Annotated in this window: 391 protein-coding genes, 8 tRNA genes, 2 other RNA genes, 7 pseudogenes, 1 riboswitch and 1 other annotated feature (1 of these 410 only partly in view); of the genes and pseudogenes, 209 read left to right on the top strand and 199 right to left on the bottom strand. The window is 63.1% G+C overall.

Annotated features, from left to right (window positions below; genetic code table 11):
• Positions 1 to 433 precede the first annotated feature (433 nt).
• The 3 genes from XaFJ1_RS07000 to XaFJ1_RS06990 all read left to right on the top strand — a co-directional run bounded on the left by XaFJ1_RS07000 (position 434) and on the right by XaFJ1_RS06990 (position 2,801).
• Entirely contained in the window at positions 434 to 946 is a 513-nt protein-coding gene (locus XaFJ1_RS07000) for a cytochrome b (protein WP_045756825.1), read from the top strand.
• Positions 947 to 1,011: 65 nt separating this feature from the next.
• Positions 1,012 to 2,373, top strand: a complete 1,362-nt coding sequence (locus XaFJ1_RS06995; protein ID WP_012915978.1) for a hypothetical protein — start codon at positions 1,012 to 1,014, stop codon at positions 2,371 to 2,373.
• A gap of 29 nt (positions 2,374 to 2,402) precedes the next feature.
• The gene (locus XaFJ1_RS06990) at positions 2,403 to 2,801 is read left to right on the top strand and encodes a c-type cytochrome (protein WP_012915977.1); all 399 of its coding nucleotides are present in this window, start codon (positions 2,403 to 2,405) and stop codon (positions 2,799 to 2,801) included.
• Positions 2,802 to 2,950: 149 nt separating this feature from the next.
• Here XaFJ1_RS06990 and XaFJ1_RS15795 read toward each other — a convergent pair whose 3' ends face one another.
• Entirely contained in the window at positions 2,951 to 3,106 is a 156-nt protein-coding gene (locus XaFJ1_RS15795) for a hypothetical protein (RefSeq protein ID WP_162596415.1), read from the bottom strand.
• Between XaFJ1_RS15795 and XaFJ1_RS06985 the strand changes: the two genes are divergently transcribed.
• The 11 genes from XaFJ1_RS06985 (at position 3,099) to XaFJ1_RS06935 (ending at position 11,570) form a co-directional block, all read left to right on the top strand.
• Entirely contained in the window at positions 3,099 to 3,743 is a 645-nt protein-coding gene (locus XaFJ1_RS06985; RefSeq protein ID WP_230596725.1) for a TorF family putative porin, read from the top strand. The genes XaFJ1_RS15795 and XaFJ1_RS06985 overlap by 8 nt on opposite strands.
• Positions 3,744 to 3,806: 63 nt before the next feature.
• The gene (locus XaFJ1_RS06980) at positions 3,807 to 4,391 is read left to right on the top strand and encodes an RNA polymerase sigma factor (RefSeq protein WP_012915975.1); all 585 of its coding nucleotides are present in this window, start codon (positions 3,807 to 3,809) and stop codon (positions 4,389 to 4,391) included.
• Positions 4,388 to 5,029 carry a hypothetical protein gene (locus tag XaFJ1_RS06975; RefSeq protein ID WP_012915974.1) on the top strand — a complete coding sequence of 214 codons (642 nt, stop codon included), beginning with the start codon at positions 4,388 to 4,390 and terminating at the stop codon, positions 5,027 to 5,029. Before XaFJ1_RS06980 ends, XaFJ1_RS06975 begins: the two co-directional genes overlap by 4 nt.
• Positions 5,029 to 6,393 (top strand): S8 family serine peptidase, encoded by a 1,365-nt coding sequence (locus XaFJ1_RS06970; protein WP_045757252.1) that lies wholly within the window; start codon positions 5,029 to 5,031, stop codon positions 6,391 to 6,393. Before XaFJ1_RS06975 ends, XaFJ1_RS06970 begins: the two co-directional genes overlap by 1 nt.
• 10 nt (positions 6,394 to 6,403) lie before the next feature.
• On the top strand, positions 6,404 to 7,219 hold the full coding sequence (ccmC, locus tag XaFJ1_RS06965) for a heme ABC transporter permease CcmC (protein WP_012915972.1): 816 nt from the start codon (positions 6,404 to 6,406) through the stop codon (positions 7,217 to 7,219).
• A complete protein-coding gene (gene ccmD, locus XaFJ1_RS06960; protein WP_012915971.1) occupies positions 7,216 to 7,431 on the top strand; it encodes a heme exporter protein CcmD in 216 nt (71 codons plus the stop codon). The genes ccmC (XaFJ1_RS06965) and ccmD overlap by 4 nt, the downstream gene beginning before the upstream one ends.
• Positions 7,415 to 7,882, top strand: a complete 468-nt coding sequence (gene ccmE / locus XaFJ1_RS06955) for a cytochrome c maturation protein CcmE (RefSeq protein WP_012915970.1) — start codon at positions 7,415 to 7,417, stop codon at positions 7,880 to 7,882. The genes ccmD and ccmE overlap by 17 nt, the downstream gene beginning before the upstream one ends.
• A 49-nt stretch (positions 7,883 to 7,931) precedes the next feature.
• On the top strand, positions 7,932 to 9,914 hold the full coding sequence (locus XaFJ1_RS06950; protein ID WP_012915969.1) for a heme lyase CcmF/NrfE family subunit: 1,983 nt from the start codon (positions 7,932 to 7,934) through the stop codon (positions 9,912 to 9,914).
• Entirely contained in the window at positions 9,911 to 10,453 is a 543-nt protein-coding gene (locus XaFJ1_RS06945; protein ID WP_012915968.1) for a DsbE family thiol:disulfide interchange protein, read from the top strand. Before XaFJ1_RS06950 ends, XaFJ1_RS06945 begins: the two co-directional genes overlap by 4 nt.
• Positions 10,450 to 10,920: a cytochrome c-type biogenesis protein gene (locus XaFJ1_RS06940; protein ID WP_012915967.1), complete on the top strand. Its 471-nt coding sequence runs from the start codon at positions 10,450 to 10,452 to the stop codon at positions 10,918 to 10,920. The genes XaFJ1_RS06945 and XaFJ1_RS06940 overlap by 4 nt, the downstream gene beginning before the upstream one ends.
• Positions 10,914 to 11,570 (top strand): tetratricopeptide repeat protein, encoded by a 657-nt coding sequence (locus XaFJ1_RS06935; protein ID WP_045756823.1) that lies wholly within the window; start codon positions 10,914 to 10,916, stop codon positions 11,568 to 11,570. Before XaFJ1_RS06940 ends, XaFJ1_RS06935 begins: the two co-directional genes overlap by 7 nt.
• Positions 11,571 to 11,713: 143 nt before the next feature.
• Here the strand turns inward: XaFJ1_RS06935 and XaFJ1_RS06930 are convergent, their stop codons facing one another.
• Entirely contained in the window at positions 11,714 to 13,057 is a 1,344-nt protein-coding gene (locus XaFJ1_RS06930) for a voltage-gated chloride channel family protein (protein WP_012915965.1), read from the bottom strand.
• An 80-nt stretch (positions 13,058 to 13,137) separates the two neighbouring features.
• A riboswitch (Fluoride riboswitch) is annotated at positions 13,138 to 13,208 on the bottom strand.
• A gap of 90 nt (positions 13,209 to 13,298) precedes the next feature.
• The gene (locus XaFJ1_RS06925; protein ID WP_012915964.1) at positions 13,299 to 14,672 is read right to left on the bottom strand and encodes a replication-associated recombination protein A; all 1,374 of its coding nucleotides are present in this window, start codon (positions 14,670 to 14,672) and stop codon (positions 13,299 to 13,301) included.
• An 82-nt stretch (positions 14,673 to 14,754) separates the two neighbouring features.
• On the opposite strand from XaFJ1_RS06925, the gene dmeF reads away from it, so the two are divergent.
• The gene (gene dmeF / locus XaFJ1_RS06920; RefSeq protein WP_012915963.1) at positions 14,755 to 15,777 is read left to right on the top strand and encodes a CDF family Co(II)/Ni(II) efflux transporter DmeF; all 1,023 of its coding nucleotides are present in this window, start codon (positions 14,755 to 14,757) and stop codon (positions 15,775 to 15,777) included.
• Between the two features lie 178 nt (positions 15,778 to 15,955).
• Here dmeF and lolA read toward each other — a convergent pair whose 3' ends face one another.
• The 3 genes and pseudogenes from lolA to XaFJ1_RS06905 form a co-directional block, all read right to left on the bottom strand.
• The gene (lolA, locus tag XaFJ1_RS06915; RefSeq protein ID WP_012915962.1) at positions 15,956 to 16,582 is read right to left on the bottom strand and encodes an outer membrane lipoprotein periplasmic chaperone LolA; all 627 of its coding nucleotides are present in this window, start codon (positions 16,580 to 16,582) and stop codon (positions 15,956 to 15,958) included.
• A gap of 100 nt (positions 16,583 to 16,682) precedes the next feature.
• Positions 16,683 to 16,976 (bottom strand): annotated as a pseudogene (locus XaFJ1_RS06910) (transglutaminase); the annotation flags it as partial.
• 62 nt (positions 16,977 to 17,038) lie between these two features.
• Positions 17,039 to 19,396 carry a DNA translocase FtsK gene (locus tag XaFJ1_RS06905; protein WP_012915960.1) on the bottom strand — a complete coding sequence of 786 codons (2,358 nt, stop codon included), beginning with the start codon at positions 19,394 to 19,396 and terminating at the stop codon, positions 17,039 to 17,041.
• Positions 19,397 to 19,685: 289 nt separating this feature from the next.
• Here XaFJ1_RS06905 and trxB point away from each other — a divergent pair, with 289 nt between their 5' ends.
• The 4 genes from trxB to infA all read left to right on the top strand — a co-directional run bounded on the left by trxB (position 19,686) and on the right by infA (position 22,958).
• Positions 19,686 to 20,654 (top strand): thioredoxin-disulfide reductase, encoded by a 969-nt coding sequence (gene trxB / locus XaFJ1_RS06900; protein ID WP_045756822.1) that lies wholly within the window; start codon positions 19,686 to 19,688, stop codon positions 20,652 to 20,654.
• Between the two features lie 105 nt (positions 20,655 to 20,759).
• Entirely contained in the window at positions 20,760 to 21,890 is a 1,131-nt protein-coding gene (locus XaFJ1_RS06895; protein WP_012915958.1) for a GNAT family N-acetyltransferase, read from the top strand.
• Positions 21,891 to 21,908: 18 nt separating this feature from the next.
• Positions 21,909 to 22,646, top strand: coding sequence for a leucyl/phenylalanyl-tRNA--protein transferase (aat, locus tag XaFJ1_RS06890; RefSeq protein WP_012915957.1), 738 nt, complete (start codon positions 21,909 to 21,911; stop codon positions 22,644 to 22,646).
• 93 nt (positions 22,647 to 22,739) lie between these two features.
• On the top strand, positions 22,740 to 22,958 hold the full coding sequence (infA, locus tag XaFJ1_RS06885) for a translation initiation factor IF-1 (protein ID WP_004425677.1): 219 nt from the start codon (positions 22,740 to 22,742) through the stop codon (positions 22,956 to 22,958).
• A 140-nt stretch (positions 22,959 to 23,098) separates the two neighbouring features.
• Here infA and clpA read toward each other — a convergent pair whose 3' ends face one another.
• Entirely contained in the window at positions 23,099 to 25,384 is a 2,286-nt protein-coding gene (gene clpA, locus XaFJ1_RS06880; protein WP_012915956.1) for an ATP-dependent Clp protease ATP-binding subunit ClpA, read from the bottom strand.
• 127 nt (positions 25,385 to 25,511) lie between these two features.
• Positions 25,512 to 25,832 carry an ATP-dependent Clp protease adapter ClpS gene (gene clpS, locus XaFJ1_RS06875; RefSeq protein WP_045756821.1) on the bottom strand — a complete coding sequence of 107 codons (321 nt, stop codon included), beginning with the start codon at positions 25,830 to 25,832 and terminating at the stop codon, positions 25,512 to 25,514.
• Between the two features lie 144 nt (positions 25,833 to 25,976).
• Here clpS and XaFJ1_RS06870 point away from each other — a divergent pair, with 144 nt between their 5' ends.
• From XaFJ1_RS06870 to XaFJ1_RS06850, 5 genes are all read left to right on the top strand, one after another.
• Positions 25,977 to 26,435 (top strand): NUDIX hydrolase, encoded by a 459-nt coding sequence (locus XaFJ1_RS06870; RefSeq protein ID WP_012915954.1) that lies wholly within the window; start codon positions 25,977 to 25,979, stop codon positions 26,433 to 26,435.
• A complete protein-coding gene (mnmA, locus tag XaFJ1_RS06865) occupies positions 26,432 to 27,625 on the top strand; it encodes a tRNA 2-thiouridine(34) synthase MnmA (protein ID WP_012915953.1) in 1,194 nt (397 codons plus the stop codon). The genes XaFJ1_RS06870 and mnmA overlap by 4 nt, the downstream gene beginning before the upstream one ends.
• Positions 27,622 to 28,236 carry a high frequency lysogenization protein HflD gene (gene hflD, locus XaFJ1_RS06860; RefSeq protein ID WP_012915952.1) on the top strand — a complete coding sequence of 205 codons (615 nt, stop codon included), beginning with the start codon at positions 27,622 to 27,624 and terminating at the stop codon, positions 28,234 to 28,236. Before mnmA ends, hflD begins: the two co-directional genes overlap by 4 nt.
• A gap of 138 nt (positions 28,237 to 28,374) precedes the next feature.
• A complete protein-coding gene (locus tag XaFJ1_RS06855) occupies positions 28,375 to 29,565 on the top strand; it encodes a methyl-accepting chemotaxis protein (RefSeq protein ID WP_012915951.1) in 1,191 nt (396 codons plus the stop codon).
• Between the two features lie 123 nt (positions 29,566 to 29,688).
• Complete coding sequence (locus tag XaFJ1_RS06850) at positions 29,689 to 29,991, top strand: hypothetical protein (protein ID WP_012915950.1); 303 nt, start codon at positions 29,689 to 29,691, stop codon at positions 29,989 to 29,991.
• 46 nt (positions 29,992 to 30,037) lie between these two features.
• On the opposite strand, the gene XaFJ1_RS06845 is transcribed toward XaFJ1_RS06850, so the two are convergent.
• The 3 genes from XaFJ1_RS06845 to XaFJ1_RS06835 form a co-directional block, all read right to left on the bottom strand.
• On the bottom strand, positions 30,038 to 31,357 hold the full coding sequence (locus XaFJ1_RS06845) for an ABC transporter ATP-binding protein (RefSeq protein WP_012915949.1): 1,320 nt from the start codon (positions 31,355 to 31,357) through the stop codon (positions 30,038 to 30,040).
• 16 nt (positions 31,358 to 31,373) lie between these two features.
• Positions 31,374 to 33,128, bottom strand: a complete 1,755-nt coding sequence (locus XaFJ1_RS06840; protein WP_012915948.1) for an ABC transporter permease — start codon at positions 33,126 to 33,128, stop codon at positions 31,374 to 31,376.
• 579 nt (positions 33,129 to 33,707) lie between these two features.
• Entirely contained in the window at positions 33,708 to 36,497 is a 2,790-nt protein-coding gene (locus XaFJ1_RS06835; protein ID WP_045757251.1) for a bifunctional diguanylate cyclase/phosphodiesterase, read from the bottom strand.
• A 160-nt stretch (positions 36,498 to 36,657) separates the two neighbouring features.
• Here XaFJ1_RS06835 and XaFJ1_RS06830 point away from each other — a divergent pair, with 160 nt between their 5' ends.
• A complete protein-coding gene (locus tag XaFJ1_RS06830; protein WP_012915946.1) occupies positions 36,658 to 38,757 on the top strand; it encodes a PAS domain-containing sensor histidine kinase in 2,100 nt (699 codons plus the stop codon).
• A gap of 4 nt (positions 38,758 to 38,761) precedes the next feature.
• A complete protein-coding gene (locus tag XaFJ1_RS06825; RefSeq protein WP_012915945.1) occupies positions 38,762 to 40,486 on the top strand; it encodes an EAL domain-containing protein in 1,725 nt (574 codons plus the stop codon).
• Between the two features lie 101 nt (positions 40,487 to 40,587).
• Here the strand turns inward: XaFJ1_RS06825 and XaFJ1_RS06820 are convergent, their stop codons facing one another.
• The 4 genes from XaFJ1_RS06820 to flgA form a co-directional block, all read right to left on the bottom strand.
• The gene (locus XaFJ1_RS06820) at positions 40,588 to 41,775 is read right to left on the bottom strand and encodes an ATP-binding protein (protein WP_301272240.1); all 1,188 of its coding nucleotides are present in this window, start codon (positions 41,773 to 41,775) and stop codon (positions 40,588 to 40,590) included.
• Between the two features lie 127 nt (positions 41,776 to 41,902).
• A complete protein-coding gene (locus tag XaFJ1_RS06815) occupies positions 41,903 to 42,247 on the bottom strand; it encodes a flagellar protein FlgN (RefSeq protein ID WP_012915943.1) in 345 nt (114 codons plus the stop codon).
• Positions 42,244 to 42,561: a flagellar biosynthesis anti-sigma factor FlgM gene (gene flgM / locus XaFJ1_RS06810; RefSeq protein WP_012915942.1), complete on the bottom strand. Its 318-nt coding sequence runs from the start codon at positions 42,559 to 42,561 to the stop codon at positions 42,244 to 42,246. The genes XaFJ1_RS06815 and flgM overlap by 4 nt, the downstream gene beginning before the upstream one ends.
• Positions 42,562 to 42,627: 66 nt before the next feature.
• A complete protein-coding gene (gene flgA, locus XaFJ1_RS06805) occupies positions 42,628 to 43,272 on the bottom strand; it encodes a flagellar basal body P-ring formation chaperone FlgA (RefSeq protein ID WP_045756820.1) in 645 nt (214 codons plus the stop codon).
• A gap of 121 nt (positions 43,273 to 43,393) precedes the next feature.
• On the opposite strand from flgA, the gene XaFJ1_RS06800 reads away from it, so the two are divergent.
• The 13 genes from XaFJ1_RS06800 (at position 43,394) to XaFJ1_RS06740 (ending at position 57,139) form a co-directional block, all read left to right on the top strand.
• On the top strand, positions 43,394 to 44,338 hold the full coding sequence (locus XaFJ1_RS06800; protein WP_045757250.1) for a chemotaxis protein: 945 nt from the start codon (positions 43,394 to 43,396) through the stop codon (positions 44,336 to 44,338).
• 145 nt (positions 44,339 to 44,483) lie between these two features.
• Positions 44,484 to 44,882, top strand: a complete 399-nt coding sequence (gene flgB, locus XaFJ1_RS06795; RefSeq protein WP_012915939.1) for a flagellar basal body rod protein FlgB — start codon at positions 44,484 to 44,486, stop codon at positions 44,880 to 44,882.
• Positions 44,883 to 44,885: 3 nt separating this feature from the next.
• Positions 44,886 to 45,293, top strand: coding sequence for a flagellar basal body rod protein FlgC (gene flgC / locus XaFJ1_RS06790; RefSeq protein ID WP_012915938.1), 408 nt, complete (start codon positions 44,886 to 44,888; stop codon positions 45,291 to 45,293).
• Between the two features lie 41 nt (positions 45,294 to 45,334).
• On the top strand, positions 45,335 to 46,015 hold the full coding sequence (locus XaFJ1_RS06785) for a flagellar hook capping FlgD N-terminal domain-containing protein (RefSeq protein ID WP_012915937.1): 681 nt from the start codon (positions 45,335 to 45,337) through the stop codon (positions 46,013 to 46,015).
• Between the two features lie 25 nt (positions 46,016 to 46,040).
• Positions 46,041 to 47,264, top strand: a complete 1,224-nt coding sequence (gene flgE, locus XaFJ1_RS06780) for a flagellar hook protein FlgE (protein ID WP_012915936.1) — start codon at positions 46,041 to 46,043, stop codon at positions 47,262 to 47,264.
• Positions 47,265 to 47,439: 175 nt separating this feature from the next.
• A complete protein-coding gene (locus XaFJ1_RS06775) occupies positions 47,440 to 48,195 on the top strand; it encodes a flagellar basal body rod protein FlgF (protein WP_012915935.1) in 756 nt (251 codons plus the stop codon).
• A 94-nt stretch (positions 48,196 to 48,289) separates the two neighbouring features.
• Positions 48,290 to 49,075, top strand: coding sequence for a flagellar basal-body rod protein FlgG (flgG, locus tag XaFJ1_RS06770; protein ID WP_012915934.1), 786 nt, complete (start codon positions 48,290 to 48,292; stop codon positions 49,073 to 49,075).
• A 23-nt stretch (positions 49,076 to 49,098) separates the two neighbouring features.
• A complete protein-coding gene (flgH, locus tag XaFJ1_RS06765; protein WP_012915933.1) occupies positions 49,099 to 49,797 on the top strand; it encodes a flagellar basal body L-ring protein FlgH in 699 nt (232 codons plus the stop codon).
• Positions 49,798 to 49,805: 8 nt separating this feature from the next.
• A complete protein-coding gene (locus XaFJ1_RS06760) occupies positions 49,806 to 50,924 on the top strand; it encodes a flagellar basal body P-ring protein FlgI (RefSeq protein ID WP_012915932.1) in 1,119 nt (372 codons plus the stop codon).
• Between the two features lies 1 nt (position 50,925).
• Positions 50,926 to 52,128, top strand: coding sequence for a flagellar assembly peptidoglycan hydrolase FlgJ (locus tag XaFJ1_RS06755; RefSeq protein ID WP_012915931.1), 1,203 nt, complete (start codon positions 50,926 to 50,928; stop codon positions 52,126 to 52,128).
• Positions 52,129 to 52,139: 11 nt separating this feature from the next.
• Positions 52,140 to 54,014, top strand: a complete 1,875-nt coding sequence (gene flgK / locus XaFJ1_RS06750; RefSeq protein WP_012915930.1) for a flagellar hook-associated protein FlgK — start codon at positions 52,140 to 52,142, stop codon at positions 54,012 to 54,014.
• Positions 54,011 to 55,216 carry a flagellar hook-associated protein FlgL gene (gene flgL, locus XaFJ1_RS06745; protein WP_012915929.1) on the top strand — a complete coding sequence of 402 codons (1,206 nt, stop codon included), beginning with the start codon at positions 54,011 to 54,013 and terminating at the stop codon, positions 55,214 to 55,216. The genes flgK and flgL overlap by 4 nt, the downstream gene beginning before the upstream one ends.
• 735 nt (positions 55,217 to 55,951) lie before the next feature.
• On the top strand, positions 55,952 to 57,139 hold the full coding sequence (locus tag XaFJ1_RS06740; RefSeq protein WP_012915928.1) for a flagellin: 1,188 nt from the start codon (positions 55,952 to 55,954) through the stop codon (positions 57,137 to 57,139).
• A gap of 99 nt (positions 57,140 to 57,238) precedes the next feature.
• Here the strand turns inward: XaFJ1_RS06740 and XaFJ1_RS16355 are convergent, their stop codons facing one another.
• Positions 57,239 to 57,370, bottom strand: coding sequence for a hypothetical protein (locus XaFJ1_RS16355; RefSeq protein WP_268747616.1), 132 nt, complete (start codon positions 57,368 to 57,370; stop codon positions 57,239 to 57,241).
• Here XaFJ1_RS16355 and fliD point away from each other — a divergent pair.
• The 16 genes from fliD (at position 57,339) to XaFJ1_RS06660 (ending at position 71,132) form a co-directional block, all read left to right on the top strand.
• Positions 57,339 to 58,703 (top strand): flagellar filament capping protein FliD, encoded by a 1,365-nt coding sequence (gene fliD / locus XaFJ1_RS06735; RefSeq protein WP_012915927.1) that lies wholly within the window; start codon positions 57,339 to 57,341, stop codon positions 58,701 to 58,703. The genes XaFJ1_RS16355 and fliD overlap by 32 nt on opposite strands.
• 157 nt (positions 58,704 to 58,860) lie before the next feature.
• A complete protein-coding gene (fliS, locus tag XaFJ1_RS06730) occupies positions 58,861 to 59,280 on the top strand; it encodes a flagellar export chaperone FliS (protein WP_012915926.1) in 420 nt (139 codons plus the stop codon).
• Positions 59,277 to 59,585, top strand: coding sequence for a hypothetical protein (locus tag XaFJ1_RS06725; RefSeq protein WP_012915925.1), 309 nt, complete (start codon positions 59,277 to 59,279; stop codon positions 59,583 to 59,585). The genes fliS and XaFJ1_RS06725 overlap by 4 nt, the downstream gene beginning before the upstream one ends.
• A complete protein-coding gene (locus tag XaFJ1_RS06720) occupies positions 59,582 to 60,160 on the top strand; it encodes a PilZ domain-containing protein (protein WP_012915924.1) in 579 nt (192 codons plus the stop codon). Before XaFJ1_RS06725 ends, XaFJ1_RS06720 begins: the two co-directional genes overlap by 4 nt.
• 91 nt (positions 60,161 to 60,251) lie before the next feature.
• The gene (locus tag XaFJ1_RS06715; RefSeq protein WP_012915923.1) at positions 60,252 to 60,884 is read left to right on the top strand and encodes a response regulator; all 633 of its coding nucleotides are present in this window, start codon (positions 60,252 to 60,254) and stop codon (positions 60,882 to 60,884) included.
• A gap of 270 nt (positions 60,885 to 61,154) precedes the next feature.
• On the top strand, positions 61,155 to 62,555 hold the full coding sequence (gene rpoN, locus XaFJ1_RS06710; RefSeq protein ID WP_012915922.1) for an RNA polymerase factor sigma-54: 1,401 nt from the start codon (positions 61,155 to 61,157) through the stop codon (positions 62,553 to 62,555).
• A gap of 14 nt (positions 62,556 to 62,569) precedes the next feature.
• On the top strand, positions 62,570 to 62,953 hold the full coding sequence (locus XaFJ1_RS06705; RefSeq protein ID WP_012915921.1) for a response regulator: 384 nt from the start codon (positions 62,570 to 62,572) through the stop codon (positions 62,951 to 62,953).
• Positions 62,950 to 64,437, top strand: coding sequence for a sigma-54 dependent transcriptional regulator (locus tag XaFJ1_RS06700; RefSeq protein WP_012915920.1), 1,488 nt, complete (start codon positions 62,950 to 62,952; stop codon positions 64,435 to 64,437). Before XaFJ1_RS06705 ends, XaFJ1_RS06700 begins: the two co-directional genes overlap by 4 nt.
• Positions 64,438 to 64,726: 289 nt before the next feature.
• Positions 64,727 to 65,896, top strand: a complete 1,170-nt coding sequence (locus XaFJ1_RS06695; protein ID WP_012915919.1) for a DegT/DnrJ/EryC1/StrS family aminotransferase — start codon at positions 64,727 to 64,729, stop codon at positions 65,894 to 65,896.
• Entirely contained in the window at positions 65,893 to 66,117 is a 225-nt protein-coding gene (locus XaFJ1_RS06690) for an acyl carrier protein (RefSeq protein WP_012915918.1), read from the top strand. The genes XaFJ1_RS06695 and XaFJ1_RS06690 overlap by 4 nt, the downstream gene beginning before the upstream one ends.
• Positions 66,118 to 66,120: 3 nt before the next feature.
• Entirely contained in the window at positions 66,121 to 67,161 is a 1,041-nt protein-coding gene (locus XaFJ1_RS06685; RefSeq protein ID WP_012915917.1) for a ketoacyl-ACP synthase III, read from the top strand.
• A gap of 2 nt (positions 67,162 to 67,163) precedes the next feature.
• Positions 67,164 to 67,925, top strand: a complete 762-nt coding sequence (locus tag XaFJ1_RS06680; protein WP_012915916.1) for an SDR family NAD(P)-dependent oxidoreductase — start codon at positions 67,164 to 67,166, stop codon at positions 67,923 to 67,925.
• Between the two features lie 14 nt (positions 67,926 to 67,939).
• Positions 67,940 to 68,701: an SDR family NAD(P)-dependent oxidoreductase gene (locus XaFJ1_RS06675; protein ID WP_012915915.1), complete on the top strand. Its 762-nt coding sequence runs from the start codon at positions 67,940 to 67,942 to the stop codon at positions 68,699 to 68,701.
• On the top strand, positions 68,698 to 69,354 hold the full coding sequence (locus XaFJ1_RS06670) for a NeuD/PglB/VioB family sugar acetyltransferase (protein WP_012915914.1): 657 nt from the start codon (positions 68,698 to 68,700) through the stop codon (positions 69,352 to 69,354). The genes XaFJ1_RS06675 and XaFJ1_RS06670 overlap by 4 nt, the downstream gene beginning before the upstream one ends.
• A gap of 24 nt (positions 69,355 to 69,378) precedes the next feature.
• A complete protein-coding gene (locus tag XaFJ1_RS06665; protein ID WP_012915913.1) occupies positions 69,379 to 70,518 on the top strand; it encodes an aromatic ring-hydroxylating oxygenase subunit alpha in 1,140 nt (379 codons plus the stop codon).
• Positions 70,515 to 71,132 (top strand): LbetaH domain-containing protein, encoded by a 618-nt coding sequence (locus XaFJ1_RS06660; RefSeq protein WP_012915912.1) that lies wholly within the window; start codon positions 70,515 to 70,517, stop codon positions 71,130 to 71,132. The genes XaFJ1_RS06665 and XaFJ1_RS06660 overlap by 4 nt, the downstream gene beginning before the upstream one ends.
• Positions 71,133 to 71,284: 152 nt before the next feature.
• On the opposite strand, the gene XaFJ1_RS06655 is transcribed toward XaFJ1_RS06660, so the two are convergent.
• Positions 71,285 to 71,728, bottom strand: a complete 444-nt coding sequence (locus tag XaFJ1_RS06655) for a hypothetical protein (protein ID WP_012915911.1) — start codon at positions 71,726 to 71,728, stop codon at positions 71,285 to 71,287.
• 480 nt (positions 71,729 to 72,208) lie between these two features.
• Between XaFJ1_RS06655 and XaFJ1_RS06650 the strand changes: the two genes are divergently transcribed.
• The 43 genes from XaFJ1_RS06650 to XaFJ1_RS06435 all read left to right on the top strand — a co-directional run bounded on the left by XaFJ1_RS06650 (position 72,209) and on the right by XaFJ1_RS06435 (position 126,849).
• Positions 72,209 to 75,733 carry a glycosyltransferase gene (locus XaFJ1_RS06650; protein ID WP_012915909.1) on the top strand — a complete coding sequence of 1,175 codons (3,525 nt, stop codon included), beginning with the start codon at positions 72,209 to 72,211 and terminating at the stop codon, positions 75,731 to 75,733.
• A 241-nt stretch (positions 75,734 to 75,974) separates the two neighbouring features.
• Positions 75,975 to 76,337: a flagellar hook-basal body complex protein FliE gene (gene fliE / locus XaFJ1_RS06645; RefSeq protein ID WP_012915908.1), complete on the top strand. Its 363-nt coding sequence runs from the start codon at positions 75,975 to 75,977 to the stop codon at positions 76,335 to 76,337.
• An 11-nt stretch (positions 76,338 to 76,348) separates the two neighbouring features.
• A complete protein-coding gene (fliF, locus tag XaFJ1_RS06640) occupies positions 76,349 to 78,058 on the top strand; it encodes a flagellar basal-body MS-ring/collar protein FliF (RefSeq protein WP_012915907.1) in 1,710 nt (569 codons plus the stop codon).
• Positions 78,059 to 78,068: 10 nt separating this feature from the next.
• Positions 78,069 to 79,058, top strand: a complete 990-nt coding sequence (gene fliG, locus XaFJ1_RS06635) for a flagellar motor switch protein FliG (RefSeq protein WP_012915906.1) — start codon at positions 78,069 to 78,071, stop codon at positions 79,056 to 79,058.
• Positions 79,055 to 79,672: a FliH/SctL family protein gene (locus XaFJ1_RS06630; RefSeq protein WP_012915905.1), complete on the top strand. Its 618-nt coding sequence runs from the start codon at positions 79,055 to 79,057 to the stop codon at positions 79,670 to 79,672. Before fliG ends, XaFJ1_RS06630 begins: the two co-directional genes overlap by 4 nt.
• The gene (locus XaFJ1_RS06625; RefSeq protein ID WP_012915904.1) at positions 79,669 to 81,045 is read left to right on the top strand and encodes a FliI/YscN family ATPase; all 1,377 of its coding nucleotides are present in this window, start codon (positions 79,669 to 79,671) and stop codon (positions 81,043 to 81,045) included. Before XaFJ1_RS06630 ends, XaFJ1_RS06625 begins: the two co-directional genes overlap by 4 nt.
• Positions 81,046 to 81,048: 3 nt before the next feature.
• On the top strand, positions 81,049 to 81,516 hold the full coding sequence (gene fliJ, locus XaFJ1_RS06620; protein WP_012915903.1) for a flagellar export protein FliJ: 468 nt from the start codon (positions 81,049 to 81,051) through the stop codon (positions 81,514 to 81,516).
• Complete coding sequence (locus tag XaFJ1_RS06615) at positions 81,513 to 82,910, top strand: flagellar hook-length control protein FliK (RefSeq protein ID WP_012915902.1); 1,398 nt, start codon at positions 81,513 to 81,515, stop codon at positions 82,908 to 82,910. Before fliJ ends, XaFJ1_RS06615 begins: the two co-directional genes overlap by 4 nt.
• Positions 82,911 to 83,099: 189 nt before the next feature.
• Positions 83,100 to 83,627: a flagellar basal body-associated FliL family protein gene (locus XaFJ1_RS06610; protein ID WP_012915901.1), complete on the top strand. Its 528-nt coding sequence runs from the start codon at positions 83,100 to 83,102 to the stop codon at positions 83,625 to 83,627.
• A 9-nt stretch (positions 83,628 to 83,636) separates the two neighbouring features.
• Entirely contained in the window at positions 83,637 to 84,650 is a 1,014-nt protein-coding gene (fliM, locus tag XaFJ1_RS06605) for a flagellar motor switch protein FliM (RefSeq protein ID WP_104629878.1), read from the top strand.
• Positions 84,647 to 84,985 (top strand): flagellar motor switch protein FliN, encoded by a 339-nt coding sequence (gene fliN, locus XaFJ1_RS06600; RefSeq protein ID WP_012915899.1) that lies wholly within the window; start codon positions 84,647 to 84,649, stop codon positions 84,983 to 84,985. The genes fliM and fliN overlap by 4 nt, the downstream gene beginning before the upstream one ends.
• A complete protein-coding gene (fliO, locus tag XaFJ1_RS06595) occupies positions 84,982 to 85,398 on the top strand; it encodes a flagellar biosynthetic protein FliO (RefSeq protein ID WP_012915898.1) in 417 nt (138 codons plus the stop codon). The genes fliN and fliO overlap by 4 nt, the downstream gene beginning before the upstream one ends.
• Before the next feature lie 2 nt (positions 85,399 to 85,400).
• The gene (gene fliP / locus XaFJ1_RS06590) at positions 85,401 to 86,216 is read left to right on the top strand and encodes a flagellar type III secretion system pore protein FliP (protein ID WP_012915897.1); all 816 of its coding nucleotides are present in this window, start codon (positions 85,401 to 85,403) and stop codon (positions 86,214 to 86,216) included.
• A gap of 4 nt (positions 86,217 to 86,220) precedes the next feature.
• On the top strand, positions 86,221 to 86,490 hold the full coding sequence (locus XaFJ1_RS06585) for a flagellar biosynthetic protein FliQ (RefSeq protein ID WP_012915896.1): 270 nt from the start codon (positions 86,221 to 86,223) through the stop codon (positions 86,488 to 86,490).
• A gap of 13 nt (positions 86,491 to 86,503) precedes the next feature.
• On the top strand, positions 86,504 to 87,295 hold the full coding sequence (fliR, locus tag XaFJ1_RS06580; RefSeq protein WP_012915895.1) for a flagellar biosynthetic protein FliR: 792 nt from the start codon (positions 86,504 to 86,506) through the stop codon (positions 87,293 to 87,295).
• A 139-nt stretch (positions 87,296 to 87,434) separates the two neighbouring features.
• Positions 87,435 to 88,565, top strand: a complete 1,131-nt coding sequence (gene flhB / locus XaFJ1_RS06575) for a flagellar biosynthesis protein FlhB (protein WP_012915894.1) — start codon at positions 87,435 to 87,437, stop codon at positions 88,563 to 88,565.
• On the top strand, positions 88,562 to 90,646 hold the full coding sequence (gene flhA, locus XaFJ1_RS06570) for a flagellar biosynthesis protein FlhA (RefSeq protein ID WP_012915893.1): 2,085 nt from the start codon (positions 88,562 to 88,564) through the stop codon (positions 90,644 to 90,646). The genes flhB and flhA overlap by 4 nt, the downstream gene beginning before the upstream one ends.
• A gap of 168 nt (positions 90,647 to 90,814) precedes the next feature.
• Positions 90,815 to 92,398 carry a flagellar biosynthesis GTPase FlhF gene (gene flhF, locus XaFJ1_RS06565; RefSeq protein ID WP_012915892.1) on the top strand — a complete coding sequence of 528 codons (1,584 nt, stop codon included), beginning with the start codon at positions 90,815 to 90,817 and terminating at the stop codon, positions 92,396 to 92,398.
• Positions 92,385 to 93,269 (top strand): P-loop NTPase, encoded by an 885-nt coding sequence (locus tag XaFJ1_RS06560; protein ID WP_012915891.1) that lies wholly within the window; start codon positions 92,385 to 92,387, stop codon positions 93,267 to 93,269. The genes flhF and XaFJ1_RS06560 overlap by 14 nt, the downstream gene beginning before the upstream one ends.
• Positions 93,266 to 94,015: an RNA polymerase sigma factor FliA gene (locus tag XaFJ1_RS06555; RefSeq protein WP_012915890.1), complete on the top strand. Its 750-nt coding sequence runs from the start codon at positions 93,266 to 93,268 to the stop codon at positions 94,013 to 94,015. Before XaFJ1_RS06560 ends, XaFJ1_RS06555 begins: the two co-directional genes overlap by 4 nt.
• An 18-nt stretch (positions 94,016 to 94,033) precedes the next feature.
• On the top strand, positions 94,034 to 94,426 hold the full coding sequence (gene cheY, locus XaFJ1_RS06550; RefSeq protein ID WP_012915889.1) for a chemotaxis response regulator CheY: 393 nt from the start codon (positions 94,034 to 94,036) through the stop codon (positions 94,424 to 94,426).
• The gene (locus XaFJ1_RS06545; protein WP_012915888.1) at positions 94,426 to 95,034 is read left to right on the top strand and encodes a protein phosphatase CheZ; all 609 of its coding nucleotides are present in this window, start codon (positions 94,426 to 94,428) and stop codon (positions 95,032 to 95,034) included. The genes cheY and XaFJ1_RS06545 overlap by 1 nt, the downstream gene beginning before the upstream one ends.
• A 4-nt stretch (positions 95,035 to 95,038) precedes the next feature.
• Positions 95,039 to 96,787: a chemotaxis protein CheA gene (locus XaFJ1_RS06540; RefSeq protein WP_012915887.1), complete on the top strand. Its 1,749-nt coding sequence runs from the start codon at positions 95,039 to 95,041 to the stop codon at positions 96,785 to 96,787.
• Positions 96,788 to 97,009: 222 nt separating this feature from the next.
• A complete protein-coding gene (locus XaFJ1_RS06535) occupies positions 97,010 to 97,750 on the top strand; it encodes a flagellar motor protein (protein ID WP_012915886.1) in 741 nt (246 codons plus the stop codon).
• A 7-nt stretch (positions 97,751 to 97,757) separates the two neighbouring features.
• Positions 97,758 to 98,711, top strand: coding sequence for a flagellar motor protein MotD (gene motD / locus XaFJ1_RS06530; RefSeq protein ID WP_012915885.1), 954 nt, complete (start codon positions 97,758 to 97,760; stop codon positions 98,709 to 98,711).
• On the top strand, positions 98,711 to 99,493 hold the full coding sequence (locus XaFJ1_RS06525; RefSeq protein WP_012915884.1) for a ParA family protein: 783 nt from the start codon (positions 98,711 to 98,713) through the stop codon (positions 99,491 to 99,493). The genes motD and XaFJ1_RS06525 overlap by 1 nt, the downstream gene beginning before the upstream one ends.
• On the top strand, positions 99,490 to 100,596 hold the full coding sequence (locus tag XaFJ1_RS06520; RefSeq protein WP_012915883.1) for a chemotaxis protein CheW: 1,107 nt from the start codon (positions 99,490 to 99,492) through the stop codon (positions 100,594 to 100,596). Before XaFJ1_RS06525 ends, XaFJ1_RS06520 begins: the two co-directional genes overlap by 4 nt.
• 109 nt (positions 100,597 to 100,705) lie before the next feature.
• The gene (locus XaFJ1_RS06515; RefSeq protein WP_012915882.1) at positions 100,706 to 101,014 is read left to right on the top strand and encodes an STAS domain-containing protein; all 309 of its coding nucleotides are present in this window, start codon (positions 100,706 to 100,708) and stop codon (positions 101,012 to 101,014) included.
• Positions 101,011 to 101,376: a response regulator gene (locus XaFJ1_RS06510; protein ID WP_012915881.1), complete on the top strand. Its 366-nt coding sequence runs from the start codon at positions 101,011 to 101,013 to the stop codon at positions 101,374 to 101,376. The genes XaFJ1_RS06515 and XaFJ1_RS06510 overlap by 4 nt, the downstream gene beginning before the upstream one ends.
• A gap of 30 nt (positions 101,377 to 101,406) precedes the next feature.
• Positions 101,407 to 103,407 (top strand): chemotaxis protein CheA, encoded by a 2,001-nt coding sequence (locus XaFJ1_RS06505; protein ID WP_012915880.1) that lies wholly within the window; start codon positions 101,407 to 101,409, stop codon positions 103,405 to 103,407.
• 1,266 nt (positions 103,408 to 104,673) lie between these two features.
• Complete coding sequence (locus tag XaFJ1_RS06495) at positions 104,674 to 106,905, top strand: methyl-accepting chemotaxis protein (RefSeq protein WP_012915876.1); 2,232 nt, start codon at positions 104,674 to 104,676, stop codon at positions 106,903 to 106,905.
• Between the two features lie 461 nt (positions 106,906 to 107,366).
• Positions 107,367 to 109,607 (top strand): methyl-accepting chemotaxis protein, encoded by a 2,241-nt coding sequence (locus XaFJ1_RS06490; RefSeq protein WP_012915875.1) that lies wholly within the window; start codon positions 107,367 to 107,369, stop codon positions 109,605 to 109,607.
• Positions 109,608 to 109,916: 309 nt separating this feature from the next.
• Positions 109,917 to 110,681, top strand: a complete 765-nt coding sequence (locus XaFJ1_RS06485; RefSeq protein ID WP_012915874.1) for a transporter — start codon at positions 109,917 to 109,919, stop codon at positions 110,679 to 110,681.
• A gap of 377 nt (positions 110,682 to 111,058) precedes the next feature.
• Positions 111,059 to 113,311, top strand: coding sequence for a methyl-accepting chemotaxis protein (locus XaFJ1_RS06480; RefSeq protein WP_012915873.1), 2,253 nt, complete (start codon positions 111,059 to 111,061; stop codon positions 113,309 to 113,311).
• A 574-nt stretch (positions 113,312 to 113,885) separates the two neighbouring features.
• The gene (locus tag XaFJ1_RS06475; protein ID WP_012915872.1) at positions 113,886 to 116,429 is read left to right on the top strand and encodes a methyl-accepting chemotaxis protein; all 2,544 of its coding nucleotides are present in this window, start codon (positions 113,886 to 113,888) and stop codon (positions 116,427 to 116,429) included.
• A gap of 476 nt (positions 116,430 to 116,905) precedes the next feature.
• Entirely contained in the window at positions 116,906 to 117,700 is a 795-nt protein-coding gene (locus tag XaFJ1_RS06470) for a flagellar brake protein (RefSeq protein ID WP_012915871.1), read from the top strand.
• Positions 117,701 to 117,808: 108 nt separating this feature from the next.
• A complete protein-coding gene (locus tag XaFJ1_RS06465; RefSeq protein WP_012915870.1) occupies positions 117,809 to 118,300 on the top strand; it encodes a chemotaxis protein CheW in 492 nt (163 codons plus the stop codon).
• 185 nt (positions 118,301 to 118,485) lie between these two features.
• Positions 118,486 to 118,866: a hypothetical protein gene (locus XaFJ1_RS06460; protein WP_012915869.1), complete on the top strand. Its 381-nt coding sequence runs from the start codon at positions 118,486 to 118,488 to the stop codon at positions 118,864 to 118,866.
• A gap of 98 nt (positions 118,867 to 118,964) precedes the next feature.
• Positions 118,965 to 121,343 carry a methyl-accepting chemotaxis protein gene (locus XaFJ1_RS06455; RefSeq protein WP_012915868.1) on the top strand — a complete coding sequence of 793 codons (2,379 nt, stop codon included), beginning with the start codon at positions 118,965 to 118,967 and terminating at the stop codon, positions 121,341 to 121,343.
• Positions 121,344 to 121,711: 368 nt separating this feature from the next.
• Positions 121,712 to 122,578, top strand: coding sequence for a CheR family methyltransferase (locus XaFJ1_RS06450; protein ID WP_012915867.1), 867 nt, complete (start codon positions 121,712 to 121,714; stop codon positions 122,576 to 122,578).
• Positions 122,575 to 123,177, top strand: a complete 603-nt coding sequence (cheD, locus tag XaFJ1_RS06445; RefSeq protein WP_012915866.1) for a chemoreceptor glutamine deamidase CheD — start codon at positions 122,575 to 122,577, stop codon at positions 123,175 to 123,177. Before XaFJ1_RS06450 ends, cheD begins: the two co-directional genes overlap by 4 nt.
• Positions 123,174 to 124,250: a protein-glutamate methylesterase/protein-glutamine glutaminase gene (locus tag XaFJ1_RS06440; protein ID WP_012915865.1), complete on the top strand. Its 1,077-nt coding sequence runs from the start codon at positions 123,174 to 123,176 to the stop codon at positions 124,248 to 124,250. Before cheD ends, XaFJ1_RS06440 begins: the two co-directional genes overlap by 4 nt.
• Positions 124,251 to 124,254: 4 nt before the next feature.
• The gene (locus XaFJ1_RS06435; RefSeq protein WP_012915864.1) at positions 124,255 to 126,849 is read left to right on the top strand and encodes an EAL domain-containing protein; all 2,595 of its coding nucleotides are present in this window, start codon (positions 124,255 to 124,257) and stop codon (positions 126,847 to 126,849) included.
• A 160-nt stretch (positions 126,850 to 127,009) separates the two neighbouring features.
• Here XaFJ1_RS06435 and acnB read toward each other — a convergent pair whose 3' ends face one another.
• From acnB to XaFJ1_RS06420, 3 genes are read right to left on the bottom strand one after another with little or no spacing between them, the layout of a single operon-like run.
• Complete coding sequence (gene acnB, locus XaFJ1_RS06430; RefSeq protein ID WP_012915863.1) at positions 127,010 to 129,601, bottom strand: bifunctional aconitate hydratase 2/2-methylisocitrate dehydratase; 2,592 nt, start codon at positions 129,599 to 129,601, stop codon at positions 127,010 to 127,012.
• 50 nt (positions 129,602 to 129,651) lie between these two features.
• A complete protein-coding gene (locus tag XaFJ1_RS06425; protein WP_012915862.1) occupies positions 129,652 to 130,059 on the bottom strand; it encodes a type II toxin-antitoxin system VapC family toxin in 408 nt (135 codons plus the stop codon).
• On the bottom strand, positions 130,056 to 130,313 hold the full coding sequence (locus XaFJ1_RS06420; protein WP_012915861.1) for an AbrB/MazE/SpoVT family DNA-binding domain-containing protein: 258 nt from the start codon (positions 130,311 to 130,313) through the stop codon (positions 130,056 to 130,058). Before XaFJ1_RS06420 ends, XaFJ1_RS06425 begins: the two co-directional genes overlap by 4 nt.
• 151 nt (positions 130,314 to 130,464) lie before the next feature.
• Here XaFJ1_RS06420 and acnA point away from each other — a divergent pair, with 151 nt between their 5' ends.
• The 3 genes from acnA to XaFJ1_RS06405 all read left to right on the top strand — a co-directional run bounded on the left by acnA (position 130,465) and on the right by XaFJ1_RS06405 (position 136,197).
• On the top strand, positions 130,465 to 133,224 hold the full coding sequence (gene acnA / locus XaFJ1_RS06415) for an aconitate hydratase AcnA (protein WP_012915860.1): 2,760 nt from the start codon (positions 130,465 to 130,467) through the stop codon (positions 133,222 to 133,224).
• A gap of 291 nt (positions 133,225 to 133,515) precedes the next feature.
• Complete coding sequence (locus XaFJ1_RS06410; protein WP_012915859.1) at positions 133,516 to 135,198, top strand: long-chain fatty acid--CoA ligase; 1,683 nt, start codon at positions 133,516 to 133,518, stop codon at positions 135,196 to 135,198.
• Between the two features lie 129 nt (positions 135,199 to 135,327).
• Positions 135,328 to 136,197 (top strand): crotonase/enoyl-CoA hydratase family protein, encoded by an 870-nt coding sequence (locus tag XaFJ1_RS06405; protein WP_045756818.1) that lies wholly within the window; start codon positions 135,328 to 135,330, stop codon positions 136,195 to 136,197.
• Between the two features lie 60 nt (positions 136,198 to 136,257).
• On the opposite strand, the gene XaFJ1_RS06400 is transcribed toward XaFJ1_RS06405, so the two are convergent.
• From XaFJ1_RS06400 to XaFJ1_RS06340, 13 genes and pseudogenes are all read right to left on the bottom strand, one after another.
• Positions 136,258 to 138,435 carry a response regulator gene (locus tag XaFJ1_RS06400; RefSeq protein WP_012915857.1) on the bottom strand — a complete coding sequence of 726 codons (2,178 nt, stop codon included), beginning with the start codon at positions 138,433 to 138,435 and terminating at the stop codon, positions 136,258 to 136,260.
• 4 nt (positions 138,436 to 138,439) lie between these two features.
• A pseudogene (gene rpfG, locus XaFJ1_RS06395) lies at positions 138,440 to 139,520 on the bottom strand (cyclic di-GMP phosphodiesterase response regulator RpfG).
• 207 nt (positions 139,521 to 139,727) lie between these two features.
• Positions 139,728 to 141,245 (bottom strand): lysine--tRNA ligase, encoded by a 1,518-nt coding sequence (gene lysS / locus XaFJ1_RS06390; protein ID WP_012915855.1) that lies wholly within the window; start codon positions 141,243 to 141,245, stop codon positions 139,728 to 139,730.
• A 96-nt stretch (positions 141,246 to 141,341) separates the two neighbouring features.
• A protein-coding gene (prfB, locus tag XaFJ1_RS06385) for a peptide chain release factor 2 (protein ID WP_104629872.1) occupies positions 141,342 to 142,467 on the bottom strand; the annotation gives its coding sequence in 2 pieces (ribosomal slippage) (positions 141,342 to 142,391 and positions 142,393 to 142,467; 1,125 coding nt in all).
• 160 nt (positions 142,468 to 142,627) lie between these two features.
• Entirely contained in the window at positions 142,628 to 144,364 is a 1,737-nt protein-coding gene (gene recJ, locus XaFJ1_RS06380; protein WP_012915853.1) for a single-stranded-DNA-specific exonuclease RecJ, read from the bottom strand.
• The gene (locus XaFJ1_RS06375; protein ID WP_045756816.1) at positions 144,361 to 145,287 is read right to left on the bottom strand and encodes a phosphoglycerate mutase; all 927 of its coding nucleotides are present in this window, start codon (positions 145,285 to 145,287) and stop codon (positions 144,361 to 144,363) included. The genes recJ and XaFJ1_RS06375 overlap by 4 nt, the downstream gene beginning before the upstream one ends.
• Before the next feature lie 4 nt (positions 145,288 to 145,291).
• Positions 145,292 to 145,756: a transcription elongation factor GreA gene (gene greA, locus XaFJ1_RS06370; protein ID WP_187388443.1), complete on the bottom strand. Its 465-nt coding sequence runs from the start codon at positions 145,754 to 145,756 to the stop codon at positions 145,292 to 145,294.
• A gap of 8 nt (positions 145,757 to 145,764) precedes the next feature.
• On the bottom strand, positions 145,765 to 149,007 hold the full coding sequence (gene carB, locus XaFJ1_RS06365) for a carbamoyl-phosphate synthase large subunit (RefSeq protein WP_012915850.1): 3,243 nt from the start codon (positions 149,005 to 149,007) through the stop codon (positions 145,765 to 145,767).
• A gap of 103 nt (positions 149,008 to 149,110) precedes the next feature.
• A complete protein-coding gene (gene carA, locus XaFJ1_RS06360) occupies positions 149,111 to 150,235 on the bottom strand; it encodes a glutamine-hydrolyzing carbamoyl-phosphate synthase small subunit (RefSeq protein ID WP_012915849.1) in 1,125 nt (374 codons plus the stop codon).
• Positions 150,236 to 150,400: 165 nt separating this feature from the next.
• Complete coding sequence (dapB, locus tag XaFJ1_RS06355; RefSeq protein ID WP_012915848.1) at positions 150,401 to 151,117, bottom strand: 4-hydroxy-tetrahydrodipicolinate reductase; 717 nt, start codon at positions 151,115 to 151,117, stop codon at positions 150,401 to 150,403.
• Positions 151,118 to 151,280: 163 nt separating this feature from the next.
• Entirely contained in the window at positions 151,281 to 151,535 is a 255-nt protein-coding gene (locus XaFJ1_RS06350; RefSeq protein ID WP_012915847.1) for a DUF6587 family protein, read from the bottom strand.
• Position 151,536: 1 nt separating this feature from the next.
• On the bottom strand, positions 151,537 to 153,396 hold the full coding sequence (feoB, locus tag XaFJ1_RS06345) for a ferrous iron transport protein B (RefSeq protein ID WP_012915846.1): 1,860 nt from the start codon (positions 153,394 to 153,396) through the stop codon (positions 151,537 to 151,539).
• Between the two features lie 2 nt (positions 153,397 to 153,398).
• Entirely contained in the window at positions 153,399 to 153,644 is a 246-nt protein-coding gene (locus tag XaFJ1_RS06340; RefSeq protein ID WP_012915845.1) for a FeoA family protein, read from the bottom strand.
• A gap of 124 nt (positions 153,645 to 153,768) precedes the next feature.
• On the opposite strand from XaFJ1_RS06340, the gene XaFJ1_RS06335 reads away from it, so the two are divergent.
• From XaFJ1_RS06335 to yeiP, 4 genes are all read left to right on the top strand, one after another.
• Entirely contained in the window at positions 153,769 to 154,557 is a 789-nt protein-coding gene (locus tag XaFJ1_RS06335) for an enoyl-CoA hydratase-related protein (RefSeq protein WP_012915844.1), read from the top strand.
• 165 nt (positions 154,558 to 154,722) lie between these two features.
• Positions 154,723 to 155,640 (top strand): hydroxymethylglutaryl-CoA lyase, encoded by a 918-nt coding sequence (locus XaFJ1_RS06330; protein ID WP_012915843.1) that lies wholly within the window; start codon positions 154,723 to 154,725, stop codon positions 155,638 to 155,640.
• Positions 155,641 to 155,721: 81 nt separating this feature from the next.
• The gene (locus XaFJ1_RS06325; RefSeq protein ID WP_012915842.1) at positions 155,722 to 156,492 is read left to right on the top strand and encodes an SDR family oxidoreductase; all 771 of its coding nucleotides are present in this window, start codon (positions 155,722 to 155,724) and stop codon (positions 156,490 to 156,492) included.
• Between the two features lie 70 nt (positions 156,493 to 156,562).
• Entirely contained in the window at positions 156,563 to 157,129 is a 567-nt protein-coding gene (gene yeiP, locus XaFJ1_RS06320) for an elongation factor P-like protein YeiP (RefSeq protein WP_012915841.1), read from the top strand.
• A gap of 78 nt (positions 157,130 to 157,207) precedes the next feature.
• Here the strand turns inward: yeiP and XaFJ1_RS06315 are convergent, their stop codons facing one another.
• The 3 genes from XaFJ1_RS06315 to XaFJ1_RS06305 form a co-directional block, all read right to left on the bottom strand.
• Positions 157,208 to 159,115, bottom strand: coding sequence for an Lnb N-terminal periplasmic domain-containing protein (locus XaFJ1_RS06315; protein WP_045757246.1), 1,908 nt, complete (start codon positions 159,113 to 159,115; stop codon positions 157,208 to 157,210).
• A complete protein-coding gene (locus tag XaFJ1_RS06310; RefSeq protein WP_045756814.1) occupies positions 159,115 to 159,426 on the bottom strand; it encodes a DUF2388 domain-containing protein in 312 nt (103 codons plus the stop codon). The genes XaFJ1_RS06315 and XaFJ1_RS06310 overlap by 1 nt, the downstream gene beginning before the upstream one ends.
• Positions 159,427 to 159,550: 124 nt before the next feature.
• Positions 159,551 to 160,939, bottom strand: coding sequence for an FAD-binding oxidoreductase (locus XaFJ1_RS06305; protein ID WP_012915838.1), 1,389 nt, complete (start codon positions 160,937 to 160,939; stop codon positions 159,551 to 159,553).
• A gap of 228 nt (positions 160,940 to 161,167) precedes the next feature.
• Here XaFJ1_RS06305 and serA point away from each other — a divergent pair, with 228 nt between their 5' ends.
• Positions 161,168 to 162,409 carry a phosphoglycerate dehydrogenase gene (gene serA / locus XaFJ1_RS06300; protein WP_045756813.1) on the top strand — a complete coding sequence of 414 codons (1,242 nt, stop codon included), beginning with the start codon at positions 161,168 to 161,170 and terminating at the stop codon, positions 162,407 to 162,409.
• A gap of 40 nt (positions 162,410 to 162,449) precedes the next feature.
• On the opposite strand, the gene XaFJ1_RS06295 is transcribed toward serA, so the two are convergent.
• Positions 162,450 to 162,998 (bottom strand): NUDIX hydrolase, encoded by a 549-nt coding sequence (locus XaFJ1_RS06295; RefSeq protein ID WP_012915836.1) that lies wholly within the window; start codon positions 162,996 to 162,998, stop codon positions 162,450 to 162,452.
• 174 nt (positions 162,999 to 163,172) lie between these two features.
• On the opposite strand from XaFJ1_RS06295, the gene XaFJ1_RS06290 reads away from it, so the two are divergent.
• The 6 genes from XaFJ1_RS06290 (at position 163,173) to XaFJ1_RS06265 (ending at position 169,362) form a co-directional block, all read left to right on the top strand.
• Complete coding sequence (locus XaFJ1_RS06290; RefSeq protein ID WP_012915835.1) at positions 163,173 to 164,645, top strand: amino acid permease; 1,473 nt, start codon at positions 163,173 to 163,175, stop codon at positions 164,643 to 164,645.
• 84 nt (positions 164,646 to 164,729) lie between these two features.
• Positions 164,730 to 166,166 carry an amino acid permease gene (locus tag XaFJ1_RS06285; protein ID WP_012915834.1) on the top strand — a complete coding sequence of 479 codons (1,437 nt, stop codon included), beginning with the start codon at positions 164,730 to 164,732 and terminating at the stop codon, positions 166,164 to 166,166.
• Positions 166,167 to 166,283: 117 nt separating this feature from the next.
• Positions 166,284 to 166,925: a methylthioribulose 1-phosphate dehydratase gene (locus tag XaFJ1_RS06280; protein WP_012915833.1), complete on the top strand. Its 642-nt coding sequence runs from the start codon at positions 166,284 to 166,286 to the stop codon at positions 166,923 to 166,925.
• 95 nt (positions 166,926 to 167,020) lie between these two features.
• Positions 167,021 to 167,587, top strand: coding sequence for a 1,2-dihydroxy-3-keto-5-methylthiopentene dioxygenase (locus XaFJ1_RS06275; protein ID WP_012915832.1), 567 nt, complete (start codon positions 167,021 to 167,023; stop codon positions 167,585 to 167,587).
• Positions 167,588 to 167,590: 3 nt separating this feature from the next.
• On the top strand, positions 167,591 to 168,289 hold the full coding sequence (gene mtnC, locus XaFJ1_RS06270) for an acireductone synthase (RefSeq protein WP_012915831.1): 699 nt from the start codon (positions 167,591 to 167,593) through the stop codon (positions 168,287 to 168,289).
• Between the two features lie 8 nt (positions 168,290 to 168,297).
• Positions 168,298 to 169,362 carry a C13 family peptidase gene (locus tag XaFJ1_RS06265; protein ID WP_045756812.1) on the top strand — a complete coding sequence of 355 codons (1,065 nt, stop codon included), beginning with the start codon at positions 168,298 to 168,300 and terminating at the stop codon, positions 169,360 to 169,362.
• Positions 169,363 to 169,528: 166 nt separating this feature from the next.
• On the opposite strand, the gene XaFJ1_RS06260 is transcribed toward XaFJ1_RS06265, so the two are convergent.
• The 7 genes from XaFJ1_RS06260 to XaFJ1_RS06230 all read right to left on the bottom strand — a co-directional run bounded on the left by XaFJ1_RS06260 (position 169,529) and on the right by XaFJ1_RS06230 (position 178,414).
• On the bottom strand, positions 169,529 to 172,693 hold the full coding sequence (locus tag XaFJ1_RS06260; RefSeq protein WP_425509569.1) for a discoidin domain-containing protein: 3,165 nt from the start codon (positions 172,691 to 172,693) through the stop codon (positions 169,529 to 169,531).
• A 168-nt stretch (positions 172,694 to 172,861) separates the two neighbouring features.
• Complete coding sequence (locus XaFJ1_RS06255; RefSeq protein WP_045757245.1) at positions 172,862 to 173,698, bottom strand: carbohydrate ABC transporter permease; 837 nt, start codon at positions 173,696 to 173,698, stop codon at positions 172,862 to 172,864.
• Positions 173,699 to 173,703: 5 nt separating this feature from the next.
• Complete coding sequence (locus XaFJ1_RS06250; protein WP_012915827.1) at positions 173,704 to 174,585, bottom strand: carbohydrate ABC transporter permease; 882 nt, start codon at positions 174,583 to 174,585, stop codon at positions 173,704 to 173,706.
• Positions 174,582 to 175,895 carry a sugar ABC transporter substrate-binding protein gene (locus XaFJ1_RS06245; protein WP_012915826.1) on the bottom strand — a complete coding sequence of 438 codons (1,314 nt, stop codon included), beginning with the start codon at positions 175,893 to 175,895 and terminating at the stop codon, positions 174,582 to 174,584. Before XaFJ1_RS06245 ends, XaFJ1_RS06250 begins: the two co-directional genes overlap by 4 nt.
• Positions 175,892 to 177,472: a glucoamylase family protein gene (locus XaFJ1_RS06240; protein WP_230596924.1), complete on the bottom strand. Its 1,581-nt coding sequence runs from the start codon at positions 177,470 to 177,472 to the stop codon at positions 175,892 to 175,894. The genes XaFJ1_RS06245 and XaFJ1_RS06240 overlap by 4 nt, the downstream gene beginning before the upstream one ends.
• 361 nt (positions 177,473 to 177,833) lie before the next feature.
• Positions 177,834 to 178,118 carry a BolA family protein gene (locus tag XaFJ1_RS06235; protein ID WP_012915824.1) on the bottom strand — a complete coding sequence of 95 codons (285 nt, stop codon included), beginning with the start codon at positions 178,116 to 178,118 and terminating at the stop codon, positions 177,834 to 177,836.
• On the bottom strand, positions 178,115 to 178,414 hold the full coding sequence (locus tag XaFJ1_RS06230) for a YciI family protein (RefSeq protein WP_012915823.1): 300 nt from the start codon (positions 178,412 to 178,414) through the stop codon (positions 178,115 to 178,117). Before XaFJ1_RS06230 ends, XaFJ1_RS06235 begins: the two co-directional genes overlap by 4 nt.
• Before the next feature lie 360 nt (positions 178,415 to 178,774).
• Here XaFJ1_RS06230 and XaFJ1_RS06225 point away from each other — a divergent pair, with 360 nt between their 5' ends.
• Genes XaFJ1_RS06225 through XaFJ1_RS06215 form a run of 3 tightly spaced genes read left to right on the top strand, consistent with a single transcriptional unit; the run spans position 178,775 to position 182,173 of the window.
• Positions 178,775 to 179,716: a segregation and condensation protein A gene (locus XaFJ1_RS06225; protein WP_012915822.1), complete on the top strand. Its 942-nt coding sequence runs from the start codon at positions 178,775 to 178,777 to the stop codon at positions 179,714 to 179,716.
• A 23-nt stretch (positions 179,717 to 179,739) separates the two neighbouring features.
• The gene (gene scpB, locus XaFJ1_RS06220; RefSeq protein ID WP_012915821.1) at positions 179,740 to 180,645 is read left to right on the top strand and encodes an SMC-Scp complex subunit ScpB; all 906 of its coding nucleotides are present in this window, start codon (positions 179,740 to 179,742) and stop codon (positions 180,643 to 180,645) included.
• On the top strand, positions 180,638 to 182,173 hold the full coding sequence (locus XaFJ1_RS06215; RefSeq protein ID WP_012915820.1) for a pseudouridine synthase: 1,536 nt from the start codon (positions 180,638 to 180,640) through the stop codon (positions 182,171 to 182,173). The genes scpB and XaFJ1_RS06215 overlap by 8 nt, the downstream gene beginning before the upstream one ends.
• A 766-nt stretch (positions 182,174 to 182,939) precedes the next feature.
• Here XaFJ1_RS06215 and XaFJ1_RS16110 read toward each other — a convergent pair.
• The 4 genes and pseudogenes from XaFJ1_RS16110 to XaFJ1_RS16490 form a co-directional block, all read right to left on the bottom strand.
• Entirely contained in the window at positions 182,940 to 183,266 is a 327-nt protein-coding gene (locus XaFJ1_RS16110) for a hypothetical protein (RefSeq protein WP_012915818.1), read from the bottom strand.
• 216 nt (positions 183,267 to 183,482) lie between these two features.
• Positions 183,483 to 184,304 (bottom strand): CDP-diacylglycerol diphosphatase, encoded by an 822-nt coding sequence (locus XaFJ1_RS06205; protein WP_012915817.1) that lies wholly within the window; start codon positions 184,302 to 184,304, stop codon positions 183,483 to 183,485.
• Between the two features lie 144 nt (positions 184,305 to 184,448).
• Positions 184,449 to 187,379 carry a YadA-like family protein gene (locus XaFJ1_RS06200; RefSeq protein ID WP_230598056.1) on the bottom strand — a complete coding sequence of 977 codons (2,931 nt, stop codon included), beginning with the start codon at positions 187,377 to 187,379 and terminating at the stop codon, positions 184,449 to 184,451.
• Between the two features lie 159 nt (positions 187,380 to 187,538).
• Positions 187,539 to 187,592: pseudogene (locus tag XaFJ1_RS16490) on the bottom strand (hypothetical protein); the annotation flags it as partial.
• Between the two features lie 308 nt (positions 187,593 to 187,900).
• Here XaFJ1_RS16490 and XaFJ1_RS06195 point away from each other — a divergent pair.
• Complete coding sequence (locus XaFJ1_RS06195; protein ID WP_012915815.1) at positions 187,901 to 188,554, top strand: response regulator; 654 nt, start codon at positions 187,901 to 187,903, stop codon at positions 188,552 to 188,554.
• Positions 188,555 to 188,597: 43 nt separating this feature from the next.
• Here the strand turns inward: XaFJ1_RS06195 and XaFJ1_RS06190 are convergent, their stop codons facing one another.
• Positions 188,598 to 191,816, bottom strand: coding sequence for an ATP-binding protein (locus XaFJ1_RS06190; protein ID WP_230598055.1), 3,219 nt, complete (start codon positions 191,814 to 191,816; stop codon positions 188,598 to 188,600).
• Between the two features lie 368 nt (positions 191,817 to 192,184).
• Here XaFJ1_RS06190 and XaFJ1_RS06185 point away from each other — a divergent pair, with 368 nt between their 5' ends.
• Positions 192,185 to 193,438: an EAL domain-containing protein gene (locus tag XaFJ1_RS06185; protein WP_012915813.1), complete on the top strand. Its 1,254-nt coding sequence runs from the start codon at positions 192,185 to 192,187 to the stop codon at positions 193,436 to 193,438.
• Positions 193,439 to 193,442: 4 nt separating this feature from the next.
• On the opposite strand, the gene XaFJ1_RS06180 is transcribed toward XaFJ1_RS06185, so the two are convergent.
• The 4 genes from XaFJ1_RS06180 to XaFJ1_RS06165 form a co-directional block, all read right to left on the bottom strand.
• Positions 193,443 to 193,527: non-coding RNA, sX9 sRNA (locus tag XaFJ1_RS06180), on the bottom strand.
• Between the two features lie 369 nt (positions 193,528 to 193,896).
• Complete coding sequence (locus tag XaFJ1_RS06175) at positions 193,897 to 194,331, bottom strand: hypothetical protein (RefSeq protein WP_012915812.1); 435 nt, start codon at positions 194,329 to 194,331, stop codon at positions 193,897 to 193,899.
• Positions 194,332 to 194,421: 90 nt separating this feature from the next.
• The gene (locus XaFJ1_RS06170) at positions 194,422 to 195,261 is read right to left on the bottom strand and encodes an amidohydrolase (protein WP_012915811.1); all 840 of its coding nucleotides are present in this window, start codon (positions 195,259 to 195,261) and stop codon (positions 194,422 to 194,424) included.
• 101 nt (positions 195,262 to 195,362) lie between these two features.
• Complete coding sequence (locus tag XaFJ1_RS06165; protein ID WP_012915810.1) at positions 195,363 to 196,511, bottom strand: pyridoxal phosphate-dependent aminotransferase; 1,149 nt, start codon at positions 196,509 to 196,511, stop codon at positions 195,363 to 195,365.
• 187 nt (positions 196,512 to 196,698) lie between these two features.
• Between XaFJ1_RS06165 and ccmA the strand changes: the two genes are divergently transcribed.
• The 11 genes from ccmA to XaFJ1_RS06110 all read left to right on the top strand — a co-directional run bounded on the left by ccmA (position 196,699) and on the right by XaFJ1_RS06110 (position 205,223).
• Entirely contained in the window at positions 196,699 to 197,346 is a 648-nt protein-coding gene (ccmA, locus tag XaFJ1_RS06160; RefSeq protein WP_012915809.1) for a heme ABC exporter ATP-binding protein CcmA, read from the top strand.
• Entirely contained in the window at positions 197,343 to 198,038 is a 696-nt protein-coding gene (gene ccmB / locus XaFJ1_RS06155; RefSeq protein ID WP_012915808.1) for a heme exporter protein CcmB, read from the top strand. The genes ccmA and ccmB overlap by 4 nt, the downstream gene beginning before the upstream one ends.
• Before the next feature lie 115 nt (positions 198,039 to 198,153).
• Complete coding sequence (gene ccmC / locus XaFJ1_RS06150) at positions 198,154 to 198,903, top strand: heme ABC transporter permease CcmC (RefSeq protein ID WP_012915807.1); 750 nt, start codon at positions 198,154 to 198,156, stop codon at positions 198,901 to 198,903.
• Positions 198,900 to 199,076 carry a heme exporter protein CcmD gene (locus XaFJ1_RS06145; protein ID WP_012915806.1) on the top strand — a complete coding sequence of 59 codons (177 nt, stop codon included), beginning with the start codon at positions 198,900 to 198,902 and terminating at the stop codon, positions 199,074 to 199,076. Before ccmC (XaFJ1_RS06150) ends, XaFJ1_RS06145 begins: the two co-directional genes overlap by 4 nt.
• Positions 199,073 to 199,222, top strand: coding sequence for a hypothetical protein (locus XaFJ1_RS06140; protein ID WP_012915805.1), 150 nt, complete (start codon positions 199,073 to 199,075; stop codon positions 199,220 to 199,222). Before XaFJ1_RS06145 ends, XaFJ1_RS06140 begins: the two co-directional genes overlap by 4 nt.
• A gap of 189 nt (positions 199,223 to 199,411) precedes the next feature.
• On the top strand, positions 199,412 to 201,346 hold the full coding sequence (locus tag XaFJ1_RS06135; protein ID WP_012915804.1) for a heme lyase CcmF/NrfE family subunit: 1,935 nt from the start codon (positions 199,412 to 199,414) through the stop codon (positions 201,344 to 201,346).
• The gene (locus tag XaFJ1_RS06130; protein WP_045756809.1) at positions 201,346 to 201,948 is read left to right on the top strand and encodes a DsbE family thiol:disulfide interchange protein; all 603 of its coding nucleotides are present in this window, start codon (positions 201,346 to 201,348) and stop codon (positions 201,946 to 201,948) included. The genes XaFJ1_RS06135 and XaFJ1_RS06130 overlap by 1 nt, the downstream gene beginning before the upstream one ends.
• Positions 201,945 to 202,409, top strand: coding sequence for a cytochrome c-type biogenesis protein (locus XaFJ1_RS06125; protein WP_012915802.1), 465 nt, complete (start codon positions 201,945 to 201,947; stop codon positions 202,407 to 202,409). The genes XaFJ1_RS06130 and XaFJ1_RS06125 overlap by 4 nt, the downstream gene beginning before the upstream one ends.
• A 4-nt stretch (positions 202,410 to 202,413) precedes the next feature.
• A complete protein-coding gene (locus XaFJ1_RS06120; protein ID WP_012915801.1) occupies positions 202,414 to 203,457 on the top strand; it encodes a tetratricopeptide repeat protein in 1,044 nt (347 codons plus the stop codon).
• Positions 203,458 to 203,688: 231 nt separating this feature from the next.
• The gene (gene metX / locus XaFJ1_RS06115) at positions 203,689 to 204,801 is read left to right on the top strand and encodes a homoserine O-acetyltransferase MetX (protein WP_012915800.1); all 1,113 of its coding nucleotides are present in this window, start codon (positions 203,689 to 203,691) and stop codon (positions 204,799 to 204,801) included.
• 345 nt (positions 204,802 to 205,146) lie between these two features.
• Positions 205,147 to 205,223: transfer RNA gene (locus tag XaFJ1_RS06110), tRNA-Pro, on the top strand.
• Positions 205,224 to 205,573: 350 nt separating this feature from the next.
• Here the strand turns inward: XaFJ1_RS06110 and XaFJ1_RS06105 are convergent.
• The 7 genes from XaFJ1_RS06105 to XaFJ1_RS06075 all read right to left on the bottom strand — a co-directional run bounded on the left by XaFJ1_RS06105 (position 205,574) and on the right by XaFJ1_RS06075 (position 212,583).
• Positions 205,574 to 205,650, bottom strand: a tRNA-Asn gene (locus tag XaFJ1_RS06105).
• 73 nt (positions 205,651 to 205,723) lie between these two features.
• On the bottom strand, positions 205,724 to 206,143 hold the full coding sequence (locus XaFJ1_RS06100; protein ID WP_012915799.1) for a type IV pilin protein: 420 nt from the start codon (positions 206,141 to 206,143) through the stop codon (positions 205,724 to 205,726).
• Positions 206,143 to 209,940, bottom strand: a complete 3,798-nt coding sequence (locus XaFJ1_RS06095) for a pilus assembly protein (protein ID WP_045756808.1) — start codon at positions 209,938 to 209,940, stop codon at positions 206,143 to 206,145. Before XaFJ1_RS06095 ends, XaFJ1_RS06100 begins: the two co-directional genes overlap by 1 nt.
• Before the next feature lie 10 nt (positions 209,941 to 209,950).
• Positions 209,951 to 210,529: a pilus assembly PilX family protein gene (locus XaFJ1_RS06090; protein WP_012915797.1), complete on the bottom strand. Its 579-nt coding sequence runs from the start codon at positions 210,527 to 210,529 to the stop codon at positions 209,951 to 209,953.
• Positions 210,526 to 211,503, bottom strand: coding sequence for a PilW family protein (locus XaFJ1_RS06085; protein ID WP_012915796.1), 978 nt, complete (start codon positions 211,501 to 211,503; stop codon positions 210,526 to 210,528). The genes XaFJ1_RS06090 and XaFJ1_RS06085 overlap by 4 nt, the downstream gene beginning before the upstream one ends.
• Positions 211,500 to 211,994, bottom strand: a complete 495-nt coding sequence (gene pilV / locus XaFJ1_RS06080) for a type IV pilus modification protein PilV (protein ID WP_012915795.1) — start codon at positions 211,992 to 211,994, stop codon at positions 211,500 to 211,502. The genes XaFJ1_RS06085 and pilV overlap by 4 nt, the downstream gene beginning before the upstream one ends.
• A 25-nt stretch (positions 211,995 to 212,019) precedes the next feature.
• Complete coding sequence (locus XaFJ1_RS06075) at positions 212,020 to 212,583, bottom strand: GspH/FimT family pseudopilin (RefSeq protein WP_012915794.1); 564 nt, start codon at positions 212,581 to 212,583, stop codon at positions 212,020 to 212,022.
• Positions 212,584 to 212,740: 157 nt separating this feature from the next.
• Between XaFJ1_RS06075 and XaFJ1_RS06070 the strand changes: the two genes are divergently transcribed.
• Positions 212,741 to 213,778, top strand: coding sequence for a sensor histidine kinase (locus tag XaFJ1_RS06070; protein ID WP_012915793.1), 1,038 nt, complete (start codon positions 212,741 to 212,743; stop codon positions 213,776 to 213,778).
• Here the strand turns inward: XaFJ1_RS06070 and ppnN are convergent.
• The 5 genes from ppnN to grxD form a co-directional block, all read right to left on the bottom strand.
• Entirely contained in the window at positions 213,768 to 215,156 is a 1,389-nt protein-coding gene (ppnN, locus tag XaFJ1_RS06065) for a nucleotide 5'-monophosphate nucleosidase PpnN (protein ID WP_045756807.1), read from the bottom strand. The genes XaFJ1_RS06070 and ppnN overlap by 11 nt on opposite strands.
• A gap of 109 nt (positions 215,157 to 215,265) precedes the next feature.
• Positions 215,266 to 218,487: a TonB-dependent receptor gene (locus XaFJ1_RS06060; RefSeq protein ID WP_045757242.1), complete on the bottom strand. Its 3,222-nt coding sequence runs from the start codon at positions 218,485 to 218,487 to the stop codon at positions 215,266 to 215,268.
• Positions 218,488 to 218,907: 420 nt separating this feature from the next.
• The gene (locus XaFJ1_RS06055; RefSeq protein ID WP_012915790.1) at positions 218,908 to 219,507 is read right to left on the bottom strand and encodes a YhgN family NAAT transporter; all 600 of its coding nucleotides are present in this window, start codon (positions 219,505 to 219,507) and stop codon (positions 218,908 to 218,910) included.
• Complete coding sequence (locus XaFJ1_RS06050; RefSeq protein WP_012915789.1) at positions 219,504 to 220,241, bottom strand: SDR family NAD(P)-dependent oxidoreductase; 738 nt, start codon at positions 220,239 to 220,241, stop codon at positions 219,504 to 219,506. Before XaFJ1_RS06050 ends, XaFJ1_RS06055 begins: the two co-directional genes overlap by 4 nt.
• Complete coding sequence (gene grxD / locus XaFJ1_RS06045) at positions 220,241 to 220,561, bottom strand: Grx4 family monothiol glutaredoxin (protein WP_012915788.1); 321 nt, start codon at positions 220,559 to 220,561, stop codon at positions 220,241 to 220,243. The genes XaFJ1_RS06050 and grxD overlap by 1 nt, the downstream gene beginning before the upstream one ends.
• Positions 220,562 to 220,690: 129 nt before the next feature.
• Here grxD and XaFJ1_RS06040 point away from each other — a divergent pair, with 129 nt between their 5' ends.
• On the top strand, positions 220,691 to 221,269 hold the full coding sequence (locus XaFJ1_RS06040) for a superoxide dismutase (RefSeq protein WP_012915787.1): 579 nt from the start codon (positions 220,691 to 220,693) through the stop codon (positions 221,267 to 221,269).
• 102 nt (positions 221,270 to 221,371) lie between these two features.
• On the opposite strand, the gene XaFJ1_RS06035 is transcribed toward XaFJ1_RS06040, so the two are convergent.
• On the bottom strand, positions 221,372 to 222,520 hold the full coding sequence (locus XaFJ1_RS06035; protein ID WP_012915786.1) for a 5-(carboxyamino)imidazole ribonucleotide synthase: 1,149 nt from the start codon (positions 222,518 to 222,520) through the stop codon (positions 221,372 to 221,374).
• Positions 222,517 to 223,020: a 5-(carboxyamino)imidazole ribonucleotide mutase gene (purE, locus tag XaFJ1_RS06030; protein ID WP_012915785.1), complete on the bottom strand. Its 504-nt coding sequence runs from the start codon at positions 223,018 to 223,020 to the stop codon at positions 222,517 to 222,519. Before purE ends, XaFJ1_RS06035 begins: the two co-directional genes overlap by 4 nt.
• Positions 223,021 to 223,078: 58 nt before the next feature.
• Between purE and XaFJ1_RS06025 the strand changes: the two genes are divergently transcribed.
• The 3 genes from XaFJ1_RS06025 (at position 223,079) to XaFJ1_RS06015 (ending at position 224,697) form a co-directional block, all read left to right on the top strand.
• On the top strand, positions 223,079 to 223,348 hold the full coding sequence (locus tag XaFJ1_RS06025) for a Trm112 family protein (RefSeq protein ID WP_012915784.1): 270 nt from the start codon (positions 223,079 to 223,081) through the stop codon (positions 223,346 to 223,348).
• Positions 223,345 to 224,223, top strand: coding sequence for a carboxylating nicotinate-nucleotide diphosphorylase (gene nadC / locus XaFJ1_RS06020; protein ID WP_012915783.1), 879 nt, complete (start codon positions 223,345 to 223,347; stop codon positions 224,221 to 224,223). The genes XaFJ1_RS06025 and nadC overlap by 4 nt, the downstream gene beginning before the upstream one ends.
• A 129-nt stretch (positions 224,224 to 224,352) precedes the next feature.
• Positions 224,353 to 224,697, top strand: a complete 345-nt coding sequence (locus XaFJ1_RS06015; protein WP_012915782.1) for a DUF3301 domain-containing protein — start codon at positions 224,353 to 224,355, stop codon at positions 224,695 to 224,697.
• Between the two features lie 231 nt (positions 224,698 to 224,928).
• Here XaFJ1_RS06015 and XaFJ1_RS06010 read toward each other — a convergent pair whose 3' ends face one another.
• The 6 genes from XaFJ1_RS06010 to XaFJ1_RS05985 form a co-directional block, all read right to left on the bottom strand.
• Positions 224,929 to 225,363, bottom strand: coding sequence for a ClpXP protease specificity-enhancing factor (locus XaFJ1_RS06010; RefSeq protein ID WP_012915781.1), 435 nt, complete (start codon positions 225,361 to 225,363; stop codon positions 224,929 to 224,931).
• A gap of 73 nt (positions 225,364 to 225,436) precedes the next feature.
• Positions 225,437 to 226,072, bottom strand: a complete 636-nt coding sequence (locus tag XaFJ1_RS06005; protein WP_012915780.1) for a glutathione S-transferase N-terminal domain-containing protein — start codon at positions 226,070 to 226,072, stop codon at positions 225,437 to 225,439.
• A 170-nt stretch (positions 226,073 to 226,242) separates the two neighbouring features.
• The gene (locus tag XaFJ1_RS06000; RefSeq protein ID WP_012915779.1) at positions 226,243 to 226,989 is read right to left on the bottom strand and encodes a cytochrome c1; all 747 of its coding nucleotides are present in this window, start codon (positions 226,987 to 226,989) and stop codon (positions 226,243 to 226,245) included.
• Positions 226,982 to 228,244 (bottom strand): cytochrome b, encoded by a 1,263-nt coding sequence (locus tag XaFJ1_RS05995; protein WP_012915778.1) that lies wholly within the window; start codon positions 228,242 to 228,244, stop codon positions 226,982 to 226,984. The genes XaFJ1_RS06000 and XaFJ1_RS05995 overlap by 8 nt, the downstream gene beginning before the upstream one ends.
• Positions 228,245 to 228,247: 3 nt before the next feature.
• A complete protein-coding gene (gene petA, locus XaFJ1_RS05990; RefSeq protein WP_012915777.1) occupies positions 228,248 to 228,877 on the bottom strand; it encodes a ubiquinol-cytochrome c reductase iron-sulfur subunit in 630 nt (209 codons plus the stop codon).
• A gap of 147 nt (positions 228,878 to 229,024) precedes the next feature.
• Positions 229,025 to 229,972 carry a lytic transglycosylase domain-containing protein gene (locus tag XaFJ1_RS05985; RefSeq protein ID WP_012915776.1) on the bottom strand — a complete coding sequence of 316 codons (948 nt, stop codon included), beginning with the start codon at positions 229,970 to 229,972 and terminating at the stop codon, positions 229,025 to 229,027.
• Between the two features lie 283 nt (positions 229,973 to 230,255).
• Here XaFJ1_RS05985 and miaB point away from each other — a divergent pair, with 283 nt between their 5' ends.
• Positions 230,256 to 231,668: a tRNA (N6-isopentenyl adenosine(37)-C2)-methylthiotransferase MiaB gene (miaB, locus tag XaFJ1_RS05980; RefSeq protein WP_012915775.1), complete on the top strand. Its 1,413-nt coding sequence runs from the start codon at positions 230,256 to 230,258 to the stop codon at positions 231,666 to 231,668.
• A gap of 111 nt (positions 231,669 to 231,779) precedes the next feature.
• Positions 231,780 to 232,772 carry a PhoH family protein gene (locus tag XaFJ1_RS05975; protein WP_045757241.1) on the top strand — a complete coding sequence of 331 codons (993 nt, stop codon included), beginning with the start codon at positions 231,780 to 231,782 and terminating at the stop codon, positions 232,770 to 232,772.
• Between the two features lie 172 nt (positions 232,773 to 232,944).
• Here the strand turns inward: XaFJ1_RS05975 and hisIE are convergent, their stop codons facing one another.
• The 9 genes from hisIE to XaFJ1_RS05930 are packed head-to-tail and all read right to left on the bottom strand — an operon-like array spanning position 232,945 to position 240,432.
• Positions 232,945 to 233,571 carry a bifunctional phosphoribosyl-AMP cyclohydrolase/phosphoribosyl-ATP diphosphatase HisIE gene (hisIE, locus tag XaFJ1_RS05970; RefSeq protein ID WP_012915773.1) on the bottom strand — a complete coding sequence of 209 codons (627 nt, stop codon included), beginning with the start codon at positions 233,569 to 233,571 and terminating at the stop codon, positions 232,945 to 232,947.
• Positions 233,561 to 234,337 carry an imidazole glycerol phosphate synthase subunit HisF gene (gene hisF / locus XaFJ1_RS05965; protein ID WP_012915772.1) on the bottom strand — a complete coding sequence of 259 codons (777 nt, stop codon included), beginning with the start codon at positions 234,335 to 234,337 and terminating at the stop codon, positions 233,561 to 233,563. The genes hisIE and hisF overlap by 11 nt, the downstream gene beginning before the upstream one ends.
• Positions 234,331 to 235,065: a 1-(5-phosphoribosyl)-5-[(5-phosphoribosylamino)methylideneamino]imidazole-4-carboxamide isomerase gene (hisA, locus tag XaFJ1_RS05960; RefSeq protein WP_012915771.1), complete on the bottom strand. Its 735-nt coding sequence runs from the start codon at positions 235,063 to 235,065 to the stop codon at positions 234,331 to 234,333. Before hisA ends, hisF begins: the two co-directional genes overlap by 7 nt.
• Positions 235,062 to 235,664: an imidazole glycerol phosphate synthase subunit HisH gene (gene hisH, locus XaFJ1_RS05955; RefSeq protein WP_045757240.1), complete on the bottom strand. Its 603-nt coding sequence runs from the start codon at positions 235,662 to 235,664 to the stop codon at positions 235,062 to 235,064. The genes hisA and hisH overlap by 4 nt, the downstream gene beginning before the upstream one ends.
• Before the next feature lie 58 nt (positions 235,665 to 235,722).
• Positions 235,723 to 236,796: a bifunctional histidinol-phosphatase/imidazoleglycerol-phosphate dehydratase HisB gene (gene hisB, locus XaFJ1_RS05950; RefSeq protein WP_012915769.1), complete on the bottom strand. Its 1,074-nt coding sequence runs from the start codon at positions 236,794 to 236,796 to the stop codon at positions 235,723 to 235,725.
• Positions 236,793 to 237,893, bottom strand: a complete 1,101-nt coding sequence (gene hisC, locus XaFJ1_RS05945) for a histidinol-phosphate transaminase (protein WP_012915768.1) — start codon at positions 237,891 to 237,893, stop codon at positions 236,793 to 236,795. Before hisC ends, hisB begins: the two co-directional genes overlap by 4 nt.
• On the bottom strand, positions 237,890 to 239,185 hold the full coding sequence (hisD, locus tag XaFJ1_RS05940) for a histidinol dehydrogenase (protein WP_012915767.1): 1,296 nt from the start codon (positions 239,183 to 239,185) through the stop codon (positions 237,890 to 237,892). Before hisD ends, hisC begins: the two co-directional genes overlap by 4 nt.
• On the bottom strand, positions 239,182 to 240,096 hold the full coding sequence (gene hisG / locus XaFJ1_RS05935; protein ID WP_012915766.1) for an ATP phosphoribosyltransferase: 915 nt from the start codon (positions 240,094 to 240,096) through the stop codon (positions 239,182 to 239,184). Before hisG ends, hisD begins: the two co-directional genes overlap by 4 nt.
• A 36-nt stretch (positions 240,097 to 240,132) precedes the next feature.
• Positions 240,133 to 240,432 (bottom strand): YerC/YecD family TrpR-related protein, encoded by a 300-nt coding sequence (locus XaFJ1_RS05930; protein WP_012915765.1) that lies wholly within the window; start codon positions 240,430 to 240,432, stop codon positions 240,133 to 240,135.
• A gap of 238 nt (positions 240,433 to 240,670) precedes the next feature.
• Here XaFJ1_RS05930 and XaFJ1_RS05925 point away from each other — a divergent pair, with 238 nt between their 5' ends.
• The gene (locus tag XaFJ1_RS05925; protein WP_045756806.1) at positions 240,671 to 241,813 is read left to right on the top strand and encodes a hypothetical protein; all 1,143 of its coding nucleotides are present in this window, start codon (positions 240,671 to 240,673) and stop codon (positions 241,811 to 241,813) included.
• A gap of 62 nt (positions 241,814 to 241,875) precedes the next feature.
• Here XaFJ1_RS05925 and hisS read toward each other — a convergent pair whose 3' ends face one another.
• On the bottom strand, positions 241,876 to 243,276 hold the full coding sequence (gene hisS / locus XaFJ1_RS05920) for a histidine--tRNA ligase (RefSeq protein WP_012915763.1): 1,401 nt from the start codon (positions 243,274 to 243,276) through the stop codon (positions 241,876 to 241,878).
• Between the two features lie 843 nt (positions 243,277 to 244,119).
• Here hisS and XaFJ1_RS05915 point away from each other — a divergent pair.
• On the top strand, positions 244,120 to 244,548 hold the full coding sequence (locus XaFJ1_RS05915) for a hypothetical protein (protein ID WP_155393650.1): 429 nt from the start codon (positions 244,120 to 244,122) through the stop codon (positions 244,546 to 244,548).
• 358 nt (positions 244,549 to 244,906) lie between these two features.
• On the opposite strand, the gene thrC is transcribed toward XaFJ1_RS05915, so the two are convergent.
• Positions 244,907 to 246,208, bottom strand: a complete 1,302-nt coding sequence (gene thrC / locus XaFJ1_RS05910; protein ID WP_012915759.1) for a threonine synthase — start codon at positions 246,206 to 246,208, stop codon at positions 244,907 to 244,909.
• Between the two features lie 591 nt (positions 246,209 to 246,799).
• Positions 246,800 to 248,422 carry a tannase/feruloyl esterase family alpha/beta hydrolase gene (locus tag XaFJ1_RS05905; protein WP_045756805.1) on the bottom strand — a complete coding sequence of 541 codons (1,623 nt, stop codon included), beginning with the start codon at positions 248,420 to 248,422 and terminating at the stop codon, positions 246,800 to 246,802.
• A 42-nt stretch (positions 248,423 to 248,464) separates the two neighbouring features.
• Here XaFJ1_RS05905 and XaFJ1_RS05900 point away from each other — a divergent pair.
• Positions 248,465 to 249,270, top strand: a protein-coding gene (locus XaFJ1_RS05900) for an IS5 family transposase (RefSeq protein ID WP_155393649.1) whose coding sequence is annotated in 2 segments (ribosomal slippage) — positions 248,465 to 248,795 and positions 248,795 to 249,270 — 807 coding nt in all. Because the reading frame shifts where the segments join, the coding sequence is not laid out codon by codon here.
• Between the two features lie 578 nt (positions 249,271 to 249,848).
• Here XaFJ1_RS05900 and XaFJ1_RS05895 read toward each other — a convergent pair.
• From XaFJ1_RS05895 to XaFJ1_RS05880, 4 genes are all read right to left on the bottom strand, one after another.
• Positions 249,849 to 250,778 carry a homoserine kinase gene (locus tag XaFJ1_RS05895; protein WP_080931584.1) on the bottom strand — a complete coding sequence of 310 codons (930 nt, stop codon included), beginning with the start codon at positions 250,776 to 250,778 and terminating at the stop codon, positions 249,849 to 249,851.
• A 35-nt stretch (positions 250,779 to 250,813) separates the two neighbouring features.
• Positions 250,814 to 253,315, bottom strand: a complete 2,502-nt coding sequence (gene thrA, locus XaFJ1_RS05890) for a bifunctional aspartate kinase/homoserine dehydrogenase I (RefSeq protein WP_045756804.1) — start codon at positions 253,313 to 253,315, stop codon at positions 250,814 to 250,816.
• 487 nt (positions 253,316 to 253,802) lie between these two features.
• Positions 253,803 to 254,084, bottom strand: a complete 282-nt coding sequence (locus XaFJ1_RS05885) for a hypothetical protein (RefSeq protein ID WP_045756803.1) — start codon at positions 254,082 to 254,084, stop codon at positions 253,803 to 253,805.
• A gap of 449 nt (positions 254,085 to 254,533) precedes the next feature.
• Positions 254,534 to 254,610, bottom strand: a tRNA-Arg gene (locus tag XaFJ1_RS05880).
• Positions 254,611 to 254,999: 389 nt separating this feature from the next.
• On the opposite strand from XaFJ1_RS05880, the gene XaFJ1_RS05875 reads away from it, so the two are divergent.
• The 3 genes and pseudogenes from XaFJ1_RS05875 to XaFJ1_RS05865 all read left to right on the top strand — a co-directional run.
• Positions 255,000 to 255,326 carry a DUF4258 domain-containing protein gene (locus XaFJ1_RS05875; RefSeq protein WP_045756802.1) on the top strand — a complete coding sequence of 109 codons (327 nt, stop codon included), beginning with the start codon at positions 255,000 to 255,002 and terminating at the stop codon, positions 255,324 to 255,326.
• A complete protein-coding gene (locus XaFJ1_RS05870; protein ID WP_012915749.1) occupies positions 255,323 to 255,781 on the top strand; it encodes a helix-turn-helix domain-containing protein in 459 nt (152 codons plus the stop codon). Before XaFJ1_RS05875 ends, XaFJ1_RS05870 begins: the two co-directional genes overlap by 4 nt.
• A 520-nt stretch (positions 255,782 to 256,301) precedes the next feature.
• Positions 256,302 to 256,664: pseudogene (locus XaFJ1_RS05865) on the top strand (transposase); the annotation flags it as partial.
• On the opposite strand, the gene XaFJ1_RS05860 reads toward XaFJ1_RS05865, so the two are convergent.
• The 10 genes from XaFJ1_RS05860 to XaFJ1_RS16485 all read right to left on the bottom strand — a co-directional run bounded on the left by XaFJ1_RS05860 (position 256,624) and on the right by XaFJ1_RS16485 (position 265,179).
• Positions 256,624 to 256,941 (bottom strand): hypothetical protein, encoded by a 318-nt coding sequence (locus tag XaFJ1_RS05860; protein ID WP_146083997.1) that lies wholly within the window; start codon positions 256,939 to 256,941, stop codon positions 256,624 to 256,626. The pseudogene XaFJ1_RS05865 and the gene XaFJ1_RS05860 sit on opposite strands and share 41 nt — an antisense overlap.
• A gap of 247 nt (positions 256,942 to 257,188) precedes the next feature.
• On the bottom strand, positions 257,189 to 258,436 hold the full coding sequence (locus XaFJ1_RS05855; RefSeq protein WP_012915746.1) for an ABC transporter permease: 1,248 nt from the start codon (positions 258,434 to 258,436) through the stop codon (positions 257,189 to 257,191).
• Complete coding sequence (locus XaFJ1_RS05850) at positions 258,433 to 259,740, bottom strand: ABC transporter permease (RefSeq protein WP_045757236.1); 1,308 nt, start codon at positions 259,738 to 259,740, stop codon at positions 258,433 to 258,435. The genes XaFJ1_RS05855 and XaFJ1_RS05850 overlap by 4 nt, the downstream gene beginning before the upstream one ends.
• Before the next feature lie 12 nt (positions 259,741 to 259,752).
• On the bottom strand, positions 259,753 to 260,547 hold the full coding sequence (locus XaFJ1_RS05845) for a class I SAM-dependent methyltransferase (RefSeq protein ID WP_012915744.1): 795 nt from the start codon (positions 260,545 to 260,547) through the stop codon (positions 259,753 to 259,755).
• Positions 260,522 to 261,352: a hypothetical protein gene (locus tag XaFJ1_RS05840; RefSeq protein WP_155393648.1), complete on the bottom strand. Its 831-nt coding sequence runs from the start codon at positions 261,350 to 261,352 to the stop codon at positions 260,522 to 260,524. The genes XaFJ1_RS05845 and XaFJ1_RS05840 overlap by 26 nt, the downstream gene beginning before the upstream one ends.
• A gap of 47 nt (positions 261,353 to 261,399) precedes the next feature.
• Positions 261,400 to 262,641, bottom strand: coding sequence for a hypothetical protein (locus XaFJ1_RS05835; RefSeq protein ID WP_012915742.1), 1,242 nt, complete (start codon positions 262,639 to 262,641; stop codon positions 261,400 to 261,402).
• A gap of 72 nt (positions 262,642 to 262,713) precedes the next feature.
• Complete coding sequence (locus XaFJ1_RS05830; protein ID WP_146083994.1) at positions 262,714 to 263,025, bottom strand: hypothetical protein; 312 nt, start codon at positions 263,023 to 263,025, stop codon at positions 262,714 to 262,716.
• A gap of 41 nt (positions 263,026 to 263,066) precedes the next feature.
• Entirely contained in the window at positions 263,067 to 263,363 is a 297-nt protein-coding gene (locus XaFJ1_RS05825) for a hypothetical protein (protein WP_045756799.1), read from the bottom strand.
• 351 nt (positions 263,364 to 263,714) lie between these two features.
• Positions 263,715 to 264,946 (bottom strand): IS3 family transposase gene (locus tag XaFJ1_RS05820; protein WP_425477003.1). Its coding sequence is split into 2 segments (ribosomal slippage): positions 263,715 to 264,655 and positions 264,655 to 264,946, totalling 1,233 coding nucleotides; the frame shifts between segments, so codons are not numbered across the junction.
• Positions 264,552 to 264,668: a sequence feature (AL1L pseudoknot), on the bottom strand. Its footprint overlaps the gene before it by 117 nt.
• Positions 264,947 to 264,993: 47 nt before the next feature.
• The gene (locus XaFJ1_RS16485) at positions 264,994 to 265,179 is read right to left on the bottom strand and encodes a helix-turn-helix transcriptional regulator (protein WP_045756798.1); all 186 of its coding nucleotides are present in this window, start codon (positions 265,177 to 265,179) and stop codon (positions 264,994 to 264,996) included.
• A 1,146-nt stretch (positions 265,180 to 266,325) separates the two neighbouring features.
• On the opposite strand from XaFJ1_RS16485, the gene amaB reads away from it, so the two are divergent.
• The 7 genes from amaB (at position 266,326) to XaFJ1_RS05780 (ending at position 273,991) form a co-directional block, all read left to right on the top strand.
• Complete coding sequence (gene amaB, locus XaFJ1_RS05810) at positions 266,326 to 267,858, top strand: L-piperidine-6-carboxylate dehydrogenase (protein ID WP_012915735.1); 1,533 nt, start codon at positions 266,326 to 266,328, stop codon at positions 267,856 to 267,858.
• 71 nt (positions 267,859 to 267,929) lie between these two features.
• Entirely contained in the window at positions 267,930 to 268,220 is a 291-nt protein-coding gene (locus XaFJ1_RS05805; protein ID WP_012915734.1) for a DUF4190 domain-containing protein, read from the top strand.
• Positions 268,217 to 268,990 (top strand): class I SAM-dependent methyltransferase, encoded by a 774-nt coding sequence (locus XaFJ1_RS05800; protein ID WP_012915733.1) that lies wholly within the window; start codon positions 268,217 to 268,219, stop codon positions 268,988 to 268,990. Before XaFJ1_RS05805 ends, XaFJ1_RS05800 begins: the two co-directional genes overlap by 4 nt.
• 11 nt (positions 268,991 to 269,001) lie before the next feature.
• Positions 269,002 to 270,057: a quinone-dependent dihydroorotate dehydrogenase gene (locus XaFJ1_RS05795; RefSeq protein WP_012915732.1), complete on the top strand. Its 1,056-nt coding sequence runs from the start codon at positions 269,002 to 269,004 to the stop codon at positions 270,055 to 270,057.
• On the top strand, positions 270,054 to 271,094 hold the full coding sequence (gene murB, locus XaFJ1_RS05790) for a UDP-N-acetylmuramate dehydrogenase (RefSeq protein ID WP_012915731.1): 1,041 nt from the start codon (positions 270,054 to 270,056) through the stop codon (positions 271,092 to 271,094). Before XaFJ1_RS05795 ends, murB begins: the two co-directional genes overlap by 4 nt.
• A 32-nt stretch (positions 271,095 to 271,126) precedes the next feature.
• Complete coding sequence (locus tag XaFJ1_RS05785) at positions 271,127 to 271,996, top strand: DMT family transporter (protein WP_045756797.1); 870 nt, start codon at positions 271,127 to 271,129, stop codon at positions 271,994 to 271,996.
• Between the two features lie 111 nt (positions 271,997 to 272,107).
• Positions 272,108 to 273,991, top strand: coding sequence for a DEAD/DEAH box helicase (locus XaFJ1_RS05780; RefSeq protein WP_012915729.1), 1,884 nt, complete (start codon positions 272,108 to 272,110; stop codon positions 273,989 to 273,991).
• Between the two features lie 172 nt (positions 273,992 to 274,163).
• On the opposite strand, the gene ispG is transcribed toward XaFJ1_RS05780, so the two are convergent.
• Entirely contained in the window at positions 274,164 to 275,429 is a 1,266-nt protein-coding gene (gene ispG / locus XaFJ1_RS05775; protein ID WP_012915728.1) for a flavodoxin-dependent (E)-4-hydroxy-3-methylbut-2-enyl-diphosphate synthase, read from the bottom strand.
• Positions 275,430 to 275,554: 125 nt separating this feature from the next.
• Between ispG and XaFJ1_RS05770 the strand changes: the two genes are divergently transcribed.
• From XaFJ1_RS05770 to XaFJ1_RS05760, 3 genes are all read left to right on the top strand, one after another.
• Positions 275,555 to 276,778 (top strand): ATP-binding protein, encoded by a 1,224-nt coding sequence (locus tag XaFJ1_RS05770; protein WP_045756795.1) that lies wholly within the window; start codon positions 275,555 to 275,557, stop codon positions 276,776 to 276,778.
• A complete protein-coding gene (locus tag XaFJ1_RS05765) occupies positions 276,775 to 277,335 on the top strand; it encodes a response regulator transcription factor (RefSeq protein WP_012915726.1) in 561 nt (186 codons plus the stop codon). The genes XaFJ1_RS05770 and XaFJ1_RS05765 overlap by 4 nt, the downstream gene beginning before the upstream one ends.
• A 102-nt stretch (positions 277,336 to 277,437) precedes the next feature.
• Positions 277,438 to 279,225 (top strand): putative bifunctional diguanylate cyclase/phosphodiesterase, encoded by a 1,788-nt coding sequence (locus XaFJ1_RS05760; RefSeq protein WP_012915725.1) that lies wholly within the window; start codon positions 277,438 to 277,440, stop codon positions 279,223 to 279,225.
• Between the two features lie 34 nt (positions 279,226 to 279,259).
• Here XaFJ1_RS05760 and XaFJ1_RS05755 read toward each other — a convergent pair whose 3' ends face one another.
• The 8 genes from XaFJ1_RS05755 to pcnB form a co-directional block, all read right to left on the bottom strand.
• Positions 279,260 to 280,822 (bottom strand): sodium/sugar symporter, encoded by a 1,563-nt coding sequence (locus XaFJ1_RS05755; protein WP_012915724.1) that lies wholly within the window; start codon positions 280,820 to 280,822, stop codon positions 279,260 to 279,262.
• 190 nt (positions 280,823 to 281,012) lie between these two features.
• On the bottom strand, positions 281,013 to 283,610 hold the full coding sequence (locus tag XaFJ1_RS05750) for a glycoside hydrolase family 3 protein (protein ID WP_425509568.1): 2,598 nt from the start codon (positions 283,608 to 283,610) through the stop codon (positions 281,013 to 281,015).
• A 433-nt stretch (positions 283,611 to 284,043) separates the two neighbouring features.
• Positions 284,044 to 285,558, bottom strand: a complete 1,515-nt coding sequence (pgi, locus tag XaFJ1_RS05745; RefSeq protein ID WP_012915722.1) for a glucose-6-phosphate isomerase — start codon at positions 285,556 to 285,558, stop codon at positions 284,044 to 284,046.
• Positions 285,555 to 285,935 (bottom strand): aspartate 1-decarboxylase, encoded by a 381-nt coding sequence (gene panD, locus XaFJ1_RS05740; RefSeq protein ID WP_012915721.1) that lies wholly within the window; start codon positions 285,933 to 285,935, stop codon positions 285,555 to 285,557. The genes pgi and panD overlap by 4 nt, the downstream gene beginning before the upstream one ends.
• A gap of 95 nt (positions 285,936 to 286,030) precedes the next feature.
• Positions 286,031 to 286,870 carry a pantoate--beta-alanine ligase gene (gene panC, locus XaFJ1_RS05735; protein ID WP_012915720.1) on the bottom strand — a complete coding sequence of 280 codons (840 nt, stop codon included), beginning with the start codon at positions 286,868 to 286,870 and terminating at the stop codon, positions 286,031 to 286,033.
• A complete protein-coding gene (panB, locus tag XaFJ1_RS05730) occupies positions 286,867 to 287,685 on the bottom strand; it encodes a 3-methyl-2-oxobutanoate hydroxymethyltransferase (RefSeq protein ID WP_012915719.1) in 819 nt (272 codons plus the stop codon). The genes panC and panB overlap by 4 nt, the downstream gene beginning before the upstream one ends.
• A 31-nt stretch (positions 287,686 to 287,716) precedes the next feature.
• On the bottom strand, positions 287,717 to 288,226 hold the full coding sequence (gene folK / locus XaFJ1_RS05725; RefSeq protein ID WP_045756793.1) for a 2-amino-4-hydroxy-6-hydroxymethyldihydropteridine diphosphokinase: 510 nt from the start codon (positions 288,224 to 288,226) through the stop codon (positions 287,717 to 287,719).
• Complete coding sequence (gene pcnB / locus XaFJ1_RS05720) at positions 288,223 to 289,641, bottom strand: polynucleotide adenylyltransferase PcnB (protein WP_080928195.1); 1,419 nt, start codon at positions 289,639 to 289,641, stop codon at positions 288,223 to 288,225. Before pcnB ends, folK begins: the two co-directional genes overlap by 4 nt.
• A gap of 29 nt (positions 289,642 to 289,670) precedes the next feature.
• Between pcnB and XaFJ1_RS05715 the strand changes: the two genes are divergently transcribed.
• Positions 289,671 to 289,745 (top strand) — tRNA-Glu (locus tag XaFJ1_RS05715).
• Between the two features lie 101 nt (positions 289,746 to 289,846).
• Here XaFJ1_RS05715 and folE2 read toward each other — a convergent pair.
• Together folE2 and XaFJ1_RS05705 are read right to left on the bottom strand one after the other, a co-directional pair.
• The gene (folE2, locus tag XaFJ1_RS05710) at positions 289,847 to 290,770 is read right to left on the bottom strand and encodes a GTP cyclohydrolase FolE2 (RefSeq protein WP_187388441.1); all 924 of its coding nucleotides are present in this window, start codon (positions 290,768 to 290,770) and stop codon (positions 289,847 to 289,849) included.
• Positions 290,771 to 290,833: 63 nt separating this feature from the next.
• Entirely contained in the window at positions 290,834 to 292,027 is a 1,194-nt protein-coding gene (locus tag XaFJ1_RS05705) for an N-acetylmuramoyl-L-alanine amidase (protein WP_012915715.1), read from the bottom strand.
• Between the two features lie 257 nt (positions 292,028 to 292,284).
• On the opposite strand from XaFJ1_RS05705, the gene XaFJ1_RS05700 reads away from it, so the two are divergent.
• Positions 292,285 to 294,063 (top strand): S53 family peptidase, encoded by a 1,779-nt coding sequence (locus XaFJ1_RS05700; RefSeq protein WP_012915714.1) that lies wholly within the window; start codon positions 292,285 to 292,287, stop codon positions 294,061 to 294,063.
• Between the two features lie 74 nt (positions 294,064 to 294,137).
• Here XaFJ1_RS05700 and XaFJ1_RS05695 read toward each other — a convergent pair whose 3' ends face one another.
• The 7 genes from XaFJ1_RS05695 to XaFJ1_RS05665 form a co-directional block, all read right to left on the bottom strand.
• Complete coding sequence (locus XaFJ1_RS05695; RefSeq protein ID WP_012915713.1) at positions 294,138 to 295,565, bottom strand: sugar porter family MFS transporter; 1,428 nt, start codon at positions 295,563 to 295,565, stop codon at positions 294,138 to 294,140.
• A 93-nt stretch (positions 295,566 to 295,658) separates the two neighbouring features.
• Entirely contained in the window at positions 295,659 to 296,999 is a 1,341-nt protein-coding gene (gene xylA / locus XaFJ1_RS05690; protein WP_012914629.1) for a xylose isomerase, read from the bottom strand.
• A gap of 36 nt (positions 297,000 to 297,035) precedes the next feature.
• Complete coding sequence (gene xylB, locus XaFJ1_RS05685; RefSeq protein ID WP_012915712.1) at positions 297,036 to 298,529, bottom strand: xylulokinase; 1,494 nt, start codon at positions 298,527 to 298,529, stop codon at positions 297,036 to 297,038.
• A gap of 270 nt (positions 298,530 to 298,799) precedes the next feature.
• Positions 298,800 to 301,691: a TIM-barrel domain-containing protein gene (locus XaFJ1_RS05680; RefSeq protein WP_080929779.1), complete on the bottom strand. Its 2,892-nt coding sequence runs from the start codon at positions 301,689 to 301,691 to the stop codon at positions 298,800 to 298,802.
• 101 nt (positions 301,692 to 301,792) lie between these two features.
• A complete protein-coding gene (locus tag XaFJ1_RS05675; protein WP_012915710.1) occupies positions 301,793 to 303,718 on the bottom strand; it encodes a sialate O-acetylesterase in 1,926 nt (641 codons plus the stop codon).
• 191 nt (positions 303,719 to 303,909) lie between these two features.
• Positions 303,910 to 306,750 carry a TonB-dependent receptor gene (locus XaFJ1_RS05670; protein ID WP_230596919.1) on the bottom strand — a complete coding sequence of 947 codons (2,841 nt, stop codon included), beginning with the start codon at positions 306,748 to 306,750 and terminating at the stop codon, positions 303,910 to 303,912.
• Between the two features lie 421 nt (positions 306,751 to 307,171).
• A complete protein-coding gene (locus tag XaFJ1_RS05665; protein ID WP_012915708.1) occupies positions 307,172 to 308,134 on the bottom strand; it encodes a LysR substrate-binding domain-containing protein in 963 nt (320 codons plus the stop codon).
• Between the two features lie 279 nt (positions 308,135 to 308,413).
• On the opposite strand from XaFJ1_RS05665, the gene XaFJ1_RS05660 reads away from it, so the two are divergent.
• The 5 genes from XaFJ1_RS05660 to fdxA all read left to right on the top strand — a co-directional run bounded on the left by XaFJ1_RS05660 (position 308,414) and on the right by fdxA (position 312,422).
• On the top strand, positions 308,414 to 309,034 hold the full coding sequence (locus tag XaFJ1_RS05660; protein ID WP_012915707.1) for a 2-dehydro-3-deoxy-6-phosphogalactonate aldolase: 621 nt from the start codon (positions 308,414 to 308,416) through the stop codon (positions 309,032 to 309,034).
• A complete protein-coding gene (dgoD, locus tag XaFJ1_RS05655) occupies positions 309,031 to 310,182 on the top strand; it encodes a galactonate dehydratase (protein WP_012915706.1) in 1,152 nt (383 codons plus the stop codon). Before XaFJ1_RS05660 ends, dgoD begins: the two co-directional genes overlap by 4 nt.
• 4 nt (positions 310,183 to 310,186) lie before the next feature.
• Complete coding sequence (locus XaFJ1_RS05650; RefSeq protein ID WP_012915705.1) at positions 310,187 to 311,110, top strand: SMP-30/gluconolactonase/LRE family protein; 924 nt, start codon at positions 310,187 to 310,189, stop codon at positions 311,108 to 311,110.
• Complete coding sequence (locus tag XaFJ1_RS05645; RefSeq protein ID WP_012915704.1) at positions 311,107 to 312,006, top strand: 2-dehydro-3-deoxygalactonokinase; 900 nt, start codon at positions 311,107 to 311,109, stop codon at positions 312,004 to 312,006. Before XaFJ1_RS05650 ends, XaFJ1_RS05645 begins: the two co-directional genes overlap by 4 nt.
• Before the next feature lie 92 nt (positions 312,007 to 312,098).
• Positions 312,099 to 312,422, top strand: a complete 324-nt coding sequence (fdxA, locus tag XaFJ1_RS05640) for a ferredoxin FdxA (protein WP_012915703.1) — start codon at positions 312,099 to 312,101, stop codon at positions 312,420 to 312,422.
• A gap of 186 nt (positions 312,423 to 312,608) precedes the next feature.
• Here the strand turns inward: fdxA and XaFJ1_RS05635 are convergent, their stop codons facing one another.
• The gene (locus XaFJ1_RS05635; RefSeq protein ID WP_012915702.1) at positions 312,609 to 313,127 is read right to left on the bottom strand and encodes a hypothetical protein; all 519 of its coding nucleotides are present in this window, start codon (positions 313,125 to 313,127) and stop codon (positions 312,609 to 312,611) included.
• A gap of 17 nt (positions 313,128 to 313,144) precedes the next feature.
• Positions 313,145 to 314,053: a 4-hydroxy-tetrahydrodipicolinate synthase gene (gene dapA, locus XaFJ1_RS05630; protein WP_012915701.1), complete on the bottom strand. Its 909-nt coding sequence runs from the start codon at positions 314,051 to 314,053 to the stop codon at positions 313,145 to 313,147.
• Between the two features lie 144 nt (positions 314,054 to 314,197).
• On the opposite strand from dapA, the gene XaFJ1_RS05625 reads away from it, so the two are divergent.
• From XaFJ1_RS05625 to XaFJ1_RS05595, 7 genes are all read left to right on the top strand, one after another.
• Positions 314,198 to 314,773: a glycine cleavage system transcriptional repressor gene (locus XaFJ1_RS05625; protein ID WP_104629953.1), complete on the top strand. Its 576-nt coding sequence runs from the start codon at positions 314,198 to 314,200 to the stop codon at positions 314,771 to 314,773.
• Between the two features lie 61 nt (positions 314,774 to 314,834).
• Positions 314,835 to 315,314, top strand: coding sequence for a peroxiredoxin (locus XaFJ1_RS05620; protein ID WP_012915699.1), 480 nt, complete (start codon positions 314,835 to 314,837; stop codon positions 315,312 to 315,314).
• 82 nt (positions 315,315 to 315,396) lie between these two features.
• The gene (locus XaFJ1_RS05615; protein ID WP_012915698.1) at positions 315,397 to 316,797 is read left to right on the top strand and encodes a PhoH family protein; all 1,401 of its coding nucleotides are present in this window, start codon (positions 315,397 to 315,399) and stop codon (positions 316,795 to 316,797) included.
• 38 nt (positions 316,798 to 316,835) lie between these two features.
• Positions 316,836 to 317,285, top strand: a complete 450-nt coding sequence (locus XaFJ1_RS05610; protein WP_045757233.1) for an ABC transporter C-terminal domain-containing protein — start codon at positions 316,836 to 316,838, stop codon at positions 317,283 to 317,285.
• A 51-nt stretch (positions 317,286 to 317,336) separates the two neighbouring features.
• Positions 317,337 to 318,011 (top strand): YoaK family protein, encoded by a 675-nt coding sequence (locus XaFJ1_RS05605; RefSeq protein ID WP_012915696.1) that lies wholly within the window; start codon positions 317,337 to 317,339, stop codon positions 318,009 to 318,011.
• 146 nt (positions 318,012 to 318,157) lie between these two features.
• Positions 318,158 to 318,985: a bifunctional hydroxymethylpyrimidine kinase/phosphomethylpyrimidine kinase gene (gene thiD / locus XaFJ1_RS05600; RefSeq protein WP_012915695.1), complete on the top strand. Its 828-nt coding sequence runs from the start codon at positions 318,158 to 318,160 to the stop codon at positions 318,983 to 318,985.
• A 201-nt stretch (positions 318,986 to 319,186) separates the two neighbouring features.
• Positions 319,187 to 319,263: transfer RNA gene (locus XaFJ1_RS05595), tRNA-Arg, on the top strand.
• A gap of 159 nt (positions 319,264 to 319,422) precedes the next feature.
• On the opposite strand, the gene XaFJ1_RS05590 is transcribed toward XaFJ1_RS05595, so the two are convergent.
• From XaFJ1_RS05590 to rlmE, 14 genes are all read right to left on the bottom strand, one after another.
• Positions 319,423 to 320,412: a DedA family protein/thiosulfate sulfurtransferase GlpE gene (locus XaFJ1_RS05590; RefSeq protein WP_012915694.1), complete on the bottom strand. Its 990-nt coding sequence runs from the start codon at positions 320,410 to 320,412 to the stop codon at positions 319,423 to 319,425.
• A 783-nt stretch (positions 320,413 to 321,195) separates the two neighbouring features.
• Positions 321,196 to 321,288: transfer RNA gene (locus XaFJ1_RS05585), tRNA-Ser, on the bottom strand.
• 81 nt (positions 321,289 to 321,369) lie between these two features.
• Positions 321,370 to 321,585 (bottom strand): carbon storage regulator CsrA, encoded by a 216-nt coding sequence (csrA, locus tag XaFJ1_RS05580; protein WP_012915693.1) that lies wholly within the window; start codon positions 321,583 to 321,585, stop codon positions 321,370 to 321,372.
• A gap of 129 nt (positions 321,586 to 321,714) precedes the next feature.
• A complete protein-coding gene (gene alaS / locus XaFJ1_RS05575; RefSeq protein WP_012915692.1) occupies positions 321,715 to 324,366 on the bottom strand; it encodes an alanine--tRNA ligase in 2,652 nt (883 codons plus the stop codon).
• 105 nt (positions 324,367 to 324,471) lie between these two features.
• The gene (gene recX / locus XaFJ1_RS05570) at positions 324,472 to 324,963 is read right to left on the bottom strand and encodes a recombination regulator RecX (RefSeq protein WP_012915691.1); all 492 of its coding nucleotides are present in this window, start codon (positions 324,961 to 324,963) and stop codon (positions 324,472 to 324,474) included.
• A gap of 113 nt (positions 324,964 to 325,076) precedes the next feature.
• Entirely contained in the window at positions 325,077 to 326,114 is a 1,038-nt protein-coding gene (gene recA, locus XaFJ1_RS05565) for a recombinase RecA (protein ID WP_012915690.1), read from the bottom strand.
• A 192-nt stretch (positions 326,115 to 326,306) separates the two neighbouring features.
• On the bottom strand, positions 326,307 to 326,942 hold the full coding sequence (gene lexA / locus XaFJ1_RS05560) for a transcriptional repressor LexA (RefSeq protein WP_012915689.1): 636 nt from the start codon (positions 326,940 to 326,942) through the stop codon (positions 326,307 to 326,309).
• Between the two features lie 435 nt (positions 326,943 to 327,377).
• Positions 327,378 to 327,872, bottom strand: coding sequence for a CinA family protein (locus XaFJ1_RS05555; RefSeq protein WP_012915688.1), 495 nt, complete (start codon positions 327,870 to 327,872; stop codon positions 327,378 to 327,380).
• A gap of 180 nt (positions 327,873 to 328,052) precedes the next feature.
• Entirely contained in the window at positions 328,053 to 329,378 is a 1,326-nt protein-coding gene (gene hflX, locus XaFJ1_RS05550) for a ribosome rescue GTPase HflX (protein ID WP_012915687.1), read from the bottom strand.
• Positions 329,379 to 329,404: 26 nt separating this feature from the next.
• Complete coding sequence (gene hfq, locus XaFJ1_RS05545) at positions 329,405 to 329,680, bottom strand: RNA chaperone Hfq (RefSeq protein WP_012915686.1); 276 nt, start codon at positions 329,678 to 329,680, stop codon at positions 329,405 to 329,407.
• A gap of 120 nt (positions 329,681 to 329,800) precedes the next feature.
• On the bottom strand, positions 329,801 to 330,751 hold the full coding sequence (miaA, locus tag XaFJ1_RS05540; RefSeq protein ID WP_012915685.1) for a tRNA (adenosine(37)-N6)-dimethylallyltransferase MiaA: 951 nt from the start codon (positions 330,749 to 330,751) through the stop codon (positions 329,801 to 329,803).
• A complete protein-coding gene (gene folP / locus XaFJ1_RS05535; RefSeq protein ID WP_012915684.1) occupies positions 330,751 to 331,653 on the bottom strand; it encodes a dihydropteroate synthase in 903 nt (300 codons plus the stop codon). Before folP ends, miaA begins: the two co-directional genes overlap by 1 nt.
• Positions 331,654 to 331,927: 274 nt before the next feature.
• Entirely contained in the window at positions 331,928 to 333,862 is a 1,935-nt protein-coding gene (gene ftsH, locus XaFJ1_RS05530; RefSeq protein ID WP_012915683.1) for an ATP-dependent zinc metalloprotease FtsH, read from the bottom strand.
• Between the two features lie 59 nt (positions 333,863 to 333,921).
• Positions 333,922 to 334,554 carry a 23S rRNA (uridine(2552)-2'-O)-methyltransferase RlmE gene (rlmE, locus tag XaFJ1_RS05525; RefSeq protein ID WP_045756790.1) on the bottom strand — a complete coding sequence of 211 codons (633 nt, stop codon included), beginning with the start codon at positions 334,552 to 334,554 and terminating at the stop codon, positions 333,922 to 333,924.
• Positions 334,555 to 334,620: 66 nt separating this feature from the next.
• Between rlmE and yhbY the strand changes: the two genes are divergently transcribed.
• On the top strand, positions 334,621 to 334,926 hold the full coding sequence (gene yhbY / locus XaFJ1_RS05520) for a ribosome assembly RNA-binding protein YhbY (RefSeq protein WP_012915681.1): 306 nt from the start codon (positions 334,621 to 334,623) through the stop codon (positions 334,924 to 334,926).
• Positions 334,927 to 334,944: 18 nt separating this feature from the next.
• Positions 334,945 to 335,319, top strand: a complete 375-nt coding sequence (locus XaFJ1_RS05515; RefSeq protein ID WP_012915680.1) for an Mth938-like domain-containing protein — start codon at positions 334,945 to 334,947, stop codon at positions 335,317 to 335,319.
• Positions 335,320 to 335,552: 233 nt separating this feature from the next.
• Here the strand turns inward: XaFJ1_RS05515 and XaFJ1_RS05510 are convergent, their stop codons facing one another.
• From XaFJ1_RS05510 to surE, 4 genes are read right to left on the bottom strand one after another with little or no spacing between them, the layout of a single operon-like run.
• Positions 335,553 to 336,374, bottom strand: coding sequence for a peptidoglycan DD-metalloendopeptidase family protein (locus XaFJ1_RS05510; RefSeq protein ID WP_045756789.1), 822 nt, complete (start codon positions 336,372 to 336,374; stop codon positions 335,553 to 335,555).
• On the bottom strand, positions 336,353 to 336,967 hold the full coding sequence (locus XaFJ1_RS05505; RefSeq protein ID WP_012915678.1) for a YqaA family protein: 615 nt from the start codon (positions 336,965 to 336,967) through the stop codon (positions 336,353 to 336,355). The genes XaFJ1_RS05510 and XaFJ1_RS05505 overlap by 22 nt, the downstream gene beginning before the upstream one ends.
• A 19-nt stretch (positions 336,968 to 336,986) precedes the next feature.
• Complete coding sequence (locus tag XaFJ1_RS05500) at positions 336,987 to 337,664, bottom strand: protein-L-isoaspartate(D-aspartate) O-methyltransferase (RefSeq protein WP_012915677.1); 678 nt, start codon at positions 337,662 to 337,664, stop codon at positions 336,987 to 336,989.
• Positions 337,661 to 338,440, bottom strand: coding sequence for a 5'/3'-nucleotidase SurE (surE, locus tag XaFJ1_RS05495; protein WP_012915676.1), 780 nt, complete (start codon positions 338,438 to 338,440; stop codon positions 337,661 to 337,663). The genes XaFJ1_RS05500 and surE overlap by 4 nt, the downstream gene beginning before the upstream one ends.
• Before the next feature lie 226 nt (positions 338,441 to 338,666).
• Between surE and XaFJ1_RS05490 the strand changes: the two genes are divergently transcribed.
• On the top strand, positions 338,667 to 339,200 hold the full coding sequence (locus XaFJ1_RS05490) for a Smr/MutS family protein (protein ID WP_045757232.1): 534 nt from the start codon (positions 338,667 to 338,669) through the stop codon (positions 339,198 to 339,200).
• Positions 339,201 to 339,210: 10 nt separating this feature from the next.
• Here XaFJ1_RS05490 and truD read toward each other — a convergent pair whose 3' ends face one another.
• The 8 genes from truD to XaFJ1_RS05450 all read right to left on the bottom strand — a co-directional run bounded on the left by truD (position 339,211) and on the right by XaFJ1_RS05450 (position 346,465).
• Complete coding sequence (truD, locus tag XaFJ1_RS05485; protein WP_012915674.1) at positions 339,211 to 340,278, bottom strand: tRNA pseudouridine(13) synthase TruD; 1,068 nt, start codon at positions 340,276 to 340,278, stop codon at positions 339,211 to 339,213.
• A complete protein-coding gene (gene ispF, locus XaFJ1_RS05480) occupies positions 340,275 to 340,766 on the bottom strand; it encodes a 2-C-methyl-D-erythritol 2,4-cyclodiphosphate synthase (RefSeq protein WP_425476759.1) in 492 nt (163 codons plus the stop codon). Before ispF ends, truD begins: the two co-directional genes overlap by 4 nt.
• A gap of 87 nt (positions 340,767 to 340,853) precedes the next feature.
• A complete protein-coding gene (ispD, locus tag XaFJ1_RS05475) occupies positions 340,854 to 341,558 on the bottom strand; it encodes a 2-C-methyl-D-erythritol 4-phosphate cytidylyltransferase (protein WP_187388440.1) in 705 nt (234 codons plus the stop codon).
• The gene (gene ftsB, locus XaFJ1_RS05470; RefSeq protein ID WP_012915671.1) at positions 341,555 to 341,908 is read right to left on the bottom strand and encodes a cell division protein FtsB; all 354 of its coding nucleotides are present in this window, start codon (positions 341,906 to 341,908) and stop codon (positions 341,555 to 341,557) included. The genes ispD and ftsB overlap by 4 nt, the downstream gene beginning before the upstream one ends.
• Positions 341,909 to 341,910: 2 nt before the next feature.
• A complete protein-coding gene (gene eno / locus XaFJ1_RS05465) occupies positions 341,911 to 343,203 on the bottom strand; it encodes a phosphopyruvate hydratase (RefSeq protein ID WP_012915670.1) in 1,293 nt (430 codons plus the stop codon).
• A gap of 158 nt (positions 343,204 to 343,361) precedes the next feature.
• The gene (gene kdsA / locus XaFJ1_RS05460; RefSeq protein ID WP_012915669.1) at positions 343,362 to 344,198 is read right to left on the bottom strand and encodes a 3-deoxy-8-phosphooctulonate synthase; all 837 of its coding nucleotides are present in this window, start codon (positions 344,196 to 344,198) and stop codon (positions 343,362 to 343,364) included.
• Between the two features lie 211 nt (positions 344,199 to 344,409).
• Positions 344,410 to 346,074 carry a CTP synthase gene (gene pyrG, locus XaFJ1_RS05455; protein ID WP_012915668.1) on the bottom strand — a complete coding sequence of 555 codons (1,665 nt, stop codon included), beginning with the start codon at positions 346,072 to 346,074 and terminating at the stop codon, positions 344,410 to 344,412.
• 136 nt (positions 346,075 to 346,210) lie between these two features.
• Positions 346,211 to 346,465, bottom strand: a complete 255-nt coding sequence (locus tag XaFJ1_RS05450; RefSeq protein ID WP_012915667.1) for a hypothetical protein — start codon at positions 346,463 to 346,465, stop codon at positions 346,211 to 346,213.
• Positions 346,466 to 346,633: 168 nt separating this feature from the next.
• On the opposite strand from XaFJ1_RS05450, the gene parE reads away from it, so the two are divergent.
• The 5 genes from parE to XaFJ1_RS05425 all read left to right on the top strand — a co-directional run bounded on the left by parE (position 346,634) and on the right by XaFJ1_RS05425 (position 358,350).
• Positions 346,634 to 348,523, top strand: coding sequence for a DNA topoisomerase IV subunit B (parE, locus tag XaFJ1_RS05445; RefSeq protein ID WP_012915666.1), 1,890 nt, complete (start codon positions 346,634 to 346,636; stop codon positions 348,521 to 348,523).
• A gap of 1,235 nt (positions 348,524 to 349,758) precedes the next feature.
• Positions 349,759 to 353,772, top strand: a complete 4,014-nt coding sequence (locus XaFJ1_RS05440) for a non-ribosomal peptide synthetase (protein WP_012915664.1) — start codon at positions 349,759 to 349,761, stop codon at positions 353,770 to 353,772.
• Positions 353,765 to 355,102, top strand: a complete 1,338-nt coding sequence (locus XaFJ1_RS05435) for a glycosyltransferase (RefSeq protein WP_012915663.1) — start codon at positions 353,765 to 353,767, stop codon at positions 355,100 to 355,102. The genes XaFJ1_RS05440 and XaFJ1_RS05435 overlap by 8 nt, the downstream gene beginning before the upstream one ends.
• 263 nt (positions 355,103 to 355,365) lie before the next feature.
• Positions 355,366 to 356,829: a S10 family peptidase gene (locus XaFJ1_RS05430; protein ID WP_045756787.1), complete on the top strand. Its 1,464-nt coding sequence runs from the start codon at positions 355,366 to 355,368 to the stop codon at positions 356,827 to 356,829.
• 531 nt (positions 356,830 to 357,360) lie between these two features.
• Positions 357,361 to 358,350, top strand: a complete 990-nt coding sequence (locus tag XaFJ1_RS05425) for a GGDEF domain-containing protein (protein WP_012915661.1) — start codon at positions 357,361 to 357,363, stop codon at positions 358,348 to 358,350.
• 82 nt (positions 358,351 to 358,432) lie between these two features.
• Here the strand turns inward: XaFJ1_RS05425 and XaFJ1_RS05420 are convergent, their stop codons facing one another.
• From XaFJ1_RS05420 to XaFJ1_RS05400, 5 genes are all read right to left on the bottom strand, one after another.
• The gene (locus XaFJ1_RS05420) at positions 358,433 to 359,128 is read right to left on the bottom strand and encodes a YiaD family glycine zipper/OmpA-like lipoprotein (RefSeq protein ID WP_012915660.1); all 696 of its coding nucleotides are present in this window, start codon (positions 359,126 to 359,128) and stop codon (positions 358,433 to 358,435) included.
• A gap of 95 nt (positions 359,129 to 359,223) precedes the next feature.
• The gene (locus XaFJ1_RS05415) at positions 359,224 to 360,681 is read right to left on the bottom strand and encodes a WS/DGAT/MGAT family O-acyltransferase (RefSeq protein WP_012915659.1); all 1,458 of its coding nucleotides are present in this window, start codon (positions 360,679 to 360,681) and stop codon (positions 359,224 to 359,226) included.
• A gap of 86 nt (positions 360,682 to 360,767) precedes the next feature.
• Positions 360,768 to 362,189, bottom strand: coding sequence for a cryptochrome/photolyase family protein (locus tag XaFJ1_RS05410; RefSeq protein ID WP_045756786.1), 1,422 nt, complete (start codon positions 362,187 to 362,189; stop codon positions 360,768 to 360,770).
• A gap of 158 nt (positions 362,190 to 362,347) precedes the next feature.
• On the bottom strand, positions 362,348 to 363,766 hold the full coding sequence (locus XaFJ1_RS05405) for a replicative DNA helicase (protein WP_012915657.1): 1,419 nt from the start codon (positions 363,764 to 363,766) through the stop codon (positions 362,348 to 362,350).
• Between the two features lie 373 nt (positions 363,767 to 364,139).
• Entirely contained in the window at positions 364,140 to 364,958 is an 819-nt protein-coding gene (locus XaFJ1_RS05400; protein WP_012915655.1) for a glycine zipper 2TM domain-containing protein, read from the bottom strand.
• Between the two features lie 344 nt (positions 364,959 to 365,302).
• Here XaFJ1_RS05400 and XaFJ1_RS05395 point away from each other — a divergent pair, with 344 nt between their 5' ends.
• Positions 365,303 to 366,088, top strand: a complete 786-nt coding sequence (locus tag XaFJ1_RS05395; RefSeq protein WP_012915654.1) for a TatD family hydrolase — start codon at positions 365,303 to 365,305, stop codon at positions 366,086 to 366,088.
• A 177-nt stretch (positions 366,089 to 366,265) separates the two neighbouring features.
• On the opposite strand, the gene XaFJ1_RS05390 is transcribed toward XaFJ1_RS05395, so the two are convergent.
• Positions 366,266 to 367,123 carry a tRNA threonylcarbamoyladenosine dehydratase gene (locus XaFJ1_RS05390; protein ID WP_012915653.1) on the bottom strand — a complete coding sequence of 286 codons (858 nt, stop codon included), beginning with the start codon at positions 367,121 to 367,123 and terminating at the stop codon, positions 366,266 to 366,268.
• Positions 367,124 to 367,222: 99 nt separating this feature from the next.
• Between XaFJ1_RS05390 and XaFJ1_RS05385 the strand changes: the two genes are divergently transcribed.
• Together XaFJ1_RS05385 and XaFJ1_RS05380 are read left to right on the top strand one after the other, a co-directional pair.
• Positions 367,223 to 367,651, top strand: a complete 429-nt coding sequence (locus tag XaFJ1_RS05385) for a cytochrome c (protein ID WP_045756784.1) — start codon at positions 367,223 to 367,225, stop codon at positions 367,649 to 367,651.
• Between the two features lie 145 nt (positions 367,652 to 367,796).
• Positions 367,797 to 368,276, top strand: coding sequence for a glycine zipper 2TM domain-containing protein (locus XaFJ1_RS05380; RefSeq protein WP_012915651.1), 480 nt, complete (start codon positions 367,797 to 367,799; stop codon positions 368,274 to 368,276).
• Positions 368,277 to 368,357: 81 nt separating this feature from the next.
• Here the strand turns inward: XaFJ1_RS05380 and XaFJ1_RS05375 are convergent, their stop codons facing one another.
• A complete protein-coding gene (locus tag XaFJ1_RS05375; RefSeq protein ID WP_012915650.1) occupies positions 368,358 to 368,579 on the bottom strand; it encodes a cold-shock protein in 222 nt (73 codons plus the stop codon).
• Between the two features lie 238 nt (positions 368,580 to 368,817).
• Here XaFJ1_RS05375 and XaFJ1_RS05370 point away from each other — a divergent pair, with 238 nt between their 5' ends.
• From XaFJ1_RS05370 to XaFJ1_RS05365, 3 genes and pseudogenes are all read left to right on the top strand, one after another.
• Positions 368,818 to 369,303, top strand: coding sequence for a DUF456 domain-containing protein (locus XaFJ1_RS05370; RefSeq protein ID WP_012915649.1), 486 nt, complete (start codon positions 368,818 to 368,820; stop codon positions 369,301 to 369,303).
• A gap of 115 nt (positions 369,304 to 369,418) precedes the next feature.
• A pseudogene (locus XaFJ1_RS16480) lies at positions 369,419 to 369,575 on the top strand (phospholipase A); the annotation flags it as partial.
• Between the two features lie 164 nt (positions 369,576 to 369,739).
• Positions 369,740 to 370,570, top strand: a pseudogene (locus XaFJ1_RS05365) (phospholipase A); the annotation flags it as partial.
• A gap of 39 nt (positions 370,571 to 370,609) precedes the next feature.
• On the opposite strand, the gene XaFJ1_RS05360 reads toward XaFJ1_RS05365, so the two are convergent.
• Complete coding sequence (locus tag XaFJ1_RS05360) at positions 370,610 to 372,133, bottom strand: fumarate hydratase (RefSeq protein ID WP_012915647.1); 1,524 nt, start codon at positions 372,131 to 372,133, stop codon at positions 370,610 to 370,612.
• Between the two features lie 154 nt (positions 372,134 to 372,287).
• Between XaFJ1_RS05360 and XaFJ1_RS05355 the strand changes: the two genes are divergently transcribed.
• The 3 genes from XaFJ1_RS05355 to XaFJ1_RS05345 all read left to right on the top strand — a co-directional run bounded on the left by XaFJ1_RS05355 (position 372,288) and on the right by XaFJ1_RS05345 (position 375,482).
• Entirely contained in the window at positions 372,288 to 374,171 is a 1,884-nt protein-coding gene (locus XaFJ1_RS05355; RefSeq protein WP_012915646.1) for an ABC transporter ATP-binding protein, read from the top strand.
• The gene (locus XaFJ1_RS15875; RefSeq protein WP_012915645.1) at positions 374,168 to 374,590 is read left to right on the top strand and encodes a hypothetical protein; all 423 of its coding nucleotides are present in this window, start codon (positions 374,168 to 374,170) and stop codon (positions 374,588 to 374,590) included. Before XaFJ1_RS05355 ends, XaFJ1_RS15875 begins: the two co-directional genes overlap by 4 nt.
• A 112-nt stretch (positions 374,591 to 374,702) precedes the next feature.
• A complete protein-coding gene (locus XaFJ1_RS05345; RefSeq protein ID WP_045756782.1) occupies positions 374,703 to 375,482 on the top strand; it encodes a ferredoxin--NADP reductase in 780 nt (259 codons plus the stop codon).
• 55 nt (positions 375,483 to 375,537) lie between these two features.
• Here XaFJ1_RS05345 and XaFJ1_RS05340 read toward each other — a convergent pair whose 3' ends face one another.
• Both XaFJ1_RS05340 and XaFJ1_RS05335 read right to left on the bottom strand, forming a co-directional pair.
• Positions 375,538 to 376,029, bottom strand: a complete 492-nt coding sequence (locus tag XaFJ1_RS05340) for a glutathione peroxidase (protein WP_012915643.1) — start codon at positions 376,027 to 376,029, stop codon at positions 375,538 to 375,540.
• Positions 376,030 to 376,270: 241 nt separating this feature from the next.
• On the bottom strand, positions 376,271 to 376,849 hold the full coding sequence (locus XaFJ1_RS05335; RefSeq protein ID WP_012915642.1) for a hypothetical protein: 579 nt from the start codon (positions 376,847 to 376,849) through the stop codon (positions 376,271 to 376,273).
• Between the two features lie 176 nt (positions 376,850 to 377,025).
• Between XaFJ1_RS05335 and XaFJ1_RS05330 the strand changes: the two genes are divergently transcribed.
• On the top strand, positions 377,026 to 377,235 hold the full coding sequence (locus XaFJ1_RS05330; protein WP_045757907.1) for a hypothetical protein: 210 nt from the start codon (positions 377,026 to 377,028) through the stop codon (positions 377,233 to 377,235).
• Positions 377,236 to 377,302: 67 nt separating this feature from the next.
• Here XaFJ1_RS05330 and XaFJ1_RS05325 read toward each other — a convergent pair whose 3' ends face one another.
• The 3 genes from XaFJ1_RS05325 to XaFJ1_RS05315 form a co-directional block, all read right to left on the bottom strand.
• A complete protein-coding gene (locus tag XaFJ1_RS05325) occupies positions 377,303 to 377,809 on the bottom strand; it encodes a MarR family winged helix-turn-helix transcriptional regulator (protein WP_012915641.1) in 507 nt (168 codons plus the stop codon).
• 187 nt (positions 377,810 to 377,996) lie between these two features.
• Positions 377,997 to 378,839: a DUF3298 and DUF4163 domain-containing protein gene (locus tag XaFJ1_RS05320; protein WP_045756780.1), complete on the bottom strand. Its 843-nt coding sequence runs from the start codon at positions 378,837 to 378,839 to the stop codon at positions 377,997 to 377,999.
• A gap of 82 nt (positions 378,840 to 378,921) precedes the next feature.
• The gene (locus tag XaFJ1_RS05315; RefSeq protein ID WP_104629956.1) at positions 378,922 to 379,197 is read right to left on the bottom strand and encodes a GNAT family N-acetyltransferase; all 276 of its coding nucleotides are present in this window, start codon (positions 379,195 to 379,197) and stop codon (positions 378,922 to 378,924) included.
• A gap of 192 nt (positions 379,198 to 379,389) precedes the next feature.
• Between XaFJ1_RS05315 and XaFJ1_RS05310 the strand changes: the two genes are divergently transcribed.
• Positions 379,390 to 379,590, top strand: coding sequence for a hypothetical protein (locus XaFJ1_RS05310; protein ID WP_012915638.1), 201 nt, complete (start codon positions 379,390 to 379,392; stop codon positions 379,588 to 379,590).
• 109 nt (positions 379,591 to 379,699) lie between these two features.
• On the opposite strand, the gene XaFJ1_RS05305 is transcribed toward XaFJ1_RS05310, so the two are convergent.
• Entirely contained in the window at positions 379,700 to 380,335 is a 636-nt protein-coding gene (locus XaFJ1_RS05305) for a rhomboid family intramembrane serine protease (protein WP_012915637.1), read from the bottom strand.
• An 8-nt stretch (positions 380,336 to 380,343) separates the two neighbouring features.
• Positions 380,344 to 380,502 carry a hypothetical protein gene (locus XaFJ1_RS15790; RefSeq protein WP_155393527.1) on the bottom strand — a complete coding sequence of 53 codons (159 nt, stop codon included), beginning with the start codon at positions 380,500 to 380,502 and terminating at the stop codon, positions 380,344 to 380,346.
• A 477-nt stretch (positions 380,503 to 380,979) separates the two neighbouring features.
• Between XaFJ1_RS15790 and XaFJ1_RS16430 the strand changes: the two are divergent.
• From XaFJ1_RS16430 to XaFJ1_RS05295, 3 genes and pseudogenes are all read left to right on the top strand, one after another.
• A pseudogene (locus XaFJ1_RS16430) lies at positions 380,980 to 381,477 on the top strand (endonuclease/exonuclease/phosphatase family protein); the annotation flags it as partial.
• A gap of 309 nt (positions 381,478 to 381,786) precedes the next feature.
• Positions 381,787 to 383,955, top strand: a complete 2,169-nt coding sequence (locus XaFJ1_RS05300) for a beta-glucosidase family protein (RefSeq protein WP_045757229.1) — start codon at positions 381,787 to 381,789, stop codon at positions 383,953 to 383,955.
• Positions 383,956 to 384,085: 130 nt separating this feature from the next.
• Positions 384,086 to 384,958 (top strand): endonuclease/exonuclease/phosphatase family protein, encoded by an 873-nt coding sequence (locus XaFJ1_RS05295; RefSeq protein WP_012915635.1) that lies wholly within the window; start codon positions 384,086 to 384,088, stop codon positions 384,956 to 384,958.
• A 103-nt stretch (positions 384,959 to 385,061) separates the two neighbouring features.
• On the opposite strand, the gene XaFJ1_RS05290 is transcribed toward XaFJ1_RS05295, so the two are convergent.
• Positions 385,062 to 385,673 (bottom strand): superoxide dismutase, encoded by a 612-nt coding sequence (locus XaFJ1_RS05290; protein ID WP_012915634.1) that lies wholly within the window; start codon positions 385,671 to 385,673, stop codon positions 385,062 to 385,064.
• Between the two features lie 368 nt (positions 385,674 to 386,041).
• On the opposite strand from XaFJ1_RS05290, the gene XaFJ1_RS05285 reads away from it, so the two are divergent.
• Together XaFJ1_RS05285 and XaFJ1_RS05280 are read left to right on the top strand one after the other, a co-directional pair.
• Positions 386,042 to 386,512, top strand: coding sequence for a guanyl-specific ribonuclease (locus tag XaFJ1_RS05285; RefSeq protein WP_012915633.1), 471 nt, complete (start codon positions 386,042 to 386,044; stop codon positions 386,510 to 386,512).
• Entirely contained in the window at positions 386,509 to 386,958 is a 450-nt protein-coding gene (locus XaFJ1_RS05280) for a barstar family protein (RefSeq protein WP_012915632.1), read from the top strand. The genes XaFJ1_RS05285 and XaFJ1_RS05280 overlap by 4 nt, the downstream gene beginning before the upstream one ends.
• A gap of 133 nt (positions 386,959 to 387,091) precedes the next feature.
• On the opposite strand, the gene XaFJ1_RS05275 is transcribed toward XaFJ1_RS05280, so the two are convergent.
• Complete coding sequence (locus XaFJ1_RS05275) at positions 387,092 to 388,981, bottom strand: ATP-binding cassette domain-containing protein (protein ID WP_045757228.1); 1,890 nt, start codon at positions 388,979 to 388,981, stop codon at positions 387,092 to 387,094.
• Positions 388,982 to 389,258: 277 nt separating this feature from the next.
• On the opposite strand from XaFJ1_RS05275, the gene dbpA reads away from it, so the two are divergent.
• Positions 389,259 to 390,635, top strand: a complete 1,377-nt coding sequence (gene dbpA, locus XaFJ1_RS05270) for an ATP-dependent RNA helicase DbpA (protein WP_012915630.1) — start codon at positions 389,259 to 389,261, stop codon at positions 390,633 to 390,635.
• Between the two features lie 95 nt (positions 390,636 to 390,730).
• Here the strand turns inward: dbpA and XaFJ1_RS05265 are convergent, their stop codons facing one another.
• A complete protein-coding gene (locus XaFJ1_RS05265) occupies positions 390,731 to 393,859 on the bottom strand; it encodes an efflux RND transporter permease subunit (protein WP_012915629.1) in 3,129 nt (1,042 codons plus the stop codon).
• A gap of 6 nt (positions 393,860 to 393,865) precedes the next feature.
• On the bottom strand, positions 393,866 to 395,029 hold the full coding sequence (locus XaFJ1_RS05260; protein ID WP_012915628.1) for an efflux RND transporter periplasmic adaptor subunit: 1,164 nt from the start codon (positions 395,027 to 395,029) through the stop codon (positions 393,866 to 393,868).
• Between the two features lie 123 nt (positions 395,030 to 395,152).
• On the opposite strand from XaFJ1_RS05260, the gene XaFJ1_RS05255 reads away from it, so the two are divergent.
• On the top strand, positions 395,153 to 395,602 hold the full coding sequence (locus tag XaFJ1_RS05255) for a hypothetical protein (protein ID WP_012915627.1): 450 nt from the start codon (positions 395,153 to 395,155) through the stop codon (positions 395,600 to 395,602).
• Between the two features lie 30 nt (positions 395,603 to 395,632).
• Here XaFJ1_RS05255 and XaFJ1_RS05250 read toward each other — a convergent pair whose 3' ends face one another.
• Entirely contained in the window at positions 395,633 to 397,204 is a 1,572-nt protein-coding gene (locus XaFJ1_RS05250) for a protein adenylyltransferase SelO (protein WP_012915626.1), read from the bottom strand.
• Positions 397,205 to 397,499: 295 nt separating this feature from the next.
• On the opposite strand from XaFJ1_RS05250, the gene XaFJ1_RS05245 reads away from it, so the two are divergent.
• Positions 397,500 to 398,393 (top strand): alpha/beta hydrolase, encoded by an 894-nt coding sequence (locus tag XaFJ1_RS05245; protein ID WP_012915625.1) that lies wholly within the window; start codon positions 397,500 to 397,502, stop codon positions 398,391 to 398,393.
• A 42-nt stretch (positions 398,394 to 398,435) separates the two neighbouring features.
• On the opposite strand, the gene XaFJ1_RS05240 is transcribed toward XaFJ1_RS05245, so the two are convergent.
• A complete protein-coding gene (locus XaFJ1_RS05240; RefSeq protein WP_012915624.1) occupies positions 398,436 to 399,131 on the bottom strand; it encodes a glutathione S-transferase family protein in 696 nt (231 codons plus the stop codon).
• Between the two features lie 192 nt (positions 399,132 to 399,323).
• Positions 399,324 to 399,569 (bottom strand): cold-shock protein, encoded by a 246-nt coding sequence (locus XaFJ1_RS05235; protein ID WP_012915623.1) that lies wholly within the window; start codon positions 399,567 to 399,569, stop codon positions 399,324 to 399,326.
• Positions 399,570 to 399,984: 415 nt separating this feature from the next.
• Here XaFJ1_RS05235 and XaFJ1_RS05230 point away from each other — a divergent pair, with 415 nt between their 5' ends.
• Both XaFJ1_RS05230 and XaFJ1_RS05225 read left to right on the top strand, forming a co-directional pair.
• Entirely contained in the window at positions 399,985 to 400,530 is a 546-nt protein-coding gene (locus XaFJ1_RS05230) for a YaeQ family protein (RefSeq protein ID WP_012915622.1), read from the top strand.
• On the top strand, positions 400,527 to 401,723 hold the full coding sequence (locus tag XaFJ1_RS05225; RefSeq protein ID WP_012915621.1) for a BaiN/RdsA family NAD(P)/FAD-dependent oxidoreductase: 1,197 nt from the start codon (positions 400,527 to 400,529) through the stop codon (positions 401,721 to 401,723). Before XaFJ1_RS05230 ends, XaFJ1_RS05225 begins: the two co-directional genes overlap by 4 nt.
• Positions 401,724 to 401,945: 222 nt before the next feature.
• Here XaFJ1_RS05225 and XaFJ1_RS05220 read toward each other — a convergent pair.
• A non-coding RNA gene (locus XaFJ1_RS05220) (sX9 sRNA) lies at positions 401,946 to 402,020 on the bottom strand.
• Between the two features lie 255 nt (positions 402,021 to 402,275).
• On the opposite strand from XaFJ1_RS05220, the gene XaFJ1_RS05215 reads away from it, so the two are divergent.
• Positions 402,276 to 404,348 carry an EAL domain-containing response regulator gene (locus tag XaFJ1_RS05215; protein ID WP_012915620.1) on the top strand — a complete coding sequence of 691 codons (2,073 nt, stop codon included), beginning with the start codon at positions 402,276 to 402,278 and terminating at the stop codon, positions 404,346 to 404,348.
• A gap of 86 nt (positions 404,349 to 404,434) precedes the next feature.
• Here the strand turns inward: XaFJ1_RS05215 and htpX are convergent, their stop codons facing one another.
• Positions 404,435 to 405,319: a protease HtpX gene (gene htpX / locus XaFJ1_RS05210; protein ID WP_012915619.1), complete on the bottom strand. Its 885-nt coding sequence runs from the start codon at positions 405,317 to 405,319 to the stop codon at positions 404,435 to 404,437.
• 102 nt (positions 405,320 to 405,421) lie between these two features.
• Here htpX and gluQRS point away from each other — a divergent pair, with 102 nt between their 5' ends.
• The 3 genes from gluQRS (at position 405,422) to phaR (ending at position 407,854) form a co-directional block, all read left to right on the top strand.
• Positions 405,422 to 406,336 (top strand): tRNA glutamyl-Q(34) synthetase GluQRS, encoded by a 915-nt coding sequence (gene gluQRS, locus XaFJ1_RS05205; RefSeq protein ID WP_012915618.1) that lies wholly within the window; start codon positions 405,422 to 405,424, stop codon positions 406,334 to 406,336.
• Between the two features lie 63 nt (positions 406,337 to 406,399).
• On the top strand, positions 406,400 to 407,140 hold the full coding sequence (phbB, locus tag XaFJ1_RS05200) for an acetoacetyl-CoA reductase (RefSeq protein WP_012915617.1): 741 nt from the start codon (positions 406,400 to 406,402) through the stop codon (positions 407,138 to 407,140).
• Between the two features lie 198 nt (positions 407,141 to 407,338).
• The gene (gene phaR, locus XaFJ1_RS05195) at positions 407,339 to 407,854 is read left to right on the top strand and encodes a polyhydroxyalkanoate synthesis repressor PhaR (RefSeq protein WP_012915616.1); all 516 of its coding nucleotides are present in this window, start codon (positions 407,339 to 407,341) and stop codon (positions 407,852 to 407,854) included.
• Positions 407,855 to 407,986: 132 nt separating this feature from the next.
• Here the strand turns inward: phaR and XaFJ1_RS05190 are convergent, their stop codons facing one another.
• The 6 genes from XaFJ1_RS05190 to XaFJ1_RS05165 form a co-directional block, all read right to left on the bottom strand.
• Positions 407,987 to 408,949, bottom strand: coding sequence for a TraB/GumN family protein (locus XaFJ1_RS05190; RefSeq protein WP_045756778.1), 963 nt, complete (start codon positions 408,947 to 408,949; stop codon positions 407,987 to 407,989).
• A gap of 13 nt (positions 408,950 to 408,962) precedes the next feature.
• A complete protein-coding gene (locus tag XaFJ1_RS05185; RefSeq protein ID WP_012915614.1) occupies positions 408,963 to 409,892 on the bottom strand; it encodes a DUF1684 domain-containing protein in 930 nt (309 codons plus the stop codon).
• Complete coding sequence (mutL, locus tag XaFJ1_RS05180; RefSeq protein ID WP_012915613.1) at positions 409,892 to 411,763, bottom strand: DNA mismatch repair endonuclease MutL; 1,872 nt, start codon at positions 411,761 to 411,763, stop codon at positions 409,892 to 409,894. The genes XaFJ1_RS05185 and mutL overlap by 1 nt, the downstream gene beginning before the upstream one ends.
• A 139-nt stretch (positions 411,764 to 411,902) precedes the next feature.
• Positions 411,903 to 413,483 (bottom strand): N-acetylmuramoyl-L-alanine amidase, encoded by a 1,581-nt coding sequence (locus XaFJ1_RS05175; protein ID WP_045756777.1) that lies wholly within the window; start codon positions 413,481 to 413,483, stop codon positions 411,903 to 411,905.
• An 81-nt stretch (positions 413,484 to 413,564) separates the two neighbouring features.
• Positions 413,565 to 414,047, bottom strand: coding sequence for a tRNA (adenosine(37)-N6)-threonylcarbamoyltransferase complex ATPase subunit type 1 TsaE (gene tsaE, locus XaFJ1_RS05170; protein WP_012915611.1), 483 nt, complete (start codon positions 414,045 to 414,047; stop codon positions 413,565 to 413,567).
• Entirely contained in the window at positions 414,044 to 415,531 is a 1,488-nt protein-coding gene (locus XaFJ1_RS05165; protein WP_012915610.1) for a bifunctional ADP-dependent NAD(P)H-hydrate dehydratase/NAD(P)H-hydrate epimerase, read from the bottom strand. Before XaFJ1_RS05165 ends, tsaE begins: the two co-directional genes overlap by 4 nt.
• Positions 415,532 to 415,636: 105 nt before the next feature.
• Between XaFJ1_RS05165 and xseA the strand changes: the two genes are divergently transcribed.
• Entirely contained in the window at positions 415,637 to 417,013 is a 1,377-nt protein-coding gene (xseA, locus tag XaFJ1_RS05160; RefSeq protein ID WP_012915609.1) for an exodeoxyribonuclease VII large subunit, read from the top strand.
• On the top strand, positions 417,006 to 417,392 hold the full coding sequence (locus tag XaFJ1_RS05155) for a hypothetical protein (protein ID WP_012915608.1): 387 nt from the start codon (positions 417,006 to 417,008) through the stop codon (positions 417,390 to 417,392). The genes xseA and XaFJ1_RS05155 overlap by 8 nt, the downstream gene beginning before the upstream one ends.
• 500 nt (positions 417,393 to 417,892) lie before the next feature.
• On the opposite strand, the gene XaFJ1_RS15785 is transcribed toward XaFJ1_RS05155, so the two are convergent.
• Entirely contained in the window at positions 417,893 to 418,171 is a 279-nt protein-coding gene (locus XaFJ1_RS15785) for a hypothetical protein (protein ID WP_146084074.1), read from the bottom strand.
• A gap of 386 nt (positions 418,172 to 418,557) precedes the next feature.
• Positions 418,558 to 418,633: transfer RNA gene (locus XaFJ1_RS05150), tRNA-Phe, on the bottom strand.
• A 378-nt stretch (positions 418,634 to 419,011) separates the two neighbouring features.
• Between XaFJ1_RS05150 and XaFJ1_RS05145 the strand changes: the two genes are divergently transcribed.
• From XaFJ1_RS05145 to dxs, 4 genes are all read left to right on the top strand, one after another.
• Complete coding sequence (locus XaFJ1_RS05145) at positions 419,012 to 419,488, top strand: LEA/WHy family protein (RefSeq protein ID WP_012915606.1); 477 nt, start codon at positions 419,012 to 419,014, stop codon at positions 419,486 to 419,488.
• A gap of 248 nt (positions 419,489 to 419,736) precedes the next feature.
• On the top strand, positions 419,737 to 421,521 hold the full coding sequence (locus XaFJ1_RS05140) for an acyl-CoA dehydrogenase C-terminal domain-containing protein (RefSeq protein WP_012915605.1): 1,785 nt from the start codon (positions 419,737 to 419,739) through the stop codon (positions 421,519 to 421,521).
• Between the two features lie 127 nt (positions 421,522 to 421,648).
• Positions 421,649 to 422,311 carry an HNH endonuclease gene (locus tag XaFJ1_RS05135; RefSeq protein ID WP_012915604.1) on the top strand — a complete coding sequence of 221 codons (663 nt, stop codon included), beginning with the start codon at positions 421,649 to 421,651 and terminating at the stop codon, positions 422,309 to 422,311.
• Between the two features lie 151 nt (positions 422,312 to 422,462).
• Positions 422,463 to 424,373, top strand: coding sequence for a 1-deoxy-D-xylulose-5-phosphate synthase (gene dxs / locus XaFJ1_RS05130; protein WP_012915603.1), 1,911 nt, complete (start codon positions 422,463 to 422,465; stop codon positions 424,371 to 424,373).
• Positions 424,374 to 424,482: 109 nt separating this feature from the next.
• On the opposite strand, the gene XaFJ1_RS05125 is transcribed toward dxs, so the two are convergent.
• The 13 genes from XaFJ1_RS05125 to XaFJ1_RS15870 form a co-directional block, all read right to left on the bottom strand.
• Positions 424,483 to 424,950 carry a cupin domain-containing protein gene (locus XaFJ1_RS05125; RefSeq protein WP_012915602.1) on the bottom strand — a complete coding sequence of 156 codons (468 nt, stop codon included), beginning with the start codon at positions 424,948 to 424,950 and terminating at the stop codon, positions 424,483 to 424,485.
• Between the two features lie 568 nt (positions 424,951 to 425,518).
• Positions 425,519 to 426,334, bottom strand: coding sequence for a C1 family peptidase (locus XaFJ1_RS05120; protein WP_012915601.1), 816 nt, complete (start codon positions 426,332 to 426,334; stop codon positions 425,519 to 425,521).
• Between the two features lie 1,052 nt (positions 426,335 to 427,386).
• Positions 427,387 to 427,463: transfer RNA gene (locus tag XaFJ1_RS05115), tRNA-Pro, on the bottom strand.
• 75 nt (positions 427,464 to 427,538) lie between these two features.
• A complete protein-coding gene (locus tag XaFJ1_RS05110) occupies positions 427,539 to 427,895 on the bottom strand; it encodes a MerR family transcriptional regulator (protein WP_009597860.1) in 357 nt (118 codons plus the stop codon).
• The gene (locus tag XaFJ1_RS05105) at positions 427,876 to 428,175 is read right to left on the bottom strand and encodes an integration host factor subunit alpha (RefSeq protein ID WP_012915599.1); all 300 of its coding nucleotides are present in this window, start codon (positions 428,173 to 428,175) and stop codon (positions 427,876 to 427,878) included. Before XaFJ1_RS05105 ends, XaFJ1_RS05110 begins: the two co-directional genes overlap by 20 nt.
• 23 nt (positions 428,176 to 428,198) lie before the next feature.
• Positions 428,199 to 430,577 carry a phenylalanine--tRNA ligase subunit beta gene (pheT, locus tag XaFJ1_RS05100; protein WP_012915598.1) on the bottom strand — a complete coding sequence of 793 codons (2,379 nt, stop codon included), beginning with the start codon at positions 430,575 to 430,577 and terminating at the stop codon, positions 428,199 to 428,201.
• Positions 430,578 to 430,685: 108 nt separating this feature from the next.
• Positions 430,686 to 431,681, bottom strand: coding sequence for a phenylalanine--tRNA ligase subunit alpha (gene pheS / locus XaFJ1_RS05095; protein ID WP_012915597.1), 996 nt, complete (start codon positions 431,679 to 431,681; stop codon positions 430,686 to 430,688).
• Positions 431,682 to 431,887: 206 nt separating this feature from the next.
• The gene (gene rplT / locus XaFJ1_RS05090; RefSeq protein ID WP_010342859.1) at positions 431,888 to 432,247 is read right to left on the bottom strand and encodes a 50S ribosomal protein L20; all 360 of its coding nucleotides are present in this window, start codon (positions 432,245 to 432,247) and stop codon (positions 431,888 to 431,890) included.
• A 10-nt stretch (positions 432,248 to 432,257) separates the two neighbouring features.
• Entirely contained in the window at positions 432,258 to 432,455 is a 198-nt protein-coding gene (rpmI, locus tag XaFJ1_RS05085) for a 50S ribosomal protein L35 (protein ID WP_010342861.1), read from the bottom strand.
• 331 nt (positions 432,456 to 432,786) lie between these two features.
• Positions 432,787 to 433,311: a translation initiation factor IF-3 gene (gene infC, locus XaFJ1_RS05080; protein ID WP_230596011.1), complete on the bottom strand. Its 525-nt coding sequence runs from the start codon at positions 433,309 to 433,311 to the stop codon at positions 432,787 to 432,789.
• 63 nt (positions 433,312 to 433,374) lie between these two features.
• On the bottom strand, positions 433,375 to 435,279 hold the full coding sequence (gene thrS, locus XaFJ1_RS05075) for a threonine--tRNA ligase (RefSeq protein WP_012915595.1): 1,905 nt from the start codon (positions 435,277 to 435,279) through the stop codon (positions 433,375 to 433,377).
• Positions 435,280 to 435,864: 585 nt separating this feature from the next.
• Positions 435,865 to 438,684 (bottom strand): XVIPCD domain-containing protein, encoded by a 2,820-nt coding sequence (locus XaFJ1_RS05070; protein ID WP_012915594.1) that lies wholly within the window; start codon positions 438,682 to 438,684, stop codon positions 435,865 to 435,867.
• Entirely contained in the window at positions 438,681 to 439,547 is an 867-nt protein-coding gene (locus XaFJ1_RS15870; RefSeq protein ID WP_012915593.1) for a hypothetical protein, read from the bottom strand. The genes XaFJ1_RS05070 and XaFJ1_RS15870 overlap by 4 nt, the downstream gene beginning before the upstream one ends.
• 177 nt (positions 439,548 to 439,724) lie before the next feature.
• Here XaFJ1_RS15870 and XaFJ1_RS05060 point away from each other — a divergent pair, with 177 nt between their 5' ends.
• Positions 439,725 to 439,904, top strand: coding sequence for a hypothetical protein (locus XaFJ1_RS05060; protein WP_155393076.1), 180 nt, complete (start codon positions 439,725 to 439,727; stop codon positions 439,902 to 439,904).
• Between the two features lie 270 nt (positions 439,905 to 440,174).
• Here the strand turns inward: XaFJ1_RS05060 and XaFJ1_RS05055 are convergent, their stop codons facing one another.
• Together XaFJ1_RS05055 and XaFJ1_RS05050 are read right to left on the bottom strand one after the other, a co-directional pair.
• A complete protein-coding gene (locus XaFJ1_RS05055; protein ID WP_012915592.1) occupies positions 440,175 to 442,253 on the bottom strand; it encodes a dipeptidyl-peptidase 5 in 2,079 nt (692 codons plus the stop codon).
• 260 nt (positions 442,254 to 442,513) lie between these two features.
• Positions 442,514 to 444,472, bottom strand: coding sequence for an OPT family oligopeptide transporter (locus tag XaFJ1_RS05050; RefSeq protein WP_012915591.1), 1,959 nt, complete (start codon positions 444,470 to 444,472; stop codon positions 442,514 to 442,516).
• Between the two features lie 251 nt (positions 444,473 to 444,723).
• Here XaFJ1_RS05050 and XaFJ1_RS05045 point away from each other — a divergent pair, with 251 nt between their 5' ends.
• From XaFJ1_RS05045 to XaFJ1_RS05035, 3 genes are all read left to right on the top strand, one after another.
• Positions 444,724 to 446,490, top strand: a complete 1,767-nt coding sequence (locus XaFJ1_RS05045; protein WP_012915590.1) for a peptide MFS transporter — start codon at positions 444,724 to 444,726, stop codon at positions 446,488 to 446,490.
• A 136-nt stretch (positions 446,491 to 446,626) separates the two neighbouring features.
• Positions 446,627 to 448,213, top strand: a complete 1,587-nt coding sequence (locus tag XaFJ1_RS05040; protein ID WP_012915589.1) for an MBL fold metallo-hydrolase — start codon at positions 446,627 to 446,629, stop codon at positions 448,211 to 448,213.
• Positions 448,214 to 448,455: 242 nt separating this feature from the next.
• A complete protein-coding gene (locus XaFJ1_RS05035) occupies positions 448,456 to 448,617 on the top strand; it encodes a hypothetical protein (protein WP_155393645.1) in 162 nt (53 codons plus the stop codon).
• 82 nt (positions 448,618 to 448,699) lie between these two features.
• On the opposite strand, the gene XaFJ1_RS05030 is transcribed toward XaFJ1_RS05035, so the two are convergent.
• From XaFJ1_RS05030 to dpgA, 7 genes are all read right to left on the bottom strand, one after another.
• Complete coding sequence (locus tag XaFJ1_RS05030) at positions 448,700 to 448,918, bottom strand: MbtH family protein (RefSeq protein WP_012915588.1); 219 nt, start codon at positions 448,916 to 448,918, stop codon at positions 448,700 to 448,702.
• A 101-nt stretch (positions 448,919 to 449,019) separates the two neighbouring features.
• The gene (locus XaFJ1_RS05025) at positions 449,020 to 450,753 is read right to left on the bottom strand and encodes a cyclic peptide export ABC transporter (RefSeq protein WP_012915587.1); all 1,734 of its coding nucleotides are present in this window, start codon (positions 450,751 to 450,753) and stop codon (positions 449,020 to 449,022) included.
• A gap of 76 nt (positions 450,754 to 450,829) precedes the next feature.
• Positions 450,830 to 451,627 (bottom strand): enoyl-CoA-hydratase DpgD, encoded by a 798-nt coding sequence (gene dpgD / locus XaFJ1_RS05020; protein ID WP_012915586.1) that lies wholly within the window; start codon positions 451,625 to 451,627, stop codon positions 450,830 to 450,832.
• Entirely contained in the window at positions 451,624 to 452,970 is a 1,347-nt protein-coding gene (locus XaFJ1_RS05015) for an aminotransferase-like domain-containing protein (protein ID WP_012915585.1), read from the bottom strand. Before XaFJ1_RS05015 ends, dpgD begins: the two co-directional genes overlap by 4 nt.
• Entirely contained in the window at positions 452,967 to 454,265 is a 1,299-nt protein-coding gene (locus tag XaFJ1_RS05010; protein ID WP_230596700.1) for an enoyl-CoA hydratase/isomerase family protein, read from the bottom strand. Before XaFJ1_RS05010 ends, XaFJ1_RS05015 begins: the two co-directional genes overlap by 4 nt.
• Complete coding sequence (gene dpgB, locus XaFJ1_RS05005) at positions 454,241 to 454,984, bottom strand: enoyl-CoA-hydratase DpgB (protein ID WP_012915583.1); 744 nt, start codon at positions 454,982 to 454,984, stop codon at positions 454,241 to 454,243. The genes XaFJ1_RS05010 and dpgB overlap by 25 nt, the downstream gene beginning before the upstream one ends.
• A 39-nt stretch (positions 454,985 to 455,023) precedes the next feature.
• Positions 455,024 to 456,127 (bottom strand): 3,5-dihydroxyphenylacetyl-CoA synthase DpgA, encoded by a 1,104-nt coding sequence (gene dpgA, locus XaFJ1_RS05000; protein ID WP_012915582.1) that lies wholly within the window; start codon positions 456,125 to 456,127, stop codon positions 455,024 to 455,026.
• 442 nt (positions 456,128 to 456,569) lie between these two features.
• Here dpgA and XaFJ1_RS04995 point away from each other — a divergent pair, with 442 nt between their 5' ends.
• A protein-coding gene (locus XaFJ1_RS04995; RefSeq protein ID WP_012915581.1) for a non-ribosomal peptide synthetase crosses the window boundary here: on the top strand, positions 456,570 to 461,373 show its start. Its footprint extends 8,885 nt past the window's final position; the window shows 4,804 of its 13,689 coding nt (coding positions 1–4,804); it begins with the start codon at positions 456,570 to 456,572; the stop codon falls past the right edge of the window.

Below are 461,373 nucleotides of genomic sequence, written 5' to 3'. Positions count from 1 at the left end.
GGGGGGGGGGGGGGGGGGGGGGCACGTTCCATTTGTGCCAGAAACACCTCGCGCCGCGCCTGCTTGCGCTTGCCCGCATACTCGACATCAGAGAAGGTCAGCTGCGTCACCGCGGGGACTGCTTGGTGGCGGATCGACAGTGTCCTACATTTGAGCAGACTTGTTCAGACCTTCATTAAGTGCCACAGGCCTACGGAAAGGTTGCCGACAAGACAATTGCGGAAATCTCATCGCGACCAGACAACCTTTTGCCGCCCCCCCGACACTCATACAGGACAACCGCTGCAGCGGCGCCCCGCTTCATGCCACTGCCCCACGCATCGCCTCACTAGGACCAAAGCGAAAGGCCATGACTTCCCCCCCGCAGGCCGATGCCGAAACGGCTTCCCACGCTCGCCCAACGCTTGCGCCCTCCGCCGCCTTGCCGAGCCCGATGGTATGGCTGCACTGGCTCACCGTGCTGTGCCTGGTGTTGGCGGCCGGCCTGATCCTGCTGCGCGAAGAGGTCGATGGGCGAACACTGCGCCAATGGCTATTGGAAGGTCACCGCCACTTCGGCCTGTTCGTCCTCGGACTGTTCTGCCTGCGCGTGGCAGTGCGCCTGCGGCTCGGCCGCAGGCACGATTTCGCGGTCGGCTCGGCGCTGATACGCGCCTTGGCGACACTGACGCATATCGCCCTGTACGCGCTGTTGATGGCTCTGCCGGTGCTGGGTATTGGTCTGAGCCAAGCGCTGGACAAGCCGGTACACATATTCGGTGCGACGCTGCCCACATTTGTCGCAGCGGATCCTGATTTGGCCGATACCTTGGGCGCATGGCACTTATATGCTGCCTGGGGGTTGCTGGGGCTGATCGTGCTGCATATCGGCGCGGCGCTGTGGCACCACTTCGTCCGCCGCGACGAGGTACTAAGACGCATGTTGCCGTTCCTGCGCCGACATTGAATTCCGTATTTTCCTGCTCTCTTCCCTAGCCCGTCACCGAACCGACCAGCCCAAGGACCTATCGCATGCCTTACGTCCCGTCCGTCTTTTCCTTCTCCCGTCACGACAGGACACGCGGCGCCGAGCAGATATTGCTGTGGTCGGCGCTCGGCTCGCTGTTACTGATGCTAAGCCCGCGTGCGGCAGCGGTCCCCGCCTTCGCGCGGCAGACAGGCTCGTCGTGCGCGGACTGCCACATCGGCTCCTATGGTCCGGCACTGACGCCATACGGCATTCGCTTCAAGATGAGCGGCTACACCGACACCGACGGCAACGGCACCAAGATCCCGGTCTCGGCGGAACTCACCGCCACCCAAAGCGTGCCCAAGCACGGCCCAAGCCCTGCGCGCTTCAGCACAGCCAACCTGTATCTGGCCGGCCGCATCACCGACAACATCGGCGGCTACGCCAAGGTCAGCACCACCAACAACGGCAATAACAAGTACACCACCAGGCTGGACAACCTGGATTTGCGCGCCATCGCCAAGCGTTTCCAGGTCGGCGGCAAGGAGGCGGTGCTGGGCGTGACCGTCAACAACAATCCCGGCGCCCAGGATCCGATCGGCATGCTTCCCAATGCCTCCGGTCTCGGCCCGGCATCCGCATACGCCAGTTCGACCAGCCTGCTCAACCAGTCTTCCTTGTCGCACCGCGTGATCGGCACCAGTGTCTACGGCCTCTACGATAACAATTGGTACGGCGAGGTCGGCACCTACACCGCCCTGCCCGTGTCTACCCAGGACGACCTGGGCTACAGCATCGGAGGGGATCCAGGCAAGCTCAGCGATACCGGCTACCTGCGTCTGAGCTACATGAAGGATTTGAAGAAACAGTTTTTCTCCGCTGGCGTCGTCGCCCTCACCACTCAGCGCCAATTGCCGCGCAGCACCGGCCCGCGCGACGACTTCACCGACCTGGGCTACGACCTGAACTACCAGTTCCTGGGTACCCGCGAACACGTCCTCAAACTCGGCTATCTCGACATCTACGAGCGCCGCCGCTACGGCAGTACGCTGATCGACCCGAACACACCCGGCCTGACCAGCGCACGCCGCGCCAGTATCCATGACCAATCGATCAGCCTCAGTTACGCCTACCGGCAAACCTACGGCGTGCTGCTGGCGCACTTCATCAACACCGGCTCGAACGATCCGTTCCGCTATCGCCCGTATGGTGCGCCGGACACCACCAGCAACCTGATCGTTGCGTATTGGGCGCCGTTCGGTAAGGACGATTCGTTCTCTTCGATCTCCAACCTGCGCCTGTCGGCAAGCTGGTTCCGTTTCAGCAAGTTCAACGGCACCACCGGTAATATTTTCGGGGCGCTGCCACCCACCCGCCCGGGTGACCTCAACCAGTTCTCCGTGTCGCTGAGCCTTGCCTTCTGATTTCCCCCATGCCCAGAACCTCATCCATCATGAAACCCGTCAACACCTTCCCGCTGTGGCGCACCCTGATCGTCAGTCTGTTGCCGCTGAGCCTTGCCCTTGTACCCGCCGCACATGCCGCCGGCGACCTGCCCGGTAAAGGCGTGTTCGCCAGCGAGTGCGCCGAATGCCACAGCGCCACGGCAGGCAAGAACAAGAAAGGCCCCAGCCTGTTCGGAGTCGCCGGACGCCGTGCCGGCAGCGTGCCGGACTTCAACTACTCAGACGCCATGAAGCAGAGCCAGTGGACCTGGAGCGACGAGAAGCTGCACAGCTACTTGTCACAGCCGGCGTCCAAGGCAATGCCCGGGACCAAGATGAAGTACGACGGACTCGACGACGACAAACAATTGCAAGAGTTGATCACCTATCTCCACAGCCTGCATTGAAGTCGCTGCGCGATCAGGTCATATTCGGGAGCCGGCTTGGCCGGCCATCGTGCCGTGCCAGGCGGGAGCCCTGACCTGCGAGCATCGAGCCCCCCACCCCGTGCACCCCTGTCCTGTTTCCGTTAACGTTTTTACCTCGACCGTCGTCCTCATCCCACATCGCCGTAGGCCTGCTCACGCATGCTGAACAGGCTCTTGCGGGTGGTCACCCCGCTCATGGGACGCTGGCCGGCAAGGCCCCTTAGGACCGCTGGACCTCTACTGGCGCTGAGCGTCGCGGCCACATCGATATCGGACGTGGCCACTGCAAGCGATTTCGGCGGTGCCGCTGGGCTCAGTTCGCAACTGGTCGATCGCGGCATTGCGCTGACCCGCGACACCCCGGTGCTCCAAGGCACGCTGTTCTGGCTGCCCTCTCCAGGCTGGTCGGTGAACGTATCGGCCAGTTCCGCGTTGAACGCACCGGGTAAAGTCCTGATGGTCGCCGCTAGCCTGTCACGCAGCTGGACCCTGTCCGATGATTGGCAGATGCAGGCGGAGGTTCTGCGCTACAGCTATCCCACCGATCGCATCAACCGGCTGTTCAACCGCAACGAGGCCAGCCTCGGCTGGAACTACCGCGACCGCCTCAGTATTTCCCTGGCCGCATTCCAGATGCCCGACAGTGGCCTGCGCCCGCGCTGGTACGGCGCAACCGACCTCACCGCACATCAGCCATTGATCGGGGCGCTATCGTTGTCGGCAGGGATCGGTATCAGCCAGGCTCCACCGGCCATGTATGGACTGAAATACGCATCACACTACCACTACGGACACGCCGGGCTGATCTACACCACCGGCCACTGGAACGTGGAACTGGAGCGCGTGTTCAGCAACTCCCGTACCGGCTACCCTGGCCGGGGCATATGGCCCTGGGTGGCCAGCGTGTCCCGCTGTTTCTGATTCCGGTGCAACCTTTCCCTCCCACTCCGGCACATACGCGTGCCCGTTGCCAAGTCCTCCCCCATGAACGACAACGATCTACTCGGCGATGTCACTGACCGTATGCTGCTCCAGCGCATGGTGGCCAGCGACCGCGATGCGCTGGCTCGTCTATATCGCGCCTACCATGGGCGCCTGTGTCGGTTCCTATCGCGGTTGACCCGGCGCCCGGACATCATCGAAGAAGCCATCAACGATTGCTTCTGGATCGTGTGGCAAAAAGCCCGCGATTTTCGCGGCGACTCGCAGGTCTCGACCTGGATCATGGGCATCGCCTACCGCTGCGGACTCAAGGCGATCCGCCACCACAGCGATGACGCCATTGACGACGACGCCAACGCCGAGGACCACGTCACCGCGGCGGATCCGGACGAAGACCGCGAACTACGCGACTGGCTAGGCAAAGGGCTGGAACGTCTATCGACCGATCAGCGCCTGGTGGTGGAACTGGTGTACGGCCTGGGCCACAAGCTGGAAGAAGTGGCGGCGATCATGCAGTGCCCGGTGGGCACCATCAAGGCCCGGCTCTTCCATGCCCGGGTCAAGCTTCGCAATGTGTTGCCAGGATTGGCCGGCGACACCTCAGCGCTAACGGGGAGCGCATCATGAAAACAGGCTTCAACGAGCCAGGTAACGAATGCGCACATGCCTGGGATCTCATGCCGTGGGTGCTGCAGGGCAGTGCCACGGAAGAACAGAACGAATGGTTGGTGGCACACTTGGCGAAGTGCCGTTTTTGCAGCACCGAGTTCGCGCAGCAGAGCCGCTTGCGCATGGCGATGTCGCTGCCCAGCGATGTACCAGTGGATGCCGAAGCCGGACTACAGCGACTGCTCCAACAGTTGGATGCACCCTTCCCCCAACAGGGTCCACTGCGCCCGCGCTCTAGCTGGACCACACGGGCACTGGTCGCGGCGGCGCTACTGCAGGCTGTCGGTCTGGGCGTGCTTGGCTTCAGATTGTCGGCCGATCACGACCACGGCACCGTCTACCGTACCCTCAGCGATACCGCGCCGCCACCGGCCACGGGTGCGATCCGGGTGGTGCCGGACGCACGCATGACCATGGCCGACTGGGACGCCCTGCTGCACAAGCTACAGTTGTATGTGGTCGCCGGCCCCAATGGCGCCGGCGGCTATACGGTGGTACCCGTGCAGGCAGGCCCTGCGGCACAGACGCAGCGTAATGTGCAGCAATTGCGGGCCAGCAACCGCATCCGTTTAGCGGAGCCGATTTCCGCGCCATGATCATCCGCATACGTCTCGTCAGCCTGCTTACCGCCTGCCTGATTCTCGGCGCTTGCGCCCACAGATCACCCGACGCGCTCGCCACCACGGGCGACGCCAGCAGTGCCAGACTGCCGTATCAGGACCCCTCACCGACATTGGACAGCCAGCGCCAGATCGTCCTTGCCGTGGCCAACCCGATGGCCGCGCCGAGCCGCCATGCTGGCTCGGATCTGCTCGGCTACGCTTCCGCGCGCTACTACGGCGCCGGCACCCAGGCGGTCGCCACGTTGGAGGCATTGAATCGCCGTTACGGCCTGCGTCAGGTCGCCGGCTGGCCGATCAAGTCGCTGGGGCTTTACTGCGTGGTGCTGGAGCCTGCACCCGGCAGCGACCGTGCGTCACTGCTCGCACAACTGGCCAAGGACGAGCGCGTCGCGCTGTCGCAGCCACTGCAGGAATTCGGTACCTATGCAGATCCCAGCGCAGAGGCACCTGCGACTACGTCTACGCCTGCACCGAGGCCCGCCTCCTCGGTGCAGGCGCTGCACTACAACGATCCCTACGTGGACATGCAACGTGGCTTCGTCGCCACCAACGCCGCCGCCGCGCAGGTATGGAGTCAAGGCCAGGACGTGGAGGTGGCGATCGTCGACACCGGCGCGGACACCGCCCATCCAGACCTGCGTGGACGCTTGCGCATCGTGCGCGATCTGGTGGCCGCCGACCCCACTGCGTTCGACCGCGACCCCCATGGCACCGAGGTGGCCGGCATCATCGGCGCCGGAAGCAACAACCATCTGGGCATCGTCGGCATCGCGCCCAAGGCAATGCTGGACGTGTACAAGGCCTGCTGGTATCCGCAACAACCCGGCGCTGGTGCTGGCTGCAACTCCTTCACTCTGGCCAAGGCGCTGGTAGCGATCGGCGACACCCCCGCACGCATCGTCAACCTGAGCCTCGGCGGACCCGCCGACCCACTGCTGCGCAAACTGCTGGAACAACTGCTCCGACAGGGCCGCATCGTGGTCGCGGCGATGCCGCCGGACGGACGCATGAACGGCTTTCCCGACAACACGCCCGGAGTCATCGTGGTCCGCAGCAGTGCGACAACGCCGGCACCCGCTGGGGTGCTGAGCGCACCCGGGCAAGACATCCTCACCACCCAACCCGACGGCGGCTACGACTTCACCTCTGGATCGTCGATGGCCACCGCGCATGTCAGTGGCGTGGTCGCGTTGCTGCTGGCGCTATCGCCGCATCTGAATGCACACAACGTGCATGACTTACTCCTGCGTACCAGCCAGCAACGCGATGGCATGCTGCAAATAAACGCGGCGGCAGCGGTGCAGGCCCTGCCCGGCATCCGTCACACGACTCAGTGAGTGCTGTTCCATGACCTCGTGGATTCCAACATGGTTGCACCGGTTGGCTTCACCGCCTACCTTTTTCCGTGTGGCCGGTCGCGTGCGACCTTGGAGCCTCGGCGCGGCCGTCGCGCTTGGCGCGGTCGCGTTCTACGGCGGGCTGGTGCTGGCGCCGCCGGATTACCAACAACACGACGCCTATCGCATCATCTTCGTACACGTGCCTTGTGCCTGGATGAGCCTGTTCGTCTACGCCGCAATGGGCGTGAGCGGATTCATCGCGCTGGTGTGGCGGATCAAGCTGGCGGAAGTGGCGTGTATGGCCTCGGCCCCGATCGGCGCGGCATTCACCCTCATCACCCTGTGCACCGGCTCGCTGTGGGGCAAACCCATGTGGGGTACATGGTGGACCTGGGATGCGCGGCTGACCTCTGAACTGGTGCTGCTGTTCTTGTATCTGGGCGTGATCGGCCTGCACCGCGCCATCGACGACCCACGTCAAGGCGCGCGCGCCGCGGCGCTGCTGGCGCTGGTCGGGCTACTCAATCTGCCGATCGTGCATTTCTCCGTGGTGTGGTGGAACACCTTGCACCAAGGCTCCACGGTGCGCGTCCTCGGCCCCTCAACGATGCCCTTGTCCATGCTCTGGCCACTGTTGACCGCAGTACTGGCCAGCAAGTGCTACTACCTGGCGAGCCTGCTCGAACGCATGCGTACCGATCTATTGGCGCTGGAGTGCGGGAAAGCCTGGGTCCGCACGATCGCCATGGCCGCACAACCGTCGTCACGGCTCCCGGCCAATGCGCAGGTAGCCATTTCGATGCCGGCGGGGCATGCGCGATGAACAGCGGCTTTTGGGCCATGGGCGGCTACGCCGTTTATGTGTGGACCGCCTACGCACTGGCACTGCTCGTGCTACTGGTGGACTATGTGCTGCCGCGCTGGCGGCAACGGCGCTTGCTCGCCACCGCACGCGCGTACGTCATACGCGAACACGCACGCCGCGCACGCGGCGTCTCCACTGGCAACTGGCAACACGATGAATCCAACCCGTAAACGCCGCTTGCTGCTGATCCTGTTATTGCTGGGCGCGACAACCCTGGCAACCGGACTGTTCGTGCTGGCCCTGCAGCACAATATCAGCTACCTGTTCACCCCCAGCCAGGTACAGAACGGTGCAGCGAAGGGCTATCGTGTGTTCCGTCTCGGCGGCATGGTCAAGGCCGGCTCGATCCGACGCAGCGCCGATTCCCTGCGCGTAGATTTCACTGTCATCGACAAAGCCGGCGCCACCGCCGTTGCCTATACCGGCATCCTGCCAGACCTGTTCCGCGATAACCAAGCCGTGATCGCCACCGGTTCGATGCAAGGCGCGCGTTTCGTTGCGACCGAAGTGCTGGCCAAGCACGACGAGACCTACATGCCTCAAGAACTGAAAGACGCCATGGCCCAAGCGCACGCCACCCGCTCGCACACGGGCGCCAGCGTGACGCCCCCGCACCCATGAGCCTGACCATGGCCGTGCACGGCGTCTACAGCAAGGCAGAGGTGCCGCGATGAGTGCCGAACTGGGCCAGTGCGCGTTGATCCTGGCATTGCTGTTGGCGCTTGCGCAAAGCGTGCTGCCACTGCTCGGCGCCTGGCGCGGCGAGCGAGCCTGGATGGCAGTGGCACGGCCAGCGGCCTATGCCCAGGCCGGGTTCGCTTGGCTGGCCTTCGCGCTGCTCGCGTATGCGCTGCTAAGCCTGGATTTCTCGGTGCGCTACGTCGCCGCCAACGCCAATCTAGCGCAGCCCTGGTACTACCGTCTGGCGGCGGTATGGGGGGCGCACGAGGGCTCGCTGTTACTGTGGATCGCCATCCTCAACCTGTGGACGGTGACGCTGGCATGGAGCGGGCGACACCTGCCGGAAGCCTTCGCCGCGCGTGTGCTCGGCGTGTTGGGCCTGGTCTCCAGCGGCTTCCTGGCCTTCGTCCTGTTCACCTCCAACCCCTTCGCGCGACTCTCGCCGATGCCACGCGATGGCAGCGAGCTCAATCCGGTGCTTCAAGACCCCGGCATGGTGTTTCACCCACCAGTGCTCTACACCGGCTATGTCGGTTTCTCGGTCGCCTTTGCCTTCGCCATCGCCGCGCTACTGGGCGGAGAACAGCAGCAAGCCTGGGTGCGCTGGGCGCGGCCTTGGACCAACGTCGCCTGGGGCTTCCTCACTGCCGGCATCGTCGCCGGCAGTTGGTGGGCCTATGCCGAACTCGGTTGGGGCGGCTGGTGGTTCTGGGACCCGGTGGAAAACGCCAGTTTCATGCCATGGCTGGTCGGCGCGGCGCTGATCCATACCCAGGCGGTGACCGAAAAGCGCGGTGCACTCGGTGCCTGGACCTTACTTCTGTCGATCCTGGCATTCTCGTTGTCGCTGCTGGGCACCTTTCTGGTCCGCTCCGGCGTGCTGACCTCGGTCCACGCCTTCGCCGCAGATCCACGTCGCGGCCTGTACATTCTCGGTTTCCTGGTGCTGGCGGTCGGCGGATCGCTGTTGCTGTACGCACTGCGCGCGCCGCGACTGGCGGCAGGCAAACCGTTTACCGCGCTGTCGCGGGAAACCGCGATTCTAGTCGGCAATCTGATGTTGAGCGTGGCCGCGGCGATGGTCTTGCTCGGCACCTTGTTCCCGCTGCTCGGCGAGGTGCTGCGGCTGGGCAAGATCTCGGTAGGTCCGCCCTACTTCGGCCTGCTATTCCCGCTGCTGATGCTACCAGTGATCCTGCTATTGCCATTCGGTCCTTATCTGCGCTGGGGCCGCACCGAACCCGGCGCGCTGCGCGCGGTCGCCGCACGCGCCGGCCTGGCCGCCCTGAGCTGCGCACTGCTGGCCTGGCTGCTGACGGCCGGCACCTTGCGTGCGGTCGCAGGCGTCGCAGCGGCAGCATGGGTCGGCGTGGGGACCGCACTGTATGCCTACACCCGCTGGCGCGATGCACCGCGCGGCCGCCGCTTTCCGGCAGAGATGGCAGGCATGCTGCTGGCCCATGTCGGTGTGGCGGTATTCGTCGCTGGCGTGTTGCTGTCGGAAAGTCTATCGGTAGAGCGCGACGTGCGCCTGGATCCAGGACAAAGCACCCGCATCGGCGCCTACGATTTCCGCTTCGATGGCGTGCATCTGCTCGACGGCCCCAACTGGAAAGCCGAACAAGGCACGCTGACCGTGCTGCACGATGGCACCACGGTGGCGGTGCTGCATCCGCAAAAGCGCTTGTACAGCAGCGAACGAATCCAGACCGAGGCGGCCATCGACGCCGGCATCCTGCGCGATCTCTATGTCGCCCTGGGCGAACCGCTGGACGACCAACACATCGAATACGGCTGGACCGTGCGCCTGTACGACAAGCCCTGCATCCGCTGGATCTGGGCCGGCGGCTTGCTGATGATGCTCGGTGGCTTCGTCAGCGCCAGCGCGCGCCGGCTGCGTGCACGGCCTGATGAAGCCGCCGCGCCACCCAGCGCGACCGACACAGCACATGCGATGGGAGCGACACCATGAGCCGTGTGTTGCCGTTGCTCGGCTTCCTACTGTTGGCGGTGCTGTTCGGGGTCGGGTTGTGGTGGAGCCGCACCCACGATCCACGCGAACTACCATCGCCATTGCTCGGCAAGCCAGTGCCGGCGTTTTCGCTGCCGCGCCTGGACCATCCAACTGAAAAAAGCGGCAGCGCTGCGTTACGCGGTCGTCCATATCTGCTCAACGTCTTCGGCAGTTGGTGCATAGCCTGCAGCGAGGAGCATCCGCTGCTGATGGCGCAGGCACCCACCCTGAGCGTGCCCCTGATCGGATACGCCTACAAGGACAATCCACGCGACACAGCGGCCTGGCTTGCGCAACGCGGTAACCCGTATGCGCTGGTGCTGGTGGACGAGGACGGTCAGCGCGCGATCGACCTCGGCGTCTACGGCGCACCAGAGACCTTCCTGATCGACGCCCATGGCGTAGTCCGCTACAAGCATGTCGGCATACTGACGCAGACGGTGCTCGCCGAAGAACTGCGCCCGGCGATCGCGGCGCTGACCGACGGGCGGCGATGAGCATCTTTCCTATCCGCAAGTTTCATCGCATCCGCTGGCACCTGATGCTGCTGCTGTGGCTCGTCTGCAGTCTGCCGGCCATCGCTCAGGCGGTGGATCCGTTGCCATTCAAGGATCACGCGCAGGAACAACGCTTTCAGCGGCTGACCACGCAACTGCGCTGTCTGGTCTGCCAGAACGAAAACCTGGCCGACTCCGACGCGCCCCTGGCACGCGACCTGCGCCATCAAGTATTCGCACAGTTGCAAGCCGGGCGTAGCGATGCGCAGATCAAACAATACATGGTGGCGCGTTATTCCGCCTTCGTGTTGTACGACCCGCCGCTGGCACCAACGACTTGGCTGCTGTGGTTCGGGCCGGCACTTTTGTTGATTGGAGGCGGCGGCCTGGTCGTGGCGACACTGCGACAGCGTGGCCGTGGCCCTGATGCCATCGCGGCGGAGCCGGAAGCGGAGGATGGCTGGTGATCGCGAGTTTCGTGCTGACGGTGGCGGTAATGCTCGGAATTGCCCTGCTCACCGTATTGCGTCCGTTGCTGGCCCGTCGCGAGGGCATGCGTCCGCACTATGCGATCGCCGCCTTGCTGATCATCGCCTTGCCCATGCTTGGCGCCATTGTGTACTGGCATGTCGGCGATCCCACCGCACTGGCTGGCGTACCGCTGCAACCGGCAGCGCCTGCCCTGACCGAGCCTATTGGGAAGGCGCTGCCAATCCTGCTGCAACAAGGTTGGGACGCACAACAGGCGCAACGCCACGCCGACGCAGAACAGGCCTATGCGCAGGCCTTGCAGCTCGCCCCGGACAACATCGAGGCCTTGCTCGGCTGGGTCGAAGCGGACATGGCACAACGCCCTGATTTCGCTATCGTCACGGCGGCACGCGACAGGCTCGAACGGGTCCTGGCACTGCAACCGGACAACCAGCGCGCACTATGGATGCTGGGCATCGCCGAATTTCAGCAACAACACTACGCGCAAGCCGCAGCTTACTGGCGCCAACTACAACGTCTGCTGCCGGACGCTACGCCATTGCGTGCGGCAGTGGCGCAGAAGATCACCATCGCCGAGGCGCGGGCCAGCACGACAGCACTCCCGCCCCGCACGCTCAATCAGTGAGCGTGCCAGGCGACTCACTACCGCGCGTGAGTCGGCACTGAGAACTGCCTTGAACAGATCGCCATCCACAACTTATGGATAGGCGCATGCCGGTCATCTCCCGATGAAGATGCGGCAGACGCTGTGCCGTCGCACTGCAACGCTCATTGCATGCGCTCATCGTTGCTCTCCTGCGTCTGCGACGATGGCGGCGTTTCCTGCCACTGCACAATGCGACGCAGTCGGGAAGTCAGGCCGGCGATCTTCACAACCTGCTCACCGCGTCGATATTTGCCATGTCCCACGCGTTGGGAATGGTAGATGCCGGTGTGGCCGGAAAACAGATAGGCGGTGACGCAGCCAATGGCCGCCAATGGACCGATGTCGGCGCCGAACAACTCCATCGCCATGAGCGTGGTGGCGATCGGCGTATTAGCGGCGCCGGAAAAGACCGCAACGAAGCCGATGCCGGCCAACAGCGAAAATGGCAGATGCAACAGCGGCGCCAGCGCGTTGCCGAGCGTCGCACCGATATAGAACAACGGCGTGACCTCCCCGCCCTTGAAGCCGGTGCCCAACGACATCACCGTGAATACGAATTTGCCGAAGAAATCCCACGACGGTAACGGCTGCTGAAAAGAGCGCACGATGTCAGGAATGCCAAGGCCGACATAGTGGTAGGCGTCCAATATCCAGACCGCCGTGGCGATCACGATGCCGCCGATGGCCGGCCGCAACGGCGCGTATCCGATCGCGCGTTTGACCACAGCGCCAAACCGATGCGTGGCAGTGGCAAACAGCATGCCAATCAGGCCGAACACGATGCCTGCGGCGACCACGGATATGACGCTGCCGACACTCACCGGCACGCTCTGACCTATCGCGTATGGCGTGTGATGCACGCCCCAGGCCAAGCATGTCTGATCGGCGATGAGTGCGGCGAGGATGCAGGGGAACAGCGCGTCGTAGCGCATGCGCCCGATCGCCAGCACTTCCAGGCCGAACACCGCGCCCGCCAACGGCGTCCCGAATACCGATGCGAAACCAGCGCTGATACCCGCCATCAACAGGATACGCCGGTCCTGACGCCGCATGCGCAATACGTGGGTGAGTTGGTCGGCCAATGCTGCGCCCATCTGCACCGCCGTCCCCTCGCGCCCCACCGAGGCGCCGAACAGGTGCGAAACCACGGTGCCGCCCAGCACCAGCGGTGCCATGCGCAACGGCACGACCTGTTTCGGGTCATGGATTTCCTCGATGATCAGGTTGTTGCCGCCATCGACCACCTTGCCCAACAGGTGATAGACCAAGCCGACGCCGAATCCGGCCACTGGCAACAGCCAGATCGCCCAATGGTGCGCTTCGCGCCAGGCTGTGGCGTGGTCGAGGGAAAACAGGAAGAAGGCCGAGGCGCTGCCTGCCATCACCCCCACGACACTGGAGATGAACAACCATTTGCCCAGATGAGGCACGACATCGAACTGTTCGGGACGTTGGAATAGAGGCATCGGTGGTCTCCGCACGAATGGATCGGACCGACCGAAGCGAGGGATGTGGACGCGCACGCCTACAGCCCCGACCTGATCGGGCGGCTGTAGGCGTCATCAACCATGCGGATCGCACGGTGGTTAAAGGAGGAACGCCATCTCCTGCGGCGCAGTATGGAAGACGGCCGGTCGCGTGTCCAGCCGCAGCCACGCAAGATCTACCGATGCGAGCGGCACCAGAGCAACCGGCGCACAGCTTGGGTCAACTGCGTGGCGGCTTAGCCTTCTCCGCACGCGCTTGTTCGCGCGCGGCGCGCAGCCGGTCGAGCTTGTCCTTGAGCTTGATCTCCAGCCCGCGCGGCACCGGCCGGTAGTACACGCGCTCGCCCATCGCGTCGGGAAACCCGGTCTGGTCCAGGGCGATGCCGCCTTCGGCGTCGTGGTCGTATTGATATTCCGCACCGTAGCCCAAGTGTTTCATCAACTTGGTCGGCGCGTTGCGCAGGTGCAACGGCACCTCCTGCGTCCCGCTCTCGCGCACTTCCGCCTTGGCCTGATTGAACGCGGCGTAGCCCGCATTGGACTTTGCGGTGCTAGCCAGATAGAGCACCAGTTGCGCGAACGCCAGTTCGCCTTCCGGGCTCCCCAGACGCTCATAAATATCCCAGGCTTCCAGCGCCATCGACTGCGCGCGCGGGTCGGCCAGACCGATGTCCTCGATCGCCATGCGCGTCAGCCGCCGCGCCAGATAGGCCGGATCGCAACCGCCATCGAGCATGCGCGTCAACCAGTACAGCGCCGCATCCGGGTTGGAACTGCGCACCGATTTGTGCAACGCCGAAATCTGGTCGTAGAACTGTTCGCCGCCCTTGTCGAAGCGGCGGGTGCGATCGGCCAACACCTGCTGCAAGGTCTGCGCCGTGATTTCGCCACCCTCGTCCTGAGCCAGCTCGGCGGCGATTTCCAGAAGCGTCAATGCGCGCCGCACGTCGCCGTCGGCGGCACTGGCGATCTCCAACAAGGCCGCATCGGACACCTGGATCTGCTCAGCCCCCAATCCACGTTCAGCATCGTGCAATGCACGCTGTAAGGCCTCGACGATGTCCTGAGGCGACACCGCTTCCAGCACATGCACGCGGCAGCGCGACAACAGCGCCGAATTCAGCTCGAACGAGGGATTCTCTGTCGTGGCGCCGACGAACAGGATGTTGCCGCGCTCGATGTGAGGCAAAAACGCGTCCTGCTGCGCCTTGTTGAAACGGTGCACCTCATCGACAAACAGCACCGTGCGCCGCCCATCGGCGAAACGCTGTGCGGCCTCGGCCAGCACCAGCCGCACGTCCGGCAAGCCGGAGAGTACCGCCGAGATCGCCTTGAATTCTGCATCGGCATACTGTGCCAGCAACAAAGCCAACGTGGTCTTGCCGCAACCGGGCGGCCCCCACAGGATCATCGAGTGCACACGCCCGGCGGTAACCGCGCGACGCAGCGCGCTGGATGGCGTCAACAGACGCTTCTGTCCGACCATCTCCTCGAGCGTCTGCGGGCGCATGCGCTCGGCCAGCGGTCGCATCGCTTCACGATCGACGCGCAGCAGATCAGGAATATCGGAGGCGAGACGTTTGCGCTTGGTCACGTGGGCATTCTATCGCCGCGACCGCTGCAGCGACGGCATGCGGCTACAATCGCCCAGGTCACACTGCCTAGCGAGTCCCGCCATGAGCCACCACCGCACCCTGGATGCATTCACGCATTCGCACAATTTCCTCGGCGCGCGCCACGAGCGCAATGCGCGCCGCACCTGGGCGGTGGTGGCGCTGACCGCCGCGATGATGTGTGTGGAAATCGTGGCCGGCTGGTGGACCGGCTCGATGGCGCTATTGGCCGACGGCCTGCACATGGCCACCCACGCCGGTGCACTGTCGCTGGCGGGCTTCGCCTACTGGTTCGCGCTCCGGCACCGGAACAATCCGCGCTTTACCTTCGGCACCGGCAAGGTCGGCGATCTGGCCGGGTTTTCCAGCGCACTGATCCTGGCATTGATCGCGCTCGGCATCGGCGTGGAGTCGGCGCTGCGCTTGGCGCAGCCGGTGCAGATCGCTTACGACGAAGCCCTGTGGATCGCCGCGCTGGGCCTGCTGGTGAACCTGCTCAGCGCCTGGATGCTGGGCGCCGATCACCACCACGATCATGCGCATGGCCATCATCATGGTCATCACGATCAACGGCATTCCCACGACGGGCACGACGATCGCCATCACGACCACGCGCATCACGCTGCAGCGCACGGCGCCACAGGCCATGGCACGCACGCGCATGCCGACCACAATCTGCGCTCGGCCTACGTGCATGTGCTGGCCGATGCGCTGACCTCGGTGATGGCGATCATCGCCCTATTGTTGGCCAAGTACCTGGGCTGGCAGTGGACTGACGCGCTGATGGGCATCGTCGGCGCCATCGTCATCGCGCGCTGGTCGCTGGGACTACTGCGCGATACCAGCGCCGTACTGTTGGACGCGTCGGCGCCGAACGCGCTGCAAGCGCAGATCCGCGAACGCCTGGAACAGGACGACGAACGCATCGCCGACCTGCACGTGTGGCGGATCGGCCCTGGGCAACACGCGGCGATCGTGTCGTTGGTGACGCATCGGCCACGGCCCGTCGCGTTCTATCACGCGCGCCTGCACGACATGGCGACGTTGGGACACGTCAGCATCGAAGTACAGACATGTTGCGACTAAAAGTGGCTAGCAAAACGTCACAGTGGCGCGGACAACGCGCAGGAACCGCAGCGTACAAGCGGCACATGAGGATTCCGAGCACTGCCCGCCCCCTCCGACAGCGACGCAGTCGTTTTGTTAGGTACTCTAAGAGTGGCTAACAAACGCCCCGCATGCCAGTCACGGGGCGCGACACGCCTCAGCGGTCACCAACCACGTCCACGTCCTTTTCCGGGACGTAGCGAAAGGTGCCCGCGGTAAAGCGCGGGTTGCGCTCCCAGCCACTGAAGCTGATCTCGGTGCGCTGGCCGACCGGGTCGACCACCTCCATCCGGGCCAGACCTTTGCCGTCGAAACCTAGCTTGGCCAACTGGAAGTTGGCCTCGGTGCCAACCTTCGGGGTCATGGTCAACCACTGTAGGCCATCGCGCGCCACCGCCTCCTCGCTGACGTCGTACTGACGATCGAGCTTGCCCGGGTCGATCAGCGCAGTCAGCGGGCTATTTTGTTCCTCGGCCCCCTGGGTGCGCACCGTCGCCTGCTTCAGGTCCGGATCGTAGACCCACACCTTGCTGCCATCGGCCACGATCAATTGGCTATACGGCTTGCGGTACTCCCAACGGAACAGACGCGGTGCCGACAGGGCGAGGCGGCCACTGGAACTCTCCTTCAGCGTGCCTTTGCCGTCGTAGACCTTCTGTGCAAATTGGCCATCCAAGCCTTTGAGTCCATGGGTGAAAGCCGTTAGATCCTCGCGTGCACCAGCGTAGGCGGTGCTGGCCAACAAGGCGGTGGCGAGGACGGTATAGCGGAGTGTGCGAAGCATACGGATCGATTTCCGAACGGAGAATGCGAAGTGTGACGCACGCGTGCTGAATCGGCGATCAGACGGCGTCGAGTCGCTCAGTGTTCGGTCTGCATTGCGTGGCGATCACAGTCTGCCCCTGGCAAACCCAGTTCGCGGTGTATTCACCAGCGGCGTTACGGAACCGAATGTCGGCGGGAATCGCAATGATCGGCACACTGTCCGGAAAGGTCAGCCGATAGGTCTCGCTGTGCAGAAAGCGGTAGACATCTCCGGATGGCCGACTCAGGTCTTGCGGCGTGCCCTGCAATTCCAGTTCGCCACTACCATTGAAAGCGGAGAAGGCAATGATCGACTCCTCGATGCGCTTGCGGTTTTGCTCGTTGAGCTGCACGAACATCGTGCGTCGGCCGATAGGGACACCAGGGGTCTGCCACGCTCCCTTGCCAGGGCCCGACACAATCAACGTCGCGCGGTTCACTTCGGCGGTGGAGGCGCCAGCACACTGCGATCGCCGTTATGTTCGGGCGGGCTGACCACGCCGGCCGCTTCCATCGCCTCGATCAGCCGCGCGGCGCGGTTGTAGCCGATCTTCAGCCGCCGCTGCACGCCGGAGATCGAAGCGCGCCGGGTCTCGGTGACGATGCGCAGCGCTTCGTCGTACAACGGGTCGGATTCGTCGCCGCCGCTTGCACTGCTTTCGGGCAAGCCGGTCGCGCCGACCACGGTGCCGTCACCCATGGTCTGGACTTCGTCGAGCACGCCTTCGATGTAGTCGACCGGGCCACTGGCCTTGAGGTGCTCGACCACCCGATGCACCTCCTCGTCGCTGACGAAGGCGCCATGCACTCGGTCCGGCATCGCCGTGCCCGGCGGCAGGTACAACATGTCGCCGTGGCCGAGCAGGGTTTCGGCACCGGACTGGTCGAGGATGGTGCGCGAGTCGATCTTGGAACTGACCTGGAAGGCGATCCGGGTCGGGATATTGGCCTTGATCAGGCCGGTAATCACATCCACCGATGGACGCTGAGTGGCCAGGATCAGATGGATGCCGGCCGCACGCGCCTTCTGCGCCAGGCGCGCGATCAACTCCTCGACCTTCTTGCCGACGATCATCATCATGTCGGCAAATTCGTCGATGAAGATGACGATGAACGGCAGCGTCTCCAGCGGACGCGGCGCCTCGGCCAGATCCGGATTGGGTTTGAACAGCGGATCCATCAACGGCTGCCCGGCGTCCTCGGCATCCTTGACCTTCTTGTTGAAGCCGGCCAGGTTGCGTACCCCGACCGCGCTCATCAGCTTGTAGCGGCGCTCCATCTCCGCCACGCACCAGCGCAGGCCGTTGGCGGCCTCCTTCATATCGGTCACCACCGGTGCCAGCAGGTGCGGAATGCCCTGGTAGACGCTCAGTTCGAGCATCTTGGGGTCGATCATCAGCATCCGCAGTTCCTTGGCCGATGCCTTGTACAGCAGGCTCAGCACCATCGCATTCACCGCCACCGACTTGCCCGAGCCGGTAGTACCGGCGACCAGCAGGTGCGGCATGCGCGCCAGGTCCGCCACCGTCGGGCGCCCCGCGATGTCCTTGCCCAACGCCAGAGTCAGCGGACTGGTCGACTTGTCGTACTCCTTGGAGCGCAACAATTCGCTGAGGTAGATCATCTCGCGGCTGACGTTGGGAATTTCCAGGCCGATCACCGACTTGCCCGGAATCACGTCGACCACGCGGACCGACTTCACCGACAGACCACGGGCAATGTCCTTATCCAGAGAACTGATCTGGCTAACCTTGATCCCTGCCGCCGGTTCGATCTCGAAGCGGGTAATCACCGGCCCTGGATAGGCGCCGACCACCTGTGCATCGATACGGAAGTCCTTGAGCTTGAACTCGATTTGCCGTGACAGGGTTTCCAGAGTCTCCTCGGAATAACCCTTGGCCTGGGGTTTTGGATCGTCCAGCAAGGCCAGCGGCGGCAGGCCCGAGGCATCGCCGCCGGTCCCATAGAACAGGGGAATCTGCTGCTCGCGCTTGGCGCGATCGCTTTTCTCCACCACTGGTGTCGGTGGCGGCTCGATCTTGACCGGCTCGCGCTTGGCGCGCTGCACCGCGTCGACCTTGCGGACCTCCTCGCGCTCCTCGCGCAAGGCGCGGGTCTGCTGCCATTCGTTGGCCTGCTGGGTGCCACGCCGAGCCAGCGCCGGCAGCGTCATCACCGCTTTGCCGATACGCTCCATCAGGGCGAACCAAGACAGGCCGGTGGCCAGGGTGATCGAGACCAACAGCAGAACCAGCACGAACAGGTTGGCGCCGAGCGCACCGAAACCCGCCGCCAGCGAATTGCCAACCAGCTTGCCAAGGATGCCGCCAGCCACGCCGACGTCGCCCGCGAACAAGCGCAGGTGCAGCAGTCCGGTCGCGGCGATCATCAACCCGACGATGCCCACCAGGCGTAACGCAGGACCCAGGTCGGCCTCGCCATCGCCATCGTGGTCCATGCCGAACAGCGCGATCCAGGAAATCGCACCGATCACCACAGGCAACAGGAATGCCACATAGCCGAACAGTTGCAACAACATGTCGGCGATCCAGGCGCCAAACTTACCGCCCATGTTATGGACCGGCGCGACCACGCTGCCGGTGTGCGACCACCCCGGATCGGCGACTGAATATGTCGCCAAGCTGGCCAGCAGATACAGCAACAATGGCGCGATTGCGATCAGTGCCAGATCGCGCCATAGCTTCTGCCGACGCGGGTTGGGCGCGGCGGCCTGCTTGCGTGCCGCCGCATTGCCGCCCTGGGATTTACCGCGTTCCGGAACCTGCTTCGCCACGCTATAACCAGACCTTAGAAATATACCGTTAGTATTTGATAGTAAACGACTCTACCCAGAATTTCAGCAGCGCTCTTCTGAGCCGCCCTTCCCTACCGAGCGCGATGTAACCGTTGGAGATCGGGGAACACGCACGCGACCGCAAGCGCCGGCGCCATGACGTTCCATGCCGCAGCGTTTCCACAGCGCAGCTTGATTCGTCCGAGACCGGCCGCCACTCTATGGACGATCGCCGGAGTTGGTGCAGTGCCACGATTCCGCCGCCATTTCACCCTGTCCGCGAGTATACATGAGCCCTTCTGCCGCCCATTCTGCCAAGCATTCCCGCCTCCTGATCCTAGGTTCCGGCCCAGCCGGCTGGACCGCCGCGGTCTACGCCGCACGCGCCAACCTCAAGCCGGTGGTCATCACCGGCCTGCAGCAAGGCGGCCAATTGATGACCACGACCGAAGTGGACAACTGGCCGGGCGACGCCCACGGCCTGATGGGACCAGACCTGATGGCGCGGATGCAGGCACATGCCGAGCGCTTCGACACCGAAGTGATCTTCGACCACATCCACACCGCCGACCTATCGCAGCGTCCGTTCCGGCTCAGCGGCGACAGCGGCGACTACACCTGCGACGCGCTGATCATCGCCACCGGCGCCACCGCCAAGTACCTGGGGATCCCTTCGGAAGAGGCGTTCAAGGGCCGTGGCGTATCCGCCTGCGCCACCTGCGATGGGTTCTTCTACAAGGACCAGGACGTGGTCGTGGTCGGCGGCGGCAACACCGCCGTGGAAGAAGCACTGTACCTGTCCAACATCGCCCGCAAAGTCTACCTAGTGCATCGCCGCGACACCCTGCGCGCGGAAAAGATCATGCAGGACAAGCTGTTCGCCAAAGTCGCCGCAGGCAAGATCGAAACCGTCTGGCACCATGCGGTGGACGAAGTCCTCGGTAACGACGCCGGGGTCACCGGTGTGCGGGTGAAGTCCGTCATCGACGGCAGCACACGTGAACTGCAGGCCCAGGGCTTCTTCGTCGCCATCGGCCATCATCCGAACACCCAGTTGTTCGACGGCCAACTGACGATGCACAACGGCTATCTGGAAATCCGCTCAGGCCTGGGGGGCGGCGCCACCGAAACCTCGGTGCCGGGCGTCTTCGCCGCCGGCGACGTCGCCGACCAGCACTATCGCCAGGCGATCACCTCCGCCGGCTTCGGTTGCATGGCCGCGCTGGACGCCGAGCGCTATCTGGACAAGAGTGCCTGAGTCGGCGCTGCGCGCTGGCCGAGTGCGGCAGGATGCGGCCGCACTGCTGCGCGCCCGCATCTCATTGCCCTTGCGACGAAGAGAGCCACCGCAAGGGCCATCGCCATGAGCCGGGTGCGCTGGTTACGCCAGCTCGACGCGCTGCCTGCGGCCGCCTGGGATGCCCTGCACGACGGTCGCAACCCGTTCGTCACGCATGCGTTCCTTCAAGGACTGGAGCGGTACGGCTGCCTGCGCCCGGACTGGGGCTGGAGTCCGCTGCATCTCACCCTGTGGGACGGCGACACCCTGGTCGCGGCCGCGCCCGGTTATCTGAAGAGCAACTCGCACGGCGAATTCGTGTTCGACCATGCCTGGGCACACGCCTACGCGCGCTACGGCCAGGACTATTTTCCGAAATGGCTGTGCGCCGTGCCTTACTCGCCGGTCACCGGGCCGCGGCTGCTGGCGCACGACGCACTAACGCAGCAAGAACTGCTGGAGACGATGCAGGCACTGACCGCAAGCAGCGGCCTGTCCTCGGCGCACGTGAACTTTCATTGCGCCGAGGAAGACCCTGCGTTCGGCGAGGACTGGCTGGCGCGCCACGACGTGCAGTATCAATGGCACAACGACGCCGGCTGGACTGGATTCGACGACTACCTGGGCGCGATGGACCACAAACACCGTAAAAATATCCGCCAGGAGCGGGCCAAGGTGCAGCGCGCCGGGATCGAGTTCCGCGTCATGCATGGCGACGAGGCCACGAGCGCCGATCTGCAGGCCATGCATGGATTCTATCTACGCACCTTCGAGGACTACGGCAACTCCCCGGCACTGACACTCGACTTTTTCTCACATCTTGCACGAGAAATTCCTCGTAATTTTCTGATATTCCTAGCAATTTATGAAGATATTCCGGTGGCCGGAGCTATTTGCCTGCGTGGCGGCGACACCTTGTACGGCCGTTATTGGGGGGGCGCGCCTCTGCCTGGCTTGCACTTCGAGACCTGCTACTACCAAGGCATCGACTACTGCTTGCGCGAGGGACTGACCCGCTTCGAGCCCGGCGCACAAGGACAGCACAAGATCGCCCGCGGTTTTCTGCCACGCCTGGTCCGCAGCCGCCACTGGATCGCCGATCCGGGGTTCCGCGCCCCCCTGGCGGACTGGTGCGCGCAGGAACGCGCAGCGGTACGCGAACAGGCGCAGGCTCTGCAGCGCTCCTCGCCGTTTCGCCATGACCCGCTGAGCTGATCGGCCAGGCGACTGACGATGCGCCGTCTTCCCGTCCTGCTGGAAGCAGACCCCACCGCTCCGTTCCCCCCGCCGGAACGGGCCTTGCGCGATCCGGACGGATTGCTCGCCCTCGGTGGCGATCTGACCCCGACACGTCTGCTCGCCGCTTATGCGAACGGCATTTTCCCCTGGTACTCCGACGGCCAACCCATCCTGTGGTGGAGCCCGGATCCGCGCACGGTGTTCCGCAGCGAAGGGGTGCGGCTGTCCTCGCGCTTGCGGCGCGGACTACGGCATTCATCCTGGATCGTCCGTGCCGACACCGCCTTCGCGCAGGTGATCGACGCCTGTGCGCAGACGCCCCGCCCCGGCCAGGATGGCACCTGGATCACCGCGCAGATGCGCGACGCCTACGTGACCCTGCACCGCGCCGGACATGCCCACTCGGTGGAAGTGTTCGATGGCACGGCACTGGTCGGTGGTCTCTATGGCGTGGCGCGCGGGCGAATGTTCTTCGGCGAGAGCATGTTCAGCGCGCGCAGCGGTGGCTCCAAGGTGGCCCTGGCGGCACTGGCGATGCGTCTGCACGAATGGGGCTGGCCGCTGATCGATGCGCAAGTGGAAAATCCACACCTGCTCAGCCTGGGTGCCGAGTGCTGGCCGCGTGCGCGATTTCTCGCCGAGATCGCACCGCTCGTCGCGGCATCCGCCGAAACTATATCGTGGACCCAGCGGTTCGGCGATCTGGCGGTCATGGACATCGCCCGCGTTTGAGCAGGATTAACGCAAACTTTGCATGACTCGGGCAGGGCGAGTAGAATTCCCGCTCTTAAGGCCATTGGCCGCACACGAATCGCACAGGATTACATGTCGAAAGACGACTCCATCGAATTCGAAGGCACCGTCAGCGAGACGTTGCCCAATACCACCTTCCGGGTCAAACTGGAGAACGGGCACGAAATCATCGCCCATATCTCCGGACGCATGCGCAAGAATTACATCCGCATCCTCACCGGCGACCGGGTGAAGGTCGAGATGACGCCATACGACCTGACCAAGGGACGGATCACCTACCGCATGAAGTAATCCCTGCGGCCCGGATAGCGAAAAGAGGCGGCCTGCGGCCGCCTTTTCGCGTCTGCGACATCAAGCAAACGTGATAGCACCAGGGCGACAACGGGCTTCCTGTTGCCGCCGTTGCGTCGTGGTCGCTGGCGTGGCCTGCCTTAATCCACTGTCGCAGGCAGCAGACGCTCCGGTTCCGCCTGGGTATCCACCACCAGTTCGCCATCGCGGACATCGATGGTGACGCGGCCGCCATTGACCAGCTTGCCGAACAGCAACTCGTCGGCCAATGGACGCTTGACCTTGTCCTGAATCAGTCGTGCCATCGGGCGCGCACCCATCAATGGGTCGAAGCCGTGCTGAGCCAGCCAATCGCGCGCGGTTGGTGTGGCCGACAACGAGACATGCTTTTCCTGCAACAGCATCTCCAGCTCAATCACGAACTTATCGACGACGCGCAGGATATGGTTGAAGGCCAACGCTTCGAACTGCACAACGGCGTCCAGACGATTGCGGAATTCCGGCGTGAAGCTGCGGCGGATGATCTCCATCGCGTCGGTGGAGTGATCCTGCTGAGTGAAACCGATCGAGCGCCGCGAGGCCTGGGTCGCACCGGCATTGGTGGTCATCACCAGAATCACGTTCTTGAAGTTGGCCTCGCGTCCGTTGGTATCGGTCAACATGCCGCGGTCCATGACCTGCAGCAAGATGTTGAAGATATCCGGATGCGCCTTCTCCACCTCGTCCAGCAACAGCACGCAATGCGGGGTCTTGACGATTTTCTCGGTCAGCAGGCCCCCTTGGTCGAAACCAACATAGCCTGGAGGCGCGCCGATCAGCCGGCTGATCGAATGCGGCTCCATGTACTCGGACATGTCGAAGCGTACCAGTTCGATCCCCAACTGCAGCGCCAGTTGCTTGGTCACCTCGGTCTTGCCGACGCCAGTGGGACCAGCAAACAGGAAATTGCCGATCGGCTTCTCCGGATTACTCAGGCCCGAACGTGCCAGCTTGATCGACGACGCCAGGGTCTCGATCGCCGTATCTTGACCGAAGATCACCATCTTGAGGTTGCGCTCCAGGTGCTGCAGCACGTCCTTGTCGGTGGCGCTGACCTGCTTGGTCGGAATCCGCGCCATCTTGGCGACGATGGTTTCGATCTCCTCAATGTCGATCAATTCCTTGCGCTGGCCTTCCGGCAGCAGCCGCTGCCGCGCCCCGGCCTCATCGATCACGTCGATCGCCTTGTCCGGCAGCAGGCGGTCGCCAATGTGCTTGACAGACAGGTCGACGGCAGCCTGCAGCGCTTCATCGGCGTAAATCACACCATGATGCGCCTCATATTTGGGCTTGAGTCCCTGCAAAATCTCGAAGGTTTCGCCCACCGTCGGCTCGACGATGTCGATCTTTTGGAAGCGTCGAGCCAACGCACGGTCCTTCTCGAAGATACCGCGGTACTCCTGGAAGGTGGTCGAGCCGATGCAGCGCAACTCGCCCGAGGACAGCGCTGGCTTGATCAGGTTGGAGGCATCCATGGTGCCGCCGGATGCCGAGCCGGCACCGATGATGGTGTGGATCTCGTCGATGAACAGCACCGCATTGGGAACCTTCTTCAACGCACTCAGCACGCCCTTGAGGCGTTTTTCGAAATCGCCGCGGTACTTGGTACCGGCGACCAGTGCGCCCAGGTCCAGCGAAAAGATCACCGCATCGGCCAGCACCTCGGGCACGCTGCCTTCGACGATGCGCTTGGCCAAGCCCTCGGCGATAGCGGTCTTGCCCACGCCAGCCTCGCCCACGTACAGCGGGTTGTTCTTGCGGCGGCGGCATAGCACCTGGATGGTGCGTTCGATCTCGTCGGCACGACCGACGAGGGGATCGATCCGGCCGTTGCGCGCCTGTTCGTTCAGATTCGTGGCGAACTCAGCCAACGCATCTCCTTTGGGCTCGCCCTCGCCCACCTCGCTCCTGGCTTCTCCGTCGACGGATGGTGAGGCATGTTCGCCTTCCTCGCCCATTTTGGCGATGCCGTGCGAAAGGTAATTGACGATATCCAGCCGGGTGATGTCCTGCTGGTTCAGGAAATACACCGCATGCGAGTCCTTCTCGCCGAAGATCGCGACCAACACGTTGGCGCCAGTCACTTCTTTCTTGCCGGAGGACTGCACGTGATAGACCGCACGCTGCAAAACCCGCTGAAACCCCAGCGTCGGCTGGGTATCGCGACCGTCATCTTCGGCCAACCGCGCCACCGAGGCGTCGATGGCCTGTTCCAGATCGTTGCGCAGGCGATCGACATCTGCTCCACATGCCTTGAGCACGGCTTGCGCAGACGGATTATCGAGCAGAGCCAATAGCAGGTGTTCGACCGTCATGAATTCGTGACGGGCTTCCCTGGCGCGCTTGTAACACTGGCCGATGGTCTGCTCTAGATCTTTGCTGAACATGATTCACTCCGACGTCTATTGCCGACAATATTTGGCTTGAGTTGCGAATTACCACAACCGTATCGGATCAGTGTGTTCAGACCGCGTTAGTGTGTCCTAGCAGGCCGATGACCGACGCCTAGCACTATCAGGTTTTTTCCATCGTACACAACAGGGGGTGCTGGTTCATCCGCGAGAACTCGTTCACCTGAGCCACCTTGGATTCAGCCACCTCTCGGGTGTAAACGCCGCACACTCCGCGACCGCGCGTATGCACATGCAGCATCACCTGGGTGGCCCGCTCCAGATCCAAGGCAAAAAACTGCTGTAACACGGTCACCACGAACTCCATCGGGGTGTAATCGTCGTTCAGCAGCAGCACTTGGTACATCGGCGGGCGGGCGGTCTCCGGCTTGCCGGCCTCCACCATCACGCCATGGTCGTGCTCAGGGGAATTCTTACGGGGCATCGCGCAATTATATACGCCCCCTGTCCAGCGGGATTGGACGACCGCAAGCACTGCCCGCACAATTCTCTTCCCTCCGATAGCGTTTCGCATGCATCCGACGATTGCGATGGATACCGAACTCAACGACGGCAAGGACGCGCTCTGATGACACTGGCAATGTCACACTGGCAGCCCGATGTGACCGTGGCCACCATCGTGGCGCACGATGGCCGCCTGCTGCAGGTGGAAGAGGCCATTGGCGGCGCGTTGGTACTGAACCAGCCTGCTGGTCATCTGGAGCCAGACGAAAGCTTGGTGGAGGCCGCAGTGCGCGAGACACTGGAAGAAACCGGCTGGCAGGTGCGCCCAACCGCGTTCATCGGCGCCTACCAATGGAAGGCTGATAATGGCCGCCATTACCTGCGCTTCGCTTTTGCTGCCGAGCCGCTGGCACACAACCCACAGCGGCCGCTGGATACCGGCATCGTGCGCGCGTTGTGGATGACCCCGGCCGAGTTACAGCGCGCCAGATCGCGCTGGCGCAGCCCGCTGGTGTGGCAGACCGTGGCCGATTTCCTAGCCGGGCAACGCTATCCGTTAGATTTGGTGCGACAGTTGGCATGAGCACAACACGCATCATGGTCGGCGTCTCCGGGGGGGTGGATTCGTCGGTAGCGGCTTGGCAACTGGTGCAACAGGGGCACACGGTTTCTGGGCTGTTCATGCAGAACTGGGCAGACGACGGCAACGGCGATGTGCACGACAGCGCGAGCATCGCTGAAGACAGAAAACCAAAAGCGACCACATGCCGCGCCGAAGCAGACCGACGCGATGCGGTGGCGGTCTGCGGAATGCTCGGCATTCCATTCCATTTTCGCGACTTCTCCAAAGAATACTGGCAAGGCGTATTCGCACACTTCCTCGCCGAATACGCCGCTGGGCGCACTCCCAACCCGGACGTACTATGCAATCGCGAGGTCAAGTTCAAGCATTTCCTAGACGCGGCACGCGACCTTGGCGCCGAGCGGATCGCGACCGGCCACTACGCGCGGGTGGCATTCGTCGATCGCCGTTGGCGGCTGCTGCGCGGGCTGGATCGCAACAAGGACCAAAGCTATTTCCTGCACCAGTTGGGCCAGGCACAACTCGCTGCGACCCTGTTTCCCGTGGGCGAGCTGCCCAAGGAACAGGTGCGACGCATCGCCCGCCAGGCGGGTTTGCCGACCCACGCCAAGAAGGACTCCACTGGCATCTGCTTCATCGGCGAACGCGACTTCCGCACATTCCTCAGCCGCTACCTGCCGGCCCGGCGCGGCGAGATCCGCGACCCGCACGAGCAGATCGTGGCCGAGCACCCCGGCGTGTTCTATTTCACCCTGGGCCAGCGCGAAGGCCTAAACATCGGTGGCGTACGTGGCCGCGCCGCAGCGCCGTGGTACGTGATCGGCAAGGATGTGGCGCGCAATGTGCTGTACGTCGACCAGGACCGCGACAGCCCCCATCTGATGGCCACACAACTGCGCTCGGAAAGCGCCCATTGGATTGCCGGCGCACCGCCAGCGCGGCACTTCGCATGTCGTGCGCAAACCCGCTACCGGCAAGCCGACGAACCGTGCATGGTCGAGATCCGCGATGATGGCACTCTGACGGTACAGTTCACGCGTCCGCAACGGGCCGTGACTCCGGGGCAATCTCTGGTGCTGTACCAGGGCGAGGAGTGCCTGGGCGGAGCCGTGATCGCCACCACCGATGCCCCGCTGGAGCGCCGCCTGGCGCAGCGGACGCCTGCAACACACGAGGACACCAACCGATGATCGACACCATGGACACGCGTATGCTGGCGCTGGCAGGCATGGCCCAGGCCCTGCAACAGGTACGCCGCATCGCCGAAACCGGCCATTCGGAGGCATCGCTGGTGCGCACTCTGCTCGACAGCGTGTTTCGGATCGATGCACCGAGCGCGGAGGCGGTTTACGGCCACCGCAGCGACTTGGTGCCTGGCATGCGCTTATTGCACCAGTACTTTCGCAACCAGGGTCAGGACGAGGTCCTGCCACGGCTGGCGATGGCGGTAATCCAATTGGAGCGCCGTCTCGTCAGCGACACCGAAACCGACGCCAAAATCAGCATCGGCATCGCCCGGACCGCCTTGCTGCTGGAACAGCATGGCGACAGCACACATCCTGAGGTGATCGAAGCACTGGGCCAGCTCTATGCTGGAACTATCAGTCACTTACGTCCTCGGGTGATGGTGCAAGGGAATCCACACTATCTGGGTCAGGCGGGGGTGGTCGCGGAGATCCGTGCCCTGCTGTTGGCCGCAGTGCGCTCTGCGGTACTATGGCGACAGCTGGGCGGTAGTCTGTGGGATTTCCTGCTTGCCAAGCGGCGCATGCGCGAAGCCGTGGACCTGGCACTGCGCTGAACGTCAACGCTGACGCCACCACAGGCTGGCCGTATTAGGTTACGTATCCGACAACCGCGCGACGATCAGCGCGAGGCCGCACCTAAAGAGCGCGACGGGGCGGCCGATACTGCAATCGTGACTTTGCCGAGAACGTCCATGTATTCACGCCTACTGATCCGTCTGGCCGCTCCGCTTGCCCTGACGCTGCTGTTCCCCATCGCTGCCGGCTTCGATTGGCCAGCCCCGGTCCGCTGGGCCATTCTCACCACGATGACGTTGAGTTGGTTGGGCTTCGCCGCCTGGACCGCATACAGCCAAAGCCGGCGCTCGCCGGAGCAGGCCAAAATCATGCGTGAACAGGATCAGTTGCTGAACGAGCTGCGGAGCTTCGTGGGCAATGAGATCGATGGGTCACGCGGCGATATCGAACGTGCCCGCGAACTGATCCGCCAGGCGGTCAGCGGCCTGGGCAACAGCTTCGAAGCGATGAATCGCAAATCCCGTCAGCAGAGCGTGGCGCTGGCACGGATCGTGGATCGCACTGGCGAAGATGGCGGTACAGGGGTGGACGTGGCCCGCTTCGCCCAACATGCCAGCCAGCGCATGGAACAGTTGGTGGAAGCGCTGGAACAAGTCAGCGGCCAGAGCACCACCACGGTGCACTACATCGACGACATGTCGCAGCACCTGGACGGCATCTTCGCCCTGCTGGAGGATGTCAAGTCGATCGCCGACCAGACCAACCTGTTGGCGTTGAACGCGGCCATCGAAGCGGCGCGCGCCGGCGAAGCGGGCCGCGGCTTCGCGGTGGTGGCCGACGAGGTACGCAATCTGTCCGAGCGTTCCACCACCTTCAACGAGCAGATCCGCAAGCTGGCGCACAGCTCCAAGGATGCGATCGCCAAGGTGCGCGAGACGGTCTCGCACATGGCCTCCCGCGACATGGACCGCTCCCGCGAGGCCCGTGCCGAGGCAGCGGCGATGTTGGATAACGTGGCCGCGATCAATCACTCCCTCGGCGACAGCATGCGCGAGATCTCCGAATGCGGTCGCGCCATCGACAGCAGTGTCGCCGAAGCCGTGCGCGCCCTGCAGTTCGAGGACATCGCGACCCAGGCGCTTGGCGGCGTGCATACCCACATGGACCGACTGGCCGCGATCAACCGCGAAGCAGTGGCCCTCCAGGAACTGTTGCACCGCAACGGCGGAGTATTCGACAGCGAACTGATCGATGCGCTGCAGCGGGTCGGTAAGCGTCTGCGCGATATGCGTACGGAATGGGAGCGCCCACCGCACAAGCCGGTGGCACAGCAGAGCATGGGCGCAGGCACGGTGGAATTGTTCTGAGCCTGCCGTGACCATTTCCGCGCTATGAACCGACACGTCCCCGGCTCTACCGGGGCGTGTCGTCTATGCCCTACCCGCTTGGCCTAGCCGATGTATTTCCAGTCCCTATCCAGAGGTGCGGTCATGTCCTGCGATGAGCGCAGCGATCCGCGCGACCCGGCACCGGACGCACCGGTACCGGACGCAGTTGCTCCAGCAGTGGCACTGCGTCAGCAGACGGGCAGCATACTGCGCAGATTGGAAACACTGGCCCAGGCCGAGCTGTACCAGATGCGCATAGCACGCCCCTCCATGCCGCAGGGCGCCTGCATTGCCGACAGCGTATGGGCCAGTCTGGCCTGGGACATGGGACTGAACGGAACCGCCATCGACGCTGCCGGCACACCGGCTCCGATCGTCGATTTTGTCTTGCACGACATCGACTAAGCGATTCTCGCCGCTGTCACGTTGACGTCGCTGATTCGCGTCCCCTTCAAGTCGGATTTTCCAACGAGAACAAGTCCGCCTGCTTGTCGTAGGCGAAATATTCGGCGTAGCGCGCCCAGCTGGTCACCGCCTGCACGGTTTCCATCGCGTAGTCCTCTGACATGTGATCCTCCAGTTCGTCGCGGAAGCGGCGTGCCGGCGCATGGTGCGCTGGGCGCTCGTCGAGCACGCGACGGATGTGCGCGGCCAGCGGCACATAGGTCGCTAGGTGCTGGGCAAACAGTTGCTTGCGCGCATCGGTGCCGAGTTCGGCGAAGCGCTGCCCCGCAGGGGTCAACTGCAGATCGCCCTGTTCGAAGACGGCAAAACGCAACAATTGCAGGGTCTCGGCAATCGGGAAAAGCTCATCGACTTCCAATTGCAGGCTGGCCGCCAGTGGCGGCAAGTCGGCGCGGCCATGGTAAGGCTCGGCTGCAACCGCCTCGATCAGGCCAGCCAGAAGATTACTCGACACCCGCGGCAGCACCATGGCGATGCCGCTACCGGGGAACACGCCCTCGCGCGCATGCGGCCGCTGCGGGCTGGACGTCATGCGCGCGTAGATGTCGTCGACCAGCGCGCGGAACGCTGGCGCCAGGCGATTGCGCGGCTGTGGCAGCGTGACCTGGATCTCGCCAATCACTCGCCCCGGATTGGCACCGAAGATCACGATACGGTCGCACATCAACACCGCTTCCTCGATGTTGTGGGTCACCATCAGGATCGATTCGATCGGCATGCGACCTTCCGACCACAGATCCAGCAGGTCGGTGCGCAAGGTTTCGGCTGTCAGCACGTCCAGCGCAGAGAAGGGCTCGTCCATCAGCAGCAGCTTGGGGCGCACCACCAGCGCCCGCGCCAGACCCACGCGCTGGCGCATGCCTCCGGACAACTCCTTCGGGTAAGCGCCTTCGTAGCCATCCAGGCCGATCAGGTCGATCGCTGCCAAGGAGCGGCGGCGCCTTTCGTCGACCGCCACCCCACGCGCCTCCAGTCCCACTTCCACGTTCTGCAGTACGGTCAACCAAGGGAACAACGCGAAACTCTGGAATACCATCGCAATGTCGTCCGGCGCTTGATTCGGCGCAGCGTCGCGGAAGGCAATGCTGCCAGCGCTAGGCTGTAGCAAACCGGCGATGGCACGCAGTAAGGTCGACTTGCCCGAACCGGAACGGCCGAGTAGACCGACGATCTGCCCAGAGTTCAAGGTCAGGTCGACGTCCTCCAGCACCACCAACGGGGTTGCCCCGCCCTTGTCGTAGCTCTTGCGCACACCCTGTACGCGGACCAGCGGGGCGCGCTCGGGAGCGCTTGCGGAAAAGCTCATGATCGGTCTCCCTGGGTCAGTCGAAACGCAGGCGGCGTTCGGCGAAGACATATAGCCGCCGCCACACCGCACGATTGAAGATACTCACGAACAGCGACATCACCGCCACGCCGAGCAGAACCCGTGCGCCGTCGCCAGCAGCGGTGGCACGAGCGATATAGGAGCCCAGGCCGTAGGCCTGCACATGGCGATCGCCCCAACTGGCAAGTTCGGCCACGATGCTGGCATTCCAGGAGCCGCCGGAGGCCGTCAGCGCGCCAGTCACGTAATACGGGAAAATGCCCGGCAGAATCACCCGCCGCCACCATGTCCACGAGCGCAGCCGGTAGATGGTGGCGGCCTCGCGCAGGTCGGTGGGAAAAGCACTGGCGCCGGCAATCACATTGAACAGGATGTACCACTGCGTCCCCAATATCATCAGTGGCGACAGCCAGATGTTCGGATTGGCGCCAGTGGCGACGATCGCCAAAACCGCAAACGGGAATAGGACGTTGGCGGGGAACGCGGCCAGGAACTGCGCCAACGGCTGCACCCGCTGCGCCACCTTCGGGCGTAGACCGATCCAGACCCCAATCGGCACCCATACCAGGCTGGCCAGCGCAATCAGTACCACCACCCGCAGCAACGTGGCCAGGCCGCCGCAGAACGCATCGCCCAGATCGTGCAGACTTAGATGGCGGCGGCCGTAGTCGAAGGCGAACCAGGCCGCAGTCAATCCTGCGGCAGCCAGCGAGACACTCCAGAAGCGATCCCCCCAGACCGCGCCACGCCCCAGGGACGCCTCCGCTGTGCTCACCGACGCTCGTCGCGGCGCCCATCGCAGCAGCAAAGTGCGCTGCCAGGCCCAGGACAATGGCGCGGCCAGACGCTTGACCAGGCGTGTGCGCCGAAGCAAGTCGTACAACCAGGACTGCGGCTTGTTCTGCGAGGCGGTCAACTCGGCACGGAACTTGTCCGACCAGGCAACGATGGGGCGGAACAGCAATTGGTCGTACAGTGCGATCAGCACCGCCATCGCCAGGACCGCCCAAGCGACCGCGCCGAAGTTGCGCTGGCCGATCGCCAGTGCCAGATAGGCGCCGATGCCAGGCAGCTCAAGGGTGTGATCGCCAACGGTGATGGCCTCCGAAGCGACGACGAAAAACCAACCGCCGGACATCGACATCATCATGTTCCAGATCAGCGACGGAGTCGCATAGGGCGCTTCCAGCCGCCAGAACCGCTGCCAGGCGCTCATGCCGAAACCTCGGGCCACCTCGTCCAGATCGCGCGGCACATTGCGCAGGGACTGGTAGAACGAGAACGCCATATTCCAAGCTTGGCTGGTGAAAATGGCGAAGATCGAGGCCAACTCGGCGCCGATCTGCCGCCCTGGGAACAGGCCAAGGAAGAAAGTCACGGTGAAGGTAAGGAAGCCCAGCACCGGCACCGACTGCAGGATGTCCAGGGCTGGCACGATCACCCGCTCGGCGCGTCGGCTCTTGGCTGCCAGAGTCGCCACCACGAAGGTGAACAACAACGAGGCCGCCATTGCCGCAAACATACGCAAGGTCGTGCGCAGGCCATACTCAGGTAGTTGCCACAGGTCTAGCGACACCGAGGTTGTGCCGGGCGGCGGCAGCGGCGCGCGCATGTCGGCAGCACCGTGCAGCAACAGCACCCCCAAACCCAGCAGCAATGCGAACACCGTCAGATCGTGCAGGTTGGGCAACACACCGGGACGTACCTCGCTCTGTCCGGGCGCGGAACGGTCACGAACGAATGGAACCATATGGAAGATCCGGCAAAAGCGGCAACAAGCCGCGGTAATTGAAAAATACGCTGACGCGATCGCGCAGCCGAACGCTCAGTCTGAGCGGGAAAAATGTACGTTGCGGGTCAACCGCTTTCGGCGAGTCCGTACGCGATAACCGACGACCGGCATGCGGCAGCGCGCCCGCGCCTGTATCGCTGGGCTGAGGCGCGCCGCAGCGCAAGCCAGCGCAGGTGTGGAGACGGACTAGCCGTCCTCGTGGTAGCGGGCAATAGCGATCGCGATGACAGGCACATGGACGGCTCCGGATGCGGAAATGCCATCGGCCAACGCTTGGAGTCTTCGCGGATCGGGCTTGCGTCTTGCGGAAATCGCGCCAGCATCGCAACGAGGCTAGCGAATGATCCCGTCCTGAGCGGACGGGACCCATCTGGGACAACCCAGACCATGGCAATCCTGTCAGCTCGGCAGCTGCAGCAGCTTCGGTCTAGGATGACTGTCCAAGGTGAGTGGCCTCTGGCCGGGAACGATGGGGGCGCAGTATAGCCAGCCCATCAGCTACCGCAAGTCCAGCCCGTGATCAGGGCTGGCGTACATTCACGGCGTCGCCAGCTCCAGGCACGGTTGAGATGCCGATACGGCATGCTGGCGCGCACGCAACCATGCGGCCAGTTCACGCGGCGGTAGCGGCCGCGAGTGCAGATAGCCCTGGATTTCGTCACAGCCCTGTTCGCGCAGCAGCTCATCCTCCTGCACTGTTTCAACCCCCTCTGCCACCACCTGCATCCCCAATGCGTGACCCAGTTGCACGATCGCCTGGGTGACCTTGGCAGTACCGCTGTCGTGCAACATGTCCTGCACGAAGCTGCGGTCGATCTTGAGCCGTTGCACTGGGAAACGATTGAGGTAGTGCAAATTGGAAAATCCGGTACCGAAATCGTCCACCGCCAACAGTATGCCTTCCTGCTCGAACAGTTCGAAGCAGCGCCGTAACGATTCACTATCGCGGATCAAGGCGGACTCAGTCAGTTCCAGTTCCAGTCGCTTCGGAGACCAACCGTTGCGCTGGCATAGCTCGATCACCCGCTCGGCGAAGCCACGGTCACGTAACTGCATCGCCGAGACGTTGACCGAGATCCGGTCGAAACTCAGCCCGGCCTCATGCCAGGCTGCTGCCTGGCGGCAAGCCTCGCTGATCACCCAGTCGCCCAGGCGCACGATCTCCCCGCACTCTTCCGCGATCGGGATGAACTCGGCCGGATTGCAATGGCCATGGCCAGGACGGTACCAACGCAGTAGCGCTTCGATCGCCGGCGGATGCCCCTCTACCGTATGCACCAGCGGCTGGTACACCAGCGAGAATTCCTCGCGGTCCAGCGCTCCATGCAGCGCGTGCTCGATCTCCAGACGCCGCTGCGCGCGTAGCAACACGTCCTGGCTGTAGTAGTGACAGGCATTGCGGCCGGATTCCTTGGCCGCATACATCGCCGCGTCGGCTGCACGCAGCAGGCTATCGAAATCCTGGCGTCCCTCTTCCATGAGCGCGATGCCGATGCTGGCACCTATTTTGATGACGTTCTCGCCATTGGGCAGCGGCTCGGCCAGCGCCGTGATCAACTTGCGGGCGACGTGTCCAGCGTCACCGGGTTCGGCCAGATCGCGCAACACCAGAACGAACTCGTCACCGCTTAAGCGAGCCAACAGGTCGCTGGTACGCAGTTGCTGGTGCATCCGCGATGCGGCCAACTTCAACAAGGCATCGCCAGCCGCATGACCGAAAGAATCATTGATACTTTTGAAACCATCCAAATTGACGAACAGCATCGCCAACGTACTGCCTCGTTCTATCGCATCGTGCATTGCCTTTTCGGACTGTTCGCGCAATAACTGCCGGTTCGGCAGTCCGGTCAACAGATCGTAGTGCGCCAGCAGTTCGATGCGTTCGTTGGCCTCGCGTTCGTGAGTGATGTCGCGAAACAGCACCACGAAGCGAGGCGGTAGACCATCGCGTTCGTCCAGCTCGATCAGGACCTGCACCCAGATACGCTGGCCCGACGGACGATGGAAACACAGGTCCAACTGCTCCGGAAGACTACCTTCGACGATCCGCGCTAACGCAGCCTCGAACGCATCGCGCGAGTCTTGTGTGTATAGCGAAAGCGCCTGGTCAAGCTCGATGGTTTCCTTGCGCAAGCCGTGGATGCGATAGCACTCCTCGGTCCACTGCATCCGCCGGGTGGACACTTCGATCTCGCAGCCACCGATCTTGCCTAGCGCCGAGACACGGTTGAGTAGTTCGGTACGCCAGCGAATCAGCGCATCGGTCTGGCGCTGCTCGGTGATGTTCTGGACCTGGCCTAAAACGCGTTGAATGGTGCCGTCGCCCTCCAATTGCGGCTGTGCCCAGACCCGCAGATGCAACGGCGCTTGACTGCCAAACGGCAGTTCCACATCGAAATTGACAGGTTTTTTATCGCTCAACATGCGGCGCCAGATCGAGACCAATTGCGCCGACGAATCACGACTGAGCAGACGCAGCCAACCGCGGCTGTTCGGCACCTGCTGTTCGTTCAAGCCAGTGACACGTTGGAACTCGTGCGAGCACCAGAACTGGTCATGTCGCGGGTCCCAGGACCAACTTCCCATGCCAGTCATGCGCTGCGCCTCACGCAGCAAGGTCTGTTGGTCAAGCAGACGCTGCTCCAACAGCTTTTGTTCGTGGATATCCGTATGCGTGCCAACCATACGCAGCGGACGACCGTCGGCGGTCCGCGCTACGATCCGGCCACGGTCCAGGATCCAGTGCCACTGCCCGTCCTGCCCGCGTAGGCGGAACTCGCACATATAGGTCGCGGTACGACCCTCGAAATGGGCACGGATCGCCTGTTGCAGGCGTTCCTTGTCCTGGCCATGTACGAGCGGCAGCAAGCCGTTGAAACCGTGGACCGGGGCGTCGCCAGCGTAACCGAGCATCTGCTTCCAGCGCTCGGAACGGAAGATCTTGTCGCTGGGAATGTCCCAGTCCCATAGGCCGTGGTCAGCACTGTCCAGAGCGATCTCCCAGCGCGTGGTGCCATCGCTACCGACCGGCTCGGGAACGCTCAAGGTGTAAGCAAGCAGGGCGCCGCTCTCGTCGCGCACGCAGCGCAACCAACCGTCCAGCCGCCGCCCAGCGGTACCCGGCAGCGTACAGGCCAGCATGTTCTCACCATCGACCAGTCGCTCGCGCACGTCACGCATGAGCTGGGCATAGGCCTCCACTGTGCGCGGCAACCCCAGCATCTGCGCTGATTGGTTGGCAGCCAGGGGCCTACCTTCGGCGTCCAGCAGGACAAGTGCCGAGGTAAGCGGATGCTGCAGCAAGCTTGCAATGAGGCCTTGATCCACGCCCAGATGCTCCGTTTCGCCACGCAGAATAGCTGTGGACATGGGGGATAGCGGCACCTAGCAGTATTAATTGAGCGCTGGAAGCAGGCGATGGGCCCCAACGTCCATCAACGGCTAAGATGTTCGCCAGAAACGAATCACTGCAACAGGCTGCCGGAGCATGCAATCACAACACGAGAGCTCTCCACCTGCCCAGGCACCATCCGGCATACGCCTGGCAAAACGGTTGAATCGCGGCATCTGGCGCACCGTCCTGTTGTACCTTGCGCTGGGCCTGCTCTGGTCGATCGCCAGCGAGTTGCTACTCGCCTATTTCGTGAAAGACTCCGCAACTTTGGTTGCCTTACAGTTGCTGAACGAAGCTCTGTTCCTGGCGCTGACCGCGATTGCCCTATACCGCTTGCTACATCCGCTGGTCCGTGGCGCGATGCAGTCACATGCGCGCCTGGCACTGTCCGAAGCCGGTTACCGGCAGATGTTCCAGACCAATTCCAGCCCCATGCTTGTCTACAACCTGGAAAGCCTGCGGGTCATTGACGCCAACCCCGCCGCGTTGACCTTCTTCGGCTGGTCCCACGATGAGTTTGTCGGGCTGGAACTAGCAAAGTTATGGCCGCCCAGCGTCAGCGCGCGCATGGCGGAGGTGATCGAGACGATCCGGCAGTCGCCGTCCAAGACCAGCGTGGTCGCCGAACCGTTGTGCATGCGCGACGGCAGCCAGCGCATGGCCGAGGCCCGCAGCAGCAGCCTGGATTACCAGGGACACCAGGCACGCCTAGTGGTCATCAGCGACCGTAGCGCCGAATACGATGCGCAGCAGCGCCGCGATCAAGCCTTGCAACACCTGCAAGAGGCGCAAGCCATCGCGCGCCTTGGGTCGTGGCAACTTGACCGGGCCAGCGGCCTTGGCACTTACTCCGACCAAGTCTACCGCATGCTGGGACGGGGTGTACCGGAGCATGTACGGCAGCATCGTCTGGATGAGTTACTGATCCCCACCGATGTCGCCTCGCAGGCGCGCCTCCAGCGCGTGATCGAAGATCTGTGCGGCACCAAGCCACTGCAACTGGACATGCTACTGCCAGTGCTGGCAGCCGATGGTCAGGCGCGCATGTTGCATCTGCGTGCCGAGTCGGCCAACGACGAGCACAGCGCCGCCTGCGTGCGCGGCACCCTGCAGGACGTAACCGAACACGAACGCTCCAGGCGTCTGCTGCACGAGCGCGAGGAGCAGTTTCGCGAACTGGTGCGGGTGCTGCCGGACGGTGTGGTCATCCTGCACCAGGAACATGTGATGTACGCCAATGCCGCCTGTGCCGTGCAGTTCGGTTACGATGGCGAGAACCTACTAGGCGAACCATTGCAGAGCCTGGTGGACAGCGCCAGCCTGGCGCAGGTACGCGAGCAGATGGGCACTGTCGGGGCCAAGGGCGAGCCCGGCGTCACTGCGCGCATGCGCCGCCGCGATAACTCATTGTTCCACGCTGGGTTATCGTTCGGTAACGTCCGCTACAGCGGTCGCGATTGCAAACTACTGATTGTGCGCGATCTCAGTGAGCCCGAGCGCATCCGCGATGCGCTGGCGCAAAGCAACCGCGAACTGCAGGCGATGGCACGGCGTCTTTTTTCGTTGCAGGAAGATGAGCGCCGCGCGATTTCGCGCGACCTGCACGACGACATCGGCCAGGCGATTACCGCCATGAAGCTGTCCGCGCATGCCGCACTGGACGAAACCGATGCCGCACGGCGCCGCGAGGATCTCGCCGAGATCGTGCAATTGGCCGACAGCAGCATCACCAAACTGCGCAACCTGTCTACCCTGCTGCGCCCTCCGCAACTGGACGCGCTAGGCCTGGAAGCGGCATTGCGCTGGCAAGCAGGCATGCTGTTTCGCGCTTCAGCGGTGCGCCTGCATCTGGAGATCGCGATGCTGCCCGAGCGCCCTAGCAGTGAGGTCGAGCAAGCCTGCTTCCGCATCGCTCAGGAGAGCCTGACCAACGTACTGCGTCATGCCAGCGCCGGTGAGGTGCGGATGACGCTGAGCGACGAGCAACACTGTCAGCTGCACCTAGAGGTGGTCGATGATGGCGATGGCTTCGATCCGACCGGAGCGCGTGGTTTAGGCCTGATCGTGATGCGCGAGCGGGCGCAGAGCGCCGGCGGTACCCTGCAAATCGATACCGCCCCCGGCACCGGCACCCGGGTGACACTGTATCTGCCCTACACCACCGCGACGACGCCCCCCTCACTTGGATCTTGACTCGATGTGGAATCCCGCTGCCGCCAACACTGCGGACGACGAACTGCCCTCGCGGCTTGGTGCCGGACACCCGGCGCTGACCGGAATGATCGCCGAAGCGCTGGCAGGCGGACCGGGAGTGATGCTGCTTCACATCGACATCGACCACTTCGCCTCGATCAACGAGAACATGAATCCGGAGGTCGGCGATCAAGCTTTGGCCCTGCTGACGCACCGGCTACAGGCCCACCTGCGTGGCCGTGGTTTGCTATGGCGCCACGGCAGCGACGAACTGGTCATGGCGGTGCCGCGTACCGCTGACGTACCGGCAGCGGAAACATTCGCCGAGGAAATTCGCCAACAGATCGAACTGCCGCTTTCGGTGCTGCCCTACACACTCTTCATGACCGGCAAAATCGGCGTGAGCCTGTGCCCGGAACATTCGACCCGTCTGTCCACTCTGCTCGACTATGCCGAGGACGCGGTCTATCAAGCCGCACGCGAAGGCGGCAACCTGGTTCGCCTCTATGCCGCCGACGGCCAGCCCAGCGCGCACAGCGAAAGCATCATCTCGCGGCAGATCATCGACGCCATTCCCAACGGCGAGCTGCGCCTGCGCTACCAACCGATGGTCAGCGCGCGCGACGGTCGCGTGGTCGGCATGGAGTCGCTGCTGCGCTGGCAGTCACCGACACTGGGAATCCTCGTCCCCGAGCGCTTCATGCGCACCGCCGAGCGCCTGGGGGTGATCGTGCAGATCGGCACCTGGGTGATGGAAGGCGCATTGCGCCAGGCGCGGCTGTGGCGCGACCAGGGTTTCGACGACTTCACCATCGCGGTCAATGTGTCCACTTTGCAACTGCTGCGGCCGACCTTCTTCAACGAAGTCATGTCGGCGCTGCAAGCCGCCGGCGTGCCGCCGCAAATGGTGGTATTGGAGATCAACGAAAGCGCGCTGACCAACAACGTCAATTTCGTCTACGAGACCCTGGCCAACCTGTGCCACGAAGGCATCAGCCTGAGCCTGGACAACTTCGGCACCGGCGATTCCAGTCTCAGCGCGCTGGTGCGCTATCCGGTGGACAAGCTCAAGATCGACCGCAGCTTCATCAAGAGCGCACCTGCCGGCAACCGCGAGGCGGCGATCGCCCGCGCGATTATCGCCATGGGGCACCAGTTAGGCATGGTGGTGATCGCAAACGGCGTTGAATCGCAGGCGCAACTGGGTTTCCTGCGGCGCAACGACTGCGACATCTTCCAAGGCTACCTGTTCGGTGAACCGATGTCGGCCGAAGCGGCGGGCATGGCGTTGCGGCGCCGTTACCTGCGCCCGGAGTCCTTCGCCGAAACTCGACCAGACCGCACACTGCTGTTGCTGGACGACGAGGAAAACGTACTGCGCTCGCTGGTCCGGCTGTTCCGCCGCGACGGCTACCGGATCCTTGCCGCCGGTAACGTCCGCGATGCCTTCGATCTGCTTGCCACCAACGACGTGCAGGTGATCTTGTCCGACCAGCGCATGTCCGACATGAGCGGCACCGAGTTCCTCGGCCGGGTCAAGATGCTCTACCCCGATACCATCCGCCTGGTGTTGTCCGGCTACACCGACCTCGCTACCGTGACCGATGCGATCAACCGAGGAGCGATCTACCGCTTCCTGACCAAACCCTGGAACGACGACGAACTGCGCGAGCACATCCGCCAGGCGTTCCGCACACACGACGATCAACGCAGGGATGGACAACTATGAGGTAGCGACGGCACTGGTGTGCAAAACCCAGGGAAAGTATCGGTCGCCATGTGTACATGTCGCCCTTGCTATCGACGTCGCAGGTGACGAGCCCAGCGACATCACTTGGGCTGACGCACCGGAATCACGATTCTGAAGGTCGAACCTTCACCGACACTGCTGGACACGTCAATACGGCCATGATGCTTGTTGACGATGCCGTAGGAGATCGACAGGCCCAGCCCGGTACCACTGCCGACCGGCTTGGTGGTGAAGAAAGGATCGAAGATGCGTTGCAATAGATCGGCCGGAATACCAGCGCCGGAGTCCTTGAACTCGATCCAGACCTGATCGCCATCCTGACCGGTACTGACGACGATGGTGCCACGCTCCCCGATCGCCTGGCCAGCGTTGAGCAACAGGTTCATGTACACCTGATTGAGCTCCGATGGCAGGCACTCAACCAGCGGCAAATTGCCGTAGTGGCGCTCCAGGATAACCTTGTACTTGAGCTCGTTCCAGATGATGTTGATCGTGGATTCAAGACCCGAATGCAAATCCACAAGCTTCCATGAGTCCTCGCGACCGGAATACGAAAAATCCTTGAGATCGCGAACGATGCTTGTCACCCGCTCGATACCTTCTCGCGACTCGGCCATTAGTTGCGGCAGATCGCGGCTGATGAAGTCGATGTCGAAGCGGTTGCGGATGTCGTCGATCTCCGGAATCAACGCCTTCGGTTCCGGCGCGCGCAACGCGCGCTCGTATGCTTCGATCAGGGTGAACAGGCTGCGTAGATACTCTTGCAGGCTGCCCAGATTGGAATGGACGTAACCAATAGGATTGTTGATCTCGTGGGCGACGCCAGCGGCAAGTTGGCCAATAGAGGCCATTTTCTCCGACTGCAGCAGCTTTTCCTGCGCGCCGTTCAGACGCAAATACGCTTGACGCAATTCGTCGTGGCGGCGCTGCAATTCCTGCTCGTAATCCTGCTGCCCTTCGATACCCTGGATCAGCATCAGGTAATGGCCGTCATCGACACCGAAGCCGACCTGAAAATACAGATGCGCCAGCACCACGCGTTGCTCGGTCGGTAAGCTTCCACTCCAACGGCCGCTGTTACGCGCCTGCGACAGCGCATCGCCAGGCAGCCATTGCCCTAGATGCGCGCTCAGCGTGCCGGCATCCACGCCAGATAGATAACCGCGAGCGGCCCTGTTGGCGAACACCAATTGACCATCGGCGCGGAACAGCACCACGCCTTCGTACAACAGTTCGCTTAGCGCAAACAGTTGCTCCCTCGGCGGCAGGACAACCGGGGCAGCGGAATCGATATCGACGAAATTCACGGCAATGGGCGGCGGGTGGTCGACGGACGTTCAATATACGCCGTTGCCGCCGCTGCGCGCGCGCCCCCGACGAAGGGGCGCGAGGATATCAGGCGATAGCCAGGTGACGCTGCGCGAGCGGCGTGCTCGATTGGCCTTTGGCGTCATAGGCAGAAGCACTCTCGCTACGGCCCAAGTGACGCAGTGCCCAATTGACTTCACGCCGACGTCGCGCCAGTAGCGCGCCGTTGGCGCGATTGGCGTCGGCCAGCTCGCGTAGACGCAATTCCACCTCGGCGCCAGCCGGCACGTCCGCTTCCAGTGCGCGCAATGCGGCCAATTTGGCACTGGTCGCCTGCATCAGACCTTCCACATTGTGATCCAACAACGCTTGCCGTTCACCGACGAGCGCGTCGCTAAGTTCCTGCAAGGGAGTGGTCACAGATGTGTTCATGCGCCGAGTTGCCTATCCATATCGATCATCCGGCTGGCAATGGCCTGCGGGTTGATCGTGTAGCTACCGTTCTGCAACGCAGTGCGGACTGCTTCGACGCGCTGCTTGTCCACCGCCGGGGCGGCCGCCAGTTCGCGTTGTATGTTCTGTAGTCCGGAAGCTTCGCCGGTCAGGCGCAGGCTGTCGGTAGCGGCTGTTGCACCAACCTCACGGCTCTGCCCTTCCTCGGATGCTCCAGAGGCGCTCTTGGTTCTGACAGACGACGTGCGGTGTGTGGCCGAGGTCGATAAAGTACCTTCAATTTTCTGGCTCATCACGCTGATCCTGCTACGGGTTCGAATGTGATAACGACGTTACGATCCAGAACTTTAGGGGATTTGTCATCGCGTCACCAAAACGTCTCCATTTTGTGACACAGTTCCCTGAACAATGCGACGAGACGACAAGTTTTCGACGGTCACCCGCTCATTTTCCCCCGCATCGCTCATAGCTCGGCCGGCCATACGTACTTCCAGCCCCCCCTTGCGTGCCACCAGCGCCACATTGTCGCCGCGCCGGACCAACCGCGGCGAGACCAAATCGCCGAGCGATAGCAAGGTGCCGGCAGGCAAGGTCCGCCGGACCAGCTTGCCCACCGCCACTGCCGGGTCGGTCATCACGGCCCCGACGATGCGTGCAGCATCACGCTTCTCAGGGACGATATCGGCAGCGCCGATGGTCTCTCCAGCGGTCAGGCCGCGCGCCAACACCAATACCTGCTGCATGCGCCGAACCTTGACCGGCACAAATAGCCGCCAGCCAGCATCGCGCGGACAACTCACTTCTACCGTCGTGGTACCGGTCGGCAGGGCTTGCAGCGGCACCGGACACAGCGGCACCCGAACCGCCGGATCCAGCGTCGCCTCAGCTTCAGCCCCTGGACCTAGGGTCGACAGTGCTGCCGCGCGGATCGTTTCCACCGGCTGGAATTCATCGGCCCAGGCGGGCGTGGCCGCAAGCAGCATCAGCAACAGGATCGGACGCATCGCTGTATCTCTTCTCGTGATTAAGTGTCGCCTCCTCAGTGCAAACAGTGTGCCGCGATTCGATGCGATCAATACCAGACACAGCCTCAAGTTCCACTGCGCTGGCGCCGATATGAACGCCATGTCGCACGATCTGCTCAACCGAATCGACCAGCGCACCCGCTTGGCGGGCCACAATCGGCTTGCCTTGCTGCTGTTCAGGCTGGGCGGTCGTCAGCTTTTTGGCGTGAACGTCTTCAAAGTGCAGGAAGTCTTGCGGCGGCCGGAGCTATTCCAGGTACCGGGGCTGCCACTGCAATTTTCCGGTGTCGCCGATGTACGCGGCCGCTCGGTGCCCGTGCTCGACCTAGGTCTCGCCATCGGCCACCCGGAGCGCGAACCCAACACGGACGCAGGGCCACGCTACATTGTCGTCACCGAATTCAATCGCTCGGTACAGGGCTTTCTTGTCAGCGGCGTGGAGCGCATCGTCAACATCGCCGTGGAGGATATCCATCCGCCACCGGAGCTGGGAGCAGAGTCCAGCTATCTGACCGCAGTGACACGCTTCCAGGGCGAACTGATTCAGGTGATCGACGTGGAAAGCGTCTTGGCCGACATTGCCCAGACGCGTACGGAAGCGCAGATCGACCCGTCGTTGGCACTCACCGGCCGGCAATTGCAGGTCTTGGTAGTAGACGACTCGCGCGTGGCCAGACAGCAGATCCGTAGCGTACTCGACCAGCTCGACGTGGGTGCGACCTTGCTGTCGGACGGCCGCCAGGCACTCGACCACCTCTTGCAGATCCATGCCAGCGGCGAGAATCCGGCGGATCGCTACGCCATGGTGATCTCCGACATCGAGATGCCAGCGATGGACGGCTACACGCTGACGACGGAAATCCGCCGTCACCCAGGTCTGTCTGGGCTATACGTGCTGTTGCACACCTCGCTCTCTGGGGTGTTCAACAACGCGATGGTCGAGCGCGTTGGGGCCAATTCCTTCGTCGCCAAGTACAGCGCCAACGAATTGGCCGACTACGTACTGGCGCGACTGCGGGTCGTCGCCGAGGCTCGGGCCGCTTAATCCTAGGCGCTGACGGCATGCCGGCGCCGACGGTACATCCGGCCGCGAACAATTGACCCGATAGGTCTGCTCCGCTAAAGGCGGATGCTCAGTTTGGCACACGACTTGCCTGTGGTTTCAGCAACGAACCGCGGGACCGCGTGCCATGTCCAATCCGATTTCATCCTATTTTGGCGTCCACGGCGACGCCCTGCCGCTGCGCGAGCAACGGATGAAGCTGATTGCCAGCAACATCAGCAACGTCGATACCCCAGGCTACAAGGCACAGGACCTGGATTTCGACGCGGCGATGCGCGCCGCACAGGGTCAACGCGAAGGGACCCAACTCGAGGTCACCGACAGCCGCCACATCGCGGTCGGGGGCGATGGCCTGAACCCGTTCCAGATCACCCGCGAGTCCAGCCAGCCCAATTTGGACGGCAACACAGTGGACCCGGACGCCGAACGCGCCGCCTACGGCCGTGCCGCGCTGGAATATCGCGCCTCGCTGAGTTTCATCGATTCCAAGGTGCGCACTATGCTCACCGCGATCACAGGCCAATAAGCCATGAGCAATCTGCCGATCTTCGACGTCGCCGGCTCCGCGCTGCAAGCGCAGTCGGTGCGAATGAGCACTATCGCCAGTAATTTGGCCAACGCCGACTCGGTGGCCGGCTCGGCCGAAGCGGCCTACAAACCGATCGAGCCGATCTTCCAGGCGGTGCGCGACCCGCACGACAGCGCGCTGACCGGTGTCAACGTCAAGGAAATCAGCCAAAGCAAGGATCCGCCGATCAAGCGTTACGAACCCGGCCATCCGCTCGCCGATGCAGACGGCTACATCTATTCGCCGGACATCGATCCGGTCTCGCAGATGGTCAACCTGATCTCCGCCTCGCGCAATTACCAAGCCGGCGTGGAAGTCCTCAACACCGCCAAGGAACTGGCGCTATCCACCTTGACCATCGGCCGCTGAGCCGTGCTCCTTCCGTCGCCTCATTCTCCCGGGAATTCCATATGACCAACGTTGCTTCGTCCACCGATACGTATTCGAGCCTGGGGCTGAGCGCCGCGAGCAACACCAGCACCACCGCCAGCAGTAGCCCGGCACTCAAACAAGCCGACTTTCTGAAGCTGATGACCGAGCAACTGCAACATCAAGACCCGCTCAAGCCGATGGACAACAGCCAGATGGTGTCGCAGATGGCGCAACTGTCCACCGTGCAGGGGATTGGCGACCTCAACAAGACCGTCACGGCGCTATCGGCATCGATGAGTACCGATCAAGTCCTGCGCGGCGCCAATCTGATCGGGCACAAGGTGCTGGTCCCGTCGGCGAGCCTGCCGCTAGGGAGCGATGGCGCTGCCGGCGGGATGGTCGCGGCCACCAGTGCCGGCGTGGTCAACCTTACCGTCAGTGACGCCAACGGCAAGGCGATCAAGCAGATCAGCGTGGCGGCCGACAAGGCCGGTCAGATCCCCTTCAACTGGGATGGCACCGACGCCAACGGCACACGGATGCCCGCAGGCACCTACAGCGTCACCGCCACGCAGAACGACACCACAGGCGCCACCACCACACTGTCCACCTACGTTCAAGCGCCGGTCGAAAGCGCCATCATCGGTTCGGACGGAATCTATCTCGATCTGACCGGGCTGGGCACCACGCCTCTGTCGAACGTCATCCGCGTCAGCTGAGCCAGCCAATCCACAGGAGTCCACCATGGGTTTCAACACTTCATTGTCAGGCATCAAAGCCGCCAATACCGACCTCAACGTCACCGCCAACAACATCGCCAACGTCAATACCACCGGCTTCAAGAGTTCGCGTGCCGAGTTTGCGGACCAGTTCACGGTCAGCGGCTACGGTCTGGCGCGCAATGCCGTCGGCTCGGGCGTACGGGTCAGCAACGTGGCCCAGCAATTCTCGCAGGGCAATATCGATCCGACTGGACGCAACCTGGACCTGGCCATTTCCGGTTCGGGTTTCTTCACCCTATCCAACAACGGCGCCCGGGTCTATTCGCGCGCCGGCAATTTCCAGACCGATGCCAATGGCTACGTGGTCAACCCGCAGGGCGCCAGATTGCAGGTGTTTCCGCCCACAGCCAACGGCAATGGCTTCGCAGTCGGCACCCTGAGCGACCTGCAGTTGCAAACGACCGACAGCCCACCAAATCCGACCAGCACGGTCAACCTGATGTTCACCCTGCCCGGCAACGCCCAACCGCCGACGGTCACCACGTTCGACCCGAACAACGCCAACAGTTACAACAGCTCCACCGGCGGCACCACCGTCTATGACTCACTGGGCGTGAGCCACATCCAGACCTCGTATTTCGTCAAGACCGCCACCCCCAACCAGTGGCAGGTCTATAACTACATAGATGGTGTCGCCGCAGGCGGTGCAAGCACACTGCAATTTTCCGGCAGTGGCATGCTCACCAGCCCCGCCGACGGCAAAATCACGCTGGGCAGCTTCACCCCGAGCACCGGCGCAGGCCCCCTCAACCTCACATTGAACGTCACTGGTTCAACGCAGTACGGCGAAACCTTCGCCTTGCGCGGCGCCTCCCAGGACGGCTACGCCAGCGGCAAGCTCAACTCGATCAGCATCGATTCCAGTGGCGTCATCTTCGCGCGCTACTCCAACAATGCCGACAAGGCATTGGGACAGGTCGCGATGAGCAACTTCGTCAATCCGCAAGGCTTGACGTCGTTGGGCGACAACGCATGGGCGGAAAGCTCGGGATCGGGTGCTCCTCGTACCGGAGTAGCAGGCTCGTCGGACTTCGGCAGCGTGCAATCCGGCGCGCTTGAGTCCTCCACCGTCGACCTGACCGAGCAGCTGGTCAACATGATCGTGGCCCAGCGCAACTTCCAGGCCAACTCGCAGATGATCTCCACCCAGGATCAGGTCACCCAGACCGTCATCAATATCCGTTGACGGCTGAAGCCGAGATTGGGAACTCGGGGCCTGAAATTCGCTAAATCAAACGCTGTAGGGGACGCGGATCGATACGTCGCGCTGCGTCCTTCTCCTGATCGTTTAAGTACTTCCACTTCGCGCCTTTCCGGGTCCCCAGCCCAGAGACCCGAATCCAGGCTTTCGAGGATTTCCCATGGACAAAGCACTCTACGTCGCCATGACCGGCGCCCGCGCTTCGCTGCAGGCGCAGGGCACGGTGTCGCACAACCTGGCCAACGTCGAGACCGCCGGTTTCAAGGCGCAGCTCGCCAATACCGAGGCATTCCGCATTCAGGGTAGCGGCTACCCGTCACGCATCGACGCGTTGCATATCGACCAGGGCTTCGACCGCGATGTCGGCGCCCAGCAGGTCACCGGCAATCCGCTGGATGTCTCGCTAGTTGCCAATAATTGGCTGGCGGTACAGACGAGCGACGGCAAGGAGGCGTATACCCGTGGCGGTGAATTGGCACTGACCGCGAACGGACAACTGGTCACCGCCAGTGGCCGTGCGGTACTCGATACCGAGGGCAACCCGATGTCGATCCCACCGCATCAGTCACTGGAGATCGGCAACGATGGCACCGTCTCGATCGTGCCATTGGGCGAAGGACCGCAGGCGATGAGCGCGATCGGCACACTGAAAGTGGTGACTGCACCGGCCGATCAGCTCACTCGCCGCCCCGACGGACTGATGCGCAACATCAGCGAAGATCCGACCAAAGCCTTTCCACTTGCCACCGGCACCGCACTGCACACAGGCGCACTGGAAGGCAGCAATGTGGATGCCGCTGGTGCGCTGGTGCAGATGATCCAGTTGCAACGCCAGTTCGAAATGCAAGTGAAAGTGATCAAAAACGGCGACGAAAACGCGCAGTCGGCCAACACCCTGCTGCGCCTGAGCGGCTGAGGCCACCGCCGGCGCGGTGTTTGGCACGGCGCATGCATCAGTCTTCATGCACCCCGGCACAGCTCGGGGACCATTCTTCAGAGGAACTCGGGTCATGAATCAGGCTTTGTGGGTCGCCAAGACCGGCATGGATGCGCAGCAGACACGTATGTCGGTCGTCTCCAACAACCTGGCCAACACCAGCACCACCGGCTTCAAGCGCGATCGCGCCAGCTTCGAAGACCTGCTGTACCAACAGCGGCGTCAACCCGGCGGTGCCAGTTCGTCGCAGACGCAGTTGCCCTCCGGCCTGCAGTTAGGAACTGGCGTGCGTGTAGTCGCCACCTCCAAAGATTTCGAGCAAGGCAGCCAACAGCAGACGGGGCGGGCGTTGGATGTGATGGTCAACGGTCGCGGCTTCCTTGAAGTGCAGATGCCCGACGGCACCTCCGCCTATACCCGCGATGGCAGCTTGCAGGTCAACGCGCAGGGCCAACTGGTGACCAACAGCGGTTACGCCATACAGCCAGGCATCCAGATTCCGGAAGGTGCGCAGTCGCTGACCATTGGCAACGACGGCACGGTCAGCGTGCAGGTCCCAGGCTCCGCCGCCGCGCTGCAAGTCGGCTCGCTGACCCTGACCGACTTCATCAATCCCTCGGGACTGCAAGCCACCGGCCAGAACCTGTACGTGGAGACCGCCGCCTCAGGTCCGGCACAAAGCGGGACGCCCGGCCTCAATGGCCTCGGTACCACCGTGCAGGGCGCCTTGGAAGGCAGCAACGTCAATGTCGTGGAAGAGCTGGTGAGCATGATCGAAACCCAGCGGGCCTACGAAATGAACGCCAAGGCGATCTCCACCACCGACGCGATGCTCGGCTACTTGAACAACAACGCCTGATCCCGCCGTTTCCGGAATCCACCATGTCACACCTGTCCTCTCTCTGCTTCTCCGCCGCGCTGTTGTCGGTCCTGCTCGGCGGCTGCGCCAATTTGGGCGTCGCTGCCGGCGACATGCGCCCGTATTCGCCGATGGCACCGATCGTCCCAGTGGTCGCACCGCAGGCACAGCCCAGCGCCGGCGCGATCTACGCCGCCGGCCCTGGCCTGTCGCTGTATTCGGACCGTCGTGCTCGCGATGTCGGCGACTTGCTGACCATCACGTTGGTGGAAAGTACCAATGCCAGCAGCACCGCTGGCACCAGTATCAGCAAAAAGGACAGCGTGAAAATGGCCACGCCGACCCTGCTCGGCACCCCGTTCACGATCAACGGCACCGACGTGCTCAATAACTCCACCAGCGGCGATCGCAGCTTCGCCGGCAAGGGCAACACCGCGCAAAGCAACACCATGCAGGGAAGCCTGACCGTGACCGTGATGCAGCGCTTGCCTAACGGCAATTTGGTGATTCAGGGCGACAAAAATCTGCGTCTGAACCAGGGCGACGAACTGGTGCAGGTGCAAGGCATCGTCCGCGCCGCCGACATCGCCCCGGACAACACCATTCCCTCCAGCAAGGTCGCCGACGCGCGCATCGCCTACGGCGGTCGCGGCGCGGTGGCGCAGTCCAATGCCATGGGCTGGCTGAGCCGTTTTTTCAATTCACGCATTTCGCCTTACTGAGACCTACCATGACCCTCCTGTCCCTGCCCTGCCGCCTGCTCGCCGCGTTTGCGCTGTGCACAAGCCTGGTCGCCCCGGCCGCGGCCGAACGCATCAAAGATCTTGCCCAGGTCGGCGGCGTGCGCGGCAATGCGCTGGTCGGCTATGGCCTGGTGGTCGGCCTGGACGGCAGCGGCGACCGCACCAGCCAAGCGCCATTCACCGTGCAGAGCCTGAAGAACATGCTCGGCGAGTTGGGCGTCAACGTGCCGGCGAACGTCAACCCTCAGTTGAAAAACGTCGCTGCGGTGGCGATCAGTGCGCAACTGCCGCCATTTGCCAAGCCGGGCCAGCCGATCGACGTCACCGTATCCTCGATCGGCAATGCCATCTCGCTGCGTGGCGGCTCTTTGCTGATGACACCGCTGAAGGGCGCCGATGGTCAGGTCTATGCGATTGCTCAGGGTAACTTGGTGGTCGGCGGCTTCGGCGCACAGGGCAAGGACGGTTCGCGCATCTCGGTCAACGTGCCCAGCGTCGGCCTTATCCCGAATGGCGCAACCGTGGAGCGCGCATTGCCGGACGTGTTCGGCAGCAGCAGCGAGATCACCCTTAACTTGCACCAGGCCGATTTCACCACCGTCTCGCGGATGGTCGCGGCGCTGGAAAATACCTTCGGCCCCGGCAGTGCACATGCCGTGGACGGCTCCACCGTGGCGGTACGCTCGCCAAGCGACCAGAGCGCACGCATCGGCCTGCTGGCGCGGATCGAAAACGTGGAATTATCGCCCGGCGCGGCGCCGGCCAAGGTCGTGGTCAACGCTCGTACAGGCACCGTGGTGATCGGCGCGCAGGTGCGGGTCAGCCCGGCGGCGATCTCGCACGGCTCGCTGACCGTCACCATCAGCGAAGGCACCGATGTCAGCCAACCGAACGCGCTGAGCAATGGCCAGACCGTGGCGACGCCGAAATCGACCATCACCGCAACCAACGAAGGTAGCCGCATGTTCAAGTTCGAGGGCGGCACCTCGCTGGATCAAATCGTGCGTGCAGTCAACGAAGTCGGCGCCGCGCCCGGCGATCTGATTGCAATTCTGGAAGCGCTCAAGCAGGCCGGTGCCCTGAGCGCGGAGCTAGAGGTGATCTGACATGCGTATCTCGTCCTCGCCCCTCGACCTGCACGCCAGCACCCAGAACGATCCCGCCAAGATCGACAAGGTGTCGCGCCAGCTCGAAGGACAGTTCGCGAACATGCTGGTCAAGAGCATGCGCGACGCCAGTTTCGGCGACTCCCTGTTCCCGGGCGAGAACCAGACCTTTCGCGACATGTACGACAAACAGTTGGCTAAAGGCTTGACCGACGGTAAGGGTCTGGGCCTGTCGGCACTGATCGCCAAGCAACTCGGTGGCGGCCAACCTAGCGCAGCGCCAGCCACCAATACCGCGATCGGCGCGGCCAAAGCAGCCAAGGCTTATTCGCTGGTATCAGACCGGGGCAGCCGCGCCATTCCCCTGCAAGACGGCGCCACCGCCGCGGCAGACGGGACCGAAAGCGGTCCGTTGAGCGGCATGAGCGTGGCCGGGACGCCACAGCATCAGGTCGAACAGGTGCTGGACATGATCGCCGGTCGCGACAGCAACGCCCAGCGCCAGTCGTTCGGCGGCAACCCGGTCGACGGTAGTGCCGGCCTGTCCTGGGACAGCACAGATGATCGCTGGTCGAACGTCCAGAAACCTGCCGATAGCGCCGCAGCAATCGATCCAAGCACCGCCGCCGCGGCCAACGCGGCGGCCGCAAGCCTAGGCGAACGCACACCGGAAGGTTTCGTCGCCAGGATCTGGAACCATGCGCAAAAAGCCGCGCACGAGCTGGGAGTGGATGCGCGGGCACTGGTCGCGCAGGCTGCACTGGAAACCGGTTGGGGTCGCCATGGCATGGCCCACAACAACAGCCCCAGTTCGAACAACATGTTCGGGATCAAAGCCACCGGCTGGAACGGAGACCGCATCACCGCCAACACCCACGAATATGTGGACGGGGTCAAGCAATCGCAGACCGCGGACTTCCGTGCCTACGCTTCGCCAGCGGACAGCTTTGACGACTACGTGCGCCTGCTGAAAACCAACCCGCGCTACCAACAGGCGTTGAAGGCCGGCACCGACATACGCGGCTTCGCGCAGGGCCTGCAGCGAGCGGGTTATGCCACCGATCCGTCCTACGCGTCCAAGATCGCCGCCATCGCGGCGGGACCGATCGTCGGCCGTGCTGTCGCGGCAATCGGCAACGCGGCTGCCAGCGGCATTGGCATGATCGCCAGCAGCGTCGATCCCTCCAGCATCATGCGACGCTGAGGTAGCCATCCATGTCCGTCATGTCCACCGGTACCGGCGCACTGCTCGCTTTCCAGCGCGCACTGCAAACCGTCAGTCACAACGTCGCCAACGCCAATACCAATGGCTACAGCCGGCAGCGCGCCAGTTTCGCCACTAACGTGCCGAATCAGTTCGGCAACTACTACGTCGGCAATGGCACCCACATCAGCGATATCTCCCGCGTTGCCGACCAGTTGGCGATCTCGCGCCTGTTCGATAGCACCGGCGAAGCGGCACGACTGAAGCAGTTATCGGACATGTCCAGCCGCGTCGATAGCGTTTTTTCCGACAAGGCCACCGGCATCGCCGGGCCGTGGTCGAACTTCTTCGACGCCACCAGCAGTTTGTCCTCCAGCGCCCCCACCACCGCTAACCGACAGAACTTGCTCGACAGTGGCAATGCGCTGGTTACCCGATTCAAGCAACTCAACGGCCAGATCGATTCGCTCAACAACGAAGTTAACGGTGGATTGGTGTCGGGCACCACCGAGGCCAACGACCTGGCCACCGAGATCGCCAAGATCAACGGCCAGATCGGCAGCAACGCCACCGATGCCTCGCCGGATTTGCTGGATCACCGCGATCAGCTGATCAGCCAACTGGTCAGCTATACCGGCGGCAGCGTGGTCCAGCAAGACGGCGGGATGATGAACGTCTACACCGCTGGCGGCCAGGCGATGGTGGTCGGCACCACCGCGTCGGTCCTGGTGACGACACAGGATCCCTACCAACCGCAGCGGCTGCAGATCGCGCTGAAGACGCCTGGTGGCTCGACCCCGCTGAGCAGCCAGGCGCTTGGCGGAAAGATCGGCGGCTACCTGGAATTCCGCAGTTCGGTGTTGGATCCGACCACGGCCGAGTTGGGCCGCATCGCCACCGGTCTGGCCAGCAGCTACAACCAGCAGCACAAAGCCGGCATGGACCTGTACGGCCAGATGGGCGGCAATTTCTTCAACCTGCCCCCACCGACCGTGGACGGCAACAGCGCCAATACCGGCAATGCGGCGTTCACCGTCAACGTCAGTGATGTGAGCAAGCTCGACGGGCAGAATCTACTGCTCAGTTACAACGGCAGCACGTGGAGCGCCAGCCGCGCCGATACCGGGGCGAGCGTGGCCATGACCGGCAGCGGCACCAGCGCCGATCCGTTCGTGGTGAATGGCGTGTCCCTACAAGTTTCAGGTACCGCCGCAGCGGGAGACAAATTCCTGCTGCAGCCCACCGCCAATGCCATCAATAACTTGTCCGTCGCCATCACCGATCCCTCGCGCATCGCGGCGGCCACACCGATCAAGGCCACGGTCAGCCTGAGCAACCAAGGAACCGGCATCGTCAGCAAAGTGCAGGCGGTGGATGCCACGAACGCCAACCTGTTGACGCCGTCCAACATCGCGTTCGTCGATGCCACCCATTACACCATCGATGGGACCGGGCCATTTGCCTACACCGCCGGGCAAACCATCAGCGCCAACGGCTGGAGCTTGACCCTGGACGGCAAGCCCTCCTCCGGCGACAGCTTCGCGGTCAGCCCGACTGGCCCCGGCTCCAGCGACAACGGCAACGCCCAACTGCTCTCTCACTTGGACGACGCCAAAGCGCTCAACGGCGGCACCATCACCCTCAACGGCGCGGTCTCCGGACTGAGCACCACCATCGGTTCGGCAGCGCGTCAGGCGCAATATTCATCCGATGCGCAAAATGTGATCCAGAGCAATGCTCAGGATGCACGCGATTCGCTTTCCGGGGTGAATCTCGACGAGGAGGCGGCGAACATGCTACAGCTGCAACAGGCCTATGAAGCGGCTTCGCATATCATTTCCACCGCAGACACGATGTTTCAATCCATTCTGAGTGCGATCCGATGAGTACTCGTATCTCCAGCGGCATGATATACAACCAGTCCCTCAACACAATGCTGGACAAGCAAGGCAGGATCGCACACCTGCAACAGCAGTTGTCCACTGGACAGCGCCTGGTCACCGCCGCCGACGACCCGGTCGCCTTTGGCACCGCGGTCACCATGGATCGCGCGGACGCCGCGCTTGCCCAGTTCGGCCAAAACGCCAACATCGTGCAGAACCGACTCAACCTCCAGGAGAATGCGCTATCCCAGGCAGGAAGCCTGATGGCCCGCGTCAATGATCTGACCGTGGAGGCCAACAGCGGGGCTTTGAATACCTCCAACCGCCAAGCGATCGCCTCGGAACTCAAGACACTGCATGACAGCCTGCTCAGCCTGTCCAACAGCACCGACGGATCCGGTCGCTACCTGTTCGGCGGCACTGCAGACGGCAATCCGCCATTCACCGTCGTGGGCGGCCAGGCCGTCTACAATGGCAACCAGACCCAGCGCAGTGTGGAGGTCGCTCCGGATACCAAGGTCAGCGACACGCTGCCCGGCAGTGAGATCTTCATGCGTGTCCGCACCGGCGACGGCAGCGTCGATGCGCACGCCGGTGGCAGTAATACCGGCACCGGCCTACTGCTGGACTTCAGCCGCGACGGCAGCAGTCCGGGGTGGAACGGGAGCAGCTATAGCGTCGTGTTCACCGACCCCAACACCTACCAGGTGAAAGACAGCAGCGGTACCGTGATCAATACCGGCACCTACACAGCCGGTGACACCCTTAATTTTGCTGGTCTGAACATGCACTTGGACGGCGCCCCCGCCGCTGGCGACAGTTTCCAGATCGGCCCCTCGACCAACAAGGATGTGTTTTCCACCATCAATGACTTGGTCAACGTGCTGAACACCGATCCGGTCACACCAACCGGCAAGGCCGCGCTGCAGAACGCGCTGCAATCGTCAATGCGCGACATCAGTCAGGCAACGTCGAAGATAAGCGCTGCACGCGCTTCTGGCGGCGCGCAGTTGGCGGCGATCGACAATGCAAGCGATCTGCGCTCTGCCAACGATGTCTCGCTGAAAACTTCACTGTCCTCGGTACGCGACCTGGACTACGCCGATGCCATCTCCAAGTACCAACTGGAACAATCCGCGTTGAAAGCGGCACAGACCATCTTCACCCAGATGCAGTCGATGTCGCTGTTCAACATGATCCGCTGAGGCACAATCATCCACCCCGCCCCCTGGGCGTTGTTGCGTGGGATGCCTCCGCCGCGCTACCTGAGTGAATGGGGGCAGCGCTCGATATCGCCGGACTGACGGCTGCGGCCCAGTCCGCAACTGCTGCATTCGTCACATTTTTCCAAGCCGCTAGGCGGCAGTGCATCGACCTGTTTGGCGAACTCTCCCGAGTCATGCCGTTTGACTTCGACAATACCTAGCACCCAGGGAATCGCGGTGGAGGGCAACCATCAGGTGATGTGGTGTGTCGCCTTGTTTGCCGCGACCAATCGGATTCGCCCCGATGTCTACTCTTTCACTGTGCGTGTCCAGGCTGGTATGGCTCCGATCCAGGCCGACAATCCACCCACATGTTTAGACATGGTTCAAGATCGCGCTTTAATGCACTTCAACTCGTATATGGAAAAAATGGGAACCCGGTAGCGCATCCAGATGCTGTAACCGTTATACAAAGACCGTCATTGCAACCAGCGTCACAAACAATCTGCATGGATCGCTAAAGTTCGTCGAACTGCTGCCGAAACAAGCTCTTCGCCAAATGCCCGAACTACCTATTCCATTTGGATCAGCATGTTTTCCGCAGCAAATCGCTAAAGCTTGTCATCACACCGCCGTTATTTACCTCAGCAGCGGCAAAGGCCAATTGATGGCCCCCCTGCGGAGGCTCCAGGCACCGATGGGTTGCCGGATAAATCGCTTAGAGGAGATATCAAAATGGCACAAGTAATTAACACCAATATTATGTCGCTGAATGCTCAGCGCAACCTCAATCTCAACAGCGCCAATCTGGCGACGACGATTCAACAGTTGTCGACAGGTAAGAGAGTGAACAGCGCCAAGGACGACGCTGCCGCCATTAATATCGGCGAGAATTTCACTACCCAGATCAACGGCCTGAACGTCGCTGGGCGCAACGCCAACGATGGCATCTCGCTGGCGCAGACCGCCGAAGGCGCGATGGTCGAAATCGGCAACAACCTGCAACGCATCCGCGAGCTGGCGGTGCAATCGGCCAACGCCACCAACTCCACCAACGACCGTCAGGCGCTCAACGCGGAAGTCACTCAGCTGACCTCGGAAATCGACCGCGTCGCCAACCAGACCGACTTCAACGGCACCAAGCTGCTGAACGGGTCATTCACCGGCGCACTGTTCCAGGTCGGCGCCAACGCTGGCCAGACCATCGGCATTAACACGATCGTCGATGCCAACATCAATGTGCTGGGCAAGACCGGCTTCGCCGCCGCCCAGACCGGTTCGGCCGCGTTGGCCTCCGGCACCGCGACAGCCAGCGGCAGCTTCTCCGGTATGGTTGTCAACGGCATCAACATCGATAGCGTCAGCGTCGCCACTGGCGACGTCGGTTCCGATGTGTCCACCAAGATCGCCGCCGCGATCAACAACAAGATGGACCAGACCGGCGTCTACGCCTCGGTCGACAGCACCAGCGGCGCGCTGAAGCTGGAATCGATCAAGGGTGGCCAGGACTTCTCGTTCACCGCGGGCTCCGCCACTGGCGCCACCGGCATCACCTTCAGCAATGCAGGCATTGCCGCTACTGCCACCGCCGCGACAGGCAGTACGAACTACGTGAAGGATCTGGACATCAGCACCTTTGACGGTGCGCAGAAGGCGCTGAGCATCGTCGACAACGCGTTGAAAGCGGTGAACTCCTCGCGTGCCGACATGGGTGCGGTCCAGAACCGCTTTACCTCCGCCATCGCCAACCTGAGCTCCGCCTCGGAGAACCTGTCGGCATCGCGCAGCCGCATCATCGATACCGACTACGCCAAGACAACCGCCGATCTGACCCGCGAGCAGATTCTGCAGCAGGCCGGTACCGCGATGCTGGCGCAGGCCAAGTCGGCTCCGCAGAGCGTGCTGAGCTTGCTGCAAGGCTAAGCAAAGCGATATACAAGTCGCATCAGGCCCACCCGCAAGGGTGGGCTTTTTTTTACCTGCGGATTGATGGGCACAAAAATTGCTTTCACATCCAGACAATCACAAATTGTAGACAAGATACTCAAGCATCGCCGTCCCCTGCCGATAGTTCTCCCAAGCGCTGGCCATTCCTGTGCCAGTCACCGTAAGGAAGGCCACCATGGCTGCTACTTCTTCAATCATGTCGTCCATCGGCTCTGGCCTGGACATTCCCACCTTCGTCGCCAATCTGGTCGCCCAAGAGCGCGCGCCCCAGCAAGACCGGATCAACAAAGACGGCACCGCATCGACTGCCCAACTCTCGGCACTAGGGACGATCAAGGGCGCGATGTCCAATCTGCAGACCGCGATCAAATCCCTCTCCACCAGCGCCGATACCGGCGCGTTCAATGCCACTGTCGCCGATGGCGCCGGGTATACCGCCAGCGTCACCTCGAACGCCACTGCGGGCAATTACAACGTTGAAGTGGTCAGTTTGGCGCAAGCGCAAAAGCTAACCTCGGCGGCTTATGCCAGCACCGCGACGGTCGGTAACGGCACATTGACGATCGCCTATGGCACTAACTCGCTCAATGTCACCATCGTCCCAGGCAGCACACTCAACGATATCGCCGCGGCGATCAACAAGGCCGCCGGGGGCAAAGGTGTGAGCGCCAGCGTGGTCAACGCCGACGATGGCAACCACCTGGTCCTCAATGCGGTGAGTACCGGAACGGCAGGAGCATTGACCGTCAAAGCTTCCGGTGGCGACGGCGGTCTGGCCGCATTAACCTATCCAAGCAGCAGCAGCAGTAGTAGCAGTAGCAGTAGTAGCGCTAGTGGCATGACCCAGAATACCGCCGCCACCGACGCGGTCGTGCGCGTCGACGGTTTTACACGCACCTCCAGCAGCAACTCCATCGCCGATCTAGCCCCTGGCGTCGTCCTGAACCTGACCAAGGCCATTCCGGGCAGCACGTTCAAACTCAACATCGCCAACGACAACAGCGCGTTGAAGGGAAATTTGACTGCCCTCGTCAGTGCTTACAACGCAACCAATACCGTGCTGAACTCCTCCAGCGACTACAATGCAACCACCAAGACATCCTCCCCGTTGACCGGCGATGCGATGGTGCGTGGGCTGCAGCAATCATTACGCAAGCAGGTCAGCGACAACATCACCGCCCTCGGCGCGCTAGGGGTCACCATCGACAAGGACGGCGTAATGAGCTTCGACAGCGGCAAGTTCGACAGCGCGATGGCCAGCAACTCTGCTTCGGCCAAGAGCATGTTCGGCGCCAATGGCAGCTTCACCTCAGGGATGAACACCCTGCTCAACGGCAATCTGGACGGGACCAACGGGACACTGACACAACGCACCAACGCGCTCAACAAGCACATCAGCGACCTGACCGATCAACTCAGCGACCTGGACAAACGCATGTCGACGCTGAGCGACCAGTACACTGCCAGATTCAGCGCAATGAATACACTCGTCGCACAAATGCAATCCATTCAAAGCAGCCTTGCCCAACAATTTGGATAATGAAAATCGCGTCAAAAAAGCTCAAGTCCACATGCATTCCAGCCGATATATTATTTAGTAGCAACAGTCATTTCGGACTGGCAGCATGCAACCGCAGCGGCATCTTTGCCGTCAACGGTGACAATGCGATGCAATAGGTCACTTGAGGGATTTTCATATGTATGGTTCCAGTCGCCAATGTGCCGAGCAGTATCGCAAGATGAGCATCTCCACCAGCATTACCGATGCGAACCCACACAAGCTGGTGGCGATGTTGTTCGATGGTGTATGCCAGCGTATCCGCCAAGCACAGGCATCCATGGCACAAGGCGACCAAGCGCGCAAAGGCAAGGCGATCGGTCAGGCCTGCGCCATCGTCAGCCATCTCAACGGCTCGCTCGATCATCAAGCTGGCGGTGAGATCGCCAACAACCTCTCGGCTCTGTACGATTACGTGATGCGCCGACTGACCGAAGCCAATCTGCATAACGACGAAAGCGCGCTGATCGAATCGTTGGAATTGCTCAGCGAGATCAGCGGCGCCTGGAACGCCATTCCGGTGCAACAGCGGGAACTGACTGAGGCCGCTGTGGCATGAGTACTCCAACCATCAGCATCGCCTCGTTGCATGCCCAACTGACGCAGTTGCAGCAGGTGCTTAAGACCGACGAACATGCCCTTGCCGAGCGTATTGTCACCGATCACGCGGAGCAACTACAGCAATATCTGCAACAGGACGGCGTGGACATCTCGCGTGAAACGTTGCAGAAACTGCTGCAACGGCAACAAGCTGTGACCGCGCAGATGCTTCAGTTACGCGACGAGGCAGCCGCTTGGCTACGCGCCAATCGCTATTTCAACAATGCCACCCGCTTATATTCGCAAGCTGGGTTAATGAGATGAACGGCGTGTCCGACGGCACCTTGCACCATCGTGCCGAGACAGAACTGTTCCACGACACGCTGAGCTGCGAACTGACATTACCTGCCGACTTTCTGCTCGGGCACGGTATTGGCCGCTTGGGCGCAGCCGAAACGCTACTGAGAGGACTCGCCCAGGTCGAGGATCTGCGTGCAGAGGACGGTAGCGACGAGCGCGGCGAAGCCTCCCTGCATTTGCAGCGCATGGACGCCAAGCTCGACCTGATGCTGGTAATGCTTGGCCGGCTGGCCCGGCAACACGAAGACACACTGCCGCTGCGCCCATTGCGCTGGTCGCGGCGCGGCATCCGGCTGGAATTGGAGAAGCACTCTGGCGCCCTCCCCGGGGCTGCAGGCCTGCTCCGGCTGCAACCGTCCGACTGGTTGCCCGATCACTTGGAACTGCCGGTACAGGTTCTGGACGAAGCCACTGACTCGGGCCGTTTCCATCTCTGGCTACAATTCGAGACACAACCGCCAAGCATGGAAGAAGCGATGGAACGTCATCTGTTTCGCCTGCACCGGCGACAGATCGCCGGCAGCAGGCGTGCCCGCTGAGCAAGCGCCACCTGCCCACTGCCCCCCGGCAAGGTTGGCGGCAGCCACCGACTGGGCTAATGTGCCATTCCTGAAAGAAGGATCTTGCACCGTGCGAGTCATCATAGTCGACGATCACACCCTGGTACGCGCCGGCCTGAGCCGGCTGCTACAGACGTTCGCGGACGTCGATGTGGTCGCCGAGGCCAGTAATGCCCAGCAGGCGCTGGACCTGACGGTCCTGCATCGCCCCGATCTGGTACTCATGGATCTCTCCCTACCCGGACGCAGCGGTCTGGATGCGCTCACCGATGTCCTGCACAGCGCGCCTAAAACCCGTGTGGTGATGATGTCCATGCACGATGACCCGGTACATGTGCGTGATGCGCTGGACCGCGGCGCCACCGGCTTCGTGGTCAAGGACGCCGCGCCACTGGAATTGGAACTAGCGCTGCGCGCGGCCAATGCGAACCAAATGTTCTTGAGCCCGCAGATCTCCTCCAAAATGATCGCGCCGATGCTCGGGCGCGAACGCCCAGTCGGCATTGCCGCACTCTCGCCACGGCAACGCGAGATCCTGCGTCAGATCGGTCGCGGTCAAAGCAATAAAGAAATCGCATCGGACCTGGGCATCAGCGTCAAGACCGTGGAAACCCATCGCGCGCGGATGATGGAATCGCTCGGCTGCAGGCGTGCCAACGATCTGGTGTTGCTGGCCGCGCGCCACCAGAACGAGTTGATCTGAACCGTCGTGACGTCATCCCGACACCTGGTGCTGGCATGACGTTTGCCTGTACCTGGTGAACGACGGCACCACGCCGTCGGCTCTCCACCCAGTCTGGCTTGACACCGTCGACAGTCCGACGCTCCTGACAAGCCTGTCAGGATTTTCCCTACATGCCGTCAGGAATTTGACCACCTCGCTCAGAAACCCCCTGATTCTGTTACCGTCGGATGGCAAGCACTATGCATTCCATAGGCGCTGAAGGTTTTGCGTCGAGCCGAGGAAGTTCGCATGAAGCCAACCGTTTCCGCCCAATTGGGCCAACAACTGCATCTGACACCGCAACTCTTGCAGTCGATCCGACTGCTGCAGCTCGATGGTTTGCAATTGGAAATGGAGATCCGGCGCGCGCTGGAAAACAATCCGCTGCTGGAACTGGAAGAACCCGAAGCGGCGACCGAAGCAGAGACTGCGGTCGAAGCGGTCCTGCAAACCGCAGCATTCGACGAATTACCGGAACCCTCGATGTGGGATGTCCCGGCCACCGGCTGGAACGACGGCGAAGATGACCGCCTGCAACACATCGCTGCTGGCGAGTCCACCGACCCGCACCTGCGGGTACTGCAACGGCTGGCGCTGGAATTGCCCCCGCGGGAGATTGAAGCAGCCGCGTTCTGGCTGGAGCACTGCGACGATGCCGGTTACCTCGACGACGCGCTGGACACGCTGACCCTACTCGCATGCACGCGCCTGGATCTGTCCGCCGCGCAGGTGGAGACGGCGCGCCAGCGCCTGCTGCACGGCGATCCCGCCGGACTAGCCGCCTGCGATCTGCGCGAATGCTTGCACGTACAACTGCACGATCTGCCGGGTCCAGTCCCCGGCCGCCATTTGGCCGCGCGCATCCTCGATGGCGACCTGCACCTGCTGGCCAGCCATGACTACGCGCTGCTGGCACGCAAACTCGACGCTGAAGCCGAAGACGTCCGCGAGGCGGTCCGGCTCATCCTGTCGCTGCAACCGCGCCCCGGTGACAGCCTGCAACCGCAAGATCTTGGCCATGTGATCCCCGACGTGGTCGCCTGGCAAGCCGACGGCAGCTGGCGTGTGGCGCTGAACCCAGCAACCACTCATCGTGTCAATATCAACCCCATGCACGAGCGCGCCCTGGCCGAGGCAGGCGAGGCGGCGCAGCCGCTGCGCGAAATGCTGCAAGAGGCCCGCTGGCTGACCCGCGGCCTGTCGATGCGCTACGAGACCCTGCTTCGCACCACGCGTAGCATCGTCGAACATCAAGCTGCATTTCTGAACAAGGGCGAAGAGGCCATGGCGCCACTGACCCTGAAAGAAGTGGCCGATGCGATCGGCATGCACGAGTCCACCGTCTCGCGGATCACCACCGGAAAATATCTGCAAACACCGCGCGGCACCTTCGAGCTGAAGCACTTCTTCGCCGTGCGCCTGGAAGGCGCGGCGGTGTCCGGTCAGGCGGTGCGCGCGATGGTGCGACGGCTGATCGAAGCCGAGCCAAGCAGCCGACCGCTAGCCGACGAGGCGATCGCTGCGCTACTGTCGCGTCAGGGGGTAAACGTGGCCAGGCGTACCGTGGCCAAGTATCGTGAACAATTGGATATCGCTCCGGCACGCGAGCGCCGCCGCGGCAGCAAGCCGCTACTGGCCCGCACAGGCTAAGGGAACTACCGCACATGAACAAATTGTCCGTACTTCTGGTCGACGACCACGAAGGCTTCATCAACGCAGCGATGCGCCACTTCCGCAAGCTCGAATGGATGGACGTGATCGGCAGCGCCGCCAATGGCCTGGAAGCCATCGAACGTTCCGAGTCGCTACGCCCGCAAGTGGTGCTGATGGATCTGGCGATGCCGGAAATGGGTGGACTGCAGGCCACCCGCCTGATCAAGACACAGGACCAGGCACCCTATATTGTGATTGCCAGCCATTTCGACGATGCCGAACACCGCGAGCACGCCATGCGTGCCGGGGCCGACAACTTCGTCAGCAAGCTGTCCTATATCCAGGAAGTGATGCCGATCCTGGAGGGGCTACGTACCGAAGGAGTACCGACATGAGCGAATCGCGGATCCTGGTGATCGATGACGACGCCTTACGCGCCGAGCGTACTGTCAGCCTGCTCGAATTCATGGATCTCAACCCACGCTGGGTCACCGATGTCGCCGACGTCCAGCCTGGTCGCCACCGCCAGACCGAGTGGATGGCGATCCTGGTCGGCGGGCTAGAGGACCAAGTGCAGGCCGATGCATTTTTCGGCTGGGTCGCACGCAGTCCGTTGCCACCCCCAGTGCTATTACTCAACGACGACGCCCAGGCATTCGCGCAACGGCATGGCCTGCACGAGGCCAATGTGTGGCAACTGGAAGCACCGCTGCGTCATGCGCAACTGGAGACACTATTGCGCCGCGCCAGCCTCAAACGCTTGGATGCCGAGCACCAGGCCGGCGCCGCACAAGACAACGGGCCAACCGGCAATAGCGAGGCGGTCACCCTTTTGCGGCGGCTGATCGACCAAGTGGCTGCCTTCGACACCACGGTCCTGGTGCTCGGCGAGTCCGGCACCGGTAAGGAAGTCGTGGCCCGCGCGATCCACCAGAAATCGCCGCGCTGCGATGGCCCATTCGTCGCGATCAACTGCGGCGCGATCCCGCCAGACCTATTGGAAAGCGAACTGTTCGGCCACGAAAAAGGATCCTTCACAGGCGCTCTGAGCGCGCGCAAGGGCCGCTTCGAGATGGCAGAAGGCGGCACGCTGTTGTTGGACGAAATCGGCGACATGAGTCTGCCGATGCAGGTCAAATTGCTGCGCGTACTGCAGGAGCGTAGCTTCGAGCGCGTCGGCGGCAACGTCACCATCCGCTGCAATGTGCGGGTGATCGCAGCGACCCACCGCAACTTGGAAGAACGCATCGCCGACAACCAATTCCGGGAAGACCTTTTCTACCGCCTCAACGTGTTCCCGATCGAGATGCCGGCGCTGCGCGAACGCAGCGACGATCTGCCCGCGCTGGTCCACACCATCGCCGCGCAACTGGCACGCACTGGACGCGGCGAGGTACGCTTTTCCGAAGAGGCGCTGCAAGCATTGTGCAACTACGAGTGGCCGGGCAACGTGCGTGAGTTGACCAATCTGGTCGAACGCTTGGCGGTGTTGCATCCGGGCAGTCTGGTGCGGGTGCAGGACTTGCCGGCGCGTTACCGCGGCGATTTCGCCTCCTCAATCGACGTCTCTGCGCCACCGTCGCCGGTCACGACAACGGAGCCACGGCGGCTACCCAACGTGGTCGACCTGCGTACCGGCGGCAAGCTGCATGGCGAGTACTCACAGGCTACGCAAGTGGCTGCAACGCTGCCGGAAAGCGGGCTGGATCTGCGCGGACACATGGCCAACATCGAGTTGGCGCTCATCAACGAAGCGCTGGAGCGCACCCAGGGTGTGGTCGCGCACGCAGCGCAGTTGCTGGGTCTTCGCCGCACCACACTGGTCGAAAAACTGCGCAAGTACGGCATCGACCGCGATCAGGCCGAACTGGCCAGCTGACACCACCAAGGGGACGGCCACCGATACAGGCCGCCGCGGAAACCGCATCGGCACGTCACGATCCTGGGAATACCTGCCGTCGTGGCATCCAGACGCTGTCACTAGAGGGATTGTCTACGCAAGCAGACGCTGGCCAGCTGCGGCACGGTCTGCATGCCTGTCGCATGTGTCAGTGTGTCCTGGAGAGAGTGGACAGGCATCAATGGCATATGGCTTGCTTCACCTCGCAGTGAACCGGTCGCATACATCCGCGCCCTTGGATTCTCCACCCGTCGCCAGGCAGGCCACCATGCCCATTCCCGTCACCAGTCCGCTGCTGCCGCCCCTGGAGGAGTTCGTACCGTATCTGGAAAAGATCTGGCGCAGTCGCATCCTGACCAACGGTGGCGACATGCACCAGGCACTGGAAAAGGCGCTGGCGGATTACCTGGGCGTCAGCCATCTGGCGCTATTGACCAACGGCACACTGGCCTTGCTCACCGCACTGCAGGCGCTACGCATCACCGGCGAGGTCATCACCACGCCCTACTCGTTCGTCGCCACTACACATGCCCTGTTGTGGAAAGGGATCAAGCCGGTGTTCGTCGACATCGACCCACTGACGATGAACCTGGATCCGCTCAAGATCGAGGCGGCGATCACCCCGCACACCACCGCAATCATGCCGGTGCATTGCTACGGCACGCCCTGCGACACGGCAGCAATCGAGCGCATCGCCGACACCTACAACCTCAAGGTCATCTACGACGCCGCGCATGCGTTCGGGGTCAAGGACGCGGGAGGCTCGCTGCTGCGTCACGGCGACCTGAGCGTGCTCAGCTTCCATGCCACCAAGGTGTTCAACACCTTCGAAGGTGGCGCCATCGTGTGCCCGGACGCGAAAACGTACCAACGCATCAGCCGGCTGAAGAACTTCGGTTTCGTCGATGAAACCACCGTGGTCGCTACCGGCATCAACGGCAAGATGAGCGAGATCAACGCCGCGTTCGGACTGCTGCAACTGCAACATATCGATGCCGCGCTGGCGCAGCGCGGCGCGATCGATACGCATTACCGGCGACGCCTGGAGCAAGTGCCTGGAGTCCGCTGCCTGCCGCCACGTGCGCCAGGGCTGGCCAATTACGCCTCGTTCCCGATTCTCATCGAAGAGGCGTTTCCATTGAACCGCGACGCCCTGCATCGCTTGATGCGCAGCCACGGCATTGTGGTCCGGCGTTATTTCTACCCGCTGATCAGCGATTTTCCCATGTACCGCGGTCTGCCCTCGGCGGCACCCGCCGGGCTGCCGGTTGCCCGGCAGATGTCCGAGCGGGTCCTGTGCCTGCCGATCTATCCCGGTCTGACTCCGGAACAGGTCGACGCAATCGCCGACCTGATCGCCGCGGCGGGCGACATCGCATCCGCTTCAACGTCCAGTTACACCCCTTCCTCTTTCGCAAATTCCATGGAAACAGCATGAGCCAAGCCGCATTTATCGAAAATTTCCTGTCTGCGACAGATTTTCAGACTCCGGTCGAAGTGAACCTGGAAACCGTGTTGCGGGCGTTGCCCGAATGGGATTCGCTGGCGGCGTTGGGTGTCATCGTGATGTTCGATATGGAATACGGCAAGACCATCACCGGCGAGCACCTGACTGCGGCCATCACCGTGGGCGATCTCTATCAGCTGGCCGAGGCATAGTCCATGCCCACGTCCACGCTGCACAACGTGCGTTTTGCCGGCATGGCGACCTGCGTCCCGAAGCGGGTCGTCTCCAATCTGACCGATTGCCGGCCGCAGATCCGCTCCGAGCGAGAGCGACTGGTGCGCAACATCGGCATCGAAACCCGGCGCATGGCCGCGGATTGGCAGTGCTTTTCCGATTTGGCTTTCGATGCAACACAGGTGCTGCTGGAACAACTGCAGTGGCAACGCGAGGACATCGATGCGCTGATCGTGGTCACCCAATCGCCGGACTATCCGGTCCCGGCGACCGCAATCATCCTGCAAGACCGACTCGGCTTGCCGCACACGACCGTCGCCTTCGACGTCAACCTGGGCTGCTCGGCGTATCCGTTCGGGATCAATCTCCTTGGCGCGATGATCGCCTCCGGCGGGGTCAAGAAAGGGCTGCTGCTGGTCGGCGACCGCAGCGCCACCTTCGACGATCCGATCTTTTCCGATTCCGGCACCGCGACCGCGCTGGAATTCAGCGCCAATGCGCCGCCGATGTACTTCGATCTCAACAGCGATGGCAGCGGCCACCGCGCGATCATCCTGCCGGTGGGCGGGCATCGCGAGCCAATCGGGGTACAGCATCTGATGCCCTACCGTGCCGACGAAAACGACTACTGGCACCGCGGCGTGGACTTGCAACTGGACGGGGTGGCGGTGCTCAGTTTCTCCACCCAGCGGGTGCCGCCAGCGGTGCAGAAACTGCTCGACTACAGCGGCGTCTCCAAGGACCAGATCGACTACTTCGTGTTCCACCAGGCCAACCGGATGATCAACGAGACCATCCGCAAGAAGCTGGGCCTGCCAGCGGACAAGGTTCCCTCCACCCTGCACGACTTCGGCAACACCAGTGGCGCCTCGCTCCCGGTCACCATGACCGCACGGATCAACAAGCAACTGGAGTCCGGCCGCAAGCGCGTGCTGCTATGCGGCTTCGGCATCGGCCTGTCGTGGGGCACATGTCTGGTGGACATCGAGGACGCCGTGTTTCCCGATTTGATCGAGTCCTGAACATGGCGCCTGTCGCAAGCACAGACGCCTTTGCACTCAAGGGCAAGACCATCCTAGTGACCGGCGCCTCCTCCGGCATCGGCGCAGCCGTCGCCACCTTATGCGCACGGCTGGGGGCCACGCTGGTGTTGAATGGACGCGACGAGACGCGGCTGCAGGCGGTGGCTTCCATCCTGCACGGCAGCGAACACCGCACGGTCGCCGGCGACCTGACCGAGGAGGCAACCCGCACCCGCCTGCTTGAAGCCGCCGAGCGTTACCACGGCCTAGCCTCGTGCGCCGGCATTGCCGCGCTGGTGCCGTTCCGGATGGCCGCCGAAAAGCATTTGCAGCAGATGCTGGCGGTGAACTACCTGGCACCGATCATCCTGACCCAGCAGTTGCTGGCCAAGCGCCGCCTGCACGAGGGCGCGTCGCTGGTATACATATCGGCCTTGAGCGCACGCGCCGCGCCTCCGGCTGGCACAGGATACGCTGCCTCCAAGGCCGCGCTGGAAGCAGCAGTGCGCACCTTGGCCTTGGAACAAGGCAAACACGGCATCCGCGCCAATTGCATCGCGCCCGGCTATGTGCAAACGCCGATGCTACAGAAGCTGGGAAGCGCTGCGGATATGGGAGACAGAGTCGGGCTGAACGCGCTGGGCGACATCGACCCCGACGATATCGCCAAGGGCGCGGTCTACCTCCTCTCCGCTGCCAGTCGCTGGGTCACCCGTACCACCTTGACCATCGACGGCGGAACTTCCATGCCGATTCGCCTATGAGCCAAGAAGCCCTTATGCACTCTCTAGATGAAACGTCCACCCTGCTGCGTGAGCTGTACGGCCTGCAAGACAAAAGGGTGCTCATCACCGGCGCCTCCAAGGGCATTGGCGAAGCGGTCGCCAAAGCCTGTGCCGGGGCCGGGGCTCAACTGCTCGTCGCCGGCCGCGACATGCCTCGGCTGCAGGCCCTGCTCGATGCGCTGCCGGGCAACGGTCACCGCCTGTTCACAGGCGACCTGTGCGATGCAAACATAGTGCAACGCCTGGCGACCGAGAGCGGACCGCTGGACGGCGTGGTACACAGCGCCGGCATCCGCGGCCTGTCGCCGATGAAACTGATCAGCGATAGCACCTTCAACGAGGTGACGACGATCAACTACATCGCGCCGACGATGCTCACCCGGCATCTGCTCGCACGCCAGGCACTGCGCCCTGGGGGTTCGATCGTCTTCCTCTCCTCGATCGCCGCACTTACCGGCACCGTCGGTGTCGGCGCCTACTCCGGCTCCAAGGCCGCGCTGATCGGCGTGCTGCGCCCATTGGCGCTCGAACTGGCGCGACGCAAGATTCGTGCGAATGCATTATGCCCGGCACTTGTCAACACCACCCTCGTCAATGAACACAAGGATTGGCTAGCGGAAACGGCCAAGCGCTACCCGCTTGGCATCGGCCAGCCGGAAGACATCGCCCTGGCATGCCTTTACTTTCTTTCTGACGCCAGTAGCAAAGTGACCGGACAAGCATTCAACATGGACGGTGGCGTGGAACTGGTATGAACGCTTGTCCAGAGACGCCACGTGAGCATGTGCTAATCGTCGGTGCCGGCGGCTTCGGCCGTGGTATCGCCGCCATGGCATATCACGACGATCCTAGCCATGGTCGCGTCTGGGACATCAAGGGTTTTCTCGACAGCCGCAACGAACTCGGCCAAGGCCTGCGCTGGCCGCTGCTCGGCGATCCGGACACCTACCAGCCGGTGCCCGGCGATCTGTTCGTATGCGCGCTCGGCGACCCGGCCGCACGCCGTCGCTACAGCCAGCCGCTGCTGGCGCGAGGTGCAAACTTCATCGTTCTACGCCCGCATTTGCGCGAAGCCTCACCCACGCCCATTGGGCGCGGCAGCCTATTCGAGGTCGGCGTTGGGATCGGCGCGGACTGCCGCATCGGCGAGTTCGTCACCATCCTCGCCACCACCATCATCGGCCACGACGTGGTCATCGGCGACTACGTACAGATCGGCAACTTCGTGTTCGTCGGTGGCGGCGTCACCATCGGCAGCGACGTGGTCATCCACCCGCATTCCACCCTGATCCCCGGGATCACCATCGGCGATGGCGCGGTGATCGGCGCCGGCAGTGTGGTGGTCAAGAATGTGCCGCCGCAGGTCACCGTGGCCGGTAATCCGGCGCGCGTCATCTTCCAACGTTGATACTGGCGACCAGGATCCTCGCGCATGCCACGTCACGCACTCGACGCCACGCACTACACCAGCCCGGACACCTTTCGCCTGGAGCAACAACGGCTATTCGGTCGGCTATGGATCTTCGTCGGCTTCGCCTCGCTGGTGCGCGAGCGCAACCAATTCTTCGCCCGTCAGGTCGCCGGCGTGCCGGTGCTGGTGCAACGCACCGACGCTGGCATCCGCGCCTTCCTCAACCAATGCCCGCACCGGCAATCGGCGATCCAGAGCGAACCCCACGGCAAACGCCCCTTGGTGTGCCCGTACCATGCCTGGTCGTTCGGCGCCGAGGGCGAGCTGCGTGGGTTGCCCAATTCCGGCCTGTACCAATTCACCGCAGAGGAAAAAGCCGGCATCTGCCTGACCAAGCTGCACCTGCAGCAGGTCGGTGAACTGCTGTTCGTGAATCTGGCCGAACAACCCTTGCCGTTGGAGGAGCAATTTGCCCCCGAGTTCCTGGAGAACCTACGCGTCGCGTCATCGCATCTGGATTCGCAGATCATCTATAGCTGCCATCGCGTGCGCTACAACTGGAAGCTCAACATGGAGAACGTGAAGGACTACAACCATCTACCGTTCATCCATCCAAAGACCTTCAATCCGCTGATGACCGCCACTCCCAAGTCATCCGCTCAGGTGGAACGGCCGGCCGAAGTACCATCCGTGGTCGAGCAGTTGCTGCAAGCAGGCCACGCCCCTACCCTCGATGCGCTGAGCTTCCCGGCCAAGGCGGAAATGGCCGACCACGACAATTGGTACCGCCCACTGTGCGAGCGCTATGGCGAGGATTCGGCGTTCTACAACTGGTTCCTCTATCCGAACGTCAACCTCTACAGCGTACGCGGCGACTCCTTCGTGCTGCAGCAGTACGACCCGATCTCGCCCCATGAAACAGACTACCATCTGTGGGTCGCCACCGCGCGCCGCAAGAACGAGCGTACCGATTTCACTGCGCTGCTGAGTACCTTGATCCGCATCGAGCATCAGGTCATCGCCGAGGACACCGCCGTGTTGGAACGCCTGCAAGCGCACCTCGGCCCCCATTCCCCACCGAGCATGCACGGCGACTACGAAACCGAACTGGTCCGCCAGCACCTGTGGTACCGCACCAACGTGCTGGAGGAAGCACGATGAAAACGTTGCTGCTACTCGGCGAAGGCGACGCACTGGAGCAGGCACGACGCACCGCGCAAGCATGCAGTTTGGCCCATGTCAGCCTCGCGCTGCACTCCTCCGACCGCTACAACTTCGACCTGAGCGAACTGCACACTAGCCATGCGGCGGCGGACACTGAAGTGTTCGTCGCGCTCGACGAACGGGCGGTGAATCAGTCCCGACACAAGCTGCTGGCCGACGTGCGTCTGGCCGGCTACCGCACCATCGATCTGGTCTGGCCGCAGGCGCATCTCGATGCCGGCGTGCGGCTGATGGGCAATGTGTACGTGGGGCCTGGCTGCAATCTCGCGGCGGGCAGCAGCATCGGCGCGGGTACCTGGCTGGAACGGCAGGTGATTGTCGAACAGGATGTCACAATCGGCGCCTGCGCCACGCTGCATGCCGGCGTCCATCTTGGACGCGGCACCCAGATCGGCCAAGGCAGCACCCTGGGCAGCGCCAGCATGACGCTCAATGGCAGCAAAATCGGCCGGCACTGCGAATGGTTGCTTCCTGGGATGCTGCCGGAGGTATTGCCCGACCGTTGCTTTTACGATGCGATGATGCCGAACGGAGCACGGATTCTGTGCTAACGCCACATCACAAATCTAGCCGCAACACACCGATGTATCAGAACTGTCCAACATAAGCGCCTGAAGGCGATATAGAAGCAGAGTCGGAGTTCATATCTGATTTGCAACGCTGTTGAAGCCCCCCCCAAAGAAAACTTCGAGGGGGAATAGAATCAGTTGACATACCAACGCATCGGATAGATGTATTTATTTTTTGAGATAACCTCACCAGTACCGAGTCTCATATCAGCCTCGGCATATTGACCCGATGTATTAATCAAGAAATGAGCAGAAAATGGCGGATTGCTAGGTTCGCCAAACTGACTCCCCATACTTATGTTCATGGCATAATCGTCATGACTGACGCAAACCAGAGCTTGCGAAGAGTCTAGCTTCATAGATGTATTCGTACAGATCACACCCCAAGTGTGAGGGGTAGTCTGAGCAGTAACAAGTACCTTGACATCAGCACCGTTGTCCACCGCCGTCCTTAGCAATTGCAACGAACCAGCCGATACATTTCCGTTGGCATCCGTGGCATAAACCAAAGTCCAGGCTTGCGAAGATCCCGCCACAAGAGCAAGAGCCATAAACACCAATACTTTAATCTTAACCATACACTCCCCCTTGTAATTTAAATAAAAAAACCAACGTATCGAAAATTAATTCCTCATTGCCAACCGAAAAATCACCCTATCGAATATTTCCATTGATGCACTCCAAATCACCCCAAAATTAAGATGACAACACAATTAAACACCCGATGATTTTCATAATTTTTTAGCATGTTCTCCGGCAGCAGAGCAAGCAAAATTATTTTATGGATGGCCGTCACAGCCGTTGCGCTGATTTTGTTGGCTGCAAACATTCGGGGCCTACATCTCATACCGCCACATCATTTATCGCTAGCACGCCAGATCACGAACTGCTTCAGATGTGCTTGCACAGCGCCATTGAGTTCACTCTAACTGCATCGCGCTCGCCGCGACCGGCACACATATTGCTTGCCGATTAGGAGTTGCTTTACGCGAAGGCTTTGGCCTGTGCGACCTGAGTTCCAGCAAGCCACATTTCTCCTTCGAGACGGCCCAGCATTCATGAGTCCCCTCCCCCTGGTCAGCGTGGTCATGCCGGCCTACAAGGCACGCTACTTCGAGCAGACGCTCGACAGCGTACTCGCGCAGACCTACCCGACGCTGGAGCTGGTGATCTGCGACGACAACCCCGATGACGCGATCGCGGCCATCGTGGAGCGCCGTCGCGCCGACGCACGCCTGCCGATCCGCTACCACCGCAACCCGGGCCGCTACGGCGAATTGGGCAGCACCGTGCGCGGCATCGCGCTGGCCGAGGGCGAGTACCTGAAGTTCCTGCACGACGACGATGTGCTGGAAACGGACTGCATCGCGGCGCTGGTCGCCGCCATGCGCAGCCACCCGGATGTGGTGCTGGCCTCGTCGCGGCGCCAGCGCATCGGCAGCGACGATGCACCACTAGAAGACATCCCCGCCACCGCCTTCCCATTCGCAGACGATGTGCGGCTGGACGGTCCGCAACTGCTGTCCTTCCTCGCCGACCACACCATCAACTTCATCGGCGAACCCAGTTGCGTGCTGTGCCGGCGCCGCGATTTGCTGGAGTTCGGCGATCAGTTGATGTCGTTGGACGGCCGGGTGACGCATTGGGTCGGCGACCTGTCGATGTACGCCAAACTCCTGCATCGCGGCGATCTGGCTTTGCTGGCCAAACCACTGACCCGCTTTCGCGTGTCGCAAGAACAGTACAGCCAGACCGGCCGCGATCAGCCGGGGATCGGCGATCAGGGCCACGACGATTTCCGCCGCGGCGTACGCGCGACAGGGTGGTATCGAGGAGATGGCGACGTGCGTCTGGTCGGGGTGACGCCCTTGGCCGGCGGCAGCACCACACCGGTAGACCTGATACAAGCCATCCAAACCGCCTATGCACGTAGCCGCATACAAGACGCCTTACGCGACTGGCAGGCGCGCCGGCAACCGACGCCGGTCCAACGCACGCTCATCGACGCACGCATGGCCGCACTGGGCGGCCCGGCACGGCTCGCGGTGCTGATCGATGCGCGCGCAACCGAGATCGCCGCCGTGGACACGACGCTGCACAGCCTGCTGCTGGACGGCGCCGCTTTCGTCCATCTGCGCGTCCTCGTCCTAAGCGAGGGCACCGCCACGCCGTGGCCGGACCCGAGAGTGCAATCGCTAGCACCGCTGGCGGCCAACGCCGATGCCGCCGCGATGAACGCCGCCGTGGAGGCAAGCGAGGCGAGCGACTGGTGCCTGCGCGTCGTCGCTGGAACCCGCTTCTGCGCGGGCGGCCTGCTGCGCCTGCTGCTGGAACTTGCCCAGCATCCGCAGTGCAGCGCGCTGTATGCGGACGAATGGCTGGCGCTGGACGCACAGACCCTGGCGCCGGTGCTACGCCCGGACCCGGACCTGGATCTGTTGCTGGGAAACCCGCTCACCACCGCTGGCCACTGGATTTTCCGCCGCGCCCTGGTCCGCGAACTGGGCGGTTTCGATCCCCGCTACGACGGCGCCAGCGAACTGGAATTGATCCTGCGCCTGTTCCTGCGCGATGCCGGCGCCAGCATCGCGCATCTAGCCGAACCGCTGTTGATTACCTCACCGGCACCGGCTGATGCCGGCGCTGACGCCCGCCAACAGGCCATCGTGGCGCATCTGCAGGCACGCGGTTACACCGACGCCAGGGCCGATGCGCTGCCAGGCGGACTGTGGCGAATCGACTACGGCCACGCCCAACAGCCGCCGGTCTCGATCGTCTTGCTGGGACAGGACAATCTATCGGCACTGCAAAGTGTGGTGGTCAGCCTGCTCGAGCACACCACCTACCCGGCTTACGAACTGCTTCTGGTCGACAACGTCAGCATCGCACCCGCCGTCACCCAATGGATGCAAGCCGTGGCCGAGTTGGGCAACGGCCGCATCCGCGTGTTCGCGCTGGAACAACGCGTCAGTCAGGCCGAAGCCCGCAATCTGGCGGCGACGCAAGCACAGGGCGAGTACCTGTTGTTCCTGGACGCTGACAGTAATCTGGTCCAGGGCAGTTGGCTGCACGCACTGATGAACCACGCGCAGCGTCCGGAAGTGGGCATCGTCGGCGCCAAGGGCGTTTCCAGCGATGGCGCGATCACCCACGCCGGGCTATTGCCGGGCCTGCTACGTGACGCCGGCCACGCGTTTGCCGGCGAGGCGATGGCACAGCCTGGCTATATGGGTCGGCTGCAGGTGACGCATCGTTACAGCGCCGTCTCCGAGCGCTGCCTGTTGGTGCGGCGCGCACTGTTCGAGCAGTTGTCGGGCTTCGACGCCGCCGCGTTCGGCACAGGCGGCGCCGATGTGGATCTCTGCCTGCGTGCCGCGGCGCAGGGCCAATGGACGCTCTGGACACCCGATGCGCTGCTGCTGCAACCCGCCGCAGCAGCGCGTGCGGACGCCGCCACCGATGCCCTGCTGCAGCGCTGGCTACCGGCAATGGCGCACGACCCCGCCCATTCGCCCAGTCTGAGCCTGGACCAGCCTGGCGGCTTCAAATTGGGCGAATCCGATTTTTCCTGGCAGCCACTTTCGTGGAAGCCCTTGCCGCGTGTGCTTGCGCATCCGGGCGATGCGTTCGGCAGCGGTCATTACCGCGTGATCCAGCCATTTCAGGCGCTCGCTACCGCCGGACAGATCGATGGCGTTTACTACGCACGACTGCTCGATCCGGTGGAGACCGAACGCATCGGCGTCGACGCGGTGATCGTGCAGCGCCGGGTCGGCGATGCGGAACTGGCGCAAATGGAACGACTGCGCCGCTTCTGCGCCACATTCAAAGTCTACGAACTGGACGACTACCTCCCCAACCTGCCATTGAAGAGCGTACACCGCGCGCAGATGCCCAAAGACGTGCTGCGCTCGCTGCGCCGTGCCGCCAGCCTGGTGGACCGCGTGGTAGTGTCCACGCCGGCCCTGGCCGATGCCCTTGCCGGCCTGCACACCGACATCCGGGTCGTACGCAATCGCCTGGACCCGCATCTGTGGGGCGAGCTGGCCATACCGGCTCGCACGATTTCGGACAAGCCACGGGTCGGTTGGGCCGGTGGCGCCAGCCATACCGGCGATCTCGAACTGATCGCCGACGTGGTCAAGGCATTGGCCGGCGAAGTGCATTGGGTCTTCATGGGCATGTGCCCGGAGCGGCTGCGCCCGCATGTGGCCGAGGTGCATGCCGGCGTGGACTTCGCCCGCTATCCGCAGGCCCTGGCCGCACTCGGACTGGATCTGGCCCTGGCGCCGCTGGAAGACAACCTGTTCAACCGCTGCAAAAGCAACCTGCGCCTGCTCGAATACGGCGCCTGCGGCTACCCGGTGGTGGCCAGCGACCTGCCACCCTACCGTGACGGTGGACTGCCCACGACCTTGGTGAAGAACCGTTTCCGCGACTGGGTCACGGCGATCCGCGCGCATCTTGCCGATGACCACGCACGCACCGCGGCAGGCGCCGCACTGCAAGCCGCAGTAAAACGCGACTGTATGTTACAGGGTGCAAACCTGGAGGAATGGCGAACGGCCTGGTTGCCCGACTGAACGCCGCCCAGCAACGCACTGCGAACCAGGCCCCCGTTCACCTCACCAGTGAAGTCCAGCACTGTCGCCACCTCCACCGACAGCGGCGTCAATCGCCTGGCATGCCTGGCGTTGGCAGCGCACGCCGCCGCGTCAGGAAGTCGACGCGGCACATGTCACTCCCGACAGTCGACCTTGCCAACAGTTTAGGCACACGGTTTGCATTGCTGGATGGGCCGCCTTCCGGCATGGACTTTCACGTATGAGCGACTCCATCAGCTCCATTCTTTCGCAAATCCGCAGCTACCAGGGCCAAGTCGGCCAGGCAGCCCCGGCGCGGGTGGGCGATACGGCGCGTAGTAATGCGATCGAGGGCCTGACCGGCAACCAGGGCGTCCAAGGTCCGAGCTTCAGCGAGACCCTGCGCAACGCAATCAGTGGCGTCAACGAGGCTCAGCAGAACTCAGGCAATCTTGCCAAAGCATTCGAATTGGGAGATCCCAATGCCGGCCTGGCCAAAGTCATGCTGGCCGCACAGCAGTCCCAGGTGGCGTTCCGCGCCACGGTGGAAGTCCGCAACCGACTCGTCCAGGCGTACCAGGACGTGATGAACATGCCGCTGTAAGGTAGAAGACGATGGCGCTTGCGCTCAGCAAAGAAACAATCAACAGCGAAAAAGCGGGCGCCTGGTTCGATCGCCTGCAGAGCCTACAGATCACCCGACGCATCGGCTTGATGGCGATGATCGCGGTGGCCGTGGCTGCTGGGCTGTTCGTATTTTTCTGGTCGCAGAAACCGGACTACACCCCGCTGTACACCGGCCTGGACGAGAAAGGCACGGCCGAGGCCACCGACCTGCTGCGCACCGCGCAGATCCCATTCAAGCTCGACCCGAGCACCGGTGCGATCACCGTGCCGCAGGAAAAACTCTACGACGCCCGGTTGAAACTGGCCGGCTCCGGCCTGACCGACAGCAGCGGCAACATGGGCTTCGAAGTGATGGAAAAGGATCCGGGCTTCGGGGTCAGCCAATTCGTGGAGAACGCGCGCTACCAGCACGCATTGGAAACCGAGCTGGCGCGTACCATCGCCAGCCTGCGCCCAGTGCGCGAGGCGCGAGTACACCTTGCCATCCCCAAGCCGAGTGCGTTCACCCGTCAGCGCGAAGCTGCCAGCGCCTCGGTGGTGCTGGAACTGCGTGGCGGCAACACCTTGGAACGTAACCAGGTCGATGCGATCGTCAACATGGTGGCCTCCAGCATTCCGGATCTATCGCCGAACCGGGTGACCGTGGTCGACCAGAGCGGACGCATGCTGACCATCGCCGACCCCAACAGCGACGCCGCACTCAACGCCGCCCAGTTCGACCAGATCCGCCGCCAGGAAAGCTCATTCAACCAACGCATTCGCGAGTTACTGGAACCAATGACCGGCCCCGGTCGGGTCAATCCGGAAGTCAGCGTGGACATGGACTTCTCGGTGACCGAAGAAGCACGAGAGCTGTACAACGGCGATCCGCCCAAGCTGCGCAGCGAACAGGTCAGCGACAGCAACACCAGCAAGGGCGGTCCGCAAGGCGTACCGGGCGCGACCAGCAACTCGCCTGGCGCCACCCCGACAGGTCAGCCAGCCGCCGCAGGTACCCCGGCTGCTGCGGCAGGGGCGAACCAGCAGGCCGCCAACCCGACCGAAAGTTCCAAGAGCGCTACCCGCAATTACGAACTGGACCGCACCCTGCAACATACTCGGCAGCCAGCAGGCCGGATCAAGCGGGTGTCGGTCGCGGTGCTGGTGGACCATGTGCCCCGGCCCGGCCCCAAGGGCAAGATGGTCGAACAGGCCCTGAGCGCGGCCGAACTGACGCGTATCGAAGGGCTGGTCAAGCAGGCGGTCGGCTTCAACGCCGAGCGCGGCGACACCGTCTCGGTGATGAACGCTCCGTTCGTGCACGAAGCCACGGAAACCACCGACAAACCCAGTTGGTGGCAAGATCCGCGGGTGATGAGCGGATTACGTATGGTGCTCGGCGCCGCCGTGGTGTTGGCGCTGCTGTTCGGCGTGCTGCGCCCAGCGCTGCGCCAGATCGCCGGGCCAGCCCCGGCGGCCGGCGCCAAAGACAAAGACAACGCGACACCCCACGATGCCAAGTTGTCGATGCTGGAAGACGGCAACCCGATGCTGCAGTCGCTGGGCGAAGACACCGCCAGCATCGCCGGCAGCGGCAATCCCGCCATCGCCCTGCCCGACGCTTACGAAGAACGTCTGCGCCTAGCGCGCGAAGCAGTCAAACAGGATTCCAAGCGCGTGGCGCAAGTCGTGAAGGGATGGGTGGCCAGTGAAGCCTGAGGCAAGCCCGATGAATGGCACCCAGCGCGCCGCGGTGTTGCTGCTATCGCTCGGCGAGGCTGATGCGGCGGAAGTGCTCAAGCACATGGACCCCAAAGAGGTGCAGAAGATCGGCATCGCCATGGCCACGCTGACCGGCATCTCGCGCGATCAAGTCGAGAAGGTGATGGAGGACTTCAATGCCGAGCTCGGCAGCAAAACCTCACTGGGCGTGGGTGCTGACGACTACATCCGCAACGTGCTGGTACAGGCATTAGGCGCCGACAAGGCCGGCAGCCTGATCGACCGCATCCTGCTCGGGCGTAACACCACCGGCCTTGACACGCTGAAGTGGATGGACCCGCGCGCGGTCGCCGACCTGGTGCGCAACGAACACCCACAGATCATTTCCATCGTGATGGCGCATCTGGATAGCGACCAGGCCGCAGAGGCGCTGAAGTTACTGCCCGAACGCACCCGCGCCGACGTGCTGATGCGCATTGCGACCCTCGATGGGATTCCACCGAATGCGCTCAACGAGCTCAACGAGATCATGGAGCGGCAGTTCTCCGGCAACCAGAACTTGAAATCATCCAACGTCGGCGGCGTCAAGGTCGCCGCCAACATCCTCAACTTCATGGAGAGCGGCTCGGACCAAGGCGTGCTGGCAGCGATCAGCAAGATCGACGCCGACCTGGGCAGCCGCATCCAGGATCTGATGTTCGTGTTCGACAACCTGGTCGAACTGGACGACCGCGGACTACAGACCATGTTGCGCGAGGTCAGCGGCGACCGCCTCGGTCTGGCCCTGCGCGGTGCCGACATCAAGGTGCGCGAAAAGATCACCAAGAACATGTCCCAGCGTGCCGCCGAAATCCTGCTGGAAGACATGGAAGCACGCGGCCCGGTGCGTCTGTCCGACGTAGAAGCGGCGCAGAAGGAAATTCTTGCCATCGTGCGACGCCTGGCCGATGAGGGTGTGATCGTCCTCGGCGGCAGCGGTGCGGAGGCCATGGTATGAACGGCAACGTTGTGCGCTGGCTGGCGCCGGAACTGGACGCACCGCCCCCATCTGTGGCATTCGAAGAGACACTGCCCGAAGTGCCGGTGCTGCGACCGCCAAGCCTGGAAGAAATCCAGGCAATCGAGGCGGCAGCCCAACACGAAGGTTTCGAACGCGGCCACGCCGAAGGCCTGGCTCAGGGACAATCGGAAATCCGCCGCCTCACCGCACAGATCGAAGGCATTCTGGACAATTTCTCGCGTCCACTGGCACGGCTGGAAAACGAGGTCGTCGGCGCACTGGGAGAATTGGCGGTACGCATCGCCGGCAGTCTGGTCGGTCGCACCTACCAGACCGACCCGGAATTGCTCTCGGAACTGGTCGGCGAAGCACTGGACGCGGTCGGCGGTGCGCATCGCGACGTCGAGGTGCGCTTGCACCCGGACGACATCGCCGCGCTGACCCCGATGCTGACATTAATGGACGCAGGCATCCGGCTAGTGCCCGACCTGAGCCTGAGCCGCGGCGATCTGCGTGTACACGCCGAGTCAGTGCGGATCGACGGCACCCTCGATGCGCGTCTGCGTGCGGCGCTGGAAACGGTCATGCGCAAGTCCGGAGCCGGGCTATGAGTGCGCTGTTCGGCACGCATCCCGGCGACTGGCTGGAAGCACGCAACCTGCGTGTCGCCACACGCCTGGGCAATCTCGACCTGGACCCGGCAAACGGCCGTGGGCTGATCCGCGAGGGTATCCTGCGCCGCGCGGTGGGCTTGACCCTGGAAGCAGTCGGCTGCGAAGCGCCGATGGGCGCCATCTGTAGGGTCGAGGTCGATGGCGGCTGGGTCGATGCCGAAGTGGTCGGCTTCTCCGGCGAGCGCACCTCGCTGATGCCCAGCGCCGAGACCCATGGTTTGCTGCCCAACGCGCGGGTGGTGCCACTGCATCGCCGTGGCGGCGTGGAAGTCGGCGAAGGCCTGCTCGGCCGGGTCATCGACTCCGACGGCGTGCCGCTGGACGGCAAGGGTCCGATCCGCGCCGAAGGCTCTGTGGGCATGGCCGGTGTGTCGATCAACCCGTTGGCTCGCGAACCGATCACCACTCCGTTGGACGTGGGCGTGCGCGCGATCAACGCACTATTGCCGATCGGCCGCGGCCAGCGTGTCGGCCTGTTCGCCGGTTCCGGCGTCGGCAAGTCCACGCTGCTCGGCATGATGACCCGCTATACCGCTGCCGACATCATCGTCGTCGGGCTGATCGGCGAACGCGGCCGCGAAGTGCGCGACTTTGTCGAAACCACGCTGGGCGAGGAAGGCCTGCGTCGCGCCGTAGTCGTCGCCGCACCGGCCGACCGGCCGCCGCTGGCGCGCCTGCATGGCGCTTACCGCGCCACCGCCATCGCCGAATGGTTCCGCGACCAGGGACTGAACGTCCTGCTGCTGATGGATTCGCTGACCCGTTTCGCCCAGGCGCAGCGCGAAATTGGCCTGTCGGTCGGCGAGCCACCGACCACCCGCGGCTATCCGCCCTCGGTCTTCGCCAAGCTACCGGCACTGGTCGAGCGCGCCGGTAATGGCGCCAAGGGCCGCGGCTCGATCACCGCGTTCTACACCGTGCTGACCGAAGGCGACGACCCGCAAGACCCGATCGCCGACGCCGCCCGCGCCATTCTCGATGGCCACATTCTGCTCTCCCGGCGCGTCGCCGATAGCGGCCTGTATCCGGCCATCGACATCGAATCCTCGGTCAGCCGCGTGGTTCAGGACATCGCCGACGAACCATGGCGGCTGCGCATCCGCGCACTCAAACGACTTGTATCGGCATATTCGTCCAACCGCGACCTGATCACCATCGGCGCCTACCAACGTGGCAACGATCCGGCCGTGGACGAAGCACTGGAACGCTGGCCGGAGATCATGGAATTCCTCGGACAAGACGTCGCCAAAGCTGCAGACCTTCCCCATAGCCAAGACGCACTGAAGCGGCTGGTTGAACGTGAGAACTAACCCATGATGCAATCAAAGCGTCTCGCACCTTTGCTCAACCGCGCCCAGCAACACCAGGACGAGGTCGCGCGCGATTTGGCCGAACGCCAGCGTGTGCTGGCGACCCACGAGTCGCGACTGGAGGAATTGCGCCGCTATGCCGAGGAATACGCCAACAGTCAGATGTCGGCCACCAACCTGGCACAGTTAGCCAACCGTCGCGCATTCCTGGACCGCTTGGAAAGTGCTGTAGAACAGCAATGCCAGACCGTGGACCGCAACCGCGAGAAAGTGGAAATAGAACGTAGCCGGCTGCTGCTGGCCAGCCGCGACAAGCAAGTGCTAGAGCAGCTAGCCGCCAGCTACCGCGCGCAGGAACGCAAAGTCGACGACCGCCGCAGCCAACGCGAGATGGACGACCTGGGCGCGCGTCGCGTTCGCATTACCGCAGCGACAGCGCAGCGCGAGCACAGCAACGGAGACGGACAATGAATAACGCACTTTCCGCGCTGGGCGGCAGCGGCCGTTCCAGCCAACTCGGTAATACCGGCACCGAGGCGCAGAGCAACGACTACAGCGGCGACAAGGATTTTGACAAGCTGCTCGGTGGCGACGGGCCGCGTGACGCATCCACGCCGACCCCACAGCCGAGCACACCGCAAACCACAGAGCCGAGCAAAAAAGCGCAACCATCCGCATCCAACCAAGACGACGCCGGCAAACGCGCTGCGGCGACCGGCGACAGCGCCAACGATCCAGCACGCAGCGCACAGGCTGGTGGCAACGTCGCACAGACTGGTGACAAGGTCGCGCAAGCTGGTGACAAGGTCGCGCAGGAAAGCGACAAGAGCAGCACCGACGCCAAAGCACCGACCAAGGACAAGGCAGCAGCCAAACAGTGCGACCAAAAGAAGGACGATAGCGCCTGGCCACCGACCGGCTTGGCCGGGATCGGCTTGGGCCTGTTGCCGGCGATTGGTGCAGCTGTACTGCCCGCCGCGAATACCGCCCCTCTAGGTGCTGCCACCGGACTTGCGATCGGTATCGCCGGAACCGCCACCAAGGAGATCGGCGCCTTACTCGGCGGAGACACCTTATCTCCTGGCATATCCCAGGGCGTGGGCGCCACTGCAACAACCGCAACGACCGCAACGACCGCAAGCGGCACCGATACCACAACCACGTCGGCGACCAGCGCCACCGCTAATGCTGGGGTCAACGCCGCCAACAGCTTCGGTACAATGCTGGCCCAAGTCGCCAGCAACGCCAAGACGACTGGCAGCGAAACCACAACCCCAGTGGCGACTTTGGCAGCGATCACCGCTGCGGTCGACGACAAGCACACCGACAGCAGCGACGCCACCCACGCAGATAGCACGCCGATCAATCTGCTCGCATCGACCGGCATACAAACCGCCGTAAGGGCGATGGACGCGGCCACGCCGTTCACTGGCTCACCCACCCCGACCCCAAACCTGCACAGCACGCACTTCGACGAGGAACTGGGCGCACGCATTAGTTGGTTGGCCGACCAGACAATCGGCCATGCGCACATCAAACTCAATCCAGCCGAACTGGGGCCGATCGAAGTGCGCCTGCACTTGGCCGGTGACCAGGTCAACGCCAGTTTCACCAGTGCCCAAGCCAACGTCCGCCAAGCAGTGGAAAACAGCCTGCCGCGGCTACGCGAAATGCTGGGGCAGCACGGATTCCAACTCGGCCAGGCCGATGTTGGCCACCAGCCACAACAGCAACAAGCCGGAACGCCGAACATGCCGCAGCAGTATGCCAACGGCAGCGGCGAAGTGGCCGAAGAGCGGATCGGCAACGTCGAAATTCCGACGATGATGCTGCGCCAGCGAGGCCTGTTGGACGCCTACGCATAATCGGCACGCCCCGCTCTGTCGCACGGGACAGGGCACCGCATCGCACGGGAAGCTTGAGCCCTATAGAAATCAAGCTTTCCCAGATGACGAAGAGGGGACGATTACCCGTCAAATGTCCGGCACTTCGCCGGCGTCATTTCGGCACACAGATTGCATTCACAGGGGGAGCCTCCATTTTAGGAACGATCCGTGTCAGCCGCCGACAAATCGAATAAAGACGCCAAGGACGCCCCTGAGGGCGGCAAGTCGAAGAAGAAACTGCTGATCGTCGTCATCGCGGCGGTGCTGTTGCTCGGCGGCGGTGGCGCTGGCGCATTTTTCTTCCTGAAGAAGAAGCCGGAGGCAGGGGCAGGCCACGAAAAAGCCGAGGCCAAGGCCGCCGAGGTCCCCAAGCCAGCACAATACTTCGCGATGGAACCGGCATTCGTGGTCAATCTCAACGGGGGGCCTCAGGACGGCCCGCACTACCTGCAACTGGAGGTGCAACTGATGACCCGTGACCCGGAAGAACTGAAACTAATCACCGAAAACGCACCGGCAATCCGTGCTCACCTGCTGATGTTGTTCTCGCAGGTCAAGGCGCAGGACATCACCGATATCGCTGGACGTAAAAAGCTACAAGAAAGCGCACTGGCCGACGCGCAGAAGCTGATGACCAGCGAAACCGGCAAGAAGTGCGTGGAAGAATTGCTTTTCACCAGCTTCGTGACCCAGTAATAAGGCGCCATCACCATGAGCGACCTGCTTTCCCAAGACGAAATCGATGCCCTGTTGCATGGGGTCGATGCCGGCGTGGTGGATACCGAGCCTGCGCCTACGTCACCAGGCGAGGCGCGCCAATACGACTTCTCCAGTCAGGATCGGATCATCCGTGGGCGCATGCCCACGCTGGAGATGGTCAACGAGCGTTTCGCGCGGCTGTGCCGGATCGGCCTGTTCAACCTGATCAGGCGCTCGGCCGACCTGTCGGTGCGCGGCATCGATCTGGTCAAGTTCAACGACTACATGCATTCGCTGTACGTCCCCAGCAACCTGAACCTCATTAAATTCAAACCGCTGCGCGGCACCGGCCTGATCGTGTTCGAACCAACCCTGGTGTTCACGGTGGTCGATAACTTCTTCGGTGGCGATGGCCGCTACCCCACCCGCATCGAAGGCCGCGAGTTCACCCCGACCGAGATGCGGGTGATCCAACTGATGCTCAAGCAAACCTTCGCCGACCTGCACGAAGCCTGGGCACCGGTGATGAACGTGGAGTTCGAATACCTCAACTCCGAGGTCAACCCGCACTTCGCGAACATCGTCACCCCACGCGAGTACGTGGTGGTCAGCCGCTTCCACGTCGAGCTGGAAGGCGGCGGCGGGGAAATACACGTGACCCTACCGTACTCGATGCTGGAGCCCATCCGTGAACTGCTCGACGCCGGCATCCAGAGCGACCGCGTGGACCGCGACGAAAGCTGGAACATCATGCTGCGCGAGCAGCTGTACGGTTCGGAAGTCACTATTTCCAGTGTGCTCGCACAGAAGGAAATGAGCTTGCGCGAGCTGACCCGACTGAGGATCGGCGACATCCTGCCAATCGATCTGCCCAAGCAAGTACCGCTGTGCGTAGAAAACATCCCGGTGTTCACTGGGGAATTCGGCGTCTCCCAAGGTCAAAACGCGGTCAAGATCACCGCCACTCATCCCCCCGGCGCACTGCGCCGCCGCCCCGCTTTCCAGGAAGACGCACCATGAGTCAGAACGAGACTAACCAGGCCGAACCGGCCCAGTTCGAAAGCCTCCAGCAGGAGACCGTGGCAGAAACCAACGACCTGAATCTGGACGTGATCCTCGACGTACCGATCACCCTGTCGCTGGAAGTCGGTCGCAGCCGCATCCCGATCCGCAACCTGCTGCAACTCAACCAGGGCTCGGTGGTGGAACTGGAGCGCGGCGCCGGCGAGCCGCTGGACGTGTACGTCAACGGCACCTTGATCGCGCACGGCGAAGTGGTGACGATCAACGACCGCTTCGGCGTGCGCTTGACCGATGTGGTCAGCCCCAGCGAACGCATCCGGAGACTGCGGTGAGCACATTGCTTGCGGTCGCCACGCAGGCAGCCAAGAGCACCTCGGGAATCGGCAGCGCGGCGCCGTCACCGCCCAGCCTGCTCGGTGCGGTGTTCGCCCTGCTACTCGTGCTGGGCCTGATTCTGGCGATGGCATGGGTACTCAAGCGCCTGCCCGGCAGCGGCTTCCGTCCAACCGATGGCTTGCGCGTCGTCGCCAGCCTGGCGGTTGGGGCCAAGGAGCGCGTGGTGGTAATCGATGTCAACGGCGAACAATTGCTGCTCGGGGTCTCGCCTGGTGGCGTCAGCACCTTGCATCGCCTGCCCGAGCCGCTACCGCAGGTATCGGCACCATCGCTACCCACCCTCAAGCCACTCAAGCACCTTCCCGATTTCGCCCAGTTGCTGGCGCAGAAGCTACGCAAGGAAAAATAATCATGTCGCTTCGTTGGAACCGGAACGCGCGCCGCCTGCGTCTGTTACTGCTCCTGCTGACGTTGAGCCTGCTGCCGACACTGGCCTGGGCGCAGGCGGCGCACACCGTTGCAGCGACCGCACAGAACAGCGGCCCCACCCTGCCCTCGTTGCCGGACGTCAACGTCGGCAAGATCGGTGCACAGTCGGTCAGTCTGCCGCTGCAAACCCTGCTGTTGATGACCGCCATCACCCTGCTGCCATCGATGCTGCTGGTGCTGACCGCGTTCACCCGCATCACCATCGTGCTCGGCCTGCTGCGCCAGGCGATGGGCACCGGGCAAACTCCATCCAATCAGGTATTGATGGGCCTGGCGCTGTTCCTGACCGCCTTGGTGATGATGCCGGTGTGGGAAAAAGCCTGGGACCATGGCATGAGTCCTTACCTCAACGGGCAGATCGATTTTCAAACTGCCTGGACCCTGACCACCCAGCCGCTACGCGCCTTCATGCTGGCCCAGATCCGCGAAAGCGACCTGATGACCTTCGCCGGCATGGCCGGCAACGGCACTTATAGCAGTCCCGACGCGATCCCGTTCCCGGTGCTGGTGGCCTCCTTCGTCACCAGCGAACTGAAAACCGCTTTCGAAATCGGCTTCCTGATCTTCATTCCGTTCGTGATCATCGACCTGGTGGTCGCCAGCGTACTGATGTCGATGGGCATGATGATGATGTCGCCGATGTTGATCTCGGCACCGTTCAAGATCCTGCTGTTCGTGCTGGTCGACGGCTGGGTACTGACCGTCGGCACGCTCGCCGCCAGTTTCAACGGAGTGTGAGCCGATGAGTCCCGAACTGGCCCTGACCGAACTGCGTGGCGGCCTGGTCACCGTGTTATGGGTCGCCGGCCCATTGCTGCTGGCGATGCTGGTGGTCGGCGTGGTGATCGGCGTGTTTCAGGCTGCGACACAGCTCAACGAGCCGACCATCGCCTTCATCGCCAAGGTCATCGCCCTGACCGCGATGCTATTTGCCACCGGCAGTATGCTGCTCGCGCACTTGGTGGAGTACACCACGCTGCTGTTCCAGCGCATCCCGCATCTAATCGGCTAGCGGCCGCACCGGGATGGACGCCGCCACACAAATGGTCATCGACGGCTCGCGTGCATTCGCGATGATCGGCGCAATCCTATGGACCATGCTGCGCATCGGCGCGATGCTGATGGTGATGCCACTGGTCGGCACCCGCGCGATTCCGGCACGCATCCGAGTAATCCTGGCCGCCACCCTGGCAATGGCACTGGCCCCGCTGTTGCCGCCAGTGCCGGACTGGAATGGCTTTGACGCCACGGTCGTCCTCAGCGTGGCACGTGAATTGGCCGTCGGTGCCAGTATGGGCTTCATGTTGAGGATGATCTTCGAGGCCGGCGCAATGGCCGGGGAAATGATCTCGCAGAGTACGGGGCTGGGCTTCGCGCAAATGGCCGACCCACTGCGCGGAGTCAACTCCGGCGTGATCGGGCAATGGTTTTACCTGGCTTTCGGCCTGCTGTTCTTCACCGCCAATGGGCATCTGGCGGTCGTGGCGCTACTCGTGGATAGCTACAAAGCGCTGCCGATCGGCAGTGCGTTGCCGGATGCGCAGGCCATGATCACCGTCGCACCGGACTTTTTTATGAGCATGATGCGCGGTGCGCTGACCTTGGCGTTGCCAGTGATAGTGGCGATGTTGGCGGTCAACCTGGCCTTCGGCGCATTGGCCAAGGCCGCGCCAGCGCTGAATCCGATCCAGATCGGTCTGCCGGTGGCGATGGTGCTTGGATTAGCGCTGCTGGCAATTCTGGTCAACGAAATGGGGCCGCCGGTGCAACGGCTGTTCGACGCCGCCTTCGATGCCGCGCGCCAGCTCACTGCGTAACGACGTCCCCCCGTCCTGAGTAGCAGTCGGGTTTAGAGTCCGGGGTTGGGTCACGTGCCAACAACAGGCCCGGCGGGCGTCGGCATCGCGGCATGGCCCTTGCAACAGGCAGGGGCACTCCCCCGCCACGCACACGCCCATGTCCGAAAACGAAGAAGGCGCAGAACGCACAGAACAACCGACCGAAAAGCGTCTGCGCGAAACCCGCGAGCAGGGCAATATCCCGCGCTCGCGCGAACTGGCCACAGCGGCGGTGTTCAGCTCCAGCATCTTCGCGCTGATGGGTATGTCCGGTTCGCTGACGGCAGGCGCGGTGGCGTGGATGAAACACGCACTGCAGCCCGATCCGCATCTACGCGACACTCCACAGGCACTGTTCGGCTATTTCGGCGACCTACTGATCGGGCTGTTCTGGGTGGTCCTGCCGCTGATCGGCATCTGCGTGGCCGCTGGCTTTATCGCACCGCTCCTAATGGGCAGCCTACGTTTCTCCGGCCAAGCGCTCATCCCCAAACTCGATCGGCTCAACCCAATGGCTGGGCTGGCCCGCCTATACGGTACTGAAAGCCTGGTCGAACTGCTCAAGTCGATGCTGCGTATGGGCTTCGTTGGCGGTGCCGCGTTTCTATGCATCTGGAAAGGCCTGGACGGCCTACGCGGCCTACTGCAGCAGCCGCTCGAACAAGCCATCGGCCATGGCCTGGGATTCACCCTGAGCATGCTGCTGTACACAGCCGGTGCGCTAGCGCTACTGGCCGCGATCGACGCCCCTTATCAAAAGTGGCATTACATCAACAAATTGAAGATGACCCGCGAGGAAGTCCGCCGAGAAATGAAGGAAAACGACGGCAGTCCCGAGGTCAAGGGGCGCATCCGCCAAATGCAGATGCAAATGTCGCAGCGGCGCATGATGGAAGCCGTGCCCAAAGCCGACGTGGTCGTGGTCAACCCGACCCACTACGCCGTCGCGCTGAAATACGAGAGCGGGCGCATGCGCGCACCCACCGTGCTCGCCAAGGGCGTGGACGAGATCGCCTTCCGCATCCGCGAAGTCGGCGAGCAGCACCGCGTCGCAGTGGTGTCTGCGCCACCGTTGGCACGCGCCTTGTATAGGGAAGGCCAGCTCGGCAAGGAAATTCCCGTGAGACTTTATTCGGCGGTCGCCCAGATCCTCTCCTACGTGTATCAGTTGCGTGCCTGGCGCAGCGGCCCGATGCCGCCATTACCGGCACTGGAAGTGGATGAGTTCGCCCCGGAGAGCAAGCCATGAGCCAGCCCGCCGCGCAAATGAATACGCGCAAGATGATGGACATGATCAAGCACGGGCTCGGCGCCCCGCTGATCGTGTTGGTGATGCTGGCGATGGTGGTGGTACCGCTAGCCGCCCCGGTGCTGGACGCGATGTTCACCTTCAATATCGCCATTTCGCTGATGGTGCTGTTGGCCGTGGTGTACGTGAAACGGCCTTTGGAATTCAGCATCTTTCCCATCGTGCTGCTGATGACCACGATGCTGCGCCTGGCCCTGAACGTGGCCTCCACCCGCGTCATCCTGATCAACGGTCAAAACGGACACAGCGCCGCCGGCAAGGTGATCGAGGCTTTCGGCGAGTTCGTGATCGGCGGCAACTACGCGGTCGGCATCGTGGTGTTCGCGATTCTGACCATCATCAACTTCGTGGTCATCACCAAAGGCGCCGGGCGTGTGTCGGAAGTGACCGCACGCTTCATCCTCGACGCCATGCCCGGCAAGCAGATGGCGATCGACGCCGACCTCAATGCCGGCTTGCTGACCCGCGAAGAAGCTAAAGCACGGCGCGAGGAAGTGCGGGAGGAAGCGGACTTCTACGGTTCGATGGACGGTGCCAGCAAATTCATCCGCGGCGACGCGATCGCCGGCATCTTGATCCTATTCATCAATTTGATCGGCGGCATGGCGGTCGGCGTACTCCAACACGGCATGCCCGTGGCCCAGGCCGCCTCCACCTATACCTTGCTGTCGATCGGCGACGGTCTGGTCGCACAGTTGCCAGCGCTATTGGTGTCTTCGGCGGTGGCGATGCTGGTCACCCGTGCTTCGCGTTCGCAGGATATGGGCGCTTCGATGATGGGCCAGGTGTTCGGCCAACACAAAGCGTTGGCGGTGGCTGCGGCGATCATGGGCCTGGTCGGCCTGATCCCAGGCATGCCCAACGTCGCTTTCTTGACGCTGGCGCTGATCCTGGGTCTGTTGGCCTGGAAAATGTGGAAGCGCAGCCTGCAACCGCCACCGGCCGCGGTAGATGCAGTGCCGCCAGCAGCGGCTGCCGCGGCGCAAGCCAATGCCGAATTGGGCTGGGACGAACTACGACCGATCGATCCGTTGGGCCTGGAGGTCGGCTACCGGCTGATCCCGCTGGTGGACAAGACCCAGGGCGGCGAATTGATGGCGCGAATCAAAGGCGTGCGACGCAAGCTGACCCAGGACATCGGCTTTCTGGTGCCGCCGGTGCACATCCGCGACAACCTGGAATTGCAAGCCAACGCCTACCGCCTGCTGGTGCATGGGGTGCCGGTGGCCACCGCCGACATTCACCCGGATCGCGAACTGGCACTGGACCCCGGCGGTGCGCTGGGCAAGATCGAGGGCATCCCCGGCAAGGACCCGGCGTTCGGTCTGGATGCGGTGTGGATCCAGCCGCATCAGCGCGCTCAGGCAGAAACCATGGGTTATACCGTGGTCGACCCGGCTACAGTGATCGCGACCCATCTCTCCCACCTGATCCGCGAGCACGCCCCGGAACTGCTTGGCCATGAGGAAGTCCAGCAATTGCTGGCCACCCTGGCCAAGAGCGCGCCCAAGCTGGTCGAGGACCTCACCCCCAAGGCGCTGCCGTTGTCGGTGGTGGTACGCGTGCTACAAAACCTGTTGATCGAAAAGATCCCGGTGCGGCAGCTGCGCAAGATCGTCGAGGCACTGGTCGAAAACGCCCCACAGAGTCAGGAACCCGCGGCGCTCACTGCCGCGGTACGCAACTCCCTGGGCCGCTTCATCGTCCAGGAGATCGCCGGGATGGCATCGGAACTGCCGGTGTTCACCCTGGCGCCGCAATTGGAACGTGTCTTGCAAGACTCCACACAGGGCAACGGTGCAGCGCTGGAACCCGGATTGGCCGAACGCCTGCACCAGAGCCTGACCGATTGCGTCAGCAAGCAAGAAGCACGCAATGAGCCGGCAGTGGTGCTGGTGCCGGCGCAGGTCCGCGCCGCACTGGCACGGTTGGTCCGCCACAGCGTCCCCTCGCTGTCGGTGCTGTCCTACAGCGAGGTACCGGAAGACAAGCGGTTGAAGTTGGTGGGAACGATCAGTTGAAAGACCCGGCCCGGGCACTTGGGACTCGGAAAAGTGTAAAGGCATGAATCGGACAGGACATATGAACATCTGCTCACCCGCATACCACCGCTCGGAACGACAACAGCGTCTGTGCCGATTTTTCAGTCCCGCGCCCCCCCTCACGCGTCACGGCGCCAAGGTATCCCTATGAAAATCAAACGTTTCGTCGCTCCCGACATGCGTACAGCGTTCCGTATGGTGCGCGACGAGCAGGGTCCGGATGCGGTGATCCTGTCCAACCGGCGAACCGACGAAGGCATCGAGATCGTCGCCGCCAGCAACTACGACGAGGCACTGGTGCAACGCGCCCTGGACGCCGTGCGTCCAGAGGAAACGCCACGTCCGACCACCGCAGCGGCAACGCCACGGCCCGCACGCCACAAAGCCGCAGGGCCCAACTCGGCGATGGCGATGATGGCCGCGATCAGCGAGCGCCGTAGCAATGCCATCGCCACCACGTCGGAGCGGTCGCTGACACAACCCGCTGCCATCGCCGCCTCGGCGCTGCCGCTCGGCAAGCGCGTCACTGCGACATCGACGATCACGCCACGGACAGCCGTCCAGGCGCCGACCAGTGCAGAATGCAGCATTCCCGAGGATGTGTTCCGCAACGCGCCGATCAACGTGTCGCTGCCAACACCATTCCCCACTGCCACCACCGCCATCTCCGCCGCCGCAGATACAGCTTGGCACGAAGCCCCACCTGCCGTGGCACTGGCGCCAGCCAGCATGCCCAACCTCGTCCCCGAGGCCCCGATCACGAACGCCGAAATTCCGGCAGTCACCACACTCACTGCGGTTCCCAGCTTCCCGGCGCCGCAGAACGACGAACAATTGACGCAACTACGCGACGAACTGGCGCTGATGCGGCAGATGATCGAGCGTGAAATGAATCGGCTCACCGACGAGCGCCTTCGCGGTTCGCCAGTACGCGCCCAGGCGCTGGAATTAATGGACGACTACGGCTTCGACGGCGGCATCACCCGCGACGTTGTCATGCAAATTCCCGCCGACCTGGAACTGCACCGCGGCCGCGGACTGATGCTGGGCCTGTTGTCCAAACGCCTGCCGATCGCGACATTGGATCCGCTCGAGCAAGGCGGCGTGATCGCCCTGATCGGCCCCACCGGCGCCGGCAAGACCACGACCATCGCCAAGCTGGCCTCTCTCTTCCTGGAGCGCAATGCCGCCCGCGACGTGGCTCTGGTCACGACCGACACCGTCCGCGTCGGTGGCCGCGAACAACTGCACAGCTATGGCCGACAGCTCGGGATCGCCGTCCACGAAGCCGACAGCGATGCCTCGCTACAGCAGCTGCTGCAGCGTCTGGCCGACTACAAATTGGTGCTGATCGACACCGCCGGCATGGGCCAGCGCGACCGTGCGCTGGCCGCGCAACTGCACTGGTTGCGCGCCTCGCGAGTCGTCCGCTCGTTGCTCGTGCTTCCCACCAACGCCCATTTTTCCGACCTGGACGAAGTCGTACGCCGGTTCGCCAGCGCCGATCCACAGGGCGTCATCCTGACCAAGCTGGACGAAACCGGACGGTTTGGCAGCGCCTTGTCGGTGGTCGTGGACCACCGCCTTCCCATCACCTGGGTGACCGATGGACAGCGTGTGCCGGACGACCTGCACCGCGCCAACGCCGCCAGCCTGGTATTGCGCCTTGAAGATTTGCGGCGCGCTGCCGATAAGCCCTGTACTCCGGAGCAGAACCATGCCGTCGCGTGATTACGCCAATCTGACCAACGCGTTTCCCCTATCGGCGACGCGCAACGAACCGCTGGGTCCGGTGCGCACGATCGCTGTGACCGGTGGCAAGGGTGGCGTCGGCAAGACCAACATCTCGGTCAATCTGTCGATGGCGCTGGCCGATATGGGCAAGCGCACCCTGCTCCTGGACGCCGACCTCGGTCTGGCCAACGTCGATGTACTGCTGGGCTTGACGCCTAGATTCACGGTGGCCGATCTGGTCGCTGGGCGTTGCACGCTGGAAGAAGCCCTGATCGACATGCCCAACGGGCTGATGGTGGTGCCCGCAGCCTCCGGCCGCCGTTACATGGCCGAACTGCCCCCCGCTCAACACGTCGGCCTGGTCAATGTGTTCTCCGAGTTGCAGCGCGATCTGGATATCATGGTGATCGACACCGCCGCCGGCATCACCGACAGCGTGCTGACCTTCTGCCAGGCCGCGCAGGACGCAGTCGTCGTGGTCTGCGACGAGCCGGCCTCGATCACCGACGCCTACGCCCTGATCAAAGTGCTCGCGCGCGAACGCGGCATGGATCGGCTGCAGATCGTCGCGAACATGGTCCGCGACATCAACGAAGGCCGCCTGTTATACGAAAAACTCAGCCGGGTCTGCGAGAAGTTCCTCGGCGACGTGTCGCTGAACTACCTCGGTTGCGTGCCGCAGGACGACTGGCTGCGACTGGCGGTGCAACGCCAGCAGCCCGTGGTCAAAGCCTACCCGTCCAGCCCCTCGGCCCAGGCGATCGCCGATATCGCCCGGCGCACTTCACGTTGGCAGGCACCGACTGTCCCACGCGGAAACGTCGAGTTCTTCGTCGAACGCATCATCCAACGTGGAGTAGCCGCATGAACGCCGCAGCCCACTACCGCGCCGTGCAGCGCAACAGTTCCAATGACTACATCGCGCAACACTCGGACCTGGTGCGGCGCATCGCCCATCACCTGGCAGCAAGGCTGCCGGCCAGCGTCGAGATCGACGACCTGATCCAGGCCGGGATGATCGGCCTGATCGAAGCCTCGCGCAGCTACGATGCCGACCAGGGCGCCTCGTTCGAAACCTACGCCTCGATCCGCATCCGCGGCTCGATGATCGACGAAATCCGCCGTGGCGATTGGGTGCCGCGCTCGGTGCACCGACGCGCGCGTGACGCGGCCTCGGCGATCCGCAAGATTGAACAAAACACCGGTCGCGCCGCCGCCGCCAACGAAGTGGCCGCAGCGATGGAAATGCCGCTCCCCGAATACATGCGGTTGATGGAAGATGCCGCACGCGGACAAGTACTGAGCCTGGAATCGCGCATCGAGGACCATGGGGAACTGGACACCATCGCCAAGGGCGGTCCCAATCCGCAGCAGATGCTCGAGCGCAGCGAATTCGGCCGCGAACTTGGCAAAGCGATCGCGCAACTACCCGAGCGCGAACAATTAGTGTTGTCGCTGTACTACGAGCAGGAATTGAATCTCAAGGAAATTGGCGCGGTCCTCGGAGTCAGCGAGTCGCGCGTGTGCCAGATCCACGGTCAGGCCACGGTACGGTTGCGCGGACGCCTGAAGGCATTCGAAGCCGCCGACGCAGGTCTGGAAGACGAAGAATAAGAACCTAGGGAGTTAGCGGTGAACAAAAACATGCGGATTTTGATCGTGGACGATTTTTCGACGATGCGACGTATCGTCAAAAATCTGCTTGGCGATCTTGGCTTCACCAACACCGCCGAAGCAGAAGACGGCAACAGCGCGCTAGCCGCATTGCGCTCGGCGCCGTTCGAATTCGTGGTCACCGACTGGAACATGCCCGGCATGACCGGCATCGATTTGCTGCGCAACATTCGCGGCGACGACAAGCTCAAGCATCTACCCGTGCTGATGGTCACTGCCGAGGCCAAGCGCGAGCAGATCATCGAAGCGGCACAGTGCGGCGTGAACGGCTACATCATCAAACCGTTCACCGCGCAGACGCTGGAAGAGAAGTTGGGCAAGATCTTCGAGCGCCTGGGAGCAACCGCCTGATGGAAGTCACTGCTGAACGCACTGCTCTGATCGAACGCCTGCAAGGTGCGCTGGACGCACTGGAAAGCGGTGACGAAGCCGGCTGGCGCCGGGAGATCGACACCCTCGCCGCCTGGCGCACACGCCCGATGATGCAGGGCCTGAGCCGACTTGCGCGCGACCTGGGCCAGGCACTGGGCGAACTGCCGGTGGCGCCCAGCGACGCTGGCGAACTGGATGACGCCTGTTCGCGGCTGGACCACGTGGTGGCAATGACCGAACAAGCCAGTCACCGTACCTTGGATTTGGCCGAGGAATGCCGTGCGCTCGCCGAACAATTGCGTGCCGGCGGCCTGAGTGGCGACCAGAGCGAGATCCTGGACAAGATCCGCCACAACCTCACCGAAATGGCTCTGGCGCAGAGCTTCCAGGACCTGACCGGACAGATCATCCGCCGCGTCGCAGGAATTGTGCGCCGTGTGCACGAAGGGTTCGGCGCGCTGGGATTACCGCCGAAGGAAGAACGCAAAGCCGATGGCGGCTTGGCCGGCCCAGCCCTACCTGGCCTGGACCGTCACGGCGTGTCGCAAAACGACGCCGACGACCTGCTGTCCGGATTGGGGTTGTAATCGCATGAGCGCCGTATCAGACGACATCGCTGCCGACTTCATCATCGAGGCCCAGGAGATCCTGGACCGCCTAGGCGAACAGTTGGTGTCGCTGGAACAGGCGCCTGATGACAGCAACCAGCTCAACGCCGTGTTCCGGGGCTTCCACACCCTCAAGGGCGGTGCCGGCTTCCTATCGATCAACGCCATGGTCGAGTTGTGCCATGCCGCCGAAGAGACCCTGGGCATGGCCCGTGCCGGTCAGGCTACGCTGGAAGCCCGTCACTTCGACGCCGCGCAGCAATCGCTGGACTACCTGCAATCGATGCTGGATGCGTTCAGCAGCGGCGAAGAGCCGCCACGCGCGCCGGCACAATTGATCGCGCAATTCGCCGCAGGTGGCGAGGAAACCGCGATGCCATCCACTTCTGCAACAGCCGGTAAAAGCAGCATGCCCGCTGGAGGAGCTGGCGCCGATTCGGACCTGATCAGCGACGACGAATTCGAAGCACTACTCGACAACCTGCACGGCGGTGCCGCGCCCGCGGCCAAACCGCAACTTACCGCATCACCAAGTCCAAAACCCAACGCACCGGCATCCAAGCCAAGCGTGGCTGCAAAGACGAGCGAACCCGAACAAACCGTGCGCGTGGACACCAAACGCCTGGACGCCATCGTCAACATGATCGGTGAACTGGTGCTATCGCGCAATCGACTCAAGACACTGCGTGCGCGCCTGCACGACGAAGAGCTTGATCGTGCAGTCAGCACGCTGGACATCGCCACCGCCCGGCTGCAATCGGCGGTAATGCGGACACGCATGCAACCGGTCGGCAAGGTGTTCTCGCGCTTCCCGAAGGTCGCGCGCGACGTTGCCCGTTCTTTGCAGAAAGAAGTGGAATTGGAACTGATTGGTGCCGACACCGAGCTGGACCGCAATCTGGTCGAGGCACTGGCCGATCCTCTGGTCCATTTGGTGCGCAACGCGATCGACCACGGCATCGAGGCGCCAGCGCTACGCGAAGCCACCGGCAAGCCGCGTGGCGGCAATGTGCGCCTGTCTGCACAACAAGAAGGCGACTACGTCAGCATCGAAGTGCAAGACGACGGTGCCGGCATCGATCCAGAACGCTTGCGTGCCAAGGCGCGCGAAAAGGGCCTGATCGATCCGGAAGCCGCTGCACGGCTAAGTACCGAGGAATGTCTGCATCTGGTCTTCCTGCCTGGGTTTTCGACCAAATCCGAAGTCACCGATATCTCCGGCCGTGGCGTCGGCATGGATGTGGTGCAGTCGCGTATCCGCGAACTCAGCGGACAAATCCAGATCCAATCCGAGCTGGGCCGCGGCAGCCGCTTTCTGATCCGCGTACCGCTGACCCTGGCTATCTTGCCAACCCTTCTGGTGCAGGCCGGCGATAGTGTCTATGCACTCCCCCTGGCGCGTGTGGTCGAAGTGCTGCATGCGCCACGCCGCTCGCTGGGCTGGTTCGACGGCCGCGCCGTACTCGATCGGCAGTCACATACGCTGCCACTGGTGGACCTACGCCAGTGGCTCAACGTCGACGCCCCACAACTACCACTGCTGACCATCGTGGTGCTACAGGCTGGCGAATCGCGTATGGGCCTAGTGGTGGACCAGGTCCGCGGTCGCGAGGAGGTGGTCATCAAACCGCTACCGCGCGCCCTGCGCGGCCTGTCCGGGTATGCCGGCGCCACACTGATCGGCGATGGCCGTCTGGCATTGATTCTGGATGTGGATGGCCTGAAGAGCTGAGGGCTCGGGACGACAGCATCGCATCCCACGCCCAAACCATTGTCAAACGCGTTGATGAAGCAAATTGCAAGATGTTGAAGATGTAATCGCAACGTCCTGCCCAGGACATTTGCACTTTTTAAGTGAAATATTTGTGCTTTCGTAATCTCACGTTCCGGCACGTCTAAGTCTCCGATCCAGGCTGCCCATCAAGTCCCCCGCTCCCTTGCCGATACCTCCTGCATGGACAAACTCAGTCTCATCGGCCTGCTGCTGGCGATTATTTCGCTGATCGGCGGCAGCATTCTCAAAGGTGCCGGGATTTCGGCGCTGTGGTCGCCGGCTGCGTTCGTCATCGTCATCGTGGGGACCTTCGCGGCAATCCTGGTGCAAACGCCGCCGATGGTGTTCCGGCGCGCATTCAAGATCGCGAAGTGGATCCTGCAGCCGCCACCGAACAACCGTCAGGCGGTACTGCAACAAATCGTGGAGTGGAGCAATATCGCACGACGCCAGGGTTTGCTCGGTCTGGAGCAGGAACTGCCCCAGCAGCAGGATTCATTCGTGCGCAAGGGACTACAGATGCTGGTAGACGGCGTCGAGCCCGATGCAATACGGCACATGTTGGAGATCGATCTGGAAGGCCAGGCGCACCGCGATCTAGCGGCGGCCAAGGTATTCGAGGGCATGGGCATCTACGCGCCGACTCTGGGCATCATCGGCGCGGTGCTGGGGCTGATCGCAGTGATGAAAAATCTCGCTGACCCGAGCAAGCTCGGCCAGGGTATCGCCGCTGCCTTCACCGCCACCATCTACGGCATTGCTTCGGCCAACTTGCTGTTCCTGCCGATGGCCAGCAAACTCAAAAGCGTGATCAAGCACAGCAGCGGCGAGCGCGAAATGCTCATCGAAGGGTTGATCGCCATTGCCAAGGGCGAAAATCCGCGCAACATCGAAGCGAAACTGGCCGGATTCCTGCATTGAGTCGCACATGGCCCGCAAACATTTCCAAGACGAGCACACCAATCACGAGGCATGGGCTATCCCATACGCCGACCTGATGACGTTGCTGCTCGCTTTTTTCGTGGTGATGTACGCGTTGTCCACGGTCAACGCGGCCAAGTATCGCGTCATGGCGAACGCGATGAACGCAGCCTTCGGTGGCACAGCGCAGACAATGCACCCGGTGCAAGTGGGCGAACAGCCGCTGCAAGGCCAGAGCGACGCGCGAGCGACGCCAATCCAATCCAGCCCGGCTCTGTCCATTCTCGATCCGAACCGGCTGCCAGCAACATCGCTGCCACGCCCCGCCGATGCGCTACGTGACGAACAGCAACTGCGACGCGCGCAGCAACAGCTCGACCGCATTGCCGAACGACTTGACTCAGCACTGTCGCCACTGATCCAGAAAAAGCTGATCACCGTGCACCGCTCCGGGCTGTGGATCGAAGTAGAGATCAACAGCGACATCCTGTTCGGCTCCGGCTCTGCAACACTGGATCAGAGCGCACATGCGACCCTGGCACAGCTCGCGCAGATATTGGCGAGCGTCCCCAACGGCGTACGAGTGGAGGGCTATACCGACAACACACCGATCGCCACTGCACAGTTCCCATCCAACTGGGAACTCTCGGCGGCGCGCGCGGCTAGTGTGGTGCATCTGTTCGCCGACCAGGGGCTGCAACCCTCACGGCTGTCGATGATCGGCTATGGCCAGTTCCGCCCGCACGCCAGCAACGATACCGCAAGCGGACGCAATGCCAACCGCCGCGTGGTGCTGGTCATTCTGGCCGATTCCGGCGATGGCACGAACAACGCGCCGTCGACGTCAGAGCGTTTCAGTGCCGTCGCCGCGTCGACTACCTCGATACCCACCGCCACGGCGGCCACCGGCAACGCCGGCAGCCACCGGGCAGTCCCTGCCGCCATTGAAGGAGTGAACTGATGCGTATCTGGGCGATCGCCAACCAAAAAGGTGGCGTGGGCAAAACCACAAGTACGCTGGCACTAGGCCGTGGCCTATCCATGCTCGGCCACCGCGTGTTGATGCTCGATCTCGATCCGCACGCTTCGCTGACCAGAGCGTTCGATGTGCCGCAGGAACCGCAACCGGCTGGCGTGGTGGATCTCTTCGCCACCCCATCCAGTGAACTGTCCGTGCTTGCCCACACCACCGCTATCGAACGCCTGAGCTTCGTCTGCGGGCAAACCGCGCTGGCCACGCTGGAGCGACGCAGCGCCAACCAGCCAGGATTGGGCCTGGCGTTGCAGCAGGCCATGGCGCGGCATGCAGGACAGCACGATTACATCCTGCTCGACTGTCCGCCGACCCTCGGCCTATTGATGATCAACGCGCTGGCCGCTGCCGATCGCGTGATCATTCCAACCCAGGCCGAGCCACTGGCGCTACATGGCTTGGCCAGCATGGTCCGCACCGTGGACATGGTCGAGCGTTCGCGTCGCCGCCCCCTGCCCGCATCGATCCTGCCGACGCTGTTCGACAAGCGTACCCGCGCCGGCAACGAAACCCTGCGGCAGATGCAGGACAGCTATGGCGAACGGGTATGGGAAGACGCGATTCCGGTAGACACCAAGATCTGTAACGTCAAGGCACTGACCATCGCTGGCGTTCCCGGTGACTATCCCGGTCGCGGCCTGGCCGCTTATCGGCGCGCGCTGGAATGGCTGCTGGCCAACGACGCGACGCAGATGGAACAAGCCGCATGAGTACTCCAGACATCATCGACGACTATCTGGAAGGTCTGTTGCACGACACGATCAGCGCAGCGCAGAACACCACGCTACCACCCGCAACGCCTCTTGCCGATACGACAACGCCCATGCCAGCCGGCCCGACGCCCGAACAAATCGCCGCCGCAGTCCTGGCCGAAGCCGACGCCGATCCCGCGCTGGCAGGCATCATGTCCCAGCAGGCGCTGACACCTGCGTCAACTGGCCCGACTCCCGAACAAATCGCCGCCGCAGTCCTGGCCGAGGCCGACGCCGATCCCGCACTGGCAGGCATCATGTCCCAGCAGGCGCTGACGCCTGCGCCAACTGGCCCGACTCCGGAGCAAATCGCCGCCGCGGTCCTGGCCGAAGCCGACGCCGATCCCGCACTGGCAGGCATCATGTCCCAGCAGGCACCCAGCACCGACCGCCAGACCGATCTAGACGTGGTCGCGTCGATGGAACGACAACGCTCGACTACGCCGCGCGATCTTGCCGCCGAGGACGATGCCGCCGCCGCGCGTGCCGTCAAGCGTCCAATGATGGCGGTGCCACCGGAGCGGCGCGCCGAGGCCGAACGCGCAAAAGCCGGCGCAACGCGGCTAAAGCCCAACCTACAAGCTTTCATGCAACCGCCCCTGCCAAACGGCTCAGCCACCGCCCCCGAACGCGTGACCGAACGTAGTACCCGTTGGCTACGTCTGCGCTGCGGCGAACAGGCCTACGCACTGGAGCTACTGAAAGTGCAAGAAGTCGTACTACCGGTGCCGCTACTGGCACTGCGTGGCACGCCACCATCGATGCTAGGCATCATGAACCTGCGCGGCCAGGTGGTGCCGGTACTGGATCTTGGACTGCATCTGGGCTCGGCTCCGATCGAGATGGACATGCAGACGCGGGTCGTGGTGCTGGAAGAAAGTGGCGAAACTTTGGGCCTGCGCGTGTCCGCCGTCGAGGACGTCGCCAGCCTGACCGACCATCAGATCGAACCACCGGACAATGCCCGTATCTGCCGCATTTCCAACCATCTTTTCCGCGGCGTAGCACGGCTTGCCCAGCACCCGATGATCTTGCTAGACGCTGAACAATTGTTGCACTGAGCTAATAAATAAATAGAAACTGCAGACTACACCGCACTTTCCAGATGCAGCCTAAAGCTTTTCAAGCGACGGCCGTTACCTTCGATAGAACCATTCGTGCGGAGTAATGATGAGCACAGTCCCACTTGGCGAGGATCTCGGCATCGAGACCAGCGCCGACCTGAAACAACGCCTGACCACGTTCCTGACGTCGGACGAGGTGTTGCGGCTGGACGCCGGCGAAGTGCGCCGCATTCACACCGCTTCCGTGCAGGTTCTGTGCGCGTTCGTGGATGCACGCCGCAAAGAAGGCAAACACACTGAATTCAAGGCATGCAGCGCCACCTTCAGCGACGCAGCACGCCTACTAGGGGTCAGCGAATCGCTGGGCCTTCCTGACACTTCTGAAAATTTGAAATCTGTGGAGAACGCTGCATGAGCGCACGTATCTTGGTAGTGGACGATTCGGCGTCGATGCGCCAAATGGTCTCTTTTGCCCTCACCTCGGCCGGCTACGCTGTCGAAGAAGCAGAAGACGGCCAAGTCGCCTTGGGTCGCGCCAAAGGCCAGCGCTTCAACGCCGTGGTCACCGACGTCAACATGCCGAACATGGACGGTATCAGCTTGATCCGCGAACTGCGCCAGCTACCTGACTACAAGTTCACCCCAATGCTGATGCTGACCACGGAATCGGCGGCAGAAAAAAAATCCGAAGGTAAAGCCGCTGGCGCCACTGGCTGGTTGGTCAAACCGTTCAACCCCGAACAACTGATCGCCACCGTCCAGAAAGTTCTGGGCTGATTTTCTCTCTCTTTTTCGGACTCCCTCCCTATGAGCATGGACCTGCAACGCTTCCACGCCACCTTCTTCGAGGAAAGCCGCGAAGGGCTGGACGCGATGGAGGCCGGATTGCTGTCGTTAGAAGAAGGCAACCGCGACCCCGAAACCATCAACTCGGTGTTTCGCGCCGCGCACTCGATCAAGGGTGGTGCCGCCACGTTCGGCTTCGAAGCGATGGCCGGACTCACCCACGTACTAGAAACGCTGCTCGATGAACTGCGCGCCGGCAAGCGCGAAGTCGAAGCGAACGCGATCGACGCCATCCTTGGATCGGTGGACGTCCTGCGTGCCCTGTTACGCGAAGCCGAGCACGGCGTTGCCGCCGACCCGGTTGCAGTCAAGGCCGTCCATGATCGCCTGCAGCGTGCACTGAACGGCAAAGACGTCGCAGCCGCCGCGGCGACGCCGGCCGCAAATCAGGCCGCCGAACCCGAAGCCTGGCAGATCGGCTTTACCCCATCGCCGTCGCTGTTCATGAGCGGCAACGATCCATTACGCATCATCCGCGAACTCGAACATCTCGGCCCGCTGCAGATTGCATGCCGTAACGGCCGCCTGCCCGGCTTCGTCGATCTCGATCCGCTCGAAGCCTATATGGCATGGGATCTTGGCCTGGTCGGCAAGATCCCGCGCAGCGCAATCGAAAACACCTTTGCCTGGGTGATCGACGATTGCGAATTGGACATCCGCGCCGTGCCACCGCCGAGCCTGGCCAGCGCACCGCCGCCCGTGCTGACTCCAGCACCGGCCGCGGCCACCGCCGCGCCAGCTGCGACCGTAGCCGCCAATGCTCCCGCCGGCAACGCCGCCGCCGCGCAGGAAGCAGAAAGCTCGATCCGCGTCAGCGTCGACAAGGTCGATGCGTTGATCAACTTGGTCGGTGAACTGGTCATTACCCAGGCCATGCTCAAGCAGGTCTCCAGCGGCTTGGATCCAGCCGCCGCCGAGCGCTTGTTCGCCGGCCTGGACCTGCTCGAACGCAATACACGCGACCTGCAGGAAGCCGTCATCGGCGTGCGCATGCTGCCGGTGGATGCGGTATTCCGCCGTTTCCCACGCCTGGTCCGCGACCTCTCCAGCCGCCTCGGCAAGCAGGTACGCCTGCGCACCATCGGCGAAGGCACCGAACTGGACAAGGGCCTGATCGAAAAGATCGCCGATCCGCTGGTGCACCTGGTGCGCAACTCGATCGACCACGGCCTGGAAATGCCGGAAGCGCGCCGCGCCGCCGGCAAGGACGAGACCGGCACCATCACTCTGGCGGCGTCCCACCAGGGTGGACATATCGTCATCGAAGTCAGCGACGACGGCGCCGGCCTCAACCGCAACCGCATTCTGGCCAAGGCCACCGAGCGCGGCCTGACCGTACCGGATAATCCGAGTGACGCGCAGGTCTGGGATCTGATTTTCGCTCCTGGTTTCTCCACCGCCGATGCGGTCACCGACTTGTCCGGACGTGGCGTCGGCATGGACGTGGTCCGGCGTAATATCCAGGGCCTGGGCGGCGAAGTGCAATTGGAAAGCGAATTCGGCCGCGGCACCCGTGTGCTGATCCGCCTGCCGCTGACGCTTGCGATTCTGGACGGCATGACCGTATCGGTGGCCGGCGAAACCCTGATCCTGCCGCTTGCCTACGTCATCGAAGCGCTACAGCCACAGGCCGACGACATCCGCAGCATGGCCGGCGAAGGCCGAGTGCTTCGGGTCCGCGGCGAATACCTGCCGATCCTATCGCTCAGCGACTCCTATGGTTTCGGTGGGAACCCGCAGAGCGAGCCACTGGTCGTGGTCGTGGAAGCCGATGGGCAGAAGCTGGCACTGGAAGTGGACGAGCTGGTCGGTCAGCAGCAGGTGGTTGTCAAAAACATCGAGAACAACTACCGCCGCATCAGCGGAATCTCCGGTGCGACGATTCTCGGCGACGGCCGCGTGGCGTTGATCGTGGATATCGGCGGCCTGGTCCGCTCGCTACGAGTGCAACAAGCGGCCTGAGCCAACGTTCCCAGCCCGGATCGCTTCCCGAGCGACCCACACAACACACCGCACGCCCCGGCAGTACTGCCGGGGCGTTTGCTTGTCTGGCCGTCACACTAGCCCCCCATCGCAGCCACTAAGGCAGCAGCAGCAACCCGGCACCGTTAAGCCCTGCGCCTGAGGGCTGCGACAACAAGACCAACACTCAAGATTAGGTCAGAGTCGCCGATACTCGTTCCATTGCACATTTTGTCTACGAAATGAAACACGCCATCGACGCTTCAGATGAGATCGACCTGCACGACGAACAACACATCCGCTGAAGCAACGCGTTGTATCCCATCACCTCTGCACGCATGACAAGGCCCGTTGGAACACAGTGTGCAAATTTGCAGGGTGTCATTTTATCCACGCTGCATCGAACGATGCACCATCCAGACAGACATCTGGCGAGCACGTAGAACCTACGTCATCCCCCATCTCTTTCATCAAGAGGGCACCAAATGAATTCGTCTCTGCAACGCTACCCTGATCGCCATGGGCACCTTGGCGATGGTGACAAGACCAGAACTCAATCCACCAGCATTGGCCGAAATCAAGGCAAGTCGCCTGCATTACGAAGAATTTCCTAGCCGAAGCGCAAACCCTGCTGAGCGAACGCGCGCGGCCTGCAATTCACCAATACGCTAGCACTGTTCAAAATCGAGCAATCCGCAGCAAACACTGTTCCAGTCGTGGCTAAGAACCTGCTCCCCTACCGCAGCGTCCTGCCTCCAGGCAAACGGCGTCAAGTGGAAGCACCGCAGTTGCCAGAGAAATGCGTTGGCAAGAATTCTGAATCCATCGATGCAACCACCACACTTTTAGCCACGAAGAAAAGTCACGGAAAACACGGTGACGGCGCAGGCTACCGCGATTGATCGCCTGCAACCACATGAAAGCCCGCCATGTGAAGGCATCGCCACGAATTCAAACACAAAATATTCATCACACAAAAATCACATGATTAAAGAAAGAAATCGCAGCGATCAAGAAAATCACTGCGATGCCGCTATGTAGAGTCATGCGATTCTCGCGCATCGACTTCAATGAAGAGTGAGGCGCAAACCAATGCAGGCACCGATCAAACACCAATTCACCGCATGAAGACCCCTCCTTTTTGACGACATCAGCCAAACCGCATCGACGTAGAAACACCTTGCAATCACTAGCCGTGATGCCTGGAGTATGACGCCGATGCGCCATGCATGCGCACCGAACTCTCCCCGACATAGGAACTCCACAATGAAGCTTAAAAACTTCAGCCTTTCCGCGCTGCTCGCACTGAGCTTCGCGGCCATCGTTCTGGTAATGCTGGTCATCGGCACAATCAACATGAGCAGCCTGTCCACGATCAATCATGCTACCGACATGAACGATCTGAGCTATAAGATCCTGTCGACCGGCGAAGTGATGCAGATCAACGCGCTCAATATCGAAACAGGTTCGCGTGGCTACCTGCTGTCTGGTGACAAGTCGCACATTCAGTCGTTTGAGCCAAGCCGGGAGGTCTTCGAGAAGAAATTCGACGAAGCCATGAAGCTCACCACCGACAACCCTAGCCAACAGGCGCGCCTGGAACAGCTGGGAAAGTCGTTCAAACAACTCATCGCGGTTGAGAAAGAGATCATCGCGGTGCGCGAAAGCACCGACGACAAAGAAAAAATCGCCAGCCTGTTTGCAGAGGCCCGCGACCGCGTGGCAATGACTACGATCCGCAAGATGCTTGCCGATTTCATCGCCGAAGAGGAAAACCTTCTCGTCGAGCGCAGCTCGACATTGGTTTCCGTACGCGCGGAGAGCAAGTGGGCCATCATGCTCGGCAGTCTGTTCGTGATCCTGGCCTCGATCGGCCTGGCGGTCTTGATCCGTCGCCGGCTGCTGAACCGGCTTGGCGCCGCGATCGTTGTCGCCGATTCCATCGCGGGGGGCAAGCTCGATAACCCGATCGATACCCAAACCAAGGACGAGGCCGGCGTGCTGCTGGTCAGCATGCACAAGATGCAGAGCCAGTTGCAGGCGGTCATCGCGGCACAAACCGAGATGGCCAAGCGTCATGACGCCGGTCAGACCAGCTACCGCATGGAAGAAGGCACCTTCCCGGGCGATTACGGCCGCATGGTCCGCGACAGCAATGCGCTGGTCGCCTCGCATATCGCGGTCACGCTGCGCTTGGCGCAGATCATGGGCCGCTATGCCATCGGCGACCTCTCCGAAGACATGGATCGCCTGCCCGGCGAAAAGGCGGTCCTGACCGAGACCATGGACACGGTCAAGCAGAACCTGACCGCCATGAACCGCGAGATCAAGCAACTCGCCGACGCAGCTGCCGCAGGCGACTTCAGCGTGCGTGGCGAAGCCGAACGCTTCCAATACGATTTCCGCGCCATGGTGGAGAGCCTCAACCAGTTGATGGCCACTGCCGATGGCAACCTGCAGGCGCTGTCCAAATTGCTTCAGTCCATTGCCGCCGGCGACCTCACCACGCGGATGCACGGCGACTTCCGCGGTGTGTTCGCCACCATGCGCGACGATGCCAACGCCACTGTCGAGCAGTTGACCGGTATCGTCGGCCGCATCCAGACTGCGGCAGTCAGCATCAATGCCGCCGCCAGCGAAATCGCCACCGGCAACGACGACCTGTCGCACCGCACCGAGCAGCAGGCCGCAAGCCTGGAGGAAACCGCCGCCTCGATGGAGGAGCTGACCTCCACCGTCAAGCAGAACGCCGAACACGCGCGTCAGGCCAATCAGCTCGCCGCGGGCGCTGCCAGCGTTGCCTCTCAGGGCGGTGCAGTGGTCGGTCAGGTGGTGCAGACCATGAGTGGCATCGAGGCTTCGTCCAAGAAAATCGCCGACATCATCAGCGTGATCGACGGCATCGCCTTCCAGACCAATATCCTCGCGCTCAACGCAGCCGTGGAAGCGGCGCGTGCCGGTGAACAGGGCCGCGGTTTCGCCGTGGTCGCCAGTGAGGTGCGCACCCTCGCCCAGCGCTCGGCCAATGCGGCCAAGGAAATCAAGGGACTGATCGACGACTCGGTCGGCCGCGTCGCCGAAGGCTCGGCCCTGGTCGACCAAGCCGGCAAGACCATGCAGGAGATCGTCGCCTCGGTGCAACGCGTCACCGACATCATGAGCGAGATCTCCTCTGCCTCGCAGGAACAGTCCGCCGGCATCGAGCAGGTCAACCAGACCGTGACCCAAATGGACGAGGCCACGCAGCAGAACGCCGCGCTGGTCGAGGAAGCCACCGCCGCAGCGCGTTCGATGGAAGAGCAGGCTGGGCAACTCAGCAATGCGGTGGCGCTGTTCAAGATCGACAACACCGTGGCGCCCCAGTCCCAGCATGCCAGCGTCGCGACAGCATCCCGCACCGTCAAGCCCATCGCAAAGGCAAGCAGTCGTAAATCGTATCAAACCGCCAAACAACAGGCGGCCGTCGCCACCAGTGACAGCTCCTGGCAGGAGTTCTGATCCACAGGCGGACCTCCACACAAGAGCACCACTGCCAGCAAGTCCAACCCCGGGAGAGCAATCTCCCGGGGTTTTTTATGCGCCAAGCATTTGCAATGCATGCGCTCGGCGGCGAGCACAGCGGATAGATCACACGCAGAAAATGCGTTTTTCGACCCAGCATCGCACTTTGCTAGTCAAGGCATCTCTGGCGACGCCGACATGAGAATCATCATATAAAATTTACATATACACATATCAAAATATTAAATTATTGATATATATCACAATAAATCTAACGATGAGGATAGCCTAAAAGGAATTTTCGATCATCAAAAACTATCGGATATATAAAAATAATTTATTTAAAGTGATCGATAGTTTGCCGCTATATGTCAGGAGCGTTATCTGTTCGCATGCCCCATTACCACGCGATATGCCGCTCCACCATCCGAACGTTCTCTACCTTCCGAGACACCACGATGAGACTCAAGAACCTAAGTCTTTCCGCGCAACTCGCGCTCAGTTTCTGCACCATCGTTCTGGTGACGGTGATCATCGGCACGATCAGTCTAAGCAGTCTTTCCTCGCTCAACAGCGCAGCCGACATGAACGACCACACGTACAAAGTGCTGGCCACTGGGGAGATGATGAGAAGCAATGCCCTCAACGTGGAAACCGGCGCACGCGGTTACCTGCTGTCGGGCGACAAGCAGCACCTGCAGCCCTTCACCAACGGCCTTGCCGGTTTCGAACAAAGCTTCACCGAAGCCAAACGCCTGACTGCGGACAACCCTCGGCAGCAGGCGCGCCTGGAACAGCTGCATACGTCGTTTGACAACTTAGTCTCTGCGGAGAAGCAGATCATCGACTTGCGCGAGCGTTCCACCGATACGGCGCAGATCAGCTCCGTGTTCCGCGAAGCCCGTGACCGCCAGGCCATGAAATCGATCCGCAGCCTGCTCGCGGCGTTTTCCGACGAAGAACGCCGCTTGCTGGAAAAACGCAGCGCAGCCGTGGTGACTTTCCGCGCGCAGAACAAATGGGCCGTGCTGTTGGGCAGTTTGCTAATCATCGTGGCCTCAATCAGCATGGCGCTCCTGATCCGTCGGCAATTGCTCAAGCGGCTCGGTACCGCGATCGGCGTGGCCGATGCCATCGCCAGCGGTAAGCTCGACAACCCGATCGATCTGCGTCGCAAGGACGAGGCCGGCATGGTACTGCTCAGCATGGATAAGATGCAGAGCCAGTTGCAGGCCGTCCTCGCCGCACAGGCCGAGATGGCCAAGCGTCACGATGCCGGACAGATCAGCTATCGCATGGACGAGCATGCCTTCCCAGGCGATTATGGTCGCATGGTCCACGACAGCAACGCGCTGGCAGGCTCGCATATCGCGGTCAAAATGCGCCTTGTGCAAATCATGGGCCGCTACGCCATCGGCGACCTGTCAGACGATATGGATCGCCTCCCCGGCGAGAAGGCGGTCATTAGCGACACCATGGACAAGGTAAAGCAGAACCTGACCGCCATGAACCAGGAGATCAAGCATCTGGCCGGTGCCGCGGCCGCCGGCAATTTCAGCGTACGCGGCCAGACCGAGCGCTTCCAGTACGATTTCCGCGCCATGGTCGAGAGCCTCAACCAATTGATGAGCACCGCCGACGGCAACCTGCAGGCACTGTCCAAATTGCTGCAGTCCATTGCCGCTGGCGACCTCACAGCGCGCATGCACGGCGAGTTCCAGGGCGTGTTCGCGACCATGCGCGACGATGCCAATGCCACTACCGAACAGTTGGCTACCATCGTCGGCCGCATCCAGACTGCGGCGGTCAGCATCAATGCCGCCGCCAGCGAAATCGCTACCGGCAACGACGACCTGTCGCACCGCACCGAGCAGCAGGCCGCCAGCCTGGAGGAAACCGCCGCCTCGATGGAAGAACTGACCTCTACCGTCAGGCAGAACGCTGAACACGCACGGCAGGCCAATCAGCTCGCAGCAGGCGCTGCAATGGTCGCATCCCAGGGCGGCGCCGTGGTCGGCAAGGTGGTGCATACGATGACCGGCATCGAGGCCTCGTCCAAGAAAATCGCCGACATCATCAGCGTCATCGACGGCATCGCCTTCCAGACCAATATCCTCGCGCTCAACGCAGCCGTGGAAGCGGCGCGTGCCGGCGAACAGGGCCGCGGTTTCGCCGTGGTCGCCAGCGAAGTACGTACCCTCGCCCAGCGCTCGGCCAATGCGGCCAAGGAAATCAAGGGACTGATCGACGACTCGGTCAACCGCGTTACCGAAGGCTCCGCCCTGGTCGATCAAGCCGGCAAGACCATGCAGGAGATCGTCGCCTCGGTGCAGCGCGTCACCGACATCATGAGCGAGATCTCCTCTGCCTCGCAGGAACAGTCCGCCGGCATCGAGCAGGTCAACCAGACCGTGACCCAAATGGACGAGGCCACGCAGCAGAACGCCGCGCTGGTCGAGGAAGCCACCGCTGCGGCACGCTCAATGGAAGATCAGGCGGGCCAGTTGAGTCAGGCCGTGGCACTTTTCAAACTCGATAGCACAATGAGCACTACCACTGCGCTTCCAGCAAAGGTCCAGTATCTCGCTCCAAGCACGGTCACAGCCAAACGTAAGCTGGCAGCGACCAGCACCTCGCAGATGCGCAACGTTTCGCACTCCACAGCGTATGCCGACACTGCACAGTGGCAAGAGTTCTGAACCCATCGATGGAGTGAAGTGACACAGTCTGAATAGATGGCGGGTCGCAACAATGCGTCCCGCCATTTTTTCGGCAACAGCGCCGCTTGTCGGGAAATCAACAAGCGTCTGCATCGGGCTTACTCACCCCAACGTATGCGGTTCGGTCCCATATGTCGGCGTCAAGCCATTAAAGAAATCACGCTCAGAGTCGATGCAAAGAGCTAACGCACGACGCTGCAAGAGACAGCGCAACGCTGATAACACCGGTTCCCGGCGCCATCCCGCCGACTCCAAGAGTGCTCCGTCCGACATACGAACAGGATTGTAATGAAATCCATTATAGCTCCCAGCTTCCTCGCTTTATATAGTATCGCCAACCTGGCATGCGCCGAACAAGAGCCGATCACCACCGATCGGCCCGATTTTGTCGAATCAAGCCTCACAGTAGGTGATCGCCACCTGCAAGTGGAAACCGGCATCGTCTGGGAACGCGATAACGCTGTGGACGGCTACGCGACACCGACCCTATTCCGCTACGGCATCGGTCGAACCTGGGAACTGCGCCTGGAAACCGACGGCTGGCAATACATCGATGTACCCGTCGGCAGCGATGTCTCCGGACTCTCCGATATTTCGTTGGGGCTGAAGCATCACCTGGCCAGCGTCGATGCCGACAACGTGTCGCTAGCCTGGCTGTTGCACGTGGACCTGCCCAGCGGCGCACGCAACGTCCGTGACAGTAGCGCACGTCCCTCGTTTCGTCTTGTCGCCGAATGGTCCCTCAACGACAGCATTTCAATCGGGGCAATGCCCGGCGTGATCCACACAGAAACCGAGGACGGACACCACTACACCGCCGGAATTTTCGGGGTGGTGCTAGGCAAGGCATGGAACGAACGCTGCCGTTCGTTCGTGGAATTGGCCTCCCCGCAAATCGCTCACAGCAACGATGGCGGCACCATGGCCATGCTCGATGTCGGCTCCGCCTGGGTGCTCACAACGGACATGCAACTGGATGTTCTATACAGCCGTGGCCTCAACGACCGCTCACCTGATCACACATTTAGCACAGGTATTTCGTTCCGCTTCTGATTCAGCGACATCGATGGAAATTACCTATCTGTAGGCGAGCTGGCTACACTACAGATGTAGCATCCAAGACTACCCCAAAACAACAACAAGCGTCGGCCAAAGCAGTCGCCGACGAGATCGATATGCGCTGGCGACCCGCATTGCCATCGCAACCTGCATCAAACGATGTCGGGAATTACCTTACGACCAAAGTAGCATCGGATTACGGCAACCTCTCGCCGATACCAACTAACAAGAGCGGAAGCCAGAGTCGAACAAGAACGACATTGACTTGTTCCCAAGTCCCACTGGCTAAGCTGCACATCCGCCGAAACCTGCAAGGACGCAGCAGAACCTGGGCACTGCCCGGGCATTTCAGTTAAACGAAGAGGTCGATTATGAATTCGCTCCTGCAACGCTACAACGTCGGCCACCGGCTCGGGGGCGCTTTCGGCCTGTTGATCCTGTTGTCGTGCCTGCTGGTCGCGGGCGGATTGCTGTCCATGTCCAATGCCCGCCGCGAATTGGACAACATCGTGAAGGTGAATTTCGAAAAGTCCCGGATCAGCAACGGTATGCTCGATGCCAATTCCAGCATCCTTGTCGCCCTGGGCACGTTGGCGATGGTGACCAAGGAAGAGCTCAATGAGCAGGCATTGGCCGCAATCAAAGAAAGTCGCCAACGCTATAACGATCTGCGCAAAGAATTGGACGCCTTCCCAGCAGACAGCGAACGTGTAGTAAAGCTACGCGCAGATATCGATGCGGGACGCGATGCGTCGCGTGCGCTAAATAATCAGGTGATCGCGCTTTCTATCGCAGACCGCAATGATGAAGCGCAAACCTTATTGAGCGAACGCGCGCGGCCAACCACCCAGGCATGGCAGGCGAAGATCCGCGAAAACGCACAATTGCAGGAAGCGCAGATGAAAATCGCCTACGTCAACGCGGGCCATGCGATGGCCAACGGTCGCAACATGCTCATTGCCGGTGGCGTGGCCGTGCTGGTGGTCAGCAGCCTGCTGGCCTGGGCGATCACCCGTAGCCTCACCCAGCCGCTCAGCCGGGCCACCCGCGCCGCCGAGGCCATCGCCAACGGCCGCCTGGACAACGACGTCGCCACCGACGCACGCGATGAACCCGGCCGCCTGTTGGTCGCCATGGACGCGATGCAGCAGCAGTTGCAGCGTTTCTCCAGAGAAACCGCGCGCATGATCGAACTGCATGCCGACAAGGACATGAGCCACCGTATGCCCGTGGATTTCCCCGGCGTCTACGGCGAGCTCAGCAAGGGCATCAACACCATGATGTTCGAGCACCTCGATGCCATCGTCGATGCCATCGCCGTACTCAACGAATATGCCAACGGCGACCTGCGCCGCGACGCCCGCCGCCTGCCAGGCAGCCGTGCGGTGCTGCACGAATCCATGGATGCGGCCAAGGCCAGCCTGCTGGCAATCAACACCGAAATCAAGCGTCTGGCGGCGGCGGCTGCCGCCGGCGACTTCAGTGCCCGTGGCAACGCCGAACAGTTCCAGCACGATTTCCGTCTGATGGTGCAGGACCTCAATGCCATGATGGAGGTCAGCGACCGCAACCTGGGCAAGCTCTCGGCGCTGCTGCAATCCATCGCAGCCGGCGACCTCACCGCACGCATGCACGGCGACTTCCATGGCGTATTCGCCCAGATGCGCGACGACGCTAATACCACCGCCGACCAATTGACCGATATCGTCGGCCGCATCCAGACCGCCGCGATCAGCATCAATTCCGCCTCCAGCGAAATCGCCACCGGCAACGACGACCTGTCGCGCCGCACCGAGCAGCAGGCCGCAAGCCTGGAGGAAACCGCAGCTTCGATGGAGGAACTGACCTCCACCGTCAAGCAGAACGCCGAAAACGCGCGTCAGGCCAACCAACTCGCCATCGGTGCCGCCTCAGTGGCCTCGCAAGGCGGTGCGGTGGTCGATCAAGTGGTCCAGACGATGAATGGCATCGAGACCTCCTCGAAGAAAATCGCCGACATCATCAGCGTCATCGACGGCATCGCCTTCCAGACCAATATCCTCGCGCTCAACGCTGCGGTGGAAGCCGCGCGTGCCGGCGAACAAGGCCGCGGTTTCGCGGTGGTCGCCAGCGAAGTGCGTACCCTCGCCCAGCGTTCGGCCAATGCCGCCAAGGAGATCAAGGACCTGATCGACGACTCGGTCGGCCGCGTCGCCGAAGGCTCGGCCCTGGTCGACCAAGCCGGCAAGACCATGCAAGAAATCGTCGCCTCGGTACAGCGCGTCACCGACATCATGGGCGAAATCTCCGCTGCATCCCAGGAACAATCGGCAGGTATCGACCAGGTCAACCAAACCGTGACCCAGATGGACGAGACCACCCAGCAGAATGCCGCCCTGGTCGAGGAAGCGAGCGCCGCCGCACGTTCGATGGAAGAACAGGCGGGGGAACTCACCAATACGGTAGCGCTGTTCAAGATCGACAACGCCGTGGCGGATATCGCCCCGCGCCGACCGAACGGCGTCGCAGCCACGACGATCACTCGCACGGCCAAGCTCCCATCCAAGCTGCCTGTCCGCGTCGCACATCAGCCCACCAAGCGGGTTGCGGTCGCCGGTAGCGACAAGCACTGGCATGAGTTCTGATCCAGGTGGTCGTCATGCCATGTCGGCATGACGACCACACTGACAATCCGGCGATTGCGACACCCCCCCCTGCAACACAGGCATCCTCCACAGTCCGTACCGGTACCCGCGATGTCGACCGTCCGTGGCGGATGACGCCAGCATGAGATGTCGGTAGAGCATCGGTTTTGCGCAACACAGCGTGCCATCGGCGACCATCGCCCGACTAGAAAGTGGGGCGACGGGATCCTCGGCACTGGCACCCCACGCAAAAGCCCCGCGCTCTTTGCATCATACTTCCGGGCAGCCATAAGCCTTTGCATGCTCTCGCGACACATCCGTCGCCTACTGCGAGCATGTGCATCGAGTGGACGACGACACCCCTAACACGGATTAACTCCGTCGCCGCCACAGGTTCAACATTCGCCCAGGCTGCCGCTATGGAGATGGCGGATCACCCGGACTGTGGCTGGAATCCCCTCGCAACCTGCCTGGATATGCCAACGCAACCGGCCATCCCGGCCCTTGTGCGATGCCTGTGATCTGAGGCTTATCGCATGTGCTTTTCTTGATACAAGCTCAGAGATCTCTTGCAATGACGTCACACCTGGCCACGACCAAGACATTGATCGCCTCGGACCGCCATCCTCTATTGCGCACATGGAAAGACCTTCCTATCGCCCGCAAACTGAGCATGGTCGGCATTTTGGCTCTGCTCGGCATGGCGATTCCTTTGCTGCTCTACACCCACACCCTCAACGAGAACGTGCAAGTCAGCCGCAATGAACTGCGCAGCTACGCGCCACTGCGGCAGATGTTGGGGTTGTTGGATGCGCTGCAAGCAGAACAGACCAGAAGCGGTACCGATGCGAACACAGCCGCGCAGAGCGCGGATCAGTCCTTGCGCGAACTGCAGCGCACCGTGCCCGAGATGGCAGGTTTCGAGCAAACGACCAAGGCACTGACGCTTCTGGGTCAAACGCTGCAAACGCAGCGCAACGATGCCATTGCCGTGTCCCAACAAGCGGCCGATGTCTTGGATGCCCTACGCGACGACAGCCAATTGGTCTATACGCCGTATGTGGAGAGCTACCACTTGGTGGTTGCCAGCTTGATCGATGCCCCCAATACCAGCGAGACGCTCACACGCCTGGATGCTCTGGAAGATCCGTCAAAGGCAAGCGGCAATGCCGCCTTATTACATGCACAGATCGGAGAACTCGAGCACGACCATGCACGCTTCCAACATGAACTGAAGAAAGCGATCGGCCTACTCGAACAGCCGAATCCGGCGCTCGCCGAGGCAGCGGCGAACGAAGCGCGCGTGGCAGAGCAGGCGTTACCCGAACTCAAGCAAGCGCTCAACAGCAAGGCCACCGATGTCGACCAACATTGGAACCAAGCCTTGCACGGCTGGGACGAAGCCTTGCAGGAGTTGAGCGTTACCTCCTTGCAAGCCTTACAACAACAATCGCAACGGCATCTGGATGCATCGCGTCGAGCGATGTGGAGCGCGATCACCGGGCTGGGCCTGCTGACCGTGTTGATTGCGGCGGTGGGGATACACACCCTGAGCACGTTGACGCGAAATGTGCGGCGCGCCGCAGCCGTAGCGGCAGATATCGCCAAAGGCCGCATGGACGCCGAGATCACAATTCCCAGCCGCGACGAAAGCGGACAACTGCTGGCCGACATGCAGCGCATGCAGCATCAGTTGCGCGAAGTTCTTGCCGCGCAGGCAGAAATGGCCAAGCGCCATGATGCCGGGCAAATCAGCTACCGCATGGACGAAAGTGCTTTCCCCGGCGATTACGGTCGCATGGTCCACGACACCAATGCGCTGGCCGCCTCGCATATCGCGGTCAAGATGCGCCTAGCTCAGATCATGGGCCGCTACGCTATCGGCGACCTGTCCGAAGACATGGACCGCCTCCCCGGCGAGAAGGCGGTCCTGACCGACACCATGGACACGGTCAAGCAGAACCTGACCGCCATGAACCAGGAGATCAAGCATCTGGCAGGCGCCGCGGCAGCTGGCGACTTCAGCGTGCGCGGCGAGGCCGAGCGCTTCCAGTACGACTTCCGTGCCATGGTCGAAAGCCTCAACCAACTGATGAGCACCGCCGACGGCAACCTGCAGGCGCTGTCCAAATTGCTGAAGGAGATCGCCGCCGGCAACCTCACCGCACGCATGCACGGCGATTTTCAGGGTGTGTTCGCCACCATGCGCGACGATGCCAATGCCACCACCGCACAGTTGGCAGGAATGGTCGGCCGCATCCAGAGCGCGGCGCTCAGCATCAACGCTGCCGCCAGCGAAATCGCCACCGGCAACGACGACCTCTCCAACCGCACCGAGCAGCAGGCAGCCAGCCTGGAGAAAACCGCTGCCTCGATGGAGGAGTTGACTTCCACAGTCAAGCAAAATGCGGAAAACGCACGGCAAGCCAACCAGTTGGCAGTCGGTGCCGCCTCGGTGGCCTCGCAGGGCGGCGTGGTGGTCGGCCAAGTGGTGCAGACCATGAGCGGCATCGAAACCTCGTCCAGGAGAATCGCAGACATTATCAGGGTCATAGACGGCATCGCCTTCCAGACCAATATCCTGGCCCTGAATGCGGCAGTGGAAGCAGCACGCGCGGGCGAACAAGGCCGCGGCTTCGCCGTGGTCGCAAGCGAAGTACGCACCCTGGCTCAGCGTTCGGCCAATGCCGCCAAGGAAATCAAGGGGTTAATCGACGACTCGGTCGGCCGCGTCGCCGAGGGCTCCTCGCTAGTCGAGCAAGCCGGCAAGACCATGCAGGAGATCGTCGCCTCGGTACAACGCGTCACCGACATCATGGGCGAAATTGCCGCCGCCTCGCAGGATCAATCTGCCGGCATCGAGCAGGTCAACCGGACAGTGACGCAGATGGACGAGAGCACGCAACAGAACGCATCCCTGGTCGAGGAAGCCACAGCCGCCGCACGCTCCATGGAAGAGCAGGCTGGGCAGCTGAGCCAGGCCGTGGCGCTGTTCAGGATTGAAGCGACTCCGGCTAGGCCGCCGATGCGTCCCGCCGTGGGAGCAGCGCACGCAACTTCGATGAAGGCCAGCACGGCCAATGTTGCGATTGTCGACACGCAATGGCGCGATTTTTGAGCACAATGCCGGTGAATTGATCCGAATCGGCTGCGGAACATTTCCGCGGTCGATCCCGTCCACGGCGTACAAAGGCTTTCTTCCGCAATTGGAGGCGCAGGAACGCCATTACTCGCCCACTCCCCCAGCGCGGCTCTGGAACACATCCAGGACATGCTGGTGCAGTTCATCACCGACATCGTGAGCGAAATTTCCGGCGCGTTGCAGCAACAGTCGGCTGGCTCAAGCAGACAATCGATTAGAAGACCAAGCAATCCAACAGCGCACCGCCCTCGGCGAGGAGGCCAGCGCCAGTACACGTGATGGAGGGCCAGACGGCCAACCTGGCATCGCCCGCAGCCTCCTTCATGTTCATGCCCCGCCCGCACGGCTCCGATAAAGCACTAGATCTACAAAAACACTAGACTCAGCCGATAACATGCCCATGGCAGCCGAAAAGGCGCCTCCCCCTTCTACTCCAGCACGCACTTCCCAACATGGCCGAAGGTATTTCCAGCGATGCACCGCCCCCGTCTTCACCGGAAGAGGAGGAAGCAGACGATCGCTTCATGCTCACCAACAAGCGGCAGATCCGCCAGTTGTTGCAGTCCTTGATCAACCAACGCTCCCAGGTCAGCGCACATCTCAGTGGCCGCGATCAGTCTTTCTCGACCGCACTGTTGGCCCTGGACGAGGACACCTTATTACTGGATCTCAGCGTCAACGATGCCTGCAACAACGCCGCCGAACAGGCCGAATACCTGCTGTGCTTCGCCCAGTTGGACAGAGTGCGTGTGCGTTTTCGCATCCAGGGGCAGGAACGGGGGGAGTTGGATGGCATCGGCGGCTTCCGCGCTGCATTGCCCGATTCGCTCTATTACCTGCAACGGCGCGAGCATTTCCGCCTCGAAACACCGGTGACCGAATCACCGATGTGCATCCTGCGCCTAGACGATGCCAACCCGCCAACCGAACTGTTACTGCGGGTGCTGGACATCAGCAACGGCGGCCTTGCGGTCGCGGTCGCGGTGGCCATTGCACCGGATCAACCGCTGCCGCAGTTGCAACAGAGCTACAAGGGCTGCGAATTGCAGTTACCCGACACCCCTCCGATCCGACTGACCCTGGAGATCTGCAATATGTATGCCTCCAAGCTGGCCAACGGACAGGAAACGCTACGGCTTGGGGTGCGTTTTGTCGACCTGCCCCGCGGCGCGGATGCGGCGATCCAACGTTATATTTTCCGGATCGAGCGCCAACGTAACGCCCGCAAGAGCGGCACGCTGCCCTGAATGCAAGGCAGCGCGCCGCTAAAGTTCTGCGGCACCACGCCGATCTACGGATAAGTCACGGTTTCCCTTCCCCGCCCACCGCAACTCCGTGCGCACCAGGAGCACACGATGAACGACAAAAATACCTCCAATTCCGGCGCCACAGGCGGCGAATTTCTCAGCTTCACCCTCGGTGAAGAGCACTACGGCGTCGATATTCTGAAAGTGCAAGAAATCCGCGGTTACGATTCGGTCACCCGGGTCCCGGATGCACCAGAGTACATCAAGGGCGTCATCAACCTGCGCGGCACCATCGTCCCGGTGATCGACCTGCGGCTTAAGCTACGACTCAAGGAAGCCCGTTACGACGCCTTCACGGTGATGATCGTGCTTAACGTCAAGGATCGCGTGGTCGGTATCGTCGTGGATAGCGTCTCGGACGTGATTCCACTGAACGAAGAACAGATCCGTCCTACTCCCGAGTTCGGTGCCGCGGTAGACACTCGCTTCATCTCCGGCATCGGTACCCAAGACGACCGTATGCTGATCCTGCTGGACATCGAAACCCTGCTGGACAGTGCCGAATTCGGCCAGCACATGCACATCGAGGAAGCCGCCTGACCCATCGAGCGGCGGTTCCATCCCTGACCTCACCTACTTCGACCCGCCGCAATGGCGGGTTTTCATTTGAAGTGCGAACTGCATATCACTTGAGTGAATCAAGTTCATAGAACAAATGCCGATAGCTGAAGGGTGGCTGACTCACATTCCCGTCACCTCACCCATCGTCCTCAAGGAGTCGTTCTATGAAATCGAACTTGCCACTGCTATTGGTCCTTCTACTGGCCGCCAGCCCCAGTGCATTCGCCCAATCTCAGCAGATGATCCCGCCGGAAATGGCAACCAAGTTCGTCGGCAAGGACGGCATGGTCTGCGGCAAGGTCGAGAAGGCCAAATATGCGCAGAATTCCGAGGGCGAGCCCACTTTCCTGTACATGGGCGGCATGTTTCCGCGTCACACCTTTTCCGCACGCATCGCCGGTGCCGACCGCAGCAAGTTCGGCTTCCCGCCAGAAAGCCTGGAAGGTAAGGATGTGTGCGTTATTGGCAAGATCGAACGCGACAGCTCGCGCGCGGAAATCCAGGTTAGCGCTCCCTCCAGCCTGAAGTTGGCGACCATCAAATAAGTATTGTGCACCGCCGGGCTGGAGCCTTTGGCCATCCAGCGCGGCGGCGTCGCTGTCTTTACCTTCGCCGTAGCTGTCAATACAAGGAAAACGCGCTAATGCAGTGGATAAAGAATCTCAAGCTGATGCCAAAATTGATGCTGGCCTTCGGCGTCGTACTTGTCCTGATGCTGGTTCAGGGTCTGACAGCCTACAGCGGTTTGAATTCGCTCAATCATGTAACCAAAAATCTTTCCAACACCGTGGTGCCCAGCGTGCGCATCGGCGGCGAAATGCGCGGCATCCTCGGCGATTACCGCAGCGCCGCGTACCAGAGTCTGATCCGCAGCAGCGATGCGGTAAAGAAAGAGTCCCAGGCGCGCAAGATCGCGCTGAAGAAGCAGATGGACGAGATTATCGCCAAGTATCCGAACAAGATTGGCACGACGCAGGAAAGAGCGGCCTATGAGCGTCTGGTGACGGACTGGAAAAAAGCGATCGTCTCCTATGGCTCCGTGGACGAAATGTTGCAGCTCGACCTGCGCGACGACGCGATCGACACCTTCACTAGCGAGACCCGCCTTCTGGACAATAAGGTGGTGGATGACCTGATCGCGTTGATCGCCGAGAACGACCGTCAATCCAAGGTCGCGGCCGACAATGCAAGCAGCACCTATGGCAAGGCCTCCGCGACGCTACTGGTGTGCTTGCTGATCGGCATCGGTAGCGCGGTCGCCCTGGCATTCCTGTTCGGAAAGCTGCTGGCCAACAGCGTACGCTGCGCAGTCAAAGTGGCTAACGCCGTCGCCGGGGGCAAGCTGGACGGAGATATCGACGTCAGCAGTCAGGACGAAGTCGGCGAACTGATGCAAGCACTCAAACGCATGCAGCAAGACCTGCGTGAGCGCATCGAGCACGATGCTGCGGCGTCGGCCGAGAACCTGCGTATCCGTACCGCCCTGGACAACTCATCCACCGGCATGTTCATCGCCGACCTGAACTACACCATCGTCTACGCCAACCCGTCGATGCAGAGCATCACCGACAAGTACGCCGATGACATCCGCTCGGTCGCGCCGGCTTTCGATTCCAGCCTGCCGCTGGTTGGCTCCCAGGTTTCGATGATTGAGTATGGCAACCAAATCGATCCCAGAACCGTTGCAGCGATCGAAAACAAAGGCGTGGTCGAGCGCGAAATGGCCTATGGCGATGCGCGCATCGCCCAGATCATCACCTCCATCCGCGATGTACATGGCAACCATATCGGCTACGTGTGCGAATCGCGCGATCGCACACTCGAGGCGCAGGTCGAACGAGAAGTAGCAAAGATCGTGCAGGCTGCCGGCGCCGGCGACCTGTCCGGGCGCGTCGTCATCGACGGAAAGCAGGGCTTCTTCTTGATGCTGGCAGAGCAATTGAATAGTCTGCTGCAGGCCAACGGCGACAGCATCGGCGAGGTGTCCAAACTGCTGACTGCACTATCGCACGGTGACCTGACCATACGCATGCAAGGCGAGTTCCACGGCGTGTTCGCCACGATGCGCGATGACGCCAATGCCACCGCCGAACAGTTGGCGAGCATCATCAGCCGCATCCAGCATGTGGCGAACGCGATCAACGCCGCCGCCGGCGAGATCGCCACCGGCAACAGCGATCTGTCGCGTCGTACCGAGCAACAGGCGTCGAATCTGGAAGAAACCGCCGCCTCGATGGAAGAGCTGACCTCCACCGTCAAGCAGAACGCCGAGCATGCACGTCAGGCCAATCAGTTGGCGGTCGGCGCTGCTTCGGTCGCGTCCCAAGGCGGCGAGGTGGTCGGACAGGTCGTGACCACGATGAGCGGCATTGAGACTTCCTCGAAGAAGATCGCCGACATCATCGGCGTCATCGACAGCATCGCCTTCCAGACCAATATCCTGGCGCTCAACGCCGCAGTGGAAGCAGCCAGAGCCGGCGAACAGGGGCGCGGATTCGCGGTCGTCGCCAGCGAAGTGCGTACGCTTGCACAGCGCTCAGCCAACGCCGCCAAGGAAATCAAGGGCCTGATCGACGCCTCGGTCAGCCAGGTCTCCAATGGTTCGGCGCTGGTGCGTCAAGCCGGGCAAACCATGAACGAGATCGTGTCTTCGGTGCAACGCGTGACCAACATCATGAGCGAGATCGCCTCCGCCTCGCAGGAACAGTCGGCCGGGATCGACCAGGTCAGCCAGACCGTCACCCAGATGGACGAGGCCACCCAGCAGAACGCGGCGCTGGTGGAAGAAGCAACGGCTGCCGCCCGCTCGATGGAAGAACAAGCAGGCCAACTGATCGAATCGGTCTCGATCTTCCGTGTGGCACCATCGGCGCCCGACATGCATCCCTCGTCCTCGCCACCGGTTGCAGGGACGCGTAAAAAAACGCCATCCCCAAAGAAGCCCCGGGCAACCGCGCCGAGCAAGCCAGCCGAGGTCGTGTACTCTCCGAAATCTGAACCGTCCACACCCGATTCAGACTAGCAAGCACGCTAATAACGGCGGCACCCGTCATCCTCACCCCGATCCCCGGCCTCGTGCCTGGGATCTTTTGCCATATTGCTTTAACGCATTCGCTACACACGACCGACATGCACCGCATACGTTGGAATGGACTCACAGGCGAAGCTGGCGAGCACTTCTGGCTTCAGGATCACCTCCAAAACACCTCATTTGGGACACAGCGTTCCTCATAATATGGCCCACTAGACTGCAATTGCCTCTGAAAGAGCGGCAGTGGGGGGCATTCGGATCGATACTAACCGGATGATGGATAACCGACTGCTTGAGAAACGTGTCAATTTTGCCGACTCGTGGCCGATATCTCCGTAGACCGACAACCGCTGAGACCTATGGCCACTCCGATCTCTGCTCCGCCACCCTCCGGTTCCGACAATCGCGACTTTGAATTCAGTGATCGGGATTTCAAGCGTGTCTGCGACCTGATCTACCAGAAAGCAGGCATTGCCTTGGCTCCAGCCAAGCGCGACATGGTGTATGGCCGGCTTTCGCGACGCTTGCGTACGCTAGGGCTGCGCTCGTTCCGCGACTACCTGGACTGGCTCGAGCGCGAAGGCGGCGATGAATGGGAAGCGTTCACCAATGCGCTGACCACCAACCTGACCTCGTTCTTCCGCGAACCGCACCATTTCGAACGGCTGAACGAGGAGCTCAAAAAGCATGCCGCTTCGGCACCGCTGAAAATCTGGTCCTGCGCCGCATCCACCGGCGAAGAGCCCTATTCATTAGCGATCACCGCCTGCGAGGCATTCGGAACGCTGACCCCACCGGTACGGATCCTGGCCACCGATGTGGACACCCAGGTGCTGGCGACCGCCTCGCGCGGCGTCTATGCGCTCGAGCGCATCGCCAGCCTGGACACGGCGATCAAGCGCAAGTATTTCCAACGCGGCAGCGGCGCCAACGAAGGCCAATGTCGGGTGATACCAGCACTGCGCGACCTGCTCGAATTCCGCCAATTGAACCTGCTTGAACCGCGCTACGACGTCGCAGGCCCGTATCTTGCTCTGTTTTGCCGCAACGTGATGATTTACTTCGACAAGCCGACTCAGCGCGGCATCTTGTCGCGGCTGACACCACATCTGGACGGCGAAGGCATGCTCTACACCGGCCATTCGGAGAACTATCTGCATGCGTCAGACCTGATCCAACCCTGCGGTCGCACCCTGTATCGCACCGTCAACAAGGCTCACACATGAGTACCGCCACCGTGTCTATGGACCAGGTGATGCGGTATCACGATACCCGCTTCAAGACGACGGCCGCCAAGCTATTGCCGACGCAATATCTCGTCGTGGACGATGACACTGCGCTGACAACCATCCTGGGATCCTGCGTCGCGGCGTGCATCCGCGACCCGTTGCTCAAGATCGGCGGTATGAACCACTTCATGCTGCCAGACGGCCAGAGCGGCGATGGTGCCCCGGCGCGTTACGGCAGCTACGCTATGGAAATGCTGATCAACGACCTGCTCAAGCGCGGTGCCGCCCGCAACCGGCTGGAAGCCAAGGTGTTCGGCGGTGGTAACGTGCTCAAGGGATTCACCAACAATCCGGTCGGTACCCGCAACTCGGATTTCGTGCTGAACTACCTCAAAGCCGAGCACATACCGGTGATCGCTGAGGATCTGCGCGGCATCCATCCGCGCAAGATATGGTTCTTTCCTGCCACCGGTCGCGTTGTCGTACAGCGTCTGCCACACGCGCACGAAGAAGCAGAAGTCGCCGCCGCCGAATCGGCCGTGCGTGCCCGTCTCGCCAAAGCTCCTGTCACCGGAGCCGTGGAGTTGTTCGAATGAATTTAGAAGCCCCTTGCCGTGTACTGATCGTCGACGACTCCGCCGTCGTGCGGCAAATCCTCACGGAGATTCTGTCGCGCGCACCTGGCATTGAAGTGGTCGGTTCGGCTGCCGATCCATTGCTGGCACGCGAAAAAATCAAACGTCTGAATCCGGACGTAATCACGCTGGACGTGGAAATGCCACGAATGGATGGGCTGGCATTCCTGGAAAACCTGATGCGGCTGCGGCCCACACCTGTGGTGATGATCTCCTCGCTCACCGAGCGCGGCGCCGACACCACACTGCAGGCGCTTGCCTTGGGCGCGGTGGACTTCGTCTCCAAACCCAAACTCGACGTGGCACGTGGCCTGGAAGAATATGCCGAGGAGATCATTGGCAAGGTCATAGCCGCGTCCAAAGCCAAGGTACGTGCGCTGGACCGCGCAGACATACTGAAACCAGCCGGCCCCGCGACGGTCGCGCCCACTGCCCTGTCCTCGCTGAAATTCCGGACCACCGACCGATTGATTGCCATTGGCGCATCCGCCGGTGGCACCGAAGCGCTGCGCGTGGTCCTGGAAGGCATGCCAGCCGATGCACCGGCCGTGGTGATGACCCAACACCTGCCTGCCGGCTTCAGCACCGCCTTCGCCGATCGCCTCAACCGGCATTCGGCCATGGCGGTGCGTGAAGCCAGCGAAGGCGAGGCGATTTTGCCCGGACACGCCTATTTGCCCCCCGGCGGCAAGCATCTGCAAGTGATCCGCGATGGTGCACGTTGGCGCTGCAAGATCGACGACGGCCCGCCGGTCAACCGCCACAAACCAGCGGTAGACGTGCTGTTCCAGTCGGTGGCGCGCAATGCTGGCGCCAATGCGATCGGCGCCATCCTGACCGGCATGGGCGACGATGGCGCACGCGGGCTACTCGAGATGCTGCAAGCCGGCGCCAGCACCCTGGTCCAGGACGAAGCCACCAGCGTAGTCTGGGGCATGCCTGGCACTGCCTTCCGACTTGGTGCTGCGCAGGAAGTGCTGCCATTGAACAAAATCGCAGAGCGCTTGATCGCACTGTCCGCACAGGCACGTTAGTACCATGCCGCACCGCCGCGTCACCAAACCGATCACGTCCGCCAGCAGCTCGGATGCGACGATCCAGACGCGTGTGGCGTCCAGCCAAGAGCTGGCACCGTTGAATTCCATGCAGCGCACGGCCGATGGCATCGTGGTCATCGACGCGCAATCGCGCATTGTCGCTTTCAACCACATTGCCGAAACTCTGTGGAACTTGCCTCAGGCGCAGGCGCTGGGCCGCGAAATCGGGGAATTGATCGACGAGGGAATTCGCGCCGATTTTCTTGCCAGTTGCCTACGCGATGGTAACGATTACAGGCTGCTTCTGCAAAGCGGCAAGGACGTGCAGCGTTGGATATCGATCAGCGCTTCGCCTGTGCCGCAGGAAGGTGGACCACTACAGGTACTGCAAGTGCGCGACATCAGCGCCGAGCGCGAGCGCGACACCAAGATGCGCTTGCTGTCACTGGCACTGGAACGTAGCGACAGCGCCATTATGCTGTGCGACAAAGACTTGCACATTCTTTATGTGAATGCCGGTTTCAGCCGCGTATTCGGCTACGACACAAAAGAAATCCTTGGAAAACTTCCCAGCGGAGTACTGCCGGGCCCAGGCAGTGATATGCAGGTGGTGTCGCAGACCCGCGAGCGCATGCGCGCTGGGTTCGGCCACCAGGTCGATTTGTTGGTCTATCGCAAGGACAGCACACCGTTGTGGATCACGATGGTGGCCAACCCGATCACCGAGGAAGACGGCTCTGTCCAGCACTACATGTTGTCCTTCACCGACATCACCCACAGCAAGATGCACGAAGTGCTGCACAAGAACGTGCTCGATGCGATGGTCCGCGAACAGCCACTGGTCGATGTCGCAACGCTGATCTGCCGGGAGTTCGAGCGCATCGCTCCGCAGCTATTGACCTCGATCTTCAGCGTGGACAGCAACAGCAATCTGCATCTACTGGTCGCACCGAGCATGCCCGAGCTATTACGGCAAAAGGTAGGAAACGTACCCATCGGCCCTAATGTCGGCGCTTCCGGCAGCGCGATCTGGCGCGGCAAACAGGTGATGGTCAAGGATGCACAGCGCGATGAGTTGTTCGCAGACTACCGCTCGCTGACAGAGGAATTGCATCTGGGTACCTGCGTAGCCACCCCGATCAAATCCAGCGGCGGGCGCGTGCTCGGTAGCTTTGCGCTGTACTATCGCGAGGTTTGCGAACCACTGCCCTGGCACATGCGCCTGATCGAACTGTGCGTACACCTGTGTGCGTTGGCGATGGAACGCGAACAGACCAAGGAACGCGTGCATCAGTTGGCTTTCTACGACGCGCTGACCAATCTGCCGAACCGGGTGATGTTCAGCGCACGCGCCGAACAGGCGCTGGCCGATGCCGAATACCATGGCTCCCCGGTCGCGATCCTGTTCGTGGATATCGACCGGTTCAAACGCGTCAACGAGACCCAGGGACATCACGCCGGCGACGGATTGCTGCGCGATATCGCGCAACGGCTGACCGAGGAAATGGGAGTGACCGACCTGCTCAGTCGTCAGTCCGGCGACGAATTCGTGATGATGTTGCCGCAATGCGGAGCTGAACAGGCCGCCGGCACCGCCGAACGCCTACTGCTGGCACTGGCCGAGCCGGTGGTGGTCGGCCATGTCACCCTGCATCCGAGTGCAAGCATCGGCGTGGCGATGTTTCCCGAGGACGGCGACGACATCGAAACACTGTTGCGCCACGCCGATCTAGCCATGTACCGAGCCAAGGACGAAGGCGGCGGCAGCTTCCGCTATTTCAGCTCCGACATGAACCGCATGGCGCAAGAACGCGTGGCGTTGGAGACCGCGCTGCGCGACGCCTTGCATCAGAACGAACTGCAACTGCATTACCAACCGCAGGTATTCAGCCAAGCACCGCATGCGCTGTATGGGGTGGAAGCACTGTTGCGCTGGGAACATCCCAATCTCGGCAATATCTCGCCGGCACGGTTCGTGCCGATGGCAGAGGAATGCGGGCTGATCGAGGAACTCGGCCAATGGGCGTTGCGCGAAGCCTGCCGTCAGATGGCCGACTGGCGTCTGCGCGGGATTCCAGTGCCGCGCGTGGCGGTGAACCTATCCGCCAATAATTTCGCCGAACCGCAATTACCCGCGCGAGTAGAGCAGATGCTGAGCGCCTATGGCCTGGTCGCCGACGATCTGGCCTTGGAAATGACCGAAAGCGTCATGCTGTCCAACACCGCCGCGGTACTGGACAATCTGCGGCAATTGCAAAGCAGCGGCGTATTACTATCGCTGGACGATTTCGGCACGGGTTATTCCAGCCTCAGCCATCTGCACCAATTGCCGATTAACGAACTCAAGCTGGATATGAGCTTCGTCCGCGACTTGGAGCACAGCCCGACCTCCCGTGCCCTGACCACCTCGGTGTTGCGCATCGGCGAAACCTTGGGCATGCACACCGTGGCCGAGGGCGTGGAGACCGACGCGCAGCGCAGCCTGCTGGCGGAACTGGGCTGTGGCGTGCTGCAAGGCTTCCTATTCTCGCGTGCGCTGCCCGCAAGCGCACTGGAACAGTGGTTACAGGCTCAACCTCGCACACCGACGCAATAAGCGCAGTCGCGTCGAACTTCGCCATGAGTCTGGCGGGGTACACGACAAGGCGTCACGCCTCGATAGCCGAACGCACCAGTCACGCACTTACCCGTATTCCGGCTTACGAAAAAGCCCGGCATTGCCGGGCTCTTTCGCTAACGCACGACAGCACGTTGTCTCAGGCGGTGACCGTATCGGCCACGTCCTGATAGTCCTGGATCTGATCGAAGTTCATGTAGCGATAGATCTGCTCACCACTGGTCTTGATCACCCCGACATCGGCCATGTATTCCTGCTTTGTCGGAATGCGGCCCAGGCGCGAGCAGATCGCCGCCAGCTCCGCCGAGCCGAGGTACACGTTGGTGTTACGGCCAAGACGGTTGGGGAAATTGCGGGTGGAGGTGGAGAACACGGTCGCCCCTTCGCGCGCCTGTGCCTGGTTGCCCATGCACAGCGAACACCCCGGCATTTCCATGCGCGCACCGGCGGCGCCAAAAGTGCCGTAGTGGCCTTCCTTGGTCAGCTCGGAAGCATCCATCTTGGTCGGCGGCGCAACCCACAGACGGGTCGGGATATCGCGCTTGCCTTCCAGCAACTTGGCCGCCGCACGGAAATGGCCGATGTTGGTCATGCACGAGCCGATGAACACCTCGTCGATAGCCGCGCCAGCAACCTCGGACAGGGTCTTCACGTCGTCCGGATCGTTCGGGCAGGCCACGATCGGCTCGTGGATGTCGGCCAGATCGATCTCGATCACCGCCGCGTACTCGGCATCGGCGTCGGGTTCGAGCAGCTGCGGGTCGGCCAGCCATTCCTGCATCTTCTTGATGCGGCGCGCCAGCGAACGCGCATCGGCGTAGCCCTCGGCGATCATCCACTTCAGCAAGGTGATGTTGCTGGTCAGGTACTCGACGATCGGTTCCTTGTTCAACCGCACCGTGCAACCGGCGGCCGAACGCTCGGCGGAGGCGTCGGACAATTCGAACGCCTGCTCCACCTTCAGCTCCGGCAGGCCCTCGATCTCCAGAATACGACCGGAAAAGATGTTCTTCTTGCCCTGCTTGGCCACGGTCAGCAAGCCCTGCTTGATCGCGTACAGCGGGATCGCGTTGACCAGATCGCGCAGGGTCACGCCCGGCTGCATCTGCCCCTTGAAGCGCACCAGTACGCTCTCGGGCATGTCCAGCGGCATCACGCCGGTGGCCGCGGCGAACGCCACCAGGCCGGAGCCGGCCGGGAACGAGATACCGATCGGGAAGCGGGTGTGCGAATCGCCACCGGTGCCGACGGTGTCGGGCAGCAGCATGCGGTTGAGCCAGCTATGGATCACGCCGTCGCCCGGGCGCAGCGACACGCCGCCACGGGTGGAGATGAACTCCGGCAAGGTGTGGTGGGTCTTGACATCCACCGACTTCGGATACGCCGCAGTGTGGCAGAACGACTGCATCACCAAATCGGCGGAGAAACCCAGACAGGCCAGATCCTTCAACTCGTCGCGGGTCATCGGGCCGGTGGTGTCCTGCGAGCCCACCGAGGTCATCTTCGGCTCGCAATAGGTGCCGGGACGCATGCCCTGCCCGTCCGGCAGGCCGCAGGCGCGGCCGACCATCTTCTGCGCCAGGGAGAAGCCCTTGCCGGTGTCCGGCGGATCCATCGGCAGGCGGAACAGCTCCGACGGCGGCAGGCCGAGGAACTCGCGCGCCTTGGCGGTCAGGCCGCGACCAACGATCAGCGGAATGCGGCCACCAGCGCGCACTTCGTCGAACAGCACGTCCGACTTCATCGCGAACTCGGCGATCACCTGCCCGTTCTTCAGCGCTTTGCCATCGTAGGGGCGAAGTTCGACTACGTCGCCGTGCTCCATCTGCGACACGTCCAGTTCGATCGGCAGCGCGCCAGCGTCTTCCATGGTGTTGTAGAAGATCGGCGCGATCTTCGACCCCAGGCACACGCCACCGAAACGCTTGTTGGGGATGTACGGGATATCCTCGCCGGTCCACCACAGCACCGAGTTGGTTGCCGACTTGCGCGAAGAACCGGTACCGACCACATCGCCAACATAGGCAACCAAATGGCCCTTGGCCTTGAGATCGGCAATGGCCTGGATCGGGCCGCGCTTGCCGTCTTCTTCCGGCTCGAAGGGTGCGCCGTCGCGCTTGTTCTTCAACATCGCCAGCGCGTGCAGCGGGATGTCCGGGCGCGTGGTGGCGTCCGGCGCCGGCGACAAATCATCGGTATTGGTCTCGCCGGGCACCTTGAACACGGTGATGGTGAGGCTGCGCGGCACTTCCGGCTTGCTGGTGAACCACTCGCCCTGCGCCCAACTCTGCAGCACCGCCTTGGCGTGCGGGTTACCGGCCTCGGCTTTTTCCTGCACATCGTGGAAGGCGTCGAAGATCAGCAAGGTGTGCTTGAGACCTGCCGCTGCCGTCGCGCCCAGTTCCGGGTTGTCCAGCAGTTCGATCAACGGATGGACGTTGTAACCGCCCAGCATGGTGCCCAGCAGCTCGGTCGCGCGGGCCGGCGAAATCAGCGGGGTCTTCTCGGTGCCAAAGGCAACCGCGGCCAGATACGAGGCCTTGACCTTGGCGGCATCGTCGACGCCAGCAGGCACACGCTGGCTCAACAGTTCGACCAGAAACTGCTCTTCGCCAGCAGGTGGATGCTTCAACAATTCGATGACTTGCGCGGTCTGCGTCGCGCTCAGCGGCAACGGTGGGATACCGAGCGCGGCGCGCTCTGCGACGTGGTGGCGATAGGCTTCCAACATGCGGGTTCTCCGGGATTAAAGACAGATGATGAGCAGGCGGTGGTGCGGAATCAGGCCGCAGGTCTGGGGACGATGATCTTCAGACCTTTGAAGTAGTCGCGGAAAAAGCCATCGTCGCGGGTAATCAAGGCATCGCACTGGAGCATGGCATGGGCGCCGATCAGGAAGTCGGCCACCACCCGTTCGCGCTGACCACCGCGGGCACGAAACCGGCGCTGCATCTCGCCGGCGCGCAACGCCGACTTCGATTCCAGGGCATTGAAACGGATGCTCATCTCTTCCAGCACCGACAGCGCCTCGGCGCCATCGCGCAGCGCCGCGCAGACCTCGGCCAGGACGATACCGCAAACCACCACCGGGCCGGTGCTCAGGCACTGGCGCAGACAGGCTTCGGCCGCATCGGCCTGCGGGCTGTCGGCCAGCAGATCCACCAGCACCGAGGAGTCGATCGCGATCACGCCGTGGCGTCCGACTCGAACGGATCGCCAGGCGCACGGCCACGGATCGCCCGCATCGCCTCATCGGTGCTGGCGAAGCCATCGAGCTTGAAGCGGCCACGCGCACGCGAGATCGCATCGTCCACGCTCTTGCGCAGGATGATGCGGCCACCGTCCAACTCCACTTTCAGCACCGTGCCCTTGCTCAAGCCCAAGGCATCGCGCACGGCTTTGGGCAAGGTGATCTGTCCACGCTCGGCGACGATGGCTTCCATGGCGAACCCCATTTCAGATATGTACAAACTATACATACTAAATTACACATACTCAAACCCGTAGACGATCCCCGACCGCAGCCCAACGTTTACACTGAATCGGTCAGACTGCGGCACGTCCCTACAGCCTCGATGCCATAGGAGTTCGATCATGCACGACACCTTTTCCACCAGCGCCTCGTTGGAGGTTAACGGCAAGCGCTACACATACTTCAGCCTGTCGCGGCTGGGCCAGCGCTTCGACATCGCCCGCCTACCCTACTCGCTGAAGATCCTGCTGGAGAACCTACTACGCCACGAGGACGGCGGCGCGACCGTGAGCAAGGAACACATCGAAGCGGTGGCGCGCTGGAATCCCACCGCCGAGCCGGACACCGAGATCGCGTTCATGCCGGCGCGCGTGGTGTTGCAGGACTTCACCGGCGTACCCTGCGTGGTGGACCTGGCGGCGATGCGCGACGCCGTGGTCAAACTGGGCGGGCGGCCCGAACAGATCAACCCGCTGATTCCCTCCGAACTGGTGATCGATCACTCCGTGCAGGTCGATGTGTTCGGCAAACCCGACGCGCTCGATCTCAACGGTAAGATCGAGTTCCAGCGCAACAAGGAACGTTACGGCTTCCTGCGCTGGGGCCAGAAAGCGTTCGACAACTTCAAAGTGGTGCCACCGAACACCGGCATCGTGCATCAAGTCAATCTCGAACACCTGGCGCGGGTGGTGATGACCGGCGAACGCGACGGCGAAGCGATCGCCTATCCTGACACCGTGTTCGGCACCGACAGCCACACCACCATGATCAACGGCATCGGCGTGCTCGGCTGGGGCGTAGGCGGCATCGAAGCCGAAGCGGCGATGCTCGGCCAGCCCTCCTCGATGCTGATTCCGCAGGTGGTGGGCTTCAAACTCACCGGCAAGCTGCCCGAAGGCGCCACCGCCACCGACCTGGTGCTCACGGTGACGCAGATGCTGCGCAAGCATGGCGTGGTCGGCAAATTCGTCGAATTCTTCGGCGATGGCCTGCAGCACCTGCCGCTGGCCGACCGCGCCACCATCGGCAACATGGCCCCCGAATACGGCGCCACCTGCGGCATCTTCCCGATCGACGCCGAATCGCTGACCTACCTGCGCCTGTCCGGGCGCAATGCCGAGCAGATCGCACTCGTCGAAGCCTACGCCAAAGCGCAGGGCCTATGGCACGACGCCGACAGCCCGCATGCCAGCTATAGCGCTACGCTAGAACTGGACATGGGCCAGGTCAAACCCTCGCTGGCAGGCCCCAAGCGACCGCAGGACCGGGTGCTATTGGAAGACATGCAGCGCAACTTCCGCGATAGCCTCGTGCCGTTCGCCGATGCGCGCGCCAAGCGCCGCAGCGACGCCGTGCAGGAAGACCGGCTCAAGAACGAAGGCGGCGGTGGCACCGCAGTCGGGGCCCAAGCGGCGCAGGCACACAGTGCCGATGCCAGCGGCACGGACAGGCAGCTGCGCGACGGTTCGGTGGTGATCGCCGCGATCACCTCCTGCACCAACACTTCCAACCCGGCGGTGATGCTCGGCGCCGGTCTGCTCGCGCGCAATGCCGTGGCCAAAGGGCTGAAGGCACAGCCCTGGGTCAAGACCTCGCTCGGCCCAGGCTCGCTGGTGGTCACCGACTATCTGAAAAAAGCAGGCGTCATGCACGACCTGGAGAAGCTCGGCTTCTACGTGGTCGGCTACGGCTGTACCACCTGCATCGGCAACTCCGGGCCGCTGCCGGAGGACGTGTCGGCGGCCATCGCCAAGGACGACCTGGTCGTGACCTCGGTGCTGTCGGGCAACCGCAACTTCGAAGGCCGCGTGCACCCGGAAGTGAAGATGAACTATCTGGCCTCGCCGCCACTGGTGGTCGCCTACGCCATCGCCGGCACCACCGACATCGACCTCACCCGCGACCCCCTGGGCACCGGCAGCGACGGCCAGCCGGTCTACCTGCGCGACATCTGGCCGAGCAACAAGGCGATCGGCGACACCATCGCCGCCACCGTCGGCCCGGAGATGTTCAAGCAGAACTATGCCGACGTATTCAAAGGCGACAGCCGCTGGAACACCATCGCCTCGCCCGACGGCGAGCTGTACGCCTGGGACGACGCCTCCACCTACATCAAGAACCCGCCCTACTTCGACGGCATGACCATGCAGATCGGCCGCATCGAGGACGTGCATGGCGCGCGCATCCTCGCGCTGTTCGGCGACTCGATCACCACCGACCACATTTCTCCAGCCGGCAACATCAAGAAAGATTCGCCAGCAGGCCGCTTCCTACAGGAGCGTGGCGTGCAACCGGCGGACTTCAACAGCTACGGCAGCCGCCGCGGCAACGACGAGGTGATGGTCCGCGGCACCTTCGCCAACATCCGTATCAAGAACCTGATGTTCGGCGGAGAAGAAGGCGGCAACACCCTGTACCACCCGCCCGGTGGCGGACAGCCGCAGAAACAATCGATCTACGACGCAGCGATGCAGTACAAGGCCGATGGCGTGCCGCTGGTGGTGATCGGCGGCAAAGAATACGGCACCGGCTCCTCGCGCGACTGGGCGGCCAAAGGCACCCACCTGCTCGGGGTCAAGGCGGTGATCGCCGAGAGCTTCGAGCGTATCCACCGTTCCAATCTGGTCGGCATGGGCGTACTGCCGCTGCAGTTCCTGGATGGACAGAACACGCAAACGCTGGGCCTTGATGGCTCGGAGATCCTGCACATCACTGGCCTGCAGGACGGCGGCAGCAAGCGCGCAAGCGTCACCGCAACCAGCGCCGACGGCCGCTCGCAGAGCTTCGAGGTGGCGGTGATGCTGCTGACCCCGAAGGAAATCGAATACTTCCGCCACGGCGGTCTTTTGCAGTACGTGCTAAGGCAACTTGCCGGTCGCTGATCCTCATCGGATCGGGCACGCTCCACGGCAGCCAGAAGAGGGCGGATCCAGCGCCAATCCACTCTCATGCGTTTTTACGCTTTGGACGGTGTTGCGCAACGCGTTATGGCGCAAGGCAAGACAAGCGCCGCCATGAACGCGGCCAGCGTGTGCGTTCGTTACTGCATTCGGGTGTCGCACTGTCAGTTGTGCGCGGTTCGACTTTTCATCATGGAACGGTATGCTGCCAGAGCTAAAATGCGATGAATTCTGTCCGTTACGTACCCATCAATGCGTTGCTTGGAGTGACATATGAATCTGGATCGTCCCTGGTTGCAGAGTTACCCGCCTGGCGTTGACGCCACGATCGACGTCGAAGCGTACCGCTCGGTCGCCGAGGTGTTCGAAACCGCCGTCGCCAAGTTCAGTGATCGCCCCGCCTATTCCAACTTCGGCACGACGTTGACCTACCGCGAGATCGGCGCACTGTCCCGGCAATTCGCCGCCTATCTGCTGGGCGAACTGCACCTTAAAAAGGGTGATCGGGTCGCGCTGATGATGCCGAACTGTCTGCAATACCCGATTGCCACCTTCGGCGTGCTGCTGGCCGGCATGACCGTGGTCAACGTCAATCCGCTGTACACCACACGCGAACTGCGTCATCAACTGATCGACTCCGGCGCCAGTGCGATCATGGTGGTGGACAATTTCTGCAAGACCGTGGAAGACGCGCTGGCCGGCACGCCAATCAAACAGGTCATCACCACCGGGATGGGCGACATGCTCGGTTTTCCCAAGGGAGCGCTATTCAACTTCGTCCTGCGCTACGTCAAGAAGCTGGTGCCCGACTACACGATCAGCAACGCGATTCGGTTCCGGGAAGCACTCGCACTCGGCCGCAAGCATACGCTGTCGAAGCAGGATATCGCACCAGAGGACATCGCATTCCTGCAGTACACCGGCGGTACCACCGGCATCGCCAAGGGCGCGATGCTGACCCATCGCAACCTGGTGGCGAACATGCTGCAGGCCGGCCATTGGATCACCGTGACCGGCAAGCTGGAAGAAGGCAAGGAAGTCATCATCACCGCACTGCCGATGTACCACATCTTCGCATTGACCGCGAACGGGCTGATCTTCGTAAAGATCGGCGGACTCAATCATCTGATCAGCAACCCCCGCGACATGCCCGGCTTCATCAAGGAATTGAAGCGATTCCCCTTCACCGCGTTCACCGGGGTCAATACCCTGTTCAACGGACTGCTCAACACGCCCGGCTTCGCGCAGTTGGATTTTTCCTCGCTGAAATGCACATTGGGCGGCGGCATGGCGGTACAACGCGCCGTCGCCGAACACTGGAAGCGGGTCACCGGCCTCACTCTGGTGGAAGCCTACGGACTCACCGAAACCTCGCCGGGCGCTTGCATGAATCCATTGACGCTTGACGAATACAACGGCTCGATCGGGCTACCGATCCCCTCGACCGATGTGTGCATCAAAGACGACCACGGGCAGATCATGGCAACCGGCGAAATCGGCGAGTTGTGCATCCGTGGTCCACAGGTAATGAAGGGTTACTGGCGCCGCCCCGAGGAAACCGCGCACGCGATCGACGCCGACGGCTGGTTCCGGACCGGCGACATTGCGCGGATGGACGCGCAGGGGTTCTTCTATATCGTCGATCGCAAGAAGGACATGATCCTAGTTTCAGGTTTCAACGTATACCCGAACGAGATCGAGGAAGTCATCGCGATGATGCCAGGCGTATTGGAAGTGGCCGCGGTCGGTGTACCGGACGAAAAATCCGGCGAGGCGGTAAAAGTGGTAATCGTCAAAAAAGACCCGAACCTGACCGCCGAAGAGGTGAAGGCACACGCCCGTGCCAACCTGACAGGCTACAAGCAGCCGCGCATCGTCGAATTCCGCAAGGAATTGCCCAAGACCAACGTCGGCAAGATCCTGCGACGGGAGTTGCGCGACGCGCAAATGCATTAAACAGGCCAGCGCGCGGTGGCACGAAAGAGTACGGGCTCAGTGTACCAAGGTGTAGCATCCACCGGGTGGAAACGCACTCGCCCGCTGCGCCACATTAATTTCTGCGGGCGCTTATTCCGAGACCCCGCCATGAGCATGATCGATACCCTGCCCCGTTCCCTGCCCTATTCCAGCATCCGCGTCGAAGCCAATGGCAACGATGATAGCCATTGGCTATACATGCACGCGAATGCGCAGCCGGGAATACGTCCCTGCTTCCATAGCTATATGATCGACGAGGTGCTGGCGGCGTTCGAAGCGATGACCATGTGGCCGCATCCATCCAAGAAAGCGACGCTGAAACATCTGGTCATCGCCTCCGATACGAACGTCTTCAATCTTGGCGGCGATCTGGCGCTTTTTTCAGAACTCATCCGCAAAAAGGACCGCGCACGGCTTCTCAGTTACGCCACACGCTGCATTAACGGCGTCCATCAACTACACCAAGGGTTCGCCGGCGATGTCCGCACCATCGCGTTGTTGCAGGGCGATGCGTTGGGCGGCGGACTGGAAATGGCGCTGGCCTGCCACACAATCGTCGCCGAGGAAGGCATCACCATGGGCTTGCCCGAGGGCATCTTCGGCCTGATTCCGGGCATGGGCGCCTACAGCTTTCTCTGCAAGCGCGTCGCCCCGCATGTCGCCGAACGCATCATTCTGGGTGCCGATCTGTACAGCAGCGAGCAGATGCACGCGATGGGCATCGTCGATGTACTTGTACCAAAAAACGAAGGCGTGGAACGCGTCAAGCAACTCATTCATAACCAGCGTCGCAACCCGCAGTCGTATCTGGCGATGAACGCTGCACGCAATCTGGCCCAGGCGGTATCGCTACAGGAACTGCAGGCGATCACCGAGATATGGGTCGAGTCCGCGTTGGCGCTGGACGAGAAATCGCTGCGGACCATGGCTCGACTGGTGCGCGCGCAGACCCGACGCACAGAAGACGTCACGACCTGAACGTATGACGCCACGGTCCGCGAATAGCCCGGTTTAGCACCCCGGGCTATAACGCAAACGTCAGCGCAATTCGCCCTCTTCGGAGGACGCGCTGAGGCGGGCACGCGCCTCAAGCGCCTCCCTGCCCTCTGTCAACGCGGCATTGAGCGCCATCAACCGTGACTTCCACTCGCTACGGATCTGCCAATCGGCCATCTGCATCATTTCACCGCCGAGACTGGCCAGCTGTACCAAGCCCAGATTGCTGGCCACGCCCTTGATCGCATGGGCGTGTTCGCGTAAACGCTCCCACTGCCCCGCATCGCCGGCGAGCTGCATACCCCCCAGGCAACCCTCGGCATCGTTAAGGCACTGGGAGATGAACTCGCGCTCGAATCCATCACCCATTCCGAGTCCGGCCAGTTCATCCAACACCGACGAGTCAAGCACGCCATCCACCACTCCGACAGGCGGTCGCACGGCGGGCTCATTGGAAAGGCGCAAGCGACCTGCCGCAGCGATGTCGGCAAGGGTGTCCAATAGCCGGTTAGCAACCACCGGCTTGGCAAGAAAACTATGCGCACCGGCCTGTTCGCATCGCTTGATCGACTCGGGGGTGACGTCGGCGCTGAACATCACCACCGGCGTGCGCAGACCACCGGCATGCATGACCCGCAATTGCTTGAGCATGTCCAAGCCGCTCATGTCCGGCATGTGCAGATCGACGATCACCGCATCGAATTCGCTTTCCGCCAGGGCATCCAGCACCGCTTCGGCACCATCGACACAGATGCTGCGATGGCCAGCCTTCTGCAGCATGCGCTGCAACACCATCCGGTTGGCAGCATGGTCGTCTGCGACCAGGATACGCATACTGCGCACGCGCGCCCGGTGACGCAAGAAGGGATCGGAGAACGCGATCACATTCCCCCTCGCATCAAACTCCTCGACCGCCGGCACCCCCCTCGCAAGCGTCTCCGCTGCTGTCTGCGTCGGAACGCTGGCGGCCACGAACGGCAATTCGAACCAGAAATGGCTCCCCTGCGGCGCGCGCTCCTGATATCCGATGCTGCCCCCCATGGCTTCGACCAAGCCCTTGGCGATGGTGGTGCCGAGGCCACTGCCTTCGTAACGACGCGTCAAGCCGACGTCGGCCTGTTCGAACGCATCGAACAGGCGTGTGCGCATTTCCGGCGCGACCCCGATGCCGGTGTCGAGAATGTCGAATCCCAGGCACGTCGGCTGCCCCAGTTCGTTCCTGTGCAGGCGCACACGGATGTCGACCTTACCGATTTCGGTGAATTTGATGGCATTGCCGGCCAGATTGAGCAGCACCTGACGCAGATGCCCGGGATCGCCGTGCAGGGAATCCGGCACATCCGGCGCGACCTCGACATGGTAGGCCAGGTTTCTTACACGTGCCTGCGGCTGCAGGATCAAGCTGATGCCCTCGAGCGTTTCGCGCAGCGAGAAATCGCGCTTGTTCAGGCGCAACTTGCCCGCCTCGATCGCCGAGATATCCAGCACCTCCTCGACCAATGCCAGCAGACTGCGTGCGGACGCCTGAATGGTATTGAGGCACTCGCGTTGTTCGGCGTCCAGCCGCGTGGTCGCCAGGACTTCGGTCATACCGGAGAGGCCATTCAGCGGCGTGCGGAACTCATGGCTCATATTGGCCAGGAAACGGCTCTTGGCTTCGTTGGCGCGCTGTGCCTCCTTGGTTGCCCGAGTCAACTGCTGCAGCAGTTCGGAGAGATACAGCGGCACAGCGAACAAGCCAATGAGCAGACCGATCCCCAGGCCGATGTTGTGACGCCAATAAGGCGTCACGAGGATCGTGGCGCCAAAACTCACCGCCCCCATCGCCACCGCCAGATACAGATAGCGATTGCCGTAGCGCAGGCCATTGCCGACCGTCACCCACATCACCACGACGTACATCCAGGCCAACGGCTCGCCCATGCCCATCATGGCGGCTGCAATCAAGCCGTAGTCGGCGGTCATGCCGACGACTCGCCGCACATCGCAACGCTCCGGCCGCCACAGCAGCCAAGCAACAATGCAAACCGAAAGCACCAGCCCCGACGCAACGACAGCAACCACATTCATGTATGCGTGCTGGGACAAGGAGGAACGGGGACCAGGCAGCAACACGTACCCGAGAATGATCGAAATCACCGCGATACGCACCAGTGCCTGCGCGTGTTCGCTGTCCTTGCGTTGGACAATGCGCTGTCGAACCCACTGGATCGGCCTCATCACGTCACACCCCCGGTCGCGCGGATGCGGTGGAGAACTTCTCACAGACCACCTGCAGTTGCTCGCGACCGCGAAACAGCGCATCCACGCAGCGCGGGTCGAACAGACGACCACGCTGCGCGTAGAGATAAGCGAGTGTCGCATCCATGGTCCATGGCCTCCTTGTAGGGACGCGGCGAAATCAGCGCGTCGAAAACGTCGGCAACGGCAACGATCCGCGCTTCCAGCGGAATCGCTTCGCCGACCAATCCATCCGGATAACCGCTGCCATCGTAGCGTTCGTGATGGCGCAGCGCGATCAGCGCGCCGACCTGGATGAAACGGTTCTGACTGCCGCTGAGCAGTTCGTAGCCGATGCGCGGATGCATGCGCATGACTGCCATCTCGTCCTCGTTGAGCTTGCCCGGCTTGAGCAGCACCGCATCGGGAATGGCGATCTTGCCCATATCGTGCAGGCTCGCCGCCATCTCGATGACCCGCACCTCATCCTCGGACAGCCCCAGTTGTTCGGCAATCAGCCCGGCCACATGCGCCATGCGTTCCAGATACGCGCTGGTGCCGGCATCGCGGTACTCGATGGCCCGCGCCAGCCGCGACAGGGTTTCGCGCTCGCGTTCCTCCACTTCGCGCATGCTGGCCAGCAGACGTTGCTCCAGCGACATCGCGCGTTGCTTGATGTTTTCGCTCTGCAGACGCAGTTGCAGCAGATTGTGACAACGTGCGCGCAATTCGCGCGGTCGGATCGGCTTGACCAGGAAATCAATGACCCCGGCTTCCAGCGCGGCCTGGCGGATCGGCTCGTCGCCGACCACGGTGATCAGAATGATCGGGATATCGCGGTGCTTGGGCTGGCGCCGCAAACGCCGCGCGAACTCCAGCCCGTCCATTCCCGGCATGCGGTAGTCGAGCAGCAACAGATCGACCTTGCCCGCCTCGCACCAAGCCAGCGCGGCCTGCGAGTCGCCAAAGTCGCGCACGCTCAGTTCCGGCGCGATGTCCTCGATCACATGCCGCAACATCGTGCGGGCGGATGTTTGATCGTCGACGATGACAATATTCAAGCGATTATCCATCTCCGCCGTCATCGGAGCGCGATCCCCATTCGAGGATGCTCCTGAGAGGCTTATGCTGGCATCATGCATTTGTAATTCTCCGCCCGCGGCACAGCGCGGGCTACTGAGACAACCACGGGAGCGCCATGGCACTGATCATGCCAACACGTCCACTTCACTTCCGTTTGCGGGCAACCCCTGATGCAGAATGCCGCCATCCCAGGCTTTGGAGTATAGATATTAAGCCTGAGGGCGCATGTACGGGAATAGCAGGACGTCACGGATCGAGGCACTTCCGGTTAATAACATGACTAGACGATCGATGCCAATACCCAGGCCACCGGTCGGCGGCAGGCCCACTTCCAACGCCCGGATGTAATCGGCGTCGAAATGCATGGCTTCGTCGTCCCCCCCCTCCTTCGCCGCAACCTGGGCCTGAAACCGCGCCGCCTGGTCTTCCGGGTCGTTGAGTTCGGAAAACCCGTTGGCGATTTCCTTGCCATTGATGAACAATTCGAAGCGGTCGGTATAACCAGGCTCCGTGTCGCTGGAGCGGGCCAGAGGCGACACCTCGACCGGGTGATCTGTGATGAAGGTCGGCTGGATCAAGGTCGGTTCGACCGTCGCCTCGAAGATTTCCAGTAGCAGCTTGCCCCAACCATAGGACGGCTTGGTCCGGATCTTCAGCCGCTCGCAGTGGCGTATTAAGGCCTCACGGTCGGTACAATCGGCGGTGCTGATCTGCGGATTATGGTGGCGCACGGCCTCGTCCATGCGCCAGCGGCGAAACGCCGGCCCCAGGTCGATATCGACGCCATCCCAGTGTACCTGGGTGGTCCCGAGGACGTCGCGGGCGACGTCGCGGATGACGCTCTCGGTCAGGTCCATCACCTCGTGATACGTGGCATAGGCCTCGTACAACTCCATCATGGTGAATTCGGGATTATGTCGGGTACTGACGCCTTCGTTACGGAAGTTACGGTTGATTTCGTAAACGCGCTCCAGGCCGCCGACCACCAGCCGTTTCAGATACAACTCCGGGGCCACGCGCAGGTACAGATCCAGATCCAACGCATTGTGGTGGGTGGTGAATGGCTTGGCCGTGGCACCACCGGGAATGTAATGCATCATTGGCGTTTCCACTTCCAAAAAGCGGCGCGCATCCAGCCAGGCGCGCATCGCGCGGATGATCTTGGAGCGCTTCACGAAGACCGCACGCGCCTCCGGCGACACAATCAGGTCCACGTAGCGCTGGCGGTAGCGCTGTTCCACGTCGGACAGGCCATGCCACTTATCCGGCAATGGACGCAGCGCCTTGGTCAGCAGCCGCAGTGCGGTCGCCTTGATCGAAAGCTCGCCGGTCTTGGTCCGGGTGAGCCCACCCTCCACTGCGATGATGTCGCCGATATCCCAGCCTTTGAAGGCATCGTAGGCCGCGCCCAGCGCATTGGCCTGCAGGTATAGCTGAATACGCCCGGACTCGTCCTGCAACTGCACGAAGCTGGCCTTGCCCATGACCCGTTTGGCCAACAGGCGCCCGGCCAGACGCAGGCTACGGCCCTGCGCTTCCAGCGCATCGGCGGTCCAGCGCTCCAGGTCGGCAAACTCGGCCTGCACATCGCCGGCGAAGTCGCTGCGACGGAAATCGTTCGGATAGGCCACACCCTGGGCGCGTAACGCAGCCAGTTTGGCGCGCCGCTCGGCGATGAGGCTGTTCTCGTCGACGGAAAGCGAGGGCGCGGGAGTCTGCTCGGTCATGGGAAAAATACGCGTGAGGAAAAGGAATGGATGCAGTGGTCAATTTATTTTCGTGACGCACGACAAATTGCTTCATTGGCGTTACAAAGCGACCGATCAGGCATCGCTGCGTTTGGCACCGGCTTCCAGACCGGACTTGAGGCTGGCCTCGACGAACTCGTCCAGGTCCCCATCGAGCACCTTTTGCGTGTCGCTGCGCTCGATGCCGGTGCGCAGATCCTTGATCCGGCTCTGGTCGAGTACGTAGTTGCGAATCTGGCTACCCCAACCGATGTCGGACTTGGTCGCCTCGACCGCGTCGCGCTCGGCGTTGCGCTTCTGGATCTCCAATTCGTACAGCTTGGCGGCAAGCATCTTCATCGCGTTATCGCGATTCTGGTGCTGGCTGCGCCCGGTCTGGCAGGCGACCACGATCCCGGTCGGCACGTGGGTGATACGGACCGCTGACTCGGTCTTGTTGACGTGTTGGCCGCCCGCCCCGGAAGAACGGTAGACATCGGTTTTCAGGTCGGCCGGATTGATGTCGATGTCGATGTTGTCGTCCACTTCCGGCGACACGAATACCGAGGTGAAACTGGTGTGACGGCGGTTGTCCGAGTCGAACGGCGACTTGCGCACCAGGCGATGCACGCCGGTCTCGGTCTTCAGCCAGCCATAGGCAAAATCGCCCTCCACGCGCAGCGTGGCGGACTTGATCCCGGCCACTTCGCCACCGGACACTTCCATCAATTCGGTCTTCCAGCCGCGCGATTCGCACCAGCGCAGATACATGCGCAGCAAAATTTCGGCCCAATCCTGAGCCTCGGTGCCGCCGGCACCGGCCTGGATATCGACGAAGGCGTTGCAGCTATCCATTTGCCCAGAGAACATGCGCTGGAATTCCAGCTTTTCCACCTGCGTCTGGAAACGGTCGACATCGGCGATCACCCCCTGCGCAGTGTCCTCGTCGTTCTCGCTCTCGGCCAATTCGAGCAATTCCAGCGACTCATTGAGTCCCTCGAGTACGCTGGCGATGCCGCCGACGGTCTTTTCCAGGTTGGCGCGTTCGCGACCCAGGCCCTGGGCGCGCTCGGGGTCGTTCCAGACGTCAGGGCTTTCCAGCTCGCGGGCGACTTCTTCTAGACGCTCTTTCTTGGCGTCGTAGTCAAAGAAACCCCCGTAGCGACAGCACCCGATCGGACAAATCGGCGATACGATGACGGATAGGATTAAGCTCAATCATTGCGGGGTTTCCGACAAACAAGAGCGCGATTCTAGCAATTCCGGACGCACGTCTGCAGTGCCAGTCCGGCGCTTGCTTGGCAGGACCACCCGAACCCACCTGCACATCGCCAAAGTCCAACGCATTTGACTTCGAAATACATCGCGCATGCCGCAGCAACTCAGTCCGCCAGGTGCTGGCAATACTCCACCACCAGTTGCACGGCGTCGCCACCGAGATAATCGTCGGCGACCAGGCGATAGGCCACATGCACACGGCGCGCCGGTTCGCTGCCACGCCAACCGTTGAAGTAAATTGCATTCAATGGTGCGCGACGGCCAGCACAGCGTAAGCTCAACTTGAGATGGCGCTCCTTGAGCACACGCCATTGCAGCACTTCGAATTCACCGTCGAATAACGGCTCGGGAAATCCTTGCCCCCACGGCCCACCCAGGCGCAGCGCTTCGGCGTGGCGATGATCCAGCTCGTGCGGCTCCAGCGCACCATCGCTATGCAATTCGGCATGCAGCAGTTGCGGATCCAGGCTAGATCGCGCGTATTCGCAAAAGGCCTGCTCGAACTCGGCCAGCGCAGCCTGGCGCAGACTCAACCCGGCGGCCATGGCATGCCCACCGAACTTATCCATCAATCCAGGCAGGCGCGCCTCCACCGCCGCCATCGCATCGCGAATGTGAAAACCGGGGATCGAGCGCGCCGAACCGCGCAACTGGTCGCTGCCTGGCTCGGCGGGAGCGAAGGCGATCACCGGACGGTGCAGACGATCCTTCATCTTCGACGCGACCAAGCCGATCACCCCCGGATGCCATTGCGGATCGAACAGGCACACCGCCACCGGCGGCTGCTCGGGCGCGGCCAGCATCGCCTGCGCTACCACCGCCTCGGCCGCGTCGGTCATCTGTTGCTGCACCGCGCGACGCTCGGCGTTGATCTGCTCCAGCGTCGCGGCGATCGCATGCGCCTGCTGCGGCTCCTCGCACAGCAGCAACGCGATACCCAGCGCCATGTCTTCGAGGCGACCGGCGGCATTGAGCCGTGGCGCCAGCGCGAAGCCGATGTCGCTGGCGCTGAGCCGCGCCGGATCGCGGCCGCTGACTTCGATCAACGCACGCAGGCCGAGACAGCCCTCGCCGCGCTGCAATCGGCGCAATCCGGCCGACACCAACGCGCGGTTGTTCGCGTCCAACGGCACCAGATCGGCAACGGTACCGACCGCGACCAGATCCAGCAGCATGCCCAGATCCGGCACTGCTGTGGCAGCGAACGCACCGCATTGGCGCAGATGCCGGCGCAGCGCCAGCAACACGTAGAAGATCACCCCGACGCCGGCCAGCATCTTGCTGGGGAACGCATCGCCGGCCAGATTGGGATCGACGATGACGTCGGCGACCGGCAGCGTCCGCCCCGGCAGATGATGATCGGTGACCAGCACCCGCCAGCCCAGCGCCTTGGCCGCGGCGATGCCGGCATGGCAAGCGATGCCGTGATCGACCGTGACCAGTAGGTCCGGCTGCAGCGGGGCCAACTCGGCCACCAGCGCCGGCGACAAGCCATAGCCATGCACCATGCGATTGGGAACCGCATGCAGCACCTGACTGGCCCCAAGCAGCCGTAGCCCACGCACCGCCACCGCACAGGCGGTGGCGCCATCGCAATCGAAATCGCCGACGACCAAAATACGTTGCTCGGCCATGATCGCCTCGGCCAGCAAGGCGACCGCCGCGTCGATGCCGCTCAACGTGTCCGGTGGCAGCAACTGCGCCAGAGTAGGCTGGGCCAGGATCGTGTCGTGCGCGCCGCGCGCGGCGTAGACGCGGCGCAGCAGCGGCAGGGTGGCATCACTCCATTGCCCGTCCACGACCGCGACGGGCCGCCGGGTGATGCGCAACACCTGGGTCATCCGTGCAGACGTGCCAGCGGCCGCCGCCAGAAACGCCAACGTTGCGTGCCGGCGATGCGGAAGCAGGCGCCGTCCTCGAAATCCAGCAGTACCTGTTGCAATTCGCCCTCGCGCAGCGCACGCAGCAGCGGCTGCATCAACTCACCGACGAATTGCTCCGGCGCACGCAACTGGCGTAGGTCGATCAACGCATCGACGCGCGACGCCTGCGTCTGGTCGGGGCCGATACCGGCCGCCTGGGCCAGCGCACACAGCAGTGGCTCGCGGCTACGTACCTGCACGTGCGCGGTGGCGACCGTGGCCGGCAGCGCGCCACCGCCCCAGAACCATAGCGAATTGATCGCCGTCTGGCCGCGGGCGACACGCTCGCGGTTCCAGGGATGCTGATGCAGCAGCACCTGCGCATCGGTCAGCAAGGCGCGCCAGCGGCGTGCGTCTTCGCCCTGCGGCAGATAATCGAACAGATCCGCACCTAGCACCTGCGCCGGCGCGGTGAACGCAGGCAGCGCCTGCCCCGGCGGCACGCGCAGATACCAGCGCGTGGGATCGGGCGCATCCAAGGCCAGCCCGTTTTCGGCGAACAACTCCTGCAAGGCCGGCAGCAGCGCGTCCAGGTCCACCGCATCGATGACGAGCATGTCGCCATGCGCCATCAACCGCGCGCCCTGCATGTCCGGCACCACATAAGCGGGGTCGGCACGCAGCCAGAGGCTATCGCCAGCGTCGCCGGCATCGCGTTGCCGGGTCAGCGCGGCGACCGGCCAGGAGCCGGACGGCAACGCGAAATGGCGGCGCAGCTGTGCTTCGCTGCCGGGCTGGCACTGTTCGCGGTCGGCACGCCCGAAGGCGCGCGCCACCTCGCCGGCCAGCGCAACGCCGGCCAGACGACTGCGCTCCGGCAACAGCACACTGGCAACCGTCATGGCCTCAGCCGAGGTATTGAACGCTGACGATTTCGTACTCGCGATGCCCGGCCGGCGCATCGATCCCGACGCTATCGCCTTCCATCTTGCCGATCAGTGCGCGCGCCAGCGGCGAGGAAATCGCGATCAAGCCCAGCTTGATGTCCGCCTCCAGGTCGCCGACCAACTGGTAACGCTTTTCTTCGTCGGTTTCCACGTCGGCCAAGGTCACGGTAGCGCCGAACACCACCTTGCTGCCGACCGCCAGCTTGCTGATATCGATGACCTCGGCATGCGACAGCTCGCTCTCCAGCTGCTTGATGCGGCCTTCGATAAAGCCTTGTTGCTCGCGCGCGGCATGGTATTCGGCGTTTTCCTTGAGATCGCCGTGCGCGCGCGCCTCGGCGATGGCATTGATGACTTCCGGACGCTTGACCGACTTCAGGTGGTCCAGCTCTTCGCGCAGGCGCTGCGCGCCTTGCAAGGTGATCGGTGCTCTCACGCTTCCAACTCCTTATGCAATTCCTGCAACGCCCAGACCGGGCCGGTGCCGCGGAATTCCAATGAATGTACCAGCGCACGGGCGCCGGCGACCGTGGTGGAATAGGTGACGCGCTGTTGCAGCGCTTCACGTCGGATCGAGAACGAGTCGGAAATCGCCGGACGTCCCTCGGTGGTATTGACGATATATACGATTTCGCCGTTCTTGATCCGATCGACGATGTGCGGACGCCCCTCGGCCACCTTGTTGACCTGTTCGCACTGCAGCCCGTTCTGCTGCAGCCAGGCGCAGGTGCCGCGGGTAGCGACCAGGGTGTAGCCGCGTTCGACCAGCGCCTGCGCTACCGGCAGCACACGCTGTTTGTCCGGATCGCGCACCGAGACGAAGGCCTTGCCCAACGGCGGCGCCTTGATCCCGCCGGCTTCCTGCGCACGCGCGAACGCGGCACTGAAGCTGCGCCCCACGCCCATCACCTCGCCGGTGGAGCGCATCTCCGGGCCGAGGATCGGATCCACGCCCTGGAACTTGGCGAACGGGAAGATCGCTTCCTTCACCGAGTAGTAGTCGGGCACGATTTCCTTCAGCGCACCCTGTTCGGCCAGGGTCTTGCCGGCCATGCAGCGCGCGGCGATCTTAGCCAGCGGCACGCCGATGGCTTTGGACACGAACGGCACGGTGCGCGAGGCGCGCGGGTTCACTTCCAGCAGGTACACGATATCGTCGCCGGCATCGTTGACCTGCACCGCGAACTGGGTGTTCATCAGCCCCACAACGTGCAACGCCTTGGCCAATTCGACCACCTGGCGACGCAATTCGGCCTGGGTAGCCGGCGACAGCGAGTACGGGGGCAGCGAGCAGGACGAATCGCCGGAATGCACGCCGGCTTCTTCGATGTGCTCCATGACCCCGCCGATCAATACCTTCCCATCCTTGTCGGCGATGATGTCCACGTCCACTTCCACCGCGTTGTCGAGGAAGCGATCCAGCAACACCGGCGACTCGTTGGAGACCTTGACCGCATCGCGGACATAGCGCGCCAGGTCGGACTCGCCGTACACGATCTCCATCGCGCGACCACCGAGCACGTAGCTCGGGCGCACCACCAGCGGATAGCCGATCTCCCGCGCCAGCACCAGCGCCTCTTCGGCGTTGCGGGCGATGCGATTCGGCGGCTGCTTCAAACCGAGTTGGTCGACCAGTTGCTGGAAGCGTTCGCGGTCCTCGGCCAAGTCGATCGAATCGGGCGAGGTGCCGATCACCGGCACACCGTTGGCTTCCAGCGCGCGTGCCAGCTTCAGCGGAGTTTGTCCGCCATACTGCACGATCACGCCCTTGGGTTGCTCCAAGTCGACGATCTCCAGCACGTCTTCCAGCGTCAGTGGCTCAAAGTACAGGCGATCGGAGGTGTCGTAGTCGGTGGACACGGTCTCAGGATTGCAGTTGACCATGATGGTCTCGTAGCCATCCTCACGCAGCGCCAGCGCCGCATGCACGCAGCAGTAGTCGAACTCGATTCCCTGGCCGATGCGATTGGGGCCACCGCCCAGGATCATGATCTTGTTGCGGTCGCTCGGCGTGGCCTCGCACTCGTCCTCGTAGGTCGAGTACAGATAAGCGGTGCTGGTGGCGAATTCGGCCGCGCACGAGTCCACCCGCTTGTACACCGGGCGCACCTTGTGTGCGCGGCGCAATGCGCGGATCGCGGCCTCGTTGGTGCCAGTCAATTGCGCCAAGCGCGCATCGGAGAAGCCGGCGCGCTTGAGCGTGCGCAGCCGCGCGGCGTCGAGCGCATCCAGACCCTCGGCAGCCACTTGCTTTTCCTGCGCGATCAAGTCCTCCATCTGGTCCAGGAACCATGGATCGATGAACGACAGCGCATGCACCTGCTCCACGCTCATGCCCGCGCGGAACGCATCGGCGACGTAGAACAGGCGCTCCGGGCCAGGCGCTTTCAGCTCGTGCCTGAGCGCGGCCAGATCGTCCTCGTTGCGCAAATCCAAACCGGTCGGGTCCAGCCCGATCTTGCCGGTCTCCAGGCCACGCAGCGCCTTCTGCAGCGACTCGGAGAAGGTGCGACCCATCGCCATTACCTCCCCCACAGATTTCATCTGCGTGGTCAGGCGCGCATCGGCCTGCGGGAATTTCTCGAACGCAAAACGCGGGATCTTGGTGACCACGTAATCGATCGCCGGCTCGAACGAGGCCGGGGTCAACCCGCCAGTGATCTCGTTCTTCAATTCGTCCAGCGTGTAGCCCACGGCCAATTTGGCCGCGACCTTGGCGATCGGGAAGCCGGTGGCCTTGGATGCCAGCGCCGAGGAACGCGACACGCGCGGGTTCATTTCGATCACCACCACGCGCCCAGTCTGCGCGTTGATGCCGAACTGCACGTTGGAGCCGCCGGTGTCCACACCGATCTTGCGCAGCACCGCGATGGACGCATCGCGCAGACGCTGGTATTCCTTGTCGGTCAGGGTCTGCGCCGGAGCCACGGTGATCGAGTCACCGGTATGCACACCCATCGGGTCCAGGTTCTCGATCGCGCAGACGATGATGCAGTTATCCGCGGTGTCGCGGACCACTTCCATCTCGAACTCCTTCCAACCGAGCACCGACTCCTCGACCAACACCTCGCTGGTCGGCGACAACTCCAAACCGCGCCCGACGATCTCGATCAGTTCCTCGCGGTTGTAGGCAATGCCGCCACCGCTACCGCCCAGGGTGAAGCTGGGCCGGATGATGGTCGGATAGCCTACCCTGGTCTGAATCTCCAGCGCTTCTTCCAGCGTGCGCGCCACCGCCGCCTTGGGACACTCCAGGCCGATTTCGCCCATCGCCACACGGAACAACTCGCGGTCCTCGGCCATGCGGATGGCCTCGCGTTTGGCGCCGATCAGTTCGACGCCGTACTTTTCCAGCACACCGTGGTCGGCCAGATCCAGCGCGCAATTCAGCGCGGTCTGCCCGCCCATGGTCGGCAGCAAGGCATCAGGCTTTTCCTTGGCGATGATCTTCTCCACCGTCTGCCAGTTGATCGGCTCGATGTACACGGCGTCGGCCATGTTCGGGTCGGTCATGATGGTGGCCGGGTTGCTGTTGACCAGCACCACGCGGTAGCCCTCGTCGCGCAGCGCCTTGCACGCCTGTGCGCCGGAGTAATCGAATTCGCAAGCCTGACCGATGACGATCGGGCCGGCGCCGATGATGAGGATGGTTTGAAGGTCTGTGCGCTTGGGCATGAGGATTCTCAGTAAAGGCGGTCCTGCCACGCCACGGGGGCCTGCCAGGTGATCTGATGACGCCAGCGGTGGAGCGACAACGGCACGGCCGGCGCCGCGGCCATCAAGCGGCGGCGGCCATCAGCGCGGTGAACCGATCGAACAACGGCGCCACATCGCGCGGACCCGGCGAGGCTTCCGGGTGACCCTGGAAGCCGAAGGCCGGAGCATCGCTCAACTCGATCCCTTGATTGGTACCGTCGAACAGCGAACGATGCGTCACCCGGACATGCGCAGGCAACGAGGCTTCATCGACCGCGAAGCCATGGTTCTGCGAGGTGATCATCACCTGACCACTGTGCAGATCCTGCACCGGATGGTTGGCGCCATGGTGGCCGTGCCCCATCTTCAAGGTCTGCGCGCCAGCAGCGAGCGCCAACAGTTGGTGGCCCAGGCAGATGCCGAAGGTCGGGATCTTGCGCGCCAGCAGTTGCTTGATCGCGGCGATCGCGTAATCGCACGGCGCTGGATCGCCGGGACCATTGGACAAAAACACGCCATCTGGCTGCATCGCCAACACCTGGTCGACCGGCGTCTGCGCCGGCACCACGGTGACGTCGCAGCCACGCTCGGCGAGCATGCGCAGGATGTTGCGCTTGACCCCGTAGTCGTAGGCCACGACCTTGAACCTCGGCTCGACCTGGACAAAGACGTTGCGATCCAGATCGAGCTGCCCCTCGCGCCACGCATAGGGTTGATCGGTGGACACCACCTTGGCCAGATCCATTCCCTTGAGCCCCGGGAAGCCGCGCGCGGCGTCCAGCGCAGCATCCACGTCGACAGCACCCGCCATCAGCGCGCCGTTCTGCGCGCCCTTCTCGCGCAGGATGCGGGTCAGCTTGCGAGTGTCGATGCCGGCGATGGCGACCACACCACGCTGCGCCAGCCACTGCGGCAAGGCCACCTGGCTGCGCCAGTTGCTGGGACGGCGCGGCACGTCACGCACGATCAGGCCAGCCGACCAGACCTGGGCGGCCTCGTCGTCCTGGTCGGTGCAACCAGTGTTGCCGATATGGGGATACGTCAGCGTAACCAATTGGCGCGCGTACGACGGATCGGTCACGATCTCCTGATAACCGGTCATGGCGGTGTTAAACACCACTTCGCCGACGGACAGGCCAGTGGCACCTACGGCAACGCCCTCGAACACTGTGCCGTCTTCAAGGACAAGGATTGCGGGTTGAGTCACGGGGTTCGCCTTGGGGGAAAAGAGGAACCCTGCCCCACCAAAACTTGCGGCTGCAAGAAACCGCGAACGCGGCGCTTCTCCGGGTTCGTGGCGATGGGTAACAGGCGAGAAAGAATTGTACCGACGCGCGGCGGTCCGCGCCAGCCGTTTGTGTCAAAACGCGGTTCAGCCGAGCAGGTCGCGCAACCGATAGGCCGCCGGCGCGCGCCCGGGCAGGCGTGTGGCCGCATGTAACGCGCCACGGGCAAAGATGTCGCGATTACTGGCACGGTGCAGCAACTCCACCCGCTCGCCAAGGCCGGTGAACTGCACCAAATGCTCGCCGACGATGTCGCCGGCGCGCAGGCTGGCATAGCGCGGGGCCGCACCACCGTGTGCGGCCGCCTCGCCCAGCGTGAGCGCGGTACCGGAAGGCGCATCCTGCTTGTGTACATGATGGGATTCGACGATATCGCAATCCCACCCCGGCAGCGCCGCGGCGGCACGCTCCACCAGTTCGTTCAACACCGCCACACCCAGGCTGAAGTTCGACGCCCAGATCAGCGCAATGCGCTCGGCGGCGGCGGCCAATGCCTGCCGCTGCGTCGCATCCAGGCCGGTGGTCCCCGACACCAACGCCGCACCGCGTGCCACGCACAGCGCCAGGACCGGATCGAAGCCCTCCGGCAGGCTGAAATCGATTGCCACATCGAACGTGGGCACGCCATTGAGTTCGGCCGCAGCGAAATACGGCACGCCATCGATCACCCGCTGCGCCGGCGTTCGCCGCAACACCGCAGCCACCACCTGTAACCCCGCGTCCTGAGCTGCCAGACGCAACAACGCCTGGCCCATGCGGCCAGACGCACCATGAATCAACACACGCAACGGAGCAGTCGTCATCCGCCAAGGCTAGCGGTTTGCAGCCGAACACAACAGAGGGAAAATCAAAAACGATCGCATCTGACGCGAAACGCTGACCGACGCCAGCGCACCGCGCAAGCAACGATGAAGGATGAAAAACCCCGTCATCGATATCGCATCGCCCTGACCCACGCGGCGCGATTCAGTGTCGACGCGGTGGCGCGGGACCGCAGTTGTCGCAACCGCCGCAGGCACCCGCGCCAACGGTGGGCGGTGGCGCGATCAGGCGCCCCAAGGATTGCAACCAGGCCGGGCGCCCCGGCCGCAGCAACACCCGCGCCAACGCACTGCGCAACCAACGCACAGTGCCGGGGAATTGCTTCTTCAACACCACCCAGGCGCTGACCAGCACCGCCAGCACAATCAGCAGATACTGCAGCAGCAGCGAGGCACTCATCTCAACCGGCTCCCAGCGCCACTGCGACCTGGTAGGTGATCAACGAGGCCAAATAGGCCAGCGCGAACAAGTAGCACGCGGCAACGCTCATCTGTTTCCACGAATTGGTCTCGCGCTTGATCGTGGCCAGGGTGGAAAGGCACATCGGCGCGTAGATGTACCAAACCAGCAGGGATAACGCGGTGGCCAGCGACCAGCCATTGCCGATCAACGGCGACAACGCCTGCGCGGCGGCAACGTCGTCGGTAGCGGACAACGCGTACACCGTCGCCAGCGACGACACCGCCACCTCGCGCGCGGCCAGCCCCGGGATCAGCGCGATACAGATCTGCCAGTTGAAGCCCAGTGGCGCGAACACCACGGTCATCGCATGGCCGATACGCCCGGCGAAGCTGTAATCGATCATCGGCATGGCCGCATTGACCGGTGCCGACGGGAAATTCAATAGAAACCACAGCAGGATGGTCAGCGCAAGGATGATGCCGCCAACGCGCTTGAGGAAGATCGCCGCACGCTCCCACAGGCCCAACGCCAGATCCCGCAGACGCGGAACGCGGTACGAAGGCAGCTCCAGCAACAGCGGATGCTCGCCCTTGTCGCGGCGCCATTTCTTCATGACCCAGGAAACCACCAAGCCACTGACGATGGCCGCCACGTACAACCCGAACAGCACCAAACCCTGCCGATTGAACAGCCCCCAGACCTGCTGTTGCGGCACGAACGCCGCGATCAGCAGCGTGTACACGGGCAACCGCGCCGAGCAGGTCATCAGCGGCGCCACGAGAATGGTGGCCAAACGGTCGCGCGAGTCCTGGATGCTGCGCGTGGACATGATGCCGGGCACCGCGCAGGCGAAGCTGGACAGCAGCGGGATAAACGAGCGCCCGGACAATCCCGCCGCCGACATCATGCGATCGAGCAGAAACGCCGCACGCGGCAAGTAGCCGGATTCTTCCAACGCCAGAATGAAGGCGAACAGGATCAGGATCTGCGGCAAAAACACCACCACACCGCCTACCCCGGCGATGATGCCATCCACCAGCAGACTGTTCAGCGGCCCAGTCGGCAGAGTCGCGCCCACCCAGGCGCCGAGTGCCTTGCTGGCGCCGTCGATCAAGTCCATCAGCGGCTTGGCCCAGGCGAACACCGCCTGGAAGATCAGGAACATCACCAGCACCAGGGTCAGCAACCCGGCGACCGGATGCAGCAGCCAGCGATCCAGCGCGTCGTCGATGCGCGCAGTGCGGCTGGGCATCGTCACTGCGCTCGCAAGCATGTTGCGCACCTGTTGGTGATGGTCGCCCTGCGCATCGGCCGACGCCGGCACGGGCGGCAACGCCGGCGCCAGCGCGTCCAGGTATTGGACCAACGCACGGGCGCCGTGGCGACGCACCGCCACGGTTTCGATCACCGGCACGCCCAGCGCCTGTTCCAGCGCTTGCAGGTCGATGCGGATGCCACGGCGCTGCGCGGCGTCGACCATATTCAGCGCCACAAGCATAGGCTTACCCAGCGCGCGCAGTTCCAGCGCGAAACGCAAATGCAGGCGCAGGTTGGTCGCATCGACCACGCACACCAGGACATCCGGCGCCGGCTCGCCTGGGTAGAAACCGCGGCACAGATCGCGGGTGATCGCTTCGTCGACACTGGCCGGTTGCAAACTGTAGGCACCGGGCAGATCCAGCACCGCGAACTCGCGCCCGGATGGCGCACGCAAACGCCCCTCCTTGCGCTCGACGGTGACGCCCGCATAGTTGGCGACCTTCTGCCTGCTCCCGGTCAACTGATTGAACAGCGCGGTTTTGCCGCAGTTCGGATTACCGACCAAGGCCAGCCGCAGCGGCGCGCGGGCGTCGCTCATGATTACACCTCGGCCACGGGACTGACCTGCACCCGGGCCGCTTCGCTGCGGCGCAGCGCAAACCGCGTATAACCCACCTGCACCAGTAGCGGCTCGCCGGCGACCGGCCCACTGGTCAGCACCTGCACCTGCTCGCCGGCGACGAACCCCAGCTCGCGCAGACGCCGCGCAATGGCGTCGTTGGGCTGGCGGTCGTGCACGGATTCGACCAGGGCGCTGCTACGCAACGGCATATCGGACAACGTCACAACACGTTCCGGCGATAAGAATAATTATCAATTGTAGCACTGCCGGGGGGCGTCATGGCGGCACCCGCGCAGCCGGCTATGATCGTCCAATGGCGGCCATTGTCCCTCCGCACGAGATCCATCGATGAGCGATGCACTGCTGTTGGAGCGATCTGGCAAGGTCATGACGCTGTATTTGAACCGCCCCGCACTGCGCAACGCCTTCGACGCCGCGTTGATCGCGCAACTCACCGACGCCCTGCAACAGATCGCGGTCGATCCGCTGATCCAGATCGTGGTGCTAGGCGGCGCCGGCACTGCGTTCTCGGCCGGCGCCGACCTGCAATGGATGCGTTCGATGGCCAGCGCCAGCGCACAGGAAAATCACGACGACGCGCTGGCGCTGGCACGGTTGATGCGCGTGCTCGACGAACTGCCCAAGCCCACCGTCGCGCGCGTCCACGGCGCCGCGTTCGGCGGCGCGGTGGGGTTGGTCGCGTGCTGCGACATCGCGGTGGCGTCCACCGATGCGCGCTTCGCGCTCAGCGAAAGTCGCCTGGGTCTGCTGCCGGCGGTGATCTCGCCCTACGTGATCGCCGCGATCGGCGCACGCCAGGCACGACGCTGGTTCGCCAGCGCCGAGCCGTTCGACGCCGCCACGGCCGCGCTGATCGGCCTGGTACACGAGGTGGTGGCACCGGAGGCGCTGGACGCAGCGGTGCAACACCAGGTGGCGCTGCTGGGCCAAGCCGGGCCGCTGGCCACGGCGGCGGCCAAGACACTGGTACGGCGCGTTGCCGCCGGCGGCGAACGCGATACCCTGGATCAGGCCAACGCCGCGCTGATCGCGCAGTTGCGGGTCTCGCCCGAAGGCCAGGAAGGCCTCGGTGCGTTCCTCGAAAAGCGCGCTCCACGCTGGATCACACAGACCTGACATGCCACCAGAGCGCGCCGCATCAGCGTCGACTAGCTCCAGGCTTCCAGCGCTGGCGAGCCACCCGTGCCGCTGCTGGTGGCAGCCTGAATCAGCAATCGTCGTGATCCGAACCGTGTTTGCCACGCTTGCCTCTCCCGTCATAGATCTACAGAGGCTGCACCCATGAGCGATATCGTGCGCATTGTGGAAGTCGGCCCGCGCGACGGCCTGCAGAACGAGAAGACCTGGGTCGCCACAGCCGACAAGATCGAGCTGATCGCCAGATTGTCTCGCACCGGCCTGCGCAGCATCGAGGCGACCAGCTTCGTCAGCCCGAAATGGGTACCGCAGCTGGCCGACGCAGCGGAGGTCTACACCGGCATCGTCCCGACGCCAGGCGTGGACTACCCGGTGCTGGTACCCAATCTACAGGGCTACGAGCGCGCCATCGCGGTCGGCGTGCGCGAGGTCGCGGTGTTCACCGCTGCCTCCGAAGCCTTCAATCGCACCAACACCAATGCAGGCATCGATGCATCGCTGACGCGCTTCGCGCCGGTGCTGGCGCGTGCCGAAGCGGACGGGGTCAAGGTGCGCGGTTATGTTTCCACCGTCCTTGGCTGCCCATACCAGGGCGTGGTCCCACTGACCGACGTGGTGCGGGTGGCGCAACGATTGCACGCGATGGGTTGCTACGAAATTTCGCTGGGCGACACCATCGGTGTCGGCACGGCGGCCAAGGCGCGGGCGATGCTGCGCGCGGTCGCCAGCGAGGTGCCGATGGCGGCGCTGGCGGTGCACTTCCACGACACCTACGGCCAGGCACTGGCCAACATCGCGGCATGCCTGGACGAAGGGGTGCGCGTGGTCGATGCGGCGGTGTCCGGTGCTGGCGGCTGCCCCTACGCCAAGGGCGCCAGCGGCAATGTGGCCAGCGAGGAGGTGGTCTACCTGCTGCACGGCAACGGCATGCAGACCGGCATCGACCTGCCGGCGCTGGCCGCCACCGGGCGCTGGCTGGCGCATCGACTTGGCCGGCGCACCGGCAGCAAGGTCGGTCAAGCGCTGGCGACGGACGACGACGCAACGGCGCCCGCAGCGTGACCCCACGCGCACGGCGGCATGCGCCGCATCGCCGCTCTCCCGGCTAAACTGCGGTTTTCCGCGTCCGCGAAGGAAACCTCCATGCAACTTACCGATCTACGCGCCGTGGTCACCGGCGGCGTATCCGGCCTTGGCTTGGCGGTGGCGCAGCGCATCGTCGCCGAGGGCGGCAAGGTGGTGCTGTTCGATCTGCACGAGGACAAGGGCGCCGCCGCGGTTACCGCACTGGGCAAAAAACAGGCCTGCTACCTGCGCACCGACGTCAGCGACGAGACCCAGGTGGCGGCCCAGTTCGACGCCGCCCAGGAGTTCCTCGGCGGGCTCAACACCGCGATCAACTGCGCTGGCATCCTTGGCTCAGGCCGTGTACTCGGCAAGGAAGCGCCGATGGCGCTGGCCACATTCCAGAACACGGTGATGGTCAACCTGATCGGCAGCTTCAACGTCGCCAAAGCGGCAGCGAACCTGATGCAACACAACACGCCCGGCGAGGATGGCGAGCGCGGCGCAATCGTCAACACCGCCAGCATCGCCGCCTACGAAGGCCAGATCGGCCAGACGGCGTATGCCGCGTCCAAGGGCGGCGTGGTGGCGATGACCTTGCCGATGGCGCGCGAACTGGCGCGCGTGGGCATCCGCGTTAATACCATCGCCCCCGGTATCTTCTGGACACCGATGGTGGATGGCATGCCCGAAGCCGTGCAACACTCGCTGGCCTCCGCGATCCCGTATCCTTCGCGCCTCGGCCAGCCAGAGGAATTCGCCGACACGGTGATGTTCCTGCTGCGCAACCGCTACCTCAATGGCGAGGTGATCCGCCTCGACGGTGCGGTGCGCCTGGCGCCCAAGTGACCGCAACATCGGCCCATTAGCCCATATTCCCCAAAGCCCCTCTTCGCTTCCATCCAAATACTGTGCCGCCATGAAAGCCAACGAAATCAAGAAAGGCAACGTCGTCGAATACAACAATAGCGTGTACCAGATCCGCGACATCGAGCGCAGCTCGCCGCAGGGCCGTGGCGGCAACGTGCGCTTCCGCTTCGTCATGTACAGCGTGCCCGGCGGCAACAAGCTCGACGCCAGCTTCGACGGCGACGACGACCTGCGCGAGGTGGAATTGATGCGCCGTCAGGCCACGTTTTCCTACAAGGACGGCGAGGCGTTCGTATTCCTCGACGACGAGGACTACACACCCTACACACTGGACGCCGATGCCATCGGCAACGACGCCGGTTACATCACCGACGGTCTCAGCGGCATCTATGTGCAGGTCATCGACGACCAGCCAGTGGCGATACAACTACCGCAGAGCGTCACCCTGGAAGTGATCGAGACACCGCCGGAACTCAAAGGAGGCACCGCAACCAAGCGGCCCAAACCCGCCAAGCTCAACACCGGCATCGAGATCATGGTGCCGGAGTACATCGGCAACGGAGAACGCGTGCTGGTCAACACCACCACCGGCGAGTTCGCTGGACGCGCTGATTGAGCGCATGCCTGCGCGGTCGGCAACGATGTTTGCGCGAGTGCATCGCGCAATGGCAGCCACCCTGCAACGCGTTACCACTCATTGGACTTGCGGCAATTGCAACCGCGAAGGCGCACTCAACTGCAATCCGCCGCCCTCGCGGTTGAGCGTGCGCAGCCGCGCACCCAGCGTCGACAGGTTCGTGTCGACCTGCTCCAGCTCGGCCTGCAACGGCGGCGGCAACAGATCACGCAGACGTTTGCGTAATGCAGTGCCGTCGGCGCGCAGCGCCGCGATCCGCACCTGACTCTGCTCCTGCAACCAAGCACGCTCCTGCGCCTGCGGCAGGCCGTAGCCCGGCTGACCCTGCAATAGACTGGACGGTTGACTCAACAGCCCCTGCTGCGCCAGCACCGCGCGCACCGCCGCAGCCGCCTCGTGGGTATCACCGGCGGGATCTAAGCTCCCGCCAGAACGCACCAGCGCAGACCAGGGCGACGTGCGTAGATAACGCCGCTTCAAGGCATCGCGGGCGCGCATCTCGGCACGCAGGCGAGCCGCATTCTCCAACAGCAACAACGCCGCACTGGCGCGCAGGTCGCCGCGTTGCAGCCACGCAGCGCGCTGTGCGGCCGGCAGGTCCAACCAGGCATCCACATTGCGTGCGGGCAACGCCAGACCCGCACGCGCCACCGCGAACATCTCGGCGAAATACGCGCTCGCCGCAGGGAAGTAATAGCCCTGCCGCACCGCTGCCGCGTTGTTCTCCAACACCGAGGCATCGGCAATACCAGCACGCAGTAGGCGCTGGCGCAGGCCGGTCGGGGTGATGCCGGACAAGTGCGCGGCCGACAGTCGCGGTACCGCGTCGTGCAGCAAGGCGTAGGTTTCTACGGCGCAGTTGTTGCTTAGGAAATAGTAGCGACCGTCGTAGCTCCAATGCAGTTGTCCGGCGCGCTCCAGCAACGCGGCGATCTCATCGCGACGCAGGTTCAGCGGCAACGACTGCAGCCCGCGCAGTTGCACCTGGGTGTAGTCGTCGATTACTTGATGCAGCGGCAGGACGAACAACCGCGACGGATACGAACCGATCAATCCACGCAGGTTGGAAATCTGCACGTCGTTGACGAAGGCGCGAAACGACAACACCAGGTGGTCGGCCAGATCGAGCCGGCACTGCGGCCCGAGCGGCCGCCCCGGCGCGCAAATCACCAGGCGCAGCATGCTGTGGCCCCAGCGGCTCATCGGCTGCGTATTGCCTTCGGCCAGCAGGTAATCCACCGCATAGACCCGCGCCGGGTCCACCTGCACTAGCAGTGCCTGCTCGGCCAGCGGGTCCTGCACAAAGGCCAGGCCGGGCGCGCAACGGGCTGGCGGCGGCGTCCATGCCAGACGCTGGGCGAAATAGTCGGCCAACGCTGGACGACGGCAGACATAGTCCGGATCGAGCAGGACGTGCTCCAGATTGACCGCGACGTATTCCGCCGGCGATTCCAATTCGTAACGATCCGGACTGCGTTCGGTGAGGGCGTTGTGGCCACGGCGCAGGCCCAGGCGCATCGGACTCACCTGCCAACCCGCCAAGTCCAGCAGCCGCGGATCGGACGATAAGCGCCCGGCTGCGGAATGGTCGTAAACATGCGCCAGTTCGTGCAGCAGCGCGGCCAGGGCGGGCCGCCGCGCCGGATCGGTGGCCGGATCGGTGCCGGCGTTGGCCGCCATCCAGTCGCGCAGCAATTGCTTGTTCAACAGCACCCGCCGCGCCAGGGCGCGTCCATGCACCTGCGGCGGCAGGTCGTCGCGCCACTGCACGGGCACAGAGGCGGGCAGCTCCGCCGCCCATACCGGCGGCAGCCGCGCCTGCGCGGCATCGAGCAAGGCCCGACTGGCCGCACGTTCGGATGCGCTCAGCCCCTGGTCGTCGCATTGCAATTGCACGGCCTGCGCCGGAACCGCGCAGGCTAGCGTCGCCAGAACCAGCCACCGCGCCACGCGGCGGCGTGGTATCACAGCGCCAGGATCGCCTGCGCCAATTCCAGGTCGCTGGCCTGCCGCGCCTGCGGGTTGCGCTCGCGCAGCACGCGTAGTGCCGCTTCGAATTGCGCGCCACGGATACGACCGGCGCTGGCGACGAAACCGGCCGCGTCGTCGCGCGCCTGCAACACCACCTTATTGTTTCTATTGGAACTATTGTCCGAGGAATCCGAACTGCCGGCCGAGCCAGCCGACGCGGAACCGGCAGAACTACCGGCGAAACTGGACGCCTGCGCGAACGCGGGCACGATCAAAGCCAACAGCAGGGCGAGGCGCGCGGTCATTCGGGTCATCGCAATCGTTCCAGACAGGGTCGTGTAGAGGAGCTCGGCCAAGGCCGCAGCGTATCGCCGATCCACCGCGAGCAGTGGCTGAACCAGCGATCGGGCCGCGACGCGGCATGCATGCTCAGCTATCGAACAGTTTACCTGGATTGAGCAACCCGGATGGATCGAACACGCACTTGACCGCACGCATCAGCGCAATCTCCTGCGCACTGCGGGTGCTGTCCAGGTAGGGCTTCTTGACCAACCCGATCCCATGCTCGGCGGAAATACTGCCACCGTGCGCGGCCAGCACCTGCGCGAGCAGCGTGGTGACGTGTTCGCAGGCGGCGATGAAATCCGCCGACGCGGTGGCCTCGGGCTTGAGCACGTTGATATGCAGGTTGCCATCGCCGATGTGGCCGAACCAGACCACGTCGAACTGCGGGTAGGCCTGCGCGAGCAGCGCCTGGGTCTGCGCCAGGAACGCCGGCATCGCCGAGATCCGCACCGAGACATCGTTCTTGTACGGCGTGTAGCGCGCCACCGCCTCGGTGATGCCCTCGCGCAGGCGCCACAGCTGCGCCGCCTGCGCCTGGCTCTGGCTGATAACGCCATCCAGGACCCAACCCTGCTCCATGCACGCCTCGAACGCGCCCAGTGCCGCGGCTTCCTGCGCGTCGTCGCCGCTGGCGTATTCGGTAACCACGTAGTACGGATAGAGCGTCTCGAACGGCGCCTGCGCGCCATGCGCCAGGACATGCTCCAGCGCACGGTCGGTGAAGAATTCGAACGCCTCCAACTGCAACCGAGAGCGAAACGCGGCGAACACCTGCATCAACACCTCGAACGAGGGCAGCGCCAGCAGCATCACATTGCTCGGCGGCGGCGGATCGGTGAGCCGCAAGGTGGCCTCGACCACGATGCCGAGTGTGCCTTCCGAACCGATCAACAACTGGCGGAAATCGTAGCCGCTGGAATTTTTGATCAACCCGCGGTTCAGATCGAGCAACTCGCCGCTGCCCGTGACCACTTTCAGCCCGGCAATCCACTCGCGGGTGTTGCCATAGCGGATCACGCGGATACCGCCGGCATTGGTGGCGATGTTGCCGCCGATCGAACACGAGCCGCGCGCGGCGAAATCCACCGGATACACCAGGCCATGTTCGCGGGCGGCATTGTGTACCGCCTCCAGCGGCATGCCCGCCTGCACCGTCAACGTGCGATCGACCGGGTCGAAGGCCAGCATTTTGTTCATCCGCTCCAGGCTCAGCACCAGTTCGCCGTGCGCCGCCACCGCACCGCCGGACAGGCCGGTACGGCCCCCGGAGGGCACCACCGCCACCGCGTGCGCGTTGGCCCAGCGCAACACCGCCTGCACCTCCTCCACCGTGGCCGGAAGCGCAACCGCCAGCGGCGCCGGGGTCCAACGCCGGGTCCAGTCACGGCCGTAGTGTTCCAGATCGGCAGGGTCGGTCTTCAGACGCAGGGCGGGAACGGCGTGAGCCAGGGCGTCCAGGCGCGAGTCGGTCATGATCTAGATCAGCGGGGAAGGCAAGCCCTCAAGCGTGCCAGTGTCGCGCCGCCGCGTCCAGCATGCGCGACATTGGATGGATGCAGGAGAAACCATTATCGCCGGTCTTGCCGACGCTACGTTGACGCGGCGCCGCCATCCGCATTGCGGCCCATGGCGAGGAGGCACCCAAGCGCGGACGCATCTGGCATAGTGGCCGGCCCCGTTTGCCATCGCCCGCTCGCCGCAATGTCGCCCAAGAAGACCTCGTTTCCGAAGCAGGATATCCGCGTGCTGCTGCTCGAAGGCATCAGCCAGACCGCCATCGACACGTTCCGCGCGGCCGGCTATTCGCAGATCGAAGTGCACGCCAAGTCGCTGCCGGAAGACGAACTCAAGCAACGCATCGCCGAGGCGCATATCGTCGGCATCCGCTCGCGGACCCAGCTCAGCGCGCCAGTGCTGGCGCAGGCCAAGCGTCTGATCGCGATCGGCTGCTTCTGTATCGGGACCAATCAGGTCGATCTGGACGCGGCCGAACTGGCCGGCATTCCGGTATTCAACGCGCCGTACTCCAACACCCGCAGCGTTGCCGAACTGGTCATCGCCGAGGCGATCCTGCTGTTGCGCGGCATTCCGCAAAAAAACGCCGAGTGCCATCGTGGCGGCTGGTCCAAGTCGGCCACCGGCAGCCACGAAACCCGCGGCAAGGTGCTGGGCATCGTCGGCTACGGCCACATCGGCACCCAGGTCGGCGTGCTGGCCGAAGCACTGGGCATGCAGGTGATCTTCCACGATATCCAGACCAAGCTATCGCTGGGCAACGCGCGCGCGGCTGCCGACCTGGGCGATCTACTGACACGCGCAGACGTGGTCACCTTGCATGTGCCGGAACTCGCCTCGACCAAGGACATGATCGGCGCGGCGCAACTGGCGCAGATGAAGCCGGGCGCGCACATGATCAACGCGTCGCGCGGCAGCGTGATCGACATCGATGCCCTGGACGCGGCGCTGCGCAGCGGCCACATCGGCGGCGCGGCGGTGGACGTGTTCCCGGTCGAGCCCAAGGGCAACGGCGAGCTGTTCGAATCGCCACTGACCATGCACGACAACGTGATCCTGACCCCGCATGTGGGCGGCAGCACGCTGGAAGCGCAGGACAACATCGGCGTGGAAGTAGCGGCCAAACTGGTGCGCTACAGCGACAACGGCAGCACCTTGTCGGCGGTCAACTTCCCCGAGGTCACCCTGCCCGAGCATGCCGAAAGCCTGCGTCTGCTGCACATCCATCGCAACGTGCCGGGCGTGCTATCGCAGGTCAACGATCTGTTCTCGCGCCACAACGTCAACATCGACGGCCAATTCCTGCGCACCGACCCCAAGGTCGGCTATGTCGTGATCGACATCGCCGCCAGCGTGGAGCAGGCGACGGCGCTGAAGGAGGAACTGGCGCGGGTGGCGGGAACACTGCGGACGCGGATTCTGTATTGAGGACTCGGGCGCGGACCATCCCCCGACACGGGATCACACATCAGCGCTCGCGCAGTTCCCATTTCTTTGCCATGCGCCGCAGCGATGGATCCAATTCGGCATCGTCGCGCAATGCGGCGATCGGGCGCCAGGCCAGAGCCAGCGACTCGACGCTGACCACGAACGCCTCGTCCGCCCCTGCGCACACCACGTAGCGCGCGTCGTAATGCCAATGGCCTGGGACATCATCGCGCGCCGGAATCCAGTGTCGATCCAGATCGAAGATGGCGCCGTCGAGCAGAGACAACCCGGACAAACCCGACTCCTCTTGCGCCTCCTTCAACGCCACCTGCGCCAGATCGCGCTGGCCATCGGCATGACCGCCCAGTTGCAGCCAGCGCCGCAGCTTACGATGGTGGGTCAGCAAGGTGCGCGCCCCGTCGGCACTGACCAACCACGCCGAGCCGGTGAAGTGACCGGCCAGGCGCGCGCGCACGAACGGATCGGCGGCATCGTCCAGCAAAACGAGAAACTGCGCCGCAAGCTCCGCCTGTTCCGGGTATCGATCGGCATATGCGTGCAACGACTGGCGTAAAGGCGATTCGGACATGCAGATTCTCGCAATCGGGCCGGCCATGGTCGGCGTGCAACGCACAGCGCAGCTTGTGGTGGCCGTCTGGCTTTGGCATGGTACGACGCCTGCGCCATCCACTCCTGGAACGGACGCATCATCACCTCAATTACCCGGGCGCCTGCCCCCCCGACCCTACCTGGGATGCACCGAATGCTGAAGTCTCTATTGCGGGTCAAGCCGATCGAACCCGCCGGCCATGTCGACGCCGGCGAACCGTTCGAGGGCAGTTTGCAGGGCGAAGCCTGCCTCAAACGCAGCCTCACCGCCAAGCACCTGATCATGCTTGGCATCGGCGCGGTCATCGGCGCCGGCATCTTCGTGATGACCGGGCAGGCCGCCGCTCACCATGCCGGTCCGGCGGTGATGCTCTCGTTCGTGTTCGCCGGCATCGCCTGCGCCTTTGCCGGACTGTGCTATGCCGAATTCGCTGCGATGTTGCCGGTTTCCGGTAGCGCGTATTCCTACTCCTACGCCACCCTCGGCGAAGGTGTGGCCTGGTTCATCGGCTGGTGCCTGGTGTTGGAATACCTGTTCGCCGGTTCCAGCGTCGCGGTCGGCTGGTCGGCCTATCTGATGAGCTTCGTCACCGGCACGCTGGGGCTGCCGTTCCCGGCGGAACTGGCCAGTGCACCGCTGCAATGGACCGGCCATGCCTTCGTCGCCTCCGGTCATCTGGTCAACCTACCGGCGGTGCTGATCGTCGCCGCGGTCAGCGTGCTGTGCTATGTCGGCGTCACTCAATCGGCGTTGGCCAACGCCATCGTCGTGACGATCAAAGTCGTGGTGATCTGCCTGTTCGTCGGCGTCGGCATCTCGCATATCGACCCGGCCAACTGGACCCCCTTCATTCCGGAGAACACCGGCCCAGGCACGTTCGGCTGGAGCGGCATCTTCCGTGCCGCCTCCATCGTGTTCTTCTCCTATATCGGCTTCGACGCGGTTTCCACCTCCGCCGGCGAGACCAAGGACCCGCAGAAGAACATGCCGATCGGCATCCTGGTGTCGCTGGCGATCTGCACGATCATCTACATCATCGTCTGTGCGGTGCTGACCGGCCTGCTGCCCTATACCCAACTCGGCACCGCCAAGCCGGTGGCCACGGCGCTGGAGCACTATCCCAGCCTGGCCTGGCTGAAGACCGTGATCGAGATCGGCGCCATCGCTGGCCTGTCCTCGGTGGTGCTGGTCATGCTGATGGCGCAGCCGCGCATCTTCTACACCATGTCCCGCGATGGTTTGCTACCGCGGCTGTTCGGCAGGGTCCACCGCAAGTTCCATACGCCCTATGTCGGCACCATCGTGGTCGGCGTGCTCGCCGCGCTGCTGGCCGGATTAATCCCGCTGGAGGTCCTCGGCGAACTGGTGTCGATGGGGACCCTGCTCGCCTTCGCCACGGTCTGCATCGGCGTGCTGGTGCTGCGTTTCACCAAGCCCGAGCTGCCGCGCCCGTTCCGGGTTCCGCTCGCACCGCTGGTCTGTCCGCTCGGCGCGGTTGCCTGCGTGTTGCTGTTCTTGCAAGCATTCCAGGAACACTGGAAGGTCTTCGTCGTCTGGACGCTGCTCGGCTTGTGCATTTATCTCTGCTACGGCATCCGCAACAGCCATCTGGCCGACAAGGCCTGATCTTCACCTGCCATGCCCGGCGTGCGCGCCGGTCTTCACGTTCGTTCCTTCGTAATGTGCGCCACGCCCGGCTGGAGCCGTTCCATGCTCAAACACCTCTTGGCCACCAAACACCCGCACGCCAGCCACGCCGATGCCGGCGGGCTGGGCCTGCAACGTGTGCTCGGCCCCTGGGGCCTGACCGCGCTGGGCATCGGCGCAGTGATCGGTGGCGGTATCTTCGTCATCACCGGCCAGGCGGCGGCCAACCATGCCGGGCCGGCGATCATGCTCTCATTCGTGCTCGCCGCGCTGTGCTGCGCGTTCTGCGCACTGGCCTATGCCGAATTCGCGGCGATGGTGCCGGTGTCCGGCAGCGCCTACACCTACACCTACGCCACATTCGGCGAACTGGCGGCCTGGTTCATCGGCTGGATGCTCGTGCTGGAATACGGGGTATCGGCATCGGCGGTGGCGGTGAGCTGGACCGGCTACTTCCTCAGCCTGCTCGACCACTTCCATATCCACCTGCCGGCAACGCTGGTCAACGCGCCACTGGATGGCAAGCTGCAGCGCACTGGGGCGATCGCCAATCTGCCTGCTGCCGGCATCGTGCTGCTGCTGACCTGGCTGTGCTATGTGGGCATTCGCAAGTCCTCGGCGATGAATATGGCGATGGTGGTGCTCAAGAGCGGCCTGATCGTGCTGGTGATCGTGGCCGGTTGGCGCTACGTGGACCCAGCCAACTGGCATCCGTTCATTCCCGCCAACGAAGGTGCCGGCAAGTACGGCCTGGAAGGCGTGCTACGCGGCGCGGCCATGGTGTTCTTCGCCTACATCGGCTTCGAAGCGGTCTCGGTCGCGGCGCAGGAATCGCACCGGCCGCAGCGCGACCTGCCAATCGGCATGATGCTATCGCTGGTCATCTGCACCATGCTGTACATCGCCATGGCCGCGGTCATGACCGGACTGGTGCCGTATACCCAACTCGGCACCGACGAGCCGGTGGTAACCGCAGTCGCCGCACACCCGCCGCTTGCCTGGCTGCGCGTGGTGGTGGAGGTCGGCGCACTGATCGGCCTGTCCTCGGTGGTGCTGGTGATGATCATCGGCCAGCCGCGCATCTTCATGATCATCGCCCGCGACGGCCTGCTACCACCCCTGTTTACCAAGATCCATCCGAACTACCGCACCCCGCACGTCAACACGCTGATCACCGGCATCGGCATCGCCCTGCTCGCCGCATTGTTCCCGCTGGACGTGCTCGGCGAACTGACCTCGATGGGCACCTTGATCGCCTTCGCCGCGGTTTGCGCCGGGGTCCTGATCCTGCGCAGCACCCAGCCGGATTTGCCGCGCCCGTTCCGCATTCCGTTGGTCTGGCCGATCTGCATCGCCGGCATCCTCAGCTGTCTTGCATTACTGTCGGCGATGACCGCGCACAACTGGCTGCTGATGGCCGGCTGGACTGCGATCGGCCTGGCGATCTATTTCGGCTACGGCTACCGCCACAGCCATCTGCGAAACGGTCCCAAAGCATAGGCCCCGAATAGTGCAGGCATCGTGCGCGCGGGGACAATACGATTGTCCCGGCTTGAGCGCGTGATTCCCGCGAGCGCGGTCATCCCAAGCGCGCCAGCAGGCCCTAAACTAAGACACATGAATGCCCTGCCCTACGACCCCGAACGCCTGCGCACGCTGGCCCAGTTGCTGATCGGCAACATCCGCGAACTGTCCCAGGCCGGCTGGACTCCAGCCACCAGCAGCAATTTTTCCCATCGTCTGGATGCGCGCCATGCCGCGATCACCGTGTCCGGTCGCGACAAGGGGCGGCTGGTGGAGGATGACATCATGGTGGTGGACTTCGACGGCCAGGCCGTGGGTCGCCCATTACGCCCATCCGCCGAGACCTTGCTGCATACCCAACTGTACCGACGCTTTCCCGAGATCGGTTGTGTATTGCACACGCATTCGCCGGTACAGACCATCGCCTCGCGCCTGTACGCGGCACAGGGCCACGTCCGCCTGGAAGGCTATGAACTGCTCAAGGCACTGCACGGCAACCAGACCCACGAGACCGCGGTGGACCTGCCCGTCTTCGCCAATACCCAGGACATGACCGTGCTAGCCGCGCAGGTGGATGCGCTACTGGACCGCAACGCGCTGTGGGGCTACCTGATCGATGGACACGGCTTGTATGCCTGGGGCCGCGACATGGCCGAAGCGCGCCGGCACCTGGACGCCTTCGAGTTCCTGCTGCATTGCGAATTGGAACTGCGCAAGCTGCGCGCGCAAAGCTAAGCGACGCCGCACCGCGCAACTGCGTTCCAGCGCCGCAACAGCCGCCCGCAGCGCACCTGCTACCCTTTTCTTCCCCGCCGCTTTCGCCTACCGCCATGAGCCGACTCCGCATCTTCGCCAACACCACTCCCGAGGCGCCACTGTTCGACAGCCGCGATGGCGATGCGATCGCCACCGAGTTGCAGAAAATCGGCGTCGTCTTCGAGCGCTGGCAGGCCAGCCAGCCGATCCAGGCCGGCGCCTCGCCCGAAGCCGTGATGGCCGCCTACCGCGCCGACATCGACCGCCTGGTGGCCGCGCACAACTTCAAGACCGTGGACGTGGTCAGCATCGCCCCCGACCATCCGCAGCGCGAGGAGATGCGCAAGAAGTTTCTCGACGAACATTTCCACAAGGAAGACGAGGTGCGCTTCTTCGTCGCCGGCTCCGGACTCTTCACACTACACGTGGACGGCAAGGTCTACGAGATCGAATGCGTGCAAAACGATCTGATCGCGGTGCCCGACGGCACGCGCCACTGGTTCGACATGGGCCCGGAGCCACGCTTCGTCGCGATCCGCTTCTTCACCGAGCCCGACGGCTGGATCGGCCACTTCACCGGCACCGACATCGCCCAGCGCTTCCCGCGCTACGAGCCAGCCCAGCGCGGCGAGGCGCACTGAACCATGGCCGGTCCGCGTGCGATCCTGACCGATATCGAAGGCACCACCAGCAGTATTTCCTTCGTCAAGGACGTGCTGTTCCCCTACGCGCGCCGTGCCCTGCCCGACTTCGTCCGCGACCACGGCCAGCAGCCGCAGGTCCGGCAATGGCTGGACGCGGTGGCCAGCGAATGCGGCGGCATCTGCACCGACGCGGTCATCGTGGAGACGCTGCAGGGCTGGATCGATCAAGATCGCAAGCACACCGCACTCAAGGCACTGCAGGGCATGATCTGGGAAACCGGCTACCGCGACGCCGATTTCACCGCGCACATTTATCCCGATGCCGCGCCGGCGCTGCGCCGCTGGCACGCCGATGGCCGCGTGCTGTACGTGTATTCGTCCGGTTCGGTGCCCGCGCAGCAGTTGTTCTTCGGTCATAGCGACGCTGGCGATCTACGCGACCTGTTTTCCGGCTGGTTCGACACCGAGATCGGCGCCAAGCGCGAGCCATCCAGTTATGCGCGGATCGCCGAGGCGACTGGCCTGCCGCCAGCGCAGGTCGTGTTTCTCTCCGACGTGGTCGCCGAACTGGACGCCGCACGCGCGGTCGGCCTGGACACGGTGCTGATCGACCGCCGCACCGATTATCCGCAACCACGTCAGGGCGAGGCCTGCAATGAGCACCATCGCGTGGAGAGCTTCGCCGACCTGGATTTTTGAGCGCACGCATGCGTACATCCGTCGCTACGTTCATCGCGTCCGTGACACCGTCGCTATGCCGCCTGCCACGGCGGTTACTGCTGGCATTCCTGTTGGTGCTGGTCGTGCCCGCCTGCCACCCCGATGCCGGCGCGGCGCCAGCAGCCAATGAAGCGCAGACACCGCAGGATCCGTTCGATCAGGCGCAACTGCGCCGCGCACTGAGCGCGCTGCAACCGCAACGTCCCGGAATCACCGACCTGTACGTGGTCGGCTTCGCCGGCGACGCCAGCGAAGACGTGTTTCGCAACGAAACGCTATACCTGCGCCAACTGTTCGCCCAGCGCTTCGGCGCCGCCGGGCGCATCGTCACGCTGATCAACCATGGCGACAATCTCGGTGCCCATGCCTATGCGCCACAGGCCTCCTACGACAATCTGGCCGACACCCTGCAACGCATCGGCAGCCTGATGGACAAGCGCGAGGATGCACTGCTGCTGTTCCTGACCAGCCACGGCACCGAGCAGCACGAGCTGTATCTGCAATTCGGCCCAGGCGAGGACGCCGAGTACGACACCATCACGCCAAAAGAACTGCGCGGGCTGCTCGACGATGCCGGCATTGTCAACCGGATCATCGTGCTGTCGGCCTGCTACTCCGGCGGCTTTGTGCCGGCGCTGAAGACACCCGACACCCTGATCATCACCGCCGCGCGCCGCGACCGCGCCTCGTTCGGCTGCGGCAACACCGCCAGCGCCACGTATTTCGGTCGCGCCTGGCTGATCGACGCGCTGGCGCGCACCAGCGACCTGATCGAGAGCTACCACTTGGCCAGCGCGGAGATCAATGCGCGCGAGCGCGAGCAAGGCGAAACGCCGTCGTATCCGCAGCTATACGTCGGTGCGCGGATCGCACCACTGCTGCGGCGCTGGCGCGCGCAATTACGCCCCATCGCGGCACCGGCATATCCCTATCCCGAGCCGGACACAGCGGTCGCGCCGCCGACAACAGCGGCGCAAACGTTCCACCGCAGCAGCACGACGACGCAGACAACCAGCCCAACCGTTCATGCCTCAGAAAAACCTGAGCAGTGAGCGCGCCTCACATCGTCGGCAGCGCCAGCAGCGGCACTCTCCCCTCGCTGATGGCATGAAAGCAGCGCCGCGACGCCACCAATAAGAACGGCTGCCCAAACGTCACCCTCGCCGATTCTAATCGGCACTTGCGATTCCGAATTTCCACACCACAAAAGCCTCGGCTTTAACGCATCTCGATCTGCACATCCGCCGGCAACGTGCGGATACGCAATTCACCGCGCTCCCATTGCGCAGACGCACCATTAACCTCGGTCCGGCCAGGTTCGCCTGGGTACGGCCAAGGCAGCACCAGGCCACCGCTAGGGATACGCATGCCATCGGAAACATTCAACACCAAGCGGTTCTTATGCCGCCGCAGTCGATAACTCAGCAGCCCATGCGCCGTGCGCAGTTGTTCGATGGACACGCCTTTGCCGTCGAACCAGTCGATCGGAATACCTGCCGCCAGCACCAAGCTGTCATCGCCATCGCGGGTGTAGGCGAACATGTCCAGCGCCGAACGCACGAAATCCGAGGCCACCCAGGCGTGCGGTAGATCGCCAAGAAAAAATGGCGTGCGCGGGGTACGCGAGACCACTTCCGCCCACTGGTTCCAGGGAGGCGGCGTGCGATCCTTGAAGAAGAACGTGGTCGCCTCCCAGGCGCGCTCGCGCCAGCCCAGCCGCACGAACGCGGCGACATTACGCCACTCGTATGGGGTGTAGTCCTTCCACGCGCGCTGACCATCACGGCGACTCACGAACTCGCCCCAGTAACGCTCGAAGGTGGCATTCAACAGTGCAGGTGGCAATCGCACCTGCTCGCCACCCGGCGCCAACGCGATGGTGCTGGAAGTAGGATCGAAATCGCCCAGTTCAGCCGACCCCGGTAGAAAATCGATGTGGTGCTGCTGCGTCGCAGCTTGCAGCGACGCATCCAGATCCTCACGGAACTGGTCGCGCGCAGCGGACAAACTGGCGACATCCTCGCTGCGGCCCAACTCGGCGGCAAGCGTTGCCGCATCCGTGTAGCCGCGCAAGGCCCAGAAATCGTCCCAGTAGGCGTGCATCGGCTTGGCCGAATAGCCTTCGTGACTGATCGACGCCGGCATCATTCCGTAGAACGCCGGATTGCGCGCACGGTTTTCCTCGGTCCGCTCGCTCAAACGCAGTTGCTCCATGTACTGATACGCGCCCAGCACGTGTGGCCACATTTGCTCCAGAAACGCATGGTCGCCGCTGTAGCGGTAGTAGTCGGCGATGGCGAAAATCAACTCGCCATGGCTGTCGTTCTCCGGCACAGGATCGCTACCGCGATCGTCCACGCAACACGGCACCATGCCATTGTCGAACTGGTAGGGCGCGTACCAGGCAAGGTAGTCGCGCACCACATCGGCGCGTCCCAGGCGCAACAGGGCGTCGGAAATCATCGCGCCGTCGCGGATCCAACTGCGCGAATACGAACGCGTGCCCGGTTGCAGGCGTGGCCCGATCCGCGAGATCAGTATGTGCGCCAGTGCCGTGCGCAGCGTATCGGCCAGGGCCTTGCCTTGCGCAGGCACGTGCAATTGCACCCGATCCAATTTTTCGTGCCATTGCGCCGCCACCTGCTGCTGCGCACGCGCCGCATCGAAGCCGAGCGGCAGCACATGCAGCCCAGTCTGCGGGATCACCAACGCCACCTCGCGCACCTCGCCCGGCGCCAGACGCCCACGGTACAGCAGTGCCCCGGAAGCCAACCCGTCGGGATCCTGCGCTTGCTGCGGCAAACCACTGCTGTCGGCAGCCAATCGTTCGATGTCCATTCCGGCGTCGAACGCGGTGGCATAGGCTGCGTCTGGCTTCTGAACCGCGAACACCCGCGGCTGGCCATCGACCCGCACCTGCGTGCCGTCGAACGCCAGCGCACGGATCGGACTGACTCCGCCGAGCGTGTTAAGGAACTGGCTGGGCGGGTTTACCTGGAACGGACGTACCGCCAACGCCAAGGTGTAATCGTGCGCCTGTTTGCTTGGATTGCTGAGCCGATAACGCGCCACCAGCTGCGACTGCTCCGGTTCGCCCTGCACGAACGCAGTCACGCGTAATGCGGCGTTGTCGTGGCGCCAGTCCACGTGGGGAATGGGCAGGTAATCGTCCTGCAAGCTCTGCGCGGCCTTCACGTCGGCCCAGCTCAGGCGCTTGCCATCCAGCAACAGGAACGGTTCGATGCTGAAGCCACCCTTGCCCACTTCGATCGTGCCGTCCTCGCCGATCAAGCCTTGTTCGCGACCGCCATCCAGGCCGACGATGGTCCAGTACGGCTGCTCTGCGCTGAAGCCACGCGGGAACCAACCGCGAGGAGATTGCGCCGCCACCGATTTGATGAAGTCGTTCGTCGTCGCTGCAAACGCCAGCGGCTGCAGCGCGATGTCGGCAATGCCATAGTGAAAGCTGGGGCCGTCCTCCAGGTCGAAGCGCACGTAGCGCGCCTCGGTTTCCGGTAGGGCCAGCCAGTCGATACCCCCGTTACCAGCAGTGACCGCGCGCAGTTCGCGCCAACTGCTTCCGTCGATCGAACCCAGCACCTTGTAGCGCGAGGCATAGACACCAGGCGCCCACTGCACCTTGGCACCGCCGAATTCGCGCACCTTGCCCAGGTCAAGCATCACCGTCTGGGTCTTGGCGTTGCCGCTGTACCACACGGTATCCGGCTTGCCGTCGGCAATCCGCTGCCTCAATGCCGGTGCGGTGTCGGTGCTGACCTTGACCGTCAACGGCGAGGTATCCTGCGGCGGTAACGGGATCAAACGCAGTTGATCGAAGCACACCGTGCCGGCACCGCCAGCCTGGTTGTAGATGGTGAACTCGATTTGCGCGCTGCGCTTGAGTTCTTTTTCCGGACTCGGTCCCCAGGCCTTGGCGATCTGCCGCTTCTTGAAACTAACCGGGCTCCATTGCGTGGGAAAATCGTAGCGCGGTCGGTTGACCCACCACACATTGTCGCCGCTGGCATCGATCAGTTTGAACTGCAGGTCGTTGCGCGGCGAATCACCCCGCAACTGGAACGCGAACTGGTAATTGTCCGGGTACTCGATCGACAACGCTCGACGGATGCTGGCATAGCCGGACACCCCGTTGAAATCGTAGTCCAGACACACGGCCTTGGCCCGGCCACCGCCGGGTGCCTGAACCAGTCGGGTGGAGGCAGTGACCTGATTGGAAGCGACGATCTGCCAGTTGTCCAGATTATTGAAACTGTCCAGCGTCACAGGCGCACTCGGCGGCGCAGCGAAGGCATGCACCGCCATCAGGCCACAAATCGCCAACACTGTCCTTACAGCCGCCATATTGCGCATCGCACCTCTCATGTCTGGTTATCCTGCTTCCGTTACCTGAGCGCCGCTGCGCTTCATGCCTGACCACCACAGCCTAAAGGCCGATGGAGGGAAGCCCTCGGCCACTGTTCCCACCTGTGGCGACGAGTAGCAGATGGCGTGTGCTTGCCTATGCGCACCGATGGAAACAAGCGCTGCGCCTCAGCCCTTCACGCTACCAAGCAGCAAGCCCTGGATGTAATAGCGCTGTAGCGCCAGGAACAACGCCAGCACCGGAATCACCGTCACCACCGCGCCGGCCATCATCATTTCCACGTCCATGATGTGCTCGCGCGACAGTGCCGCCAATGCCACCGGCAAGGTGTAGTGTTCCTGGTCGGTCAACACGATCAGCGGCCACATAAAGTCGTTCCATGCGGCCATGAAAGTGAAGATGGTCAACGTCACCAGCACAGGCTTGAGCATCGGCAACACGATCTGGAAAAAGATGCGCAGTTCGCCAGCACCGTCGATGCGCGCCGCTTCCAGCAACTCGTCCGGGATCGAACGCGCATACTGGCGCACCAGAAAGATGCCGAACACCGTCGCCAGCGCCGGCACCACCACGCCACCGAAGCTATTGACCAGATGCAATTGCTTCATCAACAGGAACAGCGGCAGCATCGCCACCTGCGCTGGGATCACCAACGCCGCCAACAGCACCTGAAAGATCCGCTCCTTGCCGACGAAACGTAATTTGGCGAAGGCGTAGCCAGCCATAGTATTGATCAGCAGCGAGCTTAGCGTGATCGCGCACGACACCAACAGGCTGTTGGCGAAATTGCGTGCCATACCGGTGTGCGCGAGCAACTCGCCATAGTTGTCCAGCGTGGCGCCACTGGGCAATAACGGCGGTGGAAAGTGGCTGGCCTGCCCGGCCGGCATAAACGACACCGACACCATCCACAACAGTGGCGTCAGGCTGAACACGGCGAGCAGCAGCAGCCCGCCATTGACCAGCAGCGCATGCCAACGCGAAGCACCGATCTCCCGGCTCATGCCACTCATACCAAGTCCTTCTTGCGGCCGAAACGCAGCATGACCGTCGTCACTGCCAGGATGATCAGGAACAGCAGGAACGCCACCGCCGAGGCGCGGCCGAGGTTCCACCACTTGAAGCCCTCCTCGAACATGTAATACAGCACGCTGACCGTGCTTTGCAGCGGATCGCCGCGCGTCATCACGTAAGGTTCGGCAAACAGCTGGAAGTAGCCGGACACGGTGATGACCCCGACCACCAACAACACCGGCCCCAGCATCGGCAGGGTGATATGCAGCAATTGCCGCCACTTCGATGCGCCATCGATGCGCGCCGCCTCGTACAGATCCTGCGGAATGGCCTGTAGGCCAGCGAGAAAGATCACCATGTTGTAGCCGAAGTTCTTCCAGACAGCGAACAGCATAATGGTCGGCATCGCCCAGTGCGGGTCGCCGAGCCAGTCGATCGGGCCGATGCCCACGTGTGCCAGCGCATAATTGACCAGGCCGTAGCGGGTGTGGAACAGGTAACGCCAGATCACCGCCACCGCCACCAGCGTGGTCACCACCGGCGCGAACAGCGCGGTGCGGAACAGCGCCTTGCACCGCGCCACCGGCGCATTGAGCAGCAGCGCCGCGCCAAGCGAGGTGGCAATGGACAGCGGTACGCCAACGATGACGAAATACGTGGTATTCCAGAGCGACTTCCAGAACATCGGTGTCTGCAGCAACTCCAGATAGTTGCCGACACCGACGAAACGCAAGTTGTGGCGGTCAGCCAGTGCATACAGATCGAAATCGGTGAGGCTCAGCAGCAACGCCGACAGCACCGGCACCCCGAAGAACACGCCGATCACGATCAGCGCCGGGCCTGCGAACAGCCAGCCGACCAGGGAACCGCGCTTCATGGCGCCGCTCCTGCGGCCGGTGCGGTCGCTGCCTGCCTAAGCTGCTGACGCTGGATCCAACGCCGTTTCTCCAGGATCTCGTCGACACGCTCGTCCAATTCTCGCATCGCCTTGTCCTGCGGTTCGCCACCACGCACCACACGTTCGGTGGCCAGACGCATTTCCTGCACGATGCGTTCCCATTCCAGCACTTTCGGCGCCGGCTTGACCCGTTCCAGCTGATCGCGGAATGCATGCGCCAGCGGATCGTCGGCCAACGACGGATACGCCCAAGTGCTACGCCGAGGGGGCATGTCGCCAATCAGCGCGTGGAAGCGTGCCTGAATCTGTGGCCGCGATAGGAATTCGATCAGCCTCCACGCCGCGTCCTTGTGCTCGGACCTACGGAAGATCACCAGGCTGGTACCACCGGCGATGCCCGCGCCGGGACCGTCAGGACCGGGCAACGGCAGCGTGCCCCACTGGTCTTTCAGCGCCGCGGGTTCGACCTGGCGGAACTCGCGGATGTTCCAAGGTCCGGAAATGTAGAACGCGTAGAGCCCATTGAAGAACTCATCCCACACGTTGGAGATCTGGGTCTCGGACATCTTCGGTGCCCAGCCGCGCTCGAACATATTGGCGTAGAACGCCAGTGCCTTGCGGAAATCGGGGCTTTCGAAATTCCCGTAGTTGTCGTGGTCGCGCAGCAGCGGATCGGGCCATTGCAGGCCCAGCGACAATTGCTGCTCGAATTCGTTGAGCGGCATCAAGATCGCATAGCGCTTCGGCCCGACGTGCCGCTTCACCGCCGCCATCGCCTGTTCCCACTCGGCCCAGGTCCGCGGCGGCGTCTCCACGCCAGACGCGCGCAGGATGTCCTTGCGGTAGAACAGCAGACGCGTATCCACGTACCACGGCACGCCATAGAGCTGACCGTCGATGACGCTGGTGTCCCAGATGCCAGGGAAATAGTCGGCCGGGTCCACGATCTTGGAATGGGCCACGTAGGGCTGCAACGGCTGCAAAGTGCCCAACTCGGCGAACTCCGCAATCCAGGTATTGCCCAACTGGCACACGTCCGGCAAGCCGTCGGCGGCAAAGGCGGTCAGCAACTTTTCGTGCGCGGCGGTCCAGGGAATATTCTGGATCTGCACGTGGATCCCGGGGTTTTCCTGTTCGAATTGCGGGATCAATTCGGCCACGACCTCGGCCTCGCGCCCCATCGCCCAGAACCGCAGCACCTCGCCTTGCGGCGCACGTGCGCAACCGCACAACGCCATCACCAGCCACCACAACAGCAGCCAACGAAGGATCGTGCGCGGCGCACTCATCTGGGATTGTGTGACTGACGCGGCACGGAATTCTGTGATGCCTGTACGGGGGCGGCGCGCGATTCGGCGATACCGATCTCCCTGGCCTTGGCGGCCTGTTCGTCCTTCTTCAGCACCGACTGCGCCTCACCGTCCGGGGTTAGCCAACCGCCACTGAAACCAGCGCGCTCCAGCCCGGTCCGGATGTACTTGTTCTTCTTCATGACGTTCCAGACGAACTCATTGCGGTAATTCGCGATCATGGCCAGGATCGGCCCCTGATCGATGCCGATGTAATCGCTGGACACCCAACCACGACCGGGAACGACCCGCCCAGTCTTGAGCGGAATATCGTAGTTGAAACTGGGATTGAACGAATCCAGGAAGCCATAGCTGGAGTAGATGAAGTCGCCATAGCGCTTGTGCATTTCCTCGGCAGCAGGAATCACCACCTCCGGCGCGAATACCAGCGAGGCAATCGCAGCGGTGGGCGCCAGGGTGCCATCGTCGAAGTTCTCGCGCAGGCCCGCGCCGCGCGAGGAATAATGGCGAAACTGACGCTGATCGCCGTGGTAGTCCTGCTCGGTATTCTGCGGACCATCGCTGGCGGTCAACCCCCACACGTTCTCGCCATAGTCCTTCCACTTCATCGGATTGGCGATGGCGTACTCACGCTGCGCCAGCACCGCGCGGCGACTGTTGAGGAAGTAATCGATGCCGCGTTCGCGCATGTACTCGTCCTGGATGTCGCGGAAATCGATCCAGACATGGCTGTACTGATGCGCGAACATCGGGCCGAACGAAAGATACTCCTGCCCGTAATACACGCCCCAGTCATTGTTATAGGTGCGCGTCCATAGCGTCCACGCATCCGGGCTGACTGAGTGGGTCGGCGAACCGAGCGCCAGCACGTAAAGCATCATCGCTTCGTTGTAGCCGGTCCAATCGTGGTTGATGAAGCCGCTCTCCGGAAACCACCCCATCGAGATCAACGGCTCGCGCTGCTGCAACCAGCCCCATTCCACACGCTTGTACAACGTATCGGCGATGTCACGGATCTGCTTCTCGCTGGCATCATCGCCGTCGTAGTAAGACTGCGCGAACAACACGCCCATCATCAGCATGGCGGTATCGACGCTGGACAGCTCCACCCAGCTGTCATAGCGACGGCCATTCTGCATGTCCAGAAAATGATAGTAGAAGCCTTTATAGCCCGCCTTGCCGGTGCGCTGCGGCCCCAGCGGGGCATCGCGGAAGAAACGCAAGGTGGTCAGTGTGCGGTCCACCGCCTGTTTGCGGCTGATCCAGCCGTTCTCGATGCCGATGGGATAGGCGGTCAGGGCAAAGCCGACCGAAGCAATACTGGCGAACGGACGCGACGGAAAGCGATCAGGGGTCAGTCCGTTGGTTTCGTTGGTGGTATCCCAGAAAAACTGGAAGGTGCGCCGCTCGATGTCGCTGAATAGCTTAGGCAACTCTGGCTTCACCGGTTTCGGCGGAAGCTGCGCCTCGATCAGGATCACCTGGACCGGCTTCTTCTGCACCAGCTTCGGTTCCTCGGCTTTCTTGCACGACGTCAACAACACGCCTGCCGCCATCATGAGCAGCAAAATGCGTGCGGAACTGCGTTTTTGCCTCATCGTGCCACCCCGTATACGTTTACCTGCACCACACACCATCCTTACCACAACCAGTGCAACGCCACTGGCAAGCTTGGGCCGCAGTGTCGCATTGCTTGTCGATAGCCAGGTTGAATTCCTTATCGTCCAACGTGGAATACGGGTCGTACTGCATGATATCGCACGGCGTGGTGCCCGCCAGGCAGCGACTGGCGACGTTTTGTTAGCCACTTTGAAATTCGTCGAACCGATCTCGGCGACAGGCCCGCGACATCATGATCTGGCTTGTTCAGAACGCTGCAGTGCCGACGAGCGGCCGCATCCCAGTCCAGACGTAATGTCAGCCCCCAGCCCCCGGAACCTCGGCGCGGATCGACAGCGCATGGATGTCGGTCTGCATCATGTCGCCTAGCGCGGCATACACTGCGCGGTGCCGGGCCAGGGGTCCCATGCCCGCGAAAGCGGCGCTGACCACGCGCACATTGAAATGACCACGACCATCACGCGCACCGGCATGCCCGGCATGACGGTGGCTATCGTCTTCGATCTCCAGCGCCAACGGCGCGAACGCCGTCTGCAGCGCCTCGCGGATCCGCTCGACCCGGTCTGCGGCCACCTGACTCATGGCAATACCTTGCGGAACGGCCGCACTTCGACTCGCGCATAGACGCCGGCCGCGACATACGGATCGGCATGCGCCCAAACCTGCGCCTCGGCCAACGAGTCGAACGCAGCCACCACCACGCTCCCGCTGAAGCCGGCAGGACCCGGATCTTCTGCGTCGATCGCCGGACACGGCCCGGCCAACAGCAGGCGTCCGGCCTCCTGAAGCGCCACCAGCCGCTGCAAATGCGCCGGCCGTGCCGCCGCGCGCCGTGGCAACGCTTCCTCTCCATCGTACCCCTCGATCACGTACCACATCCGCTACCTGCCTTCGTTGCTCACCGAACATCGACAAATTCTACCGCCGCAACGCTGGACACCGACCCTGCCGGCGCATTACCCTTAGCACCATTGCACGCGGCCGGATGCAGCGTCCCGTCGGTAGCTGGCCACTCAAGCCCCCTTCCGACGGCCAATTCGCTGCCTGACACCACCCGCGCAGACGTCCTCCTCCGTTGTTCCGCCGCCACGACACACGTGGCGTGCGTCATGTTATTTGTTGAATCAGGGATCGCGTTGCGGGGGCGACGCGCCATAAACCGCACTACTGCCGGCAAGGAGCTGCGCAAGGTCGTCCCTGCCCTGCCCTTCGCTACCGCAACACCGATTGTCCAACCGATGACCTCCGAACTCGCGCTAGACGCGAACCCGCCAATCCAGACGACCACCCCACAGCAGCAGGAAATGCCGCTGGCGGTGGTGCATGGGCAACCGGTGCTGCAGATCCCGCAGGATCTGTACATTCCGCCGGATGCCCTGGAAGTCATCCTGGACGCATTCGAGGGCCCGCTCGACCTGCTGCTGTACCTGATCCGCCGGCAGAACCTGGATATCCTGGACATCCCCGTCGCCGAGATCACCCGACAGTACGTGGACTACATCAATGTGATGCAGGAACTGCGTTTCGAACTGGCGGCCGAGTATCTGGTGATGGCCGCGATCCTGGCCGAGATCAAATCGCGGATGCTGCTGCCCCGCCCGCCGGTGGAAGACGGCGAAGAGGTGGATCCACGGGCGGAATTGGTCCGGCGCTTGCAGGAGTACGAACGCTTCAAGCAAGCGGCGGAAGACATTGATGCGCTGCCGCGGCAGGACCGCGACACCACTGTGGTACATGCACACGTACCCGACCGTACCGCCGTGAAGTTGCCGCCGCCGGTGGAACTGAAGGAAATGCTGCTGGCGCTGTACGACGTGCTCAAGCGTGCCGAATTATTCAGCGGCCACGCGATCAAGCGCGAAGCCTTGAGCGTGCGCCAGCGTATGGGCGACGTGCTGGGCCGTCTGGACGACGGCAAGTTCCACCGTTTCGAATCGCTGTTCACTGCCGAGGAAGGCAAGCTGGGCGTGCTGGTCACCTTCCTCGCCTTACTGGAACTGGCCAAGGAGCAGTTGCTGGACATCGTCCAAGAGCCACTGGCGCATGTCCCAGCAGACGCCACCGAACGACCACCGTTGCCGCCGATCTACGTCAAATCGCTGGCACTGGGCAACACCAACGCACCACTGCAGTTCAACAGCGAGTTCGACGACAGCGACACCGCCGACGCCGCCCCCTGAGTCCACCAAGAACCCACCCACGCATGGATCAAGCGCTGATCAACCGCATCGTCGAAGCCGCCCTGCTCGCCGCCAACCAGCCCCTGCCGCTGGTGCAGCTGCACGGCCTGTTTCCCGAAGACCAGCCCGCCCCGCCCGGCAGCATCGAACGCGCACTGGAACAATTGCGCGAAGCCTGCGAAGACCGTGGCGTGGAACTGGTCGAAGTCGCCTCCGGGTTCCGCTACCAAGTGCGCAGCGACGTGCATGCCTGGGTGGCGCGGCTGTGGACCGAACGCAAGACCCGCTACACCCGCGCCACCCTGGAGACCCTGGCACTGATCGCATACCGCCAGCCGATCACCCGCGGCGAGATCGAACAAGTGCGCGGCGTGGCGGTGAGCAGTAACATCATCCAAGCATTGGAAGAGCGCGAGTGGATCCGTGTGGTCGGCCACCGCGACGTGCCGGGCAAGCCCGCCTTGTTCGGCACCACCAAAGGATTCCTGGACTACTTCGGACTCAAACGTCTGGACGAATTGCCGCCCTTGTCCGAGCTCAAGGACATCGGCGAACTGGAGCCGCAGCTGCCGCTGGATCGCGACACGCTACCGGTCGGCGACATGGCCCAGGCCAGCACCGATGCGAACGCCCAAACGGCATCGACAACGGCCGGCAACACCACGCCGGTGCCCAGCGCAGATACCGACACCGGGAACGACAACGCAACACCATCAGTTCCAGATGCCGCCGACGCCGACGCGCCGACCGCATGGATTTCCGATACCGCCCCGACGGGCAAACCCGAAGCCGCGCCGGGCGAGCGCGCGGCGGATGCGAACGAAGCCGAAGACAACGCCGTCGCGACGACGACCGTGGCTGTTGACGATACCGATTCCGAACCACAGGCCGACGCGCACCGCGCCGACCGGAGCCAAGTAAATGAGTGACACCCCCCGCAAGCTGTCGTTGAACACGCTCTCGCTCAAACGCGACGCGAGCGCCGCCGAGCAGCCGAAACTGGAAGAACGCCTGCACAAGGTCCTGGCCCAGGCTGGGCTGGGTTCGCGCCGCGCGCTGGAACAGCGCATCGCCGACGGCCTGGTCAAGGTCAACGGCGAAGTCGCGCAGACCGGCATGTCGATCAAGAGCGGAGACAGGATCGAACTGGACGGACGCAGCTTTGTCGCCAGTGCGCTGACCGAGCCCGCGCGCGTGCTGATCTACAACAAGCCCGAAGGCGAAGTGACCACGCGCGAAGATCCCGAAGGCCGCCCCACCATCTTCGAGGCACTGCCGGCGCTGAAGGGCGCACGCTGGATCGCGATCGGCCGCCTGGACATTAACACCACCGGCCTGCTGCTGCTCACCACCGACGGTGAACTGGCCAACGCGATGATGCACCCCTCCTACGAGATCGAACGCGAATACGTGGTGCGCGTACGCGCCCCGGAAGGCGAGGAAAGCGTGCCGGACAGCATGATCGAGCGCCTCGCACGCGGAGTCGTGCTGGAAGACGGCAGCGCCAAGTTCGACGAAATCGAACGCATCGGCGGTACCGATTCGCACGACTGGTTCCGGGTGGTGGTCAAGGAAGGACGCAACCGCGAAGTACGCCGTTTGTGGGAATCGCAGGGTTGCCAGGTCAGCCGACTCAAGCGTACCCGCTACGGCAAGGTGGCGCTGCCGCGCGAAGTATTGCGCGGACAATCCATGGAACTGGCGCAGGACAAAGTCGAGGCGCTACGCGCCGAACTGAAGCTGGAAGAAGGCACGCCGTCGGCGCTGACCCTGCAACCGGTGATCGGCCAACGCAAGGCCGCCAAGGCCGTCGTGCAGGTGGGGCGCGGCGGCAACGCCTACGTCAACGGCCATAACGCCGCCGACGAAGGGCGCGAACTGCGCCGCTTCGACACCTTCCGCGAAGACCGTGGCCGCGGTCGCGGCGGCAAGAAACCGCACGGCGGGCTGACCGTAAGCGGCGAAATGGCCGCCAAGCAGGCGCAAAAACCATTCAAACAACGCACCCCGAAGGGACCCAAGCCGTTGCCGGACGGCAATCCCGCCGCCTTCCGCACCTGGTACGTCCCCGATGGCGTCAGCACCGGCCCGACCGGGCACCGCAACGCGGGCCCAGGTGGTCGCGGCACGGGGCAAGGGCAAGGCCAGGGGCGTCCCTATGCCAAGCCGCGTCCGGCCGGTGCCGGCGCGGGTGCCGGCCAAAGCCGCAATCAGGGCCAAGGCCAGCGCAAGGCGCATCCTTACGGACATCCAGGCAATGCACCCAGCTTCCCGTCCGACCACGCCAATCCCGGTTTCAGCCCCTACGGCGCCGCACCGCGCTCCCCGCGTCCAGCCGGCCCCCGCGCCGACGGGCAGAAGCGTGGCCCGGGCGGCCCAGGCGGTCGCCCGGCTGGTAACCGCCCCGGTGGCGGGCGTCCGGGCGGCGGCAACCACGGCCCGCGCGGCGGCCGCTGAGTCTCCAGGCACTGGCGCAGGTGCCTAAGCACCGACATCATCAAGAGTGCCTGCGCAACGGCGCTCTTTTTGAGCGGCGCGCGCGATCGACGCCACCGCCCGCGACCGCCAAGCGGAAATGCGTAGAAAGTGATGAACGCACATCTGGCCGCGTTCGCATTGCATCGTGCATTGGGCGCATCGTTGCCCGACACCGGCTCGCCCGCGCAAGCAAAGCAACGAAGCGAAGCGCACGCAACGGGAGATCGCGACGTTAGCGACCGTGGTCAGTTGCGATACCGAAAGCGCAGACGGTAAACCGCATCACGTATCCATCGGGCAGCACCGGCCTCTCTCTGTCACCCATCAAAAAGATCGCACCTGGCCACGACGTGCATGTGCGGCTGCGTCATCATGGGAAGGAGCTGCCTCGGTCGCTGTGCGGCCGGCAATCGGGCCCATAGGCAACGCTATAAGGCCGGTCCATGCAACGCGCCAAGCCCTCGACTACGTCCGCATTCGGTGGCCAACGTATTTCGAACGTCTGGCCGTCGGGCAATGACATGTGCAGCATCCCATGCTGTAGGGGTGGTAAGTCCGCAGATAGCCGCACGGCTTTCAGCGCACGCGTGGCTTTGGCGAATCCCGCGCAGTCGTGCACCAGGAACGCCACGGTTGCATCGACATAAGGATTCCAACCGGCGATATCCTGCGACGGCGGCTTTTTGGCAGCCTGCATCAACGCAATGGCCACAGCGCTATCGCCAGCAAATGCGCGCAATTGTCCTTAGTGCCAGTAGAGCAACCCGACATCGGCGGGCGAATGAGGATGGGACTTCCTGTAATCGCGGATCAAATCGGCAGCGGCCAGTTCGCAGCCTGACCGCGCCGCCAATGCACGCCAACCACCGCCACCATTGCTGACATCCTGGTCGAACTGCTGCTGGTCAAGGGCCAGCAATGTGGACCGGTCGACCGCGCACGACGCCACCGCCGGCCCGGCAGCCGCCCCGACAGGAACCAGCAACAGCCAGAACATCAGCGTAACAAGGGCCGCCATGGCAATTGCCACATCGCCTCGATGCGGCTCATGCGAGTAAAGAAACATCGGCATCTTCTCCGGGGTCTTACGCGCTCGGCAGATTCTCGCGCACAACCACCGCACGCACCAGCGCTACATTCGCGCAACTCCAGCAAAGCCGAGATATTTTGGAAACCCAGGCGCCAGCCGCACGCGACCCGCATCACCGACCAAAAACGCGGATGACACCTCAAGCGACTAGCATGCAGAGTTAGCTGTCGGCGGGTATTCGGCACCCTAGCGATCCCTTTACCACGGCACGCCACTGCGTTCACCCGGCCACATCACGCGCGAGTTCGATGAAGCGGAAAAACTGCGCGTACCAGCACTCGTACAGGTGTCGTCCTGCAGTTCGCGCGTCGCACCCAACGTTGCCCCCCGACCCAGCAAGGTCCGCGGTAATGCCAGCAATACGAAACGGCCATCCTGCAACCTGCTCAAAGCCAAGCCGTAGCGTTCCAGTTTGACGGGATTCTCGGGAAGCTCCTCGGCCAAGCGAATGAACGGACTGCGCTGAATCAGCTCCTCTTCGCTCAAGGTTCGCAAATAGTAATGGTGCCCTTGCAGCCAGTATCCGCTCCAGCGCGGATTCCAGTGCGCCCCCACCGATGCCAGTCGCTGACGGATGTCTGCGCGCAAGCAGGCGATGTGCAGTTCTAGCTGGTTCTGCAAATGCGCCGTTTGCGCATTGACGACAATGGCAACTGCGGTATCGGGAACCGCTTTGCCCAGAAGTTCCGAGAGCGCGCCGCGCGCGCGCCATGCCAGCCAGAAATAATTCGGCGTTTCACGCCGTTGTAGCAACGGACTTTCGACCCCGACAATTCGGCGGGTCGGAACCAACACGACATGCGCCCGGCCGTCCCTGTCCTGCAACAAGGCATAATCCTGCGCCAAGTCCATGGCCCGGAACGGCATCGCCTCCCCGGAGCACGACGCATCGGACGCGCATTGCCGGTGGACGACACGCCACACTGTGTCTGCATGATGGCGATACAGCGCCAGAGCGCTTCCCACCGTCATCAACGACAGCGCCATCACGCCAAACGCGCGGTATCCGAACATATTCATCTTCGACACATTTCTTCGCCGTCGCCCGGCTTCCTACCATCGCCGCCGGCAACAAAAAAGCGCGTCCGTGGACGCGCTTGTACGCGTGGTTGGGAGGCCACCGGCCGGCGCATTACACCAGCGACCGACCGGCGACAGCCCGGCTTACCAAACCATGCCAGCCCCCACTGCCACACCGGCATCGCCACGGGTGGTGGCACTGGCGTTGACCTTGAACAGGTAACGGCCACTTTCGCTGATCTTCGACACGCCCACTGCAATCGCCTGTTCGCCGCGGAACGAACTCAGCGACACGCCCGCCGCGCTTTGATCCGGCTGGTACGCCTGCGGCAAGCTAGACATCGCCATCGCCGCCGCCACGCCGGCACTGGCGCGCCGATCGACCTGACCCACACGGGTATCGGTGTAGTTGCGCGACCAATCCACCACACCGCTCAGCCCATCGTTCAACTGCCCCACATTGACCGCATCGGTAAGCTGCGTTCCCGCTGCCACGTTGGTGATCTGGCGCTGATTGGTGGCCGAACCCACCGACACGCTATTGGCACGATCAGCCACCGATCCCTGGCCCAAGGCGACGCTGTTGGCCTCCGTGGCCTTGGCTCCCTTGCCTACAGCCACACTACCGGCACCGGAAGCGACCGCATCCGCGCCCATCGCCGTTGCGTTCAAACCGCTGGCCTGACTGTTGTTGCCGGCAGCCGTGGTGCTGGTGTTACTGGCCGTCGCCGTCGGACCAACCACCACCGATGTGCCGTTGTTGCCGACGGCCACCGGAACCACCTGATTCGCGGGAGTGCTGCTAGCACTACTGGATTCGGCCTTACTACTGCCGGTCCCGCTGCCACCCGAGAAAGCACCGCCTTTCCTGGTCGTCTCCTGCATGGTGGTCAGCGAACTCTGCAAGGTGGAAATCGTGCTGGAGTTGTCTTGCACTTTTTGGTTGGTGGCATACAGTTGCGAGCCATTCACCGCATCGGTGCTGCTGGCACTTAGACGGCCAGCGGCGACATTCTGGATCTGCCGCTCCGCACCCACCGCACCGACGCTGAACGCACCGACCGGCGTGCTGCCCGCAAAGTTGTAGGTGGAGCCGCCCAGGGTCGTCGATGCTACCGCTGTGGTCGCCGCCGTGCGAGCACTCGCACCAATCGCCACGTCATTCGCGTTGCCGGCGACCGCATCGGGGCCGATCGCAATGCTGTCGGCACCAGTGGCAACACTATCTTCCCCGCTTGAATTGACCCGCATGTACTTCACACCGTCGCCGCCCTGGATACTCTTGACCGCATGGTCGAGCTTGCTCACCTCGGTGTTGGTCGCATGCAACTGCGAACCGTTGACCGCATCGGTACTGGTTTCGGACAGACGACCAGCGGCGACATTGGTCACCGTGCGCTCGTTGCCCGCGCTGCCCACGCTGACCGTGCTGGTCGGCGCGGTGCCAGCAAAGGCGTAGCTGTGACCATTGAGCACGACGCCTTTGGTGGCAATGGCCGAACTGGTCGTGCTGCCACTCCCCAGGGCGACATCGCCGGTGGAGCTGGCAACCGCCTTGCTGCCGATGGCGACCGCGTTCTTGGCCTGCGCACTCGAGCTATCGCCGATCGCGATCGAGGCCGCACCGCTAGCTTGCGCAGAAGCACCCTGCGCCACGCTGTAGCCTCCCGACGCGGTGGCGTCACTGCCTTGCGCCACCGCTCCCAGACCGGACGCGGAAGCATTACTGCCCTGCGCCACCGCATCGCCGCCGAGCGCACTGGCCCCCTTGCCGATCGCCAACGTGCGGTCACCCGCCGCGTTGGCGGCCACGCCAATCGCCGTGCTGTCGGTGCCGGTCGCCACGCTGTCATCGCCGGTGGAGTTGGTATTGACGTACTTCACGCCCGTTCCTTGCTGCAGTTTCTCCAAGGTCTTATTGATCTCGGTCACCTTGCCTCCAACCGAGCTCACCTCGGTGTTGGTCGCATACAACTGCGAACCGTTCACCGCATCGGTGCTGGTTTCGGACACGCGGCCCGCCGCCACGTTGGTCACTGTGCGCTCGTGACCGGCGCTGCCCACGCTCACCGTGCTGGTCGGCGCGTTGCCCGCATATTTGTACGCGGTCCCGTTGATGGTCGCACCGGTGGTCGCCACCGTCGCCGCCGTGCTGCTGCCCGCACCCAGAGCCACCGCACCGGCCTGATCGGCCGTGGCACGGTCACCCAACGCCAGCGCGTTGTATCCGCTGGCGTTGGCTTGATAACCGAGGGCGCTGCTGTTGACGCCGGTGGCCTTGGCCAAGCTACCGACCGCGACACTGCTTTGACCCGACGCCTTGGTGTTGAAGCCCAACGCCGTCGCGGTGTATCCGCTGGCGTTGGCATTATGACCGAGGGCGCTGCTGGCTATGCCGCTGGCATTGGCCGAGCTACCGACCGCGACACTGCTTTGACCCGACGCCTTGGTGTTGAAGCCCAACGCCGTCGCGGTGTATCCGCTGGCGTTGGCTTGATAACCGAGGGCGCTGCTAGCTATGCCGCTGGCATTGCTCTCACTGCCCAACGCCAGCGCGCTGTGGCCACCCGCTTTGGCAGCCACGCCCACCGCCGTGCTGTTGACGTCGGTGGCCTTGGCCGAGCTACCGACCGCGACACTCCTTTGACCCGACGCATTGGTGTTGAAGCCCAACGCCGTCGCGGTGTATCCGCTGGCGTTGGCTTGATAACCGAGGGCGCTGCTGGCTATGCCGCTGGCATTAGCCGAGCTACCGACCGCGACACTGCTTTGACCCGACGCCTTGGTGTTGAAGCCCAACGCCGTCGCGGTGTATCCGCTGGCGTTGGCATTATAACCGAGGGCGCTGCTGGCTATGCCGCTGGCATTGCTCTCACTGCCCAACGCCAGCGCGCTGTGGCCACCCGCTTTGGCAGCCACGCCCACCGCCGTGCTGTTGACGCCGGTGGCCTTAGCCAACTTGCCCAACGCCATGGCGTTATCGCCATAAGCCGCCGCCGCCGGCCCCATCGCACTGCTATCGGTGCCACTGGCCTTGCTTTCTTCCCCAGTCGAGTTGATTTGGACGTACTTCAAGCCCGTGACATCTTCCGGTTGCGGTTGGTCATCGGAGCATACCCAGCCATGATACCAGTAGCAGATGGCAGCACTCGCTTCATTTTCTGCACTCACAATGCAGACCAGCGTTGCTAAGCACAAACCAAGAAACGGCGAATGGCTCGCCCGCTTCTGCCGCCCTCCCTTGGCCTTGGTCTTGGCCAATTCAGACACGATCACCCATGCGCCCATGACACGATTCCACACGATCTTGAATGCCCTGTTCATTTCCATGCTCCCGCTGAAGGTGCATAGAAATTAGATTTCTCCCGACACCACGACGATGGGATCGCCCCCAATTCATCATTGGGCGAACGCCTAAAAAAAAGCCGTATTGGGCGAACGCCTAAAGCCGTGCAGCACGCTATGGCTTGTTCAGCAAAAAGCAAAGAGCTGCGGCAGGCGCGATATTCTCTCCACTGAGCCATACCTGGCCGGGTTACCGTATGATTCGTCGGATAGGCGCGTATGCGACGGCAATTACCCACAGGAACTGAACAATGGACAGGATCCGTGTCGGCATCGCCGACGACCACCCGATCGTGCTGCTCGGCGTCACCAGCGTGCTGAAAGACAATCTGGACATCGAAGTCGTATTCAGTTGCGATGCCATCGACCAGTTGCTGCGGTCGCTCGCCGAGCAGCCGGTGGATGTGCTGTTGTGCGACTACGAGTTTGAGAGCGACCCACAGGCCGATGGCCTGCACTTGCTGCAGCGCCTGCGTCGGCTCGCCCCGCAGATGCGGCTGTTAGTACTCAGCGCGCATACGGCGCCGTCGATCGTCTCGGCCGCCTTGCAACTCGGCGCCTCCGGTTTCATCGGCAAGAGTCGTGCCGATTTCGGCAACCTGGTCGCTGCCGTACGCGACGTGGCAAGTGGCCGCCTCTATGTACCAAGCTCGCTGTCGGCGGCGCTGCTGACCACGCGCTACAGCAGGAGCAGCGCCACCGGGGTAAACACGCTCTCCGCCAAGGAAGCCACGGTGGCACGGATGACCGCCGATGGATTGTCGTTGGGCGAGATCGCCGCACGGCTCAAGCGTAGCCCCAAGACCATCAGCAACCAGAAGATCGCGGCCATGAAGAAGCTAGGCGCCAAGAACGACGTGGAACTGGCCACCATACTGCGCGAACTGGACATCGAGGGCACCTAGCCGAACGCTGACAGATAGGAGCCGACGAACCTCGGTCACGCGCTCAACCCGCCACAGCCTCTACATGCGACAGTAGCTGCCGACAGCGCGACCTCAGCAACATCCAATCCCCGCCCGCATAAGCCTGCTGCAGCAATTGCAATTCTTCCACCAGGTCGTCCATTCCCAAGGCCATCAACGCACCCTGCAGGCGATGTATACGTCGGCGTAGCGACTCCAGGTCCTGCACGGCCAAGGCCTGCTCGATAAGTTGCCGCTCCGCCCTCCATTCAGCGTGAAACGCCTGACGCAACATCGCGTCCAATTCATCGGAGCGGTACTCCTGGGGCTTGGCGGAATTTGTGGAAGAGGATCGAGACAAAATGGCATTCCTCAAGACGCGACGCAGGTCGCTCAATAACACGGGTTTTTGCAGTGAGTCGGAGAACTGCTCGGTATCGGCACTGATCTCCGCCGCCGCCGACGCCGAGGTCGCCACCACCCGCGCATCCGGATCGAATTCGCGCAACTTGCGCAGCAAACCGACGCCATCCAAGTGTGGCATGCCCAGATCGGTGATGACCAGATCGGCGCGGCGCTCGAGCCACAGCTTGAGCGCTTCCATGCCATCGATCGCCACACGTACCCGAGTACATCCTAGCGCCGCCAGTTGGTGTTTGATCAAGGTGCGGTTCACCGCATCGTCTTCGGCAACGAGAATGTCCAAATTTTGCTCCACGCCCTCCACAACGGCCCCGCTCGCGCGCCGCTGCGCATGTTCGGCGGCGGTGCCCGTCAGCTCGGCCAACGCTTCCAACAGCCCCGCATAGGTCAGCGAACTCACCTCGATCTGTTTTTCGTGTCGCCGTGGGGTCAACGGCCCTTTGGCCGAAACGAAGACCGTGCCGAGCATAGGAACCGCACTCAAATCGGCGCTGCGCCAGGTGCGGTTATCGGCTTCGGCCACGATGCGGACATGCAGCGAGGCGTTCGCAGCGTCGGCAGCATGCAAGCTCGCACCCCAGCGGCGCAGACGCTCGGCGAGCATGGCGCGCCAGGCAGGATGGGGACACAGCACATCGACGACGAAACCCTCCAATGGCCGCGATTCGGCAAGCAGAGCGCGGCCAGTGCGCTTGAACGGCAGATCGACCCAGAACACGCTACCGGTGCCGGGCTCGCTGCGCACGCTGATGCGCCCGCCCATCAGGTGAGACAGATTGCGGCACAGGAACAAGCCCAACCCGGTTCCCCCGAAGCGTCGGCTGATACTGTCGTCGGCCTGCGCCAGCGGATTGAAGATCGCCGACTGCATCGACGCGGGAATACCGATTCCGGTATCTGCCACCTCGAAGCGCGCCCATAGCTCGCCGTCGGCCTGCTTCAGGCAACGCGACGAGATCATGATCGAACCGCGTTCGGTAAACTTGGCCGCATTGCCGAGCAGATTCTGCAGAATTTGCGCCAAGCGTTGATCGTCGCCCTCCAGCATCGCATCCAGATCCGGATCGGTGACGCAATAGAACGCCACCCCACCCTGCAAAATCGACGCACCGAAGCTGCGTGCGCAACGCTCCAGCACCTCGTTGGGCGACATCTGCACCGGATTGATCTTCAGCGCATTGGCCTCGAGTTTGGTCGAATCGAGCAGCGCGTTGACCAAGTTCAACAAGGCGTCGAACGAGCGGCGGATCATGTCCACCCACTCGCCCTGCTCGAAGCTCAGCGGACTGCGCGAGAGCAGTTCTAGATGCCCCATCGCCCCGTGCAACGGCGTGCGGATCTCATGGCTGACGATCGCCAGGAACATCGACTTGGCCCGATTGGCCTCGTCGGCGGTCTGCTTGGCTTCCATCAACAGCATTTCGTTGGCTTTGCGCTCGTTGATATCCACCAGGCCCAGCAGAACCACCGGTTGTCCGCCGAAACGGGTCTGCGAAGACGCCACGCCGATGTAGCTGTTCTGCCCTTCGGCCAGATCCCAACGCACCTCGATGAAGGAATGGCGATCGCCAGCCACGGCTTCGGCGTTGCGTTCGCACATGACATGACGATAGAAGCCAAGGTTACCCTCGTCGGGGAGATTGCCGAGCATACGCTGGGCCACCCCGTTCTCCAGCATCACCGTATCGGTGTCGGGCGCGTATATGCCAATCCCAATCGGCAAGGTATCGATGATGGCCTTGCTGAAATGCTCGGCCTCGATCAATTTTTCGGCACTTCTGAGCAGCGGCTTGGTCACGCGCAGATCGAAATACACCGTTGTGGCCCACATGAACCCCAGCGCCAGCAAGCAGACCAGCGCCCCGGTGACGAACTCGTGCTGCAGATTGCCCAGCACTTCTTCCCAAGTGTAGGCATAGACAGCGATCCAATCCGGGCCACCGATGCGCTGGGCCACGAAGAAGGTTCCACTGCGGTAGAACGCGATCGGCTCGCCACCCACCAGGGAAAACCGCTCAGTCTGCGCGCGCACCCTGCGCAGCAAATCCGCTTCCTCGGCACCGCGCGGGTAATCTCCCAGATTCTCTTGACCGGCATTGCTCAACAAAAAGAAACCGGGACGCCGCGTCTCCTTTCGCAGAAAAAAGCGCATGAACTGACGATCCGGTAGCGACAGCGCAATGGTAAAAATACGCCGACCATCACGAAACATCGGCACGATGAGTTGCGATACCGACAACCCTCCGTCGCGTTCGTCGGCGGGCCGCCACAGCGGCCGCTGGCTACGCAGGTCTTGCGCGGGCGTGGCCGCGATCAAACGCTCTGGCTCATCGATATGTTGGCGGATGAATGCCCTCACCCCGTCGCTGCGCGCGCTCTGCAACTGAGCCAATCCCATGGCCGGCGACACCGCCATGAAGGTGGCATCGGGTGAGTAAAGGAAGCCATCCAGAGTCACTCCGGTCTTCTTGGCATCGATGGAAGGCGCTGCGGACATGTCGCGCACCACGCGCAGCGCCGTGGCCAGGCGAGCCGCGTCTGCAGTGCCGTTCAATGAACTAACCAGGGTGAACGGCACAGCGGTGAGGTCGTCCTCGGTGACCGTGACGCCCTTGCCTTCGGCAAGCTTGCGCGCATAACGCTGCACCGGCACCACGTCGTTCTGACGCAGATTCCATACGCCTTCGTAAAGATCGGCGAACTGGACCAGCCGCGCCGACAACTCGTCCACCTGCGTCTGCACCTCCTCGCTGCTCTTGACGAACTGCGCGATCTGCTTATCGCGGTACTGGTCGATGATGCCACTGCAGAACAGCAACGCGGCGGCGACGATGGACACGGAAAGCGCGGTCGCGGCACCGTAAAGGATGCGCCGGTAGTATCGGCCCGTTCTGGCGAGCAACTTTTGCGGCATTTCTATCCCCGAACGAGCGCAACGCCGTGACGGCAGGGCAGGAAGAACATGGCTCTGCAGGATAGCCCAGCATCTGCGCCATCACCAGCCACGACGTTTCCTACATCTAGCTTACATGCGCCACGCACGCATGCATCGCCAGCGTGGCGAGCCTAGGCGTTTTAGGCAACAGCCTATGGATAGCTGGGCCCCACGCCATCGTGCCGGGGCTGGCACGCGCGCATGCTGGGACGCATCGAGTGTATCGATTATGCAATCGCACACCGTTGCCAGCAGCTTCGACCGGATCAGCCATGAACAGCACAGCGCATATTCCTTTTATCAGCATAAAGAATGCTATCGTCGCTTACGAAAACGAGTTGCAAGGCAGCTATGTGAGCAAGCTTTTGCAGCGTCTCGGCGCAACGCACATCTATAGCGCCACCGATAGCGGAGCACTATTCGAGCAGATCCGCACGACATCGTTCGACCTACTGGTCGCTTCCGCGCGTCTGCCGGGCGCGTCGATCCTGCAATTGGTGGATGCCCTGACCCAGATACGCTACAGCGGCCACCTGATCGTGAGCGGCTTGACGGACATGCGTATCCAGAGCGCGATCTATGAGTATGCGAGACAACGCGACAGCAGAGCGATGCAGGTGATCTTCGCTGGAGAACCCCTGCGCCTGTTCGATTTCACCGACATGCTGTACCGGGCGGCGACACCGATCACTGCCGATGCGAATGGCCAGGTGATCGAGGACCCTGCCGCACTCATTGGCGCCAACGAGGTGTTTCGCGCCTATCGCGCCGGCGAGATCGCCGCCTTCTTTCAGCCAAACTACTGCCTGACCACCGGCACCATGGTCGGCGCGGAAGCCCTCGTGCGGTGGCACCACCCAACACTGGGCGTAATGAGCCCGGACCGCTTTCTGACCACTCTGGAAGAGTGCAACCTTGGCTGGGAACTGATCGACCAATTCATCGACACGGTTGCCAGCGTCAGCCAATCGCTGACTGGAACGCCCCCACTCAAGCTGTCGATCAACATCTCCGCCAGGGATATCGTCTCAGCGACCTGGGCGGACAACGTCGTGCAACGACTCAAACACTCTGGCGGCAGCAGTAGCCAATTCGCGATCGAGGTGACAGAGAGCGGCAGCACAAGCAACAACAACACCATCATCGCTGGCGCGGTGGCGCATTGGCGCCTGAACGGCATCGATTGCGTCATCGACGATTTCGGCACCGGTGCGTTCTCACTCAACCGTCTGTGCACCGCGCCGTTCAATCTCCTGAAAATCGATCGACGAATGGTTTGGCGCTCACGGCTGACCCGTCACGTATTCGATATGCTAGAGACGATGGTGCAATTGGCGCATGGATTAGGCATGCGCGTGGTTGCCGCAGGCATCGAAACCGAAGAAGACCTGATGCGAATGCGCAGCATCAAATGCGACATCGGCCAAGGCTACTACTTCAGCCGGCCATTGCCCATCGCACAGTTCCAAGATCTTGCCAACTCCCAGCAGAACATCTTCGGGCAACGCACTAGCAACGCCCACTAAGAGTGGCTAACAAAACGTCGCGAGTCGCTGTCGGGTGGGCACGGACAGCGCGCAGGAACCGCAGTATATAGACGGTTCATGCGGTACATGAGGATTCCGAGCACTGCCCGCCCCTACCCACCCGGCCGCAGCGCAGTAGTTTTGTTAGCCACTCTTAGCAGCGGGACAATCAAGGCGCCGAACACGCTCCCTTGACTGCACAAGTCGGCCAACCCGTGTAAGACGCTGCTGTCGCTCCCCTTGCTCTAACCACTTTCGCCTACGACAGGGCGTGTTCGCCGCGACGACAACCTGACACGATGACGATACGGCCGGCGCTTGAGCGAAACAAAAAATGATCGAGACGAAATCCGTTGAAATTGCCCTGGGAGGACCCGTGCACCTGCCAGTCGCTTGCCGTAGCCGTCTCGCCCGCACTTGCTTACAGGGCGAGACGGCTAGGATGTAGTGCGCGCCAGTCAGCGGCGTTCGATGGTGAAACCAGCGACGTCCAAGCCCAGATCAAAGCCCTTACCGGTACCGGCCAGCGCCAACGAGATGTCGCCCTTGGTCATCACCTGGGCATCGGACGACTTCACCACACCAGCATGCGCTTCTGCCGACGCATAGGTGCCCAACAGATCATTGAGTGAATAAGCGCCGGTAAAACGACCACGGCCATTGACGATCTTGGATTTACCCACGCTCAGGCCGCCGCCCTTAACGCTGATCTTGACCGGGATGCTGGCACCGTTGTCGCAGGTGATGGTGCCGTTGCCTTTAGCGCTCTTGTACAACAGCGACCAACCGGACAAATTGAAATGCAACTCGCAGTCGATGTTACCGGCGGCATGCGCCTGCGGCATAAATGCGATACCGACAAGCAGCGCGGCAGTCGTAAGCAATTTGGTCATGGCAACGCTCCGTTGGGATCATACGGGGGCGAGCCTAGCAGCGCCTCCGACTAGGCGGTGTGTGTGCCGCCGTCGCCGTCACGGCGCCGTTCAGGCATCGGCATTGGGTGCGCCAAGGACAAAGGCATCGGCATCGAGCATCGCCGGGAAGCGTGTACGATGCGCCACCAATGCCGTCGCGGAGATGGTCGTGGTCGCGACCTGCTCGCGTTCGCGAATTTCCAACTGCGGCTGACCGAGGAAATCGATCACCGCGCTGTCGCCAGCGTAATGCAGGTCGTTGCCATCCACACCGACGCGGTTGACCGCCGCCACGAAGCACAGGTTCTCGATCGCCCGTGCGCGCAGCAGCGTCCGCCAGGCATAGGCACGGGCCGATGGCCAGTTGGCGACGAACAATTGCAGGTCGAAATCCAGCTGCCCCGGACGTTCGACGTCGTGGCGGTTGCGACAGAACACAGGAAAACGCAGGTCGTAGCAGACCTGCGGATTGATCCGCCAGCCCTTCCATTCCACGCATAGGCGCTCGCGCCCGGCGGCATAGCGCAGATGTTCGTTGCCGTAGCGGAACAGATGGCGTTTGTCGTAGTGCTGCAATGCGCCATCGGGCGTGGCCCACAGCAATCGGTTGAAGACCCGGCTATCTCCGTGCGCATCGGATACGCGCAGTTGCACGCTACCGGTCACCGCCGCATTCAATCGCATCGCCTGCGCGCGCACCCACGCCACCGTCGGCCCCTGCATGTCTTCGGCCTGCTCCAGGGCGTCGTTGGAGAAACCGCTGGTGAAGGTCTCCGGCAGAATGACCAGATCGGTAAGGCCGGCCAGCGGCGCCAGCAGTTCGGCATAATGCGCGCGATTGCCAGCAGGATCGTGCCAGCGCGTGTCGCCTTGGACGAGAGAAATGCGGAGGTCGTGCGTTGGGGGCATGGGATGTCCGGAGTAGTGAAGGATCCAGACCCGGGATCCGGAAAATCAACTGCGAGATCGGCTGCTCTTAACTCTGCCGAGTCCCGGGTCACGGCAATGCATCAGAGCCGCAGCAAACGCTCGATCGCCGTGTCCAGCGTGGCCGCGTTCTTGGCAAAGCACAGCCGCGCCAGACGCTGGCCGTGCGGCGGGATCTGGTAGAACGGCGACAGCGGGATCGCCGCCACTCCTTTCTCGATCGTCAGCCACTTCACGAACTCGGTGTCGGGCAGATCGCTGACCGCCGAATAATCGACCAGTTGGAAGTAACCGCCCGGCACCGGCAGCGGCTTGAGCCGAGTCCCCCGCAATTGTTCGCCGAAGCGGTCGCGCTTGGCCTGGTAGAACGCACCGAGTTGCTCGTCATGCTCGGGCTGTTGGCGAATCATCTTAGCGAAAGCATGCTGCGCCGGGCCGAAGCTGGTGAACGTATTGTACTGGTGGACCTTACGGAACTCGACGCTGAGCGCCGGCGGCGCGATCGCATAGCCGATCTTCCAGCCGGTGCAGTGATAGGTCTTGCCGAAGCTGGAGATCACGAACGCGCGTTCGCGCAGTTCCGGCCAGCGCAGCACCGATTCATGACGGCGGCCATCGAACACGATGTGCTCGTAGACCTCGTCGGAAATCAGGAAGATGTCGCGACCGCGCAACAGCTCGGCGACCGCCTGTAGATCCTCGGCACCGAGCATTGCGCCGGAGGGATTATGCGGGCTATTGATCATCAGCAGCCGCGTCCGCGGCGTGATCGCCGCACGCACTTGTTCCCAGTCCACCGCGAAACTGTGCGGATCCAGCGACACATGTACCGCGCGCGCGCCGGCCAGGTCGATCGCCGGCTCGTAGCAGTCGTAAGCTGGATCGAGCACGATCACCTCATCGCCTGGACGCACGACAGCATGGATGGCGTTGAACAATGCCTCGGTGGCACCACTGGTCACGGTGACCTCCGTGTCCGGATCGACCTGGGCGCCGTAGCAACGCAGCGCCTTCTCGGCGATGGCCTGACGCAGCACCGGCACACCGGTCATCGGCGGGTACTGGTTGTGACCCTCGCGCGCCGCCTGGGCCAGTGCGTCGATCAGGCGCGCCGGGGCCGGGAAGTCGGGAAACCCTTGACCCAGGTTCACCGCGTCATGCTCAGCAGCCAATTGCGACATGACGGTGAAGATGGTGGTGCCCACCTTGGGCAGCTTGGTCTGCAGGTGCATAGGTAAAGATGCGGCAGTGGGGGGAAGCACCCAGTGTACGCAATGCCGCTTGCCGGCGATGCGCCACGGCTGCGTAAAACAGTGTCACCGCGCACGCCCGCCGACATCCGCCGGACGTCCGTATCTCTTACAATGCATCTTCTCTTGCCAAGCCCGCCGCCGCGCCATCCGTCGCGGTTCTTCGCCGATGACCGATCCGCTGCATGCTTCGCCACCGCTGTTGGCTGCGCACGGGCTCACCTTCGCCCGCGATGATGCGGCCGTGTTCGGCCCGCTGGACTTCCGCCTGGATGCAGGCGAAGCGCTGCTGGTACAAGGCGACAACGGCGCCGGCAAGACCACGCTGTTGCGCGTGCTGGTGGGCCTGCTGCGCGCCGAGGCCGGACGCATCGAGATCGACGGCCACCCGGTGCGACGCGGCGACCGCGCCCGCTTCATGGCCTACCTCGGTCACCTGGGAGCATTGAAGGCGGACCTGAGCACTCTGGAAAATCTACATTACGTGTGTGGCCTGCAGGGCCGCCGCGCCAAGCAGATGCCTGGCAGTGCATTGGCCATCGTCGGCCTGGCCGGCTACGAGGACACGCTGGTGCGGCAGCTTTCCGCAGGACAAAAAAAACGCTTGGCGCTCGCGCGGATGTGGTTGTCGCCAGCACCGCTCTGGCTGCTCGACGAGCCCTACGCCAATCTCGACCTGGACGGCATCAACCTGGTCAACCGCATGATCGCCGCACACCTACGCAGCGGTGGCGCCGCCTTGGTCACGACCCATGGCGCCTACGCCGCGCCGCCGGTGCGCACCCGCCTGCTGCAGTTGAGCGGAGTGGACGCATGAGCCCGGCAGCGCCCGTTCCTGGCCTGTTGCAAGCCACCCACGCATTGCTGCTGCGCGACCTGCGCCTGCTATGGCGCCGCCGCGGCGATGCACTGCAGCCCGTGCTGTTGGCGCTGCTGATTGTGATCCTGTTCGCGCTGGCATTGGGCAACCAGCCACGCCTGCTCGGCGATGTCGCCGCCGCCGCACTATGGCTGGCCGTGCTGCTGGCCGGGCTGCTGGCATTGGACAGCCTGTTTCGCAGTGACGCCGAGGACGGCTCGCTGGAGCAATGGTTATTGGCGCCGGTCCCGTTGGCCTGGCTGGTGCTGGTACGGGTGCTGGTGCACTGGACGACCACCGCCTTACCGCTGATCGTGGCGACGCCCTTGCTGGGCGAATTGCTGCACCTACCGCATGACCGCATGCCGACGCTGCTGGCATCGTTGGCGCTGGGAACCCCGCTGCTCAGCCTCATCGGCGCAGTCGTGGCCGCGTTGACGGTGAGCATGCAGCGTGCCGGCATCCTGGTCGCGCTGCTGGCGCTGCCGCTGTACGTGCCGGTGCTGGTGTTCGGCGCCGGCAGTGTGGCAGCGGCGGCACAGGGACTGGATCCTGGCGGCGGCTTGCTATTGCTGGCGGCGGGACTGGTGCTGGGCCTGGTACTGGCCCCGCTGGCGGCGGCGGCGGCAATCCGTATCGCGCTGAGCTGAGCGCCGTTGGCGCAGCGTCGACGCGGCATGGGCCGTACCATGCAGCGATGACGTTGTCGTATCGCATCGCTATCGCCGCATCGACGCCCGCCTTCCACCCGCTAAAATCGACCGCATGGCCTCCCTCGTCCGCTGGTTCCACCAACTCGGTTCGCCGCCCGTTTTCGATCGCCTCGCCGCGCGCTGGGCGCCGTGGTGTTACCTGCTTTCGTTGGTAATGGCCGGCGCGGGCATCTGGCAGGCGCTGTTCGTGGTGCCCGCCGACCGCTTGCAGAGCGACGCCTTTCGCATCCTTTACATTCATGTGCCCTGCGCCTGGATGAGTTTGTTCGTGTTCGCGCTGATGGCCCTATATGCGGCGATCGCGCAGGTGTGGCGGATCAAACTCTGCGAGATCCTGGCAATGGCCTGCGCCCCCATCGGCGCCGCCTTCACCTTGATCACCCTGCTGACCGGCAGCATCTGGGGACGGCCGATGTGGGGCGCATGGTGGGATTGGGATCCACGCCTGACCAGCGAACTGATCCTGCTGTTCCTGTACATCGGAGTGATGGGCCTATACCGGGCGATCGAGGACAGGCGCATCGCCGCGCGTGCCGCCGGGCTACTGGCGATCGTCGGGGTGGTGTTGCTGCCGGTGATCCGCTACTCGGTGGTGTGGTGGAACTCGCTGCACCAGGGCCAAACCATCCGTCTGTTCGGCCAGTCCAGCATGGACGCGAGCATGCTGCCGCCGTTGTGGTGGATGGTCGCGGCGACCAAGTTCTGGTTCGCCGGCGCGTTGCTGACACGGGCACGCGCCGACAATCTGCGCCGCGAAGCCGGCAAGGACTGGGCCGCGCAACGGGCGGAGGCGCGCGGATGAACTATTTACCTTACGTGGCCGGCGCCTACGCGGTGTTCGCTGGCGTCTTGCTGGCCGACTTCGTGCTGGCACGCGTGCAACTGCGCAGTGCCCTGCGTGCGGCGCGACTGCACGCACAGCGCAAACGCCAGACCAAGACCGAACCAGCGGCCCCACAGGATCTGAGCCGATGAATCCACAACGCAGGCGGCCGATGCACGATGGCGCGTTCGTCGCCGAGGAAGTGCCGGCCAAGCACGACGAAACCTATATGCCGAGGGAACTGGCGGAGAACATGGACCAAGCGCATCGCAAACAGCATGTGGGAGCGAGGCGGTGATGACATCGCTCCGGCACTCGTTATCGATGCCCAGGGATCAGGCAAAGCGACTGTGCGCCACCTGCTACGCGCTCGCGCATCCAGACATCTTCCTTGGCACCGTCCACTTTTGCTCTACCTGGGCCACGGATTCCGATTCGCCTGTCCCGGCTGATTGGTTCAGGGGTCCCGAACTGCGGGACTCGCACCATGCTGCCTGAACTGGGCCAACTCCTGCTGATCCTCGCCTTGCTCACCGCCGTGCTGCAAGCCGTGGTGCCGCTGGCCGGGGCGCAACGCGGGGACGCACGCTGGATGGCGGTGGCACGTCCTGCGGCATACGCGCAATTGCTTCTGGTCGCTGGCGCCTTCGCGTTGCTCACGTGTGCCTTCGTGACCGGGGACTTCTCGGTGGCCTACGTGGCCGACAATTCCAACGCGCTGCTGCCGCTGGTATACCGTTACTCGGCGGTGTGGGGCGCGCACGAAGGATCCTTGCTGCTGTGGACGCTGATTCTTGCGCTGTGGACCGCGGCCGTGGCGCTGTCTTCGCGGCGCCTGCCAGCCAGCGTGGTGGCGCGGGTGATCGGCACGTTGGCATTGGTGAGCACGGGTTTCCTGGCCTTCCTGCTGTTCACGTCCAATCCATTCGCGCGGCTGTTGCCGGCACCGCTGGAAGGACACGATCTCAATCCGCTGCTGCAAGATCCTGGCCTGGTGATCCATCCACCGCTGCTGTACACCGGCTACGTCGGTTTCGCGGTGCCGTTCGCGTTCGCCGTGGCCGCGTTGCTGGATGGGCAAGTGGATGCGCGCTGGCTACGTTGGACGCGACCATGGACCAATGTGGCCTGGGGATTTTTGACCATCGGCATCGCCCTGGGCAGTTGGTGGGCGTATGACGAATTGGGCTGGGGCGGCTGGTGGTTCTGGGATCCGGTGGAGAATGCCAGCTTCATGCCATGGTTGACCGGCGCGGCATTGCTGCATTCGCAAGCCATCACCGAAAAGCGTGGCAGCTTCGCCGCGTGGACATTGCTGCTGGCAATCGCCACGTTCTCGCTATCGCTGCTGGGGACGTTTCTGGTGCGCTCGGGGGTGCTGACCAGCGTGCATTCGTTCGCCGCCGATCCGGCCCGGGGTCTGTTCATCCTGGTCTTCCTGAGCCTGCTGTGCGGTGGCGCGCTGCTGCTGTACGCGCTGCGCGGCGGCCATTTGGGAACAGCCACAGACACTGCGCGGCAAGCGTTCACCGCCGCCTCGCGCGAGACCCTGCTGCTGATCAACAACCTGCTGCTGACCTGCGCCTGCGCGATGGTGCTGCTGGGCACGCTGTATCCATTGCTGGCCGATGCGCTGGGCCTGGGCAAGCTCTCGGTCGGGCCACCCTATTTCGGCACGTTGTTCGTGGTGCTGATGGCACCGCTGGTCGCCCTGCTGCCATTCGGGCCGCTGACCCGCTGGCAGCGCGAACAAGCATCGCGACCGCTGGCGCTGCTGGCGCCATGGGCAGGGCTGGCACTGTTGGCCGGGACGCTCGGCTTCTTCCTGGCACCGCAAGGTCCATGGAAAACCGGCGTCGGTATCGCCGCGGCGGCCTGGGTGCTGCTCGGCACCGCACGCTTCGTATGGAGTCGGATCCAGCTCAAAGGCAGCCGCTTCAGCGCCGAAATGCTCGGCATGACCCTGGCCCATGGCGGTATCGCGGTGTTCCTGATCGGCGCGTTGCTGGTGGAAGCGCTGGAGCAACAGCGCGAAGTGGCGTTAGCGCCTGGGCAGCACCTGGAGATGGGCCGTTACCGCTTCGAACTTCAAGATCTTGACCAGCATCGCGGACCGAACTACGTAGCCGAACGCGCCCACGTGCAGGTACTGCACGACGACCGCCCACTGACCCAACTGTTTCCCGAAAAGCGCTTGTATGCCAGCGGCGGCCAGGCCATGACCGAAGCCGGCATCCACGCAGGTCTGTATGGCGACATCTACGTCTCACTGGGCGAACCATTGGGCGGTAACGCCTGGGCGATACGCCTGCAAATCAAACCCTTCGTGCGCTGGATCTGGCTCGGCGCGGCACTGATGGCACTGGGTGGTTTCGTCAGCGCAGCCGACCGGCGCTTGCGTCGTTCTCCGGAGACCCCATGATGTCCAATCCCACCTCACCTCGCCTGCCCCTACCTGCCATCCTGCTCGGCGCACTGTGCTGCCTCTGCCTGCTGGCGCTGCTGCTCTACGCGGTCAAGCATTCCGGCAGCGCCGATCGCGATGCACTGCCATCGACGCTGATCGGCAAGCCCGCGCCAACGTTCACGCTGCCCTTGCTGCACGACGCCACGGTGCGCGTGCACAGCCGCGACCTGCTCGGCGCGCCCTATGTGCTCAACGTCTGGGGCAGTTGGTGCCCGTCCTGCCGCGAAGAACACCCGATCCTGACCCACTTCGCCCTGAGCAAGCGTGTACGCGTGATCGGCTACGACTGGAAAGACACGCGCGACGATGCCCTGCACTGGCTGGAGCAGTTGGGCAACCCATTCCTGGCGGTGCTGTTCGATCCCGATGGCCGCACCGCGATCGACTGGGGCGTGGCCGCAGCGCCGGAGACCTTCCTGGTCGACGCGCACGGCGTGGTGCGCTGGAAGCATGCCGGGCCACTGACCGAGCCCATCATCCAGAACGAACTGCTGCCGGCGCTGCACCAAGCCGAACGCGCGGCTCCCGCAGCGACGTCAGGCCAGGCCGGCCAATGAACCGCCGTCGGCGCGCGTTGCGATGTGGACTGCTGGTGCTGCTGGTGCTGCTGGCGTGGTCCACGCTGGCCGGCGCCGCGCCGGTCTACGACCCGACACCGCTGGCCTACCGCTCCGCCGCCGAGGAAGCGCGCTTCCATGCATTGACCGCCGAGTTGCGCTGCGTGCAATGCCAGAACCAATCGCTGGCCGATTCGCATGCGCAGATCGCCATGGACCTGCGCCGCGAAGTGCTGGAGCTGATGCAGCAGGGCCGCTCCGACGCGCAGATCAAGCAGTTCCTGGTCGCCCGCTATGGCGAGTTCGTGCTCTATCGGCCACAACTCGAAGCGCGAACCTGGCTGCTGTGGTTCGGGCCGCTGACGCTGCTCGGCGCTGGTACGCTGCTGCTGGCCCGACTGGTGCGTCGACGCACCACAGCCGCGAACGCCGCGCCACTGCAAGATCAACAGGAGTGGTGATGCGATGCTGAGTTGGCAGATGTCCAGTATCGCCGTGGTACTGGCAGCATTGGTGTTCGCGGCGGTGCTGTGGCCGCTGCGCGGTGATCGCCGCAGTCGCGCACTGCTCGCGGTGGCGGTACTAGCGCTGAGTGCGGCGACCGCTGCGCTATACGCCCTGATCGGCACGCCAAAGGCGTTGCAGGCGCAACAACGGCAGGCGCCGCGCACGCTGGAAGAAGGCGTCGGGCAATTGCAGACGGCATTGCGTAAAGACCCCGCGCGCGCCGACGGCTGGGCGTTGTTGGGCCGCAGTCAGCGCGCGCTGGGACGCAACACCGAGGCCGCCGCCGCCTTCGCCCGGGCGGTAAGCCTGGCACCGGATCAGGCACCAATCCTGATCGAAGCCGCCCAGGCGCGTGCGCTCGCCGACCCGCAGCGCCGTTTCGACGACAAGGCGCTCGCCTGGCTACAAAAGGCGTTGCAGGTCGCACCGAACAGCGAACGCGCAGCCTGGTTCCTGGGGATCGCGCAACGCCAACGCGGCCAAAATGGCGCCGCTGCCGCCACCTGGCAAACGTTGCTGCCGCGCGTGGATGCTGAAACCGCCGAGGCCTTGCGCCCGCAGATCGATGCCGCCCGTGCCGCCGCCGGCCTACCGGCATTGCCGACAACGGCGATCGCCGGCACCAAGCGCGTAACCGGCAGTACAGCGCCCGCCGCCGCGACACTGACCGTGGTTGTCTCGGTGGAGCCGGATGTCGCCGCAAGCATGCATCTACGCAAGGATGCCAGTCTCTTCGTGATCGCACGCGTGCCCGGTGGCTCCCCGATGCCGGTCGCGGTGCAAAAACAACCGCTGGGAGCGTTGCCGTTGCGGGTCACGCTCAGCGATGCGGACCGTCCGATGCCGACGCAGACGTTGTCGCAACTGCGGCAAGTCGAAGTAGTCGCGCGGCTATCGGCCAGCGGCGATGCGAAACGTCAGGACGGCGACATGGAATCGGCAGCGGTGATAGTGACGCTGCCGACCAGCGCGCCGGTGCAACTGAGAATCGGCAAGCACTGAAGCAAACTTCGCATCGACACACACCTCCCCATGCCAGGACAGGTCACATGCGCGACGCAAGCACGGCCAACGCCTGCGATGTCGGTACAGACCCGCTATCGATACGGCGACCACGCACGCCGTATCACTGAGGAACGCGCAATCGGATTTCGTACACAACGCCGCTATCGCACTAACGACGCGACACTTCCCTATACCGCTAACGTGCAGCACACGCTCTAGAATCGGCGCATGACCGAATTCATCCCGCCCGGTAGCCGCTTTCTCGCCCTGCCCTCGCCGTTCCCGATGAAACGCGGCGGCTACTTGCGCGACGCGCGCGTGGCTTACGAAACCTGGGGCACGCTGGCGGCAGACCGCGGCAACGCGATCCTGATCGTCACCGGGCTGTCGCCGGACGCGCATGCCGCCGCGCACGCCGACGATCCCACACCGGGCTGGTGGGAAAACATGCTTGGCCCCGGTAAACCGATCGATACGCAACGCTGGTTCGTGATCTGCATGAACGCATTGGGCAGTTGCAAAGGCTCGACCGGTCCGGCATCGCCGCATCCGGACGATGGCCAGCCGTACCGCTTGCGCTTTCCGGAGTTATCGATCGAAGACGGCGCCGCCGCCGCCGCGCACGTGGTGCGTGCGCTGGGCATCGCGCAACTGGCCTGCCTGATCGGTAATTCCATGGGCGGCATGACCGCATTGGCGCTGTTGCGCCAGCATCCCGGACTGGCGCGCAGCCATCTCAACATTTCTGGTAGCGCGCAGGCGCTGCCGTTCTCGATCGCGATCCGCTCATTGCAACGCGAAGCGATCCGCCTGGACCCGAAATGGAACGGCGGCGACTACGACGAAACCCGCTATCCCGAATCGGGCATGCGCATGGCGCGCAAACTCGGCGTGATCACTTACCGTTCGGCGCTGGAGTGGGACGGCCGCTTCGGTCGCGTACGACTGGACTCGGACCAGACCGATGAGGATCCATTCGGCCTGGAGTTCCAAGTCGAAAGCTACCTCGAAGGCCACGCGCGGCGTTTCGTGCGCCGCTTCGACCCCAACTGTTACCTGTATCTGAGCCGCTCGATGGACTGGTTCGATCTGGCCGAATACGGCGATGGCGACGTCCTTGCCGGGCTGGCGACGATCCGCATCGCGCGCGCCCTGGCCATCGGCGCCAACACCGACATCCTATTCCCGGTGCAACAACAGGAACAGCTCGCCGAAGGCCTGCGCAATGGCGGCGCCGACGCGCAGTTCATCGGCCTGGACTCACCGCAGGGGCACGATGCCTTCCTGGTCGATTTCGCACGTTTCGGGCCAGCGCTGCGGCAATTCCTGGACACGCTGTAAATCGCTCGCCTCCATCGCGCATGCGGCCTTGCCGCTATCGCCACCGATGGCAACGCCCTCACCCTTGACAGCAGTGCTACTACGCAAACGCCGTGGCGGCATAGCCGCAGTCGTCTTCCGACAGCACCAGCCCCCACATCAATGCGCACCGTTAGCTTTGCACTCTTTCCACTCCCTGGCGCCAACCTACTTCCAACCCGCTCCGCCTGGGATGCCGGCATTACCATCCTCAACGGCATTAGATTCGGGGCCGACCATGTTTATGATCACGAGTCCAAGCGACTGAATATTTTCGCCAAGGATCTTGCCGAGGGCGGGTGACACCCGTATCATGTACGGCTCCTTCGGGGTGTAGCTCAGTCTGGTAGAGCGCTACGTTCGGGACGTAGAGGTCGCAGGTTCGAATCCTGTCTCCCCGACCAAGTGATAGAACAGAGAAAAGGCTCTAAAAGCCGCAGAAATGCGGGACTTGAGGGCCTTTTCGCTGCTCCCGGCGACTTGCCCAGGGTTCTGTAAACACTCATGACCTTGGTTACGCGTAGCGGCACTCGAACTCTACAGGCGGCAAATTGCCATTGGAACCATGGCAACGTTTGAGGTTGCGACGTCCTCCCGCTCTGAGTACCAGTCGGATTTAGGGTGGGTCACCGCCCCTTCCATCCTCGCCAACTGTGAGATGCGCCGCCGTCAGGTCTGGGCATCAATTTTACGCCCAATTTTACGTCCGCCAGCAAAAAGGGCCGCTTTCGCGACCCTAAGTGCTTGAATCATATGGCGCCCGAAGTTGGACTCGAACCAACGACCCCCTGATTAACAGTCAAGTGCTCTAACCGGCTGAGCTATTCGGGCGGGGAGGCGCATTGTATAGATGCGTCGGATACCTGACAAGAGGGAGTTGCCAAGACAAGAGCGCTCCCGATGTTCACCAACAGTCCGCAGGATTTGCCGCCAGCGACGCAGTGCGTGCGCCGGTCTGATCCAGACCGAGCACACCACATTTCGTATCGTTCTGCAGCTGTGTCGGAGTGGCGCTCAGAGCGAAAACCGTGGCGGTTGGCTGAACCGAATAATCGAACGTGTAGAAATTATTCAGGTCCGGGCAAGCGTTCGCCGGCGCGGGGGCCTTTTGATAGGTCATATTGGCAGTGTAATAACGCTCCATGAGCTGCGCGGTTTGCTGCAGACAGACCTCCGCCGCAGAACGCCGCGACTTGACGATGGCCCACTTATAGCTGGCGAAGGCAATGCCGGCCAGGATGCCCACGATCGCCACCACGATCATCAGCTCGATCAAGGTGAAGCCAGACTGCCGGCGCCGTGCCGGTAAAGAAAACTGTCGCATCAATCTTTCCTCTGAAGTTCGCGCCAGGATACGCGCTTCATACCGAGCGCGCTGCTGTTGGTGCCAAAGGTAGTCGTAGTGCCATTGTCCAAGCCGACCTGCATCTGATTACCGATGAAGATCGGGTTGTTGGGACTACTGTTCAGGCCAACTCCCGAAACCGGAACGCCATTGAGTGTATCGCCGCTGCCGGAACCGCCGCTGCCATCCAGATCGAAGAACGACTGCGGCAAGCGTCCGCCCGTAAATGGATTGATCGCCATCACGAAGCCCTTGCCACTGGGACTGCACACATCACCGGAATCGGGAATACGCGTGGTGCCGATCAACGCCGTGCCCTGGAAAAAGTTGGAGACCACCATGCGCTCGCCCTGCGGTATCCGCGGGGCATTCGGCAGCGCCGGAGGCGACAGCAGATCCATGTACCAGCCATCCGGGCCAGGAGTCGGCTTGTCGTCGATCACCCGAACCGGATAACCATTGACCACACCCTCCTGCAAGATATTGACCTGATTCAACGTAGAGCGGCTGGAAGGAATCGTACTACCACGATCAATGAGGCCGTACCAAGTCTGCACATCTTTGTTGCTCAAATCGGCAGTGGACAGATACTTGCCGGTCCCGAAAAACACCCAACTCAGCCCTGTGGCCGGATCCTTCGCCGCAGCCGGGGCCGCGGTGATCGGCTGCACCGTACCCCCGTAGGTTGCACTGAACAATTTACTCGCCGAGCCGGTAACACCGCTCATGCTGAAACGCCACATATTGCCTTGCAAATCGCCGGCATAAATTCGGTCGATGATGAAATTATTGTTGGAAGACCACGCCAGCACCGGCGACAAGCCATTGCTCCCCTTGGCATTGGTGTTGATAGTCGTCGCCGCGCCGGTCAACACGTTGACCAGCACCAGAGTGGCCGAATCGGCGCTATTATTGGGGCCGTTGCCCAGCATCACGTACCACTGGCCATCGACAAGCTGCCCGATGATCGGTTTGCCTAGGTTGTTGCCTAGCGCAGGGATGTCCGTGGATGTCTTATCCCAGAGCAAGGAAATGTTATTGGGATCGGTCACATCCAGTGCAAACATGCCCTGTCCTCCCCGCCCCATGGTACCGACCAAGACAGAGCGCCAGCCATTCGCCACCGTGTAGACATCCGACACGGTGAGCTCGCCATCGACATAATAGCGGTGCTGGTAATTGGGGTCGGTATAGTCCAGCAATCCGGTCATCGCCGCTTTCGGCACGAAAGCGAACTTCTCGACACCTGACGTGGCATCGAACGCATGCAGCATGCCGTCATTGGCGCCTACGTACAGCATCGGCGTGCGCTTGGAATTATTGGCAGCGAAAGCGGCATAGCTGCTGGCGCCGGTGAACTTCGCGGCGCTGTAGAGCTGAGGATTGGGTGCGGCCACGTAGACCGGCTGCGAATCGACGATATCGCCCATGATGCCGGTACGCGCACGAAGATTACCACCAGGAGTGCCACCTTTTTCTTGGGAACGGTCGCCGCGCAGATAATTGATCTGATTTTGCGTGGCCGATGCCAGCGGCGTGTTGCTCAGATTGCCGTAGGCAAAGTCGGCCATGCTGGTAGTGACCCCATCAACTTTGGCGAACTTAATCGTCCGGGAACTCCACAGGGGAAAATTCGCGTTCGCGCTCCACGCCTGGGTCAGCGCACCGGTGGTTTGATTGACGTCGTAGGCAACCACATCGCCACGCCAAGTGCCGCTGTAAAACAGGGATTGATAGACCCTGGCACCGGATTCCAGCTTGCTTGTATTACTGGCGAGCGATGCAGCGGAGCCTACGACTTGCTGGATGATGTGCTCGAACGCATTGCGCAGGCTGGCCAGCATCTTGCTCGCGTCACCAACGCCGTAATAGTTGTTCGCCTGTTTGAACGTGGCATCCCCGTTGACGTAGGAACTGCCGTCCCACCATGTAGAGTCTGGCAAGGGACCCAGATTGGTATCCGGATCGTAGCCTTGCGGCACCTGGAAACCGCCATATTTCGCCGCCAACCAGAATTGATTGGTGGCTGGCCCGTAGTATTGATTATACTCCACAGCATCCACCCAATACGTGGACAGGGTCTGCATGCCAGGCAATCCATTTTTAGCAGTGTCCGGACGCAAATCCTTGGTATGCGCATCGTAGGCGAGCGCCGCGATGAAAGCGGAATTGCCAGATCCTCCAGGGTTAAATTGACCGCTGTTTGTACGGGCCGCCGCCTGGGCTGGGCTGAGCCCCTCCTTCTGCCAGATTTGCGTCATACGCGTCATCACGTTCACGGTGTTGTCGGCAGACACTTCCGGAGGCTTGGGCGGCTCACCTGCCAGGTTGGTATTGTTGCCTGGCAGATTCTTATCGTAGTGGGTATTGGTATCGCCAATACCCAAAATCACATTGACCTGACAACGGTAGGCAATGGGATCGTCCCAGTTGGTAATGACCGGAAAACCGTCAGCCTGCTGATACATGTTCAACGATGAACCACTCAACGCCGAATACGCCGCGATGTTGCCCTGGTTCTTGAAATAACGGATAGCCGCGTAGTAAAGCTCGCTGACATCGTCGAAGCTTTTGATGTTTTTTCCAGTATTGAGCTGGCCGAATTTGTTCAGGTAATTGATGACACCACTGTTGACGATGGGATTGGAAGCTCCAGCAATCGTGTTCGCGGCATCGGTAGCATCGGGATTTTTGTAGATGATGCCGGTGCTTGGATCCCACTCACTGGCCGCATTGAGAAGCGTCCCTTTATCGGGATTGTAGGTATAGGGACCAACGAACTTCTGCCTAGCACGCAGGATCCCGCTGTCGGCACCGGAACCCTGCTGGATGTCCACATCCTTGTAGCCGAAGATACTGTAACGGACCCGCTTGGAATACTCCTGAATCAAACCTTCGGGCTTGTAATTACCACTCGGATAGGCAACGCAATTATCCTCTAGGTAGGAGATTCCCTTGCTAGCATCGCAGACCTTGACCCGAACCGACACCTGGAAGATCAAGGTCGAATCCGGGACGCACCCCCTAGAAAACCCGCATGGCGTACCGTCCCTGGGATTGACATTAGCTCCATTCAACGTATGGACGCTTGGATTGTAAGGAATCGGCGTGCCAGGGTTGCTGATGCTGAAGTTGGTGTTGTTGAAGTTGGTGTTGTTGCTGAAGTACATTTGGTTGCCAAGACCATCAATCTGCATATTGAAGTTCTGCCAGCGTGCAGGCGTACCACCCGCGATAAGCCCCGGATTGTTGCTGATCGTACGCCGCGGGAAATCGCCAGTCGACGGCCGATCGGCAATCGCCTTTTCCAGAATGGTTTCGGTGGTGGTATCGCGCGAACGGTAACCACCGGTCAAGGCCGAGCGGAACGGGTCGATGGTCTGGGTAGCGGCCCAATTCAGAAAATTACCGGACCATAGATTGCTAGAACTTGGGCAAGCATAACTATTGCCAGTCAGCAAGCTGACAGGATAGAAGTAACGATCCGTTTCGTCGCTGGCGTTGTAATGGTATTGATAGCACTTACTGGAATCGAAATAACCAACGAACTTGACCGTAGGGGAATAGACGTCGGACAGATTCGCCTTGCTGATGACGGTGGGGTATTCGGTCGACGCCACGAATGCCAGGTTTCCCGGCACCGCGCTCCCCAGATACAGCGGCGACTGCGAGACATCCACATCCGCGCCAGCGCCACCGGCGGTCCCGATCAACACGCCTGCCACCACCGCAAGGAGCCAGTCCCGGCATATCGCGTTCTTTGCTCGATTGCTCATACAGGGATCCTTACTTGACGGTGATATTGGTCTGCAACACGACGATGGCGCGACCACTGGCCGAGGCCGGGCTGACGCTGCGCGCAATGACGCGGTAGTAGCTCTCCATCGAGGTCCCGCCGGTCCCGCCGTATTGGTTCTGGTTGATGCTCGATCCCAAACTCAATTGGTCTTGGCTGGTGCGCTGCCCCAGATACTGGATGTAATACTGCGCCGGACCCGCCTGCCCCTTTGGGGTCACCGTCCCATCCACCCAGCACTCCTTCGCGCCCACCGCACAACCGCCAGTTGTAGTGTCGTTATAGGTATTGGTGGGAACGGCCGGGCATACGGTCGCGCCACCGGAACAATTGAAACCGACGGTGTTGCCATTGACAGCGTTTGCCTGAATGAAGTTCTCGGCATCGCGCAGTGCGCCTTCGGCGGCCTGGAAGCCGAGGCTACGGTCGTACATATTGGACGACATGCGCTCCTGCAACAGGGTGCTGCGCAGCACCGCCAAGCCCAACAAGGTCATGATCAACAGCAACAGCAGAACGACGATCAGAGAAATACCGGTTTGCCGGGTTGAAGACGGAGAGATGTTCATGGGTTCCGGTTCCTGATGCTCACCGTCGTGCTGAAGGTGCGGGACACTGCCGGCGGCTGGCCCGCGGCCACCGGGTCGTTGGAATTGACGGTCATGACGATCCGCACGGCGATCACATTGGCCCAGTTGTTGGCATTGCTCACCACGCCCGCATCGACGTAAGCGGTAGCGCCGCTCACTAAGTACGTGAACTGCAGGTCGGTGACGCCTTCGGCGATTTCATTATTGGCAGACGCCCCACCCGGACCGATCACCTGCTGATACAACGACGTGCCGACCTTCGAGCTGGCTGTGGCAACGTACCAGCGCACTGCTCGCAGCTCGGAGAGGATGGAATTCATCTCGAACGTGTAGTTGTTCACGCCAGTGGCGCAAACAGACGGCAGCCGCGCAAATTGCGAGCACGCATTGAGCCCGCCAGTCGCATAGTTGACGTTTATGCCGGAGACAGCACCGACTTGCAGCACCGCAAGCTGCTGCCGGTCGCACAGCAACATGATCGCATTGGAATGCAGATCGGGCGCCGCTGCGTAAAGGGTCAGGGTCTTGCTGGTCGGATTGTGTGCGACAACGGTCGCGCCCCCCGTACCGGCGGAGAGCATCTGAATCACATCGGTCCCCGCCGTCGTGGTGAGACCAGGCGGGCTGCTTTTTTCATAACCACTCAACGGCATCGCCCAGTTCGTCCACCACTGATTGGTGGGATTTGTGAGCACGTTGACCACCGGCAGCCCGGAATCGCATTGATTGCCGCCGGCCTCGCGGATGTCCTGCGCCATCATTTCGAAGCCGGTTCGGGCGGTCTCCTGGATCCGACTGAGGCCTTCGGTCGCAGAGTAGGTCTGGCGGTTGGAAATGAAGATCCCGATCGCCGCGCCGACCACCAGCAGGCCGAGCAGCATCGAAATCATCAATTCGATCAGGTTGAAGCCCGATTGGCGTCGTGGCCGCTTATGGATAAAAAGAGGCTTCACAGTTCGGTCACCGTTGCTAATGTCTGGGTCGCGCTGCCGTTAACGCCACCCGCGTTCTTGCCGCGGCTGTCGTCCCATTGCACGGTGATCGTGCAAATGACTGCGCCCTTGGGATTGGCTGCACAAGCAATGGCGCCGCAGGTTCTCTGATTATCTCCAGCTAGGCTGCCACTGATCGCGGTCTTCAAGCCGTTGAGCCATAAGGCTTGGTCGCTGGAGATGATATCGGTGGCAGTGGGTGCGTTGCACAGCATGCCGGTGGTGTTGTAGCCACTCTTTATCGCCACAGCACGGTTGGCACGCATCGCATCGAGAATCGTATAGGTTTCCATCACGATCTGGCTGCGCTGCAGCGCGCTCTGGTTGTTGCGCAGCGCGGTGGTCTGCATGGCCGCCACCCCCAGCATCCCCACGCCAAGAATCAACACCGAAATCATGACCTCGATGAGGCTGACGCCTGCCATGTGTCTACCGCTGTCGAACCGTTTCATCGTCTCTCCGCTTCCCGAAACCGGCTTAGCCGGTGGTATTGCACTTGCCGTTATCGCTGGACGACTGAACCCGGATGCGGCTGCCGCCAATCATCTGCACGCTCATGACGTTATTTGTTGGACTGGTGACCGGCATACACACCGCGATGCCCATCGTCAACGGATCGCCAGCGTTGTTGCGGGCGACGCCGTCGGCGCCAAAGGTCAGCTTGTCGCCCAATTTATCGAGGTCTGCGCTTTGGACGATCAGGTCAGCGCGCAAGGTACTCGTGCGCAGGACGGTGCCATCGCGGGCAACGACCAAGAATCCAGTCCAGTTACCGCCGGCGGCGCAGGCTTTGCCATTGTCGCTGCGGCACAGGCTCACACCACCGTTCAGGCGAACCGCCTCCGAACGCGTCAATTGCAGCGCGGCAACCAGTTCGTTGGCGGTACTGGTCAAGCGGTTGCTGCGAATCAGCGCGGTAAAGCTGGGCACCGCCAGCGCCATCAGGATCGCCAGGATGGCGATGGTGACCATCAATTCGACCACCGTGAAGCCACGTTGCCGCGCCGGCTCGACAAGAGCGCGCTTCCCATGAACGACCATAGATCCCCCATCTCTATCCCCAGGTTAACGCTAGCGGCGGGGCTCCCGATCCGCCAGCCATTGCCGACGAATGGCAGCAATTCAGGGGTAGACGGCCCGTGCGCCGGGCAACGCCAGCCGGCATGATGTGCCTCAGTGCTCACCCCGCCGCCTCACGATGCCCGCTTCCGCCTATTCCAACGATCAGTTGCAGGTCCTCAAGCAGCCGTCCACCCTGATCTGGATCGTGATGGCAGGCGAGTGCATCGCCGCCATTTTGGCTCTGACCCCATTCCCAGGCACCAGCACGACCAGTAATCGCTGGGTGTATTTCGGCCTGGCGTCGCTGGGCATCCAGTGGATCGCGCTACTCACCCTGGCCAGTCTGCTGCTGTTGCGCCGAATCCTGGCAAGACGCGGATTTCTGGCGATCACCACCGCAACGCTGTGCCTGATGCAGGCGCTGACCTGGCTCATCAGCGGACTCGTCCTGTCGACCTTCGGCGATTATTGGCAGCTCTCTACGGGGTCATGGCTGACGCTGTCGCTGCAACTATCGGGCATCGCGTTGCTGATCGGCTTACTGGGCATGGCCGCGTTGCACAATCATGTCCGCATCAAACAATTGGTGGAACGCGCCAAGCAGGCCGAGATCGACGCACTCGCCGCGCGGGTCCAGCCGCACTTTCTGTTCAACACGCTCAACACCGCGGTGATGCTGGTGCATCGGCAGCCACAGCAGGTGGAGCAACTGCTGATGGACCTGTCGGACCTGTTCCGCGCCGCGTTGGCGCGCCCCGACCTGGTCGACCTGCAAGACGAGATCGATCTGGCCAAGCGCTACCTGGACATCGAAGCGATCCGTTTCGGCCCGCGCCTGCGCGTGCACTGGACCCTGCCCCACGCCATTGCGCCGATACGGATTCCGCGACTGTCGCTGCAACCCCTACTGGAGAACGCGGTTCACCACGGCATCGAATGCGCCCCCGAGGGCGGTGAGATCTGCATCGGCATCGACGAACGCAGCGACGCGCTTGAAATCAACATCCGCAATCCCCTGCCCCCCAGCGGCGCGGCGCCGCACCTCCAACGCGGCCACCGCGTTGGCCTATCGGCCTTGCGTACCCGGCTGGAGAGCCTGCAAGGCGCCTCGCTACGCACCGCCAGCGATGGCGACAGCTTCGTCGCCACGATCCGGATCGCGCTCAGGTCATAACCCGGTAGCAAGGCCGGTACTCGCCGGAGATCTTCATCCGACGCTGTTCGACGAAGGCGCGCAGCAGCGCGTCCAACGCCTGCATCATGTCCGCATCGCCATGAATTTCGAACGGTCCATGCTGCTCGATGCGACGCACGCCGTCTTGCTTGACGTTGCCGGCGACGATGCCGGAAAACGCGCGGCGCAAATCTGCCGCGAGCACGTGCGGCGGCCGGCCATGGTGCAGATCGAGGGCCGCCATTGCCGCGTGCGTCGGCTCAAACGGACGCTGGTACTCCAGTGGAATGTGCAAGGACCAGTTGAAGTAATACGCGTCCCTTTGTTCCTTGCGGTGCGCGCGTACCTGCTGGATGCCAGCGGCCATCTTGCGCGCCACCGCGACCGGATCGCCAACCACGATTTCGTAGCGGGAAGTGGCGGCCTCGCCCAGGGTCAGACGCAAAAAACGGTCGATCTGCGCGAAGTACGGCGCGGCGATGGTCGGGCCCGTCAGGATCAGCGGGAACGGCAAACCCTGGTTTTCCTCGCGCATCAGGATCCCGAGCAAATACAGGATCTCCTCGGCGGTGCCGACGCCGCCGGGAAACACGATGATGCCGTGGCCGATGCGAACGAAGGCCTCCAGGCGCTTCTCGATGTCCGGCAGGATCACCAGATGATTGACGATCGGGTTCGGCGATTCGGCGGCGATGATACCCGGCTCGGTGAGCCCGATGTAGCGGTTATCGTGCTTGCGTTGCTTGGCGTGGGCGATGGTGGCGCCCTTCATCGGCCCCTTCATCGCGCCCGGGCCGCAACCGGTGCAGATGTCCAGCCCGCGCAGACCCAGCTCGTAGCCGACCTGCTTGGTATACAGATACTCCTCGCGCGAAATCGAATGGCCGCCCCAGCACACCACCAGCCTCGGGTCGTTGGGCTGCAGGATGCGCGCGTTGCGCAACTGCCCGAACACGGCGTTGGTGATACCTGCGCTGGATTGCAGATCGAACGTCGATTCCAGACCGAGTTCGATGGACATGTAGGCCAGATCGCGCACCACGGCGAACAACAGTTCGGCCACACCGTTGATGATCTCACCATCCACGAAGGCCATCGCCGGGGCATTGATCAAATCGATACGCACGCCACGGTCGCGTTGCAGCACCTGGATATCGAAATCCGGATATAGATCGCCGGCGGCACCAGGATCGTCGGAAGCGCTGCCGCTGGTCAGCACCGCCAACGCGCAACGCCGCAATAGATCGTGCAGACCGCCGCTGGAAGCATCGCGTAACCGCGCCACTTCCACACGCGAGAGAATGTCCAGGCCGCCGCGCGGGTAGATCCGCGCATCCACTCCCGGCAGCGTATGTGCCGCCGTATTGCTGGTCGTCATATCGGATGTCGTGTCGTTGTCGTCAGCCGGCGACTTTAACGTCAGCCCCCACAAAAAGAAAACAGCCAGGTCGCCCTGGCCGTTTCCCACGCTTCAGCTTGCACCGCGATCAGAACTGATAGCGGAAACCCAACTGCAGCGACCACTGCGACACGCCGGTGTTGAACCCATCGGCATCGGCATTGGCCGCCGTCGGCTGATCGGTGTACAGGGTGTTGTACACGTACTTGCCATTGTAGATGCCCTGCAAGTTGGCGACGCGGGCATCGGCGTAGAAGCCATAGTCGTAGATCCTGCCCCACTTTTTGTTCAACAGATTGCCCACATTCTGGATGTCCAGCCACAGCTCCGACTTGTGCCCCTTGAAGAGGCCGGGCAACTGCTGGCTGATGCGCACGTCGAAGGTGTTGATCCAGGCGGAGCGGAAACCATTGGCTGGAGCGTAGCTACCAGCGTACTTGGCCAGCTGCGGGTTCTGCGCCAACCAGTCGAAGAACTGTTTCTGCAGCGCCGGATTGGCGGTGAACGCACCGGTATTGCTGAGGCTACCGAACAGCACGTCGCCCGGCCCCTTCGGCACGTAGAACAGGTCGTTGGTCGAACGGCCGTCGCCGTTGGCATCGCCGTTGAACAGATAGCTGTAGGGACGGCCACTGCGACCTTCGTAGACCAGACCGACGCGGGTCTCGTAGTCGCGGAAGAACATATGCTTCCAGTCCAACGAACCGGAAATACGGTCCTTGATCGCATAGCGCGATTTGTTTTCGGTTTCGGAATTGGCGTTGAACGCGTACTGGTTCCCCCAGCCCGAGCTGGCGGTGGAACTGGTCAGCGAACCGACTTCGGTGGCGTGGGTGTAGGTGTATCCCAGGCTCCAGGACCAATCGCCGCCTTCACTGAACGGCTTGGACAACGACAAGGTCAACTGCTGCGTCCTGCCCTTGTCGGTATTGTCGATCAGGTAGACATCGCTGTAGCCGGCGTTGCGGCCGAAGCGATTATTGCCGGCCGCCCATGGACGGCCAGTCTGCGACGGATTCCAATACAGCGCGCGGCCATCCGGACCGTAGTAGGCCGGGCTCGGATCCTGACCCGGGGTAGCGACGGAACCGATGTTCAGGCTCTTGTAGTACAAGCCCTCCTTGACCTTGGTCACCAGCACTTCGGCCGACGCCACGATGCCGTCCCACGGCAGTTCGTGGTCCAGTGCCAGGTTGGCCTTGTACAGCGACGGCAGCTTGAAATCCTTGCCGACGAAGTTCACCCCCTGGGTGGCCGAGCCCGGCGTGGTCGGAACCGGCTGGGTGTTCTTATTGGCGCTGAACGGCAGGCGTGGATCGTAGGCGGTGAAGCTGTAGGCGTTGTAGTTGAAACCGGTGTTGGAATAACTGTTGGCGATCCACACCTCCGGCGCATCGCCCTGGAACAGGCCTGCGCCGCCGCGCAGTTGGGTCGGGCGCTCGGTGTCGAAGGTGTAGTTGAAGCCAACGCGCGGCTGGATCAGGAAGCCACCGCTGAAGATCTTGCTGTTGTCGTAGCCGAATGCAGCCTGCGCACCCGCGTTATAAGCCGGATCCGGGCTGACGCCGGGACGGTCGCCACGCAGACCCAGGGTCAGGGTCAGGTTGCTATTGACGTACCAGGTGTCCTGTACGAACAGGCCAAGATTGGTGTTCGTGTAGTTGGCGGCGATCGAACCCGGCGTACGCTCCTGGTTGAGTTGGTAGGAACTCCAGCGGCCGCTGGCGAAATTGTCCAGACCGAAGAAGCTGTACACGCCCCAGCTATTGCGACCGTACAGGTCGTAGATGTCGTTGGTGCTGTAGTCGACGCCGAACTTCAGGTTGTGATTGTCCAGGGTCAGGGTGCCCGCACCGTAGTAATTCCAGGTCTTCGTGGTGAGGATATTGCCCTGCGAATTGGCCTCCGTGCCCAGGTACAGCACGTCGCCGGTCGGGTTGGCGACCGCGCCGCCGAAGTACACCGCAATGCTCGGCGCGTCGGTCGGGACCACACGGATCGCGGAGTAGTCGCGGTAAGACACTTTGAACTCGGTGGAGAAGTTCTCCGACCAATCGCTGAACAACTGACCGACGTAGCTCTCCACGCTCTTCTGGTGCTGGTACCAATAAGAACTCAGCGACGCCTGACTGGAATTACCGGCGCCGTTGATGCGCAGCTTGCTCTGGTCCAGCTTGCTGTAGCGGAAGCTGGCGCGGTGATTGTCGCTGATGTTCCAGTCCAGCTTGAGCGCGTATTCCTTCAGATCGGTGTTGCCGTCACTGTTCAAGCTACCGGCGTCGAAGCCATAGTTTTTAGCGATCTGCTCCGCGCGCGTCACATCGGCCATGCCGTAACTGGCGTTGGGCTTGCCCAGCGCCGTGCTGCCCAGATCGATGCCAGGCGCGTCCTGTTTGAACTTCTCGTAGTTGGCGAAGAAGAACAGCCTGTCTTTGACGATCGGGCCACCGAAAGTCGCACCGTAGGTCGTCTCTTTATTGAAACCATTGAACTTGCTGCCATCGGGATTTTTACCGAACCAGTCGCCATCGCGCATGGAGCCGTAGACCGAACCGTGGAATTCGTTGGTACCGGACTTGGTCACCGCATTGACGGTGGCACCAGCGGCGCTGGCGCTACTGACATCGTAGTTGGACACGTTGACGTCGATGGCTTCGATGGCCTCCATCGACACCGGCTGACGCCGGGTGGTCATGTTGTTGCCTTCCAGGCCGAAGGTGTCGCTCGCCGAGACGCCATCGATATTGATCGCGTTATAGCGCGGGTTCAAACCACCGGCGCTGATCGTGCCCGAGGCGCGATCGACAAAGGCCACTCGCGGGTCCAAACGCATGTAGTCCTGGATGTTGCCATTGATCGACGGCAACGCCTCGATCTGCTCGCGACCGACGTTGGTCCCGGCACCCATTTTGGTGGCGCTGAACACTTCCGAGCCGCTGGCCGCAGCGACGGCGTTGACCGTCTCCAGCGTGGTCGGCGCGGCCATGTCGCCGGTCAACTCGGCATTGATGCTGGCGGTCTGATTAACACCCAGGTACAGGCCATCTTCCGTCTTGGTGCCTTCGCCCGGCTTGGTGATGGTGATGGTGTACGGACCGCCGACACGCAAGCCGCGCGCATTGTAGCGACCGCTGGCATCGGTGGAGACCCGGTTGACCGTGCCCGACTCGACGTGGGTGATGGTCACCTCGGCACCGACGACCGGCTGGCCAGCATGGGTCACCAAGCCGCCGACACCGGCGGAGGTACTCTGGGCGAACACGGGCGCAGCAGCGAGCACTGCGACCAAGCCCAACGTGAGCTTGGACATCCGCAGACGGGATTGAATCATTGCAAAAGCCTCAATGGAGTTTGACGAAATGCGCATAGCACACCGTGCTGGTGCGGGCGCACGGCAACGGAAGCAGTGAAGAGGCGTTCCCACTTGCCACCCCGCAATTATTAACATAATATTAACACCACAAGAGAGAGAGGGGGCGTGTTGCAGAACCACGACAATTCGACACGAACGGACATGGATAAGGACGCAAGCCCCCAGTCATCTTGCTATCGATGGCGTCAGTGCAGCGTGCGCCCCGGCCGCACAGCGCCGCGCATGGGCCAGGTGGTCCCCGCTTCTTGCCACCTCGCTCGCCTGCCGTGGCAGCGACCTGACCCGCGCGCGCCCTTGCCGCCGCCTATCGGGCGACCACCGCGGACAACACCCACGGCCCGCTAATGCGGGAAGCGCTCAACCGGCAAGCGGGGATTTCAGATAGGTGCTGATTCCATCCAGGAACATCTGCACCGAAATCGCCACCAGCAACATGCCCATCAACCGTTCGACCGCGGTCAATACGCGCATGCCGAGCAGCTTATACAACAGGGTGCCGGAAAACAGCAGCGCCGAGGTTGCCAGCCAGGCCAAAATCAACGCTAGGCTCCATTCGCCCAGGCGCGTCGGCTCATTGCTGCCCATCAGCATCACCGCCGCCATGCCCGACGGGCCAGCCACCAACGGAATCGCCAGCGGCACGATGAAAGGTTCACCTTCGGGAAGCTCGCCCAGCAGCCCTTCCGGCCGCGGGAAGATCATGCGGATGCCGATCAGGAACAGCACGATGCCACCGGCGATCGCCACCGATTCCTGGCGCAAATGCATCACCTCTAGAACGTACTTCCCCCCCCAAAGGAACCCCATCAGCACCATCAGGGCGATCAGCAACTCGCGCGCCAGCACCACGCGCTGTCGCTTGCCCGACAACGGCTTGAGCACGCTGAGGAACACCGGGATGTTGCCCAGCGGATCGAGGATCAGAAATAACAATAGTGCCGCCGAGAGAATGGTCATACCGCAGGAGTCCAGGTGGTGCCGCCATGCACTGCGCCGGCAGGGGACAGCAAATCCACGCAGGCCGCGGCGTAACGTGCGGGATCCACCGCGTCGAGGTCTTCGTGATGGGTATAGGCGCGCGCGCGCAACGGTGTGCGCATCGGGCCAGGCTGCAACCCCGCCACACGCACGCGCGAAGCGGCCAGTTCGCTATGCAGGCTCGCCAGCAGACCCCGACGTCCGTACTGGGCCGCGCCGTAGCCTCCCCAGTAGGCTTGGCCAACACGCGCCGGGTCGTCCAATGCGAACACGATGGCGGCATCCGGCGCCTGCCGCAGCAGTGGCAGACAGGCCTGGGTCAACCAGGCCGGAGCCGTCAGACCAACGTGAATGGCACGCGCGAAATGCGCCGGATCGGCATGCTCGAACGGCGTCAGACCAATGAAATCGGCCGCGCAGTGCAGCAGCCCGTCCAGCCGCCCCAACTCCGCCTGCAGGCGCTCGGCCAGAGTCGCATAGTCCTGCGGCGTGGCCCCCAGCAGGTCCAGCGGATAGAGCAGCGGTGGCGCGGCGACCGCGGCGACCGCATCGTAAACCCGATTCAGCCGCGCAGGCTTGTGCCCGAGCAGAACCACGACGGCCCCGGCCTGGGCGCAGGCAAGGGCCGCAGCGCTACCCAAACCACCGGCCGCACCGGTGATCAGTACCACCCGCTGGGCCAGCACGCCGGCCTGCGGCACCACCGCCTGCATCACGACAGGTAAGCCTCAGTCACAATGCGCTGCAACTCACCGGACTCGAACAACTCCAGGGTGATGTCGCAACCACCAATCAACTCACCATGGATGAACAACTGAGGAAAGGTCGGCCAATTCGAATAACGAGGCAAATTGGCGCGAATTTCGGGTTCATCGAGCACGTTGATCGTATGCAACCGGTCGGCGCCGGCAACCAGCAACGCCTGCAGCGCACGGCTGGAGAAACCACACATCGGATACTGTGGCGTCCCCTTCATGAACAACACAATGGGATGCCGTTCAACATCGGCCTGGATGCGCTCCATCACCTGCATTGCGGGTTCTCCTCACTGTTGCTGGGGCGAAAGAATGACCTCGACGATCGACTAGACTTTCGCATCGCCGCATAGTGTAAGCCCTGCGCGTGATCGTACCGAAACACGCGCACCCCGCACCGAGGATCCATGGCCATCGAACTCGCCCCGCTGCCCTACGACCACAGCGCACTGACGCCGCATCTGTCGGCGGCGACACTGGACCATCATCACGGCCAACACCAACGCAGTCTGGTGGAACGGCTCAATGCACGCATCGCCGGCAGCGAATTGGCCGATTTGCCGCTAGAGGATCTGCTGCGGCGCGCACAGGGCCACCTGTTCGAAGAGGCCGCCGAGATCTGGAATCACGCGTTCTACTGGCGCGGCCTGCGTCCGCGCGGCGGCGGCGAGCCCGGTGGAGCGCTTGGCGAACTTCTGACCAAGCGCTTCGGCGACATCGCCAGTTTCAAGACCGAGTTCACCCGCATGGCGCTGAGCGTGTTCGGATCGGGCTGGGTCTGGCTGGTGCAACGCCCGGACGACAGCTTAGCCGTGATCGTCACCGCCAATGGGGTGTCACCGCTAACTGGCCACGATGTCCCGCTGCTCGCCTGCGACATTTGGGAACACGCCTACTTCATCGATTACCCCAACGACCGCGCGCGCTACCTGGAGGCGTTCTGGAAGCTGGTGAACTGGGAGTTCGTGGCAACCAACCTGCGCTGAGATCGCACCCGCGACGCAGGCAGCACCGGGAGGCCGGCACCCGCAGACAAGCCCCCTGGACCGGCCACAGATCGACAGCGATTCGACAACGATGCCGCTGGGTCAGCGCTGCCCACGCAGCGCGGCGATCACCGGGGCGACCTGGGCCTCACGTTGCAATTGCGCACCGACCGTCTGCAGCGCCTGCGCGAGCGCCTCGGCCGCATCCTCGCGTAGCGTGGCGTGGCCGACCTTGCGTCCCTCGCGCGACTCCTTGCCATAGTCGTGCCAATGCCCACCGGGCTGGGCCAGCACCGGCGCCGCATCGGGCATCGCACCAATCCAATTGAGCATGCAGGCATGGCCACACATGCGCGTGGACCCCAGCGGCAAGCCGAGCACTGCGCGCAGATGATTTTCGAATTGCGAGGTCTCGGCGCCTTCGATGGTCCAGTGGCCGGAGTTGTGCACGCGCGGCGCCATCTCGTTGGCGAGCAACACCCCATCGCGGCAGAACAACTCCAGCGCAAACACGCCGACGTACTGCAGGCGCTCGGCCAAGGCCCGCGCATGCGCGACGGCCGCCTGTTCCAACGCGGCATCGGCCTGCGCCGGAGCCAAACTGGCCGACAGCACACCTTGGACATGCCAGTTCTCGGTCAGCGGCCAGGTACGGAATTCGCCATCGCGGCCACGTACCGCCACAACGCTGATCTCACGCTGGAACGGCACGAACGCCTCGACGATCAAGCCGACACTCGACGCCTGCGCGCCCAACGCCGCCCAGGCCGCATCGGCATCGGCCACGGAGGCGATGCGGAACTGGCCCTTGCCGTCGTAGCCAAGACGGCGGGTCTTGAGAATGCACGGCGTGCCAACCATGGCCAGTGCCACATCCAGCTCCTCGCGGCGATCGACCGCGGCAAACGCGGGCACCGGGATGCCCAGTTCTCGGAACAGAGTCTTCTCGGCCAGGCGGTCCTGCGCCACTGCCAACGCGTCCGGACTGGGGAAGACCGGCACCTGTCCCGCCAGCCACTCGGCGCTGCTGGCCGGCACGTTTTCAAAGTCGAAGGTGGCCAGATCCACCTTGGCGGCGAAAGCGACCAGCGCCGCCGCATCGCGGTAATCGCCAACCTGCAGCGGGGCGACCTGGCCGGCGCAAGCGTCGGCCACCGTATCCAGCATGGCGAAGCGCAGGCCCAGCGGCGCGCCAGCAATCGCCAGCATCCGAGCCAACTGTCCCGCTCCCAGAATACCGACCGTCGTCATTGGCGCGGATCGTCCTTGGCCATCACGTCTTCTGTCTGGCGCTGGCGAAACGCGCTCAGCGCCGTGGCGACATCGACGTGCTCGGCCGCCAACATCGCCGCGGCGAACAGCGCGGCATTGGCCGCGCCGGCATTGCCGATGGCGAAGGTGGCCACCGGAATACCCGCCGGCATCTGCACGATCGACAGCAACGAGTCCATGCCATTGAGCGCCTTGGACTGCACCGGCACGCCCAGCACCGGCACTACCGTCTTGGCCGCGAGCATGCCCGGCAGGTGCGCGGCGCCGCCGGCACCGGCAATGATCGCGCGCAGCCCACGCGCCGCCGCCGCCTCGGCATAGGCGAACAGCACATCCGGCGTGCGATGCGCCGACACGACCTTCACTTCATGGTGCACACCCAAGGCATCGAGCTTCTCCGCTGCGTGCTGCATGGTCTCCCAATCGGAGCGGGAGCCCATCACGATGCCGACGAGCGGCGTGGTTTGTCTGGAGGCCATGGCCGTCCCCTGCCTTAAAGACGTATTCTAGCCGTCTTCCACGCAAGACGAAGACCGGATGGACCGCAAACTCCTCGACCTGCTGTGCTCGCCCGACACCCGCCAACCGCTGGCACTGCTGGAGGCGCGCGGCCTGGAAGCACTGAACCGAGCCATCGCCGCCGGCGGGGTCAAGCGCGCCGATGGCGGCGCACAGACCCAAGCCCTGCGCGAAGCGCTGATCACGCGCGACCGCAAGCAGGTGTTTCGCGTCGAAGACGGCATCCCGGTACTGCTGTCCGAAGAGGCGATCGCCACTTCCCAGCTCGCCGACTTCCCGGCCAAATGAGCCCCGACACGGCGCTACTCCAGCCGCCAGCACAGCACCTGATCGACGCCGATGTGGCGCGCGCACTGGCCGAGGACCTGGGCAGCGGCGACGTCACCGCCGCATTGCTACCCGACCGCGCCGACAATGCCTACCTGCTGTGCAAACAGGAGGCGGTGATCGCTGGCCGGCCCTGGTTCGACGCCTGTCACCGCGCGCTCGATCCGCAAGTCAAGATCCAGTGGCGCGTGGCCGAGGGCGAACGGGTGGCAGCAGGCACAGTGCTAGCCCTGTTGCACGGGCGCAACCGCGCCCTGGTCAGTGCCGAGCGCGCCTCGCTGAATTTTCTGCAGACCCTCTCCGCCACCGCGACCGTCACCGCCGCCTACGTGGCCGCGGTCGCCGGCACCGGCGCACGCATCCTGGACACCCGCAAGACCCTGCCCGGCCTGCGCCTGGCGCAGAAATACGCGGTCCGTTGCGGCGGCGGCAACAACCACCGCATCGGCTTGTACGACACCGTAATGCTGAAAGAAAACCACATCCATGCCGCAGGCTCGTTGAGCGCGGCAGTGGCTACAGCACGCGCACAGTGGCCACAACTGCCCCTGGTGATCGAGGTGGAAACCCTGGACGAGCTACGCGAAGCCCTCAGCGCCGGTTGCGAGCGCATTTTGCTCGACGACTTCACCCCGGAACAACGCCGCGCCGCAGTGGCGATTGCCAGCAACGAATTTCATCAGCGCGGCATTCCACTGGAAGTCTCCGGCGGCGTGGACCTCGACACGATACGCGCGATCGCCGAAGACGGCGTGGACTGCATCTCCATCGGCGCGCTGACCAAGCACGTGCAAGCGGTGGATCTTTCGCTCAAGCTGGGTTCGCCCCCGCAGTAACGCGATCGCTCGTGCGCATGCAAGATGGTGGTCTGCACAACAGACGCCCATCAACCAAGCCACAACGTCGCATCACGATTCAGGCGATCAGGATTGCCCTCTTGCCCGACGCCTGGTTACAGTGGCCGCATGCCTAGTCTGATTCTGCTGATGATCGTCGGTGCGGCCGTGTTCGCGTTCTGGAACGCCTCGCGTGCCGCCGCCGAACGCGCCGAAGTCCTCGGACGCAACGCCTGCAAAGCCGCCGACGTGCAATGGCTCGACCAGAGCGTACACGGCACGGGCCTACGCCTACGGCGGCTGCCCAACGGTTGGCTCGGCTTCGAGCGCAGCTTCCGCTTCGACTATTCCTGCGACGGCGTGGACCGGCACAGCGGCCGTCTGGTGCTGCTCGGGGATCGACTGATTACTTTCGCCGGGCCATCTGTCGCCACCGTGACCGCGCTGCATGAGGCGCGAGCGCCCCACCAATAAGACGATCCAACGCAACCGGTCATGCGTGCCATACGTGACGCAGCCCTTCCGCGTCACAGCGACGGTATCCAAAGCATGGATACGCACGAAGCCGAGAATTCGGCCGGCATGCGCAAGCGCCGTACGCTCCTGGCAAAAGCATCATCGCCACACCTGCGCGGACTGACTGCACAGCCCGCCCGAGAGAAACAGCACGATGGCGAGCAGCAATGGCTCGCCCCGAAAACAGCCCTACTTCACTACGCGCAGACGCGGGCGCTTACCGGCCTCGTCGGAACTGCCAGGACGCGGCGGCGGGGGCGCATCGCCGTCGGGCGGCTGCTCGCCCGGACCATGAATATCGTCCGGCAGCGCCATCCCCTGCCCGGTTTCGCGCGCATAGACTGCCAGCACCGCAGCCATCGGCACCTGGACCGGATAGCTGACGCCGCCAAATCGAGCGGTGAAGCTGACTCCATCGTTGTCGATCTGCAAACGCACCACCGCGCGCTCGGCGATGTTCAGCACCACCCGGCCATCCTTGACCGCGCTCGGCGGCACCTGCACACCGGGCAAGCTGGCATCCACCAGCACGTGCGGGGTCATACCGTTGTCGTTGATCCATTCCACCAGCGCCCGCAACAGGTAGGGGCGATGGCTGGTCATGCGGTAAGTCTCGTCGCTCATACGGCAATTCCACGCGCCAGCGCGTAACGCCGACGCAACTCGAAACACAGCGGGCCCACCACGCAGATGGGCATCACGTTGGCAGATCGCGCAGTTTCTTTTCCTGGTCCGTCAGGCTGCGGATGAAACCGGGATTACGGAAGATGCGGTTGCCGTAGTCTTCGATCGCCTTGCCATCCTTCGGCAACGGGATATCCAGCGCCTGCAGGCGCCAGATGATCGGCGCCATCGCGCAATCGGCCAGACTCATCTCCGGGTTGAGGAAGAATTTGCTGGCCTTGAACAGTGGTACCGAGGCGGTGAGCAATTCCTTCAGGCGCTTGCGGCCGGCTTCGGCCTGGGCTTTGTTGCCGAGCTGGATCGCCTGCACTTGCGGCACCCAATCGTGTTCGATGCGCAACATCGCCAGGCGCAAACGCGCACGCGAGAGCGGATCGACCGGCATCAACGGCGGATGCGGATAGCGCTCGTCGAGGTACTCGCTGACCACCGAGGCGGCGTACAGCACCAATTCGCGCTCGACCAGCGTCGGCACGGAGTGGTATGGATTGAGATCGATCAGGTCTTCCGGCGGATTTTGCGGATCCACCGCCACGAAATCATAGGTGACGCCTTTGGCCGCGAGCACCAGGCGAACGCGGTGGCACAAGACGTCATCTGTGGAGGAAAACAAGGTCAAGGTATTTCGCATGCGCAAACTCACCGCCATTCAAGGCTCTCCGACGACCGGAATCCGCCGGCCGCATCGACGCCGTCCGCACCTTGCGAACGGTCGCCACGGCCGCTGAGTGTGCAACCCTCGCACACAAAAGCCAATAGGCTGAACAGGGGAATCACTCAGCAATGGTGCAGCAGGCGCGTAGACAACATCAAAAGCGCTCAATGCACGTCCTTCCAGTATTCCTTCTTCAGCAGATGGGCAAGGAAGGTGAGCAAGGCCAGAAACAGCACCACCCACACGCCCAGACGCTGCCGTTTCAGCGCCGCAGGCTCGCCAGCGTATTCGAGGAAATTGCTGATGTCACGCACGGTCTGGTCGAACTCGGCCGGGGTCTGCTTGCCTGGGGAGGCCAGTTGCAAGCGCTCCACCGGTTTGTCTACACCCGGCTGCGGCGCCTTGCCGTAGACCGGCTGCTGCAAGCCTTGCAGTTCCCACAGCGGATTTGGCATGGAAGCGTTGGCAAACAGCCTGTTGTTCCAGCCCAGCGGGCGCGACTGGTCCAGATAGAACGATTTGAGGTAGGTATAGACCCAATCGGTGCCGCGCACCCGGGCGATCAGGCTCAGATCCGGAGGTGCCTTGCCGAACCACTTGGCCGCCGCCTCGTGTGGCATCGCGGCCTCGATGTGTTCGCCGACCTTGGCGCCGGTGAAGTTGAGATTGTGCATCACCTCATCCTCGCTCAGGCCCAGGTCCTCGGCCATGCGCGAGTAACGCAGGTACTTCAACGAGTGGCAGCCGGAACAATAATTCATGAACCCCCTGGCGCCACGCTGCAGCGAAGCGCGGTCGCCAAGATCGTTACCCGCCTGCAATGTGGCACCGCCCTCGCCCGCCAACGCAGGAACGGACAGCAAGCACATGCAAGCGACGCAGGCCAAGAGAGCGATCAGGCGCTTAGTCATGGCTGCTCACCCGCTCCGGCACCGGCTTGGTGCGGTCCAGCGTGGTCCAGATCGGCATGGTCAGGAAGAAAAGGAAGTACAGCAGCGTCAATACGCGGCCGATGTAAGTCTCGATGATCTCGGTGCCTGGACCGGAGCCGATCACCCCCAACCACACGAAACACACCGCCAGCACCGCCAGCATCACCCGCGAGATCCAGCCACGGTAGCGAATCGACTTGACCTTGGCGCGGTCCAGCCACGGCACCAGGAACAGGATCGCGATCGCCGAGAACATCACCAGCACGCCGCCGAGCTTGTTCGGCACCACCCGCAACATCGCGTAGTACGGGGTGTAGTACCAGACCGGCTTGATGTGCTCCGGCGTGACCAAGCGGTTGGCCTCGGTGAAATTGTCGTGCTCCAGGAACAGACCGCCGAAACCGGGAGCGAAGAAGATGATGAAGGCGCCGAGCATGAGCAGGAAGCCGACTCCGACCATGTCCTTGACCGTGTAGTACGGATGGAACGGGATACCGTCGGCCGGCTTGTTCGGGTCCCAACGGTTGCCCTTGGGGCCTTTCTTGATCTCCACCCCATCGGGGTTGTTGGAGCCGACTTCGTGCAGCGCCCCCAGGTGCAGCACCACCATCAGCAACAGCACCAACGGCAGCGCGATCACGTGCAGGGCGAAGAAACGGTTGAGGGTGGCGTCGGAGGGCAGATAGTCGCCCATGATCCACTCGGTCAGACCATTGCCGATCACCGGGATCGCGCCGAACAGCGAGATGATGACCTTCGCGCCCCAGAACGACATCTGCCCCCAAGGCAGCACGTAGCCCATGAAGGCTTCGGCCATCAATACCAGGTAGATCAGCATGCCCAGGATCCAGACCAGTTCGCGCGGCTTCTTGTAGCTGCCGTACATCAGCCCACGGAACATGTGCAGATAGACCACGATGAAGAACAGCGAAGCACCGGTGGAGTGCATGTAGCGGATCAGCCAGCCCCAATCCACGTCGCGCATGATGTACTCGACCGAGTTGAACGCCTCGGCCGCGCTGGTCTTGTAGTGCATCGTCAGGAAAATGCCGGTGACGATCTGATTCACCAGCACCACCAGTGCCAACGAACCGAAGTAATACCAGAGGTTGAAATTTTTCGGCGCGTAGTACTCGGCGATGTGCTTGCGGTAGAACGGCATCAGCCCAGGAGCGCGCTCGTTGACCCAATCGAACACGCTGCCCGCGGTGCGGGTGAGGAGATTGTCGGCCATGACTTAGGCCCCTCCTTTCGCGGACGCACTCGGGTCCACGCCGATGACCAGCGTGTTGTCGTCCTGGTAATGGTGCGGCGGCACCAGTAGATTGATCGGCGCCGGCACGCCCTGGAACACACGCCCTGACATGTCGAAACGCGACTTGTGGCAGGGGCAGAAATAGCCGCCCTTCCAGTCTGGATCGTAAGGCTCGGGGCGAATCTCGGCGACCATCTCCGGCGAGCAACCCAGGTGGGTACACAGACCGACCAGCACCGAGATATTCGGCTTGATCGAGCGGTAGTCGGGGTTTTTCAGCACGTAATCCGGCTGCTGGTCCTTGTTCTCGCACTTGGGATCCTTGAGCCGACCATCCAGGGACGGCAGCGCGTCGAGCATCGCCTTGGAGCGCTTGACGATCCAGATCGGCTGGCCGCGCCATTCCAGAATCAGACGCTGGCCCTCCTGCAACGCGCTGATGTCGGCCGTGATCGGCGCGCCGGCCAACTTGGCCTTGGCGCTAGGCTCCCAGGATTTGATGAAAGGAACCGCGACGCATCCCGCGCCAACCGCGCCCACGACGGCGGTGGTGGCAGTGAGAAAGCGGCGACGCCCTGTATTAATCGAATCGTTGACCCCATCGTTGGCCATCCGGCACTCCGATCTGTGATTGGGTAGCGTGAGGCTGCCAGCAACTCGGTGGGGATCGAGTTGCATCGAATTCACCGCAGTGTAGCGGAACCCTTAATCCGCCGACAATGCAGCCGGCACATCCGCGCGCCATGGGCAGCCACGGGGTCAATGCGCGGCCGAACCCGCGCCACGGTAGCGTTCGGCGAGTACGCCAACCCGCTGTACATAGAGCTGCGTCTCACTATACGGCGGCACACCGCCGTGTTTGTCTACCGCGCCTTCGCCAGCGTTATAGCCAGCCGCCGCCAAGCTGAGGTTACCGTTGAAACGTTTCAACAACCACGCCAGATATTGCACGCCCCCACGGATGTTTTGCGCCGGATCGAACGCATCCCCAACCCCGAAACGGCGCGCCGTCATCGGCATCAACTGCATCAGGCCCTGCGCGCCGGCGCGACTAAGCGCCATGGGGTTGTAGGCCGACTCGGCATGGATGATTGCACGCACCACCGCTTCCTCAACCCCGTACTCGCGCGCAGCAGCGGCAATCTCGCCCTGGTAGGCGGTCGTGTTCAGGCGCACAGCGCCGAAGTTCACTCCGGAGTTAGCGCAGGCGTAGCAGGTCTCCATGAAGCTGTAGTGGATCGTGCGTACCGTCCCCAGACTGGCGACCTGGGTTGGCCGGGCACTGGTGTAATGGCGCACGCCATCTTGCATGTAAGAGTAGAGCTGGCCGCTAACCAACCGCTGCGGTAAGGCAGCGGCCACAGGAACCCCACGCGTCGGGACCATCCTGGGCGCGCCTGACGCCGGGGCGGTGACCGAAGCGCCAGCCTGGGAAGCCTGGACGCCGACCGACTGAGCCGCCAAGGCGACGACACGATGGCCTGGGGCGCGCTCGGCTGCGGCCTTGGCCGGGACCGCTGCGGCCTGCGCAGCGCGGTGTTCGGGCATATAGTGATCGATCACGCTGCAATTGCCGCCGGACACGCGCTTGTTACCGTAGCTGGTGACACCGTCGGTACCGATGCATTTGTATACGGTACCCGCGCTGGCCGGCGTAGCCGACAGCGTGGCGATTACCAGCCCCAGAAGCCACAGCATCCCCTTCATGGCGGCAGTGTCCCAACTTCCCCGCCGGTTGCCAAGTCCGTGCTGATTGAGCCACCCGAGGCCGCAGCCGTCGTCCTATCCCGGGAGCGAGATGGGCTTGACGCCTCCCAACCCGCTCCCACTCCCTTCCGTGCCCAGATGATAGAGCGTTTGACCATCACGACAGGCTGCGGTCAGTGCATGCACACGGGGGGCATACGGGGCAGCCAACCGGGCACCTGCGCAGAGACGCCTGCACGGGTAAACTCATCGGCCACCTTTCCACCCGCCTGGATTCAGCGCCATGCCCGGGACTGTCCTGCACCCCCTGCCCTCCACCAGCACCCCCGCCACCCCGTCGCCAGCGCGTGGCAAGCTGTACATCAAGACCCACGGCTGCCAAATGAACGAATACGACTCGGCCAAGATGGCCGACGTGCTCGCCGCCGCCGAGGGGCTCGAGCTAACCGACAACCCCGAAGAAGCCGACGTGGTCCTAGTCAACACCTGCTCGATCCGCGAGAAGGCGCAGGAAAAGGTATTCAGCCAGCTCGGCCGCTGGAAGGCGCTCAAGGCCGGCGGCAAACAGGTGATCATCGGCGTGGGGGGATGCGTGGCGTCGCAGGAGGGCGAAGCGATCGTCAAGCGCGCGCCCTACGTGGACCTGGTGTTCGGCCCGCAGACCCTGCACCGGCTGCCGGAGTTGATCCGTGCCCGACGCGCTTCCGGGCAATCGCAGGTGGACATCAGCTTTCCCGAGGTCGAGAAGTTCGACCGGCTGCCCGAGCCGCGCGCCGAGGGGCCATCGGCATTCGTGTCGATCATGGAGGGCTGTTCCAAATATTGCTCCTTCTGCGTGGTGCCCTACACCCGCGGTGAAGAGATCAGCCGACCATTCGAAGACGTGCTGGTGGAAGTGGCGCAACTGGCCGCGCAGGGCGTGCGCGAGATCAACCTGCTCGGCCAGAACGTCAACGCCTATCGCGGCCCGTATGCCGACGCCGACGTCGGCGAGGACCCGCAGCACGCCGATCTGGGTCTACTGATCCGCAGCATCGCCCAGATCGAGGGCATCGGTCGCATCCGCTTCACGACCTCGCACCCACTGGAGTTCAGCGACTCGCTGGTGGACGCCTACCGCGACGTGCCGCAACTAGCCAACTATCTGCACTTGCCGGTGCAGGCCGGCAGCGACCGCATCCTCAGCGCGATGAAGCGGGGCTACACCGCACTGGAATTCAAACAGAAGATCCGCAAGTTACGGGCGGTGCGTCCGGACATCGCGATCAGCTCGGACTTCATCGTCGGCTTCCCCGGCGAGACCGACGCCGATTTCGACAAGACCATGAGACTGATCGAAGACGTCGGCTTCGACCAGAGCTTTTCTTTCATCTATTCGCGGCGCCCGGGCACGCCGGCCGCCGACCTGGAAGACGACACCCCCGAAGCCGTCAAGCATGCACGGCTGACACGGCTGCAGGCGCACATCAATGCCCATGCGCAACAGATTTCGCGCAGCATGATCGGCAGCGTGCAGACGGTGCTGGTCGAAGGCCCGTCGAAAAAGAACCCGGCCGAACTGACCGGCAAGACCGAAAACATGCGCTCGGTGAACTTCCCCGGACATCCGCGCCTGATCGGACAGTTTGTCGAGGTGACGATCACCGAGGCGCTGAGCAATTCGCTGCGCGGACGCGTGGTCGCAGACGTGGATTGAGCCCGCGCGATAGCGCCACATGCGCTGGTCCTGCATTGCCGTGCGGGTTACGCTTGCCTCCCAGGCGCTGAACAATACGCGCAGCGCATGCACTGCCGCACCTACATCGCAATGACCACAGCATCCGCACACCACGACTTCACCCTGGACCCCGCCGACACCGAGCGGCTGGCCAACCTGGCCGGGCCCTTCGATGCACACCTGCGGCAGATCGAGCTGCGCCTGGGCGTGGAGATTTCCAACCGCGGCAACGTGTACCGGGTAACCGGTCAGGAAGCGGCCGTGGCTTCCGCCCAACAACTGCTGCAGGCGCTCTACGCCGAGGCCGACAGCGTGATCTTCGACGACCAGCAGATCCATCTGCGTCTGAACCAGTCCAACGTCGATCAGATCGCCCAGCGCGCCTATCAACCGCAGGACGTGGCGATCAAGGTCAAACGCGGCACCGTGCGCGGGCGTGGCGCCAACCAGGCCAAGTACCTGCACCAGATCGCCACCCACGACATCAATTTCGGCATCGGCCCGGCCGGCACTGGCAAGACCTTCCTGGCCGTCGCCAGCGCGGTGGAGGCGCTGAACGAGTCGCGCGTGCAACGCTTGATTCTGGTGCGCCCGGCGGTGGAGGCCGGCGAGAAACTCGGCTTCCTGCCCGGCGATCTGAGCCAGAAAGTGGATCCGTATCTGCGCCCACTATACGACGCGTTGTACGAAATGCTCGGCGTGGACAAGGTGGTGAAGTTGCTGGAAAAGAACGTCATCGAGATCGCGCCGCTGGCCTACATGCGCGGGCGCACGCTCAACGACGCCTATGTGATCCTGGACGAGGCGCAAAACACCACCATCGAGCAGATGAAGATGTTTCTGACCCGTCTGGGCTTCGGCAGTACCGCCGTAATCACTGGCGATCTAACCCAGATCGACCTGCCCAAGCACGTCAAGTCCGGCCTGCGCGACGCAATCGAGGTACTGCACGAAGTGGACGGGGTCAGCTTCACCTTTTTCGAGGCACGCGACGTGGTCCGGCACCCGCTGGTCGCGCGCATCGTCAACGCCTACGAGAAACGCGACGTCGGCGATCGCGCCAACGGCGATCTGTCCGCATGACCCAATCCTGAACAGAGGCGCTGGCGACGAGGTTGATCGGCGCCGCCAGCAGTCTCAGCAGTGCCGACGCGACGCCACGGTTTCTGAGTCGCGCAGCGGTCTCGGCGTTGGCAGTTAAGCGATCACCAAGTTCAAACTGTTGCCGCAAGTGGATAAAACGCGCTGCCCAGCCTCAGCGGTGCCGCGTCTCCAGCACCTCGACCGCATCGGCCAGCGCCAAGCCACGTGCGCGTAGCAACACGGTCAGGTGATACAGCAGATCGGCCGATTCGCCGAGCAACTCGGCATCGCCCTGGGCCACACCGGCGAGCGCGGTCTCCACGCCCTCCTCGCCCACCTTCTGCGCGATACGCCGGGTCCCTTGCTCGAACAGGGTGGTGGTGTAACTGCCAGGCGGACGTTCGCCTTCGCGCTGCGCGACCAGCCGATCCAGCGCACCCAGGAACTGCCCAGGCGCCTGCGGGAAGCAACTGGTGCGGCCAAGATGACAGGTCGGTCCGCGCGGATGCGCCAGCACCAGCAGCGTGTCGTAATCGCAGTCGGTGTCGATCGCGACCAACTCCAGCGTGTGGCCCGAGCCTTCGCCCTTGGTCCACAGACGCTGTTTGCTGCGGCTGTAGAAGGTGACCAAACCGCTGCGGCGGGTCGTGGCCAACGCCTCCTGATTCATGTAGCCGAGCATCAGCACGCGCAGGGTGGCCGCATCCTGCACCACCACCGGCAGTAGGCCATCGCCCTTGTTCCAATCCAGCGCCGCATCGTCAACGGCGCCCGTGTGTTCTGTATGTTCATGTGCCATCGCGCACCTCGATTTGACGTTCGCGCAGGAAGCGCTTGAGTTCGGGAATGGGAATAGCACCGCTGTGGAACACGCTGGCGGCCAGCGCGGCATCCACGTCGGCGCGCTCGAATACCTCGGCGAAGTGCAGCATCTCGCCAGCGCCGCCGGAAGCCACCAGCGGTACCTTACATACTGCGCGCACCTCGTATAACTGCGCAATGTCGTAGCCACGGCGGACACCATCGTTGTCCATGCAGTTGAGCACGATCTCGCCAGCGCCCAACTGCTGCGCTTCGACCACCCAATCCAGGGTGCGCATGCGCAGCGCCTGGGTCTTGTCGGGATCGCCGGTGAAGCGGCGCACCCGCCACTGGCCATCCTCCTCGCGGATCGAATCGATGCCGACCACCACGCACTGCACGCCAAAGGCGTCGGCCAGTTCGGCGATCAGCGCGGGGCGTTCCAGCGCTGGGGAGTTGATCGAAATCTTGTCGGCGCCGGCATGCAGCACTAACCGCGCCGTGGCGACATCGCGGATGCCACCGGCAACGCAGAACGGAATGTCCAACAGCCGCGCCACGCGCTCGACCCAGGCGTAATCCACCGAACGCCCTTCCGGGCTGGCGCCGATATCGTAGAAGACCAATTCATCAGCACCCTGGTCGCGGTAGCGCAATGCGAGTTCAGCGATATCGCCCATGTCCACGTGATCGCGAAACTTCACGCCCTTGACCACACGGCCATCGCGCACATCCAGGCACGGAATGATGCGCCGGCTCAGCATGCCAACGCCTCGTCCAGGCGCAAGCGGCCCTCCAGCAACGATTTACCCAGCACCACGCCGGCACAACCGACCTCGCGCGTTGCGCGCACGTCGGCCGCATTGCGGACGCCGCCGGAAGCCTGCACGGCCACGTCTGGCGCGATCTGGCGCAAGTGCGCATACAGCGCCAGATTCGGTCCGGACAGCATGCCGTCGCGGGCGATGTCGGTACACAGCAGATGGGTCAACCCGGCTGCCGCGTACTCGCCGGCCAGCGCGTCCAGGGTCAGCGACGAGGTCTCGGTCCAGCCGAGCACCGGCAACCGCCACACCTTCTTCGCATCCTGCCGCGTGTCCAGCGCCACAGTGATACGCGCCGGCCCGAACTCGGCCAGCCATTCCAGCACCGACTCGCGGTCGCGCACCGCCAACGAGCCGATGACCACGCGGGTAGCGCCGGCATCGAGCATGCGCTGCACATCGGCACGCGAGCGCACGCCGCCGCCGGTCTGCACATGCAACCCGGTCTGAGCACGGATGCGCTCCAATAACGGCCCCAAGGTGTAGCCGCCGGCGCGCGCGGCATCCAGATCGACCAGATGCATCCACTGCGCGCCAGCGTCGGCGTAAGCCTTCGCTCGGCGCAGCGGATCATCGCCATAGTGGGTCTCGCGGGCATAGTCGCCCTGCGCCAACCGCACCACGCGGCCATCGCGGATATCCAGTGCGGGATAGACCAGGAAGCTCATGGGAAATCGGTCTCGAGAAAGTTGCGCAGGATGCGTGCGCCAGTGTCGGCAGAACGCTCGGGATGGAACTGCGCGCCACAACGACGCCCGTGCTGCACCACCGCGCTGAACAAGCCACCATGGTCGCAGGCGGCCACCGTGTCGGCAGTGACCGGCGCCGCATAACCATGCACGAAGTAGGCGCTGGCCCGAGCCGGCAGGCCCTCCAGCAGCGGCGATGGCCGCATCGGCAGCAAGCGGTTCCAACCCATGTGCGGCACCCGGATAGCCGGCGCCGGCGGCATGCGCCGGACCACGCCGGCGAGTACGCCCAGGCAATCGACTTGGCCTTCTTCCGAATGCTCAAACAGCAACTGCATCCCCAAACAGATGCCGAGCAACGGCACCTGCAACATGCGCAGCGGTTCGATCAGGCCCTGCGCGCGCAGCCGCGCCATCGCCTGCGGCGCGGCGCCGACGCCGGGCAGGATCACCCGTGACGCGCCCTGCAGGCCCGCCGCGTCGCTTACCAGTCGCGGCTCCACTGCCAGGCGTTCCAACGCATAACGCACCGAACCGAGATTGGCACCGCCCGCGTCGATCAAGGCCACCGTGCTCATCGCCGCCTCCACGCACGGGCACCGTGCGGTGTGCGCTGCATCGGCGTCGCACGCGCGCTCACAGCACGCCCTTGGTCGAAGGCAGCGCCGCGCCATCGCGGCGCACGGCCTGGCGCAACGCACGCGCCAAGGCCTTGAAGCAGGCTTCGATCTTGTGATGATCGTTGTCGCCACGCACGCTCAGGTGCAGATTCAAACCGGCCGCGTCGCACAGCGAGCGGAAGAAATGCGGCACCAGTTCGGTGGGCATATCGCCAACCCGCTCGCGCTTGAATTCCCCTTCGAATACGAAATAAGGACGCCCGCTGAAGTCCAGTGCGGCGCTGGCCAGGGTCTCGTCCATCGGCAAAGTGAAGCCGTAGCGCCCGATGCCACGCTTGTCGCCCAGTGCCTGACGCAGCGCTTGTCCTAGGGCCAGACCGGTGTCTTCGATGGTGTGGTGTTCGTCGATGTGCAGATCGCCCTCGGCATGCACGTCCAGGGCGAAGCCGCCGTGCTTGCCGATCTGTTCGAGCATATGATCGAAGAACGGCAGGCCGGTGGCACAATGCGGATCGCGTACCAAGTCCAGATCCAGTTCCACCGCGATCCGGGTTTCCTTGGTGTCGCGCTGCACCCTGGCGCGGCGCGGCGCATCGGCCAATGCATGGGCGATGCCGGCCCACTCCCAATCGCCGCCGAACTGCGCGGTGCGCAACTGGAAGCCGCGGATATGCAGATTTTCCGCGAACTGGATATCGGTCACGCGGTCACCGACCATCGCCGAACGCGCCCAATCGATGCTGCGGTCCTGCAAGTACGGCAGCATCAGGCCGATGCCGGGCTTGCGCGTGGGCGCGTTGTCGGCCGGCCAACTGCGGTCGATCAGCACCTCGCGAAATGCAATCCCCTGGCTGGCGAAGATCTGCAGCATCAAATCGTTCGGACCATCGAACGCGGCCTGCGGATACGTCGCGCTGCCCAGGCCGTCCTGATTGGTGACGATGACGAACTGATAGCCGGCATCGCGCAGCTTCAGCAGCGCCGGGATCACGCCCTGCACGAAACGCAGCTTCTCGTAGGCGTCGATCTGGAAATCGGCCGGCTCCTCGATCAGCGTACCGTCGCGGTCCACGAACAGGATCGGGGTCATGCCGCCGCCCTCCACGCCCGCAAGGCATCAAGGACGCGCTGATTCTGTTCCGGCGTACCAAGGGTGATGCGCAAGGCATCGCCCAACCCGGCTGCGGCACGCTGGTCGCGCACCACCACGCCGGCCGCCAGCAAGGCCTGTAACGCACCCTCGGCATCGTCGAAACGCAACAGCAGGAAGTTGCCTTGCGATGGATAGACCCGGCGCACACCCGGCAGCATGGCCAGTGCGGCCTGCATGCGCGTGCGTTCCTCGCGTACCTCGGCCACGCGCAGCGCGGTCTGCCGCAGCGGCTCGGGCTGCAACGCGGCCAGCGCCAGATGCAGGCACGGCGCCGGGATCGGATACGGCGCCTGGCAACGTCGTAGCACCGCGATCAGCGCTGGATCGGCGATCACGCAGCCGATCCGCGCCGCCGCCAGCGCGTGCGCCTTGGACAAGGTCCGCAACACCGCCACATTCGGCTGACGCGCCAGCAACGTGGTCGCCGAGGGCTGATCGGAAAACTCGCCGTAGGCTTCATCCACCACCAGCAAGGCACGATCCTGCAAGCGTTGCGCGGCGCGGGCGATGTCGTCCAACGCGATGGCCGCGCCGCCAGGATTACCTGGCGAACACAGGAACACCAGTTTGGCTCTCTGGCTCAGTGCCGCGTCCACGACCGCATCGAGATCGGCGTGCAGTCCGTCCGCTGCATCGCACAGCGGCACCTCGACCACGCGCGCGTTCTGCATCCGGGCACACACCGCATACATGCCGAAGACGGGCGGCGTGATGACGATCGCATCGCGGCCCGGCTCGCATAGCGCGCGCAGCAGCAAGTCGATCGCCTCGTCGCTGCCGCGACCAATCAGCAGTTGTTCCGGCGCACAGCCGTACAACGCGGCCAGCGCCGCACGCAACTGCGGCGGCTGCGGGTCCGGATAGCGGCGGTTGTCGGCATCGCGGTCGGCCAGGTTGGCCCAGGCCGATTCGTTAGCGTTGAGCCAGACCTCGCCCTGCACTGCGCTACTGCGCGCTGAGGAATAGCCAGTGAAGTCACGCAAGTCCGGGCGCACCAGCGCCAGCAGCCCAGCGGAATCGGTGGAGGCCCTCATCCCGCTTTCTCCATGCGTAACGCCACCGCGTTGGCGTGCGCGTCCAGGCCTTCGGCGCGCGCCATCAGCACCGCGCAGGCGCCGATAGCGGCGATACCGGCCTGGCTGGCGCTCTGCACGCTGACGAAATTCTGGAAGCTGGCAACACTGACCCCGCTGTAGGCTCGCGCCGCACCGCTGGTCGGCAACACATGGTTGGTGCCGCTGCAGTAGTCTCCCAAGGCCTCGGGGGTGTAGTCGCCGAGGAACACCGAGCCGGCCGCCTCGACCCGTTCCAACCAATCGCGCGGCGCGCGCAGCGCCAGAATCAGGTGCTCGGGCGCATAGCGATTACTGATCGCGAAGGCCTCCTCGAGCGTGCCGACCAGGATCAGCCGCGACGCGGCCAGCGCCTGGCGGGCGATCGCCGCGCGCGGCAGCGTCGCCAATTGCCGTTCCAACTCGTCCTCCACCGCATCGATCAACGCCGCGCTGTCGGACAGCAGCACGACCTGCGAATCCGGACCGTGTTCGGCCTGCGACAACAGATCGGCGGCGACGAACGCCGGATCGGCGCCGGCATCGGCGATCACCAACACCTCGGACGGGCCGGCCGGCATGTCGATCGCCGCCGCACCGGCTTGCGCCACCTGCCGCTTGGCCTCGGTGACGTAGCTGTTGCCAGGGCCGAACAACTTGTCGCACGAAGGCACCGAAGCGGTCCCGAAGCCCATCGCGGCAATGGCCTGCGCACCGCCGAGCTTGAACACGCGATCCACTCCGCTCAGTCGCGCCGCGACCAGCACCGCCGGATCGGCCGAGCCATCGGCGCGCGGTGGCGTACACAACACCACCTCGCGGCAACCGGCCAATGCCGCCGGTACGCACAGCATCAACGCCGTGGACGGCAGCGGCGCGCTACCGGCCGGCACGTACAGGCCGACCCGACCGATCGGCCGCACCACCCGCTCGCAGACGACCCCAGGCGCGGTCTCCACGGCATACGGCTGAGCCACGCCGGCGCGGTGGAAGGCGGTGATCCGCGTCATCGCCTGCAGCAGCGCCTCGCGCAACGCCGCCGGCACCGCCGCCTCGGCCGCGACAAACTCGTCGGCACCGACCTCGAACTGCTGCAGCACCACGCCATCCAGGCGCGCGGTGATTTCCTGCAACGCCACATCGCCATCCGCGCGCACCTGCTCAAGCAGTTGCGCCACCGTCGCGCGGGTCTGCGCAGCGACGGCTTGCACCGGTCGGGTCAAGGCCTGGGTGCGGGCCTGCGCGTCGAGCGCATTCCAATCCAATCGATTCATGCGAGCGAGCGCTCCACCGTCAACACCATCAAGCCCTGCGCACCCGCACGCTCCAATTCTTCCATGCGCTGCCAGGTAATCGCGCCGTGACACATCGTCTGCAACTGCAATGGTTCATCCACATCGCCGGGCAACTGCACCAGCGGGTCGGCATCGGGCAGCAACCGGGTCAAGTCGGCAACCCGGTCGCGTGCGGCACGGAACATCAGCAACTTGCTGTCGCGCAACTTGAGGACGCCGTCGAGCCGGCGCAGCAACATCGCCGCCAACCCAGCACGAGCGTCGGCTGGTTCGCGCACCGGCCCGGCCAGCACCGCCTCGCTGTCCAACAAAGTTTCCACAGGCTTGAGCTGGTTAGCGGCCAGGGTCGCGCCGCTGGACACCAGATCGCAGATCAGGTCGGCGGTACCCAGGCGCGGCGCGATCTCCACCGAGCCGGACAGTTCCACCACTTGCGCCTCGATGCCCCGCGCCTCCAGCCAATCGGCCAGCACCGCCGGATAGCTGGTGGCGATCCGCTTGCCCTGCACCTGCTGCGGGCCGATCCATTCCCACTGCTCGGGCACCGCCAGCATCAGCCGGCATTGGCCGAAGTGCAGCCCGCGCAACGCACGGTAGGCTTCGGGCAGACCATTGCGACGGCGTTCGCCGGCCTGTTCGTCCAATTCGTTGCGACCGACAATCCCGAAGTCGCACACGCCATCGGCGATCAGCCCAGGAATATCGTCGTCGCGCACCAGCAGCAGATCCACCGGCAACGACTCGCCATAGCAGAACAATTTGTCGCGACTCTCGCGCCAGCTCAGTCCGCAGGCGGCCAGCACCGCACGTGCCGGCTCGGCCAGGCGGCCGCTTTTCTGGATCGCGATACGCAGCCGGTCGCGTGCCGGCGCTGCCAGGGAAGCACTCATCAGGGGATCTCAGTGGGAAGCGGAAGGGCGCGCCGTCTAGCGGCGTAGCGCCGCGGCATAGCCGCCAGCGCCGTATTCGAGGGTCCGCGCAACGCGACCGATCGTGGTCACGCTGACCTGGGTCAGTTCATGGATCTCGCGGTAGGGCAGGCCCTTGAGTAGCAAAGGCACCACGCGCCAGCGGTCTGCCATTGCCTCCAGTTCGGCCGGCGTGCACAGATCCTGCAGAAACGCGGCGACGTCCTGCGGCCTGTCGAGCTGGGCGAGCGTGCGCGCCAGCGCCTTGAACGCGGCGTCGCTGTCACGGTCTGCTACGGAAGCGGGGCGCTGTTTCATTCCGCTAATGTAATAACGTGTTAGTACAAATGTCAAGGGCCGACCAATCGTGCAGACCCGCCCTCCCCACGCGAAACTGACATCCCATGGCTGGCGTGGCTGCCGCAGGGTCGCTAGCATCGCCACGATAGCCGCCACGACAACGTCCATGCCTCGTCCTCTCCTTGCATACTTGGCACTGCTTCTCTCGACGAACGCACTCGCGGATGCGACGCCGCCGGCCACACGGCCATCGACCATGGCTGCCGCCACCACCAACGACGAGGCCAACAATCCGCTCCCGATCCGTTCGCAATCCCAGCTCGATGCATACCTGCGCGCGCATGCTGGTGAACCCACGCCACTGGACGCATTCTCCCCCGGCGCACGCGAGCGCTTCATCGACGGCCTGATGTTCGGCCGCAACGGCCTAAGCGGGTTCGACACCCAGGATCTAGCACAACTCACACGCGAACAAGGGCGCGCACTCCTCGCACTGTTCGGGGCCGCGCAGTATGCAGACACCCTGCCCCACTGGGCAAAGCAAGCACACAACGTAGACGCCACCGCCACAATCGGCGCACTGGAACGCCGCTACAACGGATACGAGCGTGTCCTGAGCAAGCTACAGCACGAAGGCCGCGATCCCTGGCCATCGCTGCGCGCCGCGCTGCCCGAAGCCTTCGACCGCAGCGCCGCAGCGCAACTGGACAGCACCTCGCTCGCCCTGCTGTACCGTGCCATCGTCGCGACCTACACCCTGCGCCCCACCGCGGCAGGGCTGGAAGCGCAACTGCACACACTGAACCTGCTGCGCGATCGCGGCCAGGCCGACGCCGCGCAACTGGACGCCACCGGCAACGCGCTATTGCTCGCCCATCGTACCGAAGACGCGCGCCGACTGCTGGCGACCGGCGGCGACGCCGACTGGCCGCACTGGCTGCGCTTCGACGACCGTCTGGGCCCAGGCGCACATGGCCCGACGCTGTGGTCGCTGGATGCCGGTGGCACGACCTTGCGACGGCAACCCATCGACCTACGACGCCCGCGGATTCTGGTCACCGCCGGCTGCCACTTCGCAGCCGATGCCGCACGCGCCATCGCCAACGACCCCGAACTCGGCCCGGCCTTCCGCCGCCATGCGCTATGGCTGAGCCTGCCACCGGGCAAGGAAGACATGAGCGACGTCCGCGCCTGGAACCAGCGCCATCCGCAGATGCCACTGCATCCGATCTACGAGCAGCAGGAATGGCCGCTGCTGCCGCGCCACTGGGCCATGCCGACCTTCTTCCTGGTGCGCGACGGACGCGTGCAAGCGCAATTACAGGGCTGGCCCGCCGACGACCAAGCGCAACGACGCGCGCTCAAACGCATGCTGCAACGCGCCGGACTGCTCAGGTAAGGCGCGCACGTCGACACCCCCGCCTACCAACGAAAGGCCTGCCGCGCAGGTCAACGCATGGCTCACGCCATGACCTTGGCCTGCTCCAGTTCCACAAGCAGTGTGCTGGCCAGATCCTCGCGTGCGATCTCGAACTGCTGTTCGCGCACCAAGTCCTTGACAGCGACTACTCCACGCGCCAATTCGTCCTCGCCCGCCAGCACCACGAAGCGGATCCCGGCGCGGGCAGCGTACTGAAACTGCTTGCCGACCTTCTTCGGCTCCATCTGCACTTCGGTGTTGATCCCACCGGCACGCAAACGCCGGGCGATATCCAACGCATCGGCCAACCTAGCTTCATCCATCAACGCAACCATGGCCTGCACGCTGCTGGAAGCGATGCCGTCGATCAACCCGGCTTCGCGCAGTTGCCAAAACAACCGGGTCAGGCCGATGGAGATGCCCACGCCGGGCAGCCTGGACTTGCTGTAGTGGCTGGCCAGATCCTCGTAACGCCCACCCGAACAGATCGAGCCGATCTGCGGGTAATCGCTCAACAGGGTCTCGTAGACGGTGCCGGTGTAGTAGTCCAGACCGCGGGCAATGGAGAAATTCAGGCAATACGCCCGCTCCGGCACGCCCAGCGCCTTGACCAGCGCCAACACTTCGCGCAACTCGGCCACCCCCTCGCGCAGCGTCGCACTGGCACCGGTCGCCGCCTCCAGCGCGTCCAGCCGCGCCAACGCATCCTCATGACCACTGGAGCGCACCGCGACGAACTGCAAAATCTGTTCGACCTGCGCAGCCGGGATACCGAAACCCTCGCCGGCCAACGTCTCGCGCACGTAGTCGGCACCGCGCTTGTCCAGCTTGTCGACCTCGCGCAACACCGCCAGCTGGCGCTCGCCCTCGGCCACGCCCAGGCTCTCGAAAAAGCCGCGCATCAGCTTACGATTGTTCAACTGCACCGCGAACGCACCGATGCCCAGCTCGGCAAACACCGCGTGGATCACCGCCAGCACCTCCGCATCGTAGCGAATGCTCAGCGCGTCCTTGCCGATCACGTCGATATCGCACTGGTAGAACTCGCGAAAACGTCCGCGCTGGGCGCGCTCGCCACGGTAGACCCGCTGCATCTGGTAGCGGCGGAAGGGGAAGCTCAGTTCGTGTTCGTGTTCGGCCACGTAGCGCGCCAGTGGCACGGTCAAATCGAAGCGCAGCGCCAACTCCGGCATCGCCCCCTCCGCGCCTTCGGCCGCGGCATTGGCCAGGGCGCCGGTGGACTGCACGAAGTACACTTGGCGCTCGGTTTCGCCACCGGACTTGGTCAACAGCACATCGGACAACTCGAACACCGGCGTCTCCACCGGCAGGAACCCGAACCGCTCATAGTTGCGGCGGATGACGTCCAGCATGCGCTGGAACGCGATCTGCTCGCGCGGCAGCAATTCCATGATGCCGGGCGGCGTACGGGGCTTGATCACGAGTGGAGCTCCTGCGATTCGGGAGGTGGGCGGGACGCCAATTCTAGCCGCACCGAACGCAGACGACCGCAATGGCGTATGACGTCCACCTGTCGCCGGGGTGCCTTCCCCATGACCACGTGGCAATCGCGCATGTTCAGCAGGTCTCCGACTGCGCAGACAAGCGGCCATGGACACCGCGCATCGAGGTGATGCCACCCAGGGCCATGTCCGACACGCGCGATTGTCAGAACGGGCCACTTCACCAGGCAAAGTGGCCACGGCACATTGATGAAGCAGACAAGCGACAACATGAGCAAGTGGATGTCGATCCGACATTCGAGACGGATGCGCCGCATATGCGTTCAACGATCCAGCCATTCCAGCGTACTGAGCGTGCTGGCGCTGCGCGACTGATTCAACAGGGTCAGATGTAGACGCGGCCATACACCGGCAGCCTGCCAGTCACACCCATGCTGTGGTTATTCTAAAGCCCCTGAAATCAAGCCCTTCATACCGGCGTTTAAAGTAGTGCGAAGAAAATAAATTTATATGCTGCACGCAATCATCACGCCGCATAAAACACACTACTTCACACACAAAGTGCGAACTATTCGTGAAGTTGATTTTTACAGATATTTTTGTGCCTCACCCGGAACATCGCTCAAGGAAGTAGAAACAAAAATATCGGGATAATAATATTTTTATACCCATATTCCGATAATGCAATCACGCATTGCATGCAGTCACCTTAGCTCCAGCAGAAAACATGAATTCATCCGCAAATTCACCGCATTTGCGGGATTTTTTTCGCACATTATTTTTCACACAGCCACACCCTTAAGCCAACCATAGGAAATGGCAATGAAAATATTTTCCGGATTACGAAATTTACGTACAATCATGCTATGTACCGTATTCGCCTTGAACGCGGGCACTGCCGCATCGACTGGCGTGAACCCATACGAATCACAACCTGGCGGGCCATTCATTGCAACACGCATATTAAATTACAATCCCAATGTCAAAGCCATATTTGCCTACACCGCTTTCGGGGCTTCTTGCACCCCGTTGGCAACGGGAACCAGCGTACGCGGCCCGTTGCTGACTATCCATATCTGGGATCATGACGAATTTCACGCCATGTCTAACATCTACTGCGCAGCTGGCAGTGAAATTCAAAGTTTCACCCCTCTTTCAGCAGCCTATGATCATCTAGTTCAGAACTTATATCTTGTTGTGGGCGGCAGCGACATGAGACTTCTTATCAAACAACAACCAACTCAGCACTGATTCTTGCCCTGTCGCATATTCGCAGAACACATGTTGCCTCGAATGCGCCCAATAGAAGCAACGATATCGGTGCAGCGACCACCATCTGGCTCGCCACCCCTGATTTGATTCAACACAAGCACATCGCTCACGTGCATCGTGCTGTCTCGCGGTGCACATCACGGCATGCCAGCAAGCCACTGCGCCGGGGCGCTTCAAAATGTCGAGCCATCCCCGGCCAGCGGCTTGATGCTCTACACCGATGCCAGCCAACTGCATGCCAGCGCCGACACGCACGTTGAATTGCAGCGCAAGCCACGCACGACGCCTACGCTGCTGCACATCGCCCGCCCGAACGCGGTGGCGAGCGCTTGCAGACTCACCCAGCCAGCAAGCGAGCGCGCAAGCCGGCATAGTCCGCTGCAATCGGCTCGGCATAGGCATAGCGCTGCAACAACTCGGCCAATGCCGCTGGCACCGGCACCGGCTGTCCAATCAATGGCTCCACAACCGCCTCGAATTTGGCCGGATGCGCGGTCGCCACCACCGCCCAATCGCCAGCATCGGCCTGCGCCGCCTCGGCACGCAACTGCTGCAGCACGTGCAAGGCCGTCGCGGTGTGCGGACAATGCACTTCGCCATAGCGCCGGAAGCGCTCGCCGATCACCTGACGGATCCGCGCATCGTCCACCGAATACGCCCGGAACTGCGTGCGCAGCGACGCATCGTCGCTGCGATACAACCACCGCAAGCGTTCGAAATTGCTTGGTGCGCCGACATCCATCGCATTGGCTAGCGTGGCGATGCTGGACTGCGCCGCGTATGCCGCGCCCGCGAAATACTCCGGCAGTACACGATTGGCGTTGGTTGCCAGCACGATCTGGCCCAACGGCACACCCAATCCGCGCGCCAGAATCGCCGCCAGCGCATTGCCCAGATTGCCGGTCGGCACCACTAGATTCAGAGACTGCGCATGCGCGGCGTGATGAGTCAGCGCCGCATGCGCGTAATAGCTCATCTGCGGCAACAGCCGCCCCAGGCTGATGCTGTTGGCCGAACTCAGCGGTACCTGCGCCTGCAGCGTGGCATCGTTGAGGGCCTGCTTGACCAACGCCTGGCAGTCATCGAACGAACCGGCCACGCGCAGGGCCTGGATGTTGTCGCCGAAACAGCCCAACTGGTGCGCCTGCCGCGGTGACACGCGGCCATCCGGATACAACACCACCACGCGCAAGCCAGGCTGGCGATGGAACGCGGCAGCGACCGCGGCGCCGGTATCGCCGGAGGTAGCGACCAGGATGGTCAACGGCGTCGCCGTGTCGCGCCGCAATCGCGTCAGGCAGGCGGCAAGGAAGCGCGCTCCGAAGTCCTTGAACGCGGCGGTCGGCCCATGGAACAACTCCAAGGCGTGATCGCCCGGCGTGACCAGCGGTTGCAGCGGCGCAGCGAAATCGAACGCCTCGGCGCAAAGCGCCGGCAATTCCGGCTCCAGCGCATCGCCCTCAAAAAACGGCGCCAGCAACACTGCGGCGGTCTCGGCCAGGCGAGCGCCGGGCGTCAAAGCCCGTGCTGGCGGCAGGCGCTCAGGGACGTAAAGGCCGCCATCGGGCGCCAGACCGGCAGCGATGGCTTGGCTGAGCGAAACGGCCGGCGCGGTGTTACGGGTGGAAATGAAGTTCATTGTGATCCATGAAAAAAAGACGCAACCAAAGCGGTCTTATACCGCTTTTGCCCTGCACTGCCTCTGCACAGCAGGCACAGCGAACGGAAAGATCGGATTGGCACTCGAAGCACTTTTGTGGAGCACAGTGAATAGAATGCTCCGCCATCGGGAACCACCATCGGGGCCCAACAGCCGTCGCGCATGCGTCACTGACACTCGCCAATTGCGAACGTTACCAGATGACGAGGACGCAGGCTTTCCCAGGCCAGGTATGGACTGGCGAGACGCGCCGCAAACGAGCGCTTAGCCCTGCACGGAACGGCTTTGTCGCGACATCTCGGGCAGCTGGCATCGGGGTGGGCAGCACCAATCTCGCCGTGAGGAAGACTCCTGCGTAGGCGGCGCGGCGATCGCATCGTGCGCCCAGCTTTTGCGTACCCGCTGCTCTCGAGGTAAGGCCAGCACCCACCCGTCGGCAGGTGTGCGCCGCCATACCTGCGGCCAAGGTCCACACAAGACCAGCCATTTCCAAGGAATGAAAAACACTCAGCCCATCGAGCGTGCAGCCACCAACGTTCGCGTCCAACAGACGGCGAACGTTGCGTTCGTTTATCGGCCGTGCGACAGCACGCTCGCAGGCGCAGCCGCGCCATCAAGGTACGCGCCACGCGGCCCGTCCACACAGATGAAGTTTTGCGCATCGTTGGTGCTGCCCATACCAATCCAGAGCGCGGATTGCGGATAGCGACACAGCGGCCGAGTGCGGATCACGCCTTTGGTAGGATCGTCACCGACATACTTTGCCGCAACAATGCGCTCCGGTGCGACGCCATGTTCAACCCATGCTTCCAACGCGGACAGCACATCGTGCTGGGGATCAATGGCTAACCCGGGTGGTCCAAAGAGCGCACCGAAGGCAGAAGTACCAGGCCCACCAGTGAAGTGGCCCATGCCTGGAACCAGAAACAGACGGAAGAATTGCTGTGTCTGCGCAAGAGCGCCCTCGGAGCTCTCGGTCTGACCATTGTCCAAGCCTTGCTTGGCGACGACCGATTCGTAATAGCTGATTGCGCCCCGCGGCGGAATCACCGTATCTTCCCAACCGATGTAGAGGATCAATTTACCATTGCGTGCGCGAAAGCCGCTCAAATCGGGAGAAGTAGCGTCAATCACACTGGCAAGCGACTGGCCGTTGATCGGCGTGCGTTCGGCGCGGGCGACATCGGTTCCGAAATTCACTTGCGTATGGTCGAAGGCGGTACCGGTGCCAAACACCATGTTCGCGAAGAACTGGTTGGCAAGGATCGAATGGCCGCCGCCGGGGACAGCCGCGTTGCCGGTGACATACGTGTCCCACAACCCCGGAGTGGCGACTGCGAACGGCTCAAATCCACTGTAGATGCGCTGACCGGTCTGCGGGTCGACCGGACCAGCCAGGATCGCCGAGAGGGTCTGGATCTGCCGCGCAGTGAGACAACTGTCGGTCTCGGCGCCTGAGCACAACAACACACTAGGATCGAAGTGGCATCGGCGTGGATCATTGACCACACCGTCGGCAGTGTGGTCTTTGGCATCGCATTGGGCGAGCGCCGCCGCCTGGATAGCCGGCAGCTTGGCCGTAGAGATGGTTGCAGCCGAACTGGCGAATTCGGCATCCTCCGACCATAGCCAAGAGAACGCGTTGTGGATCCAGGCGTTGGACGGCGCATCGGCAATCACGCCGTCGAAGGCCTGCGGAAAGCGCTGCGCCGCAATCAGCGCATCCCGGCCGCCATTGGAAGCACCGAAAAAGTAGGAGTAGCGCGGTGTGCTATGCGTATACGCGGAAACCACCGACTTTCCATTGGAGATTGTGACGGCCAGCGCCTGGTAGCCCCAGTCGATGATCTTCTGTGGGTGGCCGAGCGCAAACGTCGCATCGCCAACCGATCCGGTGTGACCACCATCCGTGGTTGCGGTCGCATAACCACGCCGTAAAGCGAAACCGAGCGACTTATATTCGATGGTCCCAGCGAACACGATCGTGCCGACCTGCAGGTATTTCTGGTTCCAGCCCGACGACGGAATCCAAACCTCGAACCCGATCTGCGAATCGTCGACAGGTCGCGACACTCCAACAACACGACAGAACGCAGGTAGCTTATCGATCACACTGCCATCCGGAGCGGTAAAGTCACCGGCGGGCACATCCTCGGCCGTGGTGATCGTCGTGGACTTTAGAGCCGCTAACAAAACCTAGTTGAACGCAGATTCGGAGGTGGCAAAATTGGCGGCATGGCCCGTCGCAAAGAGATCCCCGCCGCGCTGTGGACGCGCATCGAACCGCTGATCCCGTCAGTAAAACCCTCGCCCAAAGGAGGGCGGCCTCGCGTCAGCGATCAGCAAGCCCTCAACGGCATCGTCTATGTCCTGCGTACCGGGATCCCATGGGAAGAACTGCCCCTGGAATTGGGCTACGGCAGCGGCATGACCTGTTGGCGCCGGTTGCGCGACTGGCAGGCCGCCGGCGTCTGGCATCGCCTGCATCAGGTCCTGCTGGCCGAATTGCGGCGAGCCGACACGCTGGACCTGAGCCGAGCCAGCCTGGACGCGGCCAGTGTGGTCTCCCCCCGGGGGGAGACCACACCGGGCCGAGCCCGACCGATCGCGGCAAACTCGGCAGCAAGCGGCATCTGATCGTCGACCGCAATGGCGTTCCCTTGGCGTTCTGCGTGACCGGAGCAAACCGACACGACTCGGTGGTCTTCGAAGAACTGGTCGATGCCTTGCCGCCGATCGCCGGAAAGGCAGGGCGCCCACGACGTTGGCCAGGCAAGCTGCACGCTGATAAGGCCTACGACATCGACCGTTGCCGCCATCACCTCAAGCAACGGGGTATCACGCCACGCATCGCTCGCAAGGGAATCGAGCGCAACGACCGATTGGGGCGCCATCGCTGGGTTGTGGAACGCACTCACGCGTGGCTCGCAGGCATGGGCAAGCTGCGCATCCGATTCGAACGTCGAATCGATATCCATCTGGCATGGCTCTCGATTGCCTGCTCGATCATCTGCCTACGGATTCTTCCTGAGTTTTGTTAGCGACTCTTAGTGTCAACTTAAGCAAATCCGAGCATGCGGCCGACGCTGATGCCCCCACCGACAACGAAACAACGCCTGCCGCAACACGCAGCAGTAATCCTGACCAGCTTAAACGAACCATGGCAATCTCCTTTCATCGAGGAGCCTGACCAGACTGCCGGCCAGGGCGTCTTGCACGCTGCGCAGCAGCGATCATGCAATTTAAGGTTCAAACTATATTCATACGCTGCGCAATGTAAAAACAGCGTATACGGTGCGTTTTTTGCCACAATCATGCGCGCATCGCGAAATGACAGCCAACCACGCCGCCAGAACCCGATGGGATGAATTGAATTGTGTCCGCCTCGCACAATCGACCTTAATCAAGCCGGTGCAATCCGCAGCAACGTCAATACGCACACTCTCAACCCGCTCAACGCGGAAACGACAAAGTGCCTGCCGAGCGGGCGGGTACGCCGACGCAACGCAATTAGGCTGACGCTCACTTTGCAGCCACCTTCGCGTCAGTCCACCGGTGTTTACTCGGGAGCAACAGCAGTCGCAGGACAGGCTTTAAAGGCACGGTAGAAACGCACTCGCTACAACAGCCTTGCACCCTGGCAGTTCAACGCCGACACCCAATACTGACTATCCAAGCCGGCCGCAGCGAACGCCGCCTGCACTGCCGGTGCCGCCGCCTCGGCCTCAGCGCGGGTGGCGAACCAGGCGAATACGCTCGGACCGGCGCCGGAAATCCCCGCGCCCATCGCCCCGGCGGCCAACGCGGCAGCCTTGGCCGCATCGAAGCCGACGATCAACGACGCCCGCCGCGGCTCGATCAGCGTGTCGTGCAGGCCGGCACGCACCAGCGCTGCGTCGCTGGCATAACAGCCTGCCAACACCAGCGCCAGATTGGCGCTTTGTGCGACGAATTCGCCGAGTTGGTAATCGCCGGCCAACGCCACACGCGCGCGGCGCGTCTCCAGCACGGCATCCGGATGCACCAGCAGGCTGTACCATTCCGTCGCCACCGGTACCGGCACCATCCGTTGCAAGGTGGACAGCACCAAACCGCCGAGAAACATCGGCCCGAGATTGTCGCCATGCCGGCTACCGCTGGCCACGGCCTCGCCATCGAGCGCATAGAGATAGAGTTGCTCCCGCGACAAGGGCACTTCCAACAGCGCATTGGCCGCCACCAACGCCGCCACGCACGATGCTGCCGAGCCGCCCATGCCGGAACTGAGCGGGATCCCCTTGTCGATCTCCAGCTCGAACCCGAATGACAAGTCCAGTGCCTCGCGCAGCGCGATCAGCGCCACGCCGGCGGTATTGCGCGTCGCCTCCAGCGGCAACGCCGCGGTGGTGCCGCGGATCGCGGCAATGCGTACCTCGGGAGCGGCGATGCGACGCACGCTGACCGTGTCGCCAACGCCCTCCAGCGCATAGCCCAGCAGATCGAAGCCCACCGCCACATTGGCCACCGAGGCAGGTGCGAAGGCGCGTGCCTGTTGCGGTATGTTGTCCATATTCGCAGCGCATGTCGGCGCGGTTTGCGCCTTGCTCACAAACGTGCCCCCTCGCCCGCCGCCACCCGCAGCAAATCGGCGAACACGCCCGCAGCGGTGACTTCCGGGCCAGCGCCGGGGCCTTGCACCACCAATGGATTGGCGCAATAACGGCGTGTCGTGAACTGGACCACGTTGTCGGTCAAGCGCAAATTGGCGAAAGCATGATCGGTCGGCAGTTCCACCAGGCCGACGCTGGGTGCGCGTCCCGGCGCCAACTGCGCTACGTAGCGCAACACGCAGCCGCGCGCCCGTGCCGCCTGCAAGCGCTGCGCGAACGCCGCATCCACTTCTTGCAAGCGCGTCATGAAATCGTCCACGCTGGCTTGGCGCAGCGTTTCCGGCACCAGGCTTTCCACCGCCACATCCTCCAGGCTCAATGCGTGCCCGGCCTCGCGCGCCAGGATCACCAACTTGCGCGCCACATCGGTGCCGGACAGGTCATCGCGCGGATCGGGCTCGGTATAACCCATGCCACGCGCCTGACTGACCAACTGCGAGAACGGCACACTGCCGTCGTATTTGTTGAACAGCCAAGCCAGCGTGCCGGAAAAGATGCCCTCGATCGCGGTGACTTCGTCGCCGGTATCGACCAGATCGCGCAACGTGGTGATGACCGGCAGGCCGGCGCCGACCGTGGCCTCGTAGCGGAAACGCGCACCACTGCTCTGCGCGGCGGCGCGGATCGCGTGAAAGCGCGCCAGCGGGCCGGCGCCGGCCTGCTTGTTTGGAGTCACCACATGGATGCCGGCGGCCAGCCAGGCCGCGTAGCGGTCGGCAACGTCGGCGCTGCCGCTACAGTCGATGATGACGACATGCGGCAGATGCGCCGAAAGCAGATGTGCTGTGAACGCATCCAGATCGGTGGGTTGCTTGCCGGCCGCCAGCGCCTGCCGCCAATCGCCGGCGAAGGCACGCGCTTCCAGCCGCATCGCGCTGCGCGAGGCAATCGCGCGCAGGCGCAGGTCGAGATTGGCCTTGGCCAACAGTTGCGGCTGCGCCGCGTGCAATTGGTCGAGCAGCGCGGCGCCGACATTGCCCGGACCGATCACACCGACCGAAAACGTTTGCGGCGACAGCCAGAAGCCGGCATGCGCGGCACGCAGTGCCTTGGTCGCGTGTGCGCTATCGATGGCAACGGAAATATTGCGCTCCGACGAGCCCTGCGCGATGGCACGGATATTGACCTGGGCGCGACCCAGCGATTCGAACAAACGCGCGGCCACGCCAGGCTGCCCGGTCATGCCGTCGCCGACCGCCGCCAACACGCTGATCCCGCTTGTGATCTGCACCCGCTGCACCTGCCCTACAGCCAGTTCATGGGCAAAGGCCGACAGTACGGCGCTGCGCGCGCGCTCGGCCTCGTGCTGCCGCACCACGCAGCAGATAGAATGCTCGGACGATCCCTGCGAGATCATCACCACCGACACCCGCGCATTGCGCAGCGCAGCGAACACGCGCTCGGCGGTACCGGGCACGCCGATCAGGCCAGTACCTTCGAGATTGAGCACAGCCAAGTCCGGACTCAGGGTCAGGCCCTTGATCGGTCCGCTGGTGGCGCTGCTGGCGGTAATGCGCGTCCCGGGGTGTTCTGGCTGAAAGGTATTGCGAATGATGATCGGCAAGCCGCGCTCGATCGCCGGCGACATGGTCTGCGGATGCACCACCTTGGCGCCGAAGTACGCCAGTTCGCAAGCCTCGTCGTAGCTGAGGGTTTCCAGTTGCACCGCTTCGGGCACCACGCGCGGGTCGGCCGAGAGCACGCCGTCGACATCGGTCCAGATGTGCAACTCGTCGGCATCGAACAGGGCGGCGAAGATCGCTCCGGAATAATCGCTACCGTTACGGCCAAGCGTGGCGATACGTCCGGCGCGGTCGCGGGCGACGAAGCCGGTGACCACGATCCGCTGCTGTGGATGCTGCGCACGCCACTGCGCCAGGCGCTGTGCGCTGGCGTCCCAGTCCACGTCCACGCCGAGTTCACCACGATCGACCACCAGCACCTCGCGCGCATCCAGGATCGCGCAGTCCTCGCCGAGCGCGCGCAGATGCTCGCCGAGCAATTGCGCCGAATACACCTCACCCAGACCCTGGACGCGCTCCAACACTTCGCGCGGCAGTTCGCCGATCACCGCCAACGCGGCGAGGATCTCGGCCAGATGTTCGAAACGCACATCCAGCCATTCCACCGTGGCGCCGGCGTGTTCGCCGAGCAACGCCACGGCCGCGGCGCGATGCCGGGCACGGGTCTGGTGCCAGCGCTCGCGCCAGTCGGCATTTTCGCGCACCGCCAGTTCGGCCAGCTCGATCAAGGCATCGGTGACGCCTTTCATCGCCGACACCACCGTGATCTGCAAGCCATCTTCACGCGCCAGCAACAGTTGCGCGACATGGCGATAGCACTCGGCATCGGCCACCGAGGAGCCACCGAACTTATGAACGACGGTACGCGCGGCGAGCGCAGGTGCTGGGACAGACGAGACGGCGGCGGACGACATGGGAGACCTCGGAGTGGAGGCCCCGCTCGTCTCAGGCTGCGGAGTGACCCGCATCCTGATCCGGGTGCGGGGCCGTGGTGTTCGACAGTTAGGCGAAGACGACGGACCGCACCGGATCAATGGTGTGGGTGGTAATCCCCGTGGTAATACCGGCACCGTACCCTGCCGCGTGCCGAAGCAAACGCGGGATCACAGCGACGATGCGGGCGGAGACCATAGGCATTGCCTACAAGAGGACATCATGCGCCGGGGCGCTGTCAAGCCGCCCGTCCACGTGTCACCAGCACGCCATCCAGCCAAGCGAAACGGTTGCAAAAGCGACTATCGTTTACAGGCTAGGCGAAATGTCCCGCCGACACCCGCGGCCACCACAGGTCTGGGGTCCGGCCTGGAGGGACTGCGCCTCTCGCGCACACCCCAGCCGAGCCGTCCCGGCATAGGGCGCGCAAACGGTGATGGTGATGCCGCCGGGATGACGCTGGAGGCGTCAATGCTGCTTGCGATCCGTCGGCGGCGGTTGCTGCGGATCGGTGGGATGCATACCGCCCTGGGTCGCATCCTGGTGCTGCATCGTTCCCTGACCGGCGTCGGTTTCGCTGGATTTGCCAGCTGCTTCTCCACTGGTGCCGCCAGCCTGGCTGCCATCGGCGACGGCTGTTGGCGGCGGCGCCGCGCCCTGATCTGGAGCGGGCTTGCCGTCATCGCGGTGGCAGGCGACCAAGGCCGCCAGAATCGAACCGATCAGTAGCGTTTTCAACATTCTGCTCATGAGTGACTCCTGCTTCGCATTCGTACACGTGGTTGGAGGCTCGCACGGGAATGGCCGGTCATACCAGACGTATTCCTCGCCGAAGCCGGGACCACCGATGCATCGGCGGTGTTTGCCAGGTCTTCGCCATGCAGTGCAGGCAAGACATCTGCGGCACACGTGGCGGCAGTCGACCCGCCCATCGTGCTGTCCACCATGATCGAAGCGACGCGGGATCGCATGCCAAGGCGGTGCGGCGCTGCATTGGCGGACACGCACAGGATAGGCAAGACGATGCTCAGACCGCGTCGGCACAAGGTGTAATTGGCGTTATTGCAGCTCCGGTCATGAAAGCCAACGACACGCACGCATTTGCGCACCCGATGCCATGCGCGCACTGCGGCAAACTGCGCTCCATTCGCATCGTCCCGCCACACAGAGCGGGGCAGAAAAACCATTAAGGGAAAAGATGGTGACCCCGGCGCGATTTGAACGCACGACCTGTCCCTTAGGAGGGGACCGCTCTATCCAGCTGAGCTACGGGGCCATAAGGCTTTCAGGGCATCTATCGGAAGCGCTGTGCTATTTCTGTGCTGACGCCCTGGCCCATTCTATCACTGGCTCAGTGCTGCCTAATGGTGCCGGCCAGGCGCTGCTCAGGCGCCACGCGGGTTGAGCGGCCATCATGGCGCCGCGTCCGGCCAAGTAGCTGAACAAGTCAGATGGTTGTCCCTGAACCCACGATGCCAAGCCTCAAGTCTGTGACGGCGTCCTGGGAACTTGGCCGATGCCGCAAGGATGGGGCGGCGCCATCGCAGGGACCGGGATTTGAGGCGAAGGCTGACTTCCGGACCAACGGCAGTGCGAACTTGACGGCGATCACTTGCCTATACAATCTATAGGCTATAGTCTTCCTCTAGGAACAAGGCGGTGCCAATGACAGCGCAGAAAGTGGTGGCATTCCGGCTGACCGATGCAGCCGCAAAACGGCTGATGTCGAAGATTGCCGATAACAGCGCAAACGTCATCTTCACGGAGCACGCCGTGAAGCAGATGAAGAAGCGAAAGATCACGCGTACGCAGGTCATTGACTGCCTCAAGAAGGGAAGGATTGTTGAGTCTCCGTTTTTGGATCGCTACGGCATGTGGAAGGTAACTGTCGAGCGATACTCATGCGGCGAAACGATAGGTTGTGGAGTAGCGATCGACAACTCTCGAATCAGGAACATTGTCATCACTGCTTTCAGGGCTAGCAGATCATGAAGAACACCGAGGGAATGTATCACTACACGGAATCCGGATTGCGCAACGTTTGGCTGCGCAATGGCTTCACCGTGCACAAGACGCCGTATGGCGATGGCGTTGCAATTGAGGACGTGGATGGGCTGCACAAGGCTCTTGCACTTGCTCTAACCATGAAGCCACGCAAGCTCTCCAGCACTGAGATTCGATTCCTGCGAAAAGAAATGCAGATGTCGCAGATCGCGCTTGCTGCGGCCTTGGATGTGAATGTGCAGACCTTGGCGACTTGGGAGAAAGCAAAGGCCAAAATTTCTGGACCTGCAGACCGAATGCTGAGAGTGTTGCTTAAGGGTCACTTCAACAACAATGTTCATGTGCGTAGGCTGATTGAAACACTAAACAGCCTTGATCAAGAGCATCACGAACAAATGATGATTTTCCAGGAAGAAGGGCGTCGCTGGAAACAGACCGTCTAACAGCAAGAACCCCGCTCCGGCGGGGTTTTTGCTGTCAGGGACTGGCTCCCCGGCTCAATCAGTGGTCGCCGCGTCATTGTGTCAGGGTTTCCCTACCCGGCACGATCAGCCTCTAGGCAATTCGATCAGCAGTGAAGTATGTGGCGAATGGATAGCTCTTGATAGTGTAGCTGCCGACAGAGTTTGAGTAGGCCGTGATTGTGACTACGTCGCCTGCGGATAGCTGTACAACCGTTACTCCGCCACTCATGCCGCCGGCACCGGGTGCTGGCGCAATGCTGCCATACAGCGAGACCTCACTGATGCGCACAGCCTCTGAGCCATTTACATACAACAGCATCAGGATGCTGCGACTCAGTACTTGGTGCGAAGTAGGCTGATGCGCCTATCTGGTATTTCCCAGACCTCTGCGGGATGAATTGGAAAGTGCTCGTGTTATATTCGTTTCGTGCATCATACAGCTTGTTATCAAAGCTGAAAGTATTATGCTCGTTTTAACGGGGGATGAAGGCGTCGGCAGGTCACGCCGGCCAACGAGCAGGAGCGGGCCCAGGTGCGCTCGCTGGCGCAGGAAGTCCAGTATGTCACCGGCGAAACGGTGAAGCTCGCCTTCGTCGATCAAGGCTACACCGGCAAAGACCCGGCCGAAGCTGCGCGGGAGGAAGGCATCGAACTGCACTTCGTGAAGCTGCCGGAGGCCAAGAAAGGCTTTGTGCTGCTGCCGCATCGCTGGGTCGTGGAACGCAGTTTCGGTTGGCTCAATCGGTTCCGACGCTTGGCCCGTGACGACGAACGCTTGCCTGAAACACTGGCAGGACTTCACTTCGTCGTTTTCACCATCCTCATGCTCGGAAATGCGGCATCTCTACTTCAAAGTTCATAACACGCTCTAGGTTCGGCTCGGTCAAACGGATCAGCTTCTTCAAAATCGATGCTGTTCCGCGCTGCACTGCCCGAATGAGAGGATAACTATGCGAGACGCTGTTCAAGTGCGGGAGCAAAGCATCGACGAGCGGCTCGTCCCTGGCTTCGACCGCCAGATCCAAGATCTCCCATGCAAAGCGCGATGGATCTTCCGCCGCCTGGACCAGTTGGATGATGGCCGCATGGTCTTTAATGTGCATCGCCGCTTGGATTAACGCTTTGCTTTCTCCGTTCATACGTCCCCTTTGTGAACATCCAGGCTAAGGCAGTCGAGGCATTCGTCAAGGCACCCCAAAAAAGCACTGCACCTCCCCGCTCGTTCGCATGCATTTGCGCTTCGGAGAGGATTGCTGCCGCGCGATTCCCTGGGACGGCGTCTCACATCTCGCAACTAATTTCTGGTTAGCGATAATTGAAAATAACTAAAGATCATAAGATCACATTTAGTCATCAATCCTGACCAAATAAACACCATAACGCTTTCTATACGGATCTCATCGTGACCACGGGCGCAGTCTTTGCTGCCTTGCGAGCAGGGAGCCAGGCGGCAAGCTGACCAAGCGCGCAAACCAAAACAAAGCCAGCGATGAGGAATGCGCCAGGCAGCTTCGGGGCACCGTAGTGAGCGGAGACCCACATGCTCAAGGCCGCCGCCAGACCACTCCCGATTCCCGCGCCCACGACCGTTAAAAGCATGTTCTCCGTCATGAAATACCGACTGATGTCGATGGAGCGCGCGCCCAGCGATCGACGAATCCCGATGTATCGGTAGCGCTGGCGAACCGAAAAGCTCACCAAGCCGTAGACTCCAATCCCAGTGACTACCACTAATGAGGCGCCAGCTGCGAGAAAGAGGTAAGCCATCATTCGATCACGCCGGAAGTAGCCGTGGCGAAGCGCCTCGTAGCTCATGACCCGAGGAGTCATTCGATTTCGATCCAGGGCTCGGATCCCTGCCTCTGCATCGCTCAGCACACTGTTCAATCGATCAGGGTCACTTCGTATAGCATAAATCACACGTTTGGCATCCGGAACCAACGGCAAGAGCATCGACACATCATTGCCTTGACCGCTTCCCAGAAGCGGGCGGGACAAATGGTCAGCAACGCCTACGATGTGAACCGGATGCTTGCCATCGACAAAGATCGCCCTACCAAGCGCACTCTCTCCTGGAAACAGCGCCTGCGCTAAGGCCTTTGAGATGATGGCCTCACCCGCGTCATAAAGCCCTGAGTAGTCATTGCTCGCGACCATGGGAACATAGGCATCAGGCGAGAAATCGCGTCCAGCCGAAAGTGCGATGCCAAGCGTTTGCAGTGCACCGGGTGAAACGCTATAAACGGATGGCTCTGCTTCAATCACACCGCGAAGATCGTTTCGGTCTAGAAGCTTGTTGGTGATGCCAACGGTCCAGTTGTTTTGACTCAATGGCAGCGCTTCAACGGCGGCGACATTTTGAACTCCTGGCACCTCGCGAATGCGCTGCAAATCAGCAAGCACCTTGGGCCGTGCGTCATCGCTTCCTTCACCGAGGAACTCGGTCTCGACAATGCCAAGCCCCCCTTCACCCAGTCCTGTCTGGTAGGTCAGAAGTTCAACCCGATCAGCCAGCAATGAGGAAACATTGCTAATGACCGCCGTGGTGATGATGATCTGCAAGAGAAAAATAGCAGAAATCAACCGATGCCGTCTGAGGCTGCGCGCAATGACCGGGATCTCAGAGATGCTCATTCTGCAACCTTGATTTGCATGGCTGTTCGACCAGAAGCGGTTCGGAAGGCCGGTAGCGCGGCAGCGGCGAGGCTCGATAGGCAGGCGAAAGCCAAGGTTGCTGCCACCATGGTCGGATCAAGGTGCGCTAACGCCGCGTAGTCTTCCGGCTGCGCTCTAACCACCGATAGCCCAACTTGACAGACGACCAGTGCGCCTAGCCCTCCGAGCGCCCCGATCAGGAGCGCTTCGGTGCAAAGCTGCGCCAAGATATCGATCCTGCGAGCCCCCAGCGCCCGTCGCACCGCCACTTCATGGGTTCGCCGAATGAAACGTGAAAAGAGCAGCGCGCAGATGTTGACCATGCAGACGATCAAGAAGCCAATGGCCAATGCCAATTGGAGCTTCACATCATCTGGCACAACCTGACGCCGGATCAGAAAAGCTTCAAGCCCTTCCAAGCGAGCTGGGCTGCGCCGCTCAAAGCGGCCACTATTTGCTTGCTGCTCCACATAGCTTTGGAGCTGCTCCGCATAGCGTTGTTGCGCGGCCCGATCTTCAAGATAGACCCAAAATTGCAACCAAGCGGTTGAGGGGCTTTCCATCTTATTGGACTCCTCGCCCTGCTCCCACGAGAACATGCTCGAACTGACACTGAGCCTGTCGTCAATTGCTGTGTGGAGGGGAATGAAGAAATCGTCTTGCCCCCTGAAAGTATCCTTTTGCAGATCAGTGTGGAAGCGCGGCATCGGTGCCCAGTTGCGCGAAATGCCCACGATGCGAAACGCTTTTGAACCCAATTGCAGGATTTTTCCGACTTCACCCGCTTGCCCGAGGCGTTTTCTAAAAGACTCACTGATCACCACTAGCGCAGCTCGTGACAGCTCCTCGTCTTCGGTCCAAGATCTACCTTGGATTAGATCAATCCCAAACATGCCAAAAATGTCGGGGGTTGCATACTGGCCATCAACAAAAAATGGCGCATCTACCCCATTCTGTGCCGCCACAAGCAGGTGACCTGTGGCCATGGCAGCGCTCGACGGTGCCGGAAGTCTGCGCATGATCTCTTTGGCATCGACCCAACTCACTGAGTTGCGGGGATCGAGCGAGGCTTTCGCTTCATAAGAGCGAGGCAAAGGATCGAAGTAGGGGTGAAACAAGTGAGTGCTGCGACCTGGCATGGGGTCCCATGACAGCACCCGAACTACCGTGAGCATTGTCATGCTTGCACCAACACCCAAAGCAAGTGCAACCGCCAGCGCCAGGGTCATCACCTTTGACGCCAAGATGTTTTGCTTTACCAAAGTCAGGTAGTAGCTAAACATTGCACCCTGCATCTAGTGGAAAAATTTCACACCCGCTGCCTGAATATCGATGGGCTCGATCCTCACCCAGGCAGTGCTGTTTTGAGCGCGATCGCTCGTTTCGGTCAGGTGCATGAGGCGAAACGACGAGCGCCTCACCCTTGTTTCGAGGCGCTGAACGCCAAGCTCATCCAGCCCCTTGGTGAGCCCTGCGGGCAATCGCCCCTGGTTAAGATGCTCCACAATCTTTTCAAGTGCCAGGTAGCTCAGCCGATGCGTTGAAGCGCTATCAATGAAAATAGACGAGGTCTCCCGCATGACCGGAAGAAAAGCGCCAAGCAACGCCTGGATGCTCTCAGGCGAGTGATTGAAGTCCGAGAACACCATGTCGACCCCCGATTGAAACGCATCATCCGATGCCACTTCACCCATCGCGATATCGCCCAGGTGAACAACCACATGCTCCTCCGCCCCCACCCACGACAGCAAACTTCCGATGAAGGCATTGAAGCCATCCAAGCCATCTCGCAGGTTTGCAAACGAGTTCAGGGGTTCAGACAGACCACTGAGGAACTTCTTTGAAGGCTCACTGATGTAATGAGACCCGTTGTCATAGGTGTGCAAAACACCCCTTCCGGCCTCCTTCATCGCGGCCGCTATCCAAGCCGTAGAAACCCCCAGCCCTGTTCCAAGCTCCACGACCATGGCCGGCTTTTCTCGCTTGACCAAGCTGTAAAGCAATACGCAGAGATCTTCGCTTCCGTAAAGCCAACCCATCTCCTCCCGAATTCGAAGAAGCTGCTCAATGGATGATCCGAGGCGCAGCATCGGCGAGGCTCCTTACAGCGTCAAAATGAGGGGGCAACAGCCAATTGCTCAGCATCACTTGGAATGTGGGCTCTTCTGCCACCGAGAGTAGATGGGGTGAAAACGCATAAAAGCGCAACGCTTGGTCTTCTGCATAGAGCAGCACTTCACCAGCCTCAGCACAGAAAACGCGTCTGGCAGCGCCAACCACTTCCCTGACCTGCCCAAGGTCCACACCTACGCGCTCTCGGGGCCAAAGTACCTCCAAAGCATCCCCCGCAAAATAAGCGATCAATGGCACGCCACGCGGGGCCTCCACGAAGAACTGATGTCGCTTGGCCTCATCAGGACTCAACTGTCGTTCCACTTTCCAATCGAAGAGCGACCACACCGATTTTTGCAACGGAGACGCCAAAGCTGAGATGTCAGGATGCTCGTAGCCAAAGCCATACTCGAAAGCGGGAGTTAGCAGATCAGGCAAAGAGCGCCTCATCTCAAACCATTGCGCGTTCAGCGGGAGCAGCGAGCGCGACACGCCTCTAACTCCGGTGTCATACGATACGCTTCTTCCAAGCTTCAATAGATCTTGTAAGCGGATATGAAACCAGCACTCATCGACGCCCCAGGCGGACAAGCAAGATGAAAGCTCAGTGTCAGATAGGGTGAAGGCACGGTTGATGATTTTAGCGCCCGAAAACACTGCTTCGATATCCGCTGTTGTCGTCATGTCGAGCACCTTGGGCCAATCTTGGCGGGCCAAGAGCGGAATCAACTGGTCAACATAGATGCAAGCAATCTCTGCGCTCGCCTTATCGAGTGCCTTCAATGCAACCGGGTCGTTCCGATCTGAGTAAAGCACGACAGTCCTTGCGTTCATACCGCTGCCTCATATCCGTATTGGCGCTGCATGTCTGACTGCATCATGTCGACCATGCTGCCAATGTCGTAGTTTAGCGGTGCCGTGGACATCAGGCGCTGGCTCAGAGGTTGCTGAATGAGAAATCCCGACGCACAAACTGCCAATCGCTTGTGGACATGTGCAACCGCACTTTCAGCAAGGTCCTTTGATCTTGCCAGATGACTTCTCAGAAGACGGTGGCAGATGTAGTAAACAAAGACCGCGTGAATGAACGAGGAATTCGGGATCTGATTTCCAGACCAAGGAGAAACTACGCGATGCTTGTAGTCGTTGGCGACGAAAAAGCCGTGAGCAATCTCCCAAGCAGCGAGGAAATTATGCGTGCTCTCGTGCATTAAGCTCTCCATGCACGCTTCGACGCTGAGTTCATCCCGATGGATGTTGAGTAGTCTGAGCGAACCGGGCTGCCGTGGAACATGCTCGGACCCGTAGTGCTTAGGGCCTTGATCAGATCGCTCTTGCGACTTGCGCACAACGATGCGCCTGACGAAATTCCGGATGATCAAGCCATAAAGCGGCTCCGATTCGTCGATCAAACGCAGACTTTTGGCGATTTTCGTGCGCACCGCACTGCGTTCGGAATCGTCGAGCGGCAAGTAGGCCTGACTTAGCACACCTGATCGCGGCTCGTAGTTCGTAGCAACGGGACTATCAAAGTCAACCGCAATGCACTCACCCACACTTGGAACCTTCTCAAGATTCCAGCTGCCCGCACTTGATCGATTGGCATAAGTGTCACCAAGGGGACTGTAAACCTGCCACTGGCGCGACTCAGCCAGATACTTGCTCACACGACCTTTGCTCAGCTCGTCAATGGCATGTTCGCGACAAACCAGGTCGTAGAGAAGCGAAAAATTTCGCGCCAATTCCCAGACATCTTGTTGATCAGACCTTCCAGTGCTGATTTTGCGCTGTGCAGCTTCAATGGCCAGGTAGCATTCGCAAAATTCTGAGCTTAGAAGCAGACGCGCCTGGCGGTCTGGCGGAATAGATATATAAAGCTGATAGATCGCTTCGAGAAAAGTTTCGGCACCTCGCCCCTTCAACACCTCCTGGAGACGCATGCGCATGCGGTTCAACCGCGCCCACATGATGCCCTCCATCACCTCATCGGTATGAACAGACGCCGTGGTGAGTTCCATGAGGCAAAGTGGACGACTAATTTCAACGCTTTGGCTATCCAATACAGCATTCATAGCACCTCACTCCCTGAGCAGTCTTGACTCACGCCGAGGGGACCCCATGCCCCCTCGGCGATCACGCTGAAATTAAACGTCGAAGCGACCCGATTCGGCCTCGCGATAGGCCGTCGTTGCCGAGGCGATGGCATGATGGTGATGCGAGCCGATGGAGTCGTCGTGATGGCCATCAGCGGCGACCAAAAGATTGTTGGCCCTTGCAGCTTGGTCGAACTCATCCATCGCCAGATCGTTAAGCGAGGTCAACGACACAGCGGTTTCAAGCGCAGCGTTGGCGCTCGGGTCCGCATTCATTCCAGCCATGGCAACGCCTGCGGTTGAGCCCACAACGAGCAATGTCAGCGCGGAGAGGGTTTTGGTGAGATTGCGATGGTCATTCATAGCGAGCGATTGGTCCTTTAATGAAAAATGGCAGCGAACAATCAAACATCGAAGCGCGAGGCTGTGTCAGCCACTTTCACGCCATCTGTGCTGGCAATGGTGTGGTGATGATGCGAGCCAATCGAATCAGAATGGTGACCATCTGCGGCGGCCAGAAGCGACTCGGGTGAAGCGAACTCAGCCATGCGCAGACTATCGAGATCGGCATTGATTGCCGTAGACGATTCGAGATTGTGAGTAGCGACCGAGGGCGCTTCCGAAGCTGAGGCCGACCCGGCTGCACCGGCGATGATCAGGGCCAAGGACGAGATCGCCTTGTTGGTGATGCTCTTGCTCATTTCATTCCTTCCTTTGACATTGAGGGTTATGCGATGAAACCCTTTGACTTCGGCCTCACTCGCCCCCCTAATGTAAAGCCAGTTGGAAGTGTCAATCAAACCCCTTGCTGTGCTGCGCACAGCAGCGACAGAAGCACCACATCGGCTCGCCTTAGAGATAGAACTCAGCTTTCTCCAACAGCGCGACAACACTGGCCAGGAATGAAACGGGAAGGTGCTTAGAGAGGTCGAGCATTCTGCCTTCGAGATGAGATCTTGAAGTGTTCGGAGAAGCCGCTCGGGATGCTTCTTCATCACCACTGGTGAGCCAGTTGAACCGCCCCGGTTTCCGCGGAGGCTGTTTGGTTTAAGTCAGGCCGCCACGGCGGCGGTCTGACTGGCGAGTTGCCGGTAGTAGTTTGCCTCGGCCTCGGCTGGCGGGATGTAGCCGATGGGTTGGAGCAGGCGTTGGTGGTTGAACCAGGACACCCACTCCAGCGTGGCGAATTCGACGGCCTCCCTAGTTTTCCAGGGTGCCCGGCGGTGAATCAGCTCGGCTTTGTACAAGCCGTTGATGGTCTCTGCCAGCGCGTTGTCGTAGCTGTCGCCCTTGCTGCCTACCGACGGCTCAATGCCGGCCTCGGCCAGCCGCTCGGTGTAGCGGATGCTGACGTATTGCGAGCCCCTGTCGGAGTGGCAAACCAAGCTGCCATCGCGCTCAGGTTGCCGGGCATACAGGGCCTGCTCCAAAGCATCGAGCACGAAGTCCGTGCGCATAGAACTGCTCACTCGCCAGCCTACGATGCGACGAGCGAACACGTCGATGACGAAGGCCACATACAGCCAGCCCTGCCAGGTTGAGACGTAGGTGAAGTCGCTGACCCACAGCTGGTTCGGCCGCTCGGCACGGAACTGCCGATTGACCCGGTCCAGCGGGCATGGGGCCTTGGCATCGCCGATGGTGGTGCGCACGACCTTGCCGCGCACCACGCCGCGCAGCCCCATGCTGCGCATCAACCGCTCGACCGTGCAGCGGGCCACGACGACGCCTTCGCGTGCCAGTTGCCGCCACACCTTCTCGGCACCGTAGACCTGCATGTTGGCTTGCCAGACGCGCTGAATCTGCGGCATTAGCCGCTCGTCGCGTCTGGCGCGGATACAGCGCCTGCTGGGCTCGCGCAGTAGCGCGGCATGACGTCGATAGGCCGACGGGGCAACCTGCAGAACCTTGCAGAGCGGCTCGACCCCGAAGGCATTGCGATGCTGGTCGATGAAGGCCTTCACGACTTCAGTCGGCGGTCGAGCTCCGCCTGGGCGAAAAACGCACTGGCCAGCTTCAATATCTCGTTGGCCCGGCGCAGCTCCTTGACCTCGCGCTCGAGTTCCTTCATCCGCTGCGCCTCGCTGCTCGTCACGCCCTCACGCGCACCGGCATCGACCTCGGCGCGCTTGACCCATTCGTTCAGAGTCTGCGGCACGCAGCCAATCTTTGGGGCTATGGATTCAATGGCCGCCCACAGCGATTGGTACTCTCCGCGCTGCTCCTGCACCATCCTTACCGCGCGCTCGCGTACCTCGGGCGAGAACTTGTTCGACTTGCTCATGGCTCAATCCTCTCAGAGTGTTGAGCCTCCGCGGAAACCGGGGCGGTTCAGTCGATCGTGACTTCCAGTACAAGACTAAGCGAATGAAGATGTTGAAGGTTGGGCGCAAAGCTTTCGCCACTTTCCCAGTGTCCAACCGTTGCGCGATTGACGCCAAGGAGTCTTGATAGTTCCGTTTGAGAGAGGCCTCGATCATTGCGGGCTAAGCGGATGCGTTCTGCGATTGAAGCCATCAAGTAATCACCTCCATGTGCACGCCTATTCAGATAACGCGAATGCCATCTAGCGGAAGAATGCTTGCACAGGCAGTGGCTGTCAATCCTGCAAGGAACGGAACCGTGGCCATAGTCCACACGCGAGTGAAATAGAGCACAGCTAAGCGCCGAGACTTCTATTCCAAGATTCCGAGTAAGCATGGGTGGCAAATGGAGGCAGCCTGACCTTCGACCGGTCCGTCAACCGAAATGGATCCAAGCGAGAACAGTGAGACTTCGCGGCACGACTCGACCATCGCAGCAAGCGAAAGTCTAACGAGACTTCCTCACCCCATGTGCCCCGCGCAGCAGATACGAGCCGGCTGCTTGCAAGCGCACGAGCTCATTCTTCATCGTTCGCGCATGTGCCGCTGAGATTAAGCAAGCTACTGGGTGTTGCTTCGCGAGCTGCTAGAAAGAAACTGCAAACCGCCCGGAAATCAAAGAAGGGTCGATCTCCCTCCTTAGACGGAGAGGTTATCACGCTGACTACTCGCCCTAGCCTTCGCTTCCCCATAGCGAAGCTCTCTCAGCACTCGCGCCGCGACCTCAGCCAGCTCATCGGCCAATTCCTGCTCGCCAATGACCCCCATCACTTGCTCCCAGAAGCCTGCCGCACGCACGAAGCTCAAACGCGACCCAATGGCGGATCGTCGCCGCGAGGATGAAGGGGTGATGGTGGGGTGATGGCGGGGTGACCGGCTGAGTCGCTGGCGCTGGATCCAAGATCTCGGCCAACGCTTCAAGCGGCATCTGGATCAATCCGTCGATCTTGCGGGCCAATGGGTAGCGCCCTGACTGCATCCCCTTCGCGAACGCGCTGCACGACGCCCCTGGTGCTCTGACCACGAAGCACATGGGCCACTTCTTCGGACCGATGTGCGTAGCGCTGCGGATACAACTCTCGCAGCGTTTGGAGCGCGCTTGCAGACATGTGCGATAGGCCGTCCGTAGACCACTACAAGGGTCTTATAAGGCATGGCCATCGCTTTTTGAGCGTGCCACACGCCGAGCAAGCCGAAACGGGGCGGCTAAGCCCAGTCTGCTAAAATGACAATTTGGTCACACCTCGCGCTCCACGCTTACAGTTGCCGTCCCTGTCGCCTCGATTTTCCAGGAGATTCCATGTCCGCTGATTTGCTGAAGGCGCTCGGCCTGGCCGCATCCAACGCCGGCACCTATCTCGGCAACGGCGAGTGGTCCAGCGCCACAGGCGCCGGCATACTGCAACCGTTGAATCCATCCAGCAATGCGCTCATCGCCGAAGTACAGGCGACCACAGACGCGGACTACGAGACCGTGATCGCCCGTGCGCAAGCCGCGTTCAAGCTGTGGCGCAGCACGCCGGCCCCGCGCCGCGGCGAGGCGGTGCGACTGTGCGGCGAAGCGCTGCGTGCGCACAAGGACTCACTGGGGTCGCTGGTCGCGCTGGAGATGGGCAAGAGCAAGCCCGAAGGCGACGGCGAAGTGCAGGAAATGATCGACATCGCCGACTTCGCGGTCGGGCAAAGCCGCATGCTGTACGGCTACACGCTGCATTCGGAGCGTCCCGGCCACCGTATGTACGAACAGTACCAACCGCTCGGCTTGGTCGGCATCATCAGCGCGTTCAACTTCCCGGTTGCGGTGTGGAGCTGGAACGCCTTCCTGGCAGCGATCTGCGGCGACATCTGCATTTGGAAGCCATCCAATAAAACGCCCCTGACCGCGATCGCCTCGATGAAGATCTGCAACGCGGCACTGCGCAATGCCGGCTTCCCGGACATCTTCTTCCTGATCAACGACGCCGGCACGGCGCTATCTGAACGCCTGGTCGAGGACAGCCGCGTCCCGCTGATCAGCTTCACCGGCTCCACCCAGGTCGGGCGCCGCGTCGCCGAGACGTGCGCGCGGCGGCTGGGCCGCTGCCTGCTGGAACTGGGCGGCAACAACGCGATCATTCTCGATGAGAGTGCAGACTTGAAGTTGGCGATCCCGGCCATCGTATTCGGTGCGGTCGGTACCGCCGGTCAGCGCTGCACCAGCACACGTCGATTGATCGTGCATGCCGCTATTTACGACACCGTACTGGCAACGCTGGTCAAGGCGTACAAACAGGTCGAAGGCAAGATCGGCGATCCCACCGACCCGGCGAATCTGATGGGGCCGTTGAACAGCCGTGGTGCGGTCACACAATTCCTGGCCTCGATCGCCAAGGCCAAGGCCGCCGGTGGCACCATCGAAACCGGCGGCACCGCACTGGAGCTTCCTGGCAACTTCGTGCTGCCGACGATCGTCAGCGGACTGAAGAACACCGACGCCATCGTGCAGCACGAAACCTTCGCCCCGATCCTGTACGTGATGAAATACACCACCCTCCAGGAAGCCATCGACATGCAGAACGGCGTGCCGCAAGGGCTGTCTTCCTCGATCTTCACTCAAAATCTGAAAGCGGCAGAGACCTTCCTGTCGGCGGCCGGCAGCGACTGCGGCATCGCCAACGTCAACATCGGCACCTCCGGCGCCGAGATCGGCGGCGCCTTCGGCGGCGAGAAGGACACCGGCGGCGGCCGCGAGTCCGGCTCGGACGCGTGGAAGGTGTACATGCGCCGGCAGACCAACACCATCAATTACTCCGATTCACTGCCGCTAGCACAGGGCATCAAATTCGACCTGTGACAGCGCGAACGCAGCCTTCTTAACGCACGAACACACATCTCTTCCATCTTCACCAGCAAGGAGCGACACCGATGAATCAGATACGCGAAACGAACTCCCTGGCCGTGGTCAGCCTGGTCGCCGGCATCCTCGGTTGGACCTTGATGCCGCTGATCGGCAGCCTGAGCGCGATCATCACCGGACACATGGCGCGCGCGGAAATCCGCCGCGATCCGCAGCGTTTTGAGGGCGATGGCCTGGCGGTGGGTGGATTGGTGCTGGGGTGGAGCGCGGTGGTGCTCGCGGTCATCGCGCTGCTGACCATGCTGGCGTTCTTGCTGTTCTTCGGCGGGTTAGCCTGGTTCGCGAGTACGCACGCATGAACATCGACGCCACCGATCCACAACACCGCTTCAGCAACCGCGTCGACGACTACGTGCGCTATCGCCCGGATTACCCACCAGCACTGATGGCCTGGGTGCACGGCACTCTGGGCGTGGCACCGACGGCGCTGGTGGCCGATATCGGCGCAGGCACCGGCATCTCCACCCGCATGTTCCTGCGCGCCGGGCACCCCACCCTGGCCGTGGAGCCGAACGCGGCGATGCGTCGCGCCGCCGAGAAGATGCTGCACAAGACACCGGGATTTCGCGCCATCGACGGCAGCGCCGAGGCCACCACCCTGGCCGACGCCAGCATCGAGCTAATCAGCGCCGCGCAGGCATTCCACTGGTTCGATCCAGTGGCCGTGCGCCGCGAATGGGCACGGGTGCTACGTCCTGGTGGCTTGGCGCTGGTGTATTGGAACACGCGCCTACTCGACGCAACGCCGTTTCTGCAAGGCTACGAACAACTGCTGCTCGACTACGGCACCGACTACAGCGCCGTCTCCGAACGCCACCCGGACGATGCGACGATGCATCGCTGGTTCGGTGCTGGCCTGCGCGACAGTGCGCAGTTCCCCAATCTGCAACGCATGAATTTCGACTTCCTGCGCGGACGCTTGCTGTCGTCCTCATACGCGCCCCTGCCCGAACATCCGCACCATGCGCCCATGCTGGAAGCGCTGCGCGCGCTGTTCGACCAACACCAGGTCGATGGCACGGTCGAAATCCATTACCACACCCGCGCTTTTGCCGGGACGCTAAACTAAGCTGCATCGCCATGTATTCACTCGCTCGACCGTTTCTGTTCGCCCTCGATGCCGAGCGCGCCCATACTCTGGGCCTGCGCGCGCTCGAACTAGCCTATCGCACCGGCACGACCCCCCTGTTGGCGCCAGCGATCGCGCCGATACCCACGCAAGCCTTCGGCCTGACGTTTCCCAATCCGGTCGGGTTGGCAGCGGGCCTGGACAAGAACGGCGAGCACATCGATGCGCTGCTGGCGCTGGGCTTCGGTTTCGTCGAGGTCGGCACCATCACCCCACGGCCGCAGGCTGGCAATCCCAAACCGCGCATGTTCCGTCTACCGCAACAGCAGGCCGTCATCAACCGCCTGGGCTTCAACAACCTTGGAGTGGACGCCTTGGTGCGCAACGTCGCGCGCGCGCGCCGCCAGCGCGGCCTGCTCGGGATCAACATCGGAAAAAACAAGGACACACCGAACGAAGACGCCGTGGCCGACTACCTGCATTGCCTGGAAAAGGTCTATGCGCTGGCCGACTATGTCACGATCAACATCTCCTCGCCCAACACCGCCGGCTTACGCGAACTGCAGGAAGAGCAAGCGCTGCGACACTTGATCGCACGGCTGCGCGAAGCGCAGGAAACGCTGAGCGCGCGCCATGGCAGACGCGTGCCGATGCTGGTGAAGGTCGCGCCGGATCTGAGCGACAGCGACATCGATGCGGCGGCCCGGGTATTGTCCGACCTGCAGGTGGACGGTGTGATCGCCACCAACACCACCATCGCCCGGCCTGGCCTGGAACACGCGCCGCTCGGCGGCGAAAGCGGCGGCCTGTCCGGGGCGCCGCTGCTGGAACAATCGACACTGGTGCAACGCCGACTGCGCGCACGCCTACCCGAGGCGATCCCGCTGATCGGGGTCGGCGGGATTCTCTGCGGTGCCGACGCCGCAGCGAAGATGGCAGCCGGCGCGACACTGGTTCAGTGCTACAGCGGACTGGTGTTCCGCGGACCGGAACTGATCGGCGAATGCGTCGAAGCGATACGCCGACGCCGCGAAGCCCCCAGCCCTGGATCGGTAGCCGCACCATGAGCAACGCTTGGTCGCTTACCGCCAACGCGCCGCTGCAGGCGCTCAACACCTTCCACGTTACCGCGCAGGCGCCATGGCTACTGCAAATTTTCGCCCCCGAGGCGTTGCCGGAGGCGCTGCTGGCACCGCAACTGTCCGGCGCAACGCTGTTGCCGCTGGGCAGCGGCAGCAACGTGTTGTTCGCCAGCGATGCGCCCGGCGTGGTGTTGGCCTTCGGCAACCGCAGCATCGACACACTGGAACATCGCGCCGATTACGCCATCGTCCGCGCCGGCGCTGGCACGGGCTGGCACGAGTTGGTGGTGTGGTCGCTGGGACAGGGTCTGTCCGGCCTGGAAAATCTGGCTCTGATCCCCGGCACGGTCGGTGCCGCACCGATCCAGAATATCGGCGCCTACGGCGCGCAGGTCGAAGAGTTCATCCACGTCGTGGAAGCCTACGACCGTGCCGATGCGCGCTTCGTGCGGCTGGATACAGCGGCATGCGAATTCGGCTACCGCGACAGTCTGTTCAAGCGCCAGCCCGACCGTTATTTGATCGTCGCGGTGGAATTCAGGCTACCGCGCCTGCATGCGCTGCGCATGGACTACGCAGGCATCGCCGAGGAACTGGAGGCGATGGGCATCACCACGCCGAGCGCGCCCGACGTGGCCCAAGCAGTCATCAACCTTCGTCGGCGCAAGCTGCCCGATCCCGAGGTGCTCGGCAATGCCGGCAGCTTCTTCAAAAATCCAGTGCTGCCGCTAGAGCAGGTGCAGGCGCTGCAGCACGCACATCCGGAGCTTCCGGTCTTCCACAGCGACGACCAGATGCAGCGCAAGCTTTCGGCCGCCTGGTTGATCGAGGCCTGCGGCTGGAAAGGCCATCGCGACGGCGATGCCGCGGTGTCCGCCACGCATGCCCTGGTGCTGGTCAACCATGGACACGCCAGCGGCACGGAATTGCTGGCGCTGGCACGGCGGATCTCCGCTTCGGTACGCGAACGTTTCGGGGTGATCCTGGAACCGGAACCGCGCATCGTCGGCGCACAGTGGTAAGCGTACCCACACCGCTGCGCGCGGCGGCGCTAATGCTGGCCAGCACCATGGCCTTCGGGTTGATGGTGGTTGCCATCCGGTTAGCATCGGCGCAGCTAGCGACGGTGGAAATCGCCTTCTTCCGCAACCTGTTCGGCCTGCTGTTTCTGCTGCCGATACTGCTGCGTCCAGGCCGGCCGCTGCCACGCACGACACAGTTGCCGCGCTACCTGCTGCGCACGGCGATCGGCTTGGTGTCGATGCTGGCCGGGTTTTGGGCGATCGGCCATCTCCCGTTATCGCAGGCGATCGCCCTCTCCTATTCCACCCCGTTGTTCGTCACCCTAGCCGCGGCACTGTGGCTGGGCGAGATCGTGCGTCTGCGTCGCTGGCTGGCCGTGCTGTGCGGCTTCATCGGGGTGCTGATGATCGTCCGCCCCGGCGCCACTAACTTCAGCGCGGGCACCCTGGTCGCGGTGTTGGCCGCGCTGATGAGTGCATTGGTCGCCATCCAGATCAAGCAACTGGCGCGGGTCGATACCGCCAACACCGTCGTGTTCTACACCTATGCGTTCTGGCTGCCGATGTCGCTGCTGCCGGCGCTGTTCGCCTGGCAGTGGCCGCATGGCATCGCCTGGTTGTGGCTGCTGGCAACCGGCCTGTTCGGCACACTGGGGCAATTGCTCTGGACACGCGCGCTACGCCTGGGCGAGGTCTCGGCCCTGACCCCGATCAGCTTCATCCAATTGCCGCTGGTGACGTTATTCGGCTGGTGGCTGTTCGGCGAATCGCCGGACCGCTGGACGGTGCTGGGCGCGGCGATCATCCTCGCTGCCAACGCCTACATCGCCCATCGCGAGGCGCTGCTGGCGCGGCGCGCGGCAAATCGGAAAAATAGCGCCACGGCCACGCTCGACGCATAGCCCCCTTTGCGGCACAGATCGCATCAGGTATCGCCGGGCATTTGTTTACCGCATCGCATCGGCGCAGCACTAAGCTCTGCCCCCAAGTAGCGATTTCAGGGGGAAGCGACGATGGCCGAACTACTCCCCAGCTTTTCCTCGTGTTCGGCGCGGATGGAACCCGGCGAACGACGCCTCGCACAACGCCTTGCGGAGAAGCTAGACACCGAGGCTGTGTGCTGGTACGAGGCGTCGCTCGGCCCCCTGCAACGGTCTCCCGATTTTATCGTTCTACATCCACAGCAAGGCCTTCTGGTTCTGGAAGTCAAGGACTGGACATTGGGATCGTTTGAGCGGATCGACCCCGACAAGGTCGTCCTGAAAACCGAACGCGGCCCCAACGTCATCGCCAACCCGCTACGTCAGGCGCGCGAGTGCGCCCGTGAACTGTGCAAACTGCTGCAACACGACCCGGCACTGCGCCATCCCGACAACACCCCACGCGCCGGCAAGCTGCTCATACCCTGGGGATGGGGCGTGGTCCTGAGCAATATCACCCGCCGCCAGTTCGATGAGGCGCAGTTGCAGCGCGTCATTCCCTCGGCCAGCGTGCTGTGCAGCGACGAGATGAGCCAATCGGTCGACCCCGAAGCTTTCCGTAAACGGCTCTGGGGCATGTTCACGGTGCAGTTTGCCTGCAAACTATCGCCTGCCCAGATCGACCGCATCCGTTGGCATCTGTTTCCCGAACTGCGCATTCCGGTTCAAGCCGGCATGTTCGACAGCACGCCGGAAACACCTTCGCTGCTTGCCGAAATCCCGGACCTGATCAAGATCATGGATTTGCAGCAGGAACAACTGGCGCGCTCGCTGGGCGATGGGCATCGCGTCATCCACGGCGTTGCTGGTTCGGGCAAGACCATGATCCTTGGCTATCGTTGCGTGGAACTGGCACGCCGTCATGTCAAGCCCGTGCTCGTGCTGTGCTACAACAAGACCCTGGCCGGACGGCTGCGGCAGATCGTCGCGGACACGAATGTGCACGACCGGATCGTGGTGGCACACTTCCACGGCTGGTGCCGCCTGCAATTGGACACCTTCAAGGTGCTGCGTCCCGCGGCAGACACTGCAACTGCACAGGCCGCCGCGGACGCACTGGTGCAATGCGTGATCGATGGCCTCCATGCCAACGCCATTCCGCGCGGCCAGTACGCCGCCGTGCTAATCGACGAAGGACACGATTTCCAACCCGAATGGTTCCAGTTGATCGTGCAAATGGTCGATCCGGACACCAACTCGCTGCTCGTGCTCTACGACGACGCGCAGTCACTTTATGAGAATGGACGCAAACGCAAGTTCACCTTCGCCAGTGTCGGCATCCAGGCCCAGGGGCGCACGACCATCCTGCGCCTGAACTACCGCAACTCCCTCGAAGTGCTGGCGACAGCCAAAGCGTTCGCCCGCGAGTTGCTCGAAAACCACGACACGGATGAAGACCACGTCCCGGTCATCGCACCAGAGAGCGCAGGACGTCGTGGGCCACTGCCACAACTACTGCGTTGTCGGAACATCTGGGACGAGGCCGGGCACATCGCCGCGCACATCAGCAATGCCATCGACAAAGGCGTAGGCATCGACGATTTTGCGGTACTTTGCCGTAGCAGACAGCTGGCGAAATTGATCGCCGAGCGCCTGCTACAGGCGCAGATCCCGGTCGCACTTGCCGACGAGGGCAGCAAATGCAACCTGTTCGAGGGCACACCGCGCGTGAAAGTGATGACGATGCATTCGAGTAAGGGGCTCGAATTCGACACCGTGTTCATTCCCGGCATCTGCGAAATAGGCCAGCACGGGCCGGATGACGAACAACGCAGGCAATTGGATGCAAAACTTCTTTATGTCGCGATGACCCGCGCGCTTGGAAAACTGGTGATGCTGCACCATGGCGAAGGCGAGTTCGCGCACAAGATCAGCCTGGCATTGGATCAGGTACGCGAGCGCCTGCAGGCTGCCTAACCCCACGTAGGCACAATGCGACCATCACCGCACAAATAGCATCTCAACGGACGCGACCGGCACACGCCGATCATGCACACTGCATTGGTCTAGAACCGTGTGCTGCAGAACGCGGAACCAGATGAACGTGTGCCGCCAACGACACGGACTGGCGGCGTTCCCGACAGGGGATTCACCCAACCCGACGCACATAGGTACGCTCGACGTAATCGTCGATCAACGCAACGAACTCGTGGGCGATGTTCTCGCCACGCAAGGTGACGGTTTTTTCTCCATCGATGAACACCGGCGCCGCCGGCGCCTCGCCGGTACCGGGCAGGGAGATGCCGATGTTGGCATGACGCGACTCGCCCGGCCCATTGACCACGCAGCCCATCACCGCCAGGGTCATGTTCTCCGCGCCGGGATGCTGAATCTTCCACTCAGGCATCTTTGCACGCACATGGTTCTGCACCACTTTGGCTAGTTCCTGGAAGAACTCGGAAGTGGTACGGCCGCAACCTGGGCAGGCGGTGACCAGCGGGGTGAAGGCACGCTGACCGGTGGTCTGCAGCAGCTCCTGGGCGACAATCACCTCCTGCGTGCGCGACTGTCCCGGCTCCGGAGTCAACGAGATGCGGATGGTGTCGCCGATGCCTTCCTGCAACAAGACTGCCAGTGCCGCGCTGGACGCCACGATGCCCTTGCTGCCGATGCCGGCCTCGGTCAGGCCCAGGTGCAGAGCAAAATCCGAACGCTGCGCCAGGTCGCGATACACCGCGATCAACTCCTGCACCCCGCTGACCTTGCAGCTGAGCACGATGCGGTCGCGGCCCATGCCCAGCTCCACGGCGCGCTCGGCCGAATCCAGCGCCGAACGGATCAGCGCCTCGCGCAGCACCCGCGCAGCATCCCAGGGCACCGCGCGGCGCGAGTTCTCGTCCATCAGTTGCGTCGCCAACGCCTGGTCGAGCGAACCCCAGTTGGCGCCGATGCGCACCGGCTTGTCGTACTTCAACGCAAATTCGATCAACTGCGCGAATTGGGTGTCCTTCTTTTTGCCGAAGCCGACATTGCCGGGGTTGATCCGATACTTGGCCAAGGCCTGCGCGCAGGCAGGCTCAGCGGCCAACAACTGGTGACCGTTGTAGTGAAAGTCGCCGATCAACGGCACCTCGATGCCCATCATCCGCAGCTTGTCGACGATACGCGGGATCGCCGCGGCCGATTCGGGATTGTTGACCGTCAACCGCACCAGCTCCGAACCGGCGCGCCACAACTCCGCCACCTGCTTGACCGAGGCGGCCACGTCGGCGGTGTCGGTATTGGTCATCGACTGCACCACGACCGGCGCGCCAGCGCCCATGGTGACGCCGCCGATGCGGACCGGTTGGGTCAGGCGGCGCGGGCCGGGCGCGGCGTCGGCGGAAGGGGCGGAACGGCTGACAGGGTCGGACATGCCGACATTTTAGCCTGCAAGGCGGAGGCCGCCCCACTCCCAAGATGCCGGCGATTCAGCGAAACGGCGCGTACCGCAACCGGTAATCACAAGACGCACCGCTCCCGGCGCATACGATGCATGACATGGACTCCACCGACGCTTCCTTCCTACGCACCCTGTGCAGCCTGCGCTGGCTGGCCACCGCCGGGCAGGCAGCGACGATCCTCCTGGCGACCTGGCCGATGCGCTTGCTGTTGCCGCAAGCGCCGTTGTGGGCCGGCGTTGCCGTACTGGCGCTGTTCAACCTGTATGCGCAGTTGCGCCTGCGCCATACCGCCGCGGCCACGCCGGCCACGGCATTTGGCCACATTTTGGTGGATATCACCGTACTGACCTGGATGGTCGGCTGGAGCGGGGGCATCGGCAACGCCTTCGGCTCCCTGTTCCTGGTGTTGATCGCACTGGCGGCACTGGCCTTGCCGCTGCGCTGGGCCTTGGCGGTGGCACTGGCCTGTATGAGCGGCTACGCGGTCAGCGCGCTGTTCGGGCTGCCACTGCCGCGCGGTCCGTATCAGGTGCTGGACCTACAGCGCTGGGGAATGGCAGCCAACTTCCTGCTGTCCACCGTGGTGGTGCTGGTGTTTTCCACCCGTCTGGCGATGGCCATGCGCGCACGCGAACGCGAACTGGCGCTGTTGCGTGAGCGCTTTACCCGCAACGAGGGCATCGTGGCCCTGGCCACCCATGCCGCCTCGGTCGCGCACGAATTGAACACGCCGCTGGCGACCATGACCCTGCTCGCCGACGATATCGCCGAGCAGAGCATGCAGCCGGAACTACGCGAGGATCTGGACACGCTGCGGCAACTGCTGGTGCAGTGCCGAGAGCGGGTGCTGGCACTGGCTGCACCGGCTCAACGGGCAGGCGGGGGGATGGTCTCGCTGGCGCACGTCCTGCATCAATGGCAACTGGTGCGGCCGACCGTGCAACTGCACCGCAACGACGATGCGCCTTTACAACTGCGCATGGAAAGCGCAATCGGCCACTTGTTGCAAGTGCTACTGAACAATGCCGCCGACGCCGGCGAACGCACCGGTCAGCCACAAGTGGACCTGAACGTACACGTCACCGGCAGCGAATTGATCGGCGAGGTGCGCGATTATGGCGGCGGCTTCGACGCCAAGCAGGTCGGGCTGCCTGCCACCCTGTTCCGTAGCGGCAAGCCCGACAGCATGGGCGTCGGCTTGGCGCTGTCGCATGCGACCATCGAGCGCCTGGGCGGGGAACTGTGGACACAGCCCGCGCACGGTCACGGTACCCGGGTCGGATTTCGTCTGCCGCTGCTCGCTCTGGAGACCTCCGCATGACCACCGACACCCCACTAGGCCTACTGGTCGACGACGATCCGTTGTATCTGCGCACCCTGCAACGCACCCTGGCCCGCCGCGGCCTGGAAACCCTCACGGCCGAGAGTAGTGTTATGGCATTGATGCTGGCCGCAGCCAGCCCCCCGGATTACGCGCTGATCGACCTCAAGCTCGGCGACGAATCCGGCCTGGCACTGATTCAGCCGTTGCGCGCGATTCGCTCCGACATGCGCATTCTGCTGGTCACCGGTTACGCCAGCATCGCCACTGCGGTGGAAGCGATCAAGCTCGGCGCCGACGACTATCTGCCCAAACCGGCGACCGTGCCGATGATCCTGCGCGCGCTCGGCCTGGAGGCAGAGGACAACGAGGACGACGACGACGTACCTGACGCGATGACCCCGCTCAGCCGCTTGCAATGGGAACACATCCAGCAGGCCATGCACGAAACCGGCGGTAACGTCTCCGCCGCCGCACGCCTGCTCGGCATGCACCGGCGCTCGTTGCAACGCAAACTCGCCAAGCGCCCCAGCCCCAATCGTGATCCCCCCCGCTAAACCGTGCGGTCCGCATCGGCGCTTCAGCGCCTTGCATGAACGCTGCGCCTCCTACCCGTCCATCGTTCCTCAAGCCCTCTCCCCCAAGGCCGCTAAATCAGCATGTCCATCTTCCCTCCCCCCACGCTGCTGGACGAACCAACACGACTGAATGTCCTGCAGCAACTCTGCCTGCTGGACACCCCGGCGGACCTCGTCTTCGACCTGATCACGCAATTGGCCGCGCGTCACCTGAAGGTGCCGATCGCGATGGTGTCGCTGGTCGACGAGCGGCGCCAGTGGTTCAAGTCCAAAATCGGTGTGGACACCGCAGAAACCCCGCGCAGCCAGGCGTTCTGCGCATACACGATCCAGAGTACAGAACTGCTGGTGGTCCTCGACGCCCGCGAGGATCCGCGTTTTCGCGACAGCGCGCTGGTGACCGGGCCGCCATTCGTGCGTTTTTATGCCGGGGCCCCCCTATTGATGGCCGACGGCGCCAATCTGGGCGCGTTGTGCGTGGTCGACACCGAACCGCGCCAGGACTTCGACGAGTCGTCGCGTAAGACCCTGGAAGACCTGCGCGACATCCTGATGATCCGCATCGACGCCCTGCGCAACGCCGGATTCATCGACCCGCTCACCCAACTGCCCAACCGCCTGCGTTTCAACGAAGACCTGACCATGTGGCTCTCACTGCAAGGCACGCAGCAGCACAACACCGCCGTGGCAGTGGACGTGTGCGGAACCAAGTACTTCCGCGAGATGGTCAAGGCGCTGGGATGGGAATACGCCGAAGGTTACCTGCTGTCCTCACGCGACCGGCTGGTGCAGGCACTGGATGGGATACCGCTCTATCGCATCGACACCACCACGTTCGTGTTCGTGATCGAAGGCAGCGACGAGGACAAGCTGGCGCAATGGTGCGATCGAGTCTGCGACGCCTTCACCTTGGCGATCGAACACCAGGGTATCCCGCACGTGGCCACCCCCTCGCTCGGCGCGGTCTACCTGGACGGCGGATTGAGCGCCAACCATACCCTGCGCTCACTGACGACCGCCGTGGATATGGCACGCCAGCGCGGCCTGCGCTGGAGCCTGTACGAACTCAGCCATGACGCCAACCAGCGCAGCGCATTCCGGATCCTGGCCGCGCTTCCGGAAGCGCTGAGCGCACACGGCCAACTGAGCCTGCACTACCAACCGCGAGTAAGCATGCACAGCGGTGCCTGCACCGGAGTGGAAGCGCTGCTGCGTTGGGAGCATCCGCTGCTGGGGGCGGTCGCGCCCAATAATTTCATTCCACTGGCAGAGAAGACCGCGCTGATGCCGCAGATCACCGCCTGGGTGCTGCAAACCGGCATCGCCCAGGCCGCGCTGTGGCAACAGCGTGGACATCGCTTCGCCGTGTCGTTGAACGTGTCGGCAGTGGATCTGGAGCAAGCGGATTTCATCACCAACCTGCGTAGCCTGCTGGCACAGCACGCACTTGCACCGGGCGCCATCGAAATCGAGTTCACCGAAAGCGCGATGATCCGCCATCCGCAACGGGTCGCCGAACAACTGCAACAAATCAGCGCACTCGGGGTGAAAATCGCCATCGACGACTTCGGCACCGGCTACAGCAACCTCGGTTACCTCAAAAGCATCCCCGCCCACGCCCTGAAGATCGACCAATCGTTCATCCGCACATTGCCCGCGAGCCGCAGCGACAGCGTGCTGGTACCAGCGATGATCCGTCTCGGCCACGACTTCGGCCAGCAGGTCGTGGCCGAGGGCATCGAGAGCGAAACCGTGTACCAGATGCTGCGCGACTGGGGCTGCGACGAAGGCCAGGGTTACTGGATCGCAAAGCCAATGTCGGCCGCCGCGCTGGACGCGTGGCTGGCAACACCCTGGCACGGCGCGTGAGCGCGCCGCGCCACCGCCCCTCGCCGGACAGCACTCACCAGAACACCGCGTAGAGCGCAATCAGAATCGCGATTACCACCGTGGCGCCGAGCTTGAAGCCGAGCGCGGTGGCATAGCGTACGTCGTCGGTGCGGATCAAGTCTCGCGCTGGCGCCTGGGGAGTCAGTAGCGACACCAGCACCGCCGACAGCAGCGACAGCACGAACACCAATCCGATGCGGTCCATAAACGGCAGTTCCGGCCACAGTTTTTTCAACACGACCGACAGCAGGACAGAACCGACCGCCGCGCTCAGCGCGCCTGCCTCGTTGGCACGCTTCCAGAACAAGCCCAGCATGAAGATCACCACCACGCCGGGGGTAAAAAAGCCGGTGAACTCCTGGATGAACTGGAAACCCTGGTCGAAATTACCCAACAGCGGGCGCGCGGCAAGAATACCGATCAACACCGACGACACGGCGGCAACCCGGCCAACGCGCACCAAGCGTTTCTGGTCGGCTTGCGGGCGGAGCTTGGCGTAGAAGTCCAACGTGAAGATGGTCGCCACCGAATTGATCTTCGATGCCAGCGAGGCCACGATCGCCGCCACCAACGCGGCGAACACCAGGCCGAGCATGCCGCTGGGCAACAGTTGCATCATGGTCGGATAGGCTTGGTCGGGTTTAGCCAGAGCCGGCGCCAGCACCACCGCGGCGATACCCGGCACCACCACCACCGCCGGCATCAACAGCTTCAAGAAGGCGGCGAACACGATGCCTTTCTGCGCTTGGCCGATGTTCTGGGCAGCCAATGCGCGCTGGATGATGTACTGATTGAAGCCCCAGTAGCTGATGTTCATCACCCACAGTCCGCCGAACAGCACGCTCAAGCCCGGCAGATCCTTGTAGAAGGGATTGTCCCTGGACAGGATCATGTGGAAGTGCTCCGGATGCGCGCTCCATAGATGCTTGAAGCCGGCCAGCACGCCGGCACCATCGCCGATACGCGACAGGGTCAGCCCGGCGACCAGCAAACCGCCCAGCACCAGCAAGGTGACCTGCACGATGTCGGTCAGCGCCACCGCCTTGAGGCCACCGTACAACTGATAGACAAGAGCGAACACACCGATCAAAGCCAGCGCCAGAGTCTGGTCCATGCCGGTAACCTGGCTCACCGCGATCGATCCCAACCACAGGATCGAGGTCAGGTTGACGAACACGTACAGCAGCAGCCAGAACACCGCCATCAGCGTGCGGATCCACTTGCCGTAGCGTTGTTCCAGGAACTGCGGCATGGTATAGATGCCATTGCGCAAAAACACCGGCAGGAAGAACTTGCCGACGATCAACAAGGTCAGCGCCGCCATCCATTCGTAGGAAGCGATTGCCAGGCCGATCGCATAGCCGGAGCCGGCCATGCCGATGATCTGCTCGGCAGAAATGTTCGCTGCTATCAGCGAAGCGCCAATCGCCCACCACGGCAAGGTCTTGCCCGCCAGGAAGTAATCCTCGGCACTCTTGCGATGCCCGGCTTTCTCCCGCGACACCCACTGCGCAAGCACGAAGATGCCCGCCAGGTACACCAGCACGATCGCTACATCCAACCTCGCCAAACCCATGGCGTTCTCCTACGAGCCTCGGCCCTGTCGCATCGTTGAGTACGACACCGCCCGCACGGGCAGCGCTCCTGACTATCACGCCTTTCTCACCCTGTGCGGCAGCATCGCACGCGGTGAACATCATCGGCGATGCGGCAATGTTCGCATCCGGCGAGGTTGAGCACCCACGCCAGCGCCACAGATCCGCCAATCAACGCAACGGACAATCGAGCATGCGCTGCGCGTCGTTGCTGGAACCCAGCGCAATTCGCGAGACCGAAAGATCCAATGCGGCATCGCTCTCGATCACGGGAAGCCGCTCGAGTTTGGCGAGGTCCGCACCGACGACCGCGAAGCACTTCAGCGGTACTCCCAGCGTGTGCCATTCGCCCTTGGGCCACGCGGCCAACGCCTTGCCCCATGGCACCTGTGCCGCGCAACCATGACCACAATTCACACCGATGCTAGTGGCGCCAGCCGGCGGCGCATCCACTTTCATGGTAAGAATCAATTGCAGATCGCCATTGCTCTCACGCGAGACATCCAGCGGCCTGGGCAGCACCAGCGCCAACGCGGCCTTACCCTTGCCCGACCAGACGAAGCGACGTGCGTCCTCCTGCGCCTTGTAGTCGATCGCGGTGACCTTCAGCGCGCCGTCGGCCAGCGCCACCGGCACAGTCGCTGCCGGCAGATTGGCCTGCGTACCACCTTGCAGGATCAGGTTGATGCCCGCCGCGGGCTTGCCGCGTTCGAAGTACACCCCGCCCACCGCCTGCGCGCCGGACACGCCGGAAACTTCGGAAAGACGGTTCAGATCGCCCTTGTCGGCATAAGTCAGGCCCTCACCGAATGCGAACTGCGGGTTATAGTTTTTCTGCCCGACATTGTTGGCGTACTGCACCGCCGAACGCGGCCAGGAATAGCTGAGCTTGCCGTGGAAATCGTACTGAAGCTGCCCATCGGGTTTGCGCAGCAGCACATCGGCAATGCCGCCACCTTCCGATCCCGGCAACCAGGCAGCGACGAACGCATCGGCGGCGTTGATCTCGCGGTTCACCCACAACGGACGTCCGCTCAGGAACACCGCCACGACCGGAATACCATCGGCTTTGAGCTTTTTGATCAGTTGCAGATCGCTGTCGTCGCCGGGTTTGTACAGCAGCGTGGCGATGTCGCCCTGGAACTCGGCGTAGGGATTTTCGCCAAACACCACCACCGCCACATCAGGCTTATTCGTATACTTGCCGTCGATCGCCAACTCGGCGCTGCCACCGGCAGCCTGGATCTGTTCCCGCAGCCCCTCCCAGATGGTCGTGGCATGCGGATAGTCGGCGCGCTTGGTGCCGGTGCCCTGCCAGTTCAGGGTCCAACCGCCGCATTGCTTACCCATGTCGTTGGCGCCATCGCCAACGACCAGGAGCCGAGTCTGCGGCTTGAGCGGTAGCAGGTGGTTCTGGTTCTTCAAGAGCACCAGCGACTCGCGTACCGCCTGACGCGCCACTGCACGATGCGCGGGCGCGCCGAGCAGTTCGAACTTGCCGCCGAGCGGGCGCTGCGACGGCTTGCCGGCCTCGAACAGGCCCAGCCGCAGCTTCACCCGCAAAATCCGCCGCACCGCATCATCCAGCCGCGCCATCGGAATCTCGCCGGACTTCACCGCCTTCAGCGCACTTTCGTAATACCCCTTCCAACTATCTGGCGCCATCAGCATGTCCACGCCGGCGTTGAACGCCGCCGGACAATCGTCGTTGCGACAACCGGGAACCTGACCATGGCCGTTCCAGTCGCCGACCACGAACCCACCGAAATGCATCTGCCCCTTCAGCACGTCGGTCAGCATCACCTTGTTGCCGTGCATCTTGACGCCGTTGAAACTATTGAACGAGGCCATAACCGACTGCGCGCCAGCGGCAATCGCCGGTGGATAGCCCGCACCGTGGATGTCGCGCAACTGCAGCTCGCTGACCCGGGTATCGCCCTGATCCTTGCCGTCGGTGGTGCCGCCATCGCCGAGGAAATGCTTCACCGAGGAGATCACGTGGCTGCCATCGAGGAAACCCGGCTGGCCAGGCACGCCTTGCAAACCCTCGACCATCTTGCCGGCAAAACTGGACACCACCTCCGGCGATTCCGAATAGCCCTCGTAGGTGCGGCCCCAGCGGTCGTCCTGCGGCACCGCCACGGTCGGCGCGAAGGTCCACTCCATGCCGGTGGTGCGGGTCTCGGCGGCGGTGACTTCGCCGATCTTGCGTATCAGCTCCGGGTCGCGGGTGGCGCCAAGACCGATGTTGTGCGGGAACAGCGTGGCGCCGACGATGTTGCTCTGCCCGTGCACGGCATCGATTCCGAAGATGATCGGGATCGCCGGGCCGGAACCGGTCTTTTCCATCGACGCGGTGTAATACGCATCGGCCAACGCCAGCCACTGCGCAGGACTGGCGTCGTATTTGCCACCGGGATCGGAATTACCGCCGGCCAGCACCGAGCCGATGTGATATTTGCGCACATCCTCCGGGGTCATGCTGGCGATATCGCCCTGCACGATCTGCCCGACCTTCTGCTCCAGCGTCATCTGCGCCATCAGCTTGGTCAGGCGCGCCTCCAGTGCCGGGTCTTCCGGCAACGGCCAGGCCGGCGACGGCCACAGCGCCGGATGGATCGCCGGTGTAGCGGCGGTCATAGCCGGTGCCGGAACAGCGGCCGAAGAACGTCCAGCCGCCACAGCCCCCAGGGCCAGCAGCCCCAACCCAGCGGCAACGGCCAACGCATGACGAAACGGCGCGATCGCGCCAGCAAGCTGTGTATCCAAGCAACTCCCTCCCAGGAACGGCGAACGCATGCCAGACAACGGCCGCCTCGCCCACCGCGATGCGCGACCGACGCCTACGCTTCCCGAATCGCCCCGAGGCTGTCAACCACGCCACGCGATATGCCGTGGTTGTCGATGGATATCGACTGACGCTATAGCGATGAAATATCCGCTTTGGCTGTTCTGCACCGCCTTCGCATGCGCGGCGGCGGTGGCAGCACCCGCGACACTCCCGTGGGTTTTGTTGCGTCGCAATATGGACGAATTTGTAGACTGCGCGCGTGCGCGATGCAGCCTGGCGCGAAGCGTGGACAGGACGGGGTCAAGAAAGCAGCCCGACCGGCCACGCAGGACGACGCCTGCTGCGGCATCGCCTGTACGGCATGCTGCGAACCACGCGGGGCCAGAAGACCCCGTGTGCATGCCGTGATACTCAGCCGCGCAAGCGCGCCAGCACCGCGCGTGTCACCGGGTCGGCGACCTCGGTGGCTTTGCCCTGCAACGCCGGCAACAACTGGCTGGCCAACTGCTTGCCCAGTTCCACGCCGAACTGATCGAACGCGTTGATTCCCCAGATCACCGATTGCACGTACACGCTGTGCTCGTACATCGCGATCAACGCACCCAATGCCTGCGGCGTCAACGCATCGAGCAAAATCAGCGTGCTCGGACGGCCACCGGGGTAGTCGCGGGCCGGATCGTCGCTGCCCTGCCCGTTGGCCAGCGCCTCGGTCTGCGCCAGCAGGTTGGCCAGCAAGGCCTGGTGGTTGACGGTATACGGGTCGTCGCTGCGCACGCAGCCGATGAAGTCGGCCGGCACGATGCTGGTGCCCTGATGCAGCGCCTGGAAGAAGCTGTGCTGCACATCGGTCCCCGCACCACCCCACCACACCGGCACGGTGTCGGACTGGACCGGAGTGCCGTCCAGACGCACGCGCTTGCCCAGGCTCTCCATCACCAACTGCTGCAGATACGCCGGCAACAATGCCAGACGCTGGTCGTAGGTCATCACCGCCTGCGTCGCATGACCGAGCACGTTGCGGTTCCACAGCGTGGTCAAGGCATGCAGCACCGCCACGTTCTGCTGCAACGGCGCGTTCAAGGCGTGATCGTCGAACTGCGCCGCGCCGGCCAGCAATTGCTCGAACGCATCGGCGCCGATCGCCAGCGCGATGGGGAAACCAACCGCCGACCACAACGAATAGCGGCCGCCGACCCAATCCCACATCGGCAGCACGCGTCCGGCGGCGATGTCGAACGCCTTGGCCGCACGCTCAGGATTGGCGCTGACCGCGAACAGGCGCTCGCTGCCACCGAGCCAATCACGCAGGATTTGCCCGTTGAGCAGGGTTTCCTGCGTGCCGAAGGTCTTGGAAATCAGCACACCGGCGGTACGCGCCGGATCCAGCGTGGCAAGCGTGCGCTGCATCGCCGCGCCGTCCACGTTGGACACGAAATGCACACGGAAGCGCGCGCCGCTGACCGGACGCAACGCATCGGCGACCAGACGCGGCCCCAGGTCGGAACCGCCGATGCCGACGCTGACGATGTCGGTGACCTCGGTCTGGGCCAACGCGGCAATCAGCGCACGCATGCGCTGCTGCACCTCGCGCGCGCTGGCGTGCGCCTGGCTGGCCACCGCCGCATCGGTGAGATCGCCGCGCAAGGCCGTGTGCAACGCGGCGCGGCCCTCGGTGACATTGACCGTTTCGCCGCGGAACAGGCGCTGGAACGCACCGGCGACATCGTGCTCGGCGGCCAGCGCCAACAACGCCTCCAGCGCCGCGCGGTCGTATTTTTGCCGGGCGAAATTGAAATACAGCGGCCCGACCTGCATCGCCAAGGTATCGGCACGGCCGGGTTCGGCCGCGAGCAGTTCGGGAAGGCGCGCCCCGCGCAGGCGCTGGGCGTGGGAGAGCAGTGCGTCGAAACCGGTGGACTGTGTCATACGGCCTGCTTTGGAATGCTGTGGTTGGTGTGAGTAATCGCGTTGTTGCCGTCCACGTACACCAGAGTCGGCTGGAAGCGCGCGGCCTCTTCCTCGCTCATGCTGGCGAAGGCAGCGATGATGACGAGATCGCCGACCTGCACATGGCGTGCCGCGCCACCGTTGAGCGAGATGATGCCACTACCCTCGTCGGCACGGATCGCGTAGGTGCTCAGGCGCGCGCCGTTGGTGACGTCCCAGATATGCACCTGCTCGAACTCGCGAATCCCGGTGGCATCCAGCAGCAGTCCGTCGATCGCGACCGATCCTTCGTAGTTGAGTTCGGAATGGGTGACGGTGGCGCGATGGATCTTGGTTTTCAACAGGCTCAGTTGCATGCGGACGGCACTGCGGTCAGGAAAGGCGTGCAGTTTAGCAGTCGAGGGGTGCGGCGGCGTCCGCTCCTCGCCGCAGTAGCCTGGCGGCCAACGGCTCAGAACTCCAGGTTGTCGATCAACCGGGTCCGCCCCAGGCGCGCGGCGATCAGCGCCACGCGCGGGCCGGCCCGATCCTGCGGTTCGCTCAGGTCGGGCCGGCGCAGCACCGTGTAATCCACCTCGAAACCAACCGCCTGCAACTGCGCGGCCGCCGCCGCCTCCACCTGCGCGCGCGCAAGCCCGGCCAGATGGGCCTCGCGCATCGCCTGCAGGGTGCGGTGGATGTGCGCCGCGCGCGGCCGCTCCTCGGCGGACAGATACTGGTTACGCGAGCTCATCGCCAGGCCGTCGGCATCGCGCACGATGGCCCCGCCGATGATCTGGATCGGGAATGCGAGGTCGGCGACCATCTGCCGGATCACCGCCAGTTGTTGATAATCCTTTTTGCCGAACACGGCCAAGTCAGGCTGCACCTGATTGAACAGACGCGCGACCACCGTGCAGACGCCATCGAAATGACCGGGACGGCACGCGCCTTCCAGCACCTCGCTCACACCCGGGGTATGCATACGCAAGGCCAGCTCCACGCCCAAGGGATACATGCTCTCCACGGTCGGCAGCCACAGTACGTCGCAACCGGCTTGGTACAGCCCGCTGGTGTCGGCCTCGGGCGTGCGCGGGTAGCGGGTGAAGTCCTCGTTTGGCCCGAACTGAGTCGGATTGACGAACACGCTGGACACCACGCGGTCGGCCTGCTGCCGGGCCAAGGTCACCAGCGAGAAATGCCCCGGGTGCAGATTGCCCATGGTCGGGACAAAGGCCACGCGCAGGCCCTGCCGCTTCCAATCACTGACGACCGCTCGCAAGCTCGCCAGTTCGGTGATGGTCTGGATCATTGGGCGTAGGCGTGTTCGGCGTCGGGGAAAGTCCCGGCGCGTACCGCCTCGGCATACGCGCGCGCCGCACCGGCGACAGAGCCACCTTCGGCCAGGAAATCCTTGACGAAGCGCGGACGGCGGTGACCGCTGTCCAGACCGAGAAAGTCGTGCATCACCAACACCTGGCCGTCGCACCCGGGGCCGGCGCCGATACCGATCGTGGGAATGGTCAGCTCGGCGGTGATGCGTGCGGCCAGCGGCGACGGCACGCATTCCAGCACCACCAGCGCGGCGCCGGCGGCGGCCACGGCGTTGGCATCCTCGCGCAGCTTGGCGGCGGCGGCGGCCTCGCGGCCCTGCACCTTGTAGCCGCCGAAGGTCAACACCGATTGCGGGGTCAGCCCCAGATGCGCGCAGACCGGGATATCGCGTTCGCTGAGGAAACGGATCACCTCGAGCTTGTAACCGGCACCTTCCAACTTGACCATTTCCGCGCCGGCCTGCAACAGCCGTGTCGCCGCATCCAAGGCACGTTCGGGCGTGGCATCGGACTGGAACGGCAGGTCGGCGACCAGCAGCGCCCGTTGCAACACCCGCGCCACCGCCGCGGTGTGGTAGGCGATATCGTCCACACTGACAGGAAGGGTCGAATCGTGGCCCTGCACCACCATGCCCAGCGAATCGCCGATCAGGATCATGTCCACGCCACTGGCGTCGAACACGCGGGCGAAGCCGGCATCGTAGGCCGTCAACATCACCAGCTTCTGCTGGCGGCGCTTGGCATCGGCCAGGGCGGGAACGGTCCAGGGCTTGCTGTCGGCGTGGCTGCTCATAAGCTCATGTGCGGCGGTAATGAGCCGACCATTATCTACCGATTGGCACGATTGCGCTGGTGTCGATGCGCTCGCATGCTTCGCGCACCGTGCCATGGCCGGGAATCGTCGCCCCGGCAGCGATCTCGGCCAGCGGCAGCAGCGCGAAACCACGCGCGTGCAGGAACGGATGCGGCACCTGCAGCCCAGGAAGGTCGATCACCGCCTCAGCGTACAGCAACAGATCCAAGTCCAGGGTACGCGGCCCCCAGCGCTCGGCCGGATGGCGCTGCCGGCCATGCCGGGTTTCCAACGCAAGCAGAGCCTGCAATAACGCCGAAGCCGATAGCCCGGTTGACACCAGCGCGGCGGCATTGATGAAATCCGGCTGCGCCTGATTGCCCCAGGCTGGGCTTCGGTACAACTGCGAGGCACATAGCAGGCGCGTTTGCGGCAGCGTGTCCAATGCGGCCAATCCCGCGCGTAGTGTCGCCACAGCGTCGCCGAGGTTGCCACCTAAGCCAATGCAGGCATGGACAGGGGCAACGGCACCCGCGCTCACTCGACGGGAGCGGCGGCATCCGGACGCCGCCGACGACGCCGACGGCGCTTGGGAGTTTCTTCGCTATCGGCCGGTGGTGCCAAGGGCAGTTCGTCGCCGACATAGTCGATCTCCGGATCGAAGCCGCGCGGTGGCGGCGCGTAACCCGGCTGTTGTTGCAGTTCGCGCCAATACGCGATATCGGCAGCGTGCTCGTCGGAAGCGGATTGGCGCACGATCAGAAAATCGAACGCGGCACGGAAACGCGGGTGCGACAGCGTCCGCATCACCCGCTTGCGCTGACGCGAGCTGAAACGCGATTGCAACAACCAGATTTCCTGCATCGGCAGCGAAAAGCGCCGCGGCAGCGCCACGGTCCCCAATTGATGCAAGGTCACCCGGTCGGCGGCACGGCGCTGGGCCTCTTCCGTCTGCATGCCTTGCTTTTGCAGGGTCATCAGCGCGCGGCAGTAGGCTGGCCACAATAGCAACGCGAACAAGAACGCCGGCGACACCGGTTCGTCGTTAGCAACCCGCGTATCGGTGTTGCGAAGACCATCGATCAACATCCGTCGTAACGCACCACTGCGGTTGGAATGCAGCGCCGCTGTACTTTCCGGAAACAGCGCGGCAAGCAAGCCGTGCCGCTCCAGTCCTTCGAAGCTAGCCACGCCGTGGCCGGACAGAAACAGCTTGAGTACCTCCTCGAACAGCCGCGCTGGCGCCGCTTCGGCCAGTAACCCCGCCAGACGCGGGATCGGTTCGGCGGTACCGGCATCGATCTGGAAACCGAGCTTGGCCGCCAGCCGCACCGCGCGCAACATACGCACCGGATCCTCGCGATAGCGCTGCTCGGGATCGCCGATCAACTTCATCAGCCGCGCCTGCACGTCCTCGAAGCCACCGGTGTAGTCGCGCACCGAGAAATCCTCGATGGCGTAATACAAGGCATTGCAGGTGAAATCGCGGCGGAGCGCGTCGTCCTCGATGCTGCCGTAAACGTTGTCGCGAACCAAACGACCATTGTCGAGCTCGCGGTCGCCGCTGCCGTCGTCGACATTTGCGCGGAAGGTAGCGACCTCGATGATTTCGCGGCCATAGACCACGTGCGCCAGACGGAAGCGCCGCCCGATCAAACGGCAGTTGCGAAAAAGCTGCTTGACCTGCTCGGGGGTGGCGTCGGTGGCGACATCGAAATCCTTTGGCTGCCACTGGACCAGCAAATCGCGGACCGCGCCGCCAACCAGATAGGCGCCGAAACCGGCTTCGCGCAACCTATACAGCACGCGCAGAGCGTTGGGGCTGATGTCCTTGCGCGAGATCGTGTGCTGATCGCGGGGGATCACGCACGGGGTGAACGGCGGTGGAACTGGCGGATTGATGATGGCGCTTCCGTATCGGGTTGCAGGATTGCCGAAGGGCGGCGTGGCCCATATACTAGCGCGCTGCAATCGCGCGACCAAACGCTCCCTTCGTCTAGTGGTTAGGACATGGCCCTCTCAAGGCTAAAACAGGGGTTCGAGCCCCCTAGGGAGCGCCATTTTCGCCTGCTCTGCCGCGGATGCGTCAAAAGAAAACCCCGCCTCGGCGGGGTTTTGCGTCTACGCGGTCGGCATCTGCCGAACTTGCCGGTTCACTGGATCAGCGCATCGCCTCGACAGGTCTGCTCGACGTCAGCGCGGCCTCGGCCACCGCATCGTGCGCATGCAGGCTCTCCAGATGACGGACCTGCACCTGTACCTCCGCATGGCGTGCGCCCAGCGCCTGCTGCAAGCGCCGAGCGGCATCCTCCACGTACATCAGGTTGGCGCCATTGCGGCGGGCGAACTCCTGTTCGTCGGCACGCCGCACCGCCGCCTGTACCGGCGTGGCCAGCGCCTGCTCGACCAGGTCGATCAGGGCCTCCACGTCAAAGCCCAAGGCAAGTGTGGAGACGCCGACCTGCACCGCCGCCACACTCCGCTGACTGTGCGGGGTGGCGTAACTACCATACTGTGCGAGCCAGTCGGCAACCGCCTCGCGCGACAGCAAAACCTGCTCGGCATGATCGCGCAAGAACGCCTCGCTGAGCAGCTGCCGCGCCAGCGCCGCAGAACACGGACAGGTGGAGGAATACAACACCTCCACGCCCAACGTGATGCGAACCATCCCCTGGCAAAACTCCGAATCGATCCGCAGCGGATACGCCTTCCACCCGGCCAAGCCTTCGCTACGCAGGGCCGGACTACGTCGCAGCAGGCTGCTACGCAACGACAGCCGCGCGGCTGTGGAAGCGCAGTCGGCATGGCTATCGACCATCTCGCGCAGCAGCTGTGCCAACCGCGACGGGGTCAGCGGCTGCTGCGCATGCGCATCCAGCAAACGGTATAGGCGCGACATGTGGATGCCCTTGGCCTGGGTCGATGGCAGATCGACGTACAGCGCAGCCAGCGCGGCCAGCGGTGCGCTGCTCTGGCCTTCGTCAAAGCGAATCGGCATGGCAATGCCATCCATGCCCACCCAGCGCAGCGGCGCGGCGATCGCAGAAGGTTCGTCGGTGGCGACATCGGGCAACGGCAAGCGGATCGGCAGGTTCATCGGTTCTTGGCAGTTTGGAAAAAAGGAGCCATCGGCAACAGCGGCAGCGGCTCAGGCATGCAATGGGAAAGCCTGGAAATAGTCGTCGATCCCCAGGTGCAACGATTGCGCCAATTCGTCCTGATGACGATCCGTGATCAAGCGCCTGCAATCATCCTGGTTGCTCATGAAGCCGGTTTCGACCAGCAGCGACGGGATGTCCGGTGACTTGAGCACGGCGAAACCGGCCTGTCCGACTTCGTCTTGGTGCAGACGAGTCACCTGTTGCAGGCGCCCGAGCATGGTCTTGCCGAACTGCAGGCTGGACGCGATGGTGCCACTCATCGACAGATCCACCAACACCTTGGACAGCACCGGGTCCTTCTGCCGTAGATAACGTTCGGCGGCACTGGCATAGCGGTCGGCACTGTTCTCGCTGTCGGCGATCCAGCGCGCCAGCGCGGAACTGGAGCCATTCTCCGACAGGGCGTAGACCGAGGCTCCCTGGGCGCTGCGATTGGGGGCGGCGTCGGCATGGATGGATACGAACAGATCGGCATTGCGCTGATGCGCAATCACCACCCGCTCGTGCAACGGCACGAAACGGTCGTCGCTGCGGATCAGCGTCGGTCGGTAGCGTGGATCGGCCTGCAACGCCTGGTACAGGCGCCCCGCCACGCCCATCGCCACATGCTTCTCGTAGCGCGCATCGGCACTGACCGCACCCGGATCCTTGCCGCCGTGGCCGGCGTCGATAGCAACCACGCGTGGCCGCGAGGTCACGACGATGGCGCTACGCGGCGGCGGCGCAACCGTAGCGGCTGCCTGCGCTGCCGTATCGGCGACGGTGTCCGCCGCGGAAGAAGCCGGCCCTAGATCCAGCAACAATTGCGCAGGGGTATCGGGTGCGGTCGCGTCCCAGTGCGCATGGGTCGCCACCGGCTGGCGCAGGTCCAATACCAGGCGCAGGCCATTGTGCTGCCTACCACTCCGGATTGCAGCGACCACACTGTCCTGTGCCGACATCGCGATCGGCGGCGGCATCGCATCGACACCAGCCAGATCGACGACCAATCGTTCCGGTGCAGACAGCGCGAACACGCGGTAGTCCACGACAGCATCCAGTTGCAGACGCAGTTGCAGACGCCCCGACGCGGTTTCCAGCACGCAAGCCGATACCCGCGGCACCGCGGCGCGCGCGAACCCCGGCATCCACAGCATCGCCGCGCCCGCGCCGGCCAAGCCCAGCCACTCACGGCGATTCATACCAGACCTGGGCATAGCATGGGTTCAACGTAGACGAATACGACACACGCAACGCAACGAGCAGGCACGAAGGCAACCCATTATTTTATAATTGTTATAAAGTAACATAAATACATGCCGCTGTCTTTGTGACTATGTTGGATGCAGCTCATCCGCCATCATCACAAAATTCTACGGGGTCGTAGACAAGTTCGCACTGACATCGAATCGTATTACATGCGTGACTGAAGCTGTCTTTCCCACAGCGAGTCACGCCCATGCATCTCCCCGCATTTCGTAGAACCCTGCTGGCCATCGCACTGTGCAGCAGCATTGCCAACGCTGCTGCCATGCCTGGCAACGACTGGGTCGCCACCGCGACCGCCAGCCAAGTAGTCGCCGGTCATCCCATCGCGCAACCGAACCAGTCACTGACGTCGGCGCCATTGGACGCCACTTTGGAGATCAGTATCCTGCTGCACCCCACAGACCAGGCGGCGCTGCAACGGGCCACCGCAGCACTGACTGCGCAGGTCGTGAGCGATCCCACACTGCGCGCACGAGTAAAAGCCCTCGCGATGCCGAACGTCACCGACGTACAACGGGTCAAGGACTATCTGCTAGGCAAGGGCATCAGCGACGTCCGCGTGGCCGGCAACGGCAGGCTGCTGCAGGCCAAGGCGAGCGTAGCCGCGATCCAAACCGCGTTCGACACCGCGATCCGCAGCTACACCGATAACGGCCAGCGTTACTACGTCAACGATGGGGCGGCCAAGGTGCCGGCCGCGTTGGCCGGCAGTGTGGCCGGCGTACTCGGTTTGGACAACATACGCAACGCGGCGACGCCGAAGATCACCACACAGCAGGCCATGCAGACCATCGCATCGACGCAAGCGGCAACGCAGGCGACGCCGGACCTAGTGCCGGTGACGCACCAGGTGGAAGACCTGCCCATCCTGTACGACGCTGCCAGCCTGCCGGCGGCGACCAGCACCACCGCAGCGATCATCGCGGTCGGTAACATGGGCGAGACCTTGCGGCACCTGGCCAGCTTCCAGGCGCAGCACAACCTGCACACGATGGTGCGCGTGGTGCAGACCGGCGATCCTGCCTCGCCCGGCTACCGACCGACCGGCTCCCTCTCGGCCGACATCGAGTGGGATATTGACACCCAGTTGCTGCTCGGCACGTCCGGCGGACTGAAAACGCTGATCATTTACAACGTGCCAGACTTTTCCTGGAAGAGCATCATCGACGGCATGCAGCGCGCGGCCGACGACGACCAGGCGCGGGTAATCAGCGTCTCGATCTATGGTTCGGAAGCACAGGTCTATCAGGACACCTTGCAGGCGGTGAATACGGCGCTGAACCAGGCGGTGAGCAATGGCCAGAACTTCGTGTTCTCCAGCGGCGACGACGGCGTCTATATGCCGCTGAGCTCCACTTCCACTCCGCCCTACTATCCGGACCTAACGAACCATCCGGAACAGCGCGAAGTCGCCTTCCCAGCCTCCAGCCCGTACGTGATCGCGGTCGGCGCAACCGAGCTGCGCACCCCGGCCGGCGCCCCCACCACGTATGGCGAGGAGGTAGTCTGGAACGCTCATCGCAACTACGGCATCACCCAGGGCGGGCTCAGCAAGATGTACAGAGCACCGAGCTGGCAGAAGCGCGTAATCCCGAACATGGTCGCCAATGGCTACCGCGCGGTGCCCGACGTCAGCTTCAACGGCTCGGGCGACAGCAGTGCATATGTTCTGCAGACTGGCAACACCTACGGGACCGAGGTCAGCACCTATGCCTACGGGACCAGCGCCGCGGCGCCAACCTTCGCCGGCCTGCTCGCACGGGTCCTGCAAGTCAATGGCAACCGGGTGGGCTTCGTCGGCCCGGCGTTGTATGACTATGCCAAGAACGCGAACAGCAAGTACGACGTCCTGATCGGCGACAACGGCATGTATCGCGACGGCTACAGCGCCGGCCCGGGTTGGGACTATGCGTCCGGCTGGGGCAGCGTGGACATGCTCGCCTTTAGCCGCTACCTGCAGTCGCATTGAGTCGGACGCGGCGCGCACGATACGCGCGCCGCTCCCGGTGACGCCGGCGCGCCTCGCACGCGCCGGCACCGGGGTCAGCCCTGCATCTGCTCCAGTTCCTTACCCTTGGTTTCGTACACGTACTTGAGCACGAAGAACACCGACAGCAACGCGGCAACGGTGTAGATGCCGTAGGCGCCGGCCAAGCCGATGCTGCCAAGCAGAACCGGGAAGGTCACGGTGATCGCGAAGTTGGACGTCCATTGCGCGGCACCGGCCACCGCCAGGCCCGAGCCACGGATCTGGTTGGGGAACATCTCGCCCAGCATCACCCACATCACCGGTCCCCAGGACATGTTGAAGAAGACCACGTAGACATTGGCCGCAACCAGCGCCAACCGGCCCATGCCCGGCGACATCGCCAGCTTCCCAGCCGCATCCAGCGAGGCACTGGCGAAGGCGATGGTGACCAACGCCAACGCCAACGCCATGCCTGCCGAACCGATCCACAGCAGCGGCTTGCGCCCGATCTTATCGATCAACACGACGGTGATCAGGCAGGCGCCGATACTCAGCGCGCCGGACAGCACGTTGATCAGCAGTGCGTCGCTCTCGGAAAAACCCACCGCCTGCCACAGCACCGCGCCGTAGTAGAACACCACATTGATACCGACCAACTGCTGGAAAGTCGCCAGACCGATGCCGACCCACACGATCGGCCGGATCTTGCCGGTGACCTGGCTGATCAGGTCCGACAGCCGCGGCTTGTGCAGGTCGGCCGACAACGAAGCGGAGATCTCGGTCAGCTTGGTCTGCGCCGTACTGGCGCCATACAGCCGCGTCAGCACAGTCAAAGCTTGCTCGCGGCGGCCCTTCACCACCAGAAAGCGCGGGCTTTCCGGAATCACCAGCAACAGCAGCAGAAAGGCCGCCGATGGCAGCGCCTGCATCCAGAACATCCAACGCCACGCCGGCTGCTCCAGCCACAGCGCCTGGGTAGAAACGCCAGCGGCCTTGGCCAACAGGTAATTACTGAGAAAAGCGCAGAACAGACCGCCGATGATGGCGATCTGCTGCACGGTGGCCAGACGCCCGCGGTAGCGCGCCGAAGCGACCTCGGCGATATAGGCCGGCGACATCACACTGGCCGCCCCGACGGCGAAGCCGCCCATCATCCGCGCGCACACGAACAGCAGCGAGTTATGCGCCGCACCGGCCCCCAACGCCGACAACAGGAACAGCGCCGCGGAGACGATCAACACCGTGCGCCGCCCCCAGCGATCGGCCAACGAGCCGGCGAGGAACGCGCCAACCGCGCAGCCAAGCAGCATCGAGGCGACCTCGAAACCGGTACCGGCGGAACTGGACTGGAACGTCTGCCTTAGGCCGTCGACGGTGCCGTTGATGACACCGCTATCGAAGCCAAACAGAAAGCCGCCGATGGTGGCAACGCAACTGATCAGGATGATGAGGCGGGTGTTCTCGCCCGCGTCGGCGTGGCGATCGATCGAAACACTGGACATGGATTCACCTGATGGCATGCAAGAAGGAGACAGCCGGCGCGGGGAAAACAGCATGACGCTGCGGCGGCGCACCGGCCACCGCAGCACACCGCATCAGCGCAGCAGATACTGGTTGATCAGGTTCTCGTAGGCTTCCTGGCGGCCACTGCGTTGCGTCGGTTCGCCGACCTTGCCCGCATGCGCGGCCAGCTCCGCCAGCGTGCTCTTGCCCGCCGCGAAGGCCGCCCCCGCACCGCTGTCGAAACTCGCGTAGCGCGCCTTGCGCCACTGTTCCAGCGGCGAGGACGTCAGCAGCGCGTGCGCCACTTCCAGCCCGCGCGCGAACGCGTCCATCCCGCCGATGTGCGCCACGAACAGGTCCTGCGGATCGGAGGATTCGCGCCGCACCTTCGCATCGAAGTTCAACCCGCCCGGCGCTAGGCCGCCCTGCCGCAGCACCACCAGCATCGCCCCCACCGTGTCGTACAGATCCACCGGGAACTGGTCGGTGTCCCAGCCGTTCTGCGGATTGCCGCGGTTGGCGTCGATGCTGCCCAGCAGGCCCGCATCGCTGGCCACCTGCAGATCGTGCTCGAAACTGTGCCCGGACAACGTGGCGTGGTTGGCCTCGATGTTGAGCTTGAAATCCTGATCCAGCCCGTGCTGGCGCAGAAAACCCACCACCGTGGCGCTGTCGAAATCGTACTGGTGCTTCATCGGCTCCATCGGCTTGGGCTCGATCAGGAAATTGCCCTTGAAGCCGATGCTGCGTCCGTAGTCGCGCGCCAGAGTGAGGAAGCGCGCCAAATGCTCCTGCTCGCGCCGCATCTGCGTGTTGTGCAGGCACGCATAGCCCTCGCGACCGCCCCAGAACACGTAGTTCTCCCCGCCCAAGGCCACCGTCGCTTCCAACGCCGCCTTGACCTGCACCGCCGCGCGCGCCACCACGTCGAAATCCGGGTTGGTCGCCGCGCCGTTCATATAGCGCGGATGCGAGAACAGGTTGGCCGTGCCCCACAGCAACTTGATGCCGGTGTCGGCCTGGCGCTGCTTGGCAATACCGACCATGTGCTGCAGGTTCTTCTCGTACTGGCCGATGGCCTCCGCGTCCGGGGCCAGATCCACATCGTGGAAGCAGTAATACGGCACGCCGAGTTTGGTGAAAAATTCGAATGCCGCATCGGCCTTGGCCTCGGCCCGCGCCAGTGCGTCGCTACCGGCATCCCACGGATAGGCGCGCGTGCCCGGACCGAACGGATCGGCGCCGTTGCCGCAGAAACTGTGCCAATACGCCACGGCAAAACGCAGGTGCTCAGCCATGGATTTGCCGCCGAGTTGCTTATCGGCGTCGTAGACCTTGAACGCCAGCGGGTTGTCCGAGGCTTTGCCTTCGAACGGAATGCGGCCGATGCCCGGAAAATATTCCTTGGCGCCGATATAGACGGAATTGCTCATTACAAAGTCCTGATAGGCATGACGTGGGAAAAAGGATCAACCGGCGTAAAGCGGGCCGATGGCCTGCAGATGCTGCGCGAAAGTACGGTAATGCGCCTGGTACTGTTCGCCGCGTTGCGCATCCGGCTGCGCGGAGAGCGCAGCATCGTCCTGTTGATGCTGCAGCACGACCTCGGCCAGGCTGGCGCGCTCGCCTTGGGCGTGGGCATCGGCCCACAGCGCCTGCAGGGCGGCGCCGAACGCGGCCCCCTCGGCCTGCGCCGGCACATGCACCGGCAGCGCGAACAGATCGGCGATGAGCTGACGCCAACCGGCGCTCTTGCTGCCACCGCCGGTGACGTAGATCGAATCGAAACGCAGGCCGGCATCGACAAACGCATCGAAGCCGTTGCGCAAGCTGTAACTGGCCCCCTCCATCGCCGCGCGATAAAAATGCGCCGGCGTGGTGTTGTGCAGATCCATGCCGGTCAGGCAACCACGCGCCGCCGGTAGATTGGGGGTGCGCTCGCCGTTGAAGAACGGCAGCAGCACCAAGCCACCGGCGCCGGGCGCAGTGGCGTCGAGCAAGGCCTCGCCCTGCCCGGTCTTGATCCCGAACAGACGTGCGATGGTCTCGGTGGCAACGGTGCAATTCATGGTGCAGATCAGCGGCAACCAGCCACCACTGGAGGAGCAGAACGCGGCCCAACGCGCATCGGCATCCACCACCGGGCGGTCGGCGTAAGCGAACAGGGTGCCGGAGGTGCCCAGGCTCATGGTGAGACGTCCAGGTACGACATTACCGGTGCCGATCGCGGCCATCATGTTGTCGCCGCCACCGGTGGCCACGCGAACCTCGCGCGGCAATCCCAGTGCCTGCGCCGCCGTGGCGGACAGGGCGAATGTGGTCTCGGTGGGCACCAACGGCGGCAGCGCCGCGGCCAGATCGCGCTGCGGATCGATCGCCTGCAACAGCGGCGCCGACCACTGCCGACGGCGCACATCCAGCCAGCCGCTGCCGGACGCATCGCCGAACTCGGTGTAACGCTCACCGGTGAGCCAGAAGTTGACGTAGTCGTGCGGCAACAGCACCGAGGTCATCGCGGCATAGGCCGGGTGACGGTGCTTGCGCGTCCACGGCAGCTTGGAAGCGGTGTAGCCGGCCAGGATCGGGTTACCGGCCAACTCCACGCAGCGCTGCGCACCACCGACCGCCTGCATGATCTCCTCGCACTCGCGCTGGGTACTGGTATCGCACCACAGCTTGACCGGCGCGGTGACCTGCCCCTGCGCGTCCAGCGGCACGAAGCCATGCTGCTGACCGGAGACCGCGATCGCCCGAACCTGCGCACGGCGTTCGGCGCCAAGGGCGGCAAAGCAGGCGAGGATGCCGTCGATCCACCACTGCGCCTCTTGTTCGCGGGTGCCATCGTCGCGACTGATGAGCTCCAGCGTATGTCCGTGCATGGCGACCACACGACGACTGTCCGCATCATAGGCGAGCAGTTTGACGCTCTGAGTGCCCACATCCAGACCGATATACAGGCTCATCGCCGCACCCGCCGCTCGTTGCACACACACAGATCCATCGTCGCTCCAGGAGAAAAAGCGGCAGCAGGGGGCTGGCCACCATCGACACAGTGTAGTCCGCCCGACGCCGGTTGCTCAGCCCCACCGACATCGGGCACGCATCGCTTCAGGTTGCCATCGTGCCTATGATCGACGTTGCAGTGAGTGCGAAGCCCGTTGGAGCGCATTGAAACAAGGCCTGCACCGCCGTCTCAGCGCACTGCAGACGGCTTCGCGCCGGGTTGACCGAGATCAGCGCGGCGCATCAGACGAAAGGACAGGCTTTGCCACACGCACAGCCTGGCCGTGGTACTGCACTTGGATGTCGGCCATGGGCTCAAGTGCGCCAGCATCGGCACGTGGGCCATCGACGAAGCGCACGTTGAAGCTGCGCCTAGTCTGCATGCCCGGCCAGCGGCCCACGCGCGCCCCGATGGTCAACACGCCTGTACGCTGGTCCCAGGCCAATGGAATCCGGCTGAATTCGCCCTGCTCGTAGCCATAGCCCTTGCCATCGTCCTCGTACAGCGAGAAACGGCCGTCGGTGCCGGTATAGACCACGAGGGTCAGCGGCGCATCCGGCGTTTCGTCGACATACTGCTGCACATGCGCGGTCGGCACGATCGCGCCGGCGCGCACGAACAACGGCATGCGCTCCAGCGGCGCGGCCGCCTCGATGGTCTGGCCACCGTCGTAGCGCTTGCCGCTGTTGAAGTCGATCCAGCTGGTACCAGCAGGCAGGTACACCTGACGCGAGGTCGCGCCGAAACGGGTCACCGGCGCGACCAGGAACGCCGGCCCGAACAGGTACTGATCGTTGATGTCGGCGACCTTGGGATCGTCCGGAAAGTCCATCGGCAAACCGCGCATGATCACCCCGTCATGGTGGTAGGTATCGCCAGCGAGGGTGTAGATGTAGGGCAGCAAGGTGTAACGCAGACGACTGTAGTACGCCATGCTGGCGTAATACGGCGTGCCTTCCGGGGCAATGTTCCAGATCTCGCGGTACGGGAACTGCCCGTGCGAACGGAACAGCGGCACGAACGCGCCGAACTGGAACCAACGCGTATTGAGTTCGCGCCATTCCGGCAGATGCGCCGGATCCTGGTGCTCATAACGCGTCTCCACCGCAAAACCGCCGATGTCGAAAGTCCAGTTCGGCAGGCCCGACATCGACAGGTTGACGCCGGCGGAAATTTGCTCGCGCAGATCGTCCCAGCGCGATGCGATGTCGCCGCTCCACACCGCCACCGCATTGCGCTGCGTGCCGGCGTAGCCCTTGCGCGAGAGGATGAATACGCGTTTGCCGTCGGCGGCACGGTCGCCGACGTAGACGCCGTGGGTATGCGGCAACGGATAGGAATTGAAGAACTCCGTCGAAGGCCCCAGCGCGGTCGGCGTGGTACGGGCCTTGCGCTCGGCGATGTCCAGGTTGGAATGCACATCGGGTTCGTCGGCGTCCAGCCACCAGGCGTCGAAGCCCTTGCGGTTGAGCGTCTCCTCGATCTGGCGCCAGTAGATCGCCTGCGCCTGCGCCGCGTATGGATCGTAGAAGGCATTTTTGTAGCCCTTGCCGATCCAGTCGCGTTCACCGACCTGGACATTGCGTCTGTAGATGTAGCCGGCCGCATCCAGTTCTTTGTAGTGGGCGGTACTCGGATAGAACTTGGGCCATACCGAGATCATGATCTGCGCGTGCAGGTCGTGCACCATCTTGACCATGCCATCGGGATCTGGAAAACGGCTCTTGTCGAAGGTGTGTGCCCCCCAGGCATCCTCGGGCCAGTACGACCAGTCCTGCACGATGTTGTCGATGGGCAACCTGCGTCGGCGATACTCCGCCAGTACCGCGAGCAATTCGTCCTGGCGCTTGTAGCGTTCGCGGCTCTGCCAAAACCCGTAGGCCCACTTCGGCAGCAGCACCGCCTTGCCGGTGAGCGCACGGTAACCGGCGATGACTTGATCGGCGTTGTCGCCGGCAACGACGTAGTAGTCGATCATCTGCCCGACCTCGGACCACAGCGATAGATCCTTGGCCTCGGCAGCAGGCAAGGGATCGCGATGCAGCAGGGCGATGTAGCTGGGATCGATCAGGCTCCATTCCAGCTTCAGCGTATGCCGCTGGCCTGGCTGCAGGTGCAACGCGAATTCGTGATGCCAGGGATTCCAGTTCTGTCGCCAGCGGTCGAGCACCAGCCTGCCGTCGATCCACAGCTTGGTGTATTCGCTGGCATACAGCGAGAACGTATGCTCGCCGCCCCTGCGGGCTTCGAACGCGCCCTCCCAGACCACCTGCATGCGGCGCGCGTCGCCGGGCTTGGCCTGTTTCGGAAACTTGGCGAGGTCTTTGATGTACTGGTAGTCGATCTCGTTCTCGCGGCGTTCCAGCACCGGCTTGCCGTCGAGCGCATAGCGCGCCGTCAACGCGCCGGGCTTGCCCTGCGCGTCGTACAGGGTCAGCGATGCCGGTAGCGGTTGCAGACCGCGCGGATCGCCCATGCGGGTGATCGCGTTGTTATCCCACAAAATGCCGTAGTGGCGGCTGGACAGCAAAAACGGCACCGCCATGTCCAGATTGCTCTGCAGCAGTTCGACGTTGTGCCCTTTCTGATTCATCCAGCCTTGCTGGTGCTGGCCGAAGCCATAAAAGGCCTCGTCGGCCGGCGAGGCGAAGCGCTGACGCACGCTGAAGTACGCCTTGCCCTCCACCATCAACGGGACGAAGCTGCGCCCACCCGGTACTTCGGACAACAACGGCCGGCCATGCGCATCGACAACACTGACGTGGCCATCGATCATGGAAACCCGCGCGCTCAATCTGGCGGTCCGGACCCACACCGCATCGCCCTGGCGCTCGAAACGAAAGCTGTTATCGCCCTGCACCGGCACGCGCATCAAACTCGACGTGCGTTGGAAGGTGCCATGTGGATCGGCGCTGACCCGCAACAGATTGCTGTCCACCACCTGCAGCCGAACCGGCACGCTCCCCTCGGCGCTGGGCCGCACGATGATGCCATCGGCTTGCTGGGTCACCTGCTGCGCGAACGCGCTGTCGGCAACGCAAACACTCAACGCCAAAACCAAGGCGAATAGACGCCGCAGATGCATCATCGTCCAGCGAACGGTATGGGTGGAAATGTGCATCATCGTTCCTTCCCTTCACGCAAGTCTGCAACTGCAACAGACGCCGGCAACCAGCACATCATGCTGGCTGCTGGGTAAAAAGCGCAGGCAAGCACCGCAGCTCACCAGGTATCGGTACGGAACGGAGACACCGGCAATTGCTCGCGGTTAACAAGGTTGGCGTCGACCGGGTTCTCGCTCCAGGCGTAACGCACCGCCTGCGGCTGCGGCACCGCCGCGCTGCGCACCAGCACGTGGTCGCCCTCGATGCGCGCTTGCGCAGGATGAAAACGGCGATCGGCCCCGGCAATAGCAAAACCATGCAATTCCCCGCCACCGCGTACCGCCAGCGCGCTGCCCAGCAGATCGAAACGCAGCCTCGCCTGGCCGTGATCGAAGTGAGCATCGGCCAGCACCGGCGCCGTGTAGATCAACGTTTCACCGTAGGCGACGTGGCGCGCGGCAAGCGCCAGACGATGGCCGACATCCTGCTTGTCGGGGGGATGGATGTCGCCAGGCGTGCCGATATCGATGGTCACCACCTGCGCCGTCGCCGGCAGCGCCAGCGCTTTGGACTGCGACTCGCGCAGCAGCGCCCATGGACTCAGGTCGTCCGTGTCGGCACCAGCGCGGAAATTGGCCAGTTGCACCCACAGGAAGGGTAATTGCGGCTGCCCGCGTTCCTCGCGCCAGTGCCGGATCATCGCGGCGAACTGTTCGCGATAACGCAGCGCGCCGAGCGCGGTGGCATTGCTCTCGCCCTGGTACCAGATCACGCCTCGCACCGGAAACGGCTGCAACGGATGGATCATCGCGTTGTAGAGCAGCGTCGGCTCATGGTTCTTGTCATCGTTCAAGTTCACCGTGACCTTGGCCGGACGGAACTTCCAGCCCTGCAATGGGCGTCTGGCGCCACCGGCGACTTCGACGAAGCGCTCGCTGTCCTCGCCATGCAGACCACCGCCGCCGCCGAGATCGGTCACCTGCACCGCAATCCGGTTGACGCCCGGCTTCAGCACCGTCGCCGGCACTGGATACACGCGCGCCTGATTCCAGCGATTCTCGGTGCTGCCGACCTGCTGGCCATTGACATAGGTCACATCGGAGTCGTCAACCTTGCCCACGCCCAGCACAATACCGGCCTTGGCTTCGGCGGCGCTGAGGGTAAAGGAGGTGCGATACCAGGCGATGCCATCCATGCCCTCGTAACCGCTACTTTCCCACGTGCGCTCGACCGGAATGCTGTCCCACTGACTGTCGTCCAGGTCGGCCGCGCGCCACGCCTTCGCGCTGTCCTGCACCGCCGGCCAGCGCGCGATGCGCTGACGCACCGCGACCAAGGTGCGCGCGTCCTTGGCCTGCTGCTCGGCTTGGCGCCGCGCACTCTGCGCCGCGTCGATATCCAGCGCCGACCGGTCCATCCATGCCTCGATGGCACTGCCGCTCCACGTGCTGTCGATGATGCCTATTGGCACGCCAATCTGCTCGCGCAGCTCACGCGCGAAAAAATAAGCTACTGCGGAAAACGCGTGGGCATGCTCCGGCGTGGTGGCTTGCCATGTTCCGCCGGTCAAGCGCGGCTGCGGCTGCGGCGACCAGGTATGCGGCACTTTGAAATCGCGCAACTGCGAGTCCGTCGCAGCCGCGACTTCTCGCGCACCGTCGCGGGCCATCACCAGCGGCATTTCCATATTGGACTGACCGCTGGCCAGCCAAACATCGCCGATCAACACATCGCCGATACGCTGCCGGCTGCCGTCACCCTGCACCTCCAGCACATAGGGACCGCCCGCCGCATGCGCCGGCAACTGTGCCTGCCAGCGTCCATCCGGCGCAGCGACCGCGTTCGCCTGCGCATCGTCCAGGCGCACCTGAATACGCGCCCCCGGGGTGGCCCATCCCCACACTGGTATTGGCACATCGCGCTGCAACACCGCACCCTCGGTGAACAGCAAGGGCAACTGCAACGCGGCCGCCGCCGGCCACGACAACGCTGCCATCGCCAACAGAGTCAGCCAGCGAACGGAGGAAAACCTGGAAACGGGCATGGTGTGGATCCTAGAGCGTGTTATTTAGATTGAAATACGTGCGAAACCGTGGATTACATTGCGACAAGGCGTGCGCCTTGCCCAGGCTATTGCCGCCAGGGCAAGGCGCGCACCACCGTTTCGGCGCACTCCAGATCACGTCCCGCGAGGTTGGCCGTCAGCGGCCCGCTACACCCACGGCAGGATCGCCACTACCAATTGGCGCGCAGCACCAGCGAATAGCGACGGTCGTTGACGAACCAACTGCGGGTGTACAAGTGTGGATCGACCTCGCCGTCACTATAGGACGTCGGCCCCATCAGCACCTTGGTCACCGTATTGGTGAGGTTGTTGGCCTGCACTCCCAGTTGCAGGTGCGGCGTGAATCGATAGAACAAGGAGGCATCCAGTTGCCCGAAATCGTCCGACCACGCCGGCAACTTGGTGATGACGTCGCTGGCGGTCAACAGGTAGCGCGAGCGCCAGTTGTAGGCCAGACGAACCGACAACGGTCCTTTCTCGTAGATGCCGGCCAGGTTGTAGCTACGCCGCGACAACCCTTCCAACGGCAGGCGCACGCCGGTAACGGTCGTCTTGGTGTAGGGATCGGTCGCAGTATTGACCCCGCCGTTGCTATCGACGAAGGTAAAATTAGCATTGACGCCAAAGCCGCTCATCCAGCCCGGCAGGAAATCGAAGAACTGGGTATAACCATATTCGAAGCCGCCGATGTGGCCCTTGTCCATGTTGTAGGGACGCGTCACCAGCCACGGCTGGCCGTTGTAGATCTCGGTGACGGTCTGATTGGAGAAGTAGTCCCTGACGTCTTTATAGAACAACGTCAGATACATCATGTCGCTCTTGCCGAAATACCATTCCAGCGCGGTGTCGTACTGGTTGGCCTTCATCGGTTTCAGGTTCGGGTTGCCGGCGGTGCCGGTCCATTGGGTCACCACGCCATCTTGGATCGTCGCGGCGAGCAACAGATACGGTTGTAGCTGGCTGTAATCCGGACGCGCGATGGCCTTGGAGGCGGCAATGCGCCACTGCAGCGCGTCGGAGAACTTGAAACGCATATTGAAGCTTGGCAATACGTTGGTGTAGCTCCCCTTGGCATTATTGGGGAAATACTGACCGGTGTACTCCGCCGCCAATGCGGCCGAGGAAGTACTCGCAGACAGATCGGGAAATTGCCCGTAGCCGGTGGCACTGGTCTTGGTCTGCACCACACGCACGCCGACATTGCCGTCCACCGGGACACCCAAAGCCGTATCGTTGCCGAAGTACAGCATCATGTACGCGGCCTGGGTACGCTCGAACTGGCGATTGATATCCTGCAACTGGTAATGCTCCGGCGACCAGCCGGTGCCGCGCAATGCGACGATCTGCTCGATCAGCTTGGTGGTGCCGGCATAGTCCTTGACCGCCGCGTCGCTGGGGAAATACAACTGTTTTGGCACGTTCACCTTGCCCCGGAACAGGTTCGACAAGGTGTACCAAGACGAGGATTGGGTCATGTAATCGGCCAGATCAGCCAGCCCGGTGGCCGTGCCGGGAATGGGCGCCCAATTGTCGGAAATCACGCCCCAGTTGTAGCGGGTGTTCTTGTTGGTCTGGGTACGGGAAGTGCCGCGAATGCCGGCACGGAAACTGCGCAACCACGGATTATCGTCGTAGCTGTAGTCCAGATCGAAGCGTGTGGCCAGCTCCCTGCCACTGTTCTGCCCCAGGTGATCCATCGCCGCGCTCCAGAAATAATTGGCAGGAGCGGAGAGATAACTGGGATTGGCAAGCGTCACCGACGGGTAACTGCCGCTCAGATCGAAGGTCAGGCCCGGCATGTAGATCGAATCGAACAGAGTGAAATCCAGCGCATCGCTGTGCGACTGCACCAATTGCATGTCGCCGCGCAGGTTCAAGCGGTCGGTCAGGCGTTGGGTGAAACCACCGGACAGGTCCGCGGTCGTGGTGGTCTGCTGCGCGTAGCGATTCTGGGTATAGAAGCGCACGCCGTCATTGCCGGTAATATTGCCGCGCGAGGAACTGGACACCGGCTCCCCACTGACGAAGCGGCCTTCATCGTTGTAGGTGAACATGGTTCCCGGCGCAGGACCGACCGCATTGCTCTGATCGTTGAAGAACGCCGCGTGCTCCTGCCAGTTCATGTCGTACGTCGAACGCAAGTACTGCACATAGATGTCGGTGTCATCACTGGGTCGCCACTGGAATGCAGCCGCAATGCCCTTGCGCTTGCGTTCGGAATCCATTTGCCGCCAATTGACCCCACCCGGCACATAGACCTTGGAAAAATTGGTCCCAGCCAGCAGCGCCGGATCGGTGCGGCGCACGAACGGTTCGACCTGGACGCCATCGCTACGCGTGGCCATCGACGAATACGCCGCATCCAACATCAACCCCATTTCGCCCAGGTCAGTGTTCCAGCGGTTACTGAACAGGAACGAGCCAGACGGCTTGTAAGTCTTGCTGAGGTCGCCGTAGTTGGCGTCGGCGTTGAAAGCGATGCTCCGGCCCGACTGGTCGAACGGCATGCGCGTACGCAGGTTGACCGTGCCGCCGAGTCCGCCTTCGATGATTTCTGCCGATGGATTCTTGTAGACGTCCACACCGGCCATCAGTTCGGCCGGGACGTCCTCGAAGCTTAGGCCACGGCCGCTGGCGGCGCTGAAGCTATCGCGACCATTGAGCTCGCCGCGGACCTGGGTCATGCCGCGGATCATCACTCCGCTGCCTTCGGCGGAGAAATGGTCAGGATCGTTGCGCGCCATGAAGTGATCGATGGTCACACCGCTGACCCGCTGCAGGCTTTCGGTCACGCTGCGGTCGGGTAACGCACCGATATCCTCGGCGCTGACCGAATCGACGACCTGTTCGGCATCGTGTTTGATCGACTGCGATTTGATCAAACTGCCACGCACGCCTTTGACTTGCACCGTATCGAGTTCGGTGACGGACGCATTTTTTTTATTGCCGCTATCCTCGGCCTGCTGTGCCAGTGCCTGAGCACTGAGCAATAAACCGATACTTACAGCGATGACGGAGCGGGCCAGAATGTGCGTTGCACATGGCCGTGCGGTCGGCCGAGCCGAACCGCGTGGGTACTGCGATGACATGACGAATCCCTCCCAGGAAACACGCACACCGACACAGGCGACGGATGCGCGCGAACGCCCCGTCAGATAAGTTGTAAAGATACAAAGCGTGACAAAAAGCACATCGGATCGATCACCACACGCGCGCCGCACACGGCGCTCACCCCCGTTAATCGCAATCGCGATGGAGCGAGACTAGGAACGAACCCCCAAACGAACAAATGAAAGTTTCAGGATGAGCTATGTGCGTTTGGACTATCTGAACCGACACGTGCACCTCGCCCGCACCCACGCTGTCTCCACGCACAGGCACGTCTCCGGTACCGTGCGCGACGATCCGCGCCCGCAAGCAGCGCGACACGGCTCACGCCAGCGATACATGCTCCGGATACAAACGCTTGGCCGCGTTGCGCAACGCCAACAACACGCGCTCGGCGCCCGGCGGCAGCAGATAATCGCGACGACGGATGATCCCGAACGACTCCATGCGCACGCCCAGCGCAATCGGTAGCACCGTCAGCAGTTTGGCCTGCACGTAGGGCGCCACCGCCTCCGCCGGCAACGCGGCCAGTAGATCGCTGCCACGCAGCAAACTGGTCATTACCGGCAACGACGAGGTTTCGATCACGTTCTGCGGCACCGGCACCGCGTGTTCCAGAAACATCGCATCCAGGCGTGCGCGCAACACGCTGTCCAGCGGCGGCAACACCCAGCCGTACCGCGCCAAGTCGGCATGACGCAGCTCCGCGCGGGCGGATAACGGATGACCGGCACGCACCACCACCGAATGCGGCTCGTCCGCCAACGGCTCGAAGTCCAGTTCCTCGCCACCGTATGGGCCCAGGATGCGACCGATCACGATATCGAGCTGACCATCCAGCAGCCTGGCCACCAGCGGCCGGCTGTAATCCATCTCCACCCGTACCAGGATGCCCGGAAACTCGCGCTTGACCTCGATGATCGCCTGCGGCACCAAATTGGTCCCTGGGTTGACCACCGTGCCGATCAAAACCTGACCCACGCGCCCCTGGCACAACGCGGCGATCTCCTCGTGGGCACGGCCGATCTCCGACATCGCCGCGCGGGCGCGGCGGATCAGCACCTGCCCATAAGAGGTCGGCTCCACCCCACGCGCATGCCGCTCGAACAGCCGCACCCCCAACAAGTCTTCCATCTCCGCCAGCAGCTTGGATGCCGCCGGCTGGGTCATGCTCGCCGCCTCGGCGGCGCGCAACACGGAACGGTGCTCGTGCAACTGCAGCAACAGCAGCAGATGCCGGGTCTTCAAGCGCGACGCATTGAACCAGGGGTTGGTGGAAGCGATCATCGTGGACGAACATCCTGAACGTGAGATTTTGTATTCGCAAGGAGAATAGAATATGCCTAAAATTTCATTTGCAGCACATAGCTCGCACGCGCACGCTAATCACTCGCGGCGGCTCTTGTCGCAGTGCCGTTGCACCGCGTGCTCACGACCGACGGATCCGTTTGCGGGTCAACGTCAACGCGGATGCGCTGGACGCCCTGCACATTGCGGTATCGATGGCTCGTCCCTTCTCTGACCCGATCGCGGCGCACGCCGTGTATTCCCCTGCCAGGTAAGCCGATGTCCGCCACCTCCGTGTTCCAACTCCCCCTGATTGCGATCCTGCGCGGCCTCACACCCGAGGACGCGCTGGCGCACGTCGGCACGCTGGTCGACACCGGTTACGACGCGATCGAGATCCCGCTCAATTCACCAGGCTGGGCCGACAGCATCGGCTCCGTAGCGCAGGCGTTCGGCCAGCGTTGCTGGATCGGCGGCGGCACGGTGCTGCACACCGACGACGTCGACACCCTCGCCGAACTGGGCGCGCGCTTCATCGTCACCCCCAACACCTGCCCAGCGCTGATCCGTCATGCACTGACGCGCGGCCTGCAGGTGGTGGCCGGCTTCGCCACCGCGACCGAGGCGTTCGCCGCCCTGGACGCCGGCGCACAGATGCTCAAACTGTTCCCCGCCGCCACCTATGGCCCCGGCCATGTGCGCGCATTGCGTGCGGTGCTGCCGGCGCAGGTGCCGGTGTTCGTGGTCGGTGGCGTCACCATCGACACCCTGCACGACTACCTCGCCGCTGGCGCGATCGGCGCCGGCATCGGCGGCGAACTATATCGACCTGGGCAGGCGCTCGCGCAGACTCAGGCACATGCTGCCGCCTTCCGCCACGCCTATCTGGATCGCGCATGAAAATCGTCCGCCTCACCACCTACCACGCGGCGCCGCGCTGGCTGTTTTTGAAGGTCGAAACCGACGAAGGCATTACCGGCTGGGGCGAACCGGTCATCGAGGGCCGCGCACGCAGCGTCGAGACCGCGGTACACGAACTCAGCGGCTATTTGATCGGGAAGGATCCGGCGCGGATCAACGATCTGTGGCAGCTGCTTTATCGCAGCGGCTTCTATCGCGGCGGCCCGATCCTGATGAGCGCCATCGCGGGGATCGACCAGGCCTTGTGGGACATCAAGGGCAAAACACTCGGCGTGCCGGTCTACGAACTGCTGGGCGGGCTGGTGCGCGAGCGCATGAAGACCTACCGCTGGGTCGGCGGCGACCGCCCCGCCGCGACCATTGCGCAGATCCAGAACTACCGCGACCTCGGTTTCGACACGTTCAAATTCAACGGTACCGAGGAAATGAAGCTAATCGACGGACCACGTGCGGTCGACGCGGCGATCGCCAAGGTCGCACAGATCCGCGAGGCCTTCGGCACCTGCATCGACTTCGGGATCGATTTCCATGGCCGGGTCGCCGCACCGATGGCGCGTGTGCTGCTGCGCGAGCTGGAACCGTTCAAGCCACTCTTCGTCGAAGAGCCGGTGCTGCCGGAACTCGCCGAGTACTACCCGCGCCTGGCCGCCGCCACACCGATCCCACTGGCTGCGGGCGAGCGCATGTTCTCGCGCTTCGACTTCAAGCCGGTACTGCAGGCCGGTGGCCTGTCGCTGTTGCAACCGGATCTGTCGCACGCCGGCGGCATTACCGAATGCCTGAAGATCGCCAGCATGGCCGAGGCCTACGACGTCGGCCTGGCCCCGCACTGCCCGCTCGGCCCGGTCGCCCTGGCCGCCTGCCTGCAGGTCGACTTCGTCTCGCACAACGCGGTGCTACAGGAACAGAGCATCGGCATCCACTACAACGAAGGCGCCGACCTGCTCGACTACGTGCTCAACAAGGACGACTTCGCCTGCGACGCTAGCGGCAGCATCGCCGCATTGCCCAAACCGGGCCTGGGCGTGGAAATCGACGAAGAACGCCTGCGCCATGCCAGCGCCAATCCACCCGACTGGCACAACCCGGTCTGGCGCCACGCCGACGGTAGCATCGCCGAATGGTGATTCCATGAACGCACACGCCTCTGCCCAAGATAGCGCGACGCTGGCCGTGGATAGCCGCTGCGCGCACGGCGAAAGCATCCTGTGGTGCGAGCATCGCCAGGTGCTGTTCTGGGTCGACATCACTGGCCGCCGATTGTGGCGGCACGCCCCGGCCAGCGGCGCGACCCGGCACTGGGATCTACCCGACCGTCCCGGCTGTCTGGGCCTGTTCGACGATGGTCGGCTGCTGCTGGCGATGGTCAAGGGCGTGTACGCCGCCGACCCGGATGCGGCCACCGACACGGCCAGCATCTTGTCGCTGCAACAACTCGCCGAACTCGAACCCGAGCGCGACGATACTCGCAGCAACGATGGCCGCAGCGACCGCCACGGCAACTTCGTGTTCGGCACCATGAGCGAGCGCGCTGATCGAGCGCCGGTCGGCAGCTTCTACCAATGGTCCGCGCGCCACGGCCTACGCCGATTGCCCTTGCCCGGCGTGGCCATTCCCAACGCCATCTGCTTCAGCGCCGATGGCCGCACCATGTATTACTGCGATTCGGTGCACCCGCGCATCCTGTGCTGCGACTACGACGCCGCCAGCGCCCACACCAGCAACAGCCGTATATTCGTCGAACTAGAGCGCGACGGCGGCGAGCCGGACGGCGCCATCGTCGATGCCGAAGGCCATGTGTGGAACGCGCAATGGCGCGCCTGGCAGGTGGTGCGCTACCGCCCCGATGGCAGCATCGAGCGGCGTGTCGCACTGCCGGTCAAGCATCCCAGTTGTCCCGCACTGGGTGGCGCCGACGGCACCACGCTGTACCTGAGCACCTCGCGTCAGGACCACAGCGAGGCCGAACTGGCGCGCACACCGCAGGCCGGTGGCGTGTTCATGGCCGCGGTCGGCATTGCCGGCCTGCCCGAAGGACGCATCGCCAGCACATGATCGTCGTCGATTGGGGGACCAGCAGCCTGCGCGGCTATCGGCTCGACGCCGATGGCGGCATCCTCGAACAGCGCCGCAGCGACCAGGGCATCGCGGTCTGCCAAGGCCATTTCGCCGCGACCCTGGCCGCACTCATCGACAGCTGGCCGGGCGACGTCGTGCTCTGCGGCATGATCGGCAGCCGCAATGGCTGGATCGAACTACCCTACGCACCCTGCCCCGCCGACACCGCCGCGCTGGCTAAGGCGATGCGCTCGCTGCGGGACCCGGCACTGCCCGGACGCACGCTGTGGTTCGTGCCCGGCGTCGCCAGCACGAATGCCCCCGTACCGGACGTGATGCGCGGCGAGGAAACCCAATTGATCGGCCTGCTCGACGCCCTGGCGCAGGAGCGACAGGAGAGCGCCCACCACACCGTTTGCCTGCCTGGCACCCACAGCAAATGGGTCGACCTGGAACACGGCCGCATCGCCGCCCTGGCGACGATGATGACCGGCGAACTCTACGCACTGCTGCGCCAACACAGCCTGCTGGCGCGGTTGATGGAAAGCGACGACGCCAGCTTCGATGCGCCCGGCTTCGCCGCCGGCGTGCAGCGCAGCGGCGACCCCGGGGGATTACTACATCATCTGTTCGGCGTGCGCAGCCTGGGCCTGTTCGAACGCCTGAGCGCGGCAGCAGCGCCCTCGTACCTGTCCGGGCTGCTGATCGGCCACGAACTGCGCGCACGCCTGCCGCTTGCGCCGGTGGTGCATCTAGTCGGCGGCAGTAGCCTGCTGACGCGCTACGCGCACGCCTTGCGCGCACTCGGCAGCAGCGTCCACACCCACCCGGAGGATCTGGCCGCACGCGGGCTGTACCGGCTGGCGCGGCAGCACGGCGGTATCGCCAGTTGATCGGCGCTCGTCGAGCACGCGGCTACGGCCCCATTCTCCACTCCACGACATCGACTGTTTTAGAATTGCACAGTTAATACCCGGATCGAACCATGCCTTTCGTCGTCACCGAAAACTGCATCAAATGCAAATACACCGACTGCGTGGAGGTGTGCCCCGTAGACTGTTTCCACGCCGGTCCGAACTTCCTGGTGATCGATCCGGACGAGTGCATCGATTGCACCCTGTGCGAACCGGAATGCCCGGCCAACGCCATCTATCCGGAGGATGACGTGCCGGCTGGCCAGGAGGCTTTCGTCGCGTTGAACGCGGAACTGGCCAAAGCGTGGCCGGTCCTGACCACGCGCCAGGAACCGCTGGCCGACGCCGCCGAGTGGGACGGCAAGCCGAACAAGCTGTCGCTGCTGCAAAAGTAGGCCGCCCGCAACATGCGCGGCGGCTCCAGACACACGCCGGGCAGCGACCAGCAAGCGGCCCAGGAAAATCCGGTTACGACTGAGCCCTTCCGCAGACACAAAAACGAACGGGCGCCCTGCGGCGCCCGTTCGTTTTTTGGTGGCCGCAGCCGGCGCGAACGCCGTACTGCCAACGCCTGATCGGGTTCAATGGACGAGCTTGGCCTTCAACGCAGCGATAAGCTTGACCGGGGCCTCACCCGACATCGGCAGGCCACGCGCATCGACCGCCGAGACGGACACACCGGCGTCCACAGCCACCAGACGAATCAGGAAATTGCTGCCTTCATAGCCCACATCGTAGGAACCAAGCAGTTGCGCACTGCTGGCGATGGTGACACCCGGGATACCACCCAGCGCATCGCCGACCTGGCCGAACACCTGATCGCGCGTACCCGGCACCACAAAACCGCTGTTCGACGCGGCCGGCGCCTGGGCCGGCGCCGGGCGTTGGGCCGAAGCCAGCGCCGGGATCTTCATCGCCGCCGAGGTATCCGGCGCGGTCAGGTCAGGCGGGACTTCCAGCGGCCGCATGGCGGGCGGCAACAGGTAATCGCCACGCGGCTTGCCCTTGTGGAACCAGCTGCAACCGCTGGTGGCCGCGACCATGGTGGTCGCCAGAACGGCGGCCGATAGCACGCGGACGTAGGGAACGGAAGCACGCATCAATCAATCTCCTGGGGTCAGGCCGCGAGTGTTTCGCGGCTGGATAAATGTTCCAACGCGACGGCGTCGGCGGCGAGACGGTCGGCCGTGGCATGGTGCGCCGCCGACAAGGGCAGCAGCGGCAGCCGCAGGCCATGACCGATCCCGGCACGCTGCAACAGCGCTTTGACCGGAATCGGGTTGGATTCGATGCCGCAAAAAGCATGAAAGGGGCGCAGACGCGCATCCCAGGCCTGGGTCGGCTCGGCCTGCTGCGCCCGCGCCAGATCGCACAAATGGCGATAGGCACCCGGCAATGCATTGGATGCAACCGAAATCAGTCCGTCGAAGCCGCTCAGCATCGCCTGCGCAGCGCTACCGTCGTCACCGCTCAACACGGCAAAGTGCTCACTGCGCAAAGCCACGAGCGCGGCGATACGCTGCGGGTCGCTACTGGCCTCCTTGATGCCGACGATCGCGGGGTGCTGCGCCAGCCGTGCCACGGTCTCCGGCAGCAAATCGCAACCGGTGCGGCTTGGCACGTTGTACAGCACCACCGGCAGACCACCTTGCTCGGCCACTTGCGTGTAGTGCGCCAGCAAACCGGCCTGCGTCGGACGCACATAAGGCGGCGTCACCACCAGCGCGTACTGCGCACCGTTGGCCGCCGCGCGGCGAGTCAGCGCCACCGTCTTGGCGGTACCGGACAAGCCCGTCCCGGCCAGCACCGGCACGCGCCCACCGATGGCGCCGACCGCCTCGCGCATCAGCAGATCGTATTCATCGTCCAGCAGCGTGGCCGCTTCGCCGGTGGATCCCGCCACCACGACACCCTGCACGCCGCCCTCGAGCTGACGTTTGAGCAGCCGCTGCCAGGCGTCGAGGTCGAGATCGCCATTGCTCTGAAAGGGCGTGGCCAGAGCGGTGATGATGCCGGAGAAAGACAAGATGCCGGATGCTCGTTGGGAGATGAGGGCCGCGCGGCCTGCGCCGACGGGTTTCCAGTGCATGTTACTTGCGGCCCGAAAGCGCGGGCAAGTATGCTGCACCTCATGTCGGGCGACTGCCCTGACGCCGTTCAGCCATACGCAATGCCGGAAGCCCCTTTGACAGACACCACACCCAGGCCCGCGCCGACCGAAAACCACCTCCTGATCAACGCCTACACGACGCATCCGGAGTCACCATTATTGCAGGTCACACGTCGTATCACCGACAGCGGTTGCAATCTCGTCGATGCGCGTCTGGCCACTGTCGGGCGCGACGTGTCGGTGACCGCCCTGGCGACCGGTTCGTGGGACGCGGTGGCCAAGCTGGAAGCCATGCTCACCCGGCTCGACCGCGAGGAAGGCATGAAGCTGGTGTGGTACCGCACCGGCCCCAAACAGGCGCAGTCCAACCTGCTGCCCTACATCGTCGAGGTCATCGCCGCCGATAAACCGGGCATCCTGTTCCAGTTGGCCGATTTCTTCGACCGCCAGGGCATCACTATCGAAAACCTGCAAAGCACGCGCTACCGCGCAATGCAGACCGGTGCGGAGATGTTCTCGGCCCAGGTGACGATCGGAGTGCCGGCGAATATGCATATCGCTGCACTGCGCGACGACTTCCTGGAATTCTGCGACCACCTCAACCTGGACGCGATCATGGACCCGATGAAGTTCTGAGACGCGCTGGACAGCCACGCAACCGAACGCCGATGATGGCGATGCACGCGGAGGACACCCCATGAAGGATGGCGACACCCTGGATCGCAGCACGCTGACCTTGCCGCTGGCCCTGTCCGGCGGCGCCAGCGCCACGCTCGGCGACTATGCCGGCCGCTGGCTGGTCCTGTATTTCTATCCCAAGGACAGCACCCCCGGTTGCACCACCGAAGGGATCGATTTCAACGCGCTGTTACCGCAGTTCCAGAAAGCCGGGGCCGTGGTTCTAGGCGTGTCGCGCGACTCGGTGAAGTCGCACGACAACTTTTGCGACAAGCAAGGCTTCCGCTTCCCGTTGGTCAGCGATGCCGACGAGGCGCTGTGCCGCGCCTTCGACGTGATCAAGGAAAAGAACATGTACGGCCGTCAAGTGCTGGGGATCGAACGCAGCACCTTCCTCATCTCGCCCTCGGGCCAGGTGCTGCACAGCTGGCGCAAGGTCAAGGTTCCCGGCCACGCCCAGGCCGTTCTCGACGCACTGCAGACCGCCAGCCAGCAGTGACAACCCTGGTTCCCAGCACATCGCATCCCCCTGCCCCGCAGGCGGCGATGGTTTTTCCCTGCCCCTTTTCCAGGAATCCACGATGACCCGAGGCAAGCGCATCTACGTGTTGGATACCAATGTGCTCATGCACGATCCGACCGCGCTGTTCAAGTTCGAAGAACACGACGTGTTCCTGCCGATGCAGGTGATCGAGGAACTGGACAACGCCAAGAAAGGCATGTCCGAAGTCAGCCGCAACGCACGACAGGTCAGCCGCTTCCTCAACGAATTGATAGAAGGCGCCGGCGCCGAGCAGATCGCCTCCGGCATCCCGCTGAGCCACCCACAAGGCATCCAGCTCAAGAGCAACAGCAGCATCGGCCGGCTGTACTTCCAGATTCAGCCGGTCGAGCCCGGGCGCAGCTTCGGCAGCGTCGCCCCGGACAACAAGATTCTGGCCTCGGTGCTGGCGCTGTGCGAACAGCGCCCGGAAACGCCGGTGATCCTGGTCTCCAAGGACATCAACCTGCGGATCAAGGCGGCGATCAGCGGCCTGGTCGCCGAAGACTACGAGAACGACCGCGCGCTCGACGATTTCAGCCTGCTCTACACCGGCGCGATCGAACTGCCGGAGCATTTCTGGCAAAAACATAACCAGGACCTGCGCAGTTGGAGCGACAAGGGTCGCACCTGTTACGAAATTACGCTGGCCGCCGACGAGGACTGGTATCCGAACCAGTACCTGTATCTGCCCGGCGAGGACGAAGTGGAACTACGCGTGGTCAAGGTCAACGCCGAGCGCAAGGCCACGCTGGCGCTGGTGGACGACTTTCGCAGTGGTCAGCACGCGGTGTGGGGCGTTGCCGCGCGTAACCGCGAGCAGAACTTCGCGCTCAACGCCCTGATGGACCCGGAAATCGACTTCGTCACCCTGCTCGGCACCGCCGGCACCGGCAAGACCTTGCTGGCGCTGGCCGCCGGTCTTGCGCAGACCATGGACCAGCAGCGTTACCGCGAAATCATCATGACCCGCGCCACGGTCAGCGTCGGCGAAGATATCGGCTTCCTGCCCGGCACCGAGGAGGAAAAGATGACGCCATGGATGGGGGCACTGACCGACAACCTGGAAGTGCTCACGCACACCCAGGAAGGCGGCGCCTGGGGCCGCGCGGCGACCAACGACCTGCTCGCTAGCCGGATCAAGATCCGTTCGATGAACTTCATGCGTGGCCGCACGTTCCTGTCGCGCTATCTGATCTTGGACGAAGCGCAGAACCTGACGCCGAAGCAGATGAAAACGCTCATCACCCGTGCCGGCCCCGGCACCAAAATCGTCTGTCTGGGCAACGTCGAACAGATCGACACCCCCTATCTCACCGAAACCACCTCCGGTCTCACCTATGCGGTGGACCGCTTCAAAGCCTGGCCGCACAGCGCGCACATCACTCTGCGCCGTGGCGAGCGCTCGCGTCTGGCCGACTATGCCTCGGAGGTTCTGTGAGTACCGGGGGCGCACGCCTGAGCGGTGCGGCACTGGTCATGGCCTTGCTTGGCGCCTGCGCCACCGCACCCGGTCCGGCCAGCGTACCGACCGCGCTCAAAGTCGGGCAATCGTGGGTGGTCACGCGCAACAGCACCGCCGCGCAGGTGCTGGACACCTGCGCGCGCGACAGCCCGGCACACCACGACGGCGCGGTGAACGGCTATTGGATTCCGACGCCGGAACAGATCGCACAACTAGAAGCGCATCTGGCGCAACTACAGCCGCAGATCGCCGATCCATCGAGCTCCGATCACCAGTACGTAGGCATCGTGTATCACGGCAAGCAAGCGATCTACGTCAACGCTTTCGCCCCGGACGACAACCGCGATCGCAACCCCGCCATCGATGCGGTACGCACCTGCGGCGGCGGCGCCCGCTTCTGGGGCGCTGTCTACGATCCGGCTAGCGGCAGCTTCTCCGAAATCGCGGTCAACGGCGCCCACTAAGTTGGCAACTGGTATCCACCGCTACCAGATGCGTACACATCACCATACGGCATGAGCTTCACGTTGCCGCGCTGGGCATGGATTCTCGCCGGGGCACTGGCCGGCGTCGCCGGCATGGTCAACGTGGTCGGCTATCTCGGTTTCGAGCACCAGGCGGTGACCCACCTCACCGGCACCACGACCTTGCTCGGGGCGGCACTGGCTGACGGTGATACTCGCGCGATCGGCCAACTGACCGGCGTGGTGCTCGCGTTCCTGGGCGGCGCCATACTAGCCGGTAGCATCGTGCAGGATAGCTGTCTGCATCTGGGCCGGCGCTACGGTCTGGCGCTTGCGCTGGAAGCGCTGCTGTTGCTCGCGGCGATGCAGGTGTTCAAACAACAGCAGCTCTCTGGCGCTCTGCTCGCCGCGATGGCCTGCGGCCTGCAGAACGCCACCACCACGATCTACAGCGGCGCCGTGGTACGCACGACCCATCTCACCGGCATGTTCACTGATCTGGGGATCGGTCTGGGCCAAGCGCTAAGCGGCCTGCCGCTGCAACGTCGGCGCATTCGCCTGAGCCTGCTGATCATCGGCGGATTCCTGCTCGGCGGCGTGATGGGTGCATTGGCGTACCGCCGCATCGGTTTCAATGCACTGTTGGCGCCAGCGCTGCTGACTGGCACGGTCGGCACGCTGTACACCCTGCTCATTCAATCCCATCACCGCAAGCGCTATGAGTGATCAACAAAAGCTTCGCCAGTCGTGTGCAGCCGGCGCATGAGGATTCCGAGCACTGCCCGCGCCCAGCCAGCGGCGACACAGCAGTTTTGTTAGCCACTCTAAGCGACACCATCGCCAAGGCGTCGCCAGGACTGCACAATCTGCGCATGACCGACCCCATCTCCGTCTCCGTCTCCGTCTCCGTCTCCGCGCTGAGCATCGCCGGCACCGATTCCGGCGGCGGTGCAGGAATCCAGGCCGATCTGAAAACCTTCGCCGCGCACCGCGTACACGGCCTGTCTGCGGCGGCCGCACTCACCGCGCAACACACCCGTGGCGTGACCGCCGTGCATATTCCGCCATTGCCATTCCTGCGCGCGCAGATCGAGGCGTGTTTCGCCGATTTCGACATCGCCGCGGTCAAGCTCGGCATGCTCGCCAATGCGGCGGTGATCGACCTGGTTGCCGATGTCTTGGAACACCACCGTCCACCTTACGTGATTCTGGACCCGGTGATGGTGGCGACCAGCGGCGCCACCCTGCTGGAAGACGACGCGCTGGACGCACTGCGCCAGCGCCTACTGCCGTTGGCGACCCTGGTCACGCCGAACATTCCGGAAGCGCAGTTACTGCTGCGTCGCCCGATCGAAAACGCCGACGATGCCGAGCACGCGATCACCGCCTTGCTGGAGGCTGGGGCGCGCGCAGTACTGCTGAAAGGCGGCCATCTACACGAAGGACAGAGGGTAATCGACCGCTACGACGATGGCGCCAGCCGCAGCGAATTCAGCCATGCACGGCTGGCGCTGGACGCACACGGCACTGGCTGCACCCTCGCGGCGGCGATCGCCGCGCAACTATGCCTGGGCATGTCATTGCCAGCCGCTTGCGCAGCGGCGGTCGACTACGTGGCTCGCGCACTGCGCGGCGGCTACCGTCCTGGCCGCAGCGCAGTGGTTGTACTGGACCATTTCGGCGCCGCACGCAGCGGATGAGCAAGCTGACACATCGCGTAGAAAACACATTGCGCCACTGCCTATATGAGCACAGCCTGAGCCAAGCGGACAGGCCACGCCCCCCTGAACCGAGCAAGCGGTAATCGTGACACAGGACCTCGCTGAACGAGATCGACTGAATTTTTTGAAGGAAGGATTGACGCCTCCAACCACCTCACGCATAATTCCGCTCCTGACAACGCGCCCGTAGCTCAGTTGGATAGAGTACCTGGCTACGAACCAGGCGGTCGGGAGTTCGAATCTCTCCGGGCGCACCAGTCAGATAAAAAACGACAAGCCGTTGCTTGTCGTTTTTTGTTTTCAGCCAACTCATCGGCGGGACAAACAAGCCGCCCGCGGCGCATAAGCGCTATGGCTGCATATAAAACCTTCTGCACGTAAAGCATGCAGCACGCATCGTCCTCCTGACCTCACGCTTACGCAGCACCCACACCTTCGTGCGGCGCTACAGGCGGAACACCGGCGTCGCCGACCTCTATCACCGGGTAACCGGCCATCTGCCATGCCTCCAACCCACCCCGCAACGGCACCACGTCATCGTAATGCCGCTGGCGCAGCCGCCTAGCCAGCACGGCAGCAGACACCTCATTCGGACACGCACAGTAAATGACGATTTTGCGCTCGCGCGGCAACGCCGCGACAATCTCGTCGATGCGTCGGTCGTCCACAGGCATCGCCCCCGGAATGACATACGACTCCAGTGTGCGATAGCCCGAAGCGCGAATATCCAACACAACTGGTACCTCCTCACCCTGCATCAACGCGTAGAGTTCGTCCACGTCGATGCGCGAGGACTCCATCGACTTCATCAATCTGTACCGGCGCCAAGCCCTATAACCCACATAGAAGGCCAGCAGACCGCCTAGCAACAGCGACGCGCGCGCGCCTAACAAACTCAACCAATCTAGCAATGCCTGGAGTTGGCCGGCAAAGCATAGACCGAGCAACAGACCACAGGCAGCCCACAACGCGGCGCCCAAGGTGTCGTAGCGCAGAAACATAGCCAACCGTACCCGCATCGCACCGGCCATCGGCACCGAGACCATGGACAAACCAGGCACGAACTTTGCGAGGATCAGCAGGCGTACTCCCCAGCGCGCATAGAAGCGCTCGGTTTGCCTCATGCAGCTGTCGCGCGACAACGACAACCGACACAACGACTGCAACGTGCGATTGCCATAACGGCGACCAGCCCAGAACCAGAGCAGATCACCGAGCAGACTAGCCAGGATCGACACCGACAACGCGCTCAACAGTGCAACCCACATCTCCACACCGTGGAGCAACGCATACGTCGCACCAACCACAATCAGGGTTGGCAATGCTGGCACAGGCAAACCCAACGACAACGCCAACACGTTGACGAAGAGCAGAGCCAGCCCATAACGCGCAATCAGTTCCTGCATGTCATGCTGCACCCAAGACGAAAACAACCGAGGCCATTATCCTCCCAACACCGACGGCGCGTGTCCGCGCCGACGCATCACCGGCCGGACACATCCATCCATCGTCGCGCAGCACATGCGCACGACGACCCGCACCAACCACACTTCGCCCAGACCACGTCAAGCACAGTCAATCGCGCCAAGTGGCCCACTCCTTGCCACTGCGCCAAGCAACCTGAAATTGCTCATCAATGGCTTTAGCCCACCTCCCTGCGGAACCACTTGCTCAGCAGCGCGTGGCGGGAGTCCGCGCAACAGATCTCCGGCAGGCCAACCAAGCCCAAGCCGCCCCACTACAGCCCGCGCATGCCACGCATAGCCAACATGCTCAGGGCATCCTGAGCGAACAATCCGCCAACCTTGCGCCGCGCCGAGTTCGCCAACACGCTCGCGCGATGCACACGCAACCAGGGACGACCGAACACGGCGCGCCATTGCACCAACCGGCACCGGGCCTACCTGTGTCGCACCAAGGATCGGCCCCCATAGGGCAGCGGACTTCCATCCATCCACCTTCTCGTCATTGCCTGGAAAATCCTTCACAGCGATACCGTTGATGAGCTTACGCGCCACCAAACTCGCAGTGGGTTGGGATGCACAAACGAACGTCGTCGCGACCGATGGCCGCCTCACGGAAGGCCGTCCGAAATCGCACACAAGCATCCCGTCCTAGCCTGCCAGCTCACCGGCCAGATAAAAAAGAAACGCCTGCAAATCATTGCTTTGCAGGCGTTTCTTGACTACTGGCGGAGTGAGAGGGATTCGAACCCTCGATAGAGCTTTTGACCCTATACTCCCTTAGCAGGGGAGCCCCTTCAGCCGCTCGGGCATCACTCCGGATTTACGCGTTGCGGGTATTCCGCGACCGGCCGCGAAGGATACAGGGTTCGACTATCTCAGGTAAACCCTTTCCTCACATCAATCGTCAGATTGATCGTCATGAGGTATCGCACCATGCGAGTTCTGCTCATCACCGCGCCGGATGCGTTGATAAATTTCTTCGCGATGCACAGCCACGTCCTTAGGCGCGGTGATGCCGATACGCACTTGGTTGCCCTTGACCCCAAGCACCGTCACGGTGACCGAATCGCCGATCATCAAGGTTTCGCCTCCCCGGCGAGTCAAGATCAACATTTTTAGAATTCTCCAAAGAAACCAGCACTCCCACCGACACAACACTCCATGCGGAGCGTCACCATAACCAATACGCTTATGTATGTTAGCGAAGACGTGCCCTGCCAGCAAGGCTTCATGTATGAATATTCAGGAGAGATGTTGCTTGACCCATTCGGTGACGCCTGCCAAAGCATGAACAAGGGCGGGCCCGTCCTCGCCACCACCCTGGGCGAGGTCCGGGCGGCCGCCGCCCTTGCCCGATATCTGACTGGCGATGTGGCTCAACAGTTCCCCGGCCTTGACCCGTCCCATTGGGCTGCCATTCACCCCTGAAACCAGTGCAACCTTGCCTTCGCTAGCACCAGCCAACACGATCACACTCTCGCCAAGCTGCTGCTTCAAGCGATCCATCGCCTCGCGCAATGCCTTGGCATCGAATCCCTCCAACCGTACCGCAAGCACCTTCACCCCGCCCACATCGACCGCCGAACCGGCTAGGTCGGCCGTAGCGCTGGAGGCCAACTTGGCCTTTAATGCCTCCATTTCGCGCTCCAGGCGCTTGTACTTGTCACCAAGCTGACGAATCTTGTCTACCATGTCATTCGCGCTGCCACCGACTAACTCGGCAGCCTCGTGCAACATGGCTTCTTCGGCCGACACGTAATCCAGGGCTCCCTGACCTGTCACCGCCTCGATGCGACGTACGCCGGCGGATACGCCGCCTTCGCTGGTGACCTTGAACAGGCCGATGTCGCCTGTCCGCGTGACATGCGTACCGCCGCATAGTTCAGTGGAGTAATCGCCCATCTTCAGTACCCGCACGCGCTCGCCGTATTTTTCGCCGAACAGCGCCATCGCGCCGAAGTCCAGCGCTTCCTGCATCCCCATCTGATGCACTTCGACGGCGTGGTTGGCACGCACTTGCTGATTGACCTTGCGTTCGATCAAGGCCAGTTCCTTGGCAGCGATCGGCTGGAAGTGCGAAAAATCGAAGCGCAAGCGATCCGGCGCCACCAGCGAGCCTTTCTGGTGGACATGCGTTCCCAAGACCTCGCGGAGCGCAGCATGCAACAAATGAGTAGCAGAATGGTTGAGGATAGTCGCACGACGGCGTTCAGCATCGACCTGACCGGCAAGCACATCGCCGATCTTCAGAGTACCCTCGATCAACGTACCGACATGTCCATGGAACTGGCCAGCGAACTTCTGCGTATCGGTCACAGCACAGCGCGTACCACCCTGGAGCAATATGCCGATATCACCAACTTGACCGCCGGATTCCGCATAAAATGGCGTCTTATCGGTCAGTATGATCACCGCATCGCCGGCCTGCGCGGACTGCACGGGCCGCCCATCCTTGAGCAATGCGACCACACGCAAGCCATCTGCCTGCAAGCTGTCGTAGCCTAGGAACAGGGTCGGCGCCAGCGTCGCGACCAAGTCGGCCGGCAACTGCACCCCACCGCCGAACTTGCCGGCCTCGCGTGCACGCCTGCGCTGCTCTTCCATTGCCGTCTCGAAACCCTGCTCGTCCACGCACAAAGCGCGCTCGCGGGCGATGTCCTGAGTCAAATCCAGCGGGAAGCCGTAAGTGTCGTACAAACGGAAGGCATCTTCGCCAGCGATCACGCCTCCCTGTGCCTTCGCAGCAACGTCTTCGAAGATTTTCATCCCGGCGTCGAGGGTCTCAGCAAAACGCTCTTCCTCAGCCTGCAACGCGCGCAACACGATGTCCTGCGCCGCGACCAGTTCGGGATAGGCCTCGCCCATCAGCGCAACCAGGGTCGGCACAAGCTTGCTGAAGAACCCCTGCCGCACGCCGAGCATCCAGCCATGGCGCAAGGCACGGCGGATGATCCGGCGCAGAACATAGCCGCGCCCCTCGTTGGACGGCAACACACCATCGACGATCAAGAACGCGCATGCACGGATGTGATCGGCAATCACGCGTAACGATTTGTTTTCCAGGTCGGTGGTGGCGGTCAGTTCGGAGGCCTTGCGAATCAGCGCCTGGAACAGGTCGATTTCATAGTTGGTGTGCACATGCTGCAGGATTGCCGCCAGGCGCTCCAATCCCATCCCGGTATCCACGCAGGGCGCCGGCAGCGGTACCAGGGTCCCATCGGGCTGGCGATCGAATTGCATGAACACCAGGTTCCAAATTTCGATGAAGCGGTCGCCATCCTCCTCCGGCGATCCCGGCGGGCCGCCCGCGATATGTGCGCCATGGTCGTAGAAGATCTCGGTACAGGGACCGCAGGGGCCGGTGTCGGCCATCTGCCAGAAGTTGTCCGAGGCGTAAGGCGCCCCCTTGTTGTCGCCGATGCGCACGATGCGCTCCTCCGGCACACCAACCATATCGCGCCACAGGCCATATGCCTCATCGTCAGTGTGGTAGACCGTGACCAACAAGCGCTCGGCCGGTAATTTCCACACCTGGGTCAGCAACTCCCAGGCCCAGGCAATCGCATCTTTTTTGAAATAATCGCCGAAGGACCAGTTACCGAGCATCTCGAAGAACGTGTGATGGCGGGCGGTATAACCGACCGAGTCCAGATCGTTGTGCTTGCCGCCAGCGCGCAGACAGCGCTGCACATCCGCCGCGCGTACGTAGCTGCGCTTCTCGGCACCAAGGAATACGTCCTTGAACTGGACCATGCCGGAATTGGTGAACAGCAGGGTCGGATCGTTACCCGGTATGAGTGGGGCGGAGGGAACGATGGCATGGCCCTTCCCCTTGAAGAACTCGAGGAAGTCACTGCGAATCTGGGAGGTAGAAAATTTGGCGGGTGCGTTCATGGGCTGGCTGTAGACGAGCGGACGGGTTTTTCACGCGTGCCATCAACGATGAAGACACATAGAAACCCGACAAGATAGCCGCCAAGGGTAACAGGCCCGACCCGCTCAGTCCTCCGTGGCATCGCGCATGGCTGCGCGGATGCTATCGCCATCGAAACCCCGGCGCGCCAGCAAGTCGGCAGCCTTGCGCCGTTGTTGCAGATCTCTTGACGCTTCCGCGCCGAAACGCCGCATCACCAAGTCGCGGGCATTTTCGGCCCAATCGCCTTCGAAGGTCGCCATGGCCATCGCGATGGCATCGCTATCGAACCCATGCGTGCATAGCATTGCGCGGATGTACAGCGGTCCATAGCCCAGGCTGGCACGGCTGCGGACCAACAGTTCAGCAAATCGGCCATCGTCCTGCCAGCCATCGTCACTGAGGCGATCCACTGCCGCATTGGCAGCCTCTACCTCCACACCGCGCGCCAACAACTTGCGGGTCAATTCCTTGCGTGAATGTTCGCGCCGCACTAACAATCCCAAAGCCTTCTGCAGCGGCGTCTGCTCCGGTTGTCGGCGACGCCGATGGCGCTCCTGTGCAGGCTCTTCGCTCATGGAAATCCACCACCAGTCATGCGCCATCCCTGGCACGCGTGCTCCTTAGCTTGATCAAGACCGCCGAGGGAGACGAGCGGCACTGACTCCACCGCTCCCCCGGCAGAAAACCCTTAAGCCTCGAGGTCTTCGGCATCGGCTGGGCTGGGCGCGATTTCCGTGGGCTGGAACTTCTCGCGCAGTTCGCTTTCCAACTTGGCGGCAACCTGAGGGTTGTCGCGCAGGTAGCCGCGCGCGTTGTCCTTGCCCTGGCCGATGCGCTCGCTGCCGTAGCTATACCAGGCACCGGCCTTTTCAACCAGCTTGGCCTCCACGCCCATGTCGATCAGTTCGCCCTCGCGACTGATGCCTTCGCCGTAGAGGATCTCGGTGACGACCTGTTTGAACGGGGGAGCCAACTTGTTCTTGACCACCTTGATTTTGGTCTGGTTGCCGATGATTTCATCGCCCTTCTTGATCGCGCCGATGCGGCGGATATCCAACCGCACCGATGCGTAAAACTTCAGTGCGTTACCGCCGGTGGTGGTTTCCGGGCTCTGCCCCGGCATCATCACACCGATCTTCATGCGCAACTGGTTGATGAAGACGACCAGGGTGTTGGAGCGCTTGATGTTGCCGGTGAGCTTACGCAGCGCCTGGCTCATCAGACGCGCCTGCAGGCCGGGCAGTTGATCGCCCATTTCACCCTCGATTTCGGCCTTTGGGGTCAACGCGGCGACCGAGTCAATCACCACGATGTCCACCGACCCCGAGCGCACCAGCATATCGGCGATTTCCAGCGCTTGTTCGCCGGTATCCGGCTGCGACAGCAGCAATTCGTCGACATTGACGCCCAGCTTGGCAGCGTAGACCGGGTCCAGTGCATGTTCGGCATCAATGAACGCAGCGGTGCCGCCGTTCTTCTGACACTGAGCGATGGCCTGCAGGGTCAGGGTGGTCTTGCCCGAGGATTCCGGACCGTAAATCTCGACCACGCGGCCCTTCGGCAGGCCACCGATGCCGAGCGCGATATCCAGCATCAGCGAACCGGTCGGAATCACTTCCACGGCTTCGATGACACGATCGCCCATCCGCATCACCGAGCCCTTGCCGAACTGCTTTTCGATCTGACTCAGGGCGGCCGCGAGCGCGCGCTTCTTGTTCTCGTCCATTGTTGTTTCCTTGGAAAGTGAGGAGGATGTGCGGAGTGGGTTCAATGTAATGGCCTGGTATCGCATAGGCTGAGACGACGCGTGGCAAAGCCAAAATAATGTGCGCGAGCATGTCTACGACAGCGGCGAATGGCGATGTGCAAGGTCGGGAAAGTCCTAAGAACGGTGTCGTGCATGCCCCGCGCCACCGCATCAGCGGTTTGGACGCAGCAGGCCGCAATATAGGCCTTCGATGGCGAAGTCCTGATCGGGCAACACTTCGATCGGCGCGTAATCCGGATTGCGTGGTAACAGACGAATGCGGTCCTTGCCGATCTTGAGCAGCTTGACGGTGATTTCTTCTTCGATCCGTGCCACCACAATCTGCCCCGAACGCGCATCGCGGGTACGGTGCACACCGATCAGGTCGCCATCGAAGATGCCTTCGTCGCGCATCGAGTCTCCCTGCACTTTCAGTAGGTAATCCGGCGCCGGCGAGAAGAACACCCGGTCCAGCACCACGAAATCGTCGGAGCCGATGTCCGCACCGATCGGCGAACCGGCCGCGACCCGCCCCAGCACCGGTAAGCGCAGGATGTCGGCGTTGTCGACCTGCGGCGGCGCCGTCGGCGTGCCTCCTCCGCCCAGCAAGCGGATTCCGCGTGCCTGCCCCGGCACACGCCGGATCGCGCCTGCCTGCTCCAATGCCTCCAGATGATATTGCGCGGCGCGCACGCCCTTGAAGCCGAGGGCACGGGCAATTTCAGTCTGGGAAGGCGGGACGCCTTCGTGTTCGATGCGCTCGGCGATCAAGTCGAGGATCGCCTGCTGGGTTTCGGTTAGCTCCATGGTTAGTAGTAATACTACTAAAAACTTCAAAAGGCAACTGCCCTTACCGCCGCTATGCCCCAAGCACTCGGCACAGCCGCTCCAATCCCATCTTTCGGCCAGCGCGGCTGAACGCATGACAGCCCGGCCGCAACGGTCGTCCCCTCGGACTGACGCCAGCAGCATGCTCAACGCCAGCTGCGCCGGATCCAGAAGAGGATGTCGCAGGCTCGACCCAACGAGTATCGCGCGGCAGATCGCCCAGCAATTGCAGTGCGCCAACCACGACACGGCAGGCAGGAGAAATACGCCAACAGGATTGAAAATCGCCGTGTCGGCTCCTGCCTCGTCCAGGGCATTGATGAGTTAACGCAGAATCGCAGGCAATCCAACGTCGGCGCCACCACCAACGTTTCCCGCATCGCGCACTCCGCTATCGCATGCGCTCGGCAACGTTCACAGCAGCGCGTCCAGACCGCGCAACGCCGCAGCCACGGTCTGCCGACGGACCGCATCGCGGTCGCCGGGAAAGTGGAACAGTTGTGCACTGGCATAGCCACCGCGCCGCTTCCAGCCCAGCCAGACGCTGCCCACGGGCTTATCCGCCGAACCGCCACTTGGTCCAGCGATGCCGGTGACTGCCACCGCGATGCTGGCCCCGGAACTGACCAGCGCGCCAGACACCATTTCGATCACCGTCTCGCGGCTGACCGCGCCATGCTGCTCCAGCGTCTGCGGACGTACACCAAGCAACGCCTGCTTGGCTTCGTAGCTGTAAGCGACGATGCCGCAATCGAACCAAGTCGACGAGCCGGCGACGTCGGTCATCACCTTGGCGATCCAGCCGCCGCTGCAACTCTCGGCGGTCACCAAGCGTTCGCGCGCGGAGCGCAGGCGCTCGCTGAGCGCAGTGGCCAGATGCAGCAGGTCTTGATCGGCGGGCAGGGTCATAGCGCAACTCGGAAAACCAATGCGCTTTGTAGCCCAATTCGCCGTGGCTGTCGCGCATGTGTGTGCCAGCGACTGACTCGCCTTGACGGTCGGCGACAGGCGCGCCTGTGCCAGATCGACGCGGATGGCGCGCCATGCCCGATCCATGTCGTGCCTACAAGACTGCACCAAGCAGAGGGCTCAGCGCTGCTGCCATTCCTCCTGCTCGGGCGGCGGCAACAGCGCGCGGATCGGCGCGCCATCGGCGGTGGCGGCAAGGCGTTCGGCTTCGGTGATCGGGATGTCCACCTGCAACAACCAGCCATCCTCGTCGCCCTGTTCGCTGCGGATCACTTGCAACTGGTGCAACTGCGAGCGCAGGCGCCCAGCGCTCGGCGGAAGGCGCAAACGTCCCTGCACATGACGCAGTCCCAGACGCTGGCCGAGCACTTGCTGCAGCAGATCCTGGCCGCGTCCGTCGCGTGCCGAGATCCACACGCGCTCGCGCCGCGCCGCGTCCGGGGCGCCGTCCTGGGCGTCGTGGCGCGCTTGGGCGCCCTCGATGCGATCAATCTTGTTGAACACCAGCAACTGCGGCAACTCGCCAGCACCGACTGCGTGCAGCACCTCGTCGACCTGGGCGATGCGCTCCTCGCGCAGTGGATCGGCAGCATCGACGACATGCAGCAGGAAGTCGGCCTCGCGCGCCTCGGACAGGGTGGAACGGAACGCGGCGACCAGTTCGTGCGGCAGGTCGCGCACGAAGCCGACGGTGTCGGCGAGCATGGCATTGCCACCGGGCAAGGCGATACGACGCACGGTCGGATCCAAGGTCGCGAACAACTGATCGGCGGCATATGCCTCGGCGCCGGTCAGCGCATTGAACAGGGTCGACTTACCTGCGTTGGTATAGCCGACCACGGCGATCCGCGGCAGTTCGCTGCGTACCCGCGCGCGACGCATCTGGGTGTGCTGAACTTCGACCTTTTCCAAGCGTTTCTGCAACTGCTCCACCCGTTTCTGCAACAGGCGTCGGTCGGTTTCCAGCTGGGTTTCGCCAGGACCGCGCAAGCCGATCGACCCACCGCGCTGACGCTCCAGGTGGGTCCAACCGCGCACCAAGCGCGTGGCCATGTGCCGTAATTGCGCCAGCTCAACCTGCAGCTTGCCCTCATGGCTCCGTGCGCGCTGGGCGAAGATGTCCAGAATCAGCCCAGTGCGGTCGATCACGCGCCGCTCCAGGTATTTCTCCAGGTTGCGCTCCTGGCCCGGGCTGAGCGCGTGGTTCACCAGTATCAGATCGGCGCCGCTAGCATCGGCCGCCGCCTTCACTTCCTCGAGCTTGCCGCTACCGATCAGCGTGGACGGGCTGGGCTTGTCGATGCGCGCGGTCACGGTCGCGGCGATGCTGGCGCCAGCCGAGCGCGCCAGATCGGCGAACTCTTCCAACACGTCATCTTGCAATGGACCGCCCGCGTAGGGCTGAATCAACAGTGCGTGTTCGCCGCGACGCGACCGATCAAACACTTGCAACTCCAGCCTTCAACAACCCGCTACTCGGCTTCGTCATCGATCGCACTGCCACCTTCATTCTGTTGCACATAACCGCCGCCCGGCCCCACACGCACGTTGCGTGCCGGTACCACGGTGGAAATGGCGTGTTTGTAGACCATCTGGCTCACGGTGTTGCGCAACAGCACCACGAACTGGTCGAACGACTCGATCGTCCCCTGCAACTTGATCCCGTTGACCAAATACACCGACACAGGCACCCGCTCGCGCCGCAACGCGTTGAGGAAAGGATCTTGCAAGGATTGCCCCTTGGACATGCTTCACTCCCGAACTTATTGTTTTTATTGGCCGGCACGGCAATGCAGCTCCCCTGCCGTGGTCCGGAACGCTGATGGTACACAACCGCGAGCGCAAGCACAGCGCGACAGGAATGCGGATCAGATGAGGAAGGACTCCAGCGCCGCCTGCAAACGCCCGGCATCGCCCTGCGGATCGAACCAGCGCGCATCCAGTTCACCGCGTAGCCAAGTCAATTGACGCTTGGCAAGCTGACGGGTGGCGGCGATGCCACGTGCGCGGAAGGTCGGCGCGTCAGTCTCGCCGTCCAGGTGCTCCCATGCCTGACGATAGCCGACCGCGCGCACCGCTGGCAGTTGCAGCGGCTGTTCCACCGCGCGCATGCCGGGCAAAGCGCGCAATGTACGCACCTCGTCGAGAAACCCTTGCGCCAGCATCGCATCGAAACGCGCTTCGATGCGCCGATGCAGCACACTGCGATCGGTAGGCGCCAAGACCAGCTTGAGTACGCGCAGCGGCAACCGAGGCGGCCTGGGCTGGGCCTGCCAAGCACTGATCGGGCGACCACTGTGCTGGTACACCTCCAGCGCGCGCTGGATGCGCTGCGCATCGCCCGAGCGGATCCGCTCCGCCGCCACCGGGTCGATCCGCTGCAATTGCGCATGCAATGCGGCCCAGCCTTCGGCACGTGCCCGCGCGGCCAATGCGGCCCGAAACTGCGGGTCGGCCGGCGGCATCGGCGCCAGGCCTTCGAGCAGGGCCTGAAAGTACAGGCCAGTCCCGCCGGCAAGGATCGGCAGGCGACCACGGGCGACGATCCCCTCCAGTGCGGCGCGCGCATCCACCGCGAATTCGGCCGCCGAATAGGTCTGCCAGGGATCGCGCAGGTCTAGCATATGGTGGGGCACCCGTGCCCGCTGCGCGGAATCGGGCTTGGCCGCGCCGATCTCCAGATTTCGATACACCAGCGCCGAATCGACGCTGACGATCTCGCCACCATAACGCTCGGCGAGGGCGATGGCCACCGCGGTCTTGCCCGAAGCGGTCGGCCCCATTAACGCGATCGCGCGCGGGCGCTGGTCGGCCGGCATCAGTCCTCGTCCGGCCAGCGGATCGGCATTGCCGTCCCCGTCGCAACACGCGGCGACGGCACAGCCTGTACCGCCTGCCAGACCGTCAGTGCGTCAACGGTCGCGGCGACGTCATGCACACGCAGCAGCAATGCGCCGCGCTGCGCGGCCAGCAAGTGTGCGGCGACAGAACCGGCCACGCGCTGTTCCGGCAACTCGCGTCCGGTCAACTCGCCGATGCTGCGCTTACGCGACAAGCCCGCCAGCACCGGGACGCCCAACTCGCACAGACGCGGCAGATGCGCAAGCAACTGCACATTGTCGGCGGTGCTCTTGCCGAACCCGAAGCCCGGATCGATCAGCAAGCGGCGCTTGTCGATGCCGGCCATCTCCGCAGCGAAAATACGCTCGACCAGAAATCGATGCACCTCGGCGACCACGTCGTCGTAGTGCGGCGCACTGCCAGCGGCGTAGGCGTCGCCGGGCATATGCATCAGCACCACCGGCACGCGCAGGTCCGCGACCGCATCCAGCGCACCGGGCTGACGCAGCGCCTGCACGTCGTTGATCATGCCGGCACCGGCCGCCACCGCCGCGCGCATCACCTCCGGCTTGAAGGTATCCACGCTCAGCGGCAGCGCGGTCTGTGCGACCAGTCGCTCGATCACCGGAATCACCCGGCGCAGTTCTTCCTCCACCGGCACCGCAGTGGCACCAGGCCGGGTCGATTCGCCACCGATATCGAGCAGGTCCGCGCCCTCCTCGGCCAGACGCAGGCCATGCGCGACCGCCGCTTCGACCGTCGTATGCGTGCCGCCATCGGAGAACGAGTCGGGAGTAACGTTGACGATGCCCATGACCCGCGGGCGGTCCAGCGTCAGGATGCGGCCAGCGCAATCCAGGCGAGGCGAGGTATCGAACATCAACAGATCTCCTGGTCATCTGTGCAGCCGGAACACGCCGCGACGGTTACAGCGATAACGGCGCGCAAGACGGCAAAAACGGTTACCGGGAACGGTCGCGTCGAACGGGACAGCAGCATGGCAATGGATGCACCGCGAAAACATCATTGTCGCGCAGAACACAGCCACGCGACGAGCATGGTGTTTGCGCGCCACGATCAGACTCCCACTGACGACAAAAAAGCCGGGGATCGCTCCCCGGCTCGTCTGCGGACGCGACTGTCGGCGTCACACCCTACACCTGCTCGGCGGGCCCGGCGATCGGCGGTAATGGCCGCGAATTGCCCTGATCGTTGCCACCATCTTTGCCGGACTTGCCCCAGCCCATCGGCGGCGGCGGATCGCGGCCTTCCATGATCGCGTCGATTTGCGGTGCGTCGATGGTTTCATACTGCAGCAGCAACTGCGACATGGTGTGCAGCTTGTCGAGGTTTTCGGTCAGGATTTTCGTGGTCTTCGCATACGCCTTGTCGAGGATCGAACGCACGACTTCGTCGATACGCCGCGCGGTGTCGTCGGAGACGCTCTTGTGCTGGGTCACCGAGCGCCCCAGGAACACCTCGTCGTCTTCTTCGCCATAGGCGATCGGCCCCAGTTCGTCGGACAGCCCCCACTTGGTGACCATGTTGCGCGCCATCTTGGTCGCGCGCTCGATGTCATTGGAGGCGCCGGTGGTGACCTTGTCCGTGCCGAAGATCAATTCTTCGGCCACGCGACCGCCGTACAGCGAACACAGCTGCGACTCGATCGCGACCCGATTCATCGAGTACTTGTCGCCTTCCGGCAGGTACATGGTCACGCCCAGCGCACGCCCGCGCGGGATGATGGTGACTTTGTAGACCGGGTCGTGCTCGGGCACCAATCGACCGACGATGGCATGGCCGGCCTCGTGGTAGGCGGTGAGCGTCTTTTCGTCCTCGCTCATCGCCAGCGAGCGGCGCTCGGCCCCCATCAGGATCTTGTCGCGCGCACGGTCGAAATGGTCCATGCGCACCTCCTTGACCGACTCGCGCGCGGCGAACAACGCCGCTTCGTTGCACAAGTTGGCCAGGTCCGCGCCGGAAAACCCCGGTGTCCCACGCGCGATCACCATCGGCTCGACGTCGTCGGCCAATGGCAGCTTGCGCATGTGTACCTTGAGGATCTGCTCGCGACCACGCACATCGGGCAAACCCACCACCACCTGGCGGTCGAAACGACCCGGACGCAGCAACGCCGGATCCAGCACGTCGGGACGGTTGGTCGCGGCAATCACGATCACGCCCTCGCCCCCCTCGAACCCGTCCATTTCCACCAACAACTGGTTGAGGGTCTGCTCGCGCTCGTCGTGACCGCCACCCAGGCCGGCGCCGCGATGACGGCCGACCGCGTCGATCTCGTCGATGAAGATGATGCACGGCGCGTGTTTCTTGGCCTGCTCGAACATATCGCGCACGCGGCTGGCGCCGACACCGACGAACATCTCCACGAAATCCGAACCGGAGATGCTGAAGAACGGCACCTTGGCCTCGCCCGCGATTGCCCTGGCCAGCAGGGTCTTGCCGGTGCCGGGCGGGCCCACCATCAGCACGCCGCGCGGAATCTTGCCGCCGAGCTTGGTGAATTTGCTCGGGTCGCGCAGGAAGTCGACCAGTTCGCCGACCTCCTCCTTGGCCTCGTCGCACCCGGCGACGTCGGCAAAGGTGATCTTGACTTGGTCCTCGCCCTGCAGCTTGGCCCGCGATTTGCCGAAGGACATCGCGCCCTTGGCACCGCCGCCACCGCCCTGCATCTGACGCATGATGAACAACCAGAAGCCGATGATCAGGATGACCGGCAGGAAATTCAGCACCAACGACCAAAAGCCCGGCCCGCTGGTCGGCTTCTGCCGGGTCATCTCCACGTTCTTGCTGTACAGCACATCGACCAGCTTGTCGTCGCGTGGGCCATAGACCGTGGCCTCGCTGTTGTCGTCGCGCTTGAAGCGGATCGCCGTGACCGACAGCCCAGTGTCGTCGGTGAAATCGACCGACTTCACCCGGCCGGCATCCACGTCCTTCAGGAACTGCGTGTAGGTCACGGTGTCGTTGCCCCCGCCACCGGCCAGCCGCGGCGAGAAACTCTGGAACACCACCATCAGCACGACGGCGACGACTACCCACAACAGCAGATTTTTGGTCAAGTCGTTCATCCTCATTGGCTCCGGTGCCCCTTCAACTCTGTCTCGATGCGTAACATAGCGTGTTCAGCTTACTTAATTTGGGTGCGCTTACCCTGTCCCAGGGCATAAACCTCCGGCGAGCGCTTGCGCGACGCGGCCGGTTTGCGGATGGTCACCTTCTCATAGCGGCGGCGCATCGCGCGAATGTAGTCATCGAACCCGACACCCTGGAACAGCTTGATCAGGAACACACCGTTCGGTTTCAGGTGGCTATCGGCGAACGCCATCGCCAATTCCGCCAGATGCATCATGCGCGGCTGATCCACCGCATCCATTCCACTCTTATTTGGGGCCATATCCGACAGCACAAGGTCCACCGCAGTCTCGCCCAGCATGGCCTCCAATTGCGATAGCACGGCTTCCTCCCTGAAGTCGCCATGAAGGAACTCCACACCGGCCAGCGGCGGCATCTCCAGGATGTCCAGCGCCAGCACTCGACCGCGATCGCCCATCGACTTGCGCACCTGCTGCGACCAGCCACCGGGGGCTGCGCCAAGATCGACCACGACCATGTCCGGCTTCAGCAGCCTGTCGCGTTGCAAAAGCTCTTCGAGCTTGTAGGCAGCGCGCGAACGCATGCCTTCGGCCTGGGCCTTCTTCACGAAGGGATCGGCGAAATGTTCGCGGAGCCAACGTTGGCTGCTTTTGCTGCGGGTGGCCATGGACGGGCGGACGGAAAGGGCGACCATGATACCCTGATCGCCCCTGCCAACCCTGCTGCCACTTGCATGTCGATCCGTCTGACCCCGTCCCAGAACCGCTTCCTGCGCGGCCTGGCGCACGACCTCAAACCCCTGCTGCAGATCGGCAGCAAAGGCGTCACCACGGCGTTCCTGGCCGAACTGGACGAGGTGCTGGAACGTCACGAACTGGTCAAGGTGAAAGTCGGCAGCGACGACCGCGAGACCCGCGACAGCGCCATCGGCAGCTTGATCGAGCAGTCGCACAGCGCACTGGTGCAGCGGATCGGCCACACCGCCATCCTGTACCGCCCGGCCAAGGAAGACCGCCAGATCGTGCTGCCGCGCGGCTGACCGCAGCACGGTGACGTCATGCAACTGACCCAGGAGCTGCCCGATTACAGCTACGCCCTGCGCATGGCCGATGGCCGCCAGGCCAAGGTGAACGAACGCCTGCTGACCCGCAGCTTCATCTTGGCCCCGGACACCCTTGTCGAGGAATGGGATACGCCGACGGCAAGCAAGTTGCATCCGCACCATCTGCAACCTCTGCTGGCATTGAACCCGGCCCTGGTCATTCTCGGCACCGGCGAACACCAGGTGTTTCCCTCGGCAGCGGTGATGGCCCTGTTCCTCACCCGCGGCATCGGCATCGAGGCGATGAGCAACGCCGCCGCCGCCCGCACCTACAACGTCCTCGCCGCCGAGGGTCGGCGCGTGGCGGTCGGTTTCCTACTCGAAGGCTGAGCGCAAACCTTGCACGCCAGGACATCGTCCGTCGACGTGCGGCGGCGTCCACGCTGCTCTGCGATCCCCCTTTGCGGCTGACGCATTGGCGACCAGCACGACACACTTGCGCCTGAACCGATAGGGTTTGATCGATGCGCACAAGCGCACGGCGACTCATTGGGTTGCACCGTTCGAGCACAGCCGGCATAGCTTGAACTGGGCTGAGAGCAGGCAGCACGAGCCAGCAGCTGCTACCTGGGCGGCAAGTACAGCAGCGGGTCCACCGGTTTGCCGTTGTAGCGAATCTCGAAGTGCAGCATGTCGCGCGCCGCGCCGCTGCGGCCCATTTCGGCGATCTGTTGGCCGGCCTTCACGTTCTGGCCTTCGTTGACCAGACGCTTGCGGTTATGGCCGTAGGCCGACAGCCATTGCTCGTTATGCTTGACGATGATCAGCTCGCCATAGCCGACCAGGCCGGCACCGGAGTACACCACCACGCCGTCGGCGGCGGCCCGCACCGGTTGACCGCTGCTGCCGGCGATATCCACGCCCTGCCTGGTCGCCTCGCCACCGACGAAACGGCTGACGATCGCACCATCAGCCGGCCAGCGCCAATTGAAAGCGCTGTGCGCCGGGGGCGCAACCGGGGACGCGCTCGCAGACCGAGCCTCCGGGGCCGTGGCTCCCGTCGACGTCGATACCACCGACGCACTCCCGGGCTGTGCCGCAATCGTCGCCCCGGGTGGATACAGCTTCAACGACTGCCCAGGATAGATCGTGTACGGCGGCGACAATCGGTTCCAGCCGGCCAGATCCTGCGGAGTGACGTTGTTGGCGCGGGCGATCGCGTACAGGGTGTCGCCGTGGCGCACGGTCGCGCTCACACCGGGCTTGACGGCGGACACGCGTGGCGTCGCGACGCTGGAGCGCACGGATGTCTCAGCAGAGGAGGAAGTCCGCACCACCGTGGCGCTACTGCAGGCACCGAGCGCTAAAGCGACCAGCACCACGGCACCACCGCGCAGGCCGTTCCCCACGATCCGATCAACGCTCATCCGTATTTCGCTCTCCATAGGACGCACAGGAACAAAAGCACCAGAATCGCCATCGCGCCCCAGCCCAGCGGCTCGATCCAGCGGCGCAACGCAGCTTCCGCGCGCGGCCCGCCGAGACGGATCGCGCCTGCCAACAGATAGACGCGTTTGCCGCGCCCAACCAGCATGCTCGCCAGAAACGGTAGCAGCGGCACTCCGACAATGCCTGAGGCCCAGGTGAATATCTTCAGCGGAATGGGCATAAAGCCGGCCAGGACCAACAGCCAGAACGCCTGCCAGGGCGAGGCGACGATCACCTCGCGCAAGTGGCTGACCTGCGCATCGATTTTCTGCCTCCATCCCAGCCAATCGATCAGCGGCTGCACTGCGGCGAACGCGAAGTGACCAAGCAGGTACCCGATCATGGCACCGGCGATCGAACCGATCAGACTCAACGTGGCAAACCACAATGCACGCCGCGGCTGCGCCAGCGACATCGGCGCCAGCATGACTTCCGGCAACACCGGAAACACGATGGCTTCGGCGAAGCTGAGCCCGGTCAGCAGCACCGGTGCGTGACGATGCCGCGACCAGAGGATGGCACGTTCGTACAGCGGCCCGAATATTTTCATGCAGCGTGGCTCCGACGGTTCAATCCAGCATGCCAGACAGCAACGGGACGAAGGTCACCGGCGCCAGCACGTCGTGTTCGATGACGCCTTCGGCATCGCGGCGCAGGCGCACCAGCGACTGCGCTGATGCCTCACCCACCGGCGCCACCAGGCAGCCACGCGGAGCCAGTTGCTCGACCAGCGCATCCACCAGCGCCGGTGCCGCCGCGGTGACCACGATCGCATCGTAGGGGCCGTGCTCGGGCCAACCGATACGGCCATCGTCGTGCTTGCTGCGCACGTTCATGCCGAGCTGGCGGAAACGCTTGCGCGCCTGCCGCAGCAAGTCGCCGATGCGCTCGACCGTATGCACCTCCAGCCCCAGCGCGGCCAGAACCGCCGCCTGATAGCCGGAGCCGGTACCGACTTCCAGCACCTTCTTCGGCGCGACGTGGAGCACGGCCTCGGTCATTCGTGCGACCACCCAGGGCTGGGAAATGGTCTGCCCGTGACCGATCGGCAAGGCGGTGTCCTCGTAAGCCCGCGACGCCAGCGCCTCATCGATGAACAGATGCCGCGGCACGGTGCGCAAGGCGTTGAGGACGCGCTCGTCGCCAATGCCCGACTCGCGCAGACGCGCGACCAGACGGTCGCGCACACGCTGCGAGGTCATGCCAATACCGATCGCTTCCGATTGCAGACGCAACCGTGGGGTCATGCCGGCTGACCCAACGCCGCGCTGAGGCCACCAACCCAACCGGCGAGCGTTTCCAGCGCCTGATAGCGGGTGAGATCGACCTGAATCGGGGTGATCGAGATGAAGCCCGTGCGCACCGCATGGAAATCGGTGCCCGGGCCAGCATCCTGCTCCCGTCCGGCGGGGCCGATCCAATACACGGTGCAACCGCGCGGGTCCGATTGCGGCAGGCACGCTTCGGAACGGTGGCGATTGCCGAGCCGGGTGACCTCGAACCCTTTGATTTCCTGCCACGGCAGGTCGGGCACGTTGACGTTGAGGATGGTGTCCGCCGGTAGCGGATCGGCCTTCAGTCGCGCCACGATCTCAATGGCGGCCCGCGCGGCGGTCTGAAAATGCTGCGGTGCGTGGTTACGCGCGGCCAGCGACACCGCCACCGCGGGCAGACCCAGAAAGCGGCCTTCCATCGCCGCCGACACCGTCCCGGAATAGATCACGTCGTCGCCGAGGTTGGGCGCATTGTTGATCCCGGAGACCACCATGTCCGGCTCGAAGTCGAGCATGCCGGTCAGCGCCAGATGCACGCAGTCGGTCGGCGTCCCGGCAACGCTGTACGTGTCGCGGTCGATGCGCTTGAGTCGGATCGGCAGATCCAGGGTCAGCGAGTTGCTCGCGCCGGAGCGATCGCGGTCGGGCGCGACCACCGTCACCTGATGGCCGGCACTGCGCAGATGCTCGGCCAGCATGCGGATGCCGGGAGCGTCGACGCCATCGTCGTTGCTGACTAGAACGCGCATTTCACCTCTAAATAATTGATTCTAAAGCAAAAAATACAGACAAAACCTGAGCGTACCAACGCTGGTACCAACACCTTGTTTCGATGAAATGAATGCGTCGGCAAGTCGCACATAATGCCCGTTAGCAGCCCCCCAGCGCCACCTTCGCGCTAGCGTTGGCGCACCAGCTTGCCCCCGGACGGCGCCATTTCCCCTCAACCTACACGACACACTCTAAGCTGTGCGCATGTCGCACCCCGAAGACCAAGACCCCACCGCCTTGTTCCGCGCGGCGATCGGGCCGGTGACGCCGCTCAACGCGACGCCGCCGGCCAATACCAAGCCACGGCCCAAACCGCGTGCGCGCATGGCCGAACACGACGATGCCCAAGCGCAAAGTGAGTTCCACACGCTGATGCGCGAACGTGCGCCGCTGGAGGCCGGCGACATCGCCAGCTATCGCCGCGCGCATCTGCCGGCGCGGCTGTTCCAACGCCTGCGCAAGGGCCAGTTCTCGGTCCAGGACGAGCTGGACCTGCACGGCGCCACCACCACGCAAGCCGAGGCGCTGCTACGCCAGTTCCTGATCGAGGCGCACGCGCAAGAATTGGGCTGCGTGCGCATCGTGCATGGCAAGGGCCTGCAATCGGGCAGTACGCCTTTGTTGAAGAACCTGGTGGACCGCCTGTTGCGCCAGCGCAACGACGTGTTGGCGTTCCATTCCGCGCCACCGGCCCAGGGCGGCACCGGCGCGCTGCTGGTGCTGCTGGCGCGGCGCTGACACCGCGCGGTCACGGCAATGCAGCGGGCGAGTCGTCGCGCGTCTGGCCGGCGTCGACGACCTCGCCCAGTTCGTGCAGCAGCGCCGTGGCGTAACTGCACGGTGGCAGTGCGAAGCGCAACTCCAGCACATCATCGTGCCCGTCCTCCAGCCAACGCCAATGCAGATCGGCCACACGTAAACGAGTCGCACGCCGTTCCTGTTTCAATCCCTCGCGTTCCAGCCCTTCGCGTAGGCGCAGCGCAAGCGTATCGTCCAATGCCGCCAGTTCCAGTGCTTGCGCCGCATCGGCGCTGCGCAGTGCGCCGCTTCCCCACAGTGGCGCCGAGGGATGGATATCGAAGCACTGCAACCGCGCGGCCAGCGCCTCGGTCCATGGCTCCGGACCGAACACGCTGCGACTGCCATCGAGCATCCACACCTCGCCGTCGAGCGGGCCATCCCAGTTGCCAGCGCTCACGCGCGCCGACAGCACCCGATTGAACAATTCCGAACGCGCCGCGGACAGCAGCAGCGCACGCTGCTCGCGACGCACCCGACGCCCGCCGAACATTGCCAGCGCGGCCGCGACGTTGCCACCGTCGCGGCCGAAGCGCTGCTCGCCGAACCAGTTGGGAATGCCGCGCGCGGCAATCTGCGCCAGCCGCGCATCGATCGCGGCGCGCGCGCCACGCACTTCGCGTAACACCAAAATAAAGGCATTGCCGGCCAGCGCGCCACGCGGCAACTTGCGATTGTGCCAGTGCGTTTCCAGCACTTGCAGGTCGGCATCGTGCAACGTCTCCAGGGCTGGAGCCACGCGTTTGGGCAAATGCACCGAGAAACGCTGGGTGGTGACCGCATGACGATCCTTCATGCCCGCATAGCCGATCGCCATCTCTGCCACGCCGGCCCACTGCGCCAGGCGGCGCACGACAAACGCGGTGTTCATGCCGCGCTTGCGCACGCGCAGCAGCAAGTGCTCGCCCTCGCCGCTCGGCGCGAATGCGGGCATTTCGTCAACCTGAAAGTCTTCCGCCGCACAACGCATGCGCGCCTGCAGCGACGCCACGCCGAACGCGCGCGGCAATGCGCTCACCGCGCCACCAGCAGCACCACCGCCTGGGCCGCGATGCCTTCACCGCGACCGGTGAAGCCGAGCTTTTCGCTGGTGGTGGCCTTGACGCTGACGCAATCCACCTCGACCTGGAGCAAGCCGGCCAGACGCGTGCGCATCGCCAGCGCATGCGGGCCGACCTTCGGCAACTCGCAGACCACGGTGATGTCGGCATTGCCCAGGCGCCAGCCGCGCTCGCGCAACAGGCTGTCGCAATGGACTAGGAACTGCGCGCTGTCGGCACCTTTCCAACGCGGATCGGAAGGCGGGAAATGCTGGCCGATATCGCCCAGCGCCAATGCACCGAGCAAGGCATCGCACAACGCATGGATCACCACGTCGCCGTCGCTGTGGGCCAGCACGCCGTGCGCGTGGGGGACACACACGCCGCCCAGCATCACGTGGTCGCCATCGCCGAAGGCATGGACATCGTAACCCTGGCCGATACGGAAGGGAGGCAAGTCAGACATCGACATAGAGATGGAAACGTCGTCCGGAAAAGAGAGAAGTTCGCACGCCGCACCGGAGCGCAGCGCCGGTCGTGCACAACGGGCCGGTCACGGTTGCCCTTCGCGCTGGAACAGCGCGAATTCGAAGCGCGCCAGATCGGCCGGAGTGGTGATCTTGAAGTTGTCCTCCGCCCCCTCGATCAGAAGCGGCCGCAGCCCCAGCAATTCCATCGCCATCGCGTCGTCGGTGACCTCCACCCCAGTCGCTTCGGCCTGCTCCAGCGCACGACTCAACTGCAAACGACGAAACAATTGCGGGGTCAGCGCGCGCCACAGGCGCTCGCGCGGCTCGGTCCCGTCGATGCCACCATCGTCGCCAGCACGCTTGAGCGTGTCGCGCACCGGCGCGGCCAGAATCGCGCCGACGGGATCCCCGCGCCCGGTCTCCAACAGACGGTCCAGATCGGCCAACGCCAGATTGGGACGCGCCGCGTCGTGCACCAGCACGAAATCGTCGGCCTTGACCGTCTCCGGCAAGGCATGCAGCGCGGCCAGCACCGAGCCGGCCCGACTGCCCGCGCCGAGGCAGGTCAGCACCGGCTTGCCGGCCAGTTCGGTCCAGCCGGGCCACTGCGCATCGTCGACGCCGAGCGCGACCATCGCCCCCGCCACCGCCGGATGCACCAACAGCGCCTCCAGCGCGTGCGCGAGCAAAGGACGCCCACCCGCCTGCAGATACTGTTTGGGTGTGACACCCCCGAATCGAGTGCTACGACCAGCCGCCGGCACCACCGCCCAGACCGCCGCCATCAGGGTTGCTCGCCTGGGGCCGGGGACTCCGGCGAAGCGGGCGCGGCAACGTCCGGCGCATTGGGCACCGGCGCGTTCTCAACCACGCGGTAGAACTTCTCGCCAGGTTTGATCATGCCCAGTTCGCTGCGCGCGCGCTCCTCGATGGCCGCCTCGCCGTCCTTGAGATCCTTGACCTCGGCGGCGAGCGCGGCGTTGCGTTGTTGCAATCCTTCGTTATCGCGCTTCTGGTGCTCGACCTGACTCTCGAGCACCAGCACCTCGCCGGAATTTCCCGGACCAAACCAGAAGCGGTACTGCAACCACGCCAGCAGTCCCGCCAGCACCAGCAACAGCCAGCGCCAGTTGCGCACGACTATCGCTTGAGCGAGACGAACGCGCGACGCCCCGCATAGCGCGCCGCGCTCCCCAGCGCTTCCTCGATCCGCAACAACTGGTTGTATTTGGCAACACGGTCACTACGGCACAACGAGCCGGTCTTGATCTGGGTGGCGGTGGTCGCCACCGCGATGTCGGCGATGGTGGTGTCCTCGGTCTCGCCGGAGCGGTGCGACACGATGGCCGCATAACCCGCCTTGTCGGCCATGGCGATGGCTTCCAACGTCTCGGTCAGCGTACCGATCTGATTGACCTTGATCAGAATCGCGTTGGCGGTGCCGGACGCGATCCCCTGCTTGAAGATCTTCGGGTTGGTCACGAACAAGTCATCGCCGACCAGTTGCACCTTGCCGCCGATGCGATCGGTGAGCAGCTTCCAACCAGCCCAGTCGTCCTCGGCCAGGCCGTCTTCGATGCTGACGATGGGATACTGCGCGGCCCAGTCGGCAAGGAAATCGACGAACTGCTCGCTGGTCAGGCGCTTGCCCTCGCCCACCAAGTGGTATTTACCGTTGTCGTAGAACTCGCTGGAAGCCACGTCCAAGCCCAGCAGCACATCGTCGCCGGCGGTGTAGCCGGCCTTGCCGATGGCTTCGAGGATGGTGTCCAGCGCCTCGACGTTGCTGCGAAAATCCGGAGCGAAACCGCCCTCGTCGCCGACCGCGGTGGACAGGCCATGGCCCTTCAGCACCGACTTCAGCGCGTGGAAGATCTCGGTGCCGGCGCGCAGCGCCTCGGAAAAGGACGCCGCGCCGACCGGCAGCACCATGAACTCCTGGAAGTCGACGTTGTTGTCGGCATGCGCGCCGCCATTGATGATGTTCATCATCGGCACCGGTAGCGCCACGTTGTCCGCGTGACCAGCGGACAACGACTGCCACAGCGCCTGTTTGCGCGAGGCGGCGACCGCGTGGGCATTGGCCAGCGACACCCCGAGCAGCGCATTGGCGCCCAGGCGCCCCTTATTCTCGGTGCCGTCCAGATCGATCAGGCGCCGGTCCAGGCCTTGCTGATCGGCCGCGTCGAAGCCCTGCAGTGCGTTGGCGATGGTCGTATTGACGTTCTCCACCGCCTTGCGCACGCCCTTGCCCAAATAGCGGGTCTTGTCGCCATCGCGCAGTTCGACCGCTTCCTTGGTGCCGGTGGATGCGCCCGAGGGCACTGCGGCGCGGCCCAGGGAGCCGTCAGCCAGCGTCACCTCCGCTTCAAGCGTGGGATTCCCGCGCGAGTCGAGGATCTCGCGGGCGTGGATCTTGGCGATAGTGGTCATAAGTGCAGTCGGTTACCAGGAATAAAGGGGGAAGGCGGCAAACCATCGGATTATCGCCGTAGTGCCGCAGCTTGCCAAATACGTCACGCGTTGCTGCAACGTGACCCATGCAGGGGCGAGGCTCGACAGCGCAGGCGCCCAGTGTGCGGCGCACCGGGTCAGCCCAGGTCGTGTTCGGGAAAGCCACTGCGCTTGGCGATGGCATCCAGCGCCAGCAAGGTTTCCAACAAGCCTTCCATCCGCTCCAGCGGCCAGGCATTGGGGCCATCGGATAGCGCCTTCGCCGGATCGGGATGGGTCTCGGCGAACACGCCGGCCACGCCCACCGCGACCGCCGCGCGCGCCAGCACCGGCACGAACTCGCGCTGGCCGCCGGAACTGCTGCCCTGCCCGCCAGGCAACTGCACCGAATGGGTAGCGTCGAACACCACCGGACAGCCGGTCTCGCGCATCACGCTGAGCGAGCGCATGTCGCTGACCAGGTTGTTGTAACCGAAGCTGGCGCCGCGTTCGCAGACCATGATCTGCGCGTTACCGGTGGACTTGGCCTTTTCCACCACCGGCTTCATGTCCCATGGCGACAGGAACTGGCCCTTCTTGATGTTGACCGGCTTGCCGGCGGCGCACACGTTCTTGATGAAATCGGTCTGCCGCACCAGGAACGCCGGGGTCTGCAACACATCCACCACCGCCGCCACTTCGTGCAGCGGGGTGTATTCGTGTACGTCGGTCAACACCGGCACGCCGATCTGGCGCTTCACCGCCTCCAGCACCTTGAGCCCCTGCTCTAGACCAGGACCACGGAAGCTGGTGCCAGAGGTGCGGTTGGCCTTGTCGAAGCTGGACTTGAACACGAAATGGATGCCCAGCTTGCCGGTGATTTCTTTGAGCTTGCCGGCGACGTCGAGCTGCAGTTGCATCGACTCGATCACGCATGGGCCGGCGATCAGAAACAACGGCTGATCCAGACCGACATCGAAGCCACACAGTTTCATCAGATCACCTATCGGTTGAACCCCACTCCCAACGGGAGAGGGATGCGGGCGCGAAGCACCGCGAAATCACTCCCCTCTTCCGCCGGAAGAAGGGATGGCGTGGAAACGCGGGCGCAGCCCGGTGAAGGCGAAGGCGCAAGACGGCACACGTGCGCGCACTCGGCACTGGCGTTTACTGTCCGCGAAAAGGGAGTCATGCGCCGACGAACACTCAGGCACGCGCTTCCTTCAACAGCTTGCCACCCGCCTTGCGCTCGCGCGCAGCACGGACGAATCCGATGAACAGCGGATGGCCGTCGCGCGGCGTGGACAAAAATTCCGGATGCGCCTGGCAGGCCAGGAACCAGGGATGCGTGTCGCGCGGCAGTTCAACCATCTCCACCAGGGTGTCGTCCATGGACTTGGCCGAGATCACCAAGCCGGCGTCCTCAAGCTGGGTACGGTAACGGTTGTTGAACTCGTAACGGTGGCGGTGGCGCTCGGCCACGACATCCTTGCCATACAGTTCACGCGCGAGGGTGCCCGGCTTGAGCCGTTGTTCCTGCAACCCCAGACGCATGGTGCCACCGAGTTCGGACTTCTCGTCGCGCTTCTCGACGTCGCCGCTGGCGGTACGCCATTCGGTAATCAAACCGATCACCGGATACGGCGACTGGCGATCGTTTTCGGTGCTGTTGGCCGCATCCAGGCCGGCAACATGCCGCGCGTAATCGACCACCGCCGCCTGCATGCCATAGCAAATGCCGAAGTACGGCACACCGTGTTGACGCGCGTAACGCGACGTCATCACCTTGCCTTCGAAGCCACGGTCGCCGAAGCCACCAGGCACCAGGATGCCATCGACATCGGCTAACGCGGCCATGTCGCTACCTTCCAGATCCTGCGCCTCCAGCCACTTCAAGGTGACCTTGGTGCGCTGGCGCAAACCGCCGTGCTTGAGCGCCTCGCCGACCGACTTGTACGCATCTTGATGATCGACGTACTTGCCGACCACAGCGATGGTGACCTCATCGAGCGGATGCTGGATGGCATCGACCACCGCCTCCCATTCCGACAAGTTGGCCGGGCCGACCTTGTTGTGCAGCTTGAACTGCTCGATGACGATCTCGTCCAGGCCCTGGCGACGCAATTCCAGCGGCATGCCGTAAAGCACGTCGATGTCGGCGGCGCTGATCACCGCGCGCTCGGAGACATTGGTGAACAGCGCGATCTTGCGCCGCTCCGAATCCGGAATCGCCTGCTCGGAACGGCACAGCAACACGTCCGGCTGGATACCGATCGAACGCAATTCCTTGACCGAGTGCTGGGTCGGCTTGGTCTTCAATTCACCGGCAGCGGCGATATACGGCACCAGGGTCAGATGGATGAACATCGCCTTCTCGGCGCCGCGTTCGGTGCGCACCTGACGGATTGCCTCCAGGAACGGCAACGACTCGATATCGCCGACGGTGCCACCGATCTCCACCAGCGCAACATCGAAGCCGGCGGTGGCCTCGTCCACGCAGCGACGGATCTCATCGGTGATATGCGGGATCACCTGCACGGTGGCGCCGAGGTAATCGCCACGGCGCTCCTTGCGGATCACGTTCTCGTAGATGCGCCCGGTGGTGACCGAGTTCTTGCGCGACAGGCGGGTGCGCACGAAACGTTCGTAATGGCCCAGATCCAGGTCGGTCTCGGCGCCATCGTCGGTGACATAGACCTCGCCGTGCTGAAACGGGCTCATCGTGCCCGGATCCACATTGATGTAGGGGTCCAGCTTCATCATCGTGACCGACAGGCCACGCGCTTCGAGAATGGACGCAAGCGAGGCGGCCGCGATGCCCTTGCCAAGCGAGGACACTACGCCGCCAGTCACGAAAATCAGGGGGGTCATGGCTCTAGGCCTCCCGGAAAGCCATAGTTTAACGGCTGATGCGGATTTGCCCAAGCGCTTTCGGCGACATCGGCCACACAAAAACAGACGCCCCGGCCGCAGCCGAGGCGTCGGGCACGCGCGATGCCATGCGCGATCAGGACTTGCGCGCTTCTTCCTCTTCCTCTTTCTTTGGCGCCGCCGCGCCCTTACCGACGTTGTGTTCGGCGGCCGCAGCGGCGCGCCGCTTGGCCTTGGCGTCGGCCTGGGCCTTTTCCTTGGCGACCTGTGCCTCGTAGGCGGCGGCACCGGAGGCGGCCGGATCGGCGCTCTGCGCCTGGGCCATCGCCACTGGCATGGCGACCGCAGCGGCGAAGAGGGCTGACAGGATCAACAGCTTGCGAATGTACATGGCAGGACTCCTCTTGAAACCTGCGACGGAGATGGGAATGCCGTCGCGCTTTTGCCATGGTCAGCCTAGCGCAACAGCGCCACACCCGCCCTGAATACCGGGCCACGTGCAAAAAAACCCCGCAGCCCGCACACTTCCGACTCTGCTTCGCGCCACCTGTTGAGACGCATGAACACCCGCTACAACGCTGCCGACATCGAAGTTCTCTCTGGTCTGGACCCGGTCAAACGCCGGCCCGGCATGTACACCGACACCTCACGCCCCAATCATCTGGCGCAGGAAGTCATCGACAACGCCGTGGACGAGGCGCTGGCCGGCCATGCCCGGCACATCGAGGTGACGCTGTACAAGGACGGCAGTTGCGAAGTCTCCGACGACGGCCGCGGCATGCCGGTGGACATCCACCCGGAAGAAAAAATCTCCGGTGTCGAACTGATCCTCACCCGGCTGCACGCCGGCGGCAAGTTCAGCGACCGCAACTACACCTTCAGCGGCGGCCTGCATGGCGTCGGTGTCAGCGTGGTCAACGCCCTGTCCAAGCAGGTGCAACTGTTCATCCGGCGCGAGGGCAACGAGTACCGCATGGCCTTCGCCGACGGCCATGCGGCCTCCAAGCTGGAAATCGTCGGCAGCGTCGGCAAGAAGAACACCGGCACGCGCTTGCGCTTCTTGCCCGACCCCAACTATTTCGACACACCCAAGTTCGCCGTGCGCGCGCTGCGCCACCTGCTGCGCGCCAAGGCCGTGCTATGCCCCGGCCTGACCGTCAAGCTGCACGACGAGGCGACAGACGAGCATGACACTTGGCACTTCGAGGATGGTCTGCGCGATTACCTGCGCGGAGAACTGGCCGAACGCGAACTACTGCCGGCCGATCTCTTCGTTGGCAGCCTCAAGAAGGACCGCGAAATCGTCGACTGGGCGGCGGCCTGGGTGGTCGATGGCGACCTGGTGCAGGAGAGCTACGTCAACCTGATCCCCACCGCACAGCACGGCACCCACGTCAACGGCCTGCGCAGCGGCTTGACCGATGCGCTGCGCGAATTCTGCGACTTCCGCAACCTACTACCGCGCGGGGTGAAGCTGGCCCCGGAAGACGTGTGGGATCGCGTCGCCTTCGTGCTGTCGCTGAAGATGACCGACCCGCAGTTCAGCGGGCAAACCAAGGAACGCCTGTCCTCGCGCCAGGCCGCCGGCTTCATCGAGGGCGCCGCGCACGATGCCTTCAGCCTGTGGCTGAACCAGAACGTGGAGACCGGCACGCGCATCGCGCAGATCGCCATCGACCGCGCCAGCGCACGCCTGAAAACCGAAAAGCAGATCACCCGCAAAAAAGTGACCCAGGGCCCGGCGCTGCCGGGCAAGTTGGCCGACTGCATCAGCCAGGACCTCTCGCGCACCGAATTGTTCCTGGTGGAAGGCGACTCCGCAGGCGGCAGCGCCAGACAGGCGCGCGACAAGGACTTCCAAGCGATCCTGCCGTTACGCGGCAAGATCCTCAATACCTGGGAAGTGGCCTCCGGTAGCGTGCTGGCCTCCGAGGAAGTGCACAATCTGGCCATCGCCATCGGCTGCGACCCGGGCAAGGAAGAGATCGATGGTCTGCGCTATGGCAAGGTGGTGATTCTGGCCGACGCCGACTCCGATGGTCTGCACATCGCCACGCTGCTGACGGCACTGTTCCTGCGTCACTTCCCGTCACTGGTCAAGGCCGGCCATGTCTTCGTGGCGATGCCGCCGCTGTTCCGCGTGGATGTCGGCAAACAAGTGTTCTATGCGCTGGACGAGGAAGAAAAGCGCTCGCTGCTGGAAAAGATCGCGCGCGAGAAGATCAAGGGCCAAGTCAGCGTGACCCGCTTCAAGGGCCTGGGCGAGATGAACCCGCAACAGTTGCGCGAATCCACCATCCACCCCGACACCCGCCGACTGGTGCAATTGACCGTGGACGAAGGCGACGACACCCCCGCGTTGATGGACATGCTGCTGGCCAAAAAACGCGCCAGCGACCGCAAGCAATGGCTTGAGACCAAGGGCGACCTGGCGTCGCTGGATGTCTAGGCCGCATGATGCACCCCTGAAGTGAATGCCAAGTCGCCTGGAGCACGCAGCAACGACGTTGCGCATCTTGTATAGACAGGCAGAGTCCGCCTGGGCGGCGCCACGCAACACCACCTGTGCACCAGCGACAACCAACGCATCGCACTTCAGCACGGAACAGCACGCTCCAGGAAGCCCAAGTGCGACAAGCCGCAACGCAGGAACGGATCCTGACGCCGCCGTAGCGCGGACATCGTCGCGTGCCACATTGGGATGGACATCGAGACGGAGGGTAAGGACTGTAGAGACCAACGACAGTATCGCGCGAGGCGAGGCGCTCAAGCGCCCCACCACATCGCCACAGTCAAGGAAACGACAGCGAAACGAAGCGTATTGAAAGCACCGTGAGGTGGAACGTACCGCGCGCCCATCTGCCTATAGGCGGCCATTGGGACAGTCGCTCAATTAGTTCCCATGCGCTTCGCACAGACCCAAGACGGCGGTCTACGCAGTCAACACCATCACACATTACAAATGCTCATACGCAAGCTCGGCCGCATGCTGACGCATGCATGAAAACGACGATACCACGCCCGCATCGCGGACACTGGTCATGCAGAACGCACCCGATCAACGACAAGTCAATCCGACGCGAGGAACAACCCTGCAAAATATTCAGGCGATGTTCAACGAAAACCGCACGCCAACGAACGCAAGATGCGCCGACCAGGGGACAACGTTAGTTTGGAACATCCAAAGTTCACCATTCCTTATCCGCCGGACAGAATCTTGTACACGAATGACAAATGTGCGCGAACTCACACATCCATCAACGCACCTACATCGCACAACATGTAGATTTGGATTTCCGCCCTAGACTTCGGTAGACAACTCTCATTGATGCATGAAAACCAGCCACGCACTCCAAGAAACAGACTTTTTTCCTGAGGCGATGTGTGATGGTTTTATATCTCAGCGCCTCTCGATCAACGCAATGATCTTCATCATGTTACATGCACTTTGATGAGATAACGTTGGCCTTCAACTGTGCGGTTGGCGTGTTGCGCAATCAGCGTCAACGCGCCGATTTGCCTAGTTTGGAACTTACCCAAAATTATTTAAATGGCGGCCCTGCAATTAATTAAAAATACGTAAAACACGCGTCATCCCAATCAATTCGCGCGCCCCCTACCGGGCAGCAATTTCGGCTGTGACCGAGATGCTGTGCAAGCGACTCCAACAAGGATGCATATTTCATGAACTCCCCCTCCCCCAGCAACTCACTGCCTTTGACCACCAACCAGCGTGCATTTTGGGTGTGGCAAAAAATCCACCCCGATTATCCGATGAATTTAATCGAGTCGCTGGAGCTACAAGGACCAATCCAACCCGAACTAATCTTCCAGGCAGCACGACAGCTTGTACGCGAATGTGAAAATGGCCGGACTTCCATTGTCGAAGAAAACGGCTTGCCGCGGCAATATGTTGCGGCCGAATACCAAGGCGATTTTGCGTATGTGGATATGCGCGACGCCGCTTCGCCATGGCAGGCAGCCCAGGATTGGATCATGCAGAAATTCGATCGGCCATTTGATTTAGTGCGCGATCCGCTATGGCAGTGCGTGCTTTTCCGACTGGGCGACGCGCACTACCTATATGCGCAAGGCGGGCACCATCTGATAACCGATGGCTACAACAGCGCGATCAGCGTGCAGCGTCTGGCCACGCTGTACAGCAGCTATGCCGCCGGCATCGAACCGCCTGCCAACCCCATCGGCACGATGCGTGACCTGGTCGAACAGGAAGCCTCCTACCGCGCGTCAGAACGCTATCACCGCGATCGCGAATACTGGATGCAAGCACTGGCCAATCCGCCACCGCCAGTGACGCTGTCGCGCCGTCGCGGCATGTCGCAATGCCGAGGCTTACTACGCAGCAGGGGGCATCTGTCCAGTGATCAGATAACGCGTCTGCACGAACTCGGCACGCGCTATGCTGCCTCGTTGCCGCAGGTACTGATCGCCTTGGTCGCCACCTTCTACCATCGCAATACCGGCGCCGAGGATCTCATCATGAACATGCCGGTAACCGGACGCCCCCGTCGCCAGCACCGCTACATACCGGGAATGATGTCCAATGCGGTGCCAATCCGCCTGGCGATGGCACCACAGGTGCCGTTCCATACCCTGTTGCCGCAGGTGGCGTCGGTGGTCAAATCGGCGTTGTTGCATCAGCAATATTCCGTCGAAGATATCCGTCGCGACCTGGATCTTGCCCGTACTAATCAGCACCTGGCAACGCTGGGAGTGAACATCGAGCCATTCGACTACGTGTTGGACTTCGCTGGCGTCAAGGCGATTCCGCATAACTTATCCAATGGAGGATCCCAGGATCTGTCCATTTTCTTGTACGATCGTGGCGATCGTGGCGATCGTGGCGGCATTTACTTCGATTTCGATGCCAATCCCGCGCTGTACGCGCAAGAAGAACTGGACGAACACCGTCGGCGCCTGCTGCAACTGATCGAATCCGTGCTGGAGAATCCCTGCCAGGCGTTGGGACAGTTGGACATCCTGGGGGAACAGGAGCGTGCGCGCCTACTCTACCACTGGAACCGCACCGACACCGCACTGCCCGAACCGAGCACCCTGCCGCACTGGTTCGCACAGCAGGCCGCTACCACCCCCGATGCAGCGGCCGTGCGCTGCGATGGCCGGATTCTGGATTACCGCACCTTGCATCAGCGCAGCGCACAACTGGCCGCGCAATGGGTCAAGGAGGGAGTATCGGCTGGTCATGTCATCGCGGTGGCCCTGCCGCGCACCGAACAGTTGCTGGTGGTGTTGTTGGCGGTGATGTGGAGCGGCGCCACCTATATGCCGCTGGACCTGTCCGGGCCATCCGAGCGCAATGCGACAATGCTGCGCGAATCCGGCGCGACCGCCATGGTGTGCGATTCCACGCACTGGCCGCACTATGCCCAAACTGGCCTTGTCTGGCTCGACCCGCAGGCGGTGACCGACATGGCGCCGTTGACCGCACCGCGCGCCACGGCCGATGGCGCCGCCTACGTGCTTTACACATCCGGTTCCACCGGAATCCCGAAGGGCGTGGAGATCAGCCATCGCAATTTGGCCAATTTCGTGTTCGCGATGCAGCATGAACTGCAATTGCAGACGAGCGACCGGGTGCTGGCGCTGACCACGGTCAATTTCGATATGGCCGCGCTGGAACTGTATTTGCCACTGATTTGCGGCGCAAGCTTAGTCATGGCCGAAGATAGTATGCGGCACGACCCGATCGGTCTGTCCCGGCTGATTGTCGGCGAACGCATCACCTTGATAGAAGCCACGCCCTCGATGTGGCAGGTCCTGCTCGCCAACGTGGAGTTGCCGTTGCAGAATGTGCATGCACTGATCGGCGGCGAAGCGCTCAGCGTCCACTTGGCGACCCAACTGCTGCAGCGCGCCGCGCGGTTGACTCAGATGTACGGCCCCACCGAAACCACGGTCTGGTCCACCAGGATGACCCTGACCATGGATGATGTGGCATCGGGATCACTGCCGATCGGTAGACCGGTGTACAACACGCGCATCTATGTGCTCGATGCCCAACGGCAGCCGGTACCCACCGGCGTCAGCGGCGAGATCTACATCGGCGGTGCTGGCGTGGCCAAAGGCTACCGCAATCGGAAGGAACTCAGCGACGCGCGCTTCATGCCGGATCCATTCGCCGCCGATGGTGGGCGCATGTACCGCACCGGCGACCTCGGACGCTGGCGCGAGGACGGGGTACTGGAATTCGTCGGCCGCGCCGATGCGCAATTGAAGATCCGCGGATACCGGGTGGAGCCGGGAGAAGTGGAAGCGGCCTTGCTGCACCATCCTGCGATTGCGGCAGCTGCCGTCGTCGGCCACCGCGATGGCAATGGTACGATGCAACTGGTCGCCTATCTGGTGGCGGCCGACGACGCGACGCTGCCGGCACTGGACGCGCTACGCAAGCAGTTGCAAGGGCGTTTGCCGGACCACATGATGCCCTCAACCTGCATAACCTTGCCGACCTTGCCGCTGACTCCGAACGGCAAGCTCGACCGCAAGGCACTGCCGCTACCGGAAAAGACCAGCGCACAGCGCTACGTGGCGCCGCGCAACGAACTGGAACAACGCCTGGTCGCGCTATGGCAGAGCATGCTGAAAGTGGAGCGGGTCGGCATCCACGACAACTTCTTCGAACTGGGCGGCAATTCGTTGACCGCGGCCGAACTGCTGGCGCGCTTTCCCAGCCAGTTCGGGATCGAACTGCCGCTGGGCAGCCTGTTCCAGGCATCCACCGTGGCCGAGCTGGCGACGCTGATCGTCAATGACGACAACGCACAGAGCGATCCGCTTGCCACCATGCTGCGGCTACGCAAGGGCGATGAGAACAACCCACCGCTGTTCTGTATCCATACGGTGTTGGGACTGGGGTGGTCGTATTTTGCCTTGCTCGGCCAACTCGATCCAAATTGTCCGGTCTATGCGTTGCAAGCACCGGCCTTGCGCAGCGGCATCGCGTTGCCGGACAGCATCGAGACAATCGCTGCCGACTACGTGCAGCGTATCCGCCGCGTACAGCCACAGGGACCGTATCGGTTACTGGGCTGGTCGCTGGGCGGGTTGATTGCCCACGCGATGACCACTCAATTGCATGCCGACGGCCAGGAGGTGGAACTGCTGGCCATGCTCGATGCATACCCTTACCGCCAGCACATCAATGCGCTGGGCGACGATGCGGCCAGGATACAAGCCACCATGGAATTCCTCGGGATCCGCCTATCTCCCGACCAGCCGGCTCCAGTGCATGTGACCGATCTATCGATGCTGGTGTGCGAACACTATGGCTTGCTGTCGCTGCCGTTGATGGAGCAATTTCTGAAGAAAGACCCACAGTTGCTGGACCGCATCGCCGTGCTGGCAGATCAGCAAATAGCACTGGCCAGCCACTATCGGCCACAATGCGTGGACGCGGATGTGCTGTTCTTCGATGCGGAAATCAAGCCAGCGCTTGACCTGTCGTCGATGCTGGATCAGCGTCCCGATAGCTGGCGCGATTTCGTTGGCGAATTGGACGTGCATTCGATCCACAGCGACCACCAATCGATGCTGCAGCCTGCGACGGCAGCGCAGATCGCACGGATCGTGGATGCGCGCCTGCATCGACGCACGCATGCAGCAGGCAGGCCAGTGATCACAGCGCAACCCGTCAGCGAGATACAGGCCCATGGCTGAGTCCGGCTCAACCGTCACCATCTTCACCCTGGGTACGCGTGGCGATCTCCAGCCACTACTGGCGCTGGGCCAGGGACTACAACAACGTGGCCACACCGTGCGTATCGCCACCAGTGTCAACTTCGCCGAGCAGATTCGTGCGGCAGGTTTTGTCTTCTTCGAATTGAGCGGCAATTTTCAGTCCACCCTCAACGACAATCCGAACCTGGGCGATCTCGGGCTGGAGATGCTGGCGGTAGCCAGGATGTTTCGCGAGCGCATGACATGTTGGGCCAAGGATTGGGCCACGCAAGGGCAATTGGCGTGCAATGGGGCGGACCTGCTGATCGGTGTTGGCAATGCCAACCTGCTGGCCAAGCTACTTGGCGAAGCCTTTGCGATTCCGGTGGTGTTCGCGCATTTGATGCCGTTGACGCCTTCCCGGTACTTGCCGCCGATGTCGTTGACCAGTCGCACTCTGCCAGGGCCTTTAAATATTGCCGCCTATCAAGCGCTGCGCCTTGGGATGTGGCGGATGATGGTGAAGCCCGCCATCGATCAATGCGTGCGTGCGCTTGGGCTGCCTGCTTATCCTTGGTACGGGCCTTACTTCCAGCGACGGTGGGCGCAGATCCGCGTGGTGTATGGCTTCAGCCCGCACGTGGTATCGCGTCCCGCCGACTGGCCGGATTCGGCACAGATCTGCGGATATTGGATGCTACAGGAACCGCAATGGCAGCCACCTACGGCGTTGCAGGCGTTTCTCGACGCTGGTCCGGCACCGGTCTATATCGGTTTTGGTAGCATGGTCACCGGGGATCCACAGGCATTGACCGCGACGGTGATCGAAGCGGTACGACGCAGTGGCCGGCGCGCCATAATTGCCGGCGGCTGGGGTGCGCTGGACACGGCACACGTGGAAGCGGATGCGCAGATCTTTCCGCTGCAACAGGCACCGCACAGTTGGCTGTTTCCGCGCATGGCCGCGGTTGTGCACCACGGTGGTGCCGGCACCACCGGTGCGGCGGCGGCGGCGGGCGTGCCCTCGGTGGTGGTGCCGTTCTTCCTCGACCAACCATTTTGGGCACACTGCCTGGCGCGGCAGGGCGTGGCACCACCGGCAATTGTACGTAGAAAAATGCAAGCACAGACCCTGACCGACGCCATCAACCAGGCAACGCAACCGGCGATGGTGCGAGCAGCGGCGCAACTGGGCCAACGCATCCGTGCCGAGGATGGGGTAACGACGGCGGTGGATTGGCTGGAGCGCTGGGGCGTTTTGCCCCGACTTCAGCGCGACGATCCGGTGCGCACAGCGCCGCGTCATGCGCTGGAAACGCGACTGCCTTAGTCCCGGTCGTGGATGGCAATGACCTGCGGCGGGGCTCGGCGACCCGATGCCCCGCCGTTGGACGCGAACCGGATCAAACAGCTTCCACGTACCCGCGTGCGCTCGCGCCATGCCTCGGCTCAATGACCATGTTCATCCCGACAGTGTCTTTATGCACATTCACTGGCGGCACCATCGCGCCTAGGATGCCGTTCCCCATTGCCGAGCGCCCGCGCGTGTCGAATCCCTCATCGCCCCTGCTCGCCAGCGCGCTATTGCTGGCCATGTTGCCGTTCTCCACCGCGCTCGCCACCGAGACGGCGCACAACAATGAGAAGTCCGATGCAGCCGAGCATGCCGACGCGGACAAGCCCGCGCCGCTGCCAGCCGATGCGCAAACCGGCCAGACCACCCAGTTGAACGGCAAGACACTGCACTACAAGGTCAAGGTCGGCACGCTCCCGATCAAAGACAGCCAAGGCAAAATCATCGCCGACGTGGTGTACACCGCCTACACCATGGACGGCAAGGACCGACCGGTCACCTTCGCGCTGAACGGCGGCCCCGGAGCGGCTTCTGTCTATCTGAATCTGGGCGCGATCGGCCCCAAGGTGGTCACTTTCGGCAGCGAGGGCGACAGTACCTCGGCACCGGCTCAGCTGCACGACAACCCGGGCACCTGGCTGGATTTCACCGATCTGGTGTTCATCGATCCGGTTGGCACCGGTTTCAGTCGTTCGCGCATCGATGAGGAACAGGCCAAGAAGCAGTTCTATACACCCAAGGCAGACGTCGAATATTTGTCGCGCACCATCTACGACTGGCTGCTGAAAAACCAGCGTCTGCAATCGCGCAAGTACCTGGTCGGCGAAAGCTATGGCGGCTTCCGCGGCCCACGCATCACCCATTATCTGCAGACCCAGCTCGGGGTGGGGATGAATGGCGTGGTGCTGGTCTCACCATATCTGAACCCGATGGACGACAACGGCGACGTCTCGCCGCTGCCGTGGATGCTGACCCTGCCCTCGATCGCAGCCGCGCATCTGGAGCGCGAAGGACGTCTGACGCCCGAGGCAATGCACAAGGTGATCGAATACACCCGCGGCGAATACGTCACTGCGCTGCTGCGCGGACGTTCGGACCCGGCGGGCAGCGCACGCATGATCGAGCAGGTGACCGCAATGACGGGGCTGGATCCGGTTTTCGTGCGCCGCGCAGGCGGTCGCCTGGAGACCCAGGCCTATCTGCGCGAGGTGTTCCGCGACAAAGGCGAACTCGGCAGCCGCTACGACTCCAACGTCACCGCCTTCGACCCGTTCCCTAACGCACCCGAGCAGCGTTCCAACGATCCAATACTGGACAGCATCATTGCTCCCACCACCACCGCGATGGTCGACTTCGTGACCCGTGTAGTCGGCTGGAAAGTGGATGCGCGCTACCATGCGCTGAATTACGACTTGAACGCGCGGTGGGATTGGAACGACGATCCACACAAAGGCTCAGTGACCGAACTGCGACAGATGGTGGCGATCGATCCCAAACTGCGCGTGCTGATCGTGCACGGCTGGAACGACCTCTCCTGCCCCTTCATGGGTTCGGTGCTGATCGTGGACCAGATGCCGGTGATGGGCAATGACCCGAACCGGGTTCAGGTCAAGAATTACCCCGGCGGCCACATGTTCTACAACCGCGCCGATAGCCAGCGCGCGCTAAGGCAGGATGTGATGGCGATGTATAAGGCCAATTGAACCGGAAGATCCGCAAGTGCCGCACGATGGGCCGAAATGAAATCCGCACCGGCAGCCCTACGAGCCGGCCGGTGCGCTAAAGAATTGGTCCAGCCGCGGATGCCTGCATCCTTGAAGCAGCCCTGCGCGTCGCTTTGGGCCGCACAGCTGGTAGGCCAAGCATGCGCGCAGCACTGTTACGACGGCGTCCTGACGACGTTGCGAAATAATGTCGCCCACCACGCCGCAGACTGTAATCGAAGTGGCCACGCGCCCCCGATGCGGCGGCGGCCATAGGCGAAAGAAGTCATCGCTGCCCGCTGCGCGCATCAGCACTGTGACAATGGTCGCCCGCCGATAGGACTGAACAACACAATGGCCTGTCCGTCCGGATACGCAATGCGCGAAACGGCTCCGCAACGTGCAGTCCGGCATGAAACTTGCCTTCCAAATACGGACGCTTTTGCCTAAACCGCGCCGTTCTATGCCTATCGTTTCTCGCATCATCCCTCCATGCCACCCGAGCCCACACGGCCCTGCGAGCCCGGCGCCATGAGTCTGTCCATGCGTCGGCAATTCCGGCTCGGCATCATCAAGATCCTCGGGCCGTCCACCTCGGCACTGCTCCTGCTGTTCGGGGCCTACCAGGCATCGCTGGACCAACCCTGGACGGCGGTCGCCAGCCTGGCATTGGCGAATCTGGCGGCGCTGGCAACTTGGCTGTCGTTGCATCATGGCGACGGACGCATGGGCCCCTTGCTATCGCTGAGTTGGCTACTGGGTTGCGCCCTGGTCTGCCATGCGCTGCACCATGCGGCGGTGCCATGGCTGTACTTGGTGATGATGAGCAACTTCTTCGTGGTTGGGCGCACGGTGGGACTGGCCTGCAACATCACGCTGATCGTGATGCTGCTGCTCATCATCCCTGGCACTCTCCTCGGCCCGGAACATATGTTCTCGCTGTTGACGGTTTCGCTCCTCATCACCGGGCTGGGCTATATCCTGTCGCTGCGCCTGGAAGACGACCGGGTGCAACTGGAACAACTGGCCTCGCACGACGCACTGACCGCTCTACCGAACCGACGCATGCTGGAACGCAGCCTGTCACAATGCGTGGCCGACCCGCGCCGGACGGTGCGGCGACACGGACTGATCGTGCTGGACATCGATCACTTCAAAAAGGTCAACGACCTACACGGGCACGCCGAAGGCGACCGAACCCTGACTGAACTCGCCGCACTGCTGCGACTGCAAGTGCATGCGCCGGACGAGGTGTTCCGCTTCGGCGGCGAAGAATTCGTGATCGTGACCCGGCTGCAATCGACACACGAACTGACCGCGTTCACCAAGCGCCTGTATGAGGCAACGCGCAGCGTCCTGCATAGCCCCAGCGGGGCCATCACCGTGTCCTTGGGCGCGGCGATGCTGTGCGACGAACAACAATGGCAGGACTGGTTCTCGCGCGCGGACACCGCGCTCTATCAGGCCAAGAACAAAGGCCGCGATACCTACGTAGTGGCCGAGGACGTGACACAGGACTGAGCGCGTCGCTCAACACCGCACGAGCGCATCGTCGCCGGACCGACGCAGACATTGACCGCAAATCCGTATCGTCTGGGTTGGATCAGGAACGCAGCGGCACCACACGAATCTCCACACGACGGTTCTGCGCACGCCCGGCCTCGGTGCTGTTGTCGGCGATCGGATACTTCTTGCCGGCACCCAGGGTCTGGATACGCTCGGGCTGCACGCCCTGCGCGGTCAGGTAGGCCGCCACCGAGGACGCACGCTGTTCGGACAGACGTTGATTGACCGCATCGCTGCCGATGTTGTCGGTATGACCGACCACTTCGATCATGGTCTGGTTGTACTCGCTCAACGTCTTCGCCACGCCGTTGAGCGCGGAATAAAACTGCGGCTTGAGCGTGGACTGATTGAAATCGAAAGTGATGCCGTCGGGCAGGTTCAAGGTGATGTTGTCGCCATCGCGGCGCACGTCGATGCCGGTGTTGGCGGTGCGTTCGCGCAACGCGCGCTCCTGGCGGTCCTGATAATTGCCGATCGCCGCGCCGCTCAGCGCACCGATACCGGCGCCAATCATCGCGTGCTGACGACGTTCGGTGGCACTGCTGCCACTGAGCAGACCGGCGACCACTCCCACCGCGGTTCCGATCAACGCACCGCGCCCGGTACGGTTCTCTTGCTCGGTGGGCTGGCCGTTTTGATCGCGTTGCACATACGATCCGCCGGTGGCGCAGGCCGATAGCAACAGCGCACCGATCAGTGCAACGGACAGACTTGAAAGGGCGATCGCTTTCATCGTGATCTCTACCGAAACTGGAGGGAGGGGCGGTCAGCTTAAACAGTCCTGTGCGCGATGCGGATGAACTGGGACATGCGCAGCATGCGCACGGTTCAGGGAAGCGACAACAAGCCTTCCGCATCCACTGCACGCAACGGATACTCCCAGTTCCCCATCAGCGCCAGGTACAGCAGTTTCTCGAACTCGGCCGCCACACGCCGCATCACCGCATCCGGATCGGGGATCAGCCGCGCATCGCCGATCAGGCCGAAATGCACGCGATGGTTGTAGCTCATGATCGACACGCCAACGCCGATCGAGCCGGTCTGCGGCACCCAGAACATCATCTCGCGCACCCCACTCCCCGCCAGATACAGCGGTTGCTGTGGCCCCGGCACGTTGGTTGCCACCGTGGTCGCTTTGCGGCTGAACAAATCCAGCGCCGCCGACTGCAACGCCGCCGGCGCCATCCCCACCGCAGCCAACAACCCGAACACCACCATCGCCTGCCGCGACTGCTTGAGTTGTTGCATCGATGCGGCGACGCACTGCAGCCGCCGCACCGGATTGGCTTCGCCCACCGGCAAATCCAGGAACACCAGACCGAAGTGGTTACCGAGCTTGCGCGCGTGTTCCAGCGGACGCAGATTGACCGGCACCGTGGCGCGCAGGGTCACTCCCTCCAGGCGTTCGCCGCGTTCGAGCATGTAGTCGCGCAACGCACCGGCCATGGTCGCCATCAGCACATCGTTGACCGTGCAATCGCAAGCGCGGCCAACTGCCTTCACTTCGCTCAAGTCCAGCGGCGCGGCCCAGGCCACACGCTTGCTGACGCCGAGACGACCGCGCAGCAGCGTGGGCGGATCGTCGGACAACAGCAGCGCGTTGACCAGTTCGCGGCCGATCAGCCCGCCTTCGCGCGCCAGTATGGTCGGCAGGTTGGGATCCTGCGCCATTGCGCGACCTTTATCGAACATGCGCCCGCCCAGCTTGAGATAACGATCCATCGCACCGACCCGGCGCACCACCTCCTTGCCATCGTCTTTCAGCCAGGCGCGGCCAAGTTGTGCCGACGGCTCCGGCACGCGTTGCGTATCGGTCAGCGACAACAGCACCTGCACCAGAGCGATGCCGTCGGCATAGCTGTGGTGGATACGCACCACCAAAGCCGAACCGCCCTCGTAGCGCTCGATCAAATGGAATTGCCACAGCGGCTTGGTTTTGTCCAAGGACGTAGACGCCATCTGCCCGGCAAACCGCTCCAGCGCTTTCTTCTGCCCACGCCCAGGCAATGCCGATAGACGCACGTGCCAATCCAAGTCGAAATCGTCGTCGCGTTGCCAATAGGCCCCGGTGGCGGTCTCCACCGGCTTTTGCAGAAAACGTGGAAACGCCAGAAAACGTTTGCGCACCAGTTGTTTAAGCCGCTCTAACGTCAATGGCTCGTCCAACATCAGCACGCCGGTGATCATCATCGGATTGGTCGGCCGGTCCATCCGCAACCAGGCGGTATCCACGCGGGACATCGGTTCGCGCTGCGAATTACGGCGAGCTGATCTGCTGGCGGCCATGCGGGCTCCTGTGCGGATCCGGAGTGAATCATGGCCCGGCGAAGGGCGTCAATCGTGTCCACGCTGTTCTCGCGCAGCGCGACTGCTCAGCCAGCGACGGTTTCACGGTACGCGGCCAGCGCGGCATCGCGGCCAGCGGCCAGATCGACGATCGGCTGACGCGGATAGTGCGGCGCGACACGCGCCAAACGCTGCGGCACCAACCACGGCGCAAAACGATCGGCGACCGGCAGCGCCGCCAGCTCCGGCACCCAGCGCGCGATGTACGCGCCCTGCGGATCGAACTTCTGCGCCTGCGTGACCGGATTGAACACGCGAAAATACGGTGCGGCATCGGCACCTGTACCAGCCACCCATTGCCAACCCAGCGTGTTGTTGGCGAGATCGGCATCGACCAGCGTGTCCCAGAACCAGCGCGCCCCCTCGGACCAATGCACGCGCAGATGCTTGCACAGATAGCTGGCGACGATCATGCGCACGCGATTGTGCATCCAGCCGGTGCGCCACAACTCGCGCAGACCGGCATCGACGATCGGCACGCCGCTACGTCCACGTTGCCATGCCTGCAACTGCACCGGACCCGGGGTCGCCCAGCGGAAACGCTCGAAGCGCGGATTGAGGTTGCGCTCGGGCGTATGCGGAAAATGGTGCAGCAAGTGATAGGCGAAATCGCGCCAGCCAAGTTGGCGGATATAACCATCGATCGCCGTGCCGGTGGCGGCGCGACGGTGCTGTTGCAGAGCGGAGACAATCCGCCATGGTGCGATTTCACCGAAATGCAGGTGTGGCGACAAACGCGACGTGCCGACCTGATCGGGCCGATCGCGACCGGCAACATAGTCGCGTAGTGCGCCATCGACGAATACGTCCAGGGCCTCGTGCGCCCCCTGTTCGCCCGGCTGCCAGCACTCCCAGAAGCCGCGGTCCCAATCGTGCGCCGACATCAACCCGAGCGCGTCCAGCGCCAGGCTGTGCAGTGCCTGCGGCGGCGGCGGTAACGTGGCAGGCGCGTGCATCGGCGCAGGCACCTGCCAGCGACTCAGCGCACTGCGCCAGAACGGGGTGAACACCTTGTACGGGCCACCTTGCTGGGTCGCCAATTGCCAAGGCTCGAACAACAACGCGCCATTGTGGCTATGCACCTCCAATCCGAGCGCACGCAATTCGCGTTTGAGCCGGGCATCGCGCGGCTGCGTGGCCGGCTCGTAACGGCGATTCCAGTACACCGCGACCGCCCCGCATTCGGCGATCACCTGGCGCAGTGCGTGCTCGGCCGGCCCCCGGCGCAGGATCAGACGCGAACCGCAGGCGCGCAACTGCGCGTCCAACGCGGCCAGCGAGCGTTGTAGCCAAGCACACGACGCGGCCCCGGCCGCCCAGTCGCCTTCGTCCTCGGGACTGTGCAGGTACACCGGCACGGGGGTATGGCCCGCCGCGAGGGCGGCGTGCAGAGCAGGCTGATCGTGCAGGCGCAGATCGCGCCGGAACCAGACGATGGCGTAGCTCATACGCACGCGAGGAGCAGCGAAAGATGCGCCATGATACGGATCGGCCGCATCGGCCAGGTGAGCGTCGCTAGAACCACAGGCGCATCGCACTGACCCGGAACGCGCCAATGCACACGGCATCGACCAATGCCGCGGATGCGACGAAGACCGGCGCGCAACTACTCGAAGGCGCCGATCGAATCGTGAGCGAGATTGTCGAAGCGGGTGTATTCGCCGAAGAACTTGAGCTTGCACGACCCGGTCGGACCACCGCGGTGCTTGCCGATGATGATCTCGGCCAGCCCTTTGTCCGGCGAATTTTCCTTGTTGTAGTAGTCGTCGCGGTAGATGAACACGATCATGTCCGCGTCCTGCTCGATCGCGCCGGATTCACGCAGGTCGGCCATTACCGGGCGCTTGTCCGTGCGCGTCTCCAACGAGCGATTGAGCTGCGACAACGCAATCACCGGCACACCCAACTCCTTGGCCAGGCCCTTGAGCGAACGCGAGATTTCCGAGATCTCGGTGGCGCGGTTCTCGCTGTTGCCGGGAACCGACATCAGTTGCAGATAGTCGATCACGATCAGGCCCAGATCGTGCTCGCGCTTGAGCCGGCGCGCCTTGGAACGCAACACCTCCGGCGACACGCCCGGAGTATCGTCGATGAAGATCTTGGTTTCCTTGAGCATCTTGATCGCGCCGGTGACCCGCGCCCAGTCCTCATCCTCGAGCTGGCCGGTGCGCAGGCGCTGGGCATTGATGCGGCCGTTGGAGGAGATTAGGCGCATCGCCAGCTGCGAGGCGGACATTTCCATCGAGAACACCGCCACTGCTTTCTTCGACTTGATCGCCGCGTACTCGGCGATGTTCAGCGCCAAGGTGGTCTTGCCCATCGCCGGACGCGCGGCGAGGATGATCAGGTCGGTCGGCTGCAGGCCGGCGGTCATCGCATCGAAATCGCTATAGCCAGTCGGCAGGCCGGTGATGTTGCCGCCGCTCTCGAAGCGGCTTCGCAGTTCCTCGAACGCGTCCTTCAATGCGCCGGGCATGGCGACGAAATCGCGGCGCCCGCGTGCGCCGGCCTCGGCGATCTGGAACACCGCCTTCTCCGCCGAGGCCAGCAGCTCCGCGCTCTCGCGGCCCTCCGGCTGAAAACCGTCGTTGACGATCGCCGTGCCGACCTCGATCAATTGCCGCAGCACCGCTTTATCGCGCACGATTTCGGCGTAGGCGCCGATGTTGGCGGCCGAAGGCGTTGTGCTAGCCAACTCGATCAGATAAGCGCCATCGCCGACCATCTCCAGCTTGCCCTGCGACTCGAACCACTCGCCCAGGGTCACCGCGTCGAACGGACGGTCCTTTTCGGCGAGTTCGCGGATCGCGCGGTAGATCAACTGGTGGTCGCGCCGGTAGAAATCCTTGTCGGTGAGCTGGTCGTTGATCCGGTCGTAGGCGTCCGGTGCCAGCATCAGGCCGCCAAGTACGGCCTGTTCGGCTTCGATCGAGTGCGGTGGCACGCGCAATTGATCCAGACGCGGCTCGCTGCGTTCGCCACGCTCGCTTTTGCGATCGCCGCGGTAGCCGGGACGTGCTGACATGGGCAGGGGTTTCTCTCTGGAGGCGCAGTCGGCGGGCGCGGCTTCACCGCAGCCCGACCGCAGATGCTAATCGACGGTGTGGAAACCAGCCAGGGACAAATCTGTGGACAACCCGTTGAGAACCTGCCAGAACCGTTGCGTGGCGCCGGTTTCCCGATTCCACCGGCCCAGGCCAACCCGATGAGTTACCTCGCGTGCGGTCTCGACAACGCTCACGGGCGCAATGCGTCGATGCAGAGGATGCACATGTCCACGCAACCCATGCAGGAACATGCGGGGACGCGCGTCGTCGATACGAACGTCCACCATGCAAATGCACACATGCGAAGGCCGGCGCATGCGCCGGCCTTCGTCGGGAACCTTCGCCGCCGAATCAGCGTTGGCTGATGGTATCGACGGCAGAGGCCGTCTGCGTCACCAATCGCCCATCGAGCACCGGCAGGCGATCGCTATTGGGCTTTTGATCCATGCGCACAGTCTTTTCCTGGCCGTCGTAGCGGTAAGTCACGTCGTAGCCCTTGACCACGTCCTGGCTGCCCAACTGGATGCGGCTCCCCGGCCGGGTGTCCATACGCATCGTACCGGTGGTGCCATCGTCGTTGCGATAGGTCACGTCGTAGCCGGTGATACGGGAGGACTCGGCGACGCCATCCTCAGTGTGGCAACGGCGCACGTCACGATCCACCACCCGGCCACCGACGTAATTCTGCTCGATGCGATTGCCGATGAAGCCGCCGGCAACCGCACCGGCCGCGGTCGCGACACTGCGACCACCGCCATGACCGACCTGGTTACCGGCCAAGCCACCGACCAAGGCACCGATCACGGTACCGCCAATGTTGTTGACGTCGCGCCGCGGCAGGCGCTCCTGCACCACCACGTCGTGACACACATGCCGCGGCATGTCGGTGGTGGCGATCTCGCGCAACGGCTGGACGCCGATCACATCGGCATAGTGCGGCTGCTGCTGGGTGATCGGATCCACCCGTACGACATCGGCGTACTCCAGCCTGCCGCCGACACCGTTGCCGAGCGGACTATCGCCACGGCTACTGCCCAGCGCCGAACGTACATCGACGCTGCCGGAGTAATCATCGGGCCTGTTGTGGTTGTTCATGAACGCCGCCGTCGCGGCACCGCCGACCAGCAATGCGCCAGCCGCGACCAGAATGGTTGTCGTCGTGGTCTTCATCGTCTCTCTCCTGTCTGTCCTGCGGGCTGGCCGCGTTGTCTACGGTGCTGTGATTATCACGCCGAAGCTGAACAAATCCGCTACCTATTCAGCCATATTCAGCAATCTACTCCAGCGTCATCGGCGACCACGATAAAAACGCCAGCATGACGGGCGTGTTAGCGTTTCCATCCACTGATCGGAGAACCCTCCATGCCTTACTCGATCATGCTGGCGCTGCCGCAATGAGCCGAAAATTGCGCGACCCGAGGCGTTTGCGGATGGCCACCGACCGATTCCTGTCGGGCATGCAACAGCCTGGGCCGCCGATCTCCAGCACGCCTCATCTGCACCACTGAGCGCCGATGGAATTGATCGACAGCCACTGTCATCTGGACGCGGACGCCTTCGACCACGACCGCGCTGCGGTCATCGCCCGCGCACAGAACGCCGGCGTCGTCGCACAGATCGTGCCCGCGGTGACGGCGGCCTCCTGGCCCACACTGCGCGCGGTGTGCGCGACGGCACCAGATCTGCATTCTGCCTATGGGTTGCATCCGCTGTTCCTGGCACAACATCGGTCCACACACTTGGAAGCACTCGCCGACTGGGTCGCCCGCGAACGCCCCTGCGCAATCGGCGAATGCGGCCTGGACTTCTTCGTCGCTGGACTTGATCCCACCGAGCAGCAACGCTACTTCGCCGCGCAACTGCACTTGGCACGCACGTTCGACCTGCCCGTGATCGTGCATGCGCGGCGCTCGGTGGACGCGGTGATCCTGGCGATCCGCAAAGTCGGACGCCTGCGTGGCGTCGTGCACAGTTTCGCTGGCAGCGCCGAGCAAGCCCGGCAATTGCGCGACCTGGATTTTCTGATCGGCCTCGGTGGTCCGATCACCTACCCGCGTGCGCAACGGCTACGACGACTGGCCACAGAACTGCCACTGCAGCAGTTACTGCTGGAAACAGATGCACCCGACCAACCCGACGCATCGATCCGTGGTCACCGTAACGAACCGGCACGGTTGCGCACTGTGCTGGACACCATTGCCACGCTGCGTCGCGAGCCAGCGGCCGTCATCGCCGCACAGACAACACGCAATGCACGGCAGTTGTTCGGACTGCAAACAACCTCCACAGAACCGTGCTGACAGCGCATTTGCAGGTATTTCGAACGAAACTGTGAAATGGGCCGCGCGATCTGCACGTTGGCACGTCATCGATCGAAGACACCGCGCAGTGCGATATGCTCTCGGCGATGGGCTGTCGACGGCTCCCAGAATTCCTGTTCGGGCGGCCACAATCGCCACACGATCTGGAACAGTTGGTCACTGCGCAAGCGAATACGTAACAGTCGTACTAGGGACGCGCGCCGGATGTCCGCCATCTGCGCGATCGGCAGGACGCTTCAGCAGCAACTCAAGGGCCTTGCCGACGGCGGCAAACGCAAAGGCACCCGTGATGTGCGTCGCCGCCCCCAGACCCGCGCCGCAATCCAGGTTCAAGGCCGCATCCGCGCCCAATGCAGGCCGCAAGCCGCAGACGCTGCCATCGGCCTGCGGATAGCGCACGTTCTCCAGCGAATACACCGCCGGTACGCCGAAGTAACGCTGCGGATTCTTCGGAAAATGGAACTCGCTGCGCAGCTTCTTGCGGATCAGCGCCAGCATGGCGTCGTGTTCGGTGCGCGAGACATCGCGCACACGCACCAGGGTCGGATCGGTACGCCCACCAGCCGAGCCCACGGTCAGCAGCGGCAGTTTGCGACGCCGACACCAGGCGATGCTCTCGACCTTGACCCGGAAACTGTCGCACGCATCGATCACCAGATCGAAACCGTCGCCAAGCAACTCGGCGATGTTGGACGGGGCCAGAAACGCCTCGACCGCAACCGCCTCGATCATCGGATTGATCGCCACGCAACGTTCGCGCATCGCCACTGCTTTGTTGCGTCCGTACTGCCCGGCCAGCGCCGGCAATTGCCGGTTGGTGTTGGAGACGCAAATGTCGTCGGCATCGATCAGGGTCAGATGCCCGAGCGCCGAACGCGCCAGCGCCTCCACCACCCACGAACCGACCCCGCCCATGCCCACCACCGCCACCCGGCAGCACGCCAGCCGTTCGATGCTGCCACGCCCGTATAGTCGGTCGATGCCGGCAAAGCGCTCGTGCAATTGTTCGTTCATGCAGGCATTTTATGCTATCGATGCTACTTACACGGCATCTTCCTCTACGCTGCGCGCATAAGTCTTACCCTCTATGTCCGCCACCCACATGCTGCACCCATGACGACGACGTCCCCGCACACTGCCGCTTCGCGTTATCTCTTGGTATTGAGCGCCGGCATCCTGATCGGTCTGGCCGTCACGGTCATGGGCTTGCGCGTGATGCAGGCGCGACAAGATCTATTTCCACGCAGCCTGATGCAGGTCATGGGCAGACAATTGGCGCTGCTCGAACGTGCGCGTGCCCTGCATCACTGCAATGCTCCAGATACACAGGTGCCGCTGCGCACGCTGCGCCTTCTCGGCGGCGAGCTGGACACGGCCTTCCCCGAGCTAAACGACGACAGCCGTTTCCGTGAACACGCCGATGCATTGCGCGCGCAAGTGGATATGGCGCTGGCAACACCGCCGGCCGACTGCACCGCGCTCGCGCAAGCGCGCCAGGCAATCGACGAGCAGTGCGACGCCTGCCATCGCGATTTCCGCTGAATTACGGCTGACGCCCCAGACGCCCAGGCTGAACATCAGCACGAGGGTTGGCGTTGTATTCACGCTATGGCCGACACGATTCCCTTGAGCATTCCCTTGAGCGCGGCATGCCGCGCCCCATCACCGCCTGTCGAGGAGAGCACACATGAAGATCCATTTACTTGTCACCGGCGCAGTGGCCACCCTGGCGCTGGCAGGCTGTGCAACATCACCCGGCTACGGCGGCGGCTATAGCGGCGACTACCGCCAGCCATCGCGCGGCTACGCCGAAACGCGTTGCGTCGATTGCGGCGTTGTGACCCGCATCGATACGGTACCGTCTGGGCGCACCGCACCGTCGGCCACCGGTGCGATCCTCGGCGGCATCGTCGGCGCGATCGCCGGCCATGAAATTTCCGATCACACAGGGGGCAGCAAGGGCAACCAGAACGTGTCCGCAGTGGCTGGTGCGGCCGCTGGCGCTCTGGCCGGCAACCAGATCCAGAAAAACGTCACCAGCGACACCTACGATATCCGCGTGCAGATGGACGACGGCCGCATACTCGTCGTCAACCAGCGCGACTTGGCCGGCATTGGCGAGAACACCTACGTCCGTGTGGTGAACGGCCGCGTCGTGCCACGCTGATCGCCCCCAGGTCTCTCCAACGCAAAAAGGCCCGCAGCGCGGGCCATTTTGCGTGCGGACCAAGCCGTCCGCAATGGGGATTCAGACCGGCTGCACCGCGTCGGCCTGCAGGCCCTTCTGGCCTTGGACCACGATGAAACTCACCTTCTGGCCTTCCTTGAGGCTTTTGAAGCCCTGGGTCTGAATAGCGCGGAAGTGTACGAACACATCCTCGCCGTTCGTGCGGCTAATGAACCCAAAACCTTTGGCATCATTAAACCATTTCACTAAACCTACCTCGCGAGTGTGATTTTCGTCGCTCATGATGGACTTTCTCCTTGGAACATGTCTCAGGGGTGGGTACGCCGTGGGTTGCGGCGGCTGGTTGCAAGGAGGAAGCGAGGTATAACGATGTAGCGGATCGGTGGATCTACCGCATCAGGCCACGATTCAGGGTGACCTTTGCAAGCACAGCGGCTGCAACTTACCCCGGCCAAAATGAAAATGCAATCAACAAATACACGCCACTGTCAACCCTAAAACGACCAGCGTAACAAGCCACGTGAGCCCTGGGTTCATCTACTACTTCTGTGCCAGCCTGCTTGTCGTGATCGGACTGGCCGGGGTCGTGCTACCCGCCCTGCCCGGCACGCCGCTGATGTTCGCCGGCATGCTTCTGGCGGCCTGGGCCGATGACTTCGAGCACGTTGGCTGGACCACGCTGACCGTGCTGGCTGTGTTTACCGCAGCCTCGCTTCTGGTGGACCTGCTAGCCACCGCGTTAGGCGCCAGTCGCGTCGGCGCCAGCCGCAAAGCCGTGTGGGGCGCAATTCTGGGGAGCATCGCTGGCCTGCCCTACATGCCAATCGGTCTGTTCGTCGGCCCCTTCGTCGGCGCGTTGGCCGGCGAATACTGGCACAGCCGCCAGTTGCGACAAGCCGCAAAGGTGGGGATGGGGACGTGGATGGGCATCGTCCTCGGCATGGCGGCCAAACTCGCCCTGGCCCTGAGCATGATCGGTCTGTTCGCCGCAGCGTGGCTGTTCTGAAGGCGCTGTCGACGCCACCTGATGCGTGCGTGAGAATAAGCCCCATGTATTTTCCTCGCCCCCTCCCGCAGCAACCACACATCCGCGCCAACACCAGCAACGAGAACGAAAAAAGATGCCTCACCGCAAGGCTCCCCACCTGCTGTTACTGTCGATCGCAACCGTGCAGCTGGCGCACGCACAAGAATTCATGCCCACCCCCGCCTCACCGGAAGCCTGCGTCGCCATTTCCAACGATGCCGCGCGCCTGTCGTGTTACGACCAAGCCTTGTCGCGCCGGGTCGCCAGCCCGCCAGCACCCGACTCGCCCCCCCAGCCCCCAGGCAAACGCCAGAAACAGCCACTGGACACCACATTGCCAAAGGACACTGGAGTCGCCAAACGTACACGCCCACACGCCAACCCACCGTTCCAGCAGGATCGTTACGACAGCACCATCGCCAACGCCGGCAATGGCTCGATGCTGGACAGCCGCTGGGAGCTGGCGCAAGACTCCAAGCTAGGCACCTTCCAGCTACGCGGCTACAAGCCGATGTATCTGCTACCAGCGTTCTGGACCAGCAGGAAAAACACGCTGCCCACCTCGCCGAACCCGTTCAACACGGTGACCCGCGCGGAACAGCTGGACAGCATGGAAGTGAAATTCCAGCTCAGCATGAAAACCAAGATCGCGCAGAACATCTTCGGCGACAACGGCGACCTGTGGGCGACTTACACCCAGAGTTCGCGCTGGCAGCTCTACAACGCCCGACAGTCGCGGCCGTTCCGCGAAACCGACTACGAGCCGGAACTGATCCTGGCGTTCCGCAACGACTACAGCCTGTTCGGCTGGAAGGGCCGGATGAGTGCGATCCAGTTGACCCATCAGTCCAACGGTCAGAGCGATCCGCTGTCGCGCAGCTGGAACCGAGCGATCCTCAACATCGGCCTGGATCGCGACAACTGGGCGCTGATCCTGCGCCCGTGGTACCGGCTCCCGGAAACCCGCAAGCAGGACAACAACCCGGACATCGAAGATTACATGGGCCGCGGCGACGCGACCTTGATCTACAACCATGACGGCCAGGAGTTGGCGCTGATGGCGCGGCATTCGCTGCGCGGCGGCGACCGCGCTCACGGCGCGGTGCAACTGGACTGGGGCTTTCCGATCAGCCACCTGTTACGCGGTCATGTGCAGGTGTTCGACGGCTATGGCGAAAGCATGATCGACTACAACCATCGCGCGACTTACCTTGGCCTGGGGATTTCGCTACTGGAATGGTTCTAGGGCGCCGCCGCATGGCCAACGCCGCCGATCAGCGCAGGCTCAAGCAGGTTCGACCACGACCGGGATCTTACCGATGCGCGCCTGCCACTCGCGCGGGCCGGTCTTGTGCACCGACTCGCCATTGGCATCGACTGCCACGGTCACCGGCATGTCCTTGACCTCGAACTCGTAGATCGCCTCCATGCCCAGATCCTCGAACGCCAGCACCTTGCTGGCCTTGATCGCCTTGGACACCAGGTAGGCCGCGCCGCCCACCGCCATGAGGTACACCGCCTTGTTGTCGCGGATCGCGGCAATCGCCGCATCGCCGCGCTCGGACTTGCCGACCATGCCCAGCAAGCCGGTCTGCTCCAGCATCTGACGGGTGAATTTATCCATGCGCGTGGCGGTGGTCGGGCCGGCCGGCCCCACGACCTCGTCGCGCACCGGATCGACCGGGCCAACGTAGTAGATAAAGCGGTTGGTGAAATCCACCGGCAGGGTTTCGCCACGGTTGAGCATATCGATCATGCGCTTGTGCGCGGCGTCGCGGCCGGTGAGCAGCTTGCCGTTGAGCAGAATCACCTCGCCGGGCTTGAAGCTGGCCACATCCTCGCGGGTGATGGTGTCCAGATCGACCCGGCGCGCGTTGCTCGGGTTGTAGGTCAGCGTGGGCCAGTCTTCCAACGACGGCGGATCCAACATCACCGGACCACTGCCATCCAGGGTGAAGTGCGCATGCCGGGTGGCCGCGCAGTTGGGGATCATCGCCACCGGCAGGTTGGCGGCGTGGGTCGGGTAATCCTTGACCTTGATATCCAACACGGTGGTCAAACCGCCCAGGCCCTGCGCGCCGATGCCCAAGGCGTTGACCTTTTCGTACAGCTCCAAGCGCAACTCCTCGGCGCGGTTGGAGGCACCGCGCGCCTGCAAGTCGACGATGTCGATCGGCTCCATCAGCGCCTCTTTGGCCAGCAGCATGGCCTTCTCGGCGGTACCGCCGATGCCGATACCGAGGATGCCCGGCGGACACCAGCCAGCGCCCATGGTCGGCACGGTCTTGAGCACCCAATCGACGATGGAGTCGGAAGGATTGAGCATGGCGAACTTGCTCTTAGCCTCCGAACCACCGCCCTTGGCGGCGACGATCACATCCACCCGATCGCCCGGAACGACCTTGACGTTGACCACCGCCGGCGTGTTGTCCTTGGTGTTCTGGCGCTTGCCGGCCGGGTCGGCCAACACCGAGGCGCGCAGTTTATTGTCCGGATGGTTGTAGGCACGCCGCACACCTTCGTTGACCATGTCCTCCACGCCCATCGTGGCGTCGTCCCAGCGCACCTGCATACCGATCTGGAGGAACACGGTCACGATGCCGGTGTCCTGACAGATCGGCCGGTGGCCCTCGGCGCACAGGCGCGAGTTGATTAGGATCTGCGCAATCGCATCCTTGGCCGCAGGCGACTGCTCGCGCACGTAAGCCGCCGACAGGCTCTTGATGTAATCGACCGGGTGGTAGTAGCTGATGTATTGCAGCGCGTCGGCGACGGACTGGATGAGGTCTTCCTGCTTGATCGAGGTCACGGCGGGCTCTGCGGCTGGCTGGGGAAACCCGACTATTTTAGGGCAAAGTGTCCGCTCCGCCGCGCGGTCACGCCGGGACGCCCTGTTGCGTTCTTGCCCACGGTTGTGGACACCCCACACTCCCCGCCCACACCAGCATCGGCACACTGTGCCGATGACATCCGCCTCTCCGTCTCACGGCGCCACCCGCCCCGCCTCCCGCACCGGCCCAAGCCTGCGCGAACGCTTCGCGGCAATGCGCAACCTGCCGCCGTTCCTACGCCAGATCTGGCAGAGCAGCCACTGGCTGACCCTCAGCAGCATCGGCCTGCGCATCGTCCGCGCACTGCTGCCTGTGGCTGCGCTGTACGTCGGCAAATTGCTGATCGATGAGACCATCCACCTGGTCGGGCAATCCCAGCACATCGTCGCCTTCGGCCAAGCGCTGAGCAGTGGCCGGCTGAACCGGCTACTGGAACTGCTGGCGCTGGAACTGACGTTGGCGATCGGGTCGGACCTGCTCGGGCGACTGATCAGCTATGCCGACACGCTGCTGTCGGAACTGTTCAACAACAGCTCCAGTGTGCAATTGATGGAGCATGCCTCACAGTTGGACCTTGAGGATTTCGAGAACCCAGAGCAGCAGGACCGGCTCGACCGCGCGCGACGCCAGACCATGGGCCGGATGAACCTGATGAGCCAATTGTTCGGCCAGGTGCAGGATGCGATCACCGTCATCAGTTTCGCGATCGGTCTGCTGGTTTACGCACCGTGGCTGATCGCATTGCTTGCGCTGGCCTTGCTACCGGCATTCATTGGCGAAGCGCATTTCAATGCGCTGGGCTATGCGCTCAACTTCCAATGGACCGCCGAGCGCCGCCAACTCGACTACCTGCGCCAACTCGGTGCCAGCGTCGAGACCGCCAAGGAAGTGAAAATCTTCAACTTGCACAGGTTTCTGATCGCGCGCTACCGCACGCTGGCCGAGCGCTTCTTCCAAGCCAACCGCACGCTGGCACGCAAGCGCATGCTGTGGGGCACGCTGCTGGCCGCGCTGGGCACGCTGGGTTACTACGCCGCCTACGGCTATATCGCCTGGCGTACCGTGCGTGGGGATTTCAGCATCGGCGACCTGACCTTCCTGGCCGGCAGCTTCCTGCGCCTGCGCCAATTGTTCGAAGGGCTGCTGATCGGTTTCTCACAGGTGGCCGGACAAGCGCTGTATCTAGACGACCTGTACGCATTCTTCCGCATCGTGCCTGAGATCCGCTCGCGGCCCGACGCCTTGCCGGTGCCGCGTCCGATCGCGCACGGCATCGTGTTCGAAAATGTCGGCTTCCGCTATCCCGATGCCCAACGATGGACGGTGCGCGACCTGAACTTCGAACTGCGCGCAGGCGAAGTGTTGGCGCTGGTGGGCGAGAACGGCACCGGCAAAACCACCCTGGTCAAACTGCTGGCGCGGCTGTATGACCCCGACGAAGGCCGCATCCTGCTCGATGGCCGCGACTTGCGCGATTACGATCTGGACGACCTGCGCAGCAACCTCGGGGTGATCTTCCAGGACTTCGTGCGCTACCACTTCAGCGCTGGCGAGAACATCGGCGTCGGCCAGATCGCAGCGCTGAACGACCATGCACGTATCCGCCGAGCAGCGCAGCGCGCGATGGCCGCCGAGTTGATCGAGAGCCTGCCACAGGGCTACGCGCAGGTGATCGGACGCCGCTTCAAAACTGGCGTGGACCTGTCCGGCGGACAGTGGCAGAAAATCGCCATCGCCCGCGCCTACATGCGCGAGGCGCAGGTCATGATCCTCGACGAACCGACCGCGGCGCTGGACGCGCGCAGCGAGTTCGAGGTGTTCCAGCGCTTCAAGGAACTGTCCGCAGAGCGCACCGCCGTGCTGATCTCGCACCGCTTTTCCAGCGTGCGCATGGCCGACCGCATCTTGGTACTGGCCGATGGCCGCATCGAAGCCAATGGCACTCATGACGAGCTGATGGCACAAGGCGGACGCTACGCGGAACTGTTCGAACTACAGGCCGCTGGGTATCGTTGAGTCCGATCCCCCCCAATCCGACACCCGCCACGATGCATCGCTTTCTGCCCTGCCTACTTGCCGCCCTGCTTGCCGCGCCCGCGTCCGCCGCCCCGTCGATGCCAGTGGACTACAGCGCGGCCAAGGCCCTCGCAGACCACGACGAGGCCATGCTGCCGACGCCACTGAGCGAGCATTTGCACACGCTGCAACGCGCGGCACTGGACGAGGGTGTGGCCAATTGCGCCACGCCGCGTCCGGATACCTCCGCGTTCGTCATCGTAGTTCAGTTGCAGGCCGACGGCAGTGTCGGCGCAAGCTGGCGCAATGGCACCACACCGCTGGCGCTGTGTCTGGAACGCTTTCTGCGTCAACGCCCGCTGCTGGCGCCGCCGCAGGCACCGCTGTACCTGTCGTATGAAATCTCGTTCGAGAAGTGAAACGAGCTGGCGCGCAGATCCGACGTCGGGACGGACACAAATAAGATCGGATATCGCCTGAACAACCATGGGATAGAATGATTTCCGCTCCTTCCCCATCACGATCAACAGCATGTCCTCCGCTTTTGGCCCCGAAACGGTGCTCGATGTCCGTCACTGGACCGACGACTACTTCAGCTTCACCACCACCCGCAACGATGGCTTTCGTTTCGAAAACGGCCAGTTCGTGATGATCGGCCTGGAGACGGAGAGCCGGCCGCTGCTACGCGCCTACTCCATCGCCAGCGCCAACTGGGAGGAGCAGCTGGAGTTCTTCAGCATCAAGGTGCCGAACGGCCCACTGACTTCACGCCTGCAGCACATCAAGCCAGGCGATTCGGTGCTGGTCGGTAAGAAACCCACCGGCACGCTCCTGATCAGCGACCTGCATCCAGGCCGGCATCTGTATCTACTGGGCACCGGCACCGGTCTGGCGCCGTGGCTGTCGGTAATCAAGGATCCGGAAACCTACGAACGCTTCGACAAAGTGATCCTCACCCACGGCGTGCGCTTCGAGAAGGACCTGGCTTATCGCGACTATGTCGAGAAGGAACTGCCGCAACACGAATTCCTCGGCGAAACCATCCGCGAGAAACTGCTGTACTACCCGGCGGTGACCCGCCAGACATTCCGCAACCATGGCCGCCTCACCGAGTTGATCGTCAGCGGCGCGATGCAGCGCACGCTGGGCCTGCCGCCGCTGGATCCGGAGCACGACCGCGCGATGATCTGCGGCAGCCCACAGATGCTGGCCGATCTGCGCCAGAGCCTGGACGCGCGCGGCTTCGTCGCTTCGCCGCGCATCGGCGCCCTGGGCCACTACGTATTCGAGCGCGCTTTCGTCGAAAAATAGTGCGGCAGAAGCTCGATCCGTCGTCAGGACTCGACGACAGCAGGCATCGCCGCGCTCAGCCCAACGCGCGCTCGATCTGTACGGCCAGCGCTTCCGGCTTGGTGGTGGGCGCATAACGCGCCAGCACCTGCCCCTTGCGATCAAGCAGAAACTTGCTGAAATTCCATTTGATCGCCGCGATTCCGAACGCACCCGACTTTTGCTGCTTGAGCCAGCGCCACAACGGATGCGCATTCTCGCCATTGACCTGCACCTTGGCGAACATCGGGAAATCGACACCGTAGCTCAACGAACAGAACTGGCGGATCTCATCGGCATTGCCCGGTTCCTGATGACCGAACTGATCGCACGGGAAACCGAGTACCACCAGGCCACGATCGCGGTACCGCTCCCACAGCGCCTGCAGACCTGCATATTGCGGAGTGAAGCCGCATTTGGATGCAACATTGACGATCAGCAGCACATTGCCGGCGTAATCGACCAGCGGCTGAACATGGCCATCCAGGGTCGTCGCAGTAAAGGCATAAGCCGTGGTCTGCATCTCCATGAGCCTCGTTTCTCGGGAATGGTACTAGAGCGAGCCTGCACATCGCTGCCGCCGCCACGCTCGGCCACTCGCAGACAGCGAGCGGCATCTTCACTTCCACGGGGCAAACTCCACTGCAACAGGATCGGGACGAACAAAACACTCGCATGGACAGCACGACGCCCGGACCGGCCGGGCGTCGTGACAAACCGATCGACATTAGGCACGCCGTAAAGGGCGATACCAATGCGCACCGATGTGCTTACTTGCCATCGGCCGAGACACCGGCATCCGCGCCAAGTGAGGCAGAGCCACTGGCCTGATTCCCTTCCGCGCCCGCCTGACCCGAAGCCGACACGGCACCACCGGCCGCACCGCCCTTGGTCGCGCGATGCGACGCGCTGCCCTTGGCGTGACTGTGTGCTTTACCGCTCGCGCCCGCCACGCCATCCATACTGCCGGCCGCGTCGCCTGCGGCAGACAGCGCCGTACCGGACTTAGCTGCGTTGGCAGCAGTACCCATCGCGCCCTCGGCCTCGGTCATCGCCCCGCTCGCCGTCTTGCGTGCCGCCGCCGCACCGCGCGCTGCGCCCGCCCGTACGTGCTGCGAGGTTTGTTCGATGCCGTCGCGGGCATGCTCCAGCGGAGCGCCCGCATCCACTCGGCCCGCGCCCGCAGCGGTAGCGCCCAAATTCCCCGCCGCCTGCCCGCCCAGGGTGCCGTTCACCGCACCGCCCAGGCCGCCCGCGCCACCCAGTGCCTGCGCACCAGCACACGGCGCCATCGCCACCATCGCCACCAGCACCGCGCTCGCCATCAGAGTCTTGGTCTTGCTGTTCATTGCGTTCTCCTCATTCCGCCACCGGGAATCAGTGGCTTGGTCCCTTATATACGAGTCAAAAGCAACGCCACTTCAACAGGAACATAGATGCAGACAGGCCGCATTCACCGGCTGGGCATGCGCGATGCCCCCTCACCGCACGCCCAAGCTTGCAACTACGCGCAGACTTCGCCGCAATGCTCGATGCACGTATTCCGGCACGCATCTTGACGAATGAAAACGCACACCAAACAGCATCAGTACCTGAGGCCGATCAGCCAACCACCGACATGCATGCCTATGTCAAGCGCAGCGGCACCGCGACGCAGCACGGCAACGGCGGCACTGGGCGATACCAACGTTTGACGACAGCGCCGGGAGCTCTGGTACAAACACTGGAGCTGTAGCTCACGGTGAGTTACAGGTGAGTTACAGGCCAAGATCTGTAACGGCGAACGGCACGCGCGGCTGGCGCTAGCCAATCTGAGCGTGAGAGTCGACGCCACTCAACATCTTTTTCAGCAAACGCTCCAATTGCTGCTGTTCGTCGACATTCAGGCCTTTGGTTTCGGCGTATAGAAACGCGCACACATCTGGCAACAGCCTTTCGATCAAGGCGATACCGGCTGGTTGCAGGGTCATTGCAACCTTGCGGCGGTCTTCATGACTGGCCATGCGCAACAGCAAACCCTTGCTGCAGAGGCTATCGGTAAGGCGGGTGATGTTGGCCGGTTTCTCACTGGCAGCCTCGGCCACTTCGGTGGGAGTCATGCAGTTGCCGGGTGTGCCGTACAGCATCATCAGGATATCGTATTCCGGCGGGCTGATGCCGTAATCCTTAAGCGCCACGCATGCGTTGGCGTGGACGCGCTTGTAAAGATGCTTGACCAACCGCATCAACACGGCCGGAGAACGTGGAAATGCATGGTAGCGCTCGCATGTGTAGACCACACGTCGCTCGGTCTGATCGAAACTGCTCATAGGGGTTTGGGGGTAATCGCAGGTGGAGAGTGGAGGCGAAGACAACAATGCTGCTCAGTGTGACTGATGCCGAGGAAAGTGGAAACGTCGGCATGCTCGGTTCAACATTGCACACTCCCGATACAAGGCGCGGCGACGGCCCGAACAGGAACCCGCCACAGGTAGTCGCTTCGCCTTGCAGCAGTAGCTAGGCGACGAACAACCTCGCATATTCGGGTGCAACCAGAGCACGCAATACACTGGCCGGCACGTCGACTATTTGCGTGCCATCGGAATACGCCCCCACCTGGTACGGCGGAAACACAAAGCGCACAGCGGTGATTTTGCCGCTCGCATCGACCAGCGGCTGGAACTGACTGAAGTTGCGGGCCTGCGGCGTGGTGCCCTCGGCGATCAGCTTGTCGACATTGAGTATCAGCTGATCCTGATCGTCTCGCCGCAGCTGCGCGGCATGAACCCGTGCTCGCAGCGCATGGTGAAGTTGCGCGGCAGCGTAAGTAGCCACACTCTTCCAATGACCGGCATCGGGGATCAATTCCTCGGCGGTCAGCATACGTTGCTGCTGCGGTAACCACACAAAACGCACAAGCAGTGGCTCGCCATGAGCGCCACCGGTATAGCGACTGCCATCGGCCGCCAACGCGACCAGATCCGGCTGTTCCAGCAACAGATCGAACTGCAGGGACAATTCGTAAGGTGCACGCGAACGGTCGTTACCGATGCCTTCGACCGCCTGCATCAACTCGCCGCGCGCACGCTGCGCATAACGATTAGCCGCCTCGGCCAGACCCGGATAGTGGTTGATGGCCGCAGGAAAAGTCATCCCAATCACATAGTTTGGGTTGTGCTCGACGATGTCCTTCAACTCCAACGCTGCGGCACCGGTTGCTGCAACAGACACATCGGCCTGGCTCGCTGACAGCGTTGGCGCCAAGACGGTCGTCTGCTCGCGCTTACACCCGAGCACTGACAATGTCACTGCCAGTGCAAGCACAACCCATGCCACTTGCCGGTTACATCTGATTTGCATGCGCTGTCTCACGTCGACTTTCCCGTGTTCTGCTGTGTGTACGTGAATGACGCACATCGTGCGGTTGAGTTGCCCTGAGCGCTCAACCGAGCAACACCGCGTATTGTGGGTGGCGTTGAATGAAGACCGCGGCATACGAACAGGACGGTACGACCTTCATTCCTTGCGACTGTGCATATTCCAACGCTGCCGCCACCAACATTGCGGCTAGGCCACGGCCACCGATCGCGGTCGGCACGCCGGTGTGGACGATCACCATGCGCTCGCGCTCCAGCACGTAGTCGAGTTCGGCCCTGTGACCGTCAAGGTGCAGGGTGAAGCGACGCTCTTGCGGCTCGTGCGCGATGGAAGCAGCCATGAGGATCTGAGGAAGGAAGTGTCTGCGGTAGCACAGTGTCCACATCCGCTCGCCACCGTGATGTGAAGCAAATCGTTCGCTAAAGCACACTCAAGTCGCGCCATCGGCAGCCGCTACCCTCATGACAGGGCAATGCCTTGGCATGGGAGTTGCATATCCCATCACAACACGATCGAACAGGGGCAAGGCGTAATGAGCGAGAACAGATATCAGCAGGGCGACCCAGATGCAGCCATGCTAGAAGAGATGTTCCAACTCGCACTCAACGGCGAACTCAACGACGGAAGATTCAAGCAACTCAACGACGAGATCTACGAGCGCCTGCGGTGCACCTACGAAAATTCTGCCATCGGCAGCGCCAAGGCGCAGTTACGCGGCCAACAAATCGGTTGACGCCGGCACGACCACCGCACGTGCTCACCCAAGCTTGCCTCGTCCCGTGCAGAAGAGACAACGCCACTGCACCCTGAGCAGCCGCAACGCGCGCTGCGGCTGGTGCAATTCAGCCGGGGCCAAAGCGCGGGTTTGCCAACTCGCTTAGAAAATGCTGCAGCACCGCTGGCTGCATGATCAGCACAAACATCACCCCGAACCCCGCACCGGCCAGATGCGCGCTGTGATTGACATTATCGCCGCCGCGGCGATCCATCCAGATGCTGTAAGCGACGTAGAACACCGCGTAGATGATCGCTGGGATCGGGATCGGGATGAAAAAAAAGAAAATCCCGGTCCAAGGCGCTATGAGGATGAAGGCGAACAGCACTGCCGACACCGCACCGGAGGCACCCAGACTCATGAAATTGGGATTTTTCCGGTTCTTCAGGTAACTCGGCAGAATCGAGACCAGCAGCGCTCCAAGGTAAAACAGCGGATACACCAACGTGCTGCCGGTCAGACGCTCCATCAGCACTTCGATCGGGCCGCCGAAGAAGTACAGCGTGACCATATTGAACAGCAAGTGCGGGAAATCGGCGTGGATGAAACCATAGGTCACCAATCGGTCGTACTGCTTGTGACGATCAATCGCCGGCGGCCACAGAATCAGCCGGTCGAGCAGCCTGCGATTGTTGAACGCCCCCCATGACACCAGCACGGTGAGGACGATGAGAATCAGATTGATGGGGGGGATGGAGGGCATGCGAGGTCTCAGATGGAAAGGTAATGGTCAACCATGCGCCCGTGGCACGCGGATAGCCCGAACAGGCCCGAAGCAGCGAACGCGGCGAAGAAGAACATCAGGAAGGTGGTCTCGCTAAGCCCGCAGCGGCCGATATGCGCAACGACCCACGCAGTGAACAGCATCATCAGCACCACCTCTCCAGGGTTCAAGACGCCATCATGGGGCCAATTTCGGCAAGGTGCCAAGATGATCCGCCCTTGGCTAACCGCCACCTACCATCGATGCTGCCATGCAGCACAACCAAGCCGGCGAGATCGCAAGCCGCTCTGCTCGGCACCGATCTGCACCAACATGGCATAAGCTTCCATCCCCTACCCGCAGTGGGCGACATTGCCAATAGAGACCTTCCGCACCGACGACGCCAGCTTCGCCACCCATTCAAACGCGCACCGTCGGCGCCGACGCGCTGTTCCTGCCAATCGCCCAGCCCAAGGCACGGCTCCTGATGGCTCTGCTGGAACTGCATGCGCCTGACTCCTTTTGTATCCGATCATGATTAACGACGAAGCACCGTCCTCATACCACCAACGCTAATCCCACAACCGTGAGATGAGACTGATGCGACATTCCTTCAGCTACCAGAGAAAGGCCACAGACCCGCTATGAAAGCATCCATAGTATTGCGTTGCCTCGCAATCGCCTGGCCGGTCCTCGCCACGCCAGTGCCAGCCACAGCCACGGACACCCCGACTCTAAGCGTAGTCACTCTGAACCTGTCTCAGCATCGACAGGACTGGCCGCAGCGCCGCGACCAAATCGCCGATACGCTGCGCGCGCTACGACCGGACGCCATCGTCCTGGAAGACATGCCGCAGGACGACGCACTGCCTGATCAAGCACAGTGGCTGGCCGCGCAGCTCGGCGAGCCGTGGGACGTCGCCAGCATCGATTCGCCCAGTGCAAACCGGCGCCACGATAATGCGCTACTGACCCGACACCCGGTCCTGTCGCGCGAACAGATTCACCTGAACCCACGCGACAGCGACAGCAATGCCACGCGCCTGCGCCTGGAAGTGAGCGCTCGCGTAGTGAATCTCTACACCGCTCCACTGCACTTGAATCGCGCCGACGGCACCCGTAACCAACACGAGTTACAGGATTTGCTTGCGTGGATCGCGCACAGCGCCGACGGCGCACCGTCGCTGCTGGCGAGCGATTTCAAAGCCGGCACCGATGCAGCGGGATTAGCTGCGCTCCGCCGCGATTTCGACGACAACAACGCCAACCTTGACGGGCACGGCAATCGCCGTCCCGGCAACGCGCTGAATTCAAAACGTTCAAGGCCCGAGCCCGTCTCCAGGCTATTCTTCCAGCGCGAGCGCTTTGTCCCGGTCGCCAGCCGCAGCTTGTTGCAGACAACCAATCGCCACGGCGCCTCGGCTTCGGACGACTTCGCTTGGCTCAACACATTGCGTCTGCTGCCTAGCACCAACATCGATGCACAGCATCCGTGGGCCGACCGTAGCCTGGCACCAGACCGTCGCGCCGCGCTGCTGGTGCAGGCTATGACCCAGGACGAAAAATTCCAGATGCTGCGCAGCTACTTCGGGCTTAGCAAGAACGGCAATCCGCGTCCGCCCGGCGCGATCGGCTCGGCCGGCTACGTACCGGCGATTGAGCGCCTGGGCATCCATGCGCAGCAACTGGCCGATGCCGGGGTCGGCGTGACCAATCCAGGCAACATCCGCCCCGGCGACCATGCCACAGCATTGCCGTCCACGCTCGCCACCACCTCCACATGGAACCGCGAACTAGCCTACACCGGCGGCGTCACCATGGGACGCGAAGCGTGGCAGCAAGGCTTCAACGTGCTGCTGGCCGGCAGCGTCAACCTACAGCGCGATCCACGCAACGGTCGCAACTTCGAGTATGCCGGCGAAGACCCGGTGTTGGCCGGCGCCATGGTCGGCGAATTGATCCGCGGGGTGCAAAGCCAGCATGTGGTCTCGACCATGAAGCATTTCGCGCTCAACGACCTGGAAACCGGGCGCGACAGCCACAGCGCCGACATCGGCGCACAGGCCATGCACGAATCGGACCTATTGGCCTTCGAACTGGCGCTGAAGATCGGCGCGCCGCAGGCGGTGATGTGCGCATACAACCGCATCAATGGCGTGTACGCCTGCGAGCACGACTATTTGCTCAACAAAGTACTGAAACAAGAATGGAAGTTCCCCGGCTACGTGATGTCCGACTGGGGCGCTGTGCATAGCGGCGCCAAGGCGGCGATGGCCGGCCTGGATCAGGAGTCGGCCGGCGAAGCGTTCGACAAAGAAGTGTACTTCGACCAGCCGCTACGCATGGCCGTAACGGCCGGCAGCGTGCCGCAGGCACGCGTGGACGACATGGTCCGGCGGATCCTGCGTGCCTTCATCGCCACAGGCAGCTACGACCACCCGCCGCAACACCAACCAATCGACGATGCCGCTGGTGGGCTGATCGCGCAACGTCTGGTCGAGGAAGGCACGGTGCTGCTGCGCAACGAGCAGCAGACGCTGCCGCTACAGCGCAACCTGCACCGCATCGCGGTGATCGGTGGACATGCCGACAAGGGCGTAATCGGCGGTGGCGGTTCATCGATGGTCGGCTTCACCGCCAACGGCGGCAATGCGGTACCGGACATCGCCCCGACCACGTGGCCCGGCCCGGTGATGTACCACCCCTCCTCGCCGCTGCAGGCGCTGCGCAAGGCACTACCAGAGGCGCAGATCGACTACGCCAGCGGCGATGATCTAGCCGCCGCGGCCAAGCTCGCGCGCAGTGCCGAAGCGGTGATCGTATTCGCCACGCAGTGGGCGGCCGAATCGGTGGACCTGCCCGACATCCGCCTTCCCGGCCAGCAGGACGCGCTGATCGCTGCCGTGGCCAAGGCCAATCCACGCACAGTCGTGGTCCTGGAGACCAATGGCCCGGTGGCGATGCCGTGGCTACGACAGGTGCCGGCGGTACTGGAAGCCTGGTACCCCGGCATCCGCGGTGGCGAAGGGCTGGCGCGCCTGCTGCTGGGCGACGTCAATCCGTCCGGCCGCCTGCCGGTCACCTGGCTGCGCGACGTGGCGCAACTCCCGCGTCCCTCGATTCCAGGACTGGGCCCCAACCCGGCACAACCGGCCGGCCGCAACGTCGATTACACCATCGAAGGGGCCAATGTCGGCTACCGCTGGTTCGCCGCGCGCGGGCTGAAACCGCTGTATCCGTTTGGCTATGGTCTGTCCTACACGCAGTTCGCCTACGCCAACTTCAGCGTGCGGATGGACGGGGCCAATGTCGTCGCCAGCGTCGAGGTGCGCAATACCGGCACGCGCGAAGGCGCCGATGTCGCCCAACTGTATCTACGCCTGCCGCAAGGGCACGCCACGCCGATCCGCTTGGTCGGCTGGAAAAAAGTAATGCTCAAGCCCGGCGAAAGCCGTCGCATCCACATCGTCGCCGAGCCCAAGACCCTGGCCGACTACGACCCGGCACAACGCCACTGGCACATCGCCGCCGGCACTTACGCATTCATGCTTGGACGTTCGGCGACACAGGCCGAAGCCAGCGCGCCGCTGCAGCTGCAAGAGAGGGTGCTGCCCCCCTGACAGTCCCAGAAACTCCGGCAGCGCATGCATCAGGCGCGGGCGCGATGATGGCTTGCGGCTCGCGTCGCAGCCGCAAGCCATCTCGCGCCCTACACGCAATGCTGAAGACAGGCGTCCTAGCATGGAGCCAATGAGCACCCTCATTTCTCCATGGCATCGCACCGGCTGGTTGCTACTGGCCGCGGCGGTGCATGCGCAGGCGCTACCATCCGTAGTGACTTCAGAGCATGGCGCACCGGGGGCCGCGCTCACGATTGTCACACTCAACCTTGCGCAGGAACGCGACGCTTGGCCTACGCGCGGCGAACACCTCGTCGAAGCGCTGCAACGTCTGCATCCCGATGCCATTGCCGTACAGGAAGTGCTGCAAACCCCCGACATGCCAAATCAGGCGCAGTGGCTGGCGGCGCGACTCGGCTACCACTGCCACTTCATCAGCCCCGACCCGCCAAGCCGGCCACAGCGCCGCGGCAATGCGCTACTGACCCACCTGCCGGTATTGGAAGAAGCCGAAACCCTACTGCATCCGTCCGAGGACTACAGCGTGGCCGGACTGGTACGGGTGGAACTGCACGGACAAGCGCTGAACCTGTATTTCACCCGTTTGCATGCGGCGCGGGACGGCAGCGCCAACCGCCGCGAACAGGTCGACGACCTGATGACCTGGATCCACGCAACCGCCGAGGGCGTCCCCTCGCTACTGGCCGGCGGGTTCTTCGCCGCCGCACGCGCACCGGAATTGGCGCCATTGGCCACGCATTTCGACGACGGCGCCATCCGCGTGCACAACGAAACCCCGCGCAACAACCTGGACCTGCGCCTGCTCAAAAGCGCGCAAACCACCAACCATGTGTTCTTCGAACGCGGCCATTTCCGGCCATTGCGCAGCGCACGCCTATTTGAGGATCAACCCGCCACTGCGCACTTGGCCACCGCACACGGCCTGCTGATGGCACTGCAACCGCTGGATCAGGCGCCAGAGCCGATATCGGCGCTGCCGTAAGCCGAGGCCTGCGCTTGTGCCAGCGCAGGCATGGGCATCGGATCGCTCCAGAAAGCGAGACTAGGCGAACCCGGCCTCGCTTCCGCGCAGCGCTGGCGCGCGATCAACCGATCGCGGCGTTGTAACGGCGCTCCACTTCTTTCCAGTCGATGACATTGAAAAACGCGCCGATGTAGTCCGGACGACGGTTCTGGTACTTCAGGTAATACGCGTGTTCCCACACGTCCAGACCCAGGATCGGCGTATTGCCTTCGAACAGCGGGCTGTCCTGGTTGGCGGTACTCTCGACCACCAGCGTCTTGTTCGGGGTGACACTCATCCACGCCCAGCCGCTGCCGAAACGGGCCAGTGCGGCCTTGGTGAAGGCTTCCTTGAACTTGTCGAAGCCCCCGAGCTCACGCTCGATGGCCTTGGCGACGTTGCCGCTCGGGGTACCACCCGCATTGGGCGCCATCACCGTCCAGAACTGCAAGTGATTGGCGTGACCGCCGCCGTTGTTGCGCACCGACCCCTGCAAGTTCTCAGGCAGCGACTTCAGCTTGGACAACAGAACCTCCACCGGCAGATCGGCGTACTCGGTGCCTTCCAGCGCGGCGTTGACATTGGTGATGTAGGTGTTGTGATGCTTGGAGTGATGAATTTCCATCGTCTGCGCATCGATGTGCGGCTCCAGATCGGCGTAAGCGTAGGGCAGTTTGGGAAGGGTGTAGGCCATGCGGTTCTCCTGGACGTTCGCTGTCGAAAAGACAAGCGTTGCGTGAGTAATGGTAAGGACGGCTGACGACCTTACCAAGACTGCGAGGAGAGCAACACCCTTTCATGCCGGCGACACGCCATACTGCCGGTCGGCCGCGAGGATCGACGGCCACCATGCCCAGCCACCGGCAAGTCGGGCGTGTGGATTGAAACCTGTCCGCTTGTTTGCTGGATTGCGCCTTTGGCCTTCGTCGCGCCCTCACGGACATGAATCGCGCCCAGCACCAATGCAAATGGCAACGTTTAGAGGCGGAACAGGCAGCCTCGCCCATACTAGGTCAATGGCAACGGTTGCGCGGCACCCGCGCCGTTCCTGCAGGAGTCCCCATGCGTAAACCCGTACTGTTGATCGCCGCAGTCGTGTTGCTGATCGTCGGGCTGTGGGGCATCCGCGCACTGCAGCAACCGCCGCATCCGCAATTCGCGCCTGCGCTCGGCGCTGCGGCGCAAGCGCCATATGCCGTCCCGCGCAGCATGTCCCGCGCGACGCCTCCAGCCACGCAGACTTGGCCGGTTTTCCTGCCGCCGGAAGCCCGCGCGGCCATCGCGCTGATCCAGCATGGCGGACCATTTCCGCACCGCCAGGATGGCAGCGTGCTCGCCAACCGCGACAACCGGCTACCAGCACGCCCACCCGGTTATTACCGCGAGTACACGATTGACACTCCGAGCCCATCGGCCCGCGGCACAGAGCGGATCGTCACCGGCGGCGATCCGCCAGAAGCTTGGTATTACAGCGACGACCACGACGCCAGCTTTCGCAACGTTCAGGTACCCAGAGCCGGGCAAACGCAATGACTGGCTTGCCTTTCGCATTGAACCTCGCCGAGCCGTCCACCTCGGGCATCTACCGCGTCGGCAACCGCGACCTGGACAGCGTCGCCGCGCTCGCCCGCGACGCTGGCCTACGACTGTGCAGGATCGACCTGCACGGCTGCACCGGCAAGGCGATGCTGCTGATGCGAATAGCCGCGCAACTGGACTTCCCGAATGGCTTCGGTCGCAACTGGGATGCGCTGAGCAAAGGCCTGTGCGACCTATCCTGGCTACCCGCGATGACCGGCTACGCGCTGCTACTGGAAGACGCCGGCGCACTCCAGTCGCTGGCTCGCGAAGAATTCGATTTGCTGTTAAAGACACTCGACGACGCGGCCAAAGAATGGGCACGGCAGGGAATCAGTTTCGTCGCGTTCTTGGGGGATACGCAGGTTGCAGAGGACGAGAGCGGCGACCCGCTAGGGTAAGAACCAGCGTCATGGTTTCTTTCCAGCAGCGGGAACGCTGCATCCGATGCGACGACGGTCATCGTCGCAGGGCAACACCACACTGTTGCCATTGCCCTTCCCGGTTCCAGCCAACGGCACCACCGGCCGGGCTCTACCCATCCAAGGCACTCCACCGCGCATACGCCGCATCGAGTTCCGCCTGCGCCTGGGCCAACAGTTGGGTATGGGCGGCCACCGCGGCGGCATCGCCCTGGTAGAACGCCGGATCGGTCATCGCCTCGGTCAGCGTTGCGACCTGCTGTTCCAACGCTTCGATCCGCGCCGGCAGTTGTTCCAATTCGCGCGCATCCTTGTAGCTGAGCTTGCGCTTGGCGGGTGCTGCCGCCGTAACGGCGGGTACAGAGGTCGTCGCCGCCGCAGTGGCCGATGCCTTGGCAACCGCCATTGCGCTGGCCGGCGGCGCGGCACGCTGGCGCACCCAATCGCTGTAGCCGCCGACGTACTCGCCAATGCGGCCATCGCCCTCCATGACCATGGTGGAGGTCACCACGTTGTCGATGAAATCGCGGTCGTGGCTGACCAACAACAAGGTCCCGGTGTATTCGCCGAGTAATTCTTCCAGTAACTCAAGCGTCTCCACGTCCAGATCGTTGGTGGGTTCGTCCATCACCAGCAGGTTCGAGGGTTGCGCGAACAGCCGTGCCAGCAGCAAACGGTTACGCTCGCCACCGGAGAGGCGAGTGATCGGCGCGCGTGCGCGTTCGGGGGTGAACAGGAAATCCTGCAAATAACCGTGCACGTGCTTGCGCTTGCCATTGATCTCGATGAAGTCACGCCCCTCGGCCACGTTCTCGATCGCAGTCCAGTCCTCGCGCAAGGTCGCGCGGTACTGATCGAAATAGGCCACCTGCAAATTGGTCCCGGCACACACCTCGCCACTGTCCGGCGCCAGCTCGCCCAGTAGCAGCTTCAGCAGCGTGGTCTTGCCGCTGCCGTTGGGGCCGATCAGGCCGATCCGGTCACCACGCAGGATCGTCGTGGAAAAATCGCGCGCCATGCTGCGCGTGCCAAAGGCGAAGTGCAGTGCCTTGGCCTCGATCACCTTCTTGCCGGAGGAGTCACCCTGCGCGGCCTCCATGCGCACATTGCCGCCCAGTTCGCGGCGCTGAGTGCGCTCGCGGCGCATCGCCTCCAGCCTTCGCACGCGGCCCTCGTCACGGGTCCGGCGGGCCTTGATGCCCTGGCGGATCCACACTTCTTCCTGCGCCAGCAGTTTGTCGAACCGCGCGTTCTCCTGCGCCTGCGCGTTGAGCCGCTCCTCGCGACGGCGCATGTAGTTGGCCCAATCGCCGGGCCAACTGCTGACCTGACCGCGGTCGATCTCGACAATCCGCGTGGCCAGCGCACGCAGGAAGCGCCGGTCGTGGGTGACGAACACCACGCTGCCATTCCAGCTTTTCAGGAAACCTTCCAGCCAGTCGATCGCCTCGATGTCCAGATGGTTGGTCGGCTCGTCGAGCAGCAACAGATCCGGCGCCGACACCAGCGCACGCGCCAGCAGCACGCGCCGTTTCATGCCTCCGGACAGGCGCGCGAACGCGGCGTCGCCGTCCAGTTCCAGCCGGGTCAGGGTTTCCTCGACGCGCCGATCCAGCGCCCAGCCATCGGCGCCGTCAATCTTGGATTGCACCTCGCTCAGCGCTTCACCGTCGAAGTCCTGCGCATGACTCAGGCGATGAAACTCGGCGAGCCAGTGACCCAATTCGCCCAAACCATCGGCGACCACGTCGAACACACTGCCGGCTGCGCCATGCGGCACCTCCTGCTCCAGCCGCGCGATGCGCACGCCTTGCTGCACGCGGATCTCGCCGTCGTCAGGCTTCAACTCCCCGGCGATCAGCTTCATCAACGTGGATTTGCCGGCGCCGTTGCGGCCGATCAGGGCGATGCGCTCGCCCGGCTCGATCGTCAGTGCGGTCTTTTCCAGCAACAGTGGGCCGCCGACGCTGTAGTCGAGGTTGTGCAGAGTGATGAGAGGCATTGCGCCATTGTACTTCGAGGCGTCCTTCACCGAATACGGAGCAGGCCGCACGCATCGACGACCAAAGATCCGGCACTGTATCTCCGAACCCCGGCGACAGCACAGCGGATGACGCTGCGGCAAACCGAGATCGCAGTGCCACACCTGCTGCAAACCGCACATGCCGCCAGTAAGCACGCCATCGCATCCGGGTTCCAGGCACCGATCCGCCAGGACCGCGATGCGCGCGCGATGTCGCGTCCCAGTCTATTTGTGTGCATTGCGCTTAAAATGGCGTATGACCGATTTCGACATCTTGTCCCTCTCCCCTGCGTTGGCACCCGGCATCGACGCACTGGGCTACACCACGATGACGCCCGTGCAGGCGCAGAGCCTGCCACCGATCCTCGCCGGCCACGACGTCATCGTGCAGGCGCCCACCGGGAGCGGCAAGACCGCCGCCTTCGGCCTGGGTCTGTTGCACAAACTGGATCCAGCCCTGGTCCGCGCACAGGCGCTGGTGCTGTGCCCGACCCGCGAACTGGCCGACCAGGTCGGCAAGCAGGTGCGCAAGCTGGCCACCGGCATTGCCAACATGAAACTGGTGGTGCTGACCGGCGGCATGCCGTTGGCGCCGCAACTGGCCTCGTTGGAGGCACACGATCCGCAAGTGGTGGTGGGCACGCCCGGCCGCATCCAGGAACTGGCACGCAAACGTGTCTTGCACCTGGGTGGAGTGCGCACGCTGGTGCTGGACGAGGCCGACCGCATGCTCGACATGGGCTTCGAGGAGCCGATCCGCGAGATCGCTGGCCGCTGCGACAAACACCGCCAGAGCCTGCTGTTCTCTGCCACGTTCCCCGAGACGATCCGCGCGCTGGCACGCGAACTGCTGAAGGATCCGACGGAGATCACCGTCGCTGGCGCCGAGAGCGCACCGGAGATCGACCAGCAGTTCTTCGAGGTCGACCCCAGCTACCGACAGAAGGCCGTGGCCGGCCTGCTGCTGCGCTTCGCGCCAGAGTCCAGCGTGGTGTTCTGCAATACCCGCAAGGAAGTCGACGAGGTGGCCAGTTCGCTGCAGCAGTTCGGCTTCTCGGCGTTGGCGCTGCATGGCGACATGGAACAGCGTGATCGCGACGAGGTGTTGGTGCGCTTCGTCAACCGCAGTTGCAATGTGCTGGTCGCCAGCGACGTCGCCGCGCGCGGGCTGGACGTGGAGGATCTGGCCGCCGTGCTCAACTACGAACTGCCGACCGACACCGAGACCTATCGCCATCGCATCGGCCGCACCGCTCGCGCCGGCAAGCATGGCTTGGCCCTGAGTCTGGTGGCGCCGCGCGAACTACAGCGCGCGCAGGCCCTGGAAACCGAACAGAGCCTGCCGCTGCGCTGGTCGCGCGCACCACTGGCCACCGCGCGCCCGGCACAGTTGCCACAAGCAGCGATGGTCACGCTGCGCATCGATGGCGGCAAGACCGACAAACTGCGTCCAGGCGACATCCTCGGCGCATTGACCGGCGAGGCCGGCCTGTCCGGCGCGGCCATCGGCAAAATCGCGATCTACCCTACCCGCTCCTACGTCGCCATCGCCCGCGCCCAGGCCAGCAAGGCGCTGGCGAAACTGCAAGCGGGCAAGATCAAAGGCCGCCGCTTCCGGGTGAGTCCGCTCTGACGTACGCCGGGCCGTCATCGGGAATCGGGGACGGCATCGGTCATGGTGATACGTCCCAGCTCGCCGCCGGGATGGTTCAGGAGCAGATGGCCATCCTACCCGCTACTGCGCACCACCGTTGCCGCGTCAACACCATCGCGCAACAACGCGCGCCGCACTAGTACGAAGAACAACGGCACCAGCAGAATCGCCAGCGCGGTACCGAAGAGCATCCCACCGATCACGCTGACGCCGATCTCGCGGCGACTCGCGGCACCGGCGCCGGTGGATAGCGCCAGCGGCAGCACACCGGCGACGAAGGCCAGCGAGGTCATCACGATCGGTCGCAACCGCAGCCGCGCGCCTTCCAGCGCCGCTTCCAACAACGGCCGTCCGGCACGCTGCCCAGACTCGGCGAACTCGACGATCAGGATCGCGTTCTTCGCCGACAGGCCGATCGTGGTCAGCAGACCAACCTGAAAATAGATGTCGTTGACGAAGCCGGCCAGCGTCGTCGCCGTCACGGTGCCAAGTACGCCCAGCGGAATCACCAGCAGCACCGCCACCGGAACCGACCAACTTTCGTACAACGCGGCCAAGCACAGGAAAATAAACAGGATTGAAGCGATGTAAAGCCGCAGCGTCTGGTTATTCGACAATTGCTCCTGATAAGACAGCCCACTCCACTGCAGGTCGAAGCCGGCCTGCTGAGCGACCAGCCCCTGCATCCGCTGCATCGCCTCGCCAGAACTGCTACCGGCCGCGGCGGCGCCCTGGATCTGCACCGCCGGCAAGCCGTTAAAGCGCTGTTGTAATTGCGCCCCACGGGTCCATTTGGTGCTGGCGAAACTGGCAAACGGCGCCATCTGCCCACCGCTACCGCGCACGTACCATTGCTCGATATCCTCCGGCAGCGACCGGTACGGCGCATCCCCCTGCATATAGACGCGCTTGACCCGGCCGCGGTCGATGAAATCGTTGACATAGCTACCGCCCCAGGCGGTGGCCAAGGTCGCATTGATATCGCTCGGCGCCAGACCTAGCGCACTGGCCTGGGCATGATCGATTTCCACCTGCAACTGCGGCTTGTCACCCAAGCCGTTGAGCCGCACCGCGGTCAGGTGCGGATCGTCGCCGGCCTGCTTGAGCACCCGCTGCTGCGCCTTCAGCAACGCCGGCCGGCCAGCACCGTCGGTATCGCGGATCCACAGTTCGAATCCGCTGGACTGCCCCAAGCCACGCACCGCCGGCGGCGACAGCACGCTGATCTTGGCGTCGCCCGAGTCGCGGAAATACGCATTGGCGCGGTCGATGATCGCCTGCGCGGTATTGTCGCGGTTGCGCTCGCCCCAGGGCTTGAGTGCCAGGAACGCCTGCCCGGCGTTCTGGCCGATGCCAGCGTTGTTGCGCCCAATAACCATGAAAATCGCGGTGAGATTATCCTTCTCGTGAGTCATGAAATAGTCGCCGATGCGTTTACCCAGTGCCTGGGTCTTGGCCAATGGCGTCCCTTCCGGCGTGGTGAATTGGATCTGTACTTGACCCTGGTCTTCCACCGGCAAAAAGCCCGTCGGTGTCCGTGCGTACAGCACGACCATCGCCAGCACCACCAACGCGTACAACGCCATCCAGCGCCGGGGGCGCCGCAATAGTGTGTCAAGACGACGCTGATACGCGTCCTGGCCACGCTCCACGCTACGGTTGAACCATTGGAAAAAGCGACTCAGCTTGCGTTCCTGCTCCACCGGCTTGAGCAAGGTCGCGCACAGTGCCGGGGTCAGGGTCAGCGCGACCAGTGCCGAAAGCGCCATCGCTGAAGCAATGGTGATCGAGAACTGCCGATAGATGATGCCGGTGGAACCACCGAAGAACGCCATCGGCAGGAATACCGCACCCAGCACCACCGTGATACCGACCAGCGCACCCGTGATCTCGCCCATCGAACACTCGGTCGCCTCGCGCGGCGACAGATGCTGCTCGTGCATGATCCGCTCGACGTTCTCCACCACCACGATGGCGTCGTCCACCAACAGACCGATCGCCAGCACCATGGCGAACAGGGTTAGTGTGTTGATGGTGAAGCCGGCTGCGGCCAGAATGCCGAAGGTGCCCAGCAGCACCACCGGCACGGTGATCGCGGGAATCAGCGTGGCGCGGCCGTTCTGCAGAAACAAAAACATCACCACGACCACCAGTAAGATGGCTTCGACGAGCGTGTGCACCACCCCCTCGATCGAGACCCGCACGAACGGCGTGCTATCGCGTGGATATGCCACTTTTACACCGGGTGGAAACGTCGACTTAAGCCGTTCGATGGTCGCGCGCACCGCATCGGAAGTGGCCAGTGCATTGGCACCGGAGGACAACGTAAGCGAAAAGCCGGATGCCGGATGACCGTTGAGCGTGGTGGTGTTTTGATAATTCTCCGCGCCGATTTCCACCCGCGCCACATCGCCCAGACGCACGCTGGAACCGTCTTCGCGCGTGGCCAGGATGATGTTGCGGAATTGCTCCGGCGTCTGCAGCCGCGACTGCGCGGTCACCGTGGCGTTGAGCGCCTGATCGGCCACGGTCGGCAAGGCTCCGAGTTCGCCGGCGGTGACCTGGGTGTTCTGCGCCAGGATCGCACTGCGCACGTCGCTGGGCATCAGCTTGTAGGCATCGAGCTTGTGCGGGTCCAACCACACCCGCATCGCGTACTGCGCGCCGAACACGTTGATTTCGCCAACGCCGTCGATGCGGCTGATCGGATCTTGCAAGGTACTGACCAGGAAGTCGGAAATATCGACGTTGTCCAGCTTGTCGGTCGTGTCGTACAACGCCACCACCATCAAACTGTCGCCCTGCGATTTGGCCACGGTCACGCCTTGCTGCTGCACTTCCTGCGGCAAGCGGTTCAGCGCCTGATTGACCGCATTTTGCACCTGTACCTGGGCGATGTCGGGATTGGCTCCCTGGTCGAAGGTGATGCTGATACGCGCCTGCCCGGACGAGGAACTGGTCGAGGAAAAGTACAGCAGGTGGTCGATGCCCTTGATCTGCTGCTCGATCACCTGAGTGACACTGTCCTCCACCGTCTGCGCCGAGGCACCGTTGTAAGTGGCGCTCACATTGACCGTGGGCGGGGCGATGTCCGGATACTGTTCCACCGGCAGAGTGAACACGGCGATGGCGCCAGCGGCCATGATGCAAATCGCCAGCACCCAGGCAAAGATCGGGCGGTGGATAAAGAAACGCGGCAGCATGCCGGCTCAGCCTTGGCCGAGGGCGGCAGTGGCAACGCGGGACTTCACCACCACCCTGGCCCCATCGCTGAGGCCCTGCTGGCCCGCCACCACCACCCGCTCACCCGGCTTGAGTCCCTCGCCGACCAGCCACTGGTCGCCCACCGCGCGCGAGGTGGTGAACTGGCGCTGGCGCACCACATCGTCCGCACCGACCACCCAGACCACGGCATCGCCACGCGGGGTGCGGTCCACCGCCGCCTGCGGCACCAGCAACGCCTGCTGACGGACGCCCTGCCCGACCAGCGCGCGCACATACATGCCAGGCAGCAATTGCACGTCGGGATTGGGGAAACGCGCGCGCAGAGTCACCGTACTGGTGGTTTCATCCACGTCGATATCGGCGAACTGCAGCATGCCTGGCAACGGGTATGTGCTGCCGTCGGAGAGCGTCAACCGCACCGGTGCGCTGGCCTGCTGCACGCCACCAGCGGCAATCGCCCGACGCAGCGCCAGGAACTGACTGCTCGACTGGGTGATGTCCACGTTCATCGGATCCAATCGTTGAATCTTGGCAATTGCATCGGCCTGGTTGGCGGTGACCAGGGCACCCGGCGTCACCCGGGCGCGGCCGATGCGGCCACCAATCGGCGCGAGCACAGTGGCGAAACGCAGCTGCGTGCGGGCCGTGTCCAACACCGCGCGTTGCGCGTCGCGACCGGCCAACGCCTGCTTGTAGGCAGCCTGCGCGTCGTCCACGTCCTGTTGCGCGGCCAACTGCGACTTGCCCAATGCACGGTAGCGCTCGGCGCGCAAGGTGGCAGCGGCCAGGGTCGCTTCGGTCGTGGCAAGAGTGGCCTGCGCCTGATTGACGGCGGCCTGATACAGAGTCGGTTCGATCTGGAACAGCGGCTGCCCGGCGTGCACTGTCGCCCCCTCCTCGAACAGCCGCCGGCGCAGGATGCCGCTGACCTGCGGCCTGACCTCCGACTCCTCAGAGGCGACGGTACGCCCCGCCAGTTCGACGCTCAACGCGACGCGCTGCGGCCGCAGCGTCACCACCTCGACCGTCTTCGGCGATGATGGCGGCGATACTCCACCCACGCCCTTGCAACCAGCGGACACCAACATAGCAACGGACAGGATCAAAAGCAGCGTACAGCGACGCCACCGGGCAAATGGCGCGGGCATGCGCTTGATCCTGGGTAAAGAGAGGGCAATTATTTACTTTACTGAAAGACAAAAAAACATTCATGAAGGGACGCACAACCACTCACACACCGCGTTCACAGACGGCCTAGCGGCTTCGCTGCGGTGCTGCAAGCGCTGCCCAAGGGGTCGACAAAAGTGCATACGGCGCGCGTCTTCCAGGACGGCGACCACGTCTTCCCACACACGGAATACGACTTCTTTGGCCCGAAGATCGGTTCCGACATCTTCCACTTTGTAAACGGCAAAATCATCAAGCACGGGGACAATCTGCAAGCGAAGCCGACCACTCGCACTCCAAGTGGACGCTCGGTGATCGACGAACCGACAACGGCAGAGGACCTTGACAAAACCCAGGCAAACAAGACGCTGGTGGCTGCATTCGTCGACGACATTCTGATCCACGATCGACTGGAGCGGCTAGCCGGCTACTTCGACGGCGACCACTATCTCCAGCATAACCCGCAGGTCGGCAGCGGCGCGAGCGACCATGGCGCATGTCGATTCGGCCCATCGTTAACGCACCGCACACAAGATTCTTGGCGAAGGCAATGATGCGACACGCCCCGATGCACGCCTATGCACTCAGGAACTGCACGACAGCATCGAACAGCCGGCACGGGTCCGCGCCCAATCCGGACGCCGCGCCGCGAAGGCCTCGCGTCCAGGCTGATCCTCGTATGGACGACGCATCACCTCCAGCAATTCGGCGATACCCGCAGTATCGCCCTGCTCCGCGCGATCAATCGCCTGCTGCGCCAGATAGTTGCGCAGCACGTAGCGCGGGTTGGCTGCACGCATCTTTGCCGCGCGCACCGATGCCGACAGCGGGTCCCGCCCTAGGCGCTGCGCGTAGCGCTGCAGCCACGACTCGAACATCGCCGCCTGCGCGGCCAACTGCGCCGGGTCGTAGAACGCATCGGCCAGCGCCGCCAATGCCTGTGCAGGTGTCCCCGCCTGCACAGGCTGCGCGCTCAGACCGCGAAACCAGAGGGTCATATCTACCTCGGCCTGCTGCAGCAATGCCAGTAAATCACGCATCAGCGTCAAGTCTTCGTCCTCGCACTTGGCCAGACCGAGCTTGGCCGCCGTGGTATCGCGCTCGGCTTGCGCGTATTCGGCGCTGAACCGCATCAAACCATCCTGCAACGGCGCAACCTCGTCGAACAACGGCACCAGCGCCTGCGCCAACCGCCCCAGGTTCCAGTACGCCAACTGCGGCTGGGTACCGAAACGATAACGACGTCCCTGCGCGTCGGTGGTATTGGGGGTCCAGTCCGGGTCGTAATTGTCGATCCAACCGTAGGGACCATAATCCAAGGTCAGCCCCAGGATCGACATGTTGTCGGTATTCATCACCCCATGCACGAATCCCACCCGCATCCAATGCGCGACCATATGCGCCGTGCGCACGCAGATGTCGGCGAACCAGTCGGCATAGCGGTCGTTTCCGCTTGCCTGCAGGTGCGGAAAATCGCGCGCGATCACGAAGTCGGCCAAGCGCCTTAGCAAGAGCGTGTCGCCGCGCGCGGCAGGCAGCTCGAAACTGCCGAAGCGCACGAACGACGGCGCCACCCGGCATACCACCGCCCCCGGCTCGGGGCGCGGATGGCCGTCGTAGAACATGTCGCGCACCACCGTCTCGCCGGTACCGACCAGGCTCAGCGCGCGCGTGGTGGGCACACCAAGGTGATGCATCGCCTCGCTGCACAGGAATTCGCGGATCGACGAACGTAGCACCGCCCGTCCGTCGCCGCCGCGCGAATACGGGGTGGGCCCAGCGCCCTTGAGTTGCAGTTCCCAACGTCGCCCATCTTCGCCCAGCGCCTCACCCAGGGCGATCGCACGGCCATCGCCCAGCTGCCCGGCCCAATGCCCGAACTGGTGCCCGCCGTAGTTCGCCGCATACGGTCGCATGCCCGCATCGCAAGCATTGCCACCAAACACTGCGGCGAAGTGCGGCGCCAGCACCTCCTGCTCCGACAATCCAAGCATGGCCGCAACCTCGCGCGAGTATGCCAACAGTTGCGGCGCCGGCACCGACGTCGGCGCGACCTGCGACCACAGCGCGCCCAGCACCTCACGGCGGCGCGGGCTGGTTTCCGGGTCACCCGGCAATTCGGCGGTAAATCGATTGTCAAAGCGCAAAGGTGGCATGCCACCAGCTTAGAGGCAGCGGGCGCCAGCGCCAAACTGGAATCGTGCGGCGCTGGTTCGTCGCGTACGCGACACGACCCCGCTATGCGACGGCGCAGGCCACGAACCACCGCGCGGATGCTCAACGTCGCGCACGCACCGGCAGGACCACCAACCCCGTTCCAGCGCGAAAACCGCAGCGCAAATTGCATACCAAATGGTCTACAAGCACCACGGCGGCCCGCCCATGGCCCTGTACACTCTTCGCTGACATCCCACTAACGCATCCTTACAGCCTTTTTCAGGCATCTATTCCATGTCAGATCATCCGTTGCGGCTACGCTGGCCACGCCACCTACTGATCGCAGCATCCACTCTACTGGTCTCGGCCTGCAGCAGCGTCTTCTTCGCCGGCCTCAATGCAGGTTCCTCGCGTCATGGATTGACCGAGCAGCGCGGAATCGTGTACGACCCCGCCAACGGCCTGGCGCTGGACGTCTACCGGCCGGTGGCCGCACAGGACGCGCCAGTCGTGGTGTTCTTCCACGGCGGCACCTGGAAGCACGGAACCCGTCAGCAATACCGCTGGGCCGGGGAAGCGCTAGCACGGCACGGCGTGGTCGCAATCGTGCCCGATTATCGTAAGTATCCGCAGGTAAGCCTCGACGGCTTCATGCACGACGCCGCCGCCGCGGTGGCATGGAGCCAGCGCCATGCCACCGAATACGGCGGCGATCCACGACAGCTGGTCCTGATGGGTCACTCCGCCGGTGCGCACATGGCCGCACTGCTCGCCACCGACGGCCACTGGCTACAGTCGCATGGCATGTCGCCACGGCAACTGTGCGGCTTGGTCGGGCTCGCTGGCCCCTACGATTTCCTACCACTGACCGATCCCGACCTGATCGCTATATTCGGTCGCGATCCCGCGCAGCAGCAGCGCTCACAGCCGGTGGCGTTCGTCGATGGCGACGAGCCACCGACGCTATTGCTGCACGGCGACGCCGACAAGACCGTGCAAGCGCGCAACAGTAAGTCACTACAGACGGCCTTGCAGGGCGTTGGCGTGCCGGCGGAACTCAAGACCTATCCCGGCGTCAGCCACATGGGCCTGTTGCTGGCGCTACGCAAGGACGATCCGGCGCTACCGGTCATGACCGACAGCATCGCCTTCGTGCGCCGCTGTGCGGCCCACCCTGCACAGCCCTGAACCGGCATGACTCAGGCGCAGATCCGCGCCGCCAACCCAGGCTCAGCCATCCGCCCCCGCACCGAGCAAAGCGAACGGGCCGCCCTGCTGCAGCGCGCGCAGATAAGCAGGGCGGTGTTCGATCCGCTGCACGAACCCGGCCAGGTTCGGATGCGCGTGCAGGCCGATGCGCGCCGCCGCCGCTTGAATCGGGAAACTCATCTGCACATCGGCGGCGGTGAAGCGATCACCGACGAACCAACCGGTCGCTGCCAGTTCTCGCTCCATCCAGTCCAGGTGCACAGTCAACTGCGGCCCGACGAACCCCTCCACGGCCTTGTCGACAATGGCCTTGGCGATCGGGCGCGCGAAGAACGGCATCTTCGCCGAACGGATCCGCGCGAACACCAGGCTCATCAGCAGCGGCGGCATCGCCGAGCCCTCGGCGTAGTGCATCCAGTAACGGTAGCGCAGCTGCTCGGGCGAATCCAACGGCTGCAGCGGCGGCGACAGCCTGCGTTCGCTGTCGTAGCGGTCCACCAGATAGTCCAGGATCGCGCCCGATTCGGCGAGGACGTAACCCTCGTCCACCAACACCGGCGACTTGCCAAGCGGATGGATCGCGCGCAGTTCGGGCGGCGCCAGCATGGTCCGAGGGTCACGCTGGTACTTGACCACCTGGTACGGCAGCGCCAGCTCCTCCAACAACCACAACACACGCTGCGACCTAGACTGATTGAGGTGATGCACGGCAATCATGGCAACGGCTCCGACAACACGAAGATCGCCATGGTAGCCCCGCGTGGCAGGGTTGCCGGCGCAACATCGCGAACACCGCGTCACCGACGTTGCGACCGCGGGCCTGCGCGGCTCTTGCGGCAAGGGCGCAAAAACGAAAACGCCGGAAGCTTGCGCTCCCGGCGTTAGGCGACCTTGCGGTGGCAGACGTCCTTAGACGACCTGCACCTGGTCAGCCTGCATGCCCTTCTGGCCCTGGACGGCGACAAAGCTCACCTTCTGGCCTTCCTGCAACGACTTGAAGCCGGTGCCCTGGATCGCGCGGAAATGCACGAACAGGTCGCTGAGATCGGTGCCGGCTTCCGGGGTGATGAAACCGAAACCCTTGGCATCGTTGAACCACTTTACAGTGCCCTGAAGGCGACGACCCTGGGTAGAACCTGCGTTTTGTGCGCTCATTACAAACTCCTGAAACTATTGATAAATTAAGAAATCGCAGCCACCGGAGATCGGGGCCGAGACTGAGTTGCAGGCGTTTGTAAAGCGGAACGATGAAGCGGATCTGAGGATCTACTGCACCAAGCCACGATTCACGGTGACTCTAGCAAACACAGTGAGGTCACTGTACGCGGATAGCAGTCAAAAAGCGACAATTTTATGTAGACAAAGTGCTCGAAATCACAGTAATAACTGTACGGAACTCTAAAGTCAGGCATGAAACAGCCGATCTTCTTGCTGATATCCGTGCATGCTCTGGCTCATCAGCAGGCGAGCAAAAGCGGCAATGAGGCGCCCGGCGCGTTGAAACGCAACCAAACGTCGGATCGGCGACAGTCACGCAGTATCATAGCCGCCCTTCGCCACCGGTCGACGCATGGCCCTCACCGCCACACTCCGCAAAGCGGAACTGCAAATCTCCGACATGGACCGCGCTTACTACGCAGCGCACTCCTTGACACTGGCCCAGCACCCATCCGAGACCGACCAGCGTCTGATGGCACGGCTGCTCGCCTTCGCACTCTACGCCGAAGACCGCCTGCTGTTCGGCAAAGGCCTGAGCAGCGACGACGAGCCGGATCTGTGGCGGATGGACTACACCGGCGCGATCGAGCAATGGATCGAAGTCGGCCAACCCGACGAATCACGGCTGCGTAAGGCCTGTGGCCGCGCCCGGGCGGTGATCGTGGTCAATTACGGCGGTCGCGCAGCGGATATCTGGTGGGACAAGAACGCCAGTGCGCTGCTCAAGCTCAAGCCGGTGCAGGTGATCGACCTGCCCGCCGATGCGATTGCCGCCGCCGCCGCGCTGATCGAGCGCAGCATGCGCTTCGATGTGGTCATCCAGGACGGCGAGGTGCAATTGCTGGGCGACAACGGCAGCGTCACGTTCACCCCGACGGTACGCAAAGCCGCGGCATGAACGCGACATCTGCGCCGATCCGCACCGATGTCGCGGTGATCGGCGCCGGCGCCGCCGGGCTGATGTGTGCGCTCACCGCCGGCCAGCGCGGTCGCCGGGTACGGGTGATCGAGCACGCCAACAAAGTCGGCAAGAAGATCTTGATGTCCGGTGGTGGACGCTGCAACTTCACCAACACCGGCACCTGCCCGGACAATTTCCTCTCCGCCAACCCACATTTCTGCAAGTCGGCGTTGGCGCGGTATCGTCCAGCCGATTTCGTTCAGATGGTCGAACGCCACGGCATCACTTACCACGAGAAGGAACTTGGCCAGCTGTTCTGCGATATCTCCTCCAAGCAAATCGTGCGCATGTTGGTGGAGGAATGCGACGCAGCCGGGGTGAACCTGCGCACCCAGTGCAGCGTGCACCGCGTGGAACGCGGCGGCGACGGGTTCCACCTCGATACCGACGACGGCCCGGTGCATACCGCCGCACTGGTGGTGGCCAGCGGCGGCCTCTCCATTCCAAGCCTGGGCGCCAGCGGCTTCGGTTATGCACTGGCCCGCCAGTTCGGTCACGCCGTGCTGCCAACCCGCGCCGGGCTGGTGCCACTGACCCTTAGCGGCAAACATCAAGAACGCCTGCACGACCTCTCCGGACTGGCGCTGCCAGTGGAGGCCAGTTGCAACGGCGCCAGCTTCCGCAACTTCATGCTGATCACCCACCGCGGCATCAGCGGCCCGGCGATCCTGCAAATCTCATCATATTGGCAGCCGGGCGACGATCTGCGCCTGGACCTGCTTCCCGGCCAGGATGCGGCCGCCTGGCTGCGCGCGCAAAAGCGCCTGCGTGGCGCCGCCGAGCTACGCACCGTGCTGGGCGACGCCCTACCGCGCCGCTTCGCGCAGCGCCTGTGCGAGGTGTGGCTGCCGGACAAACCAGTACGCCAACTGGACGAACCGCAGCTGCGTGCCGCGGCCGCGCTGCTCGGCGCGTGGCCGCTGGTGGCCAGCGGCACCGAGGGCTATCGCACCGCCGAGGTCACCCTAGGCGGGGTGGATACCGACGAGGTGTCCTCGACGACGATGGAATCGCGCAGAATTCCCAGCCTGTACTTCGTCGGCGAGGTACTGGACGTGAGCGGCTGGCTAGGCGGCTACAACTTCCAATGGGCCTGGGCCTCCGGCCACGCCGCCGGTAGCGCGGCCTGAGTACATCCCTCTAGACGAGATGCCGACGCACACTGCCGACACGCAAGCCCGCGCGATACGCGACGCAAGCCATCGTGAATCGCCCCGTGTTTTCTAGAAATCTCAGTGCCATGGAAAATGGCAAGCCCGAAGGTGTCCATGAGCAACAAGCGTAATGCGGATGGTTTCAAGATAGAAGCGGCTCGCCAATTGACCAATCGCGGGCTCAAGGTGGCTAAGAGCGACCAACAAAACGACTGAGCAACCGCCTGGTGGGTGCGGACGGCGTGCAGGAACCGTAATGCACGCGTGGTTCATGAGGATTCCGAGTACCGAGCGCGACATCTTTAAAAAGGCCGCAGCCCACTTTACCAAGTGGTAAAGGCAACGCACGCCTTCATTCAGACGTATTGTCGGAAATTCAGGCAGAGCGCGATGTACAGGGTGCTGCGTGTGAATCGGTCCGGCTACTACGCTTGGCTGTGCCGGCCGGGCGAGATACAGATTTTCTGAGCTGGCGCATGGACGCCACGACGGCCCTCGTGTATTAAGATTCCACTCTTGGAGTTCCGAATGCATAACGGCAAAGACAACCCACTGCGCCTGATGATCGTCGACGACAGCGGCGAAGATGCCGAAGCGATCGTCAGCAGCCTGCGTAATAGCGGCATCGCCGTGCGCCCTTCGCGGCCGCAACACGCCGACGAACTGGACGCCATGCTTGCTACACAGCAGATCGACCTGGTACTCAGCGCACACGCGCAGGCGATCCCGCTGACACAGGTGCTGCAACGCGTGGCAACCAGCGGCAAGGACATTCCGGTCATCATGCTGAGCGAACGCATCGACGAGGACGTCTGGAGCGGCGCACTCTCCAGCGGCGCGCGCGCGATCGCGCTGCGGCAACGTCCGGAACAACTGCTGATGGTGATGCGAACCACCTGGGCCGACCTGCAGGCAAGACGCGGGTTGCGCCGAATCGAAGCGCAAATGCGCGAAACCGAACGCCGCTGCGACGCACTGATCGCGTCCTCGCGCGATCCGATTGCCTACATCCACGAAGGCATGCACATTCGTGCCAATGATGCGTACTTGGAGATGTTCGGGTTCACCTCATTCGAGGAGGTCGAAGGCATCTCGCTGCTGGACATGCTCGCTCCGCAACACGTGGAAGACTTCAAACAACTACTCAAATCGCTAAGCAAGGGAGAACCGCCTCCAGCGCAGTATCAGGTCGACGCACGCACACTGGAGGGCGAAAGTTTCCCGGCGACGATGGAGTTCGCCACGGCCAGCTACGAAGGCGAGGCCTGCGTGCAAGTGGTGTTCAGGCGCCGCGAGGAGCTCGACCCTGAACTAGCGCGTGAAGTCGAGGGCCTACGTCAGCGCGACCAGGTCACCGGCCTGCTCAACCGCCCCACCTTTATGCTGGCGCTGGAAAACGCGGTGGCCCAAGTCGGCCGCGGCGATGGCCAATTCGGCTTTCTGCTCGTCGAACCGGATCACTACAAGCGGCTGGTGACCGATATCGGCCTGGACTCGGCCGACGTCCTGATCGCCGCACTGGCCAAGCACTTGGCCGCAGCGATCGACAGCGACGTGCAAGCGGCGCGTTTCGGCGAACACAATTTTGCACTCCTGCTGAAAGGCGACTACGCGCGCACCTCCACGCTGGCACAACGTCTACTGCATACCTACGCCAGCCAGGTACTCAGTGTAGGTGAACGCTCGGCGACGGTGACGGTCAGCATCGGCGGCGTGCAGATTGGCGAGAAGATCGCCAGTGTCGGTCAGGTTCTGGCCCGTGCCAGCGAAAACGTGCAAACCAACATCGAACTTGGCGGCAACGCCTGCAAGATCTTCGACCCCGGCGCCGCCGACCGTCTGGAAGAAGAGCGCATCCAGCGCTGGGTGCAGCATCTGCACGAAGCACTGGCCGATGGCGGTTTCCTGCTGCACTACCAGCCATTGGTGAACCTACAGGGCGAGCCGCACGAACTGTACGGGGCTTATTTACGCCTGGAACTCAACAATGAATTGATCAGACCGGGCACCTTCCTGGGCATCGCCACCGAGTACGGCATGATGGCTGAGATCGACCGCTGGGTCGTCTCCCGCGCGATCGCGGTGATCGGCGAACGTCAACGCGCTGGCCATACAACCAGCGTGTTGGTCAAGATCACCACGGATTCATTCGCCGACGCGCAGATGGTGCAACTGATTCAGCGCGAACTAGCTAAACATAGCGTGCCAGGCGCGCGGCTGTGGCTGCAGACACCGGAGGCCAAGGTGTTCACCCACTTGCGCAACGCGCAACAGTTTCTCGCCGACGCCACCGCGCTAGGTTGCAAGGTCGGGCTGGAACAGTTCGGCTCCGGCCTGGACTCGTTCCAGTTGCTGGCACACTTCCAGCCCGCATTTCTGAAACTGGACCGCGACTTCACACGGGACCTGACCCAGACGCGCGAACAACAGGACAAAATCCATGAGATCACCGCGCGCGCGCAATCGGCTGGCATCCGTACCATCGCCGAATTCGTCTCAGACGCCACCTCGATGAGCCTGCTGTTCAACGCCGGAATCGACTACATGCAAGGCGAATTCGTCGGCTTGGCAACAGGGGAAATGAACTTCGACTTCAACTGACCCCCGCGTCTTTTCGCTTCGAACGCAATGCCTGCGAAAACGCCAAGACACTAGACCTTCGTATAGTCCTTTGCGGTGCCGACTGATCAACTCACCGTCGCATTGAACTGCGAAGCGCGCAAAAAAGCGATGCGCTCGGCCAACGGCGGATGGCTCATGAACAAACGGCGCAGTCCCTGACCCAACCCACCGGCAATCCCGAACGCCTGAACCTGCGACGGTAACGTGCTCTGCCCATGGTTGAGTTCCAGCCGCTGCAACGCCGCGATCATTTTGGCGCGGCCGGCCAGGCTGGCGCCGCCGGCATCGGCGCGAAACTCGCGGTAGCGCGAGAACCACATCGCGATCATCGTCGCGAACAGACCGAACACCAACTCCAGCACCATCACGATCGCGTAGTACGCCAGCCCCCGGCGGTCATCGCGGTTGCCTCCCAGATAACTGTCCAGCACACCGCCGACCACCCGCGCCAGCACGATCACGAAGGTATTGAGCACGCCCTGCAACAAAGCCATCGTCACCATATCGCCATTGGCGATGTGGCTGATTTCGTGACCGAGCACCGCTTCGGCCTCGTCTTCGGTCATGTTGTGCAGCAGCCCGGTGGACACCGCCACCAAAGCATTGTTGCGGTTGGCGCCCGTGGCAAAGGCGTTGATTTCCGGGCCATCGTATATGGCCACCTCCGGCATGCCGATGCCGGCAGCCTGGGCCTGGCGCTGCACCGTCTGTAGCAACCAACGCTCGGTGTGGTTGCGTGGCTCGGTGATCACCTGCGCGCCGGTGGCACGCTTGGCCATGAACTTGGACAGCAACAGCGACACCAGCGACCCGCCAAAGCCGAACACTGCGGCCATCACCAACAAACCCCCCATCTGATTGGGGTTGATGCCGAACACCGACATGACAATGCCGGCCAGCACCAGCACCGCCAGGTTGGTGATGAGGAACAGGACAATGCGATTGAACATGCGCGCGCGCTCCGCAAGGTAAGAGTAAAAGTCGTCGGGTAGAATCTGCGGTGCGGGCGGCTTGAATTCAAGCGCGTATCTGCGTGAGGATTCAGCTTATCCATGTCCTCGTCTCTCTACCGTGGCCGTTTCGCGCCCTCGCCCACCGGCCCGCTGCATCTGGGCTCGCTGCTGGCCGCCTTCGGCAGTTGGCTGCTGGCACGCCATGCTGGCGGCGAATGGCTGCTGCGCATCGAGGACGTGGACCGGCAGCGCATCATCCCCGGCGCCGCCGAGCGCCAGCTCGCCAGCCTGCGCGCCTGCGGGCTGGAGCCCGACGGACCGGTTCTGCGCCAGAGCGAGCGCGAGACGGCCTACCAGGGCGCACTGCAGCAACTGCGGCAATCCGGCCAAGCCTTCGCCTGCAGTTGCAGTCGCAGCGACTTGGCCGCCCAGGGCGGAGTACATCATCGCTGCGTCGCGACGCAGACACGGCCCAGGCCAGCACTGCGCCTACGAGTAGCCCCCGGCACGGCCAGCGTGGTCGCGTTCGACGATGGCCTGCGCGGCACACTGACTCAGGACGTCCACGCCGAGGTCGGCGACGTCGTGCTGCTGCGCGCCGACGGCTGCTGGGCCTACCAACTGGCCGTGGTGGTCGACGATGCAGCACAAGGCATCACCGACGTCGTGCGTGGTGCCGACCTGCTCGATTCCACTCCACGGCAAATCCTGCTGCAACGGGCATTGGGTCTACCGACCCCGCGCTATCTGCACCTGCCGCTGCTGCTTGGAGCCGACGGACGCAAACTGTCCAAATCGGATGCGGCGCTGCCGCTGGACGATGCCGACCCACTGCCAGCGCTGCGCCTGGTCTGGGCGGCGCTAGGACAGGCGCCAGCGGTACTGGCCGGCATCGGTGAGGTATCCGCACTGCTGACGGCGGCGCAGCGCGCGTTCGATCCAGCGCAGCTGCCGACGCAGGAGTTCTTAACACGTGAGATGTACTTTAAACATCCACAGCGCCCTAAAGGCTGACTAGAATCGGAAGCCCGGTCGCGCTGCGGCCGCACTTCCCCCAATTGCTTCGGAGCAAAATTCATGACATCACGCGTTGCGCTGGTGACCGGCGGTACCGGCGGAATTGGAACCGCGATCTGCGAGCGGCTGGCCGCGCAAGGCCACCGCGTCGCCAGCAATTATCGCGACGCGGCCAAGGCCCAAGCCTGGCAGCAACGCCTGCGCGAGCGCGGCTGCGAGGTCGCCATCATCGCCGGCGACGTCGCCTCGCCCGAACACGCGCAGGCACTGGTGCAGGAGGTCGAGCGCCAACTCGGTCCGATCGAGGTGTTGGTCAACAATGCCGGCATCACCCGCGACACCACCTTCCACAAAATGACCGCAGAGCAGTGGCACGAGGTCATCAACACCAATCTCAATTCGGTGTTCAACGTCACCCGCCCGGTGATCGAGGGCATGCGCCGGCAGCGCTGGGGGCGGGTCATCCAGATCAGCTCGATCAACGGCCTCAAGGGCCAGTACGGCCAAGCCAATTACGCCGCTGCCAAAGCCGGCATGCATGGGTTCACCATCTCGCTGGCACGCGAGAACGCCAGCTACGGCATCACCGTCAACACCGTCTCGCCCGGCTACGTCGCCACCGACATGGTCATGGCCGTGCCGGAGGAAGTGCGCGCCAAGATCATCGCCGACATCCCCACCGGACGCCTCGGTAAGCCGGGGGAGATCGCCTACGCGGTGGCGTTCCTGGTGGCGGAAGAGGCGGCCTGGATCACCGGCTCGAATCTGGACATCAACGGCGGCCACCACATGGGCTGGTGATGCACGCCCCCCGGCATGCGATCGGTAGCAACGCGATAACGCCACAACTCGCCGCCTGCAACCTATGCTGCGCAACCTGTCCGGCATGCTGCGCAGCATTTTTCAGATGACATCTAGAACATTCAACGCACTGCGACAGTTGCAAGCCCTGGTGCGCTGCGCCATGCTGCGCGCCTACCGTCAAAGAGCGATCGCTTCATGGCTGAGATCCGCATCATCAAGAAGTATCCCAATCGCCGCCTCTACGACACCGAGATTTCCAGTTACATCACCATCGAAGACGTCCGCCAGTTGATCATCGACGGCGAGGAATTCGAGGTACGCGACGCAAAGACCGGCGAAGACCTTAGCCGCACGGTTCTGTTGCAGATCATCGCCGACCAGGAGCAGGACGGCGAACCGATGCTGTCCACCCAGTTGCTCAGCCAGATCATCCGCTTCTACGGCGACTCGCTGCAGGGCTTCATGGGCAACTATCTGGAGCGCAGCATGCAGGTGTTCCTGGACCAGCAGCAGCAGTTCCGTCAGCAGATGGGCAACTTGCTGGGGCAAACGCCATGGACGATGATGAACCAGCTGACCGAGCGTAACCTGGAGTTGTGGCAGGAATTCCAGCGCAACCTTGGCAGCGGTTTCGGCCGCCCCGCCGCTGGTGCAAACAAGCCCAGCGAACCGCCAGCCGGCGCCACATCGACGAAATCGCGACAGCGCTAAATTCCCATACTGCGTATCGGGAAGAATGCGCGCGCCCAAGATCCGTCGCGTGTCGTCCCATCCGGTTGCGATCCGCATCCAGCGCTGTCTGTTGCCCGCTCATCTCGTGCCAAGCATGGCACGACACGAAACTCAGCGTTGCCGCGCTGGCGTTGTGCGGCAACCCGCACAAAGCCGCTCGACCTTGTAACCCCGCGCGCGCAATCCCTCGACCACCCCGTCCGGGCCAAGCAGATGCAGCGCGCCGACCACCACCAACGTGTCGCCCTGACCATCCTGCAGACGTTGCTCCAGCCGCGGCAACCAGGCTCGGTTACGCTCCACATCGATGCGCTGATACAGACGCGGATAGTCGTGCTTCATCTGCACGCCAAGCTCCTGCCACAGCTGGCGCTCGTCGCCACCACGCCAGGCGTCGTGCAAGCGCAGAGTCTGCGTCGCGCCCTGCTCGGCATCGTCCAGCGCCTCGGTCAGCATCTGCCGCTGCTCCACAGGGTCCATGCCCTGTAGCAACGCGATCTGTGTCGATGCGCTCTCCAATCCTTCCACCGACTTACCGGCCTGCACTGCCATTTCCATAAAATGCCGATCAAGACCAGCATCGGCCTGCAGCCCCTGCGTCTTCATATCAGCGATGCTGATGCTCAGACCGACGAACCACGGTTCCAACCCACTCATCTGCGCCAGCGGCAAGCCGTGCCCGGCCGCGTAACGACGCAAGCGTTGCCACGTCGCCGGATCCAAATCGTCCTGCAAGCGCTTGCCATCGTGGCGCTGCGCCGCCTGCAGCATCTGCGCGCCCAACTGGGGCGAATCCACGTCCTTCGGCGCCAGTTCGAACAACAGTCGCGTCGATGCCGCGTATGCGGCATCGACCTCGTGCGCAAGCGGGTAGTCCTCCGATTTGAGCAGATGAAACGAACCCAGCAGATACAGCGTGCCACGCGGGCCAATCACCTTCCACAGCAACGGCGTGGGTGGCGTAATCGAGGCCGGCGCAACCGCCAATGACGGAGAACTTGCAAGAAGCGGTAGCCCCAGGCACACCAACACTCCCAGCAGCACGTTGCGCAACAGACGCGATAACGGAGTCATCGGGAACCTCGCCTCAATGGTGAGCGGCGTAGACCTTCTCGCCAGCATCCACTGCCAGATCGAGGCGATTTTCCGGCGGCGGCAGCGGACAGGTCGCGAACGGGGTGAAGGCACATGGAGGGTTATAGGCACGATTGAAGTCCAACACCACGCTGCCGTCTGCCGCCGGAGCAGGCACGTCCAGGAAACGCCCCGCCGGATAGCTGCCGCGTCCGCTGGTGCGGTCGGCGAACACCACGAACAGCGGCTGTCCAGGCGCACCGATCGCCTGCAACCGGAAGCGTTTCCCGCCACGCTCGAACTCCAACGCACCGGCATTGGGCAATGCGGTGCTGACGCCGATGATGTCCACAATTTGCAGCTTAGTACCGGGCGGATTGGGTACGAAACGCGCCCGCACGCGCCAGGATTCGGCCAGCGGCCAATATTGCAGTCCGGCGAAACCCAGCCGGCTCGGCGCATCGGCATGCTTGACCCGCAACGCATAGCGACCACCGCGTTCGATCAAACTGAGCTTGCCTTTGCCGTCATCGAAATCGATCACCGTCGGCTGCGGATCGTGGTCGCTGTACAGGCGGATGCGCCCTTGCAGCAGCGTGCCGTCCACGCGGAGCGCGGCACCGGGCTCGGGCGTCAGATACACCTGTCCCTGCACCTGAGATACCAAGGCCATCCGCGCCGGACCGAACGCCAGCCGGATGCCGCTACTCGGGCTGCTGCCGATGTAGTGTTCCTTCGGCTCCAGCCAATGCAGGCCAACCAGGCTGGTCCAGCCGTCGGCAGCCTGTAATTCGCGCAGACGCTGCGCGCGCCAGGCCTGTTCGTCGGCCAGAAAATGCGCGTCCACGCTCTTCGACGCAACCGGTGCCGACGCCTGTCTACTGCATCCTCCCATGGCCAGCAGTGCAAGCAGCACAGATAGCCACTTCGCCCACTTGTCCATCAACGCCCCCGTAAGAACCAACGATCGATTTCGGCCAAGGTAAAGCGTGCCCAGGTCGGACGTCCATGGTTGCATTGTCCGGAGCGTTCGGTCGCTTCCATATCGCGCAGCAAGGCATTCATTTCCGGCAACGTAAGGCGCCGGTTGGCACGCACCGCGCCGTGACAAGCCATGGTCGAGAGCAGCGCGTCGCGCGCGCCAGCGACACGACCGCTGTGGCCATGCTCGCGCAGATCGGTGAGCACATCGCGCAGTAACGCCTCCGGTTCGGCCTGCGCCAGCAAGGCCGGGATGCTGCGCACGTGCAAGGACTGCGGTCCACTGCGAGTGACCTCGAATCCAAGCGCGGCCAACGTCTGCGCTTCGCGCTCGGCAGTATCGGCATCGCGCTCACCAACCGCCAGGGTGATCGGCACCAGCAATGGTTGCGTATGCAGGCCGATGCCATCGTGCGCGCTCTTCAATCGCTCGTAGCCGATACGCTCGTGCGCGGCATGCATGTCGACCACGATCAGACCTTCTGCGTTCTCGGCCAGGATATAGATGCCATGCAATTGCGCAATCGCGTAACCGAGCGGTGGCACGCCGCTGTCTGGCGCGGTGGGCGGCAACCCGCCTGCCGCGTCCTGTGGCGGGCTCGGCAGGTGAGCCGCCGTACTTCCCGAATCGGCCGACGCCGCGTACAACGCCGCATACGCCGCAGGCGCCTCTTGCACGCGCAAGCCGAGCGGCGACTGCGCCGACCGCCATTGCGCACCCTCCCCCTTACCGCTGCTACCACCTACCGATGCGCGCGGCGGCGGCCATGCGCCAGCTCCCGAGCCATGCGTCGGCAACGTCTGCACTGGCGCATCGGCCGCCGTGCTGGGCAGGCTGCCGGCACGCGTCTGCGCCAACGTGTCCTGTAGGGTACGGTAGACGAAGTCGTGGATCAGGCGCGCATCGCGGAAACGCACCTCGTGCTTGGCAGGATGGACATTGACATCCACGCGCGACGGATCCAACTCAAGGAACAATACATAAGCCGGCTGACGACCGTGGAACAGCACGTCGCCATAGGCCATCTTCACCGCGTGGGCGACACTGCGGTCGCGCACCGAACGGCCATTGACGTACAGGTACTGCTGGTCGGCACTGGCGCGCGAATAATGCGGCTGCGCGATCCAGCCATGCAGGCGCAGTCCCGCGCCACTGTGATCCACCCGCAACGCCTGCCGGGCGAAATCCTCGCCCAGGGTTTCGCCCAGGCGCGCATCCGAATAGAGATCGCCGGGCTTGTAGCGCCGCGACGGCTTGCCGTTGTGAGAAACCCGTAGTTCCACATCCGGGCGTGCCAACGCCAGCGAACGCAGCCATTCCTCAATGTGGCCCAATTCGGTGCGCTCGGCGCGCAGGAATTTGCGCCGTGCCGGCACGTTGTAGAACAGCTCGCGCACTTCTACCGTGGTACCCGGCGACTGCGCGTGCGGCTGCACAGCACCGACCTTGCCCCCTTCCACCTGCAACATGGCGCCGTGCGCGTCGTCGGCACGGCGCGAGGCCAGGGTGAAGCGGCTGACCGACGCAATCGAGGGCAAGGCCTCGCCGCGAAACCCAAGCGTACCGACCGTTTCCAAATCATCCAGCGAGGCGATCTTGCTGGTGGCGTGCCGCGATACCGCCAATGGCAACTCTTCGGCGGGGATGCCACTACCATCGTCGCGGATGCGAATCAGGCGCACGCCTCCCTCTTCCAGGTCGACGTCCACACGGCGCGCGCCGGCATCCAGCGCGTTCTCCACTAGCTCCTTGACCACCGAGGCCGGACGCTCCACCACTTCGCCCGCAGCAATCTGATTGATCAGGATCTCGGGCAATTGACGGATGCTCATGCCGACTCCGCGACGCATGCCCGTATCGGCGCGCCGGTCTCAACGATAGAGCAAGGACACCAGCAAAAAACGCACATCGGCACGGCACACGGCGCGGACGCCACCATCGAGGATTGGTCGGCCATGATAGCCGAGCGCGTCAGCGGTTGCCGCCGGCGACCGTCCCTGCCGCCGCATCCGCCTCGGCCTGCGCGCGCGCGGCGAACAGCGTGCCCGGAGGCGGTTGCTGGGTAAAGAAGGTGTTCACACCTTCAAGCACAGCACTGGCGATACGGCGCTGATACGCGGGTTCGGTCAATAGACGCTCTTCTTCCGGATTGGAAATATAAGCGGTCTCGACCAGCATCGCCGGCATGTCGGAGGTCCGCAGCACGGCAAAGTTGGCGCGCTCGATCTCTGGCTTGTGGTTGTTGCCGATTTCCTTCAGCCCGCCCAGCACATGCGCGGCCGCATCCTCGGACGCCTTCATGTGCCCGCTCTGGGCCAAATCCAGCAACACGCTGGCCAAAGTGCTATCGGTTCTCAGCAAACGCACGCCGCCTACCAGGTCGGCGGCATTCTCTTTGTCCGCCAACCAGCGTGCACGCTGCGACGAAGCACCCTTGGTCGATAGTACATACACCGACGAACCACTTGCACTACGACTCTCCGCAGCATCGGCGTGGATCGAGATGAAGATGTCGGCCTTGGCCGCACGGGCTTTCTGCGCGCGCATCGGCAAAGGGATGAACACATCAGTGGTGCGCGTCATGTATGCCTTCATGCCGGGCGTTGCATTGATCTGGCGGGCCAGTTCGCGACCGATCGCCAGGGTCACGTCCTTCTCGTGCTTGCCAGTGGGGCCGGTGGCTCCAGGATCCTGACCGCCATGTCCGGGGTCGATGGCCACGATCAACGGCCGCATGCCCGGCCTCATCCGCACCCGCGACGGCGCACTCGGCATCACCGGCCGCGCTTCGACTGCCGCGGCCACCGCCGGATCGTCTTGGTCGTTGGCCGGTTCGATGGCCTGCGGCGGCGCTACTTGGGGCTGACTCAAGCTTTTCTGCGCCACCGTGGTCACGCCAGCGCCAGACTTGGCAAGCGGTATACGCGTCGACTCCGTCACCACTGGGACAGCGGCGGTATCGCTTACCGGCGGGGAGGTAGCCACGACGACCGGCTGGGTCGCATGCTGCACTACAGAAGCGGTCAATGCCGCCGTCGCGCGCGCGGCTTCCGCACGTGGGTCCAAGTCAGGCTTGGCAACAGGCGGCGGCAATGCAGGCACTGCGGATACCGAGGGCGGCGGGTCGCTAACTGCAACGGACGTGCTCATCGTTGCATCGCCCGGCCACTCGATCACCAACACCGAACTACCGCCAATGGTCTGCATCTGCGGCTTGAACGCGACCACCGGGTTGCTGAGGTCGAACACGATGCGCAAGGTACCCGGCACCGGATGGCCAGTACGCACGCCACTGACCACACCGCTGCCGACGGGCAGCTTCAGACCCTTGACTGCGGAAGAGTCGGCAAGGTCCACCACCAGCCGATCGGGGTGAGCCAACGATATGGTGCTGAAACCACCGTTGCCCTGCAAACGGATCTCTGCGCGGGTGCCGGTTGCGCTGTTATCCAGTGAGACCGACTGAACCTGACCTGCAAACGCCGAATGCGCCGCCAGGCACCAGCCTGCGGCGATGGCGGAACAGGCTAAAACTCGTATCCCCAGGCGCATACCACTGATTCAAGCATCGCGACGACACAAACGCAAGCATTTTTCCCTTAATAATCCATAACCTGCTTCCACTTTTTAGCGTCAGCCAAGAAAAAGTTGACGCAAGTCATCCTGATCGACGATCTGGGTCAGCCACACCTTCCCTGCCGCAGTGCCGGCACGCACCTGCGCCATGCGCCCACCATCGTGCAGGGCCAGGAGGACATCCAGATCCGACGGCGCCAGCACATCACCACCGCGCTCGGGCCATTCCACCAGCCACAGGGTGGCACTTGTTTCGTCCAGGCCCAGAAAATCCAACTCCCCAGAGGCACCTATACGGTAAAGATCCAGATGCCATGCCTCTCCGTCAGCCAGCGGATAACGCTCCAACAAGGTGTAGGTAGGGCTGCGGATCGCCCCCCGGACACCCAACGCACGCAGCAAGGCGCGCGCCAGGGTAGATTTGCCTGCACCCAGATCACCGTGCAAATGCACGGCGGCCTGCGCTGGCCGCGTGGCGGCGAGCGCCTGCCCGAGGCGCTCGGTGGCACCGCTGTCGGGCAGAAACAACTGTAAGTTCATCGTTCGGATTCCAGATTGGAAAGACGCCGCAACGCCTGCAGCAAGTCGGAGGGCAGCAAGCCACGCTCGCCGCCGGCCGCAGCAGCATGGTCGCCGGCGCAGGCGTGCAGCAGCACGCCCACGCTGGCCGCTTCGAACGCAGCCAGGCCCTGCGCACGTAGCGCAGCGATCACGCCGGTCAACAGATCGCCCATACCGGCAACCGCCATGCCTGGATTACCGGCGGCGATCACGCGGGGCAGCTGGTCTGGCACGGCGACAATGCTGCCAGCGCCCTTGAGTACCACCGCAGCCTGGTAGCGATCGGCCAGCAGCGCAGCAGCGGCAAAACGGTCGCGCTGCACCTGCGCGGCGGTCAAACCGAGCAAGCGCCCGGCTTCGCCCGGATGCGGCGTCAACACCGCCTGCGGCAACGGGCGCGGCGCCTGCGCCAACAGATTCAGCGCATCGGCATCGACCACCAACGCGACGTCGCTGGCGAGCGCGGCATGCCACAACGCCTGCGCCCAGTCGTCTTGACCAAGACCCGGACCAAGCGCAACCACATCGGCCTTGCACAACAGCGGCGCCAGCGCCTCCGAGCCCTCGACCGCATGCGCCATCGCCTCTGGGCAACGCGCCAGCAGCGGTGCCACGTGCGCACTACGAGTCGCAACGCTGACCAATCCAGCACCGCAACGCAGCGCCGATTCGGCGCTCAGCATGACCGCACCACCGCTGCCATGATTACCACCGATGCACAGCACATGACCGGCATCGCCCTTGTGACTGTCGCGGCGCCGGGGCACCAATTGACCACGCAGGACGGCGGCGTTCCAGGCCGCGGCCAACGGCACGCAACCGGCAAACGCCGCGGCAGGCACCTGCAGCGTCGCCAAAGCACGCTCGCCCACATAGTTCAGCGCACGACCTGTATACAGCCCAGCATGGGCGACGATGAACTGCAGGGTCAACGTCGCCGGCAACGCCGCACCAGGCACGCGACCGGACTGCGCATCCACTCCGCTAGGCACATCCAGCGCCAACACCGGCGTACCAAGCCCGGCCAGCGCACCGAGCAACCCGGTCAGTTCAGCATCTGGCGCGCGATTCAAGCCAATGCCGAGCAGTCCATCGACCACCACATCGGCCGGTTCAAGCACGCCATCGAACACGACGATACGACCACCGACGCCGATGTAGTCGGTGCAGGCACGCTGCGCCAGCGGCGACTGCGGCCCACACTCCGGCAACTGCACCACGCGTACTTGACGCCCGGCGCAATGCGCCAGACGCGCCAGCACGTAGCCATCGCCGCCGTTATTGCCACTGCCGCAGGCCACACAAATCCGCTGCGCCTGCGGCCAACGCTGCAACAGCGTCTGCCACGCGGCCTGACCAGCCCGTTGCATCAGCCGATCACCATCCCCCCCCAGCAATGCGACAGCCTGTGCGTCGATGCGACGCGCGGCGGCGACGGTATGGAGATCGAGGCGTTCGGACATGCGCGGGATTCTATACTTGCACCATGCCCGCCTACGTCGCTGGCGCAGCCGATACCAGACACAGACATGCGAGGATAGTCGCCAGCACGCCACCGCATCACCTGCATGCCCGATCGCACCGACCAGATCCTCACCCCCAGCCAGCTCAATACGCTGGCCCGGGATCTACTTGAAAGCGCATTCCCGCTGGCATGGGTGGAAGGCGAGCTGGGCAACGTGACCCGCCCCACATCCGGGCACCTGTACTTCACCCTCAAAGATGCGCGCGCACAGGTGCGCTGCGCCATGTTCAAGCCCAAAAGCCAATGGCTGCCTTTCGTACCGCGCGAGGGCCTGCGCGTCCTCGCACGCGGTCGCCTCACCTTGTACGAGGCGCGCGGCGACTACCAACTGGTGCTGGAGCACCTGGAAGAAGCCGGCGAAGGCGCGCTGCGCCGTGCATTCGAAGCGCTCAAGGCCAAACTCGCTGGCGAAGGCCTGTTCGCGATCGAACGCAAGCGTCCCATGCCCGCTTTCGTGCGCCGCCTGGCCGTCATCACCTCGCCCAGCGGCGCCGCGGTGCGCGATGTACTGAGCGTACTCGGCCGGCGCATGCCACTGCTGCAGGTAGACATTCTGCCGACCCTGGTACAGGGCAACAGCGCCGCCGCGCAGATCGCAATACTGCTGCGCCAGGCCGATGCCTGTAAGCGCTACGACGCGATCCTGCTGACCCGCGGCGGCGGTTCGCTGGAAGACCTTTGGGCGTTCAACGACGAGCATCTGGTGCGCGCCATTGCCGCCTCGAACACACCGGTGGTGTCGGCGGTCGGCCACGAGACCGACGTGACGCTGGCCGATTTCGCCGCCGACCTGCGCGCGCCGACACCGTCGGTCGCGGCAGAGTTGCTGGCGCCCGACCAACGCGACATTACCGCTCGGCTGTCCGCCCAACACAGCGCATTGCAGCATTGGCAACGGCACCGCCTGCGCCAGGCACAACAGCGCGCCGACCAAGCGTTACTACGCCTGCAAGCGCAAAGTCCGCAGGTGCAACTGCAACTGCTACAACGCCGCCAACGCGATGCCGCACGCCGGCTGACCGCACTGTGGAAGCAGCAGCAAGAACGCCGACAGGCACAGTTACGTCATGCTGCCGCGATCCTGCGCACCTCCCAGCCGCAGCGTCGGCTTGCGATGCTACGCACCCGGTTGCAAGCGCTGGGCCGGCATCTGCCTGTCGCGATGGCGCGACGCTTGCAGGTCCAGACCCAACGCTTGCGCGCGCTGGCGCGCGCAATGGAGGCGATCAGCCCACTCGCCACAGTGGCGCGTGGCTATACCATCTTAACCGACACCGACACTGGCAACGTCGTGCGCTCGGTGACACAAGTCAAACCCGGCGCCCCATTGCGGGCACGCCTGCTAGACGGCGAGCTGGACCTGCGGGTCGATTCGCCATCGCCGACGCTCTCTGCCAAACTACCCCGCAGCCATGACTGACATTTCCCACGAACACCGCATCAAAGCCGTACTGCAAGGCATGCGCCGTGCCGAACGGCACAAAGCAGGCAGGCTGGCAAACACCAGCGACATGCTGTCGCTGATCGATGGCGCCGCTTACGGTGCCCCAGAGGATGCGCAACGCGCACTTGACTGGCTCGCCCGCGATGGCACCCTTGGATACCTGAACGAGAACGACCTCAGTAACGTCGGCGAGACCATCTGCATCGTATGGAACGGCTGTGGCGGCGACTTCCCTGCAATGGCGCAATGGTTCACCACGACACAACTGACCGGCGACCGCACAGCGTTGCAGGCCCTGCGCGAAGGCGACAGCCCGGACCTGCTCGCCGCAGCACGCGCGGCTTTCATTCATTAAGAGCGACTAAAAGGCGTCACGAGTCGCTGTCGGCTGGGCGCGGACAGCGCCTAGGAGCCGTGCGACGCCTTCAGCAAACAGCATGGCGCCGCTTCCGGTCCGACAGGCGTTGCGCGCACCGATCTGACCTATCGTCGCTCACCCCATAGCCCGCCGTGATTGATATCGGCAACGCCGTTCTTTTCGGCAGGATGCGCGATCTGGCACCACTGCCCGGCATAACGACCGAGATCGAATTCGGCCACCGAATTGACCGGCTGCGCGGCACACAGCGGCAGTACCAGAATCGGCGAAAGACGCAGGCGCCGACTCGGAGAGACAAAAGTCTCAGCTTAGAAAGTGTTTAGGGTGAGAGCACAGTCGGCTGAACCGCCTAGAACCTCACTGGCGGTCAGGCAAAATATCCACCACGGTCTTGGAGCACCAGAGGAAGCGCGCCACCACGCAGGCAAACGGCGTCAGCTGGGTCAGACAGGCCCCAGCGAGCCATACGCGCCGACTCACATGGCGAGCTTAGCCAGTGATCGATCCTTCTGCTGGTCGGCACACTCCACCGGCTCACGCATGACCACCCGTTTAGACACACCATCATGCTGCTGCAGGTAAGTGTCGACCATCATGCACTCGGACCCAATCTGTTCGATGTAAGGCCCCTCTGCATCTGGATGATCCAGGCCAACCCCAGGCTCTGCTTTCATTGCAGTCACAGCAAGAACGTCGCCAGCAGCGATCAATGCCAACAGCCCGGGCAGGGCAATTAATGCAAGTTTAACATTCATCAGCAACTCCCCAGATTGGCCGTTTGTATGGTCCCCATCGGCCGCGCACATGATTACGACCGCACGCGTCACCTGTTGAGTGAATCGTCACGAAAGAAGAATCATTTTTCGCATTTGTCTACTTTTGTAGACAAGATTTCACGAATGCATCGCAAAAGGGATGCTGCGGTTGGCGGTCACTCTGCTGCAAAGCAACAAGTTGACAGCGTCCGGCTCCCGTTGGGAAATCGGCATAGCGAGAGACACCGCCGCATGCCAAACTCGGCGGCCTATTGCAACAGCCACGCCATCACGCTCCGACATTCTGGCGAACTGATCCGCGAAGCCACCGGGGAGACCTCAATAAACGATGCGATAGCCTGCGTCGCTGAAAGCTCTGGAGCTAATGGTGGCCGAGGACGGAATCGAACCGCCGACACGGGGATTTTCAATCCCCTGCTCTACCAACTGAGCTACTCGGCCACTGCGCAACGCGGCAGGACCGGTGCGAGGCGCGCATCATAGCGATGCAATAGGGATTGGGCAAGCCACGCTGTTTCGACCTTCCATATGCTGACCGACACAGCAAGGGCCAGCCTGACCAAGGACCAAGCCCCCTTGGCATCGGATCTGCCCAATAAACGAACGCCGCCACGAAAACCGCCCGCCGCATCGTCGAGGACTGCGGCGCTTTTTCTTCTTGCACCGCACACTCCGTCGCGGCCTGACCTGACTACAGGCCGGTCCGAGCAGGCGCCCCATTAGCGTCCGTCGAGAACACGGCGATGTCACCCGGACACAAGCGCTTTGCGGGGTGCGTAGTATCCTTCGCCGATGTCGACACCCCACTGGACTTCGCTCATGCGTCACCCGCTTCGCCTCGGCTTGCTGATGATATTCACGGCGCTACTGGGCGCGTGCGGGGATGGCATGGTGCGGCGCGTGTCCGACCCGGCTGCGAGCGTGCAGCAGCTCACCGTCAATCCCAATGGCAGTTGGAAAGTGGAGTTACGACTGCAGAACTACAGCAGCATTCCCATGCGCTACGACAGGCTACGCCTGGACCTGGGTGTGGGTGGCGAGGCCGCTGGCACGGTGCAGGCGACACCCGGAATTTCGATCGGCCCGGAAACGGCGGATGTGATCGACGTCGCCGTGCAGCCCAGTTCTGCAGCACGCCTTGCCATCGCCGATGCGCTGGCAAGCCAACACAGCCTGGAGTACACGCTCAAGGGCAGCATCGCGGCCACGCCCGAAGAAAAGAAACAGCGCACCTTCGCCATCGACACGCACAACACGCTCTCGCCGGCACCCGGCCTGGACGGCGTGCTGCGCTGATCGCCCCCTGCATCACCTGTGGTGCGCTTCCATGCCGAGCATGAGGGTGAGTAAGCGAGCATGCACCGTCGCCCCCACTGGTGACCGACATTAGACACGCCCAGCGCGCCACATGCACCTGGCATCGCAGGGCATGCGGCGATCCCGACACGGCCCCACCTTCGGAGCGCTTCCTCGGCAGCACAGCCCGTACGCAGTAGTATCCTGAAACTCTCGGCCGCACTGCGGCCCATGTCACGAGCGATCGCATGAGCATCTACCAGGCCCCGTTGAACGATCTTCGCTTCGCTCTGTACGACGTCTTGCAGGTGGAAGCACTGTTCGCACGCCTGGGCCATGCCGAGACAAACGCCGAACTGATCGACGCGGTGCTGGAAGAAGCCGCACGCTTCACAGGCACCGTGCTGGCGCCGCTGAACCGGATCGGCGACGAGCATGGATGCACGCTGGACAAGAGCACCGGCACGGTGACCACCGCGCCCGGCTTTCGCGACGCCTACCGGCAATTCGCCGAGGGGGGCTGGACCGGGCTGACCGCGCCCGTCGCGTTCGGCGGCCAGGGTCTGCCGTATACCCTGAGCGCGCCGTTGAACGAGATGGTCAACGCCGCCAACCTCGCCTGGGGCAACTTCCCGCTGCTGTCGCACGGCGCCGTGGAAGCGCTCAAGCAGCATGGCGAAGCGTGGCAACAAGAGATCTTCCTGAAGCCACTGGTGGATGGCCGCTGGACCGGCACCATGTGCCTGACCGAACCGCACTGCGGCACCGACCTGGGTCTGCTCAAGACCCGGGCCGAGCCCAACGCCGATGGCACGTGGTCGGTCAGCGGCACCAAGATCTTCATCACCGCCGGCGAACACGACCTCACCGAAAACATCGTGCATCTGGTACTGGCACGGCTACCGGACGCGCCGCCAGGGGCCAAGGGCATTTCGCTGCTGGTGGTGCCCAAATACAGGGTCGCGCGCGACGGCAGACTCGGCGAACGCAATGCACTGCGCTGCGGCGCACTGGAACACAAGATGGGCATCCATGGCTCGGCCACCTGCGTGATGAACTTCGACGGTGCCCAGGGCTATCTGATCGGGCCGCCGCACAAGGGCCTGCAGGCGATGTTTACCATGATGAATACGGCGCGACTCGGCGTCGGGTTGCAAGGCCTGGGGCTGTCCGAGCGCGCTTACCAGAACGCCCTGCGCTATGCGCGCGAGCGCCTGCAATCGCGTTCGCTCAGCGGTGCCAAACAACCCGAAAAACCCGCCGATCCGATCCTGGTGCATCCGGACGTGCGCCGCATGCTGCTCACAGTGAAGGCCCTGACCGAAGGCAGCCGACTGCTGGCACTGCATGCCGCCAGCCTGATCGATATCGCCCACAGCGCCACCGACCCGGCCGAGCGCGAACAGGCCGACGTGCTGGTCAGCTTCCTGACCCCGATCTCCAAGGCCTGCCAGACCGAATGGGCAGTGGAAACCACCTACCACGCGCTGCAATGCTTCGGCGGCCACGGCTACATCCACGAATATGGCATGGAGCAGCTGGCGCGCGACGCGCGCATCACCACCTTGTACGAGGGCACCACCGGCATCCAGGCGCTGGACCTGATCGGGCGCAAGACCGCCTCCAGCCAAGGCGCCGGACTGACGCTGTTCCTCGCGCAGATCGAGGCATTCCTCGCCGAACACCACGACACGCCAGCGCTGGCAGAGTTCATCGCACCGCTGCGCGAGAAAGCAAAGGAATGGGCAGCACTTACCAAGCGCATCCTGCAACGTGCCGCCAGCAACGCCGACGAACTCGGGGCGGCAAGCTACGACTACGTGTTCTATTCCGGCTATGTGGTGCTGGCGTACTGGTGGGCGCGCAGTGTCGCCGCCGCATCTGCCTCGACACATAGCGAAGCATTCAAACAATCCAAATGCGAAACCGCCCGTTTCTACTACACCAAGTTGCTACCACGCACGCTGACCCACGCCGCAGCGATCGATGCCGGTGCCGAGCCGCTGATGACACTGGCCGACGCACAGTTCTGAGCCCGTCCGAGGCTTAAAAAGATACAGGGCACATCGCCGCCTGACGCGAAGATACGACCCGGCATGCGGATCCGCCGCACTAGCAGATACACAAACCGTCAACAATCGGGTATAAGCTGTTTACTCGATGGAGACAGACACAATCACGCTTGGTCTGATCGATACCGGGGCCCATGCCGCGTCGGAGGCAGTTCCGACGGCGACCTCTCCGCGCTCCACGCGTCTACCTTCGGTGCGTCTGCTGTCGCTGGACGCGCATGGTCGCGTACTGGACTGGATCAACTGGCAGGACGCCGCCTGCCTCTACGCACGCGGCGCAGTGGCATGGACCCTGGGCGAGCCGTGCATGGAGATCCACGGTGGCCTATCGCGCGCCAGCGGCGAGCGCAGCGTGCTGCACCTGCACCCGATCATCGCCGCGCGCGGCCATGCCCGCTCACGCGCACTGGATCCCACTCCCACGCTGACCAACACCGCACTATTCGCCCGCGACGCACAACTGTGCATGTATTGTGGCCAGCAATTCAGCCGTCCGCAGCTAACCCGCGACCATGTCCTGCCCGTCTCCAAGGGCGGGCGCGACATTTGGGAAAACGTGGTCACTGCGTGTTTCCACTGCAACTCGCGCAAGGGCAACCGCACCCCGCAACAGGCGTCGATGCCGCTGCTGGCGGTGCCGTACCGACCGAGCTGGATCGAACACCTGATCCTGTCCAATCGCAACATCCTTGCCGACCAGATGTCGTTCCTGAAGGCACAACTACCCAAGCGCTCCAAACTCTCGCGGTAAATCCGCAAGCCGACACGCCCCACGCCGCACCCTGCGACCGATTGCCGCACCCCGGCGATCATCCGTGCCACAACGTTTGGCCGTTGGACGGGTTACTTGCCCATGCCCGGAATGGGGAGGAAAATATCCCGGTCGCTGACCCTGCACTCCGATGATCGACTCCACCCGCTATCCGCGCCTTGCGCGCATCCAGATCCCCGCCGACCTGCGCCGTTTCGAAACATCGGAATTGCCTGCCATCGCCGAGGAACTGCGCGCCTACCTGATCGAGTGCGTCGGCAAGAGCGGCGGCCATTTCGGCGCCGGGCTGGGCGTGATCGAACTCACCGTGGCCCTGCATTATCTCTACGACACACCGGTGGACCAACTGGTGTGGGACGTCGGCCACCAGACCTATCCGCACAAGATCCTTACCGGACGCCGCGACCGCATCCACACGGTCAAGCAGGCCGACGGCGTGGCGCCATTCCCAAAACGCGAAGAAAGCGAGTACGACACGTTCGGCGTCGGCCATTCCTCCACCTCGATCTCGGCCGCACTGGGCATGGCCGTGGCGCTGCAACGCATGGGCGACGAACGCAAGGTGGTGGCGGTGATCGGCGACGGCGCGATGACCGCGGGCATGGCCTACGAGGCGCTGAACCACGCCGGCGGCATGGACCCGGAGCCCAACCTGCTGGTGATCCTCAACGACAACCGCATGTCGATCTCCGAAGCGGTCGGCGGGGTCACCAAGATGCTCGGACGCATGACCGGCAGCAAGACCCTCAATGCGATCCGCGAGAGCGGCAAAAAGATCCTCGGCGACAAAAAGCGTAACCGGACCGCACGTTTCATGCGTCGTTGGGAAGAACACTGGAAAGGCATGTTCGTGCCATCCACGTTGTTCGAGGAGATGGGGTTCCACTACACCGGGCCGATCGACGGCCATGACCTGCCGGCCCTGCTCGGCGCGTTGAAGACGCTCAAGACACTGAAAGGCGCGCAGTTGCTGCACGTCATCACCACCAAGGGCAAAGGCTACGAACTGGCCGAGGGCGACCAAATCGGTTACCACGCAGTCAGTCCGTTCGATACGAGCAAAGGCCTAGTGTCCAAACAAGGGACCAAGGCACCGACTTATACCGATGTCTTCAGCGACTGGATCTGCGACATGGCCGCAGCCGAACCGGCGTTGCTGGCGATCACTCCGGCGATGCGCGAGGGCTCGGGCCTGGTGCGTTTCAGCAAGGAATATCCGCAACGCTATTTCGACGTGGCCATCGCCGAACAGCACGCGGTCACGCTGGCTGCCGGCATGGCCGTCCACGGCGCCAAGCCGGTGGTGGCGATCTATTCCACATTCTTGCAGCGCGGCTACGATCAACTGGTGCATGACGTGGCGCTGCAACAGCTCGATGTGCTGTTCGCGATCGATCGCGGCGGCGTGGTCGGACCGGATGGCGCCACCCATGCCGGCAATCTGGACCTGAGTTTCCTGCGCTGCGTGCCGCATCTGGTGGTGATGGCCCCGGCCGATGAAGCCGAATGTCGGCAGATGCTCAGCACGGGCCTGCGCCATCGTGGCCCAGCAGCGGTGCGCTACCCGCGCGGCGCCGGTCCGGGCGTCGCCCCTGCGGCGACGCTGGACACCCTGCCGATCGGCAAGGCGCAGCGCCGTGTGCAAGGCATGACGCTCGCGCTGCTGGCATTCGGCGCAACACTGACGGCGGCCGAACAAGTTGGCCGCGAACTCGGCCTGAGCGTGGTCAACATGCGTTTCGTCAAGCCACTGGACCGCACGCTATTGCTTGAACTCGCACAAAGCCATGCGGGATTCGTGACCATCGAGGACAACGTGATCGCTGGCGGCGCCGGTTCCGGTGTGGCGGAGCTACTCAACGCCGAGGGCGTGTCGCTTCCGCTCCTGCACCTGGGCTTGCCCGACGCTTTCCAGCACCATGCCAGCCGCGAACAACTTCTGGCCGAAGCAGGCATCGACGCCGCTGGCATCCGCGCCGCCGTGCTGACGCGCTGGCCGCAACTCGGCAGCATTGCCCGACCGCGGAGCGCCGCAGGCTGAGGCCCACGCAGGTAAACCACAGCGAACAATGCACTGGCACCGTTCGCGAGTGGCAAGGCATCGACGCATGCGCAACGCACCGGGTTACAGGCATCGCGGCAACGCCGCCTCAGTCGACCAACTTGGGTAAATGCGCCGCCAACGGATCGCTGGCCGCGAGCAACTCGAAGGTTTCCCACAGGAAACCGGGGGCCACCATGCAACCCAACAGACAATATCGACCAAGCGGGCGCGCGGCCTGCCAGGTCCCCGCAGGAATCACGACCGAGGGCATGCCGCCGCGCACGCTGGAATCCAACTGATAGCGCTGCAAGCCGTAGTGCGGGTCGAAGCTGAGCAATTCCAGCACACTGCCCTCTTCCCAATGCCAGGTCACATCCGCATCGATACGGTGCCAATGGCTGATCTCCCCGTGCTCCAGCAGCAGCCGGATCGCGGTACATGCCGGTCGCTCGCGCTCCCCATGCTGTACCAGCAGCGCAGAGGTGTGCACGCGCGCATAGCGTCCACCTTCCGGATGCGGCAGGAGCGACAACTCGCGCAGCAAGGTGGCGATACGAGCGGCAACACTTGGCATCCGCACAGTCTAATCGTGTTGTCACGGCCTTCGATGTCAAGCCTTGCGATACTTGGTCACCGGTAACTGGGAATCAAATCGGCGCAGCTGAGATTGCCGGCGAACCTCCACCCCATGTCAGAGTAGTTGTCGCCCGGATAGGATTTGCAGTGGGGGCGATAACGAGAGGTTCACGTGGCACGATACGGACAGCAGTTCAAGGACAAGGCGATGGCGCGGTTGCTGCCGCCAGAGAGCGCGTCCATTGGTGCGACCCGCGCATCGGCACAGCGGCATCGGGTATGTCAGTCCGCAACAACGTCATACCGGCCAGGACGTGGACCTGCTGCAAGCGCCCATGCACTGTATCAGCAGGCCCGTCATGCCCATCCCGATACATCTCGGCAGATTCTCTTCCATTTACAACTATCGCGATAGAAATCGCAGAATTTCGCGGTGTCGCGCTCTTCTTAATCGCGGGCCAAAGCAAAGTGGTGGTAGCAGGAATTTTATACCAACCATCTTTATCGCGACACCACCCACTCTACGGCTACCACTTACTGTTAAGCAAATATCGGTTAACTCGATTTCAGTTTTTGACCATTCGGATCATCCAGAAATCGCTGGCCAGCTGAGGATGGGCCAGATAGTCATAGGGCATTAAAAAATACCCCTTCTCCCCAACACCTTCCCCCCATGAGTTACGGATACGGAACAGCTGTGTGCTGTCATCATATCCGACGCACAGGACGGCATGCCCCCCGAGCACCTTGTCATTCTGCGTCGGCATCGGGATTTGCGTGGCGGGAGGCTGAGTGCCATTCATCCAGCTGTCGTAAACCTGGAATCCGAACACAAAGGGAGTCCCGCTGGCAATACAGGCTTTCAGATGAGAAATATCCTGATGGACACGTTCATAGCGGGTAATGACATACCTGGATGCCTCCTTATAGCAGGCAGCATTGGGCCTCTTTCTTACCGCAGTGCCCGGAGGGAAAACGCCGCCGTCATGTGCCGGCGGCGTGACGTTATACGGCCAGTCTTTTTCTGGGCAAACACCTAGTTTATGCAGTGACTTTATCCCGTCGCGCAGCATAGCTCCCGAGTCATAATTCACATTGCCTTCAATGACGCGTTCGTTGTAGTAAATGAAAAGGCGTGAGGGAATAAAATTAGGCAATTCACCGTGAGCGGCCCTTTCATACTGGACAGCACCCGCCAGGGCATTTGCCGAGCAGGAGCCAATCCGGCCCTGGTCATAGACCGGAAAAGCCGGCTTCAGGTCGACAGCAGGCGGCAGCTTACTCATCAAGGCTTCATCCGGAATGTAATGAAAGTCGCGAATGTCCGGGATGTCAGCTATATACCCGAGTCGGGATTTTATTCTTCTGGTGAGTTTTTCCATAAGGCCCTCTTGGTGGTCTTGGTGGCGTCAGCAAAATGGTTAAAAATATCGTCCAAGACTTCAACGACAGGTATCTGCATCATCATGCTTCATCCATGCCACACTTTCTGAAGCATCTTTTGCCTGCCGACATTTATGCGTAATGTCTCGACAAGTTGACAATACACTGCGCACTGAAGGAGAACAAGACGGTTAGAACCAAAATTCATTGCAGCTCTGGATTTTAGGAACGATTTTTCGGCCTCCAAGCAAGCGCCCCTGTGGCAGGAGCCGTTCTGGCACATAGTGTTGAACCGGCATGAATAAATGGTGAACCTTATTCCGAACACCTCCGACTGATAATATGTATTCGACGTAGCAACGATAATGCGGATAAGCATACCCCGCCCGGAACTTGCGCCGTTCACGGATCGACCACTCTACACACCCACTGGCGTGCCACATGGCTTTGCCATGATCCAATTCAGCCTGGCGCAACAGAATCTTGAGCGCGCCCTCAGCCATCTATCCGAAGCATGCAAAACTATTTGTCATGCGCAGATACAGTGATCCTCACCTTGCAGGTGCCGGAAGTGGTCCTGCTTGTGTCGCAGGAGCCGACAGAGAAGACTTTGATGATCTTTATGGATTAACCGGCATCAGGGTTACGTACGGCATGTAGCTACGTTTTCCACGCCACGCAAGTAGCAAAAAACAAGAAACATGGAGGCGCGGTGATGGCCAAGGAGGCATATCTGCTTACGCTGTCCGATGCACTCCCAGCTGCACGGATGTCAACAACAGCCCGCCGCCGTCGCGCAGCTTGTACGGTTTGGCCTGCGACCTGGCATTCTGAACTTGGGACGGGGACAGCGGGGCAATTCGCTTGGGCATCTTGGCGGCATCCATTCGACAGTCCGGCACCAAGGAGTCCGCCGCATACCGCCAACCGCACCGCCAAACTTGCGTGATATCCAGTGCTGTTCCGGGAACTTGCAAGACACCAAGACAAAGAAAAACCCCTAATTTCTCAGGGGTTCCGTGATATTCCGTGACATGACGGCATATGTAATTGGTCGGGGTAGCCGGATTTGAACCGACGACCACTAGTCCCCCAGACTAGTGCGCTACCAGGCTGCGCTATACCCCGGTGTGTACATCCGCCATCGCGGCGAACCCGCCTGACGGCGCGTTGGCAAGTATAGCGGTTTTGGCCCGGTTGGCGCTATCGGCGCAGAAGCTGTAGCACTTCTTCCAACTCCTGCCGCACCTGCTTGATGATCTGGTTGCTCAACGCCGACTCTTGACGCGCGCCCTCACCCTCCAGACGTAGCCGCGCGCCGCCGATCGTGTACCCCTGTTCGTACAGCAGGCTACGAATCTGCCGCACCATCAGCACGTCGTGGCGCTGGTAATAGCGGCGATTGCCGCGCCGTTTGACTGGCTCCAGGCTGGGAAATTCGGTTTCCCAATAGCGCAGCACGTGCGGCTTGACGTCGCACAACTCGCTGACCTCACCGATGGTGAAGTAACGTTTGGCCGGAATCGGCGGAAGTTCGCGGTTACTGCCCGGATCCAGCATATGCCTCCACGCGCTCTTTGAGTTTTTGCCCTGGGCGGAAGGTCACCACCGTCCGCGCCGAGATCGGGATTTCTTCGCCAGTCTTGGGATTGCGACCGGGCCGTTGGTTCTTGCGACGCAGATCGAAGTTGCCGAAACCTGACAGTTTCACCTGCCGCCCCTGCTCCAATGCTTCGCGCAGCACGTCGAAGAATGCATCGACAAATTCCTTGGCCTCGCGCTTGTTCAGCCCGACTTCGTCGAACAACCGTTCGGCCATTTCCGCTTTGGTCAACGCCATTACCCTGCTATCCCCTATCCGTCTCAACCACGCAGCCGCGCATCGTGTTCGCGGGCCAGCGCCGCAACCACATCGGCGACCACCGCCTCCACATCGCGGTCTGTCAGAGTGCGCGAGTTGTCCTGCAAAATCAAGCCCATAGCAAGACTCTTGCAACCCACCTCGACTCCGGGACCGACATAACGGTCGAATAGCACCACCTCCCGCAGCAGTGGACCGACCGCAGCCCGCACGCTCTGCGCCACCGCCATCCAGCGCACCGCCTCCGGCACCACAATGGCCAGATCGCGACGCACCGAGGGAAACCGCGACAATTCGGCAGCACGCGGCAAGGGGCGCGCCACCAGCGGCGCCAGATCCAGTTCGAACCCGATCACCTCCACATCGACCTGCATCGCCTGCAGCAACCGCGGATGCAACTGACCGATCCAACCGATCCGGGTCCCGTCACGGTACACGTCGGCAGAACGGGTGGGATGCGCAAACGGCAACGCCGACGGACGGTACTCGAGGAGTGCCCCAGACGCGGCGGCCAAGGCCTCCAGATCGCCCTTGAGGTCGTGGAAATCGACCTTGCGCGCCGGCAAGCCCCATTGCAGCGCATCGGCATCGCCGCACACCGCAGCGGCCACGCGCTGCGTTTCGCCCGGCGCCGCATCGACACTGGTCGCAACGGCGAAGACCTTGCCCATCTCGAACAGACGCACGCGCCCGGCCTGACGCGCCACATTCCGCCCCAGCGCGGCGACCACCCCCGGCAACAGCGACGGGCGCATCACCGCCAACTCGGTGCTGAGCGGATTGGCCAGCGCCACGCGCCCGTCACGCAGACCCCATTGATCCAGCAGGGTTGCGTCGACGAAGGCGTAGTTGATGGTTTCCAGCAAATCGCGGGCGACCAACTGCGCGCGCACGCTACGCTCGTCCACGCACGTCTCGCTGCCCATGGCGATGCGCGCCGCGCCACTGGGCAACGTGGTCGGTAGGCGATCGTAGCCGTGGATGCGGGCCAATTCCTCGATCAGATCCTCTTCCAGCGCGATGTCGAAGCGACGGCTCGGGGCGGTGACCTGCCACCCATGCGCCGACGCCATCACCTCCATGCCCAGCGCCTGCAAAATGCGCTGCACTTCGGCATCGGCGATCTCGATGCCCAGCACGCGGAAGATGCGCGCACGGCGCAGCGTGATCGGCGCCGGCGTTGGCAGAAATTCGCTTCGCTCGACCTCGACCACCGGACCTGCGCGCCCGCCCGCCAGTTCCAGCACCAGCCGGGTCGCCAGTTCCAACGCCTGCCGCGGCAATCCCGGGTCCACGCCGCGCTCGAAGCGGTGGCCGGCATCGGTATGCAGGCCCAACTTTCGACCACGGCCCATAATCGCCGCTGGCGCGAAATGCGCGGCCTCCAGGAAGACATGACGGGTGGTCTCGGTGACGCGGGTGGCGTGACCACCCATCAATCCCGCCAGCGCGACCGCGCGATCGGCGTCGGTCACGACCAGAAAGCTAGGGTCGAGCGTGGCCTCGCGACCGTCGAGCAGGGGCAGCGTCTCACCAGCGCGGGCGTGACGCACACCGATCGGGCCATGCAGGGTGTCCAGATCGAAGGCATGCATCGGCTGACCCAGTTCCAGCATCACGTACTGGGTGATATCCACCAGCAGCGAAACCGGGCGCACACCACTGCGGCGCAAGCGCTCGGCCATCCACAGCGGCGTCTTCGCAGTCGAATCGAGATCCTCGACCACGCGACCGCAATAGCGCGGTGCCGCGGCGCCCGCATCCAGACATACCTCCAGTGCGCGTACACTGGCTTGCGCCACCGGCGCGAGCGCAAGCGGCAACACCTCGCTGCCGCAGGCTGCGGCCACGTCGTAGGCGATGCCACGCACGCCGAAGCAGTCCGCGCGGTTGGGAGTGAGCTTGATCTCGATACTGGCGTCGGGCAGGCCCAGGTAATCGGCCAGCGGCTGTCCGACCGGGGCATCGTCGGGCAGTTCGAACAGACCGGAGGCATCGTTGTCCAGCCCCAGTTCCTTGGCAGAACACAACATGCCGTTGGAGGCGATGCCGCGCAGCGTGGCCGGCTTGATCGCGATGCCGCCAACCTGCGCGCCGACCAGCGCCAGCGGCGCGACCAGTCCCGGCCGGGCGTTCGGCGCGCCACAGACGATCTGTAGCGCATCGCCCTGCCCGGCATCGACCCGACATACCTGGAGCCGATCGGCCTCCGGATGCGGCGAGGTCGCGACGATCCGCGCGACCACCACCTGCTGTAACGCCTCGCCGAGCGGCACAACCTCCTCGACCTCCAGGCCGATGGCGGTCAGGGTGGCCGCGAGCTGCTCGCGCGTGGCCTGAGTGGGCACGTGGCTGCGTAGCCAGTTTTCAGAGAATTTCATGCTGTTTCCGGGACTCGGGATTCTGGACTCAGGACTCGGATGGCACCACGCGCGGACCGCCGGAGCCGATGCTCCTGCGTGTCCTGCGCAACGGGTCCGGGCGGGAATTCAGGCGAACTGCCGCAAGAAGCGCACATCGTTCTCGAAGAACGCGCGCAAGTCGTTGACGCCGTAACGCAGCATCGCGAACCGTTCCACGCCCATGCCGAAAGCGAAGCCGGTGTAACGCTCCGGATCGATGCCGACGCTGCGCAACACATTCGGATGCACCATGCCGCAGCCCAGCACCTCCAGCCAGCGGGTGCTGCCATCGGGCTGTTGCCAGGCGATATCGACCTCGGCGCCAGGTTCGACGAACGGGAAATAGCTGGGACGCAAACGCATCTGGAAATCGCGCTCGAAGAACGCGCGCACGAACTCGGACAAGGTGCCCTTGAGATCGGCGAAGGTCGAATGCTCGTCCACCAGCAAGCCCTCGACCTGGTGGAACATCGGTGAGTGGGTCTGATCGCTGTCGCTGCGATAAACCTTGCCGGCGGCGATCATGCGCAACGGCGGCGCATGCGTGCCCATGTAGCGCACCTGTACACCGGAAGTGTGGGTGCGCAGCAAGCGACCATTGCCGAAGTAGAACGTATCGTGCATCGCCCGCGCCGGATGGTGCGGCGGGAAATTCAACGCTTCGAAGTTATGCCAATCGTCCTCGATCTCCGGGCCATCGGCCAGTTCGTAGCCCAGCCGCGCGAAGATCTCGGTGATGCGTTCCAGCGTGCGGGTGACCGGATGCAGCCCACCGCGTTCGCCACGCCGCCCCGGCAAGGTCACATCAATGCGCTCGACCGCCAGGCGCGCGTCCAGTGCGGCGGTGTCCAACAGCGCACGACGCGCGGCCAGCGCCGCAGACACGGTATCGCGCACGCGGTTGATCGCCTCGCCGGCCTGCTTGCGCTGTTCCGGCGCCAAGCCACCGAGTTGCTTGAGCTGGGCGGTAATGCTGCCGCTCTTGCCCAACAGCGCGACCCGCAACTGCTCCAGCGCCTCCGGACTCTGCGCCGCGGCGATATCCGCCAGCGCCTGTCCGCACAGGGAATCGATTTCACTCATTGCACTCGCGCCTCACCTGCTCCGGTCAAAGCCGTGACCACTGTTGCCCGCCAACGCGGGACACCTCACACCCTGGCAGACGCCCCGCCTGCGGGACACCCAAAACGCAAAAGGGGAAGGACTCGCGCCCTTCCCCCGCATGCGTGCGATTGCACCTCGTCGAAAAACCCGCATACACCATGCAGGTTCCTGCGAGGGACCCGCATTTATGCCGCCAGCGCGCCCTTCGCCTTCTCCGCCAGGGCGGCAAAGCCCTGTGCGTCGTGCACGGCGATGTCGGCCAGCACCTTGCGGTCGAGGGTAATGCCCGCCTTGAGCAGGCCGTTCATGAAACGGCTATAGCTCATACCGTTGATGCGGGCCGCCGCATTGATGCGGGTGATCCACAGCGAACGGAAATTGCGCTTCTTCTGCTTGCGGCCGATGTAGGCGTACTGCTGGGCCTTGATCACCGCCTGCTTGGCGACGCGGAAGACCTTGCGGCGGGCGTTGTAGTAGCCCTTGGCGAGGTTCAGAACTTTCTTGTGACGACGGCGCGCCTGGACGCCACGCTTGACTCGAGCCATGGTTCAGTCCTCAGAGGTAGGGCAGCATACGGTCAAGACGGCCTGCGTCCTCGGCACGGACGTGGTTCGTCTGCCGCAGGTTGCGCTTGCGCTTGGTCGCTTTCTTGGTGAGGATGTGGCTACGGTTGGCGTGGCCGGCCTTGTACTTGCCGGAGGCGGTCTTGCGGAAACGCTTGGCCGCCGCCCGGTTGGTCTTGATCTTGGGCATTGCAATGTCCTTGAGAGTGTTTTGTCACTGGTCAGGGCGGTGGCGGCGCCACGCTTTCCATCCGTGCCCTTACCGGCTTGTAAGCTTTTGATCCGCAAGGGATCAGAGCAGGTCCTGATTGCCGCTCAAACGGCAAACCCAGCGAACTGGGCCGCCTATTATGCCAGGGCTTGGAATGCCTTGCAAATCATGTAGTTCGTTGCAGCTCGGGAGGACAGCGTACCCACGCGCCACCGGCATGCGGGCGGCGCGTCTGCCACCGACCGGCGTGCGCCATCCCGACAGCGGCCTCACCGCAGAGACTGGCGACGCGATCGCAGGTGCTCTGGGATCAGCGCTTCTTCGGCGCGATCATCATCACCATTTGCCGCCCTTCCAGGCGCGGACGCGATTCGATGACGATGTCTTCGCCCAGGTCGGCCTCGATCCGGGCCGCCATCTCGCGGCCAAGCTCCTGGTGGCTCATTTCGCGGCCACGGAAGCGAATATTGACCTTGACCTTATCGCCCTCTTCGAGGAAACGGCGCATGTTGCGCAACTTGATCTGGTAATCGCCCTCGTCGGTGACCGGACGGAACTTGATTTCCTTGATCTCGACCTGTTTGGTCTTCTTCTTGGCCTCGTTGGCCTTTTTCTGCTGTTCGAACTTGAACTTGCCGAAGTCCATGATCTTGCAGACCGGCGGATCGGCCTGCGGCTGGATTTCGACCAGATCCAGGCCGTCTTCTTCAGCCATCGCCAGCGCTTCGTCGCGGCTCAACACGCCCACCATCTCGCCATCGGCGCCGATCACGCGCACCCGGGGAACGCGGATCTCTTGATTTTTGCGGTTCTGTTTGTTGTCAGGGGTACTGATGTTGCAATCTCCAAGTGGAATCGGAATACCGCGAACGGAAGTTCCGTCCGCGGCAGGGTGATCTTACGCCGACTGCTCGGCGCGTAAACGCTCGGCGAAGTCGGCAACCGACATGGTCCCCAAGTCCTCCCCCGAGCGCGTGCGTACCGCAATGGCGCCGTTTTCCTTTTCGCGGTCGCCCACGACTAACAGGTACGGCACCCGCTGCAGCGTGTGTTCGCGAATCTTATAGCCGATTTTTTCGTTCCGCAAATCGGCCTCGATGCGGAAGCCTTGATTTGCAAGGAGTTTCCGCACGCTGTCTACATAGTCAGCCTGAGCATCGGTGATGTTCATAACCATCGCCTGCACCGGCGCCAGCCAAGCCGGGAAGACACCGGCGTGGTGCTCGATCAGGATGCCGATGAAGCGCTCCATCGAGCCGACGATGGCACGATGCAGCATCACCGGATGCCGCTTCTGGCTGTGTTCGTCCACGTACTCGGCACCGAGGCGGCCGGGCATCATGAAATCCACCTGCATGGTGCCGAGCTGCCAGGTGCGGCCAATCGCGTCCTTCAGGTGATACTCGATTTTCGGACCGTAGAACGCACCCTCGCCCGGCAGCTCCTGCCACTCCACCCCGCAAGCGCCGAGCGCGGCACGCAGCGCGGCTTCGGCCTTGTCCCAGGTCGCATCCTCACCCAGGCGCTTTTCCGGGCGCAGGGCGATCTTGATCTGGATGTCGTCGAAACCAAAATCCGTGTACACCTTCAGTGCCTGGCGATGGAAGGCGGTGACCTCGGCCTCGATCTGCTGCTCGGTACAGAAGATGTGGCCATCGTCCTGGGTGAAACCGCGCACCCGCAGGATGCCGTGCAACGCACCGGACGGCTCGTTGCGGTGGCAGGCGCCGAACTCGCCGTAGCGAATCGGCAGGTCGCGATAGCTGTGCAGGCCCTGGTTGAACACCTGCACATGGCCGGGGCAATTCATCGGCTTGACCGCGTAAGTGCGCTTTTCCGACTCGGTGAAGAACATGTTGTCCTGGTAGTTGTCCCAGTGACCGGACTGCTGCCACAGCGACACGTCCAGAATCTGCGGGCAACGCACCTCGCCGTAGCCGTTGTCGCGGTACACCTTGCGCATGTACTGCTCGACCACCTGCCAGATCGACCACCCCTTGGGATGCCAGAACACCAGACCCGGCCCTTCTTCCTGCAAGTGGAACAGATCCAGCGCCTTGGCGATCTTGCGATGGTCGCGCTTGTCCGCCTCTTCCATACGCAGGATGTAGGCATCGAGTTGCTTCTTGTCGGCCCAGGCGGTGCCGTAAATGCGCTGCAACTGTTCGTTCTTGGCGTCACCGCGCCAGTAGGCACCGGAGATGCGGGTCAGCTTGAACGCCTTGAGGAAGCGCGTGTTCGGCACGTGCGGCCCACGGCACATGTCCACGTACTCCTGATGGTAGTACAGGCCCATGGCGGTGACGTCCTCGGGCATGTCCGCGATCAGACGCAGCTTATAGTCCTCGCCGCGCTGCTGGAACACCTCGATCACCTCCGCGCGCGGGGTGACCTTTTTGATCACATCGTAATCCTGCGCGATCAGTTCCTGCATGCGCCGCTCGATCGCCGCCATGTCCTCTGGGGTAAACGGACGTGCGCTGTAGATGTCGTAGTAGAACCCTTCGGCGATGACCGGCCCGATGACCATCTTGGCCTCTGGATACAACTGCTTGACCGCGTGACCGACCAGATGCGCACAGGAGTGGCGGATGATGTCCACGCCCTCCTCGTCCTTGGCGGTGATGAGGCGCAGATTGGCATCGTGGTCGATGAGGTCGGAGGCATCGACCAGGCGGCCGTCGACCTGGCCGGCGATGGTCGCCTTGGCCAAGCCCGGACCAATGGACTGAGCCACCTCCATGGGGCTGACAGGATGTTCGAAGTCACGGCGGCTGCCGTCGGGAAGCGTGATCGTAATCATGGGCGTCGACAATTAAGGAAAATGGGAACCGGCGAGCGGCTGTACGTCGGCTTGGCTTACAGCCATGGCAGGACGTAACAGACAAAGAAGGCGCCACAAGGGCGCCTGCTCGGATAGCCTTGTGCGGTAATTCAAACGGGAGCGGTGGTAGTGCTCATGTCGCACGCTCGGCCGGCGTCGCCGCGGGCCACCCATGTTTGGCTTTGATGATGCGCAAAATGGTAAACCAGTTGCGAGCAAATTGGTAATCCGCATCCTGGCCAACGGCAACCCCGTCTGCTTGGTGATTAGCGGCCCGAGGGGAAGCAGTAAAGCGTGGCTCCCGACAGCGCAAAACGCCCATGTAGCGCATAGCGATACCCCACTGATGTCCTGCTCAGCGTTGACTGGAACGCCACGACGATGGCGAAGGCGGGTTGGCGTGAGTCATTGGCTCATGGCCTGATTTGCTGGCTACCGCCAGAGTCACTGTGAGCCGACATGGGTTGTAGATAAACCAGCAGCGACATGGGCTCACCCGGCTCGGTCTGCTCCAGCAGCGCGTGTTCGTCCATGCGGTGTTGCATGGATGAATTCGGATACCGCCTACAGCTTCATGACCAGCCCCTGCCCTTGCATCTGCGCCGCGCGCTGGGCCAGCATCGCCTGCTCGGCGAGGTTCTGCTGCTCCACCGTCTGCAATTGCTGGCTGGCCTGGGCCACGTCCGGCGCTTGCGTCAGTTGCAGCGCATCGACTCTCGCCCATATCTGTCCGTGGGACTGCACCACGTATTTCGGCGTCTGGGTCGCAGCGCCCTCCGTCATCCCCAGGTAGATCTTGTCCACTTCGGTCTGCCACAGTTTGCGTGTCTCCACGACGACTTGCGCAGCGCGGCGGTCCAACTGCTCCGGATCCGGCACCGGACGACCCCAGCGTTCATGTGCATCGGCAATGGCATCGCGCGCCTGCTCGAACAGCGCATGACGCGGGTGCGCCGGATGGCGCATGTCCTCGGCGGTGATCGCCACGGGCGCGATGGCGCGGCTTGGCGGTGCCGGTGCATGGGTCGCTTCCCGTGCCCGCCAGGTGGCGGCATGCTGCTCGGGCGACTTCGCCAGCGCCTGTTCGGGATCGATCCGCACCACCTTGCTCTTTTCGTAGATCGAACCGGGATGGTCGTAGGCCAACAGTTGGCCCTCGTGCTGCTTGAAGCCTTTGATGTTGTGTCTGTATTGCGGATTGATGCCGAGCGCGTCGGTGAACCCGGCGGCCAGCCGTTCCTGCTGCGCTGGACCGTAAGGCAATTTATCGCCATGCCTGGGCAGAGTGCAGGACTGTTCCAGCGCGTTCTTGAACAGGGTATAGCGCGAGTGCAGCGCATGGCCCGGATGACGGAAGTCTTGGAGATGCTCATCCGAACGCGGTAGGCGCGTCGGCGGGGTGTACAACATCGCCTCGCCCGCTTGGCGCTGTTCGTGTTGATGCGACCGGGGATCTTGGCTGTGGCGCTGTTCGTGTTCGCGTTGCTGCGCATCCATAGCCTGGCGGTGCAACTGCACGTGTTGCTGCGCGAGGCGCTGTTGTTGCTCGCGCGCTGCCTGCGCGTGCTGTTCCTGCTGCTGCAATTGCGCGATCCGCGCCTGTTCCTGCATGTCCACGCTGGCCGGTTTTTCATGGGCCGGGGCGCTGTGAGCGGGTGACGGCTGTGTCTGTCGGTGGACTTGCGCCAGGTGCGGGGCGTACTGCTGCGCCTGTTGGATGCGTTCCTGGTGCTGTTGGGCGGCGTGGTCTTCCTGCAGGCCCACGTGCCTGTCCACCATGGCGGGGGGCGGCATGGACCCGGCAGCAGCGGATGATGATGAAGAGGAGGAAGACGTGTCCGCGTTCGTCGATGTGGGAGGGATGGATGCTGCTGGCGCGCTGTGCTGGAACCACTGTCCCGGATGCGTCAGCGTGTCGTAGGCTTGCCCGGCGGCGTGCTCGACCACGTCGATGCCGGGCGAGACGATGTATTTGATCCCGTCGTATGCTTGCCCAACGGCCTGTCCGGCGGACGAATGTGCGGCGGACTGCGCGCCATGATAGAGATCGACCGCCTGATTCACGACATTGGCCCCTGCCGCCTGGACGTCAGGGTCGTGGATGGCCCGCTGCGCCGCCTCGGCAACATGGTGCGCCCCCTGTTCGACGGCGTTTTTCGCCCACTCGAATTGATCGCCGACATAGCGGCCCGCAGCATCTGCAACTCGCCCGTGCAGATGCGCCGCTTCGCCCGCCGCCAAGCCGACCAGCGACGCCGTGGGGTTCAATGGGAAAGCCGCAACACCCGCCCGATGCGCCGCCGAGGCCATGCGCTCGTCCATGTCGTGTACCGCATGGCCAACCGAGCGCGCGGCATCGCCGGCATCGTGCAAACTGTGTGCTGCACCCTGCACGTGCGCGTTATGTTCGATGGCATCGCGCAGCGACGAGTCCCCGTTCAACGTCAGGTATTCGTTCACCTGCCGCTGGATGTCCGCTGGCAGATGGGTCTGGCCAGGGTGCGCGCGCATCTGGCGTAGCGCCTGGGACAATTCGGCACGTTCGTGAGCAACCTCCCAGGTGAAATGCTCGAAGGCCGCTTGATGGTCGGCGTAACGCTGCGACGCTTCGCTGAAATGATGCGGGGCCAGGACGTTGTCCGGACTTTGGCTGCCGAAGTACTGGCCGGCACCGTGATCGCCCAATCGCATCGCCAGCAGGACATTCGGGGGCGGCGCGCCGACGGGCGCATCCAGATACCGGCCAGCGCGCAGGCTCTGCACATCGTCATGACTGGCCAACGACACCATGCTGCCGACGTGAGGGCTCGCCGCGCTCACCACATCGCCGGCCATGCGGTAATTGGTCACGTGGCAGCCGGGCTGCGGCGTGCCATCGGTCAGCCCCCTCGCGCCGTAAGCGTTGTAGGTGGAGCCAGCCAGGCCGTATTTGGCCGCTTCGATCTGCGCCAGCGCGCCGCCGAGGGAGTGGCCGGCGACGGTCACCTGGTCCTTGGTGATGCCCTGCTTGGCCGCCTTGGCGAGCATCTGCGCGGTGAACGCATCGGCGGCGGCTTTTTGCGGATTGACGGCGTCGCGCACCATCGTGGCATCGACGGCGATGTCCTGGAGAGTGGTGAGCGCATGCTGCGCTTTTTCCGCCTTGGTCTCGCCAGTAAATAAATCCGTGTCGGTGCCACGGTAGGCGATGATGATGTTACCAGTCGCGATATTTTGATAGGCCGTCGCATGGAATCCGGTAATATTGTCGTTCGCGTAGCCAAAAAATTGGTATTTTTTCCCTTCAAGGAACACGTACTTGCTATTATTTCCAACATCGCCCTGCGAACGGTTTCTATAGGAATCAATGGCCGCATCGGCGCGCGCTTGATCGGCAGGATTCATGGCTTAGCTTCCTTGACAGCAATGGTGACTGGAAAGAAATCACTCGGGCTCTGTTTGTATTCAGGACGAAGGGGAGAGTAGTCAGGCGCGCCATAGGGAGCGAAAGAAGTATCCCCATACACGCTCTTCTTAAAATAACTCGTCTCAGGACTGTCATGTAGGAGTTCCACCAACATACCACCCCAGCCGAACGTTACACCTTTCACTCTTGCGCTGACACCTACACTCGTGACATCCCAGTGGCACAAGCCAAGCTTGAAGTAGTCCTCATCCAGCAAGGCGTCGCGATAAAAATACCCCTTCCACGTGTGATCGTCCACCTGTGTCATGGGAACATCGAGACCAGTATTAGGCGTCTGTCGTACACCAACGAACGGCATCATCGGCACGCATTTCTCATTGATGACGTCATACCCGATATACGCCTTGATTGTATCCCATGGCCCCGGCGCATGGGAGGTGGCGATGACTTCGTAGCGTTTGACCGGGTGCGGATTGAGGTGGCCGGTGGCGCCGTCATTGCCGACATCGATGCTTTTGGAGCAACCCGCAGCGGTCAGGGCCAGCGGCATGATGGCGGTGGCGGCAAGGTGTTGCAGTTTCATCGGGTCGTCCTCGGGGGGATGGGTCGCGGATGCGGCGGCAGGCCGGTACGGCCACGGTGCGGGTTTACGCTTGGGTTCCACCGGCAATCCGCCAGGTGGCAGCGGCCCCAGTTCGGCGCGCACCCGCGCATTGATGATCGCCATATCGCGCAGGAGCTGCAGATCGTGCAGCGGATCGCGCACCTTGAGTTTGCGCGGGCGATAGGGATTGTCGCTTTGATCGTCTTGATCGTCTTGATCGTCGGTGTCCTGGCTCATCGCGCGTGACCTCTCCGTTGAGTCGACCTTTCCCGCTGTGCCTGCGATCTTACGCCACAGCGACGTGCAGCAAACAGCGCAATCAGCACGCTCAGCCAAGCCAGCAGCGGCACACCGAAGCCGAGTGCGCCAGCCAGCTTGATCTGCCCCGCATAAGGCAGATAAGCAAGCTAGTGGATGACCTTGCAATACTCGATCCTGGTATTCCACGCCAGCGGCGTATGCACGCTCAACAGCATCCGCAATCGCCAGCCGATGAAACACAAGCCAGCGACCGCCATCGTCAGGAATAAAACGCCGGCACCTGCCCATTTGATTCCCTTCATTCCCGCCTCTATCCCTGTTTCGCCGGATTGAAACCCTATGCTGGGCCAGGTGCGGAACGGCTGTCAATACCAAGTACGGAAGAACCGTCAATCCCACACCATGCGATGTCAGCGGCGGCGGATTGCGACGCCGCCCCGGGCTCCGCCTGCCGAGCAATGGCATGCCGCGCGCCTATTCACGAAATTTCACGCGGTTGCGGTGCGGCTTGCTTGAAAAAATCCGCCATCAAGCGGCATGTCGGCCCGATGGCGGATGTTGCGGATGCGCTCTGCGAAAAGGTGCAATGCGCCCCGGCGACTTTCATTCGCCGAGATGTTGCTTCAACCACGCATTGACCGTGTCGTGCCACAAAATGCTGTTTTGCGGCTTGAGCACCCAATGATTTTCATCCGGGAAATACAGAAACTTGGATTCGATGCCTTTGCGCTGTAATGCACCGAACGCCGCCAAGCCCTGTTCCATCGGAATACGGAAATCCTGCTGGCCGTGGATCACCAGCATCGGCACTTTCCATTTATCCACGTGCACAATCGGATTGAACTTTTCGTAGCCGGCCGGGTTCTGCCATGGCGTCCCGCCATTTTCCCATTCGCTGAACCACAGTTCCTCGGTGGCATACCCCATCATGCGATTGTCGAACACGCCATCGTGATCGACCAGACACTTCCAGGGCTGGTTCCAGTTGCCGGCCATCCAATACACCATGTAACCGCCATAGCTGGCGCCGAGCGCGCAGGCTTTGCTGCCATTGAGGAAGCGGTATTTTTTCAGCGCCGCCTCCCAGCCTTTTTGCAGGTCCTCCAGCGGACGATCGCCCCAGTGCTGGCTGATCGCGTCGGTGAAGGCCTGGCCATAGCCGGTGGAACCGTGGAAGTCGATCATCACCACGGCGTAGCCCTGCCCCGCATACGTCTGTGGATTCCAGCGGTTACTCCAGCCATTGCCGAACGTGCCTTGCGGGCCGCCGTGAATAAGGAACGCGACCGGGTAGGTCTTGCCTTCCTGGTAGTTGTACGGTTTGACCACGTAGCCGTGCACGGTGTCGTTGTTCCAGCCCTTGAACGCGAACTGCTCGTAGTCGCCGAAGGCCACGCCGGGCAGCAGCTCGCTGGTGCTGGGGGTGATGGCACGGACATGTTGTCCATCGGCGTCGGCAACGACGATCTGGTCGCCGCTCTTGAGGCTATCGCGGGTGAAGGCCAAGGTACCGCCGGCCACCACCGGGGTACCGATGGTGCCGTCGGCGACGAGACGGCGGACCTGGCCGTTGGCGAGATCGACCGCGAACAGCGGATGCTGGCCCATGTCGTCGGCGGTGGTGTAGAGGGTGGCGCCGTTGGCCGACAGCGCGATGCCGATGGCCGAGCGATCCCACTGCGGGACGATCGCGCGGGTCTTGCCGCTGACCACATCCATCGCCATCAGCTCGAAACGGTCGGCTTCGAAACCGGGGCGCTTCATCGCACGGTAATACAGGGTCTTGCCATCGGCGGAGAACACCGGGCCGGCATCCCAGGCTGGATTGGACGCGGTCAGATTGACCGGCGCCGCCTTGCCGGCGGGATCCAGCCGGTATAGATCGAAGTTGGTCGACCACGGCTCCTGACGCCCGGCCACGCGCACGCTGGCGACCAGCGACTGCCCGTCCGGCGCCCAGGTGTAGTCGTCACCACCGCCGAACGGCTTGGACGGGATGTCGCCGTCCAGAGTGACGCTGACCGCCTTGGCGGCGATCACCGGCTTGGCCTTGGCCCCGCCCGGCAGTGCCGCGACGAACAGGCTGTTGCGACGGCCATCGTTCCAGGTGTCCCAGTGGCGCACGAACAGATGGTCGAACACCTCGCCGCTGGCCTTGGCCTGTTTCTTGGCCTGCAGACGTTTCTGGGTGCAGCCCAGGTCCGACAGGCAGTCCTGGAACACGGCGACACTGAAGGCGACGCGGTCGCCCTGCGGCGCGACGTGATAGCTGTCCACATCCAGCGGAACATCGGTGAGCTGGCGCGGCGTGCCGCCAGCCAGCGGCAGCGCGTACACCTGTTGCCGGCCAGACTTGGCACTGAGGAAATACACGGTCTTGCCGTCGGCCGACAGCTGCGGCGTATTGACGTTCCAGCCCTCCGGGGTCAGCCGCTTGGGCGTGGCCGCATCGCCACCGCGCAGATCGCGCAGATCGCGCAGCCACAGCGCGGTGCTGGCCTTGTCGGTGGCCTTGTCCATCTGCTGCTTGGCGAAGATCACGCTGCGGCCATCGGGCGTCAGCAACGGCGAGGACACCCGATCCAGCGCGACCATGTCGCGGACATCGAAACCGCGCGGGGCCGCCAGCGCGGGCAACACGGTCAGCAGGGCCAAGGGCAGCAGAGCGTAACGCAAGGTCATCAAGGGTCTCCAAAACAGGACAAAAGGTAGATGTTAGGCATGCTGGTGGACGTGGTGCAAAGGCATGAAGTCATGGCAGAGCGCCTGGACTTTAGGGAGCAGCGTGGCGCGCGTCGCTGGAACGCAAAGCACATGGCACCGACCAGCGCCAGCGCAGCGTCTGGGATGACGACGCACGCACCAGGGCGTCGCATCTGCACCTGCCAACAGCCGCCGCGCGGCAGGCGACCGAGCGACGGTACAACATTGTGGCGCAGGACTCAGCCGCGCGGCGGAGCCGCCACGTCCCCCTTGCGACCAGTGCGGTAAAGCAACCCACCGACGAGCGCGAGCAGCGCCAGGCCGCACCACTGGTTCAAATGGAACCCGCCCGGCAACGCAAGCACGTCGGCGCGGCCGGAAAGCACGATCGGCACGGCGATGGCGATCCCCATCAACGCCTCGCCGGTAATCAGGCCAGCGGAGAACAGCACGCCGGGGCGATGCACGCGGTCGCGCCCGGCTTCGTCGTCGGCGTGGATGTTGTGGAAGCGCTCGACCAGATGCGCGATCAGGCCACCGAGGAAAATCGGCACCATCAGCTCCAGCGGCAGGTAGATACCGATGGCAGCAGCCAGCACCGGCGCACGGAAGCGTTTACCGCTCTGCTTCAGCCACGCATCCACGGCAATGATCGCCGCGCCGACCCCCATGCCGATCCAGATCATGGTCCATGGCAGTTCGCCGCCGAACAAGCCCTTGGCCACCGACGCCATCAACGTGGCTTGCGGCGCGGCCAACGCATTGGGATGCTGCGGCGTCGCTGCGCCGATGCCATAGGCCTGGGCCAGCAGATTCAAGACCGGCGCCATGATCAACGCGCAGGAGAACGCCCCAATGGCCAGCATCAATTGCTGTTTCCACGGCGTCGCCCCGACCAGATAGCCGGCTTTCAGATCCTGCAGATTGTCGCCACCGACCGCGGCCGCGCAGCACACCACCGCGCCGATCATGATCGCGGCGACCGCGCCGATGGGCGAATCGCGCCCGAGCAGCAGCACCAGCACCGCCGAGGCGAACAGGATAGTGGAGATGGTGATGCCCGATACCGGGTTGTTCGACGAGCCGATCAGGCCGGCCAGGTAGCCGGAAACCGAAACGAACAGAAAGCCGGCGACGATCATGATGACGGTCATCGGCACGCTGACATGCCACTGGCCGACGATGGTCTGGTACAGGCCCAACAACGGCAGCGTACACAGTAGCAGCGCCAGCAGCATCCACTTCATCGGCAGGTCACGGTCGGTGTCGGCGACGACGTTGCCATCGTTGCGCTTGCGCGCGGCGGCGAACCCGCTCCGGATCCCGGACAACAGCGACCTGCGCAGCGAGAACAACGTCCACACCCCGCCAATGAGCATCGCGCCCACGCCGAGGTAGCGGACCTTGGCGGCCCAGATGCCGAACGCCGCATCGGCCGCCGACGCGCCCACCAGGCTGTGCGCCAGCACCGGGTCCATGTCCATGAAAAACTGCTGGTACAACGGAATGGCCAGATGCCAGGACAGGATCGAGCCGAACAGCACCACGATGCCGACGTTGAGTCCGACAATGTAGCCCACGCCCAGCAGCGCTGGCGACAGGCTGGTGCCGACGTAACCGACCATCTTGCTGCCGCCCAGATAGACCGCCTGCGCCCAGGTATCGGGAATGACCTTCAAGCCACTGGCCGCGCCGAGTTTGACCAAGCCGCCGATCGCCGCGGACAGGCTCAGGATCTTCAGCCCGGGACCGGGATTTTCGCCGGCCTTGAGCACTTCCGCGGCGGCCTTGCCCTCGGGAAACGGCAGCGGATCCTCGACGATCATCGCCCGGCGCAGCGGCACCGAGAACAGCACCCCGAGCAGCCCCCCCATGCCGGCGATGCCCAGCACCCACCAATATCTGAAGTCTGGCCAGTACCCCATGATGACCAGCGCCGGGATGGTGAAGATCACGCCGGCCGCAATCGACGAGCCAGCCGATGCACCGGTCTGCACGATGTTGTTTTCCAGAATGGTGCCGCCGCCCAGCAGGCGCAACACGCCCATCGACACCACCGCCGCCGGAATCGCGGTGGCGATGGTCAGCCCAGCGAACAGACCGAGATAGGCATTGGCGGCTGACAGCACCACGGCCAGCACGATCGCCAGCACGACCGCACGGAAAGTGAGCTGACGCGGCGCGGCAGTGTTGTTCATGGCAATCCCTGAAACGAAAAAACGCCCTGCACGCTAGCGGCTGGGACGCGGCAAGTCCAGTGCGCAAGCAAGCAACGTGTTGGCGCAGGCCAAAGTGATCGGACCGTGCAGAAGGACCGGCGAGGGAAGAAGGTGACCGACGCAAGATGACACTGCGCGTGAAAAACGGATCGCGTGCTTACGAACGCGGCGATCCAGGCACGGCGTCGGCACACCTATACTGCGCCGCTGTCCCCCTATCGAGATCGATAGTGTCTGTGTCCTCGCTACCGCTGCGCGATACCCGCGACGATTTTCTCGGTCATCCCAAGGGCGTCTACGTCTGTTTCTTCACCGAGATGTGGGAACGTTTTTCCTTCTACGGGATGAAGGCGCTGTTGCTGCTGTATCTGACCAAGTACCACCTGTTCGGCGACAAGGCCGGGCTCGACCTGCTCGGCGCCTACGGTGGACTGGTGTACTGCGTGCCGGTGTTGGGCGGATTGCTCGCCGACCGCTGGCTGGGCATGCGCAAGGCGGTGGTGTTCGGCGGTCTGTTGCTGGTGCTCGGCCACCTAGGCATGGCTGTCGAGGGCCATGTCGCCACGCGGGTGAATGGCGGAGTGGTCCGCGATACCGCGGCGCTAGGGGTGACCTACCTGTCGCTGGCGCTGATCATCATGGGCGTGGGCTTCCTCAAGCCGAACATCTCCACCATCGTCGGCAAGCTCTACCCCGACAACGACCCGCGCCGCGACGCCGGGTTCTCGCTGTTCTATGCCGGGATCAACCTGGGTGCGCTGTTCGCGTCGCTGGTCTGCGGCTTTCTCGGCGAAGCCTATGGCTGGCGCTACGGCTTCGGCGCCGCCGGCATCGGCATGGTGCTCGGCCTGGGCATGTTCCTGTGGGGGCAGAAATATCTGCACCGACATGCCGAACCGGCACAGCCGGCGCTGCTGCGCGAACGCGTGCTCGGGCTTAAACGCGAATGGGCCATATATCTGGCGGCGGTGCTGGGCGTGGTGCCGGTCGCCGCGCTGATGTGGGCCGCGGCCAATGGCGCCTTCAGCCTCGGCGGCGAAATCTCGCTGGCCTTGTTGCTGATGCTGCTAGTGCTCGGCGCGGTGTTGCTGTGGTTCGCCTGGTTCAGCGGCACGCAATGCACCCCGGTGCAGCGCCAGCAGATGATCGCGCTGATGGTGCTGATCGCGATGGCGCTGGTGTATTTCACCCTGTACGAGCAGACCTATGGGTCGTGGGTCACCTTCACCGACCGACTGATGACCAAGGACATCGTACCGACCCTGGTGATCCACGACGGCACGCCGCTGCCGTGGTCGATCGCCTCGCTGTTGCTGGCGCCGCTGGGCTTCGTCCTGGCCGCCACGCTCTCCGACCACCGCCCCGGCTCGACCGCGCCGCGCACACTGTTCGTCGCGTTCAGTGCGTTGATGCTGCTGTTCCTGCTCCGCGACTGCCTGGTGTTGCCGCAGACCGCCGGTTCGCTGACCTACCTGGGTGCGCTGTTCCTAGTGCTGCTGGCACCACTGTTCGCGGCGCTGTGGGCGTGGCTGGCGCGACGCGGACGCGAACCGTCCAAGCCGGCCAAATCGGCGCTGGGCCTGCTGCTGGCCGGACTCTCGTTCGTCCCGCTCGCGCTGGCCGCACAGCAGGTCGGCGGCAGCGGACAGGTCGCCAGCGTGTGGTGGCTGGTGCTGGCCTACTTCGTGCTGGAGATCGGCGAGATGTGCCTGTCGCCGGTCGGCCTGTCGGCGGTGAGCCAGCTTGCGGTGCCGCGCGTGGTCAGCCTGATGATGGGCACATGGTTCCTGGCGACCGCGTTCTCGGAGGCGCTGGCGGCGCTGTTCGGCAAACTGGCCGCGATCGAGGTGCCGGACGGTCAGGCGCTCGACCTCGCCGACGCCGCCGCCAAGTACGCGCATCTGTTCTGGCTCATGCTGTGGATCGGCGCGGGCTGTGCGGTGCTGGCCTTCCTCGCCGCACCGCTGCTGCGGCGGATGATGCACGGGGTGCGATAGCCACGCACAGCACGCAGGCCCCGGCACGGCCGGAATGGCGCGCTGCGGCAAGCGGTTGCCACGATGGTGCAAGCCGCTGCGTGCCCTGCATGCCACACTGCACGCCTACGCTGCTGCACGTTCCCTAGGCCCGCCCATGATGACATCCCCCTGGTTCCGGCTCTCCGAGCATGTCCGTCTGCTTCCGCGCGTCAACGGATGGTTTGCCCATCCCTATCTGATCTCGCCGTTGACCTTCGGCCTGTACACGCAGCACTCGCATCTGTCGATGATGGAGTCGTTCCTGGAGGATCCGGAGCAGCACCGCGCGGCGCTGCGCGAGCCGGACATGCGAGGCGGCCCCTTCATCGATCATGCCGGCGACGTGGCCGACATCCGCACCTTCCGCGATCAGACACTACAACGCTGCGCAACGCAGTTGCAGTATGCCGAAGCGATCAGCGCGGTCTACAGCGTGTTGCAGAGCGAGGCCAAGGGCGCCGGCCTGGCAGGGCTGTACGCCAAGTTCGACCCGTTGATCCGCGACAAGCTGGAAATCTTCTACGACGTCAGCAAGCAGCCTGGCGTGCGTTTCATGGAGCGCCAGTTCTACGCCAGCAGCGCCTACGACCCCGGCCTGCAAAGTGCGGTGCTGGAGCCGGTCAGCGACCAGGAGCGCGCATTTGCGCTCAGCACGCCGCAATTGCCATCGGCCGCCGGCTCGCTGGAATTGAATGCGCCGTTCGCCGATCCGTTCTGGGACCAGCTGTGCGGCGGCATGGCCGATGCCGAGGCCCTGATCGATCTGATCCTGGGTTACGCACCGAGCGGCACCACGCGCGAGGACGCCCGCGCGTTGCTGACCGACGCACCGCTGCCCGAGCATCCTGCCCCGGACGGCGTGCGCGTGCGCTACTTCGGCCATGCCTGCGTGCTGATCGAAGGCGCGGGCGTGAGCATCCTGATCGATCCGCTGATCAGCTATCCCGGCGAATGCGCCATCGACCATTTCACCTTCGACGATCTACCGGCGAAGATCGATTATCTGCTCATCACCCATCCGCACCAGGACCATGTGGTGATGGAATCGCTGCTGCGGATCCGTCACCGCATCGGCACCGTGGTGGTGGGACGCGCCGGCGGCGGCGATTTACAGGATATTTCCCTGAAGCTGTGCCTGGAGCAATGCGGCTTTTCCAATGTGGTGGAACTGGCCGACTACGAAGAACTGCGTTTCCCGCGAGGAAGAATCGTCGGTGCGCCGTTCTACGGCGAACATGCCGATCTGGATATCCGCGCCAAACTGGTGCACGCGGTGGAATTGGACGGCAAGGTCTGCGTGCTGTTCGCCGACTCGCGTCCACCGATGGTCGAATTCTATGCGCAACTGAAAGCCATGTTCCCGAAGATTCACTGCATGTTCCTGGGCATGGAGTGCGTCGGCGCGCCGGCGACGTGGCTGTACGGCCCGCTGCTGCAGAAGATGCTGACCCGCGGCGAGGACCAATCGCGCCGACTCGATGGCTGCGACCACGCACTGGCCAGTGCGCTGCAGGCGTTCTTCCTGCCCGAGCGGCTCTACGTCTACGCTATGGGCGCCGAACCTTGGGTCACCCACATCACCAGCATCCTGTATTCGGAGGATCTGCCGCAATTCCGCGAAGCGCGCCAATTGGAAGCGACCGCGCGCGCGGCGGGCCACCATGCCGAACTGCTGTTCGGCCGTTGTGAGATCACCCTCTGACCCGGGCACGCCCCATGTCCGATACACGCGGCTACTTGCGTGCCAACGCGGTAGCGCGCCCATTGCTGAATCACTGGATTCTTGGGACAGCCGATTCCACCGGCACAGGCGGCGCGAGACCCGGCACTGATGGGTGACCCATGGATCAATCCTGCCCGCGCACATCGACTATGTACTGATCACCCATCGCCATCGCGAGCATCTTCGTCCGGACATCCTGCTGCGGCTCCGGCATCTATACGATGGGCCAGGAGCCCTGGCTCAATCATGTGCGGGCAATCAACCCATCCGGCGAGCCTCTGGGCTTGCGCGAGGCCGAACAATTCCTGAGCCACTGCCGCACGCGCGACATCGACGGCGAGTGCCTGTTCGCAATGCGGGAACTGCGACTTCCCGCGCCCTGAGCGGCAAAAACGCCAGAGCGCACATGCTCGCCCCCTGCCCCTCCCGACAGCACACGCCGCCAGGAGGGGGACGATATGGCGCTCAGTGCCCCGCCGCCGCCATCGCATCGCGCAGGCTTTTCGGACGCATATCGGTCCAGTGCTCGTTGACATAATCCAAGCAAGCCTGCTTCGGATTGGGGCCGAACACCACCGACCACCCATTCGGGACGTCGGCATAGTCCGGCCACAATGCGTACTGCTCCTCGTGGTTGATCACCACGACATAGTTATGATCTTGTTCGTCGTCTTGGATTGACATGTGTGCGTCCTCCGATGGGGATGAGTGGCGGCATATTGCACGCATCTGACGATGCGCTGGGCGCCGGCCGCACGTTCGACGCGCCAGTGAATCTTGCTCGATCAGACGCCCGACACGATACCGTGGGCCTGCCGCTTGTGCAGCGCCGGGGCGTCTGTGTGTAGATCGTCCTGTTCCCCGCACACCGGCGAGGATTCGGTCATGCAACCATAGTCGAGGGTCAATACGCGGTCGGCCACATGACGGTAGCCCTGATCGTGAGTGACCAACACCAATGTTTTGCCACTGGCACGCAAGGCCGGCAACAGCACCGTATAGAACCGCTCGCGAAAAGCCTGGTCCTGATCGGCGGTGAGTTCGTCGAACAGCATGATCTGACGATCGTCCAGGCACGCCTGAACCAGGGCAAGGCGCTTGCGCTGCCCCTGCGACAGCTCCACCTGCGAGAACACGCCCTGGATCCGGTCGAAATCGACCTTTGCGTCCAGATTCACCCGCTCCAGCCAAGCCTGTACCTGAGCCGGATCGGCCGGTGCGGCGTCGGCGCCGATCACGTGTTCGAACAACATGAAATCGAAGAAGACCGCACTGAACATGGCCCGATAGCGCGTCAGCGCCAAGTCTTCGCCCAGCACGCGACCATCGACGAGAATGCGTCCCTCGCTGGGCCGCAGCAGTCCGCTGAGCAGCAACAACAGTGTCGATTTGCCGCTGCCATTACCGCCAGTGACGAAGACAGTCTCACCGCGCCGCAAGCTCAGATCCACCGGGCCGAACTGGAAGTCGTCGCCATTGGCACCGGTATAGCGATAGATCACGCGCTCCAGGCGCAGCGTGGTCCATGTGGCTTCCACCGTTGCGGGCACGCTGCCGTCCTGGATGTCTGCGGCCAGTGCGGGAGCAAACGGCGCGCTTGGCGCATCGTCGAGCCCCACCTCGCGCAAATGACGCACGCTCGCCGATGCGCTAGCGACCTGGGCGCCGAGATCGAACAGCGCATTGAGCGGACCGCTGATGAACAAGCCAGTGATGACGAAGTGCAAAATGGTGGGCGACGGTACCGCGAACAGATAACGTCCGGCCAGGATCGCCGCCAAGACCCAGCCATAGCCGAGCAACTCGGCGCAGGCGTCGCTGATGCCCCAATGCATGCTGGTGTCGAACTGGGTGCAACGGGCGTTCTCGATTGCCGGGCGCAACTGCATGCGCGCGAAATGACCGGCACGCGCCGGCGACAAGGTCAGTTCCTTTTTGCCCTCCACCAACGTACGCAGCAGTCCATTGAGGCGCTCTTCGGCCTTGCGCATCCGGTCGAAAGCCGGCCCGGTGAAGCGCCGGGTGAAATAGAACAACACGCCCGACAAGCCGATGAAAGGCACCACCACCGCGAACAACGACAGCGAGACCCAGGCCAGGTACAGCAATCCACCCACCGACAGCAGGCTGTTGGTCAACAGCATCGGCCCCATCTGGATCATCTGGGTCAGACGAGCGACATCCCCGATCAAAGCGCCGAACACGGCGTGCTTGCGATGCATCAATTGCTCCAGGGGCAGATCCAGAAAGCGCGTGGACAGCTCCCCGCGCAGTTCCGCCATCAATCCGCTGCCCACATGCGCCGCCAGGCGCGCAGACAGCAGGCGCACCACCAGCGCGGCGCCGAGCAGCAACGCACCGCGCAGCAGCGCGTCACCCATCGGCGTGTGCAGCAGGTTGGTCGCTGTCGCGTTGAGATAATCCAGCAGCAACATCGAAGCGCCCGCACTGGCCGCCGACAGCAGCGACATACCCGCCAATGTGCCGGCATGACGGCGTAGATAGCGCCGAATGAACATCACATCGTCCCCTCTGGCAGGGGCGAGGCGGCACCATCGATCCGGATTCGACCGATCACCGCCAGTATGCAAGCGTTCATTGGCCACTCCATCGCGGCGGACGCTTCTCCACGAATGCCAGTGGCCCTTCGCGGCTGTCCTGGCTGAGCCGCCGACGCTCTTCCCAGGAATACCGGGTGGTGAACGCCTCGGCCAGTGGCAGGCAAGCCGACGTGGCCGCTGCTTGCTTGATCGCGCGCAGCGACAACGGCGCACACGCCAGCAGATCCTGCACCCAACGCTCCACGCAGGCATCCAGGTGTTCCGGCGCGACCACCTCGTTGACCAGACCCAGGGCCAAGGCACGCGCCGCATCCATGCGCCGACCGCTCAGCAGATAGCCCATCGCCGTGCGATACGGCAGCTGGCGGGTCAGGCGGAACACCCCACCAGCACCGGGGATCAACCCGAGCCGCGCTTCGGGCAAGGCAAACTCGGCGGTGTCGGCGGCGACGATGATGTCGCAGGCCAGGGCCAACTCGAATCCGCCTCCCAACGCCAAGCCGTTGACCTTGGCGATCACCGGCTTGCACAGCTCGAAGCGCTCGGTCAGGCGCGGCCAACCGGGCGCGCCGTGGCTGCCGAACGAGGACGACGGCGCCCCCGCGTGCAGACGCGCCGCCAGTTCCTTCAGATCCTGACCGACCGAGAACGCGCGCGCGCCACTGCCGCTGAGCACGGCCACCCACAGCGTGTCGTCGCGCTCGAAACTATCCCAGGCGTCGGCCAAGGCCGCATGCGTCGCCAGATCAAGCGCGTTCAACACCTTCGGACGGTTGAGGGTGATGCGCGCGATATGACCATCGCGTTCGAACAACACCGGCATCTCGTTCATCCGAGCACCCGCGGATCGCACAGGAAGCGGTGCAACCGCTTCACCCCTTCGTCGATTTGCGCCTCGGTCAGATAACTGCACGATAGACGCAGGGTCTGCTGCCCGCCCTCGTCCAGATAGAACATGCGCATCGGCGTCCACAGCACGCCATATTCGCGTGCGGCCAGTTCCAGCAAGGCCGTATCCACTGTCACACCGAGATGCAGGCAGACAAAAAATCCGCCCTGCGGTTGGTTCCAGCGCAAGGCCGGATGCGTGGCGGCGACATCGCCGAGTTCGCGCTGCAACGCCGCCAGCAGACAGGCGAGCTTGCCCTGATAGAACGCCGCACGATCCGCGCCCAGCGCCGCGAGCGACCCTCCACTGGCCAGCAGCATGCCCGCGGCGATGGCCTGGCAGACCGGCGAGGTATTGACCGTCACCATGCTTTTGAGCGTGGCCAGAGCATCGGCCAGCACGCGCGGGGGCTGCCCGGCCACGCCCTGATCGGCGATCACGAAGCCGACGCGGATTCCCGGCAAGGCGATCTTGGCGAACGTGCCCAGATGGATCACGCGTCCACTGCGATCCATCGCCTTCAACGACGGAACCGCATGCTCCGGACGGAGAGTGAAACCGTAGGTGCTGTCCTCCAGCACGTAGAAATCGTGCGCGTCGGCCGCATCGAGCAAGGCTTGGCGCTGCGCGCGATCCAGCAGACTGCCCGAAGGATTGGAGATATCCGGCGCGACGTACAAAGCGCGCACACGGCTGCCCTGCGCACGCAATTGGGCGCAGGCGCGATGCAGGGCCTGCAGATCGACGCGACCATCGACCTCGTCGATGCCCAACAACGGGATCGCGAGCGCACGCGCCGCGCCCATCGCACCGACGAAACACGGCTGCACCACCGCCAGAACATCGCTGGGCTGGGCGAACAAGGCACGTAGCACCAGGAACATCGCTTCCTGGAAGCCCACGGTGACCACGATGCTCGACGGCGCGATATCCAGCCCCTGATCCTGGCGCAGCGCCTGCGCGAGCAGTGCATTGATGATGCCGCGACTGGGGCCGTACTGAAACAGACGACGCCGCACCTGCTGCTCGCTGAGGCCCTCGGTGCGCATCATGTGCGCAAGATAGGTCTGCAGATAAACGTTCAGGTCCAACGATTCCAGCAACGCCGCCGCCGGTGCGCCAGGCGCGAACGATATCGCCTGCGGATAGCGGTCGATGACTTCGTTGAGAAAATCGATCGCCCCCAGCACTGGCTCGCCGAGGCAGGGATGCAACTCGGCCGGGTCCAGCATTGCCGCTTCAAACTGCGGCACAGCGGCCAAGTCAGCGGAGGGCTGCCTGCTCATGCAGCCCACCGCTGGCGCAAGCGGGCCAGCACGTCGTCCGCATAGATGCGACTGGACTGCACCAACACGAATTCGACCATGTATCGGCGGAAATCCTCCGGCGATTCCTCCGCCACCCGCAACATACGCCGGTTCGGCGCCACCGCTTCGCTGCGCATCTGCTGCACAGCGTGGGCGATGGTTACATCCATGGCCTCGCTGGCGACGACCGCGTCGGCCAAGCCAGCGGCGTCGGGTTCATCGGCCTGGATGATGCGTCCGCGCAGGATCATATCGCGACTGACCCGATGCCCCACGCGTGCGCCTAGACGCAAATTGGCCGAACCAGGCACGATGCCTTCCTTGGCCGCGGGCAATACGAAATACGCCTGGCGTTCGGCCACCACATGATCGAAGGTCAGCATCAATTGCAGGCCGCCGCCAATGGCGAACGCATCCACCGCCGCCACCCAGGGCTTTTCGATGCCCTGCTCGCGCACATCCGTGCCCGGCCAACACAGGCCGCGGCGAATCTTATTGAGATAAGTGAACTCGCGGCGCAGCAGGAAATCGACAAAGGAAATCTTGCCCTGGTACAAATGTTGAAGATTGATGCCCGAGCAGAACACCCGTCGATCGCGGTACTTGGGATGCTCCATCAAACCGCCACGCACGACCCCGACCATGACCTCATCGTCGAGCAGGGCGAGATCGACCGCCACTTCCATCGCCTCGACCAAGGCATTGTCCTCGGCATTCAGACCGCTCTGATTGGCGACGGTCAACCAGGCCGCGCCATCGCGGCGCTGCACATGCACCGGCCCGATCTGCACCTGCGCGTCGTTGCGGAACTGCGGCAGCAACGCCAGCGCACGCGTGCTCGGACGCAACATGCTGTCGATCAAATGGTGGCCGCACTCGGGCTGGCGCAACACGCCCCACAGAACGATGGCCTGCTCGATCTCCCAGCCTTCTTTTTCCGCCTGGATGCAGGCGTGTTCGCGCGCCCATTGCCCCTGGCTCGGCAACAAACCCGGCACAGCATCGCCAACTGCGTGCAACAACTCGTCCAGGCGCAGCGCCAACGCATGATCCTGGGTGAGCGTCGCGTACAACCAGCCGCCATGCTGGCGCATGAACTCCATGCGCGCGGCCCGGCAGCGCGCATGCACGGCGGCAGCGCACTGCGCCTGTGCCGGGTCGCGCCGCGCAGGCACTGGCAAGGCGAGCAGCTCCTGTTCGCCCCAGGCCGCCAATGCACGTACTTGCGTCAACTGTTCCGCCAGCAGGGTCATGTCGAGGCCATACGCACGCATGTGTCTTGCGCGTGTTCGGCCGGCGTCTGTTGTGCTACGCGCCGCTGACGGCGGCGCAGTTCCATGTCGCAGGCAGCCAGATGTTGACCCACGGCCTGTTCGTAGGAATGCGCGGCGCCTTCGAGCAGCAACAGACGCCGACTCGGCAGCACCTGCATATCGACGCCCGCCAGGGACGCCAACCATGTGGAGATCAGCCCCTGAGGATCGTCGCTGACCTGATGGACCACCCCCAACTGCGCCATGCGCGCGCAATCCAATTGGGTTTCGAACAGAAACACCGCGCGCGCCGCGCCGATACCCAGATGCGTACTCATGCGCCGCATCGCCATGCTCGGCCACGCGGCTTCGCCGCTGTGCATGCGGATGCTGGCGCCCGGCATAGCGATGCTCCGATCCACCGCCAGCAGTACATCCAACATCCCGGCCGTGCAGGCGTTCTCGATGCAGGCCAGTGACAGACCTTCCAGCCGCTCGAAGCGACGCATCGCCTTTTCCCAGCGACCGACCACATCCAGACTCACCAGACCCGGCCACGATACGTCAGCCGGCAACGTGGCCGTACCGCGCAAATGCAGGAGCAACACGGCAGGCATTGCAGTGTCTTCGACCTCATCGCAGGCGAGGCTGATGCGTTGAATCAACGCCTCGCTCAGCATACTGGTGGCGTCGATATCCAGATGCACGACATGCAGGGCGGGGTTGGAGAGATGTTTCATGGAAAATTCGCAGGGCTCATGAACGGAATCAAACTTGGCTTACCAGCACAACAATGCCGTCTCGATCGACGATCCCGGCCCCATCGTCATCATCACGCCCCAATCGCCTGGGCGGATCTGCCCCTCATCGAGCAATCGCGCGTATGAGAACAGAAACGAGCCGCTGGACATGTTGCCATGCTCGCGCAGCACATCGATGGTGTGACGCATGTCGTGGCTGGTCAGCATTAAGTTAGCGCAGATCGCATCGATGACCTTGCGCCCACCCGAATGCACCAACCAGTGCGCGATATCGCGGCGACGCAACCCGGTGCCCTCCAGCAAACGCTCGACCACCGTCGGCGCATTGGCCCCCACCACGTAGGGCACGTCCTTATGCAGACGAAAATGGAACTTTCCATGGGTTTCATCCCAAACGAAACGCATGGCATCCAGCGCTTCGGGAATCACCTGGCTAGCGAATTTGCACACCCGCGGCCCTAAATGAGGATCGCCACTGTCATCGCCATCGGCGATCACCGCCAATGCCGCTGCGCCATCGCCGAACAAGCTGTTGACGACCGCCGTCTCGATCCCGTCGTCGTCGACGTAAGCCGCCGAACACACTTCGATGCACAACAAGATCGCGAGTTTTCCCGCATTGGCATGGGTCCAGTTGACCGCCGCATTGAAGCCGTTCAGGCCAGCGTTGCAGCCCATGCCGACGACATCCAAGCGAGCACAGTCCTGACGCATTCCCAAGCGTTGAATCAACAGCGAACTGAAGCCGGGGGTCAGCAAGCCAGTGGTGGTGACGCAACACAGATAACGCACGTCTTCCAGCGATGCACCAATCGACTGCAGACAGCGAGTCAATGCGCGCTCGCCGATTTCCAGGCCGATATCACGGTGTTTGTCGAGCAATTGTGCCTGCGTTTCGCGCGGTGCCTGCGCTGTCCCATCACTCTCGGGCAATACCAAGCTGCGCGAGTCGATGCCATTTTGCAAGAACACAAGACGCCGACGGGAGTCTTCGATCCCGAAGCGCTGCAACACATCCGACTGCGAATAGCGATGGTCAGGCGTGGCAGTGCCGACGCCGCGAATGCGCGGTACGACGGCTGGTGGCGCACTCGTCGATGCAACACACGCATTAAAGTTCATGCGGATCCGAGTTCCAGCATTGCCCAGGTATGGATCGCCAATCTATTCGGGCGACTGCGACGCATCGCATAGTGCGTGAGCCTGCCTCAGGCGACTTGCTCATTCGCGCCGATGAGTTGCCTATCAGCGTCACCGGCAATCACGCCAAGCGTGCAGAGCACCTGAGCCTATCAGACATCGGTCGCCAGGTAGCGAAGCGCGTTATCGCGCGCAAACGAGGCCGCCAAGGACAAATCGCCGTCACTACCAGTCAAGCGTGCACCGGCAACTGCGCCTAAAAATCAACTACAGACAACCTCCACCTGAGCAAAACACGTGCAAGGCCCGATGTCAATGATCCTGCTTCGATGCAACAGGCAACCACGGCGTCCTTGGTCGTGTCCAGGCAAGCAGACGTTCCTGCACCTATCGCGATCGCGCTTGCTGGAGGAATGCACCCGTCATGGATAACTCCGTCAAGAGCCTACCGGCTTCCTTCGTGCAAAAGCGCATGTGGTTGCTCGCCAAGCTGGACCCTCAGGCATCCATCAGCTACCACATGGCCAATGGCGTGCGCCTGATCGGCGCACTGGACATCGACGCCCTGCAAGCGGCACTGGATCGCATCGTGTTGCGCCACGAAGTACTGCGCACCAGCCTGATCGAAGTCAATGGGCAGGTTCGTCAGCGCATTCACGCAACCATGCGCTTCCCACTCGTGCATGAAGATGCGAGCACGCTGGACATCGCACGCATCACGCAATACGAAGCCAGACAGCCCTTCGATCTGGAACTGGGCGCTCCGGTGCGCGGGCGTCTGTTACGGCTGACGGCGCAGGAGCATGTGCTGCTGCTGACCTTCCATCACATCGCCTGCGATGGCTGGTCGATCGGCATTCTGCTGCGCGAGCTGGAAGTCTTGTACGCCGCCTTTGTCTGCCAGCAACCCGATCCGCTGCCGCCATTGCCCATCCAGTATGCGGACTATGCGATCTGGCAAAGCGAGCAATTACAGGGCGACACGCTCGATGCGCAACTGCGCTTCTGGACAGGGCAACTGAATGGCGCCCCGACGCTGCTGGCGCTGCCGACCGACCGCGCGCGTCCAGCCATCCAGGACTACCAGGGCGCAGTGGTCGAACTGCTGCTGCCAACTGCGTTGGCACAAGGGCTAAACGCACTGGCGCGGCGCCATGGTTGCTCGTTGTTCGTCACCCTGCTGGCTGGCTGGGCCCTGCTGCTGACCCGAATCAGCACGACCGACGAGGTGATGATCGGCACCCCGGTCGCCGGACGCACGCATCCGGACCTGGAAGGGCTGATCGGCTGTTTCATCAACACGCTGGCGTTGCGCCTGGACGTATCCGCAACACCGAACGTGGGGCAATGGCTGGCGCACGTCCGCGACTTGGTACTGAAGGCACAGGATCACCAGGAACTGCCGTTCGAGCGCGTCGTCGAAGCGCTGCAACCGAACCGCAGCCTGAGCTACACCCCCCTCTTCCAGACACTGTTCAGCCTGGATGGTTTCAGCGGCGACCAATCGTTACAGATGCCGGGATTGCGACTAGAGCCGTTGCCGAACGCATCGAACATGTGCGCCTTCGATCTGATCCTGGAGATGCAGGAGTCCGAGAGCAGGCTGGGCGGTTGCATCAAATATCCGACGGCCTTGTTCGACCAGGCGACGATCCAGGACTACGCCGCACAGTTCGTCCATCTGCTCCAGGCGATGAGCACCCACGATGGTCACCGGGTCGATCGGCTGCCTTGGGTGCCGGAGACACAACGCCATCGTGTGCTGCACGACTTCAACGCCGCCCAGGCGATTTTACCACCGTTCGCGCGACTGTCCGACGCCTTGCTCGCCCAGGTCCAGCGTACTCCAGAAGCAACGGCGCTGATCGACGGCACGCTGCACATGAGCTATGCGCAACTCTGGAATCGCGCCGCTTGCCTGGCCAATCATTTGCAAGAGTACGGCCTGCTGGCGGGCCAGCCGGTAGGATTGCTAATGCCGCGCTCGGCCGACCTCATCGTGGCACAGCTGGCCGTGCTGATGTGCGGCGCCTGCTATGTGCCGATGGATCTGGAGCAACCCAGCGAACGCCTCTCCTACCTGCTGCACGACTGCCATGCGCGGCTGGCGTTGGTGCATACCCTGGCTCCGCCGTTGGATGTGCCCGGCCTGCGCTGCGTGAACCTGCAACAGATCCTGCTTGATGAGGCAGCGACACCGCCCCGGCCATTCACGCACCCGCTCGGTGCGGCCTACGTCATGTACACCTCCGGATCGACCGGACAGCCAAAGGGCGTGGTCATCCCCCAGCATGCCGTCCTCAACCTGGTCATGCAGGACGGACCGGCGCGGCTGCGCACCAGCGACCGGGTCGCCTTCGCCTCCAACCCTGCCTTTGACTCGGCCACCCTGGAAGTCTGGGGCAGCCTGCTCAACGGTGCCACCGTCGTGGTGGTGCCGGCCGCCACGCTGCGCGAGCCAGTTGCACTGGCTGCCATGTTGCGCAATGCGCAGATCAGCGTCTTGATCCTGGTCGCCGGCGTGCTGCGCGTCTACGCGCCGCTGCTGGCGCCGCAATTGAGCGCGCTGCGGATGCTGTTGACCGGTGGCGATGTGGCCGACCCACAGGCGCTGACCACGGTACTGCAAGCCGGCGGTCAGGTCAGCGTACTGCAGACCTATGGCCCGACCGAGAGCACCCAGTTTGTCACCGCCCTGGCCTTGGATCAGGCCCCGGATGCCAGCCGGCCCGTGCCGATCGGACGGCCGCTGTCGGGCAACCGTGCCTATGTGCTGGACCGCCATGGTCAGCCGACCCCGATCGGCGTGGCCGGCGAACTGCATCTCGCCGGTCTCCAGTTGGCACAGGGCTACCTGCATCGCCCCGCACTCACCGCCGAACGCTTCGTGCCCGATCCATTCGCCCAGCAACCCGGCCAGCGCATGTACAAGACCGGCGACCTGGCGCGCTGGCTGGCCGACGGCAGCCTGGATTTCCTCGGTCGCAACGACGACCAGATCAAGATCCGTGGCTTCCGCATCGAACCGGGCGAGATCACCGCAGCGCTATGCGCCTGCCCCACTGTGCGCCAGGCAGTCGTCATCGCCGATGCCCGTTCCACCGGCGACACGCGTCTGATCGCCTATGTGGTGGGCGAGGACACGCTGGCCCTCGATGCAGAAACCTTGCACACGCAGTTGCGTGCACGGCTCCCTGATTACATGGTGCCGACAGCATATGTGCAGCTCGATGTCCTGCCACTGACGGCCAACGGCAAGCTCGACCGTCGCGCTCTGCCGGCAGCAGATGCCGACGCACTCGCACTGCAAGCGTATGCGCCCCCCGAAAGCGAGTTGGAAACACAGCTGGCTGACCTCTGGCGTGCGCTGCTCGATATCGAACAGGTCGGCCGTCGCGACGACTTCTTTGCCTTGGGCGGGCACTCACTGCTGGCCGTACAGTTGGCTTCGCGCATGCGGCAACGGCTGGGCGTGGCCGTGAGCTTGGCCGACATCTTCGCGCACCCACGTCTGGCCGATCTGGCCAACGCCGTGACGGTGGCCTCGACAGAGCACCAGCCAGCCATCGTGCCGAGTCCGCGCAACGGGCCGCTGCCGCTTTCCTTCGCGCAACAGCGGCTGTGGTTCCTCGATGTACACGGCCACAGTGGCGCCGCCTACGCGCTCGCCTACGTGCTGCGACTGCACGGAACACTCGACACCACCGCGTTGCGCCGCGCACTGAACCGGATCGTCGCACGCCACGAAATCCTACGGACCCGCTTCGCGACGATCGATGGACAACCGCAACAGATGATCGCCCCGGCCGATAGCGGCTTTGCGCTGATCCAGCACGATCTCAGCGACGAAAGCGACCCGTTGCAGGCTGCGCACGCGCACGCCGATGCGCAGGCGCAAGCTCCATTCGATCTGCAGAGCGGGCCGTTGCTGAGGGGATGCCTGCTGCGCCTGGGCGAGCGCGACCATGTCTTGCTGTTGACCGCGCATCACATCATCACCGACGCGTGGTCCGGTGGAGTCCTGGTCAATGAACTGAGCGCACTGTACGGCGCGTTCACGCAGGGACTGCCCGATCCACTGCCAGCACTGCCGATCCAATACGCCGACTTCGCCATCTGGCAACGTCGATGGATGACCGGCGAGCGATTGCAGCATCAACTGGCGCATTGGATTGCCCATCTAAGCGACGCACCGACGTTGCTCCAATTGCCGACCGACTCCCCGCGCCCGGCGCAACAGGATCATCGCGGCGACCTCGTATCGCTCCACCTGGATGCCGCGCAGACGGCCGCGCTGAAGGCACTGGCCCAGCGCCACGGCGCCACCTTGTTCATGGTGATACTGGCCGGCTGGGCGGCATTGCTGGCCCGCTTGTCGGGCCAGCAAGAGGTCGTGATCGGTACGCCGATCGCCAATCGCCATCATGCCGAACTGGAACCGTTGATCGGTATGTTGGTCAATTCGCTGGCGATCCGCATCGACCTGCGACACAACCCGAGCGTGGCCGCGCTCCTGGCGCAAACCCGGGCGACAGCACTGGCCGCCCAGACATGCCAAGACATTCCCTTCGAGCATGTGGTTGAAGCGCTCAATCCCGTACGTAGCACCGCGCACAACCCGATTTTCCAGGTAATGCTCGCTTGGCAGAACGCATCGGAAGGTCAGCTCACGCTGCCAGCGCTCACGGTGGAAACATTACCAGGCACCCATCGCGCCGCGCAGTTCGATCTGGAACTGTCGATGCAGGAAAGTGACGATGGCATCGTCGGCAGCCTAGTCTTCGCCACGGCGCTGTTCACCCGCGCACGCATTCAACGCCACGTACGCCAGTTGCTGACCTTGCTAGCACGGATGAGCGCTGACGATAACGCCGCAGTCTCCACGCTTTCGGCAATCGAGCCGCAGGAACTGGCGCAGTTGCACAGTTTCAACGCCACCACTGCCGATCTCGACGGCAGCGGCTTCCTGCATCACGCCATCGCCGCACAGGCGCGGCGCACGCCGCAGGCGATCGCGGTCGTGGCGCAGACCCAGGCAATCCACTACGCCGAACTCGATGCCCGCGCCAACCAGCTCGCCCATCATCTGATCGGGCTCGGCGTCGTACCGGAACGCATCGTCGCCGTGTGCCTGCCGCGCGGCATCGATCTGATCGTTGCCATCCTCGCCGTGCTCAAGGCCGGTGCCGCCTATCTGCCGCTGGACAGCGACGTCCCGGCTGCGCGCC

This window comes from Xanthomonas albilineans (genome assembly GCF_009931595.1).
Lineage (GTDB): Bacteria > Pseudomonadota > Gammaproteobacteria > Xanthomonadales > Xanthomonadaceae > Xanthomonas_A > Xanthomonas_A albilineans.
The sequence above is the reverse complement of the archived record's forward strand: the minus strand, read 5'-3'. Positions and strand labels throughout refer to the sequence as shown.

What these genes read in the sequence shown, in the direction of transcription:
- XaFJ1_RS07000 (WP_045756825.1), top strand. Translation starts at nt 434, where the DNA reads ATGGTATGGCTGCACTGGCTCACCGTGCTGTGCCTGGTGTTGGCGGCC.
- XaFJ1_RS06995 (WP_012915978.1), top strand. Translation starts at nt 1,012, where the DNA reads ATGCCTTACGTCCCGTCCGTCTTTTCCTTCTCCCGTCACGACAGGACA.
- XaFJ1_RS06990 (WP_012915977.1), top strand. Translation starts at nt 2,403, where the DNA reads ATGAAACCCGTCAACACCTTCCCGCTGTGGCGCACCCTGATCGTCAGT.
- XaFJ1_RS06980 (WP_012915975.1), top strand. Translation starts at nt 3,807, where the DNA reads ATGAACGACAACGATCTACTCGGCGATGTCACTGACCGTATGCTGCTC.
- XaFJ1_RS06975 (WP_012915974.1), top strand. Translation starts at nt 4,388, where the DNA reads ATGAAAACAGGCTTCAACGAGCCAGGTAACGAATGCGCACATGCCTGG.
- ccmC (WP_012915972.1), top strand. Translation starts at nt 6,404, where the DNA reads ATGACCTCGTGGATTCCAACATGGTTGCACCGGTTGGCTTCACCGCCT.
- ccmD (WP_012915971.1), top strand. Translation starts at nt 7,216, where the DNA reads ATGAACAGCGGCTTTTGGGCCATGGGCGGCTACGCCGTTTATGTGTGG.
- ccmE (WP_012915970.1), top strand. Translation starts at nt 7,415, where the DNA reads ATGAATCCAACCCGTAAACGCCGCTTGCTGCTGATCCTGTTATTGCTG.
- XaFJ1_RS06950 (WP_012915969.1), top strand. Translation starts at nt 7,932, where the DNA reads ATGAGTGCCGAACTGGGCCAGTGCGCGTTGATCCTGGCATTGCTGTTG.
- XaFJ1_RS06945 (WP_012915968.1), top strand. Translation starts at nt 9,911, where the DNA reads ATGAGCCGTGTGTTGCCGTTGCTCGGCTTCCTACTGTTGGCGGTGCTG.
- XaFJ1_RS06940 (WP_012915967.1), top strand. Translation starts at nt 10,450, where the DNA reads ATGAGCATCTTTCCTATCCGCAAGTTTCATCGCATCCGCTGGCACCTG.
- XaFJ1_RS06930 (WP_012915965.1), bottom strand. Translation starts at nt 13,057, where the DNA reads ATGCCTCTATTCCAACGTCCCGAACAGTTCGATGTCGTGCCTCATCTG.
- dmeF (WP_012915963.1), top strand. Translation starts at nt 14,755, where the DNA reads ATGAGCCACCACCGCACCCTGGATGCATTCACGCATTCGCACAATTTC.
- lolA (WP_012915962.1), bottom strand. Translation starts at nt 16,582, where the DNA reads ATGCTTCGCACACTCCGCTATACCGTCCTCGCCACCGCCTTGTTGGCC.
- trxB (WP_045756822.1), top strand. Translation starts at nt 19,686, where the DNA reads ATGAGCCCTTCTGCCGCCCATTCTGCCAAGCATTCCCGCCTCCTGATC.
- XaFJ1_RS06895 (WP_012915958.1), top strand. Translation starts at nt 20,760, where the DNA reads ATGAGCCGGGTGCGCTGGTTACGCCAGCTCGACGCGCTGCCTGCGGCC.
- aat (WP_012915957.1), top strand. Translation starts at nt 21,909, where the DNA reads ATGCGCCGTCTTCCCGTCCTGCTGGAAGCAGACCCCACCGCTCCGTTC.
- infA (WP_004425677.1), top strand. Translation starts at nt 22,740, where the DNA reads ATGTCGAAAGACGACTCCATCGAATTCGAAGGCACCGTCAGCGAGACG.
- clpA (WP_012915956.1), bottom strand. Translation starts at nt 25,384, where the DNA reads ATGTTCAGCAAAGATCTAGAGCAGACCATCGGCCAGTGTTACAAGCGC.
- clpS (WP_045756821.1), bottom strand. Translation starts at nt 25,832, where the DNA reads ATGCCCCGTAAGAATTCCCCTGAGCACGACCATGGCGTGATGGTGGAG.
- XaFJ1_RS06870 (WP_012915954.1), top strand. Translation starts at nt 25,977, where the DNA reads ATGACACTGGCAATGTCACACTGGCAGCCCGATGTGACCGTGGCCACC.
- mnmA (WP_012915953.1), top strand. Translation starts at nt 26,432, where the DNA reads ATGAGCACAACACGCATCATGGTCGGCGTCTCCGGGGGGGTGGATTCG.
- hflD (WP_012915952.1), top strand. Translation starts at nt 27,622, where the DNA reads ATGATCGACACCATGGACACGCGTATGCTGGCGCTGGCAGGCATGGCC.
- XaFJ1_RS06855 (WP_012915951.1), top strand. Translation starts at nt 28,375, where the DNA reads ATGTATTCACGCCTACTGATCCGTCTGGCCGCTCCGCTTGCCCTGACG.
- XaFJ1_RS06850 (WP_012915950.1), top strand. Translation starts at nt 29,689, where the DNA reads ATGTCCTGCGATGAGCGCAGCGATCCGCGCGACCCGGCACCGGACGCA.
- XaFJ1_RS06845 (WP_012915949.1), bottom strand. Translation starts at nt 31,357, where the DNA reads ATGAGCTTTTCCGCAAGCGCTCCCGAGCGCGCCCCGCTGGTCCGCGTA.
- XaFJ1_RS06840 (WP_012915948.1), bottom strand. Translation starts at nt 33,128, where the DNA reads ATGGTTCCATTCGTTCGTGACCGTTCCGCGCCCGGACAGAGCGAGGTA.
- XaFJ1_RS06830 (WP_012915946.1), top strand. Translation starts at nt 36,658, where the DNA reads ATGCAATCACAACACGAGAGCTCTCCACCTGCCCAGGCACCATCCGGC.
- XaFJ1_RS06825 (WP_012915945.1), top strand. Translation starts at nt 38,762, where the DNA reads ATGTGGAATCCCGCTGCCGCCAACACTGCGGACGACGAACTGCCCTCG.
- XaFJ1_RS06815 (WP_012915943.1), bottom strand. Translation starts at nt 42,247, where the DNA reads ATGAACACATCTGTGACCACTCCCTTGCAGGAACTTAGCGACGCGCTC.
- flgM (WP_012915942.1), bottom strand. Translation starts at nt 42,561, where the DNA reads ATGAGCCAGAAAATTGAAGGTACTTTATCGACCTCGGCCACACACCGC.
- flgA (WP_045756820.1), bottom strand. Translation starts at nt 43,272, where the DNA reads ATGCGTCCGATCCTGTTGCTGATGCTGCTTGCGGCCACGCCCGCCTGG.
- XaFJ1_RS06800 (WP_045757250.1), top strand. Translation starts at nt 43,394, where the DNA reads ATGTCGCACGATCTGCTCAACCGAATCGACCAGCGCACCCGCTTGGCG.
- flgB (WP_012915939.1), top strand. Translation starts at nt 44,484, where the DNA reads ATGTCCAATCCGATTTCATCCTATTTTGGCGTCCACGGCGACGCCCTG.
- flgC (WP_012915938.1), top strand. Translation starts at nt 44,886, where the DNA reads ATGAGCAATCTGCCGATCTTCGACGTCGCCGGCTCCGCGCTGCAAGCG.
- XaFJ1_RS06785 (WP_012915937.1), top strand. Translation starts at nt 45,335, where the DNA reads ATGACCAACGTTGCTTCGTCCACCGATACGTATTCGAGCCTGGGGCTG.
- flgE (WP_012915936.1), top strand. Translation starts at nt 46,041, where the DNA reads ATGGGTTTCAACACTTCATTGTCAGGCATCAAAGCCGCCAATACCGAC.
- XaFJ1_RS06775 (WP_012915935.1), top strand. Translation starts at nt 47,440, where the DNA reads ATGGACAAAGCACTCTACGTCGCCATGACCGGCGCCCGCGCTTCGCTG.
- flgG (WP_012915934.1), top strand. Translation starts at nt 48,290, where the DNA reads ATGAATCAGGCTTTGTGGGTCGCCAAGACCGGCATGGATGCGCAGCAG.
- flgH (WP_012915933.1), top strand. Translation starts at nt 49,099, where the DNA reads ATGTCACACCTGTCCTCTCTCTGCTTCTCCGCCGCGCTGTTGTCGGTC.
- XaFJ1_RS06760 (WP_012915932.1), top strand. Translation starts at nt 49,806, where the DNA reads ATGACCCTCCTGTCCCTGCCCTGCCGCCTGCTCGCCGCGTTTGCGCTG.
- XaFJ1_RS06755 (WP_012915931.1), top strand. Translation starts at nt 50,926, where the DNA reads ATGCGTATCTCGTCCTCGCCCCTCGACCTGCACGCCAGCACCCAGAAC.
- flgK (WP_012915930.1), top strand. Translation starts at nt 52,140, where the DNA reads ATGTCCGTCATGTCCACCGGTACCGGCGCACTGCTCGCTTTCCAGCGC.
- flgL (WP_012915929.1), top strand. Translation starts at nt 54,011, where the DNA reads ATGAGTACTCGTATCTCCAGCGGCATGATATACAACCAGTCCCTCAAC.
- XaFJ1_RS06740 (WP_012915928.1), top strand. Translation starts at nt 55,952, where the DNA reads ATGGCACAAGTAATTAACACCAATATTATGTCGCTGAATGCTCAGCGC.
- fliD (WP_012915927.1), top strand. Translation starts at nt 57,339, where the DNA reads ATGGCTGCTACTTCTTCAATCATGTCGTCCATCGGCTCTGGCCTGGAC.
- XaFJ1_RS16355 (WP_268747616.1), bottom strand. Translation starts at nt 57,370, where the DNA reads ATGGACGACATGATTGAAGAAGTAGCAGCCATGGTGGCCTTCCTTACG.
- fliS (WP_012915926.1), top strand. Translation starts at nt 58,861, where the DNA reads ATGTATGGTTCCAGTCGCCAATGTGCCGAGCAGTATCGCAAGATGAGC.
- XaFJ1_RS06725 (WP_012915925.1), top strand. Translation starts at nt 59,277, where the DNA reads ATGAGTACTCCAACCATCAGCATCGCCTCGTTGCATGCCCAACTGACG.
- XaFJ1_RS06720 (WP_012915924.1), top strand. Translation starts at nt 59,582, where the DNA reads ATGAACGGCGTGTCCGACGGCACCTTGCACCATCGTGCCGAGACAGAA.
- rpoN (WP_012915922.1), top strand. Translation starts at nt 61,155, where the DNA reads ATGAAGCCAACCGTTTCCGCCCAATTGGGCCAACAACTGCATCTGACA.
- XaFJ1_RS06705 (WP_012915921.1), top strand. Translation starts at nt 62,570, where the DNA reads ATGAACAAATTGTCCGTACTTCTGGTCGACGACCACGAAGGCTTCATC.
- XaFJ1_RS06700 (WP_012915920.1), top strand. Translation starts at nt 62,950, where the DNA reads ATGAGCGAATCGCGGATCCTGGTGATCGATGACGACGCCTTACGCGCC.
- XaFJ1_RS06695 (WP_012915919.1), top strand. Translation starts at nt 64,727, where the DNA reads ATGCCCATTCCCGTCACCAGTCCGCTGCTGCCGCCCCTGGAGGAGTTC.
- XaFJ1_RS06690 (WP_012915918.1), top strand. Translation starts at nt 65,893, where the DNA reads ATGAGCCAAGCCGCATTTATCGAAAATTTCCTGTCTGCGACAGATTTT.
- XaFJ1_RS06685 (WP_012915917.1), top strand. Translation starts at nt 66,121, where the DNA reads ATGCCCACGTCCACGCTGCACAACGTGCGTTTTGCCGGCATGGCGACC.
- XaFJ1_RS06680 (WP_012915916.1), top strand. Translation starts at nt 67,164, where the DNA reads ATGGCGCCTGTCGCAAGCACAGACGCCTTTGCACTCAAGGGCAAGACC.
- XaFJ1_RS06675 (WP_012915915.1), top strand. Translation starts at nt 67,940, where the DNA reads ATGCACTCTCTAGATGAAACGTCCACCCTGCTGCGTGAGCTGTACGGC.
- XaFJ1_RS06670 (WP_012915914.1), top strand. Translation starts at nt 68,698, where the DNA reads ATGAACGCTTGTCCAGAGACGCCACGTGAGCATGTGCTAATCGTCGGT.
- XaFJ1_RS06665 (WP_012915913.1), top strand. Translation starts at nt 69,379, where the DNA reads ATGCCACGTCACGCACTCGACGCCACGCACTACACCAGCCCGGACACC.
- XaFJ1_RS06660 (WP_012915912.1), top strand. Translation starts at nt 70,515, where the DNA reads ATGAAAACGTTGCTGCTACTCGGCGAAGGCGACGCACTGGAGCAGGCA.
- XaFJ1_RS06655 (WP_012915911.1), bottom strand. Translation starts at nt 71,728, where the DNA reads ATGGTTAAGATTAAAGTATTGGTGTTTATGGCTCTTGCTCTTGTGGCG.
- XaFJ1_RS06650 (WP_012915909.1), top strand. Translation starts at nt 72,209, where the DNA reads ATGAGTCCCCTCCCCCTGGTCAGCGTGGTCATGCCGGCCTACAAGGCA.
- fliE (WP_012915908.1), top strand. Translation starts at nt 75,975, where the DNA reads ATGAGCGACTCCATCAGCTCCATTCTTTCGCAAATCCGCAGCTACCAG.
- fliF (WP_012915907.1), top strand. Translation starts at nt 76,349, where the DNA reads ATGGCGCTTGCGCTCAGCAAAGAAACAATCAACAGCGAAAAAGCGGGC.
- fliG (WP_012915906.1), top strand. Translation starts at nt 78,069, where the DNA reads ATGAATGGCACCCAGCGCGCCGCGGTGTTGCTGCTATCGCTCGGCGAG.
- XaFJ1_RS06630 (WP_012915905.1), top strand. Translation starts at nt 79,055, where the DNA reads ATGAACGGCAACGTTGTGCGCTGGCTGGCGCCGGAACTGGACGCACCG.
- XaFJ1_RS06625 (WP_012915904.1), top strand. Translation starts at nt 79,669, where the DNA reads ATGAGTGCGCTGTTCGGCACGCATCCCGGCGACTGGCTGGAAGCACGC.
- fliJ (WP_012915903.1), top strand. Translation starts at nt 81,049, where the DNA reads ATGATGCAATCAAAGCGTCTCGCACCTTTGCTCAACCGCGCCCAGCAA.
- XaFJ1_RS06615 (WP_012915902.1), top strand. Translation starts at nt 81,513, where the DNA reads ATGAATAACGCACTTTCCGCGCTGGGCGGCAGCGGCCGTTCCAGCCAA.
- fliN (WP_012915899.1), top strand. Translation starts at nt 84,647, where the DNA reads ATGAGTCAGAACGAGACTAACCAGGCCGAACCGGCCCAGTTCGAAAGC.
- fliP (WP_012915897.1), top strand. Translation starts at nt 85,401, where the DNA reads ATGTCGCTTCGTTGGAACCGGAACGCGCGCCGCCTGCGTCTGTTACTG.
- XaFJ1_RS06585 (WP_012915896.1), top strand. Translation starts at nt 86,221, where the DNA reads ATGAGTCCCGAACTGGCCCTGACCGAACTGCGTGGCGGCCTGGTCACC.
- fliR (WP_012915895.1), top strand. Translation starts at nt 86,504, where the DNA reads ATGGACGCCGCCACACAAATGGTCATCGACGGCTCGCGTGCATTCGCG.
- flhB (WP_012915894.1), top strand. Translation starts at nt 87,435, where the DNA reads ATGTCCGAAAACGAAGAAGGCGCAGAACGCACAGAACAACCGACCGAA.
- flhA (WP_012915893.1), top strand. Translation starts at nt 88,562, where the DNA reads ATGAGCCAGCCCGCCGCGCAAATGAATACGCGCAAGATGATGGACATG.
- flhF (WP_012915892.1), top strand. Translation starts at nt 90,815, where the DNA reads ATGAAAATCAAACGTTTCGTCGCTCCCGACATGCGTACAGCGTTCCGT.
- XaFJ1_RS06560 (WP_012915891.1), top strand. Translation starts at nt 92,385, where the DNA reads ATGCCGTCGCGTGATTACGCCAATCTGACCAACGCGTTTCCCCTATCG.
- XaFJ1_RS06555 (WP_012915890.1), top strand. Translation starts at nt 93,266, where the DNA reads ATGAACGCCGCAGCCCACTACCGCGCCGTGCAGCGCAACAGTTCCAAT.
- XaFJ1_RS06545 (WP_012915888.1), top strand. Translation starts at nt 94,426, where the DNA reads ATGGAAGTCACTGCTGAACGCACTGCTCTGATCGAACGCCTGCAAGGT.
- XaFJ1_RS06540 (WP_012915887.1), top strand. Translation starts at nt 95,039, where the DNA reads ATGAGCGCCGTATCAGACGACATCGCTGCCGACTTCATCATCGAGGCC.
- XaFJ1_RS06535 (WP_012915886.1), top strand. Translation starts at nt 97,010, where the DNA reads ATGGACAAACTCAGTCTCATCGGCCTGCTGCTGGCGATTATTTCGCTG.
- motD (WP_012915885.1), top strand. Translation starts at nt 97,758, where the DNA reads ATGGCCCGCAAACATTTCCAAGACGAGCACACCAATCACGAGGCATGG.
- XaFJ1_RS06525 (WP_012915884.1), top strand. Translation starts at nt 98,711, where the DNA reads ATGCGTATCTGGGCGATCGCCAACCAAAAAGGTGGCGTGGGCAAAACC.
- XaFJ1_RS06520 (WP_012915883.1), top strand. Translation starts at nt 99,490, where the DNA reads ATGAGTACTCCAGACATCATCGACGACTATCTGGAAGGTCTGTTGCAC.
- XaFJ1_RS06515 (WP_012915882.1), top strand. Translation starts at nt 100,706, where the DNA reads ATGAGCACAGTCCCACTTGGCGAGGATCTCGGCATCGAGACCAGCGCC.
- XaFJ1_RS06510 (WP_012915881.1), top strand. Translation starts at nt 101,011, where the DNA reads ATGAGCGCACGTATCTTGGTAGTGGACGATTCGGCGTCGATGCGCCAA.
- XaFJ1_RS06505 (WP_012915880.1), top strand. Translation starts at nt 101,407, where the DNA reads ATGAGCATGGACCTGCAACGCTTCCACGCCACCTTCTTCGAGGAAAGC.
- XaFJ1_RS06495 (WP_012915876.1), top strand. Translation starts at nt 104,674, where the DNA reads ATGAAGCTTAAAAACTTCAGCCTTTCCGCGCTGCTCGCACTGAGCTTC.
- XaFJ1_RS06490 (WP_012915875.1), top strand. Translation starts at nt 107,367, where the DNA reads ATGAGACTCAAGAACCTAAGTCTTTCCGCGCAACTCGCGCTCAGTTTC.
- XaFJ1_RS06485 (WP_012915874.1), top strand. Translation starts at nt 109,917, where the DNA reads ATGAAATCCATTATAGCTCCCAGCTTCCTCGCTTTATATAGTATCGCC.
- XaFJ1_RS06480 (WP_012915873.1), top strand. Translation starts at nt 111,059, where the DNA reads ATGAATTCGCTCCTGCAACGCTACAACGTCGGCCACCGGCTCGGGGGC.
- XaFJ1_RS06475 (WP_012915872.1), top strand. Translation starts at nt 113,886, where the DNA reads ATGACGTCACACCTGGCCACGACCAAGACATTGATCGCCTCGGACCGC.
- XaFJ1_RS06470 (WP_012915871.1), top strand. Translation starts at nt 116,906, where the DNA reads ATGGCCGAAGGTATTTCCAGCGATGCACCGCCCCCGTCTTCACCGGAA.
- XaFJ1_RS06465 (WP_012915870.1), top strand. Translation starts at nt 117,809, where the DNA reads ATGAACGACAAAAATACCTCCAATTCCGGCGCCACAGGCGGCGAATTT.
- XaFJ1_RS06460 (WP_012915869.1), top strand. Translation starts at nt 118,486, where the DNA reads ATGAAATCGAACTTGCCACTGCTATTGGTCCTTCTACTGGCCGCCAGC.
- XaFJ1_RS06455 (WP_012915868.1), top strand. Translation starts at nt 118,965, where the DNA reads ATGCAGTGGATAAAGAATCTCAAGCTGATGCCAAAATTGATGCTGGCC.
- XaFJ1_RS06450 (WP_012915867.1), top strand. Translation starts at nt 121,712, where the DNA reads ATGGCCACTCCGATCTCTGCTCCGCCACCCTCCGGTTCCGACAATCGC.
- cheD (WP_012915866.1), top strand. Translation starts at nt 122,575, where the DNA reads ATGAGTACCGCCACCGTGTCTATGGACCAGGTGATGCGGTATCACGAT.
- XaFJ1_RS06440 (WP_012915865.1), top strand. Translation starts at nt 123,174, where the DNA reads ATGAATTTAGAAGCCCCTTGCCGTGTACTGATCGTCGACGACTCCGCC.
- XaFJ1_RS06435 (WP_012915864.1), top strand. Translation starts at nt 124,255, where the DNA reads ATGCCGCACCGCCGCGTCACCAAACCGATCACGTCCGCCAGCAGCTCG.
- acnB (WP_012915863.1), bottom strand. Translation starts at nt 129,601, where the DNA reads ATGTTGGAAGCCTATCGCCACCACGTCGCAGAGCGCGCCGCGCTCGGT.
- XaFJ1_RS06420 (WP_012915861.1), bottom strand. Translation starts at nt 130,313, where the DNA reads ATGGAAGCCATCGTCGCCGAGCGTGGACAGATCACCTTGCCCAAAGCC.
- acnA (WP_012915860.1), top strand. Translation starts at nt 130,465, where the DNA reads ATGCACGACACCTTTTCCACCAGCGCCTCGTTGGAGGTTAACGGCAAG.
- XaFJ1_RS06410 (WP_012915859.1), top strand. Translation starts at nt 133,516, where the DNA reads ATGAATCTGGATCGTCCCTGGTTGCAGAGTTACCCGCCTGGCGTTGAC.
- XaFJ1_RS06405 (WP_045756818.1), top strand. Translation starts at nt 135,328, where the DNA reads ATGAGCATGATCGATACCCTGCCCCGTTCCCTGCCCTATTCCAGCATC.
- XaFJ1_RS06400 (WP_012915857.1), bottom strand. Translation starts at nt 138,435, where the DNA reads ATGAGGCCGATCCAGTGGGTTCGACAGCGCATTGTCCAACGCAAGGAC.
- lysS (WP_012915855.1), bottom strand. Translation starts at nt 141,245, where the DNA reads ATGACCGAGCAGACTCCCGCGCCCTCGCTTTCCGTCGACGAGAACAGC.
- recJ (WP_012915853.1), bottom strand. Translation starts at nt 144,364, where the DNA reads ATGACCCAGGTGTTGCGCATCACCCGGCGGCCCGTCGCGGTCGTGGAC.
- XaFJ1_RS06375 (WP_045756816.1), bottom strand. Translation starts at nt 145,287, where the DNA reads ATGACGGTTGCCAGTGTGCTGTTGCCGGAGCGCAGTCGTCTGGCCGGC.
- carB (WP_012915850.1), bottom strand. Translation starts at nt 149,007, where the DNA reads ATGCCCAAGCGCACAGACCTTCAAACCATCCTCATCATCGGCGCCGGC.
- dapB (WP_012915848.1), bottom strand. Translation starts at nt 151,117, where the DNA reads ATGACGACTGCTCCGTTGCGTGTGTTGATTCATGGTGCGTCTGGCCGC.
- XaFJ1_RS06350 (WP_012915847.1), bottom strand. Translation starts at nt 151,535, where the DNA reads ATGAGTGCCTCGCTGCTGCTGCAGTATCTGCTGATTGTGCTGGCGGTG.
- feoB (WP_012915846.1), bottom strand. Translation starts at nt 153,396, where the DNA reads ATGAGCGACGCCCGCGCGCCGCTGCGGCTGGCCTTGGTCGGTAATCCG.
- XaFJ1_RS06335 (WP_012915844.1), top strand. Translation starts at nt 153,769, where the DNA reads ATGAGCGATGCACTGCTGTTGGAGCGATCTGGCAAGGTCATGACGCTG.
- XaFJ1_RS06330 (WP_012915843.1), top strand. Translation starts at nt 154,723, where the DNA reads ATGAGCGATATCGTGCGCATTGTGGAAGTCGGCCCGCGCGACGGCCTG.
- XaFJ1_RS06325 (WP_012915842.1), top strand. Translation starts at nt 155,722, where the DNA reads ATGCAACTTACCGATCTACGCGCCGTGGTCACCGGCGGCGTATCCGGC.
- yeiP (WP_012915841.1), top strand. Translation starts at nt 156,563, where the DNA reads ATGAAAGCCAACGAAATCAAGAAAGGCAACGTCGTCGAATACAACAAT.
- XaFJ1_RS06310 (WP_045756814.1), bottom strand. Translation starts at nt 159,426, where the DNA reads ATGACCGCGCGCCTCGCCCTGCTGTTGGCTTTGATCGTGCCCGCGTTC.
- XaFJ1_RS06305 (WP_012915838.1), bottom strand. Translation starts at nt 160,939, where the DNA reads ATGACCGACTCGCGCCTGGACGCCCTGGCTCACGCCGTTCCCGCCCTG.
- serA (WP_045756813.1), top strand. Translation starts at nt 161,168, where the DNA reads ATGTCGCCCAAGAAGACCTCGTTTCCGAAGCAGGATATCCGCGTGCTG.
- XaFJ1_RS06295 (WP_012915836.1), bottom strand. Translation starts at nt 162,998, where the DNA reads ATGTCCGAATCGCCTTTACGCCAGTCGTTGCACGCATATGCCGATCGA.
- XaFJ1_RS06290 (WP_012915835.1), top strand. Translation starts at nt 163,173, where the DNA reads ATGCTGAAGTCTCTATTGCGGGTCAAGCCGATCGAACCCGCCGGCCAT.
- XaFJ1_RS06285 (WP_012915834.1), top strand. Translation starts at nt 164,730, where the DNA reads ATGCTCAAACACCTCTTGGCCACCAAACACCCGCACGCCAGCCACGCC.
- XaFJ1_RS06280 (WP_012915833.1), top strand. Translation starts at nt 166,284, where the DNA reads ATGAATGCCCTGCCCTACGACCCCGAACGCCTGCGCACGCTGGCCCAG.
- XaFJ1_RS06275 (WP_012915832.1), top strand. Translation starts at nt 167,021, where the DNA reads ATGAGCCGACTCCGCATCTTCGCCAACACCACTCCCGAGGCGCCACTG.
- mtnC (WP_012915831.1), top strand. Translation starts at nt 167,591, where the DNA reads ATGGCCGGTCCGCGTGCGATCCTGACCGATATCGAAGGCACCACCAGC.
- XaFJ1_RS06265 (WP_045756812.1), top strand. Translation starts at nt 168,298, where the DNA reads ATGCGTACATCCGTCGCTACGTTCATCGCGTCCGTGACACCGTCGCTA.
- XaFJ1_RS06260 (WP_425509569.1), bottom strand. Translation starts at nt 172,693, where the DNA reads ATGAGAGGTGCGATGCGCAATATGGCGGCTGTAAGGACAGTGTTGGCG.
- XaFJ1_RS06255 (WP_045757245.1), bottom strand. Translation starts at nt 173,698, where the DNA reads ATGAGCCGGGAGATCGGTGCTTCGCGTTGGCATGCGCTGCTGGTCAAT.
- XaFJ1_RS06250 (WP_012915827.1), bottom strand. Translation starts at nt 174,585, where the DNA reads ATGAAGCGCGGTTCCCTGGTCGGCTGGCTGTTCGCAGGCCCGGCGCTG.
- XaFJ1_RS06245 (WP_012915826.1), bottom strand. Translation starts at nt 175,895, where the DNA reads ATGAGTGCGCCGCGCACGATCCTTCGTTGGCTGCTGTTGTGGTGGCTG.
- XaFJ1_RS06240 (WP_230596924.1), bottom strand. Translation starts at nt 177,472, where the DNA reads ATGGCGGCAGGCGTGTTGTTGACGTCGTGCAAGAAAGCCGAGGAACCG.
- XaFJ1_RS06235 (WP_012915824.1), bottom strand. Translation starts at nt 178,118, where the DNA reads ATGAGTCAGGTGGCCGCAGACCGGGTCGAGCGGATCCGCGAGGCGCTG.
- XaFJ1_RS06230 (WP_012915823.1), bottom strand. Translation starts at nt 178,414, where the DNA reads ATGTGGTACGTGATCGAGGGGTACGATGGAGAGGAAGCGTTGCCACGG.
- XaFJ1_RS06225 (WP_012915822.1), top strand. Translation starts at nt 178,775, where the DNA reads ATGACCTCCGAACTCGCGCTAGACGCGAACCCGCCAATCCAGACGACC.
- scpB (WP_012915821.1), top strand. Translation starts at nt 179,740, where the DNA reads ATGGATCAAGCGCTGATCAACCGCATCGTCGAAGCCGCCCTGCTCGCC.
- XaFJ1_RS06215 (WP_012915820.1), top strand. Translation starts at nt 180,638, where the DNA reads ATGAGTGACACCCCCCGCAAGCTGTCGTTGAACACGCTCTCGCTCAAA.
- XaFJ1_RS16110 (WP_012915818.1), bottom strand. Translation starts at nt 183,266, where the DNA reads ATGCCGATGTTTCTTTACTCGCATGAGCCGCATCGAGGCGATGTGGCA.
- XaFJ1_RS06205 (WP_012915817.1), bottom strand. Translation starts at nt 184,304, where the DNA reads ATGAATATGTTCGGATACCGCGCGTTTGGCGTGATGGCGCTGTCGTTG.
- XaFJ1_RS06195 (WP_012915815.1), top strand. Translation starts at nt 187,901, where the DNA reads ATGGACAGGATCCGTGTCGGCATCGCCGACGACCACCCGATCGTGCTG.
- XaFJ1_RS06185 (WP_012915813.1), top strand. Translation starts at nt 192,185, where the DNA reads ATGAACAGCACAGCGCATATTCCTTTTATCAGCATAAAGAATGCTATC.
- XaFJ1_RS06175 (WP_012915812.1), bottom strand. Translation starts at nt 194,331, where the DNA reads ATGACCAAATTGCTTACGACTGCCGCGCTGCTTGTCGGTATCGCATTT.
- XaFJ1_RS06170 (WP_012915811.1), bottom strand. Translation starts at nt 195,261, where the DNA reads ATGCCCCCAACGCACGACCTCCGCATTTCTCTCGTCCAAGGCGACACG.
- XaFJ1_RS06165 (WP_012915810.1), bottom strand. Translation starts at nt 196,511, where the DNA reads ATGCACCTGCAGACCAAGCTGCCCAAGGTGGGCACCACCATCTTCACC.
- ccmA (WP_012915809.1), top strand. Translation starts at nt 196,699, where the DNA reads ATGACCGATCCGCTGCATGCTTCGCCACCGCTGTTGGCTGCGCACGGG.
- ccmB (WP_012915808.1), top strand. Translation starts at nt 197,343, where the DNA reads ATGAGCCCGGCAGCGCCCGTTCCTGGCCTGTTGCAAGCCACCCACGCA.
- ccmC (WP_012915807.1), top strand. Translation starts at nt 198,154, where the DNA reads ATGGCCTCCCTCGTCCGCTGGTTCCACCAACTCGGTTCGCCGCCCGTT.
- XaFJ1_RS06145 (WP_012915806.1), top strand. Translation starts at nt 198,900, where the DNA reads ATGAACTATTTACCTTACGTGGCCGGCGCCTACGCGGTGTTCGCTGGC.
- XaFJ1_RS06140 (WP_012915805.1), top strand. Translation starts at nt 199,073, where the DNA reads ATGAATCCACAACGCAGGCGGCCGATGCACGATGGCGCGTTCGTCGCC.
- XaFJ1_RS06135 (WP_012915804.1), top strand. Translation starts at nt 199,412, where the DNA reads ATGCTGCCTGAACTGGGCCAACTCCTGCTGATCCTCGCCTTGCTCACC.
- XaFJ1_RS06130 (WP_045756809.1), top strand. Translation starts at nt 201,346, where the DNA reads ATGTCCAATCCCACCTCACCTCGCCTGCCCCTACCTGCCATCCTGCTC.
- XaFJ1_RS06125 (WP_012915802.1), top strand. Translation starts at nt 201,945, where the DNA reads ATGAACCGCCGTCGGCGCGCGTTGCGATGTGGACTGCTGGTGCTGCTG.
- XaFJ1_RS06120 (WP_012915801.1), top strand. Translation starts at nt 202,414, where the DNA reads ATGCTGAGTTGGCAGATGTCCAGTATCGCCGTGGTACTGGCAGCATTG.
- metX (WP_012915800.1), top strand. Translation starts at nt 203,689, where the DNA reads ATGACCGAATTCATCCCGCCCGGTAGCCGCTTTCTCGCCCTGCCCTCG.
- XaFJ1_RS06100 (WP_012915799.1), bottom strand. Translation starts at nt 206,143, where the DNA reads ATGCGACAGTTTTCTTTACCGGCACGGCGCCGGCAGTCTGGCTTCACC.
- XaFJ1_RS06095 (WP_045756808.1), bottom strand. Translation starts at nt 209,940, where the DNA reads ATGAGCAATCGAGCAAAGAACGCGATATGCCGGGACTGGCTCCTTGCG.
- XaFJ1_RS06090 (WP_012915797.1), bottom strand. Translation starts at nt 210,529, where the DNA reads ATGAACATCTCTCCGTCTTCAACCCGGCAAACCGGTATTTCTCTGATC.
- pilV (WP_012915795.1), bottom strand. Translation starts at nt 211,994, where the DNA reads ATGAAACGGTTCGACAGCGGTAGACACATGGCAGGCGTCAGCCTCATC.
- XaFJ1_RS06075 (WP_012915794.1), bottom strand. Translation starts at nt 212,583, where the DNA reads ATGGTCGTTCATGGGAAGCGCGCTCTTGTCGAGCCGGCGCGGCAACGT.
- XaFJ1_RS06070 (WP_012915793.1), top strand. Translation starts at nt 212,741, where the DNA reads ATGCCCGCTTCCGCCTATTCCAACGATCAGTTGCAGGTCCTCAAGCAG.
- ppnN (WP_045756807.1), bottom strand. Translation starts at nt 215,156, where the DNA reads ATGACGACCAGCAATACGGCGGCACATACGCTGCCGGGAGTGGATGCG.
- XaFJ1_RS06060 (WP_045757242.1), bottom strand. Translation starts at nt 218,487, where the DNA reads ATGTCCAAGCTCACGTTGGGCTTGGTCGCAGTGCTCGCTGCTGCGCCC.
- XaFJ1_RS06055 (WP_012915790.1), bottom strand. Translation starts at nt 219,507, where the DNA reads ATGACCATTCTCTCGGCGGCACTATTGTTATTTCTGATCCTCGATCCG.
- XaFJ1_RS06050 (WP_012915789.1), bottom strand. Translation starts at nt 220,241, where the DNA reads ATGCAGGCGGTGGTGCCGCAGGCCGGCGTGCTGGCCCAGCGGGTGGTA.
- grxD (WP_012915788.1), bottom strand. Translation starts at nt 220,561, where the DNA reads ATGCAGGTGATGGAGCGCATCCAGGCCGATGTTGAACGGCATCCCATT.
- XaFJ1_RS06040 (WP_012915787.1), top strand. Translation starts at nt 220,691, where the DNA reads ATGGCCATCGAACTCGCCCCGCTGCCCTACGACCACAGCGCACTGACG.
- XaFJ1_RS06035 (WP_012915786.1), bottom strand. Translation starts at nt 222,520, where the DNA reads ATGACGACGGTCGGTATTCTGGGAGCGGGACAGTTGGCTCGGATGCTG.
- purE (WP_012915785.1), bottom strand. Translation starts at nt 223,020, where the DNA reads ATGGCCTCCAGACAAACCACGCCGCTCGTCGGCATCGTGATGGGCTCC.
- XaFJ1_RS06025 (WP_012915784.1), top strand. Translation starts at nt 223,079, where the DNA reads ATGGACCGCAAACTCCTCGACCTGCTGTGCTCGCCCGACACCCGCCAA.
- nadC (WP_012915783.1), top strand. Translation starts at nt 223,345, where the DNA reads ATGAGCCCCGACACGGCGCTACTCCAGCCGCCAGCACAGCACCTGATC.
- XaFJ1_RS06015 (WP_012915782.1), top strand. Translation starts at nt 224,353, where the DNA reads ATGCCTAGTCTGATTCTGCTGATGATCGTCGGTGCGGCCGTGTTCGCG.
- XaFJ1_RS06010 (WP_012915781.1), bottom strand. Translation starts at nt 225,363, where the DNA reads ATGAGCGACGAGACTTACCGCATGACCAGCCATCGCCCCTACCTGTTG.
- XaFJ1_RS06005 (WP_012915780.1), bottom strand. Translation starts at nt 226,072, where the DNA reads ATGGCGGTGAGTTTGCGCATGCGAAATACCTTGACCTTGTTTTCCTCC.
- XaFJ1_RS06000 (WP_012915779.1), bottom strand. Translation starts at nt 226,989, where the DNA reads ATGACTAAGCGCCTGATCGCTCTCTTGGCCTGCGTCGCTTGCATGTGC.
- XaFJ1_RS05995 (WP_012915778.1), bottom strand. Translation starts at nt 228,244, where the DNA reads ATGGCCGACAATCTCCTCACCCGCACCGCGGGCAGCGTGTTCGATTGG.
- petA (WP_012915777.1), bottom strand. Translation starts at nt 228,877, where the DNA reads ATGGCCAACGATGGGGTCAACGATTCGATTAATACAGGGCGTCGCCGC.
- XaFJ1_RS05985 (WP_012915776.1), bottom strand. Translation starts at nt 229,972, where the DNA reads ATGAAGGGGATGCTGTGGCTTCTGGGGCTGGTAATCGCCACGCTGTCG.
- miaB (WP_012915775.1), top strand. Translation starts at nt 230,256, where the DNA reads ATGCCCGGGACTGTCCTGCACCCCCTGCCCTCCACCAGCACCCCCGCC.
- XaFJ1_RS05975 (WP_045757241.1), top strand. Translation starts at nt 231,780, where the DNA reads ATGACCACAGCATCCGCACACCACGACTTCACCCTGGACCCCGCCGAC.
- hisIE (WP_012915773.1), bottom strand. Translation starts at nt 233,571, where the DNA reads ATGGCACATGAACATACAGAACACACGGGCGCCGTTGACGATGCGGCG.
- hisF (WP_012915772.1), bottom strand. Translation starts at nt 234,337, where the DNA reads ATGCTGAGCCGGCGCATCATTCCGTGCCTGGATGTGCGCGATGGCCGT.
- hisA (WP_012915771.1), bottom strand. Translation starts at nt 235,065, where the DNA reads ATGAGCTTCCTGGTCTATCCCGCACTGGATATCCGCGATGGCCGCGTG.
- hisH (WP_045757240.1), bottom strand. Translation starts at nt 235,664, where the DNA reads ATGAGCACGGTGGCCTTGATCGACGCGGGCGGTGCCAATCTCGGTTCG.
- hisB (WP_012915769.1), bottom strand. Translation starts at nt 236,796, where the DNA reads ATGACCCCGATCCTGTTCGTGGACCGCGACGGTACGCTGATCGAGGAG.
- hisC (WP_012915768.1), bottom strand. Translation starts at nt 237,893, where the DNA reads ATGAGGGCCTCCACCGATTCCGCTGGGCTGCTGGCGCTGGTGCGCCCG.
- hisD (WP_012915767.1), bottom strand. Translation starts at nt 239,185, where the DNA reads ATGAATCGATTGGATTGGAATGCGCTCGACGCGCAGGCCCGCACCCAG.
- hisG (WP_012915766.1), bottom strand. Translation starts at nt 240,096, where the DNA reads ATGAGTGCTTCCCTGGCAGCGCCGGCACGCGACCGGCTGCGTATCGCG.
- XaFJ1_RS05930 (WP_012915765.1), bottom strand. Translation starts at nt 240,432, where the DNA reads ATGAAACAGCGCCCCGCTTCCGTAGCAGACCGTGACAGCGACGCCGCG.
- XaFJ1_RS05925 (WP_045756806.1), top strand. Translation starts at nt 240,671, where the DNA reads ATGGCTGCCGCCACCACCAACGACGAGGCCAACAATCCGCTCCCGATC.
- XaFJ1_RS05915 (WP_155393650.1), top strand. Translation starts at nt 244,120, where the DNA reads ATGAAAATATTTTCCGGATTACGAAATTTACGTACAATCATGCTATGT.
- thrC (WP_012915759.1), bottom strand. Translation starts at nt 246,208, where the DNA reads ATGAACTTCATTTCCACCCGTAACACCGCGCCGGCCGTTTCGCTCAGC.
- XaFJ1_RS05895 (WP_080931584.1), bottom strand. Translation starts at nt 250,778, where the DNA reads ATGGACAACATACCGCAACAGGCACGCGCCTTCGCACCTGCCTCGGTG.
- thrA (WP_045756804.1), bottom strand. Translation starts at nt 253,315, where the DNA reads ATGTCGTCCGCCGCCGTCTCGTCTGTCCCAGCACCTGCGCTCGCCGCG.
- XaFJ1_RS05885 (WP_045756803.1), bottom strand. Translation starts at nt 254,084, where the DNA reads ATGAGCAGAATGTTGAAAACGCTACTGATCGGTTCGATTCTGGCGGCC.
- XaFJ1_RS05875 (WP_045756802.1), top strand. Translation starts at nt 255,000, where the DNA reads ATGACAGCGCAGAAAGTGGTGGCATTCCGGCTGACCGATGCAGCCGCA.
- XaFJ1_RS05870 (WP_012915749.1), top strand. Translation starts at nt 255,323, where the DNA reads ATGAAGAACACCGAGGGAATGTATCACTACACGGAATCCGGATTGCGC.
- XaFJ1_RS05860 (WP_146083997.1), bottom strand. Translation starts at nt 256,941, where the DNA reads ATGAACGGAGAAAGCAAAGCGTTAATCCAAGCGGCGATGCACATTAAA.
- XaFJ1_RS05855 (WP_012915746.1), bottom strand. Translation starts at nt 258,436, where the DNA reads ATGAGCATCTCTGAGATCCCGGTCATTGCGCGCAGCCTCAGACGGCAT.
- XaFJ1_RS05850 (WP_045757236.1), bottom strand. Translation starts at nt 259,740, where the DNA reads ATGTTTAGCTACTACCTGACTTTGGTAAAGCAAAACATCTTGGCGTCA.
- XaFJ1_RS05845 (WP_012915744.1), bottom strand. Translation starts at nt 260,547, where the DNA reads ATGCTGCGCCTCGGATCATCCATTGAGCAGCTTCTTCGAATTCGGGAG.
- XaFJ1_RS05835 (WP_012915742.1), bottom strand. Translation starts at nt 262,641, where the DNA reads ATGAATGCTGTATTGGATAGCCAAAGCGTTGAAATTAGTCGTCCACTT.
- XaFJ1_RS05830 (WP_146083994.1), bottom strand. Translation starts at nt 263,025, where the DNA reads ATGAATGACCATCGCAATCTCACCAAAACCCTCTCCGCGCTGACATTG.
- XaFJ1_RS05825 (WP_045756799.1), bottom strand. Translation starts at nt 263,363, where the DNA reads ATGAGCAAGAGCATCACCAACAAGGCGATCTCGTCCTTGGCCCTGATC.
- XaFJ1_RS16485 (WP_045756798.1), bottom strand. Translation starts at nt 265,179, where the DNA reads ATGGCTTCAATCGCAGAACGCATCCGCTTAGCCCGCAATGATCGAGGC.
- amaB (WP_012915735.1), top strand. Translation starts at nt 266,326, where the DNA reads ATGTCCGCTGATTTGCTGAAGGCGCTCGGCCTGGCCGCATCCAACGCC.
- XaFJ1_RS05805 (WP_012915734.1), top strand. Translation starts at nt 267,930, where the DNA reads ATGAATCAGATACGCGAAACGAACTCCCTGGCCGTGGTCAGCCTGGTC.
- XaFJ1_RS05800 (WP_012915733.1), top strand. Translation starts at nt 268,217, where the DNA reads ATGAACATCGACGCCACCGATCCACAACACCGCTTCAGCAACCGCGTC.
- XaFJ1_RS05795 (WP_012915732.1), top strand. Translation starts at nt 269,002, where the DNA reads ATGTATTCACTCGCTCGACCGTTTCTGTTCGCCCTCGATGCCGAGCGC.
- murB (WP_012915731.1), top strand. Translation starts at nt 270,054, where the DNA reads ATGAGCAACGCTTGGTCGCTTACCGCCAACGCGCCGCTGCAGGCGCTC.
- XaFJ1_RS05785 (WP_045756797.1), top strand. Translation starts at nt 271,127, where the DNA reads ATGCTGGCCAGCACCATGGCCTTCGGGTTGATGGTGGTTGCCATCCGG.
- XaFJ1_RS05780 (WP_012915729.1), top strand. Translation starts at nt 272,108, where the DNA reads ATGGCCGAACTACTCCCCAGCTTTTCCTCGTGTTCGGCGCGGATGGAA.
- ispG (WP_012915728.1), bottom strand. Translation starts at nt 275,429, where the DNA reads ATGTCCGACCCTGTCAGCCGTTCCGCCCCTTCCGCCGACGCCGCGCCC.
- XaFJ1_RS05770 (WP_045756795.1), top strand. Translation starts at nt 275,555, where the DNA reads ATGGACTCCACCGACGCTTCCTTCCTACGCACCCTGTGCAGCCTGCGC.
- XaFJ1_RS05765 (WP_012915726.1), top strand. Translation starts at nt 276,775, where the DNA reads ATGACCACCGACACCCCACTAGGCCTACTGGTCGACGACGATCCGTTG.
- XaFJ1_RS05760 (WP_012915725.1), top strand. Translation starts at nt 277,438, where the DNA reads ATGTCCATCTTCCCTCCCCCCACGCTGCTGGACGAACCAACACGACTG.
- XaFJ1_RS05755 (WP_012915724.1), bottom strand. Translation starts at nt 280,822, where the DNA reads ATGGGTTTGGCGAGGTTGGATGTAGCGATCGTGCTGGTGTACCTGGCG.
- pgi (WP_012915722.1), bottom strand. Translation starts at nt 285,558, where the DNA reads ATGACACAGTCCACCGGTTTCGACGCACTGCTCTCCCACGCCCAGCGC.
- panD (WP_012915721.1), bottom strand. Translation starts at nt 285,935, where the DNA reads ATGCAACTGAGCCTGTTGAAAACCAAGATCCATCGCGCCACCGTCACC.
- panC (WP_012915720.1), bottom strand. Translation starts at nt 286,870, where the DNA reads ATGATCCAGACCATCACCGAACTGGCGAGCTTGCGAGCGGTCGTCAGT.
- panB (WP_012915719.1), bottom strand. Translation starts at nt 287,685, where the DNA reads ATGAGCAGCCACGCCGACAGCAAGCCCTGGACCGTTCCCGCCCTGGCC.
- XaFJ1_RS05705 (WP_012915715.1), bottom strand. Translation starts at nt 292,027, where the DNA reads ATGAATCGCCGTGAGTGGCTGGGCTTGGCCGGCGCGGGCGCGGCGATG.
- XaFJ1_RS05700 (WP_012915714.1), top strand. Translation starts at nt 292,285, where the DNA reads ATGCATCTCCCCGCATTTCGTAGAACCCTGCTGGCCATCGCACTGTGC.
- XaFJ1_RS05695 (WP_012915713.1), bottom strand. Translation starts at nt 295,565, where the DNA reads ATGTCCAGTGTTTCGATCGATCGCCACGCCGACGCGGGCGAGAACACC.
- xylA (WP_012914629.1), bottom strand. Translation starts at nt 296,999, where the DNA reads ATGAGCAATTCCGTCTATATCGGCGCCAAGGAATATTTTCCGGGCATC.
- xylB (WP_012915712.1), bottom strand. Translation starts at nt 298,529, where the DNA reads ATGAGCCTGTATATCGGTCTGGATGTGGGCACTCAGAGCGTCAAACTG.
- XaFJ1_RS05680 (WP_080929779.1), bottom strand. Translation starts at nt 301,691, where the DNA reads ATGCACATTTCCACCCATACCGTTCGCTGGACGATGATGCATCTGCGG.
- XaFJ1_RS05675 (WP_012915710.1), bottom strand. Translation starts at nt 303,718, where the DNA reads ATGCCCGTTTCCAGGTTTTCCTCCGTTCGCTGGCTGACTCTGTTGGCG.
- XaFJ1_RS05665 (WP_012915708.1), bottom strand. Translation starts at nt 308,134, where the DNA reads ATGATCGCTTCCACCAACCCCTGGTTCAATGCGTCGCGCTTGAAGACC.
- XaFJ1_RS05660 (WP_012915707.1), top strand. Translation starts at nt 308,414, where the DNA reads ATGTCCGCCACCTCCGTGTTCCAACTCCCCCTGATTGCGATCCTGCGC.
- dgoD (WP_012915706.1), top strand. Translation starts at nt 309,031, where the DNA reads ATGAAAATCGTCCGCCTCACCACCTACCACGCGGCGCCGCGCTGGCTG.
- XaFJ1_RS05650 (WP_012915705.1), top strand. Translation starts at nt 310,187, where the DNA reads ATGAACGCACACGCCTCTGCCCAAGATAGCGCGACGCTGGCCGTGGAT.
- XaFJ1_RS05645 (WP_012915704.1), top strand. Translation starts at nt 311,107, where the DNA reads ATGATCGTCGTCGATTGGGGGACCAGCAGCCTGCGCGGCTATCGGCTC.
- fdxA (WP_012915703.1), top strand. Translation starts at nt 312,099, where the DNA reads ATGCCTTTCGTCGTCACCGAAAACTGCATCAAATGCAAATACACCGAC.
- XaFJ1_RS05635 (WP_012915702.1), bottom strand. Translation starts at nt 313,127, where the DNA reads ATGCGTGCTTCCGTTCCCTACGTCCGCGTGCTATCGGCCGCCGTTCTG.
- XaFJ1_RS05625 (WP_104629953.1), top strand. Translation starts at nt 314,198, where the DNA reads ATGCCGGAAGCCCCTTTGACAGACACCACACCCAGGCCCGCGCCGACC.
- XaFJ1_RS05620 (WP_012915699.1), top strand. Translation starts at nt 314,835, where the DNA reads ATGAAGGATGGCGACACCCTGGATCGCAGCACGCTGACCTTGCCGCTG.
- XaFJ1_RS05615 (WP_012915698.1), top strand. Translation starts at nt 315,397, where the DNA reads ATGACCCGAGGCAAGCGCATCTACGTGTTGGATACCAATGTGCTCATG.
- XaFJ1_RS05610 (WP_045757233.1), top strand. Translation starts at nt 316,836, where the DNA reads ATGGCCTTGCTTGGCGCCTGCGCCACCGCACCCGGTCCGGCCAGCGTA.
- XaFJ1_RS05605 (WP_012915696.1), top strand. Translation starts at nt 317,337, where the DNA reads ATGAGCTTCACGTTGCCGCGCTGGGCATGGATTCTCGCCGGGGCACTG.
- thiD (WP_012915695.1), top strand. Translation starts at nt 318,158, where the DNA reads ATGACCGACCCCATCTCCGTCTCCGTCTCCGTCTCCGTCTCCGCGCTG.
- XaFJ1_RS05590 (WP_012915694.1), bottom strand. Translation starts at nt 320,412, where the DNA reads ATGCAGGAACTGATTGCGCGTTATGGGCTGGCTCTGCTCTTCGTCAAC.
- csrA (WP_012915693.1), bottom strand. Translation starts at nt 321,585, where the DNA reads ATGTTGATCTTGACTCGCCGGGGAGGCGAAACCTTGATGATCGGCGAT.
- alaS (WP_012915692.1), bottom strand. Translation starts at nt 324,366, where the DNA reads ATGAACGCACCCGCCAAATTTTCTACCTCCCAGATTCGCAGTGACTTC.
- recX (WP_012915691.1), bottom strand. Translation starts at nt 324,963, where the DNA reads ATGAGCGAAGAGCCTGCACAGGAGCGCCATCGGCGTCGCCGACAACCG.
- recA (WP_012915690.1), bottom strand. Translation starts at nt 326,114, where the DNA reads ATGGACGAGAACAAGAAGCGCGCGCTCGCGGCCGCCCTGAGTCAGATC.
- lexA (WP_012915689.1), bottom strand. Translation starts at nt 326,942, where the DNA reads ATGGAGCTAACCGAAACCCAGCAGGCGATCCTCGACTTGATCGCCGAG.
- XaFJ1_RS05555 (WP_012915688.1), bottom strand. Translation starts at nt 327,872, where the DNA reads ATGACCCTGCCCGCCGATCAAGACCTGCTGCATCTGGCCACTGCGCTC.
- hfq (WP_012915686.1), bottom strand. Translation starts at nt 329,680, where the DNA reads ATGTCCAAGGGGCAATCCTTGCAAGATCCTTTCCTCAACGCGTTGCGG.
- miaA (WP_012915685.1), bottom strand. Translation starts at nt 330,751, where the DNA reads ATGCCGGCCGACCAGCGCCCGCGCGCGATCGCGTTAATGGGGCCGACC.
- folP (WP_012915684.1), bottom strand. Translation starts at nt 331,653, where the DNA reads ATGTTCGATACCTCGCCTCGCCTGGATTGCGCTGGCCGCATCCTGACG.
- ftsH (WP_012915683.1), bottom strand. Translation starts at nt 333,862, where the DNA reads ATGAACGACTTGACCAAAAATCTGCTGTTGTGGGTAGTCGTCGCCGTC.
- rlmE (WP_045756790.1), bottom strand. Translation starts at nt 334,554, where the DNA reads ATGGCCACCCGCAGCAAAAGCAGCCAACGTTGGCTCCGCGAACATTTC.
- yhbY (WP_012915681.1), top strand. Translation starts at nt 334,621, where the DNA reads ATGTCGATCCGTCTGACCCCGTCCCAGAACCGCTTCCTGCGCGGCCTG.
- XaFJ1_RS05515 (WP_012915680.1), top strand. Translation starts at nt 334,945, where the DNA reads ATGCAACTGACCCAGGAGCTGCCCGATTACAGCTACGCCCTGCGCATG.
- XaFJ1_RS05510 (WP_045756789.1), bottom strand. Translation starts at nt 336,374, where the DNA reads ATGGAGAGCGAAATACGGATGAGCGTTGATCGGATCGTGGGGAACGGC.
- XaFJ1_RS05505 (WP_012915678.1), bottom strand. Translation starts at nt 336,967, where the DNA reads ATGAAAATATTCGGGCCGCTGTACGAACGTGCCATCCTCTGGTCGCGG.
- XaFJ1_RS05500 (WP_012915677.1), bottom strand. Translation starts at nt 337,664, where the DNA reads ATGACCCCACGGTTGCGTCTGCAATCGGAAGCGATCGGTATTGGCATG.
- surE (WP_012915676.1), bottom strand. Translation starts at nt 338,440, where the DNA reads ATGCGCGTTCTAGTCAGCAACGACGATGGCGTCGACGCTCCCGGCATC.
- XaFJ1_RS05490 (WP_045757232.1), top strand. Translation starts at nt 338,667, where the DNA reads ATGTCGCACCCCGAAGACCAAGACCCCACCGCCTTGTTCCGCGCGGCG.
- ispF (WP_425476759.1), bottom strand. Translation starts at nt 340,766, where the DNA reads ATGTCTGACTTGCCTCCCTTCCGTATCGGCCAGGGTTACGATGTCCAT.
- eno (WP_012915670.1), bottom strand. Translation starts at nt 343,203, where the DNA reads ATGACCACTATCGCCAAGATCCACGCCCGCGAGATCCTCGACTCGCGC.
- kdsA (WP_012915669.1), bottom strand. Translation starts at nt 344,198, where the DNA reads ATGAAACTGTGTGGCTTCGATGTCGGTCTGGATCAGCCGTTGTTTCTG.
- pyrG (WP_012915668.1), bottom strand. Translation starts at nt 346,074, where the DNA reads ATGACCCCCCTGATTTTCGTGACTGGCGGCGTAGTGTCCTCGCTTGGC.
- XaFJ1_RS05450 (WP_012915667.1), bottom strand. Translation starts at nt 346,465, where the DNA reads ATGTACATTCGCAAGCTGTTGATCCTGTCAGCCCTCTTCGCCGCTGCG.
- parE (WP_012915666.1), top strand. Translation starts at nt 346,634, where the DNA reads ATGAACACCCGCTACAACGCTGCCGACATCGAAGTTCTCTCTGGTCTG.
- XaFJ1_RS05440 (WP_012915664.1), top strand. Translation starts at nt 349,759, where the DNA reads ATGAACTCCCCCTCCCCCAGCAACTCACTGCCTTTGACCACCAACCAG.
- XaFJ1_RS05435 (WP_012915663.1), top strand. Translation starts at nt 353,765, where the DNA reads ATGGCTGAGTCCGGCTCAACCGTCACCATCTTCACCCTGGGTACGCGT.
- XaFJ1_RS05430 (WP_045756787.1), top strand. Translation starts at nt 355,366, where the DNA reads ATGTTGCCGTTCTCCACCGCGCTCGCCACCGAGACGGCGCACAACAAT.
- XaFJ1_RS05425 (WP_012915661.1), top strand. Translation starts at nt 357,361, where the DNA reads ATGAGTCTGTCCATGCGTCGGCAATTCCGGCTCGGCATCATCAAGATC.
- XaFJ1_RS05420 (WP_012915660.1), bottom strand. Translation starts at nt 359,128, where the DNA reads ATGAAAGCGATCGCCCTTTCAAGTCTGTCCGTTGCACTGATCGGTGCG.
- XaFJ1_RS05415 (WP_012915659.1), bottom strand. Translation starts at nt 360,681, where the DNA reads ATGGCCGCCAGCAGATCAGCTCGCCGTAATTCGCAGCGCGAACCGATG.
- XaFJ1_RS05410 (WP_045756786.1), bottom strand. Translation starts at nt 362,189, where the DNA reads ATGAGCTACGCCATCGTCTGGTTCCGGCGCGATCTGCGCCTGCACGAT.
- XaFJ1_RS05405 (WP_012915657.1), bottom strand. Translation starts at nt 363,766, where the DNA reads ATGTCAGCACGTCCCGGCTACCGCGGCGATCGCAAAAGCGAGCGTGGC.
- XaFJ1_RS05400 (WP_012915655.1), bottom strand. Translation starts at nt 364,958, where the DNA reads ATGAAGACCACGACGACAACCATTCTGGTCGCGGCTGGCGCATTGCTG.
- XaFJ1_RS05395 (WP_012915654.1), top strand. Translation starts at nt 365,303, where the DNA reads ATGGAATTGATCGACAGCCACTGTCATCTGGACGCGGACGCCTTCGAC.
- XaFJ1_RS05390 (WP_012915653.1), bottom strand. Translation starts at nt 367,123, where the DNA reads ATGAACGAACAATTGCACGAGCGCTTTGCCGGCATCGACCGACTATAC.
- XaFJ1_RS05385 (WP_045756784.1), top strand. Translation starts at nt 367,223, where the DNA reads ATGACGACGACGTCCCCGCACACTGCCGCTTCGCGTTATCTCTTGGTA.
- XaFJ1_RS05380 (WP_012915651.1), top strand. Translation starts at nt 367,797, where the DNA reads ATGAAGATCCATTTACTTGTCACCGGCGCAGTGGCCACCCTGGCGCTG.
- XaFJ1_RS05375 (WP_012915650.1), bottom strand. Translation starts at nt 368,579, where the DNA reads ATGAGCGACGAAAATCACACTCGCGAGGTAGGTTTAGTGAAATGGTTT.
- XaFJ1_RS05355 (WP_012915646.1), top strand. Translation starts at nt 372,288, where the DNA reads ATGACATCCGCCTCTCCGTCTCACGGCGCCACCCGCCCCGCCTCCCGC.
- XaFJ1_RS05345 (WP_045756782.1), top strand. Translation starts at nt 374,703, where the DNA reads ATGTCCTCCGCTTTTGGCCCCGAAACGGTGCTCGATGTCCGTCACTGG.
- XaFJ1_RS05340 (WP_012915643.1), bottom strand. Translation starts at nt 376,029, where the DNA reads ATGGAGATGCAGACCACGGCTTATGCCTTTACTGCGACGACCCTGGAT.
- XaFJ1_RS05335 (WP_012915642.1), bottom strand. Translation starts at nt 376,849, where the DNA reads ATGAACAGCAAGACCAAGACTCTGATGGCGAGCGCGGTGCTGGTGGCG.
- XaFJ1_RS05330 (WP_045757907.1), top strand. Translation starts at nt 377,026, where the DNA reads ATGCTCGATGCACGTATTCCGGCACGCATCTTGACGAATGAAAACGCA.
- XaFJ1_RS05325 (WP_012915641.1), bottom strand. Translation starts at nt 377,809, where the DNA reads ATGAGCAGTTTCGATCAGACCGAGCGACGTGTGGTCTACACATGCGAG.
- XaFJ1_RS05320 (WP_045756780.1), bottom strand. Translation starts at nt 378,839, where the DNA reads ATGCAAATCAGATGTAACCGGCAAGTGGCATGGGTTGTGCTTGCACTG.
- XaFJ1_RS05315 (WP_104629956.1), bottom strand. Translation starts at nt 379,197, where the DNA reads ATGGCTGCTTCCATCGCGCACGAGCCGCAAGAGCGTCGCTTCACCCTG.
- XaFJ1_RS05310 (WP_012915638.1), top strand. Translation starts at nt 379,390, where the DNA reads ATGAGCGAGAACAGATATCAGCAGGGCGACCCAGATGCAGCCATGCTA.
- XaFJ1_RS05305 (WP_012915637.1), bottom strand. Translation starts at nt 380,335, where the DNA reads ATGCCCTCCATCCCCCCCATCAATCTGATTCTCATCGTCCTCACCGTG.
- XaFJ1_RS15790 (WP_155393527.1), bottom strand. Translation starts at nt 380,502, where the DNA reads ATGATGCTGTTCACTGCGTGGGTCGTTGCGCATATCGGCCGCTGCGGG.
- XaFJ1_RS05295 (WP_012915635.1), top strand. Translation starts at nt 384,086, where the DNA reads ATGAGCACCCTCATTTCTCCATGGCATCGCACCGGCTGGTTGCTACTG.
- XaFJ1_RS05290 (WP_012915634.1), bottom strand. Translation starts at nt 385,673, where the DNA reads ATGGCCTACACCCTTCCCAAACTGCCCTACGCTTACGCCGATCTGGAG.
- XaFJ1_RS05285 (WP_012915633.1), top strand. Translation starts at nt 386,042, where the DNA reads ATGCGTAAACCCGTACTGTTGATCGCCGCAGTCGTGTTGCTGATCGTC.
- XaFJ1_RS05280 (WP_012915632.1), top strand. Translation starts at nt 386,509, where the DNA reads ATGACTGGCTTGCCTTTCGCATTGAACCTCGCCGAGCCGTCCACCTCG.
- XaFJ1_RS05275 (WP_045757228.1), bottom strand. Translation starts at nt 388,981, where the DNA reads ATGCCTCTCATCACTCTGCACAACCTCGACTACAGCGTCGGCGGCCCA.
- dbpA (WP_012915630.1), top strand. Translation starts at nt 389,259, where the DNA reads ATGACCGATTTCGACATCTTGTCCCTCTCCCCTGCGTTGGCACCCGGC.
- XaFJ1_RS05265 (WP_012915629.1), bottom strand. Translation starts at nt 393,859, where the DNA reads ATGCTGCCGCGTTTCTTTATCCACCGCCCGATCTTTGCCTGGGTGCTG.
- XaFJ1_RS05260 (WP_012915628.1), bottom strand. Translation starts at nt 395,029, where the DNA reads ATGCCCGCGCCATTTGCCCGGTGGCGTCGCTGTACGCTGCTTTTGATC.
- XaFJ1_RS05250 (WP_012915626.1), bottom strand. Translation starts at nt 397,204, where the DNA reads ATGCCACCTTTGCGCTTTGACAATCGATTTACCGCCGAATTGCCGGGT.
- XaFJ1_RS05245 (WP_012915625.1), top strand. Translation starts at nt 397,500, where the DNA reads ATGTCAGATCATCCGTTGCGGCTACGCTGGCCACGCCACCTACTGATC.
- XaFJ1_RS05240 (WP_012915624.1), bottom strand. Translation starts at nt 399,131, where the DNA reads ATGATTGCCGTGCATCACCTCAATCAGTCTAGGTCGCAGCGTGTGTTG.
- XaFJ1_RS05235 (WP_012915623.1), bottom strand. Translation starts at nt 399,569, where the DNA reads ATGAGCGCACAAAACGCAGGTTCTACCCAGGGTCGTCGCCTTCAGGGC.
- XaFJ1_RS05230 (WP_012915622.1), top strand. Translation starts at nt 399,985, where the DNA reads ATGGCCCTCACCGCCACACTCCGCAAAGCGGAACTGCAAATCTCCGAC.
- XaFJ1_RS05225 (WP_012915621.1), top strand. Translation starts at nt 400,527, where the DNA reads ATGAACGCGACATCTGCGCCGATCCGCACCGATGTCGCGGTGATCGGC.
- XaFJ1_RS05215 (WP_012915620.1), top strand. Translation starts at nt 402,276, where the DNA reads ATGCATAACGGCAAAGACAACCCACTGCGCCTGATGATCGTCGACGAC.
- htpX (WP_012915619.1), bottom strand. Translation starts at nt 405,319, where the DNA reads ATGTTCAATCGCATTGTCCTGTTCCTCATCACCAACCTGGCGGTGCTG.
- gluQRS (WP_012915618.1), top strand. Translation starts at nt 405,422, where the DNA reads ATGTCCTCGTCTCTCTACCGTGGCCGTTTCGCGCCCTCGCCCACCGGC.
- phbB (WP_012915617.1), top strand. Translation starts at nt 406,400, where the DNA reads ATGACATCACGCGTTGCGCTGGTGACCGGCGGTACCGGCGGAATTGGA.
- phaR (WP_012915616.1), top strand. Translation starts at nt 407,339, where the DNA reads ATGGCTGAGATCCGCATCATCAAGAAGTATCCCAATCGCCGCCTCTAC.
- XaFJ1_RS05190 (WP_045756778.1), bottom strand. Translation starts at nt 408,949, where the DNA reads ATGACTCCGTTATCGCGTCTGTTGCGCAACGTGCTGCTGGGAGTGTTG.
- XaFJ1_RS05185 (WP_012915614.1), bottom strand. Translation starts at nt 409,892, where the DNA reads ATGGACAAGTGGGCGAAGTGGCTATCTGTGCTGCTTGCACTGCTGGCC.
- mutL (WP_012915613.1), bottom strand. Translation starts at nt 411,763, where the DNA reads ATGAGCATCCGTCAATTGCCCGAGATCCTGATCAATCAGATTGCTGCG.
- XaFJ1_RS05175 (WP_045756777.1), bottom strand. Translation starts at nt 413,483, where the DNA reads ATGCGCCTGGGGATACGAGTTTTAGCCTGTTCCGCCATCGCCGCAGGC.
- tsaE (WP_012915611.1), bottom strand. Translation starts at nt 414,047, where the DNA reads ATGAACTTACAGTTGTTTCTGCCCGACAGCGGTGCCACCGAGCGCCTC.
- XaFJ1_RS05165 (WP_012915610.1), bottom strand. Translation starts at nt 415,531, where the DNA reads ATGTCCGAACGCCTCGATCTCCATACCGTCGCCGCCGCGCGTCGCATC.
- xseA (WP_012915609.1), top strand. Translation starts at nt 415,637, where the DNA reads ATGCCCGATCGCACCGACCAGATCCTCACCCCCAGCCAGCTCAATACG.
- XaFJ1_RS05155 (WP_012915608.1), top strand. Translation starts at nt 417,006, where the DNA reads ATGACTGACATTTCCCACGAACACCGCATCAAAGCCGTACTGCAAGGC.
- XaFJ1_RS15785 (WP_146084074.1), bottom strand. Translation starts at nt 418,171, where the DNA reads ATGAATGTTAAACTTGCATTAATTGCCCTGCCCGGGCTGTTGGCATTG.
- XaFJ1_RS05145 (WP_012915606.1), top strand. Translation starts at nt 419,012, where the DNA reads ATGCGTCACCCGCTTCGCCTCGGCTTGCTGATGATATTCACGGCGCTA.
- XaFJ1_RS05140 (WP_012915605.1), top strand. Translation starts at nt 419,737, where the DNA reads ATGAGCATCTACCAGGCCCCGTTGAACGATCTTCGCTTCGCTCTGTAC.
- XaFJ1_RS05135 (WP_012915604.1), top strand. Translation starts at nt 421,649, where the DNA reads ATGGAGACAGACACAATCACGCTTGGTCTGATCGATACCGGGGCCCAT.
- dxs (WP_012915603.1), top strand. Translation starts at nt 422,463, where the DNA reads ATGATCGACTCCACCCGCTATCCGCGCCTTGCGCGCATCCAGATCCCC.
- XaFJ1_RS05125 (WP_012915602.1), bottom strand. Translation starts at nt 424,950, where the DNA reads ATGCCAAGTGTTGCCGCTCGTATCGCCACCTTGCTGCGCGAGTTGTCG.
- XaFJ1_RS05120 (WP_012915601.1), bottom strand. Translation starts at nt 426,334, where the DNA reads ATGGAAAAACTCACCAGAAGAATAAAATCCCGACTCGGGTATATAGCT.
- XaFJ1_RS05110 (WP_009597860.1), bottom strand. Translation starts at nt 427,895, where the DNA reads ATGCTGGATCCGGGCAGTAACCGCGAACTTCCGCCGATTCCGGCCAAA.
- XaFJ1_RS05105 (WP_012915599.1), bottom strand. Translation starts at nt 428,175, where the DNA reads ATGGCGTTGACCAAAGCGGAAATGGCCGAACGGTTGTTCGACGAAGTC.
- pheT (WP_012915598.1), bottom strand. Translation starts at nt 430,577, where the DNA reads ATGAAATTCTCTGAAAACTGGCTACGCAGCCACGTGCCCACTCAGGCC.
- pheS (WP_012915597.1), bottom strand. Translation starts at nt 431,681, where the DNA reads ATGAGTGAAATCGATTCCCTGTGCGGACAGGCGCTGGCGGATATCGCC.
- rplT (WP_010342859.1), bottom strand. Translation starts at nt 432,247, where the DNA reads ATGGCTCGAGTCAAGCGTGGCGTCCAGGCGCGCCGTCGTCACAAGAAA.
- rpmI (WP_010342861.1), bottom strand. Translation starts at nt 432,455, where the DNA reads ATGCCCAAGATCAAGACCAACCGGGCGGCGGCCAAGCGTTTCCGCAAG.
- thrS (WP_012915595.1), bottom strand. Translation starts at nt 435,279, where the DNA reads ATGATTACGATCACGCTTCCCGACGGCAGCCGCCGTGACTTCGAACAT.
- XaFJ1_RS05070 (WP_012915594.1), bottom strand. Translation starts at nt 438,684, where the DNA reads ATGAATCCTGCCGATCAAGCGCGCGCCGATGCGGCCATTGATTCCTAT.
- XaFJ1_RS15870 (WP_012915593.1), bottom strand. Translation starts at nt 439,547, where the DNA reads ATGAGCCAGGACACCGACGATCAAGACGATCAAGACGATCAAAGCGAC.
- XaFJ1_RS05060 (WP_155393076.1), top strand. Translation starts at nt 439,725, where the DNA reads ATGACCTTGCAATACTCGATCCTGGTATTCCACGCCAGCGGCGTATGC.
- XaFJ1_RS05055 (WP_012915592.1), bottom strand. Translation starts at nt 442,253, where the DNA reads ATGACCTTGCGTTACGCTCTGCTGCCCTTGGCCCTGCTGACCGTGTTG.
- XaFJ1_RS05050 (WP_012915591.1), bottom strand. Translation starts at nt 444,472, where the DNA reads ATGAACAACACTGCCGCGCCGCGTCAGCTCACTTTCCGTGCGGTCGTG.
- XaFJ1_RS05040 (WP_012915589.1), top strand. Translation starts at nt 446,627, where the DNA reads ATGATGACATCCCCCTGGTTCCGGCTCTCCGAGCATGTCCGTCTGCTT.
- XaFJ1_RS05035 (WP_155393645.1), top strand. Translation starts at nt 448,456, where the DNA reads ATGGGCCAGGAGCCCTGGCTCAATCATGTGCGGGCAATCAACCCATCC.
- XaFJ1_RS05030 (WP_012915588.1), bottom strand. Translation starts at nt 448,918, where the DNA reads ATGTCAATCCAAGACGACGAACAAGATCATAACTATGTCGTGGTGATC.
- XaFJ1_RS05025 (WP_012915587.1), bottom strand. Translation starts at nt 450,753, where the DNA reads ATGTTCATTCGGCGCTATCTACGCCGTCATGCCGGCACATTGGCGGGT.
- dpgD (WP_012915586.1), bottom strand. Translation starts at nt 451,627, where the DNA reads ATGAACGAGATGCCGGTGTTGTTCGAACGCGATGGTCATATCGCGCGC.
- XaFJ1_RS05015 (WP_012915585.1), bottom strand. Translation starts at nt 452,970, where the DNA reads ATGAGCAGGCAGCCCTCCGCTGACTTGGCCGCTGTGCCGCAGTTTGAA.
- XaFJ1_RS05010 (WP_230596700.1), bottom strand. Translation starts at nt 454,265, where the DNA reads ATGCGTGCGTATGGCCTCGACATGACCCTGCTGGCGGAACAGTTGACG.
- dpgB (WP_012915583.1), bottom strand. Translation starts at nt 454,984, where the DNA reads ATGAAACATCTCTCCAACCCCGCCCTGCATGTCGTGCATCTGGATATC.
- dpgA (WP_012915582.1), bottom strand. Translation starts at nt 456,127, where the DNA reads ATGAACTTTAATGCGTGTGTTGCATCGACGAGTGCGCCACCAGCCGTC.